Origin of the sequence: Brevibacillus brevis (assembly GCF_022026395.1) — a bacterium.
Taxonomy (GTDB): domain Bacteria; phylum Bacillota; class Bacilli; order Brevibacillales; family Brevibacillaceae; genus Brevibacillus.
Genome location: NZ_CP041767.1, coordinates 2,202,501 through 2,663,873 on the forward strand (window position 1 = coordinate 2,202,501; position 461,373 = coordinate 2,663,873).

Here is a 461,373-nt window from a genome sequence, read left to right on the forward strand (position 1 = left end):
GACCCGTGCGAGTTCGAGTCTCGCCGACCGCACCAATCCCGGAAACAATCAGGAAGAAATGGAAACGAGCGTTTGTATTTTTCTAAATAGATGGAGCCTTTTTCGACAAGGGCTTTTTTTTCTGCCAACTGCGAAAGCACTGTCGAATAGAAAGAGAAAAAGGTGGGAAAGGTGATAGCAGTGCCTTATTTTTTCCCACTTTTGGGTCATTGCTTATGAATCGCATTTGATGTAAACTGCCAATTGAGAGAAAAACAATAGAGAAATGTTGGAAAAACAACACTACCTAAATTCAGATCAGACCCAATCTGGTTTAGGTCGAGGAGAAGAACCCATGAGTGTAATTAGAGAGATCATTGAGGGATTATTCATCGGATTTACTTCTGCGGTGGGCGTAATCGGCACATACCAAACACTAGTTTCTTGTGCAGGCCTGTTCCGCAAAAAAGAGCAAGTAACATCTGAGCCGCAAAAGACGTTTGCTGTGCTCGTGGCTGCTCACAATGAGAGCGCCGTAATTGCTCCGCTTATTGAAAACCTGAAGAAACTCGACTATCCACGTGAAATGTACGACATCTTCGTCATTTGCGACAACTGTACAGATAACACGGCAGAAATTAGTCGGGCGCATGGTGCAATTGCATGTGAGCGTTTTGACACATCCAAGCGTGGGAAAGGCTACGGCATCGAATGGATGTTGGAGAACCTCTGGGCAAGACCTAAGCAGTATGACGCTGTCGTCATGTTTGATGCTGACAACTTGGTTGAGAAAAACTTCTTGAAAGTAATGAATGACCGTCTCTGCAAAGGGGCGCGTGTGATTCAAGGCTACCTCGACTCCAAGAACCCGTTTGATTCCTGGATTACGCTGTCTTATGCGGTTACCTATTGGTTTACAAACCGTATGTGGCAACTGGCTCGTCACAATTTGGGACTGCCGAACACTTTGGGCGGAACTGGCTTGTGCATTGAGAGCAACCTGCTCAAAGAAATGGGATGGGGAGCAACCAGTCTCACGGAAGACTTAGAATTTGCAACACGTTGTATTGAACGAGGTATTTACCCGACATGGGCACATGACACCAAGGTATGGGATGAAAAACCGATTGACTTAAAATCGTCTATGCGCCAGCGTTTGCGTTGGATGCAAGGGCACTACGATGTGGCAGGACGCTATATTCGATCTGTCTTGTTTAATGGTATGAAGTCGAGAAAGCTGGGGATGCTTGATGCAGCCTTCTACCTCTTCCAACCGATGTATGTGCTGATGGTGACAATGATGTCGGTATTGTTCCTGGCAAGATTTTTTGATATCGGTACGTTTTCAACGGTATCCACGATCTTGCCAACATGGCTGGTATACGGTTCTACTGCCGTGTTCTACCTGTTGCCGATCTTGGCCCTCTATTTGGATAAAGTTCCGTGGAAGGGGTATTTCGGGCTCCTCTTGCTACCGTTCTTTTTCCTGACCTGGCTTCCGATTATGTTTTACGCGTTCTTTACGAAGAAAAACCAAGTGTGGAGTCATACCTCTCACACACGCGCGATTCGTATCGAGGAGATCCAGCAATAGTGACGTAAACAAGCAAAAACCACAGGGGGAATATTCACCTGTGGTTTTCCTATTATCTTAAAGTAGCGAGACCGTTGCCGAATTTGGTATAATGACGTGATCAAGCAAGTAGCGTTCGCCAACGGGATTAAGGCACCAGCGCCAGACGTAGCGGTGCCCATAGGAGGAAAACAGCAATGAAGCTCGCGACAGATATTCACAACAACGACGTCCCATTGTTGTGGGGCGATAAACGATACCATACATGGAATTATCATTTAAGAGGGACTTTTCACGAAAAGATTTTCAAGGTTCCATTGGATGGCGGTTTTAGTTGTCCGAATCGGGATGGGAAAGTAGCGACAGGCGGCTGCACATTTTGCAGCGCCAGAGGATCTGGAGATTTTGCTGGTGACCGCAGAATGGATCTGGAAAGACAGTTTCACGATGTGAAAAATCGTATGCACGAGAAATGGCCACAAGCCAAGTATTTGGGCTTCTTCCAAGCGTATACGAATACGTATGCGCCTGTGGAGGAACTGCGGGAGATGTACGAAGTCATCCTCCAGCAAGAAGGTGTAGTCGGACTCTCCATCGCCACACGTCCTGACTGCCTGCCTGACGACGTTGTGGAGTATTTGGCTGAATTGAATGAGCGCACATATTTGTGGGTGGAGCTCGGACTCCAGACAGTTCATGAGCACACAGCCCAGTTAATTAATCGAGCACACGATTATCAATGCTACGTGGATGCTGTAGAGAGGTTGCGCAAGCACAACATACGTGTATGTTCTCATATCATCTACGGATTGCCCGGAGAGAGCCACGAAGAGATGATGCAGACGGCAGATGCTGTGGCACATCTGGATGTGCAGGGGATCAAAATACACCTGTTACATCTGCTGCGCAAAACACCGATGGTGAAGCAGTACGAAGCAGGACTCTTGGAATTCCTGTCTCAGGAAGAGTACACGAAGCTCGTTGTGGATACATTGGAAATTTTACCTCCAGAGATGATCGTCCATCGAATCACAGGGGACGGACCACCTGATCTTTTGATTGGACCGATGTGGAGCCGCAAAAAGTGGGAAGTTCTGAATGGTATTGATGCAGAACTGAAAGCACGGAATAGCTGGCAAGGAAAGTTATTCGTGCCACGCACGTAAATTCATCGCAACAAAAAGGGAGCCATTTCTGGGCTCCCTTTCTTTTTATAGATTGCGAATCAGATTTCTCGCACGCTTCGGGTAATTGGTGATCAGACCATCTACCCCACAGTCGATGGCTCGCTGGATTTGCGGACCAGTATTTACCGTCCAGCTCAAAACTTCAAAATGACGCTGCTTTGCTTGTTTGACCAAATCCTCCGTCAATTGATCATAGGGGACGTGCAATTGATCAGCTCGATAGCGACTGGCTACTTCCCAAGGCTTGGCGAGTGGCCCAACATATAAAAGTCCCGTCGTTTGCGTGGCATCTAATTGCTTGATTCGTAAAAGGCTATCGAAGTTAAACGTTGAAATGATCGTTCGCTCTGTTAGCTGATATCGTCTGATTTGTTCGATGACGAGCTCCTCTAAGTGAGGTTGATCGAGGAAGAAATTTTTCATCTCGATGATAAAGCGCAGTGGTGTGTCTACAAATGACTGAAATACCTCCTGTAGGGTTGGAATGTGGGCTTTTGGTACTCGCATAGACGAGTCTTTATCCGCTCGTAGCTGACGCAGCTCACGCAATGTGTAATGACGCACTAAGCCAGAACCATTGGTCGTGCGCTCCAGGTTATGGTCATGAATGACGACCAGCTTATTGTCACTGCTGAGCTGAACATCTAATTCGATCCCATTGGCTTTTCGTCGGGCGGCTCCTTGAAACGATTCCATCGTATTTTCCGGAAACAGGCCGGAAGCGCCACGATGGGCATAAATAAGTGGGGGCACGAGGGCTTCCTCCCTTCTCGAGCGTGTCATTGCCTACTATCATGATATGTAAAGGGCCCCTCGATACGACCTGACATGAGAGGCATCTCCAGAAGTCTATCCGATTACGACGAGTACGATGACCAACAGGACAAAGAGGACAAGGATCAGGGCAAAATTGTTATGGCAACTCACAAAACACACCCTCCTTCTCGCACATGAAGCATCTACTCTCATGGTATGAAGAAGAGGTAAATATGACCCAACAGAATGCCCACCTTCCGTTTTTTTGTGCATAAGGAACGCTTTTTTATACAGATTGGCAGATGACGGTATACCTTGTTTTGCTACAATGAGAGTAAGAGTATTGTAGGGGAGGGTGAAGACCGTGATAAATGTTGTAGGCGCACAGGATGCTGGCGACCTGATCATTGATCGACAAAATCGCCGCGTAAAGCTGCATGTGTATGAACCATCACAAATCGAGCAGTGGGATCGGGTCTTGAAGGAACTGGCCGAGGAGTCAGAGGCAACAAAAGTGATTGTGTACGGGAAGAAACAAGATGTTCCGCAATGGCAATCCCTGGGTTACGAGCTGGAGGGTACCATTGACGGTTTTTTTCAAGGGGAAAACGCACAGATGCTCACCTGCTATCTGACAAAAGAGCGAGCTACCTCTGGCGCAGAAAAACTTGCTGAAGAAATTCTTGGGTTGAGCCTGTCAAAAGCGGGGAGTATGATAGAAAAATCATTACCAGAGGGATATCACCTGCGTGAAGCAACGGAGGCAGACACGAAGGAATTGGCGTGTCTGTATGGACTGGTATTCGCGACGTATCCTACACCGATGAACGATCCGTCCTATATTCGCAAAACCATGCAAGAAGGTACCCTCTACTATGTCGTTGAATTTGAAGGCAAGATTGCTTGTGCTGCGTCAGCAGAAGTATCCGAACGCTTTGGGTCAGCGGAAATGACGGATTGCGCGACCCATCCAGACCATGCGGGGAAAGGTCTCCTCCAACCGCTGTTTATCGCGTTGGAAAAAAGGATGGAGGAGGCAGGGATTTACTTTTTGTACACCTTGACCCGGGCACAATCGGCAGGCATGAATGTGACGGCTGCCAAAATGGGCTATGCATACCGCGGACGGCTAATTAACAATTGTACGATCTTTTCAGGTTATGAAGACATGAATATATGGGTTAAGCCACTCCGCCCGACGAGGGAATAACAGGCTACCTGTTTGTAGGATACAACTGCTGCTGCAGACGGCGGGCCATCAGGGCCAACTGAAGCTGCCAGCGTTGATGAGCATCCTCCAGGCGGTAGCCTGTTTTTTCTTCGATCTGGGTCAACCGGTACTTGAGCGTATGTCGATGGATATACAAGGCTTGCGAGGTCTGAAGACCGTTTCCGTTCTGGGCTAAATACACCTCAAGTGTTTCGAGCAGCTGTTGATTATATTTCGTATCATAGCGAATCAATGGATCCAGCAATGGGTTCCACAGGCGGAGCAAGCTATCTTTTTCACGATGGTACGGAAACAAAAACTGATAGCCCTGCATATCCCGGTATCGCAAAATCTGCGGGGACTGGGCCAACAGCGGGTAAGCTTGCAGAGCAAACATCGCTTCTTCGGAGGCAGTGACGACGTTTGGCAATTGCTCACAGGGATTGCTCAAGGCGATGTGTAGAGCAAAGTCAGGGTGCAGCCCTCTCCAGCGGGAAGTGAGCTGTTCCAACAGGCGCAGGCTCGTCTGATCATCCGGCAAAATAAACAAGAGGCAATGTGGCCGCTCGCGAAGCAAATAAGAGCGTTGATGACGGTCGCTAAGCCTCCGCATCAACGTAATGACACTTTGATGCATGTCTCCGAGCATCGTTTGATCGGCTACCTCTACACGGACAGCGACGCAGAGATGATGTCCAGCAAGCGGGTACCCGAGCATGCGACAACGGCTCTCCAGCTCCGTGAGGGTCATCTGCTGCCCATTCAGCAACTCCTCCACAAAATCCCCTTTTAACCGCCATTCCGTTGCGGCTACTGCCCTTTCCTTTACATATTCGAGTGCACATAAAGTAGAGGCATGCTGTAGAGCGACGTCATCGAGCTCTTTCCAGGCGTGCTCGGGCTTCGTTAAGGTCAACGTGCCAAAATGCTCGCGATTGGCGCGAATCGGTACATGATGCGCGATTTCCTGGGACTGATCATGCGGCAGCGCTTCCGAACTGCCATGCTGTGTGACTTCAAAGCCTAGTGCATCTACGAGCGAAACGACGCCTCCCGTAAGTGCAGCGAGCTCGCCTGCGATGGCGGGAAGGCCTCCTTTAGACAGGGCAGCATCAATCATTCGGTTATGAATCGCCGAGGAATAGGCCAGCGTTTCAAATTGCCGATTCATGATCGGCTGCAAAATGGCTTTGGTAATAGTAGAAAAGTTTATCTCCGTAGGAATTTCAATCAATGGAAGTTGATACTGATCCGCCAAAGTCAAAAACGTCTCGGGAATTTCCCGTAAATAAAAGCCCGTATGAATCGCAACGCCACTCAGCTTTTGCTTCGCCAACGAAGGAATAAAAGAAGCGAGCTTTTCTGTATGCTCAGCCAGCCCAAAGCCGGTTGTAATCAAAAATTCGCCTTCCTGCAAGCGACTCGTATCCTCCAGCACCTCGACAATTGTCACCCAACGAATCGGATTGTCCAGTCCGCCTGCTCCTGCGATCAGCCTGGTGTGAACCATGTCCGGCAGTTGCAGCGCTTCTCTTATCGTGATGGTCATCAGGTATCTCCTCCAAAAGCCTCGGTAAAGGTTCTCTTATACAAAATGTACAAAAGATTTTGTCTCTTTGCCATGTTTTTTTGCCAGCACGTAGGATGGCTCTTGCGTGCTGGTCAGCTAGGATAGAGGTAGAGAATAAGCGAGGTGGCGACGAAAATGACGAAAAGCTATGTAATCAAGCCTGAATTGGGCAAAGAGTATCCGGTTATTTCTCACGGAAAAGGTATCTATCTTTACGATAAAGAGGGGAATCGTTACATCGACGGTTCCAGTGGAGCGGTGACGGCAAGCATTGGTCACGGTGTAGAAGAAGTAGCTGAGGCGATGTATGCGCAAGCCAAGGAGGTTTCCTTCGTATACCGCTCGCATTTTAGCAGCGATGCCGTGGAGAAGCTGGCTGCAAAGCTGGCGGAGTGGGCACCAGGCTCACTGAACTGGACGTTTTTTGTCAGCAGTGGTTCGGAAGCAACCGAGACAGCACAAAAAATCGCGATCCAGTATTGGCAGGAAAAAGGAAGACCAACGAAAAATCGGATTATCTCCCGCTGGATGAGCTATCACGGGATTACAATGGGTGCGCTCTCGATGTCGGGACACGTCTTGCGCAGAAAGCGGTTCACCCCATTATTGGCTGACTATCCGGCGATCACAGGACCATATCCATATCGTAAACCGGAAGACATGTCCCTGGAATCGTATGCGCTTGCGTGTGCAGAAGAGCTGGAGACCGCAATTTTGCGCGTAGGACCCGAGCAGGTAGCGGCATTTATTGCAGAGCCTGTCATCGGAGCTTCTGGGGGAGCGGTCGTGCCACCAGACGGTTACTTCCAGCGTATTCGCGAGATTTGTGATAAATATGAGGTTTTGTTTATCGCAGACGAAGTAATGACAGGAGTAGGTCGCACAGGAAAAGCGTTTGGGATCGACCATTGGGGCGTCGTGCCTGACCTGATGACATTGGGTAAAGGGATGAGTGCCGGTTACACGCCTATGGCTGCTACGATTGTCTCGGACGAAATCATTGAGACCATTACAAAAGGCAGCGGCTCGATTATGGCAGGACATACGTATAGCGCCAATCCACAATCTGCTGCTGTTTCTCTGGCTGTCCTCGACTATGTGGAGAAGCATCAGTTGGTCGACAAAGCAGCCGAACAAGGTGCCTATATGCTTGCCCGCCTAAAAGAACTGGCAGACGAGCTCCCGTTGATCGGAGATGCACGTGGTCTTGGCATGTTGTGCGCGCTGGAATTTGTGAAAAACAAGCAGACAAAAGAACCGTTTGCGCTTTCTCAAGGCGTAGGCGGGAAGGTCATTCAAAAAGCATTTGAAAAAGGCTTGCTTATTTATCCGGCAATGGGCGGAATCGAAGGGGTGGCAGGGGATGCTGTCATCATCTCACCTCCACTGACCATTACTACGGAGCAAATCGATGAACTGATATCTCTGCTGAAAGAAGCGGTGGTAGCTGTTCAGCAAGAGCTCCAAGACAAGGCACTGATCGGATAGAGAAGGAGGAACGAGGATGACAAATCGATTTGAAAAGGTCGTCTCCCTGTCCGAAGCGCTCACCCATTTTCGTGATGGGATGACGCTGTTGGCAGGGGGATTCGGTGGCGTAGGAAACCCGCCTACTTTAATACAGGGAATTTTGGATAGAGGTGTGCGTGATCTGACGCTGATCAGTAACGATACGGCTTTCCCGCATATCGGAATTGGCAAGCTGGTAACCGAAAAGCGCGTCAAAAAAGTGATAGCTTCGCATATTGGCTCAAATCCGAACGCAGGGGCCCAAATGACAGCTGGGGAGCTGGAAGTAGAGTTCTGCCCGCAGGGGATACTTGCAGAGCGTGTACGGGCAGGTGGAGTCGGTCTGGGAGGCATTCTATCGGATGTCGGCATCGGGACGATCGCGGAAAAAGGAAAACAGAAGGTCGTTCTGGATGGAAAGGAATACTTGTTGGAGACACCGCTCACTGCCGAAGTGGCTATCGTACATGCGAAAAAAGCGGATCGCTTTGGCAATTTGGTGTTTGATACAAGTGCACGGAATTTCAATCCGTTAGTGGCGATGGCAGGTGACATTACCATCGTGGAAGCGGATGAGATAGTAGAGGTAGGCATGATCGACCCGGAAGAAATCGTCACCCCGGGTGTTTTCGTAAACTTTATTGTCCAAAGTGAAGGGGTGAACTGGCAATGGGCATGGGAGAAGTAAAAGAAACCGAGAGCTATCGTGAACGTATTGCCCGCCGCGCAGCATTGGAAGTGGAAGACGGTATGATCATTAACTTGGGAATCGGCATTCCAACATTAGTAGCGGATTTTATCCCAGCGGAAAAACGAGTCATGTTTCACGCGGAGAACGGCATTCTCGGTACAGGGCCAAGCCCTGCGAAAGGCGAGGAGAATGCCATGCTTTGCAATGCGGGCGGTTTTCCTGTCACGCTTGCCACTGGGGCTTCCTTTTTTGACAGTGCGACTGCTTTTGCCATCATCCGCCGTGGACTATTGGATATGACGATTTTAGGAGTCCTGGAAGTAAGTCAAAATGGTGACATTGCCAACTGGATCGTTCCAGGCAAACGTGTCCCTGGCATGGGTGGAGCTATGGAACTGGCACAAAAGGCCAAGAAGGTCATGGTTGTGACCACGCATCTGGATAAAAACGGACGTTCGAAAATCGTGCGGGAATGCTCACTGCCGTTAACCGCGACAAAAGCTGCGGATTTAATCATCACGGACATGGCAGTGATGGAGGTCATGCCAGATGGGTTGTATCTGCGAGAAGTTATGTATCCATACAGTGTCGCTGACGTGATTGGAGCAACGGAAGCCGAACTCAAGATGGACGGAGAGGTTCGCGTTTTCCGCTAAGCAAAGAAAAAACGATAGAACGGGGGAAAAACATGGCAAACTGGCAGGTGCTTATCCGGGAGCAATTGGAAAAAGATCGGGAGGCCGCTGTTCAACTACTGCAGCAATGGGTAAAAAGCCCGAGCGTGCAAGGAGAAGAACAATCCATTCAACAAAGCATTGCAGAGCTTTTGGGGCAGATGGGGCTGGACGTTGACTTATGGGTCATGGAAGGCGAAGAGCTGGTGTCACATCCGTATTTTGTCTCCCCGCGCACAATGTTTGAAAGCAGCCCGAATGTCGTCGGTGTGTGGAAGGGGCAAGGAGATGGCCGTTCCATCATTCTGAACGGACATGTGGATGTAGTGCCAGCGGGCGATCTGGCACAGTGGAGCGATGATCCGTTTAGCGGGAAGGTTGAGGATGGCAAGCTTTACGGGCGTGGAGCAACCGACATGAAGGGTGGAAACTTATCTTCACTGTTGGCGATCCAGGTTCTACAGAAGTTGGGTGTGCAACTAAAAGGCGACGTCATTTTTCAGAGCGTCGTAGAAGAAGAAAGCGGCGGTGCAGGCACATTGGCGACGATCATTCGCGGGTACAAAGCGGATGCTGCCTTGATTCCAGAGCCGACCAATATGAAAATTTTCCCGAAGCAGCAAGGTTCCATGTGGTTCAGATTAACGGTTAAAGGTCGTTCTGCTCACGGAGGGACTCGCTACGAGGGAGTCAGCGCCATCGAAAAGAGCATGCTCGTCGTTCAAGCCATTGGACAATTGGAAAAAGAGCGTAACGATCGACTCGACGATCCGCTCTATGCCAAGCTACCTATTCCGATCCCGATTAATCTGGGGGTGATTGAGGGTGGCAAGTGGCCTTCGTCTGTAGCGGACCTCGTCAAGCTGGAAGGAAGGATGGGGGTTGCCCCAGGAGAACAGATGGACGATGCCAAAGCGGAAATGGCGGCAGCACTCAAAAAGCTGGCAGAGGTCGACCCGTGGTTTGCAGAGCAGCCTGTTGAGCTGGAGTGGTTCGGAGCTCGTTGGGTACCGGGAGCAGTGGAGCTCGATCATCCGTTGATGGATATTTTGCAAGCGCAGTTTGAAGCTGTGACAGGAGATCGTGCCATTGTGGAAGCATCACCTTGGGGTACAGACGGCGGTTTGCTGACGGCTTTGGCCAATACGCCAGCGATTGTGGTCGGACCTGGAGTCACACAGGTTGCACACTACCCGAATGAATTCATCGTTTTGGATGAGGTATTCCGTTGCGCTGAGATCTTTGCGCTTACGTTACTGGAATGGTGCGGTGTGGCTGAAAGTGTGAAAGAGTAAAAAAACCAAATATTTCAAAATCGAGACAGGAAGGCACACGGATGAGAGAGAATGATTGGAAGGTGAACGCCAATCAATGAGAGTGGGGATATGCCGATGAAAAAAACGTGCTTTATCGGGGGAGAGTGGGTGCCAGCCACTACTCATGCACCACTGTTCTCTCCATGTACGGGTCAAGAGATTGCACAAATTTCGCAAGCAGACTCATCATTAGTTGAAAAGGCAATTGCTGCGGCCCACGAAGCGACTGCCGACATGCGGCGTCTTCCTGCTTATCAACGCGCCTTCCTGCTTGAAAAAATCTCGATTTTAATGAATGAACGTTTGGAGGAAGCGGCGCGAATCATCGCAATAGAAGCGGGGAAACCAATCAAAACAGCTCGCGGAGAAGTGATTCGAACCATTCAGACGTATAAGTTTGCGGCAGAGGAAGCCAAACGCCTCCACGGAGAAACCGTACCACTCGATGCAGCGATCGGGGGAGAAGGACGCTTGGCTTATACCGTGCGTGAACCACTGGGAGTCATCGGAGCCATTACACCCTTTCCTTTTCCGATGAATCTCGTCGCCCATAAGGTCGGGCCTGCTCTCGCTGCTGGCAATACCGTTGTTCTCAAGCCAGCATCGCAGACACCGCTTAGCGCATTGTTTCTGGCAGAGCTCGCAGAGCAAGCTGGTATGCCTGCTGGCGCCCTCAATGTGATCACGGGAAGTGGGGCGAGCGTTGGCGATCAAATCGTGTCTGATCCGAGAGTCAGGGCCGTTACCTTTACAGGGAGTCCAAGTGTTGGGCTGGATATACGCAATCGAGCAGGTATGAAAAGAGTCATGCTCGAGTTGGGATCGAATTCGGCAGTGATCGTTGATCGTGATGTACAGCTGAATGAAGTGATTCCTCGATGCGTTTTTGGTGGCTTTGCCTACTCAGGGCAGGTATGTATCTCCGTGCAAAGAATTTATGTGGTGAAAGAGATCTATCAAGATTTCGTCCAGCGTTTTGTTGAACAAACACGAGCACTTCGCGGTGGTGATTCGCTCTCTGAGGACGCAGACTATTCGGCTATGATCAATCCGCGCGAAACTGAACGAGCGATGGAGTGGATTCATGAGGCACTCCTTCAGGGGGGACGTTTGGAGTGTGGGGGACAGATCGTGGATCGGATGCTTCAACCTACGGTGTTGACGGGTGTTCCGGCAGATGCAAAAGTATCTTGTCAGGAAATATTCGGCCCTGTCGTGCTGATAAATCCAGTGGATTCGGTCCGGCATGGCATTACGTTGGTCAACGATTCACGCTACGGATTACAGGCTGGTGTCTATACCAACAATCTGTCGTTGGCTCTGGAAGCGGCAGAAGAGCTGCGTGTGGGCGGTGTGATGGTGAATGATATTCCGACTTTTCGGGTGGACCATATGCCCTTCGGTGGCGTAAAGGAGAGTGGACTTGGTCGGGAAGGGGTCAAATACGCGATAGAAGAAATGACGGAATTGAAACTCGTTGCCATCAAGCGATAAAGGAAATGGAGAAAGAGCTCTTGCAAAAAATAGTAGAGCTGTGATATAGTTTATATTGTTGAAATACGGAGGGATACCGAAGTGGTCATAACGGGGCGGTCTTGAAAACCGTTAGAGTGCAAGCTCACGCGGGTTCGAATCCTGCTCCCTCCGCCATAAATACAAAATGAACCGACTCCAGTTGAAAAGCTGGGGTCTTTTTTATGGTCGAGAACTTTGAGAGTAAGTTGTCGTTTCTTTTTTGTGAAAATATCAGAAAATAAAGAAAACTATTATATAATGGAGAGGAGACTATAAGTGATGGGGGAATATGCATGCTCGAAGCGCAAAGGGTTCGTAGAAATGCACTTGGCGATATTTTGCGAAGAAGTCGTGGACGAAATCCTGATAAGCCTGCCCTGTACTTTGAGGAAGAAGTATTGACCTACACGCAGCTTGATCAGTTTGCGAACAAGACGGCTCATTTGCTTCTTTCCAAAGGCTTGCAAAAAGGGGAGCGGGTAGCAGTATTGTCACGCAACTCGATGGATTTTGCGATTCTGAACTTTGGGCTAGCGAAAGCAGGGGCTATCATGGTTCCGATCAACTTTATGTTGAATAAGGAAGATGTCGCCTATATTTTCGGTCATGCGGAAGTGAGTGCGTGCTTCGCAGCTCCCGAATTCATGCAGCTCGCTCAAGACGGACTCCAACTAGCTGGAATTTCCCCCAAGCTGCTTTCCCTCATGTCCAAACCAGCAGTTCAAGCAGGGGAATGGTTGCCTTTTCGCACGCTGATTGAAGCGGCAGACGATCATGAGCCCGAAGTCGACATCGTGGACGAAGATGTTGTGCAGATTTTGTATACCAGCGGAACGGAGTCAAAGCCCAAGGGTGTTATGCTCACTCATAAAAGCATTATCTCCGAATATGTCAGCACGATTATCGAAGGCGGGATGACGCAGGATGATGTGGCTGTTCACGCACTACCCTTGTTTCATAGCGCGCAGCTTCACTGCTTTTTGGGACCATATGTGTACCTGGGTGGAAGTGGCATTATTTTGGAACAGGCAACCCCTGCGCTGATGCTAAAGACGGTAGAGACGTATAAGGCCACCCAGTTGTTTTGCCCGCCAACTGTATGGATTGCTTTACTTCGTTCTCCCGATTTTGCCGCGCGTAATTTGAGTTCTTTGCAAAAGTGCTACTATGGTGCAGCAATCATGCCAATAGAAGTGTTAAAAGAGCTCAGTCAACGCCTCCCGAATGCACAGTTTTACAATTTTTACGGACAGACGGAAGTGGCGCCATTAGCAACTGTTTTACCACCAAAGGATCAGATGAGAAAAGCAGGCTCTGCAGGCAAGCCAGCGTTAAATGTGGAGACAAAAATCGTCGATGATGACGGGAAGGAAGTCCCTCGTGGTAGTGTTGGTGAAATTGTACACAGGACCAGTCACGCGATGCTGGGGTATTTCCGTGATGAGGAAAAGACACAGGCTGCCTTCCAGGGAGGGTGGTTTCACAGCGGGGATTTAGGCATCATGGATGACGAAGGCTATATTACGGTCGTTGATCGGAAAAAAGATATGATTAAATCGGGTGGAGAGAACGTAGCAAGCAGGGAGGTTGAGGAGCTTATTTATCAACATCCGAAAGTGTCTGAGGTCGCCGTGATCGGCGTTCCTCATCCGTTCTGGATCGAAGCAGTGACGGCCGTTGTTGTGCCGAAAGCGGGTGAGTTGCTGACTGCTGACGAGATGCTTGCTTTTTGCAAAGAACGTCTTTCCTCCTTCAAAGCACCTAAATATGTAGTGATTGCTGATAATCTACCCAGAAACCCCAGCGGCAAAATCTTGAAAAGAGAGTTGCGCCTCCGATACGAAACACTGACGACTTAGCCAGTCACAAGGTCTAAAGCTTCAGAAAAGCCCGCTCTTTCAGGGAGCGGGCTTTTTGCTGTTTAATTATTTTACATTGGAAACAGTCGGGCGATCGGCTTGAATGACTTCAAAACGATAGCCTTTTTCTTTCAAGTACGAGATGATTCCGGGGAGAGCTTGAGCTGTTGGCGATTTGGTGCTTGAATCATGCATCAAGACAACGATTTCTTTTTGTGACTTTACTTGCTGCTTTATATTTGCCAGTGCTTGCGCGGCTGTGTATTTGTTGCTCCTCGCATCGCCGTTTGTTATATTCCAGTCGATAAACGTATAGCCACGTTGTTTCGCCTCTGCTTTGATCGCATGCATAACTGTTTGTTCCTTGTTATAACGTTTGGGATCTTGATATTTCAAACTGACGGTATTCGTACTGCCACCTGGATAGCGGAATACGGTTGGTTTTATGCCGGTTGCTTTTTCAATCATTTGGCTGCCTTTTTCCACGTCAGCAAAAAAGCTCTCCATATTTTTGTAAACAAGCTGATAATTATGGGAATACGAATGTCCTCCCACCGCATGTCCTTCAGCTACAATCCTTTTGAGAATGGCCTCATGACCAGCTACCTCACGACCCACAATGAAGAAGGTGGCTTTGACCTGATGCGCTTTCAGCGTATCCAAAACGTGCGGAGTTACAGGAGAGGGTCCATCGTCAAAGGTTAAGTAAGCGATCTTCTCAGAAGACTTCGGTGTCTGAGGGATCGGTTTTGTAGCAGGTTCAGGCTTCTTCGTTTGATTGGTGGTTCCTTTGTTATTGCCAGGCTGCGGTGGAGTCGGTGTCTCTGGTTTTGCAGGCTTGGATGGTTTCGGTTGTTCTGGTTGCTTTGGTTGTTCAGGCTGCTTTGGCTGCTTCTGTTGAAGCGGCTGCATCGGAATAAACGGTTCATTGCCATAGATCAAATATTTTTGACGCAGCTCAACAAATTTCTTCAGATCCGCTTCATAGGAAGAAACAATCTCCTGCGGGGATTTGCCTTGTTCGAGAAGCAGAGCGATTTTGTTGGTACCCATTACCTTGTCGAACATGGAGATTTGCATACTCGTACTTTTTGGCATAGGGAATGGTTGTAATTGCTTGGCATATGCCAGCGCGTAAATACCTGTTTTTACCGGGTTAAACTGATATGGATCGTTGATCTGAAGACGTACTCCCCCTGCAGTTCCTTTATTCTCAGGAATAAAGATGACGCCAGGTAGAAGACTTCCATTTAACAGATCAGCGTACTTGTGCGAGTCTAGACCCTCTGCCCCGATCCAAGTGAAATGGTCGCCTTGACGAATGGGGGTACCCTCACCCAAACCAGTTGCCATATATCCGAAAACCGAGGTCAAGCTAGGAATGTGCGGAGAACTCGGAATCCAGGCCAAACCTGTCTGTTGATATATCATGTTGCGTGTATACCCTTGCATCGGAATGACGGTAAGATCTACACCGATGGTACGGTTGAAAAACAAGGCCAGCTCTCCGATGGTCATGCCATGTGCAAGCGGGAGGGTATCCACTCCAATAAAAGAGCGGTATGGCAGTTCAACTATAGGACCCTCGACAATCGTTCCACCGAGAGGATTCGGTCGATCCAGTACCATTACTTCTTTTCCTTGTTCTTTTGCAGCTGTCATGGCATATTGCAAGGTAGATATGTACGTGTAGGTTCTCGATCCGATATCCTGCAAATCAACGAGAAGAATATCAATGTCTTTCAGCATTTCTGGTGTCGGCTTGCGAGTTGATCCAGACAAGCCATAGACGGGAATAGCGTAGACGGGATGAACAAAGCTCGTTACTTGTTTTCCTGCGACCGTTTTTCCGTCGAGGCCGTGTTCAGGTGCAAAGAGAGCGGTTAAATGGACGGAGCGATCTCGTCGTAACATGTCGATCGTGCTAACCATTTGACTGTTCTGACCTGTTTGATTCGTAATTAACCCGACTTTTTTGCCTTCAATGAGATGGTGGAACTGATTGAACAGTACATCACTTCCCAATTGGATGGCAGTCGTATTGGCGGAGCTTCCTACTGGAGGAATTAAAGTTAAGATAAGTGCCAGGATGAGGAAAGGGAGAAATTTGTTCATCATTCATTGCCTCTTTCAAGATAAAATACTGTCGCTTCTTGTCTATTGTAACGGTTTTGCAATGCAAGATGGTTGCATTTTTGTAACAATTTGAAATTAGGTCAAAAGGAGCAGAAAAAGGTAACGGAAAAGGGGAGGGGTATTAGGAAGAAATGTTCTTTTGAAAGGGAGTCTACAGGAAAATCTTGAAACAGCCTTCATCCTATAGTAGATTAAGAATCGTGTGAACCTTTTTGGAAATGGAGTGAATGTTTTGCTGAAAAAAGTAACCTCATTACTGCTAGCGATTGCCTTGGTACCGATGGCAGCGTTTTCTGCAGCGGCAGCGACTGCACCTGGAGCACCTAAAGCCGTACAGAATGCTGTTAAGGTGGAGTACAATAAAAAACAAATTGCGTTTCCTGACCAAGCACCTATTATCACCCAAGGGCGGACATTGGTTCCGATTCGTCCGATTGCAGAGAGTCTTGGATTTGAAGTGAAATGGAATGAACAAACACGTACCGTAACCATCAACAAAGGAAAGGATAATATCAGATTGGTGGTTACTCAAAAAATTGCCAACAAAAATGGACAAACCATCAACCTCGACGTGCCTGCACAGATTGTGAACAAGCGTACTGTAGTACCTGTTCGTTTCATCGCGGAAGCTCTGAGCTACAAGGTTGAATGGGATCCGAAGACACAAACGGTATTGATTGCGGATAATGTGAACCCTAATCAAGTTGGTCAACAGGAAAAGCCAAAAGATCCGACGAAACCAGCAACAGATGAGAAAAAGGCTGAGCAGGTTGATTTGATTGATAAAGGAAGCATTGAAGGAAAAACTGTCAATGTATTAACAATTGGTCTGTACGGTGTAACAGGAAAGGTTGACCCTCAAGCATCGCTCGTGATCGTTATGGAAGATCAGACGTATGAAGTTGACGTAAATTCAGATGGAACTTTCAATTTTGAAATGCATACGAATGACGGTATCCGTACTTTTACGCTAAAAGCAGAAAAAGCGGGTAAAAAAGATGTTTATGAAGGCGAATTTATTTCCAATGATCTAGGGGCTTAAAGTTTGAGTAAGAACACCTCCTGCACATCACACTAAGTGCAAGGAGGTGTTTTTGTTGTGAGACGAATAAGTAGGAGTATCATTGCAGTACTCCTGTTTGCCGGCTTGCTGACAGGGTGTTCGCCTAACAAAGAACAGGGCACCGAAGATCAGAACGGAAATCAGGCCAAATTTGAATCTCTTGGGATTAACTTCCAGAACGATAACGTCGGTAGGGACAAAGGACCGGCAGCCATGATTAGCCAAAAGAGGGTTCATCAGCGAGAACCGCAGCTTGTGACGTCCTTGGAGGGGCATGCGGAAAAGCTGCCCGGTGTAGCTGATATCAAGGTGTTAGCGTACAAGGATAACTTGATTGTAGGTGTGCTGCCAGTCGATACACCAAAGCCTGACGAAGTCAATCCGCGGACGTCGATCCCGTATACGCCTGGAAAAATTGTGCGAGTCGATAATGGACATCCAGATTCGCTGCACAGACGTGTTGTGAATCGGATGAGGTCAAGTTTACAAGCAGAAACACGCTTCAACATTTTGTATGTGTCTACCAATCGCGCTGTTTATGACCGAATCGCAGATTTGCATTCACGAATTTCGAACGGAGAGCACATCAGTGACGAGGAATTTCAAGTCCTGTTAAATGATATTGGATATACTGTTATTGGATATAATTTAGTGGATTGAAAGAGCACCACCTGGACTCCCGGGTGGGCTTTTTGTCGATTAAGGGTCAAACGGCAGGAGAATAGTTAGAAATGGGGAAATAGTCAAAGAAGAGCAGGAGAACGGCAAGGAGTGCACATTGTATGATTCCAATCCACATCCCAATATCCAAAATAACTCCTCCAGGACAGAAGCCGTATGTCTTACGGAGACCTGCATTGGCAAAAAAATTACGATTGTTGAAATATACGCAGCTTTGTCTCATACATGCAGGGACAGGCTACGGCAAAACGACTTCTTTGGCTACATTTTTACATGATGATGCACTGGCTTCGTCCTGGTATACCATTCAGGATGGAGACGATGCCCTTCTTGCATTTGTCATCTGTCTCGTCGAAAGCGTTCGTCAGGTTCATTCTGATTTTGGACAGGTATTGCGAGAGCAACTCAAACGTATCACAGAGCAAAGTCCGGTGCCCTCCCTGGACAGTAAGGTACTGGTTGACTGGTTTGTCGGGGAGTGTGTACAGCTCCAGGCTGACCACATAGTTGTTTTGGACGATTACCAACGAATTGAGAATGGTAGTGAAGTTGATCGATTTGTTCAACGGTTAGCCGAGGCTCTTCCACAAAAGGTCAAGCTGGTTATTTTAACGCGTTCCCGACCGAAATGGTCCAATCTCGACTTGTTGTCCGCCAGAGGGGAGTGTCTGGAACTTACAACAAATGACCTTTCTTTTACGCTGGAGGAGAGTGAGGCCTTTTATTCAGATCAATACGACATCACACTGTCCGAAGACGATTGGGGCCGAGTCGAAGAAGTGGCGCAAGGCTGGGTGATGGCGCTGCGCACTTTTGGTGAAATGGTAACGAGGGGGCAGACGGTATCAGATAGTCTGCGTGAATTATCCCGATTGCTGCACTTGCTGGAAGTAGAAGTCTGGACACAGTTGGATGCACGTATGCAGGGCTTCTTGTTGGAGGCAGCGGTTCTCGAACAATTCGATTTGGAGGATTGCAAGCAAGTACTTGGGGAAGGATGCATGGAGCACCTGTTGGAAGCCCAGCGTTGTAATCTTTTTCTTCATGTCCAAACAGGATCTCATTATTTCTTTCATCCACTTTTCCAGCGTCTCCTGTCTAGCAAGCTGGCTGCGAATCAAGCGACATATCTGCAGGTCAATCAAAAGGCCGCAGGTTGGTACAGACGTAAAGGGGACGAGGCAAAAGCTTTTGGGCGGTTGCGTCTCGTCGAACAGTGGGAGGTGCTGGGCGAATGGCTGTGCCAAGCATCGGAAAGGTTGCTGCAAGAAGGGAAGCTGGACTTTTTATATGAGTGGATTACGCTGTTACCAGATCACATCAAGTGTGAACAGCATTGGCTGTTGTTTTATCAAGGCGAAGTAGAACGCTATCGCTGTCTATATGCGAAGGCCTTTTCTTCTTATGAGCAATTTTTGAAACAATGTGAACAAAAGCAAGATCAAATCGGATTGTGTCGAGGGCTGGAAGGGCAAGCACGCGTTCATCTCGACAGCGTACAAGGCGTCCGGGCAGAAGAACTGCTTAAAAGAGCGATTCAACTCTTGCCCCCATTTGAACAGGAGAATGAGATGGCGCCGAGGCTGTATCGCTTGTTGGCAGAGATTTATACGAATCGCGGAGATGCCAAACAGGCGTCTGCTTGGTATGAACGGAGTCAGGAATTAGAGCAGCAGACGGAGGTTGAGCTGGAATCGCGCCTATTGTTTCGTACTGGCCGACTACAGTCCTCCATTCAGCTGTTGGAGAGTAAGTGGCAGGTAGAACAGAGGAAGCATCCTCCCTTGACCAGATCGTATCGGGAGACCTCTTTGCTCCTATCTTTTGTGTATGCATTGAATGGCGAATGGGAGCGAGGGTGGGAAGCAGCAGAAACTGCCATACAACTCGGACGTGCAGCGCATTCCCCTTTTGTAGAGGCGAATGGTTATGTTCGAAAAGCCCATGCGGCCCTCATCAGTCAAACATTGCCTACGGACGAGATTCGCCAGCTTTATGAAAAAGGTTTGCAAATCATGGAGGAGCTCCAGTCGACACGGGGAAAGTCAGAAACGCTTCTGGGACTAACCTTGCTTCATGCAAGAGAAAAGGTACTAGACCAAGCGCTTTTATATGGCAACAGGGGGATACAAGAGACAGAGGCAATGCGCGACGACTGGTTAGGCAGTCTTGTACGCATGGCGATTGGAATTGCTTATGCCAAATACGGGAAAGAAGAGGAAGCATGGGCTACCTTTATCGATTGTGCCGACCGACTCAGTCACTGCGGGGACAGCTACAGCGTCGTCATTTGTCAACTGTGGTTGAGCTTCTTGGCTTATCGCAAGAAACAATGGGATTTGTTCGTACCTGCAGTGACGCAAGCGCTGTCCTTGATGAAGTCCGGTGAATATTCATTCCTTTTGCAGAGACCTACTCTACTTACACCGCATGATGTACAGCAGCTTATGCCAATTCTGATTGAGGCAGAGCGCCGCAAGGTATCACCGGATTACGTCTCTCAACTGTTAAATGATTTGGGCTTGCAAAACGTGACTTTCCACCCCGGGTATACCCTTCGTATTCAGACGCTCGGTGCTTTCCGTGTATGGCTGGGAGAGCGGGAACTGAGCGAAAAGGCATGGCAGCGTGGGACGGCCAAGCTGTTGTTTCAGCTTTTATTGACGAAGAGACATCATTTATTAGCCCGGGAAGAAATCATGAACCGGCTATGGCCAGACAGTATTGAAGAAGCGGCAATTCGTGATTTTAAAGTATCGTTGAATGCGTTGAACAAAGCCCTCGAGCCAGATCGTGCGGCCAGAACGGACACATTTTTCATTCAACGCCATGGCAGCTCTTACGGTTTCAATCTGGCATCGGGCTACCATATGGACGTCGAGGAGTTCGAGAAGCTCGTTACACTGGGCTTGGCAGAGTCTGATCCGCGTCAGGGGGCCATCCTTTTGGAAAAAGGGCTTGCGTATTACTTGGGTGATTACATGCCGGAATGCCGTTATGAGGATTGGTGTGTAGAAGAGCGTGAGAGAGTGCAGGCGCTGTTTTTACGCGGAGCAGAGAGGGTAGCCAAAATCATGCTAGAGGACGGGCAATTGGAAAAAACGATCCGCTGGTGTGAGGCGATTTTGCGAGTGGACGATTGCTGGGAGGAGGCGTACCGCTTACTTATGACTGCGTATTATCAGCAAAATAATCGGACACAGGCAATCCGCTGGTATGAAAAATGTGTAGTAAAACTAAAGGAGAACCTCGGTGTCGCACCAATGCCTGCAACTATGGAGACTTACCTTCAAATTATAGAGTCGTAAAAGATCGCCCACAAAGCGATCTTTTTTTGTACATAGAGCAATGGCTGCTTGACAAAACTAGGAAGTATTCGTAATATAATCTTTGTACTGACCAGTCAGTTCAAAAAATCGAAAGGGGACAGGAGTGATGGCACCATCAAAAAAAGATCAAATTGCAAACGGAGCTTTAACCGCATTTGCCCAATTGGGTTATAGCGAAACGACCATGGATGCAATCGCGGAAATGGCACAGGTGGCAAAAGGAACACTCTATTATCACTTTTCCACAAAGGAAGAGCTGTTTTTGTACGTGATAGAAAAAGGCGTGAAGATGCTGATTTACCATGTAGATCATGTGATGCAGAATGAAGAGCTTTCCTTGGAGGATCGCATTCTGAATGTGTTGGATGAGCATCTTCGCTTCTTTTCCGAGAATCAAGATTTGTGTTTCCTGTTGCTGAGTGCCTTTTCAGGAGATGGACAGCGCGACAGGATGGTTGGCAATCTGTTAGGTGGCTATTTCAGCACGATGGAGTCTCACATGCTGGAACTGCAGAAGCAAGGGTATATCCGGGCGGATATCGATATTCGCACACTTGCTTCCTCGTTGTTTGGCATGGTTGGTTTTACTGTACTACGCAAGCAGTTTCGCAAAGAGCCAGTGAACAGTGCCGCAGATAAACAGACGCTTCGTTATATGCTTTCAGGAATGTTTCAAAATAACGTCTAGAGAAACGTAAAACAAGAGGAGAAGACAGATGAACAAACGTGCATGGATCGGTGTAGGTAGCTTTGTAGTCAGCATTGCAGTACTTGGAACTGTATTGTTTGGTTCAAATGTGAGTAGCATGGCTGGTCAGAATACAACGAAATTAGCAGGTGTAATCGAGGGAACAGAGGTAGACCTCTCTTTTAAAATGGGCGGTTCCATCGAACAGCTTTCCTTAAAAGAAGGAGACGAAGTAAAGGCAGGTCAAGTAGTTGCCACGCTAAGCAGCGCGGAAATCCTTGCGAAGAAAGAACAGGCTGAGGCTGCTTACAAGCTCTCACTCGTCAGACTTGATCAGGCAAAAAAAGGAGTATCAGTGACGGATAACTCCAGCAATGCTCAAGTCGACCAAGCAAAAGCAGCAGTAAACTCGGCGCAAGCGCAGCTTGACGCGAACAAAAATGGAGCGCGTTCGGAAGAAATTACGCAGCTCAAAGCGAAATTACAAGCAGCACAAACTGCGAATCAAATTGCCGCGACTAATTTGGAACGAATGAAAAAATTAATGGCGGAAGGCGCCGTTCCACAAGTGAAAGTGGAAGAGGCGCAGATGCAAGCAGATAAAGCTCAAGCGGAGTTTAAAGCAGCAGAAGAGCAGTTGAAAATGGCTCAAACTGGATCGCGCAAAGAGCAAGTCGATGCCGCACAAGCACAACTGGATCAAGCAAAAGCTGCATACAACCAAGCGGTAGCAGGGAGAGGTCAGGTAGGCTTGAAGGAGCTGGATGTTAAATCCGCAGAAGCGAACGTCATGCAGGCAAAAGGTGCACTGGCAGAAATGGAAGCCTATGTGAACAACACCAAGCTGACAGCTCCAGTAGACGGTATTGTAAAATCAGTAGCCGTTCAAAAGGGAGAGCTGGTTTCGCAAGGCTTCACCGTCTTGACGATCCAAACGAAAGCAGACAACTATGTCAAATTTTATGTGAATGAATACATGCTTGCGAATGTGAAAACAGGCGATCAAGTGAAATTGTTTGTCCCAGCCCTGAACAGAGAAGTAGACGCCAAAGTGGTTACTGTAGCTCCTGCTGCTGACTTTGCCGTGAAAAAAGCGACACAAGAACTCGGTGATCGTGACATTCGTTCCTTCCAGGTGAAGCTGCTGGTGTCCGATCCGGAATTGCGTCCAGGTCTGACGGTTGAGTGGCAACTTGAAGGAGCTGGTAATGGTGAATAGTTTCTCTCACCTATTTTGGAGCGAATGGAAAAATCTTTTTGCAAACAAAACCATTCGCAATATTCTCTTTCTCGTTCCGCTAATTTATTTGACGATGTTCGGCTTTCTGTACAGTGAGAAAAAAGTAATGGAGATCCCCACTGTGATGGTGGATGCCGATCAAACCGAATTGAGTCGTGAGCTCTATCGCGCCTTTGAGGTCGATCATACATTTCGGATCACGTCAATCGTAGGAACAGAAGAAGAAGCAATGAAGTTGGTTGACAAGGGCGAAGCAAATATCGCCCTGATCATTCCTGCTGGATTAGAAAAGGATGTGAAGGCTGGGAGAGAGGCAGAGGTACTGACTGTTATCGACGGCAGTAACATCATGATTTCGAATACGGCAGTTCGAGCAGCAAATACAGCGATTAAGTCTGTTTCAGCAGGAACCACGCTGAAGAAGATGGAAGCACTCGGCGGCTGGGGAGAAGAAGGGAAAAACATGTTTACGGGTATCGACTATCGATACAGAGTGTTGTACAACCCGACCTTCAGTTACCTGTCCTTCATGGTATTCGGTCTTGCAGGTACAGTGCTTCAACAAGTGTTGTTTCTCGGAATCGTATTGTCGGTTGCCCAACAAAAAGAAGAGGGTACCTGGAAGGATACACTCTCTCGCCATGGCTTCTTCGCGATCACAGCGAGCAAATTGTTGCCGTACTTTCTGGCAGGGACACTCAATATGTTCCTTGCGTTTACTCTGATGTTAAAAGGTTTTGATATCCCTTATTACGGAAGCACGTTTGACCTAATGCTACTGGCTACCATGTTTAACTTGGCGGTATTGGCTATCGGTTATGCCATCTCCTTTGTATCCAGCAGCCAGCTCCAAGCTACACAGATCGGGATGATGATTGCCGTACCTTCTTTCATGCTATCGGGTTATACATGGCCACTGATGTCGATGCCAACAGGGATTGCTGCAATTGCAAAATCTTTGCCACTGACCTATTTCCTGGATGGTGTCAGAGAAATTTTGACGAAGGGCCACGGGCTGTCAACAGTCATGGACGACTTTATGGTTCTCGGCTTCATGACACTCATCGGGTTGTTCGCAGCCTATGTGATTTATTTGTTGCAGATAAGGAAAATGAAGGGGAAAGTTAGAGAACAAACGGCTGTAGAAATATGAGAATTTGGCTGCGCCAGAGCTATGGCGTAGCCTTTTTTTACTTACATGCATCTTGTTTGGCAGTCAGGCTGCATAAAAATAACCCTTGTGTAATAAATAATCCTTCCTTTATACTTATTATAAAAAAGGCAGATTCTTCAACACTAGGGGGACTTTATGTCAGCGACTCATCTAAAGCAATTGTGCGAGGAGACGTACACCAAGTTGAAAAAGGTCAGCATGGAAGTGGAACGTTTTTTGAATCAGGTTACCTTATCTGCTCTAGTATCTGCGTCAGGTGATCCTGAAGAATTTGAAACGTATTACCGTAACTATCTTTCCGACTTGCGCCACCTTTTGGTCTACTGCGAAAATGCATACGAAAGGCTGGGAGTATCACTCCGACGCGCACGATTCCATGAGGAGTTTGCCGAGGAAGTATTGTATCAGGTCTACCATACCTGTATAAATAACTTCTACTATCCAAAAGGTGAGGTCTACGAAGAAGATGGGCGGTTGGCCTATACAGGTCAGGACTGTATCATTTTCCGCAAGCAGGTAGTCCCTGAGTTGCAGGAGTTGACCTTGTCCCTGGCCAGAGTGTTCGAACAGATGCGTAATGATCTTCAATATTATGAGACAGACTACATTGCGAAAAAAAGTATGCAAATAGAAAAAGCACAGGCCTAATAAGCCTGTGTTTTTCTTTGGTTTCCCAATCAGGGATGAACCCTGATGGAAGTCCTATTATTTATAAAAGTGTAGCGTAATGGATAATGGCTGTGTACATTATGCTTCGAAGTACTCACTTTTCTCCTCATCAAAAGAGAGAGGAGAGTTCATGAGAAAAAAACGAATTTCCTCAATGCTTAATCCCATTTTTCGTGCTGTAAGGATTAGATCGATCCATTCCTTATCCAGGAGATCTTTAGGAGACGGAGTGGTTTTCATGTTAGTTCCCCTTTTACCCTCCTTTTGTAAAAACAAATAAAATACCCAAAAAATGGTTGGAAAAAGATAGGTAAAAAGCTTATATCAGAAATGATACTTAATTCAGTTTCATATGTAAATCTAGTATTTGTGACTTTTGTTTTAAATTCATGCAAAAAATAATAAGCCACCACTATTTCAGTGCTGGCAACAATGTTATTTATGTCGATTTAACCGCCATTTATTGTACTCCAAAAATTCCCGAAACTGTTCTTTACTTACCCCGGATTTCATAGCCTCTTCGATCAGCTTGTACCATTCTTCATCAACATTCTCGCTTGAAGGAATATCTTTTTCCTGAAGCAATGTGTCTACTGTCACATTTAATACTAGTGCGATTTTCTCAAGAAATTGAATAGAAGGATTTCGCTGAATGCCGCGCTCGATTGAACTCAGATAAGACTTGGCGACACCAGCGCGTTCAGCTAAATCAGAAAGAGAAAGGCCTTTGTCTATTCTAAGCTGCTGTATACGCGAGCCGATCATGTAATAGCCACCCCTTTAAATCTCTTCGTTTATTATAACGTCAACATAGCTGAAACACAACTTTTTGTGGGACTAGTCCTGTGTCGTTTGGCTCATTTATTCGAATTGAACCTACTGACACTGCTAAAAAATTACCTTTCTACTAGATGAAATGTAGCCCCATTATGGCTAAGTATCTATAATTGTGGTTGTTCTTTATAAGAAACGCGTTGTTCGTTATTAAGGTTGAGCAAAAACGAGATATTCAGACGTTATTCAACAAAATAGTCGATTTTCGCTGTTTTTGGTCTATTTTTAGAGAAAATTGATATTTTACATTCTTTTGCTTGTACAGGATACTAATTTCAAATCGTTCTTTATAAAGAACAAAGCGAACAAAGTGTTCTCTATAAAGAAAGTTTCGAATTTGAACGGCGCTTACTGCTGTCGATTTGAAATGGATAGGGATGCACAGAAAAACGTACAAAAAAAATCGGAGAGGAGAGATCCATTCTGCATGCCAATTTGTCAGAAGCAGTAACGGTAATCTGCCTGCTAATTGTAATAATTATACTATTTTTTATGGGGATCTTGGTGATTAAATCAAGGAACTTGTTGATAGAAAGGAGAACGCGCGTTTACCTGAGACAGTTTCAAGACTACTTCACGTATATCCAGTCTCAGATGGACTCGCCTGAGAGATTGAAACCGCCTTACTGGCAATTAAATCGTTTGGAAATGAGAGTTCTGCAACAAAAACTCATTGAATGGATCGAATCTCTAACAGGAAGCCACCGAGAGAAAATGATTACACTATGTGAGGATACAGGACTCGTCAAGCAAAACCTCCGAAGGCTGTATAGTCGCTTCCATTGGATAAGGATCGATGCAGCGTACTTTCTAGGAGCAATGCGGTCGGAGGAAGCTGTACCAAGACTTCTACAATTGCTACAGACAAAAAAACTCGATCCTACTCATTTTATCATCGCGAGATCTATCGCTAAGTGTGCGAGAAATCTGGAGGATATAAGGAACATGCTGATGCTCCTTGTAAAACATCGAAAAAGCAATCATTACCTTGCCGTTGACATCATGAAAGAGACAGATCTCGATTGCACACCATTATTGCTTGAATGTTTGCGAAGTACGGACAAGGATTTGAATAAAATCGCTTTGATTGGATGGTCTGCTCCTTTAACCGCGGAGATTGCCGATTTAGTATATCGGCAGATCGATTCGGAAGACAAGGAAGTCCGCATCCAGTCAATGAGGTTGCTGTTCAAATATGATGCTGTTTTGGCAACGGCATTGTTCGAGTCCTTGATGAAGACGAACGATATGGAAGTTTGTCAGAATACTGAAATGATTGAGATGTATGCCAGTTACAAAAAGCAAATCAATGAGGATGAGCAGGTGGACAAGAAAAGCCGTTATGTTTATGCCGTGTAACTATACCTGAAAGGAGTTTGACATGAGGGACTTTTTGCAAGCATACGGGATCTTTGCTGTTTATTACGTAATCGTGATTGAGACGCTCTATTTAACGATTCTAAGCCTGTCCATCAAAAATATTTTTTCCATCATCAAAAGCTCCATGTATTCTCGCTTTCAGTCACTCTCTGGATCAGAGTACGTACCACAAATTTCGATTCTCGTTCCCGCTTACAATGAGGAATTGACCATCATTGAAAACGTTCGTTCGCTTCTCGCGCTAGATTATCCCAAGTATGAAGTCGTTGTTATTAATGACGGTTCCAAAGACGAAACGTTGCAAGTTTTGTTACAGGAGTTCCAGTTAACTCGCACAGAGTATGCAGGGGGCTCCAGAGTATTGGAAACCTCCAACGTACGAGGCGTTTATTACAATCCGCAATATCCGAATTTATATCTCATTGATAAGGAAAACGGAGGAAAAGCCGACTCGCTAAACGCGGGGATTAATCTTTCCCATTATCCATTGATTGCTTCCATCGATGCTGATTCCTTATTGGAAAAGGACGCGTTGATCCGCATCGCCAAGGTGTACATGGAAAACCCTGAAGAAACGGTCGCAATCGGCGGCATAGTCCGAATCGCTAACGGCTGTGAAATCGAGGATGGAATGATAAAGAAAGTTAATCTTCCTACCAAAATCTTGCCTATGTTTCAGTGTGTCGAATACCTAAAGGCATTCCTAGGGGGAAGGATCGGTTGGAGCTCAATCAATGGACTGATTATTGTGTCAGGTGCCTTTGGGGTATTTCGAAAAGATTTCGTGGTCAAAGCCGGCGGTTATCGAGGGGGATATCCCGGCGAGGACATGAACATTATCATCAAGCTTCATAAATATATGCTTGAAAATAAACTTCCATATCGAGTGGCTTTTTGCCCTGATGCCGTTTGCTGGACCCAGGCTCCTGATACCTTGAAAATACTTGGCAGCCAGCGAAGAAGATGGGGACGTGGCAACCTTAAAAACATGCTGGAGTACGGTATTTATATAGTAGGTCGTCCCAAGTACAAAGTTGTAGGGCTGATTACATTTCCCTATAACATCATTTTCGAAACGCTCAATCCTTATTTCAGGTTTACCGGTTTTTTGGCTCTGCTGGGATATACATTGATGGACATGACTCAATGGAGAATACTGGCTATCTATGCGATGCTGAATCTCTTGTTTGGCGTGCTGCTCGGGATCGGTTCTCTTTTTATGGAAGAGCTGGCCTTCAAGCGTTACACAAGATTTCGCGACAACCTCAAGATGTTGGCATTCCTCTTCTTCATGTTTCTTGGATATCAGCAGTTGGGAGTCATTTGGAGATTTCTGGGGCATATCGAGTTTATGCGCAACAATAACACATGGGGAACCATGACGAGAACAAGCTGGAAAACATAGAGAAATAAAGCACAGGAGGGAGATACCATGAGTCAGATTGCAAAAGCGTATTCGTTTCCTTTATTTCAAGCCTTTGAACATGTGCTTACCTTCTATGAGTCGAGTCAGTTGCCATGCGGGATTATTCTGGCTGTCACGAATGGAAGCAGTGAGGAAAAGCTCCAAGATTTGAAAATGTCTTTGGCAAAAGCAGAGGGGTTTACGGATATCCATTGTTTTTACGACAAACAAAGCAGCATTCTGGGAATTCTCCTTGGCGATCAAATGCTAGGCAATACTCATTTCTATTCTCTCTTCATCAAGGAACAGCTACAGACCCAACAACTGTTGGCAGGGCCAGTATTCATCGCCAGCTTCCCTGAACAGGGGGAATCAGCAGCACAAGTTCTCAGTGGTATGGTACAGGAGATTACTGCTGGAAAGGGAAGCGTTGGTGAGATTCACATATACAGCGGTAAAAGATCATCGGAAGAAAAGAGAAGTCTTTTGCTTGTTTCGCAAGATGAAACTGTGAATGAGTTTTTACGCATCTATTTACAAAGAAAAGGTTACTGCGTTTATTTGGCGGACAACGGGAGAGAAGCGTGGGAAAAATACAAACGATTTTTACCGGACGCTGTTATCACCGATGTCAATTTGGCCATTGAAGACGGTTACCAGCTCATCAGCAAGATCAATGCAGTTGCGCATGGCACCAAAATCGTGGTGTTAACCCACAAACGGTTGGAAGACGACAAGAAAAGATCATTCGAGCTGGGAGTCTCAGATTATATAGCGAAGCCATTTTCACCAGTGGACCTGGAAGCACGAGTGAGAAGTCTATTGTCTTAAACATAGATAAAAGGGAGGAAGAAAAAAATGAGCTACTTCACAAAATTGAAGCAAAAAATGGAATCAAAAACCGTAAAAGTCGGGGTAATTGGTCTTGGGTACGTTGGTCTTCCCCTCGCTATGGAAATGGCAAAAAGCGGTTTCTCTGTTTACGGCATCGATTTGGACCAACGGAAGGTAGAAACCTTGCTTGCAGGGAGGTCGTATATTCAGGACGTTCCTTGCGATGTGATCCAATCAAGCCTATCTGCTCAGCGATTCTTCCCGACTACTGATTATCGGGTGCTCAAGGAGCTGGATGCCGTCAGCATATGTGTGCCAACGCCGCTCAGTGAAAATCAAGACCCGGATACGTCCTTCATTAAGGGAGTTGTCCGTGAAATTATTAAATATAAAAAGAAAAACCTTCTGATTACGCTTGAGAGCACAACTTACCCGGGGACGACAGAAGAATTGATTCAATGGGAGTTCGAAAAGCTGGGTCTGACCGTCGGAAAGGATTTCTTTCTTTGCTTCTCTCCTGAGCGAGTAGACCCAGGTAACTATTCCTTCAACACACACAATACGCCAAAAGTAATCGGGGGAACCACGCCGAAGTGCTTGGAGTTGGGGGCCTTGTTGTATAGCAATTTGGTTACGAATGTAGTAACGGTTTCTTCTCCGAAGGTCGCTGAAATGTCTAAATTGCTGGAAAATACATTCCGGAGTGTAAACATTGCCTTTATCAATGAAATGGCTATGATGTGCGACAAAATGGGCATCGATGTGTGGGAGGTTATCAAAGCTGCGTCAACGAAACCGTTTGGCTACATGCCATTTTATCCAGGTCCTGGAATCGGTGGGCATTGCATTCCGCTTGATCCGATGTACCTTTCTTGGAAGGCAAAGGGCTTCCGCTTTCATAGTAAATTCATCGAACTGGCACAATCGATTAACGACAATATGCCAGACTATGTGATCAATAAAACTGCACAGGTACTGAATCTTTATGCCAAATCAATCAAAAACTCGCGGATTCTCATTTTGGGGATGGCCTACAAGCCTGACATTGATGACCTACGTGAATCCCCAGGCTTGCATATATATGAGCTGTTCCTGGAAAACGGGGCACGTGTGGATTACTACGATCCTTATGCACAAAGCTTTGTAGACAAACGCGGGAACACAGTTCGTTCCATTCCGCATGACTTGGAACAAATGAAAAATTACGATTGCATGGTACTCGTTACGAATCATAAGAGCTTTGACTACCAGAAGTTTGCTGACCTGGGTGTAGCTATCATTGATACACGGAATGCTTTTGACAGTATAACGGGTCAACACATTTACAAGCTGGGGAATCCGGCAAGGATGCACGGTGAAGAAGAACGAGTCGTACTCCTGGCTTAACTCGGAAACTGGATGCTCATTACGGAATAGGGAGGCAATCGTATGTGCGGTATCGTGGGATATATTGGTGAGGGGCAAGCGCAAAAAATCCTGACAAATGGTTTGCAGAAGTTGGAGTATCGCGGCTATGACTCGGCTGGTGTCGCAATATTTAACGGTGAAAAAATGGAGATTTGCAAGTCGAAAGGAAGGCTGGCCGTTTTGGAAGAACGGCTCGTCCAATCTCCTATGCGAGGTTGTTTGGGAATCGGACATACGCGTTGGGCCACTCACGGACGTCCATCCGATGAGAACTCACATCCGCATACGGATGAATCGGGAAAGTTTTCTGTTGTCCATAACGGTATTATCGAAAACTATCTGGAAATCAAGCAGGAGCTTTTGGACCATGGTGTCACGTTTACATCCGAGACCGATACAGAAGTCATTGCTCATCTCATTGCTGTACTATACGAAGGCGATCTCGTTACCGCGGTTCGAAATGCAGTACTGCGTATGCGCGGAGCATATGCTCTCGGGGTTATTTGCGAGTACGAACCAGATAAAATGGTGGCAGTCCGATTGGCAAGTCCATTAATTATCGGGGTAGGCAAAGGAGAAAACTTCATTGGCTCCGACATCTCTGCTGTACTTGAGCACACACGCGACATTGTCATCTTAGAAGATGGGGAAATGGCGGTTCTCAAGAAAGACAGTGTTTCTCTCATGAAAGTGGAAACGAGCGAACCGCTTCAACGAGAGTTATTCCGCGTAGATTGGAATGTGGAACAGACGGAGAAGGACGGTTTTGAGCACTTCATGCTAAAAGAAATTTACGAGCAGCCAAATGCATTTCGGAACACGCTGCTCAACCGGATTGACGAGGACGGAAAGCAAATTGTTTTAAAGGATTTTCAACTACATCCAGAACAAATCAATCGGTTTGAGAAAATATTCATCGTAGCGTGCGGAACCGCTTATCATGCAGGGTTGATCGGCAAGAATGTGATCGAAGAACTGGCGAGGATACCGGTAGAGATCGATGTCGCTTCAGAATTCAGATATCGCCGCCCTATTATATCTGAAAAAACGTTGGTCATTGTCGTGAGCCAGTCTGGTGAAACAGCTGATACGCTGGCAGCGTTGCGGGAGAGTCGACGCCTGGGAGCCAAGGTCTTGGCCATCACGAATGTACAGGGCAGCTCCATTGCCCGTGAAGCCGATTACGTACTTGCTACCTTTGCCGGGCCGGAAATTGCTGTCGCTTCAACGAAGGCGTACTCCTCTCAGGTAATCGTTTTTTACCTGCTCGGATTGTATCTAGCTCAGGTGAAGGAGACGCTTACCGAAACAGAGCGGGAATTCATGATTGCCAATCTGCGACAGCTGCCTGAGCAGGCTGAAAAGGCACTCCAACATGCGGATGATATTCGCGTCTATGCCGAGTCTATCCAAAATCATGCCAGCCTGTTCTTTATCGGTCGAGGCATTGATTATGCTGTGGCGTTGGAAGGGTCCTTGAAGCTGAAGGAAATTTCTTACCTTCACTCAGAGGCATACGCTGCAGGGGAATTAAAGCATGGAACGCTGGCTTTGATCGAAGAGGGTACGCCTGTCATTGCCTTGGTGACACAAAAAGAGCTGCAAGAAAAAATGGTTAGCAATATTACAGAAGTGAAGGCCCGAGGTGGGAATGTGTTAGCGATCACATTGGAAGGGAATGTCGAATTGCACCGAAATGTTGACGAAGTGTGCTTTGTGCCTGCGACTTTGCCTGTATTTACCCCCATCCTGTCCGTTATTCCGCTGCAGTTGATCTCGTATTATACTTCTCTGGCATTGGGTAATGATGTAGACAAGCCACGGAATCTTGCCAAAAGTGTAACCGTTGAATAAAAAATATGATTTGGAAGAATCCCGGAACAGCCAGCTTATTGGAGTGAACGGGATTCTTTCCCCATTTTGACTTGTCGGATTAACATTTATTTCCGTAAGGGGCTGAAGTGTCCATGATGGATTCCACTGACCAAACTCTTGATCAAAAAACGTTGATAGAAATCATGCTTCAGGTTTACGAGAAAGGTCAACAGACAACGACAATGGGAACGAGAGATATTGTTGAGGATATTGTCAACAGAGTAAGGCCGTACTTCAAAGAAGCCAAATAAGTCGATCTGATAGGAGGATCACATGACTAGTCGTTATGCAATTGTATTGGCAGCGGGAAAAGGGACACGAATGAGGTCTGCGCGATGCAAAGTGCTCCATGAGGTTTGTGGCAAACCAATGATCCAGCATATTGTCGACAGATTACATGGTCTTGGCATCCATGAGATTATTTTGATTGTAGGGCATGGGTCCGAGCAAGTGAAAAAGCAATTCGGTGCTTCTGTCCGCTATGCTTACCAGTCCGAGCAATTGGGGACTGCCCATGCAGTGATGATGGCGGCTGACCTCCTGCATGACAAACAGGGAACAACGATCGTGTTGAGCGGGGATACACCATTGGTGAGGGAGAAAACACTGGCGCAACTGCTCGAGCAACATGAAACTCAACATGCAGCAGCAACTGTATTAACAGCACGCGTAGACGATCCTACAGGGTACGGGCGATTGATCCGCAACGCAAACGGCTTTGTAGAACGGGTCGTGGAGCACAAGGATGCAACAGCCGAAGAACGGCTCGTATGCGAGATCAATACAGGAATGTATTGTTTCGACAACCAAAAGCTGTTTCAAGCCATATCTCGAGTGAAAAATGATAATGCCCAGAAAGAGTATTACTTGCCTGATGTTTTGAGTATTTTAAACGAGCAAAACGAGCGCATTGGGGCTTTTATGACCGATGATGCGGAAGAGGGGGGCGGCGTGAATGACAGAATCCAGCTGGCTTGCGCCGAGAGATTGCTCCGTATGCGAATCAATGAGCAGCATATGCAAAACGGGGTCACGATCATTGATCCAACCTCCACCTATATTGATGCCGATGTGTGTATCGGACCTGATACGGTTATTCATCCGGGAACGTACCTTCGCGGGAAAACAACGATAGGACCGGCTTGCGTCATCGGACCAAATGCAGACGTAAGTGATTGTATCGTAGGGGATAACGTAGAAATTCGCTACTCAAATGTATGTAATAGCACGATTCGAGATGGAGCTGTGGTTGGTCCTTATGCCTATATTCGTCCAGGTTCAGATGTAGGTGAGGGGGCGAAAGTCGGAGATTTTGTCGAACTGAAAAATTCACGTCTCGGGAAAGGTGCAAAGGTTGCTCATCTCTCGTATATTGGTGATTCTGATATTGGTGAATATGTAAACGTAGGGTGCGGTACAATCACTGTCAACTACGATGGCGTCCACAAGCATAAAACGATCGTTGGTGATCACGCCTTTATTGGTTGCAATGCCAACTTGATCGCTCCAGTTACCATCGGAGAGGGCGCTTATGTAGCCGCAGGCTCTACGATCACAGATGATGTTCCGAACGACGCTTTGGCCATCGCCAGAGAACGTCAGAGCATTAAAGAGCAGTATGCCAAACGGTTGATGACAACCCGCCCATAATCGCAGTCAGTAGGAGGATGTCTTATTTTTACAGCTAGCATAGAACCAGAACAAAATCGATCAAGCAAAAAAAAGCTACTGCTTGGTTTTTTGATCATCATCATACCAGTCATCGCAATCATCGCTTATTTGTATAAGACTCCGCCGATGATCGCGACCTGGATTTGGAATACGCAGCTCATTGTTACAGAAAGAGAAGAAATCATCGCATTTGCCAAGCAACATGACGTCAATCTCATTTATTTGCATATTGACCAAGAAAATGTTGCCCATCAAGATTATCGTTCCTTTATTAAGGAAGCAAATGCATCCGGCATTCGCGTGGATGCTCTTGCGGGAGATCCGGTCTGGTCTCTCGTTTCTAATCGAAAAAGTATTACCACCTTCTTAAACTGGGTTCAGACCTATAATAAATCAGCAGGAGAAGGTGAAAGATTCAGCGGCCTCCATCTCGATATAGAACCTCACGTACTACCCGAATGGAATGAGAATAAAGAAGTAATCAAAAACGAATGGGTAGCCAATATCGAATACTTGTCCGCGGAAATCAAAAAGGACCCAGCGTTGGAGCTAAGTGTCGATATTCCGTTTTGGATGTACGAGCTGTCGCTGGCAGACCAATCGGAAACGGTCAGCAAGTGGCTGGTCAGCACGCTAGATCATGTAACGTTAATGGCCTACCGCGACAGGATAGAGGGACCGAACGGGGTATTGGAAATTGTGAACCCGATCATGAACGAAGCGAACGGTCACAAAAACAAAGTGGTCGTAGGCCTTAACCTGCTGCAAAGCGCAGAAGGAGAAAACACAACCTTTTATGAGGAAGGGCATGGCGGATTGGAGGAGCAGCTGGCCGTTCTCGAAGATAATCTCGAAGAATTTGGAGGCTACGCCGGATACGCCATCCATGATTACGAGAAGTGGAAGGAACTGGTCAAAAAAAGCGAAGCCCAAATGGAAGCAAGCAAAGCGGCAAAACCGATGCCTGTATTCGAAGGTGAAGGCAAGAAGCTGGTTGCCAAAGTAGACGGCGGGGATATTGCCCTCTATAACGGGCAAGGCTGGGAACCCGTGTTTTGGGCGGGAATCAACCTGGGTGCAACGACACCAGGGCACTATCCTGGAGAGCTCTCCCCGACCCGCGAAGATTACTTGCGCTGGTTTTCACAGATGAAAGAAATGAATAACAAAGTCGTCCGCATTTATACAATTCTACCTCCGATTTTTTATGAGTCATTACATGAATTCAACCAAAAGCAGGAAGAGCCGTTGCTCCTACTGCAAGGAATCTGGTCGCCGGATGAAGCGCTCGCGGGTGAAGATCGGAAAGGACGGGATGCATTTACTCCCGAGATAACCAGAGATTTTCGCCAGGAGATTAAAGACGCTGTACAAGCAGTCCATGGAGACGTGACTCTCCCGGAGCGGTACGGTCGTGCCAGCGGTGAATATCGAACAGATGTGTCGGAATACTTGGTAGGGTGGATACTCGGTACCGAGTGGCATCCGTATACGGTACAGGTGACGAATGCAACAAATCTGGACATGCCTCCTTATCAGGGAAAATATATCATAACAACGGAAAAAGCGTCTCCTTTTGAAAGCTGGCTTGCCTCCATGCTTGATTATTTGGCTGAGGAAGAGATGAAATATGGATGGCAGCATCCGGTATCGTTTACAAATTGGCTGACGACCGATCCGCTGTCGCATCCCAACGAGCCGCTGCCGCAAGAGGATATGGTCTCGATTGACCCGATGAATCTGAAAGCCTCGGCGGAATGGACAGCTGGTTACTTTGCCGCATATCATGTCTATCCGTATTACCCGGACTTTTTGCGATATGAGGGAAAGTATCAAACGTACCGGGATTCAAGCGGCAAGATAAATCCGTATGCCGGCTACCTGCGTGATTTGCGTGCCCACCACAAAGGAATCCCATTGTTAGTTGCCGAATATGGCGTACCTAGCTCGCGAGGAATGACTCATTATGGGCCTGCTGGACGGAATCAGGGAATGCATACGGAACAAGAGCAAGGCGAGATGAACGCCGATATGCTGCGCAGTATTTTTGAAGAGGGTTACGATGGTGCACTTTTATTCGCATGGCAGGATGAATGGTTCAAATTTACTTGGAATACGATTGACCTGGAGCTGCCTTGGGAACGGAGGGCAATGTGGAACAATCCGTTAACAAACGAGGAGAAATTTGGCGTCATCGCGGTCGAACCTGGTAATTACGTATCTGACCAGATCATCCTTGATGGGAAAACAGCAGATTGGGAAAAAAGACTTCAGCGTGTCAAACGTGCTTATCCCGGATTTGATCTCTCTGTTTCACACGATGAAGCGTACCTGTATCTCATGCTAAAGAAGAGCGAAGGGGTTTGGGATTTCTCAAAGGACAGGCTGGATATTGGCTTTGATACGCTGAGTGGTGGGAGTCGAACAGCTGATCAAGCACCAGGAATTACATTTTCCCAAGAGATCGAATTTTTATTGCGAATGCAAGGGGAAAGCAATTCTCGCATTTTTGTCAATAGCGCCTATGATCAGCATAGTTGGCTATATGGGTATATCAAGGGAATGCTGCCTTGGGATGAACGTTATGATCAAGCAGATAGGGGCATATTCTTGCCATGGAAGCTGACACTAAACAAAGCATTGTATTTACCGGAAACCAAGAAAAAAATGCCTTTCGAAGAGTTGGAAGTGGGCATCATGAAACCAGGGATTTCCGATCCAGAAGATCCGACGTACAACTCATTGGCGGATTGGTATGCAAAAGGCAATGTTTTGGAAATACGTATTCCTTGGATGTTTCTGGGGTATACTGACCCGAGTAGCAAACAGGTTTGGAAATACCCGTATGAGGCGAATGGAATCGTTCCAACCGAAAGTAAAGGGGTTGGTGTGGAAGTATTTGCACATTCCAATCAAAAGCCATTCTCTCGGGAAGCTTCCAAACCACTCTTGTACCAATGGGACAAATGGGATTTGCCAACGTACCATGAACGAAAAAAGCTGAGCTTTGAGATTTTGCGCAAGGCGTACAAAGCATATGGTATGCCAAGGCATGAGTAACGAAAAAGGTGGTTAGATGCCACCTTTTTCTATTCGAATCGCTCCGAAATGTATATAAAAAGGCGTACAAACCTTAAACGGGGACGTACGCCTTTTTGTTCACCGAAATTTATTACTGCATTTATTGTGCCCCAAAACGCAGACGTTGGAAAAACTTGGTAAGTAAGCCGCCAATTGTTTTTGGAGGCTGTTCCGTTTTGACTTGCTCGACCGGTTGGGCTTGGCGAAGGGCTTGGTTCACGTTAATGATACCGTACCCGTACAACTGGTCGTGACCTGGAGCTCCGAGGTCAGTTGCGGAATGTCTAATGAGATTCATCACGTCTCGGGTGTTCATGTCGGGATGAATGGAACGGATGAGCGAAGCGAGTGCAGCGACGTGAGGACATGCCATCGAAGTACCGGATAGCGAGGCATAGTCGCTATAAATGTACGTGCTCGGAATATCGACCCCGGGAGCAGATACATCTACATAATCGCCAAAGTTGGAAAAATCGGCGCGTTCCTTGCGGTGATCGACAGCGGCAACGGCCAGGACTTCATCATAGGCTGCAGGAAAGCTAGGTTGATCACTTGCGTCGTTTCCGGAAGCCGCGACCAACACGACATTCCTTTCAAAGGCGTAGCGACAAGCTTCCCGTAGAGCGGCTGAGGAGGTATAGTTGCCTACGCTCAAGTTGATGACATCCGCTCCGTTATCAGTCGCCCAATAAATACCTTGTGCGATGTCTACAGCTGATCCCGAGCCGTCTGCGCCAATGGCTTTGACCGGCATAATCTTGCTATTCCAGGACATCCCGGCAATGCCATCTCTGTTATTCGTTTTCGCCGCTATGACACCTGATACATGGGTTCCATGACCATTATCATCCTCGGGTTTGTTACTGCCATCCAAAACGTTATAGCCTTTGACCAGCTTACCGGCAAATTCCGGATGCTTCATATCCACACCTGTATCGACGACTGCAACGATGACATCACTGCTACCTTCACTGACGTCCCAGCTTTGCTCCATGCCGATCAGAGGAAGATTCCACTGGTATTCCTTGTAGTACGTATCGTTTGGTTTCACGTTCGGGAGTAAAAGGTAATTTGGCTCGGCAAATACGGAGTCAGGATGTTCAGCCAGTTTTTTCATGAGCTGCTTGGTAGTCATGCTCTTTGATTTGATAATGAGAAATTTGTCAAAGTCGCGCTTGATCTTGGCATCCAACGAAGAAACGAGCTCATCAATTTTTTCTTGCTTGGGTCGAGGGGAAAAGCGCACGACAACTTCATTTTCTACATAATGACTGCGATCACGCTGGTTATGATGAAGCGTTTGGATATGGCTTTTTGTCTCCAGGTCACGACGAATGTCTTTCACTTGTTCAATGTAGTTAATGCGGGGAATTCTCGCTTGAACGGATGTCACGCGGGGATGAGGTTCGCGCATTTCCTGCTCTGCATTCTGATTCATCCGATACGGGACAACTACGAGACCGACCAAGGCAATAGCGGCAACAAAAGGCCAGACGCGCAAAAAAACTCACTCCCTCCAGTGCTGTTATCTATATCGTGCACATGAAGGGAGTGATTATGAAGGAAATAGCTTACAATTGGCGTGACTAGATTAATCCAAGCTTTGCTAAACCATGTTGAATGCCATTGTCGTTTACGTGGAGCGTAATCATATTGGCGAACGGCTTCAATTCTTCATGAGCATTCCCCATCGCTACCCCCATACCAACATAGGAGAGCATCTCTTTGTCGTTCAATCCATCTCCAAAGGCAACAGCATCCGCAGGAGTGAGTCCAAAATGTTTCAAGACGGCTTCAATTCCTTTTGCCTTGGAGCCGTTTGGGGGCAAAATATCCATGCAGTGTTCATGCCAACGAATGTAAGTAACGTCACGGAATTCTCCTGTGTACCTTGCTTCATCAGGACCACAGTATAGAAATGCTTGATAAATCGGCGTTTCCTCCCAGTAGCGATGGCGATACGCTGGGTATTCCAGTCCCAACCAATCAAAAGACTCGATGATATGTGGGTGGTCCATCGCATTGGCATAGAAGTGATCTGCGCTCAAAAATACCATCGGATGGGAATAACCCTCAGCCATTTGTTCTAGCTGTGCCAATGTTTCTGTAGCAATTGGCGTGTGATGAATGATCTTTCCTTCACTCTTCACATACGACCCGTTAAAGCCCACGAATGTCTCAATGCCTAGTTGCTCAGCGATTGGCATCAAATGATAAGGAGCTCGTCCTGTTGCGATCGCGACATGGACACCGTTTTGTTTTAATGTCTGTATGGCGTCCACCGTTGTTTGTGGAATGATGTGATCGGTGTTCAGTAAGGTTCCGTCAATGTCAAAAAAGACGATTTGATAAGCCACTTCTTATCCGCTCCTCTCCACGCTCTCTCTCTAGGTGTTCTCTCTATAAAAAGTTTTGCACAAAAAAATAGGAAAAGGAATGCCGTTTGAGACACTCCTTTTCATTTCGCTATTAGAATACAGCTACTTCTGTCTCGCTGTCAAATACATGACATTTGGCAAGATCCATCGCTAGTTTTACCTTCATCTTTGGTTTGAGCGCTTCACGAGAATCCACACGCGCTACCATCTGGGTATCTCCGATATTGTGGAAATAGACATACAATTCGGAACCCATGTTTTCTACGACTTCCACTTCTGCTTCCAGTGAGCTCTCAAATGGATTTGCTTCCATAAAAGAAGCGTCGCTGTAAATGTCCTCGGGGCGAATCCCAAAAATAACCTGCTTATTTACATAACCTTTTTCCCGTAAAGTCTTGGCTTTATCTTCCGGGAAGCGTACATGAATATTTTGGGCATCAAAATAGAGTGCTCCGTCTTTCTCAGAAAGATTCCCTTTCACAAAGTTCATCGCAGGGGAGCCGATGAAGCTTGCTACAAACAGATTGACTGGATGATTGTAGATTTCAGTCGGGGTTGCCACCTGTTGGATGAGGCCGTCCTTCATGACGACGATCCGGTCTCCCATAGTCATGGCTTCCGTTTGATCGTGCGTCACATAAATGATTGTGGTATTCAAGCGTTGATGCAGTTTCAAAATTTCCGTGCGCATTTGTACACGTAGCTTCGCATCGAGGTTGGACAACGGTTCATCCATCAAAAATACTTGCGGTTCACGCACGATAGCACGGCCCAGTGCGACACGCTGTCTTTGTCCCCCGGACAGCGCTTTTGGCTTGCGGTCTAGCAAATGCGAAATATCGAGAATTCGAGCTGCATCTTGAATGCGCTTATCAATATCGGATTTGGAGAATTTGCGCAATTTCAGACCGAAAGCCATATTTTCATATACATTCATATGCGGATAGAGTGCATAGCTTTGAAAAACCATGGCGATGTCGCGATCTTTGGGAGCCACATCGTTGACACGGCGATCGCCTATGTATAAATCACCTTCCGAAATCTCTTCCAGACCCGCAATCATGCGCAGCGTGGTAGATTTTCCACAACCAGATGGTCCGACTAGAACGAGGAATTCGCGATCTTGAATTTCCAAGTGAAAATCGTCTACTGCCGTAACGTTGTTTCCATATCGTTTATAAATGTGGGAAAGACTTACCTTTGCCATGAAAAAGGCACCTCCTCGGGTTTGTGAAGAGAGAGAATTCTTGGATGACTGTAATGGTAGGGTACCAATTCATTTGCAAGTTGGATACGGACATTATATACAAAATGTTTTGTTAATTTTGACGAAAGAGAAGGTAGAGCTGGAGCATGACGGCATCAGGAAACAATCGCGGGTCTAATCCGGTTTGTTCCGTCAGCTTGTCCAATCGATACAACAGTGTATTCCGGTGAAGGAAGAGCTGTCGTGCTGTATCGCTTACATTCAACTGTCTGGCGAACAAGGTATCTAATGTTTCCAATTGTTCATCTGTCATGTGCGGAACGGTTATGACAGCGGTTAGCTCGTTGGCGATTGCGGCTGCTATTTCTTTGGGGAGAGAAGCCGCCCATCGTTCCAATGGATAAGACCAATCTCCAGCAACCATCATTTGTGGTCGATAGGTTTGAAGGGCACGGGCCAGTGATAATTGCTGTAAAAGAGTGTCGCCCAATGCTAGTGGACTCGCGATTGGCGATCCAACAACAAGGCGAACGGGTTCCATCCATTCCATCGAAATCAGATCATGCAGCCCAGATGCCCACTCCAAAAGCTCTGAAGCCGTTTTTTGGTGATCGAGCATGGAGACAGGGATGATGAGAAGGGCATGTGTTTGCGTTAGCGGAATGAAATCAGGTGCTCCTTCAAAAAAATCATTCAGCAAGGGCTGCAAGGAATCCCATTCTCCCTTTTGATCCGGTCTGCATCGCTCTAATAAAAAGGAGACGCGAGCTTCTTTCCACGGCCATTTTGCTTCCAGCTGAGCAGGAATTGCAACAGGGGAACCGGAGACAATGCCCGAAAGCCAATTGGATATCTGTTTTGGGAGGGGAAGCGTTGTTGGGTCATCCATATGAGGAAAAATCAGATCCAGCAACGCCCGGGCTGAAGCATGCCAAGATGCCGTTTCGATAAGAATCAATGTCATTACACCGTTACTCGAATGGAGGGCAACTGGTTCCCAACCTTTTTGTACCCAATCCTGCTGGGCTTGTGCAGCTTCCGTTTGTGAGACTTGTACATATTCGATAGGTAAATTCGTCGTTTGTCGGATGTGCTCGACATCTCTCTTCCATTTTTCCACAAGGTGACCCCCATCTCGACACGAAAGTAAGGCTATTATACCTTAGTCGAGGGCAAGCGTGGCAGCAGTTTCTTGTAGGGCCGGAGCTGGAGCGGCTATCACGCTGAATGGAGCATCACTGCCCAATACATGCAAGGTTATCTCGGGACGGGAACGCAGGCGGATGTTTACCCCTGTTTGCCCCAGGCCCTCACTGATGTAAAAGGGTCGACCATCCATCTCATGAAGACCTTTCACGATATTTAGCTTCGGCAATTTCCCCATCTTTACGAGATGAAAGGGACGAGGCCAATGGATCTGACCTCCGTGAAAATGCCCTGACAACAAATAATCGTAAGCATACTCCTTCATGTGCAAAACTATATTAGGATCATGAGTCAAGACGAGCCTTGCTCCTGTCTCGGGAACACCGAAGAAAGACTTGGCCAGGTTGCTATGGCGCGTACTGAAATCATCCACACCGATAAGGTGCAGGGGTTGCCCTTTGTGATAGATCGTTTCATTTTCGTTGACAAGAACATGACAGCCAATTCGTTCCAACTCAGATTTTAACTGTGCAAGCTTGAAAGGGGTAAGCACGTAGTCGTGATTGCCAAAAACTACATAAGTTCCGAGTGTCGGCTGTAATTGCTGGAGACATTGCACAAAAGCAACTGCCTTCGGAATGTTTTTGTCGCGGTCGAGCAAGTCGCCGGTAATCGCAATCAGGTCTACCTGACGCTGCGAGAAGTCATCGACAATGCGCTGGGGTAATACAGATAAGTTTTCCATGTGCAAATCAGACAGATGCAAGATCGAAATCGGTTCAAAATCATGCGGTTGTTGAAGATGCCGTGATTTTTGCAAGGGTATTGCTACTTCTTTTATTTGAACATCAAATGTATTGCGATAGGCTCGAAAAAGCAACAAGGCGATAGCGCCAAGTAAAATAAACCAGATCATCAAGGTCAGCCATCTCCTTTACGATAAGCGTACCGTCAATTATACAAGAAAAAGTTCGCAATCGAATAAGTAGGTTCTGGCAGGAGGAATTACGCAAAAAATGTAGAAATATTATGAATGTTGCGTAGTGAGAAAAACGATGTAGAGTAGGAGAGTGAAGACATGAACGTAGAGAAAATTCCAGCAACGGAAGGCCCTTATAATCTGGAAAATTATGACGAAGCATATGCGAATTTTGATTGGGCGGATGTGGAGAAGCAATTCTCTTGGTATGAGACCGGGAAAGTGAACATGGTGTACGAAGCCATTGATCGACATCTCGCTACTGATCGGAAAGACAAAATTGCTTTGATGTACAGCAATGCAACGAGAGACGAGACTTATACGTTTGCGCAATTAAGCGAATTATCCAATAAATTCGGGAATGTTTTGCGGAATTTGGGCATTGTAAAAGGGGACCGCGTTTTCGTCTTTATGCCGCGTTCGCCGGAGCTTTATGTAAGCGTTTTAGGCACGATCAAGATTGGCGCGATTGTAGGGCCGCTGTTCGAAGCGTTCATGGAAGCAGCAGTGCGTGATCGTTTGGAAAATAGCGAAGCCGTTGCGATCGTTACGACGCCTGCACTCTTGCCGCGCATTCCCGTAAGCGACCTGCCTGCCCTAAAACACGTGATTGTTGTAGGTGCAGAAGAGGAGCTAAAAGAAGGTCACATCCGCTTTGAAAAAGCGATGGAAGAAGCCTCCACCGAGCTGGAAATCGAATGGGTCGATCGTGAGGATGGCATGATCCTGCACTATACCTCAGGCTCAACCGGTAAGCCAAAGGGTGTCCTGCATGTCCACAATGCCATGATCCAGCATTATCAAACTGGGAAATGGATTCTCGACCTGCAAGAGGATGATATTTATTGGTGCACAGCAGACCCAGGCTGGGTAACGGGTACTTCCTATGGCATTTTTTCGCCTTGGTTGAATGGAGCGACGATTGTTGTACGTGGCGGACGTTTCACTCCCGAAGATTGGTATAAAGTCATTGAGAAAAACAAAGTATCGATCTGGTTCAGTGCTCCGACTACGTTCCGCATGTTTATGGGGGCAGGGGATGAACTCGTCAAGCAATTTGACCTGTCCAGCCTGCGTCACGTCCTGAGCGTTGGCGAACCACTCAATCCTGAAGTTGTTCATTGGGGCATGCGCGTGTTCAATCAACGCATTCATGACAACTGGTGGATGACGGAGACAGGTGCCCAACTAATTTCTAACTATCGCTGTATGGCGATCAAGCCTGGATCGATGGGTAAGCCGTTCCCAGGTATTTATGCAGCGATTATTGACGATCGAGGAAATGAGCTGCCGCCGAATCGTATGGGGAACCTGGCAATTCGTGCGGGCTGGCCGGCCATGATGAGACAAATCTGGAACAACCCGGCGAAGTACGAAGAATACTTCAGCATCCCGGGCTGGTATGTATCCGGGGATTCTGCCTACAAGGATGAAGAAGGCTACTTCTGGTTCCAAGGCCGTATTGATGATGTGATCAATACTTCCGGTGAGCGAGTCGGTCCGTTTGAAGTAGAGAGCAAGCTGGTGGAGCATCCAGCAGTAGCCGAAGCAGGCGTCATCGGCAAACCGGATCCGGTTCGTGGTGAAATTATCAAAGCATTCATCGCGCTGCGAGCTGGGTATGAGCCAAGTGAAGCGTTGATGGAAGAAATTCGCAAGTTTGTGAAAGAAGGACTGGCTGCACATGCTGCTCCTCGTGAAATCGAATTCCGCGACAAGCTGCCAAAAACACGTTCCGGAAAAATCATGCGCCGCGTCTTGAAAGCGTGGGAATTAGGTCTACCGACTGGTGACCTGTCTACAATGGAAGATTAATCACAGGAAAACCATCTCTCGAAAATGTCGGGAGATGGTTTTCTTTTTTTAGGAATGGCTATGTTGTTTATGATCATGTGGATGGTCGTGGTCATGGTTGTGCTCATGGTTATGATCGTGATCGTGGGAATCGGCTGTTGCCTGGCAATGTAAGTCACCATGTAGAGTAGAGGAATTCTCAATCTGGATGGTAGCGTGTGTAATGCCGAATTCTTTTTCCAAAAGGACCAGCGCGTCATTTAATACAGGGTAGCTGGGCAAATCGTCTTGAACAACCAAATGGCATGTCAGGGAATCAAATCCGGAAGTAACCGTCCAAATGTGCAGGTCATGCACTCTGATAACTCCAGGCAGTTGACTGAGTCGCTCTTCCACTTTTGTTGTATCCAGTCGTGAAGGGGCGCCTTCCAGCAAAATATTGACAGATTCTTTCGTTACGCGCCATGCGCTCAGCATGATTAGGACAGCCACGACGATACTGATAATTGGGTCGGCGATGTACCAGCCAAAAGCCCACATCAGGATACCACCAGCGATTGCGCCGACAGAACCGAGAAGATCGCCGAGAACGTGGAGATAGGCACTGCGTACATTGACGTTATTTTTGGTATCGCCACGCATGAGTACAATGGCTGCAGCAATATTTGCCAAGAGTCCGACTGTGGCGATGATGATCATGGAGCCACTGGCAACCTCAGGCGGATTCCACATGCGTTGGAACCCTTCCCAGAAAATGAACAAGGATATCAGTACAAGTGTCACACCATTGGTCAGGGCAGCCAAGATTTCAAAACGTTTCAACCCGAATGTTCTCTTTGCAGAAGGTGGTCGTGCAGCGAAATGCACAGCGATTAAGCTCAAAAGAAGCGCTAATGCATCGCTTAACATATGCCCAGCATCAGAGAGCAACGCCAAACTATTGGTGAGGAAGCCCCCGATGGTTTCTACAACCAAAAATACAGCAATGATGAGGAAAGAAATGAGAAGAGCTCGTTTACTGGCTCCTTTTCCATGGTGATGGTGATCGTGACCATGACCATCTCCATGATCGTGATGATGAAAGCCCATGATAGAATCCTCCTTATAGAAAAGAATTTATAGATATTCCACTAGATAAAGGGCGTCTTTTCCTACACCACCCATAAGCGCTGACGCTCTCGTATGCTGCCAGGGAAGTCCGAGAAAGGATAGGCCAGGTACTTTTGTGATACCCCGAAGATGAATGGGTCTGCCTTTCGAATCCAGCACATCTGGAATACTCAACCAATCGTAGTTTGGTCGAAAGCCAGTGGCCCACAATACGTTATTGACTGTTGCCTCTGTTCCATCTGCAAAATAAACGGTACGCCCATTAACCTGTACGGCTCGAGAAACCAACCGCAATGCTCCTGAGCGAGAGAGCTCGCGCACCTGCTTTTTATAGCCGAATATTGGATCGGGTGAGCTGCGCATTTTCTTGCCGATCCAGGTAGAGTAGGGAGCATCGAGTAATCCAAGTGTCTTCATGTAATCAAATATAGGTTTTCCAAATAGGAAGTTTGGCAAGTAAGAGCGTGATTCTCCCTGTGAAAAAATAACAGGTCGATGAGCGGCGAGTTCTACCGCAATCTGTGCTCCAGAGTTGCCGCTGCCAACGACAAGGACCGGGCCGTCGATGAGCTGGCTCTCATTCTTGTACTGCGAAGTGTGCAGTTGATGAACGGTGTGGTCCAAGCTGTTCGCAATACCTGGGATAAACGGCGTATGAAATGGCCCTGTTGCAATGACGACTTGCTTCGCGAAGAGCAGACGGTCTTGTGTCCGTACTTGGAAGCGGAAACCAATTTTGCTGAGTTCCATGACAGTCGTACCCAGCATGACAGGCAATTCGAAATGTTTGGCGTACAATTCTAGGTAGTCTGCTGCTTCATCCTTGTTCGGGAGCGTATTCCGCTCTCCGGGAAACGCAAGGCCAGGTAGTTGATTATGTTTACGTGGTGTAAAAAGCACCAGTGAATCGTAGCGTTGCCGCCAACTGTCCCCGATCCGTTGGTTTTGCTCCACGATGACAAAACGACGATTTTTACGCTTGAGCGCATATCCGAGCGCAAGTCCTGCCTGCCCTCCGCCAATTACGATGACGTCATAATCATTCATGAGTAGTGCCTTCTTTCTGGTAAGGATTACCTACATCATATCACATTCATTATCATATTCAAGTAATTGTTTGAATGTTTTTTGAAAATCAGCAAAAAAGGCCGCCACATTGGTGACGGACCTGTTTAAAATCCAGTGGATTTACGGTTTTTGTTGTTTCAATTCGGCAGCATGTTCAATTCCACACATGATTAAATGGCGGACATGATCATCATCGAGTGAGTAATAGACGAGCTTGCCACTTTTTCGATAACGGGCGAGACCCATGTTTTTTAACAGTCGCAGATGGTGAGAGGTATTGGGGATCGAACTATTGATAGTTGCTGCGACATCACAAACGCATAGTTCTCCTTCAAGCGCCAGCGCGTAAATGATTTTTGCTCGGGTATCGTCTGCGAGAGCCTTGAAGAGAGGGGCGACACCTTCCGTCTCCATCATCCTGGGCCGAAGCCTGTTTACTTTTTCTTCATCAATCGTCTGGACTTCACAAACCTCGAGATCAGTGGGAATGCGCTGAATGTCTTCGTTCACTTCATTCACCCCAAACCGTACCATTTTCCACCATTATAAGACGGATACAGGGGGAAGGGAAGGCTGGACAACCTGTTCTTCTTGTAAAAAAAGTAAAGGAGAAGAAGGAATAAAAGGTGTCTTTATCTAAATAGGAATGATACCTATTTGTAAATGGAGAGGAGAGAATTCCCACTTGATTCTGAAGATTCGCCAATTCCTGGTTGAAATAATCGGGGCGCTCCTGCTTGGACTAAGTGTCGTTTGGTTAACAATGGGCACGGACAGCAGCTTGTTTTCCGGTTGGAGCATTGAGTGGTCCCCTTTGTGGCTTGATGTGAAAACCTTTTTCCTTAGTATTTGGCTGGAAGCAATCCCGTTTGTCCTCCTGGGTGTATTCTTTTCTGCGTTTATCCAGACATTTGTGACAGAAGAGCAGGTGAGGCGCTGGACACCGAAGCATCCACTCGTTGCCCTGCCGTTTGCCGGGTTGCTCGGATTTTTGTTCCCCGTATGTGAATGTGCCATTATCCCTGTGGTTCGTCGTTTGATCCAAAAAGGGATGCCCCTGTCAGTCGGGATTGTTTTCTTATTGGCGGGACCGATTGTGAATCCCGTTGTTTTGTCATCGACCTATGTCGCTTTCACTCGTCAGCCGGAAATGGCTCTCTACCGGGGCATTGCGGGATTCGTTGTTGCGCTAATTGTAGGCATGCTTGTCTTCCTGTTTGTCAAAAAAAATCCGATACGGCTTGGCATGGAAGCACAAATCAGTCATGAAGCCGACCATGTAAAAGCGACGGGTGGAAAGCTGTCCTCGACGTTTGCCCACGCGGTAGATGAATTTTTTGACATGGGAAAATATTTGTTGTTTGGTGCGTTTATCAGTGCGCTTTTACAGGTGTACATCAGCAGGGATACGCTTATGGACATCGGTCAAACGCCGCTCACCTCCCATTTGGTCATGATGGGGATGGCGTATTTGTTTTCGCTTTGTTCAGAAGCAGATGCGTTTATCGCTGCTTCCTTTGCCAATACGTTTTCAAGCAGCTCGTTGCTTGCATTTTTGGTTTTCGGCCCCATGCTCGATTTAAAAACGACGTTGATGCTATTTGGAACATTCCGTTTTGGTTTTGTTATCAAGCTGGTCGTGGCTATTACGCTTTTAGTGATTTGCGTCACCATGCTCATACCGATATAAGGAGGAGAATATGGATCAGAACAAATTGAAGCGTCATCATATCATGCGCAGTTTGATTTTGGCGGGCATTACAGCGTTGTTGGCCTATTTGATCCTGTCGGAAACACTCAGTCACTATCTCGCACCGCGATTGCACATGTTCAGCTATGTCACGCTCGTCATCCTAGCCCTGTTGACCATTGTCAGCATACGGCAAATTTTTGTAGGCAGTAGCGTTTACGATTGCGATTGTGAGGAGCAACACAAAGTTCCGCGTACACCTATCGGCTCCCTTTTGGTTTATGGATTGTTTGTACTCCCCATCGTAATGGGATTTGTCATGCCGGATAAAATTCTTGGCAGTGATGTCGCACAGAAGCGGGGGATCACGCTGCTCAGCAATGATGTACGAAAGCTGGCGGATGTTACGGCGAACGCGAATGTGAATGCGAATGCAGAAGAAAATGTGAAGCAGAAAGCAGAAGGAAAAGAAGATGCCGAACAAAGCGTAGAACCACAGCCAGAGGCAACCAATCAAGTAGCAATACCCCCGGTTCAAGCAACAGACGACGAACAATTGCGACAGCGATTCTCGAACGAGGGATTTGGTGACTTTTACACGGATATCGCCGTCTTTTTACATAAACAGCCAGTAATCGAACTCAATGACAAGGTGTTCCTGGACGGACTCACCACGATGGAGCTATATGCAAAAGAATTTGCTGGAAAAGAGCTTGAGACAATGGGATTTGTATATCGGCAGCCTGACTTTACCAAGCAGCAGTTTGTCGTAGCGCGTTTTTCCGTCACCTGCTGTACAGCAGATTCCAGTGTTTATGGTGTTCTGGTGGAAAAAGAGGACGCGAACAAATGGAAAAAGGATAGCTGGGTAAAAGTACGCGGAAAGCTTGAGTTGCGTCAGGTAGACGGGTACGACATGCTTGTTCTCAAAGCCTCTCAAGTAGAAGCCGTTTCCGCACCCAAAGATCCTTATGTGTATTACAGCTTTGAATCAGCACCAGACAGTTAAAATGCGGGGGAACCGAAATGATCGTGCGACTAGATTTACAGCATGAACAAACGGTACAAAAACTTTGGAACATGCAGCAAAGAGCGTATCGTGTAGAGGCGGAGATAATCGGTACAGAAGATATTCCTCCCCTGCGAGAATCGGTAGAACAACTAAGAGCATGTGGAGAAACGTTTTATGGCTACATAGAGGGAGGCGAGCTGGCTGGGGCTGTATCTTTTTTGATCGAAGGAGATACATTGGATATTCACCGAATGATTGTAGATCCTATTCATTTTCGCAAGGGAATCGCGAGTCAATTGCTCGCCTCTGTCCACGAGCATGGCAGCAGCAAGATCATCGTCGCGACTGGCTCTTTGAACGAACCGGCCGTTCGGTTGTATGGGAGACATGGTTTTACCTTGACGGATAAAAAAGAAGTGAAGCCCGGTTTGTGGCTATCTTTTTTCGAGAAAAGGATAAAGTAAGTCCCCGCACATCCACTGCTATAGAGTATGTTCGTCCGGATGCTCCGCCCATATTGATTATGCATGGTGATGCAGATGATGTAGTGCCCTATGAACAAAGCGTTGAATTTTTTAATGCATTACGTAGAGCTGGAAACAATGCAAGTATGTATAAAATTAAGGGAGCAGGGCACAACGGTTTCACACAACAGCAAACAATGGAAGTTGTTAAAGCTTTTTTCGACGAACATTTAAAATAAGAGATAGTGACCTAATAGAGAAGGATCTCATAAAAAAGGATAGTCCCGTGAGCTAGCGAGGGGTTGGCGATATGCTTTTCTTCTTCAACTCAAAACTAAATGACTGGAATTTTGGCTCCTTTTTAGTCACTAAAAAAACTCCCTAGTACTGCAATGGGGAAGAAGAGAGTTTTAGAGTCGGTCCGATAATTATTGGTGCCTTCGGGGGAGTCATGGGTTGCGTCCTAAATAGTTAGGTTAGACAACATGGTGGAATTTTATTTATGCAATGTTCCGCGGACGATAGGAGCGGAATCAGGAGAAGATCTAGGCCATTTTCCTAGGTCTTTTGTATTCGTCGAAATCCCGTTTGTATGCGTAATCCCCTCCAGTAGTCACTAAGTAGGAAGAAGTAGGAAAAAGGTTTAACGAGGACTTGCTTTCCGATTTATTGCCTAGGAATAAGGTTACTGTACAAGATTGTCATGCTCATGCTCTTATATAAGTAGGAATAGGTTGGAAAAACATTTCCAATATCGCTAAAAATGGAGTGTGGAAAACATGAGAACAAGGGAAAAGAATCATTTCCGTTGCCGGCGGTTCTTGATCCGGATGGTTGGCTTCTCGTTGGCGGCATCGCTTTGTCTGATCGGACAAGCTTCCGCTGCCGATGATGAGATCCAACTGAAGTGGGAACAGCGTTATACGAAAGAGGAGACGCGGGAGTTAGTCCAAAAGGTCGTCCCGACGAAAGATGGAGGCGGGCTGGTCTGGGCAAACGGGACGAACAGTGATTATCGCATACTCCCCCCTTTGCTGGTGAAAGCAGATGGAACGGGTCAGGAAGAATGGTCAAAGCGCATGCCGGAAGAGTTCTTTATCGCCGACGTGGAGCAGGCGAAAGAAGGCGGATATCTAGTGATGGGAGCGCTGCGCTCGGAGCCGGACAAGCTGCAGTTGATCAAATTGAGTGAAACCGGAGATGAGGAGTGGACGAAAGCAATTGAGGTAGAGGGAGGGGCGATGATACCGGACAGATACGTCCTGCTGTACAGTGATTTCGCCGAAACATTCGACGGTGGTGTGGTCGCAGTAGGCCACAAATACCTCGAAGAGAGTGGACAGTACCTATACAATATCGTGAAGATCACAGCATCAGGTGAAATCGAATGGGATAAGCCGTTGAGCAACTCGGCTCATCGGGTTTTTGTTACCAAAAGCGGGGAAATGTTTGTCCAAGGCAGTGTGTTCTCCGGCGATGCTCACCTGTACGTGGCAAAGCTGTCCGAAGAAGCGGACAAGCTTTGGGAACATACCTACGAACAGAAGGGTTCAATCACAATCAAATCAGTCCTCCCATCGACCGATGGCGGGCTTCTCGTCACCGGATACACCAACCGCTTCAACTCTGACCCGGGTTTCGATGACATCGTTGCGTGGCATATCGATTCGGAGGGGAAAGTTGTTTGGCAGAAGCTTTACGATACCGAAGTGGGAAGTGGAGAAGTGTCGGACGGAGAAAGAGGCTTATTGTTGTCCGAGACAGCGGATGATGGCTACATGCTGATCGGGCTGATGGATTCGATAAACGCTGACCCTTCCAAATGGAATTTCAAGAAGTTGGATCACTCTGGCGACCTTTTGTGGGAGAGAACGATCTCGTTCCCGCAAATACGCGTTGCTAATGCGGTTCCCCAGGGAAATGACCAGTACTTGTTATTGGGCGAATATTGGGAAAAAAGCACAACAATGGCGGACAAGCGAGACATCTATCTGATCAAATACGGCAAAACAAAAACCATCGTCTCCCTTGAGCCGCAAATGCAAATGCACAAACTGAAACTGGATAAAGGCGATACAGAAGAACTTAAGGTTACGGCTGTTTATGATGACGATACCAAAGAAGATCTGACGAACGGGGTTCAATGGACCTCTTCCAACGAAGAAATGGCCGTGGTTGACGAGAATGGACGAGTTACGGCCAAAGAGAAGGGAAAAGTGCAAATCATCGCAACCTTTCAAGGAAAAAAAGCAGTATTCTCGGTCCAGGTGAAAGGGTAGATACTCAAATTGCGTCAATAGATAACGTACTTAACCTCCTGTCAAAGAGATAGGAGGTTCTTCCCATTAACATCGTCGAAAGATGTCCCAACCAGCCTCAAACATGTTTCTACAAGTAGGGGGTGAACAGTTTAGCGTACGAGGTCAATGCCCCACGGGTAGGGACGTTCTACCCCGGCTACGTAATCGTAGAACCATATTAAAAATGATAAACCAGTAAAAATTGGCTGACCTCATAATACGAACGGGCAGGATAGCATAATTATTAATTCGGTAAGCGGAGTTGATGAGGTGATATTGTTTTAAGAAAAATGAAACAATCAGGTAGGGGTCAACGTAAAAGGTATCATTCTTGTTTTACAGCCAAAGATCTTGTACACGGAGGATTAAATTGTGAGAAAACAATGGGGTGGCAAAATCGCTATTGTATTAGGGATGGTACTGTTTGTTCTGCAATATTATTTTCAGACCTTTGAATATAACTATATTTTAATAGGGCTAGGGGTGATTCTCTGCCTGATGGGAGGGTTCCTGGTTTCGGGCGATTCTCCCAAAAAGGAAACAAAGATGTGATCCTGTCAACCTTTCCCGGCAAAGCGTCGGTGAACGATACCACAACAATGTTTATTCTTTTCTACATGGACATTAGCAATTTAATGCTAGTGTCTTTTTGTATTGATTACGATTCATCATAATCCTTGTGTAATGTAGACTTCTCATTCCGTAGACAGTTTTTAAAGGTTAAGATGTGATTGGACTGGATATAGATTACTATGATTTTCAAGAGAATCCAGATGCAATGAATATAGAAGCAAAGAAGAGTATATTCAAATGGAACGTAGGGGAATTAACAAGACTATGCAATAGATACCTTTCCACGAGAAGGCGAAAGCCCGCCCAAATAGCTTGGGAAGGGATAGAGTTGCACAAAACAACCCGGATAACGGGCACTTTCCCAAGTGTCTGTTTCCGGGTTTTCTTTCTTTTTACAGCATAAGCTTATTTGGTATCGTCTGTTTCTTTCTGTTGGTCTTCGTAAAACCAGAGAGGATCATCGCAATCCTCATCACCATTGTAGTTGATTAAGATTTCTTCACCCGCTTGAATGTCCGTATACGCATAAAAATCAAACGTGTGGTTGTCGAAATTAATCTCATACGTGGCATTTGGCGTGTAGGAATGATTAAATAGCATACCATACCCTAACAAGAAGGCCGTGTGATTAGCACCGTACTCAAATGCATAATCCGCGAGCAAGGTTTTCTCAATATGCTCATGCTCTTCGTTCAAATAAGGCAGCACGGGCGCTTCATGAATCAGGTCGCCTTTTCGGATATCTTGCGTTGCAAATACACCTCTATTTAATTCTCCATTGCTTAGTTTGGAGGTCTTGACTTCGATCATGCGGATCACCTGCATTTCTTATGTCTGTGGAAAACGTATCTTTCTAAGGATGACAGTTGATCGAGCAGAAAGCAATGTTTTTTATTTGATAACCAAATGATGGCGAACCGCGTAAGCAGCGAGCTGGACGCGATTAGCCAATTGCAGCTTCTCGAGAATGTTTTTCAGGTGGTTTTTCACTGTGTTTTCTGCGATGATCAGCGCTTCGCTTATTTCCCGATTCGTTTTTCCTGCTCCCACATACATGACAATCTCTCTCTCTCGCGGGGTCAGAACAGCAGGGACCATTTCATCTGTGGTTTCTTCTTGACGGAAGCGGTACATGAGTCGTGTTGCCATTTCGCGAGTCAATTCACTGTCCTCGCCGAGCAAGGCATGCAAGTAGTTAATCCAGTCGTCAGGCTCTAAATTTTTCAGCAAGTAACCTTGGGCACCGAACTGAATGGCAGTGATCAGGTCAGCAACGTCATCGGAGACGCTGAGAATGACTACCTTGATGTGCGGGTATGCTTTCTTGACCTCGCGGGTCGCTTCGAGTCCGCTCCATTTCGGCATGTTGATGTCCATGAGCACAAGATCCGGTTGTATTTGTCCGCATAAGAGAAAGGCTTCCTCACCATTTTGTGCTTCTCCGATGACTTCAAAAGAGGGATCTGGATCAAGGAGGCTGCGAATGGCCATACGAGCCATCGGGTGGTCGTCGGCGATCAATACACGGTAAGCGTTCATAGTGTTTTTCCTCCTGAATAAGAAGATAAGCGGATGATCGTGCCGCCTGCCGGTCGCACCTGAATGTCGAGGTAGGCGTTCAACTGGCGTGCTCGCTCGCGCATCATGGACAAACCGTATTTTTTCGTATCGGGAGAAGGGTTGGAAATCCCAATGCCATCGTCCTCAACGGCGAGAATCCAGCCAGTTGTTTCATCTGTCGTGAGGTGAATCCACGAATGCTTGGCCTGAGAATGCTTGCGAATGTTGGCAAAAGCTTCCTGGATGATCCCAAACAGTTGTACTTCTGCGGTGGGAGTAAAAAAGCCGTCTTTGACGTGCAATTCGCTAGCAACGTCGATTCCTGATAAAGCGCTCCATTGGGCCAACCATTTCTCAAGGCGTTGATCCAGACTGCCTTCTTCTGGCAATGAGCGCAAGTTAAAGATGGCTTGGCGTACATGATTGTCGATGGCAGATACAGCGACCCGTGCATCGTCCAATTGTCCCTGCTTCAGCTTTACGTTGAGGAAGAACAAAGACTGTGCAATCCCGTCGTGTAATTCGCGGGCAAGGCGTTCCCGTTCTTCATAAACAGCGCGACGGGCTTGTTCCTCGACGATTCGTGCATTCATTTGTTTAAGTGTGTGAAACATCCAGGTAGCAAATAAAAAAGAGAGAAAGAGCGTCAAGAGGGTAATGTACACATTTCCAGCTTCCATAGACATATAAGGCAGCAGAAAGTCGTGACGGATGAATTCAAAACCCCCGATGATGATGGTTGGAATCAAAAAGGTCAACCAATAAAAGATTCGATAGGACATGCAGATGCCTCCTTGCATGACTGTTGGCAAACATTCCTTAAGTATACCGAATGGGACGAGCGGATGGTATACTCAGGTGAGAAAAGGTGGAAAGCAGGAGGGAATATCATGAGCACGATTGCGAAAGCATTGACGATAGCGGGTTCAGATAGCGGTGGGGGAGCTGGGATTCAGGCAGATCTGAAAACCTTTCATCAACTCGGTGTGTACGGGATGAGTGCGATCACCGCAATCACTGCACAAAATACATTGGGTGTAGCAGGTGTTTATCCGTTGCCGACAGAGGCAGTTGCCCAGCAAATGCATGAGGTGTTGCGTGATCTTGGCGCTGACGCGGCGAAAACGGGCATGCTGTTTCACGCTGATATCATTCGTGTTGTTGCGGAAGAGATCAAAGCATTTGGCCTGAAAAAGCTGGTGGTAGACCCGGTGATGATTGCCAAGGGAGGGTCAAAACTACTGTTGGATGAGGCGATCGTTGCATTGAAAACAGAGTTGTTGCCGTTGGCGGAAGTCGTCACACCTAACTTGCCGGAAGCAGAATGCTTGACTGGCATGAGAATCGAGACGACAGATGAGATGCGCGAAGGGGCAAAAGCGATACATGCGTTGGGCGCCCGCAATGTCCTGATGAAGGGTGGACATATGCAAGGGGACGTTGTCGTTGATATTTTGTTCGATGGTACCGCATTCCATGAAATATCCCATGAGCGTATTCATACACGCCATACGCACGGTACAGGTTGTACATTCTCCGCGGCTCTTACAGCAGAGTTAGCCAAACATACACCGCTCATCACTGCGGTAGAAAAAGCAAATCGCTTTATTTTCGAAGCAATTAAGACAGCACCCCAATTGGGTGGCGGGCATGGGCCGACCAACCACTGGGCGGTTGTAGACTAAGTTTATCAAAAGAATGCCCCACAGCGATTCCGTACAAGCAATCGCTGATGGGGTATTTTTTATTTGACTTCTACAGAAAAAGTACCTTGAAGACGTTCAGGATAGCTGGACAGAGGAAAGGAATAGGAAGTAGGGGTGCCTTTGTTTGTTTTTCGCTTGAATAAAATAGAATAGTTTTGAATCGATTCATCATTTGTGGAGTAGTTGCTTCCTTGCACATAATCATATTCATTTCCAAGGTCGTCAGTCAGGTCATACCCTAAGGATATATGAGAGTGTTTATCTTGAAGCGGAACCTTCAAAGAAAAGTCCATACCCACCACATCATCGACTTGACGCAGTGCTGTTAATTTTAAGCGATCATTCGGCACGTTTGTTAATGTGCCTGTCTTCGCGTCGATTACGATTCGCAATTTATCTTTGTCTAGGGCACGAATGCTATCGGCTTTGAGAATTAGCTTTTCGGGCTCTACAAAATAAATACTTTCCAGATTGTATATCCTCCCATTTTCACCGTTGTCACGAACAGGAACGCCATTTCCCCAAAAAGCGAATGTTTCTCCTTTTTCATCTTCGAGCCTCAGCTTATCAAAATCAAATACGTGCTTTTGGTTAGCTGGATCAAAGCGAATGCTCACTTCTGTCTGAGTAGGAAAGACCGCGATTTGTTCAATCGTGAAACGCTGACCGTCGATCATGACTTCCTTCATCACCGGGTACACTTTTTTGTCAAAGGTCTTAAATTTGTTTTTATCTACAGCAAAGTCGATCAAGAGAGGAGTCTTTTGTTCGAGATTATCGATTGCAAGTGTGACTTTTGCAGTCATTGCATCGGGTATTTCAGTGGCTTCATTGATGACAATATCAATACGATCCTGAATCACAGGCTCTTCTCTCCCCATGCTTGACCAAGATACACCATGCTCCCATTCCTTTCCCGTTTTGTCTAACAACTCGATCTTGTGCAGGGCTACTTCTTTATCCGTAAATGGATGCTTTACAGTATAGAAGAGGACCATCCGTTTTTCGTCGGCCAAAACTTGATCGATGGTAAACGTCACATCTTCCGTTGAACCACTGGCGCCAATATTTTGAACGAGGTTGTGTTCTGCTGCCTTTTGCAAGCCTTTATCGTCCCGAAGAAAATCAACGATCTTTTCCATCCAGGGAATCGAGCTGACATATGCGGCAACAGCGGGTGAAAGGCGAACGGAAAAAATAAACACGAAAATGAACAAACAAGCAACCAGACTAGAACCAACGCGTACCCAGCGTTTGCGGCTCCGATTTTGACGCAGCTCTTTTGCTTGTTCCATCCCTCTTCGAATGTATTGATCAATCTCAGCGGGAACCATGAATGGACTCGCATTCTTTTTTTCATTTTCACTCATAAAGCTCACCAGCCTTTCCCGAGATCTTTGCGCAGTGCACCCAGAGCCTTGTGCAGCCATGTTTTGATGGTGCCTTCCGGATGACCGAGTACCTCAGCAATGTCGCGTATTGTCCGATCTTCAAAATATTTCAAAATAATGATGTGCCGATAATTTGGACTGAGACGAGCGAGAGCCGCTTCAATTTGGATACGCTCGACATTTTGGTCGTCCATCGGAGTACTTGCACGATTTTCGACGTCATCCTCCATGGGGTCCAAGATGATCCGTTTTCGGCGCTTTTGCTCATCCAGACAAATATGAATAAGGATGCGGGTCAGCCAAGTACGAAAATACGCAGGCTGTTTCAATCGTGCCAGCTTGAGATAGGAACGGCACGTCGCTTCCTGAATGGCCTCTAATGCATCTGTCTCGTTACGAAGAAAGGCGTAGGCGATTTTATACAGTTGTTCTTTATGAAGGCTGACGAGTTGAAAAAAGGCATCATCATCCCCATTTTTTGCGCGTGAAACGAGCAGTTCCAGATTCACTTTTTCCCCCTCCTCTACCATTAGACGGCCAAGAGGCAAAAACGGTTTTCCTAAAATGTCAGCAACTCTCTTTTGTTTTGAACCAATCACCCGTCCACTGCTTACTGTAAAAGAAAGAAGTGTGTAAGGATGGGGTGCAGGTGTATGTGGATCAAATGGGTTACGATTCATGAATCGTATGGTCTCCCACGGATTGCTCAGGAATGTCGGCGTTATTTAGAAATGAAAGGAATTCGAGTCAGGCTTTTATCCAGGCAGACCAAAAAAGCAGGACATGTCTATACGCTCCAAGTCCCGCAAACTCAAGAGGAGCAAGCAAAGACGCTATTACGCGATTTTAAGAACACCCTGAAATAAAAGGCAAAGGCACAGCCATACTTCCCCTCACGTCCAGTCGAGTGGCACGGGCATACTAGGTGAAGGGGGGAATGATGGCTATGGGAACAACCCTTTTGGAAAGACCTGAAAAGACGGAGCAGAAAGGCAGCAAGCTGTTTGTTCCGGATTATATTTTCGTGGAGCCACATGCATTGAATTATCCACTTGGTCAAGAGCTGTATCGCCGTTTTCAGGCGGAAGGGATTCCGATGCAGATGACGACAAGCCATAATCAGGTTCGTGGCATTCCTGGTGATACAGAAGTGGAGAAATATCGCAATGCGAAGCGGACGTTGGTCATTGGTGTACGCAAAACATTGAAGTTCGAGACTTCCAAGCCTTCCGCAGAATATGCCATTCCACTGGCAACAGGATGTGCTGCCCACTGTCACTATTGCTATTTGAACACCAATATCGGGACTAAGCCGTATGTTCGGGTGTACGTTAATACAGATGAGATTCTGGCACAGGCCGAAAAGTATATCCAAGAACGCCCGGGAGAAATCACTCGTTTTGAGGCAGCTTGTACATCTGATCCGGTAAGTATTGAGCATCTTACAGGCAATCTGAAACGAGCAATTGAGTTTATGGGCCAGCAGGAGTTTGGGCGGTTGCGCTTCGTGACGAAGTTTCACCATGTGGATTCCTTGCTGGATGCCAAGCACAACAAGCATACCCGATTTCGTTTCAGCATGAATGCCGACTATGTCATCAAAAATTTTGAGCCAGGTACCTCCAGCTTTCATCAGCGACTGGAGGCAGCAGGGAAGGTAGCCAAGGCAGGTTATCCGCTGGGCTTTATTTTAGCGCCTTTGTATTGGTTTGACGGATGGGAAGCAGGGTATACCGATTTGTTGGAAAGGCTGCGTTCGCAGTTGGTTCCCGAAGCGATGGAGGATTTGACGTTTGAGCTAATCCAGCACCGTTTTACCAAGATCGCGAAAAGCTTGATCCTCCAGCGTTATCCGAAAACGAAGCTGGAGATGAAGGAAGAAGAGCGCAAGTACAAATGGGGGAAATACGGGAAAGGGAAGTATGTCTATCCCGACATCCAAGCAAAGGCTTTGCAGGCCCATTTGGAAAGTGAAATTGCTCGATTGTTTCCACAGGCTCGGGTTGAATATTTTACGTAAGAACCAGACTGCTCTTGATGAAGAGCAGTTTTTCTTTTAGAAAGATGAGCACCAAATGATACCAAACGACACGATGCGAATATTTTCGACAAACGCTTACATACGTGCTAGAATATGGAGTGCTCTCATTTTCTTGAAAGGAATCGAAGCATACATGAAGTCCATATTGATTACCGTTGAGGGACCTATTGGTATTGGAAAAACCTCTTTATCGCGGGAACTAAGCCGTGCATGCAACTTGCAGCTACTGGAAGAGATCGTCTACGAAAACCCGTTCCTGGGTAAATTTTATGAAAATATTGCCGAATGGAGCTTTCAACTCGAGATGTTTTTCCTCTGCAATCGTTACAAGCAGTTGCAGGATATTCATTCACAGTTCCTGAATCAAGGTATTTCCGTTGTTTCTGATTACAATATTTTCAAAAATACGATTTTTGCCAAACGGACGCTACAAGGAGATAACCTGCCAAAGTACCTCAAAATTTATGATATCCTAACAGAGGATTTGCCTCAGGCGCATTTAGTGATCTACATGACAGCTTCGATTGAGACCGTGATGAAGCGAATTGCGATGCGCGATCGCGAAATGGAGCGCAGCATGGATGTCACCTATATGGAGAACCTGATTGCTGATTACAACGAGTTTATGGAAGCGTTTGAAAAACATCATCCGGATACGCCTGTCATCAAATTCGATTGTGACGATTTGGATTTCGTACATCGACCAGAAGATTTGAAGGTTGTACTGGATCGAATTGTGCCACGAATTCAAGAGTTGATGGGACAAGAAGGATAGGGAACGAAGGAAAAGTAAGCATGGGGATAAGGAGTTGCGTACATGTCGAGGTTTCAAAACAGCACGCTTCGTGAAAAATACGGGATACCAAACAACGCAGTAATTACGATCGGCGGGACAGTAGGGGTAGGAAAATCCACCTTTACACATGCCTTGGCAGATCAGCTCGGATTTCGCGTATCTGTAGAAAAGGTTGACAATAACCCGTATTTGGGCCGTTACTATAATGATTTATCGCGATGGGGTTTCCATTTGCAAATTTTCTTTTTGGCAGAACGCTTCAAGGAACAAAAACGGATGTTTGATTATGGCGGCGGTTTTGTCCAAGATCGCTCCATCTATGAGGATACCGGGATTTTTGCCCGCATGCTGTACGAGCAAGGCAACATGACAGAAGAAGATTACCGCACTTATACAGAACTTTTTGAAGCGATGGTCATGACGCCTTACTTCCCGCATCCGGACATTTTGATCTACTTAGAGGGCAGCTTCGATGATATTGTTGGTCGCGTAAAAGAGCGCGGGCGTCCGATGGAACAACAAACGCCGGTGGATTATTGGCAGGATTTGTTTGGTCGCTATGATAGCTGGATTGCCTCCTTTACTTCCTGTCCGATTTTGCGGGTCAATATCAACGAATACGACGTTGTGGATGACCCATCTTCGGTAGAGAGCATTATTGAGCGGGCTGCTGAAAAAATTCGGATCGGACGAGCTACCCGCTTTTCATCATAAAACCCTTTACAATAACAGATCACCCCTGCATTTTGCCCGGAAAGAGGCGGAAGCAGGGGTGCTTTGCTTTTATTGGGTGCGATATCCTTCCAAGAGCAAGGTCAATGCTGCAGAAATTTCCTCAAGGGACTTCTCATGATCAGGCGTCTCCGAAATCCAGAGGACGGCTTCGTTCATCGCACCAGACAGCAAATGGGTCAGAGCGTCGATGGAAACGGGACGTAGGTACCCTTGCTCCTGCATCGTTTGAAGCTGCTCCCTGAGATGCCGCATGGAGTTTTCCTCGTCCATTCGGCGCCACGTTTCCCACCCGATGACAGAAGGGCCATCGATAAGCAAAATCCGCTTGGTGCGATGTTCGATGGCCGAGGAGACAAAGGCCAGGCACCCCAAGATCAATTGTTGCCAAGGCTCCTCACTTTTCGCAGCTTCAGCTTCTACGCGCTCTCCGATTTCTTGTTGGACAGAAGCCAGTACTGCCTCAAATAACCCTTCTTTGTTCCCAAAATGATGGTATAGTGCGCCCCGGGTCACCCCGGCTTGTTTTACGATGTCTTCCATGGCGGCATCCGCATAGCCTTGTTTGGAGAACACCTCTCTTGCTATTTCGATCAGTTTTTGCATCGTCTGCTGTTTTTGTTCTGCTTTGGACATCTTCATGCATTACAATCTCCTTACTTGTTTCATGCCAGATTAGACAGGGTCAACATAGCTGTCAGCAAATGCTTCAGAAGGCGGGATTACTTTTATGATATCAAGTAAAATGCCGTTTGGATCGGATGTGATAAAATGCCGCTGACCGAAATCTTCGTTTTTAATGTCAAGATGGAGAGGAAGACCTGCTTTCACAATAAGTCTCTCGTATTCAGCGTCAACATCATCGACTTCGAAATTAAGGATAAGACCACCATCAACTGGCTTTCGGAAACCCTGTGGAATCGTGTTGTGTGAAGGATCCAAGATGGCTAGCTCAAATGCCGGAGTACTGCTCTTATTTTGCAGGCTCACATACCAGTCTGCTTCGAATACAATTTCAAAACCAAAGTACTCTCGATAAAACTTCGAGCTAGCCTCAACTTGTTTTGTCAAGATGACAGGATAAAAGCTGTTCACTTTCATTACGGATCTCTCCTTCACGATTGGATGAGGTTAATTTTACATACATACAGTATGTATGTAAAGTGTTTTCACAATTTTTTCAACAAAGCTTCCTACACTTTGCCACACGCAAATCGGCAACGGATAAACCCCGCTGTGGTATAATAAGAACATCTTGGAATTAAAGGGGCTCAGACATGGCAGAAGAATGGTTTGAACGCAGCTTTCGCGAAGATTATGTGCTTGTGTATCGTCATAGGGACGATTCGGCAGCAGATGGAGAGATCGCTAATCTGTTGGAAAGATTGCCGGTAAAGGACACAGGACGCGTACTTGATCTTTGCTGCGGGAGCGGGCGTCATTCGCGTGCGCTGGCTCGCCGGGGGTATGAAGTAGTTGGTGTGGATTTGTCGCCTGTTCTTTTACAGTTGGCCGAGGAACAAAACACCTATCCACAGCTAAGTTTTGCCCGCTGTGACATGCGCGACATTCCGTTTCGCGAAGAATTTGATATCGTGGTGAATTTGTTTACCAGCTTCGGTTATTTCTCCACAGATGAAGAAAATGCTAACGTTATTCGTAACATGGCACAAGCACTCAAAAAAAATGGTGAAGTGGTCATCGATTTCTTAAATGCAGCGTACGTCATCGATAATCTCGTGCCTCACTCTACCAAGGAAGTCAGTGGGATGTTGATTAAAGAAGAGCGCTGGATCCAGGATGGATTTGTGAAAAAGCGGATACTGATTTCCGACGAGTCATCGAATGAACCGCGTGAGTATATGGAGCAGGTTCGCTTGTTTTCTGCCCAGCAAATGATTGCGATGCTGACAGAAGCGGGATTCGAAAAAATTCAAGTATTTGGAAACTATCTGTTTGAAGAATATGTGGCGCATGAATCACCGCGTATGATTTTTTATGCTGTGAAGCAATAGGGTGCGGATAACCTGTACGTCTCGTGAATATGATGGTGTAACAACCATTTATCGGGTAAAAGGGGGCATTGCTACAATGAGCAAGCTGTCTTTGGAACAGGTCAAATTGTATCTGAGCAAAGTACCTGGCTGGAAGCTGGTAGAAGACCGAATGGCACTATCACGCACGTACCACTGTCGTGACTTTTCCACTGCGGTCAGTTTCGTCAACCGTGTGGCGGAGATGCTTGAGCATGACAATCAGCATGTGGAAATTCATCTGGCAGGTGGGACAGTCACGTTTACGTTAGCCACCCGTGAGGCAAAAGGTTTAACCGGCAAAGATTTTGCATTAGCCCAGACCATTAGCAAAGTAAGCTGAAAGGCAGAAGAGAAATAACCGCTTCCCATAGCGAAGCGGTGTTTCTTTTTGGCTTTTTAAGAGTTACTTTGTTATGATGGGCAGTATGAACCATTTCGGAGGGATTACAAGATGGACATTCAACAACATGAGCAATTGATTCAACTGTTGGCGGAGTATAAAAATCAAAAGGCTTCCGTGACTTTTACCCAATGGGATACCGATAGGGAAGAAGAGGAAGAGGTAACACAATTTCAAGCTCAGCTTTTGGAAACCAAGCTGACTGACAATGAATTTGAAGAAAAAGATCTCCTCCTTGTGTTTACGACAGCAGAGGGCGAAGAACTGGAAATCCTGATGGAGATTCCGGGTGATGAAGTAGATTTGGCTAGCTATGAGGAAGGGCATTTGCGTATTTTTGGAACAGAAGCGGAGATTGTTTTGCAAAAATGAAAACGAAGCGAGCTTTTCGTTATGTAGGCACGCCCGATCCTATGTCTGATAAAGAGGCGTACCACTGCGAAAAATATATAAAGAAAAACAAGCATTCGTTGGTGAGAGCGGGACAATATTTGGTTGATGTAACAGCCCTCCATGCTTTGTTTCACTTGGACTGTTGGAATTGCAGGACGGTTCATCGTGAGACCTGTTGTGAGGGTGGACAACCTTACGCCGTAGAAGAATGGCAGATTCCAATCATGGAGGGGGAAATCCCCTCTATCTCTGCTGGACTCGAGGATGAGGCTGAACGCAATCATTGGCTTCTTTATGGAGTTTGGGATCGCAATGAACCTCAAGGAACTATTCGCATGCGGCATGGCAATTGCCTTTTTTATCAAGAAAACAATGGGCGTTACGGGTGTGCGATCCATGCTTATGCGGAGCAGGCTGGTCGTGAAGTAGAGCCTATTAAGCCATTTAGCTGTCAACTGTATCCAATCGATTTGATTGATACAGGGGAGGGGATTCTGTTAACAGCAGTTACCAATGAAACGTCCTCCTTTTCCAGATGGGGTACGGATTATTTGGAGCAGTTTTATTGTGCCAGTCCGGCTCGCCGAAAGCTTGCCACGCACATAGATGACAAGCTGTTTGCATTAGAAGGCTATCGACCAGCCTATGAGTGGAATCTCCCTTTGTTACGTTATATCTTGCAAGATGATGCCGAGCGAATAGAAGGCATACTTGCGAGTAGCTATCAATTGGAACGTTGAATGCCTTGTGATATGATGATGTATGCATCAAGTAGATTGATAAAGGAGCAACAGCGATGAACGTCAAGACAACTCAAGAATCTCGTACAATTCAGGCATCACTGGTTCAGCCATCCGATACGAATTACCATGGGACTATTTTTGGTGGTACGATGATGGCTTATATAGATGAGGTAGCTGCAATCGCTGCGATGCGACATTCGCGTCGCCCTGTTGTGACAGCATCGATTGACTCGATTGACTTTCTTGCTCCCGTCAAAATGGGACATTCCATTTGCCTCGAAGCGTTTGTTTCGTCAACGGGCAAAACGTCCATGGAAATTTTCGTAAAGGTTATCTCAGAAAATCTCCAGACTGGCAATCGCATTTTGACCGCGACATCTTTTCTCACCTTTGTTGCCTTAGATGAAGATGGAAATCCGACTGAGGTGCCAGCCATTGTCCCTGAAACAGAGGAAGAAGAGCGATTGATGGCCACTGCGGATGAGCGCAAAAAAATGCGCAAAGAACGAAAAGGGAATCTGCAAGATTTCGTGAGCCAATTGAACATCGAGAAAAACATATAAATTCTTTTAGTCTTCACCCTGAACGAACATTCGTTCAGGGAATTCTCGTTTATTTATGAGGAGGAGGAATCGGGCAATGAAGTACCGCAGACTAGGAAAAACGGATCTGAACGTATCCGTGATCGGTGTAGGTACCTGGCAATTTGGCGGGGAGTGGGGCATGGATTTCTCCCAAGAAGCTGTTGACCAGATTCTCGACAAAGCAAAAGATCTCGGCATCAACTTGATTGATACAGCGGAATGCTACGGAGATCATCTGTCCGAACAGCTTATCGGAGGATATTTGAAAAAAAGCCGCCGGGAAGACTGGATTGTGGCGACGAAATTCGGGCATCATTTTCATGACAAATTTTCTCGAACCAATCATTACGGTGCAGTTGAAGTACAGCAGCAGTTGGAAAAATCGCTGCAAGCCTTGCAGACCGACTATATTGACTTGTACCAATTCCACTCGGGACCTGACGAGGCTTTTGACAATGATGACTTGTGGACCTACCTCGACAAACAGGTGCAGGCAGGAACGATCCGTCATCTCGGTCTCTCCATAGCGAAAAACGACAACATGCATCAAACATCAGCTGCTTCTTCGGTACATGCAAAAGCAATCCAAGTAGTTTACAATCGTCTGGATCAAAAGCCGGAAGAAAGTGTTTTTGCTTCTTGCCAGCAGCAAGACCTGGGTGTATTGGCTCGCGTTCCGTTGGCGAGTGGTTATTTGAGTGGAAAGTATAAGCCGGGTTCTGTATTCAGTGGAAATGATGTTCGACATCGACACGATCAGGAGCATGTCAACAAGCTGTTGCTCCAGGTAGAAGAAATCAAGAAAAATGAAGTTCCAGAAGGAATGGATATGGCGCAGTGGGCATTGGCGTGGTGCCTCAAGCATCCGGCTGTCACGACCGTGATCCCGGGCAGCAAGAGCCCAGCACAAGTAGAGGCAAATGCCAAAGCGGCTGACTATGTAAGCGATGAGCATCCACAAGCGATGTCGAAATAAAAAGGATACGTGCCATGACAACTTCCAAAAAAACGGAAAGAACGTGCGCGAATGGTCATTCATACATGAAAAGCACAGATTGTCCGACTTGTCCAATCTGTGAGCAAGAACGCAAACCGGACATGGGATTTCTTTCTCTGCTCTCGGCACCAGCAAGAAGGGAATTGGAACACAATGGAATCACTACCTTGGAACAGCTCGCAAGCTACAGCGAAAAAGAGGTTCTGAAATTTCATGGGATGGGGCCAGCATCTATGCCGAAACTTCGGACAGTATTGAAGGAAAAGGGATTGTCATTTAAGAACGAATGATTGAACACAGCGAATAAAAAAGGAGGAGCCGCGAGAGGACAGCGGCTTCTCCTTTTTCATTTAATCCAAAAAGCGGGATCTGATCTGCGGGGTAGGTAGCATGCATTGCTCTGCTTTACCCATCCATCGATAGCGATTTCTCGCGACCCAATCATAAATCGGATTGCGGACAGGTCTAGGGATGAGTCGAGCTATGTTTGACAGCAGAGGCCATCCGCCTTGAAGCTTGCGGCCAACGTGCAAGATCGCATCCGATTTCGTATATAGCTGTCCGTTGGCGATAAAGACAACGGATGACATGTCTTTTTCCTGATAGTTGTAATGAGACAAAATTTCCTGCGCTCTCTGTGACTGCAAGGAAGCAAAATGAATGTGTCCATGCGGATCACGCTTCAAAATAAACTGCACAGCACCGTGGCACAGATGACAAACCCCATCAAACAGCAACAGATACGCAGGATGGTCCAGTTCTCTGCCTGCTTTCATGAGACAGCCCTCCATACTTCAAGTGGTTTGTTCTACATGCTTATCCTTAGCTCCATCATAACAGAGAAAGACAATGGTTCCTATACACGAACAATTATTCCGTCACAAACGCGAGTGTCCCTTGCTGGATCAACTCTTCTGCCTTTACGAGATCAGGATGCATTTCGCGGTCTTCATGCAGGCGGGGAATCACCCGGCGCAACTCTTCATAGGCTCGTGCTGTACCTGTTCCAAGATCTCCCGAACCAAAATCGATAGCTTGTGCTGCTGCCAAATATTCAATGGCAAGCACCTTGGTGACATTAGATACGATCGTGCGAAGCTTGCGAGCAGAAGTTGTACCCATGCTGACATGGTCCTCCTGATTGGCAGATGACGGGATCGAATCGACAGATGCCGGATGGCAGAGCACTTTGTTTTCAGAAACAATGGAAGCGGCTACATATTGCGTAATCATAAATCCAGAATGGAGTCCTCCATTTTCGGTTAGGAATCCGGGAAGACCGCTTAGCTGTGGATTGACGAGACGTTCTGTCCTTCTTTCGGAAATATTTGCCAGTTCAGCTATGGCAATGGCAAGAAAATCTGCTGCGAATGCCATTGGCTGACCATGGAAATTTCCGCCGGAGATGACGTCGCCAGTTTCCGTAAAAAGGATAGGGTTATCGGTGACGCTATTGCATTCACGAGTAACTGTGGTCCATACATACTCCAGTGTATCACGAGTTGCACCGTGTACTTGCGGGAGGCAACGAAGGCTGTAAGGATCTTGTACACGCAGTTCACCCTGCGCAGTTGTACGTTTGCTGCCGGATAAGTGCTGGAGTAATCGCTTGGCCGATTCCTTCTGTCCTGGATGCGGGCGGACGAGATGGAGTTGAGGATCAAAGGCTTTTGGAATTCCACGTAGCGCTTCAATCGTCATCGCCGCAATCAATTCCGCGCTTTCAAGCAGAACTCGCGAATCATACAAGGCCAGGCAAAGCTGTGCGGTCATCGCCTGTGTACCGTTAATCAGAGCCAGACCTTCTTTTGCCTCAAGTGGAATAGGGGAGAGACCCACTTCGTTCAGTGCTTCTTTGCCAGAAAGCCGCTTGCCATTGACGAGTGCTTCACCTTTGCCGAGCATGACCAGAACCATATGAGCGAGAGGGGCCAGGTCGCCACTGGCACCAAGGGAACCTTGTTGAGGTATAATCGGATGAACCCCTCGATTGCATAGTTCTACTAGCTGAAGTAATGTTTCTTCTCGAATTCCTGAATACCCCTTTGCCAACGCATTGATGCGCAAAGCCATCATCGCACGAACAACTTCAACGGCATAAGGGTCGCCCATCCCGCAAGCATGACTCATAATCAAATTTTCTTGCAGTTTGCTTACGTCCTCACCGTGGATCATGACATCAGAGAATTTTCCGAAGCCGGTGGTGATTCCGTATACGACTTCCTGTTGCGATACCATTCTCTCCACCATAGCCCGTGAAGCACGAACACGATGCAATGCTTCTTCGGTCAATTGGATGTAGGTGGCGCTCCTTGCAATGGAAACGACATCTTCGATACGCAATTGATCCCCGTCTACTTTTACAATGTTTGCTTGCTGATTCATCTGTAATTTCCTCCTTTAGCAGAGCAGAGAACGAAAAGAGCGAGGGGTTAGGATATCATATCCTAACCCCTCGCTCGAGAGCATGTATGTGATTGGATGAAAACGTGTAAGCCTGCATTCGTCGCGGCATACGTTCTTCCTCACTTTCGTTCATGTGCAACTGTCTGATTATTTAAGCTATTGCTATCATTGTATCAAATGCCTACGTGCAGTCAAGATGATCTTGTCACGGCGACTTCCCTAAGGAGCAAAAAAAGGGCTTAGTCCATTTTTTGAAACTGGGCGAGAGTCGTCTCTCGAGTTGGATAAATGTCATACCATGTACTGTGTTATTTCATCCGAAAGGACGTGTAGAATTCCGTGGAAAAGCGACGTAAGATGCCGCCAATGCCTACCGCACTCCCAAGGCGTCCTAAAGAAATGCCGAAACCGCCTTCTTCAGCTATGCCATTGCCCTCCCCATCGATGCCGTCACCTATGATGCCTTCTCCTGAAAAACCCAAGTCGGAAAGTCCGATCAATCCGAATCATTCTATCCCAGCGCGCCCAATGCCGCAAAAGCCGATTATGCCTGCTCCCAATTTGGCTAACCCGAACGTGCCAAACGTAATGCCGCCAAATCGGATGCCAGCAAACCCAATGCCACCAAATAGTAAGCCGTCGAATCCAATGCCGCCAAATCTAATGCCACCGAACCGAATGCCGGCAAACCCCATGCCTAACGCTTCACCGAATGTAAGGCCAAATGAGAGCCCAAACATAAGGCCAAATGTAAGACCCAATGTGCGGCCGAATGAAAGTCCAAACATGAGACCAAACGTGCGACCAAATGAGAGTCCAAACATGCGGCCAAATGTAAGACCGAACGTAAGGCCAAACGAAAGTCCAAATATGCGGCCAAATGTTGGACCGAATGTAAGGCCGAATGTAAGGCCGAATGTAAGGCCGAATGTAAGACCCAATGTGAGGCCGAATGAAAGTCCAAATATGATGCCAAATGTAAGACCGAACATCAGACCGAACATCAGACCGAATATCAGACCGAATATCAGACCGAACATCAGACCGAATATCAGACCGAATATCAGACCGAACATCAGACCCAATATAATCAGGCCGAATACGCGACCGAATGAGAACATAGGAAGGGAACTGGAGCTGTACCTGTTCAAATTCCAGTTCCATATGGATCGGATGGAATATTTCCGCCACAAATGCGAGGAGCATCGTGAAAATCGCCGCAAATACATGGATTACCGCAGACATTACAAGCATCATGAACGGAGAATGCATCATTATCATGACCGGTGCCAATTATGGAATGACGGTAGCAGTTCCTTTGGCCGAGGTTCATCATCTTCGGGTGGCAGTAGCTCCTCCTCCGGATACAATTATCAACATAGACGGGGTCATAGACGAGGGCGTGGGTGTGATTGCGGATGTTCATTTTGAAGCGCATGAGGAAGGACGCCAGCTAATTAAGCGGCGTCCTTTTCCATATTCATTTCGTAAATGCCTCAACAGCGACTCCTTTTTTCTTTAATTCGCGTCTTAAAGTAAGGAGGGCATCATCTTTGTTTTTACATTCCAATATGATGTCCACATTGTAATTCGCGAGTGCACTGACAAAAGTTAGGAACGCCTCAGGGTCAATATTGTCTGCATGAGCGCGAAAGTCTTTTTCTGACTTTGGCGAGGACATGTGCATCTTCGGAGTGCGCTCTCCCCAGGTTTGAATAATCCTTGGAAGGTATTCCGTCCAATCTTCGCCTTCAGAATGGCAGTTGTGGTGGTGAATATCGAGCACCATCGGCACACCGATCCGTTCGCACAGCTCCAGTACCTCGCGCATGGTAAAAGACATGTCATCGTTTTCCACGACTAAACGACGTTTGACGTTTTCAGGAAGCAGCTCGAAGTTGGATGCAAAACGGTCGAGAGAAGAGGCTTTATCTTCGTATACGCCTCCCACATGTGTCACCAAGACGGAATTATCGTCTAGCCCCAGTAAATCAAACACTTTTGCATGGTAGGAGAAATCGGCAATCGTCGATTCCAGCACAGAAGGCTTGTCGCTGTTCAATATGCTGTAATGGCCAGGATGAGCTGTCAAACGAATGCCATGATTGCGGATATAATTCCCTGCCTTTTGGAAGTCCCATGCGAATTCTTTTGCCCAATCCCATTCAGCTGCTACTGGATGGGTCGCCAGTGGAACAAATTCAGAAGGAAGTCGATACAAAAAGATCTGATTTTCTACATTATAAGCAAGCAAATCCATTAAATTGAAAAAGTTTGCCTGCATAACTTGCCGCAGCTTTTTTAACCGGGCTTGGGGATCTAATTTATTTACTTGGGCAACCGTCGTTTTTTTGTTTGGATTGTTTTTGGTCTTGACACTGATGCAGGCATAGCCCATACGGATCAAAGATAATCTCCCTCCTTTGCAACAGCATTCCTTTGTAGTATCTCCAAAACGGGAACGTCGTCGGCTTCTTGCCAGGGAATTATAAAACGGATAAGATGGGAGAATGTCACAGGTATGCCGATAAACTTTCCTTGAAAACGCCGGCGTTCCTTGTGAGTAGACTTCGGTAAAGGTTTTTGAAGGAGAATGCAATGAATAGTCTTGACCAATCCTATAGTATGACTCTGGTTTTTCTCTCCTATTTTATTTCAGCAATGGTGTCATACACAGCATTAGATCTAGGCGCACGTCTCCATTATGCGAAAGGCAGGGGACGTGTGTTTTGGTTATGTGCTGGAGCCGTCTCCATGGGGCTTGGTATTTGGGCTATGCATTTTGTTGCCATGCTTGCCTTGCATCTGCCGATTGCTGTTCAGTATGATAACTTGATTGTATTTTTCTCGATTGTTTTGGCCGTGTTATCATCGGCGCTTACATTATGGATCGTGAGCGAGCAGTCCATGTCCAATACGAGGGTAGCAATAGGATCAGTTGCCATTGGAGCTGGTATCGCAGGAATGCATTATACAGGGATGGCAGCGATGATGATGAACGCCATTATTCGATACGATTGGCTATGGTTTATCGTATCCATTTTCGTGGCCATCCTGGTTTCGATGGTTGCATTGATTCTTACGTTTCAATTGCGTTCGGTGGACCCAGTAAAAGGTCTCCGGCGTAAAATTTTTGCAGGGCTGTTGATGGGGGCAGCCATTACGGGTATGCATTACACTGGTATGTACGCCACCACATTTATCGCGCATGAGTACATGACGATCGCAGCGATCTCGTATGATGATTCTGGGCTGATCGCTACGATGATTGGCATAGTCATCGTGTTGATCCTGGTCGTGACCTTGGCTTCTGTATACGTGGACAAGCAATTCGCAGGGAAGACCTTGCGCGTGCTAGAAAGTGATCAACGCTATAAATCGCTATTTGAGCACAATTACGACGGGGTGATTTTTTACTCGATCGATGGTAGCCAAAGCGTTATGAATCCTGCGGCAATGCGATTGACAAAGGAGCAGAGCCTGCCTCTTAAAAAACTAATGACGATGTGTGCTTCTGCGGATGCAGAGCTCATATCGACACATTTTTCAAATGCAGTACATGGTGAGGCGCGCAGCTACGAGATTACCTTGACCACGAGAGAGGGGCTTCAGCTTCATCTGAACATGACCCATACCCCCGTATTTGTCGATCAGCAGATTACGGGTGTCTTTATGATTATGAGAGACATTACCAATAAGAAGGAATACGAGGCAAAAATCAATTATCTCGCTTTTCATGATTCGTTGACGGGTTTGCCGAATCGCCGTTTTGTCGAGCAGAAACTGGATCAGGTGATCATGGAGGCACAAAAAACGCACCAGCAAGTATATGTGTTGTTTTTGGATCTCGACCATTTCAAGCTGGTAAACGATTCCTTGGGGCATGATTTTGGTGACCTGTTACTACAGGAAGCTTCCTTGCGTTTGCAGGAATGTGTGGGTGAAAAAGGAACGGTGAGCAGGCTTGGCGGAGACGAATTCATGGTGATTCTTACAGATGTCACGGAAAGAGAAGTATCTTCTGTGGCGAATAAGATCAACCAGAGGATTGAACAGGCATTTTTTATCCATGGGCATGAGCTTTACATAACAACGAGTATCGGGATTTCTCGCTATCCAGAGGATGGGCAAGACAGAAGTGTCTTGATGCGTAACGCAGATGCGGCGATGTATGCAGCCAAAGAAAAAGGGAAGAACAGCTTCCACCTGTACGTACAGAATCTGGAGCAAGCAGTGAATGACAAAATGAATATTCAAAATGAATTGAATCGCGCTTTGGCCAGACAAGAATTTTTATTGCATTACCAGCCACAGGTATGTGCGAAATCAGGCGCAATCGTTGGCGTAGAAGCGTTAATTCGTTGGGATCATCCTGAACGAGGCTTACTTTTGCCAGACCAGTTCATCTCGGTAGCAGAAGAAACAGGGTTAATTGTACCGATTGGAGAATGGGTGCTGCGGACGGCATGCAAGCAGAACAAGCAATGGCAAGAACAGGGACTCATACCACTTCGGGTAGCCGTCAATCTATCTGCACGTCAATTTCTCAAACAAGACTTTACCCAGATGGTCACTGAGATTCTGGACCAGACAGGACTGGCGCCAGATTACTTGGAGCTGGAAATCACAGAAAGCAGCATGATCGACGTCCAGCGCGCCACACAAGTACTTAAGGAACTGAAGCAATTAGGGGTGTGCGTTACGATTGACGATTTTGGAACGGGCTACAGCTCTCTCTACTATCTAAAAGAATTTCCGTTGAATCGTTTGAAAATAGATCGCTCATTTGTGCGTGACATGATCGAACAGCCTTCGAATCAGGCCATCGTGTCCACGATTATTTCCATGGCGCATCATTTACAACTGCGTGTGATTGCAGAAGGGGTCGAGACAAAAGAGGAGCTTGCGTTTTTGCAGGACCATCTGTGTGAGGAAGTGCAAGGCTATTTATTCAGCAGGCCGCTACCAAGTGAAGACGTAGCATTTTATTTGCAAGCACAAAAAGGCGCTAGTTAAACAAGAGGAGCAGCTCTCATGAGTTGCTCTTTTGTTTTGCATCTGCTAGCCAAATGAGATGGTATAGCTGTCAAAATGGCACGTAAAATGTACTATTCCTGCTAACTTGTCAAGGAATTGCATGAGGGACGAAAGGAGGGAGAGAATGCTGGCTCTAGGTGTCATCTTATTGCTGTTTACCATTGGAGTTGCGATTGCCATTGGGTATCGGGCAAACGAAAGCGTCCGGCAATTTGATGAAAGCGCGCATGAGAGCTTTATCGGTTCCCAAGCAGAGAGGGAGGGATAACGAAATGCAGCAGGAAAAAGAACAGCAATTGCTCGAGGACAAGAGAGACCTGAACAAGTTTGGTTATGCGCAGGAATTACTGAGGGATATGGGTGGCTTTTCGAACTTTGCGATCTCATTTTCGATTATCTCTATTTTGACTGGTGCAGTTTCCTTGTACGGGCATGGTTTACTGTATGGCGGTTCTGGCATGATGGGCTTCGGATGGACCTTGGTTGCGTTATTCGTCATCTTGATTGCAGCATCGATGTCTGAACTCGCATCTGCGATCCCTACAGCCGGAGCGTTGTATCACTGGGCAGCTATTTTAGGTAGCAAACGGTGGGGCTGGTACACAGCGTGGATCAATCTCATCGGCCAAATCGGGATTGTCGCGGGCATTGACTATTCGTTCTCTTTGTTCGCGGACCCGCTGCTCGCGAGTGCATTTGGTTATACCTCAACAGAAACGACCACATTAATTCTATTCGGGATTACACTCCTTTTACACGGTACGTTTAACCACATTGGAATTCGACTCGTTGCCCGGTTAAATGACTTCTCCGCTTGGTACCATATTGGCGTCGTCGTCATACTCGTCGGAAGCCTCGTCTTTTTCTCCCGTCATGATTTGCAACCGCTTGATTACCTCTTTCAAGTCGGTCAAACCTTTTCAGAAAAACCGTACGTGATTGCTTTTTTAATTGGGTTGTTACAGGCGCAGTGGACGTTTACTGGCTATGATGCATCGGCGCATACGATTGAAGAAACAATTAACCCCCGCGTTCGTGCTGCTTGGGGGATTTATACGTCTGTGGCCTTTTCCTTTATTTTTGGATTTATCATGCTTGCATTTGTCACCTTATCTATCAAAAACGCAGCGGCTGCGAGTGAAGCGGAAAATGCATTTATTTATGTGATTAGCGAGGCATTAGGCGGCGCATTTGGTTCGGTGGTGCTGTGGCTGGTTACCTTTGCGATGTGGTTTTGTGGCTTGGCGTCGATTACTTCCTTTTCGCGAATGTTGTATGCGTTTTCACGTGATAAAGGAATGCCGTGGAGCCATCAGTGGGCAGAAATTTCGACCAAATACAGAACGCCGGCAAAAGCAATTTGGCTGGTTATCATTCTTTCCTTTGCGCTTGCCTTGTTCGATTACATCGTGAAAAGCATCAATCCGAACACGTCGTATACCACCTTGGCATTTCTTACAGCGGTAAGTGTCGTTGGGTTATATGTCGCTTACGGGATTCCGTTGTACCTCAAGCTCCGGGCGGAATCGAGAGGACTTTTTCAGCGGAAGCATTACGGTCCCTGGCATCTGGGGAACTGGAGTAAACCCATTAATGTGTTGAGCTTGATTTGGATCGTCTTCATCTCGATTATGATGGTGATTCCACCCAATCAGACAGCGGGGTATGCCTTGATAGTTATGTTTTTAGTGCTTCTCATCATGGATTTGGCTTATTACCGGAAGCATTTCAGGGGCCCGCAAGCTGCGCTGGGCAATTCGGAGGAAGACATTAAACGTCAGGAAGCAAAATTTCGGGACTCCTAATAGAAAAGAATTTCCGGTGCACGGAATGCGAAGAGCCTCCCTTATGTCAGTAATGGCATAGGGGCTTTTTTTCGCGAAGAACGGTTTTGCATAACGAATAAGGGCAATTTTCGAATTGCTTTCAAAAAAGCTCCCAATTTAGCAGTATAAATGTTTTTATGGTTCCAAATAGTATATTTTACATGGACATTGTCGATGGAAAATTCTAAAATAACAAATAAATAGACAGCAACAGATGTAGATTCGACAACTTTGTCCTTGTGGAATGGACATTTGTTATTTTCATCGTTCCGTGATAGAATTCACAAAACGATATTTTTTTTAGTTAAACTTAACTGACTCGGAAAATGTTGAGGAAGAAAGCAAAAAAAGGAGTGATTGTGTGAGTTTGGAAACGAAGAAATGGGCGGATGAGGTAGCTGAGCAGGTAATTTCATGGCGACGATATCTCCATCAGCATCCAGAATTGTCGTTTGAAGAGGAGAAGACGTCCCAATTTATTTACGAAACGTTGCAATCTTTCGGGAATTTAGAGCTTTCGCGGCCAACCAAAACGAGTGTGGTCGCTCGACTGATCGGATCACAGCCAGGAAAAGTTCTTGGCATTCGCGCTGACATTGATGCTCTCCCTATCCATGAAGAAAATGATGTGCCATATGCATCAGGCAAAGCTGGTGTGATGCACGCGTGCGGACATGACGGCCATACAGCAATGCTGTTGGGAGCCGCAAAAATTTTGTCCCAGTACAAGGATCAAATAAAAGGTGAGGTTCGTTTCTTCTTCCAGCATGCCGAGGAGTTGCCGCCGGGTGGGGCTGCTGAAATCGTAAGAGCTGGTGCAGCGGACGGTCTGGATTCGATTATCGGCATTCATTTGGCATCATACATGCCTGTCGGGAAATTTGGTGTTCTTTACGGGGCACTTACTTCATCGACAGATCGCTTTGATATCAAGATTCAAGGAAAAGGCGGGCACTCCTCGCAACCGGAAGCATCTGTTGACCCGATCGTCATTGGGGCACAGGTTATTACTGGCCTACAACAAATTGTATCCCGCAATGTGAGTGCGTTGGACAAGGTCGTTATTTCGGTGACGATGCTGAATGCTGGGACTGCTTATAACATCATTCCAGATTCGATGACACTGACGGGCTCCACACGCTGCTTCGATGCGGAGATTCGCAAAAATATACCGATGTGGATTGAACGAATTGTCAAAGGAATTACGGAAGCGCATGGCGCAAGTTATGAATTCACGTTCTCACATGGCTACACGTCCGTTGTCAACGACAAGCAGGTGACGAAGCTGATGGAGGATACCATCCGCGAGCGTTGGGGAGAAGAAGAGATTATTTACATTGATCCTTTGATGCCGGGTGAAGATTTCTCTGAGTATTTGAAAAAAGCTCCGGGCTGTTTTATTCAATTGGGTGCTGGCAATCCGGACAAGGGCTTTACGTATCCGCATCACCATCCACGCTTTGATTTTGATGAGGATGCAATGGTACGCGGTGTGGAGTTGTTTGTTCGGGCAGCTCAAAAAGTCGTCATGGAGTAGAGCGAGATAGAATGAGGGGGATGTCGTATGGCAGAGGCACGCGTCAATGAGTACAAGCTGCATTTTCTCGTACTGATTCTCGTCGCATTGACAGAATTTATCGGGACAAAAAAAATCAGTATTGGCATCGGGGTTATCGCTCTGTTTCCGATGCTTTACGCGCTCGTTTTAGGCGGGGCAATTAGTTGGCCCAAGTTCAAATTATTGAGTGAAAAAGAAATGAACGTCGCAGCCAATATTTTGGGCGTTTCGTTTTTAATCTTTATTGCGAAGCTGGGAGCCAATATCGGTCCTGAGCTGCCTAAGCTACTCGGCTCTGGTGTATCCTTGATTGTTCAAGAAATGGGACACATTGTAGGGACAATCGCGCTTGGTCTGCCAATCGCATTGTGGCTGGGTCTGAAGCGCGAAGCAATTGGGGCGACTTATTCTCTCGACCGCGAACCAAACTTGGCGATTATTGTAGATAAGTTTGGAGCAAACTCTGCCGAAGCTCGCGGCGCGCTGGGCGTATATATTTGCGGAACTTTGTTTGGTGCCATTTATATGTCGATTCTTGCAAGTATTTTAGGAAGCAGCGGGTTGTTTCACCCGATTTCTCTGGCGATGGGAGCAGCAGTTGGTTCCGGTAGTATGATGGCTGCAGCAACAGGTTCATTGGCTGTTATTTTCCCGGAAGCGCAAAAAGACATTGCCTTTTATTCCGGAGCGGCAAACTTGATGATGAGTATCGTCGGAACGTACGTATGTATCTTCTTCTCCTTGCCGGTTACACAAAAGCTGTACGCATGGCTTGAGCCAATCATTGGACGCAAAGGCGCTTCTTCTGAAGCAGAAGGGGGGAGAAAAAGCGCATGAATCAAATCTTGACGATTTTTATCATTGGCTTCATTGCTCTTATCGGTAACTGGATCGGTTATAAAGTACCATTCATGGAATCTTTGCCAGGTATTTTGCTCTTGGCGGTCATTACGTTGATCGGAATGGGCTTTACTCGCATTCTGCCGTTCAAATCCCCCGTCATTGTTTGGATTTCTTTGTTTGCGATGCTTGCGACATCCCCGTTTTTTCCTGGGAATGAATATACGGCTGCTGCGATTGCCAAGATCAATCTGCTCGCACTGGCCACTCCGATTCTCGCCTATGCGGGTCTGTCTCTTGGAAAAGACGTTCATCTATTCAAACAGCTTAGCTGGCGTATCGTAGTGGTGTCTCTCGTCGTCTTTACCGGCACGTTCCTATTCGCTACGTTGTTTGCGGAGATTGTATTCAAGATTCAAGGCAAATTTTAACGAAACTGTTTTTGTGTTAGGGCCTCCGTGTGCTTCCATATGCCATGGAGGTTCTTTGCACATACAACTGTTAAATTTAGGAGTGGAGAGAGTATGATCATTGATGTAAGAAAGGTTACCTGGCAAAGAGATGAAACAACCATTTTGCGAGACATTGTCTGGCAAGTGCAAGACAAGGAGCATTGGTGTTTAGTCGGTTTAAACGGCTCTGGTAAAACCAGTCTGCTGAATATCATTTGTGGCTATGTATGGCCGACAAAGGGGGAGGTCAGTGTATTAGGCAATCTTTACGGAACAGTCGATTTGCGCGAGGTACGTAAATCAATCGGCTGGGTAAGCACAGCGCTGATGGCACAGCTTCACGAGCATGAAACCGCACTCCGTGTCGTCTTGAGTGGTCGAGAGGCAACCATCGGCTTGTATTCCGTTCCAGAGGAGGCAGACGTAGAGAAAGCGTCGGATTTACTTGATACATTTGGATGCCATGCATTGAAAAACAGACGTTTTGCCGCTTTATCGCAAGGGGAGAGACAAAAAGTACTGATTGCGCGTGCGTTGATGGCTTCCCCTCAATTACTCATTCTGGACGAGCCTTGCACTGGACTGGACTTGCTTTCAAGAGAGCAGCTGTTGGCCATGATTGAACAAATCGCCAAACAGCCAAATGGGCCCACGCTCATTTATGTCACCCATCACATCGAAGAGATTTTGCCTTGCTTCACGCATACCTTGTTGTTAAAAGCGGGAGAAGTAGACCAAGCTGGAAAAACAGATGAGGTCCTGACGGCTGAACGTCTGACAAGCTTTTTCGGCGTACCGGTTCACATTCAACGCTCGCAAGGAAGATCTTGGGTCAGCTTAGGGGAAGAGGCGAAAGTTTGATCGTGTAGGATAAGTTTGGGCACGAGTCAGCACGGTTGTGCATGATTGTGTATAATAGCAATAAGAAATTGTATCTGGGAGGAGAGGAGAGATGGAGGCATGAACAATGTGATTGCACCAATCACAGACTCCACCTGGGCGATCATCACCTATGAGGAAGCGTGGAATAGCTACGTGAACAGCTATGTGATCAAACAAGGGAATGCCTTTGTATTGATTGATTCTCACCAGCGCAAGCAACGCTCATTTTTTCAACAGGCGTTGGAAGAGATCGGGGTCAAGCCAGATCGAACGGAATATGTCTACTTCACTCATCGACATGCTGATCATATTGGAAATGCCGATATGTTCCCTTCTCGAAACAATTGGATTCACCTCGACGATTATTACGAACTGGACGATTTTTCACAGACGCTATTCGGCCATACGTTTACAGGTAGTGGGGGAGATCTGCCTTCTCTGCGTTTCCGACAGCTTTCCTTTCATACAGAAGGCTCCGTTGCCTTCTTTGATCCCCAGTCGAAAATATGCTTTGTTGGCGATCATTTATGCTTTGAAAACACAGAACTCGGCCAAATCGTTGGAGGAGAAGTGGACTGTCGGACAGCTTATCAAGAACACTTGAAGCAATGGGTAGCACGTGAACCAGAGCGAGCAGCGGAGTTTACGGAGGGCTTGGAGATTTTGCAGGATTGGCCCATTGAGTATTTAGCCACTGGTCATGGCCCTATTCTTCAAGGCGAAATCAAGGAGTTTTTGCAAGAGTTGATTGCGATTGCTCGTCCGTAACGAAAAAAGACTTGTGTGCCGCGCATTGCCGGCTTGCACAAGTCTTTTTGCATTACTTGCTGGAAGTTGTTGTTTCTTCTTCTTCCACTGATTTTTCTTTTTCTAAATCTTTATCCATGATTTGGACGTTATGCTTTTTATACAATTCATCGATCCATTTATCCATATTATTTCGTTTGTTTCTGGATTTTACTTTTTCGATCACTTTCGGGCGAGCTTGTTCAAATGTTCCCTCGAACTTATCTTTGTTTTTCTCATAGTATTCTTTGATTTGTTCTTCGGTGATCGGGTTATCCTTCTCGAACAGCTTGTCCCGCAGCATAACAGCGCGGACGCCTTCACGGAGCTCTTGCTCAGTCATTTGCTTTTCCTTCAAATACTCTTGGAATCTTTCTGGTGATCCCATTTTTTCTTTGACTGGGTTCACACGCGCATCGAGTTCTTGATCGGTTACAGTAACTCCTCGTGCAGCGCCTTCCTGTTTGTACAGCTCCAAGGTGATGATATCAGCCATGATACGCTTGCCAGCATCTTTTTTCATTTTGTCGTACAGTTGCTCTTGCGTGATCGTCACATTACCAATTTTGGCAACAGGGTTATCCGCAGAGAATGCAGAATCTTTTCCAGGTGTACAGCCCGCTACAGCGAGACCGAGTACAAGTGCTGAGGCAGCAAGTATAGATACATTGAATTTTTTCATGAAAAATACCTCGCTTTCTTGATAGTAATACGACTGTGCATAGAGCAGCGTTACGGGAAGCGGAAAATAAAAACCGCACACATAAAGCAATGTGCGGTCGTCAATCGATTAGCTGGCTTGTGTAGAGGCTTTTTTCCACTCTTCCAAGCGTTTTTCCAGTACGGTTTGATTCAGATCCAAAAGACTGGCCGATTTGTCCATCAATTGCTTCAGATGGGAAAGGGCTCGCTCATAATTTCCTTTGGCAGCTTCAATCTCTGCCAAGCAGAAGAGCTTCCAGTCTTTTGCCGATCGTTTGCTTGCGATCAGCTGGTAAGCTTCTATCGCACTCTCTACTTCACCCAGGCGGGCGTGCGAGCAGGCAATAAGAGCTAAGGAATCAATCATTCCCTGATCACGCTGGTAAATACGAAACGCCACTTCCAATGATTCGTTGTATCGTTCGGAGGAATAGTAGACGATCGCCAAGTTGTAAAACAAGTAGTGAATCATCGCTTGATTGAATAACGTTGGTCGTTCTTTGCAGACGTTGATTCCTTGAACGATATATTTTTCGGCCATTTCATAGTTGCCAAGCATGATTTCATGGGTTGATTTATCCAGCATAGCGACAGCACGGGAACGGTTCTTCCGATAGGAAGCCTCCAGCCAGCGCAATCGAATATTCAAACGACGTTTGAAAAGATTGGCCATGTACTGAAAGCGGAAGGGCCAGTGCAGGCGAATAAACATAACCAACAGCACAGCCGCAATCCCTGCCAGCGTCGATGTCAAATTAAAACTCAAATACTCCACGTAGTGACACCCTCTCTATTTACGCTGCATCTATTACCCCATCTTAGCACAGAACCTGTCCGCATGACAGAGCATTACCGCTATTTCGCCAATGGCAAGATATTCTCTTTTTTGGGGGTAGAGAGCTGCTGCGTTTTGACGTAATCGTCAGAAACGGTATAGAGCGTGTCGCCAATCGTAAGTATCCGTTTAATGTTACTGGAGCTGTCGTACCAGCCTTCGCCTGCTTTCGCAACATCTTCCTTCGACAGATGGGTGATCTGATCTTTCAGTTGAAATCCTTTTTGCAGATCAAGCCGATATACGTAGGCACCTTGGAAAGTAAAGTGGCCGTACTCGCGCATATCGTTTTTGGCTTTTTGTTCAGCTGTACGTTCGTGGACGGATACAGGGAAGGCTAGCAGATTTTTTTCTTTGGAGAACAGCAGAGCCTTGTGATTGTGCAATAGCTCGGAGTCCGTCCCCCTGTCCCCGATAACCGTCTTGAACTTTTCCTTCGGTTTGGTTACATCACTGACGTCAAAGAGGGCAATTTTCATCCCTTGGTAGTACGCCCAGTCTTTATCAGATTCTGCCTCTTTGCCAAAACCGATGATATGGTTTTCATCATACGGGTGTAAATAGTCGCTGTAACCTGGAATTTTCAGAGCACCCAGTACGCTTGGCGCAGAAGGCTTCTTCAGATCGAGAACGAACAGCGGATCGACTTTTTTGAAGGTGACCATGTAGGCGCGATCTCCCATGAAACGGACAGAGTAAATGCGTTCTCCAGGAGCGATGCCTTCCAGCTTGCCGAATATCTCGAGTTTGTTGTTCAGTACATACAAATTGTTTTTGGACGTAAGCTCATCGTCTCGCCACATGTTCCCGCTCGTGGTGGCGATTCGGAAATAACCGTCGTTTTCATCCATAGAAAACTGATTCAGAATGCGTCCAGGCACCGACCCTTTTCCCGTATACTGAATGTCTCCCTTGTTCATGGCAAAACGATAAATGGTTGTATCAGACTCAATGGGAGGTGCAACGAAAGGAGTTGGTACTCCTTTTTGCTTAACGGCTACTGGCTGGGCGGCATTGTTCTGAGTGACGGCTACATACAGATTTTTGGTGGATGCATAGATGTTCTCGCCAGCGCCGAGATACGTATGCAGTGACATCTTTTCTTTCGAATCATCCAGATTCACGCCAGTGACGATCAAATACTCGGGACGAAAATGATCCGGGAAGTAACGAATCTCGCTGTAGGGAATGGTTTGGTATTGATTATCATGGGCGCTGTCTTTATACGTTGGGCCTGGCACTTCCGCTTTCTCTTGCAGAATACGATACGTATCCATGTAATGATTGGCTGTCACGTACAGGCTCGCGCCGATTTTGCGGGACGACATGTACTGGCCTTCCAGCTCCAGTTGACGAATGAGCCGAGGTTGTTTTTTGTCCGAAATATCGTAGATCATGGTTTTCACGGACTGCATGCTTTGGAAACGGGGGATGCCTCTTTTGGAAGCAGAACCAGGAGGATAAGAGATGTTCTCATCCGCTTGCCCGATGACGATGAGTCTCCGATCGTCTACGTACATTTCTTGCGGTACGAATTTTCCATTGTCATAGCTGATACGGCTTGCGACCTTCATCTCGGTGGCTGGATATGCTTTGATGATGCGTACCTCATCCTGCGTGGATTGATAAAGATAAGTTCCGTCTGATTTGACGATATCTGCTTCATCTACGCCCTGCACTTGTGTATTCGTTGTGGAAAAATCACCGCGAGCAGCGCCGCCGGAAGTGTCCGCTACTTTGTTGGCTGTGTTAGGTGCGGCTGCTGGCATAGCGGCAGTCGTTTCCAAGGTGCCGTAATGATAGCTGTCCAAGTCTGATGATTGGATGAGCTTTTTTAGCTCCGCATAGGAACCGACTACTGGCAACTCTTCTGTAGTTGCTGCGGCTTGAACGGCTGGCTCCGCAATTGTACCTGTTGTGAACAGGAAGGGTATAGCGGTCACCACCATCACGGAGGCGAGAAGCCCGGCAAATGTTCTTTTCATTTTAATCCCCCTCGTATCTGCTTCTTGCCAAAATTTGCTGTCGGTAATAAGACGACGCACGTTTACGGAATGTTTCACACACTCTTTGGGCAGCAATCTACGGACAGGTGGGGGAGCGTGTGCTATAATAATAGGCGGTTTATGCTACCATTTACACCACTACGTCAAAAGGGGCGTCATAGATGGAAAACTTGAAGCAAAGCATTCTGGAACTCATCACGGATACTTCTACGAATCTACCACCAGACGTGCGTCGTGCCGTCAATGCAGCTAAAGTGAAAGAGGATCTTGGCACTCGTGCAGCGCTGTCTTTGTCTACGATTGCGCAAAACGTCGTCATGGCAGAAGAAAATGTTTCTCCGATCTGTCAAGATACGGGGATGCCTACATTCGAAGTGAAAACTCCGGTTGGAGTCAACCAGCTGATCATTAAACAAGCGATCAAAGAAATGATTGCAGAAGCAACCAAAACAGGTAAGCTGCGTTCCAACTCCGTAGATTCCTTGACGGGTGCAAACACAGGGGACAACCTCGGACCAGGTACGCCTGTCATTCACTTCGAGCAATGGGAAGAGAATGAAATCGAGATCAAGCTGATTCTCAAAGGCGGCGGCTGTGAGAACAAGAACATCCAGTACTCCCTGCCCTGTGAGCTCGAAGGCCTGGGCAAAGTGGGCCGCAACCTGGATGGTATCCGCAAGTGCATTTTGCATGCCGTCTACCAAGCGCAAGGACAAGGCTGTAGTGCCGGCTTCATCGGCGTAGGAATCGGTGGGGATCGCACCTCCGGTTATGCACTGGCGAAGCATCAATTGTTCCGCAAAGTGGACGATGTGAATCCAATTGCTGAACTTGCTGCTTTGGAAGACTACATCATGGAAACAGCGAACCAACTCGGAATCGGAACCATGGGCTTTGGTGGTAACTCGACTTTGCTCGGCTGTAAAATCGGCGTGGAAAACCGCCTGCCAGCAAGCTTTTTCGTATCCGTTGCGTACAACTGCTGGGCATTCCGCCGTCAAGGTGTTCGCCTGAATCCGGAGACTGGCGAAATTCTCCGTTATCTGTATAAAGATGAAGAAGTGGCGATGGACTTGTCCCCGGTAGCAGCTACGGACGATGCGGGCGAAAAACGCCGCGAGGTTGTTCTGGAAGCGCCAATCTCTGAAGAACAAATCCGCAGCCTGCGAGTGGGCGATGTGGTCATTATCAATGGTGAAATGCACACAGGACGCGACGCCCTGCATAGCTACCTGATGGATCATGACTGCCCAGTGGACCTGAACGGTGGCATCATCTACCATTGCGGTCCGGTCATGCTGAAGGACGAAGCAGGCGAGTGGCATGTAAAAGCGGCTGGCCCGACTACCTCCATTCGCGAGGAGCCTTACCAAGGCGAAATCATCAAGAAATTCGGAATCCGTGCCGTTATCGGAAAAGGCGGAATGGGTGCGAAAACCCTGAAAGCATTGAACGAGCATGGCGCTGTGTACTTAAATGCGATTGGTGGAGCGGCCCAGTATTATGCAGAATGCTTGGAAAAAGTAGAAGGTGTCGACTTCATGGAATTCGGTATTCCAGAAGCGATGTGGCACCTGCGCGTAAAAGGCTTCGCAGCAATCGTCACCATGGATGCTCATGGCAACAGCTTGCACGCGGATGTGGAAAAGTCTTCCGCAGAGAAATTGGCTCAGTTTGCAGCACCTGTATTTAAATAAGAAATGTAAAACACGAAAGCCTCTGGCGCACTTCACGTGCTCCCAGAGGCTTTTTTTTCAAACTAGGCGGAAGAGGAGAAGGAAATAGTCGGATAAATGATGAACTTTCGAGGAACTAACAACGATTGCGGACAGATGAATTTTCATTTTTGACAGGGGGGACAGGAATGAAATGGTTGATTGCTGATCGCGTCATTATCGGAGATGGAGAGCATGTAATCGAACAAGGCGCTGTCGGGATTGATGAGCGAGGAAAGATTGTAGCAGTAGGGGCAGAAGCGGAGCTTACAGATTCCATTTCAGGAGGAGAAGTAAAGCGGTACAGCGGATGTTCCATTTTACCGGGTTTGATCGATTTACATGTTCACATCGGGTATTGGTGGAGCAAACCAGATTCCGCTGAGTATCGCAACAACGATGGACTCGTGGCGTTACTTGCGACAGCGAACTTGAAAGAAGCACTTTCTTTGGGGGTCACGACGATCCGCGATGTAGCAGCACCGGATGGATTGTGCAGTACACTGAAACTGGCAGCCAAGAATAAGTTCATTGTGTCCCCTCGTCTTTTTCAGGTTAACCAAGGGATTATTATGACCGGGGGGCACGGCTGGCAATTAGAGGGTGCCCTCAGAGAAGCAAACGGTCCGTGGGAAGTTCGGACAGCCGTGCGTGAACAAGTGCGAGCAGGTGCAGACTGGATCAAGCTCATGACGAGTCATCGTACACCAACGCCGGAGTTCACACAAGAGGAGTTGGATGCGGCGGTTGATGAATCTCATCGCTTGGGACGAAAGTGTTGTGTGCATGCCTCGCTCCAACCGGCGATCCAAATGGCGATTGATGCGGGATTTGATACGATCGAGCATGCAACGTTTATGACTGTCGAACAGGCGGAACAGATGAAAGAAAAAGGACTCGTATGGGTACCGACCATGGTCACCTTCTTCCAGATTGCTGATTATTACAAGCATATTTGGAATGAGCAGCAACAGGCAAATCAAGGCATATTGAGCGAAGGGCTTATTGAGCAGGGAGCTTTTTTCATCGAATCGGAAAAGGCGTACCGGGAGAACTTCGCACGATTGATAAATACAGGTGTAAAGATCGCTACGGGTACGGATATTGTATTGGAAGGCTATCCGATTACACCTGTGGCAGAAGAGATTAAACTGATGGTGGAGCTGGGGATGGAGCCAATTCGGGCGATCCAGGCTGCTACTCAAAACGCTGCCGAGGTGCTGGATCAAGGAAGTAAGATTGGTACGTTAGCGCCAGGTTATTTTGCAGATTTGCTTGTGGTAAAAGGTGATCCATTACAAGAGATAGAGGTATTGAAGCAAGTAGAAGAAGTGTTACTTGAGGGTGCGACAGTCTATTCAAAGTGTTAATGGGGCTAAGCCTTGCACTTCCAGGTTTGTAACGGCGTTTGTACTGGGTGTTTGACTATTTTAAGCCAAAATGGGTATTGGTTTATTGCGCGTGTACCAGGGCGGGCATAGGTTAATAACGAATGATCACAGAAAAAAGGAGTGAGATTCGTGAACTATGTAGTCCGTTCGGGAGATACGCTGAACAGCATTGCGGCTCGTTTTGGTGTATCCGTTCAGGAATTGATCCGCGTGAATAATATCGCCTATCCTTACTACATTTACGTGGGGCAAAATTTGTACATCCCAATTACTCCGACACCAACTCCTGGTGGGGATGTCGAGCGTCGTTTGAATCGACTGGAGAACCGAGTAGATGCGCTGCGCGAAGACTATCGTAGGCTGGATAATCGAGTAGATCGATTGGAGAACCGTGTCACTCGTCTGGAGCGGGCCATTACGCCAACACAACCTCCGCGCCCACGTCCGACCGGCACGCCTCGTCCACGCTAAGCAGCTGGATAGAGGGACGAATAATTTTCCGCATTTCGCAATTTCCCCTTCGCCTGATCCTGCATAAAGTAATACGAGAGGATTAAGAGGAGGTGCGGCCATGCTAGGGTTAAATGGAAAAAACGTCCGACACCATTTCATGGGCGTCTATGGAAAAGTAGTGCAGATTCGAGAGCTGGTGGATGTGATCGACCAAGTTTTTGACTCTGTAAACAAAGTGGGCAATATAGGTAAGGCGATGCTTGGACCTCGTAAGGCAAGTGCCAAAAAGCTCGACAAGCTGAGATGAATGGCAAAACAAAAAAACCGCGTCCATCATGGAGGCGGTTTTTATTTTTAATTTCATCCGTTGTTCCTAGGGGCATACTCTATCATCAGAATAACTCAACTGAAAGAAAAAGTCTACTCTTTTTTTGGGAAATCCCTTATATTTTTGGAGCTGTTATCAACTGACTTCAAAAAGGGGAGTGCGATGGAGATGGAAAAGGAAAAGCGTCGCGTAGACTTAGTCACGGGTGGAGTGCTGATGGGGTTAGTCTTGTCATCGTTGGATCAGACGATTGTCTCAACAGCCATGCCGACAATTACGAAAGAGCTGGGAGGTCTGTCTCTTTATAGCTGGGTGTTCGCCATTTATATGCTCACATCGACCACGAGCATGCCCATCTATGGGAAAATGGCAGACTTGTTTGGGCCGAGAAAAATGTATTTGATCGGGTTGTTTCTGTTTCTCTCAGGATCTCTTCTGTGCGGCATGGCGAATTCCATGACGGGTCTTATTGCAGCGAGAGGAATCCAAGGCTTGGGCGCCGGGGCATTAATGCCGGTTGCGTTCATTATTGTGGGTGAGCTGTATCCACCCGAAAAGAGGGGCAAATTTCAAGGGCTTTTCGGAGCTGTCTTTGCGATAACGAGTATACTCGGTCCCACCATTGGAGGAATTATCGTGGAGCATCTGTCATGGGGATGGATCTTCTTTATCAACCTTCCCATCGGTATCGCTTCCATTTTGATCATTGCCCTAGCCTTTCGAGATCAGCGGCAATATGATAAGAAGCCTGTCATCGACTGGTATGGGGCGACTAGCTTAAGTGCAGCCATCATTCTCATCTTGTTGTCCCTTGTCATGGAGAGCAGGGAATACAAGATCGGGTTAGGGGGTGCGGGCATCTTATTTCTCGGTCTGTTCATCTGGATTGAAACCAAAGCAAAGGAGCCCCTGCTTCCGTTGTCCCTATTCCGCATTCCGGCCATTGGATATGGCAACCTCGCAGGATTCTTTGTGAGTGCCGCTTTGTTTGGGGCAATCGCATACATCCCTTTGTTCGTCCAAGAGGTACGCGGTGCGAGTCCGTCAGAGGCTGGTTTCCTTTTAGTGCCACTCATGCTGTCCGCAGCGATTTCTTCGACGCTTGGGGGAAGATGGATGGCAAAAGCTTCATTTCGGGCGATTCTGATTCCCAGCTTGCTCATCATGGCGACAGGCTTTTTCCTTCTGAGCACGATGGATGTAGGGATAACCAACACACAGCTCGTCAGCTACCTGATTGTCACAGGTCTAGGCATGGGGACGATCTATCCGGCACTCGGTACAGCAGCACATAGCGCTGTAAAACCGCAAGATCGAGGTGTTGCCATGTCGACATCGCAATTATTTCGTTCCATCGGGGGGACGATTGGAGTTAGCGTGTTGGGGAGCATCGTAGAATGGCGGATGCGGGAAGGTCTGGTGTTTAGCGAAGCTTTGCACGACGTCTTTATCACTGGCTTGTTTCTGATTGGAATCAGTTTGATAGCCAGTATCCGACTTGGTAATACTCGCTTGCTCGACAAAGAACCCCGCCATTCGCATTCATCAAATAGCGGGGTTCCCAAACAATAGGATTACGGTTTTTTATTCATACCTTCCATTGCCATCCGAACCATCTCTCTGACCATACTGCCGCCCAAGCGTCCTCCGATTCGACCGGCATCGTGAGAGGTTAACTGTCCATTGTAGCCGGGATGCAATGGAACATGAATTTCTTCTGCAACCTCGAATTTGGCCTGCGCGGGATCAGCAACGTCTGCAACCTGCGCTTTTAGGGCGTCCAGCCCTTTTCTCGCCTCGGGTACGAGAGGGCGTTTGCGTCTGCTCATGGTAGATCACCTCACGCCCTAGTGTGCCCCATTAAACGAGTGCTTTGCGCAGAGTAAAATCAGTCTCCTGATAGTAAGTATTAGCAACGAGCAGGTTCGGTCCTGCACATCCAGCGGCAGGGCAGAAGCAATTGATCTTCTGATTCAGCGTGTGTTCTTGCCATTTTTCAAACATCGACTGGAGCTGATGGGTTTGAATATTGCCCAATGGCTCTACATCCCCGAAATCGGTCACGATGACATCGCCGGTGAAAATGTTGATGTTTAGACGATTGCGACCATCTGGATCATTTCGAGTCGTCACATTTTTCGCAGAGCGCAGTCTGCTGATCAACTCCCTGTCTGCTGCTTCGGGGCTACAAGCGAAAAACGGAAGTGTCCCGAAAAGCATCCACAAATCTTCATTGCGCACATCGAGCATCCGGTGAATGGCTTGACGGAGCTCATCGAGTGAAAGGACATCCAGATCACGGGCAAAATCACTCGCGTACATCGGGTGTACCTCATGTCGTTTGCTGCCCATCTCCTGAATTTGACGATGGAGGGTATCGAGCTTTGTCCATGTGCGATGATTCAGCATCGTTTCAGCTGAGACAAAAACACCTGCTTCCGAGAGTTTGCGGGCATTTTCCATCATCTCATGAAATTGTGCTTCCGCTCTTTTGATTGAAACCGGCTGCTGTGCTTTTGCGTAAACAATATCATGGAATTCTTCGGGAGTAGACCAATTCCACGAAATATGCATGACATCGATGTAAGGCAGGATCAATTCATAGCGAGAATAAGGCATAGACATGTTGGAGTTGATTTGCGTCCGCAGCCCGCGATCTGCTGCATATTGTAGAATAGGCGCGATCACAGTTTTCACGGTGCGCTCGCTGTACATCGGTTCTCCGCCTGTTATACTGATAGTAAGCAGATCTTTTGCTTCATCGAGACGACGGAGTATGAGATCAACTGGGAGAGCGGGATCGTCTTTGTATCGCAATGTATCACCAACCGCGCAATGCTCACAGCGGAGATTGCACAGATTCGTTACAGTAAACTCGACGCTGGTAAGTTTATAGGCGGGGGGTGTCGCATTGAACAACGGCTCCCATGGATCGTGTAAAGGTGTTAATGGTGTATTTGGAACCATGCGGATCAATTGTGAAACCTCCTTCATTCTGCGTACAACTCAACCTATTATAACGACATTAGGGCGGAAGGAGAATAGCTAACGACATGATTATGGGGATGTCTTTTGGACGCGGTGTGCTTTTTCATGATCGAAATGTGCTGGCTTGCGCGGAAGTAAAAGACGGCGTGATTCACATGTGGGCGGAAAAAATCACATTGAAAACGATAGGGAAGCTCTGGTATCGAATCTTCTTCTCCTTTCCTTGGTACTATCAATTGTTTCACTTCCTTCTTGCTGGTTATGTACTGGCGGCGATCATAAAGCCTGACTGGGTCATCATCGATCCAATGTGGGTAGCTGTATACATCGCAGGCTTTCACTTCGTTTTTCCGAAAATGATGAAAAAATTTCACGGTGCAGAACATAAAGTGTTTAGCTATGGAGGGAAGAAATCGTTAGCAGCACTGAAAGAGATTCAACGGGCAAATATCGTGAATGACGGTTGCTCGACGAATCTGGTCGTGTGGTTTTTTACGGGGTTCATTTTGTCTGTATTCTTCTTACCCTTGGAATGGAGCGTCGCATGCGGGGGAGCAGGACTGCTTGTTGGTATGCTTGGGGATCGCTACGTGCGTAAATATTTCGGTTTTCTTTACAAGCTGTCGGCTTTCTTTCAAAAATACAGCACGACCAAAGAACCGGATCGGATTCATTTAGAGACAGCGATTCGCTCGTATATGCTATTTGAGCACATTCGCGAGGTGGATCGATTGCAGAATGCTTCGTAAGGAAAAAGCGGTGTTTCCACTATGGATACGCCGCTTTTTTTGTTATATGTATCTTGTGGTTGTTGGTTTTCAACTACAAGAAGATGAGAGTTGCACTTCGTTAAGATGCAATTAATTATGGGGATAGAGAGTTCGATTATATTCAAACCACTAATCCAGTATGGTTCAAAAGTATTGTGTTCCTACGTTATCTGTGAAGTCAAAAAAGAACGTGTCGGAGTGTACAAATCACTACGGAAATTTTGTATAATAATACTATTATCGGAATTCGGAGGTAAATTATAAATGCAAAACAAAAAAAGCAGTATTAATGATGACGAAGAAAGATTTGAAAATAATTTTGATATAGAAAATTTCGAAGATTATTATGAGGAATATGACGAATATGACGAAGATGACGAAGATGACGAGAATTACGAAGTAGATGACTTTGATATAGTTCAAAATATACATTCAATTTTGCCATATGAGCGTCATTATAGCACTTTAACCACTAGTCAAGTGATAGATTTAATAAATGAAGCAAAAGAAAAAAGGTGGAAAGTACTAGATCTTTCTGAATGTGGTCTAAGAGAGCTACCAACAGCGATTGGAATGCTTACAGATCTAGAAATTTTAGATTTGGGAAATCATGGAATGTTGGATGGGAAAATAAAATCTTCAATAAATATATTTACAACTTTACCACCTGAGTTTGGAAAATTAGTGAATCTCAAGATTCTAAGTCTATATGGTACCAAAATTAAGTTTCTACCAAAAGAATTTTCAAATCTTAATAATTTGGCTACGATAAACTTAAATGGTGCTGACTTCGAAGAATTTCCAGAAGAATTATGTCAATTGAAGAACTTATGTAACATAGCTATAAATGATTCTTTTACTTACTTACCAGAGAGTATTAGTGATTTGAAGAACTTAGAAAGACTGTACATGCCAGGCGCTCAAATTACAACCCTTCCTGAGTCAATTGGAGAACTTACCCAACTAAAAGAACTATATTTGGCAAGAAGTAAATTATCATACATTCCATCATCGCTTGCAAAATTAAAAAACCTTATTAAATTTGAACTTGGAGACTCAATTATTACGAAAAATATCCCCCCTGAAATTTTTACTCAGACTCCTAGTCAAATTATTGACTACATACTGCATTATCAAAAAGATGAAGCCAAAATAATTTTAAATGAGTCCAAAATGATCATAGTTGGACAAGGGGGAGTTGGTAAAACCTGTTTATTGAATAGAATAATAAACGATAAATTTGTGGAAGGGGCTTCAACAGAAGGAATTGATATTGCTCAATGGTGTTTTGAGTCTGAAGGAAAAGAAATTCGACTCAATACTTGGGATTTCGGTGGTCAAGAGATCTACCATTCCACACATCAATTTTTTCTAACAAAGAGATCACTTTATATTTTTGTCTGGGATGCTCGACAAGAAGAAGAATATGGTCGTATTGATTATTGGCTGAATACGATACAGTCTTTTGCAAACGACAGTCCAATTATCATAGTAATAAATAAATGCGATGAAACAAGAAAAAATATTAAAATGATTGACATTACTAATTTGTGTACAAGGTTTCCCCAAATAGTTGATTGTTTTTATGTGAGCTGTCTTGATAACACTAATATTGACATTTTGAGGGAGCAAATTATTAACGAGGCTAAGAAACTGCCACTGATGGAAACTATGTGGTTTTCATCTTGGGTGAATGTTAGACTTGAATTGGAAGGATTATCAAAATCTAAAAATATTATCGACTATCAGGCGTATATTGAAATTTGTTCGGAACATTCTATAGAAAGAGATGAAGCAGATAGCTTAATAAAATATCTTCACGATTTAGGCGTGGTTCTACATTTTCATGAGGATAATATTCTTAAAAATATAATTATTCTTAGTCCAGATTGGGGTACCGATGCAGTATATAAAATATTAGACGCCCAGACGAATATTTTGAAAGATCGTAATGGACTATTGTATTACAAAGATCTCCCGAAGATATGGAACGACAGGAGTAAATATCCTGAGAATACTTATCCGTACATACTTAAACTTATGGAGAATTTTCAGTTATCGTTCGTTGTTGAAAATACAAACACATATTTGGTGGCAGAACTATTAGATAATACAGAAAAGAATACTGAGTTAATTTTTCAAAAAGAAACCACTTTGAATTTTAGGTACGATTATAATTTTCTGCCAGCAGGAATAATGACTCGTTTTATTGTAAAGGCACATACATATTTAATTGATGTAAATGGTGTTAAAATGTGCTGGAGGAAAGGAGCATACCTTCAGTATAAAGATGCATATTGCTTAGTCGTGTTAAGAGATGGAATTACAGAAAGGTATGTAGATATCAAGGTAAGCGGTAAAAATCAAAGGAATCGTCGAGAACTTTTAGCTATTGTGAGAAGCACTTTTGAGCAAATACATTTAAGCATACCAAAGATAACATTTACCGAAAAAGTTATGTGTAATTGTAGTACAAACTGCAACTACCTTCACGATTTTCAATATTTAATAAAACTAGAGTCAAACGGAATATTAGAAGAGAGATGTAAAGATTCCTTAAATTTAGTACAAATTATCATGTTACTTGACGGGATACATATTAAGCATGAAAGGAAGTTTGGAATGACAGAAATTAATATTAGTCCAATATTTAATAACTCACCTATAATAAATACAAGTTCCAGCGCTTCAAATATTAACAATATAACAATAGAAGTTAAAAATACGATAAATGAGTTACAAGGTTTCGTTAATGAATTAAAAGATGAATTAAAAGAAATTGACCCAAACTGCGCTCAAGAGTTAAATAAAATTGACTCAAGCATACAAAAGCTTGATCAGGCACAAACAAAAGAAGACATCGTTAAATCTGGAGCATTAAATAAAATAAAAAGATTTTTTGAGGAAATTAGCGATTCAGAATCTTCAACAGGAAAAATAATAAGTGGTGTCAAAAATGGTTACTCAATACTACAAGATATAGCAGAAAAATACAATTCCATAGCAGAGTGGTGTGGCAGTCCGGTCATTCCAAAGGTCTTTTTAAAAACTAAAAAATGATTGTTACATTATCCATTGGGGTGTTTCCCACTAAAGTATATTAGACGATTTTTGAGAGTAATAGAGTTTGTCAACTATAGTTAAGTGTTTTATTAACTGGGATGGAGAACGAGATGAGGAGAGCTGAGTCGAGATGAGAAACGAACAGGATGAAATTTTGGCAATGGGACCGATCTTGGATGTCGGGGCAAGAGCGTCCTCCTTTACAGCTGAGGCATGTCAACAGGGACGAGAAGCAATCGTAGTCGATCTGCTTTATCAAATGATTTTTACGAAGGGGAAGGTAGAGATCGAGGAGGGCGCTAAGCATTATTCGGAGATTCGCAAATCTTAGAAACAGGGAGGATAGAAGGTGCATATGCGCCCTCGACCTCCCTTTTTTCATTTTCCTACTCCCGTTCGAGCGGGCTTTCTTCCAGTTGGCGATACATCTTGCCTTTATCCACATATGATTGGCGAATGCGCACGAATTCTTTTAAGTCTTCCTCGTTGAGTTCACGTTTTACTTTTGCTGGGTTGCCAACAACAAGCGAGCGAGGTGGCACCTTCATGCCTGGAGGAACGAGTGCACCCGCAGCAACCATCGCTTCTTCTCCGATTTCCGCACGATCCAGCACGATCGCGCCCATTCCAATCAATGCGCCGCGACGTACCACGCAGCTATGTAAAACAGCGTTATGTCCTACAGTCACCTCGTCTTCAAGGATCAACGGGTTGTTTGGGCTTTGATGCAGGGTGCTGTTGTCTTGGACACTGACGCGTTTTCCAATGACGGTCGGAGCGATGTCCCCGCGGATGACGGTGTTGTACCAAATAGAAGAATCCTCGCCAATTTCGACATCGCCAGAAACGACGGAGCCTTTTGCAAGAAAAACCGTAGGGTGAATCTTCGGTTGGATGTTTTCAAATGATAAGAGCAGCATAGTTACCTCCTAATCAATGAGTAAGCGAGCAATCTGTTTGCATTGGGCGCGGATGGAAAATGGAGAAGCGGCCAGTTGCAGGATCGCAGTCGATGACCGTCCCGGAGAGCTTGTCAATCTCATGTGTTTGATAAAAGAAACGAATCCCACTTATTTCTTGGTCGAGATCATGTTTGTCCGCTTCCGTAATGGCGATGCTATATGTATAGCTGCCACAACCCGTCGTAGTCGGGACGAGTCTGATTCCGAGCTGTTCAGCATCCGATTCCTCCGCGATCATTTGTGCAAGACGTACTGCCGCAGTTGGAGTAATGGTTATCATCGTCCTACCTCCTTGTACCATTTCTATTGTACTACAAATGACCCTTCCAAATCCTGCTTGTTGACCATGTAGGAGGCATGTGATAGAGTAAATGTTACTGATTCTGATGTGCAGGAAATGTGGGTAGTCGCTGCCGCAATCGTTTCGATGATTGGCGGTAGAGGAAAGTCCAGGCTCGCCCAGGCTGAGATGCCTGGAGTGTTCGTACCTGGTGCAAGCCAGGGCAGTGAGGTGCTGAGCCTTGCTGACGGCGTGGAAAGGGCTCTCTCTGAGGCCCGAGTACGCTGAAAGTGCCACAGAAACGTAGCTTTTCTGGCGACAGAAAAGATGGAACGCGGTAAACCCTGCGAGCGAGAAACCCAAATTAGGTAGGGGAACCGTCCTGAAGGAATCAAACGGAAAGGACGGATGGTATCTTCGGATGCCATAGATAGATGGCTACCGCTCTTGGTGCGAGGGATTGCCCCGCTTGAAGCACGGGAGAGACAGAACCTGGCTTATAGCATTTCCTGCTGGAATGAAACGTAAAACCACCTGATCTCAGGTGGTTTTTTTACGTTCTGCGAAATATCGTGAACCCGCTACCTATCAATGTTTGAGGAACAGTGGAATGATTTACCGTAAACAAGCTCTGAAACTTTTTCGGAAATCGTGTCGTCTAAAAAGAGCGTTCAGCCGAAGAAAACAGTTCTACTGTGGACTATTCCATCATTTCTTCAAATGGGAGTGTCTGCTGGAGAGAATGAACTGATATCACTGTTATATTGATGGAGGGGTTTATTTTGCAAAAAGAAAAGAATCGAGCAAGCAAGGATCTCAAAAAATTATTGGCGACAGCGGTTCTGGCAGGCTCGCTTGCATTGCCGGGTACCGGATGGGCTGCTACGGCACTGCCATTCTCCGACATCGGGGGAAATGTGAACAAAGACGCGATTCTGAAATTGAATTATGCGGGTGTTCTGAAAGGTTATACCGATGGCACATTCAAACCGTATAAAGAAGTGACGAGAGCAGAGTTCGCCAAAGTTGCGGTCCTGGCACTCGGATACACAGATGCGCAAGCAAAGCTTCTGCAAGGAAAGACTGTATTTAAAGATCTGCCAGCAGATCATTGGGCAACAGGATACATTAATCTTGCGGTATCCCAAGGCATCATCAAGGGATATCCAGATGGAACCTTCAAACCGAACAACAATGTAAAAATTGCGGAAGCGTTGACTGTTTACGTTCAAGGCTTGAAGATTGACGTTCGTCCATCAGCCTCTAGCGAGTGGTACATCCCGTACTTGCTGGAAGCGGACAGAGCAGGTATTTACGATGCAAAGGAAACGCCGACAGCAGCAGCTCCGCGTGATATCGTCGCGAAGTACACGGATCGTTTTATGGAGACGCCTGTATACGCAAACGGCGCATACTACGACAAAGATGGCAATGCAAAAGGAACCAATCAGAAGCTGCAAGTAGTGAAGGGCGCAGTCGCTTCTTATGACAAGTCTGGCAAAAAGCTGAAACTAGTCGGACAAAACAAAGAAATCGAATTGGCTGATTCCGCGCAAGTATACGGCAATCTGGTCGTAGGCGCGCAAGTGGAATACATCACGAAAAACGGGCGAGTGGCTTTCCTCACTGTTGTTACTTCTGACTCCGAAATCGTGGAAGGAATCGTGAAGACTGGCCTTAATTTTACAACGGCTGTAGGCGATGAGAAGAAATTCAAGGCAATCGTCAATGGTAGAGAAGTCGTATTGGAAGTAGAAGATGGCGTGAATGTAAGCCGTTCTCACATCGGTCAAAAGTTTGTGGCAGTCGTTGGAGACAATGGCAAGATCAAGTCCATCACGATCAGCGATAACACGACAAAAGGAATTGTGGAAAAAGTATCTTCCGTGAGCGGTTCCAACTCGAAGAAAGAGCTGAGAGTAGACGGCACGACCTACACGCTGGATTCCAAAGCAACGATCAAAGGTAAGGCACATCCAGAGGCAAAAGCAACAAGTGCTTCGTTCTCTGACATCGAAAAAGATGACTTGGTTGAGCTGACACTCAATGTGGACGGCAAGGTATCTGAGCTTGTTTACACGAAGCTGAGCTACACAGATACGATCACCGTTGATACAGACAAAAATCTGATTCGCGTTGGCGGCGTCAATTACGAGGTGCATGAAGATACAGAGTTGTTCGTAGACGAAGACGAAGTAGATGAGCTGGATGAGTTGACGAGTGGTCAAATTGCAGTGCTTTCGTTTGACAAAAATGGAAATTTGGTAAAAGTAGAGCAGGGCGTAGGGGCAGCTACGAACAAGCTGGTCTCAGACACAACTGCGTATGCACCTGGTAAACTGGCAACAGTGAAAATCGACGGGAAAATCTATGACATCTTGACCAATGCGAAGCTGACTGTCGATGGCAGCTCCGTATCTCCAACAACGATTAAAACCGATCAGTTCAATGACCACCGTATTCTTACGTGGAAATACAACGTCGGCACGAATGACATTGTGGAGCTGGCTTTGGAAAAGCAAACCGTAAAAGGATACGTGACGAAAAAATCCGGTTCCAAAATTACCGTGAACGGGAAAGTGTATGAGCTCTTGTCCGGTGTAACGATTGACAGCGATGCAGCATCCAACGACAAAGAGTACACGCTGACACTCAACAACGCTGGCAAAGTAAAAGCAGTTACAGGTGCGCCTAGAAAAGTAAGCGGCGTGGTTGACTCTGTTGAAGTCCGTAACGATGACGGCAAGGTGACCTCCGCAAAGGTAGAGGTTAATGGTAAGACGTACGATGTAACGGATGAGGATGCGATTGAAGACGTCGATCAATTTGAGTACGTAACATTGACCCTTGATCGTGATGGCGATGTCATTGCTGCTTCCGTCAGTGGAAAGCTGGCGAAGGAAAACGTGCGTTTCGTCGGAATTGAATCCCGTGTGAACAAAGACAAATACGTATTCTTCGATGACGTATCGACGAGCTTGAAGATGACAGAAGATGCAAAGATCAAATACTACAACGGTAATGACTTGAAAGAAAGCGATCTTTCCTCCAAGGACAAAGTGGATTTGTGGACAAATGATCAAGGTCATGTCTATGCCATTGTCGTAGCAAAACGATAAGAAAATAGAAAAAGGCGATCTCTTGCTCGATTCGAGAAGGGGTCGCCTTTTCATTTGCTGGCATCGTCTTTCAAACGTATTTCATTGAAAATGGTTTTCAATTAAAAGAAGGTGTGATATATTCATATTGTTTCGTGCAAAACAAAAAAAGAGGAGTGGTTTCCATGCATGTCGATTACGAAGTGATTATTGTTGGTGGCGGACCAGTTGGCATGATGGTGGCTGGAGAGCTGGCGTTGGCTAAAGTGAAGGTTTGCGTACTTGAGCGTTTAAAGGAAACGACCCCGTACTCACGGGCGCTCACTGTCCATCCGCGCACACTGGAAATCCTGGATATACGCGGGTTGAAAGCGAAATTACTTGATAGAGGAAAGCCGATTTCGACGGGGCATTTTGCTGCGCTTGATACACGCTTGGATTTTTCGGTCTTGGACTCTTCTTCCAACTACACCCTGATTATTCCTCAACATGACACGGAGAAGGTGCTTGAGGAGTGGGCGAAAAGTCTAGGGGTGGAAATACGCAGAGAAGTGGAGGTAATGGCCGTACACCAAGATCAGCACATGGTTGAGGTTGAGACTTCCGGGCCGAATGGAAAAGCTGTGCTGACGGCACTTTTTGTGGTCGGCGCAGATGGCGCTGCCAGCATTGTCCGCAAGCAGGCAGGCATTCCGTTTGTCGGTAAGAATGCGACTTTTACGGCTATGCAAGGGGATGTTGTTTTAAAAAATCCGCCGGAATCAGGAGCTCCTTCCTACTTTAATGAACGAGGATTAGTCATGATTGTACCCTTGCCAAAAGGGATGCATCGGGTGGTGCTGATCGATTCGGAGCGAATGGCTGTGCCAAAGGAAGAACCAGTTACACTGCACGAACTGCGAGCAAGTTTGTTGCGTATTCTTGGAGACGATTTCGGGATTTCCGATCCGTTTTGGATGACTCGTTTTGGCAATGCGACCTTGCAAGCTCAGCGTTATCGAGAAGGACGGATTTTCCTGGCGGGAGATGCAGCGCATATTCATTTTCCAGCCGGAGGACAGGGGATGAACGTTGGCTTGCAAGAGGCAATCAACCTGGGGTGGAAGCTGGCAGGCCATTTAAAAGGCTGGGCACCGGATTGGCTGTTGGACAGCTATCATACGGAGCGTTTCCCCATCAATACCGCATTGCTAACGAATACACTGGTGCAATCACTGCTGTTCGGTAGTTCGGAATTCTCCCCATCTGTTATCGCTTTGAGGAATATGGTGTCCGACCTGCTGCAAATACCCGAGGCAAATTATCGGCTGGCTACCCAAATTTCTGCGTTCAATGTCCAGTATGAATCGGTTGGGGAGATGCCGCCGCATGTATTGAATGGTCGACGTTTTACAGAGTTGAATCTGCGTCTGGAGAACGGTGAGTGCCAGAATGCATACGAGCTTTTTCATTCTGGTTCCTTCCTCTTGCTGCATTTCGGCTCGGATGAACGATTGGACGATGCACTCGATTGGTCGAAATACAAGCATGTCCATGCAGTTCACGCTTCGCTTGCTAATGGAGCTGCTGACTGGCATGACGTGCATACAGCGTTGATTCGACCGGATGGATATGTCGCATGGGCGGTTCCCCAAGAGGAGTCTAATCCGATAGAAGCTATTCGGAAAGGAATCACCCACTGGTGCGGACATGATTGATTATAAGTACGATTGTTTCGCACAAAACAAAATGAAATTGTTTTTCTCGAAACAATCAGTATATAATGGAGAGGAGATTAGATAGTAATGTAGGAGACATGATATGCAAAGCACAGAACTTTCCAAGCAGCGGATCATACAGCTTTACATACAGCTAGTCACGCAGCAAGAGCTGCGAGAAAGCAAATTGACTGCCCGAATGGCAGAAGAGATGCAGAAGCTGGAAGCCGAGATGGGGATGAAGCTAAACCTTACCCTATCGGAAATTCATTTCATTGCCTGTATCGGGGATCATGGTCCCATAAATGTCACGACGATTTCGGAAAAAGTCAATTTAACGAAAGGGTCCATAACACGGATCAGCAAAAAGTTATGGAAGCTTGATTTAATTAAAAGGCAACAGCTGGTTGATAATAAGAAGGAAGTGTACTATCGGCTAACCGCAAAGGGACAAAAGCTGTATAAGATTCATCACCAGTTGCATCAGGACATTGAACAGCGATTTAAGAGCTTTCTGGATAAATACACACCGGAGCAATTAGCATTTTCCCGGGAACTGCTGGAGGATTTGCTGGATTGGGATTTCTAAGTACGGAAACAAAGGGGCGCCATCACACTGATGGTGTCCTATGTCTGTGAACAGTACTCTCGATAAGTAAAAAGCCGGATTACCCCACGGTAATCCGGCTTTTTTGCTTATTTAATCTTAGGGTTGAATTTTGCATTTCTCATAGGAAACCGCTCTTAGTTAGGTATACGTCTGTCTTTCCACTCGTCAACTTCTCTTGGATCGATGTCGAGAACTTCGCAAATATGTATCGCAATCAAGGGCGTTCCACCCCTTGGCCAGGTTAAAGGAACGCCCGCAGGAGGAGCAGATACAGCTCCTATAAGTAAATGTACCACGCTAGCGTTAGATCAGGAAGGAGGAACTTATCACGATGTAGATCATTTGAAAAACATTGTGGAACAATTACGCGAGCAACTGGTGCAATTGTTTTTGGAGAAGAATGATTTGTTGGATGATGCAGTCGTGGAATTAAGTCAGCAATTGGATCAGTACATCCTGGTAATTCAATCAAAAATGATGCAAAAATAAGAAAAAAGTAGATAAGGTTTTATTTGAATTAAGGTTATAGCAACTCAATTTGGAAATATATGTTATAATTCCCTTGAATTTAAAATTTCTAAAAATATACAGGAGGGTAAAATGAATATTAAGAAAATTTCTTTCGCAACTCTCTTACTTAGCAGTTTAGTTGTATCTGGAGCTGGCTCTGCTTTCGCAGTATCTCAAGGTGAGACTATTAAAATAGGTAACCTAAAAATCGTTGAACGTGTATATGAGAACCCAGTAGAGTATGATTTTACAGATGACCTTACAAAGAGTGATTCATCTAAGATTGGTCCCTTTGGCAATGATATGACTGGCAAAGTATATGAAATGTCTAAGAAGGACCTATACAAAGCAAAATCTTATGAAGCTGATATTGAGAACGATAGTAGCGAAAACGATACCTTTTCAAGGAAGGTTACAAGAAAAACATTTCTAACCGGAAAAATAGGCGTGGAAGCCGAGACGAAAGTCAACTGGAGGATCATAGAGGGAAAAGTGGGGATTAATGCAGAAGTCTCCTTTGGAGATGAAGACATTGTAGAAACAACCCACAGTTGGGTCATACCAAAGCGTACGATTACAACCGTTGAATACGGATCAAAAGCCGTAAAAACAACTGGAAGCTTAAACGAATATTTTCAAGGCAGAGTAGTAGATTCTAACTACGTTAACGTCAAATACTCGTACAAAGAGTATTCTAGTAAAAAATCAAAAGATCTATGATCCGACCTCTCCATATACTTCTCCTTCTGTTCATAGTTCTTCTTAGTGGCTGTAGCGAGGCAGTAACAGTCCCTAAAGAGAAGTCATATGTAACTGTCTACGATTATTTCGAAGAAATTACAGGGGAGAATCTAAAAACATCCGTGCTTCAAATAACAAAAAACGGTAATTCGGCAGAACTCACGTTACGAATCTTAATTTCGGACGATTTAAGAGAAAAAATGATGCATACTGAAAAACCCATTTACTTTACGTTTGCAGATATGCCAGGCAACGAGACCATTAAAAATTTGCTTGCTGAGACTCCTTCACACGTTCAAATTGAGTTCAACAGTAAAGAGAATCGGTATACGATTTCGCAACAGCTAAAGCTAAAAGAAAATTTATCGGAAGATGATGAAAAGGCGCTATTGTCTCCTGCTAATTACCGATTTCAGGTCAGCAACGAAGAAAAGCTCTCCGTAGCTAGTTTTATGGGTTTAGAATATTCGCTACTTCCTGAAGATAATCAGAAGTAGCAAATCGCTTGTTACGAATTGTACCTCTTGTGGCAAACGTGGCCACAGCCTACATGGTATTTTTGGGGGGGTACCGCCAACAAAATGTGACTTGGATGTAATAAAAAACTCGTATTCCTGTACGCTAAGGAACACGAGTTTTTCATATTGCCGGTACCCTTTATTTTTCGAGTCTAATACATTATTTTCAGTGAACACCTAGGCTTACTAGCAACTTCTTGTTGTATCTCTCAGCGTGTTATAACGTAAAGAGTGCGCCTACAAAGAGGTTTAAATGATTCTCATTTTAAAGATTCGGACCACTTTAAGCCTAACTGAAATGCTGATGTGGAATAGTTTACCTAATCATGTGATCATAAAGACATGTCAATTAAGTTGAAACGGAGTTTACAGTTTAGCGTGGTTATTTATTTGCTTGGGCGCTTGGACTATAGTGCTACAAAGTATGACAGAATCTAAAGTGGCATCAAAGTCATTGGAAAAAATAGTCATCATCAACAGAAAACGATTGTCGTTAATAACCATATTACTACTAATGGAGGGGTGACAAATGATTTGTTTCGGAAATAACAAATTCAAAACTCCTTTTACTGTCATTAGGATCTATTAACTTAGCGCCACTCTACGCCTTAACCGGCGTAGGGTGGTTCTTTTTGAGCAAAATGAACACTACCCAGTGCCGAAAAAATTGGGCGGAACGTACTGAATGAACTTAACCCTAATTATCCCCGTATGTGTTCCTTTAATATGCCTGTACGCACAAAAATGTTTGAATTTTAACCCATTAGCGTTACATATTACAGGTTCGAACAAAGGGAGCTTTGACAATGGCAAAGATTCGGCTGAATATCATTTCAAAAAAACGGCCCATCATCGCTACAAAAAGAATGGGAAATGTATTGATATTGCCAATGACGGTACAATTGTTTTATTCGATCTGGTGAAAAGAATGGACGCGAATTCAAAGACGATGCACGTTTGGCGAAATCTAAAATTTTGAAAGAAACCGTGCTTTTCGAATTATATTTGGCAGGCAAAGATCTCGATTGATCGAGTGGATATTGTGACGGTAGAATATGATTTGATTGTGCAGCATTCCAAGCTGTATGGCAAAGAACAAAAATCAGTGATTTGGCAGCCATATTTGACGCTGATGGCATAGCAGCCAACTGCCATTAAATAAGTTTTGGAGGTACGATTGAATGGTTGAATTATGAAAAAAGTGTTGAATATCTAGGCGATTATGCAGAGAAATTACTCCAAGTCTTTACTGATGCAGAGAAAAATGGAAGAGGATTTAAAGTGATAGTAAAATGAAAACTGGTTTGAGTGATTTTAAGTATATAGAAAGCACCAGAGTAGCCCTTCCAATGTAATTTTAAAAAAAGCTATTCATTCTTTCCAAAAAGATGTAATCGATCTTAACTAATATAACCCAACTCACTTTCAATATATTGATCCAAACACAGGGAGAACTAGATCAGACCAACATTTCTACTTTAACGATTAGGAGAATAGCATGGAACTTAACTTTATAAAATTAATTGGAATGTTAAAACATAATGTGTCAACTGAGGAAGTTGCTCAAATTCTTAGTTTTCTAATAGAAAACGATTCCTTGCTGTTATTCTCCTTCTATGAGAGAAATCTTCATTTATTCGAGTCGGAGATTCAAGATTTCATCAATGAAAGACGTCTATTTACTAATTCCGAATGGGTATTGCCGTGGGAAGAGACAAGTCCTCACTGGGACAAACCAAATAATACTCCACCAAATATTATTTGGTTCTCAGTAAAGACAACGGACGAGATTATAAAAGCGATAGATATCGACAGTTTGTTTCGATGTGTTGTTGTGAAGGATGGCGACGACTTTTCGAAATACTCGAATATGATATTCCAACAAGAATATTATGCAACTTTTGACGAAGAAAATTTTAAGCATTATATTGGGTTTACGAACAAGGTTGAATTTCTTAACGCCACATGGTCAAAATTAAAGAACCGATTTCATGTAAACTTAGTTGAATAGAGTTGGAGGACCTTATTTGATAAATTCTAACAAGGCCTCGGGTCTGTAAGGGTTTTGTGTAAACTCAATCAACCGATATTAAAAAGGTTTCATCCCCTAATTGGGACATCTTTCATGGAACCAACAAGGTGAAGGGCGTAAGGCGAAGCGAACCCTTGACACGTTGGTGTAGAGAAAGACAATCCCTTAGGGGTTGAAGCCTTTCTTTATTTTTTAACGGATGTGTGGATGTAGGAGATCCTAGAATCATTGATGCCATTGAACCAAGCATAGCAATAAAGCCGGTTACACCCTTAGCGTGGTGAAAACAAAATGTTTTTGCTTTCTGAATCGCTTAGGTTAATAACGGATGAACATCCTTTCTGGATTGTTGGAAAATATTGTTGGAAAAGAGTGGCTCAAAGCTAAAGACCTTCTAGCGGAGACGTATTGATTACTTTGGATGATAAGAAACTAGTGTAACTACCTTTTCTACAGGATCATTTCGAGAGACATGGATCAGACTTTGGTCTCAACCCCCAGTGGAATATGCAAAATGGCAAATGACTTCTTTAAAAATAGAAGTAATTCTCAGGTTAAGGTTGATTGCGAGGGAAAGATTAGAGAGTATGACCAAAATACCAACATTTTTGGTTCCTATAATTCTCGTGGTTATACTAGAACCTTCTTTAAACCTACATCACCTACTTATTGGAGTAGGCAACCAGGGAGATGATGATCAATATGAACAGGTGCTTTGTTTGCAATTATAATGAACTTTTGGAGGCCCCATACAATGAAAGGGGAATACCTTCAGACGAAATATGCCCGTGTTGTGGGATTCACTATGGTTATGATGACGATGATGTACCTGATAAAGAGGCGGTTTACAAAAAATGGAGAGATAATTGGGTTAGCAATGGATGCGTTTGGTTTTCAAAAGGGAGACGCCCTCCTGTAGGTTGGAATTCAATCGAACAATTAAACAGAAGTAAATAAATCATATCTAGGGCAGCACCATTTGTTGAAATATCTACTTAGAGGCACAGCCTTCTTGATTAGCCAACTCACATCAATTAAACTAATCCGCTAGATATGCTCAAGTTCAACGAGTTAAATTTTCTTCCAACTATTTGTCTATTAACAGGAAGAAAAACTCATTTAAAGTACGGCTCTTGAACCTCATTGCACACCAAGTGTGCGCCTCTTTATCTGAGGAGAGAGGACGGTGTCAGCTTAATCGTAACACTATTTGAAAGCTTGGTTGTATCGCGGAATGGTAGAATCTTTGTGTCGTCAGATAATAGGATTAACTGGGTACCTTCTTTACTTCAACAACGCCTCTCTAAACTAATCCGAAAAGGTAACTTTTCGGATTAGTTGGTTATTACTTCTAAAGATCCATGGTATTGGGGCCAGGCCGTCGTACAGCATACAAGGATAGCGGGATGATTCATTGTGTTACACAACAACCTTGATTCAAGATAATGGTTTCATCTGAACGGGTAGGATAGAGAAATACCGGCAGGACCTATCCCAGCAGTTCTTTGGCTCCGTTCATCACTAAGGGCATTGTCTGTTTAACGAATGATTCCGCACTAATTAGACGCCCCTCATTGTTCCAAACGTAAGCCGCCCCATACATCCCCCAACTTAACATGATAGAAGCTGTATTTATTAAGAATTGCGCGTTTGGACTCGATAGCATCTTGTCTTCGTCTATAAAGGAAAGAAGAATCGTTTGAATTTTTTCCTTTATTTGAATTTCGAATACAGGTCCAAGCGATTCATACCTTCTTTTACACATAGTGCTTAGACCCTTGTGAAAATCGCATACACCCAGAAAAATACTCTGAATTGTTTCTTCATTTAATACTTCATGACCGCTTATTCTACGATTTATGATAGTCATAAATGATTCCATTAGTTTGGCCTCAAGAATTTCGAACTTATCTACAAAGTGCGCATAAAAAGTCGTTCTGTTAACAGTAGCCCGCTCTGCAATATCCCTAACGGTTATCGATTCAAAATCTTTCTCTTGAATTAGTGAATCGAAAGCGTCTTGAAGGAGTCGCCGTGTACGTACCACACGAGGATCAGCTTCATTCTTTTTCATTGTCATGGTTAGGATCTCCCCCATAAAAACGACATTATAGAGATGGTGTTGTCTATACAACGGTTTAGGGTTATTGATGATTGCGCATCAATCAGTTGTTATTATAACCTACAAATACAACAAGTGTTGTTCAAACAACCAGTGTTGTATTTGAACGAAAAACTGCATGCAGCTTTTCCAAACCAAAAGGAGGAGAGAACCATGTCAATTTCACAACCATCGCAAACGATGGAGTACCAACCTTTTTTCGATGTTATTCAAGAACGCCGGTCGGTTCGTAGTTATAATCCCGAGGTCAAAATTTCGCGGGAGGAACTGGCCGAAATACTGCGGCAAGCCACGCTGGCTCCTTCAGCCGCTAACCTGCAGCCGTGGCGGTTTCTCGTTATCGACGCGCCGGAGCTGAAGCAGAAGCTGCTTCCGATCGCATTCAATCAACAGCAAGTGGTCGAAGCTTCGGCTGTCGTCGCCGTTCTTGGAGACCTCAAGAACATCCGGATGGCCGAGAAGATTTACGGTCAAGCTGTCGATGCGGGCTTCATGCCTGCGGATACGGCAAAATCGATGGTTAAACACTATACCGGCATGTATTCGAGCATGCCACTCGAGGACATCCGCCAAATCGCTTATACCGACGGCGGGCTAGTATCGATGCAACTCATGCTTGTCGCCCGCGCTAAAGGATACGACACGGTACCGATTGGCGGCTACGACAAACAAAAGTTCATGGAAGCTTTCCGCATATCAGAACGCTACATTCCGATTATGCTGATCGCCATCGGCAAGGCGGCGAAGCCCGGTCATCCGACTGTGAGGCTGGCAGTCGATGAGGTAGCTTTCTTTAACGAAATGCCTAAGGAATAACAAACTGTAAAAGGGGGACCGCCAGCATTTTAACGAAAATATGCGCTAAGCCGCCAACCATTACCGGATTGGCGTTTTTTATTACTTTAAGGATAATCCGGCACTTTGCAAAGAACCCAACCAAATAAAACAAGAGCAAGAAGAGATATGAGTCCGAATACGGCACGCCAACCGATAAGGTCACCAAGCAAGTGCCGACCGGCACCCCGAACGTAAGTGCAATCGGCGTTCCTACCATCACGACAGCCAAGGTGCTCAAATTGGTTTGTAAAGAATGCTAGTTTTACAAAATAGCAGCTATTCAATTTGGAACCACATGGACTACGCAGTGTTTGTAACAAAAGCACCTTTAAAACGTAATCCGTTCATGTCTGATGACACAAACATGTATACCAACGGGGCGGTTTCATAATCACTATTTACTTGTAATTGCTGATTATAATTCAAGGGTGAATACGTTCCAGATGAACGGTATACATGTTTGTGTCATTTTGGTACCTATATTTGTGTCACTCGACAGTTCACAGTAGGGGTTTACTCAGTCATTATCATGGGATCCAGATAATTATACATAATATCAATTATGTATAAATAACGAAAGTACTCACAAGCCACTTGACAATCCATAGATGGAGGTTTATCAAACAATATCGGAACATGCAAAATACGTCTAAAAAAATCCTCAACGTGCGATACTGCGATGTAAAGTAATAGTATGTTTGAGTTGCAAAATCGATTGGCAGTATGCTTGTGTCGGCAGACATGTACTATTATGGAGAGGGGCTACTTAGTTGTTTTAGACAATATGAAGATCGTGGTATAAAAAGTCTACACATTCCTTACATACAAAAGTGTTTTGTAAATTAACCTTCTTTGTATGGAATGAAGCAATGCTTGTTCTTTTCTTGTCACCAGTAGCACTTGATTTAGGGGAACATGCTAGGAACGGGATAGCGGCTTTGATTGCCGTGGCTATTTGGAGCCTTTCTCTGCTATTGACCGCGATTTAAAACTCATGAACTTCTCATTCAGCAGGGGTAGTGCCTTCTTTTTTCAATCGATTATAATAGCGTATAAAAGCCATTTATGGTTAGGAGAAAGAGGGAACCTCCATGACTTATACGACACAGGAAAACGGTGTTTTTCCAGCAGTCTGTTCACTTGATTGCCCGGACCAATGTGGATTGCTCCTTCATAAAAAAGAGGGGAAAATCGTCAAAATCGAAGGGGACCCGAACCATCCGGTGACGAAGGGGAATATTTGCAACAAAGTCCGCAACATGACAGAGCGCATTTACGATCCCAAGCGACTCACGCATCCATTGAAGCGTGTTGGCAAAAAAGGGAGCGGGGAGTTTGTTCGAATCAGTTGGGAGGAAGCGGTCACTACCATAGCCGAACGCTGGCGTGCCTTGATCGACTCAGACGGTCCCGAGAGCGTTTTGCCTTACAGCTTTTACGGGAACATGGGGCGAATTAGTGTCGAAGGAATGGATCGCCGTTTTTTCCATCGTATGGGGGCCAGTCAACTTGACCGTACGATATGCAACAGTGCAGGGGCTGTAGGGTACAGCTACACGATGGGCGGAGCTTTTGGAACAGATCCGGAAGACACCGTTCATTCCAAGCTGTTCATCATGTGGGGAATCAATACGGTCAGCACCAACATGCATCAAGTGGTATTTGCAGAACAGGCTCGAAAAAATGGGGCGAAGATCGTCGTGATCGATGTCCATAAAAATCAGACGGGTCGATGGGCTGATTGGTTTATCCCGATTTTACCCGGAACAGATACAGCTTTGGCTTTGGGTATCATGCATGTGCTTTTTGCAGAAAACTTGGTGGATTCAGCCTTTATGGAAAAGTATACGGTAGGACATGAAGAGCTCAGGGAGCATGTTCGTACCTACGATCCTGCTACCGTATCAGCCATAACGGGAGTCCCTGTCGACGATATTTACAAATTGGCGAGAATGTATGGCACCACTTCGCCGTCCTTTATTCGCATTGGAAACGGCATTCAGCATCACGACAATGGTGGAATGTGTGTAAGGACGATTGCTTGTCTTCCGGCCCTGACAGGGCAGTGGCTCGTCAAAGGTGGTGGGGCCAATAAAGGAAATAAAGGTTTCTTGGAGCACAACAAGCTTGCCGTGCAGCGACCAGATTTGCTGGCCAATAAACAGACGAGAGTCATTAACATGAATGAGCTTGGAAAAGCGTTGCTCAATACAGAGCCGCCGGTGAAATCGCTCTTCGTCTATACGAGCAACCCAGCCATTGTTGCACCGGATGGAAACAAAGTACGGCAAGGCTTGGCGAGAGAGGATTTATTCACCGTTGTGCATGATTTATTTTTGACGGAGACGGCTCTTTATGCCGATATCGTTTTGCCAGCGACGTCTTCTTATGAAAATACGGATTTTTACACGTCGTATTGGCATCATTACATTCAACTTCAGCAACCGGTGATCGCCCCGTTTGGAGAGAGCAAGTCCAACACGGATGTTTTCCGCTTGCTGGCTGCCGCCATGGGGTATGACGAACCTGTTTTTCAAGACAGTGATGCAGAGATGGTCAGACAGGCGTTGGAGGGGCACGGCAATCCTCATTTGGAAGGAATCACGTATGAAACTTTGGTCGAAAAACAATATGCCAAAGCAAATTTGGAACCTTTCTTTTTGGAACATCTCCCCACACCAAGTGGCAAAATTGAGCTTTACTCGCAGGCAATGGAAAAACGAGGGCTGCCCCCATTACCGACGTACACGCCATTGGTAAATGATGGGAATTTCCCGTATTTATTTGTGCCGGGACCGAATCACAACTATTTGAACTCCACGTTCTCGAATAATGAGAAGCATAAGAAAATGGAGAAAATACCACGTTTGCATATGAATGAGGCAGATGCGTCTGTATCAGGCATAAGTGACGGAGATACGGTCCGCATATGGAATGAGCGGGGAGAATGCGAGCTGGTTGTATCGATAGGAGAAAATGTTTTACCGGGAGTGGTGGTTAGTCAAGGCTTGTGGGCTGATGCTCCTCACTCAAAGCATTATGTAAATGCGCTGACCCCGGATCGCATCGCGGACATGGGGGGAGGAGCTACCTTTTTTTCCGGGCGTGTCGATGTGGAGAAGGTCATACGATAAAAATCAGCGAGTGTCTCGATTGTAGCCGGACACTCGCTGGTTACTTTTATTACCCGAAAGGATAGCAAGGGTTATAGTGAGGGAGTTGCCCAATGATCATAGTTGCTGTAAAACCAATTCATCTTAATTATTTTTGAGCTTTACACAAAAACAGCATGTCTTTAATGATATCTACGACAACATTTGGCTGATCAATATGAATGGCATGTCCAGCATTTTCAACGATGATATGCTTGCTGCGGGTTGATAATTTCGTAAGCTCTTTATGTAAGTGGACCCAAGCAGCCATAGATTCGGGATTATGATGAGGTTGTAATGTACCCGATACGACAATGAGTGACTTGTTGCCAAGTGATTTAGAATTCCGAGCTTGTTCAAAGCTTTCTTCTATCTCTTGAATAGAACCTTCAAGAACAAACTGACTATAGTACGCTGCTTGAACTTCATCAGAGAACAAAGGAACCATGACTTTATTTTGATCTTCATGACATGGATCTAATAAAATCACTCCGGCAACCTCTTCTGGGAATGTACTTGCATATAGTCGAACATTCAATCCCCCAAAAGAGTGCCCGACCAAAACGTAAGGGGGAGACACGTTTGCTTTCTGAAGCAAGCTTCTAAGATTCTCAATGATTTGCTGACTATGACGAGGTCTTTTATCACTTTCACTTTCCCCTATACCTGCTCGGTCATAAATGAACATCCTAGTATGCTTAGAAATGTCACCACCAATCGAACTCCAGTAGTTCAATGTACACCCATAACCAGAATCAAAAACCACCGTCGGAAAATCACTTATTTCACCAAAATATTTGAAACATAGTCTAACTCCACCGATGTCGAGCTTTTGACTCGGTTCATTTATTCCAATGTCACTCATTTTATCTCCTCCAAATATTTTTTTATTTGGTTCATTTCCACAAATCATGCAATCATCCTTTTTTTGTAAGAGAACTTTAGCTATACCCTTTGCATACAAAAAAGTGTCCCTACTGCACATGGCAGAGGGACACTTTTTTATGTCACTTACAAAACAAAGCTGACGACGATACCAGACAAAAGACTAACCAGCGTGGCACCGAACAACAGCTTCAACCCAAAGCGAGCAACCACATTGGATTGTTTCTCATTCAGCCCTTTCACCGCACCAGCGATAATGCCGATAGAGGAGAAGTTCGCGAACGAAACGAGGAAGACGGAGAGAATTCCTACTGTACGTGGGCTCAGTTCAGATACGACTTTTCCCAGCTCGATCATCGCTACAAACTCGTTCGTTACGAGCTTCGTCGCCATGATACTACCAGCCGTCATCGCTTCCCCAAAAGGAATGCCCATCAGGACGGCAAAAGGAGCGAAGACGAATCCGAGCATTTCTTGGAACGTCCAGCCGAAAATCATGCCGAACAAGCTATTCACAGCTGCGATCAAAGCAACAAAACCGAGCAGCATGGCTCCCACGACTACCGCTACCTTGAATCCGTCCATGATGTACTCGACGAGCATTTCGAAAAAGGACTGCTTTTCATTACTTTGAATCTCCAGTAAATCTTCTTCTTCGTTCACTGTATAAGGGTTGATAATCGAAGCGATAATAAAGCCGCCAAACAGATTCAAGAACAGGGCCGTGACAACGTATTTTGGCTCAATCATCGTCATGTACGCACCGACAATCGACATCGAAACTGTTGACATGGCTGACGCGCACAGCGTATACAGACGGTGCTCCGGCAAGGAACCGAGCTGTTTTTTCACCGTGATGAATACTTCATTTTGGCCGACAATAGCAGAAGCAACAGCGTTGTAAGACTCCAGCTTACCCATGCCGTTAATTTTGCTCAGAACAAAGCCAATTGCTTTCATGATCATCGGCAAAATCTTGAAGTGACGCAAAATACCGATGAGGACGGAAATGAAGACGATTGGGAGCAAAACACCAAGGAAAAAGGACATTTGTCCGTCGTTTGCCAGATTGCCAAATACGAAATTGATTCCTTCCGCAGCAAAAGCAAGAAGCTTTTCAAACGATTTGGAAATGGCTGAAACGAATATAAACCCAAACTTGGTATGCAGAAGAAGAAAGGCGAGCAAAAATTGCAGAGCAATCATGACGATGATCGGTCTGTATTTGACCTGTTTTCGACTATTGCTCCCTAACAATGCTAACCCGATCACGATGAGTATGCCAGCGATGGGAATGATAAAATTCATTACAACCTCCAAGAAATTAAATAGTACTAAACTTAAAAGGCAAAAAAACGCACTTCCCGACAAGAGAAGTGAAAGCGGTTTATATTCTATCATCCCGATAATATGATTGCAATTTATATGTATGTTCAGAATTGTTGTCTGTTTGCGTTTGGAGCGCTGAAATCGGGCGTACTAGCATAAGCCCACCACCATACGGTTTATGGAGGAGGTGAAATCCCTTGGATGAGTTGCAGAGGCTCAAACAGTTTATCACTTCAGCAGAGCATGTCTGGACTCAGATCGCGAATTCGCCGAGAGGAAAGCCTGTTTATACCGTAAACGGTGTGGATTACACGCCATTGCCCGAAAAATACAACACCAAACGAAAAATCTCCCGTATTTTCCGCCGGTATTGGGGGAAGCAATTGACGGAAGTGATGATTCGGAATCTCCATTTGCGGATGCTGAAAGGTAAGCTCTGTGTTCCTTACCGTGACATCCCGCCTTTTCCAGCAACCGTGCTGTCGTTGCAGATAAAAGTGAATCTGCCGGATCATCGGACCGTGGCTGCGATCCTGAGCGGGGGAGGGAAAAAAACAAGAGTGGACTACCGTTTGATCCGAGTCGGCGCAACCAAAACGTTCACGATCATGAAACGCTCAGGCGAGCAGTTTGATCTGAGATATCAATCTCTGGCTACCATACCCCTCAACCCGAAGGCACAACCCGTACGTAGAACCAAGCAACGGGGAAGAACCAAAAAGTAACGAAAAGCTCCTCAATTCCCCCGAAACATAAGGGGCGAGGAGCTTTTGTTATACCGTTACGTACGAATGGAAACACGGTACTCCCGCAGCCAATAATCCAGCTGACCGAGATAGGCGAACAACTGAGGTGTACTCATGAGCTGACCGAAAAACGGAATGCTCGAAGCCTGTGCATCTGACTCAGCAATTTTTCGAATCGTTGGAACATCTACCAGTTGAAGCAGTGGAGAGGAAGAGTCGTTTATGATATCCAGCAGCCAAGAGCGAACGGCTTCCGTATAGGCTGGATTGTGTGTTTTTGGGTACGGGCTTTTCTTGCGGTACAAAACCTCATCAGGCAAGATTCCTTCCATGGCTTTTCGCAAAATTCCTTTTTCCCGATGCCCGTACGTCTTCATATCCCATGGGATGTTCCAAACGTATTCCACGATACGGTGGTCACAGAACGGGACACGCGCTTCCAGACTGGCCGCCATACTCATTCGGTCTTTGCGATCCAATAATGTGTTCATGAACCACGTTATATTCAAATAAAACATTTCCCGTCGGCGAGCTTCAATCGGATCTTCCCCTGGAAGATGTGGGACTTCATTGAGAGATTCCTCATATCGCATGGCAACGTATTCCTCTGGTTTGACCCAATCACGAAGATCAGGGGATAGCCAGGTGGCACGTTCTTTTGTCGCTCTCGACCAAGGAAAGGTTCCGGCATTTAACAGCTCCTCACGATGAAACCACGGATACCCGCCAAATACTTCATCTGCACATTCTCCAGAGAGGACGACGGTTGTCTCTTTTTTTATTTCGCGGCAAAACAGGTAAAGGGACGCATCTACATCAGCCATCCCCGGCAAGTCGCGGGCGAGTGTCGCTGTTTTCAAGGATTCGATCAAATCTTCAGTGTCGAACTCAATCGTGTGGTGCTCGGTTCCGAGAAACTTTGTAACGAGTTGCACAAAAGGTTCATCCTCATTCGGTTGAAAAGCACTCGCCTTGAAATGTTTTCGGTTGTCGACGTAATCGATGGAGTAGCTGTGCAGGGTGCCGCGGCCTGTTTTTTGAAAATGATTTGCCGCAACGGCTGTAATAATGCTCGAGTCCAACCCACCTGACAAGAGGGTCGAAACGGGCACATCCGCAACCAATTGGCGTTCAATCGAATCCGTGACTAACTCCCTGACACGTTCCGCTGTTGTCTCCAGGTCATCTGTATGTGGGTGGCTTTCGAGCTGCCAGTAGCGTTTTTGCTTGACGCCATCCCGCGTCACTAACAGATAAGCGCCGGGCCGAACCTCGTGTACGTTGTGAAAAACACCATGGCCAGGCGTACGGGCGGGACTGATTCCGAAAACCTCCGCCAAGCCTTCACGAGAGAGCTCTGGTTTGACTTCGGGGTGAGCGAGCAAGGCTTTCAGCTCAGAGGCAAGCAGAAATGAACTGCCTCTTTGCGCATAAAACAGCGGCTTAACCCCCATACGGTCACGACCGACAAACAATCTTTGTTCGCGTTCGTCCCAGATCGCAAAAGCAAAGATTCCGTTTAGCTTTGACAGACATTCTGGGCCCCACTCCAAATACGTGTGCAAAAGCACCTCCGTGTCCGAGTGAGATTGAAAAGTATGTCCGCAAGCAAGCAGCTCTGCTCGCAAATCCTCAGTATTATACAATTCACCATTGTAAATCATGGTGCAGGCATGTTCGTTTTTGAGAGCCGACATGGGCTGCTGTCCGCCAGCAGGGTCTACGACCACAAGGCGACGATGACCGAGGGCTGCGCGAGGAGTCAGCCAAAAGCCTTCTGCATCAGGGCCTCGATCCTTGAGGCATTGGGTCATTTTTTGCAACACATTACGTTCACCAGATAAGTCCTTTTCCCAATCAATCCATCCTACAATTCCACACATGGCATGATCACCCTTCTCCTGAAGCATTGCACACACAGCGTATGCAATTAGCCCAACGAGGTTGTCTGTCCAGCAGGGAATTGTGGGTAATATGCGGAATTTATAGAAGATTTAAACTAAGGGAGGCTACGGTGGACAATCTCACGTTATTGCTCATTGAAAGAATGGGCATTCTTTTGACGCTGGCATTTATTTTGACAAGGACACCGTTGTTTCGCCAGCTTTTAGACCGCGAATTGCACGTAGGGACGTCAATTGCATTTTCCGTGATGTTCGGGTTGTTTGGGATTGCAGGTACATATGCAGGAGTGGTCGTGCAAGGGGAGAGCTATCTTCCTGCGTTTTGGATATTTCGTTTGTCCCATGATGAAATAATTGCCAATTCTACTTTGGTAGGGGTCGTTATTGGAGGTTTGCTAGGGGGACCTCTCGTTGGCTTGGGGGCAGGTGTCATGGCTGGACTTCATGTCTTTCAATTGGGAGGATTCGCCGCAGTACCGATGGGCTTGTCGATCCCGATCACGGGGTTGCTGGCAGGATATGTAGCGCGTTTTTTCTCACAGGAGCGGGTTATTTCTCCGTCCAAAGCCATGTTCATCGGCATGTTCGCGCCCATTATTCAGATGTCGCTTTTATTGATCATGGCAGCTCCACCCGAGCTGGCGCGAACCATGGTCAACGTAATTGGAATCCCGATGGTGCTGACGAACAGCGTTTCGATTGCGATTTTTACGACGATGATACGGGTTGCCTTGCAAGAGGCAGAACGTTCGGCTGCCATTGAGGCGGAGCGTTCCTTTACGATAGCGGAAAGAATTTTGCCACACCTGAAAAGGGGGCTTACACCGCAAACGGCTCAGTCCGCAGCCCTCGTTTTACAAAAAGAAACGAAAGCAGCAGCCGTTGCGGTAACCGATCGAGAACGGCTTCTTGCGCACGTTGGAGTGGGGGCAGATCATCATCATCCGGGAGAAGCGCTCCATAGCGAGCTCGATAAGCGGGCTCTGTATAGCGGTGGAATCGACAAGGGATTGTCGCGAGAGAGTGTCGGGTGCAAGCGGAAAAATTGTAGCCTGCATGCCGCGATTCTCGTGCCGATTAAAGAGGGGGACAGCGTCGTTGGTCTGATCAAACTCTATTATCGGAGGCCGCAACAAATAGGAAGGGTCCAGGAAGCATTGGCAAAAGGGCTTGGCAACCTGATCTCCAATCAATTGACCCTATCTCTCACGGAGCAAATGAAAGGTTTGATGAAGGATGCAGAGTTGCGGATGCTACAGGCACAGATTCATCCTCACTTTTTGTTTAACACATTAAATTCAATTGTGACCTTGATACGAATTGATCCGCAGCTGGCCCGGCATATGACCATTCAGCTTGGCGTGTTCATGCGTTTTAACCTGAAGCTAACAGCGAGTCCGCTTGTCACCGTGAGACAGGAGTTGGATCACCTGCATGCTTATTTGGAAATTATCAAAATCAGATTTTCCGAGCAATTCGCCGTTCGCACTATCATTGATGCGGGGGTAGAGGAAGCTCTTATTCCCCCTGGCACGTTGCAGCCGTTATTTGAGAACTGCATTCAGCATGGTGTTCGCGACATCACGAACGGCGGTGAGATCATTCTCCATGTGAAACGGGAGGATGTGCATGTTGTTTTTCAAATCGAAGATAATGGACAAGGCTTTCCAGACAACTTGCTGCCAGTTCTAGGAAAGGTGCCCATGGAGAGTAAGGAGGGCAACGGAATTGGCATCCATAATGTCAACCAACGTCTGATCAGCTTGTGCGGACAAGATGCCCAACTTCATTTTGCCAATAAACCAGAAGGCGGCAGTACGATTACCTTTACGATTCCGATTACAAAAGAGGTGAGTGCCTGATGCCAATACGCGTCATGATTGCAGAAGACGAGCGACTAGCACGCGAAGAACTGAGTTATTTACTGCTACAGGAAGGAGACGTAGAACTGCTGCCCTATGCTACTAACGGGCGAGAGCTTTTGGAATTGGTCGATGTGCACGAGCCGGATGTCGTCTTCCTCGATATGAAAATGCCTGAGCTGGAAGGAGCGCAGGCAGCGAGAATGCTCGCTTCACGCAAGCAGCATCCCCTCATCGTTTTTTGTACCGCGTATGAGGAATTTGCCATCGATGCATTTAAGCTGTACGCCGTCGACTATTTGTTGAAGCCTACGGAGCCCAAGCGGTTGGTAGAAACGATGCAAAGAATACGAGAGCGTCTGGTCAAGCCAAAAGTAGAGCCTGTCCAGACCAAACGAACCAAGCTGTTGGTAGAAGACAACAGCAGATTAGTGGTTATTGATCCAGCGACGATTGTCTATGCAGTGCGGGAGGAGCGATATGTGCAAATCGTCACCCAAACGGCTACCTACTCGACGAGAATGACCCTGACACAACTGGCGGATAAGCTTTTCGCATACGACTTTTTCCGTACCCACAAAAGCTATTTGGTCAATCTTCAATACATAAGCGAGCTCGAACCCTGGTTCAACGGTGCCTACAACCTGATTTTGAAGGGAGAAGGTAGACCACGTATCCCCGTGTCTCGGACCTCCGCTAAGGATTTGCTCAAACGGCTCGAGGAGTAAGCCTGGTGATCCATTGGTTTGCAGATCGTGGTTAAAAATCTGCCACTGACACACGCTCCCCGACATCTTGCGCAGAAAAATACACGGTTAGAAAAGGATTCTCTACAATGTAGGAAGCGCTTACATTTTTGTAGATGAGGGGGAGGTTCCCATGGGCAAATCCGCTTCGGCAAAAAAAGCCGAGGATCAGAAGAAGGATGCTGTTGATTATGCAAAAGTGATTCAGTCAGCCACTTTCAAAGAGCTTTTAAGAAGAAAAAAAGCATTTATTTTGCCATCTTCTATTTTTTTCTTCGTGTTTTACTTTACCCTTCCGATTTTAACCTCCTACTTCACCGTACTGAATCAACCAGCGTTTGGAGCCATTTCGTGGGCGTGGGTATTTGCCTTTGCTCAGTTCGTCATGACATGGGGTCTCTGTATCCTGTACACGAGGCGGGCAGAGCAGTTTGATCAGCTCGTTGAGAAAATCAAACAAGAGGCAGGTGGAAGGGGCTAATGAACGTTACTGCATTTTTACTCTTTCTCGTCATTGTTCTATTGACGCTTGTCATCACTTTTTACGCTTCGAAAAAGACGAATACGACTAGTGAGTTTTATACCGCTGGAGGAGGCTTGACGGGTTGGCAAAACGGCCTCGCGATTGCGGGAGATTACATGTCCGCTGCTTCCTTCCTGGGAATTGCCGGAATGATTGCGTTGAGCGGGTTTGATGGATTCTTCTACAGTATCGGTTTTCTTGTCGCGTATCTCGTTGTGCTCTATTTGGTAGCAGAGCCTTTGCGTAATTTAGGAAAATACACGATGGCTGATATGATAGCCGCGCGTTTTGACAATAAAAAGGTTCGTGGTGTCGCCGCTCTCAATTCGATTGCCATCTCGATTTTTTACATGATCGCGCAATTGGTTGGAGCAGGGGCCTTGATCAAGCTGCTCTTGGGGCTGGATTACACGACCTCCGTATTGATCGTAGGGGCATTGATGACGATCTACGTCGTCTTCGGAGGGATGACGGCGACCTCGTGGGTGCAGATCGTAAAGGCAGTTTTGTTGATGGTCGGGACATTCATCATCTCTATGATGGTTTTCGCCAAATTCGATTTTAATCTATTGAAAATGTTCGAGCAAATGAAGACGGCGACACCATTGGGAGAACAATTCCTCAATCCTGGCAACAAGTTTAAAGTAGGGCTCGATACGATTTCACTGAATCTCGCGCTTGTGCTCGGAACAGCTGGATTGCCGCATATTTTGATTCGTTTCTTCACCGTAAAAGATGCCACAACAGCTCGCAAGTCGGTCGTGTACGCGACGTGGATCATTGGTGTCTTCTATGTCATGACGATCTTCCTCGGCTTTGGGGCGGCAGCGTTTGTCGGAGCGGGAAATATGGACCCGGCAGGTAATATGGGAGCTCCTCTGCTTGCGCAAGCACTCGGCGGAAATTTCTTGTTCGCCTTCGTGTCCGCGGTTGCCTTCGCTACCATTCTCGCGGTAGTGGCTGGGCTGGTGCTGACTGCGGCTTCTGCGTTTGCGCACGACTTTTATGGACACGTATTACGTCAAGGAAAAGCAACGGAAAAGGAGCAGATGAAGATGGCCAAATGGGCGTCTGTCGGAGTCTCGATTGTCTCTATCTTGCTCGCCTTGTTTGCGCAAAATCTGAACGTGGCTTTCCTTGTTGCCTTGGCTTTCGCAGTAGCGGCGAGTGCAAATCTACCAGTGATTTTGTTCACGATCTTCTGGAAAAGGTTCAATACGGCGGGAGCAATCAGCGGGATGCTCGTCGGATTGTTCAGCGCTCTCATTCTGGTTGCGTTGAGTCCGAACGTTTGGAATCCTGTGGCTGGAAAAGCTATTTTGGTCGGCGAAGCGCTGTTCCCGTTACCGAACCCGGGTATTGTCTCGATCCCGTTAGGGTTTTTGGCAGCATGGATCGGAACCTTGTTGTCCAGCTCCCGTGATGATAAGAAGTACGATGAAATTTTGGTGAAAGCGAATACAGGAATGAAAGATTCAGCGTAGAAACAGTAAACATAGGAAGCTCATGCCACGAAGAGAAGGCTGGGGTTAGCCCCTGGTCTTTTTTTCATTTTTGCAAGAAGGGAGAGGTATTGTCCGTGACGACGATCATCTTTTTCCTTGCCGTCATTATCGGGACGATGGCCATCACTTATTCGGCTGCCCAACAGACAGGAACGACGAGAGATTTCTATGCAGCTGGAAATCGCTTGAATGGGTTACAAAATGGCATTGCCATTGCAGGAGATTACATGAGTGCTGCTTCGTTTTTGGGGATTGCGGGAACGATTGCGATGTACGGCTTTGACGGGTTCGTGTATGCGATTGGCTTTTTTGTCTCTTATCTGATTATTTTGTTTTTAGTAGCGGAGCCGTTGCATAATTTGGGGCGATATACGTTGGCAGACGCGATTGCCGTCAGGTTTGACAGTCTTTGGCTGCGTGGCGTTGTTGCCTGTACGACACTATTAATTACGATTTTTTACATGCTGGCGCAATTAGTTGGGGCAGGTGCCCTCATTCATTATTTATTGGGAGTCCGTTACGATACGGCGGTCCTGATTGTCGGGAGCCTGATGACATTTTACGTCGTGTTCGGCGGGATGGTTGCGACCTCATGGGTTCAGATTATTAAAGCGATTTTGCTCCTGACGGGGACGTTGATCTTAAGTCTGATCGTGTTTGCACGTTTTGATTGGAGCTTCTCCGAAATGTTTTCCCATGTGAGTACGATTACACCTCTTCAGGAACAGTTCTTGCAGCCGGGTAATCAGCTTCATGATCCGCTTGAAACGATCTCCCTGCATTTGGCCTTGATTCTCGGTACCGCGGGACTGCCCCATATTATCTCCCGGTTGTTCACAGTCAAGGACGCAAAGACGACGCGTAATTCGATTTACACCGCTACCTGGGTCATCGGCGCTTTTTACTTGATGACGATCTTCCTCGGTTTCGGGGCGAGCACGTTTGTAGGCTACGAGGCATTGAAAAATGTGGGCTTCGGGGGGAATTTGACTGTCACACTCTTGGCGGATGCTCTCGGCGGAGAGTTTTTGATGGCGTATATTGCTGCCGTTGCCTTCGCGACGATATTGGCGGTCGTGACAGGACTCGTGCTCTCCGCCTCTTCTGCATTCGCGCATGATGTCTACAGTCATCTGATCAGGCGAGGGGTGGCATCAGAAAAAGAACAAGTCACCATGGCAAAGCTTTCGTCAGTTGCGGTGGGCGTGATCTCCATTTGGCTGGCGATCGGTGCAGAAAAAATGAACGTGGCGATTCTGGTTGCGCTGACGTTTGCGGTCGCAGCATCATCCAATTTGCCACTGCTGTTGTTTACCTTGTATTGGAAGCGGTTTACTGTAAGAGGAGCGATTTGTGGTGTCCTGACAGGGTTAACGGCATCAGTAGTCCTTGTCTTCTTGGGACCGACTGTTATGCATCCCGTAACCGGACTTATTCGTGCGGAGCCACTATTTCCACTGACGAATCCTGGATTGGTCTCTATACCCCTCGGCTTTCTAGGGGCAGTGCTCGGAACACTACTGGATCGACCTGATCCGGATGCCGAGAGGAAGTACCAACGCGTACTGTTTCAGGCGTTGACGGGAATCCGAGTTCCACCTGCGAAGAAATCGGAACAAGAATCTGCATAAAGCCCAGCCGCGTGCCCCACTCTAGGAATAAAGGAGGAGGGGTAAGTGGGGACGACGAAAGAGTCAGACGCTTTATCACATGACCAGCCAGATGTTTATGAGCGCGCAAGGCTGGCACTGGATGATCTGATTGGCGAGCTATGTGAAGCACTGGAAGAGGAAGATACCACATCCTATAAGCGAAAAGGCTATGAAATGATCGGAAGCTACTTTCGTGAGCCGGTCAACACCGGGGAGTTAACGTTGATCTATGCAGCGGTGCTTGCCGATATCCTCTATAAGCTGGAGTTGTCACAGCATGAGGAAAACGTAACGATGATCCGTGATGAGTACAGCATGATGAAAAAAGACGATTGAGTGGCGACCCCGTTTGAGGGTCGTTTTTTGATTGGCACGATCTCACCCTGCATGTTTCGTTGGGCACTCATTCATACTACGGGTAAACGACATCAAAATGGGTGATTGGTATGGAAAAGGTCGGGCTCGTTTTGCAGGGAGGGGGTAGCCGTGGAATTTATACTGCTGGCGTTTTGGATTACTTCATGGAGCAGGAGCTATACATTCCGTATGTGATTGCTGTATCAGCAGGTGCATGCAATGGGGCGGCATACCTGGCGAGACAGCACGGATTGGGCAAGATTTATCATACGAAATACATTCGTGATCCCCGATACTTTCACTACAAAAATTTGATCAAGAAGCGCTCGCTGTTTGGCATGGATTTTATTTTCAATGAGATGCCTAACAAACTGGAGCCGTTCGCCTTTGATCGGTTTCGTGAAGCCAAGGAACAGTTTGTTGTTGTCACGACGGATTGCGCGACAGGGGATGCCGTTTACTTTACGAAAGACGACTGTGAGGATATTTTTCATGTGATTCGGGCTTCGTGCAGTCTTCCGTTTCTATCACCCAAAGTTGCGTTCAACGGACGTAAACTATGGGATGGAGGCATCGTGCATCCGGTACCTTTCGTGAAGTCCATGCTTGATGGCAATCAAAAACATATTATTGTGCTTACTTCTTCTTGTCCGCCAAGTGAGTGGATGCGCAAGCTTTCGCGTGTCGAGCGTCTCTTTCCCAAAAGTAAGCGCTTGTGTCAAGCATTCATTCGTCATTTTCGTATCTATTGTGAGGCTATTGAGCAGGTCAAAGAGATGCAAAAGGAAGGCAAAGCGTTTGTCATCGCACCTCCCGTCGGTACCTTTCTACGAGGTTTTGAACGTCAAGAGGAGAAGCTGGAGCATTATTACTCACAAGGCTACCAGGATGCACGTACCCAATTTTCTGGGCTTTGTACATGGCTTGGTCTTGGAAGGCACAGATGAAAAACGAGGAGGAATCTGTTCCGGGGATGTTTTTTCGGCAAAATCCTGCGAAACAGGTTTTTTCAAAGCAAAGATAGGGAAGAAGCATCAGGGGAGGACGGAATCAGGAGGAAAGACCCCATGAAATATGTGAATGTAGACCTAGTAGAGCCAGGAGACATTTTGGCTCGAAGCATTTATACAAGCGAGGGTTTGACGCTCTTGCATGCAGGTGTCCAACTGACTGTCGGAATGATTAATAAATTGCGCCGGTTTGGCGTCACGATGCTAAGCATCAAAGACCCGCTGCTCGACGAAGTGAAAGAGCAGGAGGTCGTCACGGAGACCACTCGGAAGGACGCAATCCGCAATCTGTCACAAGCGATTTCGTGTGTGCAGTCCGGAAAAAACTTCGATGTCCGCGGCATTCAAAAATCAGTGGGAAGTATCATCGATGAAACCTTGAGAAATCGTCGTGTGCTCTTGAATCTGGGAGAAATTCGCACGACCGACAACGCTATGTACATTCATTCCTTGAATGTGTGCATGATGGCGACAGTAATGGGCGTTGGATTAGGTTATAATACGGCTCAACTAAAAGAGCTCGCCATCGGCGCCCTCTTGCATGACATTGGAAAGCTGTCAGTCGACAAGGAAGCACCAGCATACAAAAAGAACAGCAAAACGAATCATCATACCTGGCTGGGCTTTGATCTGTTGCGTAAAAAACATGAGATGAGTATTGTGTCCGCACATGTCCCTTTGCAGCATCATGAATGGGTGGATGGTAGTGGGCAGCCACGAGGACTGACTGGCGATGAGATTCATGATTTCGCCAAGATTGTGGCGATTTGTAACTACTATGACAATCTCATCTCGCCTTTTTCGGGGGAAGAAGAGACGTTGCCAGCGTATGAGGCTTGCGAAAAAGTCATGGGGCTTGCGGAGAAACGCTTCGATCATAAAATGGTCATTCACTTTTTGCGCTCGATTGCCATGTACCCGACAGGAACCTCGCTTAAGCTGTCAACAGGCGAAATTGGTGTGATCATTGATCAAAATAAAGGCTTGCCTTCGCGCCCAGTCGTTCGGGTTATTCGAAGAGACCAACAGGCGACTCGGCGGATGGTGGATGATCATGAGATTACGGACATTGATTTAAGTGAAAAGCCTACTATTTTTATCACGGCTGTCATGGACTAGCGCATTGAAAGATTAGGACTCCCTATCAGGGAATATCCCTACCAAGATCAGGGAATACCCCTACATACACGTAGGGCCCACAGGGCTACAATGAAATCAAGGCAGATGGATACATAGAGCTACACCGCATTTGCCAGATGAAAAAGAGGAAGGACGTGTCATTATGTCCCGCATTCTAGTTCCTGTTGATTTCTCAGCGCAGTCCATTCAGGCTGTCCGCTTCGCGCTGGCCTACGCCAAAAATAAGCATGATATCACATTGCTTCATGCCATCTCTCCGTTCCCTTCACGCAATGTTGTCAGAAGGTTGGGACGAGATGTCGTAGAAGATTATCAATTGGATGAAGCAAGAGAAGATCTGAAGAAATTTCTGGCGATCGTAGAAGAAGCAGGTATCACGTATGAATTGGAGATTGAATTCGGAGAGCCGCATGAAGTCATTGCCAAGCACGCTGCGAATGACTATGCCGCCATCGTAATGGGAACACACGGCTACGGCCGCATTACAGGCTTCCTGTTGCAAAGCGTCAGCTATCCGACACTCCATGATGTCAAAGTTCCGGTTTTCCTCATTGCAGAGGAGACAGATGAGAGCCGCTTCCCTTGGAACAAAGTACTCATTGCAGTAGATGGTTCCGATCATTCGATGGAAGCTGCGAAAAAAGCCATTGAGATGAGTCAGCACCTCCCAGATGTATCGTATACGCTTTTGTCCGTTGTCATCCCACCAGTCACATATGCAGGTGTATATGGCGTAGGCTGGGATAACATGAATACACTCGAAGGTTGGGGACGTGAATCGTTAAAACCTTGCGAGGAGATGCTTGAAGCTGCATCGCTTCCTTTTGAAAGCAAGGTCGTGGTCGGAGATCCAGCGACTGTGATCCGCCAGACCGCTGAAGAAATCGATGCTGGACTGGTTGTGCTTGGTCATCATGGCCAAGGTGCAGTCGCAGGTACGCTGCTCGGCAGTGTGACATTTAAAACGATTCATCGTACGAAAACACCACTCCTCATTGTGAAAACATAGCATTTTACTAGAAAAAGCTGTCCGTTTGGTGGACAGCTTTTTTGCTTGGTCGTATGTCTCTTACGATAGCGTTTGCGCCTGCTTGTGTTCGAGAAGTTGGTTAGCTCCATCTTGTGTTACTTCCGCCGAATCCCACTTGATTTGCTTACATCCCCATGCAGCGAGCAGAAGGATGACAGATGCAATCAGAAATACCGTAATCAACGAAGTCATCTGCATGAGCGGACCTGCTGCAAAGGAACCGACCATCATGAGTCCGACCATGAGCGGTGAGATCGTTCCATTCACCCTTCCGATATATGCTTCATCCACGAGCTTGATCATGAACATACCGATTACAATCTGTAAAAATGCCATCCCTATTCCGGTAAAAAAGCGCATCGCTGCAGTTAGGTACATCCATACAGAGAGAACTTCTACGGCGACGGAGAGAGCGAAGAATATTAATCCACCTGTAATGACCCAGCGACTATTCAAGCGTTCCAGATAAATGGAAGCCAAGATGCCGCCCAACAGCATACCCAAACCGTCTAGCGCGGTAAACCATTGAATGGCTTCCTTGGAAAGTAAAAGACGATCCGTGATGACAAATACCTCCAGTGAATTGATAAAACCCGAGGATAACCCCAGACATGAAAAGGTAATGGCGATCCGGCGCAAGGCTGGTCGCTTTTTTACATAGGCAAAACCTGCTTTAATCTCAGAAAGGAGAGTTCCGCCTTCCTCTGTTGCACTGGCAGTTGAGGTGGGAAGTATCAGCAAGATCAGTGCCGAGACGAAGAACAGCCCGGCCATCGTTAACAGGGAAGGGTAGATGCCCCACTGCTCAAAGAAAAAGGTACCAATAATCGGGCCAACCAGCAGAAAAATCGAACCCGTACTTTGGGAAATAGACACAGCTGCTGCAACTTGCTCATCAGGAATATGACGTTTCATCATCTTGGCAGAAGAAGGCTGGGAGAACTGCGACACGATAGCCGAGATAAAGGTCGCAAAGAATACAGCGATCCACATCCCTTGCCAGAGCAAATACACGATGACCAATACAGAGAGGGCGCTTAACAGGTTTCCGGCTATCATCGTTCGCTTCGGGTTCCAGCGATCAGCCAATGCCCCGCCAATAATCGAAAAAACCAAGATCGGCGCAAGTTCGATAGCAGTCAAAAGCGATACGGCGGTCGGATTGTTGCCGCTCGTCTCCATGACATAGTAGAGCAAGGCCATGTTGCGAATCCATATACCAATATTTTCTAATGTATCCGTGATAAAAACGGTAAGAAAAACTTTGTTTCCCCAAAGACCTTTCATGGGTCATATCACTCCCGAAAAATTATACCGAACGTCCGGTCTAATTAAAGTTGAAAAAAATGCTACCTGGCAATAATGCCGTGCAGCAAAACGTCAATGCTCCTTTTCAGCAGAGCATGAAGACGCTCATCTTCCATTTGATAACCTACATTGATGATTCCATTCATGAGCCCTTCCAGTATCATCGCCATTTCTTCGGGATCGCATGGAGCGAACTCCCTTCGGTCGATTCCTTCTTGGAAGAGTGAGGTATAGAGGGTATACGTGGAGCCGAGCATTTCCAGCACTTGTTCCAAAATGACTGGATCAGCGAGCTGGCTGCCGGAGAACTCTTCGCCTGCTTTTTTCAGAGGGTGGGACAAAAAATCCTCCAAGAAAAAGGCAGCTAAGCCGTACAGCTTTTCGATGGATGTCTCGAATTCTTTTTCTTTTTCCTGCCATAAATCTACCCATTCGCTGTACTGCTTTTCAAGCAAATGCAGGAACAACTGCTCCTTGTTTTTAAAGTGGTAATAGAGGCTGCCCTTACTCGCTCCAGTTGCTTGGCAAATGTCCTCAATGGAAGTGGCTGAATAGCCTTTCTGAGAAAATAACTCGGTGGCTTTCTCTACGATATGTTGCTTGGTTTTCTCCCCATCGAGACGGCGCTTTGACATTATAGAAATGCTCCTTATTATAGACTGAACGTTCGGTTTAGTTTTAGTTTATTCGATCTGACAGGGAAGTGCAAGTGCTCGATTGAGAAAAAGGGACAGAGGGAAAAATGAGAAGAAGCGAGTGAGGGGAGGGGCTATCTTGCAAATCGGTTGTCATGTCAGTATTCGTCACGGGTACGAGGAGGCGGCGAGAACTGCATTTAGAGAAGGAGCGTTAGCATTTCAATTTTTCCCGAAAAACCCGCGTAGCTTAGGTGTCAAGCAATTCGATGCCCGGGACGCAGAGCGATGTCGCGCTTTTTGTCAGCAAAATGGCATGCTATCGATTGCTCATACACCATATCCAGTGAATCTTTGCGTCGAGGAGCAGGAGCTTTTCGCCGTTACAGTGGGCTCCGTACGAAATGACCTTGAAATTGCCGAAGCCTGTGGAGCGTTGGGTGTGGTTGTTCACTTTGGCCAGTATAAAGGCGCGGATGTCCTTACCGGATACAAAATCATGATCCAGATGGTCAATCAAATACTGGATGGCTGGAATGGAAAAGCCCAGCTGTTAATTGAAAACAATGCTGGACAAGGCAACCGCATGGGTACGACTCTCGAAGAGCTTACGCAGGTTCGACAACTGTTTGCTGAGCCAAGAAAGGTAGGCTTTTGCTTGGATACGTGTCATTCATTTGCCAGCGGATTGTGGAAAGGGAATGATTGGGGAGAAGTAGCTGATCGGATGCGAGAGCTCGATTATTTTACGAGCCTGCGAGCCGTTCATCTGAACGATTCCGTTTATCCGAGTGGTTCCTTTCGAGACCGGCATGCCTCTATCGGTAAAGGGATGATCGGGGATGCAGCCATTGCCGCTTTTTTACAAACACCCGAATTGCGGGAACTTCCCATCGTTCTGGAAACCGCGAGAGGCTCAGAAGGGGGACATCGCGAAGAAATCAAACATGTCCGTCTGCTTATAGACAATTGGCAGGGCTGACCATGTTGTGGTAGAGTGTGAAATGATGTGTTCAACACGGGAGGGGTACCTATGAAAAAGCGTATTAAGGTGACGATTGCGGATTTTACTCATCTGACAGAAAACTTGAATAACCCGGAGGAGCTCGCTCTGTACGAAGCGGCGAACGGAAATACATACGATGCTGAAATCGAGCATGATGGATATGCGATTGTAGATGTGACTGACGAAGATTACATCGAGCTGGCTCCAGGTGAGTATCAGCTGATGATCGAGGAGTGGACAAGCGCCGGACAAATCGGCGAGTGGACGCTGCAAACCATGTCAGACCCCGCGGATGACAAAGCTTTGCTGTACCGCACAGTGGACAAGGCTGGAACGGAAATACAAGCACCACAATCATTACCGAAGCAGGTAGTCGAGCTGGTTGCAAATACGTGGTTTGGCAAAAAAGCAAAGAAGATTGACGAGTAATCCAAGAACGAAAAGGAGCGCTGCAAGGTAGCGCTCCTTTTTTATGTCAATAAGAGTGTATACGGACGCTCATCTGTAGCATTGAGCCTTATGAAGATTATCCCTCAGTTTATACTGACGAGGATCTTGCTTTTAAAAGGTACCGATGAACAAAAAAAGCTGGTGAGAAGAAAAAGCGCAGGACTCGCAGACCTTGACAACGCCTACCCAGTCGGAACTTCAAAAAGGGGACCCGGTTGTCGAACACTTCTTCCCTGAGAAACGTCCGCCCGTAGGGTGGCTTTGGCTCGACGGTCCCCTTTTTGAAGTGGAGACGGACAGTCAATCCCCCTTGTGAGCGTGTCAGAGTCGAAGAGAACTGCGCTTTTTCTTCTCCTCCACTATGTTGACTCACTCATCCTCAGAATCCAGCTGAATCCCATACTTTCTAATCCGCCGCATAAGTAGCGACTGGGTTATGCCGAGGGCCGATGCTGTTTTGCGAGTTGTTTTGTGTGTACGCAATGCTTGCAGAATAAATTCCATCTCAATTTTCTCCATCCGCTCTGTAAGAGAAAGAGAACCGAGTGAAAGAATTCCCTCCTCCAGCTCACGAATACTCCGCAGTTCTTCTGGCAAATCACTCACTTGAATTTCATCCAGCTTTGACGTGATAACGATCCGCTCTACCAAATTTTCCAACTCCCGCACATTCCCAGGCCATTCGTATTGATGCAAAACATCCAGTGCTTCCGGGGAAAAACGCCGTTTCTGGTTATGTTTGCTATTGAATCGCTGTAAATTGTGATGGAGTAACGGGAAAATATCGTCCTTTCTCTCCCGTAATGGCGGAACATTGATGGGTAAAATATTTAGGCGATAGTACAGGTCATGTCTGAATTTGCCCAACCGCACGAGTTCCTGAAGGTTGGCATTGGTTGCGGTTATGATGCGGATGTCAGCAGTGTATGTTTTCGTTCCGCCGATCGGCATAAACGTTTTGTTTTGCAAAAGCAGCAATAATTTCGATTGCAAGTGATAGGGAAGCTCACTGATTTCATCCAGGAAAAGCGTCCCTTTGTCCGCCATTTTTACTAATCCGATTTTCCCCGAGTGACTCGCCCCCGTAAAGGCCCCTTTATGGTAGCCGAACAGCTCTGACTCGATCAAGGTTTCGGGAATGGCGCTACAGTTGACGTGGACGAACGGCCCGCTGCTTCGTTCGCTCAATTGATGGATTTGCTCCGCAAGATAGCTTTTTCCTACACCTGTTTCTCCTGTAATAAACACGGTCGTGTCCACAGGGGCTGCTTTTTTCATTAATTCCAGCAGGGCGAGATAGGAACGGCTGTTGCCAATCAAGGTTTGGGAAGAGCTCTGGCTAGCTTCCCACTTCATGAGCTGAATTTCTTCGCTGTACCGCTTTAGTAAAGCGACCGTTTCTTCCAGCTGTGAACTGGCACGGGCTGCCTCAGTGATATCGCGTGAGTGGGAAACGATCAGCTCCGGTCTTCCATCCTCATCCGGGATAATATGTCCGGTCACCAGAAATTTCCCCTTATTATTGACGAGCTGAATGGTTGTGGTCGGTTTTCCCGTTTCCAAAACCAAGCGGGTGACAGAGGGGCTGAAAATCCCCATTTCTTCGAGGTCGGATACGTTTTGCCCGATGAGTTCGGCTTTTGGCAGACCACACAGGTTTTCACTGGCATTGTTTAACCATAAAGTAGTTCCCTGCGCATCAGCAATGAATATGCCATCTGCCAGTGTGTTCAGGATGTCAATAAAACGATCAACAGAAGACAGTGCTAGTATCTCCGCAGCTTTTTCCATGTTGAGTAGCTCCCCGGTTTTTCAACTGATTGTACAAGATCAAATTGATTGTTGTATAGTGAATCGAAATTAAAACTAGCTGAGTCGAAATCGATTCAATAGAAAAGTTAGACTTTTCCTACCTTTTCGCTTCAAAAGTGAGTCTATTTCGACTCAGTAATAGAAGTAGCTTGTAGCTTGCTTGTGTTTTTATGCCGCTTTGAGGCTTGGCACAAGAGTTGCTACTACATAGTTCGACGTAAGCGATTTACCCAAGAATACGAGACAAGGAAATGCATGCGATGTTATCAAAACTGGTGACGCACGAACAAGCAGTGGAGCATGTTCTGGATGGCACCCGGCTGATGTATGGCGGATTCGGCACGATCGGTTCCCCGGCACTCTTGATTGATTCGATCTTGCACAAAGGCGTGCAAAGCTTGACACTCATCGGAATTGATGCGGGGTATCCGGAAATCGGAATCGGAAAGCTGATCAGTCATGGACGGGTGAGGCGGCTGATAACCACACATATTGGCTCCAATCCCGAAGCAGGTCAACAAATGTTGGATGGAATGCTGGAAGTGACATTTTGTCCACAAGGAATTTTCGCAGAAAAGATTCGGGCAGGGGGTGTTGGCATTCCGGGAATCGTTGTAGATGCGCATGTGAGTGGAGAGCGAATGGAAGGAGCAGAGCCGTTTGCTTTTGCCGGAAGAACCTGTCAGATCGAAGCTGCCCTGACAGCGGAAGTAGGGATCGTCTATGCAAAACAGGCGGATACTTACGGAAATCTCATTTATGACAAGGCAGCAAGAAATCTGAATCCGCTAGTAGCGATGGCCGCAGATATCACAATCGCTGAGGTGGAAGAGATCGTTCCGGCAGGAGAGCTGGACCCGGATAAAATCGTGACGCCTGGCATTTTTGTGGATTATATCGTGGTTCGTGGCGGAGGGAACAGCTAATGGGGTTGGAAATGGATCAGCGCAATATGGTTGCGTGGCGTGCGGCCAAAGAGGTCGCTCCCGGAATGGCAGTGAACTTGGGGATCGGAATACCTGAGCTGGTCGCTGATTTTATCCCGAATGAATGGCAAGTCATGTTTCACTCGGTGAATGGAATCTTGGGTGTCGGACCTACGCCGTTAAAGGGAGAAGAGGACCAGCATATTTCCAACGCAGGTGGAGCACCTGTTACCGTTGTACCGGGGGCATCGTATTTCGACAGCACCATTGCGTATGGCATGATCCGAAGAAGAAAGCTGGACGCAGCGTTTATCGGGGCTTTGCAGGTGAATCGCCGAGGAGATCTGGCAAACTGGATTGTTCCTGGCTCGCGCGTTCATGGAATTGGTGGAGGAGCAGAACTGGCCTATTACGCCAAGAAAGTGATCGTGCTCATGAGCCATGTCAATCAGGCAGGTGAGCCCAAAATCCGCAGGGAGTGCACATTGCCACTGACGGCGAAGGGCTGCGTCGATCTCATTATCACCGAGAGGGCTGTAATCGAGGTCACGCCAAGAGGCTTGCTTTTGACAGAGGTAATGTACCCGTTCACCTTGGAAAATGTCATTACGAATACCGGGGCACCTTTAATGATTTCAGAAAATTTACAAATGGTAGAGTAATGAAAAATGTAAGCGTGAACAAATAGAACAGGGGGATGAAACACATGAAAAAAACAATCAAAATGATCGCAGGAGTCGTATTTTCGTTGTCACTACTTGTAAGCGGATGTAGCCAAGGCGCTTCCACTAACAGTGTGGGAGGGCAAGCGGGTGGGGCTTCTGCTGGAAATGCGTCGTCCATGACAAAAGAGGCAGGCGTATTTGTATACGCGGCTTCAGGTGAATATCAGCCATTCAGCTACTTCAAGGATGGTCAATTGACCGGATTTGATGTCGAGATCGGCAATGAGATCGCCAAGCGTTTGGGTCTTGAGCCAAAGCCAGTCACGTCGCCTTTTTCCGGTATTATCGCAGGGGTAAAAGAAGGACGCTACGATGCAGCGATTGCCAGCCATGCGATTACAGAAGAACGGAAGCAGCAGGTTGATTTCGCAGACCCGTACTACTTGTCCGGTGGTCAACTGTTCGTTCGCCCGGATGGGACGATTAGCACGCTGGAAGGTTTGAAAGGTAAAGAAGTGGCAGTCGCACTCGGCACTACACACGAAAAGATGGCGCGGGAGTATACGGATAACATCAAAACGTATGACAGCGATGTAACGGCTCTGCGTGCCTTGGAGCAGGGAAAACACGATGTCGTGATTACAGATAGCGTCGTAGGGGAGATTGCCATTGCACAAGGCTTGAAGCTCAAGAAAAGCGGGTCGCCCCTCTCGGAAGTCAAGCATGGAATCGCAGTGCGCAAAGGAAATACGGAATTGCTGAACAAGATCAACGAAGTGCTCAAGCAAATGATGGAGGATGGTACCTACGTTAAATTGAGCGAGAAGTACTTTAATCGCGATATCAGCAAAGCAGAATAGTGAGTTGGTATAAAAGACAAATTCCATTACGAGTGAGGGGTGGCATCAAGTGCCCAGTTTTGCCCATCTGACAGAAGAGTTTTTCCGGACATTGCCGTTTTTTTGGAAGCCGTTGCTGCTGACCTTTCAGTTGACGATCGCTTCTGTTATCGTAGGCTCGATTATCGGATTGTTTGTCGCTTTGTTAAAGGTATCCAAGCTTCCAGTTGCACGCTTCATAGCCAATGCGTACATCATGATCATTCGCGGTACACCGTTGGTCGTGCAAATTTTCGTTTTGTATTTCGGCTTTTACAAAATTATTGATCTCGGTCAATTTTGGTCGGCAGCGCTCGCTCTGGCGATTCACAGTGGAGCCTATATCGCAGAGATTTTCCGGGGCTCGATTCAGTCGATTGATAAAGGACAAATGGAGGCAGGTCTATCTTTGGGCATGTCCGCTCGTCAAACCATGCGCCGGATCATTTTGCCGCAAGCGATGAAACGATCAATCCCGCCGCTTGGTAACCAGTTTATTTTGTCTTTGAAGGAATCATCTCTGGCCGCTTTCATTGCCATGGATGAGTTGTTCTCGCTGGCTCGTCGCTTGTCTGCGGAAACCTTTGATGAAATGACGTACTTTTTGATTGTGGCGCTCTATTACTTGGTTATTGTCATGGCGTTTACGTATGTGGTCCACATCATGGAGAAGCGTCTGGCAAAAGGAGAGGCGTAAAGCGGAGGGGAAAGACGATGGAAAAGCAAAGAGAAATGATACGCGTGCAAAATTTGAAGAAAAGCTTCGGAAAAGTGGAAGTTCTCAAGGATGTCACCCTGCAAGTCGGAAAGGGTGAGGTCGTCGTCTTGATCGGTGCCAGTGGATCGGGGAAAAGCACATTGATTCGATGCATTAATTTTCTGGAGATCAAGGACGGCGGAGAGATTTATATCGAAGGTAAAAGCATCGATCCGAAGAAGGATGACTTGACCAAAGTACGGCAAAAGGTAGGCATGGTGTTCCAGCACTTCAATCTGTTCCCGCATAAAACCGTTCTGGAAAACATCATGGAGGCACCGCTGATTGCGAAGAAAGCGGACAAGGAAGAAACGAAGCAGGAAGCGCTCCGGCTGCTGAAAAAGGTAGGTCTTTCTGAAAAAGCGGACGCCTACCCATCCAGCCTCTCCGGTGGACAAAAGCAACGCGTGGCCATTGCTCGTTCACTGGCGATGAAACCGGATATCATGCTCTTCGACGAGCCAACCTCGGCGCTTGACCCAGAGCTGGTAGGGGAAGTGCTGGAGACAATGAAGCAGCTCGCGCAAGAAGGAATGACGATGATTATCGTGACGCATGAGATGGGGTTTGCCAAGGAAGTGGCTGACTGGGTGGCGTTTATGAATCAAGGCAAGATCATCGAGATGGCTAGACCCCAAGAAATTTTCAACAACCCGAAAGAAGAGCGCACGAGAGAATTTTTGAACCGTGTACTGTAATGGCGTAAAAACGAAAGGGAGCTGGGGCATGAGAGACGTGGTCATTGTTGCGGGTGTGCGCAGTGCTGTGGGTGCATTTGGGAAAAGCCTGCGGGACGTACCGGCAACAGAGCTGGGGCGGCAGGTATTGGAAGGCTTGATGAATAAGGTTGATTTGCCGAAGGAACAAGTCAATGAAGTGATTTTTGGCAATGGGTACGTACATGGGGGAGGACTCAATGCTGCACGTATCAGCTCGCAGCTGGCGGGATTTCCACGCAATGTCTATGGTCACATCGTTATTAAAGCCTGTGGTTCAGGATTGAAAGCAATTGGCAACGGTGCACTAGCCATTGCAGCAGGTCAAGAGGATGTGGTGATTGCGGGCGGAGTGGAATCCATGAGCAGTGTTCCCTACCTCGTGAAGAACCGCTGGGGCAGCAAATTCGGCAATTTGTCCATGGAGGACGCTCTTTTGTCCGATGGCTTGATCTGCTCGTTGACCGGCGAGCATATGGGGCTGACCGCAGAACGGCTGGCGGTACAGTACGGTATTTCCCGTGAGGAGCAGGATCGGTTTGCCTATGAGAGCCACGTAAGAGCAGCGGCAGCAATCGAAGCAGGCACGTTCGCGAATGAGATCGTACCAATTGAAATCAAGGATCGCAAAGGCACCCGTGTTTTTGCGCAGGATGAATCGGTGCGACAGGATATCAAGCTAGAAGAGCTCGCCAAGCTGAAAAGTGTTTTTCAAAAAGAGGGATCTATCACTGCCGGAAATGCGTGTCCGATGAATGACGGCGCAGCCGCAGTATTAATGATGTCTCGTGAAAAGGCGGAGGAGGCGGGTTTGACTCCGCTCGTGAAAATCAAGGCTTTTGCCAGCGCAGGAGTCGAACCTGACGTAATGGGGATCGGACCAGTTCCCGCTACGCAAAAAGTACTGGAGAAAGCGGGATTGGCGCTAGAAGACATTGGGCTCATCGAATTAAACGAGGCATTTGCCGCCCAGGCTTTGTCCGTGATCAAATGCTTGGAACTGGACTCGAGTAAGGTTAATGTCAATGGAGGCGCGATTGCCTTGGGTCACCCTGTGGGAGCAACTGGCGCGAAGCTGACAGTGACGTTGATGAACGAAATGATGCGCAGACGCGAGAAGTATGGCATGGTGACGCTGTGCATGGCAGGTGGCATGGGAATGTCAGTGATCTATGAAAATTTGACGCTATAAACTTTACATGTACAAATGAAACAGCCCCGAACGTTGTTATGTCGGGGCTGTTTGTCATGAAAGCTAGATCGGTTATGAAGGGGCATTTTGTTCACGTAAGTATTTTCGCAATGTAGCCGCTACTTCTGTTGGGTTTTCCAGCTGTACAATGACGTGCTGGTATTTGGCATGACCCTCTACTTCCAGGATCAACAACGAATCTGTCTGGGTAAAAGAAAGGAAGTACCATTCATTTCTATACTGAAAGCTTCCTTCATAAATGTTCAATGGGCCAAAAGACGTCCCTGGCATGCGCAACATCCATTTTGGCGGAATGAAAGAACCAACCTCGACATGCTTGATCGACTGATAAGGTAACGTGATCGTGCTCTTTAAGGCTAAGAGCGTATGCAAGCCAGTGAGTCGCAAGGTAAAATCCGTCTTGCCGAAATGTACACTTCTTCCCATTGTTGCTCACCTCTTTCATCTGCCATCGTTTCATTATCTCACAGAAGAATGACGATGACACGGGACAATCAAAAAAGCCGGCGCTTCCCCACAAAAGGAAGGCAACCGGCTTTTCGTATTCTTTCTTACATTTCTTCTGGAGCAGACAGACCGAGCAGACGCAGACCTTCCTTCAGCACAGCAACGACTGCTGCTACGAGCTGGAGACGAGATGCCTTCACATCTTCTTCCTCAGCCAGGATGCGTACATTCGCATAGAATTTGTTGAACGTTTGTGCCAGGTCGATCACATACTTGCCGATTTGCGACGGATCGAAGTTATCGGCAGCACGTTCGATTACCTCTGGGAACGCGTTCAAGAGGGTAATCACTGCCCAAGCCTCTTTGCTGTCGAGTGCACCGGAAGCCAGGTTTACCGCCGACGCTGGCTGGTAGCCACCTCTGCGCAGTAGCGAGCATGCACGCGCGTGTGCGTATTGCACGTATGGTCCTGTTTCCCCTTCGAAGGTCAGCATCTCTTCCCAGGAGAAGTTGACATCATTGAGGCGGAAGTTTTTCAAATCATGGAAAATAACTGCGCCTACCCCGACTTGACGAGCCACTTCTTCTTTATTGGACAGCGTAGGGTTTTTCTCCTCGATGACTTTTTGGACATCAGAAATGGCTTGTGCCAACACTTCTTCCAAGAGAACAACTTTCCCTTTACGCGTGGACATTTTCTTGCCGTCCTTGAGCATCATGCCGAATGGGATGTGGTGCATATTTGCAGACCACGCATAGCCCATTTTTTCCAACACTTTATAGAGCTGCTGGAAGTGAAGACGTTGCTCGTTTCCTACGACATAGAGTGCTTTTGCAAAATCGTACGATTCGTGACGGAAGAGGGCAGCAGCCAAATCGCGCGTTGCGTACAGGGTAGCGCCGTCAGATTTTTTGATCAGGCATGGCGGCATGTTGTATTCATCGAGGTTCACGACCATCGCACCGTCGGATTCAGTCAATAGCCCTTTTTCCTCGAGCAATGTAACAACGCGATCCATTTTGTCGTTGTAGAACGCTTCCCCGTGTGTGGAGTCGAAGGCTACGTTCATCAGGTCGTAGATCTTCATGAATTCCTTGAGGGACTCATCACGGAACCATTTCCACAGATGCTGTGCTTCTTCGTCGCCATCCTCGAGCTTTTTGAACCATTCGCGGCCTTGATCTTCCAAGGTAGGATCGTTCTCGACTTCTTCGTGGAAACGAACGTAGAGGCTGAGCAGCTCCTTGATTGGTTCTGCTTTTACCTTTGCTTCGTCACCCCAGAGGCGATACGCAACGATCAGTTTCCCGAACTGTGTACCCCAGTCACCCAAGTGATTGATGCGCACTGGCTCGTAGCCTTGCTTTTCCATGATGTTGGCAATTGCGTTCCCGATAACGGTAGAGCGCAGGTGACCCATGGAAAACGGCTTCGCGATATTCGGGGAGGAGAGGTCGATTGGTACTTTGCGCCCTTGACCGACATTGCTGCTTCCGAATGTGCTGCCTTGGGTAAGGATGGTCCCGATTACTTGCTCTGCCACATTTTCTTGATCCAGGAACAGGTTCACGTACGGACCAACTGCTTGCGATTCGCGCACTGGTGCACCGGTGAGCTGTCCAGCCAGCTCTGCCGCGATCATCGGTGGGGCTTTGCGCAATGCTTTTGCCAATTGGAAGCATGGGAAGGCCACATCGCCCATTGCAGGGTTTGGAGGTGTTTCCAGCATGCCGTATACGGCTTCTTTTGTCAGTGTGTCAACGCCCATCGAGGAGAGCGTAGCGGCAATCTTTTCAGCGACTTGGTGTTTGTAACTCATCTAAATTTCTACTCCTTTCAAATAAAAAAACCTCTACGTCTCCTGTGAAAAAGAGACGAGAGGTTATACTCCCGCGGTGCCACTCTTGTTGTTTTTCCCTTCCATCGAACAGGAAGGCAAAAACCGCTTGATCTGCTGTAACGGGCAGTCCCGGCATGGCCCTACACGATCCGTTGCCCATAATGGCTGGCGCAGGATGTTCAGGCCGCATCTCCGAGGGGCGCTTCCTCACATGGTTTGGCATCGGGCTCACACCGTCCCCGACTCGCTTTCGTCCTCACACAAGGAGTACTTTCCTCATCAACGATTCGTCTGTTTCACTAGAATTATAGCTGTTTATACCGTCATGATGCAAGGTGCCTCGATCAAGGTTTTTTTAATATCTTATCTAATTCCGCGAAATATTGCTTGGTCAGCTCTTCCTTTTCTTCCGCGCTGAGGTTTTCCGCATTCATCATTTGCTCTTTGTACTGCTCCAACTTTTCAAGCATAGCCAACTCGGCAGCAGCGGCCTCGTCCAGATCGTAATTTTCCGATGGATCGAACGGGATCAATCGATTGTCATTCCCACTTCGCAAATAAGCGGAGCGCCAGTTCTCCGGAAACTGGTACGGCTGTTCGCCAAACATAATCGCTAAAATATCGTCGGATTCAATCGGCAGGAAGTGATCGTAATCGTCTCTTCTGCCTCCCTCGGACAAGTTAATGTGGGACAAAAAATAATGGAGATAATGTTCCCCGGTTTCGGTATTCTTAACGATGGAATAGGTTTCAAATTCGGATTTGGACAGTTCTTTTATGGTTTCCAAACAGGACAGAAATTTGTCTTTTTCTCGTGCTTGCAAGTCATCCATGTCATCTCGTTCCTTTCGCTCTACAATAAGCCTCATGATAGCAAAAGCAATGGGTGCTGACAATGAAAGCAACGTAACAGAGTGCAGCAGTGGAAGAAGAGAAAAGGATTATGGAAAAAATAATTGGATATTCTTGTCACAAAAATAAGCCAGCTGGATCAAATACATATCAACACGAAACAAGGAGGTGAACAGCGCGTGAATGCAAGTGCCAAAAGTAGCGAAGCGGACTGGACGCTGCAATTGACCAACGAGGAGAAGCTGACGAGGCTCATGAGCGAGTACGGAGACAACATCGTGCAGCTCGCCTACTTGATCGTCAAGGATCGGGGAATTGCGGAAGACATTACCCAGGAAGTGTTTCTGAAGGCGTATCGGGGTCTGGATCAGTTCCGCCATCAGAGTAGCGTGAAAACATGGCTTTACCGAATCGCGATCAACGAGTCCCGCAAATATTTGCGTTCGTGGTCCTTTCGCCAGATTTTTTCTACATACCTCTCCAAAGAGGAAGCACCCCCGGAAAAGGTCGACACGGCAAATGTTGAATCGGCAGTCATCGGACAAATGAGCAAGATACAGGTAGCGGAGCAGGTGATGAAGCTCTCGCCGCTGTACCGAAAAGTCATGGTACTTCATTACTATGAAGATTTGTCGATAAAAGAGATTGCGCATGTGTTGGATATTTCAGAAGATGCCGTACGAACCCAATTGTCACGGGCCCGAAAACATTTTAAGGCATTGTGTGAAAAGGAGGGATTGGAATGGACGTAGATAAGCAAATGCGTGAAGCGGTACGGAGTGCAAGTGAGGAATCGGTGGAGGAAGTGAGGTTTACAAAGGAAATGGAATTGCGGATCAGAGATGCGATTGCAAAGAATAAACACAAGAATCGAAACCGAATTTTCGTGGCTGGTTCGCTGGCAGCTTGCTTGGCGGTTACTGCTGTGGGAATGCACCAGCAAGGCTGGTTTCCACAGTTGCCAAATGGCAAAAATGTAACGAATGCGATTGCAACGACTGCTACGGAAACAAATAATAAAGAGGCAAATCAGAACAGTGTAATGGTGTCGGCGGAAGATGCCGTCTTACCATTGAAAAAAGTGATTCCAGCCTTGAGCAAGATGACAATAAGAGTGGATCGTACAAGCTATGGATTCAGTGCACTAACTTTACTGGAAGGGGATACTGCGCGTGCCAATGTTGTCTATGATACACAGACAGGACAAATTGAGAGCTTTACAATAAACGGTGAGCGGAAAGAACAGAAGGAGATAAACTTGCCATCATCCAAGACTGCGGCGAAAGCAGCAAGCGCATTTCTTCAAGCTTTTTTGGGGGAGGAAAGTAAGACCTATCAGCTCGTCGAGACTCAGATCTACACCGACGAGCATATGGTAAAAGGCCCATGGATGAGCGTGAATTATCAACGGATCGAAAACGGCCAGCCCGTTCCGTTCGACGTATTGTCGGTTGGAATTGACGAACGTGAGCAAGTCGCGTTTTTCGGGCGATTGAACAAGAGCGAACAAGCCTTTTTCACCAAGCTGACAGATGCCATGCCCGATTTGAGCCCATCCCTTCTTCTTTTGGATAAAGAAAAGAACCACGATGGCATGTCATTCATTTTGGGGAAAACGAACAAAGAGGGTCATGAAGTTTCTCTTGTGATCACTGGCAATGGTCAAGCATTGGAACATTATAGGCTTCTGTTTAAGGATGAAAAGGAAGCAAAGAGCCAGAAAAGAGCAGAAGAAGCAAAAGCATTGGAGCAAGAGCGACAGTTCCTGAACAAGCTGCTCGGGGCTGATAGCGAGAACTATCGGTTGTTGGACGCCAACCATCCGGGATTGTACCTGAGATACTATAACGGGATGCCGGTGTTGTCTGATGAAATAAGCATCGAAACAACCGACTCTGGCCACCTCGAATATTTCAATAAGGGGCTCGAATCATTTGAGCCGTCGCAGTACCCGGATGTATCGACTGCTGTGTCAGAAGAGGTAGCCATCAAAGAGCTGAGCGAGCATATGAAGCTTCGGTACGTGCAGAATCCGAGAATACAGCCACAATCAAATCAAGGGGATATGTGGCAGCCCATTCTGGAGTACACACCAGCTGTTTCCTTCATGCAAAGAGGACGTGAAGATGGGCAGGAGTGGTATATCGACGCGACCAATGGCAAGATGGTGTATGGAACGGGAGATAACGGGCTTGCTTATGATCAGTTGAATACGAAGGAAGCACATCCGATCGAATCTCCAAAGGAATACGTCAAGGTTCGCTCCAAGGATGAGGCAAAAGCGTTGCTGCAAGCGGAATTCGGCATACAAGTGGATGACTCGACCTATAGAGAGAGTAACCGTGACGGACGCAAGGAATACGTCTGGAATGATAAAAATGACAAGTATATCGGCGTAGAAGTTCTCGCAGAAACAGGCAGTGTCGTCGGGCTGGGGTCACCGCGATCCGATACAGCAGTGACAGTCAAACGCGAGCAAGCGGAAGAGGCTGCACTTGCCTTTCTGCCTAAATACGTTGATCCAGGCATAAAAGAAGTGCAATTGGCGAAAGTCATACAGCCAGACGAAACGAATCCTGTGTCTTCGGGCGAATGGGAATTCAGATATCTCATGAGCAAGGATGGCATTCCAGTACAGGATCGCTGGCCGAAAGCGGCTTATTCAGTAACAGTCGATCCGTCTTCTGGCAAAGTGACAAAGTTCGAAAACTACAGAGAGACGCACGAGTTGGTGGAGCTTCCAGCATCCGACGAGATCGTCTCGAAAGACAAGGCTGTTGAGGCGTATTTACGAGTCATGCCATTAAAGCTGGTCTATTTGAGGAGAGATGTGGATGGGCAAAAATTAGCTCAACCAAAGCTGGCGTATGTGCCGTGGAGTGACGAAAAGCTGGCGTTCAAATATATTACTCTGGATGCTGTGACAGGCAAGATCATCACCAAATAACAAGAAAAAAAGGCTATCCCGAAGCCATTCCTGATGGCTTTTGGGATAGCCTTTTTTACACTTATCTAACAGTCGTCACACGAGCACCCGATAATAACCAACAGGATAAACAGCACGAGCACGATTGCGAAGCAGTCACCGAAGAATCCGTTACCGCAGAAAGATGTACTCATCTTTGTTTCCCCTCCTTTCCGTTATACTCCAGTCTATACACGAATGCCGATATTGGACTGGGCGGATGCCCAGCTTAGGCAAAAATGGGCGGGTAAGAAGAGAAGCTCAGTAAAAAATAGACAATTCACAATTGACGGGGAGACAAAGGGGGTGTTAAGATACTTGCAAACATTCAAGACATTTCGCAAACCAACTAAATGACAAGTGTACGACTCTTATCCAGAGAGGCAGAGGGACTGGCCTGATGAAGCCTCGGCAACCGGTAAAAATCCGGTGCCAATTCCAGCAAAGCTACGTGCTTTGAAAGATAAGAGGATGTCTCAGGCGTTTTCGTATCTGCTGACAAATCCTCTTCTTTCAAAGAAGAGGATTTTTTATTTACCCAGATGCAAGGGAGAAAAGGGGCACGTCAATGAAACCAACTTTTCGCGAACAGCTTTCCCGGAAAATTCTGATTCTGGACGGTGCAATGGGCACCATGCTTCAACAGGCGAATCTGACTGCTGATGATTTCGGCGGTGAAGCCTATGATGGCTGTAATGAACTCCTGAACTTGACCAGACCAGATGTGATTCGTTCCATTCACGAGAAATATTTAGAGGCAGGCGCAGACATCGTCGAGACAAATACATTTGGTGCTGCTTCCATTGTTTTGGCCGAGTACGATGTGCCAGAGAAAGACCTTGAGATCAATATAGCGGCAGCTCGCTTGGCCAGAGAAGCGGTGGATGCCTATTCCACGGAGGAGTGGCCGCGTTTTGTAGCAGGTGCCATGGGACCGACGACCAAAACCCTTTCGTTGACAGGCGGTGTCACCTTCGAAGAACTGATCGAGGCATATTATCGTCAGGCAAAAGGTCTGATTCTCGGCGGCTCCGATGTTCTTCTTTTAGAAACCTCGCAAGATACGTTGAACGTCAAGGCTGGCGGGATCGGGATTCGCAAAGCTTTTGAAGAGCTTGGACAGGAGATCCCCGTGATGCTGTCAGGTACGATTGAGCCGATGGGCACGACGCTGGCGGGCCAAAATATCGAGGCGTTTTACGTCTCCTTGGAGCATATAAAGCCTGTCTCTATAGGTCTGAACTGTGCGACAGGACCTGAGTTCATGCGTGATCATCTGCGGACACTATCAGGAATTGCCCAATGTGCGGTCAGCTGTTATCCGAACGCAGGTTTGCCAGATGAGAACGGTCATTATCATGAAACGCCACAGGGACTTGCTTCGAAAATGCGGGCGTTCGCGGAACAGGGCTGGATAAACGTCGCTGGCGGTTGCTGCGGAACAACGCCTGACCATATTCAAGCGATGGCAGAAGCATTGAAAGACTGCAAGCCGCGCAGTGCTGCTGTAGAACCGCTGAGCGCGGTCTCCGGGATCGAGGTCGTTTACGTCGAAGATGACAATCGTCCCTTGCTCGTAGGGGAGAGGACCAATGTCATCGGTTCCAAAAAATTTCGTGATCTGATTGCAGCTGGTCACTATGAAGAAGCGTCTGATATTGCCCGAGCCCAAGTAAAGCGTGGCGCACATGTCATCGATATATGCTTGGCTGACCCCGACCGTGATGAATACGAAGATATGGAAAAATTCCTACAGTTCATCGTGAAAAAAGTAAAAGCACCGCTCATGATCGACTCGACAGATGCCAAGGTCATGGAACTGGGACTTCGTTATTCGCAAGGGAAGGCCATTCTCAACTCGATTAACCTGGAAGACGGGTTGGATCGATTTGAGGAAGTGGTTCCGCTTATTCACAAGTTCGGTGCCTCCGTTGTCGTCGGAACGATTGAAGAAGCGGGTATGGCTATCACTCGCGAAAAGAAGCTGGAGGTCGCACAACGTTCGTATGACATTCTCGTCAACCAGTATGGAATAAAGCCACAGGATATTATTTTTGATCCACTTGTCTTTCCAGTAGGGACAGGGGATGAACAATACATCGGCTCTGCCAAGGAAACCGTAGAAGGCATTCGTTTGATCAAACAGGCAATGCCTGCTTGCAAGACGATCCTGGGTGTCAGTAATGTTTCCTTCGGCTTGCCTCCTGCGGGTCGGGAAGTGCTGAATGCGGTCTTCTTGTACCACACCACTCTCGCAGGGCTTGATTACGCCATCGTTAACACAGAAAAGCTGGAGCGCTACGCTTCGATTCCAGAAGACGAGAGAAAGCTGGCAGAAGCCCTTCTATTCGAGACAAATGATGAGACATTGGCGGCCTTCACTGAATTTTATCGTCAAAAGAAAAAGGAAGTTCGTGTGGAAGTCTCCTCGTTAACACTTGAAGAACGTTTGGCCCGTTATGTAGTCGAAGGCTCCAAGGATGGTCTGGTGGAAGATCTGAAGCTGGCGCTGGATAAATACACACCACTCGAGATCATCAATGGCCCGTTGATGGCTGGGATGGAAGAGGTAGGTCGCCTGTTCAACGGCAACCAGTTGATCGTGGCAGAAGTACTGCAGAGCGCGGAAGTGATGAAGGCATCCGTATCGTTTTTAGAGCCATTCATGGAAAAAAGCGATGCCGCTGCAAAGGGGAAAATCTTGCTGGCGACCGTCAAAGGCGACGTACACGACATCGGAAAAAACCTCGTGGAAATTATTTTGTCAAACAACGGCTACAATGTCGTAAACCTGGGGATCAAGGTACCGCCAGAGCAACTGATTGCCGCATGCAGAGAAGAAAAGCCGGATGCCATCGGTCTGTCTGGACTCCTGGTAAAATCCGCGCAGCAAATGGTCATTACCGCACAAGACCTTCGTGAAGCAGGCATTGATATCCCGATGATGGTTGGCGGTGCGGCATTGACACGCAAATTCACATCGAACCGGATTGCACCGGAATACCGTGGAATTGTTTTATACGCAAAAGACGCCATGGATGGTCTGGAGCTTGTGAATCGTCTGCAAAATCCAGAAGAACGTGATCGCTTGGTAGAGGAACAGCAGCATCTGCTGGAAGCAGTCGCAACGGCTCAGCCTGTTGTCGAGGAGAAAAAAGCACCTTTGCCAGCTCGTTCAGCCATCAGCAGAACCGTTCCAATCCATCTACCGCCCGATTGTGAACGACATGTTTTGCGACAATACCCGCTGAGCCATCTGCAACCGTATTTGAACCTGCGGATGCTCCTCGGAAAACACCTCGGCGTACGCGGAAATGTAGATAGATTGATAGAGGAAGGCGACGAGAAGGTACTGGAACTGTACGGCATTGTGGAAGAGTTATTGAATGAAGCGAAGCAAAAAGGAACCATTTCGACCCACGGTGTGTATCAGTTCTTCCCGGCTCAGTCAGATGGCAACGATATTTTGGTCTATGATCCTAAAGACCACAGCAAGTTGCTGGAGCGCTTTTCGTTCCCGCGTCAGCTGGAAGAACCTCATCTTTGCCTGGCCGACTTCTTGCGACCGGTGGAGAGCAAGGAAATGGATTATGTCGGATTCCTGACCGTAACGGCTGGGGGCGGGATTCGCGAAAAATCTACAGAGCTAAAAGAGCGTGGTGACTACTTGCGCTCTCATGTCCTCCAAGCCTTGGCATTGGAGCTGGCAGAGGCATTTGCTGAGCGAATTCATCACGTCATGCGCGACGTGTGGGGTATACCAGACCCTGTTGAAATGACGATGCTGGAGCGCTTTGGAGCTAGATATCAGGGCATTCGTGTCTCCTTCGGTTACCCTGCTTGCCCGAACCTGGAAGATCAGGCGCAGTTGTTCCGTCTATTGCGTCCAGAGGATATCGGCGTTCAGCTGACAGAGGGATTCATGATGGAGCCAGAGGCTTCTGTATCAGCGATGGTATTTGCTCACCCTGAAGCGCGTTACTTCAATGCAGGTCCATCTATTTTTGAAGTCTAAAACGACGGAGTTTGACCACGTATAAATGAAAATGGGAGAGAAGGGATGGAGTTGACGACGAGAAAGAAAGATTTACGAGCCTACTTGAAAGACCACCTCCTAGTCGGAGATGGTGCAATGGCGACCCAGCTGCACGGGCTGGGCGTCCCAGTTGGCGTCAGCTTTGAAGAGCTGTGTTTGTCCAACCCTCGTTTGGTGCATGAAGTCCATACGTCTTACTACCAGGCGGGTGCACGTTTCCTAGAGACAAATACGTATTCTGCCAACCGAGATGCATTGAGCCGTTACGGTTTGGAGCATAAAGTAGCGAGGATTAACCGGCTTGCAGTCGCCATTGCAAGGGAAGCTGCACAGGATGATGCGTATGTAGCTGGCAGCATCGGATCTATTTTGGCTGGACGGGTGAAGAAAAAGGTATTGGATGAATTCCGTGACCAGTATGAGGAACAGGCAATCGCATTGTTGCATGCGGGCGTGGATGGACTGATTCTGGAGACGTTCCTCGATTTGGAGGAGCTGCTTCTGGCGATCGAGGTAATCCGCCCGCTCACAGATGTACCCGTAATCGCGCAGTTAGCCACTTTGGAAGTAGGGCGTACACGTGATGGCTACGCTTTGACAGATGCCTTTTCTGAGCTGAAAGCCGCGGGCGCTGACGTGATCGGACTAAACTGTCGCCTTGGTCCCGCTGAACTCTTACGCTCGTTTGAAAATACAGTGATTCCAGAAGATGCACTCTTATCTGTATTCCCGAATGCAGGGCGTCTGGGGATGACTGACGGAGAATACGCTTTTAAATCATCACCTGAATATTTTGGACAGAGTGCGCTTCGTTTGCGTGAGCAGGGGGTTCGGTTGATTGGCGGATGCTGCGGAACCACACCTGCACATGTGAAGGCGATTGCGGATGCACTTGAGTCACTGGAGCCGCAAGCGCGTGTAAACCCGACCATCGTAGCTGGAGATCGTCCTACGATTTCTGTGCAGAACACGAGGGAGAGGGAGAAACCGAGCATTGTCGAGCGCGTAAAAACCGCAACGACGATCATTGTCGAGTTTGATCCGCCACGTGATCTGGATGCAGACCAATTTCTCCACGGATGCTGCGAGCTGCACAAAGCAGGAGCGGACGCTATTACGCTGGCGGATAATTCGTTGGCGACAGTTCGGATGAGCAACATGGCACTCGGGGCACTCATGAAGAGCAGACATGGAATCGATCCACTCTTGCACCTTGCTTGCCGGGACCGCAATCTGATTGGGCAGCAATCGCACTTAATGGGGCTGCACGCTCTGGGGATCGATCAAATATTGGTGATTACTGGCGATCCATCACGCTTTGGGGACTTGCCGGGTGCCAGCTCGGTATTTGACGTGACCTCGTTTGATCTAATCCGCATGGTGAAGCAGTTGAACGAAGGTGTTTCGTTCTCAGGACGTCCGTTAAAGCAAAAAGCCCAGTTCATCGTAGGCGCCGCCTTTAATCCGAATGTCCGAAATATGGATGCTGCTGTTGCCCGATTGGAAAAGAAGGTCGAGGCAGGCGCGGATTACATTATGACGCAACCTGTGTACGATGCAGAGTCCATTCGGAATGTGTACGAGGCGACGAAGCATATCGGCATTCCTGTCTTTATCGGGATCATGCCGTTGACCAGCTCGCGTAATGCGGAGTTCCTGCATAATGAAGTGCCCGGAATCAAACTGTCGACAGAGGCTCTGGAACGGATGAAAAAGGTTCAGGGAGAAGCCGCCAGACAGGAAGGAATTGCAATCGCGAAGGAATTGGTCGACACGGCCGTTCGTTACTTCAATGGTATCTATCTGATTACACCGTTCAATTATTACGAGATGGCGGCAGAGCTCATTTCATATACACGCCAGCAAAGCTCTTTGGTGAAGATGGCCCAGGCTTAACGGTTTTACGCCAGATATATAGGGAAGGCCCATTGTATAGACAGGCTATAGCCTTGCTTCTAATACACATGGGCCTTCATTTCGTTTAGCATAAAGGCGGTCTTGAGAGCTTCCCGATTGCAAAACTGTTGAATCTCCGCAAGGTCCATCTGGGCATACAGCTTTTTGCGTAAAAAACGTTCAATGATATGCGGGAAAGTGAGATCGACAAAGAGCAAATGCAGTTGCTCCATCGAAAGGGGATTTTCTTGGAGATAGCCACGCAATATATGAGAGAACAATTCCTCGTTCCACTGGTCATTTTTTCGCATAGCAAGGGATAGAACACGGGCAATGTCTTTGGACGGAAAATCGTAACGAACGTCCTCCCAGTCAATGATCGCAATTCTTTGATTACTGACGAGCAAATTCCCATTATTAAAATCTCCATGACAGAGAAAATGGTTGGTTAAGGGTTCCCTTTTCCATTTCGAAAAGTATGGAGAGGATATCAAATGTTCCTTTGCTGTGATCCCGGCTTGTTTAAAAAAAGGAAGGTATTCCGCGATCACAGCGTATTTTTGATCATTCTTCCCGGCATATTGAAGCTCCCACTTCTCAAGGGCAGCTAAATCTGTCTTGTACTCCACGGTCCATTTTTCTGCGCCATTATAAAGGTTGCCATGCTTGGAAGAAAAACCGAGCGACCTCATATGAAATTTGCCCAATACCGAGCCGATCCGTTCCATTCGAATAGGGGAGTTATACGCGATATTTGGCCAGGATAGCCTTTGATGGAGAACGAAAAGATTTTCCTTATGAGTTATGTAACGCTTATTATTTTTGGTTCGTTGAATGTCGGGGATGAGTACGTCTTTTTTCCGCAAATGCGCTTCAGCATCCAGGATGAAATGTAAACGTTCCTTTTGCAGAGGGGAAGCTTTTCCAATGAATTTGCCATTGGATGTTTCCAAGTAAATGACGAGTGATTTGGGTGTATCCCGAATGGTCTTGTGATGCAAAACAGTCATATCGTATTTGATCTGGATTTTTTTGATGAGGTCGTCCACTGCTGATGCCCCTCCTTGCGTACAGAGCTACAAGTATTGTACGGAAGAATAGGGGTGAATGACACTAAAGGATCTACTTAGCAGGAGAGGGAAGAGGGTGCCAATTCATTTCGCGTAAAAAATGACTCAGCTCAGTAAACTTGGCGATTCGTTCCTCACGTGTAAAAGATGCGTTAGCCCCACTTGTAGACGGGACGACAAACACATAGCTGCCTGACCAATCTTCTGTCCCAAAGTACCTGATTGGCTGAAGCCCCAGTGAAATTGCTTGTTTTTTTTGTCCAGTCGCGTGACGAAAAGCAGTAATGCCATTAAAACAGATGACACGAGGCCGGTAAGTCTGGATCATTTGGACGAACAGCTCTGCCCCTGCAGCAAAATCCTCATTGCGCAGGTCTGTTGCGGAGCGGGTAGGGCGTGAGACCAGATCGGTAATACCATAGTTGTAGTCTAAGAGGGTAGCAGTTTCCTCTGGCAAGAGCTTGTGAGGTGTCAGGCCTCCTTCGTACAATCCGCGCCAAAACAGGTTGGCTGGATTGGCGTAGTGAAAACCCGTCCTAGCTGATATACGCCCTGGATTGATCCCGCAAAATAAGACTGCCAAATCGCGGCGTATGTATGTAGGCAACCATTTTTCTGTGAACTCGACCAAAGCGAACCCCTCCTGTTTACCACATTGTAGCACATCAGTGAGCGCTTTCAGAAAGAAGCAAAAAAAGCTGCCAGACTCGGCAGCTTCAGGTTATATTGGATCAAGTAACGGATCTTAGAGCTGGGGATGCGGATACGGCAGCACTTGCTGTGGCTCGTTGAACGTGAATTGCTCCATTTCATTCCGGACGTATCTTTTCGTCTCGAATGGAACGACTTCTTGTTCTTCATTACCCCACAACCAATTCGACAGCATTTGTATCATAAGGATACCCTCCACTTTGTGGAAATGTTTTACATGTTCATCATACTCCAGTTGAGGGCATTTTTGGTTGGGCAGGTGTGAATAAGGCGTGAAGAAATCGTGGATAGAACGTGAACAAAATTGAAGCGATTTCACAGGGCTTCGAAAAAAAGCGAAAAGAAATCCGCCTGTACGAACGGACTCTTTCCGCTTTTTTGCCATGTCATTTCTATGGATTGGTGGACCACAGTCCAGCGGATTTCACAAAGATGCGTTTGTTCAGTTTCAGCTGGCTAACCACGAACTCAGCAATATCCTCAGGCTGCATCGTCTTCTCAGGATTTCCGTCTGTCAGACCCAAGTCCAAAGCCAAATCGGTAGCTACCGTACTCGGAGTCAGCGCCGTGACGCGGATATTGTGTTTGCGTACTTCAAGAGCCAAAGACTCCGTCAGACCAAGAACACCGAACTTGGATGCGCTGTACGCACTGGTAAGAGGAGCACCTTTTTGTCCTGCTGTGGAAGAGATGTTGATAATGTCACCGGCGTTTTGTTCAATCATACCTGGGAGCACCGCGCGAGTCACGTAATAGACACCCATCAAGTTAACTTGGATGATTTGCTCCCATTCACTTGTTTCCAGCTCCATGAACTTGCCGAATTTGGCAACGCCCGCATTATTGATCAGGATATCAATCTGACCCAGTTCATTTTTGATAGAAGCAATAGCTGTTGTGACAGCATTGTAATTGGAGACGTCTGCGGTCGCAGTCGCTACCTTGACGCCGTATGCTTCTACTTCCTTGGCGACTTGCTTCAGACTTTCCTCAGAGCGAGCCAAGAGACCGAGATGCACGCCTTCCTTTGCGAGAGCGATCGCAATTGCGCGGCCAATACCTTTACCTGCACCCGTAATGAATGCGGTTTTTCCTTTTAGATCGATAGCCAAACGAAAAACACTCCTTTTTCAAGACAATAGGAATCTCATGTATATTGTGCAGTGTACTAGCATTTATCCCTGGGGGGAAGGATGCACTTTTATGTACGTAGGTTACGAAAAGTAACTGTTGAAAATGGAAATGTCCTCCCTGAGTAGGGAGAACATTGGGGAGCAAGGGGAGAACTACTTACAGCTTGTATACGTCTGTGTATTTTTTCTCGAGGTAATTCATTAAGTAAGTAGCATTTGTACCTTCGCCAGTAATCGCTTGAACGAGTTCACGAGGGCTCTTCATTTTACCGTACTGATGGATTTTTTCCTTGAGCCACTCACGGATCGGCGCGAAATCGCCATTCGCGATCAGCTCCTCGTAACCGTTAATCTCATTCTCCATAACGTGGACGAATTGTGCCGCATACACATTACCCAGCGAGTAAGTCGGGAAGTAACCGATCATTCCGCCTGACCAGTGTACATCCTGAAGCACACCCAATGTATCTGTCGGTGGCTCGACACCCAGGTATTCTTTCATTTTTTCGTTCCAGATTTTTGGCAGATCAGCCACCTGAATGGTTTGATTGATCAAGCCTTTCTCGATTTCGTAGCGGATCATGACATGCAGGTTGTACGTCAACTCATCTGCCTCTGTCCGGATAAAGGAAGGAGTAACAGCGTTAACCGCACGATGCAGATCTTCTACAGACACTCCTTCGAACTGGGTAGGGAACGCTTTTTGCAAGTCCGCAAAAAAGTGATTCCAGAATGGCAGACTGCGTCCGACCATGTTTTCCCAGTAGCGGGATTGAGACTCGTGAATCCCCATGGAGGTACCATCGCACAGTGGTGTGAACAGCAGTTCTGGATTGATGTTCTGCTCGTACATCGCGTGTCCAGCCTCGTGAATACAACTGAAGAGTGCAGAATTGAAATCATTTTCAGCGTAGCGCGTCGTAATGCGAACATCCCCAGGGTTGAAGGTGGTGCAGAACGGATGCGCACTACGATCCATGCGACCAGACGTGAAGTCGTATCCGATTTTCTCGAGGATATAACGGCTGAATGCTTCCTGGTCTGCCACTGGGAAGTTTTTTGTCAAGAAGGATGTGTCTGGCTTGTTCGGAGAGTCGGCGATCGCTTTTACCAGCTTGACGGTTTTCTCACGCAAGGTAGCAAAGATCGGATCGAGCTGGTCGACAGTCATGCCAGGCTCATACATGTCCAAGAGGGTGTTGTATTTGTTTTTGCCGTCATGACCCCAATATTCGATGAACTCGAGCTGGAAGTTCACGATTTTCTCGAGGTACGGCTGGAACATGGAAAAGTCGTTGTTGGCACGAGCTTCTTCCCACACTGTTTCTGCCTTGGCGGTCAGTACAACGTACTCTTGATGCCTGTCAGCAGGAATTTTCTTGTTGCGGTCAAATTCCTTTTTGCATTCCAGCACACTGTGACGGGTAATTTCATCCAATGTTTCGAGGACAGATGGCTCACTTAGCTCTGTCAAAAGCGCTTCCATTTCTTTAGACGTCGCCAGCTTGAATTGCTCGCCTGCCAATGTCCCGATGATTTCGGAACGGGCATCCATTCCATTGCGAGGAGCTTGTGTAGCCTTGTCCCAATAAAGAACGTTCAGTGCTTGCGTGTAGCTGGTTATTTTCTTCACATAGTCACGGAATTCGGCCGCACGTGTTTCCACAGTCGTTGACATAGGGTTCCTCCTGTAAATTTGTCATGTTCTGGTAATCAATATGTACGTCATGCAGTCAAAAAATTTTTACTACTGAATATTATATCGGTTTAACAAAAAATTACTAGGTGGATGCGGCAAGCATTTGTCGGTATAATCGTAGAGGATACGAATGTGTTACTTATTTGCGATGACAGGAGAATGAAGATGAGTCAATCCAATCCCCAATGGGAAAATGAGATAGCAAAACGCCGTACCTTCGCCATCATCTCCCACCCGGATGCGGGTAAAACGACAATGACGGAAAAGCTGCTCTACTACGGCGGAGCCATCCGTGAAGCAGGGATGGTCAAAGGGCGCAAAAATTCCAAGCATGCCACCTCCGACTGGATGGAGATCGAGAAAAAGCGTGGAATCTCCGTTACGTCCAGTGCGATGGATTTCGAATACAACGGACACCACATCAACATTTTGGATACACCTGGTCACCAGGACTTCAGTGAAGATACGTACCGTACGCTGACGGCTGCTGACGCTGCTGTGATGATTATCGACGTAGCAAAAGGGGTAGAGGCACAGACTATCAAGCTGTTCAAGGTCTGTCGGATGCGGGGTATTCCGATCTTTACGTTCGTGAACAAGCTGGACCGTCACGGTAAAGATCCATTCGAGCTCTTGGAAGAAATTGAGCGTGTACTGGGTATTCGTTCTTATCCGATGAACTGGCCGATTGGGATGGGCAGCTATTTCAGCGGCGTATTTGACCGTATGAAGTCTCGTGTCGAGCTGTATCAAAACAATACACAGCACGAGGAAATTTCCTTTTTCCCTGTTGAGGGAGCAGAAGATCCATTGATCGGTGATCGTGTTGGTCAAGAACTGTGGCAGCAATTGCAGGACGAAATCTCTCTGCTGGATGTTGCGGGAGATGAATACGATCCTGAACTGATCAACAAAGGGCAACTGACGCCTGTTTTCTTCGGTAGTGCCATCAATAACTTCGGTGTACAAACATTCCTGGACAACTTCCTGCAAATGGCGCCAGCACCTTCCGCGAAGAAGAGTACAGAAGGCTTGATCGATCCGTATACGAACGCGTTCTCCGGCTTCATTTTCAAAATCCAAGCCAATATGAACCCAGCTCACCGAGATCGCATCGCTTTCTTGCGTATTTGCTCCGGCAAGTTTGAGCGGGGAATGTCAGTCAAGCACGTCCGTCTTGGCAAAGACATCAAATTGGCGCAGCCGGTACAGTTTATGGCACAGGACCGCGAAATAGTCGAAGAATCGTTCGCGGGAGATGTCATCGGTCTTTTTGACCCGGGCATTTTTCAGATCGGCGATACACTCTGTGTCGGAAAATCATTTGAGTACGAAGAAATGCCGCACTTCTCGCCAGAGTTTTTCTCCAAGGTGATGGTGAAGGACGCGATGAAGCACAAGCAATTCCAAAAAGGAATCATGCAGTTGACCGAGGAAGGAACGGTGCAATTATTCCGTACCCATCCGATGGAAGAGCTGATTCTTGGCGTGGTAGGTGTGCTGCAGTTCGAGGTACTTGAATACCGTTTGAAAGCCGAGTACGGGGTAGACATCATGCTGACTCGTATGCCGTATCAAATCGCTCGCTGGCTCGAAGGGGAGAAAGCAGACCTCGATGCTGTGAAGAACCGAACCGTTTCCGACCGTTATGGCCGTCCGGTTATGCTGTTTGAGAGCGAGTACCAGCTGCGTGTCGCGATGGATAAGTACTCGAATATCAAGTTCCACGAGAGTTCTCTCGGTTTGAAAACTGTTCATTCTTAATTGAAAAAGAAAATGCAGGGCCTCCCGATCACGGTGAGGCCCTCTTTGTCCATTTCACGAATTCCACGACTCATTTGGACAGCATGGACTAGAACTCGATGGCAAAAAATCTGACCTCATCCGTAGCATTTGGAAGGGTAACCATTCCTTTCTCTTGCAGACCGATTTTCTTTAGAAGGTTGGCTGAAGATGCATTATCGGGGTTAGTGATTGCTACGATGCGCTTTAAGCCGACAACTTCTTTTCCGTGGGCAAGAACAGCAGAGGCTGCCTCATACGCGTAGCCTTTGCCCCAGTATGCGGGCAGTAAGGCAAAGCCGATATCGACATCCTCCAACGAATCTCTCTTGATCAGTCCACATAAGCCGATCGGAACATTTCCTTCCTTCAGCTCTGCCAAATACAGACCAAAGCCAAGACTCTCGTACATCGCGACAGCACCATTCAAAATATAGTTGCGGGCGTCTTCCGTCGTACGAAGACCACGATCGCCAATAAATCGAATCCAAGAAGGCTCATTCATGAGTTTCAAGACAAAATCTGCGTCTTCGGCAGTTTGCCAGCGGAGGATGAGACGATCTGTTTCCAGCACTTTCAAAGGAACGACACCAGCCTTTGCTTTTTGGATTTATCCAATAATTTGCATTTCTTTGGGAAACGACGTCAATACTTCTACGCCATCCTTCGTGACGAGCACATTGTCTTCGATGCGGATGCCACCGATCTTCGTGTTATAAATGCCTGGTTCAATCGTGAAAACCATGCCCGGGATGAGCTCTCCTGCTGCTTGGCTATGAACGTAAGGAGCTTCATGTAGCTCTAGTCCGATTCCGTGCCCGACACGATTGATGAAAAATTCTCCATAGCCCCGGTCCCCAATGACAGCTCGTGCAGTTCGGTCAACCTCTGCGATCGGAGCTCCTGGTCGAACGGCCTGTATCCCGGCCAGATTCGCTTGCAAGACCGTATCGTACATGTCTAGCAATTCTGACCCTATTTGACCAACTGCAAAAGTACGAGTCAGATCCGATACATACCCATCGACATAGACCCCTGCGTCAATCAACAAAACTTCTCCTGCCTGAATCGCATGTTCTCCTGGGTCACCATGGGGCAGTGCTGATTTTTCTCCCGCCAGTACAATCGTTGAAAAGGAAGGGCCTTGGGCTTTTAGCTTTTTCATTTGGTATTCCAGTTCTGCTACGACGTCCAGTTCCGTCATCCCTACGGATATCAGAGGGAGCGTACGGCGTAGGGATTCCTCCATCACCCAAATTGCCCGCTTGATGGTAGCGATTTCAGATGCATCCTTGGACACACGTATATTGGACAGCAGTTCTCCGACATCGACTGCTTCTGTAGCGTGCACGATCGAGACAAGCGACTCATATGTTTTCGCTGTCAAATGGTTCTTCTCCACACCAATGTGAGAGAGGGGAGTTGGAAGCAGCTGCTGAAGCACAGTCAGTGCATCCTGTGAATCATCATGCGTGTAAATCATAATGGCTGGACAAGCCTCCCGTGCTTTTTCACCGTCCAGCAGTGGAACGAAGAGGAAGGGGGACTCACCTTTCACCAAAACGAGGGCCATAAACCGTTCATGTGGCTCCGTCAAAAATCCGGTAAAATAGTACACGTTTTTGGGATGCGTCATAATCAATGCGTCCAATTTCCTGCTTTCCATGTACGCGTGCAGCTTTTCCAATCTTTCTTGCATCCAGATCACCCTTTTTTAATGGTAGACAAGGTTAGGTTCTAAAAATGACAGGTGTCAAAACGGACAGGATCTCGGCTTCTTCAACAGTGGAAGGATTGTACCACGTATGAAGGAGAGAGGAAGGGAAGTGAATTGTGTCTCCTTGATCGAGATGGTATTCTGTTTCGTCGACGACGATGGTGACACATCCTTTAACGACATAGTAAAACTCTTCCCCAGGATGCTGAAAGGCGACATGCTTCGTCTGTCCGGGTGGCAACACGTTGAGGAGGGGCTCAAGTGCTCTGTCAGGGAAATTTCCACCGATTCGAACGTACTTCACAGGTGACCCTTCAATCTGCAACGTTTTACGCCTTGCAATGGGGGTGTGGTACGTGACATCTTTTTCGACTTCAAAGAAGTACGTAATGGGGACACCCAGACATTCCGCAATTTTCTGCAGAGAAGTAATCGCGAGCGAACTATTGCCGCGCTCTACCTGTGATAAAAAACTGACGGAGAATCCCGATTTCTCGCTTAAATCCTTTAAAGTAAGCTCCTGCTGAATACGAAGTGCTCGTATTTTTTTGTAGATGTGCTCCAAAAAGTCACCTCCTGACAAAGTCAACTACGGTATTACAGTAAATATTACGGTAATACAAAAATAAATGCTACATCTATTCTGAATCTTCCTTCTTCTTTTCGTATCCTACTTGTACCATTCGCTTCATATACTGGAATAAAGACAGGCCGTTAGAGAGGAAGGGAATGTTTTGAGAGCTCTCCTGTTAGTGGTTTTGTTTCTTGTTGCCTTTGACATGCACGCGCAGACGCCACTTCTTGCGCCGTATTTAAACGTATTGGGTGTATCCGCTGCGATGATTGGTTTCGTGCTCGGGGGATATGCGATCAGCAACTTGACAGGCAACCTGCTCGCAGGACCTTTTCTCGATCGCTATCCGAAAAAATGGTTTATCGCAGGTGGATTGATTTTGGCTGGTGTGATGCTGATTGGTCAAGGCATTGTGCAAAATACCGCGGGTTTCTTTACCTTTCGGCTGATGCTCGGGTTTTTGATGGCGTTTGTTTCTCCTGCTTGTTCTGCACTGCTCGGAGAAACAGGGAAGACGGCACTTGAGCAGGGCGAGATCATGGGAAAAAAGGGATTGGTCCTTACCTCGGCAGGTATCGTATCCCCGGCAGTCGGTAGCTTTTTGGCGGTGCAGTTTGGTTATGGTCAATCATTTGTGATTCTGGGTTACATGATGATGATTGCTGGCGTTTTCGCTTGGATGATGCTGCCCGATAGAGTAGAGGGAAGCGTGCCGTCAACGCCAAGGATGAAAGGTGGGGGCAAGCAGAGCCTAACCGCCATCCTGGAAAATCGAATGCTGTATCCAGCGTTTCTTGGGGGATTTGCGATCATTTACGCACAAGGAACGATCATCTATGAAGTGCCTTTGCTCATCCAAAGACAGGGGATGTCCCCGGCCGTTACGGGGATATTATTCAGCTTGAAAGGGTTGGGAGCACTTGCGATTTTATGCCAGTTTTGGCTGCATCGCGTCCCTGTTGAGACGAGAGCGTTTGCCGGATTGGGTGTGCTCAGCCTTCTTCTGTACGCCCTGGCAATCGGGCTGGCGATTCCGATTCACGTCATGATGTTTTTCTTCGGTGCATGCTTTGGGATGCTGTTCCCTGCTTTTGCAACCGTTTTGACAGTACATTCACCCCGAGAGTTATACGGGAGTGTGTTTAGTATTTACTCGGCGGTTTTGTCAATCGGAGCGGTATTGAGCCCAATATTGGCAGGCTTGCTGGGGAATTGGCACCATTCCTACTTCATTGCGTTTTTTGTAACCGCGGGTGTCTGTCTGATCGGGGGACTGCATCGATTCTTGTTAAGCGGGGTTCCACGCTAGGAGGATATGGACTTTCTGCTTAGTAAGCAGGGGGTCTTTTTTCGTTTTCAAAATAAAAAGTTGAGCATCTTGCCATGATCCGCTATAATACCCATTGTGATTATGATAATTATTCTCAATGAAAATGCGGTCGAGTAGGCATTTGTCGCTGCTAGATGGCATGACGCAAATGGAGGAACACACCCATGAAAAAAACAGCCAAACTTTCGATAGCCAGTGTCGTATTGGCAAGCCTCGTTACAATCGTGAGCGCTTGCTCTGGCCAGTCGAACACTGCGAGTCCAGAGACACAGACGGGCAACAGCCAGACCGCGACACCAGCTGCGGAAGCTTCACGAGTACTGAAGGATGCGTTGGGGAATGAAGTAACAGTCCCAGCTAAACCGCAGCGCGTGATCGCTTCTTATCTGGAGGATCATTTAGTAGCGTTGGGAGTGAAGCCAGTTGCTCAATGGTCAGTAGGGAACAACCAGGTACAAGGCTACCTGCAAAAAGAGTTGGCGGGTATTCCAGCGATTCCTTACGATCTGCCGCCAGAGGTCGTGATGAGCCACAGCCCCGACCTGATTATTTTGGATAGCGCATCCCTGGTCCAAGGGGACAAGTATAGCCAGTACTCAAAAATCGCTCCTACGTACACCATTGGAAAAGAAAAGAACAGCGATTGGCGCAAAGAGCTCCTGACAGTAGGAGAAGTCCTCAACAAGGGAGAAGAGGCGAAGAAAGTGCTGGCGGATTATGAGACGTTTGTAGCCGAGTCGAAGCAAAAGTTGCAGCAAGCAATTGGGGAAAAATCAGCGGCAGCGCTGTGGATGACGGGGAAAAATGTGTACGTAGCACGTCAGGACTTGTCTAGCGGTGATGTGCTCTACAAGGATCTCGGGTTTAAGGTGCCTGCTATCGTTCAGGAAATCTCCAAGTCAGGAGAAGCAAACTGGAACGCGATCTCTATGGAAAAATTGGCTGAACTCGATGCCGAGTACTTGTTTATCGTAAACAGTAATCCGACTGCTGTAGAACAACTGCAAAAGGATGCAATATGGGCGAATATCCCTGCTGTGAAGAATGGAAATGCGTATACGTTTGCGAAAGATTCCAGCTGGCTGTACACAGGCGTCATTGCCAACCGCCAAATGATTGAGAATGTACTCAGCAACGTTATTAAGTAAGAAGAGAAAGCCTATCCACCCTTTGACGTTTTGTACGAAGAGTGGATAGGCTTTTTACATGTGTTCCTTGCTATCATGGGATTGGGATCGTCTGGATTTTACGTGCTTCAATTCCGCCACGATAATAAAGCTCACGATGACAAGTAAAAACCACGAGCTGATTTTACTGAGATGCACGAGCTCCCAGCCTGCTCTTTGATTCGGATAATTCCAAGCGCCGAGGAACGTCGCTATATTTTCCGCAATCCAAATGAAAAAACCGATCAAAAAGTAGCCAATAGGGATGGGCATGAAAAACCGCTCGTTCGCGACAGTAAAATATACACGTGTTTTCCAGAAGACAATGAAAATAGCTGCCATCAGCACCCAACGCAAATCCCAAATATAATGGTGGGTGAAAAAGTTCAGATAGATCATTGCACCTAAAATGGTGGCGATAATCTGATTCGGCCAACCGGTGAGAGATACCTCTAGTCGACGCCAAGCTTGACATAAGTAGCTCGCGACACTGGCGTACATGAAGCCACTGTAAAGAGGAACACCAAACACTTTGCTGTACGCATCCTCTGGATAGCTCCAAGATCCCATATGTACCTTGAATATTTCCAAGCAGAGCCCGATCACGTGAAAGACCGTGATGACCTTCAATTCGTCCCGAGACTCCAAGCCGCTTTTCACCATGAAAATCTGAAAGAGGAGGCAGAGCAACAGCAGGAGGTCATATCTTGGCAAACCAGGAATGGTGACGAGTTTGGATAAGGCGAGCGAACCGAAAATAAAGACCGGAAACAAGCAAGACATGGCTTCTTGATAACCGAAATGAAGCAATAGACGCATATATCGTATCATTTGTCTGTCCTTTACGTTTACGAGAGTAGTTTCAGAGGGCTAATCCGTAAGCACAAACCGCACAAGCCTATTAATAGCGGAAGGGAGCACGCTTACGTGGCCCTCATCTTCGAATTTGATGAAGCTTACTTGAACACCTTTGGTAGCGAGTGATTCCATGCGCTCGACGACCCGTTGTGCACCCTCGACCATGAAGGAGAGCTCATCGCCGCCAACAATGACAAGCAGCTTTAGTTCATGATCGCCTTTCCAATGGGCGATGAAGCGCTCTTGCTCTCTTAATACCTCGTCGTTGCCCCACCAGACGGAAGGGCTGCCTGATACGACGTGTGAGAAAAGCTTCGGACGCGAGAACATCGTATACAGTGTGAAATGACCGCCCAACGAGTGGCCGAAAATCGCCTGTTTGCTCGGATTTACCTGCCATTCGGAAGAAACAGCTGGCATCAGCTGCTGTTCAAGGAAATCGAGAAACAAATCAACTCCACCATGCTCTGGCCAAGGTTGCCCATTCGGTCGGTCAGGAAGTGTAGCTGCGTCCACAGGCATGGTCAAATCGTAACAACGGCGGTCCATGTCAAATGGCAGACGGGAGGGATAGCCGATTCCTACAACAATGGCTGGGTTGAAGCCCTTGGGCTTGCGGGTTTGCAACTTCACTGTCTCGGCAATCGTTCCGAACATCGCATCGCCATCTACGGCATAAATAACCGCATATCCTTCGGGAGGGGCCTCAGCTTCCGGAATCGCAATCATAATCCGATAGTCATGACCTTGGCTTGATTGCAGTGTCCACTCTACACAATTACGAGGGGAGTAGTCGTTTTTCTCTATGATTTTCATTTTGCAATCAATCCTTTCACATCGTCAATGACTTTCCTATGTGCGATCAGGCCGCCACTTAACCAGTGATCTCCCTCTACTTTAAACGTACGACCATTCCTCACAGCCTCCATGCTTTTCCAAACAGGACTCTCTGTTAATTCTTTCTCGAAGGCATCTCCCGTACCAGCATCATTGATGAGGAAAATATAGTCCGCATCCAAATCAGGTAAGCTCTCCAGTGATAAATTGATGTCACCGCCGGATACAACCTGGCTTGGCAAAAAGCCTAGCTCATTGGTAAGGACATATCCACTGAAGAAATCGTACTTGATGAAAAACATCCCTCTGCCATTGAAGCGAATGATCGCTGCTTTTTTGCCTTGGATATGAGGGGCCAGCTCCTTTTTGGCTGCCTCGACATGCTCCTTATATGTCTGTAAAGCTTTTTCAGCTTCCGCCGACTTGCCCAACAAATTGCCAACCACGCGTACGGAAGATTCAAGATCAGCATTTGCTTGCTTGAACACATATGTCGGCGCAATCATCTTATATTTATCGTACACGCCGCTTTCGATATGGTTGGCATTGTGCAAGAGGATGAGATCTGGCTCATGGGCCATAACCGCTTCCGGCTCTGGAGGCAATCCACCTGTGAAGGCAATGGACGGCACATCTTTTAGCTGATCTTGCAAATACATTTTTGGTCTTGAGCCAGAAGACCACTGCACGACCGGAGCAACGCCCAGTGCGACCAAAGTATCTTCCAGATTGGGAGCGAATATTTTGGCAGGTGCGGCAGGCAATGTCACCTCGTTACCCATTTCATCTTTTAGAACCCGCGGGTAGGTAGGCTGGTCAGAAGAGCTTTTTGCCGATCCTGCGACATTCCCAGTCGCAGACGAATCGACCTTCTGCGTCACTGCCTCACTGCTTACGTTGTTCCCACAGCCTGCTGCCAGTCCAGCAACGAGCATCGTCGTGGTCAGCATCAGCGCAAGACTTGTTTTCTTTGTCATACAAGTGGAGTCCCCTCTCGTTGATAATGTTTCTCACTCGGGAACATTATAATTCACCCAAGAAAGGGGCTCCATGGACAACACCTTGAATCGCATTTGGACTTTTCCCCGTTACCATCAGCAGCATCTCATCCAGCATACGGTTCATGGCGACCGGTGAATACTCGTACCACGGATTAGAAGGCAAGGGGTAGAGATACCCATTTTGAACAGCGCGAAGTCCTCTCCAAATCGAATGGTGCTGGAGAGTCAGCCAGCTTAGACGTGTCGACTCATCCAGACAAACGAACAACAGGATTCGCTCCGGGTCAATGCTCGCAAGCTGCTCGAGTGTGATTGGCCGATTGCAAGGTTCCATTTCCTCTTCCACAAGAGAAAGCTGCAAATCGTCGCATAGAAGCTCCTTCATTCCCTTGTTGTTGTAAAGATGGATGCCATCCCGATAAAGTCGAATGATCGCAAATTTATCTTGTTTGAGCACGGATTGCAGGTCTGCTCGAACGGCAGCAACCTTCGCCTCATAAGAAGCGATCCAGGCGTCACAAGCTGCTTCTTTGCCCGTGTAACTGGCAACCTCACGTAATTGCTCCTTCCAGCCAGAAGATTGGAGGGTCATTACGTCAATGCCGTGTGCGGACAAACGTTGTCTGGTAGTACCGGCAAGCTCTATGTGGCTAATGACAACATCCGGCTTGGCACCTAGAAGCATGACTTCCTGATCGTCATCGTTCCACGTTGTTTCGACCGCTTTTAGATGAACCGCGATCTGTTGCTGATACTGCTGATAGTAATAGGGGGTCCACTTCGCATCCAAAGGAGCAGCGACTGGTATAATCCCCAGTACTACTAGATGTCCCAGCAGGGAAGGGGAGTAGACGGCAACTTTGCGCGTGGTAGCTCTTTCATACGCGGAGGGGGATACACCCACTTCCTTTTTGAACTTCCGGCTAAAGTAAAACTCATCGCTGTACCCGATTGCTTTCGCAATATCGCGCAGCTTCATATCCGTCTCGCGTAACAATCGCTTGGCGTGATTGATACGCAGACTCGTTACATAATCCATGACACTTTGTCCGTAAGCTTTCTTGAACGAATCGCCAAAATAGCTCGGACTTAAGTTCGCCATCGCTGCCAACGTAGTTACGTTTAATGGACGATCGAAGTTACAGATCATATAGACGCGAACCTCGTTGAGTGACATTTTGCGACTAGGCTCGTATTCTTCGTTATGCTTCATGAATCCATCCACCTTTTCAGGCACGTGCAGATGCTTGTGATAATGATAATTATTATCTATGAATGGTGACGAAAATGATAGAGGAAGAAAAAATAAGACGACCGCTCCTACTGTAGGTAGGGAAGCGATCGCCGCCAGTTCAATTATGGATTACTCTTCGCCGGTCGCTACCGGATTATCTGGATACGAGCTCCAATCACTCCAACTGCCCAAATACAATTTCACATCGGTTCGACCTGCAGCATGGAAAGCGAGCAAATTGGAGCAAGCCGTCACGCCTGAGCCGCAATAGACGATCAATTCTTTATCAGCGTAAGGAGCGAGACGCTTTTGCAGCTCGTCTGCTGGAAGCATTGTCTGATCCGCAGCCAGGTTGTCCTTATAAAAGAAATTGTGCGCCCCGGGTATGTGACCTGCTTTTGCGTCGATCGGTTCGTTCTCGCCGCGGTAGCGTTCTGGTGCACGAGAATCGAGCAATACAGTATGTTCACTGCGTTTTTTGACACCTTCCATGTCAACCAGCATATCGTGACGTACATGGGGGACGAACTGACGAGCTTGTACAGTAGGTACTTCTGCTGTTACCTCATAGCCAGCCTTTTTCCAAGCAGCGTATCCGCCGTCGAGGACAGCTACCTGATCGTGACCAAGGTATCGCAGCAGCCACCATAGCCGTCCTGCCATCGCCATTTCCTGATCATCGTAGGCGATGACAGTCGTGTTGGCATCGATTCCCGCATTTGAAAAATGGGCAGCCAGCAGATCCGTATCTGGTAGGGGATGACGTCCACCATGCTCGCTTTTGGTGCCAGAAAGGTCACGGTTCAGATGAAAGTAGAGGGCTTGCGGGATATGGTCCTTCGTGTATTCCTCTGCACCTGCTTCAGAAGCACTTAAAGCAAAACGACAATCGACGACCACCAAATTTTCATCGTTCAGATGATCCTTGAGCCATTGAGGTGTGACAAGTGCTTGCATGAATCTCCCTACTTTCTCTTTTTTCTTCATCATAGCAGATGGCAATCCAATCAGGTACAATAATTACGGAAAAGTGGTTAGTAGAGAGGAGAAGAGAGATGAAGCGTTTCATTCGCTATTTTTTAGAGGGGTTATTGTTTGTCATTCCTTTGGCAGTGACAATTTATATTTTGTACTGGATTTTCACGACCGTGGATAACTGGTTCTATCTGCTGGTCCATAGGTGGTTTAATCTCCAAATTCCAGGACTGGGTGTCCTCTTGACTATACTTGGCATCACGATTGTAGGATTCCTTGCATCGAATGTACTGACACGTGGAGTGCTTTCGCTGGTATCCACTGTCTTCGAGAAAGTGCCATTTATCAAACTCATTTATACGTCCATCAAGGATTTGATCGGAGCGTTTGTAGGGGAGAAGAAGAGCTTTGACAAGCCGGTGCTCGTGACGCTATCCAAGGATGGAAATGCGAAGGCCATTGGGTTTATTACAAAGGAAAGCCTCGATTCTTTCGGTCTCAGCGACCACGTAGCAGTCTATCTGCCGCAGTCGTACAATTTTGCGGGAAATCTCCTGTTGTTTCCGAGTGATCAGGTACAGCTGCTTGATACGGAAAGCTCAGAAGTCATGGCATTCCTGGTATCGGGTGGGGTGTCCGGAGGGCAGCAAAACGGTAACAAAAAAAGCAGCGATGCGTAAATCTATCTAATTTCGACTGTTCCACACAAAAAAGACACTCAAGCAAGTTTGAGTGTCTTTTCATTTCAGTAACGTTAGCTGCTAAAAAATCCACTATGGCTGGAATATTTGCGACGATAGTGGCGATGACCGTATGTTCGATGCCCCATCTTCCACGAGGGCCGATATCGGTAATCACTGCTGCTGTACTTGTGATAGCCACGTCCGGTCATTTTCCATAAGAACCGGGCGCCTTTCTTAAAGAGGACCGCCACAATGACAACCGCAACGATCAAAATAACGAAACCGATCCCCAAAATCGTGAGTAGGACTGACATCCACATCGTCTCCTCGCCTAAAAGGTCTTACCTTTTTTACGGATGACTCCACAGGAAGTTTCAATTATCCCTCGGCATTCAAATATTTCTCATAGGGCGTGTAGTCGATTTCTTTGGATTGCAGGTGGGCAATGAGCCATTTATGGTCACGCTTGGGGGTTGCTACGATGTATCCCTTTACAATCAAATCTGTTGTAATGGTGGTTGCTTTCTCTTCTAATGCAATCTGGCCGATTTTCGCTGCGATGGAACGTCTCGCAACATCACGAAACAACTGTGGCACAGGATCAACCAGTTCATTGAGCAAGGTCAAACCCTCATCTGTCCAGAGCGAACGTGTCTGATCAATGTAATGGTCTTGCCAATCCAAGTCAGATTTTCCGTCTTGCTTGGGCATGGACTTGAGAAATTTGCGGAACATGAAATACCCGCCAATCGCCATCAGACTTACGAGAACAATGGTCCAGCCAACGATAAACAGGGAAAACCCTGTAGACATTTCACCCATACCTTGTACACCTCATTACCAATATCCATTCATTAGTAAAATTGTACCTTATTTTGGTTCGGGCAACAAACTTTTTGTGCGTTTACCTATCCTAAGGGGTTTGCTCTTCCCAAGAACACATACAATTTAGTATGATTAGAATTAATCTTTATTGGGAGTTGACGCTCATGTTCAAGCTTGGACAACGCGTCGTCATTGTTGCCGACTCCTTCGAGCAGGGTTTGCCTTTGGGTGAATACGGTTACCTGATTGCTCGTGACCGCAATCCGGACAGCGCATTTTCCTGGGTTTTACGCATTCCGAAAATTGATAAGCATATCGCCGTTGTAGAAGAGGATATCGCCTTGGAGGAGCAATTGCTGGAGGAAGAAGCAAACCGCATCTCGCATGAGGCTTTACTTGACTTTGCATTGGCGACAAGGAACGAAGCACTGTTTCGACAACTGATGGGCATGGAAGATGCAGAAGAGGCAAATGACGAACCGGCGAAGGAATCAATGGAGGAATTTATCCGTAAAGTAAATATCAAAGCATGGATCTAATTGGCGATACAAGCATTTGAAACTTTTGTGAGGAAATGAAAGCGAGGCTGTTTCATGTCTGAATTTGTGACGTTTACCAATGAGCTTGGTCAAACCATCGATATGTCCCGAGAGGATTACCAGAAAAAAATAATTCCGCAAAATCTGGATAAGTACTGGGATGAAAAAGATAAGCTTCGCGATTTTGCGATGGAGTTGGTGAAGGGTCAATTTCACGAGCAAGCCCAGATCGCTGCCGACAGGCTTCTCGAATTATACGGGCCAATTGAGTCTGCTCTCATTTTCCGTGCAGTCGTTCATATGCAGGCGAGAGAGTTTGAAAGCGCTAAAAAAATCCTGACAGATTGTTTGGAACGATTCCCGTCATCGGGTACGGCTTGCACCAATTTGGCAAAAATCTTCGCGTTTGAAGGAGATGAGCCAAAAGCGTTCGAGACTCTACATACAGGTTTGCACAAAGACCCGAATCAAGAAAATGGCTTGAACATGTTTGTCGAGAGCTTCTTGCAAAGAGGGAAAAAGGATGAGCTAAAAGGACAGCTGGAGGCGCTGGCAAGTAAAGAAGGAGCTTGGAGACCACAGCTTCAACTGGCTCGTCTTGCTTTGACGGAGGAGGACCTCCTGAATGCGATGAAATGGTACACGGTAGCGATTGAAGGAGCGAAGGATCGCTTTGAGGTCGTCATGACTGTGACTGGTGAATTGGGACAAGCGGGTTATGTCTATCAATTGATTCAGATTTGTGAAAAGTTCTGGACGCCACATTTCCCGTATCCGTATGCGGGCTTCAACTATGCCAATGCTCTGTTGGCGACTGATCAAATGGAAAAAGCAATCGGCATCCTGCGTAACATGCAAGAGCATTTGCCAGATAACTACAAGCCAATGGTCGATCACTTCCTGAATCGAGTACCTGGAGCGCTCGAAGTGGAAGCAGCCGCCCAACAGAAAGTCGTTGAGAGCCAAATGGATGATCCGACGACGAAGAAGAGCAAGTGGAAGTTTTGGAAGTAAATCGATAGCTAGAGCGCCCGGCATTTCACTGTCGGGCGTTTTTCTGTAAGAAGGGGGATTGTGCGATGCTGCATCATGTGGAAGTGAATGTCTCCAATCTGGCGCGCTCAAAAGATTTTTGGGGTTGGTTGCTGGAGGGTGAGCTGGGTTATACGCGGTATCAGGAGTGGGCCAGTGGGGTAAGCTGGAAACAGAATGGCACCTATCTGGTATTCGTCCAGACAGAAGAGCGATTCCTCGACATTTCGTATCACCGTTGTCGTGTCGGTTTGAATCATCTGGCATTTTACGCACGGGATCGGGAACATGTGGAAAAGCTGCGGGAGGAAGCTGCTCGTCGCGGCATCTCCTTACTTTATCAGGATCGGCATCCCCATGCTGGAGGAGAGGGGCATTATGCTTTGTTTTTCGAGGACCCAGATAGAATAAAGGTCGAAATCGTGGCACCCTGATCTCCCCGGAACATATTAGTCCATGAAAAAACGGTGCAATCATCCCCGGTAGATGGTTGGCACCGTTTTTTAGAAGCCATCTATTTGAACTGGCTGGTGAGCCGCCGCTCTATATAGGCTACGCCTTGATACATCAGGGTAGCGATGACCGCGATAATGGCTAAGCTCATCATGACCAGGGTGAAATTAAACACTTGGAAGCCGTATATGATCAAATACCCCAAGCCTTGCTGGGATACGAGAAACTCTCCGACGATGACGCCTACCCACGAAAGTCCGACATTTACCTTCAGCGTTGCGAGAAGGGTTGGAATGGTAGCCGGCAAAATGACGAGCGTGAAGATTTGCCGTTTGCTCCCTCCGAGTGTTTGCACGACTTTGACGTAGTTTTGATTGACTTCCTTGAAGCTGGTGTAGACGTTGATCGTGGTGATGATGACCGAGATCGCGCACCCCATAGCTATGACGGAGAGCAAACCTGGACCAAAGCCGACGATAAAAACCGGACCGAGGGCTACCTTTGGCATACTGTTGGCAATAACCAGGTAAGGCTCTAGTACGCGGGAGAGAAAAGGGGACCACCATATGATCGTTGCCATGACGGTTCCCAGAATCGTTCCTAAGAGAAAGCCGATAATCGTTTCCCATACAGTCAAGCCAACATGCGGGAGAAGACTGCCATCTTGCAGCTGCAACCAAAATTGAGCCCAAATCTTGGAGGGATAGCTGAAGATGAGCGCATTTATGGTATTGGTTCGAGCCAACAGCTCCCATAAGCCGAGAAAAACGAGAAAGAGGAACAGTTGTGTGGAAAAAACGGAAAAGCTCATACGCTTTTCTAGCTGCAAGTAGCGGCGATGGACGGATTCAATTTCCTTTGGCTGCATCAGACACTACCTCCATCTCTTTCCACACGCGATGGAACAAGTCTTGGAATCCTTCATGATTTCTGGCGTCGAAGGGCAGAGCATCCCGAATCGGGCTGGGTACGACAATCTCGCTGTTGATACGTCCCGGGTTGCGTGAAAAGATATAAACGCGATCGCCCATCGCGATCGATTCGGAGAGATCATGTGTTACAAGGACTGCCGTTTTTTTATGCCGACGCAGTGTTGAAAAAATCAAGTCTTCTAGCTTGAGTTTGGTCTGATAGTCCAATGCCGAAAATGGTTCGTCAAGTAACAGCACATCCGGTTGACAGGCGAGTGTTCGGACGAGGGCAACCCGTTGCCGCATGCCGCCTGACAGCTGCAGGGGAGAGGATTTGCGCACATCAGACAGCTCCATTTCATCCAGCAGATGCAGCGCGTACTCCTCTGTTTCTTTGGTTCGGATGCCTTGGATATCGAGTCCGAGAAACACGTTGTCTTCGATGGAGCGCCAGTTGAACAAATAATCTTGCTGCAGCATGTAGCCAACTTGCCTAGACGTTCCTTGGACTTCTCTTCCGTCGATCCACACCTTGCCTGCTGTCGGCTTCTCCAGCCCTGCGATCAGGGAGAGCAGCGTCGTCTTTCCACAACCGCTGGGACCAACCAGACAAATGAATTCGCCTTCCTCCACGCGCAGGTTAATGTCTTGGACCGCCATGAACGCCCTGGTCGTGGATAAATAAAGATGGGTCACGTGGCCGAGTTCTATTTTTGCCGGCGTAGAAGAAATCTGCTTCATGACGGCCTATTTCCCTTCTTTGGATTGGATAGCAAAAGTGGTGTTTACCAGCTTGTTGTAATCAGCGCGTTGCTTTAATTCACCAGCGGAATCCATAATATCTTGTAGCTGGTTCCATTCTTTTTCGTCCAGAATGGGATCTGTCGCATAGGAGCCTTGCTCCAGGTAACGCTGTACAGCGGTTTCCAGAATCTTTGGATCGATTTGCTCGAAGTACTTGCCTATTACATCAGCCGTTTCTTTTGCACTGTGGCTGGCAACCCACTGTTGCCCTTTGTAGACCGCATTGGTAAACTTTTGGATAGCTGCTGCGTTGCTGTCGATATAGCTTTGTTTTGTCATGAAGACAGTGTAAGGAACGGTTCCGCTCTCTTTGCCAAAAGAGGCGACGACATGGCCGATTCCTTCCTGTTCAAAGCGGGAGGCTTCCGGTTCGAACAACTGTACATACGCTCCTGTACCAGATGCGAAGGAAGAGGCAATGTTTTTGAATTCGATATTCTGAATGAGTTCCAGGTCGCCTTGCGGATTGATGTTGTGCTTTTTGAGTACATACTCCCCGACCATTTGCGGCATGCCGCCTTTACGTTGCCCCAAGAAGACACTGCCTTTTAGCTTGTCGAAAGTAAAGTCATCCATTTTGGTGCGGGAGACGAGGAAGGTACCATCCGTTTGTGTGAGCTGCGCGAAGTTGACAACGGGATCGGCAGCTCCTTGCTGAGAGACGTAGATGCTGGTCTCGGAGCCGACGAGCGCGACCTCGATGCCGCCAGATAACAGAGCCGCCATCACTTTATCTCCGCCGGGAATGGTTGAGAGCTCCACTTCCAGACCTTCTTCCTTGAAAAATCCTTTTTCAAGTGCGACATATTGCGGGGCGTAAAACAAAGAACGAGTCACTTCACCAATTCTTATTTTTTCGGGAGTGCTGGAGCAGCCAGTCAAGACGGCCGTCATAACGAGAAAAGCGGCCAGCCCCAGCGCCAAAAATCGTTTCATGATAAGGAGTCCCTCCTTGCTAGGCTTTGTATGTTGTAGGCTATGCGCCCAGACAAAAAAGGGTGAATGCCTAGAGATAGAGACAGGCACATGATGAGGGAAGGCCACAAAGGAGATGGACATAGCGTGATCGTTACATTTTTAGGCACCGGATCAGGTGCACCCACTACGCGAAGAAATGTGAGTGGGATCGGCTTGCGATTTTTACAGGCAGGAAAGTGGTGGTTGTTTGACTGCGGAGAGGGGACGCAGCACCAGCTACTGCGAGCACCGATGAAAATCAGTCAATTGGACAAAATTTTTATCACCCATCTGCATGGGGATCATCTGTACGGACTGATCGGACTGCTTGCGAGCCGGTCATTGCGCAATACCGAGCCAACTCCGTTAGAGCTGTACGGACCACCGGGGCTCGATAAATATTTTCGAGCGATCATGGAGGCAAGTCCGGTTCATTTGCAATATCCATTAGAAATAAAAATCGTCAGTGAGGGCGTAATCTACGAGGACGAAGAGATCGTGGTGAGCTGTCGGATGGCGAAGCATCGCGTGCCTTCGTTTGCTTATGCCGTGGTGGAAAAGGAGAAGACAGGAGCATTTCAAGTAGAACTGGCAAAGCAGGCCGGGGTGCCGTCAGGGCCGCTGTTTGGAGCCTTGAAGAGAGGAGAACAGGTCACACTCGAGGATGGTCGTGTTCTGGACGGGAAGGACTTCGTTGGAGAGCCGCAGCCAGGACGCAAAATCGTCTTCAGTGGAGATACGGAACCGAGCCACGCGGTACTCGAGCTGGCAAAAGGGGCGGATTTGCTCGTCCACGAAGCGACCTACGCCCATCACGACAAGGAGCTGGCGACCAGAAGCGGGCATTCCACAGCACGAGAGGCGGCTCAAATTGCCAAAGAGGCTGGCGTGAAACAACTGTGTCTGACTCACTTCAGTCCACGTTATGAAGATGAAGACGGGGATTTTTCGATGGAGGATTTGTTGGCAGAGGCGCAGCAAATTTTCCCAGCGACCCAATTGGCTGACGATCTCGGCAGCATTTCTGTCAAGCGAGAGAGAAACGATGGGAGAAAGAAATAATCCTTGCTATAATGAATGATCACGATGGAGGAGGTGGGGGAGCATGAAGCGGATTACCTTTGCTACACCAGAAGAACTTATTCAACATTGTCAGTCGGAAGAAGTCAGCCTCGTTGTCGAATATCGAGACGAAGTGAACAAGCAACGCCAGGTCATTTTGACGGGCGAGCAGCTTGCAGAGGCACAGACCTACCTAAACTTCTCCAAATCCGAAGCGTATTACCGGAAGGACGGACTTTTTTACGAAGTCATCGCAGGCTGGAAGTAAAACACATCGTCAGGAGATGAGTAGACGTGTCTGGCAGAGGTTCCAACCGGTCGATTGCGGTTCGCTACATGATGTTTGTGCTTGGCTTGTTCGTTGGTGCATTCGGTACGGTGCTGGCCATTAAGGCAAACTTAGGCGTAGCACCCTGGGAAACCTTTCACATCGGCCTGCAAAAAACATTTGGATTAACGATTGGCCTATGGTCTCAGATCGTAGGAGTCGTTGTCATTTTCGCCACGTATTTGGTGGCAAAAATCAAGCCCAATTTTGGAATGTTCTTAAATATGATTTGCTTTGGCTTTTTTCTCGATCTTATCCTATGGTTGGATTTTATTCCTGAACTGCAATCAATTTGGGCGAGGTTCTTGATGTTTCTCGCAGGTGTTGTTGTTCTGGCTGTCGGAATCGGGATGTATTTGTCTCCTTCTCTTGGTGCGGGTCCGCGTGACAGCTTTATGCTGGCGATGAATGAGCGTCTTGGCTGGAGTATCCAGCGAGTCCGCCTCATCATAGAAGTAACCGTCCTGCTCGCAGGAGCAGCTTTGGGTGGACCTGTGTCAATCGGAACGATTCTGATCGCGCTGTTAACGGGACCAATGATTCAAAGGACGATTCCGTTTTGGCGTCAAGTTATGAAAAAACAGTATGAACTGCCCGAGCCAGTTGAAAGACAAGCGAGCTAATCTCCATTCAATTTGCCAGTAGCTGTGTAAAAATCCGGGAAAAACGGTCTTGTATAGGCGATGGTCCAATCATCTTTGAGCATTCGCACATACAGTATGACTAGTTGCTGGCAAAGGAGGGAAAGCGAATGAGTCTGTTCAACGGAGGATTTGACGACTTTGCTTTAATACTGGTGTTGTTCGTATTGCTCGTTATCGTTGCTTGCTCTTGCGACTAACGAAAAACACTGGGTAGCTTCGCCAGAGGGAGAGCGATTTTTCGCTCTCTCTTTTGTTTTGCATGAAAAAGGCTTCGCCAAAGAGTGGCGAAGCCAAGGGTAGACATATCTTATCCGAGACGATCATGCACTTGCTTTTTTACACTGGACATTTGCTGGTCGGATAATTTGACACCGACTGCCTTGCTGACTTTTTTAATCAGCTCGCTTAATTTCTTGTCGTCCTTCAAGTCTTTCATGGAAAAATCTTTTGCCAGTGATCGTACATCGCCCATCGTCCATTTTTTCTTGCTTTTCTTGTTGATGGACTTCAGTAAATCACGTGGATTGCCCTTCGCTTTGAGCTTGACTTTTGCCCTTGCTTTTCCTTTTGCTTTTGCCATGATGCTTCGCTCCTTTCAAAAGAATACGTCTGCCCTATGCAGTTATATGGAAATGCAAGGGGGTTCGCTTGGACAGATTCACGCCGCTTTTCGCCTATTTTGCTTAACGTTGTGCAATGGCCCAAACCCATAGGGGGAGCCATGACATAGGATGAGTCAGAACGATGCATGACGGGAGGCTAGTAGGTTGAAAATTGTCAGCTTTCATCGGGATACGCCATTTACCGAGATACTGTCAGATTTGAAAACCAAGGTTCTGACCAAAACCGAGAGACTTCCATGGCGATGCTATGATGACCTTTCTTGCTTGTGTGTCAAACAAAAGATTTTTGAGCAGCATGAGGAGCTTTTTCGAAGGTATAAAGCGATGGTGGAAGAGAACATTACCGTAAGCGTCCATGCGGAAGGGGAGGATGAAATCCCGTGGGGCGTGCGATATGTAGGGGCACAAAGATTGTGGCGAAAGGGGCGCGGAGCAGGCGTCAAAGTCGCTGTCATCGATACAGGAATCTCCCGGGATCATTTTGATTTGAGAGATCAAATAAAGGGCGGCATCCAACTTGTACGCGGCAAACAAAATGGACACGGTACGCATGTCGCAGGAATCATCGTAGCTGAGATGAACCAAAGAGGAATTGTGGGAGTGTCTCCTGAGGCCCATTTGTATGACGTCCGTGCTTTTGATCATGAAGGTCAATCATCTTTGTCGACCATTTTGCAGGCTCTGCAATGGTCGATTGCCAATAAGATGGATGTGATCAACATGAGCTTTGGCATGCCCCAATATAGCGAAGCAATGGCGCGAGCAGTTGGCAGGGCCCATCAGCAAGGAATCGTACTGGTGGCTTCTGCAGGAAACGGAGGGGGAGAGGCGGAGTATCCCGCTCGGTACGATGGTGTCATAGGGGTTAGTGCGATTGATCAAACGGGAAAATTGGCATCGTTCAGTGCGAGAGGCAAGGGCGTAAATATGAAGGCACCCGGAGTTGATATTTTGTCTACGTGGCCGGGCAATCAGTTTAAAAAGCTGAATGGTACTTCTATGGCTGCCCCGCATGTGGCAGGGCTGAAAGCGCTAGAAATTGGTCGCAAACGAAAAAAAGCGTAGCGTTTCTACGAAAAAACAGCTCCCAGGCTAAAATGAAGCCAAGGAGCTGTTGCTTTTAATAAACGAATTATTGATGGATTTTGGTGTCATGGTCTTGCTGGACACGGAACCATATATTAAGATCGTTAATAACACTGGCCAATTCGTGGATCTCGCTGTTCAATTCGCAAGATCTTACGAAATTTTCCTCTTCGGACATTTGTTTGGTTTTCTCAATGATAACCTGCTCTACCCGGTGTATTTGATCCGGAATGGTTGCGCGGATTTCTTCCCATTCCAGCAACATGTCCGCTCTTTCTACAGTCGAATAATCTTCCCATTCCAGATGCAGCACGGGAAGTCGTATACCTAGCCGTTCATCATGGATAAATTGATAGCGCAAAGGTGAACTCACTCCTCTCCACCTCCATCATACCAAAAATGAATCGGTACGGGGAGAGAAATACACACGAAAGGAGCAACCATGTCAAAAGGACGTGTTCTTATCGATGCGGATGCTTGTCCGCGCCAGGCACTCTTAACCGCCCAAGCATTGTGCAAAGAGCTCGACTGGATCTGTTTGACCTTTGCCAGTTATAATCATCAAATCGGCAACGCAAATCATGTGACGGTAGATGCCGGGCCACAAGCGGTAGATATGAAGCTGGCGAACGAAACGAGTCCGGGGGATGTCGTGGTGACACAAGATATTGGTCTGGCAGCTCTCATTCTCGGGAAGAAAGCCCATGCCCTGACACCACACGGGATGGTTTTTGACCCAGAACGGATTGCGTTTCACTTGGAAGAACGAAATGAAAAAGCGAGATATCGCCGCGGGGGAGGTCGTACGAAGGGGCCTGCTGCTCGTACACGAGAAGACGATCAACGATTTGCTGAGTCCCTGCGCTTTTTGATAGAAAGAGGAGATCAACAATGATTCAGACAACTAGAAAAAATGGATATGTAGGCGGAGCACTAGCGTTTGCTGTTCTTGCTACGATCATGTTTGCCCTCTACCTAGCAGGGAGAGTGGCAGGTATGGATCAAGCTGCCATCGCATTTGCGGAGTCGATTCGCTCGGATGTTGGGACTGCCTTTTTTCGATTGGTAACCAATCTGGGCGGAGGCATGTTCCTTGTACCAGTAGCAGTGATTATGATCGTTGTCCTATACATAAAGAAATATCGTGTGGAGGCAATGTTTGTTCTCATTTCCCTCGGTGTCAGTGAAGTCGCAAATGAGCTTTTAAAGCTGTTTTTTGCCAGACCTAGACCGAGTGGCGTCAATCTGATTGAGCTGCCGGAGTCCTTTTCGTTTCCGAGTGGTCATGCAATGATCGGACCAGCCTTTTATTGCATGGTCGGGTTTTGGATTGCCCAGTGGTTTGCGGAGAAAAGATGGTCGTCGCTTGTGCAGCCTGCGATTTTTATTTTCGTGGTATTGCTCGCGTTCAGCCGTGTGTACTTGGGCGTTCATTTTTTGAGTGATGTGCTTACCGGCTTTTTCCTGTCGATGTGCTGGTACTTTCTCCTTCGTCTTGGCTATGAAGAATGGATGGGGAGACGAAGCACAGTCGTCGACCCCATACCGCATTCCAGATAATCTAGGTGGAATACCCTAATTCACTCATTAAACTCAGCCATTTTTCTACGCTGGGTTTATTTTTTTTGTCCTTCGGCAAGACGATGTACGCCGAGCGTTTGGGAGGCTTATTGCCTGTGATGATCAGTTCCTTCAAGGTACCAGCCGCAAGCTCGGCTTTGACGGTAGAGCGCGTCAACAAGCTCACGCCGAGACCCTCTTTTATCAGATCGATGGCGAGCTCCGCTTTGTCTACTGTTAGCTTGGGTACGTAATTTCGCGGCAGTGTCTGTCTTATCCACTCGTTAAAAGGAGGGCCCCAATTCATGTACAGCAGCGGCAGATTGCGCAGTTCGCGCCAATCGACGTGTGTAGATGCGGCGATGGAGCTCTCTGGACAGCAAACCAGGACAATTTCATCATCCCACGTTGGAATGACGTCAAAGTTGGGTAAGGATGGAGGAACGTATACGATTCCGATTTGAATCACGTTATCCAGCAAATACTGGATGACATCGGACGAGTGGCCTGTCTTTGTGCTGATGGCAATTTGTGGATACCGGTAGTGGTACTCTTTCAAGATTGGTTCGAGGGTGGATGTCCAGATCGCGTTTAAGCTGCCAATCGATAAATAGTCTTCATAAGGCTGGAGTGAGGCGACTTCATTTAGGGCTTCATGGGACAGTTTGAGAATTCTCTCTGCATACGGTAAAAGGGTTAAGCCCGCTTGGGTTATCTCAACACTTCTTTTATCACGAATGAAAAGAGGTTTGCCAACTTTTTCTTCCAGTTGCTTGATTCGCATTGTCACCGTAGACTGGACTAAGTGGAGCATTTCCGCAGCCTTGGTGAAATTTTTCGTTTGGGCCAATGTGTAGAAAGCGCGTAATTGTTCGAAGTCCATACAGTTGGAATCCCTCTTATCTAAATATTTGATTACCATATACAAAATTGTTCGTTTCCCAAATTATACCCTGTTCGCTAAGCTGGGGATATCCTTATTTCATGGGCTATCGGGAGAGCGAGGGGTATTGGAATGAAGTGGGAATGGTGGCGAGAAACGCCCTTTTCAGTGAAGCTCTTGTTAAGCACATCTTTTATGATGAATATGGGTTTTTATGCATTAATCCCATATCTCACTTTGTATTTGACAGGCAGCATCGGCTGGACACTGGCGATGGCAGGAATTGTCCTGAGTGTGAGACAGTTCTCGCAGCAAGGTCTTGCCTTTCTTGGCGGTGTGATCGCGGATGCCTTCGGATACAAAGGGGCGATGTTCCTCGGGTTGGGCGTGCGTGCTGTTGGTTTTGCGATGTTCCTCGGGTTGGGCGTGCGTGCTGTTGGTTTTGCGATGTTCGCTTTTTGTACCGAGACGTGGCACTTTTTTGTTGCCGCGATTCTTTCCGGTTTGGGTGGGGCGTTGTTTGAGCCTGCATGTTCTGCTGCCTATGCCATTATTACGCCTGATCCCATTCGAAAAGAAGTATTCTCCCTTCGCAATGTGCTTGGCAATATTGCAGTTGTCGGCTCTCAAATCGTGGGGACAGCACTCTCGGCTATTGATTTTACGTACATTTCGCTGTTTGCAGGGGCGGTTTTTGGTGTGAATGCTATCGTGATCTTCTTTTTATTCCCACCGATTCGCGCCACGAATACACGGCATAGTATATGGGAAAGTATGTCTACGGTAGTGAAGGACAAGCTGTTTGTACGTTATACCTTTATTTTGATGGGGTATTATTACTTGAATATGCAGGTGTTTTTAACGATTCCGCTATTTGTTGAAAATGTTACACATAGCAAGGTGAATGTAGGGATCGTGCTTTCTGCGCTTTCGCTGTTTGTGATCTTATTTCAAATGAAAGTGACACAATTGCTGGAGGGTTATCCGCAAAGGCTTACCTTGATTGGCATCGGGACGTTGTTTATGAGCGTGGGACTATTTTTGTTCACGTTTGCTGATTCATTGTGGCTCATTCTCTTGGATGTGTTCCTTTTTGCACTAGGTACCATGATTGCTGTTCCGAATCTGGTGGATGTCGTTCCCCGTTTTGCTCCTAAAGATTTGGTGGGCGCCTATTATGGCTTTAACGGATATTCGATTGCCATCGGAGGTTCATTTGGACAGGTAGCGGGAGGATGGGTGTACGATGTCGGGCTGCGTTTGCAAACGCCGTGGCTGCCGTGGACCATTTGTTTGGTCATTGGTTTTTGGGTGGCCTGGATGCTGCATCGTATGGAACAACAAACCGGACAAATCGGGAATGATTTGAAGAAAATAGCTCGCTCATAAATATTTTTGGGCGAAATGAAACATTTTCCATTGTTCATACGTATATATCGATAGAGATGATTGGCGCAAGAAAGTGAGGGAATTTTATGGAAGATATGAAAAAGCTGAAGCGCATGTTGCTGGTAACGAGTTCCCTTGGATTTGCAGTCTTTGCCATGGTAGTCGTTACGGAAATTGTCCGAATCTCATTGTAGCAATGCCAAGCCTAACGCATCGCATATAAAACATGAAAAGCTTGCAGTCCCTTCTTGAAAGTAGGGGGCTGCAAGCTTTTCTTTTTGATTTACGCTTCGAGTTTCTTTTTTAAATGGAATTGATACACGCATATCGCAATGATCATGAACGGAACTCCGCAGTACAAGGCGATGCGCTGTTCTGGATCGAATGCCAGACTCACGAGAACGAGCAAGTTCAAGATCAAGGAGATCAAAGGCAGTATAGGGTACAAAGGTGTACGGAACTTCAGGTCCTCCAGCTTTCCTCCATTTTTCAGGTAATGGCGACGGAAAGCGAGCTGCGAAGCGGAGATGGAGATCCATCCCACCTGTGCGCCGAGACCAGCGATGGACAAGAGCACCATGAACACCGTATCTTCTGCAAAAATACCGGACAGAAGAGACAAGAGAGCAATGGCAAACGTAATCAACAAAGCGTTCATCGGAATGCCTTTTCCATTTACCGCCCCAAGCTTTTTCGAAGCCATTCCTTCTTTGGACAGGGAGTAAAGCATACGAGTTGCTGCGTACAAACCAGAGTTGGCCACAGACAGAAGTGCTGTCAGGACAACGAAGTTCATAATGTCAGCTGCATAAGGAATCCCAATGCTGTCAAATACGACGACAAATGGACTTTCAATCACACCCGCCTGTTGGTGTGGAATCATCCCTGCCACAATGGCAATCGCCAGAATGAAGAATACGAGTGTGCGCCAAACCGTCGTACGAATGGCCTTCGGAATCGTCTTCTCTGGATTCTCACTTTCTCCAGCCGCAATCCCGATTAACTCGGTACCTTGAAAGGAGAAGTTCACGGTGATCATCGTCATCAGCAAGCCTGTAATTCCAAAGGGGAGAAGCGGGCTTTCTGTAAAGTTGGTGAGCATTGGCGCAGGCTGACCGTTTTTTAGGTCGATAATGCCAAACATCGCCGCTCCACCCAAGATGATGAACAAGATGATAGCGCTTACTTTAATGCTGGAAAACCAGAACTCAGACTCACCGAACGCTCGAGCAGATAAAGCATTTAATAAGAAGAGCACTACACCGAAGATCGCACACCACATCCAAACAGGTGAGTCAGGGAACCAACGTTGCATCAGCAATCCTGATGACAACAACTCTAAAGCAACGGTCACGGCCCAACCAAGCCAATACAACCAGCCTACACCAAACCCAAGTGCTGGGCTAACAAAGCGAGTCATATATGTTTGGAACGAACCGGCCACTGGCATGGCAACTGTGAGCTCGCCCAGACATAGCATAGTCAGGTACATGATAAAGCCGCCGACTAAATAGGAGAGAATGGCACCAACTGGTCCTGCCTGACTAATTGTATAACCTGATCCGAGGAATAACCCGGTTCCGATTACGCCGCCAAGAGAAATCATAAAGAGGTGTCTGCTGTTCATCGTGCGTTTCAATTGATTGTGCTGTTCCATGTTGCTTTGGGACATATAACCCTCTCCTTCACGCGAGTATGTTAAATGGATGTATGCGTTTTCAGGCGCGATAGCGATATATGCTCTGCAAGAATGATACCAAATGAAATACTTTATGAAAATATTATTTTTGAGGTATATCCTGGCAAAAAGTGCAAAATGATTCGGCAGTTGATGCAAAATAATTAAAAAAACGCCAAATCTCTTGGCGTTTATTAAAATTGATAAGGGAATAATTGGATTGGCTGAATAGCATCTCATGAGATTATCATGCAAGTTTTTTAGGGAACGATGAACCAACAAAACTGTGCTTTTTCTTCTCCTCCACTATGTTGACTCAAACCAAAACGTTTTTATTGGTATGCTTTACCCCTTTATCCCCAGCTTACGCAAACGATATTGCAAGCTCTGACGACTGATTTGTAATTCCTTGGCTGCTCTTGAAATATTTCCGTTATAGCGTTCCACAACATGGTGAATATATGCTGTTTCAAATTCTTGCATCGTTTCCTTCAACGGCTTTCCTTCGTCCACAAATGGCAACGTGTGGGGGGAAGGTTGCTCGATTGTTACAGAAGCGGCTGGCATACGACGCAAAAAGTGTAAGGGCAAGTGTTCATAACGGATGGTTGATTCGTCAATCATCAGATTCATGGCCCCCTCAATCAAGTGCTGAAGTTCACGCACATTGCCAGGCCAGTCATGCTGAATAAAAAATTGCAGAACCTCGTCACTGATGCTTCTTACCTCCATTTGGAACAGCTCATTGTATTTTTCGATAAAATGGCTGACCAGCATCGGAATATCTTCCTTGCGTTCCCGAAGCGGGGGGAGAAATAACGTGACGACTCCGAGCCGATAGTACAGGTCTTTTCGCAAATGCGAATTGGCGATTGCTTCAACAGGATCTTCATTGATAGCCGCAATAATTCGTACATCGATCGTTCGATCCTTTGTGTCACCAATACGTCTGATCGACTTCTCTTGCAGAGCACGCAACAATTTTGCTTGTAGTGGCATACTAAGCGAGTTGATTTCGTCGAGAAAAAGTGTTCCGCCTTCTGCTTGCTCAAACAAGCCAGGTCGCTCTACTGCGCCGGTAAATGCTCCGCGAGCAGTTCCAAACAATAACCCTTCGATCAGGCTATCCGGAAGTGCAGCGCAGTTTTGTGAGATAAGGGGACCAGATGCACGCAGGCTGGCATTATGGATGCTTTGCACGAACAGCTCTTTCCCGGCACCAGTCTCACCGACTACCAATACGGATGAGGAGGTGCGTGCTGCGCGTTTGGCATTCTCGATGACATCGAGAATTGGACCGCTTCTCCCGATAATGTGCTCGAATGTGTAGCGTGACCCGTTTTTTTGCAGCAGGTTTTCTCTGATCAATCGTTCCATCTTGGTAACATCATTGGCGATTTCCATCGCCCCGATGATCTTGCCATTTACAATGATGGGGTACGTATTGTTGATGGTTGAAATTTCTTTTTGCTTGTCATTGAAATACGTTTGGCGTGTATTGCGGATGCTATTTCCGGTACGCAAGCATGTGAGCAAGGTACTTTCCTGACCAGACGGGAACTGAAAAACTTCTGCCAAAGGTTTGTGCAAAACATCTTGTCTGGTCATCGATTCCAGCTCGGTCATTTTGGCATTGTAAACAATCGTTGTCCCGTCCGAATCGATGACGTGTACACCTTCATTCATTCTGTCCAAAGTATGTTCATAAATGCGCAAGAGAGTGTCAGCAGAAGAATTATGCGTAGAAGACGACACTGTGGTCACCAGCCTTTCCTTATGAGGGTATCATAGCATAAAGGGAATGAGTGCAAAAACATTATGCACTGCAAAAGATTACGAATGCGAGATGCAAAATTTTTTTGCTCAACTCATCGAATTGGATCGACTTTTTGGGGTTTTGCTGTTTGGCATCGTTCTTGCTAGATAATTTTAGCAAGTGATCTTGAAGGAGGCTAACGACATGAGTAAAACAAACGTGGTTATTGAACAAACAGAAAAATTTGGTGCGCACAACTATCATCCGCTACCGATCGTTATTTCCAAAGCAGAAGGCGTATGGGTACACGATCCGGAAGGCAATAAATATCTGGATATGCTGAGTGCATATTCTGCGCTGAACCAAGGACATCGTCATCCACGTATCATCCAAGCTCTGAAAGATCAAGCAGATAAAGTAACGCTCACTTCCCGAGCTTTTTACAATGACCAACTGGGTGAATTCTACGAAAAGCTCTCTGCGGTGACAGGTAAAGAAATGATCTTGCCAATGAACACCGGTGCTGAAGCAGTAGAGACGGCACTCAAAGCAGTTCGTCGCTGGGCTTATGATGTGAAAAAAGTACCAGAAAACCAAGCAGAAATCATCGTATGTGAAGGCAACTTCCATGGTCGCACTGTCACAGTGACTTCCTTCTCTTCTGCAGAAGAGTACAGACGTGGCTTCGGGCCATTTACACCTGGTTTCAAAATCATTCCTTATGGCGATATTGAAGCGCTTAAGCAAGCGATTACACCGAATACAGCAGCATTCATGCTGGAGCCAATTCAAGGAGAAGCAGGGATCATCATTCCGCAAGAGGGCTTCTTGAAGCAGGCACAAGAGGTATGTAAAGCAAACAACGTACTCTTGGTCAGCGACGAGATCCAAACGGGCTTCGGACGCACAGGTAAAATGTTTGCCAGCGATTGGGAAAATGTAGTACCAGATATGTACATCATGGGGAAAGCTCTTGGGGGTGGCGTGTTCCCGATCTCCGCAGTAGCAGCAGATAAAGAGATCTTGAGCGTATTTGAGCCAGGCTCCCACGGTTCTACTTTTGGCGGAAACCCACTCGGATGTGCGGTTGCCATCGCAGCTATGGATGTATTGGCTGACGAAGGTCTCGTACAGCGCTCCCTGGAAATGGGCGCATACTTCATGGAGAAATTGAAAGAAATCAACAACCCGATTATCAAGGAAATTCGCGGACGCGGTCTGTTCATTGGCTTGGAGCTGACAACAGCGGCTCGTCCATATTGCGAAAAACTAAAAGAACTGGGACTCCTGTGCAAAGAAACACATGAGACAACCATTCGCTTTGCACCGCCACTTGTTATCAGCAAAGAAGACCTGGATTGGGCAATTGATCGCATCAAACAAGTTCTGCACGTGACAGAAGCAGCAAACGCATAAAAGTAACAAGGAAAGCCATCCTGTACAGGGTGGCTTTTTTGTGGGTTATTATGACAGAATAATCGCATCATTCGTTCGACAAATTTCGACTGACTGTGGATAAAAGAAAAAAAACATCCACAAAGGAAATGCTTGGATGCTTATAAGTTACACACAATTTGCCCACATGTTACCAACAAGATGTCCACATTGCTTGTGGATATCCGAACGATTGTTCGATACAAATGCTTCTGGTACAATGGGCTCATATTAAGGATGGAGGTGAGCAAAGGTGAAATACTTAAGTGACCAAATGTTGATAGAAGTATATCATCGAGCTGTCGACCTTCAACTAGATGCAGCTTTTATCGAATTGCTTCGCGAAGAACTACAGCATCGGAATATCCGTATCACGCAGTTCAGCGCCTAAGAGCAAAATCATCACACATACGTCACATATGGCAAAAGCCATCCTCTTTTTCGGGAGGATGGCTTTTGTTATCTTACGCTTGCTCCGTAATAAACTCAAAAGCGGTAATTCCTTTAATTGGTTCTTCATTGGCAAGCAACATTTCAGGCAAATAAAAATACACAGGACCATCCTCTTTAATAGGCCTGCCGCCTTTGGAGAATTGGAGGATGGCTCTTCTTGCCTCGGCAAGTGGAAGAACGATCGCTTCCTCATCCTCGCGGTGAAGACGGACATGAGTCACCTCTGGTAGGGGCTCAGCATTTGTAATGAAGGGATCAAGGCGCATTCCGTACTCGCCTTCGAGCACTTTGCGTTCTTCGGCTAAACTTTTTCTTTCGGAAGGAAGCGTAGCTCCTTCGCGCAATTCCTTATCCCACTGCGTACCTGTGCCAGCCAAATATTTTGCTTGCGTGGCCAGCGAGCTATCATCTTCGCCCGAGTATGTTTTCAGATCGAATTTGCGTTCATCAAAAACCCAGACGGTTGGATCCAATGTAATAGGGAAAGCAATAGCCCCTTTGAACACGATAACATCAGACATGCGTCATTCCTCCGTGGTCGTTCATAATCAATCTCTATATTACTATAGACCAGCAAATGACAGCAATTATCGGAAAAGCGAAAATTTCATAAAATAGTCTAAAAATTATTGACATACATTTTACAGATTATATAATCATATTAGAAAGTTATTATGTGAGAGTGAACTTTGCCTGTGATATTTGAATTCCTACTGAAAAGTGGGGGGGCCAGATAAAAGGCATTGTGTACAAGCCTTTCGATTTTTGAAAAGGCTTTCACGAAAAAAGGGAAGCTCACTTCGTCTTTCTCCCGCTGAACCATCAACGGCGATGAGCGCTAGAGAAGGAAACCTACATCATTCATCCCGAGGATGGTTGCAAAGCCGCAGAAACATTCAGGGAATTCAAACGACTTAGGGGGCGAAACTATGGCGAAAGGCACGAATGTGCAAGCAGATCTGATGAAGCAAAAAGGTATTTTAAAATGGATTGAAACCGTAGGGAATAAACTCCCGCACCCATTTGTACTGTTCATTATTTTGTGTGGCGTGTTAATGGTCGTCTCTGCAATCCTCGCAGCCATGGATTTTTCGGTTATACATCCTGCAAAAGGCGAAGAGGTTGCTGTAAAGAGTTTGCTTAGCGTCGAAGGTATTCATTGGATGTTAACGAGCATGCTGAAAAACTTTATTGAATTTCCAGCACTTGGCCTCGTTCTGGCGATGACGCTTGGAATTGGACTGGCAGAAAAAATCGGTCTTTTGACGACAGTTCTACGCAAAATGATGGCAGGCATTCCGGCAGCCGTTGTCAGTTATGCCATTGTCCTTGTCGGTATTTTAGGAAATCTTGCTTCTGATGCAGCCATGGTTATTATTCCTCCGCTTGGCGGTCTCGTGTTCTTGGCAATGGGGCGTCACCCGATTGCAGGCTTTGCAGCTGGTATGGCTGGTGTATCCTCCGGTTTTACAGCGAACTTTTTCATTGCCGGCACAGATGCTCTCTTGGCAGGGATCAGTACCGAAGTAGCGAAAACAATTGATCCAAATGCAATGGTTACACCTGTAGATAACTGGTTCTTCATGTCAGCTTCCGTTGTCATCCTCGCTTTCTTTGGAGGGTGGATTACCGATAAAATCATCGAACCACGTCTTGGCACGTATCACGGGGATCGAAACGTACAATTCGAGGAAGTAACTCCGCAAGAAAACAAAGCACTGCGCAAAGCTGGTATCGCAGCATTGATTTTCGTAGTCATTGTAGGGTTGCTGGTCGTTCCGGAGGGTTCACTGCTGCGTGATCCAAAGACAGGTGACTTCTTGACCTCACCGTTTTTGAAAGGGATCATTCCCATCATCTTGTTGTTCTTCGTGACTGTGTCGTTTGTGTACGGCAGAGCAATGGGACTGATTAAAACATCGAAGGACATTCCGCATTACATGTCCGAAGCCATCAAGGATATGTCAGGCTTTATTGTGTTAGCGTTTACAGCAGCGCAGTTCATCGCGTTCTTTAACTGGAGCAACATTGGTATTTTGATGGCTGTCAATGGTGCAGAATTCATGACAAGCATGGGCCTGACAGGCTTGCCGATCATTATTGCCTTCACCCTATTCACAGGTGTTTGTAGCTTGTTTATCACGAGTGGTTCAGCTTTGTGGGCGATCCTCGCACCTGTATTTATGCCAATGCTGATGCTGTTGGATTACAATCCGGCATTTATCCAAGTCGCTTATCGGATTGCGGACTCCGCAACCAATACGATTTCACCTGTGAATCCGTACATCCCGCTCTTCCTGGCTTTCTATCAGAAGTATAATAAGAATGCCGGGATGGGAACGATTTTCTCTACCATGACTCCATTTGCAATCGTTTTCTTGGTTGTATGGATCTTGCAGTTGACAGTATGGTACTTCCTGGATCTGCCATTTGGCCCTGGCGTATACGCTCGCTAGTCTATTATTTAGTAAGAAGAGAGTCGCTCATCAGGGCGGCTCTTTTTTTCGTACACCAGAAGCTTGGACAATTGGAAAAAGACGGTTTATGCTGTGTGTATGTAAGTGAAGGGACTACGGGGAGGGAACGAGCGTGTACGATTTTGATCAGCGCATCGAACGTAAAGGGACAGATAGTGTCAAATGGGAGATTCAAAATCCGAGAGTCAACGGAGAAGGGATGCTTCCGCTGTGGGTGGCAGACATGGATTTTGCTTGCGCTCCTGAAATCACAGAGGCATTGATCAAACGAGCAAATCACCCGATATACGGATATACGTTGAAGTCAAATGCCCTTTATCAGAGCTTGAAAGAGTGGATACACAAGCGATTTGGTGTAGAGGTAGACGTGAGCTGGATGACAGGGATACCTGGGGTCGTTCCCGGCATTCACGTCGCTATAGAGGCTTTTACAGCCCCAGGAGACGGTGTCTTGATCCAGACGCCCGTGTATCATCCTTTTTATCATGCAGTCGAAAATCGTGGACGTCATGTCGTTGCCAGCCCACTCATAGAGCGTGACGGGCGTTATGAAATGAATTGGGATGATCTCGAACAAAAGCTGAGCGACACGCGGGTGAAGCTCATGCTGCTCTGCACACCGCATAATCCGATCGGCAGGGTATGGACCAGAGAAGAGCTGGAGCGCTTGGGGAGATTGTGTGTAGAAAATGGCGTGATTGTGGTTGCCGACGAGATTCATTCGGATTTGGTCTATGAGCCAAATGTTCATACGCCTTACTATTCGCTGGCACCGGAGCTGGCTAACCAGAGCGTTACCTTTCTATCAGCCGCCAAAACGTTTAATTTGGCTGGCCTGTATACTTCTTATTTGATGGCAGAAAATCAGCAGTTATTGCGGGACTTCCAGGTCACAGCATCCAAAATGGGCTACGAGAACCTGAATCTGTTTGGGATGGAAGCAACGATCGCTGCCTACCAACATGGAGAAACATGGCTGGAAGAACTGCTAATCTATTTACGTAAGAATGCGGCCTATGTACATGAGTTTTTATCGACTCGTGTTCCGGGGGTATCTATGGCAATTCCAGAAGCGACATACTTGGGGTGGATGGATTTTAGACAGTTAGGTTGTAGTCAGGCGGAGTTGAACAAGCTCATTCGCGAGGAGGCAAAGCTCGGTTTGCACGATGGGACGACGTTTGGGCCAGATGGTGCAGGGTTTATGCGAATTAATTTTGCCTGCCCGAGATCGATTCTAGTCGAAGCGATGGAACGATTGGAGCACGCTGTTCAGAAGTAGGGATAATTTGACATGTCCCCTATAGAAATCTACAATCGAATCTGTATACATCGACGTAATAGACAGAGGGGATTTTCGATGGATTTGAAGCAAGCGTCTGAACAATTGTTACAAGTACGCAACCAATCACTTGAGTATACACACAATGGGAGTGTAGCGTCCTACATCCCTGAATTGGCAAAAGTCGAACCACATCAATTGGGGGTGGCTGTATGCTTGCCCGATGGGACGATCCTTTCTGCTGGTGATGCAGATGCGCCATTCTCGATGCAAAGCATCTCCAAGATTTTCTCGCTGATCGTCGCCTTATGCCAGAACGGGAAGGAATACGTGTTTCGGCATGTGGGGAAAGAGCCAACTGGCGACCCGTTTAATTCGATTATTAAACTGGAGACGACCGAATCCCATAAACCACTGAACCCGATGATCAATGCAGGAGCCATTGCGGTTGCTGGCATGATTCGTGGCGCTAATGTGGACGAGCGGCTAGATGCTGTGCTGGCTTTGATGCGGAAAATGACGGGAAACCCTCATCTTACGATCAATCAAGCTGTTTATTGTTCTGAAAAGAAAACGGCTGATCGCAATCGTGCCCTCGCTTGGTTTCTAAAGGACAGCGGCATTCTCGAAACAGATGTAGAAGAGACGCTTGATCTGTATTTTCGCCATTGCTCGATAGAAGTGACAGCGAAGGAAGTAGCTACACTAGGGATGGTCCTTGCAGCGGACGGAATTCTCGTGAATACGGGTGAGCGAGTGATTCCAGAAGAGGTAGCAAGAATCTGCAAGACTTTCATGGTGACTTGTGGGATGTACAATGCCTCTGGTGAGTTTGCGATTGACGTAGGAATCCCTGCGAAAAGCGGGGTTGCCGGCGGTATTATGGCAACCGTGCCACAGCGTATGGGGATTGGTGTGTTCGGTCCGTCCTTGGATGAAAAAGGAAATTCGGTAGCCGGTGTCAAGCTGTTGGAGCTACTCTCAAAAGAGTGGAAGCTTGGTATCTTTTAGCTTCTTGCAGTTGATCTGTCTTCTCCCCTTTTCAAATGGCCCAGAATCGCGTACTATGTATGATAAGGATGGAGGCAAACGGAGGGATAGGTTTTGACAGAAATTAAGGTTCCCGATCTGGAACAAAAAGCGCTAGCGTTGCTTCAAGCAGACGCCGACAAAATTTACAAGCTGATCGACGTACAGATGGAAAACCTGACCATGCCGCAGTGCCCACTGTATGAAGAAGTGCTGGATACCCAAATGTTCGGGCTTTCTCGTGAAGTAGAGTACGCGGTCCGCTTAGGACTGATTAGTGAAGACATTGGTCGAGAAATTATGGGTTCATTGGAACGTAAATTGGCCCATCTTCATGAACTGTTTAATCAAAAGTAAGGCGAGGAGAGCGGCGATTATCCTCGCTTTTCATTTTGTTAAAAGAAAAAACACTTGCCTATTTCGTATATTTATATTAAATTAAATTCTATAATTTTTTATTAATTTTGAAATGCGATGATGGAGACTAGTATGCGGAATCACCGCTTGTCAGGGAGAAGCTGCCTTAGACTGTAAGCAGCTTTGAAGCGCGCCCCGTAGAATTCCCTCCTGAGCAGCCCTCTTAATGGCTTTTCGCCTAGTAGGAGGAATCGGGTCATTCCCGTTATCAATGATGGAGAGAAGTGTGTAGGGGTTCTGTATCCCGTGCACTTAATCAGGGTGGTACCGCGAATAACTCGTCCCTTTTTTGGACGGGTTTTTTTAATTTTCGTGAATGCCCAACAATCGAATCATAGAAACAAGCAAGGAAAGAGACTAGTAAACGGACCTGCTACATGACAGGAAAGGCTGCCATAGACTGAGAGCAGCCTGATGGAAGCCCCGTTGAATTCACTCTTGAGCTGACCTCTGAACGCAGGCGCCGCCAGTAGGAGAGTCCGGGTCACACCCGTTATCAATGACGAAGCGAGGCATCGCCTTTAGGGGGATGTCTAAGTAGGGTGGTACCGCGAGAAATGAAAACTCGTCCCTTTTTGGGGCGGGTTTTTTTGTATCCATTTTTGAGCATAAAAAGAATATCTTTGGAGGGTGAAGACTATGAAACAAGCCGAACAATGGACGAGCAGGCTCGGCTTCATCTTGGCAGCAGCAGGCTCGGCGATTGGATTGGGGGCCATTTGGAAATTTCCTTATATGGTCGGAACGAGCGGTGGTGGAGCGTTTTTTCTCCTTTTCATCATCTTTACACTAGCAATTGGTCTTCCGCTGTTGCTAGGAGAATTCACAATCGGACGCAGTACGCAAAAAGAGGCGATCAGTGCGTACAAAACAATTGCGCCAGGGTCACTCTGGCATTGGATCGGTCGCCTTGGGGTGATCACTTGCTTCTTGCTCTTGTCCTTTTACAGTGTAGTGGGGGGCTGGATTCTTAGTTATCTTCTTCGCGGGTTTACTGGTCAATTGCAAGGGCCAGCTTATGACAAAGTGTTTGGTGACGTTATCGGTGATCCTGTTAGTGCAGTCGTTGCGCAGTTGGTTTTCATGCTCATCACTGCATGGGTAGTCGCGAGAGGCGTACAGAGTGGAATTGAGTCCGCTAACAAGTACATGATGCCTGGTTTGTTCCTTTTATTCATGGTATTGATGGTTCGTTCCTTGACGTTGGATGGAGCGATGGAGGGCGTTTCCTTCTTTCTGAGTCCTGATTTTTCCAAGCTGAGTGCACAATCGATCCTGTACGCATTGGGCCAATCCTTTTTCGCGCTGAGCGTCGGGGTGTCTGTCATGGTCACGTACAGCTCGTACCTTGCCAAAAACGAAAGTCTGGTTCGTTCTGCTGGATCGATTGTCAGTTTGAATCTGCTCGTATCGCTGTTTGCCGGTTTGGCGATTTTCCCTGCTGTCTTCTCCCTTGGAGTAGAGCCAACAGCAGGGCCGGGATTACTGTTTATCGTACTGCCTTCTGTGTTTGAACAAATTGCCTTCGGTAGTATTTTTCTGTTAATCTTTTTGGCTCTTTTCCTTTTCGCTACGTTGACTTCGGCTTTTTCGATGTTGGAAATTATCGTCGCATCTCTTGCAAAAGGGGACGAAGCAAAGCGCAAGCGCCTTGCTTGGGTGGTTGGTCTGTTGATCTTTATCGTCGGTGTACCGTCGGCGTTGTCATTCGGCGTATGGAGCGAGGTTACGCTGTTCGGTAAATCTATCTTTGATGCGATGGACTTTTTGGTCAGCAATATCTTGATGCCGCTGGGAGCGCTGCTTATTGCGATCTTCGTTCCTTTGAAAATGAAGCGGGAGACCTTGATCAACGAGCTGGGGGCGCATACTTCTCTGGGCAAACGCCTGTTTATTGTTTGGCTTCTCCTGATTAAATATGCAGCACCTATCGCGATTCTCGCCGTTTTCCTGCAAATGCTGGGAATCTGGTAAAACAACGAAAGGCTTCGCCACTTTAGGATGGCGGAGCCTTTTTTGTTCCTGCGCCCTACGCGAAGAAAAAAACCGTACCCAAAATAATATACACCGTCAAAAGGAGTACGCCTTCAAACCAGTTCGTAGCGCCATCCCGTGTGATGGAAATCGTAATAAAGGTAGCAACTCCGATCGCAGCTAATTCAAAGCTAGTGAACACGATGTCCATCGGATTGCCTAGCAAGAGACTGAGAATGACGAGAGTAGGGGCCACAAACAAGGCAATCTGCAAGCTGGAGCCGATCGCGATTTCGACTGCTGCACCGATGCGTCCTTTTAGTGCCAAAAGCATGGCAGCGCTGTGCTCTGCCGCATTCCCGATGATCGCAATGACAAAAGCACCGACGAATAACTCTGACCACCCTAACGATTCGGAGACATGCTGAACTCCCTCTACCAGCCATTCCGAGACAACGGCCACGAAAAAGGTGGAGACAGCAAGCATCAAGAGAGAGACGCCTTTTGACCATACCGCATCACTTTCTTGCGGCTCGATATCCGATAAAAAATCACTGTGGGTAATCATTGAAAAGATGAGCCATAAAATGTAGGCAATGATGAGCAGGCTGGCGATGACGATGCTGATGATCTCTACCTTGATCATAGGCAGATCAAACATGAAGACTGCCGGTATGAACAAAGCGACGATTGCGAGTGTCATCAGGGAAGCATTGTGACTGGCCAGCCTGCTATTGAAGGTTTGTTCCTTGTACTTAAGACCGCCCAGTAGCGTGCTCAAGCCGAGAACCAACAGCATATTTCCGATGATCGCACCGGTAATAGAGGCTTTGACCATATCGAACAAGCCTTCTTTCACCAGAAAAAAAGCAATAATAAGTTCAGCGGCATTTCCGAAGGTAGCGTTAAGAAAGCCCCCGATTCGGTCCCCAGCATAATGGGCGACGCTCTCTGTCGATTTTCCGAGCCAAGCCGCCAAAAAAATGATGGCAAGGGAAGACGTGGCGAATTGGAGCATTTCATTTCCAGAAAAATAGTGGGCGTAAAGGGCTAATAGCATGCTCCCGCCTACTAATGAGAAAAAGAGTTTCAAGTTCATTTGATCACCTCAGCAGTTTTTACGCATCTCTAAACCTCATAGGTATAGAGTTCCTGTTCTGGACAAAACTAACCATGAACTAGAAAAGGGAGGTGTTTTTTATGACCCAGCCTTTATTGTGCCCGACATGTAAATCGAATCGGATGAGATTCACTGTCATTGAGCAGACCCCTCGCTATATAAGACTGGATCCACAGTCAGGCGAAGTCGTAGCAGAACTCCATCAAGACCAGCTCGATATGTTTCACCAGCCGTACAAAGGTGAGAACTACATGATACAATGTGGTGTTTGCGGGACCACTGAACCGGAAGAACGATTCATCAAAATGGCCCAGCATTTCCAATCACAGCGTTCCAAATGAAACGCGAAAAGGAAAACAGGCACGCAGTTACGACTGTCGTGCCTGTTTTTAATAGAATGCTAACGACAAAAAATGTGTCTGCCGATCTTTTTGATTTGAGGGCGGCTCCAAATCCAACCGGATGTAGCAGTATCCGGGTTGAAATAATAAATGGCCCCATCAGTTGGGTCCCAACCTTTGAGCGCGTCATTCACTGCTTTTTTTGCCTGCTCGTTCGGTGTTAGCCAAATCTGACCATCCGCCACGGCCGTAAAGGCCCGAGGTTCGAAAATAACGCCCGCTGGTGTATTGGGAAAGGACGCGTTTTTCGTACGGTTTAGAATAACAGCCGCCACTGCCACTTGGCCAATGTAGGGCTCTCCACGCGATTCTCCGTAAACGGCATTCGCCATCAGACGCAGGTCGTTCTCCGATATTCCAGCTGCGTGATACGTAGGTTTAGAAGGCGTAGAAGGCTTCGTTGGTGCAGGGGTTGCGGTTTGTGGCACCCCGAGATCAGAAGCAGTAGGCTTATAATTTTTCGTTGCATTGTACAGCTTTACTTTCGTCTGCGCCCCAAGGACACCGTCTACGGTTAAGCCAAACTCATACTGAAAGTTACGCAGCGCCCAATAAGAACGCCATCCGAATACCCCGTCTACTTTTCCGGTATAGAAGCCAAGGTGCTTCAAGCGATACTGCATTTCGCGCACGTCTGAGCCTTCTGCCCCTACTTTGACGATCTGCTTACTGAATGCATCCGAGCGCAAGGGAGATACCATAACCGCAGACGTAATCAGAAGTGCGAATACTACTACAGCTAGCAGCCATTTGACAGGCTGTTTCATTTCTTACCCTCCTTCGGGTATGGATTTGTATATCAGTTGATTATTGTTAGGTTCTCCAACTTCCGTCATTTTGGTCTTAGTAAAATATTGGAGAATGCGTAGACTACGAGTACATGTATTTGCACTTTGTCCTGAAAGGGGAAGATTTTGATGCAGGTCGCGCAATATTTGACGGAGCAATTGATTAGATGGGGAGTAAAACGAATCTACGGGGTGGCAGGTGACGGAATCTTTGCCTGGCTGGATCAGATCGCGAAGCAATCCGACATTCAATACATTGCTTGCAAGCATGAATCTGCTGCGGCCATGATGGCAAGTGCGGAAGCAAAACTGACGGGGTTTCCGGCTGTTTGTACCGCGACGATGGGGCCGGGTTTCGTCAATCTGCTGAATGGACTTGCAGATGCCCATACGGATCGTGTACCTGTCATTGCAATTACAGGTCAAGTGGAGACATACAAGCTGGGTGGTGCGTACAAGCAGTTTATCTCACAAGAAGATATGATACGCCCCATCAGTTTTTATTCGACAACGATTACGCATCCAGACGCAATCCAAAGTGTTCTGCACAAAGCATTTGTCACGGCTATGCAACAAAAAGGAGTGACACATCTCGCCATTTGCAAGGATGTCTTCACCCAAACGACTTCAGAAGCTGTCCTTGCAGCACTTCCACGTATTCCACATGCCATTTATCCTGATCGGATGGAGATTGAGCTTGCTTCCGAGCAGGTTGCGAAGGCGAAAAAGCCTCTCGTTCTCCTTGGAATCGGTGCCCGCAAGTCGGCCGATTCGTGTGTGAGGCTAGCGGAACAGCTAGGGGCAGGGGTGTTGCTGTCGCTCGGAGCAAAAGGGACGGTTGATGAATCTCATCCACTTGTGATTGGCGGTTGGGGAGAGGGGGGCAGCGAAACCGCTTTACATGCGTTAGCGGAAGCAGATTTGTTGCTGATTCTGGGAGCGAGCTGGTTCCCTCGTACTTTTTTGCCAAAGAAACTGTCCGTCATTCAAGTAGATCATCAGCCTGGATCCATACATGCTCATCCCTACCTCCAGTCTGTCACAGCTGAATTGGATGATGTCCTGCCGATCTGGATGAGGCGTTTGCAATCGCACAGAAAAGACGATGCGTGGCAGGAACAGATCAAGCGTTGGCATGGAGAGTTTGGCGAGGAGACAGAGCAAGCAGTCATTCAACAAGTGAGTGAACGAGTAAAGCCACAAACCTTGATGCATACACTTGGGGGCATGGTCAATGAAGATGCGATTATCGTCCTGGATACGGGGGAGCACACAATCTGGTTTAACCGTGCGTTCCGTGGGAAAAAACAGACCCCACTCTTTTCGGGAAAGTGGCGAACAATGGGATTCGGGTTGCCTGCGGCTGTGGCTGCAAAGCTCACCTATCCTGAGAAGCAGGTCGTCTGCGTCGCTGGGGATGGGGGATTACAAATGAATCTGGAGGAACTTATGACAGCGGCCCAGCTCCAACTTCCGATTGTGATTCTTGTGGTGAACAATGGGACATTAGGATTGGAAGAGGTGAAAATGAGTCAGGCGGGTTTGATCCCTTTTGGAGTGAAATTGCGTAATCCAGATTTTCAGCAATTGGCGAGTGCTTGCGGAATCAGTGGCAAGGTTGTCAAAGAGGTACAAGCTCTTGAGCCAGTATTGCGGGAGGCTTTTGCTGCAGATCAGTTGACACTCGTTGACATACATTGCACGTCTCCGACACTAACGGAGAGAAAAAAACAAATTTCCTTCCAAGCCCAAGCATGATTTGTTTATAATGAAAGAAAAGGCAAATGAAACCAGTGGGGGAAGAACGAAACGGGCGAAGAGGGAGGGCGTCCTGATGGCTGACAGGCTTGGCGAAATCAGAGTAGCAGATCAGGTGATCGCAATCATTGCTGGCGTTGCTGTAGAAGAAGTGTTGGAAGTCACAGTCCGTTCAGGCGGAATCTATCAAGATTTGGCGAAAAAGCTGAATGGCGGCGCGAAAGGCATTACTGTATCCGTAATCGACGACAGAGTCACCATTGACATGCGTGTATCCGTCCGTTATGGGGCGCAGATCCATCACGTCTGTCACGTCCTACAGGAAAAAGTAAAAGAAGCGGTGGAAACACTGACAGGTCTTTATGTGGAAGCTGTGAATGTACGGGTGGAAACAATCGAACTTCTTCGAAATGACTAAGAAAAAAGGGATACTGGACGCATCCGGTATCCCTTTTGTTTGTTTTTTACATGGCATATGGCTGTTTTTGTAATTGCTCTTCTACCTTCTGGCGACTGACTTCCCGCGATATACTGAGTAAAAAGCCAGTGGCGAGCAGACATACGAGTAAGGAGGAACCACCATAACTGATAAAGGGCAATGGTACACCTGTCAAAGGAATCAAACCCGTCACTCCGCCGATGTTTAAGATCGCCTGAATGGCAAACATGCTGACAACACCGATACCTGCCAGACTGGCAAAGGTGTCTTTTACGCGCAGACAAATATGGATGCCTCGCAGCAGGAAAAGCAAGAAAATCAAGAGGAACACCGAGGCACCGATAAAACCAAGCTCTTCTGTCATGATCGAGAAAATAAAATCGGTATGTCTCTCGGGCAAATACAAATACTTTTGAATGCTTTTCCCAAAGCCTGTCCCAGTCAGACCGCCATGTGCAATCGCAATCCAGGATTGAATAATGTTGTAGCCGGTGCCATCCATATCACTCCACGGATTGAGGTACGAGTAAATCCGATTCAAGGCATGGGGCTTTGCTGTGATGTATACCAATAGAGCAACAGTCACAGCTGGTGCACCGAGACCGACCAGTTGACGGATTTTGGCTCCACCGCAGATCATGACAATCAAAGCGCACCCGAGCAAGATGGCGGCAGAACCGAGGTCAGGCTGGACTACAATCATCATAAAAAACATCCCCGTTACCATCAGTGGGGGCATCAAACCAGATTTCAGCTTTTGAATCCCGTCCCCTTTTTTGGAGATGATCGCTGCCAAGTACAGAATAAGGCCAAGCTTGGCAAACTCCGCAGGCTGTATAGTTGCAGAACCGATTTCAAACCACGATCGAGCTCCGTTTACTTCCTTACCAATACCTGGAACAAGGACCAGGAGCAAAGAAAAGAAGCTGACGAGCGCAATCAATAAGAAGTTTCTCTTATAAAAGGAGAAGGGAATGTTCATGGCCACCAGCATCCCAACGACACCGAGCAGCAAGAAAACAGATTGACGCTTCACGAAATAAAGCTCATCTCCGCCACAATAATCACAGCCGCCGCTTGTAAAGCTCGTCAACGCGAAAATGGAGCTGGAGCTAAGTACCATGGTTATCCCAAACCCAACAAGTAGGGCGGTCAAAAACAGGAGCAAGAAGTCAGGTACGCCCCTCGTCTTCATAAAAATAACCCCCCTCTACGTGAAACAGAGAGGGGATTCCTCTCTGTACACCGTGCCATTTCATTTTTTAGTGTGAGGACAGCTTTTCACCCAGCATTTGCAGCTTCAACTTCGCTGTTTTTACAACGGAGTCTGGCATTGGGTAATCGTAGTCCAGACCGTGTGGGAAAAGATGTTTGCCCATGTAAGGATCTTCGAGCTTCAGGACTGCGTGCGTATCCTCAAGTTTGCCTTCTGTCACGGTCGCTTCGATGCGCAGGTAAAAGACGTTGCCTTTATCTTGGATTTTATAATCGTATGTAGCATGCTTGTAATCCCAAGCGCCGCGATCAAAGCCGAGTTCGCTCATATAATGCTCCAGATCGGCGAAAAAGACTTCTTTCGTGCCAATACCCGTGTCCTTAATGACCATTCTTTTTCCTCCTAAAAATGGGTGAGATATTCACTTATTAATCATAGTCTGTTTTTGGAAGAAGCGCAATATATCATACTCTTTCTTGCGAATGAAACGATAGATGAGCGGACAAACTACAATCGTTGATTAGCAAAAGGAGGAGAATGAAATGGCAAAGCTGGAAAATCGCACTCTGCGCGAAATTATGACAAAAGATGTCGCTACTGTGACGCTTAAGGATAATGTGTATGAAGTGGCTTGCAAAATGCGCGATTGGAATGTAGGGGTCATTCCGGTTGTAGATGAAAAAAATGATGTGATCGGCGTGATTACGGATCGTGATATTGTGATTCGCGGTTTGGCTGAAAAGCATGAAGGATCGACTGCAACCGAGGTTGTCATGACCCGAGACATTATTCTCGGTCAGCCAGGAATGACGGTTGATGAAGCGGCAAAGGTGATGGCTCAGCATCAAATTCGTCGCCTGCCCGTTGTCGAGCATGGCAAGCTGGTCGGAATTGTGGCGTTGGCAGATATGGCTGTTCGTCAAGTCCACCACGATGAGGCGAGTGACGCTCTCCAACAAATTTCTGAGCCGGCGCCACATTAATAAGTATAGAAATGAGCTGTCGGGAGGAATCCGGCAGCTTTTTTTCTTTCTAACTGTACATTCACGCTGCGTCAAGGTTTATGATAAGAAAAGAATGATACAGGGAGAGAGTTCCATGCAAATCAAAGACATGGCCCATCGCTTGCAAATAACCCCGCGTGCGATTCGATATTATGAAGAAAAAGGGCTAATCAAGCCATCGAAAGCAGATGCATCCGGTTATCGCCAGTTCACAGAGGAAGATGTCTGGAGACTGCAAACCATCATTACACTGCGCGAGGTCGGGATGGCGGTAGAAGACATTCGGGAGCTTCTGATTCAAATGAAGGATCAGGAAGGCACTCTTCTCCATTATTTAGAGCTGCAGCGTTCGTTTATGTATACAAGATGGGTAGAAATGAGCAAGGTCATCCAAACGACAGAAGCGATGATTGAGCGGATAAAGGGTAGAGAGTCGATTGATCCAGCAGAGCTGTTTACATTGGCAGAGGCGAACAAGCGATTAAAGCAGACTCGGGATAACTGGGTGGATCGATGGAATTTTAATGAATGGGCGGACCGATACGACGAATGGGTACATGGCGGGAATGGTCACGAATCTTACGAAAACGTGCTGGATGAAGTCGTTGCGACAGTTGCAGTCAAACCGGGAGAATGTGGCCTAGATGCCGGAACGGGAACTGGAAACCTCGCAGGGCGTCTTGTGAAAAAAGGAGCCAGGATGAGCGGGTTCGACCAATCACCGCAAATGCTGAAGCAATGCAGAGCGAAACACCCAGAGGTCGAGACGAAGCTGGGAACCTTTTTCGCCTTTCCGTTTTTAGAAAATCGGTTTGACTTTGTGGCTACGAGTTACGCCTTGCACCATTTGACGGATGATCAAAAGCAGCTTGCCTTGGCGGAATGTCGTCGTGTATTAAAACCAGGGGGACGCTTGGTCATTGCCGATTTGATGTTTGTGGATCAGGCACATAGACAAGCGCATCTTGTTGCACTAGAGGAGGCTGGCCATACGAGCGTGATAGCAGATATTCAGGACCGCTGCTATGCTGATCGCTCTCGGTTGCTACAGGAGCTTGTTCATCTTGGTTTTACGAATGAAGTCAGACAGCTAGGTACCTATACGCATTTGATCCTGTCTACTAGTAAGTAGTACATTCTTGTTGAGGTTTTTTAAAAGTCGTCTGTCGAACACGCATTTCACTTTTGGGCTCTTCCACCTACTGGCACGCGTCTAGCCTTTTGCATAGGCTGTAGCGAGAAGGAAAGGAGGACTCCACCATGGGTCTGTTCGACGGTTTTTTTGATCGCGAGAACGAGGAATTTATATGGATTATTATTGTCGTGGTCGTCCTGTTGTTCTTGTTTAGTGCCGATCGTGACTAAAATCTGGACGTATAAACAAAACGACCTTGCGCGAAGGTCGTTTTTTTCGTTACCCAAAATGGACTTCTTTATCCAACACATACTCGAGCGGTGGCAGTTCTCGTGGCGCTGCGTAGGGGGGCAAGGAGAAGCCAACACTATCGAGTTGATCGGGAAGGGGAGAATCGCTCCCTTTTCATTTTCATTATTTTACCAAAAGTCTTGAGTGTTTGTACTTTTTTCTCTCCTATTGACCTGCGCGGGCAAATCCACTACGCTGGAAAACAATGCAACATAGAAGAGGAGAAGGAAGTCTATGAAACGATTTGCAATGTATCTGCTCGCACTGGCTCTTTTGCTATCGGCCTGTGGAGCGTCCGGCAAACCAGAAGCTAACGGAGAGATGGATGCTGTGATCAAACGAGTGGTTGATGGCGATACATTCGAACTGGACAGCGGGGAAAAAGTCCGTATGATTGGCGTAGATACCCCGGAGACAGTGAAACCCAACCATCCAGTCGAACCGTATGGGAAAGAAGCGAGCAATTACTCCAAGGAGCTTTTAACGGGTAAAAAGGTTAAGCTGAAGTTCGATGTCGAGCCCTATGACAAATACAAGCGTTTGCTTGCTTACGTATATTTGGAAGATGGAACCTTTGTCAATGAAAAGCTCGTTCGTGACGGCTACGCCCGGATCATGACGATCCCACCGAATGTAGCCCAAGCAGAGCTGTTCCTGGCAGCCGAGCGTGAGGCGCGGGAGCAGAATCGAGGGCTTTGGGCTTTAGAAGGGCAAAAGGCAGGGGCTTCTAAGGAAAAAGCCAAGCCCCAAAAACAATCCAATAACAATACCGCCGCAGACGCTGCACCACCAGAAGGCAAGACCATCAAGGGCAATGTCAACAGCAAGGGCGAGAAAATCTATCACGTTCCTGGCTCCGCTAGCTATGAGCAAACAAAAGCGGAAATGTGGTTTGCGACGGAGGAAGAAGCCCAGCAAGCAGGTTTTCGGGCGCCAAAACGATAAGACATGCAGGAAACATGAGCCGCATAAATGAAAATGTAAGCCTCGTCTGCCTTGGCAGTAGGGGCTTTTTCCTTGTCGAAAAGAATTTCAGAAATGTTACAGAACGATGTTAATTGATGAAAAAAGGTCAAAAGACCTATGGTAAATGCCGTTACATAAGATAAAGGGATTAGTGAACTTGCCCGCCATTTTTCCCGAATGAAGCACAATTTGCAAGATTTATTAGAACGAGTCTCCTTCCATTCACAACAAGTAGCCGCTTCCTCCGAGGAATTGACAGCAACGAGCATGGAGCATGCGATCAGCTCATCCATTGAAGCGAACAAAACAGCAACAGAAGGGAATGAAGTGGTTGCCAAATCTATCGAGCAAATGAATGAGATGAATCAAAGAGTGAGCTCTTCAACTGAAGTGGTCAATATGCTCGGCGAAAAATCAAAAGAAGTCGGTTCAATCGTTTCGATTATTACGAAAATCGCGAGTCAAACGAATCTCGAAAAGAACACAAGAAATGTCAGGACAAATCAATAAAGCCAATTACGGAACGGTTTCCGTCGTGGAATTTTCAGAGGGAATTGCTCATGTTTCAAGAATGGTGGCGGAGAACAAACAGCTTCTATGGAACAGATTACAACCGCTTCTAGTACACTCGCCGAAATGGCAGAAGAGCTGCAGCATTCCATTCGTAAGTTTCAATTGTAATGCGAGAACAGGCGGGGGTGCCATGTGTTTAATCAAATCAGAGATGTAAAGTATGCATTATCTGCATTGGAAGAGTCATCTGTTATTTCGATAACAGATGAAAAAGGAATCATCACCTACGTCAATCACAACTTCTGTCAAATATCCAAGTTTAGTAGAGAGGAATTAATCGGAAAAAACCATAACATCGTCGATTCCGGTTTCCATTCGAGAAACTATTTTAAATCGCTATGGGATACCATCAGCCTAGGAAAAGTGTGGAAAGGCGAGATGAAAAATCGGGCAAAGGACGGTACGGAATACTGGCTTAGCATGACGTTAGTGCCGTTCATGAACGACAGTGGTTTCCTTTATCAGTACGTGGCAATTGGGACGGACATCACGAAACGAAAGCAGATGGAAGAGTCTCTTTCAAAGACGATGAAGGACTTGCACGATATCAAAAATGCACTTGATGAATCTTCGATTGTAGCGATTACAGACGATAAAGGCGTCATTACTTATGTAAATGACAAGTTTTGTGAAATCTCCAGATACGAAGTGGATGAATTGGTTGGAAATACACATCGGGTCATTAACTCATGCTATCATTCCAAGTCGTTTTTTAAATTGATGTGGGAAACGATCAAGCAAGGACGAGTCTGGAAGGGCGAAGTGAAGAACCGCGCCAAAAACGGCAGTGAATACTGGATGAATACGACCATCGTGCCATTTTTAGACGACCGGGGAGTTCCGTATCAATATGTTTCGATCCGTACGGATATTACCGACCGGATTGAAGCAGAGGCAGCATTGGCAGAAGCATTGCAGAACGATTTTCGCAGGACGGTCCAAAACTTGCAAAACTGCGTGTTCAAGATCGTAACAGATCCAAAAGGAAACATCACCTATACCTTGTGTGAAGGGAAAATTGCCGAAGAGCTCGGGCTAACGTCTGAGAGGATGTTGAGAAAAACATCGTATGAAATCTTTCCATATGAGGTAGCGGAGCAAATGGAAAGCTATTTTCGCAGAGCATTTGCTGGTGAGTCTGTTACCTTCGAACTGAAACTATCCGGAAATGATTATTACATTACATTGTCGCCTATTGAGGAAAACGGAGAGATCGTGGAAATGGTAGGCTCCATGATTGACATCACCGAGAGAAAAAAGGCAGAAGAAACGATTCGCTACATGGCCCATTACGATTCCTTAACCAATCTGCCTAATCGAACGCTTTTTCATGAAAAACTGGCTGAGGCCATGCTCAAGGCAAAACAAAAAAATGAGAAAATCGGCGTCATGTTCATCGATTTGGATCGTTTCAAAAACATCAATGACACGCTTGGCCACTCCATTGGGGATGTCCTTTTACAAGCAGTAGCAAATCGTCTCATCGGTTGTTTGCGAAAAGAAGATTCTGTTTCTCGACTAGGTGGAGATGAGTTCGCCATCTTTCTCACAGGTGTCTCACACAAGGAGGCTGGTGAAATTGCGCAGCGAATCATCACGAGCATGTCAGAATCGATTACGTTAGACCATATCGAAATCTTTATCACACCAAGTATCGGCATCAGCATGTATCCGGATGATGGAGACGATATCGAAGCGCTACTGAAGCATGCAGACGCAGCCATGTATTTGGCAAAAGAGCAAGGAAAAAATAATTATCAATTTTTCTCGGAGGAGCTGCATCAGGTTTTAGCTAAAAAGCTACAGCTTGAAAGAGAATTGCGAAAAGCTCTGGATGAGAAACAATTTACACTGCACTACCAACCGAAGATTCATTTGCACACCGGCAAGATTATCGGCATGGAGGCGCTGATTCGTTGGGAACATCCAGACCTTGGTCTCATCCCACCAATTCAATTTATCCCGATCGCAGAAGAAACAGGCTTAATCGTTCCACTTGGGGAATGGGTAATGCGAACGGCATGCCAGCAAACAAAAGTGTGGCAAGAAGCAGGCTATACAGAACTGGCTGTTGCAGTGAATATATCCTTACGCCAATTTATGCAAAACAACCTCATTGAGATGATTACCTCAATCCTTGAAGAAACAGGCTTATCACCGCAATACTTAGAGCTGGAAATCACGGAAAGCATGGCGCTAAATGTAGACTATACGATACGGATTTTGAATCGGTTGAAAGGTCTTGGGATTAGCATCAGTATCGATGATTTCGGGACGGGCTACAGTTCTTTGAGCTATCTAAGTCAATTTCCGATCGACCGGCTCAAAATCGATCAATCCTTTGTCCGGAATTTGAATCCACGGAATCAAGCGATTATAAAAACGATCATCGACATGGCACACAACATGAAAATTGCCGTTATTGCAGAGGGCGTAGAAACACACGAACATGTTGAATTTCTAAAGGAACAAATGTGTAATGAAGTCCAAGGGTACTTTTACAGTAAGCCGCTGCCCACGAAAGAAATCGATTCCTTTTTGCAGGTAAATCGTTATGGGGAATCAGGCAGCATGGTTAAGTGAGACCATCGAGATTAACAAAAGGAAAGCGGTGAACGAGCTTGGATCACCAGATACATGGAACGTACGACAGTTTCCTTGTGATACTATCTTATTTAATCGCGGTTGCAGCTTCTTTTTCTGCTCTCAACCTGGCAGCCAGAGTGAGTAAAAGTAAGGGGAAGCATCAGCTACTCTGGTTGATTTTTGGTGCCACAACGATGGGGCTTGGAATCTGGTCCATGCATTTTGTCGGAATGCTGGCACTTACCCTCCCCATTAAGGTTTTGTATGACATGGAGTATGTCGTCCTATCCGTCATCCTTGCTATTTTTGTCTCAAGCATAGCCTTGTTTACCGTCACGAAAAGCAACTTACATGCGAGACAGCTAGGTATCGCGGGAATTCTTATGGCTGCTGGAATATCTGGGATGCATTACGTTGGAATGGCCGCGATGATTATTGAAATTACATACGATATGTGGATCGTCATTTTATCCATTATCATCGCAGCGACTGCTTCGGCAGCGGCACTTTGGCTCTTGTTTTACTTTCGCCGTGATCAGGCAAAATACGCGTATTTATACAAATTGGGCAGCTCACTCATAATGGGAGCAGCAATCGCGGGCATGCATTACACCGGGATGGTTGCAGCGCATTTCTACGTTACAGAACTGCCGACAACAGAAGTGGAAACGCAGATTGAGCCGGAGACCTTGGCCTATATCATTGTCTTGGCCACCTTTTTACTGATCGGCATTACATTGTTCGGCTTGTTTATTAACAAACGACTCTCGCAAAAAGATACGGTCATTCAGGAAAGTGAAAGCTGGTATCGTTCCCTTTATAAAAATAATGAGTACGGGATTATTTCCTTAGATACAGGCGGATGTATTATCAAAATGAACCCAGCTGTTACGAAGATTGGTGGATTGCGGGAGGAAGAATTCATTAATCAACACGTATCGAAAATTGGCATGCATATTGTAGAGGAGAAAAGGGACATCACCAAAGATTCTTTTGCCCAGTCTTTTCAGCCCAATCGGAATAATTTTGAGACGACCATTTTTCATCCGAACGGAAATCGCGTAGAGTTGAGTGTACTCAATGTCCCGGTTGAGATTGAAGGAGAAGTGGTGGGGAATCACATCATTGTGAAGGATATTACCGAAGAGAATCGCGTGAAAGAAAAAATCAGATATTTAGCTTATCACGATGAGCTGACCGACTTGCCGAACCGAAGAAAGTTTAATCAAGTTCTTCATCAATCCATTGAAAAAAGCAGCCAAGATTTATCGAGCTTTGCCATCATGGTTATCGACATCGATCGTTTCAAAATGATCAATGATTCCTTGGGTCACTCCTACGGCGATATCTTTTTGCAGGGGGTCAGCGACAGAATTGCAAAGAGTGCGGAAGGGTACCACGCCACAATTGCCCGGATGGGTGGAGATGAATTTACCATCCTTTGCGAAACAGGAGCGGACCGCAGGGAAGCGGCGAGTTTAGCGGATAAGATCATTGAAGCGTTGAAACAGCCATTCTCGCTAAAAGACAGTGAGTTTTACATATCAGCGAGTATCGGAACGGCAATCTTCCCAGACCATGGAACGGATGCTGTCGCGCTACTCAAAAAAGCGGATACGGCCATGTACGAGGTGAAAAAACAGGGGAAAAATGGTCATCTGTTCTACACGCCCGAATTTGACGTCCAATTGCTGGAAAATATTGAAATAGAACGTGATCTAAGAAAAGCAATTGAACGAAAAGAGCTGGTGGTGTACTACCAACCTCAATTTCATTCGGAAAGTAATCGCATGATCGGAGTGGAGGCTCTCGTCAGGTGGAATCATCCTACCAAAGGGATGCTTTCACCAGGAGTGTTTATCCCTATTGCTGAAGAGACAGGGTTGATCTATGAGATTGGTACATGGGTGCTTCGCGAAGCGTGCAGGCAAATGAAGCAGTGGCATGATGGAGGGGGACCGTTGATACCCGTTTCCGTCAACTTGTCCTCCCATCAATTTCACCAACGGAACCTCGTCCAGTACATCAAAAATATCCTCGAGGAAACCAAGCTTGCCCCGCACTTTTTGGAGCTGGAAATCACGGAGAGCATGATGATGGATCCGGCAGTATCGATCAGTATCCTGCAAGAGTTAAACAAAATCGGAACGAGAATTAGCTTGGATGATTTTGGAACCGGTTACAGCTCATTGAGCTATTTGAAAAAGTTTCCGATTCACAAGCTAAAGATTGACCGCTCCTTCATAACAGACCTGTCTCGAAATGAAAACGATAAAGCCATTGTGGCCACCATCATTTCGATGGCAAAGCATCTGAAATTGGATGTGATTGCAGAAGGCATTGAAACGAAGGATCAGCTGGATATTTTAACCGAAAATCATTGCAAGGAAATTCAAGGGTACTATTACAGTCGCCCATTATCAGCGAATGAGGTGGAGCAAGTGTTTTTTGTTCCCATAAGAACGCATCTCAGCCAAGAAGCGTAAGCAAATAACTCCCTGTCTTAAATAGATGGGGAGCTTTTTTAAATGTACACAGCAGGAAATGTAAATTTGGGTATTGTATACCCTACGGGGGTATTGTAAAATGTAATCGAGATAAGTTTCCCAAAAACAAAGGAGGATGTAAAATGAATGTCACTTTGAACGTACAAGGAATGTCCTGCAATCACTGCGTTATCTCTATAGAAGGTGCTCTACAAAAACTGGAAGGGGTTAGCAAAGCAACGGTAAGCCTTGCTGACAATCAGGTAAGCGTGACTTTTGATGAATCTGTTGTTTCGCTGGAAAATGTGAAAGAGACGATTGAAGATCAAGGATACGATGTCGTATAAGCAAAAGTTGCGGGAAAGGCTGTGATTGTAGAATTGCAGCCTTTCGTATATCGATCAGTTGACCGAATATTACAAATCCAGATAGTGTAGGAGGAATGCTTTTTGAAGCGTGTACAGTTTGCCGTAAGTCCAGAAATTCGTGTCGGGGGTTCTGTGTTTACTCCTGCAGATATGATGGCAATCGGTCAAATCGTTGGCGAGGATGCCCAACTCGAACTTTCGATCTTTCAGCAGCTTATAGTCGAGATGAATGAAGAGAAGGCGGAGGCTGCCAAAAATGCGCTGCGTGACAAAGGCTTATGCGTGTACGAAACGGGCTCTGTTGTAAAGAATTTGTCAGTCTGTTCTTTTTGCAAAGGAGCGGAGATTGAAGGGCTTATGGCAGCGAGAAATTTAAATGACACGATTGCAGGGATGACCGTTCCTTTTACGATGAGAGTCGGTTATACAGGCTGCCCAAATGCCTGTGGAGAGCCGTTGGTAAAAGATATCGGGATCGTCAAGCGAAAAGAAACCTTTGAAATCTACGTCGGAGGCCAATCGAAAACAATGGAGGCCAGAACAGCCCAGCTCCTGATCGAGCAGGTGAAGGAAGAACAATTATCCACCATCGTCCAAAGCATCATTGCGTTGTATCAGACGCAAGGGAAAAAGAGAGAGAAGTTTTTCAAGTTTGTCGAGCGATTTGGATTGGAGAATGTCCGAAAAGAATTGGGGCTGTCTTCCTGACAGAGATGTGAATATTGTAGGATGATTAGAGGGGGAATCTTATTGTCAAATGCGGAATTGAACATTGTGCAGTCTTGTCATACATCTGATCGAAACAGTCATCATTCAGAAAAAACCAAGCAAAACTTGCAGGCGCGTCTCAATCGGATTGAGGGGCAGATTCGCGGGATTAAGGGCATGGTGGAGAAGGATGCTTATTGTGATGATGTCTTGAATCAAATTGCTGCAGTACAATCTGCCTTAAATTCAGTGGGACGTATCCTTTTGGAAGGACATATGAAATCGTGTGTGATTGAGCGCATCCAAGAAGGGGACAGTGCAGTCATTGACGAGCTGTTAACCACGATGAATAAGCTGATGAAATAAAAAGCTTCAGAAATGAAGCTTCAGACTGAAGAGAAACCCCCATTTTGGGGATTTCTTTTTGGTATTGTTCCAGCACGAAGTGCTGAAAAAGAGGATAGCCTGCACCTAACTTGCTTTCGCTAGGTGTAGTGCTATCTTTTTAATGTTTTGAACTGTTGCTGTCATCAATACCTGCTCTTGGACATTTTCACGTCCGCGTAACCTACAATAGCGAAGCCCATGCAGTTCTTTAGCATCTGCAAAGCTTCGCTCTATGGTTTGGTATCTTAATCTATACAAATATTTCCCTGATTTACTTAAACGGTTCTGTCGAACCCATTCCTTACTCTCTTCCCAAACGTGCCTGCTTATCACCTTTTGGTGATTTTTAGATCGGGTACACTCAGTAAGCCTTGGACAAGTTTTACAAATTTCTTTATTGGACTTATACATCCTGTATCCGTTTCGATCAGTAGTCGAATAAGTAAGCTTATGTTTTTGAGGGCATATGTACACATCGGACTCCAGAGCATATTTAAAACGCCATTTAGCAAAAAGGCCTTTAACAGGTGTAAAGGCACGATGACCGATGACAGCAAATACATTTATATCGTGAAGTGCCTTGCAGATTGGAGTAGTTAAGTAACCAGCATCTAATGCAATTGCTTCAATTGTATCCTTAAACCCAAACTTCTCGATTTGGAGATTCAGCCTATCTATGTAAGGAACGGAATCATGGACATTGCCAGCAGTGACATGGACATCGGTAATAATATTGTACTTATGATCGACGGTCCGGTGATCGAGATAGAAAAAGCCTTCGGGCTTGCTGTCTCGAACCATGTAGCCACTTTCTGGATCAGTAGTACTCACCTTGATTTCCTTTTCTTCCTTCACACCCTCTCTAGGCTTTAATCCTTTTTTCCATGTACTTCGCGGTCTTCATTAATTGCTGCCTCTAAATCTTTGAGATAGGCACGACTCGTTTTCTCGATGACATGCTTCTTAAATTTTCGTTTATTCGCATTTGCTTTAAGATGCGTGGAATCACTTATCAATACACGTCCAGCGACCATTCGATGCTGAATCGCCAAACGCACAATTTCATCAAAAATCTCCTGAAAAACATTTGTATTTTTAAAACGGGTTCGACGATTCCAACTGATTGTTGTGTGATCTGGAACTCGATCTGTTAAAGAAAGGCCAAGAAACCAACGGTAGGCGATATTAGTCTGGATTTCTTTTTCGAGCTGCCTCTCTGAGCGGATACCGTAAAGGTATCCAATGAAAATCATTTTAAATAAAACAATAGGATCAATGGAAGGTCTACCGTTATCCTCGCAATAATATTGACGTACTTTTTCTCGGATGAAAGAGAAATCTATATGTTTTTGGATGACCCTTAATAAATGGTCCTCTGGGACCAATTCATCGAGGCACACAAATTCGTAATGCATTTGCGGATTTTTATCATTGGAGGAAAGCACAATTATCACCTACTGTTAAATGTAATTATAAGAATTATAACAAATTAACGCGGTGTCGCTTTAAAATTAAGTGAAACAAAAATGGCTGTCGACTTTCTCGACAGCCTGAAGCTTCAGAAATGAAGCTTTTTATAATGGAGAAAGCGTGTGACGGTGCAAAATCTGGACAAGTTTTGAAATGAAGCAGGGGATGTTTTTCGCAGTAAAAAGACGAAGACGACGGTCTATGCATGAATTCAACGAGGGTGTCCTTTTCTAGTTCGTTTTGTCCTATTTAGTTGGCGTAGGACATACTTTACAATGAGGGGAATATACTCGGGGGTGGTATCTTGAGCGCGGTGTATCAGGTCCTGATCTACGTCAGTCTCGCTTATGCTTGCTTCACATGGTTTATTTGGCGACGAAAGCAAGGGATCGATCATATGCAAGGCATGATGAGCACGATGTCTGTCAGTATGATAATTGGCCTGATCGGAGGGTTGATCTTCGGCGATGTTTACAAGGGAGACCTTTATGTATCCACTATGTGGGGAATGCTGGCAGGTGGATTGTCTGGTTTTTTGCTAGGCGTTCCATTGTCGATCCTGAGTATTGTAGAAGGAATCTTATCTGGCGTCATGGGCGGGATGATGGGCGCGATGCTGGGAGAAATGGTTCCCGGTGAAAAAGTAGAGCCTCTCCTGTTTGTTTTCGTCATGCTCTATACCGTATGTATGCTACTCGTATCCAAGCTGATTGATTTCAATAAAAAAGAAACGAAGTGGTCTTCCTTTTTTCATCATCCAGCTACCCCAGCTGTGTTGCTGCTTGCCGTCTTCTTCTGGTTTCAATCGTTACCGTTTCCATCTCCGGCGCTTTATGCGACAGAAATCACCCTCACAGCCGTCGACTTTTCCTATAAACCGAACCAATTTACTGTTAAAAAAGATACGGAGATCAAAGTCGTCTTTCAAAATGATGGCAATGTAGAGCACGATATTAAGGTTGCCTCTCATGGAAAAATCGTTACGATTTCAGAATCAAGCAGTGAACATCAGCATGGAGGAATGGTTGAGGGTGTGGTTCACTTGCACGCCAAACCAGGAGAGTCTGTTGAAACAGTGTGGAAGGCATTGGAGGAAGGAAACTATGAATTTTATTGTACGATCCCGGGACACAAAGAAAGCGGCATGATTGGTAGCTTGCAAGTGACGGGATGAAGCAACGGGGGAGGAGAATGCCTTTCTTTTTGGGGTAGCAATCACGCCTACTGGGTGGGCTGCATAGTGTAGTCATGAAGGAAGTGACATTGCAAGTTGGAGGAGGATATTGGCATTGCATTCGCAAACACGCGACTACTTTCCGTACGTTGGTCCCTTCGATCCTTGTCCGCCGATTCGGGTAAAGACATACCAGGTGCCCCCTCAGCTTTTTATGCAGTTTCAGCCGGAGAACTTGCCGCAATACAGCCCGATGGAAGCGTTGAAATTAGGTACGCTATGGCCGGCGCTTTTTAGCCCATATGACCCCAGACTGAGTCATTTAGGGAGGGGAGGCACATGACAGCTGAAAATAGATTTGGCGATGAACAATATTACGCATTGCTTGAACAGTTGCAAGCGATCGACTTCGTGCTGGTAGAGCTAAATCTTTACTTAGATACCCATCCAACCGATCAGAATGCGCTCCAGCAGTTTAACGATTTAACGGAACAACGCTGGGTTTTGGCAAACGAGTATGAGAGGCTGTATGGACCTTTGCAAAATCTTGGCCGCAGCTATTCAGGCTATCCGTGGCAGTGGAATGATGATCCATGGCCTTGGCAAGTTTAGAAGAGAGGGATAACGAAACCGATGTGGATCTATGAAAAAAAACTACAGTATCCGGTTCGTGTCAGTAAGTGCGATGTGAGAATGGCGAAGTATTTGATTGAGCAATACGGAGGAGCAGATGGAGAGCTTGCAGCCGCTTTGCGCTATATGAATCAGCGGTATACAATCCCAAATAAAGTGGTCGGATTATTAACGGATATCGCTACCGAGGAGTTTGCGCATCTCGAGATGATTGCCACGATGGTGTATAAGCTGACCAAAGACGCGACGGTAGAAGAATTGAAGGAAGCCGGTCTGGGTGACCATTACGCCAATCATGATCGGGCGCTCTTTTACAACAATGCCAGTGGTGTACCGTGGACGGCTGCCTACATCGCTGCCAAGGGCGATCCAATCGCTGATTTGTATGAGGATATCGCAGCAGAAGAAAAAGCCCGCGCGACGTATCAATGGCTGATCGACATGACCGACGATGTTGATTTGCAGGACAGCTTGAAGTTTTTGCGGGAGCGGGAAGTCGTCCACTCTATGCGTTTCCGCGAGGCTGTAGAGATTTTGAAGGAAGAGCGGGATGCGAAGAAGATATTTTGAATGTTAAAAAAGAGAGCTGGTGGGCTCTCTTTTTCTAATTTATTCTATCCCATAGCTGGCGAAGGTGATTGAAGTTGTTAATCTTCGCTAAAATCGTATGGGATCACTATAATGGATTTCTGCCCCCATTTATGAACAAAAATAACCTCGCACTCTAACATTTCTGCAACTTCTCGTAACGGGACCACAAGAATGGTATTATTGTGCAGCTTTGCCTTTGCCGATGCAGTAACTGGGTAATTATTGATGATGAATCGATTACTCCCTGCTGGAATGGTAATCCAAATTGCGCTTCCCGGGTAGGTCTCTTTTGTGATTGTTGCGGACTGAGTTGAATCGTCCCATTGAAGAGTAGCACCAAAAGCATCCGCTAAGTCGCGAAGTGGCACATATGTGACATCATTTTCAACCAAGATTAAATCATTAAGCTTTTTATTATTAACTGTCACACTCAGGGCTGTATCTTTATAAGGTGCTGAGTTCTCATGCGTAAAAGAAAACTTTATCGTGAATATATCTTGAAAGCTATTAAACTTAGAATTGATAAAATTCATTGGTATTTGAAAGGATACACGGGCGAATTGCCCCGGTTCTAGCCGCAATGATGAATTGATAACATCGTGATTTGTTTCAGAATAGAAGTGTACCATTCCATTTTGATCGGTTAATGATATTCCCGAGTATTTAAAATTTGAGGCTGTTGCCTCTCCGTGATTAATTAAAATGGTCTTGATGGAGAGAGTGTCCCCGGACGGCCCAAATGTTATTCCTCCTGGTACGATGTCAGGTCTGAGTTCAGCTTTTTTTCCTAATGTAAATGTATACGTTGGTTTTAGATAAGCACCCTCGATTTGTTTGGGATTTGTAACGGAAGGAACAAGATCAAAGTCTACCAATTCAAAAAAGTCATAACCACTAGTACCCGAATCGAGATGATAACTTTCAATGGATTTAGGTTTCGTGCTGATTTTTTGTCCCTGCTTATTGAGCAAATCAATGCTTCCCTTAAGTTCAATAATTTCATAAGGACTGAGATTTCCCCAGTTCAAGTATCCTTGTGCATAGTGACTTCCATCTGGCTTGGTTACAAATTTTACTTCCGTAAATTCGAACAGTAAAGGATTCTTCTCCAATGATGCCAAGGAAACTGGAACCGAAGCAAAGAAAATAAAAAAGCTCGAAAGAAGGCACATAAACAGTTTTGCCATTTTCACCAACTCAAATCACCCCAAGATTGAAAATATCATGTTAGAAAAGCCTTCAGTAAAGAAGGCTTTTCCCTTCTCATCTATAAAGAAGATCATTCGGAATGACGACGATCGTTTTCTGACCCCCTTTATGTTCAAAAACAACATAGTAATCCAGCATTTCTACAATATCTCGTAAAGGTACAACCAGGGTGGTGTTATTGTACAGCTTCGCTTTTCCCGACACAGTAGTTTCGCGACCTTGATCAATAAAGCGATCACTGCCAACCGGTATGACTATTTGTCTATCGTATTCCATGAAGTTGTCTCTCAGGATGAGCGTTGCCGTTTGGGTAGGATCATTCCACTGGATCGTAGCACCAAGAACGTCGGCTAACTCGCGAAGGGAAACATAAGTGACATCATTTTCAACAAAGATTTGTTGCACAAGCTTTTTATTATTTACGGTCACAGTCACTGGTGAGTCGTCTTTATAAGGAGCAGAGTTATCGCGGATAATCAAAATACTAATTTTTTTGATGTCATTTATGTTTTTAAACCTAGAATCAATAAAATCTAAGGGCAGTTCAAATTTTGCTTCTACAAAATGTCCCGGCTCTAGCTTCAACGATGAATTGATAACAGTGTGGCTAGTTTCGGGGTAGAAGTGGTCCATTCCGTTTTTGCCCTCAAATGAGAGACCTGCGTAGCTAAAATTTGTAGCGGTTGCTTCACCTAGATTAAGTAATAGGGCATAAATAAAAAACGTGTTGTTGTCCTCTGATCTTCCATAAATCATTGAATCTACAATGACATTTGCCTTGAGTTCTGCCCCTTCAGACTCTGGAACTGAAGCAAAGAAAATAAAAAAGATTGCAAGAAAGCACGCTAAAAGTCTAACCATTTTCACCATTTCAAATCACCCCAAGATTGAAAATAACATGCTGGAAAAGCCCTCCTAAAAGAAGGCTTTTCCCTCACACATCCATAATAATCGGCAGGATCATGGGTCTGCGCTTTGTTTTGGCATACACGAATTTCCCAATCGATTCCCGCATTCCTTGTTTCAAGCGGTTCCACTGGCTCACATTTGCTTCCTGCAAATTGGTGATCACCTCGGATGCAATGCGAGTCGCTTCTTCCAACAGGCCCTCCGATTCCGGGGCATGGATAAATCCGCGAGAAATAAGGTCAGGACCCGACAAAATCTTGCCGTCGGTTTTGCTGCGCGTCACAACGATCACGAGAATGCCATCTTCCGAAAGATGTTTGCGATCCCGTAATATTCCATTCCCTACATCACCGATTCCTAAACCATCCACCAACGTATTTCCAGCAGGGATTTTTCTTTCCTGCATAGCCACACCGTCCTGAATATCCACGACATCTCCGTTATTCACAATGAAAATGGACTCGAAATCAACGCCGACGGATTCAGCCAACAGACGATGTTGATGGAGCATCCGATACTCGCCGTGAATGGGGATAAAGTATTTTGGCTTCATGAGAGTGAGCATGAGCTTCAATTCTTCCTGGAAGCCATGACCGGATACATGCATACCCGTCCCGGAGCCATAAATAACGTTGGCACCCATGATAAACAAGTTGTCGACGATGCGCGCTACATTTCGTTCATTCCCTGGAATAGGGGATGAAGAGAGGATCACAGTATCGCCGCGTTCTACTTTCACGTGCCGATAGCCGGAGGTCGACAACCGGGATAGAGCAGCCATTGGTTCGCCTTGGCTTCCCGTGCACAGAACAGCAACACGGGCTGGATCGAGCTCGTTTACTTCTTCTACTTCCACCAGCATGTCTTCTGGAATATGCAAATAGCCTTGTTCCGATGCGATTTTGACCACATTGACCATACTTCGACCCAGCAAAGCTAGCTTTCGATTCGTTGCTTCTACGGCATCAATGACTTGTTGGAGACGGTATACATTGGAAGCGAACGTCGAGACAAAGATTTTCTGCTGTGCCTTACTAAATGCCTCTAACAGACGATCGCCTACGTGTTTTTCTGACGGGGTAAAGCCTGGACGCTCCGCATTGGTGCTTTCCGACAACAAAGCCAATACGCCTTTCTGACCGATTTCAGCCATTCTGTGCAAATCGGGGGATTGCTTATGCACCGGCGTTAAATCAAATTTAAAATCACCCGTATGCACAATGGAGCCTGCTTTTGTCTCAAATACAACGCCCAAGCAATCGGGGATGCTATGGTTCGTCTGAAAAAAGCTGATCGAGAGCGAGCCCAATGAAATAGTAGAGTCACGATCGATGGAGATGAGGGTGGACTGATGAAGCAAATTATGCTCCTTCAGCTTTAATTCGATAAGACCTAACGTTAAGCGGGTACCGTACACAGGGACGTTTAGTTGTCGCAAAAAATAAGGAATGCCCCCGATGTGATCCTCATGCCCATGCGTGACAATCAAAGCTCGGACTTTTTCTTGATTTTCCAGCAGATAACTAATGTCCGGTATGATCAGATCAATTCCTAAATAACTCTCATCCGGGAACTTCGAGCCACAATCGATGAGGACAATTTCATCCCCATATTGAATCCCGTACATGTTTTTGCCGATTTCATATACTCCTCCTAAAGCAAAAATGGAAAGAGTTTCATTCGATGTATTCATAAGCAGTCAATGACCTCCCCAAAGCATCTTGTGGTTACTTTTGCCTATTGGAAAGCTGAGTATGTATGGATAGCAGGGGAGGTCATGCAGTAAAAATGGATGAATGAACCAAACAGGAGTCGGGCACACTGGGGTAAGACTCATTTTGGAAGGGAGCAGCTCCGGTGAAAACCAAACGATTTCTTTTCCGCTTGTTTCTATTGATTGCCATTGCGGCTGGTGTGGAATGGTTTGTGTATGCGAACCAACAAGCGCAAACCGAAGTGGTAGCAGACGAGTCGCACGCTCATCATGCAGCGCCGACACTCGCTGTGACGCATACCCTTGAGAAAGATGATTTGCAGCTCAAATTGGCTGTTACGAACTTCTCTTTTTCCCTCGAAAACATGGGAAAAGAAAACAAGCACGGGGAAGGTCATGTACATCTGTACCTCGACGGCAAAAAGATCGCCAAAGTATTTGAGCCTAGCTATGTCTTGAAGGATATCCCTGCTGGGAAGCATGAGGTCAAGGTAGAATTGGCCCATAATAACCACGAGTCGTATGGTGTTGCAGAGAGCTTTTCCATTGAGGTAAAGCCCTGATAAGCAAAGGGTACTGTAGGGAAAAGGAAAAAAGCCGACTTCGATACGCCTTGTGGCTTTCGAACTGTCGGCTTTTTTCATGGATAGACTAACGCATATGCACACTGACTTTTGCTTGCTGGTCTGGCAGGGCAATCACCAAAGTCGGATAGCTGATGACTTGGGTTTTCATCGAACCTGGAGCGGGTGCTTGTACCCGAACGTGTACGGCAAAGGCATGAGGGCCAGTCCGCTTGACTTGATCCGCCACTAAACGATATCCTCCTGTAGGGCGCTGTCCTGCACCTACGACAACATAGGATTTTCCATTGGCACGAACAATGGTGTGTCCGCCATTTTTTCGAACTTTTTTCAAAGCTTCCTGCACGGCAGGAGGATAGGGAGCAGCAACGGCCTCGTAAACAGCATCTGCTTGTACAGCCTCTTTCGCCACAGGCTCAGATACGGTAGGATGTTGAGGTGACAAGACTTGTATACCCGTTACTGCCAAGGTTGCCGTTAAGAGTAAACTAGGAAATACATGCAACATCAAGATCCCTCCAATTGGTAAAAGTAATGAATCGAACATCATATAGACCGAGGTGACAGGCGTGCGTGTGAAGGATTCGCTGGAATACCTGTCCGAATCAACGCGACAAGCGATTCTACATGAACAAACCAAACGATATCAGATTGCCGAAGAGCAAGATTTAACAGCGAGATTATTGGACCCGATTTTTATTGGGCAAGTATGGAGACAGGCAGATGAGTTGGAACGAACCGTTATCCGGCTTTTCGTAACCAAAGCGACGAGAGGTTTTTTTAGCAAACGAACCTGGGAACGCGAAACGGCAAAAGAGCACAGACATCTGTCAGTCGGCTTGACGAAATTGCGACGGCTTGGACTGATCTTGACTGTACGAAAAATGTGGAGTGAGATTGGCTATTTGATGCCACAGGAGGTTCGCGAGCAGTTGACGAATCTAATGCTGCCGGAAGCCTCTCAGGCTTTTGTTTCTCTTTCAAAAACGCTCCCTTATTATATATCAGCAGGCAGAGGGATACAGCTGGATCTTTTTGGGCTTTTGTTGTTTGTTCGGGACAACCAAATTCCCATTACGCAAAAAGGAAGTATTCATCGCAGGATGTCGCAAAAAATGCTGCCGCTGCTCTCGTTAACAGATGAGCATGTAAAAGGAATCATCATTCCGCCGATCGATCAGGAACAGAGAGAGGGCTTATCCTTGACCGTTGTCCTCGATATTGCGCTCAGACTGAGCTTGGTGCATAGGGAAGAGCGGGAACTTGTCCTAGATCTCAATCGAACGAAGCAATGGTTGCAGCAACCTCCTCTCGTACGTTGGGAAGAGATGTACCAACTCGTCATGGAACAATTTTTGCCGCATGGCGACTGGTGGGAATTTTTCATTCAATTGATGAGACAGGTTCCAGTCGAGCAGTGGTGCTCCATCCATGAGCAATTGCGCATGTTAAAAGATGCCGGATTCCCATTGCCCGACAATGCAGGGGAGCTGATTGTGGAGCAATGGCTGCATTTGCTGTTAGGCTTGGGATGGATTCAGCTCGGAATGGACGAGAATCGAATGATTTTTTGGCGTTGGAGCAGCTTGCCGCGATTGTCGGCGGAGGAAGGCTGGTTTGTGGACCCCACAGGTGCCATTACAATCCCTCCGCTTGTCCCGTTGCTGGAAGTATGGGAGATCAGCCGATTTTGCCAGCTCCAATTTGATGGGCAATTGATTCGGGGTGAATTGCAAGCAAGGCTGTTGCAATCGTATTTGGCCCAAGGAGGGACGGAGGAGCAAGTCATCGAAAAGCTCCGTGCCTCCTGTGTTCATCCGTTGCCTGAAAGCTTGATTGAGGTTGTGAGCCAATGGGCGAGAACAGCGAGGCAGATTCAAATGGAGCCGTACTTCCTCGTGCGGACAGCACATGCTGGATTTCTGGAGGAATGGCGCGAAATTCCTGATTTTCGACCATTTCTTACCCAAGTGATCTCGCCGACTTCATTTTTGATTCCGTTCACGCAGGAAAAAGAATTGATTCGTTTACTACGGCACTTCGGCTATGAACCACAAGTACTGGCGCATGTTGCTAGTGCAGGCAAAGAGCTCCAGCCACTTCAAAACAGTCAAACGGGAAATAAGGGCCTGCTTCTCATTGAAAGGCCCTGGGACGGTTATGCTATAGAAAACACGTTCCCTGAGCAAAATGAGCAAATCGCAGCACTTCCCAAAATGTGGACGAAGCATTTCCAATCGTATCATCCACAATCGATGCGGGATTTGTTTAAGCGTGCAATAGAACTGAAGCTGGAAGTCGAGATCCAGCAAAGTGGAAAAGAAAAGCTGCGCGGGCTACCAACAGAAGTACGCCTGGAAATGGGGTACTGGATGGTTACGATTGCCGGACAGGGCGGCAAACAGTCTTACCGTCTCGAGAACATCGAGCGAGTGCGCATTGTAGTGCCCGAATATCTGTACTAAGGGTGTGCATCGTGATACAATCAGGAATGACGTAAAGTTTTCAAGCTTTACGGCGAAAGGAGGTCTCGCTTTATGGAAACATTGGAAGCTGTGGATATGTCACAGTTGATCATGGAGTCTCATGAGCTGTCCACGATGATTAACCAATCGCGCGAGGTCTCAGAGTATCTGGAGGCCAAACGCCAAATGGAAGCAGATGAGGAAGTGCAACGTCTGCTCGTCGTGTTCGAGGCTAAGAAGGAACAGTACGAAGATGTGCAACGGTTCGGGAAGTATCACCCGGATTACAATCATATATCCAAAGAAGTACGGGAATTGAAACGCAGCATTGAACTGAGGGATTCCGTACAGGCATTCAAGCGAGCAGAAGATGCTCTGGATGAACTCTTGTATCAGGTGAGTAGAACCATTGCTCATTCCGTCTCGGAAACGATCAAGGTACCGAGCAACAATCCGTTTTTAGAGGCGCAGGGCAGCGGTTGCGGGACAGGCGGAAGCTGTGGCTGCAGCGTGAAAAAGCCATCGTAATTTACGCTGTTCCAGATTCATTTTGACGCAGCAGAAAACAGTTTTCACAAAGATTGCCACAGCAAAATTGCTTTTCGTCAGGTACACGAAAGCGGAAGCGATACACGTGTTGCACGTCATCTGAACGCACGTAAATGCATTCTGGCTGTAATTTGGTATCAGTGGTCAGGCGCTCTCCTGTTTCCATGAGTTGCTTCGTTAAGAGAGGAGCAGGGAGCGTACTGCATACATAGAAAAAGAGCTGGCCTGCATATGTTTGCCAACTGCTATGGGTCACGATTTTTTCGCGGTGAAGCGCTTCCTCAAATTGATGATAAAACGTAGCCAGCATAGACCACGATTCCTTTCTGTAATAAGCTTTCACCAGTAAGTATACCACGATTGGGAAGGAGACCGACGGCCAAACATGAGAGAGCGACGTCTGGGGGTCGCCGTGTGGGTGAAAAACACGCGTGCCGCCAAAAATTTACGCAAATTTGGCACCATTCATTACATCTCCAAGCGCTTAAATTACGTTTCGATGTATGTGGATGCCAATTTGTTGGACGAAACGATTCGCATTATGGAAAAGCTGCACTTTGTAACGAAAATTGAACGTTCCCATCGCCACGAGATCCCGGTAGAGTACAACAATGCCAGACCGGATAAGGCAAAGGAATACGATTATAAACAAGAAAAGAACCAGGTAATGGCACTAGCAGAGACCTTACAGACAGAAGAAAGCAGTCAAGCAACCGTTGGTTCGACATAAGTTGTTCATAAGCTGCCATTTTTCGGCAGCTTTTTTGCTTTTGTTAAACTGGCGTACATGGTATGCTAAAGTGGAAGAAAACGAGAAGTCACGCGCATGAATGCGTTTTCAAGAGATAGATTAGTGAAAGAAAGGTGAGCATACATGATTCATCTGGATATTAACTGCGATATGGCAGAGGGCTTCAGTAGAGGTCGACAATCAGAGGATTTGGGGATTATGAAATGGATCACCTCCGTTAATATTGCTTGCGGATTGCATGCAGGGGATCCCCATATTATTTGCAGAACAATCGAAGCTGCACTCAAGCATGATGTGAAAATCGGGGCACATCCCGGCTATGCAGATATTCAAGGCTTCGGACGTCGTTCGATGAACTTGTCTGTCAATGAAGTGTATGAGCTGGTGCTGTATCAAATTGCAGCCTTGGCTGGAACTACAAAAGCACTCGGCGGGGAGCTTCACCATGTAAAGTTGCATGGCGCGCTGTATAACGAAGCGGCTGAACGCCCAGAGCTCGCCGAAGCGGTAGTTCAAGCCATTGCGGATATTGATGAAGAGCTGATCCTCTATGCACTGTCCGGCAGCAAACTTGTAGAGGCAGGCTTGGAATACGGGCTACAGGTGGCAGAGGAAGTATTTGCAGAGCGGGCTTATTTGCCGAATGGTCGATTGGCCCCGCGTGAGTTGGAAGGAAGCGTGCTGATCAGCAAGGAAGAACGCATGGAGCAGACACGTCAGCTCGTTTTAAAACAAAGAGTAATGACGGTTAATGGCGAGCACATTGACTTGGCAGCCGATACCCTTTGTGTCCATCACGAGAGCCATGACGTACTGCAATTCCTTGGCGAAGTACATAAGTGGGCAAAGCAAAACGATGTAAAAATTGAACCAATCACAGCTCGATAGGTAAAAAGCCATCCAGCAATGCCATCCCATTATCGGGAGAGGGACGTTGCTGAATGGCTTTTTTCATTTTTCCGTTCTTTGATTGTGCCGTTGTCAATCAGGAAAATGACATTGGCGAGCTTCTCGGCTTCCTCACGATCATGGGTGACCAGCAGAAACGGGATGTTCCACATGGCGTGAAGGCGAAGCAACTCATCCTGGCATTGTTTACGGGTATCCGCATCCAGCGCGGATAAAGGCTCATCAAGGAGCAGGATGTCTGGTTCAGTCGCCAGCGCTCGTACAAGTGCCACCCGTTGTTTTTGTCCCCCGGATAACTGGTGAGGATATTTTTGCAACAGATGATCGATTCCTACCGTGGACAACAATGGTTCTACATTCAGCTCATGCCCCTTTTTCAAGCCGTAGCGAACATTTTGCTCGACGGTCATGTGAGGGAACAGCGCATAATCTTGAAATAAATACCCGATGTTGCGTTTTTGTACAGGTAGCGGCTTCTGTCCTTCTCGATAAAAGATGTTCTCGTTTAATTGGATCACACCCGTATCAGGATGAACCAGACCTGCAATACTGTTCAATATCGTTGTTTTGCCAGAGCCGGATGGTCCGAACAGCACGACAATTTCCTTTTGCACCGAAAAGGACACATCCAGAGTAAAATCAGGCAAACGCTTCTGTATGTGGACAAAGAGCAATGACCATTCACCTGCCTTACTTTTGATTGGCGTACCTGCGCACATTGCGACGACTCCACCAATTCAGCCAGAGAGTCGTACCCATCCCCAAGGAAACAATAATGACGACCCAAAACAATGCCTTATCCATTTGACCAGCCTCAACAGCAAAATAAATGGCGACGGGAATCGTATCGGTTTTCCCAGGGATATAGCCTGCGAGCATCAGCGTAGCGCCAAACTCCCCTAAACCACGTGCAAAAGAAAGAACAAACCCTGCCAACAGGCCAGGCCAAGCCAACGGAAAGGTAACGGTCCAGAATAATCGCCATTCGGAAGCACCCATCGTGCGTGCCGCATTCTCCAAACGACGATCCACTCCCGTGAAGGCAGCGACTGCACTCTGATACATCAACGGAAAGGAAACGACAATCGAGGCAATAACGGCTCCTGTCAGCGTAAAGACGACGGTAATATTGAACCATTCATGCAGAAGCTGACCGAGAAAACCATTTTTTCCGAAAAGCAGCAACAAGCCGAAGCCAACAACAGTAGGAGGAAGAACAAGCGGAAGCAAAAAGAAGGACTCCAGCACATTCTTCCCCCAAAAATCTTTTTGTGTCATCCACCTTGCAAAAACCATCCCCAGGACAAAAACAAAGGAGGTGGAGAGCGCAGCAACTTTAAGGGAGAGCATCAAAGGAGTAAGATTGGTTTCGATCACGCTTGCCACCTCCAATTCGATTCGTTTGGTTTATTGAAACCCGTACTTCTGTAAGATCGCTTTTCCTTTATCGCTTGTCAAGTAGGCTAGAAAAGCTTTTGCTGCATCTGGGTTCTTCGATGCGCTGACGACTGCACCTGGATAAACGATCGGCTTGTGCCATTCAGGCTTTGCTGTCGCCAATACCTTAACATTTTTCGAAGCTGCGGCATCACTGGAGTAGACAATGCCGACTTCGGCGTTACCGGATTCTACGAAGGTCAAGACTTGGCGAACATCGCTGCCAAATACCATTTGTGCCGAAAGAGAATCCCACATTTTCAGCGTATCCAATGTTTCTTTTGCATATCGTCCTGCCGGGACTGTATCAGGCTCACCGACGGCAATATGCTTGATTGCTGAGTTGTTTAGCTCTTCAAAAGAAGAGATAGCGACAGCACTTGTGTTACCCGCAATGAGAACAAGCGAGTTTTGCGTGAAGTCTTGGCGTGTGTCTTTGGCAATCAGTTGCTGTTCCGCTAGACCGTCCATGTCTTTTTTACTAGCAGACAAAAATACGTCAGACGGAGCGCCTTGTGTAATCTGTGTGGCGAGTTTGCCAGAGCCTCCGAAGTTAAAGGTGAGGGTCGTTCCCGGGTGTTCTGTTTCGTATTGGGTTTTCAACTCATTCAAGGCATCTGTCAAGCTGGCAGCAGCAGAAATCATCAGTTCTACCTTTGCTGCATCGGTTTTGGCTGGCTCACTTGTTTGTGGCGCTGTTTGCGTTGTCGAGCAAGCAGTCAGCATCAAGCAAAATGCTGTCAATAAGGCTAACCAGTGCTTCTTCATAAAAAAGGACCCCCATAATTATATTTAGTTATAATTAATTATAACTGGACATAACTAGATTATATGGATTCGTAATGAATAATCAATTGCGATTTTACGACACTTGTTTGAAAATAGAGCAAAGGAGATAACGGAGGCGGGACATGAGTCAACAAAATTCTTACACCACCGAAGAAATAGCAAAAATTCTACGTATTTCTAAGCTGACGGTCTACGACTTGATTAAAAAAGGCGAGCTGCCTGCATATCGGGTCGGTCGGCAAATGCGCGTAGACGAAAGCGATCTGGAAGCGTACAAGGCGAAGGCAAAGGGGGAATACAGACAAGCCTCAGCTGTCAGCATCCCGCAGACAGGACAAGCTCAGCAGCCGTCACGACATGAGCAGGCTGGCACAGGTCGGAATATCATTATCAGCGGGCAGGATGTGAGCTTGGACCTACTGGCTGGGCATTTGGAGAAAAAGGATGAGGCATACCGACCGCTTCGCTCGTACGTGGGCTCTCTGAACAGCCTTGTGGCGATGTATACGGGTAAGGCTGATATCGTCAGCACTCACTTGTACGATGGGGATACCAATGAATACAATGTCCCGTATATTCGTCGCATTTTGTGTGGGCATCGTTATGTTGTCATCAATATGTTGTCACGTTGGGCCGGATTTTACGTTCAGGCAGGCAATCCGAAACAGATGAAAGCATGGAGCGATTTCACGAAGCCGGGCATTCGCATGGTCAATCGGGAAAAAGGGTCAGGTGCACGCACGTTGATTGAAGAGCAGTTTCGATTGGCAAAAATAGCGGGGAGTGACGTGATTGGCTATGAACGGGAAGAGTCCAATCACCTGGCAGTCGCAGGGGTAGTAGCACGGCGCGAGGCAGACGTAGGGGTGGGCATTGAAAAGGCAGCTTCACTCGTCGGAGTGGAGTTTGTCCCTACTATTCGTGAGCGATATGACCTCGTCTTGTTGAAAAACAAGGACAACGAGCAGCTCATTCAGGCAGTGCTTGATGTTCTCGGGTCGCGTCCATTTCAAAAGGAACTGGAAGCAGTCGGAGGATATGATCTGAGCCAGACCGGAAAAATTATGTACGAAACCTGGTAAACACTAAAGTAAGCTGCCAATCATTACGATACAATGAGTGGCGGCTTTTTATTTTCACAGAAAGATCATCGCCAAATAAGGCGGTTTCTCTACAGAATCTCCTGAATTTCTACTCAGTTTGACATATATTTGCTACAATGAAACAAAAACATATAGCGCCTGCCGCCGGGCGATTTATTATATGGGGGCTGTCATGAAATCACTACATAAAACCAGCTTGCTCGTATGCGTGACGATCCTCGTTTTTTTCGGCTCAGTTGGGGTCGTCGCGTATTGGCCAGCCATTTCTCAAATCATTGCCATGAATCAATCACCTGAGGGGGAGCAAACGTTCGTCGATCCATTTTCATATGATCCGCCTCTGCCGTCTTATGTAAAGGATTTAAACCCGGTATATAAGATTCAAGCTGAATTACATACGTCTGAAGCAAAAATAACCGGAAACATGACATTGGAGTTCGATAATCCGAAAACGCCAGATGTACGATTGTATATTTACGATTACCTTTGGAACAAAATGACGGTGAAGTCGATTCGCTACAAGGACAAGCCGCTTTCTTTTGAACGTGGTCAATCGCTGGTGAAGCTGGCAAATCCTCTTGGTAAGGAGCTTCGTGGCGCCTTAACCATTGAATTCGAGAACCCGGTTCCACGCAGAGGCACACGTTTTGGGGTCAAAGACGATATATGGACGTTGACGACTTGGTACCCGATGCTTGGGGCCCAAAATCAAAAAGGCGTTTGGTATGACCCGCCGCAACGCGTTGATTTTGGTGATCCATTCGTCTACCACTATGGAGATTACGATGTGTCATTTACCTCTCCACAAGGCTACAAATGGGTCAGTTCGTGGGGCAGAGGGCAAACGAAGTCAATCGGTGGAAATAAGCAGCAAGTCCATTATCAAGCAAAAAATCTGTTGAACTTTGGATTGGTGGGAAGTCCGCTTTATCACATTGAAACGATTCAATTTGCTCCGAATTTAACGGTGGACATTGCTTCCGTGGATAAAGGTAACATTGAACGAATCAAGACCATTGCCCAATCGGTCTTTCCTACTTTCATCGACATGTATGGACCGTTGCCGTATCCGCATGTGGCGATTGCGGAAACAAGTTCAGGAACGACGTACGCCATGGAATACGCAAACCTCGCTGTGTTCAAAAGAGACATGCATCACAATAATTTGATCGATCATTGGCTGCCGCATGAGGTAGGACATCTTTGGTGGTACAACAGTGTAGCTACCTTGGAGTCCTCGCATGGGTGGCTTGATGAGGGGCTGGTAGAGCTCGGTGTTTCCCATTACTTGCAGAAGCGTTATGGTGCTCAATCAGCTACGACTCTGCTGGATACGTACAACCGGGATGTTAAACGTTTGCAAGAGCGTTATCCAAATGGAAAGCTCGACAAGCCATTGCAGAGGTTTGCCACCGAAGAAGAGTTTAAGCTGACCTGGTATTCCCGGGGAGCACTCCTGTTCGACAACCTGCGCCGCAAAATTGGTGACGATGCCTATAAGCGATTCTTGCAGCGCGTCCAGCAAAATTATCATGGCAGTGTCATTGGTGCAGAGCATCTCGATCAGGCGCTTGGACAAACCTTGCAAGGGGAAGCGAAATATTTCACCCTGTATACCAACAGTGCAAATAAGAATGGCTTTGGTGCTGTTCAATTGGAACCCTATATCACCACAATCATTAATAACATGAGTTTTTATCCATCGATTCCAGCTCGGGTCACCCAAAATACGGTGTATATCCCGTTGCGAGAGCTCGGTGAGAAAATGGGATTAGCGATTAGCTGGGACGACAAGAAACAAATGATCCGCGTAAAAGGAAATGGACGCGAGGTATTTATAAAGGAACGGGAGCGCTTTGCTGACGTAGATGGGAAGCGAATCGATCTAGGCAGCCCGTTAATTGAGATCAAAGAACGTACGATGGTTCCACTGTCCTTTTTTGAAAAAGCATTGGGATATGAGACAGCGTACAATCAACAACAAAAAACGGTGAAGATCAATACATACCAAACGATTGGAAGGGCGGCAGAAACAAAATGAAAAACCTGGTGTTGGTCGGATTTATGGGAACGGGAAAAACCACGGTTGGCGCCGCACTCGCTGCCTCTTTGGGAATGAAGCATACGGACTTGGATGATGCGATTGTGGAAAGTGAAGGTCGGAGTATTCCAGAAATCTTCACGGATCAAGGAGAAGCGTATTTCCGAGACGTTGAGACGAAACGTCTGGCGCAATTACTGGCAGTAGGATCTCAGGTAGTAACAACTGGGGGAGGAGCTGTATTGCGGAAGCAAAATGTAGAGATGATGATGGAGCATGGCATCGTCATCGCGCTGCATGCCACGGAAGAGGAGCTCATCAAGCGTTTGGAAAATGATACAGGCCGGCCGTTGTTGACAGGAGGAGTCGCAACCAGGGTAAAAACCTTAATGACGGAGCGCGCAGGTGTATACGATTTCGCTCCGATTCAGGTGGATACGACAGGAAAGAGCCTTTCCGATATCGTGATGGAAATTACGAGCCAAGTGGTTGAAAGAACACAGGACGGGGAACAATAGAGGGGACAGCGCTTGCGCCGTGGTGGAATCCACGAGTAAGAAGGAGGTCAAGTGCGATGTCCTTTCAGGAATATTTAAAGTACCTGACGAAACTGTTTGTCCAGTACATGGACACCCCAAAAGATGAACGCCGTTTGCGTAAGACTCCACGGGAGTCCTGGTCGTCACGCTGGTTTGGTGCCATTCCCATGTCCATTCGATTGTTGTGGCGCAAATAAAATTCGTAAACCTATCATGAACGAGACGGAGGGTGCATATGGCGAGAGTAGCGGTAGAAAATTCCCTGTCTGAAGTGTGCAAGATGCTGCGTCAAAATGGTTACGAAGTTGTTGATCTGGGCAACTGGCAGCAGGTGGTAGATGCGATTGTCATTACAGGACAGGATATCAACGTACTGGGTGATCAAAACAAAACGATTACTGGAGCTCCCGTCATTAATGCAGAGGGTATGACGGTCAATGAAATTTTTCATGCCGTTCATGAACGTCTCTCTCCTACAGAACATCGGTGAATAGAAAACGTAAAAAACAAGCTCTCCAACCGGTTATTCGGCAGGAGAGCTTGTTTCGTTTACGAAAAATCGTCCGACGCGATGGGCATACGAATACGGAACAAAGCGCAGGCCCTCATCCCATACACCGACATAAGCATTTTGATCATTCCATAAATGCAGGGACCCCACGACAAAGGGTGCCAAAACCTGTGACTGATGAATCGGGACGGCTAATGTTACCGGTGAGGTATAATCTTGCTGCCATAATTGGTTCCAGGACACGTCCGTATCCGTTGTACTCATTTGGCTGACCCACCCGATATGATCAAAAGGATCAGACTCGGCTGCGCTTAAAATTCTCATTTGAGTCAGGCGTTGGCCATTTTGTATGAGCTGCTCGTCTGCAAAAGCATCGACAGCGGGTTCACTAATTTGAAAAGAAGTGGGATACATTTCTCCCGTTTTTGCATTGACCATTTGTGTATCTGACTTCTGGGTGATCAGCCAGTAGGAAGCGAACCCGTCATAAACTGGCTCTGCCGCGATTTCCTTCGGAGCAAAAGCGTCATCGAACAAGATGTACTCCCCGACACCGTATTCCAGCAGAACAAATTTTTGATGGGTAGTGGAATCAGGTGCTTCTCCTACCACCAAATATCCTACTTGCTTGTCCGCTTTTTTTATACTTACCAGCCATTGATGCTGTCCCGCACCAAGTGTTTGCACGTCCGTCTTTGCGTCTTGCCATTGCTTGAATTGAGGGTCTCGGCTTGCGATCGCATCCATCCATTCTCGAATTTGTGCTTGGAATTGCTTGTCCCAGCTAGCTTCGTCTTGCGCAAAAGCTGGTGAGGAAAGCAGCATTAGAGCCAAAAGAGCAGCGATAAAAGGAAAAAATCGTCTGGTCACAACTATGCACCACCTTTTGTAAAGGCTTAACCTATTCCTATTGTAACCAGCTATGACAAAAAGATTTGTTGCAACGTGTCTTTTCTGTTTCACATTTTCTCGTTGATCTTTTACATGATTCGCCCTGATGCGGGGAGATGTCGCATGCTTTTTGCTTTCGATGACCGCAAGAGCGGAGGAACGGAAGATAAATAGAACAAGCCACCATTAATGAACGAAACTTCGATCCGCGGCTCGTATTGCCATGCCAGCTCGTCTTTTCTGCGTTGTCGCTCCTCATCTGGCGTGCTCTTTTTCCACTCAGCTTGATTAACCTCTTCGCGTGGAGTGATTGGGATTCCGTTTGTACGTAAAAAGTCGAGGATTCGTCCGCCAGACGCCCGGTATTCGTCAAAAGATACGGGCTGTTCGACAGAAGTTGGTCCAGCTGGATCAGGCTCGGGGTGCAGAGCTTCTTGCTCGAGTGACGGCTGAGCTTCCGGCTGCTCTGCTTCTTCTTCTTCGGCTTCGTCTGTGTTTGTCTGCTGATTTTCCGGTTCGCGTCGTGCCAATTCTTCATAGTACGCTTCCAAGATGGCCAACTCTTCACGCAAACGTGTGCGCGCTTCCTCTGCCCATTGCTGATCTTCTTGTTCCAGTGTATGTTCGACTTCCTGCTGTGCCATTTGGAGGGCTTCCTGTATGGTAACCTTCCGATCCAATGTGTAGTAGTAGTCAGGGATCGCAGGGGTCAGGGAAAGTGAAAATAAAAACGATGTGAAATCCGTCACCAGCCGTGGCTGATGCAAATTAATCCCCAGGTACAATAAAATGTCCCGTCGCTTGTCACAGAGCAGAGAAATCTTTAAATTCATCCCGAGCCAAGGCACGAGAGGGGTTGACCTACGCTTGCCTGCATTACCTAAAAGGCCCCCTTGTTGCTCGTACATACAGACAAAGCTGCCGTGCTTTTTGGCTGAAGCGAAAATTTGTTGCATGCGGGTAGCGCCTATATGCAGATGCTCAGATCGCAAACCTTCAGGCGTGCAATCCGGATGAAAAGTAAAGGTGAGCACCAATGGCTGATAAGCCAAATTCATCTTATCTACCCAGCTCCAGTAAAAAGGGCGATTGCCGATATCTTTGTCCACCTCGACAGGGAGCTTGACTGTGAAATAATCCGGGTGAGACTCGACGATATGGGCAGAAAAAGTCGCCAAATAGCGCTCGACAAATTGTCTGACCTGTTGTTGCTGCATCAGGAGACCTCATTTCTTTTTTGTTTCCAACAAAAATTATTGGTCAGCCGCCTCAGAAAGCGGGACGGCTTCTTTTGTTATTTTGCTTGCCCGAATGGCGTGTCCAATGTTATCGAGCTTTAGCGCCATTTCTTTGGACGAACGGGAATCCATAATGATTTGAATCAGATTATCTTCCAAGGAGTGATTTAGATTCAGGCGTTCCACAATATCATCGAGTTCACCGATGACCATTTCAAACAGATCGATTTTTTCATACAGCAGCTTGAGAATATGCTCCTCGATCGTTCCTGTTGTCGATAAATTGTAAATGTGCACATCCCTTTTTTGACCCAGTCGATGGACGCGACCGATTCGTTGCTCCACTCGCATGGGATTCCAAGGCATGTCGTAATTAATCACCTGATTGCAGAACTGCAAATTGATACCTTCGCCGCCTGCTTCCGTCGCGATCAGGACTTGTGCTCGGTTTTGGAAAAGATCAGTCATCCAGTCCTTTTTGCTGCGTTTAAAGCCGCCGCGAAAGGGGACAGAAGTAATGCCGTGGTCATGCAAATATTTTTGCAGGTAGTTTTGTGTTGCCCGGTACTCTGTAAAAATGATCACTTTGTCGTTGATTTGTTGAATGAGCTCAACCGTTTTGGCAGCTTTGGAATGCGTCTCAATTTGTTTGATCATCTCGACTAGCTCAAGAATTTGCGTACGCAGGGGAGAGTCCTCGCCAGTGCGCTGGTGCATATTATACAGCGTCATAAATGCAGCTTCCTTACTTGAACAGACCTCACGCTGCAAGGTAATCAAAGCAAGGGAGTTGAAGCCCCCAACCCCCAATCCAGTTTGGTACTGCTCGCGGACAAAGCGGGTCACGCCTTCGTACAACGTCATTTCCTCAGGCGAAAGGTCAATCGGAATGGACTGAACGCGGCGGCTGGTAAATTGGATACCGCCATCACTTCGTTTGTTGCGAATCATGACCTTTTCAATTTCTTCCCGCAATTTCTCGCTGTTTTTGGATTGGCGTTTGCCCTCTACGTAATTGGTAGAGAAGGTGGAAGTATGGCCGAGATGACCTGGCTTTAACAAATTGATGAGGTTGTACAGCTCGTCCATCTCGTTTTGAATGGGGGTGGCTGTAAGGAGCAGGCAATATTTTTTGCGGATCTCTTTGACGAACTGATAGTTGCGTGTCCGTTTATTTTTGAGTTTATGGGCCTCGTCGATGATCAGCATATCGTAATCGATGTCGAGTACGTGTCGCCTGTGCGGATCTCGTTTTGCTGTATCTATCGATGCAACCACGACTTCGTGCTGGCGCCACATGTATTCTTTTTTTTGTGCGACGGCTGCAATGCCGAATTTTTGATGAAGCTCTTTTGTCCATTGAATCACGAGAGAGGCCGGAACCAGGACGAGAATTTTTTTAGCCAAGCCGCGAACCATATACTCTTTCATGATCAATCCTGCTTCGATCGTCTTTCCCAGACCGACCTCATCTGCGAGAATGGCACGACCGCGCATTTCTAGCAGGACCCGTTTTGCTGTGTCCAACTGGTGAGGAAATGGCGATAAGAGTGGGAGGTATTTCAGACACTGTAGCTGGTCAAATTCGTGAACAGCCATCGCTTCCTCGGCTTCCAATGAGAGCTTGAACAGCTCCCACTTATCCCAGGGGCCATCTTCTTGCATGCGTTCTGTAAGCGGATTGATCCAACTCGTATCAAATGAAATAGGAACATTCGGCATATAAGATACTCCTTTTCATAGCTCTGCCATAACTTTCAAGGTTATCGTCAAAAAACTGAACATTTATCTATTGTCAATGTGTTTTGTTAAGTTTTTCTGAATCTGACTGTTAATTTGTATATTTTCAACTTTGGACTCTCATGGTAGGATAAAGAGGTAGTACATCCCTTAGTATGGAAATGACAGCAGAAACTTATGTATGACCATGAAACAACCGCGAATGATGGTAGTAGGGAGAGACTGCTTGAACGTTTGGCAGCGCCGAAGGAGCAAGCCGGTAAACGGTGAATCTCTCAGGCAAAAGTACCTCTACCGGACGCAACTCTGGAGAGAGCTCACATGAGCCACCAAAGGGGAAACTTGCAAGTGGGGAACGATGTAACCCCCCATCTGATTCGCAAGGTAACTCTCAGGTACCAAGGACAGAGGAGGAGAAATGGGCACCATTCATTTTGGTGTACCCGTTTTTCCCCCTCTGTTTTGTTTTGGTCGATAAGACTCCTATCGACATAAGTGCAACGAAGGCCTCGCCAAAGGCTCAGTGAAGCCAAGTTTTCTAAGATCTTATTGTTCACAGGAGGTGCCACATGTCCAATTTGAAACGTACGCCACTATTTGATTCTTATGCAAAGTATGGCGCGAAAACCATCGACTTCGGTGGTTGGGATCTGCCAGTGCAGTTTACAAGCATTGGTCAAGAGCATGAAGCCGTTCGGACTAAAGCTGGTCTATTTGATGTTTCCCATATGGGAGAAGTGGACGTAAAAGGGGAAAACGCTCTTTCTTATCTCCAGCGTGTGACTACGAATGACGTGTCCAAGCTGCAAGTCGGGCAGGCGCAGTACAGTGTGCTTTGCTACCCGGATGGGGGGACGGTAGACGATCTGCTTGTTTACAAGTATGCAGATGATCATTACCTGCTCGTCATCAACGCGGGGAACATCGACAAAGACTATGCGTGGCTAGAAGAACATCTGATTCCAGGCGTAACGATTGAGAATATTTCGCCACAAACAGCACAAATCGCGATTCAAGGTCCTTTGGCAGAGTCCATTCTGCAAAAGCTGACGACTACAGACTTGTCACAAATCGGTTTTTTCCGTTTTGAGCGTGATGTGCAAGTGAGCGGCATTCCGGCATTGGTCTCTCGCACTGGCTATACTGGCGAAGATGGCTTCGAGATTTATTTGGATGCCGATCGTGCAGCAGAGCTGTGGGACATTTTGCTCGATGCCGGAAAAGATGAAGGTCTGTTGCCGTGCGGTCTCGGTGCGCGCGATACGCTTCGCTTTGAAGCCAAGCTGCCACTGTACGGTCAAGAGCTCAGCAAAGACATTACGCCGATCGAAGCGGGCATTGGCTTTGCTGTCAAGGTAGACAAAGAAGTGCCGTTCATCGGTCAAGAAGTACTGAAGGCACAAAAAGAAAACGGAGCTCCACGCAAGCTGGTAGGGATCGAAATGATCGATCGTGGGATTCCGCGCACGCATTATCCTGTCTATGTGGGAGAAGAGCTCATTGGCGAAGTGACGACGGGAACACAATCCCCAACCTTGAAGAAAAACGTCGGTCTCGCTCTCGTAAAAACCGAGCATGCTGCGCCAGGTACACAAGTAGAAGTAGAAATCCGCGGAAAACGTCTGAAAGCAGAAGTCGTTGCCGCTCCATTTTATAAACGCCCAAAAAACTAAACGATCCACCACATACATCCTTTTAGAGGAGGACAACGTCCGTGAAATACCGCTACCTGCCCCAAACTGATCAGGACAAGCGCGAAATGCTGGAAACCCTCGGCATTTCGAGTGTAGAAGAACTGTTTGCTGATATTCCGGAAGAAGTGCGCTTCAAAGGTGCTTTGAATATTCCAGAAGCACTTTCCGAGCCAGATTTGGTGAAGTATTTTACACACCTCGCAAATAAAAACGTAAACTTCAGCACGCATGTTAACTTTCTAGGTGCGGGTGTTTATCAACATTACACGCCGAGCACAGTCAATCACATGCTGCTCCGCGGTGAATTCTTTACCGCTTATACACCTTACCAGCCAGAAATCAGCCAAGGTGAGCTGCAAGCTATTTTTGAGTTCCAAACGATGGTATGTGAGCTGACTGGCATGGAGGTAGCCAACTCCTCGATGTATGACGGCGCGACTTCTTTGGCAGAGGCAGCAATGATGGCTGCTGGCCATACTGGCAAAAAGCGCGTAATCGTTTCCCGTGCTGTACATCCAGAAGCGCGTGGCGTTTTGAAAACATATGCGTATGGTCAAAACGTTGAGCTAGTTGAAGTAGGTATCAACAGCAATGGTGTTACGGATACAGCGGCTCTGGAAGCGCTTGTCGATGAAAACACAGCAGCGGTCATCGTGCAGTATCCGAACTTCTTCGGAAACGTAGAGGACTTGGGAGCGATTGAACCAATCGCGCACGGAAAAGGTGCACTGTTGATTACATCCTCCAATCCGCTTGCTCTGGGTGTACTGGAGGCGCCGGGCAAACTGGGCGCAGATATCGTAGTGGGCGACATGCAGCCATTTGGTATCCCAGCATCCTTTGGTGGACCACATTGCGGATACTTTGCTACCACATCCAAACTGATGCGCAAAATGCCAGGTCGTATCGTCGGTCAAACGAAGGACGAAAATGGCAAACGCGGCTTCGTTTTGACACTGCAAGCGCGTGAACAACATATTCGTCGTGAAAAAGCGACTTCCAACATCTGCTCGAACCAAGCGCTGCTCGCATTGGCTGCTTCTATTGCCATGACAGCACTCGGCAAACAGGGTGTACAAGAAATGGCGATGATGAACCTGCAAAAAGCTCATTACGCCAAGAATGCTCTGCAAGCAAAAGGCTTGGAGATCGTATTCACTTCTCCATTCTTCAACGAGTTTGTGGTGAAGCTGAACAAACCAGTTGCAGAAGTAAACAAAGGCCTGTTGGCTGCAGGAATCATCGGGGGCTATGATCTCGGTCTCGGCTATCCAGAGTTTGCAAATCATACCTTGCTTGCAGTAACTGAGCTGCGAACCAAAGAAGAAATCGACACATTGGCGGCTGAATTGGAGGCGATCACACGTGCGTAACGACCAAGAGAAAGCACTGATTTTTGAAATGAGCAAGCCAGGCCGTGTGGGCTACAATTTGCCGGCATTGGATGTTCCAGAAGTAGAAGTAGCAAGCCTTTTGCCAAAGCACCTCATTCGCGAAACGCCGGCTGAGCTGCCTGAGGTATCTGAGCTGCAATTGGTTCGTCACTATACAGAATTGTCTCGTCGCAACCACGGGGTAGACAATGGCTTCTACCCGCTTGGTTCTTGCACGATGAAATACAACCCGAAAATTAACGAAGACGTTGCCCGTTACGCAGGCTTTGCGCAGACACATCCGTACCAACCGGAAGAAACCGTACAGGGTGCTTTGGAGCTGTTGTACAACCTGCAAGAAGAGCTGGGTGAAATTACAGGCATGGACGCAGTTACTCTGCAACCAGCCGCTGGTGCTGCGGGTGAGTGGACAGGTTTGATGATGATCCGCGCCTACCACGAGAGCCGTGGGGAAGGCCATCGTACCAAAGTAATCGTGCCGAACTCCGCACACGGTACGAACCCGGCATCTGCTGCTGTAGCTGGTTTGGATACCGTAACCATTGCATCTGACGAGCGTGGATTGGTTGACATTCAAGCGCTGCGTGATGCAGTAGGACCTGACACGGCTGCTTTGATGCTGACGAACCCGAACACACTCGGATTGTTTGAAGAAGATATCGTGGAAATGGCGAAAATCGTCCATGAAGCTGGCGGCCTCTTGTACTATGATGGTGCGAATGCGAACGCGATTTTGGGAATTGCCCGTCCGGGAGACATGGGCTTCGACGTGGTGCATCTGAACTTGCACAAAACGTTTACAGGACCTCACGGCGGTGGCGGTCCAGGTGCAGGTCCGGTCGGCGTGAAAAAAATTCTCGAGCCATTCCTGCCTACCCCAATCGTAGCGAAAAAGGAAGACGGTAGCTTCTACTGGGACAGCAATCGTCCGGCTTCCATCGGTCGCGTAAAAGGCTACAACGGAAACTTCGGTATTCTTGTTCGTGCGTACAGCTATATCCGTACGATGGGGCCAGAAGGCTTGCTGCAAGTTTCCCAAAACGCGGTTCTCTCCGCCAACTACATGATGCGTCGTCTGGCAACGGCTTATCATCTGCCATTTGATCGCGTCTGCAAGCATGAGTTCGTCCTGTCTGGAGTGAACCAGAAGAAGCTGGGCGTACGCACGCTCGATATCGCAAAACGCTTGCTCGACTTCGGTTATCACCCGCCAACGATCTACTTCCCATTGATCGTGGACGAGTGCCTCATGATCGAACCGACCGAAACCGAGACAAAAGAAACGCTCGATGAGTTCATCGACGTCATGCTGCAAATTGCCCGCGAGTGCGAGGAAACGCCAGAAATCGTTCAGGAAGCTCCTCATACGACTGTGGTCAAACGTTTGGATGAAGCGACAGCGGCAAGAAAGCCAATCTTGCGTTATCAGCCGCAAGCATAATCCTAGATTCCAGGAAAAGTCGCCTGTTGTTATGGGCGGCTTTTCTTTCTGATTGGTGCTATCATGAGGGGAGAAGAGGCAGGGGAGGGTTCGAACCGAATGAAGAGAAGGATTGTGTTTACCGGTGGTGGTTCGGCAGGCCATGTTACTGTGAATCTTGCGCTCATTCCCCACTTTATCAAGCTGGGCTGGGAAGTCGCCTACATTGGTTCTGCGACAGGAATCGAACGTGAGCTGGTCGCCAATCATCCAAAAGTCTGCTATTTTGGCATTTCTTCAGGAAAACTGCGACGTTACTTTGATTGGAAAAACGTAAGTGACCCGCTGCGAGTCCTCAAAGGCATTTGGCAAGCTTCTCGCTTTCTCGGCAAGTGGAAACCGGATGTGATTTTTTCCAAAGGGGGCTTCGTTTCTGTACCGGTCGTATTCGGAGGGTGGCTAAACCGTCTTCCCGTTGTCATCCATGAATCTGATCTGACACCTGGTCTCGCAAACAAGCTGGCTGTCCCTTTTTCCAACAAGGTGTGCGTAACATTTCCAGATTCCCTTTCGAAAATACCGGGAAACAAAGGTATTCACGTAGGTGCAGTCGTGAGAGAAGAGTTGAAGCAGGGGCGAAAAGAAGCGGGCTTGGTGTACTGCTCCTTTACCGAAAAAAAGCCTGTCTTGCTTGTCATGGGGGGAAGCTTGGGAGCACGACGAATCAACGAGGCGGTACGGCGCACATTGGCTAACTTGCTGGAGCATTTCTCCATTGTACATATTTGTGGCAAAAATCAAGTGGATGAAACGATTCAGGTAACAGGCTACAAGCAATTCGAGTATGTTCAGGAGGAGTTGCCTGATTTGCTAGCGATGGCAGATCTTGTTGTGTCTCGTGCTGGCTCCAATGCAATTTATGAGTTTTTAACCCTGCAAAAGCCGATGCTCTTGATACCGTTGTCCCGTGAAGCAAGTCGGGGTGATCAGATTTTAAATGCTCAGTCCTTTGAAAGGCAGGGCTTGTGTCATGTTTTGCTGGAAGAAGAGCTAACGGATGATCGCTTTTATCAAGCAGTGAATGACTTGCAAACGAACAAGCAGTCCATCTTGCAGCGAATGCGCGAAGAAAATGAGAAGAAAACAGATGCACTGGCGAAGGTCATGGCAATTTTACAGGAGGCAGCTCGTGCAAATTAGCCCATCAAAGGCTTGCCGTCCCTCGTGCCAGAAGCGTACAATGAAGGCGTTGTGAATGAGGAGGTACATAGATGGAACAGTGGCGCTATATCGTGACCGAAGCCATGTCACCCGCGATGAATATGGCAGTAGATGAAGCAATTTTGCAGTTGCACAGTGAGGGCAAGGTTCTCCCGACCGTTCGTTTTTACACGTGGGACCCGGCGACACTGTCTATTGGTTATTTCCAGAAGGCCATCAAGGAAATCAATCTGGAGGAAGTTCAAAATAGAGGACTGGGCTTTGTTCGCAGAGCGACAGGAGGGCGTGCTGTTCTCCACGATCAGGAGCTGACATACAGTGTCATCGTGTCCGAAGAGCATCCGAAAATGCCTTCGAGCGTTACGGAAGCCTACAAAATCATCAGCTTGGGTCTTCTCCACGGATTCCAAAACCTCGGACTCTCGGCGGAAATGGTTTCCTTGGCAAGTGAAGAGGAGAAGGAAAAGTACAATTCTCCAGGGTCATCCGCTTGCTTCGATTCTCCCTCTTGGTATGAACTCGTGGTAGAGGGGAAAAAAGTAGCGGGAAGCGCGCAGACCCGACAAAAGGGTGTTATTCTTCAGCATGGCTCTATCCTGCTTGATATGGACGTAGATTTGCTATTCTCACTCTTGCATTTCCCATCCGAACGGGTAAAACAACGGATGATCGATAGCTTCCGACAAAAAGCCGTGACGATCAACGAAGTAAGCCCTCGGCCAATCAGTCTGCAAGAATCTATCGAGGCGTTCTCAAAAGGCTTTGCATCCGGACTGGAAGTGGAGCTGATCCCTTCAACGCTTACGGACGAAGAACTCGCTTTGGCAGAAGAACTTGTGCGTACGCGCTATGCCACAGACGAATGGAATTTGCGGCGTTAAAAAAGAGTAGCTCTCTCGGATTTATGTGCATACCGGGAGAGCTTTTTTTCATTACACGAGTATGTCCAGTGAAAATAATGTACTAGAATCCCATTTACGGGCAGGATGATCAAATACAGTAGATGGAAGAAAATACACTATTTTTGATTTAGTCCCCACCTTTTTTTGTAACGTGTCGTTACTCTATTTGTACTTGGAGTTCGGTTATATAGTCTTTATGGTTTGAAGAAGCATAATTATTCGAAAGCGAAACTTCGTATACATTATTCTCTTTTGAAAAGCCTAATGACTTCATTCATGGATTGACGAATAACAAAATGCGGAAATGTAACTTTCAATGTATCGGGTTCTTCGTCCTTATAGTCCTTCAATGTATAACGGAGGTTGTCAACATACGAGGATAGGTTGTAAGCCATTGTTTATAGACTTGTGCGAGAATGATGAAATTGGAGAAAGTGGGACATTAAACTAATTCTAAGAGTGACAGGAACCATATTATAAACCTTTTGTTTTTGATCGATTTTTAATACTATAAATACTATTGAATATAATTACTAAATAACGGTTGAGTTGTTATACATTACATGAGAAATGAGGGTATTCATATTCTATGACAACGATAGGTATTGATTTGGGAACTTCGAATAGTCTGGTAGCTTTTTGGTGTGATAACGGTCCCGAGCTAATACCGAATGCGTTGGGAGAACACCTTACTTCATCTGTTGTAAGCATCGATGACAATGGTGAAATTCTGGTTGGCCAAATTGCAAAAGAGCGTCTCATTACCCATCCCCATGTAACTGCAGCAGCCTTCAAACGGTATATGGGTACAGAAAAGCTGTTTAAGTTGGGGCAGTATTCATTTTCTCCTGAAGAGCTTTCCTCTTTTGTCCTAAAAGCATTGAAGGCAGATGCTGAAGCATTTTTTGGATATGAGGTTACGGAAGCGGTGATTAGCGTTCCGGCTTATTTTAATGACTCTCAGCGAAAGGCAACCAAGCGTGCTGCCGAATTAGCCGGGTTAAAAGTAGAGAGGCTCATCAGTGAACCTACTGCCGCTGCGATCGCGTATGGACTTCATCAGGAAAAGTCCGATACCAAATTCCTGGTCTTTGATTTGGGGGGAGGAACCTTTGACGTTTCTATACTCGAGTTTTTTGAAGGAGTCATGGAGGTCAAATCGATAGCAGGAGATAACTATCTTGGTGGCGAGGACTTCACCAAGCTACTCGCTGCCTATTTTGTTGAAAAAACAGGGATGGATTCTGAGGCTCTAGATGCCAAGGCACACTCTGCCATTGTCAAACAGGCGGAACTTTGTAAACGGATGATTGGCCGAGATCTGATTGGAAAAATGAACTTTACCATAAACGGCAAAACACATGAAATCAGCTTGGATCGAAATGAATTTGAGAAGCTTGCAAGTCAGCTCTTGCTTCGTTTGCGCCACCCGATCGAGCGAGCATTGAGAGACGCATCTCTTACTCCTGAGGAGCTGGATGCTATCATTCTCATCGGTGGTGCCACCAGAATGCCGATAATCAAGTCGACTGTTAGCAAAATGTTTGGACGCTTGCCCTACTCGCAAATCAACCCAGATGAATCGGTAGCGATTGGAGCTGCGATTCAAGTTGCTCTCAAGGAGAGAAACGAAGCCTTAAAAGAGATTATTCTGACGGATGTATGCCCTTATACGCTTGGAACCGATATTGTGAAAAGAACAGCAAGTGGCTTTGAGGATGGACATTATCTGCCGATCATTGAACGTAACACGCCCATACCGGTGAGCAAAGTAAAGCGTCTGTATACAGTCAATGATGATCAGACTGCGATTCTCACCGAAATATACCAGGGGGAGAGCCGCCGTGTCGAGAACAACATCAAACTGGGGGAACTCAAAGTAGAGGTGCCAAAAGGTCCCGCAGGCCAGCAGTCTATAGATATACGCTATACCTATGATATTAATGGGATTTTGGAGGTTGAAGTTACTATAGTCAGTACTGGCTTGAAAAAGAACATGATTATTGAGAAAAACCCAGGAAGCCTGTCACCTGAGGAGATCGAAGCTCGTCTTAACGAATTGAGAGATATCAAAATCCATCCGCGTGACAGGGCCGAAAATAGACTGTTGCTTGCTCGGGGTGAACGGATGTATGAAGAATCCCTTGGGGACAAACGCACAGAAATTGCATATTTACTGGAAAAGTTCGAAGCTGTGTTAGCCACACAAGATCAGCAACTGATAAAAAAGGCAACTTTAGCGTTTAAAAAACAACTGGATCATTTAGAAGGGTGGTTCGACTACTAATGGGTGTGTGGGAGGTACTTGGGATTGAACCCACAGAAGATATTCAATCGATTAAAAAAGCCTACTCCCAAAAACTGAAGGTTCACCACCCAGAGGATGATCCGGAAGGCTATCAAAGGCTAAGAGAAGCATATGACTATGCAGTGAAGGCTGCGAAAAAGGGTGCCATCAAAGAAACTGGCCCGTCGTTCAGCGATGAAAGCAACATCCATATCTGGCCCAATCCTCCCAACACGGTCGAGCTAACAGTTGAAACGATAGACCGACCAGAAGAGATTGACCCAGTAGATGAATTCATGGAACAAGTTGAAGAGGTGTATTCTGATTTCTCTTCCCGTATCAGCCATGAACAATGGTCAAAGCTTTTAAATAACGATATTGTCTGGAATGTAAGGCTCAATGAAATAGTAGAAGTAACCTTATTGGATTTCTTGCATGAACATCGGTTTCTTCCTAAAAGAGTTTGGGAATCCATCGAATACTGTTTTCGATGGCGTGAACTAGCAACAGAAGATCCGGATGATCGAATGGAGCTTTTCACCGAAGAGTTTTACCATTTTTATTGTAGACAATTGGATGAACCTGCTCTTCGTTATACCTTTATACAGCATGCAGCCGATTTAGACTACGATGTGTTTCTGAACAAGCGGGAGACGGCATATCAGGCACTTAAGGAAAACAATCTGGAACTGGCAGGTCAATCGCTTGATGAAGCCTATGCGATGTATAAAGATGATCCTGACTTGCTTCGGCTACAGGGTGAATACTTCCTTCGAATGGGTGAAAAGGAGTCTGCTCTTGCTGCAATGGAACACGGAATCCGTATTTATCCAGATGACATCGATTGGTATCTGATTCGATCTCGGATATGGTATGAAACCCATCAATTCGTAGAAGCAAAAGACGAGTGTCTGTACATCCTCTCACGTATGCCTGCCAATATGGGTGCCCTGCGTCTGTTGGGGAAATGCTTCATTCAGCTTGGTGAGTTAGAGAAGGCAGAGGAGAACTACTTGAAGATATTGGAGAGTTTTCCGAATGATATCGATGCCATAACCAGCCTTGCACAAATCCGTTCTGAGATGGTGGAGCGGGCCAAGCGGATGCCCATTTTCACCAGAAGATCAGTCATAAAGAGATTGTATAAAAAGCTTGGGAAGCCAAATTTTTTTGGCAGTGTGAAACTGTTTTGGATGCAGTTGCCCAAAGCAGGTGTCGCATTCATTCTATCCTTCATTCTTTTTCTACATGTTTTGTTATCTGATTCTTTCATCAATGATACCGGATTAACACCTATCTCCTATCTGAAAAATAGGATTCATCCTGTAGAACTATCTTCCACTGAGGTGCTGAATCAACTGGATTATTCTGATGTCGCCCAAATAAAGCTTCCCAGTGTTCAGTTTCTAGGAATAACAGAGTATCAATTAAAAGCCCAAACGGGTGCTATCAGTACTCGATATAATTCTTCCTACAGTAAGAAACGTAATTGGGCTCGAAGCATTCTCCCCACAGGATGGTTTTATGTTGCTAAGCTTGATAACTCATCAATCGTTTTATTGGTCTCAGATGCTAATCAAGCCGTGCAGATACAAAAAAGTAATTTCATTGATTCGCCAGGAACAATCGTGAAAATGCCGGAAGAGTTACCTGACTATGTATGGGAAGTTTTGCAGATTACAGACTTTGGATCCAAATACAAAGATTCCAAATTTGTTGTCGATAAACTAATTGTTGTACATAATGTCACGAATGAAGTTCCTGTTAAAGCAGTGATTTATTCCGTATTGTTACTAGTTCTCTATGCATTTTTGCTTCGACTGTTTGTCAGAACCTACAAAACGGTCCGATTCTAATAAGGAGGAACCGATGGCACCCACCGTTCTTACCTATAATCAGAAGGGTCACAGATTATTTCTGCGAGCTCTTTCGTCTGTTTGCTTTAGCAAAAGTGGAGCCTACTATTATGCGTTATATCATGAAAATTTAAGTAGACGAACGTGCCTATTTCTTCTTAAGGAAAAACAGATTACAGATAAGACCGCACTCATTGATACAATAAAATGGCTCATATCGGAAGGGAAGAGGGAAGAATTCAATCGTCTCCGTCATTTCTTATTTACTTTTTCCGAATCAGAACGAACGGCATACATTCAAGCGTTACCCGAGGACCATCAATCGAAATCTCAGTTGATTCTTGTCGATTACTATTCGAGAGGTCTGCCTTCAGCGGGGATTGCTGCTCATGACTATGCTTGGTGCGTCCTTTTATCCAGAGCTGGCTTGAAACTCGGTTACTTGCAAAAGGATCAGGCAATGGAATATATGTTAAGTGCTGCAAGACTGGCACAACAAGCGTATTCCGGATGGAGTGAATATATTGCCGGTTTTGTGGCAGGAATTGATTTTCTAATTCCGGATACGTCTTTCCAAACTGCTAAAGAAAATCGAGGTTTCTACACCAAGCTGCTCGCCTCTAGGCACAGTCCCATGCGTCAAGTTGATTGGAATGTAGCTCTCAACAGTAATAAATGATCTGACCTTCGTAAAATATCAGTCCTCATTCGTACCAAGAAAATGTAGGGCTGGCTTGATTTTGAGTAAACCAAACAAATGTTCAAAACATAGAGTGGTTACCAACACGTCCTCGTCGATTAACACGAGGGCGTGTTTTTAAATAGAAATATGGGATTATATAGGGATATTGGAATGATATGTGACACAAATAATTGCCCATCCGTCTTACCATTGGTTGGATCGATGCTCTAACCGGCAAAGTCATCGGGGAAGAAGCTGAACTGGCAGGGGAGCTCGTCAAGGTGTCCCGCCAATAAATGACGTAACAGCGGATTTGCTCTCGCAGCAATATCGGCTGTTTTTTGGTGCGCCTAGCATGGGCGTCGTTGTTCACTGAAAAGTCCAGTCCTAGTATTTCAAGGCACCGAATGATTTGGATGATATAGTTTATTCCTATTAACATTATTAATACTATATATTAGTCCAATAGAGGAAGTGGCCTTATTATGTAATTAAACTGCGGACGTCTAAATTTCGGTTTTGCAGAGGCAACATAATAGGGGAGGAACGATATCATGTCGATTTATGATTTTCAAGTCACCTCAATTAATGGAAAGCTGGTTGAATTGTCAGCTTACCGAGGGAAAGTTCTCCTCATAGTCAACACTGCCAGTAGGTGCAGCTATTCTCGTCAATTCGCTGGTCTTCAAAAGCTTTATGAAAGTTACCATGAGCAGGGGTTTGAAATACTTGGGTTTCCTTGTAACCAATTCAACGAGAAAGAGCCAGGGAACAACTCGGAAGTGCGGGAATATTGTGAGAGCAACTTTGGAGTGACCTTTCCGTTATTTGAGAAAATGGAGGTTAGAGGTCAGACTGCTCATCCATTATTTCAATTTTTAACAGAGCAAGCGCCATTTCAAGGTTTCGATACTCAGACCTCGGACGGTCAATGGATGCAGAGCTTTCTGCAAGAAAAGTATCCTGACATATACGCTGGTGTTGAGATCAAGTGGAATTTCACAAAGTTTTTGATCGAACGGAACGGTCATGTATACGGAAGATACGAAACAACGACGGAACCATTGGAAATAGTGCCAGTAATTAAATCACTGCTTTTAAAGTAAATGAATATTTTCGGCCATTCAATTAAACATCCCTGTAAAGGCTAAGAAATGGCCTTTGCCAAAAAAAGAAGAACTAACGAAGACGTTAGTTCATTCATAGGCCGAAACAGCAGCGGTAGTCTAAGACTTTATTTTTCACATCTTAGTCCGCCGCTGTTTCTTTTATTGAACCGGTCTTAAACTTATTTTGCGAAGGCTGCCGAATATATATTTGAAAAACCGCGTTAGATCAATAACCCCAGACTAAAACGTTATTTTCATTACACGAGTACACTTGTGTTGATATGCTGTTCAAACAAGTCTTGTAGCGTAAGTGCGACGGGTCCTGGCTGTCCGTTTCCGACAGCGACGCCATCTACCGAGATGAGCGGCATGATTTCCGCGGTCGTGCTGGTGAGGAATATTTCATTGGCTTGCTTCAAGAAAGCAATGTCGAATGCTTCTTCATGGACAGTGATGCCATTGTCTCGAGCCAAATCAATGACCACTTGCCGAGTAATTCCGTGCAGGATCAGATTGTCAGCCGGATGCGTATACAGCTCGCCATTTTTCACGACGAACAAATTGGAAGAGCTGCACTCTGTGATGATGCCGTTGCGGTGCAAAATTGATTCTTGGGCACCTGCATCCTTTGCGTATTGTTTGACGAGAACAGCTCCCAGCAAATTGAGCGTTTTGATATCGCAACGCAGCCAGCGAATATCTTCGACGAGCTGAGCTGTCCAGCCTTTCTTCATATCAGCAACAGGGCGGTCCTTGCGACGGACAAAGCCCATAATCACAGGCTGGATTCCAGACGGAATATCGTGTACACGCGGAGCGGTGCCACGAGATACTTGCAAGTAAAGACTGGCGTCGTCATTCTCCGTGATGTTGTTCTTGGCGATTAGCTGATTTGCTAAGTCTGTCAGCTCTTCTGCGTTCCATGGGAGCTCCATTTTTATTTCTTTGGCACTCCGAAATAATCGGGTAAGATGACCATCCCATTGGTACATGCGCCCCTTATAAATGCGTACTACTTCATAGATGCCATCCCCAAAGTTATAACCGCGGTCTTCTGGATGAACTGCGACTTGGCCTTCTTCTACCCATTTTCCATCTACATATAGCATGGTGCTTCCCCCTCAATGGATTCCAATCCGTTTCTTTCAAACGGTTTTTTGTTGATTCCACCTTAGCAAAAGGCAAGGACATCGGTCAATTTGAAAGTCGCCTTTTCTTTATCAATAATTTTACGGAGTAAAGCCTCTTTCTATTAAGAATTCATATGGAAGGAAGTCATGCGAAAAATCGACGTTTTGGGCAGAAGAAAGCGAAAGCTGTCCAGGGATGGCGCAGGATGAAGTTATTTGACTAACTATTCTGACTAGACTCGGTTTGTCGTAAACACCCATAATAAATAGCAAAGAGCGAAGGAAAGGGAGAATGCCATGCGATCTGTCCGTCATTATGCGCTATGTGCCCTGCTTGTCTGTGGAACGATATTGCCGATACCTTTCCTTTCCCATCGTGTTCATGCAGAAGAAGCTCAAGATTGGATCGATCGTGAACGCTTGTACAGCCATGTCGAGCAATTGGCGAGAACAGCCCGTCCACCTGCTACTGAAACGGAATTTGCGGCAGCGGTCTATGTGGAAAATACACTTCAATCTTACGGCTATAAGACCAAGCTCGATCCATTTTCTTATTATACGTACCGAAATCCTACTACTCTATCACTGACAATGGAAGAATGGCCGGGTCAAAAATGGACAGTAAGTGGATTTACTTTTGGGATCAATGGAACCGCAACAGCACAAGTGGTGGATGCAGGATTGGGAAGGGCGGTTGATTTTGCGAATGATGCCTCCCGGGGAAAAATTGCCTTGGTCAAGCGGGGCGATATTTCGTTCGGAGAAAAAGTACGCCAAGCAGCGGCTGCAGGAGCCGTTGGTCTGATTATCTGGAATGATCGGGAGGAAGGTTGGAATGCTTCACTGGGCGAACCCTTGGATATCGCTGTTCCTGTAATCGCTTTGTCCAAAGCGGATGGTACGAAGCTCCAAAAACGCATCTTGGACAAGCAGCCCGTGAAGGGAACCGTCAAGGTAGAAGGAGCCGTAACGACCAAGCAAACCTCGTATAATATCGTGGCAAGCCGAAAGCCTAATCAAAATGACACCGGGCAGGTCGTTATGGTATCCGCTCACCATGATTCCGCCGGGTTATCAGCCGGGGCAAATCACAATGGCTCTGGTGTAGCTGCCTTACTTGAGATAGCGCGTAATATCGCTGACAAGCCGATTGATACGGAAGTGAGGTTCGTTAGCTTTGGCGCGGCTACTTCGGGAAGCAGAGGTCCGATTGCTTATGCAAATGCCTTATCAGCCAAAGACCGACAAGCTATGATTGCAGCCTTTTATATCGAAGGGGTGGGCAGTCAAAAGGCGGAACTCGTTGCAACCAATTCGCAGGGAAACGAAAATCTGCCAACCCAACTCCTGAGAGCAGCAGGGGTGTCTCCAACAGATAAGGATGGGAAACGTGAACGAAACGGTGCAGCGGACTCTTTAGCCGCCGCGGGTATTCCTACGGCACTTGTGACGAGTGCAGGGATGGGACAAACAACAGATGACTCCATCGCGCAGATTGATTGGGCACAAATCGCAACGGCGACAAAGGCGGTTCTTTCAGCGATTGACAAAATTACAGAGCAAACAACGCCAGCTTATCCGATCGGTTCTCCAAATGGGGGACAGCGGAGAGCGGAAAGTGAGTCTTTGCAGTAAACAGTAAACGTTTCCTTCGGGGGACGTTTTTCGTTTGTGGTAAAATGAGGGAGAGTAACCATGTATAGAGGAGGCCTACATGACGATGAGTCCTTTAAATATTTTGGTGTTTATTCTTTTTTTCTTGGTAGTGGTCGGAATATTGAATTGGCTCCTATAATGGCGAAAAAAAGTGGCCAAGATTCTGTCTTGACCACAGGAGCTACGAGTAAACAATCCATGTCAATTTTGGTGCTTCCAAACGTACCAGCCCATTAAGAACATGCCGCAATAGGTCGCTGCACTGGCGATTGCAGACATACTCCACGGAACAACGAGTGTAAGGACAGAGAATACAAAGACGGTAAGCAGCATGACGACAATGAGTGGCAGCATTTGTAGATGTTGACGTGTCGCAATTGGATGTGTCAACGAATAGAGGAGGGCTGCGACAATGACTCCACCATGCACGAGTGAGAGGATAGCGAGAAGCCAATCGCCACCCGGTATCATTTGCACCAATATTTGTTTGATAGGCAATACAGAGGCGTGGGCATCATGCCAGTGGGCAAGAAGGATAGCTTGACCTGACATCGTGAACAAAAGAAAGATTCCAGCTCCGATCATTGCGCCCATCCGAACAGATTGCTCATGGGACGCATGTACTGCCAATGGTAGGGTCGTGGCCAAGCCGATGAGAAAATGCAAGGCAAGGAAAAATACGGCGTGAATCAGCCAGTTCACGTTCATTTGATAACCCAAGCTCGGTAGAGGCACATGGGATTGTGCACTGAAAATCAATCCGAATAATACTAAACCGATGGATAGAGATACGGCTGTTGCAGTGACAATCCATCTCCGACGATTTATGATAAAGAAGATGGCTGCAATGGTCAGAAGGATGAACCAAAGAGGAGAGACCCCCTCCAAGAGGAAATCTGCCTGTTGGCCAAGCATGACTCCTGTATACCCCAATAGCAGAATGTGGGTGATGACAGATAGGCTAGAAGCGAACGCTTCGCCACACAATACGTAGTACAGCTCGTACAGGGAGCGAATTTGCTTGCGATGGCAAAAGGTCAACAGCTGGACGCCGAACCAGCCGAGGCCAAGAGCCGCAAGTGCAATGCCTATTGTCCCCCAGGAACCGAAATAAGTAAAAAAGCGTAACCATTCATATCCACCCAAGTAGAATCCGCCTAACGCAGACCCTCCAAAAAGCACGGCGATACGCCAAGCGACTTTGTCCATAGGCATCATCCTCACTTGCAACTTGGTACAAGTGTATGAGACAAACAGGTACGTTCAGAACAGATGATATTAAATAAACATAAATGTTTACAAATTATACTTAATGGAATATAATGAGGAACATACCAGTATTTAGATTATCGATGGGGTGAAACCATGAAAATTGTAGGAATAGCCGGAAGCATGAATGCCAATTCTACGACAAAACAAGCGATTCATATTGTACTTGAAGCCGCGAAGGCTGCAGGTGCCGATGTTGAAATGATTCATCTGGCGGACTGGAAGCTGCCACTGTATGATGACCGTGATGATACCAGTACGTACCCTGAAATTGTCCATCAATTTGTCAAAGCGGTTTCTGAAGCAGATGGATTGGTAATCGGTTCGCCTGAATACCATGGCACGATGACAGGTGCTTTGAAAAATGCCATTGACTTCCTGGAAGGGCGCATTTTGCGTGATAAGCAAGTTGCCATCATTGGTGTCGCTGGCGGAAGTATGGGTGCTACGAACACGGTCAACACCTTGCAATTAATCATGCGCAACCTGCATGCATGGCCGTTGCCATCTAGCCCTTCCATCCCAAGTGCTTACAATGCCTTTACACCAGAAGGCAAGCTGAAGGATGAGCGATTGCAGGCGCGCATGGAGCAATTGGGTCAACAACTCGTACAATATGTCCAAATGATGAACCCAACACCAGAAAAACAGCTACGATAGGTACTTTTCTCTTGCAAATGCTTCTCATTACACGGTATCATATTTCTACGTGCCTTTTTTGGCTAGATGAAATAACGGTTTGGAAATGAGGGGTTCACAATGCCGCCGACGCCGAGTATGGAAGACTATTTGGAACGCATTTACAACTTAATTGAAGAAAAGGGCTATGCTCGTGTCTCCGATATTGCTGAAGCGTTGGAAGTACATCCCTCTTCGGTCACGAAAATGGTTCAGAAACTAGACAAAGACAAGTATCTCGTTTATGAAAAATACCGTGGGCTTGTCTTGACGGCAAAAGGGAAGAAAATCGGAAAACGCCTAGTAGACCGTCACAGTCTTCTGGAAGAATTTATGCGGATCATTGGCTTGGATGAAGAGCACATTTATCAGGATGTGGAAGGAATCGAGCACCACCTGAGCTGGGAATCGATTACATGTCTGGAGTATCTGGTTCAGTACTTCGAGGCAGATCCAAAGCGTATAGAAGAGCTTCGTAACATTCGTTTGTTAGATGAGCAAAAAGAGGAATAGTCCATATCGTTATCGTATTATAGCGCAAGCCGACCAGGCTTGCGTTTTTCTTTGTGGTAACGGAAAAGCTGTCGTCTTATACATGGAAAAGGGGAGGAATTTTAGGGAGGGGAACAACGTGAAAGCGGATGCAGTCTTTGAAGGTGGCGGTGTAAAAGGAATCGCTTTTATCGGTGCCTTGCGAGTCATGGAGGAGAATGGATACACATGGGAAAGGCTCGCTGGTACCTCGGCAGGGTCCATTGTTGCGGCTTTGCTCGCCGCAGGCTATTCCAGCCATGAGTTGAAACCGATCTTTGAAGAGCTGGATTACCTTCACTTTCTCAAACGCTCAGGGCTGGGCAAGCTCCCTCTCATCGGACCAATCTATGAACTCGTCGTGCGAGAAGGGATTTATCGAGCAGATCGAATTGAGTTGTTCATAGAGGAGTTGTTATTACGAAAAGGAGTACGAACATTCGGAGATCTTCCACCTGGTAAGCTGAAGATTGTCGCATCTGATGTCACTGACGGAAAAATGCTTATCTTTCCCGACGATTTGGTACGGTATGGTATAGAGCCCGATCAATTCCCTGTGGCACGAGCCGTTCGTATGTCTTCCTCCATTCCGTTTTTTTTTCAGCCAGCAAAGCTGACAAATGCTGGACATGTACATTACATCGTCGATGGCGCATTATTGAGCAACTACCCCGTTTGGTTGTTTGATGTACCGGGGACTCCGCGGTGGCCTACGATTGGTTTTCGTCTGAGTGATGATCAAGACAAGAGAGAAGCGACCAGCATCAAAGGTCTTTTTTCCTTCTCCCGGGGATTGCTGGCGACTATGCTCGATGCTCATGACCGTCTCCATGTGGAAAAGGCAAAAGCCGTCCGGACGATTTTTATCCATACATTAGGGGTGAGAACCACTCAATTTCAGCTGTCAAATGAAATCAGGCAACAATTGTTTGAATCAGGGGAGGGAGCGGCTCACAAATTTTTGGCACAATGGGATTTTGAAGATTACGTCAAAGTGTTTCGCAATCGTTCTCCGAAAATGCTGGTCTAATAAAAAACAGGTTGCCGATTCAGGCAACCTGTTCTTCTTTTTAGTGGGAGATATTATTTTGGGATTTTTCGTCTTGCTTCTCTTTTTGCTTCCCTTTGCTGCCTTCGATCACACGAAACGGATGATCTTTTCTAGGGGTAGTCGACTGCTTTTTCACTGCTTGCCGAGCGATGGAGGGCTTTTGCTTCACCTTGACCTTTGGCTGTCTAGGTTTGCCCGCTCCTGCGCCTTGTGAAAAGAAGGAGCCGGTTTGTAAATAGTTGCGCACGACCAAGAAAAGTACAACGGATAATCCCAAGATGACAATCGTACTGACAGGATCATTGATGAGAGTGATCAAAAATCCGTAAATCGCCAATACGATCACTATCAGAATCACTGGTGGAATGCGGCGTAACATAGGGCTTCACCTCTATGGGAATAAAAATGCCTCACGTTATCCGGTCGTAATCATTCTTTCCTGCACGTGCTTCTGATCAAGCTCCCGCATCTTCTGGAAGGAAGCGATGGCTACCTCGACTTGGCTGTCATCTGGTTCACGAGTTGTGATCTTTTGCAGCCACAATCCTGGATAACCAAGATAACGTAGGACGGGTACATCACGGAGCTTGTTTGTCCACTGCAAAACCTCATAAGAGACGCCGATTACCAGTGGCAAAAGAACAATGCGTTGTACGACCCTCTCCGTCAGGGAGTCATAACTGAACAGTGAGTAAATCACTACACCGACGAACACTGAGAAAATGAGAAAACTGCTCCCGCAACGATAATGCAGAGCGGAAAATTTTTGTACATTGGCTACTGTTAATTCTACCCCGGATTCGAATGCGTTAATCACTTTATGCTCGGCTCCGTGGTATTGAAAAAGCCTTTTAATCAACGGAGTTTGTGCAATCGCTGTAATGTAGCCGAGGAGGAGCAAAATTTTAAATCCGCCTTCAGCCAACGTTTGAGGAACGCCATCCGGTACCCATTTTCCGAGTAAAAAGTCTGCCAGGAAAACGGGAACGAGTGTGAATACGAATTTCCCGAACAAGAAGGAAAGTACCCCGACGACAGCAACACCTAGAATCATGGTGAGCTTCGATGGACTTTCAGAAACTTCTTCTCCAGACTCCATACTGTATTGTTCAGAGGCGAAGTTGAGATGTTTGGCCCCATTGGCGCTGGCTTCGACCAAACCAACAATCCCACGCAAAAACGGAATCTTTTTCAGCGTAGTAATCCATTTATATTCGGACCTAGGGGATTCAAAATACTCAATTTCATGATTTTTTTTGCGAACAGCCGTAACAGTCGTGGTTTTGCCACCGAACATAACTCCTTCGATGACGGCCTGACCGCCGTAGCTAGGTACGTTTTGTTGCGCCAATACAATCACCATCCTTACCACTATATTAACGGAAATGGCGACTTGAAGCTACAAGGAGTTCGCACTTTTCCAACAAATGTAAAGTGAAAGTGAAAAGCTTGGAGGAAGAGCATACTAGAGAACAGAGGTGATGGAAATGGAAATAAGCAAAACAGGACGGAGGCACAAGCAAGCACGCGTATCCCATACAGAGGAAGGAAGGAAAGGGAGTAAAAGAATCTCCGCTTCGAAGATTTTGGAGGTTGCATTCTGGGGAACGATCATTTGGGGGCTCGTTCGATGGATTGCTCACTTTTTGAACATGACCCCGTACGGAGTGGGGGCGTTTGCACGTCCTTTTATCAGCATCGAGGACGAAAATACGTTTGCGAGCGTGTGCCTTGGTGGTATTGTGCTGTTTGTTGAAACAGTCGTTGCTTCCTTTGTGTTTAGCCTGCTATTTAGCCGGATCCGTGCGTGGTGGTTGGGACTCGTATACGGGGCGGTCATGTTAGTGATAGCGGGTTTCTTCTTTCATATCGGAAATTGGGAAATAGCCACCTTAAGTACGGAAGGCGCTTGGTATTTGACGTTTGGTTTATTCATTGGGATGACAATTATGCTTGAACAATCAGACGAGAATCATGCATGGAATGAGTCCACAAGGTAGGAGGATTTCTCCGTTCCTTGTCAAAATGGATGTAACAATGTTCGAAATGTTGCTTTAGCGATTGTCTGCTTTGGATTCAGAACGGCTTGTGGTAAAATGTTTCATTAATAAAAAAACTTTTATGGGAAGAGGGATGGTCGATGACTTCCGTCTTGTTACTGAACGGGCCCAACCTGAATTTATTGGGGACAAGGGAACCGGATGTTTACGGAAGGGAAACGCTGGAGGATGTGGTGACAACCTTGAAGGGTGTCATGGATGAGTTGGGTGGAAAGCTTGAGCATCTCCAATCGAATCACGAAGGTGTCCTCATCGACGCGATTCATCAGGCGAGAGGCGTCCATGACGGCATCTTGATCAATCCAGGGGCATTCACCCATTACAGCTATGCGATCCGAGACGCATTGGCTAGCGTGGCTCTGCCGACGATTGAAGTACATATTTCCAATATTCATGCACGGGAACCATTTCGACATCACTCGGTCATCGCACCAATCGCGATTGGACAAGTTGTCGGGTTGGGGATCGATGGATATGAATGGGCGTTACGAGCGCTCGTCCGTAAAATTAAAAAAAAATAAAAGCTTTCAAAAAGGGGAAAAGGCTGCTATGAAACAACGTCTGGATAAATTGCGCGAAGCACTTGCACAAGTGGGAGCAGAGGCGTTTATTACCGAAAAAGCAGAGAATCGCTTCTACTTGAGTGGTTTCACCGGATCAACGGGATGGGTAATTGTCACTGAAACAGAGGCGTTTCTCGTCACTGACTTCCGCTATGTGGAACAAGCGCAAGAACAAGCACCTGATTTTACGGTGGTAAATAACGAGAGAAAAGCTGTTGAAGCGATGGCAAAGCTCCTGCAAGAAAAAGGGATCAAGCGTTTGGCATTCGAGAGCAGCGTGTCCTTTGGCACCTATCAGGAATGGAACAAAGGATTTGACGGAGTAGAGCTGGTGTCAACAAGCGGACTGCTTGAAAAAATCCGCATGTTTAAAGACGAATCCGAGATGGTTATCATTCGTGAAGCAGTTCGCATCGCGGAAGCAGCATTTACGCATATTCAAGGGTACATCAAGCCAGGTGTGTGTGAATCCGATGTTGCCTTGGAATTGGAATACTTCATGCGCAAGCAAGGAGCGTCAGGCTCTGCATTTGATATGATCGTAGCCTCAGGTGTGCGCGGTGCTCTGCCACATGGACGTGCGTCCGGGAAAGTGATTCAGGCAGGGGAAATGGTTACGCTCGACTTTGGTGCTGCATATCAGGGCTATCATTCTGATATCACACGCACGTTGTCTGTGGGAGAGCCAGACCCGAAAATGCGTGAAATCTACGAAATTGTTTTGCGAGCCCAGCTCGCAGGTTTAGAAGCACTGAAGCCAGGTGTCTCCGCAAAAGACGCTGACGCAGCAACAAGAGATATCATCACAGCAGCAGGCTATGGTGACGCATATGGACATAGCGCGGGTCATGGTCTCGGACTGGAAGTTCACGAGCTGCCAGGGCTGTCGACTGTAAGTACGTTCGTATTGGAGCCAGGTATGCTCGTAACGATGGAGCCAGGCATTTACGTCACAGGACTTGGTGGCGTTCGGATCGAAGACGATGTGTGGATTACAGCTGACGGTCATGAGAACCTGAACAAGTCCACGAAAGAGTTGCTCATTTTGCCTGTGTAATTTATACTTATTCTGTTATTGATTGATTTGGGAGGACTACCATGATCTCTGTAAACGATTTTCGTACCGGTTTGACAATCGAAGTGGATGGCAATATTTATACCGTGCTAGAATTCCAACACGTAAAACCAGGTAAAGGTGCGGCTTTCGTTCGCTCCAAACTGCGCAACCTGCGTAACGGCAACACGACGGAAATGACTTTCCGTGGCGGTGAAAAAGTTAACCCTGCCCGCATCGAATCCAGCACCATGCAATACCTGTATGCGAGCGGAGACGAGTACACTTTCATGAATACCGAGACTTATGAGCAAATGACGTTCACCCGCAACCAAATCGAGCGTGAACTGCGTTTCCTCAAGGAAAACATGAACGTGCAAATCATGCAGTACAACGGCGAAACAATCGGTATTCAATTGCCAAATACGGTTGAACTCGTTGTAACAGAATGTGAGCCAGGTGTAAAAGGTGACACTGCTTCCAACGTAACAAAGAAAGCAACCTTGGAAACTGGTTTCGTAGTAAACGTTCCTCTCTTCGTAGAAGAAGGAGAGCGTTTGATCATCGATACTCGTACGGAAGCATACGTTTCCCGCGCGTAAAAGTACAGATTACAAGAAAAAGCTGTGCCCATATGGGTGCAGCTTTTTTTATTTCCTTCTCCGATTGAAGTGGTATTGTAAAAATTATGCAATTGCACTACATTAATTGTACGAAGAAATAGAAAGTGGAGGGGGATGGCTTTGAGAACGGAACAAGAAATGATGAGCATGCTGATTGATTTCGCTAAAAAGGATGATCGAATCCGCTTGGTAACATTGGAAGGGTCACGCACGAACAGAAATATACCCGCTGATCCATTCCAAGATTATGATATTTCATATTTTGTAACTGAAATGGATTCATTCAAGGAAAATGATGAATGGCTCGATGCTTTTGGGAATCGGATTATGATGCAAAAACCAGAGGATATGGAGCTTTTTCCGTCCGAGCTAGGAAATTGGTTTTCCTATCTGATGCTATTTGAGGATGGGAATAAAGTAGATCTCACACTGATTCCGATAGACGAGACGGAGCAGTATTTCGCAGATAGCGACGGCCTTATTGAGGTTTTGCTGGATAAGGACGAGCTTATCCAACACGATGTGCTCCCTTCCGATCACCAATATTGGATCAAGAAACCAACTGCTAGAGAGTTTGACGACTGCTGCAACGAATTTTGGATGGTCTCTACTTACGTTGTCAAAGGTTTGGCGAGAAAAGAAATCCTGTTTGCGATTGACCATCTCAACGAAATCGCCCGACCGAATTTGCTCCGCATGATGGCTTGGCAAATCGGATGTGAGAAAGGGTTTACCTTTAGTGTCGGTAAAAACTACAAATTTATCGATCGCTATCTTCCAAAAGAAGATTGGGAAGCGCTACTATCCAGCTATAACGAAAACGGCTACCCGCAGATGTGGGAATCGTTATTCATGTGCTACGCGCTATTTCGAAAGTACTCCAAAGCGGTGGCAGATAGTCTCGGATATCCGTATCCAGATTACGATGAAGCCATTACCAAGTACGCGGAAAATATCTACCATTCGTGGAAGTGATGGATGGAACTCAACCGCCTTTTATCAAGGGCGGTTTTCTTATGTTGTGTAGATCGCTCGACGGTCCCCTTTTTGAAGTGTAGCCGGCCAGTGAATCCCTCAGGTATGGCGTGTCAGAGTCGAAGAGAACTGTGCTTTTTCTTCTCCTCCACCATGTTGACTCAAACTTTTTTAAAAAATGTAATCATTTTTGGAAAGAAAATACAAAATGATCCGTTAATCCATATGAAGCCTGCCAAAACGAACGCTGCGCAGCGAACTTTTTTGAAATGGGAGGATTTCCTTTGCAGGATGATTGGTTGCTCATACAACAGGTACAAAAAGGGAATCGGGATGCCTACGCGCACCTGGTCGACAAGTACAAAGAACGATTATACAGCTATCTTTATCGAATGACGGGACAGCAGCAGGATGCTCAAGACCTGACACAAGAGGCTTTCATCAAAGCGTACTGTCAGCTGGATAAGTATAAGCCGACAGATGCTTTTTTGGCCTGGCTGTATCGGATTGCGTCCAACTTGTGTATAGACGCGTGGCGCAAGAACAAGCACTACGCCAAAACACCTTTGGAAGAGACAAGACTGATTGAATCTGATACACCCGAAAAAGCGTATTTGGAAAAAGAAAAGCAAGATACTTTGCAGCAGCAAATCATGGCGTTGGGGGAAGAATACCGCGTTGTGTTTATGCTGAAATACTTGGAACAGATGAGCTACAAAGAGATTAGCGAAATTTTGCATGTTCCGGTTACAACTGTACAAATGCGTATCCATCACGCCAAGAAAAAGCTCCGGGCTAGTATCGCGCAAGAAATGTCAGGAGGTGCTGCTATCTATGAATTGCTCCAAAACTGAAGAGTTGCGCAAGTATTTGACTGGTGAGCTATCTGCAGGTGAAGCTAGACTGCTGGAAGGACATGTCGAAGAGTGCCTGCTCTGTCAGCGGCAGATGATGGAGGAAGAAGATAGCAGCGAGGAGTTTCCCAGCCTGCACGTTCCAAGCGCGTTACCCGCAGATTTTACTGCCCAGGTGATGTCGGCGTTGGAGCACGTCAAGTTGCCGAAACCAAAACCAAATTGGAAAAAAAGGAGTGTAAACATTTTGAAGAAAACCGCGTTAGCAGTAGCGAGTGTCACGGCAATTATTACGTTTGGGTCCATGGTGTCTCCGACTTTTGCGAGCTACGTAAACAGTGTCATCCAATCCATACAAGGCATCGACCAAGGAATGAAGCAGGCAGCAGAGAAGGGTTATGTCCAGGAGATCAATAAAAAGGTGACGGATCAAGGAATTACACTGGTTGTAAAAGAAGTGGTTGCGGATCCGGCTCGGATGGCGATCATTGCAAATATCGTGGATCAAAATGGCAAGCGTATCCCGTTTGATATGGAAAAAAACGCATTGTCCCTTACTTACAAAACCAAGTCAGGTGAAGACCTGAATCCTGGTGGAGGGGGTTATTCCTACGGTGAAGAAGGAGAGTATCTTGTCGTCAACCATGATATTTTCCGATTCCTGAAAGATAGCAAGTCATTACCGGATGAGATGGTCGTCGGTGTCGAAGCAACCATGTTAGGTGGGAAAGAAGGTAGCTGGAAGGTAGAGTTTCCAGTTGATATGAAAAAGGCAAGGGCAGTGGCAAGCTACACCGAGATAGGTCAAAAATATATGACTCCACATGGAATCGAGATCATGTTGCAAAACATTATGACGGTACCGAGCACAAGTATGATCGAGTTGGAAATAGACTGGACAAAAGAAAGAGAAGAACAAATCCAAAAATGGAAAGAGCAAAACGGTTGGGTTGTAAAAGAGCCAAAAACAGGTGCATTCACAGAAGCCGAGAGGATGGAGAGGTATTTCATCGACCTGGGAGTAGCATTCCAAATAATTGATGAAAAAGGGAATGTGGTAGCAGGATGGGACGATGCGTTGCATGAAGAGCTTAACCAAATTCGAAAGAACAACGTAGAGCACTCGTACCGTGGAAAAGTGCATGATGACGGCAAAGGAGTTACGAAATGGAATGGGATAACTCCACTGGAAAAGGATCAAACGTACAAATTAAAAATGCACTCTCTGTACCTGTATGAGCCAGCGAAGTTTCAGGCAACCATCCCGGTGGATACCCTGTTAAAGGATAAGGTGACAGTGACGAACAGTGACAGTACCTATACCTTTACGGGCTTTACCTTAAAAACGACGGAGGGAGAAGAAAAAATCGGGAATGAGACCTATTTTGGAAAAGGTGCACTGATCTCGTTCTCGGCCATCCTTCCAGAAGGGATTGTTGACACGAGCGAATGGTCAGCGAAGGATGAATCTAAACAAAATTACAAGGTCTCCCGCAGCGGAACCTATAAGCGAGATAAGGATGGGCGCGTGCACGTAGAAGGAACATTCTTCATCCGCGACCTTGAAAAACAACCGAAAGAATTAAAGCTGTCCCACGCTATTCAGCAGCGGCAATACCAAGACCTCAACTGGGAAGTTCCGTTTGAGACGTCCAATAACGCCAAACGATAAAACAACATAGTCAAATCCCCCTCTGTCATGTATAAGAGGGGGATTTCGTTTTTTATTTGCTTCCAAACCACTCCCACAGCTTCAACACAAAGGCAGTAATGCCCGCAGCCATCAAAGGCCCGACGGGAATGCCCCGGAAAAACACAATGCCAATAATCGAGCCAATCACCAGACCGACAATCATATGTGGCTCAGAGCGTAGCAAATCGAGTCCTTTTCCATTCATCCAGGTGGCAATGGCCCCACCAGCCAGTGCGGTTAAGCCGACGACCGTAGTGAAAAGAGGCGTGACGTCTTTCCACGATATTTTTTCGCTGGCGAATGGAACCAGTACGGAAATGGTCAAAAAGAGCAGGCCGAGCTCCAAACCGCGACGTTCTACCGTTGGGAAAAAACGCTCCAGCGCCGTTAACTTCAACACCAACAATATACTCGCGGCAGTGGCAATAATCGGTGAGCGCCCAATAAGACCGATAACGATCAGGATAACGAGCATCACTTCTCCAGACATCATTGGCATCATAACCCCTGTCCCTGTACTCCTTTCACATTATGAGACAAGGTGTGGGAGTATGCGTTTCTCCTTGATATAGGGAACGATTTGATACTGATCTATTTGAGCGCAGTACCGTATATCGCTTGCGAGATGGTGCTGAATGAGCCTTTTTCCTGTTGTCGTGTGGGGTAACATCTCGCTCAGTTTTCCAGCGTAATAAAGATAGCTCGCTTTGAGCACTTCACCCAGATCACAAATTTGGATGCTCGGCAACGATTGTTGCGCCTGTGCAATCATCAAGCCGGCAGCTAGACCGTCTTCCAGAGCGAATTCCGACCGGGTACCGGCACAGTACAGCGTAATATCGAGATGATATGAAAGAGCGTGCCGCATGCATGCAGTGGCATTCAAGAAGCAGCCAATCAAGAGAGCAGAGGCGCGTTCTGCTTTTTGGATCGCGCGAGTCCCGTTCGTCGTGGTGAGAATAAGCTGGCTTCCCGTTTTCCCTAGTGCTGCGATTTCAGTTGGCGAGTTGTTGCAATCGAATTCGGGGATTTTTTTACAGTGACGTTCACCGGCCAAAATACAGTCGTTAGTGCGGAGGGAGTTCGCTTGCCCAATGGTTTCGACCGGGATGACGCTGCGAAATCCATTACCTAATGCGGTGACAATCGTACTGGAGGCACGAAGCACATCAATGACGATGACTACATGATTGCTGATCTGTTCAAAACGTATTTCTTCCACGGTCGGCACCACTTCTATTCGCACGGATAACACCTCCCTCTGTCCATGATTAGGGCTGTATCGCCGCGCAATCCTCGCCGTAGCGTCTCCAAAGAGAATACATCTGTATAGGCAATGTTTCCGAGATTCACGTCGCTGCCAATGGCCTTGATGAAGCTGACCTGTTGATCTTTTTGTGGTGCTTCCCAGATCAGGCGAGTTGCCTTTTCTTTGGCCGCCGTGACAATGTCCAAAACGAAGGAATCGTCAATCTTGCCATCTCCGTCACACACACCGACAGTCCCGCTTTCTCTCGCTTCCACAATAACGTGACTGGCACCATTGTGCAGGTCAAAGCTCAGGGTCTCCAGCAATTCTTCTCGACATGCGCGATACTCGGCCGTTTTTTTCCCGACCTCTGTATAGACCACCAGATCATTGTCTAAGGCGTAATTGATGGCTTCCTGACGCTGTGCAAAGGATAGAGGGAATGTTCCATCGGATATTTCTACCGCAGAAAAACCGAGTGAGCGAATCAGCTTCATATAATCTGCAATTGTATTGTGGCGAATGGCGATTTCAAAAAAAGTTCCTCCTGGCATGATGTGTACGCCATATTGTTTTGCAAGCATCAATTTTTGGCTGAGTATTTCGAGGGGGTACAGAGCGATGGTGCCAAAACCGAGTTTGTATAGATCGATATAGGGAGCAGCCAGCGCTAACAAGTCGGAATAAGCGGTAAGTCCAAGGCCTTTGTCAATGACCATGGTTAAGCCCTTCACACGAGGCTTCTCTCGTATTTGCCCGGACGGGTTTGCCCAGCTATCAGGTAAAAAAGATTGATCACACTCTACCATCGGCAAGTTCCTCATTTCTTCTAGGCGTATGGTTCAGTGTATGCCCAGTGAAGGGGAGGAGTGAGGGCAAAAGCCTATAGAGATGATTCAAAAAGTGCTGAAATGATGTGGTACAGGCATAGAGTGAAACGGAGGGGAGGACGAGACGGTATGTTGGAAAAAGCAATTATGGGTATGGCGGCACTTCGGGTCTTTTCAGGCAGTATCGAGATCATTGCAGCTTTGCTCATTTTGAAAGTGAACCAGGTCGAAAAAGCTCTGCTTATTAATTCAGGTCTGGCGATTGTCGGACCAATTATCTTGATCACCACCACGACTATCGGATTATTAGGGATGTCGGACCGGGTTAGCTTTGCCAAAATAGCTTGGATTCTGGTGGGAATCTCCTGCATTTTGATTGGCGTCCGCAAATAGCTACCATTTCCTTCCACTGGTAAATGCCATCACCATGGGGAATTATATGTGGGAGAGATTGGATGGGAGGGAATGTGGATGCCAGAATCATTGGCGAATCGAATCGCATACTTGCAAGGGTTGGCAGATGGGCTGGATGTAGGTGAGAAAAGCTCCGAAGGAAAAATTATGGTAGAGATGATTGAGATTCTAAATGAGGTGGAAGGCCAACTGCGAGAGCTTCACGCGCGAGTGGAAGAGGCAGAGGATTATGTGGAGGCCTTGGATGAAGACTTGGAGGACATTGAGCTCTACCTATTTGAAGATGATGATGACCTCTACGAAACCGTTGTCGATTGTGAGGATGATGACGACGAGTATGCGACCTTCTACGATTTGGATGATGATGAAGACGCACAACTGTACGAAGGACAAGTAGATCCCCATCTCGATACGACTTATGAGTTCGCATGCCCTAGCTGCCAAAAAGAAATCTACCTGCACGAGGGCAAAGATGAGGAAGGCTTCAGACACTATGTAATAGAGCCGGTGGATAACAAGAAAACGGATAATCGATGATTCCGATAGGAAAAGCTTGCACTCGCGTTCTAGCACGAGAGCAAGCTATTTTTTTTGCATAAATCTCGTCCACCTCTGCATAGGATGGAGGTAAGTCAAAGTGGACAAAGGCAGAATGCTGCAAAAGGAGGGTACCTGATGAATGAGATCTTGGCGATTTTGCCAGCAACTTTACGCACGATTTTGACGGCCCTTCCTATCGCTGTAAGAGAGAATCTGGAAGAGATTCGGCTTCGGCAAAACCAGCCGCTGGAAGTCCGGTTTGGCCAGCAATCCAGCTATGTGACATCGTCGGGACAAATCACCTCGATACCCGCACAAGGATGGCTGTTTTCGGCAGAAGAGGCAGGAAAGCTCTTAAACCAGGTCAGCCAGCATTCTCTCTATGCCTTGGAAGAAGAGTTGAAAAGGGGTTACATCACGGTGGTTGGCGGTCATCGCATTGGCATTGCGGGGAAAGTGGTGCTGGACAAAGGTGAAGTGAAGGGAATCAGAGATGTGACCAGCTTCAACATCCGGATTGCCCGCGAGAAAAAAGGCGCGGCCAAGAAGGTCATGCCGTATTTGTTTGAGGATGGCAAATTGCAAAACACGCTGCTCATCTCCCCACCCCAATGCGGGAAGACAACCTTGTTGCGTGATATCGCACGAACCATCAGCTACGGGAGTGAGTGGTCTTCAAGTCGCAAGGTAGGAATTGTGGACGAGCGTTCCGAGTTGGCGGGATGCTTGCAAGGAGTTCCTCAACGAGACGTCGGTCCGCGAACGGATGTGCTGGACGCTTGCCCAAAGGCAGTAGGGATGATGATGCTGATTCGCTCCATGTCTCCTGATGTTCTGATTGTGGACGAGGTGGGAAGAGCGGAGGATGGCGACGCAGTCTGGGAAGCGATTCATGCAGGTGTAGCCGTCATTTGCTCGGCGCATGGAGCGAGCGTAAAGGAAGTGGCCGAACGTCCCATGCTGGGCAAGCTGATTCGATATGGAGCCTTTTCCCGCTACATCGTACTCAGCCGGGCAAAAGGTGTCGGAACGATCCAGGCCATCTACGATCAAAGCATGAACCTGGTTGAAAGGGAGAAGGTTGCATGGTCAAGCTGATGGGAGCCGTACTCATCCTGTTCTCGGCGTCGATGGTTGGTTGGCAGATCGGTAAGTATTACGCGAATCGTCCCGTTCAGCTTCGGGCTCTACTCGTTGCTCTGCAAATGCTCGAAACGGAAATCGTGTTCGGGATGACTCCATTACAGCGAGCGTTTGTGAAGGTCGGTCATCGCGTTTCCGAAGAGGTGGGGAAAGTATTTCTTCTGGCAGCTGAATTCCTGCAGACAGAAAAGGCGCATTCGGCTGAGGAAGCGTTGCAACAAGCCATGAACAGACTCTGGACCCAAACCGCCTTGCGCAGACAAGAACGAGAGGTGCTTGAGAGTCTAGGTCAGGTACTCGGATCATCCGATCGGGAAGACCAGCAAAAGCATTTGCGCCTGGCTGTCACCCACCTGCGAGGGTTGGAAGAGGAGGCTCGTGCAGAACAGGAAAAGTACGAAAAAATGTACAAGAGTTTGGGCTTTTTAGGTGGACTCTTGGTCGTCATCCTGATGTTCTAAAGGCGAGGTGTTCACAGTGGATTTTGATTTGACACCTGTTTTCCAGATAGGAGCAGTAGGGTTCATTACAGCCATCCTGCATACGGTCCTGAAGCAGGCGGGCAAGGAAGATATTGCGCATTGGGCAACTCTGGTTGGATTCATCATTGTCCTTTACATGGTGTCCCATTACATCGGCGATTTGTTCTCCGAAGTAAAACGCGTCTTCCTGTTCAACTGAGGAGGGGCTCCAGATGGAGATTGTACAAATTGTCGGACTAGGACTGGTGGCTACGATTCTCGCGCTAGTCATTAAGGAGCAGAAGCCGATGTTCGCCTTTTTGCTGGCGATCGCGAGCGGAGTCATCATCTTTTACTTTCTCGTCGGAAAAATAGCAGAGGTCATTCGGATTTTGGAAAGATTGGCGGTTCAAGCAGATTTGAACCTTGTGTTTCTGGAAACGATTCTAAAAATCATCGGAATTGCCTACATTGCTGAATTCGGTGCGCAGATGACCCGAGATGCTGGACAAGGTGCGATTGCTTCGAAAATCGAGCTCGCTGGAAAAGTTCTCATACTGGTTATGGCTGTACCGATCATCCAAATCATTATCGAAACAGTGATCGACTTGTTACCGGCATAAGGGAGGTGGGATGTCCATGGCACATACTTGCAAGCTGATCCTGTTCTGGTTCCTGCTATTTGCCTTGTTTCCAGTAGCGGTGTCAGCTACAACGACACCCGCTGTGGCACCCGGAGCCGGTCCGATCAATCAAATCGTGCAACAACAGGTCGATCACTTGCAGCTAGACCGAGTCGAACAGTATTGGAAACAGTTGCAGCGCGACTATAAAGGGTACTTGCCTGATTTGAAATCGGAAGGCTTTATCCAAATCCTCATGCAGCAAGGTGACTTTAGTATTTCAGGAGTCCTGCAAGGAATGGGCAAGTTCATCTTTCATGAGATTTTGATGAATGGCAAGCTGCTCAGCTCCATCATTATCATTACAGTCTTCGCGATGATTCTCGAAACGATGCAGAACGCCTTTGAACGCAATGCGGTATCGACAGTGGCGTACTCGATTACGTATCTCGTCTTGATGGTACTTGCGATCAACAGCTTTCATGTCGCCATTACCTATGCAAAAGACGCAATCGCGAACATGTCTGATTTCATGCTGGCCATGATCCCGCTCGTCATCGCTCTGCTCGCTTCGGTAGGCAATCTGGCATCCGCCACAATGTTTCACCCGTTGATTATCTTCATGATCAACACCAGCGGCATGATGATCTCTTATGTCGTATTCCCGCTTCTGTTTCTCTCGGCGATGCTCTCTATCGTCAGCCTGTTTTCAGAGAGGTACAAAGTCACGCAGTTAGCGACCTTGCTGCGCAATATTGCAATGGGTGTCCTTGGCTCGTTTCTGACGATCTTTCTCGCCATCATTTCCATACAAGGAGCCACTTCAGCTGTTGCGGACGGGGTCACGCTCCGAACAGCGAAATACATCACGGGCAATTTCATCCCGATAGTAGGTCGTGTGTTCTCCGATGCGGCAGATACTGTACTCAATGCCTCGCTACTGGTCAAAAATGCCGTGGGCTTGGCGGGAGTTTTGATCCTGATCATGCTATGCGCGTTTCCGGCTTTGAAGATACTGGTACTGGCTCTGATCTACAATCTGTCATCTGCCGTACTCCAACCGCTTGGAAACAGCCCAATCATCAGTGCGTTAGGTACGATTGGGAAAAGTCTTTTGTTCGTCTTCGCTGCTTTGGCAACGGTCGGCCTGATGTTCTTTCTGGCGATTACGATCATTATTGCGGCGGGCAACATCTCCATGATGGTTCGGTAGGTGATGAGATGACGTGGTTAACCCTGTGGTTGAAAAAAATTATCCTGCTCGTCCTTTTGGCTGCCTTCCTCGATCTGATCTTGCCCAATACGACACTGCAACGCTACGTAAAAATGGTGATGGGCTTGATTCTCTTGCTGACAATCATTTCTCCTGTGTTCAGTCTGTTCAGCCTCTCGCAGGAAGATTTGGCCTTTCGTCTGGATCGATACCAGCAAGAGCTGAACAAGCCTGCTTCGGCAGAGTGGAAACGCATCACTGACAAGCTGCTCGGTCAACAAAACCAACAGATGACCGCTTACGTCCAGTCACAGGTAGCGTCCTCAGTAAAAGCGAGTGTCAAAGAGCAGTACGGCGTAACTGTCGAAGATGTCACGATTACCGTCAATCAGCAAAATCCAGAACAGCCAACCCTTGAGCGAATCGAGCTGGTAGTCGGTGACGCAAACAAGGAAGAGCAAAAAGGGCAGAGCACGATTGAGCCGATTAAACCTGTCCAACCTGTTGAGATTACGATTGGCAACCCCATTGAAATACAACCGGATCCCAAACCAGATATTGCAGCAACAGCTCATCATGACAACCCACTTTATGCGCAAATCACAAACGACGTCGCCAAAGAGTGGGGGCTCTCGAGAAGTCAGGTCGTCATCAAAGACGAATCGAGAGAAAGAGAGAAACAGTAGCGGATACAGTCAGGAAGCGAGGTGAAAACAATGAACCAATTGTGGGAAAAGCTGAAAAGTCTGTTTATGAAGCAGCAAGGTGAGACGATGCAGGAAGAAAAGAAAATCGTAGTAGGAAGCAAGGGGAAAAACCAAAAACTAAAGCCGCTGCATTATTTCATCGTCATATTGGGAATTGGCGTAGCCATCATGATTCTGACGGATTTCCTCAGAGTGGAAAAAGACCAGCCACTCGGATTTGGAGATATAGGGAGTGAGGCGCCAGGTCCTTCTGGAGGCGATACAACTTCCCAGGTGTTGGGGGGATCACCGACAACCGATGTCATTGCCGAATATGAAAACATTTACGAGACACAGCTTCGCGATATCCTAGCTTCTGTTGTCGGCGTCGGTGAAGTAGAGGTCATGGTCAATCTGGAATCAACACCAGAGCTGGTTGTGGAAAAAAACCGCAACATTCGTTCTTCAACCAATCAGGAAATGGACAAAGAAAAGGCAACCCGCAATCAAAATGACCAGTCACGAGATGAGCAGGTTGTCATTGTGCAAGGCGGCAAGCAAGATGCCCCCGTTATTGTGAAGACGCTGAAGCCGAAAGTCCGCGGGGTCCTAGTAGTTGCAAAAGGGGCCGATAACATCCAGGTTAAAGCGTGGATCACTGAAGCCGTTCAAAAGGTTTTGGATGTTCCCGCTTATAAAATATCCATTTTGCCCAAAAAAGGGTAGGAGGTAATGGCGAATGATTCTGCGAAAGCAAACGGTTTGGTTGTTGACAATGCTTGCTGTCATGGTTGTGCTCTCTGGATATTACTTGGTAAAGGGACCGCAAGAACAGGTCCCAACATCAGGACAAGAGCAAGCCGTTCAGAAGCAAGAGCAAATTTCCGGAGTGGTTGTTGAATCCAAGCAAGTAGATCACGCCCCACAAGCAACGCCTGTCGATCAAGCTCCAAAGACAACTCCGGTAGACGAAAAAACTGGCACGAAGGAAGCGAAAACGCCTGCTTCGCCAGATGCAAAACCAGCAGCATCGAACACAGTCGTCCCGGTAGCAGAAACGGCAAGTGAAATTTTCCAAGGCTACAAGATGAAACGCGAAGCCATGCTGGCGCAACAAAAAGACGAACAGCTAGCGATCGTAAACAGCACGGATTCCTCTCCGCAGGCAGTAGCTGAAGCGATGGCCAAGTTTGAAGAACTATCCAATATGGAAAGTGCTACCATGACTGCAGAAGAAATGCTCAAGGCGAGTGGTTATCAGGATGCGGTCGTTACTGTCCAAAATGAAAAGGCGACAGTCATTGTACAAAAAGATAAATTGAGCGCAACCGAGGTTGTGGAAATCATTGCAAACGTGAAGCAGCACTTGAATATTCCGGCGACAAACATTAACGTACAATACAAGTCTTCCTAATCAAGCTACGGTACTTTCTCGTTATAAGGGACAGGAGAAACGGGCATGATGGTAAGGATTTTCTCGCTTCTGTTGGAAAAGAAGCGGGGAAATCCTTTCTTGACGTGGTTTAGGCAACAGGCTACCATGGATTTATGGTTTGCCAAAAGGATACATAATGGACTCCACGAACCTCTATTGAAAGAAAAGAAGGAGTGCTTGTTCGTAATGAAAATGCATGAGATCCGTGAAATTATTAAGTTAATTGATCAATCATCCATTCAAGAATTTAACTTGGAAACAGAAGGTGCCAAGGTGTCTCTGAAAAAATCCAATGGTACGGAAACGATTGTCGTCACGCAACCAGCGGTTCAAGCTCCTGTTGCAGCACCAGTAGCACATATCCCGGCTCAGCCAGTTGTCGCAGCAGCACCAGCCGCAGCAGAAGCTCCGAAAGCAGCAGCTGTACAAGCATCGGATGACGCAAATCTCCACAAGATTGTATCTCCAATGGTAGGGACTTTCTATAGCGCACCAGAACCAGGCAAGCCGCCTTACGTACAAGCTGGTGACAAAGTGACTGCGAGCAAAGTCGTTTGCATCGTGGAAGCAATGAAACTCTTTAACGAAATCGAAGCAGAAGTAAGCGGAGAAATCGTGAAAGTGCTCGTAGAAGACGGCCAATTGGTTGAGTATGGCCAAGCATTGTTTTTGGTGAAGCCAGAATAAGGTGGGGGAGAGCGGAATGTTTCAAAAAGTATTGATTGCCAATCGTGGGGAGATTGCCGTGCGTATTATCCGGGCATGCCGCGAGCTGGGCATTCGTACGGTCGCCGTCTACTCCGAAGCGGATCGTGAAGCGCTTCATGTGAAGCTGGCCGACGAAGCCTACTGTATTGGTCCCAAGGCATCCAAGGAAAGCTATTTGAATATAGCAAACATCATGAGTGTAGCGACCAAGGTAGGGGCAGACGCCATCCATCCTGGTTATGGCTTCCTGGCAGAAAACGCCGATTTTGCCGAGATTTGTGCCGCATGCAACATTACCTTTATCGGTCCAGACCCAGAAGCAATTGTGAAGATGGGGGACAAGTCCACAGCGAAGGATACGATGAAAACGGCAGGTGTGCCTACTGTACCAGGTACGGAAGGGCTGATCGAAGATGTGGCTGGCGCTGTCGTCACCGCAAATGAGATTGGCTATCCTGTCATGGTCAAAGCGACAGCGGGTGGCGGCGGACGTGGAATGCGCGTAGCTGTAGACGACGAGGATTTGGAAAAAGCCATCCGTCAGGCGCAAAATGAAGCAAAAACGGCTTTTGGCAATCCAGGTGTCTACTTGGAGAAGTTCGTGGAAGGCCCACGCCATGTGGAAATTCAAATCATGGCAGACAAGCATGGCAATGCCGTATACCTGGGTGAGCGCGACTGCTCTATCCAACGTCGTCACCAAAAGCTGATCGAGGAAGCGCCATCGCCAGCACTGAGCGAAGAGCTGCGCCGTCAAATGGGTGAAGCTGCTGTTGCGGCGGCAAAAGCTGTTTCCTATCACGGTGCGGGCACTGTCGAGTTTTTGCTGGACAAACACGGAAAGTTCTACTTCATGGAAATGAATACACGTATTCAGGTAGAACATCCGGTAACCGAGCTGGTGACTGGCTTTGACCTGATCAAAGAGCAGCTGACTGTAGCGGCAGGCCAACCATTGTCCTTTACGCAAGAGGATATCAAAATGGATGGTTGGGCTATTGAATGCCGTATTAATGCTGAGAATCCTGCGAAAAACTTCATGCCTTCGCCAGGTCGTATCACGGAATATTTGGCGCCAGGCGGCTTTGGTGTGCGCGTAGACAGTGCAGCGTATGCGGGATATTCCATTCCGCCATACTACGACTCTATGATCGCCAAGCTGATTGTGTGGGGCAAGGATCGTAACGAAGCGATTGACCGTATGAAGCGTGCTTTGGACGAATTCGTCGTAGAGGGTATTACGACAACGATTCCGTTCCATTTGAAGGTATTGGATCATGAGGTATTTGTCAGCGGGCATTTCGATACGAAATTCTTGGAAACCTACGACTTGAAACTGGATGAAGAGTAAGTAGGGCTGATTTGTAAAAATACGGTGTGCTTGGTATAATGAATTACAAATTAGAGGGAGGTGCGAAGCATGGAAGAGTTTACTCCAGACTTAGATAGAACAGAACTTGGTAAGGTCCAGATCGCTCCCGAAGTGTTGGAAGTGATCGCCGGCATGGCTGCGTCCGAAGTAGAAGGTGTGGCACAAATGAGCGGCGGTTTCGTAGGAGAAATAGCTGAACGTTTAGGCCGTAAAAATATAGCACGTGGTGTGCGTGTAGAGGTTGGCTCCCGCGAAGCGGCGGTGGATGTTTCGATTATTGTCAAATACGGACATCGCATCCCGGAAGTCGCTCGAAATATTCAAGATAGTGTACGCAATGCGATTGAGAGCATGACAGGTCTTTCTGTAGTGGAAGTAAACGTACATATCGTTGATGTTGAGTTGAAAGCAGAAGAAAAAGTACCGGCACCAGTACCGGTTGAAGAACACCAGCGCGTGCGCTAACAAGCAGCGGATGGATGCCCCCTACGAACAGGGGGCATTTTCCTCATTTGAAAACATTGATTTTGTTTAGGTTTTGAGCGTAAATTCATGGAGTTTTCCGGAGCGTGCCGTGTTTGTCTCCTTTTTCAAACATGGCTGAAAGGAGAGGTGCTTGTGAACTTGTTTGACCGCTTTATCTTGACGATTTACAGCTTTGCGCTCATTGTTTTGTCCTGCATCGCGATAGCAGCTACCAGCGGGTTGATCCCGCAAGATTTTTTCCGTCCATATGTGGATCAGATGCTGGCGGGTACGAACATCACCTATCTCATTGTCGCGATCATTTTCCTCGTAGTCAGCCTTCGCTTCTTTTTCAGTTCTTTCCGCTCTAACAAGCCTAAAGTAGAACGGGGAATCCGTCAGCGCAGTGATTTGGGTGAGGTCAACATTACGATTCAGACGATCCAGACCATTGCGGAGCGTGCAGCTCGCCGAGTGAAAGGCGTGCGCGATATGAAAACGACAGTAAAAGCACTCGAGAGCGGCAATATTATCACCCTGCGTGTTTCGGTAGATGGAGAAACGCCATTGCCCGAACTGACACAGAAGCTACAGGCGGACGTGAAGGAGCAAGTCGAGGGGATTGCTGGTGTTGTCATTTCTGAGGTGGCCATTGTCGTGACGGAAGTAGCTCAGCAGGAAAACTACGCGGCTCGTAAACGTGTGGAATAGAAGGTGAAGTAAATGATGCGGGAGTTAATGTGGGAACACAAGGGGAAGCTAATGGGGGTTTTTGCCGGACTTTTTTTAGGCATCATCTACCTTCTCGTGGGATTTTGGGATACACTGGTTTTTGTTGTGTTTGTCGGGACGGGTTATTATATTGGACGCAAGCTCGATCATAAAGAAGACTTGCGCGAAATACTCGACAAGATTTTGCCAGGCAAGTTTCGGTGACATAAAGAAAGTCCGAGCTCATTTTAATTAGTAGGTGAATGAATGGTATGAAACGAAGAACAGCACGAGAAAAAGTAGTCCAATGTCTTTTCCAAATCGATATGGCGGAGGTTCCGTTAACTGATGCGGTTGCCCTCGTCATGGAAGAATCCGAGGAAAATGCACAGTATTTGCGTTATCTCCTCGATGGTGTATTGAAAAACTTGACCGAGATTGATTCAGAAATCAAGAAGTATCTGCGTGGATGGCAATTGGAACGCATCGCCAATGTAGATCGCGCTATTCTTCGTCTGGCTTTTTACGAGATCATGTTTGAGCAAGACACACCAGACAAAGTCGTGATGAACGAAGCGATTGAGATCGCGAAGCTCTTTAGCGACGAGCAGTCCCACCGGTACATAAACGGTGTGTTGTCGAGCTTCTTGCAATCACGTGAAACCAAGCAGGCGTAATAGGTAGGAGATACAAGCATGAGTAAGGTAATGTTGGGAATCGACACGAGCAATTACCGGACATCACTGTGCTTGGCTGAGGAAGACGGCCGAATTGTCGCAGAAGCAAAACGCCTTCTGAAAGTAAAGGAGGGCAAGCGCGGACTGCAACAATCCGAAGCCGTCTTTCAGCATGTGATGAACCTGCCGGAATTAAGTGAAGAGATGAAGTGGAAGGACTACGAGATCGCAGCGATTTGTGTGAGCGAGAAGCCGCGTCCACAAGACGGATCATATATGCCTGTTTTTAAGGTAGGAGAGGGCTTGGCAAAATCGTTGGCGACTTACTTGCGCGTTCCTCTGCACTTGACGACTCATCAAGAGGGACATATCGCGGCAGGGGAATACTCCGCTGAGGTACGCCCGACAGAAGACCGATTTTTGGCTGTACATTTGTCTGGAGGTACAAGTGAGTTGCTGCTGTGTGAGCGTCATGCAGCCGGTTATGCCATTGAGAAAATCGGTGGGACGATTGATCTGCACGCAGGTCAACTGGTCGATCGGATTGGTGTGGCACTCGGTCTGTCCTTTCCTGCAGGTCCCGCGTTGGAGCAGTTAGCAAAGGGAGCAACAGGAGCGTTTCGGATTTCTTCGGCAGTTGACGGTCTTTCCTTTAGTTTCTCTGGTCCAGAAGCATCGCTTTTGCGGGAAGTGGAGAAGGGGAGTACAAGTCCTGCTGAGATTGCGCGAGCGACAGAACAATGTATTGCCAATACGCTAGAGAAGTCATTGCGCCATGCAGTAGAGCAAGGCTACCCGAAGGACATCTTGATTGTCGGCGGAGTAGCTGCTAATTATTACATACGTGAGCGACTGATCAAACGACTTGAACACCCTGCCGTTAAGGCGAAGCTGTACTTCTGTGACCCCGTTTACTCCGGTGATAATGCCTATGGAGTCGCTATGTTGGGGTGGATGAAGCAAAAGGCGAACGTTAAATAAATGAGAACTTTTTATAATTCGGCTTTACAGTTGAGGGGGAAATCGGTACACTTAACGTATCGACGTTAATAAAGGAGGCATTTTCTCCATGGCTGCAACCATTCTCCAGGGAAAAGAAGTAGCACAGAGTATTCGGACCGAATTGGCGAACGAAGTAGCTGAATTGAAAAAGCAAGGGATCGTACCGGGTTTGACCGTTGTTATTGTTGGAGACGACCCAGCTTCACACTCATATGTACGGGGGAAGGCAAAAGGCTGCGAGGAAGTCGGTATTTCATCCGAGATCATTATGAAGGACGCTGACATCACAGAGGAAGAATTGTTGGTGATCATTCAACAGTTAAACGAAAACCCGAACGTTCATGGGATTTTAGTTCAGCTTCCTCTTCCCGCTCATATTTCAGAGCATGCGGTCATTGAAGCCATTGCTCCAGAAAAAGATGTGGACGGTTTCCATCCGATTAGCATAGGAAACATGGTATTGGGAAATGAGACGATGCTTCCTTGCACACCGCACGGGATTATTGAATTGATCAAGCGCACAGGCACTCCGATGGCAGGCAAGCATGCAGTGGTGATTGGACGCAGCAACATCGTTGGTAAGCCGGTCTCATTGCTGTTGCAACAGGAAAATGCTACGGTAACCATGTGTCATTCTCGCACGCAAAATCTCGAGGAATACGCTCAAAAGGCAGACATCCTCGTCGTAGCAACCGGAAGGGCTCATATGATCGGTAAAGAGCATGTTAAACCGGGCGCTGTCGTCATTGATGTTGGTGTGAATCGCATCGAATCAGGTAAGCTGGTTGGAGATGTCAAGTTCGACGAGGTCAAAGAAGTGGCTAGCTTTATCACCCCGGTTCCTGGCGGCGTTGGTCCGATGACGATTACGATGCTGTTGAAAAATACCGTTGCGGCTGCGAAAAAGCAAGCAAAACAATAGAAGAAAATCGGCAACTTATTATAGAATGGATAAGGCATAAGCTTTATCCATTCTTTTGCATAGTCCTTGTTGCATGCACGGCAAAGCCAAGTTTTTTTGTAAAGGAGGGGCCGCATGGCATTACAAGATATCTTATCCGTCAGTGATCTCAATCGCTATATTAAGTTGGTGCTGGAAAAGGAACCCCACCTTCAAGATATATGGGTGAGAGGGGAAATCTCCAATTTTACCCATCATTCCAGCGGCCATATGTATTTCACGCTAAAGGACAAGCAGTCACGCATCAAAGTCGTCATGTTTGCGAGTTATAACCGCTTCCTGCGTTTCTTGCCCAAAGAAGGAGCCAAAGCGATTGTACGAGGGTCTATTTCTGCATACGAACGGGATGGTGCATATCAGTTTTACGCTAAAGAGATGCAGCCAGACGGAATTGGCTCGCTTTACTTAGCATTTGAGCAGTTAAAAGAAAAATTGGCTCAAGAAGGGTTGTTTGCAGCGGAGAGGAAGCGGATGCTCCCGCGTTTTCCCAAACGTGTCGGTGTCGTCACTTCTCCGACAGGAGCTGCTATCCGAGATATTTGCACGACAATTCGCAGACGTTATCCGCAAGCAGAGATCGTACTATCACCAGCCGTTGTCCAAGGTGCGGATGCACCTGCATCGATTGTTTCCGCTATTCGGATCATGAACGATCAGCCTGACATTGATGTTCTCATTGTAGGGCGCGGTGGTGGTTCCATCGAGGAGTTGTGGGCGTTTAATGATGAAAACGTAGCGAGAGCAATTGCCGCATCACTCATCCCCGTCATCTCTGCTGTAGGACACGAGACGGATGTGACGATCGCCGATTTCGTAGCAGATGTACGGGCAGCAACACCGACAGCCGCAGCCGAATTGGCTGTACCGCATTATTTGGAGTGGGTGGAAAGAGTACGGCAGCTCGAAATACGGATGCATCGAGCAGTGCGTGGTACCATGACAGAGCAGAGAAGCCGCTTGACACGCTTGAGCAATTCGTATGCGATGCGCCAACCGGAGCGGAGGCTGGAGGAAGCCGCAGAACGATTGGATCGGGCACATTTGCGGATGCGTCAATCGATGAAGCACTTGCTGGACAGAAGACGCGAACGCTATACGCGATTAGACGAACAGATCAAGCGATATCGCCTCGCTGATCAAATCGGGGATAAAAGAAAAAATCTGTCTAAACTCCGCTCCACTTTGGACGAACGGATGCTGGGCCGTCTTAATCAAAAAAGAATGGCATTTGCAGCTCGCATAGCGACACTGGAAGCACTGAGCCCGCTGAAGGTCATGCAGCGTGGATTCTCACTCGTATACACCAATGACAGACTCGTGAAATCGGTGGAACAGTTTGCCCCTGGCGACGAGATCATGGTACGATTAAGTGATGGCAGTGCGACTGCGCGAGTGGAAAAAGTGAATCGGGAGGAGGAGAAGCAGAGTGGCTCGCAAGAAAACAGAACAAGAGACTGATATGCAGTTCGAGGACGCGATGAAACGCCTGGAAGAAGTCGTCAATCGACTTGAGGAAGGAGATATACCTCTCGAAGAAGCGATTACTCTATATCAAGAAGGAGTAACTCTTTCCAGAATTTGTGGCCAAAAGCTGGATGCAATCGAAGCGAAGATTACCCAGTTGGTGGAAGAAGACGGACAGGTAAAGCAGAAGGCTTTTCGTGTGGAAGGAGAATCATGATCGGCGTGCATACATTCGAGAGTTATTTAGTGGAGAAGACCGCCTATATAGAACAAAGACTCCTGCCAGCTCTTGAGAAGCAAGGAGTTCCGGAAAACTTGTACGAATCCATGAAGTATTCGCTCATGGCAGGCGGAAAAAGGTTGCGTCCCATGTTGGTTTTGGCGGTCCTCGAAGCACTGGACAAGCCGATTGAACGGGGTGTGGCATTTGCGGCTGCCTTGGAAATGATACATACGTACTCTTTGATTCACGATGATCTCCCTGCGATGGACGACGATGATCTTCGTCGCGGAAAACCGACCAATCACAAAGTATTCGGTGAAGCAACAGCCATTCTCGCTGGAGATGCCTTACTGACGAGGGCGTTCGCTTACATTGCAGAAGCTTACATGGATCGGGCTGATGTTTCAGCGGCTACTACCGTAAAACTGATTGCGGAGCTGGGAAAACGTGCAGGAGCAACTGGCATGGTCGGCGGACAGATGGCTGATATCGAAGGAGAGAGCAAGCGTCTTAACCTGGATCAGCTCGAATTTATCCATCGTCACAAAACGGGTGATCTCTTAATCGCAGCCTTGCGCGGGGGAGGCTATCTCGCAGAAGCATCCGAAGGCCAAATGGAAGCATTGACGCGCTATGGAGTTTGCATTGGGCTTGCTTTTCAAATTCAGGATGACATCTTGAATGTGGAAGGGGATGCCCAAGAGCTGGGGAAAGCAGTTGGCAGCGATGCAGATCGGGAAAAGGCGACATATCCATCGCTTCTTGGTCTTGCCGAATCGAAGGTGCGTCTTGATGAATTGATTGCGGAGGCAAAAGCAGCGCTTTCAGATGCGGGAATCGAAAATTCTGCACTCAGTCCTTTGGCGGACTACGTGCGTGATCGCAATAAATAAGGGAAAGCTGGCAACCCATGCGGGAAATGCCAGCTTTTTTCGTACCTGCCTATTACAAGCTTTTATCGTCAATGCTATTTAAAAATTGTTCAATCTCGCCAATCACCGATGGAAGGCAGTCGTCCTCAAATGGAGAATAAAGCTTCGCCACCTGTACCAGCTCGAGGAACGATTTGCTTCCGCCTTCGCGGCAAAGCGTCAAATAATCCTCCCAAGCTTGTTTTGGCTCTGATTGTGACCGTTTCCAAAATTGGAACGCACAAATCTGGGCCAGTGTGTAGTCGATGTAATAGAACGGACTTTGAAAAATATGCGATTGCTGCTGCCAGAACCCACCCTCCTCGAGATACTCGTTCTGCGCGTAATTGCGATGCGGGAGGTACTTGCGCTCAATTTCACGCCAAGCCTTTTTACGCTCTGACGGAGTCATATCTGGATTCTCGTAAACAACATGCTGGAACTCATCAACAGACACGCCATACGGAATGAACTGGAGTCCGCTACTGAGATGAGAGAATTTGTATTTGTCGGTATCTTCCTTGAAAAAATGCTCCATCCATGGCCACGTCAAAAACTCCATGCTCATTGAATGTATTTCACATGCCTCATAGGTTGGGAAATGATATTCAGGGACGTCAAAATCTCGGCTTACATACACCTGAAACGCATGTCCTGCCTCGTGCGTGAGTACGTCGATATCGCCGGATGTACCATTAAAGTTGGCGAAAATAAAGGGGAGCCTGTATTGGCTGATGTATTCACAGTAGCCGCCAGTAGCCTTTCCTTTTTTGCTCAATAGATCTAAACAGTCATTATCCAGCATGAAGTTGTAAAACTCATCCGTTTCAGGTGACAACTCGGCATACATCTTTTTCCCGTTTTCCACAATCCATTCCGGCGGACCTTTCGGGCTGGGATTCCCTGTAGCAAAATCAAAGGAAAGATCGTAATACTCAAGTGTATCGACACCAATGCGTTGTCGCTGACGTTCGACGAGCTTTGACGCTACGGGAACGATGTGATCGAGCACTTGCCGGCGGAAACTGGCTACCATTTCTGCATTGTAATCGGTACGGTTCATGCGTGCATAGCCTAGCTCCACAAAGCTATTGAAACCGAGTTTTTTGGCAATGCGTGTGCGTACCTTGACGAGTTGATCGTAGATGCGATCAAATTCATCCGTATGTTGCTGCATAAAATCATACTTCGCTTCATTAGCGCGCTTGCGCATGTCTCTATCCTTCGCAATTGTAAAAGGAATCATCTCGGAAAGGTTTCGCTCTACTCCATCAAACATGATTTTGGCAGAGGCTTTCAGTGCGACATATTGACTCGCCAAACGGTTTTCTTCCTGCAAATCAGAGATGACTTCCGGCGAAAATGTACGGAGTGTGCTCTCCGCAATGCGAAACAGCTGTGCACCCCATTTTTCTTCCAATTCAGCGCGGAAGGAAGAATCGACAATCGCCTGATAGTAGCGGGAAACGATTCCCGTATACAGAGGAGTTGCTTCATCCCAATAGTCCTGTTCCGCTTTGTAGAAAGGATCTTCTGTATTGATCGTGTGGCGGATTTGTGCGACATGCCGCGCAGATTCCACTTCTTGTCGCAGTTTGTTCAATTGAGCCATGATCGCATCTTGCTCAGAGAAGCTTGCAGCATGTTGAAACGCTTCCAATAATTGCGTGAATTGTCCTTCAACTTTGTCCATATCCATGCGCTCATACTGAATTTGTGAGAACTTCACGGACGTCCACCTCTTTTGTTCGGAGTATGTATTCAAAATCATCTTACCAGAAAATGCAAGATATCGCTTTCATATTCGTATATATTGATGAAAAGTGGTGTTTTTATTAAGAAACCGTTATAATGAATCAAGCTGAAAATAAGCGGAATCGGCTATAGCAATAAGGAAAGCCGGGTTTTCTAGTGGCTTGATTGATATGCAGCATGCACAATCGCCGGAGAACGAACAGTGGAAAGTGAGGAATACCAATGCTGCTTACTACTATAAATGATCCTCAAGACTTGAAAAAGTGCACGCAACCGCAGCTACATACATTGGCATCCGAGATCCGTCAGTTTCTAATCGAAACGCTCTCGAAAACAGGCGGTCATCTTGCGCCGAATTTGGGAGTCGTCGAGCTGACGCTAGCGCTGCACTATGTTTTTGACAGTCCCAAGGACAAGCTGATCTGGGATGTCGGACATCAAGCATACGTACATAAAATGCTGACTGGACGCCGGGAGATGTTTCCGACCTTGCGTCAGTACAAAGGTCTGTGCGGGTTCCCAAAAATGGTGGAAAGCCCGCATGACGTCTGGGAAACCGGGCATAGCAGTACGTCGTTGTCTGCCGCTATGGGGATGGCGACTGCGCGGGATTTGAAAAAGGAAAAGAATCATGTCGTTGCTGTGATCGGTGACGGTGCGCTGACAGGCGGCATGGCTTTAGAGGCATTGAACCACATCGGTCATGAGCGCAAGAATGTCATCGTTGTGCTAAATGATAACGAGATGTCCATTGCGCCAAACGTTGGTGCCCTGCACAACTACTTGGGCAAAATTCGCTCAACGGAGAACTATCAGTGGGCGAAGGATGAAGTCGAAGGCTTGTTGAAATCGATACCGGCTGTAGGGGGCAAATTAGCTCATATGGCTGAACGCTTTAAGGACAGCATGAAATATCTGCTCGTATCTGGCGTTCTTTTCGAGGAGCTAGGCTTTACGTATATTGGCCCAATCGACGGACATAACATGGAACTGTTGCTCGATACATTGAAGACAGCCAAGCATACAAAAGGACCTGTATTGATCCATGCCATCACGAAAAAAGGACTGGGCTATGCGCCAGCAGAAGCCGATTCGGTCAAGTGGCACGGCATCGGAACGTATAAAATCGAGTCAGGCGATACACCGAAATCTGCACCAACGTATACATCCGTTTTTGCGGATACGATGATGAAGCTCGCAGATGAAGACAATTCAATTGTGGCTGTGACCCCTGCAATGCCAGCGGGCTCCGGCTTGATCCCATTCGGTCAGAAGTACCCGGACAGACTATTTGACGTAGGGATCGCAGAGCAGCACGCATGTACATTTGCGGCAGGATTGGCTACCCAAGGCTTGAAGCCGGTCTTTGCGATTTATTCGACGTTTTTGCAAAGAGCCTATGATCAGTTGATCCACGATGTCGCCCGCCAAAAGCTCCATGTGATTTTTGCCGTTGACCGTGCTGGGCTCGTCGGAGCAGACGGGGAGACACACCAAGGCATGTATGATGTGGCATTCATGCGCATCATTCCGAATATGGTCATTATGGCACCAAAAGATGAAAATGAACTGCGTCACATGATGAAGACAGCAGTGGAATATAAAGAAGGCCCGATTTCTTATCGTTATCCGCGATTGCCGATTCGTGGCGTCAAAATGGATGAAGAGCTGCAAGTGCTGCCAATCGGAAAAGCGGAGATTGTACGCGAAGGCAAACACGTGGCGATTCTCTCGTTCGGTCACGTATTCGAAATAGCTGAGGCGGCTGTTAATCAGCTTCAAGAAGAAGGAATCAAACCGATGCTGGTCAATGCACGTTTTTGCAAGCCGTTGGACGAAGAGCTTCTATTCCGACTGGCGAAGGAAGGCTACGATATCATTACAGTTGAAGAAGGCTGCGAAATGGGCGGCTTCGGCAGCGCTGTCATTGAATGCTACAGTCGTGCAGGCTATCACGGCATGAATGTACAAGTTGTCGCGGTACCTGATTATTTTGTTGAGCATGGAAGTGTGAAAGAACAGCGGCAAGAGGTAGGGCTCACAGCTGATCATATCGCTGCTCGTGTCCGGTCCTTGATGCCAATTTCGAAGGGCGTAGTGGAAGCATGAGTGTAAGAAAAGAACGGATTGATGTTCTCTTGGTCGAAAGAGGCCATTATGAGACCAGAGAAAAAGCAAAAGCAGCCGTAATGGCAGGCCTTGTGCAAGTAGCTGGCGAGCGCTGTGACAAGCCGGGAACCAAATTTGCCGAGGATGTTGCAATTACGGTGAAGGGCGAGGTACACCCGTATGTGAGTCGGGGTGGCCTCAAGCTGGAAAAGGCATTGCGTGTCTTTGAGATCGACATGAAGGATCGTGTCATGATGGACATCGGGGCCTCCACTGGCGGATTTACGGACTGTGCACTGCAAAACGGTGCGCGCCTTGTATACGCGATTGACGTCGGGTACGGACAACTCGCGTGGAGCTTGCGCCAGGATGAACGAGTGGTCGTCATGGAACGGACGAATTTTCGGCATATGGACCCGGAAGCTTTCGAACATGAACGTCCAAACGCGGCATCGATTGACGTATCGTTTATTTCGTTACGATTGATCTTGCCAGTGTTGTACCGTTTTCTGACGGATGGCGGTGACGTCGTTGCGCTGATCAAACCTCAATTTGAAGCAGGCAAGGATAGAGTCGGAAAGAACGGAATCGTCCGAGATCCTGAGGTACACGAGAGCGTGCTGACTGACATTGGCCAATTTGCCAGTGGATTGGGTTTCGCGCTGAAAGGCTTGGACTACTCTCCAATTACTGGGGGAGAAGGAAACATTGAATTTGTTATGCACGTCCAGAAAAATGAGGGCGGCATGGATTCGGAAGCTTGGCTGCAATGCGTAACAGAGGTAGTTGCGTCTGCTCATGCGAATTTGAAATAGGATAAAAACCAAAGCCTCGGGAGTTTTGTCACAATCGAGGCTTTTTATTTATGCATGTGAAGTTGTATACTTGTATATGAGGTTGTTCAAGAAGGATTTCCAACCAACCAGTTTTGGGGTGGACCACGTGAAGAAAATTGGAATCATAGCGAACAAAGGAAAACCCGAAGCACGTATCGTTGCACGGGAACTGCTGTATTTACTTGAGGACAGAGGGGCGCAAGTATTCCTGGATGAACATATTGCTTCAGATGTTGGGCATCTGGAACTGGGCGCATCTGTAGAAGAGATGGGGAAGCAGGCGGATTTGGTTTGTGTATTGGGAGGCGATGGCACGCTACTCAGAATTGCTCGCCAGCTTGCCGGTCACTCTATCCCAATATTTGGAATTAATTTAGGCACGTTGGGCTTTTTGTCGGAAGCGGAACCGGAGCATCTGCCTCAGGCTGTAGACAATCTCCTTTCTGGAAAGTACGACATTGAAAAGAGAGCCATGCTGGAAGCTTGTTTGGTTCGAAAAGGAATCACGCTGGGGACGTACACGGCCATGAATGATATAGGGATTGCAAAAGGGTCATTTTGCCGAATCATTCAATGTGCAGTCTTTCTGGATGATGAGTACGTTGCGACGTTCAGCGGAGACGGTGTCATTGTCTCTACGCCGACCGGGTCAACGGCATACTCACTTTCTGCAGGCGGTCCAATAGTGGCCCCTAATGTGGACATGCTATTACTGACACCAGTGGCTCCTCATTCCTTGACGGCTCGGCCAATGGTATTGTCTGGCAATCAAACGATCCGGGTCGAAGTGGATGCCATTCATCAAGAGATGGGATTGTCCATTGACGGGCAGTTTGGTTATCGACTCGAGGGCGGCGATTATATTTACATTAAAAAGTCACCGTGTGTTACCCCGCTGATTAAGTGGAAAAAAGGTGGCTTTTTCGAAGCAATACGAACGAAATTACAAGGGGAATGGGAGTAATCCATATGAACAAAGGGCAACGACATATTCGTATTCGGGATATCATCAGCAATCAAGAGGTGGAAACACAGGATGAGCTGGTGGACCGCTTGCGGACTGCTGGCTTTAACGTAACGCAAGCAACTGTATCCCGAGACATCAAGGAGCTACACTTGGTAAAAGTGCCCCTTCCTGATGGACGATATAAGTATTCAATGCCTGCTGAACAAAAATTCAATCCACTGCAAAAGCTGAAACGTATGCTTGTGGATTCCTTTATTAGCATTGACCAAGCCGATCATTTTATTGTATTGAAGACGCTTTCGGGACATGCGAATGCGGTAGCGGAACTGATTGACAACCTTCCTTGGGAAGAAATCATGGGGACGATCAGTGGAGACAACACCATCCTGATTATTTGCCGTTCGAAAGAAAATACCAATGAAGTGACGAAACGCTTAATGGAAATGTTGTAGAAGGTGGTCGCTTGCGATGCTAGTGGAACTCTCGATCCGAAATTTTGCCATCATCAAATCAGTGACGGTCTCTTTCCAAAAAGGGTTAAACATCCTGACAGGGGAGACTGGTGCTGGTAAATCCATCATTATCGATGCGCTAGGACTGTTGTTAGGAGGCCGGGCTTCGGCTGATTTTGTCCGTTACGGTGAGCCTCGTGCAGAGGTGGAAGGGCTGTTTGAATTGCCGCCTGGTCACCCGGGACTTGACGTCTGTAAGAATGTCGGCGTCCAGATTGAGCAAGACGGTATGCTTGTGGTACGCCGAGATATATCGAATCAAGGGAAAAGTATCATTCGAATCAATGGCCAGCTCGTAACTCTCGCTATGCTGCGTGAGTTAGGGCCATGGTTGGTTACGGTGCATGGGCAACACGATACGCATATGCTGATGCAGTCAGACAAGCATATCAATTGGCTGGATGCATATGGGGAAAGTGCGTTGGGAGCTGCGAAGCAAGAATATGGAACCCTGTATACTGCGTACCGCAAGACAAAGCAAGATCTGGAGCGCATGGCACGCAATGATCGGGAGCTGGTGCAGCGCATCGATCTTTTGCAATATCAGCTCGATGAAATTGAGTCGGCAACCCTCACGCCTGGTGAAGACGAGAAGCTCATGCAGCAGCGGAAAAAGTGGATGAACATTGAAAAAGTTTATTCAACGATTCAAGATGCATACCGGGCTTTGCATGGTGACCAAAAGGGCATGGATTGGTTGGGTCATGCGATGGGTGAGCTTGAGCGTGGTGTGAACTACGAAGAACAGCTCGTTCCGATTTTGGAAATGGTCCAATCGGCATACTATCAGATAGAAGATGTGGTGCATAACCTTCGTCAATTGTCGTACCAAATGGATTTTGAACCGGAGCAGCTGGCAGAAGTAGAACGCCGTCTTGATCAAATCCAGTCGTTAAAACGCAAGTATGGCAAAAGTGTAGACGATATTTTGGAGTACGCGGCAACGATTCAGGATGAATTGGATGACATGCATCACTACGAAGATCGTCTCCAGCAGGTGGAAAAGCAATTGCAGGAGCTTGCAGCCGATTTGGCAGTGGAAGCATTGGAGTTGTCGGTTATTCGCTCCGAATGTGCTGGAAAGCTCGCACAAGAAATCGAGCAGCAATTAAAAGAACTGCACATGGAGCGAGCTCGTTTTGCCATCGACGTCAGACAGACACCGGATGAAGACGGGGTAGAAATCGACGGAATCAAGCGCTTCGTAGATGCGAACGGAATGGATCAGATCGAGTTTTTAATCTCACCTAACCCGGGTGAGCCATTGCGTCCCTTGGCGAAGATTGCTTCCGGCGGAGAGCTGTCGCGTGTCATGCTGGCCATTAAAACGATTTTGGCGGGCACTGATCAAGTGGAGACCCTCATTTTTGATGAAGTCGACACAGGAGTAAGTGGAAGGGCAGCTCAAGCGATAGCAGAAAAGCTCGCCCGGGTCGCTGGACAGCGCCAAGTCCTGTGCATTACGCACTTGCCACAGGTCGCATCCATGGCAGACGCTCATTTTCTGATCAAAAAGGAAATGAGCGAGAATGAAACGGAGACGCGGGTGAATCGTCTGTCTGATGATGAACGGGTATCAGAGCTGGCTCGTATGCTAAGCGGGGCAGAGGTAACAGCAAAAACAGAAGAACATGCACGCGAGATGATCCTTCTCGGCCGTGAACGAAAGACTGTCAGCTAATTTGGTTGGCAGTCTTTTTTCGTTGATAAAAAGTGCAAAAATGGACTCGCTAAGGACTTGATGAAGCGTGGCTTTCTAATGTTCAGAGTGGGTTATTTTCCTGACATAATCCGCTTGGCTGGTGGCAACATTAAAGGTACACAAGGTGGAGGTGTCCCTCATGACCGCTTGCGGTCAATCAAAACGGACCTGACCGTTTTGTTTTTGTAGGTGTAGGTAGGGAACGGTAGGAGTGATTACTGGTGATCCGACAAAACAAAAGAAAATGGATGGGAAGTCTCCTTCTCCTCATCACGGCGCTTGTCGTGAGTTCCACCCCGTTCCGCGATCTGTCCTCCTTTCCCCGTGAATTGCGTTTGATGGAAGGGTCCCTCGAGCAACTACGGGTCTCAGTGCCGGTAATGGGCACGCTAATCAATAGCAATCCTGATATTTTGCACGTTAACGGGACAGAGGCGCGTGAGGTTTCCGTTGATTTGAGCAGGCCTATGTCTGTAGAACCGCGTAGGGCTGGGGAAGCCCAATTGCAGGTGAAGTGGCATAACATTCCGCTGACTGCTGTAAAAGTAAATGTATTGCCAGATCTGCGGTTGTACCCTGGTGGACAGTCAATCGGGGTGAAGCTGCAAACAGCGGGTGTTTTGGTTGTCGGTCATCATTTAGTAGACGATGGTAAAAACAAGTTTTCTCCAGGTGAACAGGCAGGTATACACGTTGGTGACATGATTATCAAAATGAATGACATGTACATCAACGACATGAATGATGTAAAGAAATTGATCAACGAAAATGGGAAAAAGAATCATTCCGTCCAATTGCTTGTCGTTCGTGGCAAGGAAAAGCTTTCGCTCACTTTGCACCCAGCAAAAGATAAAAAAGACAGTGAATACCGTATGGGTCTCTATATTCGGGATTCAGCGGCAGGAGTAGGGACACTGACCTTTTATGATCCAAATTCCAAAGCGTACGGGGCATTAGGGCACGTCATTTCCGACGTTGATACTGGTCAAGCTATTGTCGTAGGAGATGGCCAGATCGTGCAAGCAAGTGTCACATCGATTGAAAAAGGACAAAGTGGCAACCCAGGGGAGAAATTTGCACGTTTCTACAATGAAAGTGAAGTTCTTGGAAATATAACGAAAAACACCCCTTTTGGCATCTTCGGCAAAATGAAGGACGAGCCCAAACGCAGCTATTATCAGGAGCCGTTACCAATCGCTCTTGCCGAGCAGGTAGAGGAAGGGCCAGCCAAAATTCTTACTGTCGTGGAAGGTCAGAAAGTAGAAGAGTTCGATATTGAGATCGCGAACGTGGTCAAGCAGCATTTTCCCGCAACCAAAGGGATGATTATTAAAGTCACGGACAAACGCCTTTTGGAAAAGACAGGTGGCATCGTACAAGGGATGAGCGGCAGTCCCATCATTCAAAAGGGCAAGATCGTCGGTGCTGTCACGCATGTGTTTGTCAATGATCCTACTTCGGGATACGGTTGCTACATTGAATGGATGCTTCAGGATGCTGGCGTGAATGTCCGAGATACAGCCGAATCCCGAACCCATACAACCAAGGCTGCCTGAATAAAGTGCCGTCACGCGAACGAAGCGAGACGGCTTTTCCGATTTTTGCAGTCCTTTGACGAATCGGTTAGAAATGAAAGAATTCTTTGTCGAAATATCAGTTAAATCATTCAATCTTTCGTCATTGGCAGGAATGGAATTTGCTTTGTCGAATAATTTTTGTAGAGAAAAAGATGGTATGGACTAAACCTTTTAGATTTGTTAACTTCTAAAACGCCACCTTCTTTCCAAAAGACCGTCCATTGTTAGGAGGAACGACCTTGAGCAAGATTGAAGTGTTGTTGGCAGATGATAACCGAGAATTTGTGAATCTGTTGGAAGAGTACATCAGTAGCCAGTATGACATGAATGTTGTGGGTGTTGCTTACAACGGCAATGAGGTAGTTCGACTGCTGCAGGAACGTGTACCCGATGTATTAATTTTGGATATCATTATGCCACATCTGGATGGCTTGGCTGTTTTGGAGCAAATTCAGGCCATGCGCTTAAGTCCTCAACCTAAAATTATCATGTTGACTGCTTTCGGGCAGGAAGAAATTACGAAGAAAGCAGTAGAGCTGGGAGCAGCATACTACATTTTGAAACCGTTTGATATGGAGGTGCTGGCTCAGCGCATCCGTCAAATCATTACAACCAAGCCTGCCTCTTCTTTTGTTTCTTCTGTGAAACCGCAAGCTACCTTGCAAATCCGCGGTCGCAATTTGGACGCGAGCATCACCAGCATTATTCATGAGATTGGAGTTCCAGCGCACATCAAAGGCTATTTGTATTTGCGGGAAGCGATTACAATGGTATACAACGATGTCGAGCTGCTCGGCTCGATTACCAAAGTCCTGTACCCGGACATTGCAAAGAAATTCAATACAACGGCTAGTCGTGTAGAACGTGCCATCCGTCATGCGATTGAAGTAGCATGGTCCCGTGGTAATCTGGACTCGATCTCCAGCTTGTTTGGTTATACGATTTCCAACACCAAGGCGAAGCCGACCAACAGTGAGTTTATTGCCATGGTGGCAGATAAGCTGCGGATTGAGGCGAAGATTAGCTAGGATGTAGAGAATCGTTTACACGATCCTTAAAAAGACATTAGCATTTGCTTGCTAGTGTCTTTTTGTATGGGTAGGACGTAGTAAAAGCGAGGTGCAAAATGGAAAATCCTAAAGTGCAGTGTCCAAAATGTGGGTGTAATGAGATTGGAAAAGGGAGGCAAGCTGGGGATGCGGGAGTGTTTCCCTTCGGCAAGTTTGTTCCGCTTAGTTCCGCGATCATTCATAGAATCTGTACAAATTGTGGCTATGTGATCGAAAGTTATGTTGAAAACCCATCAAAGTTTAAAGGTTAATACTTCGGAGATTAAATGAAATGAGCAAACTACTATCCTATAAAGAAATTAGAATTAGCTCTTCTACATCACCAATTGCGTATAAGCAGGCTGGTTATCGTCAAAGGTTTCTAACCATTGAGGGAAAAGAGATCGCCAATACAGGAATAGATTGTGAAACCTGTCTTTTTTATGCCGACGTTTCAGGAATGGATATGAAAAGCCCAACAAAAATATCGAACAAATTAAATCAAGGGATAAATACACTAGACGAAGATTTCATGTCAGATTTATCCTGTCTCATTCCCAATGGTCATTACATTGCAACTTTGTTGAAGGTGTATCCTAGAATGAAAAGAGAGGCATATGGGACTGAGTACTACAAGGCTGGGCTAAGGAATATTAGCAGTATGAGGATTTTAAAAAACACCGACAGCGTTAAGTCTTTCTTTCCTAGATATAAAATATCCGTTGAATCACTTTGATGAGATATGGATTTATAGTCATTTTTTATTGGATGGTCATCACAAAATGTTTGCCGCAGATAAAGCCCAAAAAGCAATTACCTTATTATCCTTTTTATCGATAGATGAGTCATTCGCAAATAAGGAACAATTAAAAAGGCTTTTCCAAGTTTTAACCTGATGAATTGGCTGTTGTGTCGGTACAAGAAATAAGCCAAGGTATTTTAACCCTGGCTTTGATCATCAATATACCATTTTACTAAAGAGAATTACAGAGGTCACTTAGCTGTTTCTTTAGCTGGTGTAGTAGGTGGTTGTTCGGGGCTTGCTGGGGGAGCGTTTTTATATTCAAAGACCATTTCGGAAATACTACTCAATCCGGTTTGTTCCATGCCTTTACTCGTCAAGGCAATTCTGCCAAATGCAGTAACAGTGGAAGGAATCCTTCCATCTGGTTTGATAATGGTCACAGAAACGGAGTTAACTTCTTCTTTCTTGTCTTTCGCTAAGGTCCGAGTATTTTCCACTAAAGCGCGCAATTCCTTTTCATCATTTGATTCTGTCGCTAAAGCAACCATCCACATTCCGGTGCTTTCGTCAAATCGGTCAATGGCCAATACATATGCAGGTAGCGGCACTTCTGGTGTGCTTGCAGTTTCACTACAGGCTGGAAGGATTAGTGCTAGTGCAAGTATTAAGGCTAGTCTAAATTTCAATCTGCAACTCTCCTAATTATTTTTTGGTTATTTTACCAAAGTTGGGGTACTTTTACTATAACTAAAAATGTACTCTTCCCGGAGGAACTGAATCCATGTGCCTAGAATTATTCGTCATGATAAGAGAAACACCAGGAATTGACCCTAATCCGATAGTCTCTCCTTATGTTTTGACAGGCAAGCTATCACATGAAAAAAGTCCTCATTTCTTCAAGCGTTTTCCGAAAAAACAGGCATGGTGGATGACAACCGAAGAGGGTTGCGCTTGCAGATTTAGCATTTCCAAGCATCCTGATAAAGTAAAATTCGGGATGTATCCAGAAGAGGAGGGACCTCGTCATTATCAAAGATACCTAGAGGACTATCAAAAAAGCATGAACAGAATGATGCATCTTCGTGCTTGGTGCGAGGAACTGCTTGATCACGACAAGACGCAGGCATTACATCCTGACAAAATGAACCATTTGATAAGAAACTGCCAGAGTCCCTTGCGAGATTTTGATCCTCCTATGTAAAATAGAAAAGCATACAATACAAATACATACTACTAAGAGCGAGGTAGGTGCTGTGAAAGTGCGCAATTTGGATGAAATTCTCGCATTTAACCGCGAATTTGTGGCCAACCAAGAATATGAAAAGTACCAAACCACCAAGTTTCCTGATAAACGATTGGTCGTGCTGTCTTGTATGGATACCCGTTTGGTTGAACTTCTACCGAAAGCCATGAACATGCGCAATGGGGATATCAAGCACGTAAAAAGCGCCGGGGCAATCGTGTCCCACCCTTTTGGGAGTATCATGCGTAGTATTCTAATTGCGATCTACGAATTGAATGCTGAAGAAGTGATGGTCGTCGGGCATTATGACTGCGGGATGAGTGCGATCGATAGCAAACGCACAATGGAGAAGATGCTGGAGCGAGGAGTCACGGCTCAAACGTTTTCCACGCTCCAACATGCGGGGATTAACTTACATAAATGGCTGCACGGGTTCGATCGTGTAGAGGAAAGTGTGAAAAATAGCGTAGAAACGATTAAAAATCACCCGCTCCTCCCACCGAATGTGGAGGTACATGGCTTACTCATTGACCCGGTGACGGGGAGATTGGACGTTGTTGTGAATGGGTATGAGCGAACGAAGGACAGTGAATGATCCTAACCTTGCTCCCATTTCGAGGAAAACATTTCTCCACAGAGTCACGAAATGGGTAGGGGGATTGATTGGTCTCGGAATAGCGACTGGCGTGTACGGTCATGTATGGGAACGTAAAGCACTTGATATCGTGCGATTGTCCATTACGATACCGGGATTGCCAGAAAACTTTAAGGGAACAAAGCTCATTCATTTCAGCGATGTCCACCTCGGTCATTATTTTGAAGCGAAAGAGTTGGAGTCGGTTATTGCTGTGATCCAGGGCGAAAAACCGGATTTGATTTGCTTCACAGGGGATATCGTTGATGAAGTGACACGACCTCTATTCGCCGCCGTTCCCCTTTTCAATCAGCTCCTAGCCCCATTAGGTAAATTCGCCGTTTTGGGCAACCACGATTATCGAGCTGGTGAACAGCAAAAAGTCCGGGATGGATTGGTCGCATCAGGATTCGAAGTGTTGGATAATCGGCATGTTGTCGTACACCAAGATGGCCAGCAGTTATACATGGCGGGAGTGGATGACCTTTTCTATGGCGTACCAGATCTTTCAAAAGCGTTAGAAAATATCCCGCCAGAGGGCAGCGTTATATTGTTGGCGCATGAGCCTGATTTTGCTGATATGGCGTCACAATATCCCGTGCATCTTCAACTGTCTGGCCACAGTCATGGAGGACAGGTACGCTTGCCCTTCATTGGTCATCTATTGGCGCCGCAATACGGGCGTAAATATGTACAAGGAATGTATCAGGTAGGTGGCATGGCTGTGTACACCAACAGAGGATTGGGTACGACGATCTTGCCTGTTCGTTTGTTTTGCCGCCCGGAGCTTACGGTACTAACCCTACAGTGAATTTTGTTAATAATGTTCCTTGATCCATTGGACGAATTGCTGGAAAGCATCGTCCTCTTTTTTTGGATGAAGGTAGGCGATAAGGGTTGGGCGAACTAATTCGCCGTTTGCGATATCGTAGGCAACCAATCTTCCGGTCGCAAGCTCTTGTTGTATGGTTCTTTCCGGAAGGATGGTGATCCCTAGCTGCCGTTCGACCATTTTTTTAACAGCATTGAAGCTGTCCAATTCCATAATAATATTCGGAAAAACTCCCTTCTGTGCCAGATAGCGGTCAATCCGTTGGCGATAAGGAGCGGTGTGATTCCCGAACACAATCATTTCCTCGGTACGCCATGCTTGAAAACCTGGAAACCCACTTGCCCAAGGGTGGCTCGGGGCCATGACGAGCAGGAGTCGATCACTGGGAAGAAATTCTTGATGGATGTGCGGGTGATACATTTCACTCCCGAGAAAGGCAATATCGGCTGTGCCGGTTAGCAGAGCGCTGAGGGACTCCTCGTACAACGTAGAGCGGACGTAGCAGGTAAAGCCCGGATGAGCAATCCGGTACTCACCAATCAGTCTCGGCAGCTCATAGGCGACAAAAGCTTTTCCTGCGACGATGTTCATCGATTGGCGCTGTTCTTTCTCTTGGATAAAGGAGCGCATTTGCTCCACGATATTTGTAGCCACCGGTAGTAACCGACGTCCTTCGCCTGTTAGACTCACTCCTGAAGCAGTGCGAACAAAAAGCGCACTCCCAACCTGGCGCTCTAGCTGCTTCAATCGGTGTGTAAGTGTTGATTGCGCCAAAAATAACGCCTGTGCAGCACGATTAATCGATCCATGACGAGCAATCGTCAAAAAAACCTCAAGACTTTCTCGATCCACTTTTAGTTGCCTCCTATTCAAATTCTCGATAACTAGTTATCTGTATTCTATAACAAGGATGACAAACATTGGAATATGATGTAGGCAGGAGGTGTTCCTGATGAAGAATGAGGAGATCAAACAGGCTGTACAAGCGCAATTTGGAAAAAATGCTGAGCAATACGTGCAAAGCAAGACGCATGCAAAAGGCAGCGACCTGGAACTGATGGTGGAGTGGATGCAGCCAAGAGAGAACTGGCGGGCACTGGATATCGCCACGGGAGGTGGGCACGTAGCGAGAACATTGGCTCCACATGTGAGCTTGGTCGTCGCCACGGATTTGACTCGTCCGATGCTCATGGCGGCATCTGCGGCCAATGAAACAGCACTTGTCCATAATGTGATGTATGTTCAGGCTGACGCAGAATCTCTCCCGTTTCTCGATGGATCATTTGAGATCGTCACATGCCGAATTGCAGCTCATCATTTTCCCGATCCGGCGGCTTTTGTTCGTGAGGTGAGTCGCGTGCTTTCCCCTGGTGGGTTGTTTCTCTTCATCGACAATGTCTCTCCTGAGGAATCGTCACTCTCGGCATTCATAAATGAAATAGAGAAAACACGCGATCCCAGTCATGTTCGCTGTCTTTCCGTAAGTGAATGGCGAGGTTTGTTTGAAGCGAACGGCATGACTTTGCAAAAGCAGCAGGGACGCAAAAAAAGATTTGAATTTTTAGCATGGGTCCAACGTACCTCCGAATCATCCGAGCAGGAAGCGATCGTGGAAAAACTGCTGCTGAACGCTACAGATGAACAAAAAGAATATCTAGGGCTTACCACAAAGGATGGTAGAGTCATGACCCATCAGATTGACGAATGGATGGTTCTTTGCCAAAAATGAGGAGGAAATGAAGACGATGACAACAACAACGCATAAATGGATTGGGCTTGATCATGTGCAATTAGCAGCACCAGCAGGAACAGAGGACGTAGCGCGCAAGTTTTTCGGTGAGCTCTTGGGAATGCCGGAGGTTCCAAAGCCAGCGAAGCTTCTTGTTCGAGGGGGTGTATGGTTTCAATGTGGTGCCCAAATGATTCATATTGGCGTAGAAGAAGGATTCATTCCCGCGAAAAAAGCGCATCCGGCGTTTCTCGTGCAAAACATTGGTTCACTGATGGAGCACCTGCAAGCAAATGGGGTATCGTTTCGGATTGATGAAGAAATCCCGCACCTTATCCGCTTTTTCACAGAGGACCCATTTGGGAACCGATTGGAGTTCATGGAGGCGAAACAGGAATGACAATTGATTTTCACGCGGAGAAAAACCAGTTGAGCTATACAGGGAGAACCGCCGACAATTCGTGGAGTCAGGCGATCCAGTCGCTCGTCAATCCCGTGGGAAAAAACGTCGTGGACATCGGTTGTGGTGGTGGAATTTATACCAAGGCTTGGTCTGGGTTAGGAGCTGCTTCTGTCACGGGGGTTGATTTTTCCCAGGTGATGGTTGAAGCGGCGAGAGAGCAATGCGCTGACGATCCGAAGATTTCGTTTGCACAGGGGGATGCACGGGCAACCGGCTTGCCGAGTCAATGTGCGGATATTGTATTCGCTCGCGCCTTGATCCATCATTTCCCGGAGCAAGACTTGCAGAAATTTTTTAAAGAAGTCATTAGGCTATTGGCACCGGGGGGAATTTGCTTAATCCAAGACCGGACGATGGATGATGTCAAAATGCCGGCCTCGCCGACTCATTTTCGCGGTTATTTCTTTACGCGATACCCGCGCTTGCTAGCGATAGAGCAGACACGAAGACCGGATGATACAACGGTGCAGGACACCATGAAGCTCGCGGGGCTTGAGCAGGTGAACAAGACAACGCTATGGGAGACAAGACGAGAATACAATAGCTGGTCTGATTTGGAGGCTGACTTGCTTTCAAGAAAAGGCCGATCCATTCTGTATGAATTAACTGATGGCGAACTGAAAGACCTCGTTCATACCATCCATGGTCACGTAGCCGGGCAAGAAAAATGGATCGAGCAGGATTGCTGGAGTATCTGGATAGGCAGCGCAACTTGTGGCACAATAAAAGGAAAATAATTGTGAAACTTTTTGTTCACAAATTTGGATATGCTTGTCTCATAATACCCGAAGCTATATAATGGAATTGCCATTGTATTCCTGTTGCGTCATCATGGTGAAGGAGTTGTCGTTAATGAAAATCGTTTTATTTGACATCCTGATGTTTATCTTCACATTCTTTATCGCTTGGGGCTGTTTGAATTCCATCAGAGCGAAAAACACATTTGCAATCTTATTTGGCTTTGTATCTTTGGTGGTTTTCCTGTTCGCAGACGGTTTGATCATTTACTACCTGGCCAAAGGTGCGTAGGTGAAACTGAAAACGCTTCGCTTAAAAGAGGCTGTGCATTTCGTGCACAGTCTCTTTTTTTTTGCATGTGAGAAGGAAATATTTAGCATACTAAAGGCGGAGGTGGAAAAGTGGGCAAACGAAAAGGTTCTGCAGCACATTCATACACGGCTGTTGTAGCGGCTGATCTGAAGACGAAGCAGTTGTGCAAACGTCTCCACTCCCATCATATCGCCATCATTGATCATCCGGACGTTGATGAGATAGCAGCACAGTCCTTGCTGGAAAGAGGGGTAAAAGTCGTCCTCAACCTATCGGCATTCATGACGGGGCAATACCCGGCTGAAGGGGCTCGCCAACTTTTAACAAACGGGATCACACTCTATGAGGTACTGGATGTAGATGTGTCGGATTCATTCATGGAGTGGATCGAGGGCAAGTATGCAACAATCCGTGAAGAAAATCTGTACATCCTTTTGGAAGAAAAGTGGGTCCATGTATGCAGGCTGCAGCAGGTGACGGTTCCCTCCATTTTAAAACGATGGCATGAAGCGCACGATAAGTTGGATGACACACTCTCTTCGTTTATCGACAATACACTTTTGTACGCCAGCAAGGAAAAAGACCTATTTTTAAAACCGCTTTGCCATGTGCAATTACATACAAAAATGGAGCAGCGACATGTCGTTGTCGTCGTTCGCGGGAAACATTACAGAGAGGACTTGCTGACGCTATCTTCCTACATTCGGGAATATCGACCTGTTTTGATCGGGGTCGATGGTGGTGCAGATGCCCTCATGGAAGCAGGATATCGTCCAGATCTGATTGTGGGAGATATGGACAGCATCTCGGACAGAGCGCTCCAATGCGGAGCGGAGATTGTCGTACATGCTTTTGTGAATGGGACAGCACCTGGAACGACTCGCGTAAAAGCTCTCGGTTTGCCTTATCATGTCTTGCCAGCGCCTGGTACGAGCGAAGATGTGGCGATGCTGTTAGCGTACGAAAAGGAGGCTGAACTGATCGTCACGATCGGTGCTCATACCAATATGATTGATTTTCTGGAAAAAGGCCGTAAAGGTATGGCGAGCACGTTATTGGTCCGCACGAAGATCGGGACAAAGCTAATTGATGCCAAAGGAGTCAGTCATCTCTATAGGCCGAGCGAGTCATGGAAGCTGTGGGGTTGGTGCCTAGTCGCTATGCTTCTCCCTGTTTCAGCCGCGCTCGTTATTAATCCAATCGCCCGCAGTGCTGTACAGATGATTTGGACCCAATGGCGGACTTGGACTTTATGAACAACGCACTTTTCATGGAGGTATACATGATACCTTTCCGCTATCATTTGATTTCACTGGCTGCCATATTTGTCGCACTTGGGGTAGGGATCTTGTTAGGAGGGACGGCAGGCCATACATGGATAACACAAGGAACTAAAGGCATCCTTTCCAATATGGAAGCAAAGTACGACCGTGCTCTCAAAAGCAACCATGAGTTAAGGCAGCAAATGAATCGTTTGCTCAAGGAAGTTGCGCGCAGCAACCAAGAAGTTGTCCAGCTCATGAGCATACGCTATGTGGACGAACTTGCAGGAAGCAAGGTGTATGTTTGGCAGGAGGATGGCAACGTTTCTGAACAGCTTACGCAACTGATGCATTCAGTAGGCATGGATGTGGTTTCTTATCGCGAGGGAAACAGTTGGGAAGATGGGGTGCTTTTGGTGGTAGCAAGGCAAGCCCCGCTTTGGCTACGGGAAAAACAGATGAATTCCTGGATACAGGTCGTAGAAGTGCCCGACTCTCCTGCAAAACAATGGGCACTTTTAGAACAAGTGCAAAAGAGATTGACTGAGAGGAAGGGCTCGCGTGAAAAAAGTTAGTGTCGTCATCCCGGCGTTCAACGAACAGGCTTCCATTGGTGATACTCTCCGTGCCATCCGTGAACGCTTTTTTTGTGATGAACTGATCGTCGTTGATGATGGCAGTAAAGATGAGACGGCACACATCGCAAGCAAGTGGGCGGATAGGGTCATTCGAGTGCCGCGCAATCAAGGGAAAGGTGCAGCTGTTCAATTGGGCTGGCAGTACGCCAGTGGGGATGTGGTCATGCTTCTGGACGGTGATTTGCGAGACAGCGCAGCAGAAGCTGCACAGTTGCTTACACCGGTGCTACAAGATGTCTGTGATATGGCGGTAGCTGTTCTGCCACCTCCGAAAGTGAAAGCAGGTCTCGGATTAGCAAAAGGCTTGGCCCATCATGGCATTCGGATGTTGACAGGCTTTGAAACAAAAGCCCCTTTATCGGGACAACGCGCAATACGTCGCGAGCTTCTTGAGCAATTAGGGAGCCAGGATAGAGGATTTGGCATAGAGGTGGGGCTCACTGTCGATGCTTTGCGAGCAGGGTATCGTGTAGCAGAGGTCCCTGTCTTTTTTTCGCATCGTGAAACGAAAAACGATTGGGCAGGCTTCTGTCATCGGGGGAAAGAGTTTGTCGCGATTAGCCGAACGCTATGCTGGAAATGGTGGGAGGGGCAAGAGTGGAAACGAAAATCATGATAATGATACTCGTCGCGGTCGTTTTTCCACTGGTGCTTGACCGTCCCCTGTATAAAGTCGGCACACAAAAGCTCAAAGCGCTTGGAATGAATCGATTCAATTACGATGGAGAGCCGGTATTGACAGCAGGGGGGCTCATCCTCGTAGGTTCGAGCGTTATAACTGGGATAGTTCTAATCGGATTACTTTGGCTCAGAAGGGTCGATCGCGAGCTTTTCCTGCACGGTATTTTATTTCTAACAGGTTTGATTACGATGGCCTTTTGGGGCTGGCGTGATGATTGTGCATCAGATCGGCATGTAAAAGGCTTTCGTGGACATTTCGGTGTGTTATGGCGAGAAAGGCGAATAACCAGCGGCATGTGGAAGTTAATTGGGGGGACAAGCACGGCCTTTTGTCTCACCCTGGCTCTTTCAAACACAATTTGGGCAGAGTTTGTGGCCTTTGGTTTGCTTGCGCTCACACCCAATATCATTAACTTGTTTGATCTGCGGCCAGGACGAGCGATTAAAGTATTTTGGTGCCTGATAGCACTCGCTGTAGCTTTTGGCCTACTGACAATAGGAGCCAGTGCGGAAATGGTCAACTGGATTTTGTTGATTCCTATCTTCCTTGCGAGCATCCTCCTATTTCCCCACGACGTAGGCGGCAAAATCATGCTCGGAGATACAGGCTCGAATGCCTTAGGTTTTGCAGCAGGCTTTTTCTTTGTCATCGGGACACCGATTTATGTGCAGGCGAGTATGCTCGTGCTTTTCTTGTGTGTTCAGATTGCGGCAGAATTTTGCTCGTTTTCCCGCGTTATTGAACAGATTGGTTGGCTTCGTCGACTCGACCAATGGGGGAGAGTTACAGAAGCTGAAAATAAAGAAAACCAGACTGGCTCGTCCGGTTTGGTCTAGTCCTCGTCATCAGGTTCAGGAACCATGAAACGGGGCTGTACGCGATTTTTTTTGCGTTCGTGATGAAGAATAAATCCGGCAATAAACCATACAGGGATGGCGAAAGCCAGTATACCTAGAATGAGTTTTCCCCATAAAAATCCAACGTCTGGAGAGGCAGAATAGAAGAATGCGTCACGGATTAATTTGATTCCGTACATGGCGATTGCCGCCGGAATTACCATAATTAAGAGTGCAATGATTTTCTGAAAAACCAAGGGTTTTCACCCCTTTCTCGAATGCGTAAAGGACTACAATAATTACGGGACGGTCTTTTCATCATATCGGATGCGTTCAGCCTTGTCCACCGTACCTGTTGCACACGAACGAGCGCACGTTAGGGAAGAACGCCTGTCCATCAACGATTTGTTGGAGTACAATGGTTACGAGTAAGATCGTAAAGAGGTTGTTCAAAAAGTGAGGGGTCTCTCGCATGCACAAGCTGCTCATCGTTGGTGCGGGACGTGGTGGAACAGCACTCCTGCGGATGCTAAATCAGATGGACCGATTACAAGTTGTTGCTGTCGTCGATCAAAGGCCGGACGCCCCAGGCATACTGCTTGCCCAATCATTGGGGATTCCCGTCGATCAGGATTATCGGCCTTATTTGGATGAGGATCTGGATGTCATTCTAGAAGCTACAGGGGACCTGGGGGAGTATGAGCACCTCAGGCAATTAAAAAAAGACAAGACAGTGCTCATCCCAGGAACGTTTACAAGAATCGTCATGAAATTGATTCGCGAACGCGATAAGCTGATTGCCGTTTTGATGCAAAATCAGCGAGAGCGGGAAACGATGTTGAATTCTACACATGACGCGATCATCGGGGTCAATCGCCAAGGAATTATTACATTGTTCAACAAAGCTGCAGAGCGATTGATGGGCATCGAGGCGAGTGAAGTGCTGGATACAAAAGTTTCAGAGCGTATACCGAACACTCGGTTACATATTGTATTAACGACAGGCTCTCCCGAATTGAATCAGGAGCAAGTCTTGCCGAATCAGACGCGCATTATTACAAACCGCGTGCCCGTTCGCAATGATCGAGGAGAAGTTGTCGGAGCTGTTGCCATTTTCCGTGATATTACAGAAATCATGGCGTTGGCAGAAGAAGTGACGAACTTGAAAGATTTGCAGAGCATGCTGCAAGCGATTATTCAATCATCGGACGAAGCAATATCAGTCGTTGACCAATACGGGAATGGGCTTTTGATCAACCCGGCCTACACAAGGCTTACGGGTTTTTCGCAAGAAGACATTATCGGGAAACCAGCGACGGTAGATATTTCCGAAGGCGACAGTATGCACATGCAAGTCCTGAAAACGAAGAAGGCAGTGAGAGGCGTCCCTATGAAACTGGGACCAAAGCGCAAGGACGTCGTGGTCAATGTTGCGCCGGTTGTGGTCGATGGGGAGCTGAAAGGCAGCGTAGGCGTCATTCACGATGTCTCCGAATTCAAGCGTCTGTCAGAAGAGCTGGAGAAAGCTCGTCGCATCATCCGCAATCTGGAGGCAAAATATAGCTTTGCAGACATCATCGGCTATAGCGAGTCCATGCAGCAGGCGATCGAGCAAGCCAAAAAAGCGGCGTCAACACCAGCAACTGTCCTTCTCCGCGGGGAATCGGGAACGGGGAAAGAACTGTTTGCCCACGCCATACATAATGCAAGTGAACGAAAATACAACCAATTCATCCGGGTTAATTGTGCAGCGATCTCAGAGAGCCTCTTGGAGAGTGAGCTTTTCGGGTATGAGGAAGGCGCGTTTACAGGTGCGCGTCGAGGAGGGAAGCGGGGGCTTTTTGAGGAAGCGAGCGGTGGAACCATCTTTTTGGACGAGATCGGCGAGCTGTCCATGAGCATGCAGGTCATGCTTTTGCGCGTCCTGCAGGAGCGAGAGGTTGTGCGTGTCGGTGGAACGAAGCCGATCAACATCGATGTTCGCGTCATTGCGGCTACCCATGTGAATCTGGAGGCAGCGATCGGAGCGGGACGTTTCCGTGAAGACCTGTACTATCGTCTCCACGTCGTACCGATTCATATCCCTCCACTCAGACAGCGCTTGGAAGATATTAAGCCGATTGCTATGCACCTGCTACGAAAAGCCAATCTGGAATACGGAAGAAATGTAGAAGAGCTGCATGAAGAAACATGGCAGATGCTTCTGTCCTACCACTGGCCAGGCAATGTACGCGAGCTAGAGAATGTACTGGGCAGAGCGATGATTCATATGCGGATCAACGAGCGAATCATTATGCCGGAGCATTTACCCCCATTGGAAAGAAGAATCGTTTCGACCAAAAAGGAAGAGGCCCAGCATGAGGGTTCCACTGGCACTACGTTAAAAGAAGCGGTGGAAAAGGCCGAACGTCAGCACATATTGCGGGAACTGGCGGCAGCCAAAGGCAATCGCACTCTTGCAGCCAAGCGCCTCGGAATCGCGATTCGCAGTTTGTACTACAAGATGGAAAAATTGGGCATCATGGATGTGCAGGAAGAGTAAGGAAATGGGTGTGCAAAATATTGCACGCAAATCTTTGCGCGTATATGCAAAAAAATGCAGACTTGACGCAGGGACAATCATCCCGCGTTCTCTAAAATAAAGCGCTTTCACAAGTTTGGTTTTATTGGCATGACTTTTGCATATACCTCTTGGCGGGAAATTCTCCAAATGGAGCCCACTGTTACGCCAGCTTACTTAAGCGGAAAACGAAAGATACTAGGGAGGTTTCTTCAGTGAACATCTTTGACTACATGCAAAAGTACGATTACGAGCAATTGGTATTTTGCCAAGACGAAAATTCCGGTTTGAAAGCAATCATTTGCATTCATGATACGACATTAGGACCAGCACTCGGCGGTACGCGCATGTGGCCGTATAAAACAGAAGAAGAGGCGATTGTGGACGTACTGCGTCTCGGTCGTGGGATGACTTACAAAAACGCAGCAGCAGGACTGAACATCGGTGGTGGTAAAGCAGTCATCATCGGTGATCCGCGCGAGCATAAGAGCGAAGAGCTGTTCCGTGCTTTCGGTCGCTATATTCAAGGGCTGAATGGCCGTTACATCACAGCTGAGGATGTAGGAACAACGGTAGCAGACATGGATATGATCCACTTGGAAACAGACTTTGTCACAGGTGTTTCTCCTGCATTCGGTTCCAGTGGCAATCCATCCCCTGTCACAGCTTACGGTGTCTACCGTGGAATGAAAGCTGCTGCAAAATTGGCGTTTGGTTCCGACTCTCTCTCCGGACGAGTGATTGCTGTACAAGGTGTAGGAAACGTAGCGTACAATCTGTGCCGCCATCTGCATGAAGAAGGCGCGCATTTGATCGTAACGGATATCAATCAAGAAAACGTAGATCGCGCAGTGAATGATTTCGGTGCGAAAGCTGTTGGTGTTAACGAGATCTTTGGCGTAGAGTGCGATATCTTTTCTCCTTGCGCATTGGGTGCGATCATCAACGATGACACCATTCCACTCTTCAAAGCAAAAGTGATTGCAGGGGCAGCTAACAACCAGCTGAAAGAAGAGAGACACGGCGACCAAATTCACGAAATGGGTCTGATCTACGCGCCTGACTACGTGATCAATGCTGGTGGTGTAATCAACGTGGCAGATGAGCTGCAAGGCTACAACCGCGAGCGTGCACTGAAAAAAGTAGAAACAATCTATGACAGCATCCTGAAAATTTACGAAATCGCTGAACGTGATGGCATGGCTTCCTACAAAGCTGCTGACCGCATGGCGGAAGAGCGCATTGCAAGTGTTGCCAGATCACGTAATACTTTCCTGCAAAACGGCAAGACTGTTTACAAGCGCTAATCTCGTATCTTCTATTAAGTCCATACTCCTGTCCGCTCTTCTAAGGAGGGCGGTCAGGAATACATAAACGATTTTCTTTGAATATTCATATTCTCGTTAATACGCAGGTTAGCTTTCCGAATGAAAGGAGAGATCGTGGTGTCTCAAGAGTTTGATCTAGTCGTCCTCGGGGGAGGTACCGGCGGTTATGTAGCGGCAATCCGCGCTTCCCAATTGGGAATGAAGGTAGCAATCGTGGAAAAAGAAAAGCTCGGTGGTACTTGCTTACACCGTGGTTGCATCCCATCCAAAGCGCTATTGCGCAGTGCAGAAGTATTCTCCACCCTGAAGGAAGCTGACAAATACGGAGTCTCGGCAGGTGCTGTAGGCTATGACTTCACCAAAATACAAGAGCGAAAGCAAGGCATTATCGACCAACTTCACAAAGGGATTCAATACTTGATGAAAAAAGGCAGCATTACTGTCTTTGAAGGCTTTGGAAGAGTCATGGGGCCTTCCATTTTTTCTCCGCAGGCAGGTGCTGTACGCATTGAAAAGGAAAACGGGGACCAAGAAATGATCGTTCCACGATTCCTTTTGCTGGCAACAGGTTCCCGTCCACGCACACTCCCGGGTTTGGTCATCGACGGATCCTATGTGGTAACAAGCGATGAAGCATTGCAGTGGGAGCAATTGCCTGCTTCTGTTGTCATCGTGGGTGGAGGTGTCATCGGGATTGAGTGGGCTTCCATGCTCAATGATTTCGGTGTGGAAGTAACTGTTGTGGAGTACGCCGACCGTATTTTGCCGTTTGAGGATGAAGAAGTGAGCAAGGAATTGGCTCGCCTGTTGAAAAAGCGGAAAGTCAACATCGTGACGGGAGCAAAGGTACTGCCTGAATCGTTGGAAAAAGGGGAAGGCAAAGTCTCTATTCAAGCGGAAGTCAAGGATGGAGTCCAAACCTTTGAAGCCGAAAAGGTACTCGTATCAGTAGGACGCCAAGCGAACGTAGAAAACATCGGTTTGGAAGCAACAGAAATCAAAGTCGAGCGCGGCGTAGTCGTAGTTAATGAATACTTCCAGACAGCAGAGTCTCATATTTATGCGATTGGAGACGTTATTGGCGGTCTGCAATTGGCGCATGTTGCTTCGCATGAAGGAATACTCGCGGTAGAGCACATGGCTGGACAAAACCCGCACCCGATGGATTACACCAAGGTTCCGAAATGTACGTATAGCCGACCTGAAGTCGCAAATGTCGGACTCACTGAAAAAGAAGCAAAAGAACAAGGCTACGATGTGAAAATCGGCAAGTTCAGCTTTAAGCCACTAGGCAAAGCACTAATCCACGGTGAGAATGACGGCTTTGTGAAGTTGGTCGTTGATGCCAAGACCAATGATTTGTTAGGGGTTCACATGATCGGTACACATGTGACAGATATGATTTCCGAAGCGGGCCTGGCCCGTGTGCTGGATGCGACTCCGTGGGAGATCGGTCAGACGATTCACCCGCATCCATCCTTATCCGAAGCAATCATGGAGGCAGCTCAGGCTGTCGACGGAAAAGCGATACACAATTAGCAAGGAGGGAATGTAACGATGACAACCAAGCGACATGAGCAAGTGGGATTAACCGATGCACAAGTCCTTGACATGTATTATTACATGCTATTGGCCAGAAAAATTGACGAGCGCCAATGGCTGTTGAATCGTGCGGGCAAAGTACCGTTCGTGATTTCCTGCCAGGGTCAGGAAGCAGCTCAGGTGGGAGCCGCTTTTGCGATGGAAAAAGACAGAGATTTCTTGTGCCCGTACTATCGCGATCTTGGTTTGGTGCTGGTCTTTGGCCAAACAGCCCGTGATTGCATGCTGTCCGCTTTTGCGAAAGCAGAAGATCCGAATAGCGGAGGAAGACAGATGCCAGGTCACTTCGGTGGCAAGAAGTACAATATTTTGACTGGCTCAAGCCCTGTGACTACCCAAGTGCCACACGCAGTCGGTATGGCTTTGGCAGGTAGAATGAAGCAAAAAGATTTTGTTGTGTATGCATCGTTCGGTGAAGGATCCAGCAACCAGGGTGACTTCCACGAAGGTGCGAACTTTGCGGGTGTACACAAGCTCCCGGTTATCTTTTTCTGCGAAAACAATAAATACGCGATCTCTGTACCACTGAAAAAGCAGTTGGCTTGTGAAAGTGTAGCAGACCGTGCGATCGGTTACGGCTTTCCGGGAGTCAGTGTGGACGGAAACGATCCGATTGAAGTATATCGTGTCATGAAAGAAGCAGTTGAACGTGCTCGCAGTGGTCAAGGGCCGACGCTGATCGAAGCCGTTATGTACCGCCTTGTTCCGCACTCCAGTGACGATGACGATCGTGTGTATCGTACGAGAGAAGAAGTGGAAGAAGCGAAGAAGAAGGACCCATTGATTGTTTTCGCTACGTATTTAAGAGAGATCGGGCTCTTGGACGAACACAAGGAAGCAGATATGCTTGCTCGCGTACAGCTGGAAGTGGATGAAGCCACTGAATATGCAGAAAACGCGCCATATCCAACACCAGAATCGACAATGACGTACGTATACGGGGAATAAGGGGGGATCTTTTATGGCAGTCATTTCTTTTATTGATGCAATTACAATGGCGATGCGTGAAGAAATGCGTCGCGATTCCAATGTGTTCATTCTCGGAGAAGACGTTGGCGTTCGTGGTGGAGTTTTCCGTGCGACAAACGGATTGATTGAAGAGTTTGGCGAGGAACGCGTGATTGATACGCCACTGGCTGAATCCGCAATTGTCGGTGTAGGGATTGGTGCGGCAGCTTACGGTATGCGTCCAATCGCAGAGATTCAGTTTGCGGACTTCATCATGCCAGCTGTGAACCAAATTGTCAGTGAGGCGGCGAAAATGCGCTATCGTTCGAACAACGACTGGCATTGCCCGATCACGATTCGTGCTCCTTTCGGCGGAGGGGTTCACGGTGCATTGTACCACTCGCAATCTGTGGAAGCGATGTTCACCAACACTCCTGGCTTGAAAGTAGTAGCACCTTCGACACCTTATGATGCTAAAGGTCTTCTGAAAGCAGCTATCCGCGATGAAGATCCGGTGCTCTTTTTCGAGCACAAGCGTTGCTATCGCTTGATCAAGGGCGAAGTGCCTGAGGATGACTATGTACTGCCGATTGGCAAAGCGGACGTCAAGCGAGAGGGGACAGACATCACAGTCATCTCCTACGGTTTGACTCTCCACTTCGCACTGCAAGCTGCGGAAAAGCTCGCTCAAGAAGGCATCAGCGCGCATGTTCTCGATTTGCGCACACTGTATCCGTTGGACAAAGAAGCGATTGTTGAAGCGGCTTCGAAGACAGGCAAAGTATTGATCGTACACGAGGACAACAAAGAAGGCGGCGTTGGCGGTGAGGTAGCTGCCATTATAGCGGAGCATTGCTTGTTCGATTTGGATGCACCGATTAAACGTCTTTGTGGTCCGGATGTACCAGCGATGCCATACAGCCCGCCAATGGAAAAATATTTTATGCTGAACCCGGAAAAAGTATTGGAAGCAATGCGCGAGCTGGCCAACTTTTAAGGCGAGGAGGACCAAGGATCATGGCAACGAAAGTACTTATGCCCCAGCTCGGAGAGAGCGTGACCGAGGGCACCATCAGCAAATGGTTGGTCAATGTAGGCGACACGGTCAAGAAATACGATTCGCTGGCTGAAGTGACGACGGATAAAGTAAACGCAGAGGTTCCTTCTACCGTTTCAGGACGCGTTACTGAGATCGTCGTGCCAGAAGGTGAGACAGTCGCTGTCGGCACATTGATCCTATATATAGAAGAAAGTGGTGCGGAAGGTGGAACTGCAGCGCCTGCTAGCACGACGGAAACTACGGCTCCCCAAGCGCCTGTAACCGAGCAGCCAAAGGCAGCAACGCCGGCTGTATCCATTGAACAAGCACCAGTCGTCGATGGATCAAAACAACGTTATTCACCTGCTGTTGTCATGCTCTCCCAACAACATGGCATTGATTTGTCCCGCGTTGCAGGGACTGGAGCAGGCGGGCGCATTACCCGTAAAGATGTCCAAGCGATTATCGACGCGGGCGGTCAAAAGCCAGCTGAGACAGGAAAGGAAACGGTCGCGCAGGCACCCGTAGCAGCGGTCGAACAAACTACTGTCGTTTCAACACCCGCACCGGTAGCACCAGCTTCTACTCCTGCTGTTTCCGTAGATATTCCGGTTGCAAGCGGTGATCAAGTTGTACCTGTAACCTCCATTCGTCGTACGATTGCTAACCGGATGGTGCAGAGCAAGCATGAAGCTCCACATGCTTGGACGATGGTCGAAGTAGATGTGACAAATCTCGTTAACTTCCGCAATCAGGCAAAAGGCGAATTTGCGAAAAAAGAAGGGCTCAACCTCACGTTCCTGCCGTTCTTTATCAAAGCGGTTGTAGAAGCGTTGAAAGAGTACCCAATGATCAATTCCACATGGGCACATGACAAAATCATTGTGAAAAAGGACATCAACATCTCCATCGCAGTAGCTACGGAAGATGCTCTCTATGTTCCTGTCATCAAGCATGCTGACCAAAAATCAATTCTTGGCATTGCTAAGGCAGTCGATGATCTGGCAGCGCGGACCCGTGCAGGGAAATTGACGATGGATGATATGACAGGTGGGACCTTTACGGTTAACAATACAGGCTCCTTCGGCTCTGTTTTGTCCCAGCCGATTATCAATGCTCCGCAAGCTGCGATTCTTAGTGTCGAGTCCATTGTGAAACGCCCTGTCGTCATTAACGATATGATCGCAGTGCGTTCTATGGTCAATCTGTGCATGTCCTTGGATCATCGCGTGCTGGACGGTCTGATATGCGGGCGATTCCTGCAAAGTGTGAAACAAAAGCTTGAAAATGTAGGACCGGATACCAAGTTGTACTAGGGTGTCGAAAAACCAGGTCAAGTAAAGACCTGGTTTTTTTGATAAAAGAATCGCCAAAAAAATTTTTCCAAATGGATCATTACGTATGTAACTTTTTCCGAGACATCTTCGTCATAACAGTTGGAGCCAGTAAGTCTCATAAATGACATAGAAATCATTCCCACCTGATAGCATTTGTGGTAGACTGGTAGCGTCCTGCTAGAGGGTTTTCCAGATTAAGGGTAAATATGGGAGGAAAAACATGGAGAAAAGTAAAAAAGCACTACCAATAGTGCTGGCATCAGCGCTGGCCGCTACACCTTTTGTTGCAGTACCGCAAGCATATGCAATTGAAAAGTTGGATGTATCAGCTGACAACGATGGTGCCGGGAAAGAAAGTGAGTATGATATTAAATTCACGCTAGAAGAAGACCTGGCGAGTGGAGATACCATCACGGTTGATTTCGACGATGATTTCGATGTGGATGATAGTATCAGTAAGAAAGATATTTCCGGTATAGATGTGAAAAGGGTAGAAGTGGATGACAATGAAGTGACCATCACGGTGGATGAGGATTTTGATGAAGGTGATAAAATCTCGTTTACCATTAAAAAGGGAATCACAAACCCCGATGACAAGGGTACATATGACGTAAGTGTAGAAACCGAAAATGAGAGCTCTGACACAGACGAAGTTGAGATCAAAAAAAGCAGCTCCAGCAGCAGTAGCAAGTCCAAAAACGATTACAGCGTAACGTTGAGCAGCAAAGCAGCAGGCGAAAAAGTAAGCCTCAAGCTCGGCAAAATTTCTCTGAAAGGTAGCGATGAGCTGGAGACGAACTCCACGATTACTGTCACTTTCCCGGAGAAAGGCATGTTGCCTTCGAGCATTGATGAAGACGATGTAACGGTAAACGGTACGAAAGCGAAATCCGTCAGCATCAGTGGTAGCTCGGTAGATATCAAGATTCCGAGTGGAGCAGACTCAGATGATTACATTACGTTGGAATTTGACAAATCTGCTGGCATTGAGAATCCTAGTTCCGGTGACAAATATGTTTTCAAAGTGAAATACGACGGTACGACATATGAGTCAGATGAATTTGAAATTACGAAAAACGGCTCCGGCTCAAGCAGCGCTTCCGACAGCTTTACGGTTAATCTGTCTGATCCAGGTGCTGGAGCTCGCACTAGCTACACGTTTGATGCTGACTTCGGCAGCAAAGAGCTAAAAGAAGATGGAGAATTGATTCTTGAGTTCCCGTCCTCTGATATGGTACCGGGCATTTTGACAGCATCAGACTTTTTGCTCAATGGGAAATCAGCGAAGAAAGCAACTGCAGTAGGGAACAGAGTTGCCCTGGTTGCACCAACCGGCTTCAAAGCGACTAGCAAAGTGAAGGTTGAAGTTACTTACGGAGCGTGGATTTCGAATCCAAAAACGGCTGGCAACTACACGTTGAAGGCTACTGTTTCCGGAAGAACTTTGGAATCCAAATCCTTCAGCATCGGTGGTTCTTCGGTGAACCCGACGCCAACCAACCCAACTAACCCAACAAATCCAGTACCTGTACCAAATACAGGTATTAACAATAGCACTGCAACTATCGCATTGACACAAAATGCACTTGGCAAGCAGACAGGTGTAAATGTAGCAATCAAAGGATTGGGTGTTGGTCTGCAAAAGCAGCGTGATTTCATCGAGATCGTATTCCCGGTAGGCTACAAGGTACCGGCTTATATCGCACCAGCTAACATCTCTGTGAATGGTGTAGGTGCGAATTTCGTTGCAGTTCGTGGACAAAACGTTCTGATTTATCCTTCTCAGGATATTCCTGCGGCAACAAACGCTAATATCGTGATCAATCCAGCTGCGAACATCGTAAATCCTGCTGTGAAAAACACATATAGCATTAGCGTATTTACATCCGAAGAAAGAGGTTTGTTGTTTTCTCGTATTGTTGGTGTAGGAATGCCTTCCCCGGCTCAACCAAAGCCTGCAACGCCAACACCACAACAGCCGCAACAACCATCGACTGCTATTCCAGCGAACTCGGCTTCCTTTAAAGTAAATACGGCAAACTTCACCCTGCATGGCAAAACGTATCCTCTGTCTGCAGCTCCATACATTGATGGAAATACGACTATGGTTCCAGCCCAATTCTTTAAAGAAGCGCTGGCACTGACTACGCAATGGAACAATACAAGTGTTGCTGTTATCAGTGGAACTAAAGTCGTGAAGTTTACAGTTGGATCGAAAACAGCAAAAGTAGGGAAAACAGATATTCAACTGCCTACACCTGTTGTCCTCAAAAACGGCATGCCAATGATTCCGATCCGTACAGTAACGGATAATCTTGGTTACAAAGTCGGCTGGGATGCGAAAACTTCCAGCGTATACGTATACAAATAAAAATTAGCTGGGACAAACGAAAAACCCCTTTCCGCTTTTTGGTCGGAAAGGGGTTTTCATTGTGAGTCATCACTCGTTTATTGAAAGTAAAAAAACGTGGGAACGATGAGTGAAAGTATTAGAATGCCGATCAGGATTTTGGCAAAAAGAGATTGGTGTCTCATTCTAATCAAACCTCCTTTCAAGGTAGAGGAAATTATCAGGTGATTCTGTAAGTGGCTGTGCTAGAATGAAGAAAAGGATATCATTGGCTTTCTTTTTTCGCCCATGCTGAAATTGTACCGAAATGTAGCCAATGAGACAACCACTTACAAAAGGATGATGATTCGTGAGCGCACCGAAAAAAATTGCCCATATCGGCATTGCGGTAAAAAGCTTGGAAAAGACGCTTCCCTTTTATACCGAGCAATTGGGATTGGAGTTGGTTGGAACCGAAATCGTAGAGAGCGAACAAGTACAAGTGGCATTTTTAAAGATCGGGGAAAGTCATATTGAATTACTAGAGCCGTTGAGTGATGAGAGTCCGATAGCAAAGTTTATGGAAAAACGCGGAGAAGGCATTCACCACATTGCGTTTGATGTAGATGATGTTGCGGGTCGGCTAGTTACATTAAAAGAACAAGGTGTACCTCTAATCCACGAGGTCCCCAAAGCGGGTGCGCACGATGCGTTGATTGGATTTTTGCATCCGAAGGCTGCGAATGGCGTGTTGTATGAGCTCTGCCAATATCCGAAAGAATCATAGGCGTTTACGTAGTAGAAAAAATTTTTTTGCGGTATACTGGAACTTGTGAATATGTACCAAAATCGGGCAGTACGATCAGGAGGTAACGAGTGTGAGTACGATCAACCAAGAGCGTTTGTTAAATGAATTTTTAGAGCTCGTCCAGATTGACAGTGAAACGAAGAACGAAGCAGAGATCAACAAGGTGCTCAAAGAAAAACTGATTGAGATGGGCTTTACCGTAGAAGAGGATGACGCAGCAGCGAAAACCGGACATGGTGCCAACAATCTGATCGCAACTTTGGAGGGCACTGGAAAAGGTCCAACCATCCTATTTAGCAGCCATATGGATACGGTTGTGCCAGGAAACGGAATCAAGCCTCAGATTCGCGATGGCTACATTTATTCTGATGGAACGACGATCCTCGGTGCGGATGACAAAGCAGGAATAGCAGCGATTTTTGAAGGCATTCGCAGCATGAAAGAGCAAAACCTGCCACATCCAACGATCCAAGTCGTATTGACGGTAGGAGAAGAGTCCGGACTTGTAGGCTCCCGTGCAATGGATTCCAGCCTGCTGAAAGCAAAAATGGGCTTCATCCTTGATTCGGAAGGTCCAGTTGGAAAAATTACAGTAGCTGGTGCTGGCCAATACCGCATCGTAACCAAAATCCACGGCAAAGCAGCGCATGCAGGTGTGAATCCAGAGGATGGCATCAGTGCTATATCGGTGGCTAGTAAAGCAATTTCCCGTATGCCACTGGGCCGTATCGATGCGGACACAACTGCGAACATCGGTCGTTTTGAAGGCGGAAAAGCGTACAATATCGTAACAGATTATGTGGAAATTTGGTCTGAGGCTCGCAGCTTGGTAATGGACAAGCTGGAAGCTCAAGTGAAGAAAATGACGACAGCATTTGAAGAAGTGGCAGCCGAGATGGGTGCGACTTGCGAAAATGAGGTTATCTTTATGTACCATGGCTACAAGTTCAACGAAGAAACGCCAGTTGTACAAAAAGCGATTGCAGCGGTTAAACGTGTAGACCGCAATCCTGAACTGGTTGCAAGCGGCGGTGGAAGCGACGGTAACGTATTTAACGGCTACAACGTACCAAGCGTAAACTTTGCCATTGGCTATGAAGAAATCCATACAAAAAATGAGCGCATGCCAATCGCTGAACTGAACAAAGCGGCTGAGCTGGTGCTTGCTGTTATTGCAGAAGTACAAGAGTAACCAACAGAAGTCGGAATCTCCTTGCGAGGGGTTCCGGCTTTTTTATTCGCTTGCTATCTGGTTTTGCATGATTGAGACAACCACTGTTCATCATAGACTGAATAGAAAGCTCGGGGACGAGGCAGGCATGAAAGGGGGAGGCTGAGTGCTTCGTTTGGCGGTGGGGACGGTCCAAAAAGTTCTGGAGAAGCAAGCGGGTATGCAGATACTCGAAGTCCGGACAGAGTCAGTTGCTGGATGCAAGCTGCAGAGAGTACTGTCTTTTTTGCAGGAGGATTATAAAAGTGGCGATTTACTTTTGATCAATACAACCGCTGTTCACCTTGAATTGGGAACAGGCGGGTATCACTTTGTTGTAGGGAAGGTAAACCAACCCGTGGAAACCGATGTCCTTCCGAATGAGTGGGGCCATGTCATGAAAATGCGCTATTCACCTTGGCAGCTCGCGGTTGATTCGGTAGAAGAACAGGCCAGCCCGTACCACGATTTGTTTGTACAAGAAGACTTGTCCTTGGAAGGTACCCCTGTTTTGATCGGCGAGCTGCACAGTCTTCTACCTGTTGCTGTCCTTACTTTGCGTAAAAAAAATCCAAATGTCCGTATCGTATATGTCATGCCAGATGGCGCATCCTTGCCGATTGCCTTGAGCCAGCACGTCCAACAATTAAAAGCAACCGGGAGCTTGGCTGCTACAGTGACGACAGGTCATGCATGGGGTGGTGATCGTGAGTCGTTGACGATTCATAGTGGCTTATTGGCTGCACGCCATGTAGAACATGCCGATATCATTATATGCATGTTGGGACCTGGGGTAGCAGGTACAGGTACATCTTATGGTTTCTCGGGAGTTCAGTTGGCTGAAGTCATTCATGCTGTATCCACTCTTGGCGGAACACCCTTTTTTATTCCCAGAATCAGCTTTGGGGATCAACGTGCCAGACATTACGGCATCAGTCACCATACTATATCGATCGTAAACAGGTTTACTCTCTGTCCTGTTCTGGTTACAATCCCGATTTTCGGAGATGAAAGAGATGAAATCCTTTCACGGCAGATGAAAACAATAGAAGGTGCGGGGAAGCATATTTTCATAAAGGGAAAAGTCCCAGATCTGTCAGAGCTGGCATCACTGGAAAAGGGGTATGGCTTGTCCTTTTCTACAATGGGGCGGAATTGGCAAGAGGATCCTGCGCCTTTTCAAACGGCATGGATGGCAGCCGATTTTGTAGGAAACAGTCTGGGGTACATCGTCCAAACCGTTAACGACGCTCCGCATTCGCCCGCCTCATCAAGTACTCTTGAAGGGTTAGGTCTTTATTTGACCAGGAACGAAGTGCGGCCTTGATCTGCCAAGCTTTCCCGACCATACGCAATTGCTTTTCGCTAACATATGTTTTCATTCATGATCTCCTCCGATACAATAAGGTGGACAAGCTCTATGCTCCCAACTTATGGAGGGAATCGACGATTTAGAACGACTTCATGGAAAAAGGATGATGATGACCGTGAATAAATATGAACACTTATATGAAAAAACCATTTCGAGTCAGCCGATTTATGACGGGAGAATTATCAAGGTTAAGGTAGATGAAGTTCTTCTGCCCAATGGCAACACAGCCAAGCGAGAAATCGTAAATCATCAAGGGGCGGTTGCCGTATTGCCGATCACTGATGATAACAAAATGGTGGTGGTTCGACAGTTCCGCAAGCCGTTGGAGCGTACGATCGTGGAGATTCCAGCAGGAAAACTGGAGCCAGGGGAAGAGCCGCTTGCATGTGCAATGCGTGAGCTGGAGGAAGAGACGGGTTACGTTGCGAGTCAGTACACACCGCTTAGCTCTTTTTACACATCGCCGGGCTTTGCAGATGAAATTTTACATGTTTTTGTAGCCACTGGTTTGAAAAAAGGAGAGAGCAAGCCGGACGAGGATGAGTTCGTTGATGTGCTGGAAGTGACACTGGAAGAAGCGCATGCCCTGCATCAAAGTGGAGAAATTCGAGATGCCAAGACGGTCGTGGCATTGTTTGCGTGGGAAAACAAAATGCTGCGTGAGCGTGGATAGACCCATGCTTCCTACCTATTTTTGCGACATGCATATTCACATCGGTGGTACGTGGACAGGTAAACCTGTGAAAATAACGGCTTCACGCCAAATGACTCTCACAAAAATTTTGGAGGAGGCCTCCGATAAAAAAGGGATGGATGTCATCGGGATAATCGATGCACATTCGCCTGAGGTTCAGGATGAGCTGGTAGATCTGTTGGAAAAGGGAGTAGCGACTGAACAGGAGTATGGAGGAATTTCCTACAAAGATACGTTGTTAATCTTGGGGTGCGAAGTAGAAATCAAAGAGCCAGAACGCGGTGCAGCTCACTTTCTCGTTTATCTGCCGAAGCTGCAAGAAATGAAGCGATTTACCGCATGGCTGTCAGAACGCTGCAAAAATGTTCAATTGAGCTCTCAGCGTATCTACACATCACTTAAGGAATTGCAAGCTTGTGTCCAGCAATTACAGGGTCTTTTGATCCCGGCACATATTTTTACACCGCATAAAGGGTTGTACGGGAGCTGTACGGATTCAATGGCTGAAGTGTTTGATCCTTCGCTCATCTATGCGGTTGAGCTGGGCTTGAGTGCGAATACCAATATGGCGGACCGCATATCCGAGCTACATGACAAAACCTTTCTCACGAACTCAGATGCCCATTCTCTGGCGAAGATAGGCCGGGAATATCAAGCGATATATATGCAAGAGCGTTCCTTCGCAGAGTGGGTGAAAGCGATCAAGCGCATCGGTGGAAGAGGGGTTCATATGAATTACGGTCTGCATCCCGAGCTAGGCAAGTATCACCAGACGGCGTGCCAAGGTTGTCAGTCTCTACTCGCGGCGGATGCCTCAGGCAAATGTCCGGAATGCGGCTTCCAACGAATTGTGCGAGGGGTTGCAGCGCGCATTGATCAGCTAGCGGATGTTGAGGTCGGCCAGCATCCGGCGTTTCGTCCTCCTTATATCGAGCAAATCCCGTTGGAATTCATTCCGGGAATTGGTCCCAAATTATTGGACAAGCTGTATCGGTCGTTTGGTACACAGATGAACGTGCTGCATCGCGTGAACGAAGAAGAGCTCTCCCATGTTGTCGGAGAGAAAATCGCTTCACTTATTGTACAAGCACGAGAGGGAAAACTCTCTGTCCAAAAGGGCGGCGCCGGTACCTACGGAAAGATCGTCCCGATGTAGATTGTCATAGGGGAGAAATCGTCCGCATAAGCTGTACAGTAATCAGCCAAGCGGGAGGCGACGAAGTGTGCGTTCACGAGTCGGACAAACTATCCAATCCTATGCGAGAGAACATCAGTCACTCTACTGGTTCACGATCGTCCTGTTTACGATGGGCATTATTTTCGGAGCCGTCCTCGTCAATTCACTGCCATTGTCACAGAAGCAGGAGCTATACGGTTTTCTGCAATATTTTTTCAACAGTCTTGGCAGTGATGGAATCCCTGAGACCAGTGCCCATTTTCAGCAGGCATTTGGTCATTATGCCAAGACCACTGCAATCATGTGGGTACTAGGGTTATCCATCATTGGGTTGCCGATGATTTTGTTGATGCTCTTCTTAAAAGGAGTCGTGGTCGGTTTCACCGTCGGTTTTTTGGTGAGCCAGCTCCAATGGCAAGGCGTAACATTTGCCATGGTGGGTGTTCTCCCACAAAATTTATTAGTCGTCCCTGCCCTTTTTATTGTAGGCGTCAGCGGAATATCGTTTTCACTTCGACTCATACGTACGAGAGTGCTGAGCAAAAGAGATGTTATCATGCCGCACTTTATGGGCTATACCGTCCTCGTGCTTAGCATGCTGGCGGTATTGACGATTGCAGCCTTGTTTGAAACCTTCATTTCCCCTAGGTTAATGCAGCTCGTACTTAATTAAGAATAATTCTCAGGTAAGAACTTATGCATTTGACTTATTCGATGCCCCTCTACTATAATAGGAACAGGTTTCATGCGAGCGGGGAGGGGCATTAATGTTGGAAGAAAAATTAGAGAAAATTAAGCAGCAGTTGCATTCACAGAACTACAAGCTGACACCACAGCGTGAAGCCACTGTTCGCGTGTTGTTGGAGAATGAAGAAGATCACTTGAGTGCGGAAGATGTTTACTTGCTGGTGAAGGATAAAGCACCGGAAATCGGGCTTGCTACCGTATACAGGACATTAGAGCTGTTGAGCGAACTAAAGATCCTTCATAAAATGAATTTTGGCGATGGCGTAGCTCGTTACGATCTCCGTGATGATAATGCTGCCTATCACCATCATCACCTTATTTGCCTCAATTGTGGTACGGTGGATGAAATTTTTGAAGATCTGCTTGTCACAGCAGAAGAAAAAGTCAAGAATGTTTACAACTTTTATATTACCGACCACCGATTGACCTTCTACGGGATCTGCAATCGTTGTGTAGATAAAGTGAACGTGGAGGACTTCAAATAAAGTCGACTTCTCTGGGAACGGAGAAGTTTTTCTTTTTTCCTGGGAGCTTTTGTAATGGCAGACCTATTCCTGTGGAATCCTAAGAGAGGATGAATCGAATGGAGCAAGGGACAAGTGCATATAGATGAAAGAAAGTCTGTAAGGAGGCTTACGGATGAAAGTCTCTTATCGTCGCGTGATGGAGGGTCTGCGTTTCTTGCTTCTATTCATTACTTGTACCTTGCTCTCCTACGGCATCATTACCTTGCTGGCGGACAAATTTCTCCCGGCAAACCCTTATCATGAACCACATGGAAATGCGGTGAAGGTAGTAAAAGTCATCAATACCTCTCAGGCACAGGATTTTGACGGATATGTCGCACGACTTCAGCTCTTTTTTTTAACGGGAGAGTAAATGCAAGTTTGTGTTTTTTATCTGGAGAAGCAGGAGTTTCTTTTTCTTTGTGGAAAGCAATACAAGATACTTATCAGCTGAAGGGGACAGCTTCATGGACAGTCTGATTGATCAGTTTATTCATTTCCTGACTGTGGAGAAAGGGTTAGCGAGAAATACCCTGGAATCCTATCAACGGGATATGGTGGCCTTTACCTCGTATTTACAAGAGCAAGGTGTCGCTCGAATAGAGGATTCTACTCGGACGCACATCATTGGGTACTTGCTTGTTTTACGGGAAAAAGGACGTGCTACAGCAACGCTTTCTCGCAATATGGCATCGATACGAGCGTTTTATCAGTTTCTCATTCGGGATAAATACATAGATAAAGATCCATCCATTCATCTAGAAACACCGAAGATCGAGAAACGCTTACCCAAAGTGCTCTCTGTTGAGGAAGTGGAACGTCTTTTGGAAAGTCCTCCTGTCAATCATCCTGCCGGGCTGCGGGACAAAGCGATGCTTGAGCTTTTATACGCGACAGGCATTCGTGTCTCGGAGTTAGTTAATCTGGATAGTGCTGATGTGAATCTGGATATGGGCTTTGTCAAATGCTTGGGAAAAGGATCAAAAGAGCGAATCATTCCGTTAGGCTCGGTTGCCATTCAAATGGTTCGCCACTATTTGCAGGCAGGGCGCCCCAAGCTGGTAAAAGGAACTGGCGATACTGCATTATTTCTGAATCACTTGGGCAAACAAATTACACGGCAAGGTTTTTGGAAAATTATTAAACGATATGCCCAAAAATCAAACATCCGTGCTGAGATTACACCCCATACGCTTCGCCACTCTTTTGCCACTCACTTACTGGAAAATGGAGCCGATTTGCGCTCTGTTCAAGAGATGCTTGGGCATGCTGATATTTCAACCACCCAGATTTACACACATGTGACCAGAACGCGGATTAAGGACATCTATGCCAAGACGCATCCGCGAGCATGAGTATGAAAAAACGATCGTCTCCGCCTGATTGTCGGGCGGAGAAAAATTTTCTGAATCAGGTCAGACGTCTGACGACTTGATGAGAGAAATGAATGACTGGTAAACAGGAGGCGTTAAGATGCAGTATTCACGAGTTTTTTTGATCGTAATGGACAGCGTAGGGATTGGCGAACAACCTGATGCGCCTAAGTTCAATGATGCAGGAGCGAACACCTTAGGCCATATTGCGGAACGAGTTGCGGGATTTTCATTGCCTAACTTGCAAAAATTGGGTTTGGGAAATATAGCACCACTCCAAAACGTTGCGCCAGTTGCAACTCCTATGGCCCATTATGGAAAAATGCAGGAAATCTCTATGGGGAAAGATACGACGACGGGCCATTGGGAGATCATGGGTCTGCATGTGTCCACTCCGTTTAACACGTATCCAGACGGATTTCCTCAAGAGTTAATCTCGGAATTTGAGCAACGTATTGGTCGTAAGGTACTCGGGAACAAAGTCGCTTCTGGGACAGACATTCTCGACGAGCTTGGCGAAGAGCATATGAATACGGGTGCAGTGATTGTCTATACATCTGCGGACAGTGTATTTCAGGTGGCAGCACACGAAGAGATTGTTCCGCTTGAAGAGCTGTACCATATTTGCGAGGTAGCTCGTGAGTTGACGCTTCGTGATGAGTTCGCCGTAACTCGTGTCATTGCGCGTCCATTTGTTGGACAGCCAGGCAATTTTAGCCGTACAGCAAATCGTCACGATTATTCCGTGAAGCCATTTGCTCCGACAGTCATGAATCGTTTGCAAGATGCTGGCCTTGCTTCTATTGCCATTGGCAAAATCAGCGACATTTACGCGGAAGAAGGCGTTACTCAATCTATCCGTACCAAAGATAACATGGATGGTGTGGATCAAATTCTGGGTACGATGAAACAATCGTTTACGGGCCTTTCCTTTGTCAATCTTGTGGACTTCGATGCGAAGTTCGGTCATCGCCGTGATCCAGAAGGGTATGGGCGGGCACTGATGGAGTTCGACGCTCGTATTCCAGAGCTTTTGGAAGCGCTACAAGATAATGATTTGTTGGTAATCACGGCAGATCACGGAAACGATCCAGTACATCATGGCAGCGACCATACCAGAGAATATGTTCCGTTGCTTGTCTATCACAAGGGTATTCAAGCTGGCCAACATTTGGGCATCCGCGAAACATTTGCGGACTTGGGTGCGACCATCGCAGACAATTTTGGGGTGACTGCTCCGGCAATTGGGGAGAGCTTCCTTAATCATTTATAAAGGTAAAGTAAAAATAAACATTTATATAATAGAAGAAACACAAAAAAGGAGAGAGTTAAATTGGCAAATTTCCATGATGCAGTAGCATATATCGAACCGAAATTGACAGAAAAACCAACCATTGGTCTCGTGCTTGGATCAGGGCTGGGTGTATTGGCAGATGAAATCGAAAATCCAGTGATCATACCTTATCATGAAATTCCTGGATTCACAGTGTCCACTGTTGTTGGGCACAAAGGACAACTCGTGATTGGTAAGCTGCAAGGCAAACAAGTCGTTGCGATGCAAGGTCGTTTCCACTTTTATGAGGGACATGGTCTGGATGCCGTTGTTTTCCCAATCCGTGTCATGAAGTTGCTCGGCGTAGAAACGATTATTGTGACCAATGCGGCTGGCGGAATTAACGAAGGCTACAATCCAGGCGACCTCATGCTGATTTCCGATCACATCAACATGACGTTCCGCAATCCGTTGATTGGTGCAAACGATGAACAATTGGGAGCGCGTTTCCCGGATATGTCTGAGGCTTATTCCAAACAGCTCCGCAAGCTCGCCCATGAAGTTGCGTCCGAGCAAGGAATCCAGCTTCGTGAAGGTGTATACGCAGGTCTACTAGGACCAACCTATGAAACTCCTGCTGAAATCCGTATGCTTCGTCTGTTGGGCGGGGATGCTGTAGGGATGTCAACCGTACCAGAAGTAATCGTGGCACGACACATGGGTGTGAAGGTGCTCGGTATTTCGTGCATTAGCAACATGGCTGCAGGTATTTTGGAGCAACCTCTGTCCCATGATGAAGTTATGGAAACAACAGAGAAGGTAAAATCGCAATTCCTGGCTCTGGTGAACGGTATCGTAGCCAAAATGTAAGTAACGGATTCGGAGGGATTAACAATGCGTATGGTCGATATGATCGCCAAAAAACGTGATGGCGGAGAACTGACAACAGAAGAGATTCAATTTCTGGTGACAGGCTATACAGATGGAAGTATTCCTGACTACCAAATGTCCGCGTGGGCAATGGCAGTCTTTTTCCGTGGCATGACTGCGAGAGAGACGGGAGATCTAACCTTGGCAATGGCAGGGTCAGGCGAACAGCTTGACCTGTCTTCTCTGCAAGGAATTAAAGTAGACAAGCACAGTACAGGCGGAGTAGGGGACAAGACTACTCTTGTTGTTGCGCCATTGGTAGCGGCAGCAGGTATTCCTGTGGCAAAAATGTCTGGAAGAGGCCTTGGATACTCAGGAGGCACCATTGACAAGCTGGAATCCTTCGCAGGTTTTGAAGTAGAACGCACACGCGAGCAATTTTTGCAGCAGGTGCGTGATATTGGCGTGTCTGTAATCGGGCAGTCCGGCAACCTGACACCTGCAGATAAGAAGCTGTATGCTCTGCGTGACGTGACAGCTACTGTAGAGGCTGTGCCATTGATTGCAAGCTCCATTATGTCCAAGAAGATTGCTGCTGGGGCAGATGCCATCCTGCTTGATGTAAAAGTAGGGAAGGGCGCTTTCATGAAAAGCATTGAAGAGGCAGAAACATTAGCAAATGCGATGGTTGCAATCGGCAGCCAAGTAGGACGTAAAACGGTGGCGGTTATCAGCGATATGAACCAGCCGCTTGGCTTTGCTGTGGGCAATGCACTGGAAGTGAAAGAAGCGGTGGAGACACTTGCAGGTAAAGGGCCACGCGATTTGACCGAGCTGGTATTGGCTATTGGTTCGCGCATGCTTGTTATGGGTGGCCTTGTTACTGATGTGGAAGAAGGGCGCAAGAAGCTTGAAGACCTGATGGCTTCCGGAAAAGCAGTGGATAAACTGGCGGAAATGGTAGAGGCTCAAGGCGGCAATAAGCAGGACGTCTATGATTTGTCTCGTCTGCCGCAAGCAAAGATCATTCATACGGTAACAGCCGAGCAGGACGGCTTTGTAAGCGCGATTGATGCGGAAGCGATCGGTCATGCTTCTGTTGTCTTGGGTGCTGGCAGATTGACAAAAGAAATGCCAATTGACTTGGCAGTAGGTCTTGTCCTGCACAAAAAACGCGGGGATCAGGTGAAGGCTGGAGAAGTTTTGGCCACCATCCATGCTAACGAAGACCATCTTTTGCAAAATGCGTTAAAAGAGATGGAAGGCGCCTTCCAAATTTCGACAGCAATCGATGGAGAACAACCGTTGATTTATAAAATTATCGAAGTATAGAATGTCCAGGTATTAGTTGATCAATCAAATAAAACAAGGCGTGCACAGCACTTGAGCACGCCTTGTTTTATGAGTAAAAATACAGTTTCTCGAAAAAATATTGTTGATTAAATCTAGTTTTTCATATTCAATAGAAAGATATAACTCGTTTTTTGTTATATAAAATATATTTTACTGTTCGGATTGACTTTATAAAGTTTTATTATTCTACTTGTCAAATTTCGTTGACACCGCTATCATTTCCGATTACTTTTATTGTATTAGACTGTTTGTAAAAGATTATTGCGAAATTCGTAAAAAAATGATGGAGGTTCCCAGAAAATCGTATTTATGAAAAAGCTGGACCATGTCGATAGACAGATTCTGCAAATCCTCCATGAAGATGGGCGTATCCCATATACAGAAATCGCCCATCAACTAGGCGTGAGCGAAGGAACGATTCGATCGCGCATCACTCGACTTTTGCAAGACGGAGTATTCCAATTCGTAATACAACCCGATCCAGAGAAATTAGGATTACATGTGCAGGCTATCATCGGGTTAACCACAAAGCTAGGTTTGCAGAAAGAAGTGGCAGAGAAATTGAGCAAATTTTCTGCAGTACGCTTTGTAGGCGCTTATAGCGGTAAGCACGACTTGATCATCCAAGCGTGTTTCCATAGTAATGATGAGCTGATCACCTTTGTCAATGAACGACTCTCTCAAATTGAAGGCATAGCAGCTGCGGACGTTTCACTGGAACTGAAGCAGTACAAAGACACCTTCTCTTTCGTTCAAGACGACGAGGTGACCCTGCAATGAAAGGGGTTGATGCCTTCCAGCCGAAGTCAAGCAGCTTCGTGTAGTTTTCATTTTTTTTCGTCCTTTATTTTCAGAAAAAAGACAAAAAAGAAAAACGTACTGGGGGTTATTGCGTTGAAAAAGAATGTGTTTGCACTTGTGAGCTCGATTGCTGTTTTAGGAACCGCCCTAGCAGGGTGCGGAGGAGGACAACAAACTGCCACTCCACCGGCAGGAGGTACACCAGCACCTTCACAGCCTGCAACACCAGCTGCTGAGAAGAAGCCACAAGTTTTAAAGATGAACCTGCACTCGGAGCCACCTACAACTGATCCTGGGCTCGCAGAGGACACGACTTCAGGCGCGATTATCTTGGCAACCTTTGATGGTTTGACCCGCATTGGGACTGACGATAAGCCGCATGAAGCTGCCGCTGAGAGCTACACCGTCTCTGATGATAAGCTCACTTACACATTTAAAATCAGAGACGCGAAATGGAGCAATGGTGACCCAGTAACAGCACATGACTTTGAGTATGCTTGGAAGCGTGCTCTCGATCCAAAAACAGCTTCCAACTACGCATATCAGCTGTACTACGTGAAGAATGGCGAAAAAGCAAACAAGGGCGAAGCAAAGCTTGATGAAGTAGGCGTGAAGGCACTAGACGATAAGACGCTGGAAGTGAAGCTGGAGAATCCGACTCCTTACTTCCTGGAACTGCTCGCATTCCGTACCTACTTCCCAGTTAACAAAAAAGTAATTGAAGCAAATCCGAAGTGGGCAGGCGAAGCAAGTTCGCACGTCGGGAATGGACCTTTCAAAATCGAATCTTGGGAGCACAAGAGCAAGATGGTGCTCGTGAAGAACGAAAATTACTGGGATAAAGACAATGTAAAGCTTGAGAAAATCGAATTCTCCATGGTAGAAGACGAAAATACAGAGCTCTCCATGTTCGAAAATGGCGAAATCGATTGGGCTGGCGCACCTATGAGCGCTTTGCCAACAGATGCGATTCCTGCATTGAAAGAGCAAGGAAAAATTCAAACCAATCCAATCGCGGGTACTTACTGGTACAAGTTCAATACCGAAAAGCCGCCATTTAATAACATAAAAGTAAGGAAAGCATTTGCCTACTCGATCGATCGACAAGCCTTGATCGACAACATTCTCCAAACGGGTCAAATCCCGGCAATTGGCGCTGTTCCTCCATCCATGGTGCTGAATCCAAATGGCTATTTCAAAGACAATGATGTAGAAAATGCGAAAAAGCTCTTGGAAGAGGGACTGAAAGAAGCAGGTATGAGCAAGCTTCCACCGATTGTCTTGTCCTACAATACATCTGAGGCTCACAAGAAGATTGCGGAGGCCATCCAAGACCAATGGAAGAAAAATCTCGGCGTAGAAGTGAAACTCGAGAATAAAGAATGGAAAGTTTACCTCGAAGATATGCATGAGGGTAAATTCCAGATTGGACGGATGGGTTGGCTGGGTGACTTCAATGACCCAATCAATTTCCTGGAACTCTTCAAAGATAAAATGGGTGGGAACAACGATACGCGTTGGGAAAATGCAAAATATAAAGAGTTGTTGAACCAATCTGCAAAGGAATCCGACCTCGAGAAACGTAAGAAAATTTTGGCAGATGCCGAGCAAATCCTGATGGATGAAATGCCAATCATGCCAATTTACTGGTACACACAATCTTGGGTTCAGAAACCAGAGGTGAAAGGTGTTCACCAAACGGGTCTGGGTGACGTGGATTGGAAAGGCGCATACATCGAGTAATTTCATAACGAAGGAAACGGGATTTGCAGCAGAGGGTATATGGTTGCACATATACCCTCTGCTATGCAAGCCCTTCCCATAAATTTCAGCTGACATGATTGCCAGCAAAGAGAAAATAGAGAGAGAAGCTTTACTGCAAGAGATCTAAGGGTTATTTACACAGCCGATTTTTACACTGTGTCGGCAGCGTTCCGCAGTGTAAACATGGGACGTGAAAGCAATCAAAAATCTACCAAGGGGGTAAGTTAGTTGATCCGTTATCTCGGTAAGCGCATCATTTTTATGCTCATCTCGCTCTTCTTAATTGTAACGGCCACCTTCTTCATCATGAAAGCAGTACCAGGTGGTCCATTTACATCCGAGAAGCAGGTCCCGCCGGAAATTAAGGCAGCACTAGAGGCAAAGTACAAGCTGAACCTGCCGTTGCATGAACAATACTTTGAATATTTGAAAGGTGTAGTCACATGGGATCTCGGTCCGTCGTTTACGGAGAAATCTTCGAATGTTAACGACATGATTAATCGTGGTTTCCCTGTTTCTGCTCACTTAGGAGCACAAGCTTTATTGCTCGCTATCTTTGGTGGAATTACGTTAGGGGTTATCGCAGCGTTAAACCACAATAGATGGCAAGACTATTCTGCAATGGTTATCGCCGTTTTGGGATTATCGGTACCAAGTTTTATTTTGGCGTCCTTTTACCAATACATTTTCGCTATTAATTTGGGCTGGTTTCCAATCGCGAAATGGGAAGGATTCGAATACACCATCCTTCCATCATTGGCACTCGCCGCATCACCGATGGCATTTATCGCGCGTTTGACGCGTTCCAATATGATTGAAGTTATGGGTCAAGATTACATTAAAACAGCAAAAGCAAAAGGGTTGCACACTTTTACTATTACAGTAAAACACGCTATCCGTAATGCGCTCTTGCCAGTTGTTACTTACCTGGGTCCACTGATTGCTGGTATTTTGACAGGTGCATTCGTTATTGAACGTATTTTCGGTGTTCCTGGTCTTGGTCGCGAATTCGTTTTGTCTATTACAAACCGTGACTATACAGTAATCATGGGTACGACCGTGTTCTACTCCATTATCCTGGTTGTGATGATTCTGATTGTTGACATCGCATACACCTTGGTAGATCCACGGATCAAACTTTCGGACGCAGGAAAGGAGTAATGACACGTGCAAAACTTGACTAAAGAACATTTCGAGCCAATTTCCGTTGACCTTCGTCAAGCTGAAGCAATTAAGCGCCCAAGTCTCTCTTTTTGGTCTGACGTTTGGCGTCGTTTGAAAATGAATAAAGTCGCAATGATTTCTATGATCTTCATTGCTGCGTTAATCGTATGTGCCATTGTGGTCCCATGGCTAACTCCACAAGATTATTTTACGACGGATCTGGCTGGCAAGAACAAAAAGCCGTCTGCTGAACACTGGTTTGGCACAGATGACCTAGGTCGTGACGTATTTGAGCGTATTTGGTACGGTGCACGTATCTCTCTGCAAGTAGGTCTTGCGGCAGCGTTCATTGACCTGATCATTGGTGTGATCTGGGGTGGTATCGCAGGTTTCTATGGCGGTAGAGTAGATGAAATGATGATGCGTATTGCGGACATCCTGTTTGCGATTCCTTACCTGCTGGTTGTTATTTTGTTGATGGTAGTGTTAGAGCCTGGTGTCGGAACGATTATTATTGCCTTAACGATAACGGGATGGATCGGTATGGCCCGGATTGTGCGTGGTCAGATCCTTCAATTGAAAAACCAAGAGTTTGTACTTGCTGCACGCTCCCTTGGTGCTGACGCCAACCGTCTGATCTTCAAACACTTGATTCCTAATGCTTTGGGTCCAATCATCGTAACGCTGAGCTTGACTGTACCGTCCGCGATTTTCGCAGAATCCTTCTTGTCCTTTATCGGACTAGGGGTTTCGGCACCGATTGCATCGTGGGGAACGATGTCCAATGAGGGCTTGCCGGCCATGAAGTACTATCCATGGCGTTTGACATTCCCGGCAATCTTCATTTCCGTGACCATCTTGGCATTTAACTTGTTCGGTGACGGTCTGCGCGATGCAGTAGACCCACGCCTGCGTAAATAGGAGGGATAGTCGTTATGGAACGCATTCTTGATGTAAAAGACCTGCACGTATCCTTCCATACGTATGCAGGTGAAGTAAAAGCAGTCCGCGGTGTGAATTTTCACGTCAACCGCGGAGAGGCTGTAGCGATTGTAGGGGAGTCCGGTTGCGGTAAATCCGTAACCGCTCAAACCCTCATGAAGCTGATTCCTATGCCTCCAGGTGAAATTAAAAAGGGACAAATTCTCTTCAATGGAGAGGATATCGTCAAGAAGTCCAAAAAAGAAATGGAATCGATCCGCGGTAAAGATATCGGGATGATCTTCCAAGATCCAATGACTTCCTTGAACCCAACAATGACCATCGGCAGCCAAATTACCGAGGGCTTGATCAAGCACCAAAACATGTCGAAAGCAGCAGCACGTGATCGTGCCATTGAGCTATTGACCATGGTTGGTATTCCGCAACCTGAGAAACGTGTGGAGCAATATCCACACGAGTTCTCCGGCGGTATGCGTCAACGTGCAATGATCGCAATCGCACTCGCCTGTTCACCGAAGCTGTTGATCGCGGATGAACCGACGACAGCTTTGGACGTAACGATTCAGGCGCAAATTTTGGACCTGATGAAAGAATTGCAAAAGAAAACAGGCACTTCCATTATCTTGATCACACATGACCTTGGTGTAGTTGCTGAGATGTGTGACCGCGTAATCGTTATGTACGCAGGAAAAGTGATCGAGACAGGAACAGTTGACGATATTTTCTACAATCCGCAACACCCTTACACCAAAGGCCTGCTTCGCTCGGTACCACGTCTTGACTTGAACCGTGACGAGCCACTGACACCGATTTTTGGTACGCCGCCAGACCTTCTGCGTCCGCCAGTTGGCTGTGGATTCACTGCGCGTTGCGAATCAGCGATGCGTGTGTGCCAAGAGATCGATCCTGAGCTGAACGACATCAGCACAACTCAGCGAGCAGCTTGTTGGCTTCAGCATCCGCTTGCTCAGAACCGTGCGTAGAAGGAGGGATATCAGTGGATAAACGTGAAAATTTGATTGAAGTACGCAATCTAAAGAAATTCTTTTCCATTGGCGATAATACTCTGAAAGCTGTAAATGATATCTCGTTTGAGATCAAACGTGGAGAAACATTGGGCGTAGTAGGAGAGTCAGGCTGTGGGAAGTCCACTGCCGGTCGTACCATCTTGAGACTGTACGATGCGACTGAAGGGGACGTCCTGTTTGAAGGCAAGAGCATCATGAACCTGAACCAGCAGGAAATGAAGGCAATGCGCCGTAACATGCAAATGATTTTCCAAGATCCTTACGCATCCTTGAATCCGCGTATGACAGTCGGGGATATCATCGGCGAGGCGTTGGATATTCATGGTCTGGCGACTGGTCAGAAGCGCAAAGAGCGCATTCAGGAGCTCCTTTCCTTGGTGAGCTTGAATCCTGAGCATATGAACCGCTTCCCACACGAGTTTTCAGGTGGTCAGCGCCAACGTATCGGAATTGCCCGTGCATTGGCAGTAGAGCCAAAATTCATCGTGTGTGACGAGCCGATCTCTGCTTTGGACGTATCCGTACAAGCACAGGTTGTAAACCTGCTCGAACAGCTGCAAGAAAAAATGGGTTTGACCTACATGTTCATTGCCCATGACTTGTCCATGGTAAAATACATTTCCGACCGAGTAGCGGTTATGTACTTGGGTAAAATGGTTGAGCTGGCAGAAAGTGATGCTTTGTATGAAAAGCCGCTCCATCCGTATACGCAAGCGCTGTTGTCTGCGATTCCGATCCCAGACCCAGAGATTGAGCGTAACCGTGAGCGCATTGTATTGCAAGGCGATGTACCTAGCCCGATGAACCCACCAAGCGGTTGCCATTTCCGTACCCGTTGCCCGAAAGCAATGCCGGAATGCGCTGCATCCGTACCTGTGTGGAAAGAAGTAGAGCCAGGACATTTCGCGGCTTGTCATCTGTATAACTAAATCAATTGCAAATAGCGAGTTCCGAGGCTACTCGTGCAGCCCGGAACTCGTTTCCCTTCATAAGGGAGGTTTTACCTCTGAAAAAAATGGGTATTGTACCCAGAGGCAGTTTTTTCAGGGGTATTTTTTCGGAATTCTTGCACTGGAAAATGGTAGCAGTGATAAAGGGGGCAAGTAGCATGAGCAAATTTTTGTCGCCACGATGGAAAAAGAAGGAGGGAATATCGAATCTCTTAAAAAAAGTGAATCTGACTAGCCAAGTAGCAACGGAAAAGCTAAAAGGCTCTCTTGCTACAAAGATGATTGTGTTTGGTCTAATTCTCGTACTTATTATTATCGGTTCTTTGCAATACATAGCCCTTTCCTTCTCGAAATCAACGCTGTTTAGCATTACCTCTAATCAAGCAAAAATGCTGGCTGACCAGCATGCGAATAGCATGGAAGATGACCTGAAAGCGATTGTGAACTCGACGAAATCGGCGGCAAGCAAGCGTGTGATGATGACAGAGCTGCAGCCGCTTATCATGGAGCAGTTTACTCTATTGCGCCAGGCACATAAAGAAGTATCCCGAATCTATTTGATTGACACGGCTAGCGGAAAATCTCTGTATTCCTTGACAGGTACAAATGAGATTGACTTCAAGCAAAAGCAATACTTCCAGAGAGCACTAACTACGAAATCCTTGGTTATTTCTGATGAAGAAATCGTTGAGGGCAGCAACAAGAGTTTTCTTTATATTGCGACACCCATAGGGGAAAAGGCCGATGATACGAGCCGATTGTTCGTTGTTGGTTTTACGATTGACCAAATGATTCAAAAAATTCCTGAGATCTCTTTCATGGAGAATGGCTACGCTTTCGTCGTTCGACAAGACGGTTTGGTTGTCGCCCATCAAAATCCGAATAACAACAACAAGCTCGTGTTGGCTGGTGACAAAGATTACGAAGAGATGCTTTCCCTGATGAAGCAAGAGACAAGCAACAGCTTGCTGTACTCTGACCATGGCATTGATTCATTTGCAGCTTTTGCACCGATTCCCATGTTGAAATGGAATGTCGTTTTATCAACGGGAACTGACGAGGTATATGGTGAAGTAGACGGAATGTGGCTGTACTTCGTGCTCTTCAGCTTGCCAATCATCGGACTCTCGGTTTGGGCAATCTGGTGGTTTGCGAAGCGGATTCGACTATCCCTGTTCGCGATCGCCCGAGATATGGATCAGATCGGCGCCGGACATTTTAATATCAACGTAAAAGTAAATGGCAATGACGAGCTGGCTATGGTTGGCCGCAAAATGAATGAGATGGCAGCTGAACTTCGCAAGCTGATTGCCCTTGTACAGGGACAAGCAACACAACTGAACGTAGCGACAGATGAGTTGACTCTGTTTGCGCAAGAAAACAAAGGAGCCATTAACGTTATTACGGATAATATTTCGACGATTGCCCATCGCGTTTCTACGCAGACGAATGAAGTGCAAGCAACGGCGAATACCGTCTCGGAAATATCGGAAGGCGTTGAACAAGTGGCGGTGGCTGCTGAATCTACATCGGTTGCCACGACTCGTACGTTTGAGAGAGCGCAAGGCGGAATGGAGTTAGTAGAAAACGTAATCAATACGGTAAGACGTGCCACTAGCGAAGTAGAACGTACTGCTGGGCAAATGCACAGTCTTCGTGAGCGGGCTCGTGAAATTACGAGCATCGTCGAAATGATTACGAGTATTGCGTCGCAGACGAATTTGTTGGCGCTGAATGCCGCCATTGAGGCTGCACGTGCTGGAGATGCTGGACGAGGCTTCTCGGTTGTCGCCAGCGAGGTTCGCAAGCTTGCAGAGGAAAGCAGCTCCTTCTCTGAGCGTATAGCTGCCATTGCCCATTCGATCAATGATGAGGCAATGGATATGAGCAAGCATATGGACGAGATCGTTACCATGGTGAGTGGAGGCTTGCAGTCTGTAGAGTCTGTGGGTACTGCTTTCCAAAATATCGTGGCAGAGATTCAATCGGCTGCAGAGCAGAGCGAATCGATGACGGCGACCTCAGAAGAAATGGCGGCGGGTAATCAGGTTGTGACGAACTCCATGCAACGCCTTGCCACCATGTCGGATGAAATTAGTGAATCCATCTCAGGTGTGGTAGAGACAGTGGATGAACAATTGAATTCGATTGCACGCATTAATGAAAACGTAGAGCAATTGAAAAAAATGGCGGACGAGTTAACGCAAAATGTGAGCCGCTTCGTCATTTAAGAAAGTATCCCTTCTGCTAGTAGCGGAAGGGATTTTTTTGTGAAACCGGATGGTCTTTCGAGAAGATAATCTTGCTGTTTTTGTGTGAATATTTTCCTTTCATGATGGTGAGAATAAAACCATGAATGGAGGGAAGAGACTGCTATGAAACGGAATGGATACCTCGCTCTATGCTTCGTTATGTGCTTTACCATCTTTTCTCCGATGGCGATTGCCAAAGAAAAGGCTGGACAGCAAAAGAGTGACAATCATTTTGCCCCACAAGCTTCATCCGCAGTGATGATTGAAGCGGATACGGGAACAGTCTTGTATGAAAAGAACGCCAATGAAAAAATGCCACCCGCCAGTATCACCAAAGTTATGACCATGCTTTTGATCATGGAAGCGGTGGAGCGGGGAGAGCTTAAGCTTACCGATAAGGTTCGAACAAGTGAAAGAGCAGCATCAATGGGCGGGTCGCAAATTTTTCTTCAGCCCGGTGAAGAAATGACGGTAGAGGACATGATGAAAGGGATTGCGATTGCCTCAGGGAATGATGCCTCTGTAGCGATGGCTGAGCACTTGGCTGGGACAGAAGAGAGTTTTGTCGCGCGAATGAATGAACGCGCTCAGCAGCTCGGCATGAAAAATACGCATTTTGTTAACTCTAATGGACTTCCTGCCGCGAATCACTACTCTTCGGCAGCGGACATTGCGATCATGTCACGCGAGCTCTTAAAGCACGAAGGCATCACGAAGTTCACCGGTACGTACCAGGACTACTTGCGAAAAGATACAGAGACCCCCTTCTGGCTTGTGAATACGAACAAGCTGGTGCGTTTTTATGAAGGGGTGGACGGTTTGAAAACTGGGTACACAGGCGAAGCGAAATACTGTTTAACAGCGACTGCCAAACGCAACAACATGCGTGTCATTGCAGTCGTCATGGGCGAGCCTGATGTAAAGACACGCAATAATGAAGTATCGACTATGTTCAATTACGCATTCACACACTTTCAGGTGACGCCGATGTACAAAAAGGGAGAACCTGTGCGTGCACTCGTAGTGGATAAAGGACAGAAACCGCAAATCAATGCGGTAACACCACATGCAGTGAGTTTGTTGATGAAAAAAGGAGAATCGGCCGATACATTCCAGAAGGAAATTGTCATCAATGAGACTGTTCACGCACCGATAGCAAAGGACCAAGTAATCGGCCACATTTTCATCCGGACGAAAGATGGCAAGGAAGTAAATCGAGTCGATCTGTTCCCGGAAGATCAGGTAGATAAAGCCAACATGTGGGAGATTCTCAAGCGAACCACCAAGAGCATTTTGATTAGCTACTAACAGACAGCATGAGCGCGAAAAGAATCGAGTTGCCCCGAATGGAATGGCGCGGCTGCTCGATTTTTTTGTTCTTTTGTCGGCTGGCAGGAATTGGTTTCGCTGAAGAAGAAAGAGAGTTTCTATCAAGGGAGAAGGAGTGTGGCAGCTATGAGTTTACGAGTTGCGATGGAGACACGGCAGGACGTGCTAGTGATCCGTTTGCAAGGTGAGCTGGATCATCATACGGCAGAGGAGTTGCGCAAGAAGGCAGATGATCTTTTGCGTACCTCTACTATACGTCATATTGTGCTGAGTCTGGCTGATTTGACGTTTATGGACAGCTCTGGTATCGGGGTTATTTTGGGAAGATACAAGCAGATCTCTGCCCGATCTGGAGAAATGTACGTCTGCTCGATCAATCCTACGATCTATCGAATATTTGAGATGTCCGGGTTATTCAAGGTGATCAAGTTTCGCGAAAACGAAGCGGATGCTTTGCATGTTCTGGGGGTGGCGTAATGATGGTACAGCGTAACTTTATGTCAGTGTCGTTTGCAGCATTGAGCCAAAATGAAGCATTCGCACGTGTAGCAGTTGCAGCCTTCATTTCGCAACTCGATATTACGATGGACGAACTGGAAGAAATCAAAACCGTAATATCCGAGGCTGTTACGAATGCCATTATTCATGGTTATGACGAAAATCCAGAGGGTGTGGTACAGATCTCTGTGCGAATTCAAGAGGACAGCATTGATCTGATTGTGGAAGACAATGGAAGAGGAATTGAGGATGTAGAGCAGGCCATGCAGCCACTCTATACGACGAAACCGGAGCTGGAGCGCTCTGGAATGGGCTTTACGATTATGGAGAATTTCATGGATTCTTTGGAAGTGGCAACGGTTGTAGGTAAGGGAACAACTGTGCGCCTCACCAAACGCCTGGCGTTTGCCAAAGCCTTGCAAAATTAGGGGTAGTGCCTATGGGTGCCGATATCAAAAACGCGAGTCAACCATTTCTGACCAATGACCAAGTAAAAGAGCTAATCGCCAAAAGCCAATCTGGCGATACTGAGGCACGAGAGCTTCTCGTCAACAGCAATATTCGGCTGGTCTGGTCCGTCGTTCAGCGCTTTATCAACCGTGGATACGAAGCGGATGATTTGTTTCAGATCGGTTGTATTGGCCTTTTGAAGGCCGTAGACAAGTTTGATCTCTCCTATGATGTTCGATTTTCAACCTATGCTGTGCCGATGATTATTGGGGAAATTCAACGCTTCTTACGCGATGACGGTACAGTCAAGGTGAGTCGATCACTCAAAGAAACAGCCAACAAGGTACGACGAACAAAGGATGAGCTGTACAAGCAATTCGGTCGCGCACCCACGATTGCTGAGGTTGCGGACGCGGTGGGGATTACACCAGAGGAAGTCGTGTTTGCGCAAGAAGCAAATCGGGCACCTTCTTCCATCCATGAAACGGTTTTTGAAAATGACGGGGACCCCATTACGCTGATCGATCAGATTGCGGATGAAGGAGTCAACAAATGGTTTGAAAAGATTGCGCTTAAGGATGCGATCAGTCGATTGACCGAGCGGGAACAACTCATTGTCTACCTGCGCTACTACAAGGATCAGACGCAATCGGAAGTAGCGGAGAGGCTGGGAATCTCGCAAGTCCAGGTATCGCGCCTCGAGAAGCGCATTTTGCAAACGATCAAAGACCAAATTGAGCATTAACAGATGCAAACACTCCGGTCACTACGTGGCTGGGGTGTTTTGTTTTGTGAAAAAAACGGCCATTTCCGTTTAATTGCATGGGTTTTGTGGCTCGGCACATACTAGCGAATAATCAGGTATGTGAGGGAAGGGGAAGGTACCATGAGAGACGCGTTGTTTCTGCTCCTGAGAAAGCGATTGGCTGTACAGCCACAAGCCATGATTACACTTGGAGACATTTGCCAGCTTTACTGGGATGGAGAGCGCGAGGAAGCGTTAAGGCGGATGCCCATTTATCAGACAAAGCCAACGGATGGCAATTTGATCATCATCGATATTATGCAGGTAATTAAAAGGCTGCGTTCTGTCTATCCTGACGTGGAACTGGACGTCCAGGGTGCTCCCCAAATCATTGTGGAGGTGCTTAATCCACGAAAGAAATCGAACCCGATTTTGGTGGCGATGGTGTGGATTCTGCTGTTCATTGGCTCTGGATTGGCGATCATGAATTTCCATACCGATGTCAGCATGATGCAGGTTCACGAACGAATCTATTATTTGATTACAGGTGAAAAGAGCCATCAGCCCTTGTGGATGCAAATTCCTTACTCCATCGGAATCGGTTTGGGGATGATTCTGTTTTTCAACCATATCTTCCAGAAAAAAATCAACGAAGAACCTAGTCCGCTAGAAGTGGAATTGTTTATGTATCAGCAAAGCCTGGATCAATACTACATACAAAATGAAAACAAGGAAAACCAACGGACGAAGAAATGAGCGTCATCAAGTGCTTGTTGCTTATTTTGATCGGACTGGGTGGAGGTCTTGCTGTAGGGAGCGGGCTGGTCGCGTTTATTACCGTTCTGGACATCATTCCGAGGTTGACACAATTAACGAATGCTCATCGATATATCCGCTCCCTGGAATGGGCCTTGGTGGCAGGAGCGCTTTTTTTTACGTTTATTGATTTTTTTCACTGGGGTGCTCATTTACCCGTTCTCGTATCTTCGATTTACGGGATATTTGCAGGGATATTTGTGGGCACACTCGCCGCGGGCCTGACGGAGGTATTGAATGTCTTCCCCATATTAGCGAAGCGAATCCACATGGATGGCAGTCTTCTCTTTCTGTTGATGGCAGTAGTTTTGGGAAAAGTGACGGGTTCCTTACTGCAATGGCTGCTCCATCTGTGAAATGGTAAATACCACTATTCATAGGCATCTTTAGAAAAAGGAAGGATATAGGAAGAAAGCTTACAAAGGGAGTGAAAGGGCATGGCAACCAAAACAAAATCCAAAAACCCCGGATCGATGCAGATGACCAAACAACTGTATCAACAGCAGGCTTCGAAGTTCCAGCCCAAACGAAACGTTCTGCTTAACTCGTTTCGTGCTTTCTGGGTAGGAGGGACCATATGTTTGTTGGGTCAGGCCATTCAAAATATGTATATTACCTTCTTCGGATTTACGGAGAAAACGGCAAGCAATCCGACTGTTGCGACGCTCATCTTTCTGTCCGTTTTGCTGACAGGGTTAGGTGTGTATGACAATATCGGGCAGTATGCTGGAGCAGGATCAGCCGTGCCTGTTACAGGCTTTGCCAACTCGATAGCGTCTGCTGCCATCGAACATCGGAGCGAAGGGTTAGTGCTCGGCGTTGGCGGAAATATGTTTAAGCTCGCTGGTTCGGTCATTGTATTTGGGGTTGTTGCTGCTTTCATTGCGGGAATAATAAAGAGCCTGATCAACATGCTTTTCTAAGGGAGGGCTGTCGGTGTCAAGCAATCAACCAATGAAACGAGTCAATCGGCAAACCTGGCACTTCGATCAAAATGTTCGTCTGCAAAGCTCGGCAGTTGCTGTGGGACCAAAAGAAGGCGAAGGACCGCTGGCGCACTTGTTTGATAAAATCCACGACGATATGTATGCAGGCCAACAGACGTGGGAAGACGCAGAACGCCAGCTGATGGAGGATGCGGTCAATACATTGCTGCAAAAGGCGGGCATCACCGGCAAGGATGTGGATCTCATTCTCGCTGGCGACCTGTTGAACCAGAACATCACGACCAACTTTACAGCAGAAAAGCTGGCCATGCCTCTGCTCGGCATGTACGGAGCATGCTCAACCTCGATGCTCACACTGGCAAATGCGGCGGCTCTGGTAAACGCAGGCTATGCGAGCAAGGCGATCGCTGCTTGCAGTAGCCACAATGCCACAGCGGAGAGGCAGTATCGTTATCCCACGGAATACGGAGGACAGAAGCCCCCAAGTGCCCAGTGGACGGTGACAGGAGCTGGCGCAGGATTGGTTGGAATCGGGGGGAATGGTCCGCGCATTACATATGCGACGATGGGAAAAGTAGTGGACATGGGGATTAAAGACCCGTTCGACATGGGGACGGCCATGGCGCCAGCAGCTGCATCGACGATCCAAACGCATTTTCAAGATACAGGGCGTTCCCCACAATCCTATGATTTGATCGTGACTGGCGACTTGGCTGGTGTCGGCTATCCGATTCTAAAGGAGCTCATGTTGACGGAAGGATACGACATGGATCAAGTCTACAATGATTGTGGGCTGATGATATACTCCCCTGATCAGGATGTGTTTTCAGGAGGAAGCGGTTGCGCAAGCAGTGCCGTGGTCACGTATAGCTACATTATTGATCAGCTCAACCGTGGGTTACTGAAAAACGTGTTGGTTTGCGCCACGGGAGCACTCTTAAGCCCGGTAAGCACTCAGCAGGGAAATTCGATACCGTGCATCGCTCACGCGGTTGCGCTTGAAGGAGGCAGCTAATGGAATACCTGATTGCTTTTGTCGTAGGGGGATTGGTTTGTGTAGTGGGTCAGCTCCTTTTGGATGTTGGCAAGCTAACGCCTGCTCATGTCATGAGTACGCTGGTCGTGGCAGGAGTTTTTCTCGATTTTATCGGCGTGTATGACAAATTTATCGATTTTGCAGGCGCAGGTGCGACTGTACCGATCACGAGCTTTGGTCACTCTTTGTATCATGGAGCCATCGGCGAGGCCGAACAACATGGGTTGATTGGTGTCGCCACGGGGATTTTTGAGGTCACGAGTGCGGGTATATCGGCTGCGATCGCATTCGGATTTTTGGCCTCACTCATTTTTAAACCCAAAGGGTAAGTCCAAGCAGGAAAAGGCGGTGACCCAGCATGGACACAGTACGCCGGAAAGTCATAGTGGTGACAGACGGAGATCATATTGCCCAAAAAGTAATCGAGAATGTCGCCAAGCAATTTGGTGGTCGATGCATATCACTGTCTGCCGGGAATCCGACTCCACTGCGAGGGAATCAGATGGTCGAACTGATTAAAATGACGCCATACGATCCTGTTATCGTCATGTTCGATGACAATGGAGATTACGGCAAGGGTAGAGGGGAACGAGCCCTCGAATACGTGGTGAAGCATCCTGATATCGAAGTAATCGGTGCGATTGCAGTAGCCTCGAATACACATTGGGTCAAGGGTGCGACCGTCGCTTATTCCGTAAACAACCAAGGACAAATTGTAGAAGAAGCCGTGGACAAGGACGGGTACGCAGACGAGCAACTTCAGCATCACATTTATGGAGATACCGTAGATATTTTGAATTCCCTGCATGTACCTAATGTCATCGGTATTGGAGATATAGGCAAAATGGAAGGTAGAGATAGTTTGCAAAACGGTTGTCCCATCACAACGAGAGCGGTGCAATGGATAATGGAAAGGAGCGGCGCTCATGGCACAGGTCACGGAAAAACGTCATCCCATTTCAACTTATCTTGAAGAGAATCAGAGGTATTTGAACGACAGACTTGGTGTCGGTAAGAGTTTTGACATTGGGGTTCATGATTTTTATGTGGGTCATACACGAATGTTGTTGTATTACATAAACGGCTTCGCAGAAAGCATACTGATTTCGCAGATCATGCGTGAGCTGAACGATGTACGTGAGCGGGATATGGGTGACAATGCTTTCGACCATTTGTTTCATAAATTCATCCCTTTCTACCAACTGAGCAAGGTAGAAACCACTGACGAGTTTATGGATAAATTGCTCGTTGGCCAAGTAGGACTGATCATTGACCGATCTCCCCATGCCATTATCCTCGATGCCAAAATCCTGCCGAATCGCACACCGCAGGAGCCCGATACGGAAAGAATCGTCCGCGGCGCCCATGACGGCTTTACTGAAGTGCTTGTAACCAATACAGTTCTTACGCGCCGACGGATTCGTGACGAACGGCTCCGATTCGAAATCATGCAGATAGGGGAGCGTACTAAGACAGATGTTGCGGTTGCCTACTTGCACGATGTAGCAAATGAAGAGCTGGTCCATACATTGAAGGAGCGTCTACAAAACATCCAGATTGACGGGATACCGATGGCAGAAAAAACCGTCGAGGAATTTATCATTGGAAAAACGTTGAACCCCTTCCCGTTAGTCCGATATACAGAGCGGCCCGATGTGGCTGCTGTACATCTATTGGAAGGTCACGTACTGATTTATGTGGATACTTCACCGAGTGTCATGATCACACCCGCCACCTATTTTCATCATGTACAACATGCGGAGGAGTATCGACAAACACCGGTAATCGGTGCTTATCTGCGCTGGGTTCGTTTTCTGGGAATCTTTGCTTCCGTTTTTGTTTTGCCGATCTGGTTGCTGTTGGTCATGCACCCTTCCATGATACCGGAGCCGCTTCATTTCTTAGGGATTAAAAAGATGGGCAGCATTCCTATTTTGGCACAATTTGTGATCGCTGAGGTCGGTCTGGACTTGATGCGAATGGCCGCCATTCATACGCCTGCGCCGCTCTCGATTGCCGTAGGTTTATTGGCCGCGATTTTGGTCGGGGACGTGGCGATCAAGGTAGGACTCCTTGCACCTGAGGTTATTTTGTATTTGGCAGTGGCGGCAATTGGGATGTATTCGACTCCCAGCTATGAGTTAAGCTTGGCCAATCGACTTATTCGCTTGTTTCTGATACTTATGGTGGGCTTTTTCTCTACACCGGGACTGATGATCGGGATTACGATCATCCTGATTTTCTTGGCTTCCACCCGTTCGCTGAATACGCCTTACTTATGGCCGTTCATTCCATTCAACTACAAAGGGATGAAGGATATTGTGGTACGGCTGGCTGTGCCAAGCAAAAACAACAGGCCGAGTATCGTTCGCTCGCAAAATTCCTCTCGGCAATAATATTCTGAAAACGGATGGGATCACCCATTGTCAAACGCACAACCTTGTAGTAAATTGTAGGGAAGCCTTACGAACAAAAGTTTCTGTATGGCAACTGACGCTCCTTGTTGGTTGCCTTTCTCTATACAAGGTTGTCTATATACATCATCGGTGCGAATGAATTGGGGAGGAAACAGAACATGTACTTACACGGGACAAGTCGAGTGAATGAACAAGGAAACCTGGAAATCGGAGGCTGTGATACGACACAGCTAGCTGCTACTTACGGAACACCTTTATATGTGTATGACGAACAGCAAATTCGCACCAAATGCCGAGAATTTGTCAATGCGTTTCACAATACGGGTTTTTCGTTCCAGGTTGCTTATGCGAGCAAAGCATTTTGCACGTTGGCGATGTGCAAGCTTGTTGAAGAGGAGGGCTTGTCACTCGATGTAGTATCTGGCGGCGAATTGTATACGGCTCTGCAAGCTGGATTCCCCGTAGAGCGCATCCATTTTCATGGCAACAACAAATCTCATGATGAGTTAATCATGGCCCTTGATGCCAAAATTGGCTGTTTTGTTGTGGACAACTTTTATGAGTTGCACATGTTGGCTCAATTGGCCGAAGAGCGAAACGAAAAAGTCGCCGTACTCTTGCGTGTCACGCCGGGTGTAGAAGCTCATACACATGAATACATTTCTACTGGGCAGATCGACTCCAAGTTTGGCTTTGATGTGCAAAACGGCCAGGCTCTTGAGGCGATTCAATTCTCTCATGAAAGCAATCATCTCCATTTATTGGGAGTTCATAGCCATATTGGCTCACAAATATTTGAAACAGAAGGCTTCCTCGTGGCTGTCAAACGATTGACAGAGCTGTTGGGCGAAGCAAAAGAAAAGCTAGGATTCCTCCCGGAAGTTTTGAATGTAGGAGGAGGCTTTGGTATTCGGTATGTAGAAAGCGATACACCGCAACCAGCGGAAACGTATATCAAAGCCATAACAGATATCGTTCGCCAAGAGCTAACAGCGCTGGCGATTCCTCTACCTGAGATTTGGATCGAGCCAGGTCGGAGTATTGTAGGGGATGCAGGGACAACCTTGTACCGAATTGGATCGCATAAGAACATTCCAAATGTCCGAAAATATATTGCGGTCGATGGTGGGATGACAGACAATCTGCGACCAGCTTTATACGATGCAGAATACGAAGCAGCGATTGCGAACAAAATGAATGCACCTGCCTCAGAAGTTGTATCCATTGCAGGAAAGTGCTGTGAGTCAGGTGATATGCTCATCTGGGATGTGAAGCTGCCAGAAGCGCAAGCGGGCGATATTCTCGCAGTCCCAAGTACAGGTGCATACGGTTATTCCATGGCGAACAACTACAATCGGATTGCTCGTCCGGCAGTTGTATTTGTAAAGGACGGAGAAGCAGAAGTAGTCGTACGACGCGAAACGTACGCAGAAGTAGTCGGTCACGATGTTTTGCCAAAACGGGCGCAGCTTATGCGTTAAACTTCATAAAAAATGCACAAACCTTCCCGATCGTTTGGGAAGGTTTTGTATTTCCTTCATCTCCCATTCATGATTGCTTAATGTTTTCTCGGCATAATGAAAGGGTGAGGGGGAGCGATTCATCATGTTGTCGACTCTTATGAAGCGGTTTCGACGAATACCCTATATTTCATTGGACAAACGCCAATGGATGAAGGCGATGATTCGGCAAGAAGTGGAGAGAGAGAAGAAAGTCGTCATGTTTTATATAGATATCGTCAAGCTGACAGAGGTGGAGCATCGCTATGGTGATACGAGCGCCAAGAGAGTTCTTCATATATTCGAAAGCATTTTGCCAGCTGTCGCTCGTCAAGCATTTGAAATCAAAGGGAGAATCATCGCGATTCAAAAGCTGTGGGGCGATGATTTTGCCATCTACACTTCCTTTTCGAAAATGATGAGTGAAGAAGACTGTCAAATGCTATCCATTCATTTTCAGGAGCTAGCTGAACGACAGTTAAATCGACAAGTGAGCTTCGTTAATCGCGAGGAGCTTCGTGTCCATATCGGCTTTTCGGAAATCATCGGGGAAGATATCGTGAAAGAGATGTATACCTCTGTTAAACATGCTGTACATATGGCCAAGTATGGGATTACCTCCGAAAAGTATGCACACATTAGACAATTTCACAAGCTGCTTGCAGAGGAAAACGTTCAGATGCACTTCATGCCGATCATTCATTTGCCAAATGGCGAAGCACTGGGGTGGGAGGCACTGGCGCGCGGACCGGTCAACAGTCTTTTTGCAACTCCCGCAGCCTTGTTCAATTATGCACAAGAGACGGATACGGTGTTTCGTTTGGAGCATATATGTCGCAAGCGGGCATTGGAGCATATACGCTACCTGAAGCCTCATGAAAAACTATTCATCAATTTGGACCCACGGGCGATTGACGATCCGTTTCTGTTGCGTGGCAAAGTGCAGATGCTTTTGGCAGAGTACGAGTTGACGCCGCAAAACATTGTTTTTGAAATTACAGAGCGTCATGCGATTACGAATTACGCTGTCTTTCGAAAAATCATCGAGGAGTATCGCAAGCAAGGATATATGATCGCCGTAGATGATGCAGGAGCAGGGTATTCCAGCTTGGAATCGATTACAGAAATCTACCCGGACTTTATTAAGCTCGACATGTCCTTGATTCGTAACATCGATGTCGATCCGATTAAGCAGGCGTTGTTGGAGACGTTTGTATCCTTTGCTGACAAAGTGAACTGCAAAATCATAGCAGAAGGGATCGAGACAGAGCGTGAGCTGGAAACGCTCATGGACGTCGGTGTCATCTACGGACAGGGTTACTATTTAGGCAAGCCGGATAAAGGAATGGCGCAGCTATGTGGAAAGGCGATGAACTTTCTGCGTTTTACGATGGAAAAGCGGATTGAACAAGAAGCAGCGCCAATACTGCCCACTCCCGCTATGACGGAAATCTTGGCGAAGACGATCAGTGTTGAAAAGCACGTGAAAGTAAGACGCATCCATGAGATTTTCGAGCAAAATCAGCGAATTGAAAGCGTGGTTGTGCTGGAGAACGGCATACCGGTAGGACTTGTCATGAGGTTTTCTCTGTATCAGATCCTCGGTGGTCAATACGGAATTGCACTGTACTATGAAAGACCCGTTTCTCAAATCATGAATACCAACCCGCTCAAAGCTACCAAAGATGACAAGCTGGATGAGGTAGCGAAGCGGGCGATGACCAGAGATGCTTATCATTTGTATGATGTGGTCATTATTATTGATGAGAAAGGGGAGTACATCGGTATCGTTACTGTGCAGAAGCTGTTGGACAAAATGGCTTCCATTAAACTCGAGATGGCGAGCTCAGCCAATCCACTGACAGGATTGCCGGGAAACGTGCAGATTGAAAGAGAATTGAACCAACGGCTAAAACGGTATGATCATCAGGTGGTCATCTACTGTGATCTCGACCGTTTCAAATGGTTTAATGACCGCTATGGGTTTGAAGTGGGTGATCAGATCATTGTTCGAACCGCGAATTTGTTGCGGGAAGCCTCGAAATGGTACGGAAGCGGGACTGACTTCATCGGTCATATTGGCGGAGATGATTTTATTCTGATTACGACGGCGCAGTGTGCGAATGATGTAGTTTTGTTTATCATGGATGCTTTTACGCCATACTTTTCGGACATTTATGAAAAGCGCAGAATGGGGGACGGTCAGGAGCTCTCGATGTCGATGGCAGGTGTCGTCCTTTACGCAGGGAAGTACACTAGTGCGGAACAAGTTGCAGAGAAGGCTGCGTACGTGAAAATGGTGGCAAAAGCGAAGGCGGGGACTGTTTTTATTACCGACTGTGAGTTGCCTGGCGAAGAGCAGATCCGCATCGAGGGATAAATTGGACGTCAATCGATCTCCATGGTAGAATGGGTACGTTAACTTTACAAGGTATGGAGGTCAACATATGAAAAAGGCGCTCATCACCATGGAAAATGGTAACCAAATCGAGCTGGAGCTGTTCGATCAAGAAGCTCCTGGCACAGTTGCAAACTTTGAGAAATTGGCTAACGAAGGCTTCTACAACGGTCTGTCCTTCCACCGCGTTATCCCTGGCTTCGTAGCACAAGGCGGATGCCCTTACGGAACAGGAACAGGCGGTCCTGGTTACACCATCAAATGTGAAACAAAAGGAAACCCACATAAGCATCTCCGCGGTTACCTGTCCATGGCACACGCAGGAAAAGACACAGGCGGAAGCCAATTCTTCATCTGCTACGATTCTTTCCCTCACCTCGATGGCGTACATACCGTATTTGGTCGCGTCACTTCCGGTTTGGAACACGTTGATGCAATCAAACAAGGCGATAAAATGGGTACAGTAAAAGTAGGATAATAGAAGTTGAATGAACACCGATGAGGGAATCCTTGTCGGTGTTTTTTCGTCAGGCTACATGCTGGGTCAAGCTGGATTGGGGTTGTAAGCCTATCTATCTGCTGGTATGCTAGAAGATAGACGATTTTTATCAGGGGTTGTTCAAAAAGATGACTTTTTGAACGCGCATGATTGGAGGAAGCAATGGATCTTTTTCACTTTGATTGGAAAACGGTACCGTTTCGCTTAATTGCGTTCGTTATCGCTTTCACTTTGCATGAATGGGCGCATGCCTTTGTCGCTTGGAAGCTGGGTGACAATACGGCGAAATCGGAGGGCCGCTTAACTTTAAATCCAATCCCGCATATTGATCCGTTCGGCTTGATTCTCATTTTGTTTGGTCCATTTGGTTGGGCGAGACCAGTGCCGATTAATCCTCTGCATTTCCGTGGGAACAAGCGATTAGGGATTGTTTACGTTTCATTTGCAGGTCCACTCATTAACCTGATACTCGCGGTATTGTTTTACATGGTGTATTTCGTAGTAATTAATTCCGGAGTACTAGTAGGAATGCATGAAAAAGTGGCTTACGCAATTGATATGACACTACGATTTTCTGTTTTGATCAATACAGCTCTTTTCATTTTCAACCTGTTGCCGATTCCGCCATTGGACGGTTACAAAATACTGCGATTTTTGTCTCCGCGAAGTTGGGATGGAAAGTTTTACAATTATGAAGTCTACGGGCCGTGGATTCTCCTATTACTCATCTTTATTCCGGGGGTCAGCACAATCATTTTTGGTATTCCCCATGGGATTGCCCTGGAATTGGTTCAACGAATTGGAAGTAGTATCTTAAGCGTGTTCATCTAACGGAAACGAGGGACGACTTTTGGCTTACAGCATCAAACTTGATTCCTTTGAGGGACCACTCGATCTGTTGCTCCATCTGATCGACAAGGCTGAGGTGGACATCTACGACATACCGATAGCGGAAATTACGGAGCAATACCTCGCGACGATTGACAAGATGCAAGAGCTCCAACTGGATGTGGCCAGTGAGTTCGTAGTGATGGCGGCTACGCTCCTCTCTATTAAAAGCAAGATGCTGTTACCCAAAAAGGAGGAGCATGTCTTTCAGCAGTTCCTCGATATGGATGTAGACGAGATAGACCCGCGTGAAGAACTGGTTGCGCGTCTGTTGGAGTACAAGCGCTATAAGATGCTTGCCGAGAACCTGCGAGAAATGGAAATCGGTCGTAATCAAGTCTTTACACGTCCCGCAGAGAATTTGTCTCCTTATGTGCGTGAAGAGGATCATACAGTATCAAATGTGACCCTCTACGATTTGATCAACGCGCTGGAAAAGCTGGTAAAGAAAACGAAAGAAAAAGAACCGATGACCAAGGTATCGCGCGACGAAATCTCCATCAAGGATCGAATGACAGAGATACGCCAAGCGGTACGCAGCGGTGGGATGGTTCGTTTTTCTGAGTTGTTTACGCAAGGGGCGACGCGTACAGAGATTGTGACGACCTTTCTCGCCTTGCTTGAGCTTATGAAGGCTAAGCACATTACGTGTGTACAAAATCAATTGTTTCAAGACATCATCATATGTGAAAACGGAACGGAAGGAGCCCACACTGATGGACTATGACAAGCTGAAAGGCGTAATCGAGGGCTTGCTGTTCATCTCGGGTGATGAAGGAATCGATGCCAAAGAAATCAGTGAAATCACTGAGGTGTCAGAAGAAGAGGTCATCGACTTGATCGAAGACATGAAAGCTGACTTCCGCCGGGCAGGACGCGGTATTCAAATCGTGGAAGTGGCAAAAGCGTATCAGCTGACCACTCTGCCCGAGCATGTGCCCTATTTTGAACGGTTAGCAACATCACCAGGTCAGTCAACATTATCCCAAGCAGCATTGGAGACTCTCGCCATTGTTGCGTACAAGCAGCCCCTGACCCGTTCGGAGATTGAAGAGATCCGTGGCGTTAAATGCGAAAAAGCACTGAACACACTCTTATCCAAGCAACTCATTCGTGAAGCGGGGAGAGCAGAGGGGATCGGACGCCCCATTTTGTACGCGACCACCAAAGAGTTTTTGGAGCATTTTGGTTTACGGGAACTGGGGGATTTGCCAGAACCGCCTGTCAATCTTGATATTGAAGAAGCGCGTCTTGAAGCATCAGCGCTATTCGGAAAAGCAGAAGAAGCGACAAACGACTAGTTACAGCCCGGACAGTTTTTCGTACTATCATACGACTCGTCCCCATATACTATGGTACAAACCTGTGTATCGTGGTATAACGACGGCTTTTCTCTTGACTTATTGTCAAGGTTGAGCCCAAGTTTTCAAATGGGGAGGACGTTTATGAATATCCGAAAATATCTGTCCGGCGTACTCGTCGTTTTTCTTTTTATACAGATGGCTTTTACGCCGGCAGCGGTGGTAAAGGCTGCTGCAGCTCCACCTGGCTTGTCAGCTGAAGGTGCAGCACTAATCGATGTCGAGAGTGGACGGATTCTTTATTCCAAAAATGGTACGAAAAAAATGAGGATTGCGAGTCTGACCAAAACGATGACAGCAATCGTAGCAATCGAGATGGGCAAATTGGATGCACAGGTAACGGTACCTCCACAAGCGGTAGGTGTAGAAGGCTCATCCATCTACTTGAAAAATGGAGAGAAGCTCACGCTGGAAGAACTGCTGTACGGTTTGATGCTGCGATCTGGCAATGACGCAGCCGTCACCATCGCTACCCACATCGGAGGATCAGTGCCCGGATTCACTTACTTAATGAATGAAAAGGCTGCAATGATTGGAATGGAGCATACGAATTTCACCAATCCACATGGTTTAGATGACAGTAACCAGCATTACTCCACTCCGGAAGATATGGCAAAGCTGTCCGCCTATGCCTTACATAATCCGGTGTTTCGTCAAATCGTCTCAACGAAAGTCAAGGATATTTCGTGGGAAGGCGAACAATGGGACCGGCGCTTACTGAACAAAAACAAGATGCTTCACCTTTACAACGGTGCTGATGGTGTGAAAACGGGATACACCAAACTCGCGAAGCGCTGCCTGGCTTCCTCTGCCACAAGGAACGGAAGACAGCTGGCGACAATTACTCTGAATGCTTCTGATGACTGGAACGACTCCGCCAAGCTGATGGACTGGGGCTTCGCAAATTATCCGCTACAAGAGCTGGTCAAGAAAGGGCAGGAAGTAAAGCCTGACACGCCAGTCACACTTGAAGCAGGAACTCATCTTGTCACCACAAACACATTTCAATATCCACTGCAAACGGCAGAAACAGAGGCGATTCACAAGCGTGTCGTTATGGGAGAATCAACGGTGACATCGAAAATGAATGGTCAACTGGCAGGATTTCTTCAGCTCTATTTAAAGGAAAAGATGATTGGGCAGGTTCCGTTGCTGGTTCGTGTGGATACGCCGACTTCTGTAGCCCCGCAAGCTTCACGCTCAATGTGGCAGCAGTTTTGGGGAATAGTGTCAGGGGGGCTGTGGAGTGCTTAATGTCATCTGGCTCGGGCTCATTGTCATTAGCATTGTCGTTGCGGCCGTGACGGGGCGGATGGAAGCGATCAACGCAGCAGCGTTTGAGGGAGCCAAGACGGGAGTAACGGTTTGTCTCGGACTTCTCAGTGTTCTCGCCTTTTGGATGGGAATGATGCGGATTGCTGAAAAGTCAGGACTCCTTGAGCTATTGGCTCGGGCATTGTCACCGATCATTCAAGTCCTTTTTCCCGATGTTCCAAAAGGGCATCCTGCTATGGGGTATATCCTCTCAAATATGAGTGCAAACCTGCTCGGGCTTGGTAATGCAGCAACGCCGATGGGGCTGAAAGCGATGGAAGAACTCCAAAAGCTGAATCCAGACAAGCAAAACGCTTCGGCTGCCATGTGTACACTGCTGGCGATCAATACGGCGAGCATAACGATTATTCCTACAACCATGATCGCAATCCGCATGCAGTATGGCTCCGTGAATCCCGTTGAAATCGTAGGGACTACGCTGTTATCTTCCTTTGCCGCCACGATTGTCGCGCTGTTGATTGATCGCATGTACCGTTATCGACATATACGAAGACACAGATAGGGGGAGTCCTTATGTACCAATGGGTATCCCTGCTCTCTCTTTGGGCCATTCCCGTTACGATTGCCTTTGTCTTGTTGTATGGGTGGCGGAAACAAGTCCCCGTCTACGAGACGTTTGTAGATGGAGCTAAAGGCGGCTTAACCACTACCATTCGCATACTCCCGCACCTAATTGCCATGATGGTCGCAGTGAGTATGTTTCGGGAATCAGGAGCGTTGGATCTACTGCTTCGCGCGCTCAAGCCGCTGCTTGACCTGCTGCATTTTCCGGAAGAACTGGTCCCGTTGGCGTTGCTTCGTCCGTTGACGGGAACAGGCTCGCTTGCGATTGCAACAGATCTGATCGCACAGTACGGTCCCGATTCTTTTTTGGGCAGACTGGCCGCTACTATGCAAGGGAGTACAGATACGACTCTGTATGTCCTAACCGTTTATTTTGGCGCAGTTGGTATTCGCAATTCTGCTTATGCACTAAAAGTAGGCTTGTGGTCAGACCTGGCAGGTGTCATATTTTCGCTGCTCATTGTCTCCTACATTTTCGCTTAAAAGAGCTCAAATAGAGTAGGCTTTGAAAACTTCCTCATGGATATGGGGAAGTTTTTCCCTTTTTCTTGTCCACACTAGTAAGAATGGGTATGATGTTGTAGAGGTGAACCAACGATGGAACGTTTACAGAAAGTATTGGCGCATGCTGGAGTCGCCTCTCGTCGCCATTGTGAAGAATTGATTGCGCAAGGCAAGGTGCAGGTAAATGGCCAAGTCGTACGAGAGCAGGGAATAAAAGTCGATCCGCTCAAGGACAAAATTGTGGTGAATGGACAGCCGGTTAAGCTGGAGCAACATGTCTATCTCTTGTTGTACAAGCCTACTGGTGTCATTACGAGCGTCACAGACACGCGTGGCAGACGGGTAGTGATCGATCTGTTGAAGGGAATTAAAGAACGGGTATATCCAGTAGGTCGCTTGGATTATGATACTTCCGGCTTGCTGCTCTTGACGAACGACGGGGAGCTCGCCAACAGGCTGGCACATCCAAGCTATGAAATCGATAAAGTGTATCGGGCATGGGTAAAGGGAATCCCCAGTCAGGAAAAAGTGCGCAAGCTAGCAACCGGCATTCGTTTGGAAGACGGCATGACTTCTCCCGGTCAGTCTAAATTGCTAAAGACAGAGTCTAGCAGTCAAAGAGCATTGGTAGAACTGACCATACATGAAGGACGAAATCGCCAAGTGCGCAGAATGTGTGAGGCGATCGGTCATCCGGTGTTGACATTGGAACGAATCCGTTTAGGATTTCTTACATTAGATGGACTGAAGCCTGGCGAATTTCGCAAGCTCACGCATGAGGAAGTGGAGAGCTTGAAGCGGGGCTTGGTTCAAAAGAAAAGGAGCCCGCGCGCGAAACATTGATTCGTTCAAAATCTGTTCATAAGTTGTGCGCTGTCGGAAAAACTAGGAACGCTATAATAGAATGGGAAAAGGATGCAATTTATTAGCAGTAGATGGGAGTAAGGCCTCATGAACAAAAGCAATCGTACATATGTCAGGATCGCGGTATTGGGTGTTTTGCTTGTGGCGCTGGTCTTTGCACTCTATTCCAGCTTTGTGAAGGACCCCGGTGCTGTGAAAGTAGGTAGCGATGCTCCGAATTTTAGTTTGGAACAATTGAATGGACCAGAGCTGGCTCTGGAAAGTTTGAAAGGAAAAGGCGTTATCCTCAATTTCTGGGGCACATGGTGTGAACCCTGTAAGGAAGAAATGCCGGCATTGCAAAAGCAATATACGAAGTTTAAAGATAAGGGATTGGTTGTAATTGGCGTCAATATCGGAGAATCGCCAGTTGCCGTAGAACCATTCGTAAAGCAGTTCGAGATTGACTTCCCTATTTTGCTCGATCGCCAATCGGAAATTACAAAGCTGTATCGAATTGGTCCGATTCCGACGACCTTTTTCATCGACCCAGATGGAGAAGTGCGGGAAGTATTTATCGGGCAATTGGATGAAGCCATGATTGAGTCAAAAGTAACAAAAATCTTGCCGTAAGTGAGGAGCAATGATGGATCAGCGAAAATGCGAATGCGGTCATACCAACCCGGTTGGGACGCTGCTCTGTGAGTCTTGCGGGAAGCCTTTGAACGTGGAAGTCCACGAGCAGACATCGTTTCCTGACATGCGTTATGAAGGAATGGCAAGACGTTCTCAAACGAATAACACGAAGGTAATCGACCGAGTCTGGAACTTTTTTTCTTCGGTCAAAATTGCAATCGGTATCATTATTGTCATTTTGGTGGCGTCCGCAGTCGGAACCATCTTTCCGCAGCAAATGTACATACCAGTACCCGTACCGACAGAAGCAGATGTTGCCCGCTTTTATACGGAAACATATGGTACGCTTGGAACGATTTTTTACGGCCTTGGATTTCACAATATGTACTCGTCCTGGTGGTTTGTGACGCTTCTGGTTATGCTCGGTACATCTTTGGTTATCTGTAGTCTGGACCGCGTAGTACCGCTGTATAAAGCGTTAAAGAAGCCGAGATTGAACCAGCACAAGTCCTTCTTGAAAGGGCAAAAGCTGTTTGCAGAGGGTGAGCTTGCTCCAGACGCCAATCAGGAAGCAATACTGGACGCCTCCGCTCTGGCATTAAAAGAAAAAGGATACCGCATTTTCCGCACGGAGCGAGCGATTATGGCTGAAAAAGGCCGTTTTAGCCGTTGGGGTCCTTACATTAATCACATTGGATTGATTTTGTTTTTGGTCGGTACCTTAATGCGAAGCCTGCCTGGCTTTTACTTGGACGAGTATGTCTGGGTGCGTGAGGGACAAACAATGGCGATTCCGAATACCCCTTACTACATAAAAAACGAGAACTACACGACAGAGTATTGGTCGGAAGAAGAAATGCCGGAGCAACTGGAGCTTAAGGGTGGAGCCATCGTGAAGAGCTACCAGACAGATGCCATTTTGTATGAAAATAAAAGCGCTGACGTTCCAGGGAAAAAGCCGGATTTGGTAGAAGTACAGAAGGGGCCGATCGTCGTGAATCATCCGATGGAGCAGGACAGCCTCTACATTTATCAGAGCGGCGTGCAAGAGATGCAGCTTGGAGCGCTCAATTTTACAGTGGTCGATTTGAAAAACAATAAAAAAGAAATCGGCCTTATCAAAATTGATCTGTACAATCCACAGCCCGAGCAAACCATTGCGGATGGGTTCACGGTACGGATTTTGGATTACTTCCCCGATTTTATAATGGGAAAAGACGGGAAGCCTGCGACGAAAACCAATTTACCTAAAAATCCGATGGTCGCATTAGAACTCATTGGAGACAATGGCAAGTACAACGAAAAATTGGTATATCTTGAAGGAACCATTCTTACACAGAAAAATGATCCTCGTTACGGCCTCGACATCAAAATGCCTGATTTAATCGATATTGCAGGGCTGAATGTACGGGTGGACAAAGCATTGCCACTGATTTATTTCGGTTCATTCATTTTCCTTGCGGGCGTTGCAATCGGTGTGTTCTGGCAGCATCGCCGGGTTTGGGTACAGACGCAAGAGGGAAGTATCTTGGTAGCGGCCCATACGAATAAAAACTGGTTCGGTCTTCGCAGGGAAGTAGACGGGCTGGTTAAACAAGCGGAGCTCCCTGTCACGATAGAAGATAAAACGAAGGCCAAGGCCTAAAGCTTCAAAGGGGGTACTAACAACGTGCAGCTCATTCAACTGAGTGACTGGTTATTGGATATCGCGTTTCTGCTCTACGTGATCTCGTCTATCGTCTTCGCTGTAGCCGTGACGGGTAAAAACTGGGCAGGGCGTGATCCCAAGCAACATGAAAATCGCTATGGACGGATTGCGTATTGGTTAGCCGTTGTCGGTTTTGTGGCGCAAACAGGGTATGTGGTTGCTCGCTGGATTGCCGGCGGCCATAGCCCGACGAGTAACATGTTTGAGTTTATGGCATTCTTGGATTACTGTATTATTCTGGCCTACTTAATTATTTACCGGATTTACAAGCTGACCTCGATTGGGGCGTTCGTTCTTCCGCTTGGGGTAATCATGCTCGCGTACTCGTACGTGTTCCCGAAGGAAATCACCCCACTGATTCCGTCTTTGCAGAGCTACTGGCTGCACATTCACGTGACAACTGCAGCCCTGGGTGAAGGGATTTTGGCGGTTGGTTTTGCAGCGGGTCTCATGTATTTGATCCGTACCGTTCCGCAGCATATTTCCACGAAAAGTACGAAATGGTTGGAGATTGTGCTGGCTGTGGTCCTGATGCTCGTTGGATTCATTTTAATGGATTCTACCTTTGCTCGTATGGATCAAAAGACGGTATTCGAGATGAAGAAAGAAGAAATGAATGCAGCGGGACAAAAGGTAAAACCGAAAGTGGAGTACATCCTGCCTGCAATTGTTGCACCGGCTGATTCAACCATCATCAAGGAAGGGCCAATGTCACCACTCTTTGAGGCACCTACCTGGATGGAAGGAAAAGACGCTGCACGGAAATTGAATACGATGCTGTGGTCAATCCTTACAGGGGTAATTCTGTATGGCGGATTGCGTTTGATTTTCCGAAAACGATTAGGGGCTGCTATCAAGCCTTCGGTTGAAAGCGTCGATCCTGAGCTTCTGGATGAGATCAGTTATCGAGCAATCAGTATCGGATATCCAGTGTTTACTCTCGGAGCCCTTATCTTTGCGATGATTTGGGCAGAAGAGGCGTGGGGACGATTCTGGGGGTGGGACCCGAAGGAAGTATGGGCATTAGTTGTCTGGCTTTTCTACAGTGCCTACTTGCACTTGCGTCTATCGAGAGGCTGGATCGGTGCAAAATCAGCATGGATGTCCGTCATCGGGTTTGTCATTATTTTGATTACACTGGTCGTGGTCAATTTGGTCATTGCTGGTTTGCACTCTTACGCTGGGGTGTAGAATTTCCTCAAAAAGCTGGTTATACCACCAGCTTTTTGGACTATCTTCTAACGGTTTTACGATATTATGAGAGCAAGAGGTGTTCCAGATGGAAAAAATGGCACGTATACTCGTGGTGGATGATGAAGAACGCATTCGCAGACTACTGAAAATGTACTTGGAAAGAGAAAACTTCCTGATTGATGAAGCAGATAACGGAGAGCAAGCAGTCGAAATGGCTGTGGGAAGTGACTATGATATCATTTTGCTCGACTTGATGCTGCCAGGAATGGACGGGATCGAGGTATGCCAGCGTGTTCGTGAATTCAAGGCAACCCCTATTATTATGCTGACGGCAAAAGGGGAAGAAACGAACCGCGTTCACGGGTTTGAGGCAGGGGTAGACGATTATGTTGTGAAACCGTTCAGCCCGCGTGAAGTCATGTACCGGGTAAAAGCGATTCTTCGCCGTTCTTCCGCGACAGCTTATTTGAAGACAGAGACATTCAACAGTCATTCCGTCCTTGTTTTCCCGGAACTGACCATTGACCACGATGCACACAAGGTCATTGCAAGTGGCCAAGAGGTGAGCCTGACTCCAAAAGAGTATGAGCTTTTGCACTACTTGGCATTGTCGCCGGATAAAGTCTTCACGCGTGAAGAGCTCCTGAAAGATGTGTGGCACTACGAGTTCTTTGGCGATTTGCGTACGGTGGATACGCATATCAAGCGTCTCCGCGAAAAATTGAACCGTGTTTCTCCACAAGCAGCCAATATGATCGCCACGGTTTGGGGCGTCGGATACAAGCTAGAGGTGCCAAAGTAAAGTGGACGTTATTTTTCGCAGTGTAGTCGGAAAGCTATGGATGACCATTATTGCCTTATTTGCTCTTGTCTTGACGATCTTCAGTTTGTTGCTCGTTCAATCCTTTGACAGCTTTTATAGCAATCGGCAGTCCAAGAATTTGCACGATTTGGCAGACGGGATCGCAGTCGGTTTGGCGCAGAGTCCAGATATGACTGCCGCTATGGAGATGGCCTCCAGGTTTGGTTTGGTCCATCATACGGGCATGGTCATTCTCGATGAAAAAGGCAAGCAAGTCGGTATGAGCGAGGGGGCTGGGCTCCCTCGTATTCCGGTTGAGCGATTGCTCCAAAATCCTGCATTGCGTTTGTCTGATGCGCTGGCGGGCAAGCATCCTGCACCCAAAACGATCTATATTGATGTGAATAATTCGGCCGATCATACAAATAACAAGCATGAACTTCTCGCCGTCGCTGTTCCTTTAGAAATGGCAGCAGGGAAAACGGGTGCAGTGGTCATGTATCAGGCGATTGAAGATTTTGATGATACGGTTAGGGAAGTCAGATTTTTAATTTTTGTGGTTGGCGTCATCGGATTTGTTTCTACCACTGTATTCGCCTTTTTCCTTTCATCGCGTATTGCGACTCCATTACGTCAGATGAAAGAAACGGCGCATCGCATTGCGGAAGGGGACTTTCATGCTGAAATCCCGATCAGGACCCAAGACGAGACTGGTGAACTGGCGGCTTCGTTTAACACGATGGCAAGCAAGCTCAATCAGTTAGTCGATGCACTGTCCAAAGAGAAGGAGCAGCTGGCGAGCGTTCTTAGAAGCATGGTAGATGGTGTTGTGATGATAGATGCGAACGGTAAGCTGGCTGTAACGAATCCGCCAGCGGAACGTTTTTTGCGAGATTGGGATTTCGAGCATTCGGATGAGCCTGTTCCGCTGTTCCCGTTCTATCAGCAGGTTTTGCAAACCGGACAGGAAGTGACAGAAGATATCCCTGTTCAAGGACGCATATGGTCGGTTGTCATGGTACCTTTGAATGATCGGGATCAAATCCGAGGTGCTGTCGCAGTTCTTCGAGACATCACGCAGGAGCGTAAGCTGGATAAGATGCGCAATGATTTCGTGGCGAACGTATCCCATGAGCTGCGAACACCTCTATCCATGTTGCAAGGGTACAGTGAAGCGATTGTGGATGATATTGTGGCAACACCGGAAGAGCATAAAGAATTGGCCCAGATCATCTATGACGAGTCAGCGCGTATGACCAAGCTGGTGAATGAATTGCTCAGTTTGGCACGGATGGAAGCGGGGCATGTTGAGTTGTTCCAGGAGACGATGGAACTGCGTCCGTATTTGGAGCGCATTCAACGTAAATTCACCAATTTGGCGAGAGAACGCGAAATCCATCTCTTCCTTGAAATATCGACGACGCATACCCATGTATTCATTGATCCCGATCGCATGGAGCAAGTGCTAACGAACTTGATCGATAATGCGCTGCGACATACACCAAGTGGAGGAAGCGTCACCATTCGGGCTCGCGGGGATAAAACATTGCTGGTTGAGATAAGCGATACAGGCAGTGGCATCCCACAAGAAGATTTGCCGTTTGTTTTTGAACGATTTTATAAAGCTGACAAGGCTCGCACACGTGGACGACTAGGCGGAACTGGTCTTGGACTAGCCATCGCGAAAAACCTTGTCGAGGCACACGGGGGCACTATCAGTGTGCAAAGTAAGCTGGGTGAGGGAACGACATTTACAATCGCCTTGATGCTGCATAAAAACAAGTAGGAGTGTAGAGAGAAAATGATCAAAACGATCTTATTTGATGTTGATGGGGTTATGTTGAGTGAAGAGCGTTACTTTGATGCTTCTGCATTGACTGTATGGGAATTTTTGTACAGCCCTCAGTATGTAGGGCTTGCAGGCGAGGAATTCACACCTTCTCCGGAAGAAGCACAAATCAGACGAGTGCGCGAGCAAGTTTTCGCTCATGATGAAGTGCTGAACTTCATCAAGTCACGTGGAATCAACTCCAACTGGGACATGGTTTTCCTCGCGTTTTCCTATCAGTTGATTCGTTTGATTGAAGCGGTTAAAACGCAAGTTCCAGAAGCAACGAGCCTTCTTGTCGAACAAATTGATCGACCGCAATTGGCAAAAGTGAAAGAGTGGGCTGCCACTTATGCTCCTGATTTCCAAGTAGACTACGCAGCGTTCACCGCTGATTTTGCCAAAGGTTCTGCACAAAAAGCAGAAATGCTGCTCTACCTGAATCAAATTGCAAAAGAGCGTTGCGGTATTGCAACAGAAATGTTCTCACGCAATAGTGATCTATGGCAGTTGATTCAAAAGACGTTTCAAGAATGGTATCTCGGTGATGAGCGTGTGGCAGCATCGATTGGGCGTGAAACCATGCAGCCAGGTAAGAAAGGATTCTTGTCAGACGAAATTCCCATTGTACCACCTGCTGAAATGGTCGAGTTGTTCCGTACGTTGAAAGAAAAAGGCTACACACTGGGGATTGGAACAGGGCGCCCTACCATCGAAACGCATGTTCCTCTCAGTGAAATGAACATACTGGAATGGTTCGACCCGAACCGCGTCGTAACTGCCTCTCACGTACTCGATGCGGAAGAAGCGTTTCCTAGCTTTGCGCCGATGTCCAAGCCACACCCTTATTCCTATGTCAAAGGGTTGCTTGGACTCGATACACCGATTAGCGATGCTGTCCATTTTGCATTGCCAATCGAAAATGGGGATGAGGTGCTGATCGTCGGCGATTCACTCGCAGATTTTCTAGCGGCTCGCTCAATCGGTTGCAAGTTTGCAGCGACGCTGACTGGACTGTCCGGTCAAGACGCTCGCAGCAAGTTTGAAGAGGAAAAAGCAGATTTTATTCTCGATGATGTCCGCGATATCCTTTCCATTCTGTAGATAAAAAAACTCCGCCGTATGTAGAAACGGCGGAGTTTCTTTTATTCCCAACTAATCGATTGCAGACATTTGAAGCGAAAGGCGTGGATCAAAAAGGATTCGATCATGTTGAGACGTACGATTACTTCGAAAGATCCATCCTCTCGTGAAAAAAACAGGACATCCGTGTAGTCTTTGTTCCCCTCAAAATAACGCCGTACCTCTTTGACACGACCTCGCATGGACTCGGATTTAACGACAATGTGGTAGGTAGCATCCTGTTGTGAAATTTGTTCCTTGATCTCAATTTCTTTTTCATTAAAGGTATAATGGAACATTAGGGGTTCCTCCTCACCAAATAAAATAGCGCAAGTAAACATAGACATGAGCAATCAAGATAGACAGGATCATTAACGGGAAGGCGACCTTCATAAAGCTGAAAAAGCCGATATGATGTCCTTCCTTTGCAGCCAAGCCAGCAACAATCACATTGGCACTAGCTCCAATCAAAGTACCGTTCCCACCTAAACACGCTCCGAGTGCAAGACTCCACCAAAGCGGCTCTAAATTGGTGATCCCGAGGGCTCCCATTTCCTTGATCATTGGAATCATGGTGGCAACGAACGGGATATTGTCAACAAAGGCAGAGGCGATGGCGCTCAACCAGAGAATTAACAGGGAGGTCTTGAGTGAATCTCCACCGGTGAGATTCATTGCTTCCGTTGCGAGCTTTTTGATCACGCCTGTTTCCACTAAACCAGAGACGAGAACAAACAGACCGATGAAGAAGAAAATCGTATTCCACTCGACTTTGCTGATCGCGTCTTCTAAATAATGCTCTCCGGTAAGGAGGAGCAAAAGAAATGCTCCAGTTAAAGCGATCGTTGCCGACTCCAAATGAAGGGCACCATGAAGCATGAAACCAATAATGGTCAAACCCATCACCGTCAAAGACTTTTTCAATAAACGGCTGTCGGTAATCTCATCACGCTCATTTAACTGCATGATTTTTGCACTCAACTCAGGTGATGTTACTAACTGCTTGCGGTAAATCAGGACCAAACAAACAACAGTTACAGCCATAATCACGATGATAACGGGGCTCAAATTCACGAGAAACTTCATAAAATCAAGCTCCGGTACTGAACTGCCAATCATGATATTCGGTGGGTCACCGATCAACGTAGCTGTTCCTCCGGCATTGGAGGCGATGATTTCACTGATTAAAAAAGGAATCGGATTAAGCTCGAGCTGGCGCGCGATGCTAAACGTCACAGGTACGATGAGAAGTACAGTAGTAACGTTGTCCAAAAAGGCGGAGGCAATGGCCGTGATCAAGCTCAGGTAGACGAGGATGCGAATCGGTTTGCCTTTTGCGACCTTTGCCGCACGGATAGCCACATACTTGAATACGCCGGTCTGCGCCGTAATGGCAACCAAGATCATCATTCCGATAAGTAAGCCAAGCGTGTTAAAGTCGATATGGTGAATCGCTTGTTCCTGTGTAATGATCCCGAACAAGACCATGAGAATTCCGCCAGACATGGCGACGATGGTTCGATGTAACTTTTCGCTAATAATAAATGCATAGGTAACTAAAAAGATACCAATAGCGAATAATGCCTGATTCGTCATAAGAAGCTCCTTCCTTGGTGTGCAGAATTATCTTGTCCCATTATAGCTCTAACCAAAATCAGGGTAAAGAAAAAGACCCGGCATATGGCCAGGTCTATTCTCAGGTGAAAGGGATAACCTTACAGCTCGATTTGTGTAACGCTTTTCACTTCCGCCAGCTCGCCCATCGTATCGAGAAGCTCTGGCGTCAATGGTTTGTCGACAGAGAGCATCATGATCGCGTCTCCACCGATATCACGGCGTCCTACCTGCATCGTTGCGATGTTCACGCTGTTTTCACCCAAGATGGAGCCGACACGTCCGATCACACCTGGACGGTCATTGTGATGAATGTAGAGCAGGTAGCCCTCAGGCGCTACGTCAATCGCAAAGTCGTCAATTTTCACAATACGCGCACCGTAACCATTAAGTCGCGTTCCAGCCACTGTGCGTGTCTCTTGCGTCGTTTTCAAGCTAACGGTCAGTAAGTTCGTAAAGCCTTTGTTTTGCGCTGCCTTTTGCTCCGTTACGGTGATGTCGCGCACTTTTGCGAGAATCGGGGCGTTCACATAGTTGACTTCCTCGCCTAGACGGAAGGACAGTACTCCTTTGAGGACTGTGCGAGTCAGCGGGGATGTGTCTACCTCTGTCAATTCACCGCTATATTTAATCGAAATCTCCGAAATGGAACCTACTGTCACTTGGGCAAGGAAATGGCCCAGCTTTTCACCTAACGTGAAGTACGGTTGGACTTTTTCCATCACATGTGCAGGGATCGAAGGCAAATTCACGGCGTTTTTGAATGGCTCGTCACGAAGAACCTTCAGGATTTCTTCCGATACGTCTACAGCCACGTTTTCCTGTGCTTCAATGGTCGAAGCCCCCAGATGTGGAGTCGTTACCACTTGTGGCAGACCTACAAGAGGGTTGTCTACAGGTGGTTCTTCTTCGAAAACGTCCAGAGCTGCCCCAGCAACTTTTCCTGCAGTAATCGCCTCGTAGAGAGCCTTCTCGTCAATGATTCCTCCGCGAGCGCAGTTGATCAAGCGAACGCCATCTTTCATTTTCGCGAATTCACGCGTGCTGATGATGTGGCGGGTTTCTTTCGTCAGCGGAGTATGGACGGTAATGAAATCTGCTTTGCGGCAAATTTCATCCACAGTTGCGTTGGTTACACCCATCTTTTCCGCACGTTCCTCGGTCATGAAAGGATCGAAGCCCATAACGGTCATGCCAAATGCTTTCGCACGCTTCGCAACCTCAGAACCGATACGCCCCATACCGATGACTCCCAATACTTTGTTATTCAACTCAACCCCTTGGAAGCTTTTGCGATCCCATGTACCGTCTACCAGCTTCTTGTGAGCTTGAGGGATGTTACGAGCGACAGCCATCAGCATGGCAAACGAATGCTCTGCAGTAGAGATGGTGTTGCCGTCTGGAGCGTTGATAACTGGAATACCTGCTTGGGTGGCAGCGTTGATATCAATATTATCGACACCGACACCCGCGCGACCGACTGCCTTCAGCTTTTTGCCGGCAGTGAGGACTTCTGCTGTTACTTGGGTTTGGCTGCGTACGAGGAGTGCATCGTAGTCGCCAATCACACTGATCAGTTCGGCAGGGGAGAGGTTTGTTTGACGAACAACTTCTACATCAGAAGCGTCCAAGAGCTGTTGAATTCCAAATTCGCTAAGTGGATCGGTAATGAGTACTTTATACATGTGCAATGAGCACCTCCTGAGCAGCTTTTACACCAGCACCCAGCTCAACTGGAGCACCGATTTGGTGAAGCGACAATTCGATGGCAGAGATAACTTGCAGAACATCCAATGGCTCGCAATAACCCATGTGCCCGATACGGAAGATCTTGCCTTTCAGGTGCTGCTGACCGCCAGCAATCGTAATGTTGAATTGCTGCGTTAACATTTTGCGGAGAGCTTCTGCATGAAAGACACCAGCAGGATCACAAGAAGTAACGGTCGTCGATGCGTACTGATCTTCGGCCATCAGTTTTATGTTTAATGCCCTCATCGCTGCACGAGTCATGTCTCTCATCAGTTCATGGCGCTTTACGATAGCTGGCAAGCCTTCTTCCTCCAACATATCCAATACCTCGGCGAGACCGAAAATGAGGGATACAGCAGGCGTATACGGAGTTGTTTGCTCTGCCAAGCTCTTACGGTATGCTTTTAAGTCCAAATAGAAGGCGAGCGATTTGTTTTGCTCAATCACTTGCCATGCACGTTCACTCGCAGCGAGGAAAGCAAGACCTGTTGGCAGCATGAAAGCTTTTTGCGAGCCAGTTACCACGATATCGACACCCCACGCGTCCATTTCGCATGGAACTGCACCGAGGTTGCTTACTGCATCCACAATGAAGAGGGCGTCCGAATGTGTGCGAATGGTTTTCGCCAAGTCAGCAATCGGATTTTCAACCCCAGTGGATGTTTCACAGTAGGTTGCGAAAACGGCTTTTACCTGTGGCTTTTTTTGCAAGAATGTTTCAACCAAATCAGGTGTAACAGCTTTGCCCCAAGGAACTTCCACGCGATGGGCGATGATACCGTAACGCTCGCAAATTTTTGCAAAGCGCTCACCAAATGCACCGCTGACGAGGACGGCAGCTTCATCGCCTGGTTGAAGCGTATTTACGACGCCCATCTCCAGTGCGCTCGTTCCGCTACCTGCCAAGATGTATACATCCTGCTTGGTGCCAAAGTAAGGCTTCAGTCTTTCAGCAGTACGGGCGAAAAGGGCAGAAAATTTGCCGCTGCGGTGTCCAATCATCGGTTGGCTCATCGCCGTTTGGACACGTGGTGGAATAGGGGTAGGGCCAGGGATTCTCAAGATCATTTTGTCTGCGAACATGGTTCTCTCCTCCTAAATATGTGCATATCAAAAAAACCTCCCGTTCTCACACTGCTCCTATTACAGAACAGTGAGGGACGAGAGGCTTTGCTTCGCGGTGCCACCCTCATTCGCTCCTTTTTTCTCAAAAAAGAGCCTTGGTAGGTACATGACCTAAAAGAGATAACGGATCTACCGTTTGCGTCTACTGGGAAGGTGAACCCTCTTTTCAACGCAGCAGCTCAGAAGTGCTTAACCGTGGGAGAAACCGCCGATTCGCAGCAACCATCGGCTCTCTGGGGATTTCTCGATCACAGCGTTTCTTCGTCAACGCCGTTGTTTTATAAGGTGTTTCGTAAGATTTGTACTTACAATATCACGTCAAAATAACACCGTCAAGAATAAAAACGAGAAAAAATGAACATTATTTATTTTAAATTGATTATCGTTCGTGAATAATACTCAGTTTAACGCTTGATACATATCAAAAACGACCAAAACACGAACATTAAGATATTGACATCACAAAAAATGGAAAAAACGCATTTTAATGTTCGGTTTTTGCTGTTGCTTTTATCTTACCGAAAAATCTCAAAAGAAAGAACGGAAAATTGCCGATCAATCGTTCAGCAAAGGAAAGGAGGGCATAATGAAAAACCTCTTACATACCGAAGTACGTAAGAGGTCTCTTCCATTAGTAGATGGAATACTATTCCACTTTAATAGAGTCGGTCGGGCATCCTTCAGCAGCATCACGAACATCGTCATGCAGGATATCCGGGATTTCAACACTGTTAGAGTTGTCATCCAACTTGTTGAACGCAAGGCCCTCATCGTCGTAATCAAAGACGTCAGGAGCCGTGGCGCCACAAGCACCGCAAGCAATACAAGTATCTTTATCTACCCATGTAGTCATCGTGGTTTCACCTCCCATACCGAAGTGGTACGTCCACTATCATAGACCATTGTATGCTCTTGGTGACAAGATTTCAAGATTGAATCAGTCTAAAAATGTACGACTACTTATAAAGAGGGATTTCAGGTGCCTTCAGCACGGAGTAGAGCTGTGTATTCAAGCGTTTAAAATCTCCCGCAGATACTGCATCTGTCGCGTTCAAAATCTTCACGGCAGCGGCTAAATCCTTGATTCCTAGTGCCTGAACTTCATTAGATGCGATGAGCAAATCAAGTCTTGCAGTCAGGTCCTCCGGATTATAGCTGCTCCATTGAGTGCTTGCTGACATAGCAACAGCTGCAAGATAGGTGCGGTAATGGAACGGATATTGCTTCCACTGTGCGGTGTTAACGGTTCCAGGTAATTGCTTCGGCATAGCTTGCTTCACCACATAAGCCGATTCCCATGACGCGATGGAGTGATAAACCATTTCCTGTGCAGTTAGCCAGTTATTTTGGAAAAGTGTCAGGCTAGCTCCAATGGAAGCAGGCGTAGCCTTATTTTGATCGGAACGAATCTGCTCCATACTATCCAAATACGCCCGTACACTGTTTGTAAAGGTGGCATGAGCTTGTCTCAGCATGGGTGACGTCGGCAAGGGAACGTTTTTCTCCAGCTCTTTCCTCGTCTGGTCAGCTATTTTACTGAGCTGCTTCAAGCCTTCGGTCCGTTCACTTTCGTTCATTTGATTCCATTTATCCATCGTATCAAAATGTGCTTGCTTCAATTCAAGCAGCGGTGCATAAACGGCATAATAAAATCGGATAAAGTCCTGTTCGTTGTACAGCTTTTGCTCACGCAGCAGTTTTTCTTTTTCGGCTTCCTTTTTCTCAGCTTCGAGTACGGCGGCTTGTTCCGACTCCAGTTGTGTCTTCATATAATGGGCCCCGAAAAAAAATCCACCAACCGTGCATGCAAGTGTTATGATGATCATGTACGCCATCATAAATTCAGTTCTTTTCAATCGTTTTGTCATACTATCCTCCAAATACAATGATGCAGTTTACTTCGCTTACTTTGAGCTTTGAAAAATATAGAATGATGTAAGGAGTACCAATGAACAGTCGGAACAGTGCGGCAGAGGAGCAGGACCTTCTTTGTGCGGTCGCCTTGAATGCCATGTTACCTCTGGCCAATGAACGAACGCTGCAATCAGCCTACTACATACTGCGTGGCAGAAAAGCCAATCAGACACTGCAAGATGTGCATTTGTATACCCTTTATCCGTATTATCGGATGTTTTCTCGTTTTCCAAGAGAGGATTGGGAGAAAATAGTTTCAACTTTATTTCAGGCGGGCTGGATTTTACCTGTTAATGCAGTTGGAACGAACGGGAAGCCGACCTTTACCTTTTCTGATAGTGGATTGCAGCATGCCAAACACACGTACCAAAAATATCGGTTTGATGTGTGGTTCGCACCTTTCACCCAATCCGACTTGGCGGAGCGAATCGAACCGTTTTGGAGCAGACTTCATCTTATGGTGCAGACGATCTCGCAAATGCATCATGGTGATCTCGGCTTCATTCCGGTCGTTTCGGACAAGACGGCACAGCGTTGGGTAAAAAACCAATTGGCTGATGGGGCAATGCGAAATACTTGGAAACAGCAATTGTCTGACGAGTTATATCGATTGTGGGAGCCTCTGGATGAAGGTGTGCAGGAGCTTTTATTTTGCCAACTGTCAGGAGCAGGACAAGTTGGCAAGACCATGGGACAAGTAGCAGAGATTCGCCAAACGAGTCGCAGCTATCTCATGCTGCAATTTCGATACGGACTGGCCGCGTCAATTCAGACGCTGCTTGCAGAGAGCAATCATTATCCTCTTTTATCAAAACTTGTTACAGAGTCGCACAAGCTTGATGCTCGCCTGACCGAAAGTGCTGCTCGAACGTACGCACTGCTTCAGACTGGCAGTGACAAAACAGAAATAGCGAAAAGACGACAAATGAAAGAAAGCACAATAGAAGATCATTTGGTAGAGATTGCCCTGCGCTGTCCGGAATGGGATATGACAACGTATTTGCCGAATGAGCTGGCAAAAAAGATCGTGGAGACCAGTGAGCGACTCGATACAAGCAGACTCCGGCTCATCAAGGATCAATTGGAGGCAACAGTATCGTATTTGCAGATCCGATTGGCACTGGCACGAGCGACAAGGGGGGCAAAATGAATAAACAGTTCATGTACGACAGATTAAAGCTGCATTTTGGATACGACTCATTCCGCCCCGGTCAGGAGTCTATTATTGAACGTCTACTGCATGGACGAAGTGTTCTCGGGCTGTTAGCAACAGGTGGCGGGAAATCAGTGACGTATCAGCTGCCAGCAATGCTTTTGCCGGGTCTGACCGTCGTTGTTTCCCCGTTGATCTCCTTGATGGTTGATCAGGTGCAGCAGCTCCGAGCGCGAAAAAAAATTCCGGCTACTTATTTGAACAGCATGCAGGATCAGACAGAGTCCCGCGAAATCTTAAAAGGGCTCTCGGAAGGTGCTTACAAGCTGTTGTATATTTCTCCAGAAAAGCTTCAACAGACCTATGTTCAACAAGTGTTAAAGCGGGCGAGGGTGTCTCTGATCGCGATTGATGAAGCGCATTGTATCTCGCAATGGGGACATGATTTTCGTACAGATTACCTGCGATTGCCTGAAGTCGTGAAACAATTGGGAGCACCTCCTGTTCTGGCTGTGACAGCGACTGCGACGGAATCTGTTCGTGAGGAGATTTGCAACTTATTTTCCATTGAAAAGGAAGATGTTGTGTTGCAGTCCCTTAATCGGGCGAATATCGCTTATGATCTGGTTGAAGTTGTGGAGGAAACAGACAGGCGCTCCTATGTATTTGATCAGATGAATCGTCTGCAGGATCCAGGAATCGTTTACTGCAGCACGCGACAAGCGGTAGATGTGTTGGCTGCCTCTTATCAACTCGATGGAAAAAAACGCGTACACGGTTACCACGGGGGCATGAATAGCATGGAGAGAATGCTGATCCAGTCCCAATTCCTCGCAGGAGAGCTCGATGTTATTATTGCAACCAATGCATTTGGTATGGGAATCGACAAGCCAGATATTCGCTACGTCATCCATTATCAAATGCCAGCCAGTTTGGAGGCATACGCACAAGAAATCGGGCGGATCGGCCGTGATGGCAAGCCTGGTTATGCGCTGCTTTTATTTTCGTGGGACGATTGGCAGATTCACCAACACATGCTGGAGAAGGAGTACCCGACACAAGTGCAAGTTCAAAAATACGAGCAGTTGTGCAATACCGGAGTACCCTTGACGAATGAGGCCTTGGCGATGATGGACATATCCGAAGAAATGGGCGCACTCCTTGGCTTTTATTCGGAAAGAGTGCTGGCCTCATGCGAAGCTGCCGCTGCGGGAGAGTCGTATCCAAAGGCTCAAATGATTTGGCAGGAAACGGAAAAAAGGAAAAGCTTTAAGCAAAAAAAGCTGGCAGAAATGGTGTCTTTCGTTAGAGGAGAAAACTGTTTGCGTGCGAGCATCAATACGTATTTCAAAGAAAATGATCATCAGTTTGATCTGTACTGCTGTAAGAAATGCGGCTTAAATACGGAAGCGTATTTCCAAACGAATGACCATGCAATCACAAAGAATGAACAAATCAAATGGAATTTGCGGCAGGCGTTAGATACTCTTTTGCCGAACAAATAAAGGAGAGAAACATCGAGTGAGGGAAGATCGGCTAGAGGTGGATGAAGCCACTCTTCGGCTGAATCTATGGTTGACACAAGGAATCGTAATGGGAGTGGCTGCTGCCGGTAGCTTATTAGTGCTGGGCTGGGATGCTACTCTGTCCTTGTTTATTTTGCCAGGCTGGAATGCCGTCCTGTGGGCCGTGGTTGTAGCCGCAGGTATTATCATCGCGAGCATTGCGATGGATCGTTCCTTGCCTAAGCGATGGCAAGATGATGGCAGTATCAATGAAAAAGTTTTTGGCGCCATGTTACCATCTACCACAATTCTCGTCTGTATGGTAGTAGGGGTGGGAGAGGAATGGCTATTTCGTGGAGTCATTCAAACGCTTACCGGGAATTTTTGGAGCAGTCTTATTTTTACTCTGATCCACGTACGTTATTTGAAAAAACCACTCATGATCATAAGTGTATTTGGTACAAGCTGGATCTTGGGAGTCTTGTTTTCCTACTATCAGTCCCTATGGCCCTCGATTGTGGCTCATATCCTTATTGACATCATGCTAGCCTTTCATTTACAAAAAACGATCAAGAAAAAGGGGGAGGAAGAGTGAATCTTGAGCATAATCCATTACCACCCCGACGCTCCCGTCATACTCGCCCTAAAGCGTCGTTCTCGTTTAAAAAGTGGATTCAACCTGGATTGTACTTGTTTGGATTCGTCTTTTTCGGGTTGATTGGTCTTGAGTTGTACAGGGCCAATATCCCACACGAGTCAGCAGCTACTGGTAGTGTTGAAGTGAAGGATGTTAGCAAAGCGATTACCGCTTCGCAAGGGAGCAAGGCAGGGGAAAAGGAGCCAGCATCCGTCGTTCTTCCTTCTGCTCCTGATCCCAATGCAAGCGCGAACACCCCACCTGCCAAAGCAAAAACGACCGAATCAAAACCAGTTGAGCCTGTAGTGAAGGCGACCCCAAGCGTACAGACACCTGCAGTGAGCCCAGTCCCAGCCCAAACTACGACTGGTACACCAGTAAACAAGCCAAACCAGATCGCGAGTCCTTCTGCTACTAAAGTAGCTACACCGGGAAAGCAAGCTTCAACACCGTCTACAACAAAGTCAAAGGTCGTCAAGCATGTGGTGAAGAAGGGTGAAACGTTGTTTATGCTGTCACGAAAGTACTACGGAAATAATTCGAACGTAAGACGAATTGCAACATACAACGGGCTTCATTCAGAAGCAGGGCTCGTCGAAGGGAAAATTGTTTTGGTTCCCCTCGTTCAGTAATGAGATCGTGCTTCACTGGCAATGCTATCGGGAAAAGGATAAGCAGGTGGATGCAAGTGGAGTATGATACGGTCATCGTCGGCGGCGGGATTGCAGGGCTTCAAACTGCGATTCAACTTGCAAGATGCCTTCGGCGCGTTGCAGTCATTGACATGCCAGCTGGTCGATCAACAATCGCCAAAGCCTACCGAAACATTCTCGGATTTTCGGAGGGGGTTAGTGGCGATTTTTTGCGTCAAGCGGGCAGGGAGCAAGCACAAAAATACGGCGCAACCTTGATAACAGATGAGGTAACCCAGCTTTCTACGGACCCAAGCGGTTTATTTTCGATAGGTACGAAAAGTGGCATACATACGCTTACTTCGCGAACGCTGGTTTTGGCAACCGGCATTCGTGATCCGTTCCCAGCGATCCCTGGCTTTTCCGAGTGTGTAGGGGTATCGATTTTCTTGTGTCCCGACTGTGACGGCTATGAAACAGTCGAGAAAGATACGGCAATCATAGGAGCGGGTCCTCAGGCTGTTTCGATGGCGGACGAACTTATTTACTATACAAGCAGGTTAACAGTCATAAACCATGCAGAAGTGCAGGTGGATACGCAGGCTCTCTCTGGACTTAGCAAGCGAGGGATAATGTATCGAAAAGAAAAAGTATGTACCCTTCATCATACGGCGGGTCAATTGCAGGAAATCGAGCTCTCTTCGGGTGAACGGTTGTCTGTGGAAAGAGCATTTCTTGCTTTTCCTGGTGCTCATGCATTGACAGAGCTTTTGCGTGGTTTGTCCGTGCAAATCCTCGAAAAGGGCCACATCCATACGAATCCGCGAACAAAAGAAACGGATCATCCCAACATCTGGGCGGTTGGCGATATCAATGAGCATTCTCAACAAGTGTCGATTGCCATGGGAGATGGAACACAGGCTGCTATTTGGATTCAAAAGCGGCTGCGTGAATATGAGACGTAGAAAAACGCCTGATTCTGGGCGTTTTTTCATGTACAAACCTTTATGAACGAGAAGGAACCCGAACTAGCAGAGCCAAATATAAATACAGAAAAAGAACAATGAGGGGGAACTTTTCCTGGGAAAGCGCAGGAAATGACAGGCAACAACAAAGTTTCTTTTTTCATGAGTTGATTCGACATCGATAAGCGAATGCTGTGTAGGTGTCATGGTAGCTTTGTTCCCGTAAATAAATGTGATATGATAGGACTACCCCGTATTTTCCAGTCCATCAAAAAATGGATGAATGCCAACAGGTATTCGCCGGAGAATGTGGAGAACTCTTACAGGCTTACCATCATATTTTGTAGTACGACTGGATGGCGAGGAGGGACAGTCATGCGTGTTGAACGCCTTGGTCAAGATAAAATACGAATCTTTTTAACTTTTGACGACCTCTCAGAGCGCGGGATAGAAAAAGAAGACATGTGGCGTGACATTCCTAAAGTTCATGAACTGTTCAACGACATGATGGAACAGGCTTATCACGAATTAGGGTTTGAGGTATCAGGGCCTGTTGCAGTTGAAGTGTTCGCCTTGCCAGCTCAGGGAATGGTCGTAATCGTAACGCGTGGCAAGACGGGCTCAAAGGACGGGAAAGAGGAAGAATTCGAAGACGAGGATGTATACGAGCTAGAGGTCACGTTGGAAGAAAGCGATTTAATCATGTATGCCTTCCGGGACTTTGAGCATATGGTTGAAGCCGCCCACCGCATTAACGCTCTTTTGACCAATGGCGGAGCTGCCTACTTCTACCAGGGGAAATATCATCTGGTGCTGGAGGAAGTCGACTTGGATCAGGAGCGTTATCACAAACTAATTGCGATCCTCTCTGAGTACGGAGAAGCGACGCCGATAACGATTTATGTGTTGGAGGAATACGGGAAAGTGATCGTTGCCGACGATGCTGTAAAAGAAATATGCAGGCATTTCACGTAATCAAAAAAGAAATGTCTGGGAATATAAAACAGCACCTAGTCAACCAACTAGGTGCTGTTGCTGTCTGTACAGATTATGCTAGGCCTTCAAAAAAGTCAGCTTCTTTACCTTGAAGGGTATAGTTCGGAAGGCTGTGCCAAGCCAGGATGTAATGGTTGTTTGGCGGAACAGAATGGTGCTCGCCTTTTGTTACACCTGGGAAAACGCGTTCTACTGAGAGGTGTTGTGTCCTATGTGCCCGCAAGGCATCTGCTACTTTTTGCATATATTCAGGTGCGTGAATGATCGTCGTAATGCTCTCGATTGGATCCGTAAAGGGAGGCTTCATCGTACCAAATCCTTCGTCGGATGAACGAGTCGCATAATAAAGCTTTCGTACGCTCGTATCTGGGCCTAAAGAAAGGACAGCCTGGGTGGTTGCATGACTAATCGCCAAATGGTCAGGATGTCCGGAGATGCCATGCGGTGCAAACGTGACGACAATTTCCGGTTGGATCTGGTGAATAGCCTGATGGATACGAGTAACGAGCTCATCTACGGGCACTGTGTTTAGGAACTTATCCTGATATTCCCAGACGTCTACTTGATCGAACCCAAGAATGGCACAAGCGTCGCGAAGCTCTTGCTCACGAAATCGGGGGAGTTCTTCTGGTGTGCATAACGGGGGGTCACCAGCTTTTCCTGCTTGCCCTTTTGTTGCACACAAGAGATGAGTGCTGGCCATTTTGGTCTCACTATATTTGGAAATGGAAATCCCACAAGCAAACGTTTCATCATCGGGATGGGCAAAAATAAACAAGATAGACTTTTTTTTCATAAAAACACCTCCATGAATAAACTTCCACATTACGTTATCCATTATGGCATAAATTCACTAATCCTGTAATGAAAGAAACAAGTTTGGGGACAATACAAGCATGGCTGGACGTGCATTTGAAGCAATTTGTACAAAATGTAGTCTGTAAAAGCGATTTCAAAATGGATGGGAAATAATTGAATGATTATGCAAAACAAGGCACGAAAACGTTTTCGAAATGGAAAAAAAACATTTTTAAGCTTCTCATAAATGATACAAGCGTGTATACTAAAGGCGGCATTGACCGAAAACATTTTTGAGGTGGTAAGTAATGGGTAATCAAGACGTGGTAACCGAAAGCACCGAAGGGAAAGAAAAGCAAGAATCATTGAACTTGCTCCATTCAACTCAAACGGTGATCAAGGAAGCACTGGAGAAACTAGGTTACCAAGAATCGATGTTTGAACTCTTGAAGGAACCGCTACGCGTTTTGACTGTACGTATTCCGGTTCGCATGGATAATGGCGAAGTAAAGGTATTTACGGGCTATCGTGCACAGCACAACGATGCAGTAGGTCCGACCAAGGGGGGCATTCGTTTCCACCCGGAAGTTACTGAGGATGAAGTTAAAGCACTTTCTATCTGGATGAGCCTCAAAGCAGGTATCGTCGATCTGCCATATGGCGGTGGTAAAGGCGGTATCATTTGCGACCCGCGTGAAATGTCCTTCCGCGAATTGGAAAGACTGAGCCGCGGTTACGTTCGCGCAATCAGCCAGCTTGTGGGCCCTACTAAAGATATTCCAGCTCCGGACGTCTTTACGAACTCACAAATCATGGCATGGATGATGGACGAATATAGCCGTATCCGTGAATTTGACTCGCCTGGTTTCATTACGGGTAAACCAATTGCGCTGGGTGGTTCCCATGGCCGCGAAACAGCAACTGCAAAAGGTGTAACCATTTGCATCCGTGAAGCAGCGAAGCGTCGCAACATCGATGTAAAAGGTGCTCGCGTAGTTGTACAAGGCTTTGGTAACGCTGGTAGTTACTTGGCAAAATTCATGCATGATGCAGGCGCTAAAGTTGTAGGTATCTCTGATGCATACGGCGCGCTGCATGATCCAAACGGTTTGGATATCGACTACTTGTTGGATCGTCGTGATTCCTTTGGTACAGTTACAAAACTGTTCAACAACACGATTACCAACAAAGAGCTTCTTGAACTGGAATGCGACATTTTGGTTCCGGCAGCGATCGAAAACCAAATCACAGCTGCAAACGCTCACAACATCAAGGCGTCAATCGTAGTAGAAGCGGCAAATGGCCCAACTACACTGGAAGCGACTAAAATTTTGACTGAGCGTGGAATTCTTCTGGTTCCAGACGTACTTGCTAGTGCTGGTGGTGTGACTGTTTCCTACTTCGAGTGGGTACAAAACAACCAAGGCTACTACTGGTCTGAGGAAGAAGTAGAAGAGAAGTTGGAAAAAGTAATGGTTCGTTCGTTTGAAAATGTATACTCCATGTCCCAAACTCGTCGCATTGATATGCGTCTGTCTGCTTACATGGTTGGTGCCCGCAAAATGGCTGAGGCTTCTCGCTTCCGCGGTTGGGTATAATTTTTCAAACAACCCTCCATATATTGAGAAAACATGGCTCCGCCTTTTGGCGGGGCCTTTTTTATTGGCGGCGTGTGATGTGGCTGTGGTGGAGAGAAGAATATTTCCATGCTAGGCTCCAGGCTCCGTCCTGCTGGGGGCTGAGACTGTCCACTCCGAAGGGATTCGCGGGGAAACGCAAAAGTGGTAGCGGCTTCGTCGCGAGGGCACGTTGCGTTTCTTTTGCCCGCGAATCCCTTCTCCGCTTGGTAGGACTCCACAAGTCGCTACGCCTGGAAATATTCTTCTCTGTAGTAACTGATCACATTCTTCAATCTTTTAAGGCATTTAAAACTCGGTTAAACATGGATAGCTCGTAGAGGAAACAGGAGAAAAAAGCGAAGATCTTAGGTACACCGACCGAGACGAAATGCAAAAAGCGAAACACGCTCTTAAGCGTCCACCTCTGAAACACATCCTGAAGGGACAACTTTGGACGCGGTTTCGCTTTTTGCATGGAGTCGTGCAGTCAATCCCCAGCGGGTGGCCCTAGAATCTGAGCGTTTTCTCCTGTTTCCTCCCACCACTACAGCACCGTTCAAGTTCTGTTTTTAAGGAAAAAAAAACCTCCTGAAGAATCAGGAGGCTGTAGTCCTATATTTAGTGGTCGAACAACTGCTGCAGTTCTTTGAAAGTCCGTGTTTTTTGCAGCGTTACAATTAGTTTGAGACGAGCCTTTTGCCCGTTCAAGCCGTTGGAGAAGATGATGCCCATCTCTTTTAGTTTGCGGCCTCCACCTTCATAGTCATAGATATCCTGCACCTGTCCATTGTAGCAGCGGGAGACGAGCACGATCGGTACGCCTTTGTCGAGAAGTTGCTGCAGGGTAGGGATGATAGCGGGTGGAAGATTTCCTAATCCAAACGCCTCTACGACGAGTCCATCAATGTGCTGCTCCAATAAAAACTGTAGCCAAGCAGGCTCCATGCCAGCAACTGCTTTGATCAGCGGCACATTCGCATCAGCTTGCGTGATGGCATAATGCTCTCGATCCAACGGAGCATGGTGGTATTGCACACTTTTTTTCGCAATGGTTCCAATCGGTCCGTATTGTGGCGACTGGAAGGTAGCGACATTGCTCGTGTGTGTTTTCGTTACGTGACGTGCCGCGTGAATTTCGTCATTAAAAACAACGATAACACCTTTGTTCAAACTGTCGGGGTCTGCGGCTGCACGAACGGAAGAAATGAGATTGACGGGACCGTCAGCACCAAGCTCATTGCTGCTGCGCATGGCTCCAGTCACGACAATCGGGACGTTGACCGACAAAGTCAGATCGAGGAAGTATGCGGTCTCCTCCAACGTATCAGTCCCGTGGGTAATAACAATGCCATCATAATGATCTTGTTGAAAGGCTTCCTCAATATAGAGTCGCAGTTGATTCATGATCGCAGGAGTCATATGAGGGCTAGGTAGGTTGAGTACATTTTTCATGGTGACATCCGCGTGTTTTTCTAAAAAAGGAAGGATTTTGTTGACAGCTTGATCATCCAATGGCTTTACGCCTTCTGAGTCATCGACAGACATGGCAATCGTACCGCCTGTGTTCACTACCAAAATTTTTTTTGACATGATCTCTCTCCTGTAGCGGGTTTTCATCAACCAGTATTCATGGTACGATGAACAATAGCCTTGTGTAAAGGAGTAATAAAAGATGATTGCTTTGATCGGCGCGGCAGTTGCCCCCGGTATCGCCATCTTAAGTTACTTTTACCTGCGTGACAGTCTCGAACCGGAGCCGATTTCGATGGTAATCCGGTCGTTTATCTTTGGTATGTTGCTGGTCGTACCCATTATGGTACTTCAGTACATCATGCAGAATGAATGGAACTGGCGGGATGGCATTGTCGCGGAAGTTTTCCAATCCGCTGTCGTGGAAGAATTTTTTAAATGGATGGTCATCTATTTTACGGTTTATAAACATTTGGAATTTGATGAGCCATACGATGGAATTGTTTATGCAGTTGCGGTGTCACTTGGTTTTGCTACGTTGGAGAATTTGTTCTACCTTATTATCAATGGAACGAATATCGCCATCTGGCGTGCCTTTTTGCCGGTATCCAGCCACGCGTTGTTTGCGGTGTGGATGGGATATTATCTCGGACGGGCCAAGTTTTCCAAGGACGCCAAACATGAGCGGCTTTTTTTATGGATGTCGATTACCTTGCCGATCGGCTTGCATGCCCTGTACAATGTGATTTTTTTGGCGGTGCAAAACTGGTTGGTAGTGATTGTGCCATTCATGCTTGTTTTGTGGTGGCAGGGCTTAAAAAAGGTACAAAGAGCACACGATTTCGGTTCTAAAAATCTCTCTTCACGTCCACAATAGACGGTAAGGAGGAGTCGTACGTGCTAAAAACTGATCGAGCAAAAGTGACAATTCAATGCAATGTATGTGGAGAAAAGTTTACACTACGTGGCCAGCGAGAACCTGGAGGACAAATAGAAACAGGGTTCAAGCAGTGCCTGTGTGACAACGACAAGCATTTTCGAATTGACGAGTCCTGATCTTTTCCATTCCCAACTGAAAAAGCGTGACCAATCTATGTGGGCCGATGCAAATAGCATCGGTCTTTTTCTATATCCAGATTTTCATGCATAATCCATTCTTCCTCCACCAACACTATGCAAAGATTTCAATACATGCCAAGGAGGATTCAGCCGTGCGTACAATCTGGATCGCAGGTGTGTTGGTGATGTTGGTAGCAGCGGGCTTGAATGGATACAAGGTTGTCTGGAAGGAAAAGAATGCAGCTGCTGTACACGAAGAACAGATGGCTGCACCTGCTGCAAAGAATCAGACGGCCAAAACCAAAGCCAGCTTTCATCCTTCAAGGGTCTCTGACAATGATTTGAAAATCATGGCAAATGCTGTTTACGGAGAGGCAAGAGGAGAGCCGTTTGAAGGGCAAGTAGCTGTCGCAGCCGTTATTTTAAACCGCGTCAAGAGCCCTTCGTTTCCTGATACGCCCTCGGCTGTGATATTCGAACCACGCGCTTTTACAGCAGTTGCTGATGGTCAAATATGGCTTACACCTAATGAAAGTGCGATGAAAGCAGTGAAGAACGCACTAAACGGCTGGGACCCGTCGGGAGGCTGCACGTACTATTTCAATCCAGATACAGCAACGTCCGGTTGGATTTGGACCAGACCGCAGGTTAAAAAGATCGGGAAACACATCTTTTGTAGATAATGGATGCGTAATCAAAGGAGGAGTGGCAAGGGATGGTATATGGAGCAACAGCACGCGTGTTATTTCCCGTTGCCCTGGTCGCCTTAATAGGCGCTGGCGTGTGGGGATATCAGGAGCACAATGAGAAGAACTCGGTCTTGATCAAAGCGGAAAACTCATACCAAAGGGCTTTCCACGATCTCACTTATCATGTGGACAAGCTGCATGATGAGCTTGGCAAATCACTGGTGGTCAACTCTCGCAGACAAATGACTCCCATCTTGACGAATGTCTGGCGCCTTTCCTATGCGGCACAAGCGGATGTCGGACAACTGCCATTGACCCTGATGGCATTTAACAAAACAGAAGAAATGCTGTCGAGGGTTGCGGATTTTTCCTATCGTGTCGCTGTGCGTGACTTGGACAAGCAGCCGTTGAGTCAGAGTGAATACAAGACATTGAAGAGCCTACACACACAAGCACAGGATATCCAGAATGAGCTGCGCAAGGTACAAACCGTCGCGATGGACAAACAATTGAGATGGATGGATGTCGAGACGGCATTGGCCTCTAATAAAAACAAAGAGGACAATACCATCATCGACGGATTCCAAACCATTGAGAAAAAAGTGCAGGAATACCCTGATTTAGACTGGGGCGTCGGAATACAGAGTCTCGACAAGAAAAAGCAGCAGCGAATCAAAGGGATCGATGGCAAACCAGCCACCAAAGAGGAAGCAGAGAAGAATGCACTGGCGTTTCTCGGGTTGAAGCCAGGAGATGCGAAAGTAGAAGTAAACGATAACGGCAAGGGGCAGGAATACTCAGCGTATAGCGTACGTGTCACGCCAAACGGGCACAAGACGGCCATTAACCTCGATGTCACCAAACGCGGTGGAAAAGTTGTTTGGATGATGAACGAGCGTGGAGTTGGCGAGGAGAAGTTGGACATGAAGCAGGCCGAAGAAAAAGGTCGCGTGTTCTTGCGCAACCATGGATTTGACAATATGCAGGTCTCTGAGATTGACAGCTACGACCGCAACGCGCTCTTTACGTTTGTGCCAGTTCAGGATGGCGTCAGAATTTATCCGGACGGGGTGGTCGTCGAAATCGCGTTGGACAACGGAGAGGTTACTGCCTATAATTCGACGGAGTATCTGTTTAATCACAAAAAGAGAATTCTCTCCGAGCCGCGCCTCTCCAAAGAAGAAGCAAGGAAAAAAGTCAATCCGAGCGTAAAAGTGACGGATCAGCGACTTGCTCTTATCGAAGGGAAAAACGATGGAAAAGAAGTACTGACGTGGGAAATGACAGGGAGCTTTGAAGGAAATTCGTACATGGTCTACATCAATGCCATGAACGGAGAAGAAGAAGAAGTTGTGAAAATGGAAACGGGATCGGGACAGAACGAGGGACAATAGTGTTAAAAAAATAGGGGGAAAGCTAGTTTTTTAGCGGCTTTCCCTATTTGCTGATTCGAAACAAAAGGGTATATAATGGAAAGGGTGATAGGAAGGGGAGGAACAGTTACTTTATGATGCTTCCACGAATAGGACAAACAATAAGACTAAACTTCACGAGTTCCTCAGAAGAAACGGAGCTGCAAACTTTCAAAAGCCGTGTGGCCGATTTGAAGGATGATGTAGCTTCCATCGAGCTGCCAACCAGCGAAAACACTGGACGGACTGGGGTATTTCAACCAGGGACACCATGCTTGGTTTGGTATGTTGGCGAGGATGGCTCACGCTATGAATTTCGCTCTGCAATTATCGGCAGGGAAAACAATCACATTCCTGTACTGCTTCTGCAACTGCCGGCTAAAGAGGAGATTGTGCGCACACAGCGACGAAACTACTTGAGAATTGACACTACGTTAGACATCGCAGTCAAACTGGATGATCCGATTCGACGCTATCATTTTCTAGCACGAACGTTAGATATCAGTGGTGGTGGGCTGTCTTTTAGCTGTGAGGAAAGCTATCATTTGAAGGAAAAAGACAACTTGCACGTCTGGATTTCCCTTCCAAGTAAAAATGGACAGGTTCAACATGCTTTTGTTGAGATGGAAATCGTCAGACAAAAACCGGCGGAAGAAAAAGGTTTGCACCAATGGATTTCGGGTAAGTTCACCCAAATCAGCGAGCAAGATCGGGCAAAAGTGGTTAGAGCGTGTTACGAGAGACAGCTAGAGCTTCGCAAAAAAGGCGTTGTAGATTGACGCTTCATCAGAGGAAGTGACCCTATTGACCAGTCAGTACAACGATCGTTTTCGGAGCTTTTCCAAACGGGTAGAAAAAGGCATCATGATTGGAATTGTCGTATGTGCGATTGTACTGACCATAGGCGAGGTCCTCATTCAGTACGTACCCGCTAGACTAGTATTAATCGAAACAGAGCGCTTGGAAGGCGTGTCCAGAGAGCCCTAAAGGTTTGCGCATGCTTCCATACTATGGTACTATTATAGATAACATAGAAAACGGTCTTGGATCGTTTTTTTTGTAGACCGCTAGTGGTCACAGCCAAATTCGAAAAACGCAATATCGTTTTTCATCACACAAAGAATGGGAAAGGGCTTCGACAGAAGCTTTTCTTGTTTTATTCCCATCCGAACTAACGTACATAGCAGGTGAGAAGTAATGAACATTGCCATTGATGGACCAGCGGGAGCAGGCAAAAGTACTGTCGCCCAAAAAGTAGCGGGACAACTGGAATACGTGTACATTGACACGGGTGCCATGTATCGTGCCCTTGCTTGGGCAGTCCACCACCATCAGCTCCCTATCAGCGACGAGTCTGCAGTTTCCGAACTTTTGCAAAAAAACAAGATTCAACTGATTCGGGAAAACGGACAGCAACATGTATACTGGAATGAAATCGATGTCACGAGCTGGATCCGTTCCACAGAAGTGAGCCAGTACGCCTCCATTGTAGCGAGCTACGGTTCCGTCCGTGAACAAATGCTTGTGCTCCAGCGACGCTTGGCAACCCAAGGCAATGTCGTCATGGACGGCAGAGATATCGGTACCCATGTTTTGCCTGATGCTGATGTGAAGATATTTCTGACGGCCTCCATCCAAGAGCGTGCAGAACGCCGCTGGAAGGAACTACTCGCAAAAGGTACCCAGACAGACTTGGCTGAGCTGGAAAAAGAAATCGAAGAGCGAGATCGACGGGACATGCAGAGAGAAGTCGCACCGTTGCGTCAGGCGGAAGATGCCGTTTTGGTAGACACAACAGGAATGACCATTGATCAGGTGGTCGATCGCATCTTGCAAATCTGCGAGCGAACGGGAGAGTCAACCCATTGAGTTACTATCGTCTATTCAGAGGTTTTTTTCGCATCATTTTTTCGCTTGTCTTTCGTTGGCAAGTGATCGGGCGTGAACATATACCTAAGGAAGGCCCAGTGATCCTTTGTGCTAACCACATTTCTTTGTGGGATCCACCTCTTCTCGGGGGTGGCATCGAGCGTCAGGTTCATTTCATGGCCAAAGAAGAGCTGTTCAAAATTCCGGTCTTATCCTTTCTCATTACCAAATTCGGTGCATTTCCGGTCAAACGGGGTGCAGGAGATCGTGCGGCCATTCGTACGACTCTCAAATTGCTTGAAGATGGGAAAATCTTTGGAATCTTTCCTGAGGGAACCCGCAGCAAAACAGGGGAACCAGGGGAAGCGATGCCGGGTGTGGCAATGTTCGCGCTCAAATCAGAAGCTGCGGTCATTCCGGTTGCCATTATCGGGCCATATCGACCGTTTCGTTCCATTAAGATCGTATACGGAAAACCGATCGATCTTGCTCATTTGCGTGAGGCTAAGTCCAGCGCAGATACATTGAAGGAAACGAGCGACCTGATTATGGAGCACATCAAGCAATTACGGAACCAGCATCTCTCTTAGCAAACGGTATAGAATTGCTAAAGGGAAGAATACTAAATCTGCTGGAACTTACTGGCTTCATCAGTACTAACTGTCAGCCATCAGGCGACAGTTAAAAATATACATGCTCCCGCTTCGTGTAGTGAGGTTGTATACAACCTGTACATAGACGTTTGGGACTGGATGGTATTAAGGAGGTCTTTTGAATGATGGAAGAAACGAACGTAAGCTTGACGGATGCAACAACCATTTCTGTAGGAGATGTCGTAAAAGCAACCGTAACAAAAGTTGAGGACAAACAAGCGCTTGTAGATCTAGGCTACAAGTACGATGGTCTGATTCCTATCAGCGAACTGTCTCCACTGCATGTTGAAAAGGTATCTGATGTAGTAGCAGTTGGTGATACTTTCGAAGTGAAAGTCATCAAGCTAAACGATGAGAAAGAAGAGCTCGTTGTTTCCAAGAAAGCAGTAGCGATGGAATCCTCGTGGTCTGATCTTGAGCAAAAAATGCAAGCGGGTGAAATCATTGAAGCGACCGTTAAAGAAGTAGTGAAGGGCGGCCTTGTTGTTGATGTAGGCGTTCGCGGCTTCATTCCGGCTTCCATGGTAGAGCGTCATTTCGTTGAAGATTTCTCTGATTACAAAGGCAAAACATTAGCTTTGAAAGTAGTAGAAATGGATAAGGAAAAGAATAAAGTCATCCTGTCCCACAAAGCGGTTTTGGAAGACGAAGCAAAAGTGCAAAAGCAATCCATTATGGATAAAATCCAAGTGGGTCAAGTATTGGAGGGAACGGTTCAGCGCATGACCGATTTCGGCGTATTCGTGGATATCGGTGGTGTTGATGGATTGGTTCACGTATCTGAACTTGCTTGGAACCGTGTAGATAAGCCGTCCGATGTTGTGAAGGAAGGCGACAAAGTACAAGTGAAGGTCCTCAAAATTGACCGCGAAAACGAGCGCATTGGCCTTAGCATTAAGGAAACGCAAGCAGGTCCATGGGCGAACGTTGCAGAAGATTTCAAAGCGGGCTCTATTTTGAATGGAACGGTAAAACGTTTGGTGTCCTTCGGTGCATTTATTGAGCTGGCTCCTGGAATCGAAGGCCTCGTGCACATCTCCCAGATTGCAAATCGCCGGGTGAATACACCGAGTGAGGTGTTGAAAGAGGGCCAAGAAGTACAGGTGAAGGTTTTGGATGTTGTTCCACAAGAACAGCGTATTAGCCTGAGTATCCGTGCAGTCGAAGAAGACCGTGTGGAGCAGGCAGAACGCGCGAGCAAGCGTGAACAGCAACAATTCACGCAGGAAAATAACCAACCAATGGGCGTGACATTGGGCGAGTTGTTCGGTGATCTGAAAGACAAGTTTAAGTAAGATAAAAGTAGGATTCATGGGGATACGCTCTGGCGTATCCCTTTTTTCTGGGAGTGAAAGCTAGGAGGGGTACAATGGATCGTCGTTCGATTAGAAAACTGGACCATATTCGAAACGCTCTTGTCACCGGGGAAGATAGTGCGAATAGCTTTGATGATGTTAGCTTTGTTCCGAACAGCTTGCCGAATGCAGCGTTTGCTGAAACCTCACTGGACACCGAGATCGCATCTTTGCGACTCTCCTCACCGATTATAATTAATGCGATGACGGGTGGAGCTGGTGGGACTACGCAGATCAATCAAAAACTGGCGATCATTGCGAGAGAACGAAATCTGACTATGGCTGTTGGCTCACAAATGGCCGCTCTGCGTGATCCAGATGTTATGGATAGCTATCGGATTGTCAGAAGGGAGCATCCACAGGGGATCTTGTTTGCAAATGTAGGGGCAGAGGCAACAGTGGAGCAGGCAATAGCAGCTGTGGAGATGATTGAAGCGAACGGACTGCAAATCCATCTGAATGTCATGCAAGAGCTGCTGATGCCTGAGGGGGACCGGGATTTTCGCGGCTATCTTGAGCGGATACAAGCAATCAGGGAGAGTCTGGATGTGCCGGTTATTGTCAAAGAAGTCGGTTTTGGAATGGCGAAGGAATCAATCGAGAAGCTCATAGCAATCGGGATCAGAACAATCGATGTGGGTGGAAGAGGCGGAACAAATTTTGCTCAGGTCGAAAATATGCGAAGTGATCAACCTCAGGTCATGTTCGAGGATTGGGGATTTACGACGGTGGAGAGCTTACTGGAAGCGAATGCTATCGGTCATTCAGGAATGTCGTACATAGCAACTGGTGGTGTTCGTCATGGACTCGATGTTGTCAAAGCAGCTTCTTTAGGTGCGTCCGCTGTTGGAATGGCAGGGGCAATGCTGCGTATGGTTCAACGCGAATCTCTGGAAGAGTGCTTGTCTACCGTCGACAGATGGCATCATCAAATTCGTGTGGCGATGACCGCACTAGGAATGAAAGGTCTGGCTGAGGCCGTTTGTACTCCTGTAATGATCACGGGTAAAACAGCAGAGAGAGCTAAGCTTCGTCACATGCAATTAGAGGAACTGGCGCAACGTTAAGTAGTGGACGAGCATTCGATTCATGAAATTTCCTTGGTTGAGGCATACTTTGGGGAGACAACCATCATTTTGAGGAGATGAACATGAACGAGGGAACCGTTGCGATCCTTATTCAGTGGTCTTTGCTGTGTCTTGTATGGATGGGAAGCTTTGACTTTCAGCTACGAAACATGAAGATGGAACGCAGACGAGTGCTCGCAGTGATCAGCGCATTTTTAATTTGTACGTTTGTTAGCTGGGAAATCTACTTTGCCCCCATTCAAGTTAGTCTGAGTGGAACGATATTGCCACTGATCGCAAGCATTTTCCTTTACACCAAGCTCACGTCCAAAATACGCAGATTGTACGTGCTGAGTGCGCTGGCAACGGCCCTTTTGCTATTTTGGCTGCGCTGGCTGTTTTTTACCGATCCGATCTTGCTGTTTTGGGATGAGAGGATCATCGTACCCGCTGTTGGAGTCAGTACGATTTTTTTGATGAGCAGAACAAATCTGGGACAGCTGTTTCAGATTATGCTCGCTATGCCTCTCGCAGATGCGATACATTCGCTATATTTTTGGAAATTGTCGGGTTCCTGTCATTGGGGATCGGAGTATGCGCAAGATTTGCTGTGGAGTAGCCTATCTCTATGGACTCTCGTCAGCATAGTCTGGTCTGCGATTCGTCGTATCCTTGGTAGAACTGAAACAGAGTCTTCTCATTCCGATACGGGTAGGTGACGCTAGGGTGTTGAAGGGATTGCTAGCTTATGATTATGTTTTTCCGTTAGTTCTCGGTTTCCTATTCGGCATTATGTGCCGGATTCATCTTTTGCGCACGGATTATCGACAATATCCAACTTATCCGCACGGAAAAATTATTCACGTTTCACTAGGGGTGATCGCATCCGCGCTCGGAGCGTTAGCGATGCCTGCGCTGCTCAAGGAGAATTACACGGCAGTCACATTTTTGACGTTGGCTGCTCAACAATTCCGTGATGTCAGGAACATGGAACGCACTACGCTCAACGAGATCGATAAACAGGAGCTGGTTCCCCGTGGAGGCCCCTATATCGAAGGGATTGCCATGGTGTTTGAAGGACGCAATTACATGGTCATGTTTACCTCATTGGTGACAACGACGGCGACCATTCTCTTTCATTGGTGGGGGGGTGTCATTGCAGGTGTCATCGCCTTATTGATTTCTCGCAAGCTGCGCTCTGGAAAAACATTATCGCTGATTGCAGAGATCGAGCCGGGAGAAGTGAGAATGGAAGGAAGAGACTTGTATGTGAACGACATTTACATCATGAACGTCGGGTTGGCAAATGCCCAAGAGATCATACGCGAGCATGGCCTGGGTTTTGTTCTGACACCGAGGGATGCCAATGCCAAGGTCACGATTGCCCATCCAGGTCAGCGGCAAGCAATTTTGCACGATGTTGCGACGCAACTCGGCGTATATACAGATACGGGCGAGCCATCGCTAACACCTTTGGTAAAACGTGATATAAAGTCAGGGAGACTCGGTGTATTTTTATTGCCGCAAGAAAAAGATGTGGAACGTGCAACGTCCGTCATTCGTGCAGTCCCGATTCTCGAAAGCGTCTTCCGAATGCCAACGAAGACTAGAATCGTGAAAAAGGAGCTGTAGGCCATGACAGGAGTAATCTTGGCGGTGATTACCACGAACAAAGACAGGATAGCGGGTGGTGTGCCGATTTTTATCGAGTCTACTACCGAGAAGATGCAACAAACAGCCTTCACGCTGGAAAAGATACTAGACGGGATGGTGCATGAAGTAAGCGCCGATACCCTTATCATTGTTCGGCATAAGTAGTGTATGGTATGATTAGCTAGTCAAAACGTAAAATGAGAGAGAGTGTTGTTGATTATGGGATTACCAGTGGTAGCCATTGTGGGGAGACCCAACGTGGGGAAATCCACGATTTTTAACAGATTGATTGGCGAACGAGTCGCGATCGTGGAGGATATGCCGGGAGTAACCCGTGACCGCCTGTACGGGAAAGGTGAATGGTTAACTCATACTTTCCATGTGATTGATACCGGTGGAATTGAGTTTGGCGAGACCGACGAGATTCTTACACAGATGCGTTACCAGGCAGAGCTTGCGATTGACGAAGCAGATGTCATCATTATGATTGCAGATAGCCGTACAGGTGTGACAGATGCGGACGTTGAACTGGCACGAATGCTGAATCGGACAGGAAAACCTGTCGTACTCGCGGTGAACAAAGCGGATAATCCGGAAATGCGTGCGGATATTTACGATTTTTATTCCCTGGGCTTGGGCGAGCCATTCCCTGTCTCGGGTAGCCATGGTCTTGGCTTGGGCGATATGCTGGAAGAAGTGGTTCAGCATTTCCCAGCAGAGGATGACGAAGAGAAAAGAGATGATGTCATTCGTGTATCCATCATCGGTCGTCCAAACGTCGGGAAGTCTTCCTTGACGAATGCGATTCTAGGTGAAGAGCGAGTCATTGTCAGTGATGTTGCCGGAACGACCCGTGATGCGATCGACACGCCATTTGAGCGTGATGACCAAAGCTACATTCTCGTAGACACGGCAGGTATGCGCAAGCGTGGAAAAGTGTATGAAACAACGGAAAAATACAGTGTGATGCGTGCCATGCGTTCCATTGAAGATTCCGATGTCGTTCTTGTTGTCATTAACGGGGAAGAAGGCATTATCGAGCAAGACAAGAAAATCGCGGGTTATGCACATGAGGCTGGCCGTGGTGTCATTATTATCGTGAACAAATGGGATGCGATTGAAAAAGACGACAAAACGATGCAACGCTTCACAGAATTGATCCGCGAAGAGTTTAAATACCTGGATTATGCTCCGATTTTGTATGTGTCTGCAAAATCGAAGCAACGTGTCCATACGATTCTACCGAAGGTCAATGAAGTAGCTCAAGCACATGCGATGCGCATTCCTACCGCGGTTCTCAATGACTTGGTAACCGATGCGACGATTCGTACACCTCCACCATCTGATCGCGGCAAACGCTTGAAGATCAACTATGCGACACAAGCAACAGTGAAACCACCGACGTTCATTCTGTTTGTGAACGATCCGGAACTCATGCACTTTTCCTATGAACGTTACATAGAGAACAAGATCCGTGAAGCCTTTGTATTTGAAGGCACACCAGTTAGAATCTGGACACGGAAAAAAACGTAGGGAGAGAAAAACGCCATGGTGTTATTATCCTGGGTGCTTAGCTATTTAATCGGTTCTATTAGCTTTAGCTATCTTATCGCCAAAAAAGTCGCAGGAATTGACATTCGTTCTCATGGCAGCGGAAATGCCGGTGCAACCAATACCCTCAGGGTGTTAGGTAAAGGCCCCGGCATTGCCGTTCTCCTTCTTGATGCACTAAAAGGAATAGCTGCGATGGGACTGACTCACCTGATGACGGGGGACCCGGCAGCATACGCGGTGGCAGGCCTGTTTGTTATCGCGGGTCACAATTGGCCGATCTTTTTTGGATTCCGTGGAGGGAAAGGCATTGCGACCACGCTAGGTGTCGTGTTAGGGTTTTCTCCCTTGGCATTTTTGATCGCTGCCGTGTTGGCTGTCGTAGTCATTGCGATCACTCGCTTTGTTTCATTAGGATCATTGGTGATCGTAACGGTTATTCCATTCACCCTTTACTTGTTGGACAAACCTATCTCCTTTGTTTGGGCGAGCTTGGCGATCGCAATCTTTGCTTACATTCGTCATTATAATAATATCCGCAATCTTCTTGCAGGAAACGAACGGAAACTAGGAGACAAGTCCAACCGGAAGCTGGGATAATGTACGAACGGACATGAGAAAAGTGGAGGGGGACGTATTGATTCAAAATGTTACGGTGATTGGTGCCGGAAGCTGGGGAACGGCACTTGCTACAGTCTTGGCGGACAATGGGCATCAGGTTACGCTTTGGGTACGGGATAAAAAGCTGGCAGAAGAAATAAACAGCAAGCATGTGAATGAGAAGTACCTGCCGGGAGAAAAGCTTTCGGCCAACATTGTTGCAACCACCAATATTCAAGAGGCTGTCGTTGGCAAGCGCATTGTTCTTCTCGTTGTTCCTTCCCATGCCATGCGCCAAATCTGTCAGCAAGTAGCTCCGTACCTGGAACCGGATGTACTTTTGATTCATGCGACAAAAGGCTTTGAACTGGAAAGCCTGAAGCGAATGTCAGAAGTCATTGCGGAAGAGGTACCGAAAGAGATTGCGTCCAGATTGGCTGTGCTGTCAGGACCGAGCCATGCTGAGGAAGTAGTCAAACGGCAACCAACGACAGTTGTGATGGCGTCTGAATCCGAAGAAAGCATGCTGCGCTCTCAGGATCTGCTGATGAATACGAATTTTCGTGTGTATACCAATCCGGACTTGATTGGCGCTGAGATCGCCGGAGCGTTGAAGAACATCATTGCACTTGGTGCAGGGATGTCTGATGGTTTAGGGTATGGGGACAACGCTAAGGCAGCCCTGTTGACCCGAGGCTTGGCAGAAATAAGCCGTCTTGGTATCAAGCTCGGCGCTAAGCCGCTAACGTTTTCGGGCCTTGCTGGTGTTGGCGATTTGATTGCCACATGCACGAGTAAACACAGCCGAAACTGGCGCGCAGGCTATATGCTCGGACAAGGAAAAAAACTCGATGACGTACTGGCACAGATGGGTATGGTCGTCGAAGGCGTTCGCACGACAAATGCAGCCTTTTCCTTATCGCAACGCGAGCAAGTTGAAATGCCAATCACCTCGGTTCTATATGGCATGCTGTTTGAAGGAAAAGAAGCTCGTCAAGGCGTGGAAGAATTGATGGGGCGCGGAAAAACCTTTGAAATGGCGTTCCTCAATCCCGATGCGGAATAAAATCATGTATCACCGATTTAGGCTTCTGCACATACGATAGGGTGAAAGCCCATGTGCAGGAGGAGATTTCATATGAATAATATGTCGAAACGACTTTTTGAGCGTTTGCAAGGAAAAGCAACGGAAAATGTTGATGAAGAAAAGCTTCGCTCACTTGCTGGTCAGGTCAAGCGTAGTGACTTTGAAGACGAGACCAAGCTGCGGCAAATCATTCGCACGCTCGCTACCCTTAGTGGCAAGCAATTAACTCCTGAAAAGGAGGATAAGGTCATTGAAATGTTTCGCAATCAGGAAATCAACCTCAATGACATGTCCACCTTGACCAAGCTGCTCAAATAAGAGAAATGGGCGATTATGCCCGTTACCTGCAACAAAAACCGTCATACAGTAAGACTAGGAACAATCATGGCTCTACAGGGACATGGCTGACCTACAGATTGCAAGAAAAAAAGAGGGATCTTATCCCTCTTTTTTTCGTTCTTTGGAGTTGCTGCTTACCTGTGTAATCAGGTTCTGGACCAAGGGGGATTGCAGGAGCCCCAGTAATTGCCCGATATCTATATTGGCCAATAGGTTGCCTAAGCCTGATTCCGGCGGTGTTGTTGTTTCTGCAGCCTTTTGTGGCTCTGGAGCAGCTTTGCGTTTGCCAGCAGCAGCAGGCTTTTCGGCAACGACCTCTGGCTCAGGCGTGCGTTTTCCGAGGTTCTCAATCATCTCCATCGCCCCGTACAACGAATCCATCGTGTCTTCTACCTGCCGAATCGTGCTCCCGATCCCTTTGATGTTATGGCGCATTTTCGTAACAGAGGTGCGCAAATCAACGGCGGGCAGGATTCTTTTCGGTGAAATGGAAAGGGAGACATTCTCGACTTGGTCGCTTAATTTTTTGCTGGGTATAGGCGCATATGGATTCCGCCATTTTCGATTACTTACTTTATTACTCAACGTTTCATCCCTCCAATGGGCGAATTCATCACGATAGTCTATGCGAATGTCTAGTATTAGGTTCGCAAGCGTCAGACGATGAGGGGGAATTATGGTATAATAAAGCAAAAATGCAAAGGATGCTGCAGTCCCGATGTATATTGATCCTATGACAAAGATGAACATTTCCTTAATCGCCATTGGGCTCATGTTCGTCTGCAATTTACTTATGATCTTTGCCAGAAAAATAAGTAATGGGTTTTTGCGGTTCCTTGTGAAGACCATCGCATTCTTACTATTACTCGTCGTGCTTGTCATGATTTTGATTGTGATTTTTGTCTAGGGAGGATGAAAAATGTCAACAATCACACTACTTACTCGTGCAGGCAGTCATGAAGTCTTGATCGAGTTGAATCAATCGATTGTTGCTCTTGCAAAAAAGAACAACATCGTGTGGGGCCATGCATGCCAAAGAGGGGTATGTGCACAATGCCGTACACATGTTTTAGAAGGTGCGGAGCACTTAAACGAAGTGACACCAGAAGAAAAACTGCGATTGAGAAAAGCTGAACGCGCAGAAGGCTACAGATTAGGCTGCCAGACGAAGGTTGTTTCATCAGGAACAGTCAAGGTAGCTCATCGGCCGTACTAGTAAAGGAAGTGACGAAATGGGGAAAGTAACCTTTCTCCCGAGCAAGAAAAGTGTGAAGGCGCGGACAGGGCAAACCTTGGTCGGTGTAGCTTCGTCAGCTCGCGTCGTAATCCCGCAGAGATGCGGTGGACACGCATCTTGTCTAATGTGCCGCGTGGTCGTTGAGAATGGCCTGCTGTGCCCGCCAACGGCGCTGGAAAAGCGCAAGCTGCCTGAAAAGGATCTGGCGAAAGGGATTCGTTTGGCTTGTCAGGCAAAAACGACAGAAAAGGATTGTACGGTCAGGATTCCAGAAAGTAAGCTGAAATCAGTGGTAGCGGCTGCACTCGAGCGACAACGCAAAGAAAATGAAGATGGGATATAAGAGGTGTGTACATAAGATGTGGCAATCGTGGCGAAAATCGTTCAAGCTTGTGTTCAGTTTGACGATTCTGTCTTCCCTTTTATCTGGATGCTTGTATCCGGATGAGCGCAGAGCAGAGAATCAAATTCCGAGTACCTTTTTTGTAGAAGCAACACAAAAAGCGATTGAGCAATTCCAAAAAGACACAGCAGTGTTGCCAATCGTAACCAAATCGCTCGATACTCCTATTTTTGAAAAATACGAGATTGATTTCCGCAAGATGATCCCAAAATACATGCCGGATGTACCTGGGAACGCATTTGAAAAAGGTGGCGTGTACAAGTACGTACTGATTGATGTGGAAACTAAGCCAACAGTGAAGCTCATTCATTTGACAGCTGTCAGTACTGTAGCGGATGTACAGAGCGAAGTAGACCGTTACAAGGGACATTTCGAAAAGCTGCCTGTACTCGCAGACTTGGGGAATGGATACTATTCCATCGATCACGAGCGGCTCGGCTTAAAAGCGTGGCAGGTGCCGTCCACGATGGGGACTTACTTGTTGCCGCTGGTCATGAACGCTGAAGGACAAGTCGGGATTGATTATGCTTCGGATATCGCGCAATTACTTCGGGATACAAAAGTAACCGTGCCGGAAAAAACAGACCCGAGATACGTGCTGGCGCGCAATTCCATGTTCGTGCCCGCAAAATCGTTCCCATATGAAATGGTCAATGGTGAACCACAGCTTCTCAAACTAAATTAACTTCGTGAAAAACGACTCTCATCAGGGTCGTTTTTTTTGTTCTAGTTAACGCAAAAATACATATATTTGTACTGTCCACAAAACTAGTACGAGATTCCCTACGAAAATACTGGCGGTCAGGGATAATTCGGAAAATCGGTCATAGTGTAAAAATAGACAAATAGAAGGAGGTCATCGATGGTGGAACGAGTCGACATCTTTAAAGACATTGCCGAGCGGACGGGCGGAGACATCTACCTCGGAGTGGTAGGCCCTGTTCGTACGGGAAAGTCGACCTTTATCAAACGGTTTATGGAGCAAGTTGTCATCCCGAATATCAACTCTGAAGCGGAGCGGATTCGAGCGACAGACGAGTTGCCGCAGAGCGCTTCAGGACGAACAATCATGACAACCGAACCCAAATTTGTTCCGAATCAGGCAGTTAACGTACATGTGACAGAAGGACTCAGCATCAATGTCCGCCTCGTTGACTGCGTTGGCTATACGGTGCAAGGGGCAAAGGGCTTCGAAGACGACAATGGTCCAAGAATGGTAAATACACCGTGGTATGAAGAGCCTGTACCATTTGAGGAAGCGGCCGAAGTCGGAACACGCAAGGTTATCCAAGAACACTCAACCATCGGGATCGTTGTGACAACGGATGGCAGCATCGCGGAAATCCCGCGTGTAGGATACATCGATGCAGAGGAGCGGGTTGTAAACGAGCTGAAGGAAGTCGGAAAACCGTTCGTGATCGTTGTCAACTCGACGCGTCCGCGCTCCGACGAAGCACAAAACCTTCGTGTCCAGCTTCAGGAAAAATACGATGTACCAGTCGTGGCCTTGTCGGTTGATCATATGACAGAGCAGGAAATCTTGCTCCTTATGAGAGAAGTCCTGTTTGAATTCCCAGTTCATGAAGTAAATGTCAATCTGCCAAGCTGGGTTATGGTGCTGGAAAACGGGCACTGGCTCCGTCAGAACTACGAGGAAGCTGTACGTGAGACCGTGCAGGACATCCGCCGGTTACGCGATGTGGACCGTGTCGTCGGCTTCTTCAATGACTATGACTTCGTAGAGAGAGCCTCTCTTGCTGGTATGCACATGGGGCAAGGGATCGCTGAGATTGACCTCTACGCGCCAGATGAACTGTATGACCGCATCTTGATGGAAATCGTCGGTGTAGAAATAAATGGCAAAGATCACTTGCTGAAAATCATGCAGGAATTCGCACATGCCAAGCGCGAGTTTGATCAGGTAGCGGAAGCGTTGCACATGGTCCGAAGTACGGGCTACGGAATAGCAGCCCCGTCGTTGCATGAAATGACCTTGGACGAACCTGAACTAATCCGCCAGGGCCCGCGCTTTGGAGTCAGACTCAAAGCAACAGCGCCCTCTATTCACATGATCCGGGTGGATGTTGAGTCTGAATTCGCTCCGATTATCGGAACAGAGAAGCAGAGTGAGGAACTTGTCCGCTATCTGATGCAAGATTTTGACAAAGACCCGCTATCCATCTGGAACTCCGATATCTTTGGACGCTCGCTCCATTCCATCGTAAGAGAGGGGATTCAGGCAAAAATTACCATGATGCCAGACAACGCCAGATACAAATTACAGGAGACTTTGGGTCGAATCATCAACGAGGGATCGGGTGGCCTGATAGCGATCATACTCTAATAAATAGTTCAAAAGTCCTATAAACAACAAATATAGGGAAGGCATCTGACATGACGAGATGCCTTTTTTTCTTGTATTTCGTTCAATTTCGACAGGAGGGGCTTGAATTTAAGAAATCGGTGTATTACTATAAGCTTGTCAGATCGGTAAAAACAACCAATCGTGTATAAAACGCTTCGTTTCGGTTAAGAAAAATAATAGCTAGGACTTGGTGTTCTTTGAGGGGAGGTGAATAAAATGAACAAAACAGAACTGATTGCAAAAGTGGCTGAAACCACAGAACTCACCAAGAAAGATGCAACAAAAGCAGTTGATGCAGTTCTTGACGCAATTGCAGATGCATTGAAAACTGGTGATAAAGTCCAACTGATCGGCTTTGGTAACTTCGAAGTTCGTGAACGTGCGGCTCGTAAAGGTCGTAACCCACAAACTGGTGAAGAGATCGAAATCGCTTCCAGCAAAGTACCTGCGTTTAAACCAGGTAAACAACTCAAAGACTCCATCAAGTAGTTGTTTCTTTTGAGAACGAAGCACTTACATAAAAAAATCCACATTGATAAAATGTGGGTTTTTTTCTATCTACATACAGTTTGCCTATGAGAATTCTGGGATATCTTTTTGTCTTTTTTAAAACGATATGGTAAGATTGGCTTTGATCGCGAGCAGGCACTAAGTCTGGCACTGATTTGGAGCAGGCAGACCTTAGTGATGAGAAACATGGCGTATGCCGTTACGTAGGAGGTACAATGATGAACGTCGACTTAGATAAAATACAGCAAGCTGTTCGCATGATCCTAGAGGCAGTGGGGGATGATCCTGATCGTGAAGGAGTGCTGGATACCCCTAAGCGAGTTGCGAAAATGTACGCCGAAGTATTTGAGGGCATGCATATAGACGAAGAGCAGTATTTCGAGACTGTCTTTAGTGAAGATCATGAGGAAATGGTATTAGTAAAGGACATTCCGTTTTACTCTATGTGTGAGCATCACTTGGTTCCCTTCTTCGGAAAAGCGCATGTCGCTTACGTACCTCGTGGAGGCCGCGTAGTAGGACTGAGCAAGCTCGCGCGTGCGGTTGATACCGTGGCAAAACGTCCGCAGTTGCAGGAAAGAATTACAGCAACAGTAGCTGACGCGATTATGCGCAAGCTCGATCCGCACGGCGTCGTTGTGGTAGTAGAAGCAGAGCATATGTGCATGACGATGCGTGGCGTGAAAAAGCCAGGCTCGAAAACGATCACCTCTGCTGTTCGCGGTATGTTTGAAAAAGATGCGGCTGCGCGTGCAGAAGTCATTAGTTTGATGCGTTAATCAGAATGCAAAAATAAGGAAATTATATTGACTTTATAGGTAAAATATTGTATAGTACGGATGTACAGTCGGGATGTGGCGCAGCCCGGTAGCGCGCACCCTTGGGGTGGGTGAGGTCCAGGGTTCGAATCCCTGCATTCCGACCATCTGCATATAATGATCAGAAGCCTTGAGCAGAGGCTTCTTTTTTATGTGAAATGGATACTCTCCCAAGTAGTACCATTTTGCTATTGGCTTCCTGATCTTTCTTTTTTATAATGATAGGTAGACAAGCTAGGGAAGGGTTGTTCAATGCTATGAAGGTGCCAGTATCACTTCAACCATATTTGCAAACATTGCCGCAAACCTATGATGCCTCTTCGCTTTCGTATGGAGACGAGGGGCTCTTCTCGGACATCTTGCAGTCCCAGTTAGCAACAACCGGCCAGCGGGTAATCAGTTCGCAGGAGATTTTGGCCAAACTAGATGGATCCAGAAGCTGGAGGATTCCTACCCATATTCAAAATGAGCAGTCCCTGTCTTTTGCAAAAGGGCCATCTGTTCCTACCCCGGAAATCTTGGACAAGATTGATCAGACAGCGAAAACGATCGGAGTGGACGTTGATCTGGTGAGAGAGGTCGTCAGGGCCGAATCCAATTTCAATCCGAATGTAGAATCGCGTGCAGGGGCGAAGGGCTTGATGCAGCTGATGGATAATACGGCAAAAGCCATGCAAGTCCGCAATGTATACGACCCTGATGAAAACCTTGAAGGTGGAACAAAATATTTGAAGTCGCTTTTGGATCGTTATGATGGAGATGTGAAAGTAGCACTTGCTGCTTACAATGCTGGTCCGGGTCGGATGAGCCGTCTGGGGATCAGCAGTGATGACGAGTTAGAAGCGAAGTTTGACCAATTGCCGCAAGAGACACAGCGCTATGTAGACAAGATCATGAGCCGTCTGGAGTCGGAAGGGGCATCATACTAGACATACGCGCATACCGTATTGGTCAGGAGGAAACACATTGGCACAACCATCGGGATTCAATCAGGATTATTTCGTAGTCAAAGCGAAGGAAAATGGCGTTCATGTAATCGGATTAACAAGAGGTTCTGATACGCGTTTCCATCATACAGAGAAGCTCGATAAAGGCGAAGTCATGATTTTTCAATTTACGGAGCACACCTCTGCAATTAAGGTGCGAGGAAAAGCGGTGATTTACTCGCAGCATGGCGTCGTGGATACGACCGAATAAAGAGCAAGTCGTTTTGCTAAGAAGCAGGCATAGCCTGCTTTTTTTATTTGTACAATGGAGGAGAGGAGGGATGTCTATGCCGCGCCAATTGTTGATGGCGATTGCTGTTTCCACTTTCTTGGCTCTGATGCTGTCGCTGGTCCCCACAAACCAGTGGATGCAAGCGGATATACCGACATTTCAGTCAGCTCGTGCCATTCACTTAAGTGAGCAAAATGCCCTTGATTTGTTTACAAGGATGTCGACACATTATAATATTAAGCGTATAAAATGGGAAAACCCATCGATCTATGTCGATTTTGTGGTGAAACCTGCCGAAAAAGTAGAGTTAAATACCGTCTATCAGGATTTTTACCGTTTGACATACGACTTGCGTACCTATGCAGACAATGTCGGGCCCGTGTACTATCGCTTGTTAGAGGAGACGGATCCACCAAAAGAATCGAGATTATTGATTGCCATACAATCGACAACTGGAAATCTCGCAGGACATGACAAACCTTTGACCGACCCTTCCGATATCCAGACCTTTGTAAGCAGTACATTTCCTATTCGAATCGAGCCGTATTTTTATGAGCGAATTAGTCCCTGATGGAAGAAGTATGGTATGATAGTAGAGACGGCCTTTTGACCGGACGGCAGAGGAAGACCGAAGAGTAAGGAACAGTACGGAACAGGCAGACATCTTTAGGTTGTGCAGCTTGTGGAGGAGGACGCATGAGCAAAGAACTTTCCCCGAATGTAGAAGAGGTTCGGTCCATTATCGAACAAATCTACAAGAGAATCACCCATTCCTATGTAGAACATTATGTTGACGTTCCTTCCATGGCGGAAAATCGTCTAGAGCTGTTGTACCTTTTTTTGCTGGAACAAGGCATGCCGAAGGAAAAGGCTTCGGTTTTATGTACAGCAACAGGGCTTGTCCAATTGGGACTGGACACGCATGAGCTCGTAAAAAATGAGTACGACTCCTCACAGAGCGCGGAGCGAAACCGACAGCTGACCGTACTTGCGGGTGATTATTACAGCAGTCGCTATTATCACCTTCTGGCTTCAGCCGGTGAAATCCAAGCCATTCAAGTGTTGTCGGCAGCCATTCAGCGAGTGAACGAAGCGAAAATGAGACTTTACATCGCTGGGCGAGATAGCAAGACTTTATCAGATGAAGAGTACTGGGAATTGCGAAATACGATTGATACAGGCTTATACGTGGCTGTTGTAGAGGAGTATGCCGATTCAACTGAACGCCGTCGCTTCTGGAGCGATCTGATGAAGCAAACAGCCAAGGTAGAGAGTGTGATCGGTGAGTGGGAGCAGCTCAAATGGCAAGAACAAGTCCCTTTTGGTTTTGCCCGTTTTTTGCTGCAAAAACCCGGGGCTACACTCGCGCAAGTTTTGTCTGGCGTTGAGGGGAAAGCCCTCGAATTAATCGGTTTATGCGAGCAAATGGTGCGCACGCTGCATCCGGCAGAGACGCGGAATATGCTTGCATCCATTACGGCACGGTACTCCCATCGGATCAGTCGCTTGAAGAAGGTAATTGAGGAGATGTAGCCAAGTGAACCAGACACAGATGAATGAGAAAGCAGAGTACGTTCACTCCGTTTTCGAGAGCATTGCAAACGATTACGACAAAATGAATAATGTAATCAGCTTTGGCAGTCATATTGCTTGGCGTAATTACACGATGAAGCAGATGAATATCCAGCCAGGGCATACAGCGTTGGATGTTGCTTGTGGTACAGCAGACTGGACGATTGCATTGGCTAAGGCTGTCGGAAAAGAAGGCAATGTTGTTGGCCTTGATTTCAGCCAGAATATGCTGGATGTAGGGGCATATAAAGTAGCGAACGCAGGTGTTGGCAACAACGTAAAGCTAGTGAACGCAGATGCAATGAATCTGCCTTACGAGGATCATACCTTTGACTTCGTAACAATCGGGTTTGCTCTGCGCAATGTACCGGATGTTCAGCAGGTCTTGAATGAAATGGCACGTGTTGTAAAGCCGGGCGGTAAAGTCGTTTCTTTGGAAGTGTCCAAGCCCCCATTCATTCCGTACCGGAAGCTATTTTACTTATATTTCTACAAAATCTTGCCGTTTATTGCGAAGCTGACAGTCAACAAATACGAAGAGTATGCATGGCTGCCCCAATCCCTGACCAATTTCCCGGACAGTCGCGAGCTGGCAAGCATGTTTCAGAAAGCAGGCTTGGACCCGGTTCAGGTCAAATTGTTTATGGGCGGCGTATCAGCCTTGCATATTGGCACAAAGCCATAATTATGAGGAGTAAACCGGTATTTCTTCACTAGATAGGAAGTGTCATAAATGGGTCTACGTAAATTGAAAATCATCTTGGAAATGATTAAATTCGAGCACTCCCTTTTTGCCTTGCCCTTTGCCTTTATGGGAGCTGTTTTGGGAAGCATTGTGGTAGAGAATGCTTGGCCTACTTGGTCGGAAATTTTTTGGGTGACGGTAGCGATGGTGGGCGCTCGCAGTGCAGCGATGTCCTTAAACCGCGTCATCGACCGGGTAATTGATGCGAAAAATCCTCGGACAGTCACACGAGCGATTCCTGCTGGCCTGATTTCGATTGTGGAAGTCATTTTGTTTATCGTGGTGTCCTTTGCGGTGCTGTTCATTGCCGCATTCCAGTTAAATGATTTGGCTGTGAAATTGTTGCCGCTCGCTGTGTTTGTTCTTGTGCTTTATTCTTATACGAAACGCTTTACCTGGCTTTGCCACTTTGTACTCGGGGTTGCCATCGGCTTCGGCCCGCTAGGGGGCTGGGTAGCGACAACGGGTCAAGTAGATGGTGTCGGCCTTCTATTGTTTGCATCGGTTATGTTCTGGACAGCAGGATTTGATATCATTTATGCATGCCAGGACGCCGATTTTGACCGGAAAGAAGGACTTTATTCCATGCCGAGCCGCTTCGGAATTGCCAATGCACTTCTGATCGCCCGCGTATGCCACGTTCTTACTTTCGTTGGTCTGATGTCGTTGTATGTAGTTGCAGACTTGTCGATCTGGTTCCTGGTAGGTGTGCTCATTTCGGGTGCGATTTTGATCTATGAACACACGCTGGTGAAGCCAACAGACTTGTCCAAGCTGGATATGGCATTCTTCAACATGAACGGCATCTTGAGTGTCGTGATGTTTACCTTTACGATGATTGATTTGGTGATTGCATGAACAAGCAAAAGTGGGCTGTCGGGATAACGGGTGCAAGTGGTGCTATCTATGGTGTTCGAGTCGTCCAGGAGTTATTGCGTGCTGGACATATCGTTCACTTGATGATTACAGAAGCAGGCTGGCAAGTATTTCGTGATGAACTGGATTGGCACACAGATGACAGAGAAGCTCTGTTGCAGGAGAAGCTGCAACTAGACTTTTCTGGTGAACTACATTATTGGGGACTGCGAGATTTCAATTGTCCCGCAGCCAGTGGTTCCTATCGCTGTGACGGTATGATCGTCGTACCGTGCTCGATGGGGACTGTTTCTGGCATCGCACATGGCGCATCAGGTAATTTGCTGGAGCGCGTTGCTGATGTCATGATCAAGGAAGGGCGGCGTTTGGTCATCGTTCCGAGAGAGACGCCGCTCAATGCGATTCAGCTCGAGAACATGCTCAAATTAAGCCGTCTGGGCGTCAAGATTCTGCCTGCTATGCCAGGCTACTATCAGAAACCGCAAACTATGGATGATCTGATCAATTTTGTGGTAGGGAAAACTTTGGATGCAATTGATGTACCACATTCGCTGTTCCGGCGTTGGGGGGAATAAACGCATGCAAAAGTCTTTGCGTGTTGGACAAATTTTGTATACCAATGTATTGCCGGTTTACTTCTATTTTGATCAAGAAAAATTCGAAGACCGAATCGAATTCATCCGCCAAGTTCCTGCCCAGTTAAACACCGCAATGGCGAATGGCGAGATTGACTTGGGACCGATTTCTTCGTTTAGCTATGCAGAGCATGCCTCCGAATACGTGGCATTGGCAGATCTGTCTGTCAGTGCCAAGGGGAGAGTAGGCTCCCTTTTCTTATTCAGCAAAAAGCCGATTGAACAACTAAACGGCGCCAAAATTGCCTTGACCAACACATCGGCTACCACCGTGAATCTCTTAAAGATCATTCTCCATAAGTTTTACGAATATGAGATTTCCTACGTTACACAGGAACCTATTTTGCATGAAATGCTGGAGGGTGCTGATGCAGCGCTCTTGATCGGGGATGACGCCATTTCCGCTGAGCGAACGGCCAAAGACCTTCATGTCTACGATTTGGGAGAGCTGTGGCATCAATTTACAGGCTATTCCATGACCTTTGCCATTTGGGCTCTCCGTCGAGCAGTTATTGCCGATCATCATGACTTGATCGCGGACGTCCATGCCTCTTTTTTAGAGAGTAAAAGGAAGACCAGGGAGAATACAGCCCCATTGATTGACTACGTTCACACGCATTTCGGTGGAGAGAAAGAGCAATGGATCCACTATTTCCAAGGATTACAGCACGATTTCGGTGACGTTCAGCGGATTGGACTGGAGTACTATTACCGATGCGCAGCGGAGCTGGGACTTCTATCGGCACCTGCAACCGTCGATCTGTGGCAAGCTGGCGGCCGACAGACCAATACTACGTTGACGAGATAGGTGGAACGGATGAATCTAGTCGATATTTACTTCAAGATGAAAAAAGATGTCCAATACATAGAAGATGAACTGGAGAAAGCAATTGACACGCCGGTTCGAGAGTTGTATCTATCCTCGACTCACTTGCTCAAGGCAGGAGGAAAGCGGATTCGTCCCGTTTTTGTTTTGCTGGGCGGTAAGTGGGGCAATTACGACATCAAAAAACTAAAGCATGTGGCTGTTCCTCTTGAACTGATCCACATGGCATCCCTGGTGCATGATGATGTAATTGATGATGCGGATAAGCGTCGCGGAAAAGATACTGTTCGGATGAAGTGGGATAACAAAGTAGCCATGTATGCCGGCGACTATATTTTTGCACGGGCATTGGCCATTGCCTCCCAGCTCCCGATCCCGCAATTGCACCAAATTCTCTCGAATGCAATCGTCGAGGTTTGCAAGGGAGAGATCCAGCAAGTAAAGGATTTGAATAACTGGGACCAAAACTTCCGTACCTATTTGCGCAGAATCAAACGAAAAACGGCGCTTTTAATTGCGATTAGCTGTCAATTAGGAGCAGTGGCAAGCGGAGCGTCAGATGATATGATTCGTAAAATGTACTGGTACGGCTACAACGTGGGGATGGCTTTTCAAATAACCGACGACATTTTGGACTTTACAGGGACTGAGAAGCAGTTAGGAAAGCCGGCTGGAAGCGACCTGGTGCATGGTAACATTACGTTGCCTGCTCTTTATTCTGCTCATCATGGAAAGGCACGAGCGCAATTCCAGGAATGGATCGCGCAAAATACGTTCTGGGATCATACAGATGAAGCAGTTCGTATGGTGCGAGAAGATGAGGGCATTGCCTTTTCGCAGCGCCTTGCTGAACGCTATATCGCCCGTGCGCATGCCATTCTCGCTGATTTGCCTAATAACCAAGCTAAGACATCTTTGACAGGTATCGCCAATTATATTATTGATCGTAAATTTTAATGATATTTTGACGGTCTGCCTGTTGCTTGACCACTCTAGTTTTGATAAAATTTTCGTTGGTGTCCTATTCACCAATACATAGCTCTAATGGAGGCATACTTACAATGGAAAAAACATTCCTTATGGTAAAACCAGATGGCGTACAACGTAACCTGATTGGTGAAATCGTATCCCGTTTTGAGAAAAAAGGCTACCAACTCGTGGGTGCTAAGCTGATGACAGTAAGCCGCGAACTGGCTGAAGAACACTATGCAGAGCACAAAGAGCGTCCATTCTTCGGTGAACTGGTAGACTTCATCACTTCCGGACCAGTATTCGCTATGGTATGGCAAGGTAACAACGTAATCACAACTGCTCGCGCTATGATGGGCAAAACAAACCCGGTAGACGCTGCTTCCGGTACGATCCGTGGCGATTTCGCTACTTCCGTTGGCATGAACATCATCCACGGTTCTGACTCTCCTGAGAGCGCTGAGCGTGAAATCGGTCTGTGGTTCTCCGCAGAAGAAGTTCTCTCCTTCGAGAAAACCATCCAACGCTGGATCTAAGATGGATCGAGAAGACCCCATTTGTTGGGGTTTTCTTTTTTTTGTCAAATTCTTTGTCAAAACAGATAGGATAATGGCGAAATATAGCGAATGAAGTTAGGGAGTTTTCAAAGGGGGTACGATTCAGCATGGAAGATAAGGACTTTCTCCAATTTATTGCTAGTGTGAAAAAAATGACTGGAATTGATCTTGCCCTCTACAAGGAAGCACAGATGAAGCGCCGTCTAACCTCGTTGAGACAAAAGCGGGGGTACAACACATTTGCCCAGTATTTCGATGCCATCGCTAAAGACAAGGAGCTTTTCTATGAGTTCCTCGATAGGATGACCATCAACGTATCGGAATTTTTCCGGAATCCAGGCCGGTGGGAAGTTCTCGAGAATAAAATTTTGCCACGCTTGGCAAAGCAATCGCCGCGGGTGAAATGCTGGAGTGCGGCATGCTCGACAGGGGAGGAGCCGTACACACTCTCACTGATTTTGCTACGCATGAAGATGGATGCGACCGTGCTCGCTTCCGATATTGATGAGGGAGCACTGGCAAAAGCGAAGCAAGGGGTGTACACGGACCGATCCCTGCAAGATTGTCCGAAAGACCTCGTAGCAAAGTATTTTGAAAAAGATACACTCAGCTATCGCATCACGGACGAAGTGAAGAGAAAAGTGACGTTCAAAAAACATAATTTATTGGCGGACTCATTTGATTCTCAATTTGATTTAATTATTTGCCGGAACGTGATGATTTACTTTACCGAAGAAGCAAAGCATGAGCTGTATCACAAGTTTAGCCGGGCCCTGAAACCTGGTGGAGTACTCTTTGTAGGTAGCACGGAACAAATTTTTCAGCCGCAACAATACCAACTGGAGACAGAGGATACGTTCTTCTATCGGAAAATGGGTTGATTCCTGTTGGCCTTGGTATATCTCTGCTGTTTTTTCCCAAGACTAGGAATACCTACTTTGCAAGAGGAGGCAGCAGATGGATAAACACAAGGTCATCGAAGCATACCGTCGAGGGCTGATCACGCTGCAGGAATGTGGTCAGATTTTAGGGGCGGAGAGGACACAACTAGATGATTTGTTACGCGTGGATCACACTCGCAAACCGCTGAGCCCCAATCCTTTTTTCAACGTGTAGGAATATATAAACACTTCGTTTATATATTCCGGAACGCATGGAAACTTTCCCCTAAAACGCAGTCGCTCCTCTGTGAGCGATCAACGATAGAGGTTTCCTTAACTTGTAGGAATATCAATCCTGATTCATTCGCGATAGCGTAAAGAGAGCGCTTCTCCCCATGCGGAGGGGCGTTTTCCTGTAGGAAGAAAAGGTTTTTCGCAGACGTTTCCCACTTTTGTATTTCCACGGCGTACTAGGTATGATATTATAGCGCTTAAAAGTGATAAAGGACAGCACCCCAAAAAGAGAACCTGAAGGGGATACAGGCTGCCTGGAGGATGGAGGAAGGATAGAGATGCGTTACTTGACAGCAGGGGAATCCCACGGGCCGCAATTAACAGCTATCATTGAGGGCGTACCGAGCAACCTACCGATTTCCATTGAGGAAATTAATGAGCAGTTGGCACGTCGTCAGAAAGGCCATGGCCGCGGCAGAAGAATGCAGATTGAAAAGGATCAGGTGAAAATTCTTTCTGGTGTCCGTCATGGATATACAACCGGAGCTCCTATCACACTGGTCGTTGAAAATAATGATTGGACGCATTGGCAAGGAATCATGAGCGCTGAGCCTGTAGAGGAAGGCACTGAAGAAAAGCGTCGTGTCTCCCGTCCACGCCCTGGACATGCTGATTTAAACGGGGCGATTAAGTATCATCAACGCGATATGCGCAATATTCTGGAACGTTCCAGCGCTCGTGAGACTACTGTCCGCGTAGCTGTTGGTGCAGTCGCTCGCCAATTGCTGGCTCAATTTGGTATCCGTATAGGCGGGCAGGTACTCCAGATCAATGAGATCGTGGCGAAGAGACAAGAAGTAAGTCTGGACGAGCTGATTGCCCGCACCGAAGAATCGCCAGTACGCTGTTTGGATAAAGAAGCAGAACCACTGATGATGGCAGCGATTGACAAAGCAAAAGAAGACGGGGATTCCCTCGGTGGTACCGTAGAAGTGATCGTTGAAGGCGTGCCAATTGGTTTGGGTAGCCACGTGCAATGGGACCGCAAGCTGGATGGACGTCTTGCACAGGCAATCATGAGTATTCAGGCTTTCAAAGGTGTCGAAATCGGTATCGGATTCGAGGCAGCCGGTCTGAAAGGCTCACAAGTTCATGACGAGATTATTTGGAACGAAGAAACTGGCTACAGCCGAAAAACAAATCGTGCAGGTGGACTCGAAGGCGGTATGACGACAGGAATGCCTGTAGTTGTTCGCGGTGTCATGAAGCCGATTCCTACCTTGTACAAACCGTTGATGAGTGTGGATATCGACTCGAGAGAGCCATTCTCAGCGAGCATTGAGCGTTCTGACAGTTGTGCTGTTCCTGCCGCAAGTGTCGTTGCGGAGGCAGTGGTAGCATGGGAGATCGCGAGTGCTATGTGCGAAAAATTCCCTTCTGATTCTCTTGACGACATGGAAGAAAACGTACGTCAATACCGTGCGTACACGGAGAAATTCTAATGAGCGTGGAGAAGCTGACTGTTGAGCTGGGGGAGCGCTCCTACGAGATTGTGATAGGTGATGGTCTTTTGCACCAGGCTGCAGCGTTGCTAGTAGAGGCAGGCATTGCTTCTACTAGCAAGTTGATGATTGTCACAGATGAGAATGTAGCCGTTCATTATTTAGAGCCTTTGCTCGATGTATTGCGGCAGCATGGGTATCAGGCCCACTCAGCTGTCATCGCTGCTGGAGAACAATCGAAGAGCCTGACTGTCTACGAACGATTGATAACAGAGGCAATTGATGCAGGACTGGACAGGAAGTCTGCTGTATTGGCTCTCGGTGGTGGAGTCGTTGGAGACTTGGCAGGATTTGTGGCTGCTACGTACATGCGCGGCATTGATTTTGTTCAAATGCCGACTACCTTGCTCGCACATGATAGCTCGGTTGGTGGAAAAGTAGCGATCAATCATCCGCTCGGAAAAAATCTCATTGGTGCTTTCCATCAGCCCAAAGTTGTCATTTACGAGACGAAAGCCTTGCATAGTTTACCGAAGCGTGAAGTCGCAGCAGGCTTTGCAGAGGTTGTTAAGCATGGACTTATCGCCGATGCTGCCTTTGTCGATTGGCTGGAAGACAACGCTGAAAGGCTATGGCAGCTCGATTCAGAATTATTAGGGAAAGCCATTGAAAAAGGCTGTGCAGTCAAAGCGGCTATTGTTTCCCAAGACGAGACAGAACAAGGGCAACGTGCATTGCTTAATTTGGGTCATACGTTTGGTCATGCCTTTGAAGCGCTATCTGCTTACTCCACTCTAAATCATGGGGAAGCCATCTCAATTGGCATGTGTTTGGCAGCCAAGGTAGCGGAACGGATTGGTTTTGCCGAGACTGGTGTATACAACCGCACGAAACGGATGCTGGAATTGTTCCACCTGCCAACGGCGTGGCCGGGCAATCTCTCGCCAGAAGCTGTGCTGGAAGCCATGAAACGAGACAAAAAGACGGTAGGCGGAAAGCTGGCATTGGTGTTGCCTAGGGCTATCGGGCAGGTGGAAGTCGTCAAAAATATAGAAGAAGAACTCATACTGGGAGTCATGAGAGAAGAAGTGGAGGGATAAGGATGGGAATGAGAGGAATCAGAGGCGCGGTCACGGTGGAAGCCGATACGCGCGAAGAGATTGTCTCCTCAACAAAATGGTTGTTGGAGGAAATGGTAGCCCGCAATGAAGTAAACCCCGAAGACATTGGCAGCATTATTATCACGACGACAGAGGACCTCTGTGCGACCTTCCCCGCTCAAGCGGCCCGTCTGCTTGAAGGAGAAGCTTGGCAATACGTACCGCTCATGTGCGCAAGAGAAATCCCGGTGCCAGGTGGCTTGCCGCTTTGTATTCGTGTCATGATGCATGTGAATACGGACAAGACAGCAAAAGACATTCATCATGTGTTTTTGCGCGAAGCAGTCAAGCTGCGCCCGGATTTGACAAATCGCGGTTGACAATTAGGGCGCTCTCTTTTACCATAAGTGAAACGAGAGCGCCTCGTTTTTCCGGTAATAAGCAAAAGCCGGCTGAGAGCAGAGAATGAGTTGAGCAGAGTTGAGATGAGTTAGGTTGAGGAGAGAAGAGAAGGCTGGGTACATATTGACACCCAATCCAGGTCTCTTTGTCTGGATTTTTTTGTATACAAATATTTCTCCCCCCTACCTCTCGCTCTAGAAGCGGGTGTAGAAAAGGTGGATGTCTCATTCCCTTTTCTCTCCCACTAATTGAGGAGATGAGAGTCCATGTATTTCCCTTCCCTTGCCGAGGTTAAGACCCTATCGGCGTCGTATTCCCTTATCCCTGTAAGCATGAAACTGTTGGCGGATCAAGAGACACCGATTCGTTTGTATCAGAAGATTCGCAAAAGTGATTCCTTTTTGCTGGAGAGCGTAGAAGGTGGTGCTCGCTGGGCGCGTTTTTCGTTCATTGGCATGAATCCTTTTCAAATCGTGGAAGCAAAAGGTGAAGAAATTAGCGTTTCCTATCGCACTGGTGAAAAGCTTGTTCACACAGGAAATCCCGTCTCCTTTTTGCGTGAAGAAACCGATCGTTACAAAAGCCCGAAGCTGCCTGGGTTGCCTCGTCTCAGTGGTGGTGCGGTAGGCTTTTTCGGCTACAATACGTTGCGCTATTTCGAAAATTTACCAGCACATCGCAAGGAGGCTGTACGAGTCCCGGATATGCGCTTCCTGTTCGTCGATGAGATGATCGCCTTTGATCATTTGAAGCAGGAAATTCAATTGATTGTGAATCTCCATGTGGAACCAGGAGACACTGAGGAAACTATTGGCGAAAAATACAAGCACGTCTGTGAACGAATCGAGGAGTTGGCTGCCAAAGTCATGGCTCCGCTTGAAATGGATCAACGCATTCAAGTAGCAACTGATACACCAGCGCCATTGACAGTAGAGCCAAATATGACGCGGGAGCAATACGAGCAGCTAGTCGTGCAGGCGAAAGAATACATCGCAGCCGGCGACATTTTTCAAGTCGTGTTGTCCCAACGTTTTTCCGTAAAGACTGAAGTCGATCCTTTTGCAGTGTATCGATTGCTGCGTACGTTGAATCCTTCCCCATACATGTACTATCTCGAATACGAGGGAGAGACAGTCGTCGGGACTTCCCCAGAACTGCTCGTGCGTGTAGAGGATGAAAAAGTAGAGATGCGTCCGATTGCAGGAACGCGAAAAAGAGGGGCGACCCCACAAGAAGATGCTGCATTGGCGGCTGATCTTTTGGCAGATAAGAAGGAGAGAGCCGAGCACTACATGCTGCTGGATCTAGGGCGCAACGATGTTGGAAAGGTCTCTGCTTATGGAAGCGTGAAAGTGGAAGAAGCATTGGTGATTGAAAACTACTCCCACGTGATGCATATGGTTTCGCATGTGACTGGCAAGCTTCGGGAGGGACTGCACGCGTTCGATGCATTGCTGAGTGCTTTTCCGGCTGGTACAGTATCTGGTTCTCCGAAGCTGAGGGCGATGGAAATTATTGCAGAGCTCGAGCCTGACGCACGCCATTTGTATGCGGGAGCAATCGGCTACATTTCGTTTGATGGTTCACTCGATAGCTGCATCACGATTCGAACGTTGTTCTTTCAGGATGGATACGCACATGTGCAGGCAGGTGCAGGCATCGTAGCGGACTCGGTCCCTGCGAGTGAATACCAAGAGACGGTGAACAAAGCAGCAGCGATGCTCTCTGCGCTAGAAAAAGCGGAACAGTTGTTTGTCAGAAAGGTGGAGTTGTCATGCTAACATACGCGCTAGAACAAATTCTGCTTGGGAAGCATTTAACACGGACGGTTGCAGAAGAGGCCATGGGCGAGATTATGGACGGAAAGGCAACTCCAGCTCAGATCGGTGCATTTTTGGCAAGCCTTCGCTTGAAGGGTGAGCAGGTGGAAGAGATTATCGGTTTTGCCAAAGCCATGAGAGCGCGGGCGATGAGTTTTCCCATCGAACTGCCAGGTCTGGTAGACACCTGCGGAACAGGCGGAGATGGAAGTCATACCTTTAACATTTCGACGGCAAGTGCAGTTGTCGCAGCAGCTGACGGTGTGCGCATCGCCAAGCACGGGAATCGTGCGGTTTCCAGCAAAAGCGGCAGTGCTGATGTGTTGGAAGCGTTGGGAGTGCCCGTCAATTTATCTCCCAAGGACACCGCAGATTGCCTGCGCGCGACTAATCTCTGCTTCCTGTTCGCTCCTCTTTACCACCAAGCGATGAAGCATGCGGCTGGCCCGCGAAAAGAATTGGCGATTCGCACGGTGTTTAACTTACTTGGACCATTGACAAATCCAGCAGGTGCCAGCCATCAGCTGATGGGCGTCTATGATGCCAAGTTGCTTCCGAATGTGGCGGCAGTCTTACACGAGCTCGATGTGAAAAGAGCGCTCGTTGTAGCAGGCTCGGATGGACTGGATGAATTGACTGTTACGGGAACGAGCCATATTGCTGAGCTGCGGGATGGGCGGATTTTGACATATGAAATCGAGCCAGAACAGTTCGGTCTGCGCAGACATGAGAAAGATGCTTTGCGCGGCGGTGATGCCAATGAGAATGCCAAGATCATTCACGACGTGTTTTCTGGAGCACGCGGGGCAGCACGCGACATCGTTTTGCTGAATGCGGGCGCGATCCTCTACCTGGCAGATCGGGTTAGCTCGATTGAAACAGGGGTTATACGTGCAGCGGAACTGATCGACGGCGGACTGGTCATGCGCAAGCTCGAGCACGTTCGTCAAATCGCAGGAGGTATGATTCATGCTTCGTAAAATCGTGGAAAAGAAACGTGAAGAGATCGCACGACTTTATACAGATACAACCGTGTCAGCATTGCTTTTTGCAACGAAGGAAGTCCAGCGTCCACGCGGATTTCGTCAAGCATTGGAGACGAGTGTACGGCCTGTAAGCGTGATTGCCGAAGTGAAAAAAGCATCCCCGTCCAAAGGGTTGATCCGACCTGCTTTCCAAGCAGTAACCATCGCGAAGGCTTATCAGGCCGCTCGCGCAGAATGTTTGTCCGTTTTGACAGACGAGTCTTTTTTTCAGGGGAGTTTGAGCTATCTACGGCAAATTCACGAGGCAGTTGATCGTCCGTTACTTAGAAAAGACTTTCTTCTGGATGAAATTCAAGTCGTGGAAGCAAGAGCAGCAGGTGCTGATTGCGTGCTACTCATTGCTGCCATTCTCGATCGGGAAACGCTTCGCCACCTGAACCAAACTGCCGAGGAGCTGGGTATGGATGTACTGGTCGAGGTTCATGACAAACGCGAATGCGAGCTTGTTTTTCAAGCAATGGAACCGAAATTGCTCGGAATCAACAATCGAAACTTGAATACGTTTCAAACGGACCTAGCCGTTACACATGAGTTGATTGCAGAACTGCCTGCGTCATTGACGATCGTGAGCGAAAGTGGGATTTCGACACCAGCGGATATTGAAAATGTACGAAGTGCAGGTGCCAGGGCTGTACTGGTTGGAGAGCATTTTATGCGCCAAACAGACGTAGAGCGCGCAGTAATTGACCTTGTAGGAGAAGCAGCACCGGGGGTGAGTCTATGACTCGTTTGAAAATATGTGGGATCAAGCGGGCGGAAACACTTGCGCTGTTAAAGGCACTGGAAGTCGATTACGTTGGCCTTGTTTTTGCCCCAAGTAAGCGACAAGTTGATGCCCAAACTGCGGGACAATTGCTTGCAGCCGTTCCAGGCCATCCTCCTGCTGTAGGGGTGTTCGTTAATCCGACGATGGAAGAGCTGGAGGAAGTGCTAAGCAAGGCACCGCTATCCGTGATCCAACTGCATGGACAGGAGACGCCGCAATTTTGCCAGCAAGTTCGGGAGCGGTTCGCTATTCCGGTGTGGAAGGCGTTGGCCGTGGGCGGAGAAGCGGATGCTGCGCAAGCAATTCAATCCTATCGTGGCATTGTCAGTGCCTTTTTATTTGATACGTATGACCCTACTCAAGCAGGCGGCACAGGGAAAAAGTTTTCGTGGGAGCAAATCCCTGCATTGCAAGCAGCATGCGAGGAAGCAGACTGCATCATCGCTGGCGGGATTCATGCGGGGAATGTCGGAGAATTAACGGGACAGTATCAGGCAGGAATTGTCGATGTGTCCAGTGGTGTAGAGACGGATGGCGAAAAAGACGCTGAAAAAATGAAAACATTGGTGGAGAGGGTGAAGGCGCATGAACAACATTCAAACAACTACGCGAGTCGTGCCTGACGAAAACGGGCGATTTGGTGACTTCGGAGGCAAGTTTATTCCAGAGACCTTGATGAATGCAGTGACAGAGCTCGAGATCGCTTTTGAAGAAGCGCGTCGTGACCCGGCATTTGTTCAGGAATTAAATGGACTGCTCAGCGAGTATGCTGGACGCCCAACCCCGCTCACCTATGCAGAGCGTTTGACAAAAGCGGTCGGCGGCGCCCAAATCTATTTGAAACGAGAAGATCTCAATCATACGGGGGCGCATAAATTAAACAATGCTTTGGGCCAAGCATTGTTAGCCAAACGGATGGGCAAAAAATCAATTATTGCCGAAACGGGCGCTGGTCAGCACGGAGTGGCAAGTGCAACTGTCGCGGCAAAGCTCGGACTCTCTTGCAAGGTGTTCATGGGGGAGGAAGATATTCGTCGCCAGTCTTTGAATGTTTTTCGGATGAAGCTGCTTGGAGCCGAAGTCATCCCTGCGGTATCCGGCTCTCGTACACTTAAGGATGCGACAAACGAAGCGATTCGCCATTGGGTGTCTCACGTAGATGACATGTTCTACGTCATCGGATCTGTCGTTGGCCCACATCCATACCCATACATGGTTCGCGAATTCCAAAAAATTATCGGTGAAGAGACACGGAGTCAAGTCCTGCAAATGCTCAGAAGGCTGCCAGACGAGGTCGTTGCTTGCGTCGGTGGAGGCAGCAATGCGATTGGCATGTTTTATCCGTTCATACAGGATGAGTCGGTCGCGCTCAGAGGAGTAGAAGCGGCAGGAAAAGGAATCGATACCGAAAAGCATGCGGCAACACTAACACTTGGACGCCCGGGAGTCATCCATGGTTCCTTAACTTACTTGTTGCAGGATGAAGGCGGACAGGTGCAAGAAGCGCATTCGATTTCGGCTGGCTTGGATTATCCAGGAGTAGGACCTGAGCACGCTTATCTCAAAGACAGTGGAAGAGTAACCTATACATCGGTAACAGATGCGGAAGCACTCGAGGCGGTACAAGTACTTTGCCAAACGGAAGGCATCATTCCAGCGTTGGAGAGCGCACATGCGATAGCGGAAGCAATAAAACGTGCAAAAGAGATGTCTTCAGACAAAATATTAGTAATCTGTTTGTCCGGTCGAGGCGATAAGGACGTACTGACTATTCAAGAAGCGCTGACAGCAGAAGGGGGAGAGTAATCATGACGACCGCTCTTAACAGAATCGATCAATTATTCGCGGATCGTGATCGCAAACGATTCATCCCGTTTCTAACGGTAGGCGATCCTTCGATAGAAGCAACCTTTCATCTCGTAAAAGCGATGGTCGAAGCCGGAGCAGATCTCATCGAGCTCGGGGTCCCTTACTCTGATCCTTTGGCAGATGGCCCAACGATACAACGGGCTTCAGAGCGTGCATTGAAAAATGGTGTGACGATCAGGGAAGCTTTGCAATTGGTCAAAAGGCTCCGGGAATCAGGTATGGAGGCATCCATCGTCCTGTTCACCTACTTCAATCCGGTTTTGCAATATGGTATCGAGCGCTTTTTTGCCGATCTCGCTGCCTATGGTGCGGACGGAGTTGTCATTCCGGATTTGCCGATTGAGGAAAACGGTCCAGCAGTAACGGCAGCAAAACAGCATGGCATTCATGTCATTTCACTCGTAGCACCAACTTCCAGTTCCAGAATGAACATGATCGGCGCGCAAGCAACGGGATTCCTTTATTGTGTATCGTCTCTCGGTGTGACGGGTGCCCGCGCGGATCTGCGCGAGGATTTGGCAGATTTTCTGGAACGAGTAAAAGCCAGCACATCGGTTCCTACTGCGGTAGGCTTCGGCATATCCACACCGGATCAGGTACGAGCAGTAGCACCCCATACGGATGGTGTCATTGTGGGAAGTGCCATCGTACAGCAAATCGAGGAGTATGCTGAGCAGCTGAAAGACCCCAAACAGATGCCAGAAGCTGTAGAAAAAATAAAAACCTTTGTACATCAGTTAGCCAGTGCGCTACAATAGTGGGAAAAATGTGACTGGAGTGAACGTGGATGCAACCGAAACAACGCATACTCAATGCCCCGGTATATCAACCTGGCAAGCCGATTGATGACGTGAAACGTGAATATGGTTTGACCGAAGTCATCAAGCTGGCGTCCAACGAAAATCCTTTTGGTTCCTCACCGAAGGCGAAAGCTGCCATTGCGGAACAGTTGGACAATTTGGCCCTTTATCCAGACGGTGCAAGCCTTAATCTGCGCTGGGATCTTGCTGACTTCCTCGGAGTCAAACCAGGCCAATTGTTTTTCGGCAACGGGTCTGATGAAATTCTGTTGATGATCTCTCGTGCTTTTTTGAGCGAAGGAACAAATGCAGTCATGGCGACGCAAACGTTCTCGCAGTATCGCTCAAATGGGATTATTGAAGGTGCAGACTTGATTGAGGTGCCGTTGAAAGATGGCGTTCACGATCTTGAAGCGATGGCGGCTGCCATCAACGAACAAACAAAGGTCGTATGGATATGTAACCCGAACAATCCGTCAGGCACGATTGTAACAACATCCGAGTTGGAAGCTTTTATGAAAAAGGCTCCAAAAGATGTGCTCGTCGTGTTGGATGAGGCTTACTACGAGTATGTGGTGGACCCAGAATATCCACAAACAGTACCGATGCTTGCTGAGTATCCGAACCTGATTATTTTGCGTACGTTCTCCAAAATCTACGGTCTGGCTGCCCTTCGTATCGGCTACGGGATCGCGTCAGAAGAGCTCATTTCCTCACTGGAACATGTGCGTGAGCCTTTCAATACAGGCACACTTGGACAGGTAGCAGCACGTGCGGCATTACAAGACCAGGAATTTGTGAAAACATGCCGTGATCGTAACCGAGAAGGCATGAAGCAGTTTACCGATTCATTTGACGAGTGGGGACTCTCCTACTATCCATCTCAGACCAACTTTATCTTGGTTGATTTGAAAAAGGATTCCGATGAGGTATTCAAAAAGCTGCTCTCTCAAGGCATTATCGTTCGCTCTGGTAATGCGCTAGGCTTCCCGGGTTTTCAACGTATTACGATCGGGACCAAAGAGCAAAATGACAAGATTCTTTCTGTCTTAAAAGAAATCGTGACTGGAGCATTGAAATAAAGGACGAAGATGCCGGGCATGCCTCGGCATTTTTGTCTAAGAGAGATATAGGAAGGATAGAGAGTGGAGATGAAAAAAACCACTATTACTGTAATCGGCGTCGGATTGATCGGCGGCTCCATCGCGCTGTCAATGCGACGCGATCCCAATATTCGGGTAGTCGGTTACGATTTACGTCAGGATTGTTTAGATAAAGCACTGACCTTGGGTGTCATTCATGCAGGCACAACTGATTTGCAGACCGCAGTTCGAGAAGCAAATGTCATTTTCCTCGCATCACCTGTAGAGCAAATCGTTGCAACCATTCGCTCGTTAGTGGAAATGGAACTGCAGCCGGGTGTGATCATTACAGATGTTGGCAGTACAAAAGCAGGTATTGTGAGACAAGCGGGGGATGTCATTCCCGACCATGTAACGTTTATAGGTGGACATCCAATGGCCGGCTCGCACAAATCCGGCGTGGAAGCTGCTTCTGATCGTCTGATGGAAAACGCCTATTATGTTTTGACACCAGCGCCGGGAACATCTGAAGAAAAAGTAAAGCAATTGTCTGAACTACTTTCACTGACTCGCGCAAAAATCGTGCAAATGGACGCGGATTCGCATGATCAGGTCGTGGGTGCAGTTAGTCATTTCCCGCATATTCTCGCTTCTGCTCTGGTCAATCTGGTGGCAGGGTACGACGAAGAAAATGCTTGGCATGCAACCCTTGCTGCTGGTGGCTTCCGTGACATTACGCGCATTGCTTCGAGCAACCCTCAGATGTGGCGTGACATTTTGCTGCAAAATCGTGATCCGATCCTAAAAATCGCAAAAGATTGGGCAAACGCATTAGAAGATGTCGTTTCTCTGGTAGAACAGGGAGATCCAAAAGGAATCGAGCATTTCTTCAAAACGGCCCGAGAATTTCGCGACAGTTTGCCAGAGCGTAAAACGGGTGCATTGCCTCCTTTGAACGATTTGTATATCGATATCCCGGACCACCCGGGTGAAATCGGACGAATTACGACATTGTTGGGAGCAAGACAAATCAACATCACGAATCTCCAAATCAGAGAGACACGAGAAGACATTTATGGGGTGCTACGGATTACGTTCCATTCGCAACAAGAGTTGGAAAAGGGAGAGGAAGTTCTTCGCTTTTTCGATTACAATGTATACAAGCGCACATAAGTGTTTTTATGCAAACACACTTTACAACGAAGACGCTTCACAGTGCGACTGGTGATCTGGGAGAGCGTGAGAGAGAAAAGGAGTGGAAGTAATGCTTCGCGTACAACAAGCCAAACAAATCAAAGGTACCGTTCGCGTGCCAGGAGATAAATCCATTTCCCACCGTGCAGTTATGTTTGGTGCTCTAGCAGAAGGAACGACGACTATTGAAGGCTTTTTGCCAGGTGCCGATTGCTTGAGCACGATTAGCTGCTTCCGTCGGATGGGTATCGAGATTGAACAACAAGGAGATGCCGTAACCGTACAGGGAAAAGGCTGGTATGGTTTGCAGGAACCATCTCAACATTTGGATGTTGGGAACTCCGGTACGACCATTCGCTTAATGGCAGGGATCATGGCGACACAGCCTTTCCATGTGGTGATGGAAGGCGATGAGTCTATAGCCAAAAGACCAATGCGCCGCGTGATCGGACCACTCCGTCAAATGGGCGCCAAAATCGACGGAAGAAAAGACGGCGAATTCACACCGCTATCCATTCGGGGTGGGGAGCTTCAAGGGATCGCGTATCAATCCCCGGTTGCAAGTGCACAAGTGAAGTCAGCGATTATGCTGGCAGGGTTGCAGGCAAAAGGCGTGACGAGTGTAACAGAGCCACATTTATCCCGCGATCATACAGAGCGTATGCTGCAAGCATTTGGTGTACAGGTTGTGCGTGATGGTTTGACCGTTTCAGTAGAGGGTGGACAAAAACTGAAGGGCCGTGCCATTTCTGTTCCTGGTGACATTTCTTCCGCTGCCTTTTTGATTGCAGCTGTAATGGTCGTACCAGGCAGCTCTCTTCTCATTGAAAACGTCGGAATCAACCCAAGCCGCACGGGCATCATTGATGTTGTCAAGGCGATGGGGGGAAGCCTGGAGCTTTTGAATGAGCGAGTCGTAAATGAAGAGCCGGTTGCAGACCTCCTCGTGACGCATTCGGAGCTACATGGTATTGAAATCGCCGGAGATATTATTCCGCGTCTGATTGACGAAATTCCAGTGATTGCAGTCATGGCAACGCAGGCAAAAGGACAAACCGTTATCCGTGATGCCGAAGAGCTGAAAGTAAAAGAAACGGATCGTATTGCCACGGTGGTGAGCCAACTGTCCAAATTCGGTGCGAGGGTGACACCTACAGATGACGGAATGATCATCGAAGGAAAGACTGGACTTACAGGGGCTGTCATCGATAGCATGGGGGATCATCGAATTGGCATGGCGATGGCGATCGCAGGTCTCGTTGCCGATGGGGAGACGACAATCGAAAATGATGATGCGATTGATGTATCGTTCCCTGGCTTCCATGACTTGCTTGTGAAGATCAGCCAGTAATGAAAGAATGAAAGAGAAGTCTGTTCCTTTATAGGGGAGCAGGCTTCTTTTTTTGTGCGAAGGAAAAGCGTTCCGAATTTTAGCAAAAATGATTTGACAAGCGCTTACATTCCGTTTATTATAAAACTACAGTATGGTTTCTCTCCACTCCTATCCAATATAAGAAAGCACGTGTGTGCTACCGTCGTTTGAATGCGCTTACATCAACGGCGGTCTTTTTTTGTTTAAAAAGCGGTTTGACTCGAATGAGTACTTTTTCCCCGGTCTGTGCATATGCTCGTACAAAGGTAGTGTCCGCAAGAGAAGTGGGAGGGGGACGAGCTATGCTGGAGCGAGGGATGGTCATACGCGGGGGAACGATTGTCACAGCACGGGGAATGAAAGAAGCAGATATTTGGATCCGTCAAGGAAAAATTGTACGAATTGCTAAAGACACCTTGACGAAAAACCCCTTCAACGATTTATTTGAAGAAATAGATGCTACCGGTATGTATCTTCTGCCCGGTTTTGTCGCACTCCTGACACATTCGTTGTATAAAATCAAAGATGTAGATGTTTATATAGCGGCCATGCGAAATCTCATCAGCACGGGATGTACAAGCCTGGTAGACGTCTTCCGGCCAGAGCGTTGGATGAGCAGACCGCAAATTCACTATCAACAAACGCAGCATTTCAACAGTTTGTTGGATTACGTTTGGCACGTAGAAATCGATGTCGCCGATCTTCATGGTGACCGCTTAGGGGAATGGATGAATCATGGCTATTCTTCGTTTCATGTCACGATTCGAAATCCAGAAGAAATTTCCACAATAAAATGGGAAACGCTTTTGCAACTTCATACGTCTAAACATACGATCCTGCACATGCAGGTACAAAATGATCCGTTTCTGAAAAAGGAACAACGGGAACTCATTCGAAAGAGTTGGCTGGAGGCTACTCGTTATTGGAGGTTGCGTACTGTCATTACTGATTCTCAAGCGGCCTTTCATTTTGAAGAAAATGACCCGTACCTGCATATCTTTCGTTTGCCGGCTGAAGTGACGGATCAAGGTCTGCGTCAATTACATCGCCAATGGTTTGGGAGCTGGCAAGTAGCATCTCCGATTCACGATGTGCGGATTGATACACGGAAGAGCTGGTGTACGCCCGAAGAATTGCTATGCTTGCTAGTCAGGCTCGCTTCGACAAATGTTGCAAAAGCAGTTGGACTGTATCCACGAAAAGGAAGCTTGACAACTGGCGCAGACGCTGATATCGTTTTCCTGAAAAAGGAAAACTGGTTGACAAAGAATGATCTTTCCACTATTCTCAATTTTAGTGAAATGCATCTTCCAACATCTGTTATGTCGAACGGTAAATGGATATATCGAAATATGCGATTTATCCCCTTGATTGGTATGGGTAAGTGTTTATTCGACACGAAGCCCTACGCTTATGTCATATAACCCCGGTTTGGGGGTTTTTTCGTGAATGGTTTCCAGTAGACAGACGTGAAAAAGAATCGTAAGGTCGCGCAACTTTTTACATCCCCAGCAGTCTAATTATGCAAAAGGCCGCTGAGGGATCGGAATCGCAAGGAGGTAATCTCTGATCATGACCGATTCCCAGCTTATCCGAGAGATTAAAGAAGGTAATCTGGAATGCTATGCTGAACTGATTCGTCGATATGAAAAAAAGATCCTCTCATTTGTCACTCATCTTTTGCGTCAGGCACATTTAGAGCATATAGCGGAGGATATATGTCAGGAGACGTTTTACAAGGCGTATAAGAGCATTCATTCTTTCCGAGATGTAGAAGCTACATTCTCCACCTGGCTCTATACGATTGCACGCAACTCCGTACTTAGTGAATTGCGCAAGAGTCGCAATTCAGACGTGTATCTGGATGATACGTTGCAAGTACCTATGGCATCTCCCAAGACACTGCCTGAGCAAGTTTTGCTCCGGAATGAACGGGAGAGCATGGTAAGACTGGCGATCAACAGCTTGCCAGAGAAGCAACGCTCTGCACTGATATTACGTGAGTACGAACAAATGGATTACACAGAAATCGCTACGATTCTGGATTTAACAGTGAGCTCTGTGAAGTCTCTACTGTTTCGAGCGCGGCAAAGTATTCGTGGACAGTTGGAAAACTACATCCTGGACCCTCATTTGGATGAAGCTGAAGGGATGAATCGATGATGAGATGTGAAGAAGTTCAGGAAATTCTGCCTGAATACGCCGAAAATCTGTTGCCTGAGGTGACCCAACGCCGGGTTGATCACCATATGGCGGCATGCTATGCCTGTCGTTCCGACTATGAGATTTGGTCGGACAGTGGTGAATGGATGGAAATGGATAAAGAAGAATACCATTCTGTAACTCCATCACGTTCCATTGTTGACGCGGTGATGGCCCGTATTTTATCGGAAGAGCAGTGGGCGATCCCGATTGGCAGAAAAATTTTCAGCGTGACAGCGAGAATGCGACGCATGGCTGCGAGTGTAGCTGTTTTGTTGCTCATGGTCTTTTCGTTCACTTTATATGTGAATACAAGCACCACGGAGCATGCGAATTCGCTCGTGATTAACGGAGAAGTTATGGAGATTAACTCGCCTAAAGCGCAAGTTATTTCTTCTTCCATGCAAACAGACGACGGTACATACGTGGTAGAAGCCCAGCCATATACAACGCAAGAAGATTCGTTGGAACATGCTACTGCTTCGATCGTACCGCTCGATGGGAAGCCGACTTCTACTGATTCAGCCAAACCGAATTACAGCATTGTACTTAGTATTTTTGGAATCCTTATTACTGTTCTTACAATGAGCTGGCTAACGCGAGCATAATGGTATATGATCAAGAGTAAAAGAAAAGACCGTCTTCGGACGGTCTTTTGTGGCTATTTTATTAGAGTGGTTGTTCAACAAGCGCGAAGAGCAACAAGGCCACGCAAAATACATATGAGGTGAAAGAAATGCCGAAAAAGTGGCTGTATGTTATAGACGAAGCGATCAAGCGGATCGAAAACGATGAAGTTGAATTGGGCTTGACCGCTCTGCAAAAGGTTCAGGAGCATGGAAAGGATTTGCCGGATGTCATGATGTATTTGGCAGAGGTCTGGTATCGACTCGGTCATTTGGAAGAGGCGAGTCAATTGCTGACAGATGTCATGGCCAAAAATCCGCAAATGGATTCTTCTTTGCGCAGAGAATGCCAGCTGCTGCTAGCGGAGATTGCTTTGGATTCCAGTGATTTTGAGACGGCGCAACATCTTCTTTATGAATGCAAAGAATCTGGCTTTGAAAGCATCCAGCTTGATTTGTTGCTAGCGGATCTGTATTCACTTCAAGATTTAGATGAAGTGGCGGTCAAGTATTTGGAGCAAGCAAGACTCAAGGAGCCAGACAACCAAGATATTATGGCAGCGCTGGGTAACTTGTATTTCCGCATTGGCGAAGACGAGAAAGCAATGAAGCTCCTGGAACAAGCCGGGGATGAAAGTCTGTCTATGCTTTTGACGAAGGGGCGCTCGTACGCACAAAGCGGTCAATTCGAACAGGCTTATCAGGTATTCCGTCAGGCGCTGGTCATGGATCGTTCGCCAGAAGTACTCTACGGTTGTGCATTGATGGCATTCCATGTAGGACGACTGGATGAAGCAGCAGAATTGGTCAGCAGTTTGCAAGCGGTTGACGAGGAGTATGTGGCTGCTTATCCGTTAGCTGCAGATGTGAATCTATCGATGGGGAAAACAGAAGCCGCTATTGAGGCGTTGAAACAATATGTGTCTTTGTCCGGTTTCGATTTGGATCAGATTCGCAGGCTGATTGCCCTTTTGACTCAAGCCGGGCGCTATGAGGAAGCGAAGGAGTACCAACAACTTCACGATTTGTGGGACCATGAATCCGACGAGGAGCAATAAAAAATCGACAAACAGGAAGTCACTTCGGTGGCTTCCTGTTTATTTTTCCGCATTTTGGCAAGAATGAGTGACAAGTAAGCCATCGTAAAGAAGGGATGCACAGATGAACTTGGCTGAGATCTTGGTTTACACCGATATCCGGCAGCTCCATCAGATTGCCAACCATTACGGATGCGAATGCAACCCTCATTCCAAAAACGAATTGATTACGTCACTGTTGTCTAGCTTGAGGCACAGGTTGACAATCTCTCAAGAAGTTGAGCAGCTGAGTAGTGTAGAAACCCATTTTTTGCTGCAATTGTTCCTGGACAAGCGTACGGTCATGTCGCTTGAGGATTTGTTGGCGAAGGCTGGAGTGGCACTGGCGTGTGAAAAGGAAAAAAAGCAGGAGGAAGGACGGAAGTTTGTCGCGGCTGCAATGAAGCGAGGATGGATTTTTCCAGCGAAAAGTAAGACAGTAGGGCAGTACCAAATTCCGCTGGACATCCGTGAGCCGTACTTGCAAGCATGGCTGACAAAGTGGCGTGAGTCAAACGCATCTTTTCATCCTGGTCCGCAAGCGTATAGGGATGAAGGAACAGCACTATGCGATGATATCATGCAATTTTTACAATTTCTCCAGCAGGAGCCAGTACCACTAACCGCAGAAGGTGGCATGTACAAGAGACATCAGCAGCAGCTTTTTCAATTTTTGTACGTAAAAGAAGAGCCGCTATTGCCGCAAAAATGGCGTTTTGGGTACGGGCTGCATTTTGATTTATACCCTGACCGCTTTTCCTTGCTCTACGATTTCTGCTATTATCACCGATGGATCGTCGAAGTCGACGGCAAAGTAGCCGTAACGGAAGCAGGAAGAGAGCGACTGGAGCAACCGTATAACGATCAATTGTACCATGATGTCATTCGCTTCTGGATGAGGCTGTACAAGCGGGCTGTCCCCAACTTGCCGATGTTGGTTCAGCTCATTCCGTTGATCGCGTCGGCTGGATGGGTAAGTCAGCAATCTCTGATGGACACGCTACTCCATTGGATGAAAGAGTTTTACTACGATTCACCCACAGATATCTTGGTGAATCGGGTATGCAAAATGATGGTGCATCTTGGATTGTTGCGCGTCGGCCAAGACGAACAGGAGCAGTGGCTATACACCGCGACGTATGCGAGCCAGACTTGGCTTCGAAAATACAATGGTTTTACCGAAACGACTATTTTATTGAAGTGAGGGATGGGTATGGAGTGGCCGAATTTCTATTCCAACGCGTACGGAACGAACAATCAAATGGTTTCCGGTTTGCTATCTGAAATGGTGATCGACGAGCAGATGCGTCAATACCGCAAGCGCACGCTGATCCAGGAGATTGATGAGGCACTTGCATCGAAAAACAAAGAGCTGTTTATGCGCTTAACAGACGAATTGAAAGAAATCATGGCTTACGAGCAAGCCTAAATACATATCGTATGCGTTATTGCGAGTCTCCAACCATTCATGGTACGCTTGTTTCCAGAAATGAACAAGGAAATGAGGAGACGGCCCTATGCAGTGGAACTTGAACGATTTTGAAAACTGGGAGGAGTTGCGATCCTTTGTGGATACCGCGCTGCTCCCTCTTTATTTGTACAGTACGGACAGAAAAGTAGAAGAGCATGTTGTTCGGATGAACTACTTGTTAAATGTAGCTGCCGGGATTGAACACCGCTTGAAGGGGCGCGTGCTGCTGTTTCCGTTAAGCTATCAAATAGGAGAAGAACAGCTGGAACAACGAACACCGGCGGAATTCCCTTATAAAGTAGTGCTTCATTTTCGCGGAGAACAGATTCAAGTAATAGAGAGGGCAGAAGAAGGCGTGTTGACGTTATTGGTAGGGGATGAAGATTTGGAATCTTCTTTGCGCTTCGAAGTGACCGTGGATGTGCTGTACAAAGAGGTCATCAAGTTGTGGCAAACTGGGCAGCGATAATCCATTTGACTAAAATAAGAGACGCAATAGAGAAAGCGTTTTCCGGTAATACTACAGAAAAATGGGTGGGGCAAGGTCTTAAATTTGACAATCTGGCAACAATATCCTGTCACACATCGTTTGTGCAAAGACATGTCCACTGGACATTCTTGACATCTTTATAGGCGTTAGCTATGATTGGGATTGACCTAGTGTATATGTATAAAAATGCCATCGTAGCGCTATTTTACAGGATAAGGAGGGAAAAAGATATGGGAGACAAACGCGAAATTTCCAGGCGTACATTTTTGAACTACGCCCTTATGGGAACTGGCGGATTCCTTGCTGCGGGAATGATCACCCCAATGATTCGTTTTGCGGTAGACCCCCTTCTGCAAGGACATGCAGGTGGAGATAAAGTAGCTGTCGGCAGTCCGGATGAGTTTAGTGCCGTGCCAAAACGCGTTGAATTCAAGGTCCATACCAAGGACGGTTGGTATGAATCAGAATCAACACTTACTGCATGGGTTACCAAGAACGACAAGGGTGAGATTCTTGCTCTGTCCCCGATCTGTAAGCACTTAGGGTGTACGGTTGACTGGGGAACTGGTGCAGGCCAACCGAATGAGTACTTCTGTCCTTGCCACATGGGTCGTTATACGATCAATGGCGAGCACATTTTGGGAACGCCACCCACGGCCTCTCTCGATGAGTATGAGACAGAAGTCAAAGATGGAAAATTGTATTTAGGTAAAGTAAAAGCAAATCCTCGTCCGGGGGTGAACGGCTAAAATGATGCAAAAAATGTATGATTGGGTCGACGAGCGCTTAAACATCACTCCGATGTGGCGTGACTTGGCTGACCACGAAGTACCTGAGCACGTGAACCCGGCACATCATTTTTCCGCTTTTGTTTACTGCTTTGGTGGACTTACGTTCTTTATTACCGTTATTCAAATCTTGTCTGGTATGTTCTTGACGATGTACTATGTACCAGACGTTATCAATGCTTACGAATCCGTTAAGTACCTGCAGAACGAAGTAGCGTTCGGGGTAATCGTGCGCGGTATGCATCACTGGGGTGCCAGCTTGGTCATCGTGATGATGTTCCTACATACTCTGCGTGTATTCTTTACAGGTGCATACAAAAAGCCTCGTGAATTGAACTGGGTAGTCGGCGTATTGATTTTCTTCGTTATGCTGGGTCTCGGTTTCACAGGTTACCTCTTACCTTGGGATAACACCGCATACTTTGCGACCAAAGTAGGTGTGCAGATCGCTGACTCTGTACCTTTAATCGGTCCATACGTGAAAACATTGCTTACAGGCGGAGACATTCTAGGAGCGCAAACGCTTACCCGTTTCTTCGCAATTCACGTGTTCTTCCTTCCAGGCGCGCTGCTTGGTCTGTTGGGAGCTCACTTTGTAATGATCCGTTCGCAAGGTATCTCGGGTCCACTATAATCGGTCTTCGAAAAAAGGAGGAAATAGCATGGCAAAACAAGATAAAGATGCTACCTTCGTCGGAGATTCCCGAGTATCGGCGAAGCGTATTCCAAACATTTCTCCATCCTACTCCGACTTTCCAGGAAAAAATGAGCCGTTTTGGCCAAACTTCCTGCTGAAAGAGTGGATGGTGGCAGCCGTTTGCTTGGTTGGTTTCCTTGTGTTAACGGTTTCACACCCGTCGCCGTTAACTGACAAAGCAAACCCGAATGATACATCATTCATTCCGTTGCCAGACTGGTACTTCTTGTTCCTGTATCAATTGCTGAAATATCCATGGGCTGCAGGGGATTGGGTCGTTCTTGGGATCGTTGTTATTCCAGGTATCGCATTTGGTGCACTGATGCTGGCTCCTTGGCTGGATACCAGCAAAGAGCGTCGTCCTAGCAAACGTCCAGTTGCTACAGGCTTGATGCTGACTGCACTCGTTGGTATTTTCTACCTGACTTGGGCAGCAAACCATGAATATCATCTGGCTCACCCAGATAAAGGTAAAGGAACTGGTGGCAAAGAGGGATCGAGTGCAACTGCACCTGCTCCAGCTGACACCAGCTTTAAAGCAGATGCGCTTTGGAAAGCGCAAACAAGCTGTATGGGGTGCCATGGTAAAAACATGGAGGGTGGCATGGGTCCAAACCTCCAAAAAATCGGCGCAACTTTGGATGCAGCCAAGATTACTGATATCATCAAGAACGGTAAAGGCGCAATGCCAGGCGGTATGATCAAAGATGATGCAGAAATCGCAAAGCTGGCTGACTACTTGGCTGGCTTGAAATAAGCTAATAGGGGAAAAGCTGGCTGGTAATGCGGTCAGCTTTTTCGTTAGCGGCGTACACAGCGGGAGACGATTATAGATGATCTGGATATGGGAGTGGTTTCGGCAATCTTTGGGCAAAAGGTGGTTTCTTTGGACGCTGTTCGTCGTCAACTTTTTAGGAACCATATATGGATTCATCTGGTATGGTAACCAATTGGCTGAGACACCAGCATATTTGATTCCTTTTGTTCCGGACAGCCCGACAGGTAGCGGACTTTTTTCGCTTGTACTCCTTACCTATTTGTTGGGTCGCCACATTCCTGTACTGGAAGCTTTGGCTGGCATCACCAATTTTAAGTATGGTGTCTGGGCCGTCTGCATTATCGTGGCTGGTTGGATGATGGGCAATGAAGTGCGTTGGACAGACGTGATGCTGATTATTTCCCACACGGGCATGGCTGTGGAATCTGTTTTGTACGCACGTTTTTACAAGCTAAGTCTTCTGCCGGTGGGAATCGCTGCGCTGTGGACACTGAATAATGATTTTCTCGATTACGTCATGGATATCCATCCGTGGCTGCCGAGTGTGCTGGATCCGTATGAGGGTTTCGTAGGTTTGTTTACGGTTCTTCTCAGTCTGATCTCGATCTCGGTGATCTGGTGGGTAAACATGAAGTATACGACAAATAAGGTCTAATCTTGTCCTCCTTTCCATAGTCTGTACTAGGGAAGGAGGTTATTTGCGTTGAAGAAAAATATCCGGTTTTTATTATTCTTTCTCATGATCGGGTTGTTCTTGTCGTGGCCCATTCATAACTTGTACTCGAAGCTAAATCAACCGATAGAACAAAAGCAGTTGGCAGCATTGGATCAAATTGCGCATGAGTTCCTGACGTATGCAAAAAAGGGAGATCTTGAAGGCGCAGAGCAGCGCATCGTCCAGCTAGCAGACCGATTTCCGAACCAGCATTTGCCCAATCCGATACGTATTGAGAGTCTGAATGCAGTGACCCAGTCTATATTGGCAGCCAAGCAAAGCTTTGCTTCCGCAAATGCAAGTGAACAGCAATTGCTGTGGCATGCCACGCGGGTCCGTATCGCCATAGACGCCCTTACCCATGATCACCAGCCGATGTGGCGTAGCTACTATCCTTCTCTCGTAACACAGGTCCAAAACCTGCAGCTATCCGCTGTTGAGCGGAATTTCAGTCAGTTTCGCGAACAGTTCGATGAGAACTACCGGTTATTTTTGGCCATCAAGCCGGGGATGAGTATTCAGCTTCCAGAGGGGCAAATGTCCTCGATTACGGTTGCGTACGATATCATATCCAAAGAGATGCGGAACACCCAAGTAGATTGGCAGCTGGTTCGAGAGGCATTGCGAGAATTGAACAGCTCCTTTCAAGTGGCTTTTGTGGGAGAAGAGAAGAGTACGCTTGCTCGTTTGATGATGCGTCCAGACTCTCCGATTGTTACTCTCGCTTCTATCATGATAGCTTTGATCATGGCCTTGTCTTATGTGGCATGGAAGAAATACAACGGAGAAATCCGTTCGACCTAATAGGTGCAAAAAGGTGCAAAAACCCTTGCCTGTACGAAAAGGCAAGGGTTTTTCTGTGCTGCTTCATGTTAATCGTGAAGCGGTTTCTTGTTTTCATCAAGGGTGAAGCCTTCTCCGAGAACTTCATGCACATCATTAACGATGACAAAAGCATGCGGATCAATTTCTTGCACAATGGTTTTAAAACGCATGACTTCGTTTCGGCTGACAACAACATAGATGACTTTCTTTTCCTCGCCAGAGTAGGCGCCTTTACCGGCTAAGAGTGTCACACCACGACCTACATCGAGAATGTGCTTGGCGATGCTATCTGCTTCGTTGGAGATGATTGTCAATGCTTTTCCTGCATAAGCGCCATCTTGGAAAAAGTCGATGACACGTGCTGCGATAAAGACGACGACAAGGGTGTACATGGCGCTTTCTAGGTTCAAATAGACGAGGGACGCCCCAATGACCAAGATGTCTCCGAAGAACAACGTCCTTCCCATACTGATACCCATGTATTTCTGAAGGAGTCTGGCAATGATGTCCACACCGCCGGTCGTTCCGCCGTACCGGAAAATAATCCCTAAGCCGACACCAACAGCTACCCCGGCATACAGGGAAGCAAGCAAGCGATCTTTCATTGGCAACGGAAGCACGCCATCAAATAAGGATAAAAAGACGGAAAGAGAAACCGTTCCCAAAATCGTGTAGAAAAAAGAGGTTCGTCCAAGAATTTTCCAGCCCAAGAAAAATAACGGTACGTTCAGGACAAAGAAGACGATTCCCTGATCCACAACAGGAACTAACAGCTTGATCAAAATACTGATACCGGTGATACCGCCCTCAGCTAGATGATTGGGAATGTTGAACGCGTTAATACCAAATCCCATAATGGCAGAACCGATGATAATGGCAATGATACTGTCAAGACGAATTTTCATATTTCCTCCTGTTCGCCGGACCAGGAAAAGGCTTCCCCCCGGACTTGATGTGCAGGTAATACTTGTGTTACCTGAGGGCTATCCGAAAGCCATTATAAATGAACGCTCGTTTGATTGTCCATATGCTGGAAAGACGAAGTATTGTGATTTGGCAAACGAAGCCTTTTTTAGTACGATAGGTGAAAGAGAGAAGAATGTGAAAAAGGAGTGGTCGGATGGAACGGCAAAAGACTATGCAAGAGATGCAGCAAGAAGTTGATCAATACATATCGCAATTTAAAGAAGGATATTTTTCTCCGCTGTCCATGCTGGCTAGAATGACAGAAGAAGTAGGCGAATTAGCCAGAGAGATTAACCATTTTTATGGAGAAAAACCGAAGAAAAAGGACGAAGGCGAAAAAACAGTAGAGGAAGAGCTGGGTGACGTACTCTTCATTGTAATTTGTTTCGCAAACTCACTCGGAATCGATTTGCAGGAAGCGTTTGATCGTATTATGCACAAGTTTAATACACGCGATAAAGATCGCTGGACAAGAATAGAGGAGAACGAGCAGCATGACTAAACAAATTCGTGTAGCAGTTGCTGGCGCAAATGGTCGAATGGGGCAAGAAGTAGTGAAAATGCTAGCGCAGGATACCGCGCTCGTTTTTACAGGCAATTTGGATACGCGTGTGAGCGAAGAGGGAATCAATCAACAATTGGACGAAATGAAGCCAGATGTTTTGGTAGACTTTACGACACCGCATACGGTGTATCGTCATATGGAGCTCTGTCTGGCTCGTGGTGTGCGACCGGTGGTTGGTACAACAGGACTGACAACAGAGCAGCTACAAGAGATGACGGAGCGCTATAGAGAAGCGGGACTGGGCGCCATCATTGCTCCGAATTTTGCAATCGGAGCGATTCTATGTATGAAGTTTTCCGCAATGGCAGCAAAATATATGCCACATGTGGAAATTATCGAGCTGCATCATGACCGAAAGCTGGATGCGCCAAGCGGAACTGCATTGAAGACCGCCGAGATGATTGCAGCGGTTCGTGAAGAGCTCAAGCAAGGGCATCCTGAAGAGGTAGAAACAATTCCAGGCGCTCGCGGAGCAGATTACGAAGGCTTCCGAATTCACAGTGTCCGCCTGCCAGGCATGGTCGCCCATCAAGAGGTTTTGTTTGGGGCAACAGGCCAAACGCTGTCCATACGCCATGATTCGATTAACCGGGAATCTTTCATGCCAGGGGTAAATATGGCTATTAAAGCCGTAATGAATATGAACGGATTGATTTACGGATTGGAACATCTGATTGATTAAACGTTTGATTAACATACACACGATACCCAGCCATAAAGGGAGAGGTTTTCTTGAAAATTGCATTGATTGCCCATGATCGAATGAAAGAACAGATTGTGCAACTAGCGATGGCCTATGAATCCATTTTGGCAAAGCATGACCTGTATGCCACAGGAACAACTGGGTCGCGAATCATGGAAGCTACGTCGCTTTCCCTAACCCGATTTCTTTCAGGGCCATTAGGAGGCGATCAACAAATCGGTGCGATGATCGCCCGCAATGAGATGGATTTGATTATCTTTTTGCGTGATCCGCTTACCTCTCAACCGCATGAACCTGATATTATCGCACTGCTTCGACTGTGTGATGTGCACAAGATACCGTTTGCCACCAATCTCGGTTCGGCAGAAATCATGCTGAAGGCCTTGGAAATGGGACAACTGGATTGGCGCGAAGTGGTGCGTGAGGAGAATGAAGCATGAGTTCACTCGATATTTTGGCAATCGGCGCTCATCCTGACGATGTCGAGATCGGAGCGGCAGGCAGTCTGATATTGGCAGCTAAAGAGGGAAAGCGCGTGGGGATTCTCGACTTGACCTACGCAGAATTGTCTTCGAATGGAACGGTGGAGAGAAGGCAACAAGAAGCGGCTGCGGCTGACCAAGTGATGGGAGTGGCTGCACGCTTTAATTTTGGACTGCCTGATCGCGGCTTGGAAGCAGTCAGGGAAAGTGCGATTGAACGTGTCGTAAAGCTCATTCGTGAAACACGCCCAGCCATTGTGCTTGCGCCTTATCACGCGGATCGTCATCCAGATCACGAAAGCGTAAGTCGGATCGTTCGCGAAGCGGTGTTTAATGCGGGTATCCGCAAGTATTTGCCGGAGCCTTCTTTGCCTGCCTATCGCCCATCGCAATTTCTTTACTATTTTATTAATTCCACTGTCACGCCACAGGTTGTCGTGGATATCACTGCTGTTTATGAGCAAAAAATGGAAGCGCTGCGTTGCTATCGCAGTCAGTTTGAGCTTGAAGAAGGTAGTGTCCAAACACCACTTACCAACGGTTATCTGGAGTCTGTTGAGTATCGAGAGCGACTGTTTGGTCAGCAGGCTGGTGTAGCCTACGCAGAAGGATTTGTCAGTGCAGCTCCGTATGTATTAAAGAGCTTGTGAGAAGGGGTGACACTGTATGAAGATCGGGATTACTTGCTATCCGTCATTGGGCGGATCGGGCGTAGTAGCCACAGAGCTGGGCAAGCTATTGGCTGAGCGAGGACATCAAGTCCATTTCATTACAGGTGGAATGCCATTTCGTTTAGGCGCGTTTCACCCAAACATTTTCTATCATGAAGTAGAAGTGAACAACTATGATGTTTTTAAATATCCACCCTATGACTTGACCTTGGCGAACCGAATGGCGCAAGTGGCGAAAAATGAAAGCCTGGACTTATTACATGTGCATTATGCTGTGCCACATGCATTGTGTGCGTTCCTCGCCAAGCAAATGGTAGGGGATCATTTGAAAATTGTGACCACACTGCACGGGACGGATATTACTGTTCTGGGTTATGATTCGAATTTGAGTGATATGATCCGCTTCGGCATTGAGCGAAGCGATTTGGTAACAGCGGTGTCCAATGATTTGATCAGGCAGACAAAAGAGCTGCTGCATACTGAAAAAGAAATTGTTCCTGTGTATAACTTTGTAGACAAGCGGCGTTATTACCCGAAAGAGGTTACGAAGCTGAAAAAGGTATTTGCACCGAATGGTGAAAAAATTCTTATGCACATTTCCAATTTCCGTCCGGTCAAACGAGTGCCGGATGTGATTGAAATATTTTCGCGTGTACGTGAAGAAGTGCCTTCCAGACTGATCCTTATTGGGGAAGGTCCCGAAATGGGGCTGGTCCGCAAGATGATTGCCGAGCTGGGTCTGAATGACGATGTATGCTTCCTCGGCAAGCAGGAAGACGTCGCCGAGGTATTGTCAATGGCAGACATTATGCTGCTTCCATCAGAAAAGGAAAGCTTCGGTCTCGTCGCACTTGAAGCAATGGCTTGCGGTGTGCCAGTCGTCGCAACAGTGGCAGGTGGTTTGCCTGAAGTTGTACTGGATGGTGTGAACGGCTACTTGCGTCCAATAGGCGACGTGGAAGGCATGGCGAAAGAAACGATACGTCTCTTGCAAAACGAAGAGCTCTACCGCGAATTCTCCGCAAATAGCATTGAGCGATCCTGCAAAACGTTTTGTCACGAAACGATTGCTTCGCAGTATGAAGCACTGTACGCCAACTTGCTGGCAAGCAAAACTGAAGAAAACCTAAGTTTTTGAACGTAAGATGGAGCTTTTAGCTAGCTGATGCACCTTGGATATAAAAATAAACAATCCATACAAAACTCTCATGATAAACGCCTCCTTGAGTAGATCAGGCGGAGCAAACCAGAAAGGGGGGATTGGATTGGCGATAGAATTGGCTAAGCGTGTTCTCGACAGATTGGAGGAACACGGTTTTGAAGCTTACTACGTGGGTGGTTGCGTCCGCGATTGGCTATTACAACGACCTGTTCATGATATAGATATATGTACGAATGCCCATCCCGGCGACGTCATCCGATTGTTTCCCGATCATGTCCCGACTGGTCTGAAACACGGTACTGTATCTGTAAAAGTCGAGGGGCAGCTGTTCGAAGTCACCACGTTTCGGACGGAAGGAAAATATGAAGATTACCGTCGACCCGCTGAGGTTCAATTCGTTTCGGAACTTCGGCTCGATCTGGAGCGACGGGATTTTACGATGAACGCAATGGCGATGGATCGTCATCAAGTATTGCACGACCCGTTCGGTGGACAAGAGGATATGGAGCATCGGCTGGTTCGTGCTGTAGGCATTCCGCTAGAGAGATTTCAGGAGGATGCCCTTCGGCTTTTACGGGGTGTGCGATTTGCTTCCCAGTTAGGTTTTGCTATAGAAGACCAGACCATGCTCGCCATGAAACAGACTGCGCCATTGTTAGCTCATATTGCTGTGGAACGCATACGGGAAGAGCTGAATAAAACGCTCGACAGCAAAGCCCCAGAGGTTGGTTGTCAGTTGTTGAATGAAACGAGGCTCATGGCTTATGCCCCTGAGGTAGAAAAACTGTTCATCTTCTCGAATGAGCATGCTTGGCGGCTCCGTCATTTGCAAACCGTGACGCAAAAATGGTCGTTGCTACTGTTTGCAGCGAAATATTCGCCTGTGCAATCGCGTGAAGTATGCCAATTCCTCAAAATGTCCAAACGCGAAACAGAAGCAATTTGTTGCTTGGTTGAGCTTTTGACGCGATTGCAGCCGCAATGGGATGTCCCCCAAGCGATGGAGTGGGGGCCATTGCTGCTTGAAGTCGGGTGGGACACTTGCAACGAGTTTTTCCTTTTATTGCAAGCGTGTTGGTGGAAGGAGAGGCATTCGTTTTCGAAGCAAGCACTCCTCGATCAATACGAAAACATGCCTGTCAAAACCATCAAGGATTTGGCAATTACGGGGCTTGACCTGCAAGTAGCCGTTCAGAAAAAGCCCGGCGAGTGGATTGTCCGCGTCTTGGAATCGTTGCTTAGACAAACGGCACTGCATGGTTTACCAAATACACCAGAAGCACTCGTCGAAGTTGCAAAGAAAGAGGTTGCACAAGATGAACATTAAGCAAGTCATCCTTCAAGCATTCCGTGATCAGCCAGGCAGTTTCATCTCTGGTGAAGAATTGAGCCAAACATGCGGTTGCTCCAGGACGGCGGTTTGGAAACATATCGAAGAGCTGCGCCGGGATGGTTACGAGGTAGAGGCGGTGCGAAAATCGGGGTATCGCCTGTTGGTTGCCCCTGATCGCTTGTCAGCAGCAGAAATCATGGCTGGATTGGAAACGAACCGGATTGGTCAAAATGTCATCGCTTACGATGAGGTGGTATCTACACAGCCACTTGCACACGAGGCTGCGGCAAAAGGGGCAGTAGAAGGTACGATTGTACTGGCAGAGCTGCAAACAGGTGGGAAAGGCAGACTCGGTCGCCCCTGGCATTCTCCGAAAGGAACGGGGATCTGGATGAGTTTGATCATTCGACCTGCGATTCCGCTACCAAAGACACCTCAGATGACGTTGCTAACGGCGGTTGCTGTAGCGAGAACGATCCGGGAAGAGACTGGGCTCCCTGTCAAAATCAAATGGCCGAATGATATTTTTATTGGTGACAAAAAAGTATGCGGGATTTTGACAGAACTCAATGCCGAATCTGATCGGGTCAATTATTTAGTGATCGGAATCGGGCTCAATGCCAACAGTATCGAGGCGGATTTTCCATCTGACTTGGCACAGATTGCCACTTCACTTCGAATTGAATCTGGCGAGCCACTGAAGCGCGTTTCGTTTATTCAACGGCTCTGCCGAATTTTTGAAGAAGAGTACGACCACTATTTGCAGGCTGGCTTCGAGCGTGTCAAACAAGAGTGGGAGAATCATTCGTACACCATTGGCAAATGGGTGACCCTCCAGACGATTTCACAACAGCTGGAAGGTCGTGCCGTTGGCTTGGATGAAGAAGGGGTACTCAAAGTCGAGGATCAGACTGGACAGATTCACAAAGTTTATTCGGCTGATGTCAATTATCGTGCAAATGATTAAATCATTTGCTATACTCCAATTTGGAGGCTGTATCACCTGGTGAACGGTACTCCCGGAGTATTTTTGTATCTATCGTGTAATCTTAAATCAATACGTGTAAGGACAAAAATCTGCTCAGAGCCTGTGTGGACCGAGACAGAAGGAATCCGCTAACGCAAAATGTCTTTTTGACATGGACAACCTTCTCCCGATTGACGCGAGAAGGTTTTTTTATTCCTCACACGATCCACGGGCTTGATGCGAAGAGGAGCAATGAAAAATGGCACAAAACGACAGACCTATAACGACTTCGAGTATCCGCAAGAAAAAAGAAATGCGAACCCCGATTACCATGGTGACCGCTTATGACTATCCGTCAGCGAAATTAGTGGATGAAGCTGGCGTTGATATGATTCTGGTTGGTGATTCGTTGGGAATGGTCGTACTCGGTTATGACTCCACCATCCCTGTTACGATGGAGGACATGCTACACCATACGAAAGCAGTAACGAGAGGGGCCAAGCGTGCATTTGTCGTGGCAGATTTGCCTTTCCTCAGCTATCACGGAACAGTTGAGGAAGCGGTGAAAAACGCGGGCAGACTAATGCAAGAAGGGCTGGCCAAGGCCGTCAAAATGGAAGGGGGCAGCGAACTCGCCCCAATCATTACACGCTGTGTACAAGCAGGCATCCCTGTCGTTGGACATATTGGACTTACTCCGCAATCGGTACATCAATTAGGCGGTTACAAAGTACAAGGAAGAGATCTGGAGGCAGCCAAAAAATTGCTGGACGAAGCCCTTGCGATTCAAGAAGCAGGTGCATTCGCCATTGTGCTGGAATGTGTTCCGGAAGAGGTCGCTGGCATGATTGCAGACAAGCTGGACATCGCTGTGATTGGAATCGGAGCGGGTGCGACTTGTGATGGGCAAGTGCTGGTGTTCCATGATATGGTCGGCTACGCATCGGATATCACACCGAAATTCGTGAAGCGCTATGCAAACATTGGCGAAACAATCCGTGAAGCTGTGGAGACTTATAACAAAGAAGTGGAAGCAAGAAGCTTCCCAGCGCAAGAGCATGTCTTCCATGCCTCCGAAGAAACCATCAAGGCACTGTACGGGGAAGGAGTGAAGGAGTCATGATGCAAACCATGATGCAGCAAGTCTCCACGATTGCAGAGATGCGTGTTCATATAAAAGAAGCGCGTCGGCAAGGAAAAACGATCGGAATGGTACCAACCATGGGCTTTTTGCATGAAGGACATCTCAGCTTGGTGAAAGCTGCCCGTGAAGTATGTGATTTGGTTGTGATGAGCATTTTCGTAAACCCGCTGCAATTCGGACCGAATGAAGACTTTGAACGTTATCCACGCGATATCGAAAGGGATAGCAAAATGGCGGAAGAAGCGGGAGTGGACTTTCTTTTTACCCCGGAAGTCAGCGAGATGTATCCGACGCCGATGTTGACCAATATTTCAGTAGCAAATGTGACGACACCATTGTGTGGAGCTTCTCGTCCAGGTCATTTTGATGGCGTATCGACCGTCGTCAATAAATTGTTTCAAATTGTCCAGCCCGATCTCGCCTTTTTTGGACAAAAGGATGCCCAGCAGGTAGCCGTTGTAACGCAAATGGTCCACGATTTATCGATGCCAGTACAAATCGTTCCATGCCCGATAGTACGGGAAGCGGATGGGCTTGCCATGAGCTCTCGGAACGTGTACTTGTCAGCAGATGAGCGAGCACAAGCACTCGTCCTATCACAGAGCCTGAGGCAAGCAGAAGAATGGCTAAGTGAGGGTGTGGCTCTTTCTACAATCAAGGATCGTATCACGCAAATGATTTCCGAGAAGCCGTTGGCTGATATTGATTATGTGGAAATTTTAAGCTATCCAGCGCTTACACCATTGGAGCAGGAAACGGCAGGTCAGACCATCATCATCGCGCTGGCTGTTCGTTTGGGTAAAACACGTCTGATCGACAATACGATTACATCAATCAAGTAGAGATAAGGGAGGAATTGTTAGTGTTCCGCACCATGATGAAAGCAAAAATCCATCGCGCAACGGTAACTGAAGCAAACTTGAACTATGTCGGCAGTATTACCATCGACAAAAATTTGTTGGATGCGCTGGATATTTTGCCAAATGAAAAAGTACAAATCGTCAATAACAACAACGGAGCGCGTCTGGAAACATACGTCATCGAAGGTGCTCCAGGCAGTGGCGTCATTTGCTTGAACGGAGCAGCTGCACGTCTTGTACAAGAGGGCGACATCGTTATTATTATTGCCTATGCGATGATGACGGATGAAGAGGCGAGAACCTACAAGCCACGTGTCGCCATCATGGATGAAAAAAATCAGATCAAAGAATTGATTGCAGAAGAAGTACACGCGACGATTCTGTAAGCGATCTGTCGACTCCTGCATAGAGCCACCTGCCTTGTGAGACAATGAAAGTACTCATGCCTCATAGGGGGTGGCTTTTCTTGTGAAAATCGAAGACTGGTTTCATACGCTTCGGAACAAAGCGCAGACGATCGAAGAGAAGTGGCAGGGGGCTTCTGAACAAGAACGTCTTCAGCTCGCGGAACAATTGTTTCAATTGCGCCAAGTAAGTGATACAGTCGTAGACCTGTGGCTGCAATTCGAAGAAAAATTATCGAATGCGATCCGTAACATCAAGGAAATGGAAGGACAGCTTCCGGCAGAAGAGAAAAAGCCGGATCAGTTGAAGGGTAATGCAGAATCACCAAAGGCAGTAGAAACAGAAAAAACAGCAGAGGGAAAAAAGAAAGAGTATTCCCCGGAAGCGGGTCCATACGAGCCGATTTTTCGACGTGGGGAAGGCTTTTATCATCTGCGCATGTTTCAAGACGCAAAAAAGTGCTTTGCAGAACTAGTTCAAAAATCGCCAGACTGGGAAAGTGGGCGCTTGTACTACGCTTACAGTCTCCTTTTGTGTGAGGAAACAGAATTAGCCTTTCGGGAATTCCGTCTTCTCGGCAGGACGGCAGGCTCACCTACCGTTGTGGCCATCAGTTTTAATGCCATCGGATGCATACTTGCGGAGGAGGAGCAATGGCTGGAGGCGGCGCAAGCTTTCAAGACGTCTCTCGAGATCAAGCCAGAACAGGAAGAAGCCAAATACAACCTCGCGCTATGCTATTTAAGAGATGGCGATGCACAGGAAGCTTTGGACGAATTGGAACCGTATTTAGAAAAAAACGAGCACGATTGGGAAGCGCAGATGCTATGGCTGCGTGCTGCCAAGTTATTGCATACGATGGACCAGACGGTGGAATGGAGCCCACCGAAAGGCTTGCAACTGCCGACACGTGATTTGGACAGCGATACTCTTCAGGAAATGGCCTCTTTATACGAAACAGTGGGCAATTACCACCGGGCACAGATTTGCTATCACTTTTTGACGGAGCGTTCCCCAAAAGAAGGCTGGACGTGGCATGGCTTGGCCTGGAATACATGGCTCATTGCGGGTACGAAAAGGGCATTGACGCTCGTTAAAAAAGCGATTAGTCTCGCACCCGAAAATGATGACTTTCTTTTTAGTTATGGCTGGATGTTGTTGTTTGACGGAAGGGTAGACGAAGCGATCAAAGCGTTTCGGATCATACTGGAGAAAAACCGAGACAATCGCCTCGGACAATCCGGGATGATTTCCGCATACGAAAAGCTGGGGGATACACAAGAAGCAAAACGGTTGGCAAAGTATTTCCTGGAAGACGCTGAGCCATATGTACGTTCGTTAGGGTATTTTCATCTGGGAAGAATCGCGGTTGTGGAAGAAAATTGGCGCCTAGCTGAACAATATTTTCAACGGGCATTGCCATTCGCAGAACAGTTATGGGAAATCCCCATCTATCTGCAATTGTGTGCAAGCAAGCTCGGTCAAACAGAAATGCAAACCGAGCTCGTACAGCCTTAAATGTACAGGAGAGCAGGAATATTTCCCATCGTTGCCGAATGTGAATGGGTGCGGATTGAATGTTTCCGCCCAGGTTACGAGGTGACAACGTTTGAATCGATTACTAGTTGTAGATTTTGAGACGACGGGAAGCCATCCACGCCAAGGCGATAGCATCATTCAGATTGGTGCTGTCGCAATCGATGACGGGCAGATTACCGAGAGTTTTTCCACCCTGATTCATCCAGGCCAGGATATTCCACCGTTTATTACTCAATTAACAGGGATTACCAATGAAATGGTTGCAGATGCTCCTTCCTTGGAAGAAGTGTTTCCAGATTTCTTACGTTTATTGGACGGACGAGCATTTGTAGCACATAATGCAAGCTTTGATCTCCAATTTTTACAAGAAGCCCTGCTGAGCCAGGGCTATTATGCGTTTGACGGCTACGTGCTCGATACAGTGGAGCTATCCCGTGTTCTTTTGCCAATGCAAAATAGCTACAGACTCGGAGAACTGGCGTCTGAGCTGGAAATCGAGCACGATAATCCCCATCAAGCAGATAGTGATGCACTCGCAACGGCGCAGCTGTTTCTCCACTTGCTGGATATTTTAAAGAGACTGCCACTCGTGACGATCCAGCGCCTGCAGATGCTCGTTTCTTCGTTTCGCTCGGATATCGAGGTTCTTTTACGTCAGATCGAGATGGAAAAGCTCATAGAACTGCCAGAGCTGGATGGAACCACAACCGAAACGGATTCCTCAGACATGTGGGATATTTATCGCCAGTTGGCTCTACGGAAGCGCGAAGAAAAATTAACAGCGTCTCTAAAGCGTCCTCATGTCGATGCGACAGTGACTAAAGCGTTTGCCGACCAGCTCGAGGAGGTTTTGGGCGAAAACGGGTACATGCAGGCAAAAATGTCGGGATATCAACGTCGGGATGCTCAGGAAGCAATGATGCATGCCGTTTATGAGGCAATGGAGAATGGCGCCCATTTATTGGTAGAGGCAGGGACAGGTACGGGAAAATCATTAGCCTATCTCTTGCCGGGGATCATTTGGGCTCATTACAATCAGCAACAGCTGGTGGTCAGTACCAATACCATTCAATTGCAGGAACAGCTATTCCATAAGGAAATCGCTACCTTGCAGGAGTCGTTGCCGTTTTCGTTTACGGCTTCGACGCTAAAAGGCAGAGGAAACTACTTATGCTTGCGTAAATTTGAACAAGCCGTAGACGAACCTGTAGAAGGAAGCAGCCAAGAAATGCGCTTGGTCAAAGGACAGATGCTGACGTGGCTCACGCAAACCGTTACCGGTGACGTGGAAGAGCTAAGCATGCCTCCAAGTGGTCAACTGCTGTGGCAACAGGTAAAAAGTGATACGAGCTCTTGTTTGAATCGGGCTTGCCCGTGGTTTAGTCGCTGCTACTATTTCCAGGCGAAGGAACGGGCTCGCGATGTCGATGTCCTCATCGTCAATCACGCCCTATTCATCAGCGACTTGCAAGCGGAAAACAGAATCCTCCCTTCGTATGAAGTTGCTATCGTCGATGAGGCCCATCATTTGGAGGATGCAGCGACACAGCATTTAGGCAAGCAGTTTTCAACCACGCAGCTTCTTTTCTTGTTAGATCGTGCATCGGTTGAGGAGGGTGGGGCTATAGCCCGCTTCGCAGAAGAGCTGCAAAGCTGGATGCCAGCGGTACAAGAAGATGTCGCTGCCAAGCTTTTGGAGCTAAGAAAACAGTCCGCTGCCTTGCGAGAGAAAGCGCAGCAATGGACACAGCTCTTGTATGCATGGGCATCAGATCGTGCGGAGGAGACGACGGACGCTGGTCGTGAGACAGTACGATATCGGATCGAATCGTTTGTAGGTAAACACGAGAAGATACGCAAAGTAACCAAAAAGCTGATTGAAGGGATGACCGCATATGCAGCGGGCATCGAACAGCTTTTGCGAACGACTCCGCAAGAGGAAAAGCCTCCTTTTGCCGTACGCAGTCTACTGACAGATTTATTCGGTCTCATCAAAGACTGGCAGAACGCCGTGGAGCTGCTTCACTTCTTTTTACTTGAGCAGGATGCCGAGTATGTGTATTGGATGGAAGTAGAGTCCCGTACAGCTCGCAAGCAGGTTCATTTGTCAGCGGCACTCTTGAAGGTTGCCGACTCACTGGCAGAACCGCTTTTCGCACAAAAGCGGAGTCTGATTTTGACATCAGCCACTCTGACGGTCAAGAACAGCTTCTCCTACATCAAAAGCCAGTTTGGTCTCGACCAGCTTCCCGAGGAACGAGTGCGTACCTTGTCACTGCCATCGCCGTTTCATTATGAAGAGCAGGGGCTGCTGTTGATTCCATCTGATTTCCCTGCACCAGGCAAAGAGAGTGACCACACGTACTTGGAGGCGGTCATTCAAGGGTGTGTGGACGTCGTACTGGCTTCGAAAGGAAGGACGCTGATCCTGTTTACCTCCCATTCGATGCTTCGACTTGTTTACCAAGCGATGAAAGAACGACTGGGAGAGGCTCCAGAACCGTATACGTTATTCGGTCACGGGATTGATAGCAACAATCGGAGCAAGCTGGTGCGACTGTTCCGAAGCATGGAGAGAAGTGTGCTGCTTGGAACTAGCAGCTTCTGGGAAGGTGTCGATATCCAGGGAGAATGGCTGAGCAGTTTAGTTATTGTTCGCCTTCCGTTTGCTCCGCCGAATCATCCTGTCTATCAAGGAAGGGCAGAGCTTTTGAAGGCAGAAGGAAAAAACGCCTTTATGTCGTTGTCTCTTCCACAAGCCGTTCTACAATTTAAGCAAGGGGTGGGGCGATTAATTCGCCATCACTTGGATAGAGGGGTCGTGATCGTTTTCGACACGCGTGTGGTTGAGTCGAGATATGGACGCTCATTCCTTCAATCTTTGCCGCCATTTCAAATCGAAAGCGGTCCATGGCCAACTCTGCGAGAGCGCATAGAGCCATTCCTTAGTATGCAATCCCTGTCAGATTCATAAAATGAAGCAATAGTCTCATAGGGATTAAGGTGATAAAATAAATGTTATGGAAAAAAGAGTGGCGTTGGTGGATAGTAGTTCTGAGTGTGTTTTTCCTTTGCGCATGCTCGATTGATAGCCATTTGTATTTGCAAGAAGCAGCAGTGAAGATAGATGACCCGTTTGAAACCGAGACAGAACAGGAATTTTCGGGTCTCATAATCACCTACTTCGCACTTCCACAAGGTGAGAGTACGCTTTTGAGAATGCCAGGCGGTAAAACGATGCTGATTGATACGGGTACGTCAGAAGATTGGCCCGTTCTTTCAGCGCGCTTGGCAGAGCTCAAGATTACACGGCTCGATTATGTGGTGTTAACGAACGACCAGCCGGAACATATGGGAGGCTACGCTTCATTGAGCCAACAAGTGCTCATCGATGCTGTCATTTTGCCAAAGCTGATCGCACCATCCATTCGGCATGTCGTGCTGCTTCGCTCCAACCAAAAGCAGATGGAAGCAGAGCAAGGACAAGTACTCACTCTTGACCAAGAAATCTCCATGGAAGTATTGCTTCCGGATGAACCGTTATTTTTATCGCCTCAGAACAATTCTCTTGTTTTTCGATTGACGCACGGTCAACTGCGATTTTTGTTTATGAGTGCCGTGAATGAAAAAGCAGAGGAGCGACTGTTGGAACGGCAAAATGACAAACTGAAGGCGGAAGTGCTAAAGGTAGCCGGTCAGGGAAGCAATCAGGGATCTTCACAACCGTTTCTGACGCAGGTCGATCCTCAGGTCGCCATTATTCAGACAGGCCGATCACGGGATCAAATGAAAGACGGTCAGACGGAGGTCATGGAGCGTTTGGGTGAGTCATGGGCCGAGACATACGTTACCAGCCACGACGGTTCCATTACCATTTTATCGAATGGAAAAGAATATCGGATTTTGAAGCAAAAGAATTAGGGGGGAAGACCGAACGTGGCAAAACACGAAAAGATTTCAGAAGCGGTCGTCCGTCGTTTGCCGATTTATCTGCGTTACCTCAGTTATTTGCAGCAAGTTGAGGTGACCACCGTTTCCTCCCAACAGATGGGCAAGAATCTTGATGTGAATCCTGCCCAAATCAGAAAAGATCTTGCAGCTTTTGGTGATTTTGGAAAAAAGGGAATCGGCTATGATGTCGATTATCTGGTGGAAAAAATACGTGAAATCCTGAAGCTAACGGATGAAATCCGTGTCGCTTTGGTCGGAGCTGGGCATTTGGGCCATGCCATCAGTAACTACAACGCTTATTTGAAAGATAACATGCGGATTGCGGCCATCTTTGACAATAATCCAGAGAAGCAGGGCAAAAAAGTCGCAGGTATACCGATTCAGCCTTTATCAGAGCTGGAAGAGACAATCGTTAAAAAGCAAATCAAGCTGGCGATTATTACGGTACCGGCCCCTGCAGCGCAATCCGTATGTGATCAGTTGACTCAAGCGGGTATCAGGGGGATCTTGAATTTTGCCCCTACGACGATTCGCGCAGGAAAGGATGTTCGCATTCACTATGCGGACGTGACGTCCAACCTGCAAAGCTTGGCCTACTACTTGACATAAGAATGGAGTGTATACTATGAAAAAGACGATCCTCATTCACGCAACAGTCATTACCGTTAACGATACGAATGAAGTCATTTACGATGGTGCCGTAGCATTCGAAGGCAACAAGATTACGTATGTGGGCCCAACTCCTGAGGACCTGTCGGAAGCGGGATACGATGAAGTTATCGATCAAAAAGGAGACTACATACTGCCTGGGTTAATCAACACGCATGGACATGCTGGTATGTCCCTCCTACGTGGTTATGCAGATGATTTGCCGCTACAACAATGGCTGGAAGACAAAATGTGGCCATTGGAGGCGCAATTCACGGGTGACACAGTAAAATGGGGTACCCAACTGTCGCTTATTGAGATGATTCGTACCGGAACTACCACGTTTGTGGATATGTATGACCATATGGATGTTGTGGCGAAGGAAGTCGATGCAGCTGGAATGCGTGCCCGCCTTTGCCGAGGAATGATCGGTCTGTGCTCCGAAGAAGAACGTCAAACAAAGCTGAAGGACGCGACACTTTTTGCAAAAGAATGGCATAATCAGGCAGACGGACGTATTACCGTCATGATGGCACCGCATGCGCCGTATACCTGCTCGCCAGAATTTATTACCCAAATTATCGAAAAAGCTGATGAGTTGTCCTTGCCGCTTCATATCCATATGTCAGAAACCGCTTGGGAAGTCGGTCAAAACGAGAAGGACTACGGACTGCGTCCAGTCGCTCACTTGGAAAAGCTGGGTATGTTCAATCGCCCAACACTCGTCGCGCACGCTGTTCACCTAACGGATGAAGAAATCGACATTTTGGCAAAATACAACGTGAGAGTTTCTCATAATGTAGTCAGCAACTTGAAGCTGGCAAGCGGTGTTGCGCCTGTTCCGAAAATGTTGGCAAAAGGCGTAAGCGTATCGCTCGGTACAGACAGCTCTGCAAGTAACAACAATTTGAATCTGTTCGAAGAATTGAAGCTCGCTGCGATTCTGCACAAAGGTGTGAACAACGATCCAGTAGCAGTTCCAGCAGAGGAAGCGCTTCGCATGGCTACCCGTTATGGCGCAGAAGGGGTATTCCAAGAAGAAACGCTTGGAAGCATTGAAGTAGGCAAGCAAGCTGACTTGATCGTGATGGATAGCCATCAAGCCCATTTCCACCCGGCGCACCAACCGATTTCACACGTGGTGTACGCAGCAAATGGACGAGATGTGAAAGATACGATTGTAGCGGGTAAATTCTTGATGCGTAATCATAAGCTGTTGACCATCGATGAGGAGCGCGCGATTTACGAAGCGAACCGCGTATTCCAAACGTTAAAACGGTAAAAGGCTCCTGTCAGGTGGGGGACAGGAGTAAGGCAGTGCAGGTGTAGGTAGGGGAATTGGATACTACGACGTTCCGTTGTTCATTTTTGCCACAGCTTTTGTCAGGAGATGATGGCGAAAATGAAGAGTGGGTGTGTGCGACCATTGACGCAAGGGAGACGACAATCCTGCCCAGGAGACGCGATATTCCTGTAACAGAAACCCAAGTATGTCAGGAGATGTAGTTTGTTGCGAAGATGTCACGCGCTCACCTCCTCGGGGTGTATGTGTAGTATGACCGCCCGACCTTAAGCTATGATTAGCAACTTTTCCGTGTCGTTCTAAAACCTTCCCGTATAGCATAGGCTAAAGACAAAAATGGGACAGGGGGGACGACATGTACATCCGGCCCAAATTGCTGTGGTGGCTCATTCCTATCCTACTCGGTCTATTTCTCCTGGGGATTGTATTGGGGACAGTAAGTCGATCAGCCAATACAGGCAGCACGGATCCTGCGTCTGCGGTCAGACAAACAACAGGAACGGGGCAGACGACGACGGTAGCGGAGCTTTTGGAGCAGATTACGCAGGACGAGGAACGCTCATTTCTGGTTTACATGAAGGATCAGACCTTACATGGGCGATTTCAAAATGAGCAATTTCAGCTCGCAGGAGAAATCGGTGGCCACCAGCTTGAAATAGCCAGAAAAGATGGGCAGCCAGTTTCGGTTCGAATTGATGGCCAGATACAGGACCATGCTGCACTGCCGTATGCGCTGTTCACCCCGTATGAGCACGCAGTATTGCTCAAGGGAGTTATGCAATCCGTTCGTCCTGAACGCCTTGAAGATACTGCGGGGCAAGGATGGAGTGGATATCGGATTGCGGTTCCACCTGAGAAAGTCTCTTCGTTATTATCGATGTGGCTAGGTCCATCCTTCCCTTTTCATGATTTGACTTCGAATGTAACGAACGGAATGAAAGTCAATTACCAACTATGGTACGAGTCAACTACGGGGCAGCTTCGTCAACTGGAGCTGGATTTGCAAATACAAACGGCAGTTGGAGTGAAGAGAGACCAGCTTCGATTCCGATTGTAATGTCAGCCACGTAAAGGAGTTACTTTGCTGTGTTAGTACGAATTATCCTATCAATCGTTGCCGTCATTTTACTTACGGGAGCTGGGTTCGCCTATCACCTGACGGCTTCTGTAGCAGGGGAACGCAATCAATTTGAGGAAACCGTTCGTCAGTGGGTCCAGGATCGCACAACGATCACGGAGATTGAATCCATTGATGAATATCGAGGCAAGGAGAGCTACGCTGTCGTCATTGGGAAAAATAAGGCGGGGACACAAGTTGTAGCTTGGATGACCGATCAGAAAGTTAGCTTTGATCGAATGGATCTTGCTGTTCCCAAAAAGAATGTAGAAGAGGCGGTTTATAAGTCCTTCCCACAATCAGAGATCACTCATTTGGTTCCTGGTCTCGAAAACGATAAGAAATTTTGGGAAGTCACTGTAAAAGACAAAGACGGTCGTTATCACTACATTCACTATGATCTATTCACGGGCGCTCTGTTAACCTCATACGTGCTCGCGCCAACCTGAGACGCTTGCATACGACAGGCCTTTTCCTTATGGGAGAAGGCCTGTTTGGCATTCCATCCAACATCTGTATAAGAAATTGATATACTCATATGATATACTTTGGATGTTGCTTAGAGAGAAAACGAGAACGATATTAATGGGGGGAGTAGCCGTGCAGTTGAAAAAGAGCGCAATAGGATTATCTTTGGTGGCAACATTGGCACTCCTGTTCGGAGGATGGTTCTTGTACCAAAAGATGGAGATTGAGGAGCCAATCCGTGCAGAAATTGGCCAAATGCAGTCCGCAACATTGGGCAATTTGGAGATCAGCAAAGATAAAATTCAAATAGATGTAACTGTTACAAAACCAGACACATTTCCAGCAGAATATCGAAATCTGCTAACGGAAACACAAAAGATCGCAGGTGAAAAAGAAGTGGTCATTGACATCGACAATCAGTCGACAGCGATGGACGATATTTGGCAAAGCGGTCAATTTGTGTTTACCGAAGCAGTGGAGTTGCATGAATATAGCCGCATTCCAGCCCTCGTGGCACAATGGAAAAAAGGGAATCAACTCGACGAAGCATCTGCATCGATGGATGACGAAAACATTTATGTTTATTTGAAAAAAGGAACGGAGGATTTTTACACCATCATACCTCGTTCCATTGAAAAAGAGGTGAAGGCACGTGCGTAAGGAAGTACTGATCGGCGTCGTACCTGCACTGTTGATTTTTCTTGTTTTTCTAGGTGTAAACATTACCCCATTTTTGGTGTTCGGAGTCGTACTGGGTGCGCTTTACTTTCTGGTCATCCGTCAGCAAAATGGACAAGGCGGAAATGTCGCCCTCGGTGGGAAAAGAAAAATAAACAAGCATGAGCTGCCGAAATCGGACGTGCAGTTTGCCGATATCGGTGGACAGGAACGCGCCAAAAAAGAGCTGAAGGAATCGCTTGATTTTCTCGTGTATAAGGACAAAATTGAGCAGTACGGGATTCGTCCGATCAAAGGTGTTCTTTTGACAGGTCCTCCTGGTACGGGTAAGACACTGATGGCGAAAGCAGCAGCGAACTATACAAATTCTGCTTTTGTAGCGGCATCAGGTTCGCAGTTTGTAGAGATGTATGTCGGTGTCGGTGCACAACGCGTCCGTGAATTGTTTCAGGAAGCGAAGGCATTAGCAGAGAAAAATGGGCAAGACAGCGCGATTATTTTTATCGATGAGATCGATGTCGTCGGTGGAAAAAGGGACGGTCAACAGCAGCGGGAATACGATCAAACCTTGAATCAACTCTTGACGGAGATGGATGGTGTGGCTACGACCGACAAGCCGCGGGTTTTGGTCATGGCTGCTACGAACCGGAAGGACATGCTCGACGCAGCGCTGTTGCGACCTGGTCGTTTTGACCGTCATATTAGCGTTGATCTTCCAGACAAGCCAGCACGCGAGCAGATTTTGACCATTCACACGGCCAATAAACCGCTAGGCGAGGATGTCACACTGGAAAAAGTGGCACAGGAGACATTCGGATTTTCTGGCGCGCAGCTGGAAAGCGTAGCCAATGAAGCAGCTATTTATGCCATGCGTGACCGTCAGGAAAAAATCACTGCGAAGCATTTTGCCTATGCCGTAGACAAGGTTATGCTCGGGGAGAAGGTAGACCGTCAAGCATCAGAGGAAGAGAAGAAGCGTGTTGCTCTCCATGAATTGGGACATGCCATTGTCAGTGAGAGCGTGCGACCAGGCTCTGTCTCGCAGGTCACGCTGAGTCCACGAGGCAAAGCATTAGGATACGTCCGACAAAATCCAATGGAAGACCGCTATCTGTATACCAAGGAAGCGATGGAGAAGCAAATCATGGTTAGCCTTGGAGGAGCCGTAGCGGAGGAAATCTACTACGGTGGGCGCAGCACTGGATCGAAGAATGACTTCGAGCAAGCGCTGGGAATGGCACAGGAAATTGTACAAAGCGGTATGTCCGATCTGGGGATTGTACATTTGCAATATGTGGATAAGAACCGGATTCATGACGAGGTTGAGCGTCTGCTGGAAGGATTGCTCGCAGAAACCCGCAATCTTTTGAGACAGTATGACTCCGTATTCCAAACAGGCTTGTATACATTGTTGGAAGCGGAAGTTCTGCAAGGCGATGAGTTCAGGGCGCTATTGTCACAAACGAAGGAAGAAGTTGCTGTATAAGTAAGATGAAGAACCTGTTAGCCAATGGAAGAGTTGGCGAAGCAGGTTTTTTTGTGTTAGCTGGCAACTTGAGCAAATCAGGATGAAACAATTTTGTAGACACGGTGCCAAATAGGGAAATGGTTGAATATCTTACAAAAGTGATACGGGAATGAAATCAGGAGGCAAGGAGACCCTATGGCCAATGTGAACCGGCGAAAAGCAAACAAAAGTCTGAGCAAAACCTTTAGGCAGACCATGCACGAGTTACCGCTCTCATATACATCATCACCCGATCGGGAGTGGATGGAAGACCTCGAATTAAATCTGCTTGAAAGTAATTTGGAGAGCAGTCACAGAATACCTCCCATTTCTGCTGCCACACCGAAAGAGCAACAACAACCGATTCCCAAAGTACCCAAGCAGGACCTATCCTCCAAACAGGACTCGCTTTCCAGACAGGATTTAACTCCCAGGCAGGATTCGACTTCCAAACAGGACTCGTCTTCCAGACAGGATTCACCTTCCAAACAAAACGTATCGTCTAAACAAAGCGTATCCTCCAAACAAAGCTCAACTACCAATCCGAACTTTTATTCGAAGGTCATCAAAGACCGAAATGATGATCGTGTCCAATCTTTTGTTTATACAGACGACTTGACAGATCAATCGGTGACAACAGAAAAAATTGCGAACCGTGCCATTGACGCGTCCAAGATTAAGCAAGGCGCCGTGGATAATTCGATTCTAAAGGATTATGCCGTGGATAGCAGCAAACTCGCAGACAAGAGCGTAACTTCCACCAAACTCGCACCGCATTCAGTACAGAGGGATCATTTGGGGCAGGGAATCGTAAGCGGCGAGCATTTGCAGGATTATTCGATTTCCGCACAAAAATTGATCAACCATAGCATTACGTCCGAGAAGTTAGCCGATAAAACCATCGACTCGATGAAATTTGCCGACCACTCGATCCAAAGCAAGCATATTCAGGAGCAAGCGATCACGAATGAGTTGATCCAGGATCAATCGATTACCTCGGAAAAAATAAAGATGGGGACCATTCAAACAAGTAATCTCGCCAATTATGTGATCAACACCGTGAAGATTGAGGATGGAGCTGTCACGGGCGATAAATTACGCGATGGTGCAGTAACATCCACGAAGATAGACGAAGATGCAATTGAGTCTCAACATATTCGTGAAGGCTCCATTTACCATCATCATCTCACGGAAGAGCTGATAGATGGCAGTAATATTAGTGCTGGAAGCATCACGGATCATCACATTGCATTTCAGGCCATTTATAGCCAGCATTTACATCCAGAAGCGGTGACCAGTGATAAGGTAGGGCCATACGCGATATTAACCGAGCATTTGGACAACAACAGTGTCACGGCAGAAAAGCTCGCCAAAGAATCAATCGGCAGCACACATTTACAAGCTGGCAGTGTCCTGTCGAGTCACTTGCAAGATGGGATGCTGACGGCTAAAAAAATTGGGGATCAGCAGATTACCACAGCTAAGATAGCTGATAAGGCTATTACTACCGACAAATTGGCGAACAGGAGTGTAGGAGAGCAACACTTGCTTGATGAGAGCGTGAGTTCACGACATCTGATTGACGGGACCATTCGCTCAGAAAAGCTGGCAAGAAGATCTATAGAAGAACAGCATTTAACTGACAGAATCATTGGGGGCAATCATCTACGCGAGTACATCATCCAGACCCAGCATCTGCATGACCACTTGGTAACCACCTCAAAATTGGCACCAGAATCTGTTTCCACAGACAAAATTTCAGATCTAAGCATTACGACAAGCAAACTTGGAGATGCCGTCATCACAGCGCCCAAAATAGCCAAAGATGCGATCAAGACACGCCACCTCGGCAGATCAGCCGTCACGGGGGAAAAGATTGCGGAAAAAGCAATTTCATCTGCACATCTCAACACTCACATCATTCAAGCGGACCATCTCCAGGGTAACTCCATTTCTAAGGAAAAAATACAGGACGGAAGTGTCACTCGAGAGAAAATAGCCGATCAGAGCATTGATGCGAGCAAGCTGGATAGCCATTCCGTTCATGGTGCTCATGTCATAAAAGGCAGCTTGGATGGAACTCATATTAAGGAAGGGACACTCAAAGGAAGTCATCTTGTTAGCAGGAGCATAACAGAACAGCATCTGCAAAATCGGATCATTACGCAGGAAAAACTGGCAGAGGACTCCGTGACCGGTTCTAAAATTGCGTCCAAAGCTGTCACTACCCATCACATTGCGGATCAGTCTATTGATGCTGAGAAATTATCCTTTCCGGTAATTGAGACGCATAATCATATAGGAGTAACCTTGCAACAATACGGTTTTGTCCCCTTCAGACTTTCTGCCGCAAGCAAGTCTACAGATGTGACCGTTCGATTGCCACAGCCTTATGCGGATACCCATTATTGTATGGTGGCGATGACAAACCAACCGGGCATTTATACGTCGCTCAAATATACGAAAAGGACTTCCGCGATCATCACCGTATTTCGCAATCAAGAGGGGCAGGAAGCGACAGGTGTGATTCACTGGATCGGGATTGGAGTAAAGGGAGTAGATGTTCCACACGAAATGTTGGAATGGTCAGCAGAGAGGGGACAACTGAGGGAAGAAGAAGTCGAAGAAGATCACGACTTTGAAGAGGAAGACATGGATGATGAAGACATGGATGATGAAGATACGGATGATGAGGACATGGAAGACCAAGATACGGATGATGAAGACGTGGAAGATGAGGACATGGAAAACGAAGATACAGACGATGAAGACGAGGAAGATGAGGATATGGAAGACGAAGATACGGATGAGGAAGACATGGAAGATGAGTACAGGGACGAGGATGACATGGAGGATCACGACACGGATGAAGATGAGGAAGGCACAGATGAAAGTGATCTCGAACAAGATTATGAAAGTACTGAAGAATACGATAGCGATATCGAGAACGATAAATAATTCGGCAGGAAACAACAATGGGGCGAGTGGATGATTCAGGAGCAGGGAGGCCGATGCTGAGATCAGGTCTCCCAAATGCACATTTGTTTACATAATTAAATTATGGTTAACATTATACAGGGATACTTTCATTGAATTTGCAGGCCCCCAATAGTATAATTGTTTGGTATACTTAGTCTGTATTTGCGTGGCATGGTAAATGGAGGGAATCATTCAATGTTGACGACGATTGCCCGAATCGGGCAGCATGTTGGACAAGAAGTACGCCTAGGATGCTGGTTATACAATAAACGCAGCAGCGGCAAGATTCAATTTTTGCAGCTCCGCGACGGATCTGGCTTCATCCAAGGGGTAGTAGTCAAAGCGGAAGTAGCGGAAGAAGTGTGGGAGAATGCATCGCAGCTCACACAAGAAAGCTCACTTTACATAACCGGTGTAGTTCGTGCGGATGACCGTGCACCAAGCGGTTACGAACTGACAGTAACAGGTGTGGAAATTATTCAGATCGCCCAGGAATATCCGATTTCCTTGAAGGAACACGGTGTTGACTTCCTCATGGACCATCGCCACCTGTGGCTGCGTTCTCCACGTCAGCGTGCAGTCATGGCTGTGCGTTCCGAGGTGATTCGCGCCATGTACGAGTTCTTCCACGAGAACGGTTTCGTAAAAGTAGATCCACCAATTTTGACACCGACCTCTGCGGAAGGCACCACCAATCTGTTCCATACCAAATATTTTGATGAGGATGCGTATCTCTCGCAGTCCGGCCAGCTTTATATGGAAGCAGCCGCTATGGCGTTAGGTCGCGTTTACTCTTTCGGTCCAACTTTCCGCGCCGAAAAATCCAAGACACGTCGTCACTTGATCGAGTTCTGGATGATCGAGCCGGAGATGGCTTTCGTGGATCACGAAGAAAATCTGCGTATTCAAGAAGCGTTTGTTTCTCATGTGGTACAATCCGTATTGAAAAACTGTGAGCGCGAACTGAAAACGTTGGAGCGCGATACAACAAAACTGCAAAATGTAACGGGATCGTTCCCACGTATCTCTTATGATGATGCGATCAAACTCTTGCAGGAAAAAGGTAGCGAGATCAAATGGGGGGACGACTTCGGAGCACCGGATGAGACGATGATTGCGGACCACTTCGACAAGCCTGTTTTCATCACCCATTATCCTACCGAAATCAAGGCTTTCTACATGAAGCCTCACCCTGAACGTCCAGAGGTGGTTCTGTGCGCGGATATGATCGCACCGGAAGGCTACGGTGAAATCATCGGGGGTAGCCAGCGGATTGATGATCCAGAACTCTTGGAGAAACGTTTTGCTGAGCATGAGCTTTCGGAAGAGGCTTATCGCTGGTATATGGATCTGCGCAAATATGGTACAGTTCCTCACTCCGGCTTCGGTTTGGGTCTGGAGCGCACCGTTGCATGGATTTGCGGTCTGGATCATGTGCGTGAAACCATTCCATTCCCACGCATGCTGAATCGTCTCTACCCATAGAGTTCCTTTATCGATGAACGATCTACACCCTGTTGCGCGAGGGCAGCAGGGTGTTCCTATTGTTTGAAAGCGCGTTTTACGCACTCCCTTGTTATTCCAACCCAGAGGTGAATATGCGTTATGGACTCCCATATATTGCAACTGTTGCAAGAAGGAGCAACATCCGTCTCCAACCTTCTTTTAAAAATGTATAAGCGTATGTCATTGACTGATGACGAGATGATGCTACTGATTCATCTGCTGTCCTTTCAGCAGGAAGGGAATCGATTCCCGACCTTAACAGAGCTGGAGGAACGCATGTCCATGACGAGCAGGAGATTGATTCAATCTCTTCAAAAGCTATTAAAAGAAGATTGGATTACGATAGATGAGTTTATCGATCCACAAACGGGCATGCGTCATGAGCAATACAATTTGACCCCGTTGTACAAAAAGCTGTACCACACCTGGCGGGAGCAGCAAGTAGACCCGAGAAGCATGGACCCTTTTATGGAAGTGGCTGTTTCTCTGGATGCCGAACCTGTTGCCATTTACGCTCGTTTCGAGCAGGCATTTGGTCGCCCGCTAGCGCCGTTTGAATTGGAGAATATCCATATGTGGACCGAACAGGACGGCTATCAGGAAGAATTGATTTTGACCGCTTTGCGTGAGGCTGCAACCGTCGGTAAGCTCCACATCCGCTATATCGACAGGATCTTGCTCGAATGGCAAAAGCAACAGATAACAACCGTAGAACAAGCGCGTCTTTACAGCTTGAACTTCCGTAGACAAGCAAATATGAGAGACCACGGGCAACCGCTTTGATTTCATCCAAATCAAGCGGTTTTTTCTATGTCACCGTACACGTACCCATTTTCCTTGGCTGTCATAACATATTACGTAGATGCAAGCTTCAGGAGGCGATAACTTGTGGAAAAACGGAAAAAATGGGATCTGTCTCATTGGGTGACACCAGGTGTGTTTTCAGGGAGTTATGTCGTAGATGAGGCAGTTCAACGTATTTCAATTGTAAAAGCCAATGAAAAGCAAGAAGAGGAAGTAACGGAAAACGTCCAGGAGTTGGTCGTAAATACAACAGCAGAGCAGCCAAAGGAGCTGGTCTTGGAGCCTACCTTTGAAATTATTATGAGAGAGACAGACGAGGCTGTTGTGGAACAGGTTCACAAACTTGAGCAAGAAGTGATGGAACTGAAAGAGGCACTTGCGTCGTGGGAAGAAAGATGGGAGAAGCTTGAAGAAAACCATACCAAACAATTGCAGTACTTGTATCAAGTAGTTCTTTCACTGAAAAAGGAGTGGGAGATCGAACGAAATGAACATCGCAATTATTAGTCCGGGCCCCTTTTCAGTGCCACCGGTCAAAGGAAGCTCGGTCGAGCACGATATTGACGAGGTCACAAAGATGATAGAGCCTATGCATAACGTAACCATCTACACTCGTCAATGTGCAACCTATCCGACCTCATCCGTGGAAGAAAACCGGCAGTTCATTCGCGTCCCGTATCAAGGGCCAAAGCCTTATTTGCGCCGGATTATTAACCATATCAAGAAGAACAAGCCAGATGTCATCCTCGTGGAAAACAGACCAATCTATGTTCTCACATTAAAACGCCATTTTCCCAAGATCCCAATCTTTGTAAATATGCACTCTCACGTGTATGGATCACAGCCGACCATCAGCAAGGAAAATATGCGGCGCTCCGTTCGACTGGCAACAGGCTTTATTACGAACAGTGAATTTTTACGTCAACATTTTATTCGGACGTGCAAGATTCCTGCAAATAAAATTCATGCGGTTCACCTCGGGGTTGATGTCACGCCTTATCAGGTTGCAAAGATAGCAGTCAAAAAAATGCGTCAAGAACTCGGGTTGAAGCCAGATGATCGCGTCTTGTTTTATGCCGGAAGACTCATGCGCGGCAAAGGGGTACATGTGCTGATCAAAGCATTTCGCCGGGTGAGCAAACAAGACCCGAAAGCCAAACTCGTCATTGTCGGCGGTACGGGATACGGCAGTAATCGCTTGAATCCGTATGTTCGTGAGCTCAAGCGCCTTGCGAAGCCGTTGGGGGAAAAGGTGCGTTTCGTCAATTTCGTCCCATCCGCAAAGATGCCGCTTTACTACCAAATTGGGGATGTCGTGGCGACACCGTCTGTTTGGAAAGAAGCGTTTTGCCGTGTCAATTTAGAAGCAATGGCTTCCGGAAAGCCCGTCATTTCCACTCCACGCGGCGGCATTCGTGAAGTTGTTGCCCACGAGAAAAGTGGCTTTATCATCCCGCCAAAAGATTGGGAAAAAGGATTGCCCGCTGTCTGGGAACTGTTGTGGAGTTCACCTGCTGTCCGGAATGAAATGGGCAAACAGGCCCTCCAGCGAGCCAAGTTTTTCTCTTGGTATGCAACTGCGCAGGGCTATCTGAACATATTTGAATCAGTCGTTCCAACACGAAGTGAAGAGAAACAACAGCTTTTAAAAACAGGATAGTTCGAGTGGAAATGATATAGGTGGTTGCCTTTTCTTGTGTCATTGTGGACGTCTGCCCTGTCCAGCAATCCAGAAACGCATACCTTATAAGTATCGCAGAGCACAACTGGGGAGTGATACTTGTGAAAGGGTTAATCTTGTGTGCTGGACGTGGGTCGCGACTGCACCCCTTTTCCTATTCGCAACCGAAAACCCTCCTCCCTGTGGCCAATCACCCGGTCTTACACTATTGCATTCGCAAACTGCGTGAAGTGGGCATTCAGGACATTGGCATCGTGATACATCCTTCTCAATCACAGATTCCTCCCATGGTGGGTGATGGTAGTCAATTCGGGGCTACCATTACGTTTATCAGGCAGGAGGTACGACTGGGAATTGCCCATGCAGTCCAGCTAGCGCAACCGTTTTTGCAAGACGAACCGTTTATCTTGCTACTAGGTGATAATTTATTGATGGATTCGCTTCACGGGCTTACCAAAGCGTTTGCGAAGGGGAAATCTGACGGTGTCGTGATGCTAAGTCAAGTGGAGAGACCACAGGATTATGGGATCGCAGAAGTACAAAAAGGACGACTAATCTCTGTAGAGGAGAAGCCACGTCAGCCAAAGAGCAACCTCGCTGTGATTGGCGCATACCTGTTTACGCCACCTATTTTTGAGTCAATTGCTACCCTACAGCCATCTCCCCGAGGCGAACTAGAAATAACGGATGCGATTCAATCGATGATTAATCGCGGATTCAAATTGGCTCACTCCGTCACCAACGGAAAATATTCGGATGTGGGAACTATTGATCGTTGGCTTGAGGCCAACCAGTGGATGCTTACGAGGGAGCTAGGCAATCAACATCAAATTGGCAAAGGAACGATTGTAAAAAATTCGAAGATTACGGGTCCCGTACTAATCGGTGAAGATTGTGTGATCGAAAATTGTCAAATCGGACCCTACGTCTCGATCCAAAATGGCGTAAGCTTGAAAAATTGCTCGTATCTCGAAAATAGTATCTTGCTGGAAAACTGCTCGTTGCATGACATTGCCTGGAAAATAACTAACAGCGTTTTCGGCCGCTCATCGATGATGACGGGTCAATCTTCTAACAGTACGGGAGTCTTCATTGTAAGCGACAAATCGTCCATTTGCATTCCGGCTGTAAAGAGGGAGGACGTATGAATCCGACCTTTACTGTAGTCATTCCGACATACAATCGCGCCAAGTTTATTCGCAAAGCCATCAAAAGTGTCTTGAATCAGACCTCAAAAGATTGGAAGCTGCTGATCATTGACGATGCGTCCACCGATCGCACCAGAAGTAAAATTGAAAAATATATGTACCACCCAAACATTATGTATCATCGAATGGAACAAAATTCTGGAATCGGCAAAGTCATGAATCAGGCATTGTCAATGGTGGATACCCCATATCTCGTACAACTCGACTCCGATGACTGGTTACCGAAACGAACGCTGGCCGTACTCAAAAAGTACATTCACAAAAGCAAGAAAAGCACAGCTCTCTTCTACGGAAACATGAACATCTGGAAAGTTAGGCGCGGAAAATATACCAAGTCGATTAAGGTGAAGCACAAGACATTTCATAACAAATACCAGTTTCTGAAATACAATCGCTGGATGGTTTCTCCACGTTGCTATCGTGTTGAAGCCCTACATCAAGTGGGTGGTTGGGATACCTCGGATCGATACGAGGGAAGGATTATGGAGGATCGGCGAATCATTTTGCGATTAATTGAAAAGTATCGGGTGAGGTACATCAACCAAACCCTTTACAACCGGACGAAGCATAAAGGTCAGCTCACGGATAGCAAGATGAAGTTTCGCCGTAATTATTTGCGAAAAAAAACATTCAAATTTTATCTGAAAAGGTGGGGCAAGAAGTACAAGGCCATTTATGGTTACAAGAACGGTTATTTAGTCATTAGAAGGCTCAAGAAAGTGAGGCGTCGGAGGCGATGAAGAAAGCTCTTGTCACCGGCTGTGCAGGTTTTATTGGGTCTCATTTGACGCAGCGATTGTTGAACGATGGCGTGACAGTCATCGGGATCGACGGATTCATCGATAACTACGATGTAGCTGCGAAACTGCGTAATCTGGCCGAAATAGGAAAGCACCCCGCCTTCACCTTCCACTCCACAACGCTTCAGACCGGGCGTTGGGACATTTGGCTCGAGAACGTCGATGCTGTTTTCCATCTCGCTGCCTTGCCAGGTGTGAGAAACAGCTGGGGAAAATCCTTTGCTGATTATGTTAGCCATAATATTTTGGCCACACAAGAATTGCTGGAGGCGTGTTTGCAAAGACCGAAGCCACCTGTCATCGTGGTCTCGTCTTCCTCTTCGGTATACGGAACGATGCAAGGGACAGTAACCAATGAAAATGCGCCTCTTCGCCCAGTTTCCCCCTATGGGGTGACCAAGGAAGCGATGGAGCAAATTTGCTCGGTTTATGTAAAAGCTTATGGACTCCCGGTTAGCATGCTTCGCTACTTTACGGTATATGGTCCCAGACAGCGTCCAGATATGGCTTTTCATCGTTTCTTTCGTCAAATGCTGAAAGGCGAGCAGGTCATCGTCTATGGTGATGGACAGCAATCACGAGACTTTACGTATGTAACAGACGCGGTAGAGGCGAACCTGCTTGCTGCACAGCATGCAGTTCCTGGTGACATTTTTAATGTGGGTGGAGATCGGGAAATCAAGCTCATCGATGTGCTGTCCATCATGGGCACGTTAATGAATCTGACTCCTCGCATTACGTATCAAAATGGGCCGGCAGGTGACTCCTTACGAACCTGTGCAGATATCCAATTTGCCCAACAACGCTTGGGATACAAACCAAAAGTGACGCTAGAAGAGGGCCTTCGCCATCAATTAGCAGAGATTCGTTCGCAATCAAAGGGGTAACACCCGTCATAAAGGAGGCCAGTTGCATGCATCGGGTCCTCGTTTATCGCAGAAAGTTTCTTCCCAAAAGCGAAACATTTATTTACGAGCAATTGCTTGGACATCAAGTGGTCAAACCCGTGGTGTTGACCCGACAGCGAGCCTTTAACCGAAAACAATTTCCTTATTCGCCGGTCTATGTGCGCAAGCATATGGCCGGCCTCTCCACTTGGCTGCGACAAAAGAAAATTAAATGCCTGCACGCCCGTTTTGGTCCTGCTGGATTAGAATTGCTTCCTTATGCACAAAAAAGCAAGCTCCCCCTGATCACTTCCTTTCACGGCTTTGATGCGACTAAGCGCGTAAAAGAAAATCCAGTGTACAGGAGGTCCCTTATGCGTCTCTTTCGAAAGGGCCAGGCGTTTACAGTCGTCAGCAATCACATGAGAAAGCGCTTGATTCATCTGGGCTGTCCCCCGTCCAAAATTACCCTTATCCGCTCAGGAATTGATTTGCGCAAATTTCCCATGCTGCCGCCTCAGCCCGTGGAAAATGGGGAGTACCGTTTACTTAGCGTAGGAAGACTAACTGAAAAAAAGGGGATGGATACGCTTATCAAGGCGTTTACTCACGTGCATAAAAAACATCCCAAGGCAAAGCTGATCATCGTCGGTGATGGAGAAGAAAAAAAGAAGCTCAAACGACTGATCAAGAAAAACAGGTTAGGCACACAAGTCGTGCTCAAAGGAGCTCTGCCACATCGTGAAGTCCAGCGTGAACTGGCCAAGTGCCATTTGTTCATCATCGCATGCAAGACCGCGAGAAATGGCAACCAAGAGGGAATTCCCAATGTCATCATGGAAGCGATGGCTAGCGGACGCCCTGTCATTTCCACCTATCACGCGGGGATTCCGGAGCTGGTCGAAAACAAAGTGACGGGATATCTGGTGCCGGAGAAATCACCGACTGCGCTTGGGAAAATGATAAACCGAGTACTATCAGAAAGTCACGAGTGGGCACAGATCACGGCAGAGGCTCGACTGAAAGTAGAAAAAAACCATGATATCCATAAGCAACGGATGAAGCTAGAAGAGCTCTATTTGCGTGTGTCAAAAAAATGATGAGGTGAAGGAATGAAAGTTGCCGTTATTGGGACCGGCTACGTAGGTTTGACAACTGCTGTTTCCCTTGCCATGAACGGTCATCAGGTGACTGGTATTGACCTCGTTGCATCCAAAGTAGACAAATTGCGCCAAGGGATATCGCCGATTTACGAGCCGGGCTTGGATGAGGCATTGAAAAAAGTACTGGATAATGGCGCGCTCACTTTTTATACAGATCTGGCAGAGGCAAAGGATGCAGAGATTTTGTTCATTTGTGTAGGGACACCTGAAGCAGCAGACGGCACAGCCGATTTAACCTATTTACTCGGGGCAGTTTCTGACATTGAAAAGGTACATTCGCTCGCACCGCAAGAACGCATCGTGGTAATCAAGAGTACCGTACCAGTCGGAACAGGGGAAAAAGTAGCGGGGATGCTGGCTGGCTGCCAAGGGATATCTGTTGCATCCAACCCGGAGTTTTTACGGGAAGGGAGTGCATTGTTGGACGCATTGGAGCCTTCGAGAATTGTCATTGGCATAGATAATTCACAGGCAGCGGATCGCATGGAGGAACTGTACAACGGTGTGAAGGCACCGCGAGTAGTCACGACCAGAGCAAACGCGGAGCTGATCAAATACGCTTCAAATGCATTTTTGGCCACGCGAATCTCCTTCATGAATGAGCTAGCACGATTAAGTACTGCGCTGGGAACGGATATCGTGACGATCGCGAGAGGAATGGGACTGGACAGCCGAATCGGTCCGCAATTTTTACGGGCCGGAGTAGGCTATGGCGGCTCCTGTTTTCCGAAGGATACGATTGCGCTATTGCAGCTAGCAGCTGAGCACAATATTCAATTAAGCATTTTGGATAAAGTGCGAGAGGTGAATAATACGCAGCCTGCCTGGTTTTTGGAACAGTTGTGCTTGCAACTCCCTGATCTGAAAGGGAAACAAATTGCCGTTCTGGGGTTGACGTTTAAACCGGATACGGATGACATCCGCGAAGCGCCATCGCTCAAATTGATAGAAGCACTTCTGCAAAAAGGTGCTTCCGTGAAGGCGTTCGATCCGATTGGAGCATCTGGTGTCAGTAAGCAGTTTCCACAGATCACGTATTCGCAATCCGCGACAGAAGCATGCGAAGGAGCACACGCCGCATTATTGGTCACAGAATGGGAACAGTGTGTCCAGCTGGATTGGAAACAGGTTCACCAAAGCATGGCGCTGCCGATCTTGGTAGACGGTCGAAATGCCTGGCCGAACCAGGAGGTAAAGGAAGCAGGCTTTCATTATATCGGAGTAGGAAGAAGCTGACTTTTCCATTTCGGGAAAGCTCAGCTTTTTTTCTGTGGAAAACATGAAAGCGTCTGATTGATTTGAACCTGTAGGCATAATACGATAGGATACACATATGGATGATTTGACCATTTCATCTTACATGAATAACGAGGGAGTGATCACGGTGAATAAAAGCAAAACACTGCCGAAACGCAGTGACGTCCCCGCTGAATACAAATGGCGTCTTGAGGACATGTATCCCACGGATAATGATTGGGAAGCGGACGTTCAAAAAGTAAAACAGCTCACAGAAAAAATCGCAGCAATGAAAGGCTCTCTGGCTACTTCCGGTAAACAGTTGCTGGCCGTGTTGACTCTGCAAGATGAATTGTTGAAGACGCTTGACCAAGTGTACGTCTATGCACGTATGCGCCGTGACGAAGACAATGCGAATAGCAAGTATCAAGGGCTAACCGACAGAGCGACCAGCCTGAGCACGCAAGTATACGGTTCCATTTCGTACATACAGCCGGAGATTTTGGCGATTCCGACGGAAGACTTGCAAACGTGGATCAAAGAAGTAGAGGGTCTTGAGCACTACCGCATTTTGTTGGAAGAGATTACTCGCTTCAAGCCACATACGTTGTCCGCCGAGGAAGAAGCATTGCTGGCAAACATGAGTGAGCTTGCGTCCTCGCCTTCTAAAATTTTTGGGATGCTCAACAACGCTGACATGAAATTTCCGATGATCACCGATGAAAACGGCGAGGAAGTCGAGCTGACCAAGGGACGCTATACGCAGTTCATGGAAAGCAAAGACCGACGCGTGCGCAAAGAAGCATTCGAAGCGTTGTACAGTACGTATGGCAAGTTCCGCAATACGATCGCAGCCTCGCTGACATCTGCCATCAAAGGGGATGTTTTCTACGCGCGGACGAGAAAATATCCGTCTGCCCTGTACGCAGCCTTGTTTGCCGACAATGTGGAGCTCCCTGTGTACGATAACCTGATTGCAACGATCCACGAGCATCTTCCGCTTATGCACCGTTACATTGCCTTGCGCAAAAAATTATTGGGTGTAGATGAATTGCACATGTACGATTTGTACGTGCCGATTGTACCTGAGACGGACATGAAAATCCCGTATGACCAAGCTGTCTCAACGATCAAAGAAGCACTTCATCCACTGGGTGAGGAGTACGGTCGCATTTTGGAAGAGGGCTTTTCCAACGGTTGGATCGATGTGCATGAAAACGAAGGGAAGACAAGCGGAGCTTACTCATGGGGCGCTTATACGTCGCATCCGTTTGTCCTCATGAACTATCAGGACAACGTCAACAACATGTTTACGCTCGCCCATGAGATGGGGCATGCTTTGCATAGCTACTATTCCAATCACGCACAGCCTTACACGTATGCTGATTACAAGATTTTCGTAGCAGAAGTAGCCTCCACATTGAATGAAGCACTTCTGATGAATCATTTGCTCGAGACGACGACAGACAAGAAACAACGTATGTACCTGATCAATCACTATCTGGAGCAGTTCCGTGGCACCGTATTCCGTCAAACCATGTTTGCTGAGTTTGAGAAAATTGTGCACGCAAAAGAAGAGCAGGGAGAGCCGCTGACAGCCGAATCTCTCAGTACGATTTACCGTGAGCTCAATGTTGCCTATCACGGTCCAGATATGGTCGTAGACAGCGAAGTTGATTTGGAATGGGCACGGATACCTCATTTCTATCGCGGATTCTATGTGTATAAGTACGCGACTGGCTTCTCGGCCGCGACGTCTCTTTCGAAGCAGATTTTGGAGGAAGGTCAGCCAGCCGTGGATCGTTATTTGCAGTTCCTCAAGGGCGGCAGCTCGGATTATCCGCTCAATCTGCTCAAGGGCGCCGGAGTAGATATGACGTCGCCAACACCAATTGCAGAAGCATTGAGTGTCTTCAAGGAATTGCTCGAAGAACTGGAACAGCTGGTCGAACAATAAAATGGATCAAATCCTAAAGGCAGTTCAGGTCTATGACTTGACTGCTTTTTTTTTGTAAATTTTTCTTCGAGATCGTCCAATAAAAGGTAACTTTCCCAGTTATCTTACGTATCTATTTATGCGCTGTTCGGAACTGTTATCCGTCTCGGGGCGGAGATGAATTTCCACCCGCTGACTGTTTTGCAGCAGAGGTAAAAACTGGCACAATTACGCCATGAGGAATGATTGTGAAAATTTGGAGGAATTCTTGTGAAAAAACGGGCATCCATTATTCTGGCTTCGGTCATGTTGGTCGCTGCTGGTTGTTCAGCACCAGCACCAGAGGCACCGCAGCAGACAGAGGCAAAGGCGAAGGTAGTAGAGGTTGTAAAGGTACAAAAGGCAACAAAGCCAGTGATGCTCGCAGTCACAGGGATGGTGGAAGCCAAGCGTGACGCGGTACTGTCATTTGGTACAGGCGGAACAATCTCAGCGATCTCCGCGACCAAAGGAGCAAAAATCGCGCAGGGTCAGTTATTGGCCACATTGGATACGCGTTACCACCAAAAAGAAATTGCAGCGGCACAGGGGCAGGTAGAGGAAGCAGCAGCGCGTAAAATCAAGACGTTAAAAGGTGCGACAACAGAAGCACTTGAACAGAAACGTTTGCAAGTAAAAAGTGCGCAAGACAGCCTGGATAAAGCAAAGCAGGATCTCGCAACAAGTGAGAAGCTGTTTGCCGGTGGAGCCATTTCGCAAAACGAAATAAATGCAAGTAAACGGGCTTTTACGCAAGCAGAGATTACACTGCGTGACGCTCAGCTATCTCTAAATGAGCTACAAAAAGGAGCAGAGCCAGAAGATGTCATGGTCGCCAACGCATCGATTAAAGCTGCTGCAGGCGGTGTAGACCGTGCGAAGAAGAGCTTGGATGATGCTAAAATTCAGGCGCCATTTGCGGGAACAGTCGTGGATGTAAGGCTGCAAAGGGGAGAGCAGGCTTCTCCAGGTCAAGAAATTATTCGTATTGTCGATTTGTCTGACGTAAAAGTAACCTTGGATGTCTCCAATGAATTGATCGGTCAATTCCGTGAGAAAACGAAGGTGCAGGCTTTGTCGGACGATGGTAAGAAAAGTGAAGGAACCATTGCATTTATATCTCCAGTTGTGAACAAGGATACAGGGAAGTACCGCGTCGAGATCACGATTCCGAATGCAGATGGTTACTGGCGTGGAGGAATGGCCGCGACAATTGAGGTACCGCGCCAAGTGAATGGCTTCCTCGTGCCGCTGGAAAGTGTCGGCGTGAGTCAAACCGACCATTACGTGATGGCAGTCGAGAATGGGCTGACTGTAAGAAAACCAGTGAAAACCGGTCAAATGGTCGGAGACTCTATCGAAATCGTATCTGGAGTGAAAGAAGGCGACCAGCTCCTTAGCAGTGGAATTACATTCTACGTCGAAGGGCAAAAAGTAGAGGCGAAGGGAGAATAGTTACATGAACAAGATGATTCTCTTTTTGCTTAAGAGACAACTGATTGTCTATTTGTTTACTTTTTTGCTCGTCATTGCCGGACTGGGGTCCTTGTTTAGCTTTAATATTGAATTGGTACCGAAAACGAACTTCCCGGACATTTTTGTTCGGATATCGGGTGGGTCACTTCCTCCTGAAGAGATGGAAGAGAAAATAACGAAAAAAGTAGAACAAGAGCTAAAATCGATTAATGATATTAAAAAATATTCTTCTTCAACGAGTGCTGGGCACGTAAGTATCAATATTTCTGCGAACGAAGGAAAAGGCGAGCAAGTCAAGCAAGATGTGCAAAATGCCGTTAACCGCCTTCGCAATGGGTTCCCGAAAGCCATTGATTCCGTAGAAGTCAACCAGAGCAGCTTTGGTGGCGAACAGATGATTGACTATGCTCTCGTAGGTGCTGATCCGAAGACGATGCTGAGTCTGGCCAAAACATCGATCAAGGACCGCATTGAGGAAATCGAGGGAGTCAAGGAAGTATCGGTTTCTGACCGAAGCTTCGAAAATAAAATTGCCATTTCTCTGTTGCCTGAGCGATTGAATGCATATCAAACCAATCCTGCAGCAGTCATCTCGCAACTGCAGGATACGAACTGGAAACAAGGGATTGGGACGCTGGAGAACAAAGGTTTTGACACAGTAGTCATGATCGACAATTCGTACCAAAACGCGGAGGAAATGAGAGCTCTGTCGATCGATACGCCGAAGGGGGCGGTTTCCCTAGATCAGCTCGCAGACATTGAAGACCTGCGTGGAAAAGTGAAGGATCAAGTAGCGCTTACAAACAGCTCCGTTTTTGTTCATTTGAGCGTTACACGATCGGATGGTTATGATTTGATTACCACGCAAGCGAAGGTAGAAGAGGTTGTTCGCGAATTAAATGCAGAAGCGAATGGCAAATATACCATCAAAGTCATGTTTGAAGGAGCTTCCTTCATTAAGCATGCGGTTTCCAACCTCAGTCGTGATGTGATGATCGGTGGAGCGCTTGCGATTATCATCCTGTTCGTTTTCCTTCGTAACTGGAGGGTTACTCTCGTTATTGCAACGACGCTGCCACTCTCTGCTTTGATGACATTTATCGCGATGAAAATCGGCGGGTACAACATTGACATGATCAGCTTGTTGTCCTTGAGCTTATCCGTCGGATTGATTGTTGACGCCGCGATTGTGGTGCTGGAGAGTATTTATCACTATCGAGAGAAAGGCGAGGAGCTCAAACAGGCGATTGTAAAAGGAACGAGAGAAGTACTGACGCCTGTGTTTACTTCGCAGCTTACGATTATTATCGTTTTCTTGCCGCTCGTCCTTGCAGATTTTGAAGACTGGCTCAAACCGATTTTGGGAACAATCGCGTTTACCGTGTCTGCCGCCATTATCGCTTCAACAATCGCCGCATTCTTTTTTGTTCCCGTATTCTCCAATCGCTTCTTGCAAAAGGATAAGCACGTTTCGCTAGAAGGTGAAGGGAAAGAACACTTTATCATCCGTACGTTCAGCGGACTTTTGCAAATTGCGATTAGACATCGCGTCAAAACGATTTTACTGGCGATTTTGATGCTAGTCGGATCAGCATTCCTTACGCCAATGATGAAAACTGGCCAAGGGATCAATCCAAATGAAAATATCATTTTTGCCAATATTGACATGCCGATTGGGTCTACACTGGAAAAAACACAAAAAGCAGCTGTAGCCGGGGAAGATGCGCTGCGGAAAATCCCCGAAATTAACGATGTATTCTTCTTTGCTTCCAAGGAAAGTGCAGAGTTATTCATTTCCTTGATTCCGAAAACAGAAAGAACAAGGGATAAGGAAGCTTTGAATGAAGATATCAACAATATTTTGAATGGCTTGCCAGGAATTGAAACGGTCTCTATGTCTTACGGACAACAGGGTGGCAGTGCGCCGATCCAATTGGAAATCTTCGGGGACGACATGGAGCAGATGAGCAAGATCGCTACCGATCTGGAAGGAATGCTTTCTACCATCTCCGGTGTCGGCAACATTCGCAACGACTTTAAAGAAGGCAAGGAAAAGGTCACGTTATTGCCAAAAGAAGAAGCTCTCGCAAGGCTGAATGTAGATCATCGTTCGCTGTTACAACAATTGAGCGTGCTGATTGGCAGCCAACAAATTACTTCTATCACGCAGGACGGAATCGAAGTGAACGTAGTGGCTAAAATGCCTGATAACTGGCTGAAGCACCCGGATCAACTTAAAAACGTCATGGTGAGTGCGAAAAATGGTGCAGCAGTGCCTTTGGTTGATTTGGTAGAGATGACCTATAGCAAATCTCCCGTTACGATTCAGCACAAAAAAGGCGAGCGGATCATCACCGTTTCCGCTGAGCTTCAAGGTGGCGATTTGGCCGGAGTTGGTCGTGAGATCGGAGAGAAGCTCCCAGGTGTAGTCATTCCAGCAGGCTACAAAGTAGAGATCGCCGGAAAATTGAAAGAACAAAGCACGAATATGACACAAGCGATCTTTGTATTCGTTGGTGTACTTGCCTTGATCTATGTCGTCATGGTTGCTCAGTTCGGACGTCTTTCCCAGCCGTTTATCATCATGCTGACCATTCCAATGGCACTGGTCGGTGTCGTGTTAGGATTCGTCCTTACACAGCGGACTTTCGGTGAAATGGCGATGATTGGGATTATCATGCTGGTTGGTATCGTCGTTTCCAATGCGATTCTTCTGATCGACCGGATCAACTTGCTCCGCAAGCGTGGAATGGATACAGCCGAAGCCATTATCCAAGGAACCAAAGAACGAATTCGTCCTGTTATCATGACGAAGCTGACGGCGATTCTCGGGATGCTGCCGATGGGACTTGCGATGGCGGAAGGCTCTGATTTGGAGGCACCGCTCGCAACTGCTGTAATCGCTGGCTTGATCTTCCATACCATTGTTACGCTGGTGCTCGTTCCTGTCCTGTACTCCCTGTTTGAGGGGGCGAAGGAAAAAAGACTGGCGCGCAAAGCGGTTCGTCAAGCGAAGCGAGAAGCAAAACGAGAGGCAAAACAAAACAAAGACAAGAACGTACCTCCGACAGAGGTATAGTGATTTGCAAGAGAAGGGGAGTATATGCTGTACCCCTTCTCTTTTGCTTTTCCTTCGTCTGAAAGTTCTGTAGAATAAAGAGATCAAGATACATACCTGAGTGAACCATGAAAGGAGCAAGCATATGGATCTATTTTTGCAAGGAAAAACGGCTCTGGTACTCGCCTCGTCAAAAGGCTTGGGCAAGGCAACAGCTCAGTGCCTCGCCGAAGAAGGAGCGAATGTCACGATATGCGGTAGAGATGAAGCTGCTCTGGAAATCGTTCGAGCTGAGATCGAACAGGCTACTGGAAAATCACCTCTTGCTGTAACAGTGGATGTGACAAAGGAGGAAGATATCAAGCGAGTTGTGGAAGAAACGGTCAAGCATTTTGGCAGCGTCGATATATTAATTAACAATTCAGGTGGGCCTGCAACAGGCAGATTTGATCAGCTCACCGACGAACAGTGGATGCAAGCCTTCCAGCTAAATTTGCTCAGCTATGTACGTGCTATTCGTGCTGTTTTGCCCCATATGCGAGCGAACCAATTTGGCAGAATCATCAACTTCGCTTCCTCGTCCTTTAAACAGCCGATTGAGAATTTACTTCTTTCCAATACGTTTCGTACAGGGGTATTGGGCCTTTCCAAGACGCTTTCTTCAGAACTCGGACCAGATGGGATTCTGATTAACACCATTGGACCTGGCAGAATTGCGACGGATCGGGTGGCACAACTGGATGGGTTTACCGCAGAGGCGAAGGGCATCAGTGCTGATGAAGCAAGGGAAAATTGGGAGAAGCAAATCCCATTGGGCAGATACGGTCAGCCTGACGAGTTTGCTCGCATGGTGACGTTTTTGGCTTCGCCAGCAAACAGCTACGTGACAGGTCAATCCTTCCTCGTCGATGGAGGCTTGATCCGCGCGATCTAATAAAAGAGAGGAGAATTCATTTGAGTAAAGAGAGCTCATTTGATATCGTGTCCAAAGTAGAGTTGTCCGAAGTGAACAATGCGATTCAGACCGCATTAAAGGAAATAGAAAATCGCTTTGACTTCAAAGGAAGCAAGAGCAGTATCTCCTTGGAAAAGGAAGAGCTCGTCCTCGTCTCCGATGATGACTTCAAGCTCAGTCAGGTAAAAGACATTTTGCTTGGCAAGCTCGTCAAACGGGATGTCCCGATCAAAAACCTTGACTACGGCAAAATTGAACCGGCAGCGGGCGGCACTGTCCGTCAGCGTGTCAAGCTGGTGCAAGGGATCGACAAAGACAATGCGAAAAAGATCAACAGCATCATCAAAGATACAGGACTCAAAGTGAAAACACAGATTCAAGACGATCAAATTCGTGTGACAGGAAAAAGCAAAGACGAATTGCAGCAAATCATCAACGCGATTCGCAAGGCTGATCTGCCGTTGGAAGTACAATTTATTAACTATCGCTAACTACTTGCTGAAAAGCTAACTTTTTGAGCAGTGAACTACTAGAAAAGTTTTTGCTTCTAACTCTCTTCACTCTCGCATATGCATGTACAAATAAGTGACAAGCACTTGCGAAAGGGAGAGTAGAGACATGAAGGTCTTTATTATCAGTATGCGCAATCTCATTTTAGGCGGAATTGTTTTTCTTGTAGCACTGGTGGCGGGAATCGTACTTTTGGTCAAAGATCCCCTGAGCGTCTCGGACTCTTATCGACCGTCAGATCCATCTGCTTCTGTTACAGCGACGGCTCCCGTGAACCAGCCAGCAGGGTCAGAAAAGCCGGCACTGAATATGGCGGTCAAGGTGGATGGGACGACGGCAGAAGTATCCTTGCTAACGGAGAACTTCACGTTTGTCCAGGATAATGGCGAATTGGCCGAAGCCCCAGTTTTTGGAGAGGGACACGCACATTTATACCTGAATGGCGAACCAAAAGGGATGATTTATCAACCAGAGTTTTTACTGAAAAAGTTGCCCAAGGGAGAGCATGAAATTCGCGTAGAGCTCAACTACAGCAACCATCTGCCATATAAGATAGAGACTACGAAAAAAATCGTTGTGAAGTAAAACAGATCGCGTTCCACAAAAGGGACGCTTTTCTTTTTGGGAGGAGAAATCGCATTTTATCAAGGAACACGAGAAAAAGAAGGGATTGTGGCGGAAAGGAAGAATCCTACAGAATAGTCTGAATGTTTTGGGGGTGCTTGTATGATTCATATGACCACAATCGGCAACATGTTAGACGACACAGCTAGTAAGTATCAGGAAAAGGAGGCTCTGGTTTATCACGAACGAGGGCTTCGCTATACGTTTGGAGAATTTCAAGCGATATGCAATCAGGCAGCGCGGGGATTTATGTCTCTTGGCATTCAAAAAGGGGACAATATCGCGATTTGGGCGACCAATGTGCCTGAATGGGTGATTTCGCAATTTGCCACAGCGAAAATGGGTGGCGTGCTGGTAACGGTTAATACGAGTTACCGGGTGCATGAACTGGAATATTTGCTGCGTCAATCAGAGTCGACGACGCTTCTCTTAATGGATTCCTATCGCGATGCGAATTATCTTGCCATGATTCAGGAGATTTGCCCGGAGTTACAGACATGTGAACCTGGAGCGTTACAATCCAAAAGGCTTCCGCATTTAAAAAATGTCATCTATCTAGGGAATGAGCGACAACCCGGAATGTTTTCGTGGAGTGATTTGCTCGAGCGTGCTTCACGGGTCACCGAAGAAGAGCAGATGGCACGCCAGGCGACGCTTTCACCTGATGATGTTATCAATATGCAGTATACATCCGGCACGACTGGTTTTCCAAAGGGAGTCATGCTGTCGCACGTCAATATCGTCAACAATGCCATCAAAGTAGCGGAATGTCAGCGGCTCGGGTTAGAGGATAAGGTGTGCATTCCGGTTCCGTTTTTCCACTGCTTTGGCTGTGTGATGGGGACCTTGGCATGTGTGGCGACAGGTGCAACGATGGTTCCAGTCATCGCCTTTGATCCCGGCGTTGTACTTGCGGTTGTGGAGGCCGAACGCTGCACAGCACTGTACGGTGTGCCTACGATGTTTATTGCCGAGCTGAACCATCCGACGTTTGCCGAGCGAGATCTCAGCTCGCTGCGTACAGGCATCATGGCTGGTTCTTTATGCCCGATTGAGGTCATGAAGAAGGTCGTCGATCAAATGGGAATCCGTGACATTACGATAGCGTACGGTCAAACGGAAGCTTCTCCTGTCATCACACAGACTGTACCAGAAGATTCCCTCGAGCGAAAAGTATCCACTGTCGGTCGTTTGCATGCAGAAGTAGAAGCAAAAATCATCGATCCAGCGACAGGTGATATTTTGCCGCCAGGTGTACAAGGCGAACTGTGTACGCGAGGATATTTGGTTATGAAGGGCTATTACAATATGCCAGAGGAGACAGTCAAGGCCATCGATCACGAAGGCTGGCTACATACCGGAGACTTGGCAACCGTCGATGAAGAAGGCTACTATCAGATTACAGGCAGGCTTAAAGACATGATCATACGCGGAGGGGAAAATATTTATCCTCGTGAAGTAGAAGAGTTCCTCTATACACATCCAAAAGTGCTGGACGTCCAGATAGTAGGTATACCGGATGCCAAATACGGAGAGCAGGTATTGGCGTGCATTCGGGTAAAGCCCAACGAGACGTTGTACGAGGATGAGGTGCGGGACTATTGCGAAGGGAAGATTGCTCATTACAAAATTCCTCGCTACATACAGTTTGTAGACGAATATCCGATGACCGCTTCCGGTAAAATACAAAAGTTCAAGCTGCGGGAGCAAGCGTTGCAGCTGTTTGGACAAAGCGATCCAAATCAAACGGGAACTGCATAGGATGAGGTTCAAGCGCTAGGGAGATGCTCCTGGCGCTTTTTTAGATAGTTCTTTACTTTCGAGCAACTCTTGACTAAGATAAGTGGAAATCAAAATAGGAGAGGTGCAGCCAAGCATGGAAATCAGATTTTTGGGACCAGAAGATGCAGAAGAGTTGGTAAAGATTAGACTGGAAGGGCTGCAAACAGATCCAGACGCATTCGGCTCTACCTATGAAGAGGCTATGCAGGTATCGATGGAAGAGTGGCGGCAAAGACTTTCTCAAGGGGATTCAGGCGATAGCGGCTATTTTGGTGCATTTGTGGAAGGACATCTGGCTGGCATCATCGGTTTTTTCCGCCACCGAGGGCTAAAAGCGAGACACAAAGCTTCTATCATCTCGATGTACGTTCGTGAAGTCTATCGCGGGACAGGTGTCGCACAAGCGCTCATGCAGGCAGAACTTGCCTACTTAAAGGAGCGGGGAGATATTGATACGGTACAACTCGCTGTCGTTACGACCAATCCGGCTGCCATTCGTCTTTATGAGAAAATGGGCTTTATTCCATATGGGTTAGAAAAGCGTGCACTGAAAAATGGCGATCAATACTTTGATGAGAGCCACATGTATATTCTTTTATAGAACATGAAAAAAGCGAAGGCTCACATTAGCGGATGCCTTCGCTTTTTCTATGCGCTACGCTATGGATGGAAGCTTATCGGCTTGCCTCGTATGCAGCGATCTTATCTTCATACTGCAACGTAATTCCAATATCGTCGAGACCATTCAGCAGGCAGTAACGACGATAGGCGTCTACCTCGAACGGGTAGGAGAGACCTTCACTGTCACGAACAACTTGTTCTTGCAGATCGATGGTCAGCTGGTAGTTTGGCTTGTTTTCGGCACGGTTGAACAGCTCATCGACTTGCTCTTCACTCAACTTGATCGGCAGGATGCCGTTTTTGAAGCAGTTGTTGTAAAAAATGTCCGCAAAGGATGGAGCTATCACACAGCGGAAGCCATAATCAAGGAGTGCCCATGGCGCATGCTCACGAGAGGAGCCACAGCCAAAATTGTTGCGGGCAAGAAGGACAGTAGACTCCTTGTATGCAGGCGTATTCAGAATGAACGA

462 protein-coding genes, 3 tRNA genes, 1 other RNA gene, 3 pseudogenes, 2 riboswitches and 3 other annotated features (2 of these 474 running past the window's edge) are annotated in these 461,373 nt (G+C 47.0%); of the genes and pseudogenes, 362 read left to right on the forward strand and 107 right to left on the reverse strand.

All coding sequences use genetic code 11. The features are described from left to right. The 3 genes from FO446_RS10875 to FO446_RS10885 form a co-directional block, all read left to right on the forward strand. Nucleotides 1-35 (forward strand) — tRNA-Leu (locus FO446_RS10875) (it extends 50 nt beyond the left edge of the window). A 299-nt stretch (nucleotides 36-334) separates the two neighbouring features. Further along, nucleotides 335-1,573, forward strand: coding sequence for a glycosyltransferase family 2 protein (locus tag FO446_RS10880; RefSeq protein WP_173609818.1), 1,239 nt, complete (start codon nucleotides 335-337; stop codon nucleotides 1,571-1,573). Nucleotides 1,574-1,749: 176 nt separating this feature from the next. Further along, entirely contained in the window at nucleotides 1,750-2,718 is a 969-nt protein-coding gene (locus FO446_RS10885) for a tRNA modification radical SAM protein MnmL/YtqA (RefSeq protein WP_173609817.1), read from the forward strand. Nucleotides 2,719-2,763: 45 nt separating this feature from the next. On the opposite strand, the gene FO446_RS10890 is transcribed toward FO446_RS10885, so the two are convergent. Beyond that, entirely contained in the window at nucleotides 2,764-3,492 is a 729-nt protein-coding gene (locus FO446_RS10890; RefSeq protein ID WP_173609816.1) for a glycerophosphodiester phosphodiesterase, read from the reverse strand. Between the two features lie 96 nt (nucleotides 3,493-3,588). Beyond that, nucleotides 3,589-3,903, reverse strand: a complete 315-nt coding sequence (locus tag FO446_RS29080) for a YjcZ family sporulation protein (protein ID WP_353057218.1) — start codon at nucleotides 3,901-3,903, stop codon at nucleotides 3,589-3,591. Between FO446_RS29080 and ablB the strand changes: the two genes are divergently transcribed. After that, a complete protein-coding gene (gene ablB / locus FO446_RS10895; protein WP_237900627.1) occupies nucleotides 3,851-4,705 on the forward strand; it encodes a putative beta-lysine N-acetyltransferase in 855 nt (284 codons plus the stop codon). The genes FO446_RS29080 and ablB overlap by 53 nt on opposite strands. Nucleotides 4,706-4,709: 4 nt before the next feature. Here ablB and FO446_RS10900 read toward each other — a convergent pair whose 3' ends face one another. Next, nucleotides 4,710-6,254 carry a PucR family transcriptional regulator gene (locus FO446_RS10900; protein WP_237900629.1) on the reverse strand — a complete coding sequence of 515 codons (1,545 nt, stop codon included), beginning with the start codon at nucleotides 6,252-6,254 and terminating at the stop codon, nucleotides 4,710-4,712. Between the two features lie 156 nt (nucleotides 6,255-6,410). Between FO446_RS10900 and FO446_RS10905 the strand changes: the two genes are divergently transcribed. The 7 genes from FO446_RS10905 to FO446_RS10935 all read left to right on the forward strand — a co-directional run bounded on the left by FO446_RS10905 (nucleotide 6,411) and on the right by FO446_RS10935 (nucleotide 13,839). Continuing rightward, nucleotides 6,411-7,763, forward strand: a complete 1,353-nt coding sequence (locus FO446_RS10905) for an aspartate aminotransferase family protein (RefSeq protein ID WP_173609812.1) — start codon at nucleotides 6,411-6,413, stop codon at nucleotides 7,761-7,763. A 16-nt stretch (nucleotides 7,764-7,779) separates the two neighbouring features. Then, nucleotides 7,780-8,472, forward strand: coding sequence for a 3-oxoacid CoA-transferase subunit A (locus tag FO446_RS10910; RefSeq protein ID WP_048032315.1), 693 nt, complete (start codon nucleotides 7,780-7,782; stop codon nucleotides 8,470-8,472). Continuing rightward, nucleotides 8,454-9,131 carry a 3-oxoacid CoA-transferase subunit B gene (locus FO446_RS10915; RefSeq protein ID WP_173609811.1) on the forward strand — a complete coding sequence of 226 codons (678 nt, stop codon included), beginning with the start codon at nucleotides 8,454-8,456 and terminating at the stop codon, nucleotides 9,129-9,131. The genes FO446_RS10910 and FO446_RS10915 overlap by 19 nt, the downstream gene beginning before the upstream one ends. 32 nt (nucleotides 9,132-9,163) lie before the next feature. Then, nucleotides 9,164-10,444, forward strand: coding sequence for a peptidase (locus FO446_RS10920; RefSeq protein WP_237900631.1), 1,281 nt, complete (start codon nucleotides 9,164-9,166; stop codon nucleotides 10,442-10,444). Between the two features lie 96 nt (nucleotides 10,445-10,540). Then, complete coding sequence (locus tag FO446_RS10925) at nucleotides 10,541-11,959, forward strand: aldehyde dehydrogenase family protein (protein ID WP_173609809.1); 1,419 nt, start codon at nucleotides 10,541-10,543, stop codon at nucleotides 11,957-11,959. A 67-nt stretch (nucleotides 11,960-12,026) separates the two neighbouring features. Further along, a tRNA-Ser gene (locus tag FO446_RS10930) sits at nucleotides 12,027-12,115 on the forward strand. 158 nt (nucleotides 12,116-12,273) lie between these two features. Next, entirely contained in the window at nucleotides 12,274-13,839 is a 1,566-nt protein-coding gene (locus FO446_RS10935; protein ID WP_173609808.1) for an acyl-CoA synthetase, read from the forward strand. A 66-nt stretch (nucleotides 13,840-13,905) separates the two neighbouring features. On the opposite strand, the gene FO446_RS10940 is transcribed toward FO446_RS10935, so the two are convergent. Further along, a complete protein-coding gene (locus FO446_RS10940) occupies nucleotides 13,906-15,954 on the reverse strand; it encodes an exo-beta-N-acetylmuramidase NamZ domain-containing protein (protein ID WP_237901057.1) in 2,049 nt (682 codons plus the stop codon). 223 nt (nucleotides 15,955-16,177) lie between these two features. Between FO446_RS10940 and FO446_RS10945 the strand changes: the two genes are divergently transcribed. The 7 genes from FO446_RS10945 to FO446_RS10975 all read left to right on the forward strand — a co-directional run bounded on the left by FO446_RS10945 (nucleotide 16,178) and on the right by FO446_RS10975 (nucleotide 24,798). After that, entirely contained in the window at nucleotides 16,178-17,017 is an 840-nt protein-coding gene (locus FO446_RS10945; protein ID WP_330873249.1) for a copper amine oxidase N-terminal domain-containing protein, read from the forward strand. Nucleotides 17,018-17,074: 57 nt separating this feature from the next. Next, complete coding sequence (locus FO446_RS10950; protein ID WP_173609806.1) at nucleotides 17,075-17,698, forward strand: YhcN/YlaJ family sporulation lipoprotein; 624 nt, start codon at nucleotides 17,075-17,077, stop codon at nucleotides 17,696-17,698. Nucleotides 17,699-17,820: 122 nt separating this feature from the next. Beyond that, entirely contained in the window at nucleotides 17,821-21,027 is a 3,207-nt protein-coding gene (locus FO446_RS10955; RefSeq protein WP_221867241.1) for an AfsR/SARP family transcriptional regulator, read from the forward strand. A gap of 127 nt (nucleotides 21,028-21,154) precedes the next feature. Next, a complete protein-coding gene (locus FO446_RS10960) occupies nucleotides 21,155-21,736 on the forward strand; it encodes a TetR/AcrR family transcriptional regulator (RefSeq protein ID WP_173609804.1) in 582 nt (193 codons plus the stop codon). 28 nt (nucleotides 21,737-21,764) lie between these two features. Then, nucleotides 21,765-22,955 carry an HlyD family secretion protein gene (locus FO446_RS10965; protein WP_221867240.1) on the forward strand — a complete coding sequence of 397 codons (1,191 nt, stop codon included), beginning with the start codon at nucleotides 21,765-21,767 and terminating at the stop codon, nucleotides 22,953-22,955. Then, complete coding sequence (locus FO446_RS10970) at nucleotides 22,945-24,129, forward strand: ABC transporter permease (protein WP_173609802.1); 1,185 nt, start codon at nucleotides 22,945-22,947, stop codon at nucleotides 24,127-24,129. The genes FO446_RS10965 and FO446_RS10970 overlap by 11 nt, the downstream gene beginning before the upstream one ends. A 156-nt stretch (nucleotides 24,130-24,285) precedes the next feature. After that, entirely contained in the window at nucleotides 24,286-24,798 is a 513-nt protein-coding gene (locus tag FO446_RS10975) for a DUF3907 family protein (RefSeq protein WP_221867239.1), read from the forward strand. Nucleotides 24,799-24,897: 99 nt separating this feature from the next. Here FO446_RS10975 and FO446_RS10980 read toward each other — a convergent pair whose 3' ends face one another. Together FO446_RS10980 and FO446_RS10985 are read right to left on the reverse strand one after the other, a co-directional pair. Next, a complete protein-coding gene (locus FO446_RS10980) occupies nucleotides 24,898-25,059 on the reverse strand; it encodes an anti-repressor SinI family protein (RefSeq protein WP_173609800.1) in 162 nt (53 codons plus the stop codon). A gap of 195 nt (nucleotides 25,060-25,254) precedes the next feature. After that, a complete protein-coding gene (locus tag FO446_RS10985; RefSeq protein ID WP_048032327.1) occupies nucleotides 25,255-25,584 on the reverse strand; it encodes a helix-turn-helix domain-containing protein in 330 nt (109 codons plus the stop codon). A 783-nt stretch (nucleotides 25,585-26,367) separates the two neighbouring features. On the opposite strand from FO446_RS10985, the pseudogene FO446_RS29085 reads away from it, so the two are divergent. From FO446_RS29085 to FO446_RS11025, 9 genes and pseudogenes are all read left to right on the forward strand, one after another. Beyond that, a pseudogene (locus FO446_RS29085) lies at nucleotides 26,368-26,505 on the forward strand (HEAT repeat domain-containing protein); the annotation flags it as partial. Nucleotides 26,506-26,598: 93 nt separating this feature from the next. Next, nucleotides 26,599-27,012: a hypothetical protein gene (locus FO446_RS10990; RefSeq protein ID WP_237900633.1), complete on the forward strand. Its 414-nt coding sequence runs from the start codon at nucleotides 26,599-26,601 to the stop codon at nucleotides 27,010-27,012. A 22-nt stretch (nucleotides 27,013-27,034) separates the two neighbouring features. Further along, on the forward strand, nucleotides 27,035-28,438 hold the full coding sequence (locus FO446_RS10995) for a glycosyltransferase family 2 protein (RefSeq protein WP_237900635.1): 1,404 nt from the start codon (nucleotides 27,035-27,037) through the stop codon (nucleotides 28,436-28,438). 27 nt (nucleotides 28,439-28,465) lie between these two features. Beyond that, nucleotides 28,466-29,269 (forward strand): response regulator transcription factor, encoded by an 804-nt coding sequence (locus FO446_RS11000; RefSeq protein WP_237900637.1) that lies wholly within the window; start codon nucleotides 28,466-28,468, stop codon nucleotides 29,267-29,269. Between the two features lie 27 nt (nucleotides 29,270-29,296). Continuing rightward, entirely contained in the window at nucleotides 29,297-30,658 is a 1,362-nt protein-coding gene (locus FO446_RS11005; RefSeq protein WP_232773086.1) for a nucleotide sugar dehydrogenase, read from the forward strand. Between the two features lie 42 nt (nucleotides 30,659-30,700). Next, nucleotides 30,701-32,533, forward strand: a complete 1,833-nt coding sequence (gene glmS / locus FO446_RS11010) for a glutamine--fructose-6-phosphate transaminase (isomerizing) (RefSeq protein WP_237900639.1) — start codon at nucleotides 30,701-30,703, stop codon at nucleotides 32,531-32,533. 113 nt (nucleotides 32,534-32,646) lie between these two features. Then, entirely contained in the window at nucleotides 32,647-32,805 is a 159-nt protein-coding gene (locus tag FO446_RS11015; RefSeq protein ID WP_157966782.1) for a YwzD family small protein, read from the forward strand. A gap of 22 nt (nucleotides 32,806-32,827) precedes the next feature. Then, nucleotides 32,828-34,204, forward strand: coding sequence for a bifunctional UDP-N-acetylglucosamine diphosphorylase/glucosamine-1-phosphate N-acetyltransferase GlmU (gene glmU, locus FO446_RS11020; protein ID WP_237900641.1), 1,377 nt, complete (start codon nucleotides 32,828-32,830; stop codon nucleotides 34,202-34,204). A gap of 90 nt (nucleotides 34,205-34,294) precedes the next feature. Continuing rightward, the gene (locus tag FO446_RS11025) at nucleotides 34,295-37,285 is read left to right on the forward strand and encodes a hypothetical protein (protein ID WP_232773089.1); all 2,991 of its coding nucleotides are present in this window, start codon (nucleotides 34,295-34,297) and stop codon (nucleotides 37,283-37,285) included. A 121-nt stretch (nucleotides 37,286-37,406) separates the two neighbouring features. Here FO446_RS11025 and FO446_RS11030 read toward each other — a convergent pair whose 3' ends face one another. From FO446_RS11030 to FO446_RS11050, 5 genes are all read right to left on the reverse strand, one after another. Further along, on the reverse strand, nucleotides 37,407-38,807 hold the full coding sequence (locus FO446_RS11030) for a S8 family peptidase (protein WP_173609792.1): 1,401 nt from the start codon (nucleotides 38,805-38,807) through the stop codon (nucleotides 37,407-37,409). Nucleotides 38,808-38,892: 85 nt separating this feature from the next. Continuing rightward, a complete protein-coding gene (locus FO446_RS11035; RefSeq protein WP_237900643.1) occupies nucleotides 38,893-39,663 on the reverse strand; it encodes a Cof-type HAD-IIB family hydrolase in 771 nt (256 codons plus the stop codon). A 112-nt stretch (nucleotides 39,664-39,775) separates the two neighbouring features. Continuing rightward, on the reverse strand, nucleotides 39,776-40,891 hold the full coding sequence (locus FO446_RS11040) for an ABC transporter ATP-binding protein (protein WP_017247792.1): 1,116 nt from the start codon (nucleotides 40,889-40,891) through the stop codon (nucleotides 39,776-39,778). A gap of 112 nt (nucleotides 40,892-41,003) precedes the next feature. Continuing rightward, nucleotides 41,004-42,011, reverse strand: a complete 1,008-nt coding sequence (locus FO446_RS11045) for a PucR family transcriptional regulator (RefSeq protein ID WP_232773091.1) — start codon at nucleotides 42,009-42,011, stop codon at nucleotides 41,004-41,006. A 42-nt stretch (nucleotides 42,012-42,053) separates the two neighbouring features. Next, nucleotides 42,054-42,953, reverse strand: coding sequence for a metallophosphoesterase (locus FO446_RS11050; protein WP_173609847.1), 900 nt, complete (start codon nucleotides 42,951-42,953; stop codon nucleotides 42,054-42,056). 162 nt (nucleotides 42,954-43,115) lie between these two features. Here FO446_RS11050 and acsA point away from each other — a divergent pair, with 162 nt between their 5' ends. After that, the gene (gene acsA / locus FO446_RS11055; protein WP_173609789.1) at nucleotides 43,116-44,831 is read left to right on the forward strand and encodes an acetate--CoA ligase; all 1,716 of its coding nucleotides are present in this window, start codon (nucleotides 43,116-43,118) and stop codon (nucleotides 44,829-44,831) included. A 48-nt stretch (nucleotides 44,832-44,879) separates the two neighbouring features. Here acsA and FO446_RS11060 read toward each other — a convergent pair whose 3' ends face one another. The 3 genes from FO446_RS11060 to FO446_RS11070 all read right to left on the reverse strand — a co-directional run bounded on the left by FO446_RS11060 (nucleotide 44,880) and on the right by FO446_RS11070 (nucleotide 47,498). Beyond that, the gene (locus FO446_RS11060) at nucleotides 44,880-45,899 is read right to left on the reverse strand and encodes a cation diffusion facilitator family transporter (protein ID WP_237900645.1); all 1,020 of its coding nucleotides are present in this window, start codon (nucleotides 45,897-45,899) and stop codon (nucleotides 44,880-44,882) included. A gap of 27 nt (nucleotides 45,900-45,926) precedes the next feature. After that, nucleotides 45,927-46,967, reverse strand: a complete 1,041-nt coding sequence (locus tag FO446_RS11065) for a flavin-containing monooxygenase (protein WP_221867228.1) — start codon at nucleotides 46,965-46,967, stop codon at nucleotides 45,927-45,929. Between the two features lie 141 nt (nucleotides 46,968-47,108). After that, complete coding sequence (locus tag FO446_RS11070; protein WP_237900647.1) at nucleotides 47,109-47,498, reverse strand: ArsR/SmtB family transcription factor; 390 nt, start codon at nucleotides 47,496-47,498, stop codon at nucleotides 47,109-47,111. Nucleotides 47,499-47,751: 253 nt separating this feature from the next. Between FO446_RS11070 and FO446_RS11075 the strand changes: the two genes are divergently transcribed. The 6 genes from FO446_RS11075 (at nucleotide 47,752) to FO446_RS11100 (ending at nucleotide 53,006) form a co-directional block, all read left to right on the forward strand. Next, a complete protein-coding gene (locus tag FO446_RS11075; RefSeq protein ID WP_217367092.1) occupies nucleotides 47,752-48,678 on the forward strand; it encodes a permease in 927 nt (308 codons plus the stop codon). A 10-nt stretch (nucleotides 48,679-48,688) separates the two neighbouring features. Beyond that, the gene (locus tag FO446_RS11080) at nucleotides 48,689-49,687 is read left to right on the forward strand and encodes a TIGR03943 family putative permease subunit (protein WP_173609784.1); all 999 of its coding nucleotides are present in this window, start codon (nucleotides 48,689-48,691) and stop codon (nucleotides 49,685-49,687) included. 17 nt (nucleotides 49,688-49,704) lie between these two features. Further along, nucleotides 49,705-50,154, forward strand: coding sequence for a GNAT family N-acetyltransferase (locus tag FO446_RS11085; RefSeq protein WP_237900649.1), 450 nt, complete (start codon nucleotides 49,705-49,707; stop codon nucleotides 50,152-50,154). Continuing rightward, a complete protein-coding gene (locus FO446_RS11090) occupies nucleotides 50,121-50,393 on the forward strand; it encodes an alpha/beta hydrolase family protein (RefSeq protein ID WP_232773093.1) in 273 nt (90 codons plus the stop codon). The genes FO446_RS11085 and FO446_RS11090 overlap by 34 nt, the downstream gene beginning before the upstream one ends. A 540-nt stretch (nucleotides 50,394-50,933) precedes the next feature. Continuing rightward, the gene (locus FO446_RS11095) at nucleotides 50,934-52,433 is read left to right on the forward strand and encodes an Ig-like domain-containing protein (protein ID WP_221867227.1); all 1,500 of its coding nucleotides are present in this window, start codon (nucleotides 50,934-50,936) and stop codon (nucleotides 52,431-52,433) included. Nucleotides 52,434-52,826: 393 nt separating this feature from the next. Next, the gene (locus tag FO446_RS11100) at nucleotides 52,827-53,006 is read left to right on the forward strand and encodes a hypothetical protein (protein WP_173609780.1); all 180 of its coding nucleotides are present in this window, start codon (nucleotides 52,827-52,829) and stop codon (nucleotides 53,004-53,006) included. 426 nt (nucleotides 53,007-53,432) lie between these two features. On the opposite strand, the gene FO446_RS11105 is transcribed toward FO446_RS11100, so the two are convergent. The 3 genes from FO446_RS11105 to FO446_RS11115 all read right to left on the reverse strand — a co-directional run bounded on the left by FO446_RS11105 (nucleotide 53,433) and on the right by FO446_RS11115 (nucleotide 55,369). Then, nucleotides 53,433-53,837 (reverse strand): SET domain-containing protein, encoded by a 405-nt coding sequence (locus FO446_RS11105; RefSeq protein WP_012685826.1) that lies wholly within the window; start codon nucleotides 53,835-53,837, stop codon nucleotides 53,433-53,435. An 81-nt stretch (nucleotides 53,838-53,918) separates the two neighbouring features. Then, nucleotides 53,919-54,566, reverse strand: coding sequence for a response regulator (locus tag FO446_RS11110; protein WP_173609779.1), 648 nt, complete (start codon nucleotides 54,564-54,566; stop codon nucleotides 53,919-53,921). Further along, nucleotides 54,563-55,369 (reverse strand): sensor histidine kinase, encoded by an 807-nt coding sequence (locus FO446_RS11115; protein WP_173609778.1) that lies wholly within the window; start codon nucleotides 55,367-55,369, stop codon nucleotides 54,563-54,565. Before FO446_RS11115 ends, FO446_RS11110 begins: the two co-directional genes overlap by 4 nt. 108 nt (nucleotides 55,370-55,477) lie before the next feature. Between FO446_RS11115 and thiD the strand changes: the two genes are divergently transcribed. Continuing rightward, nucleotides 55,478-56,272: a bifunctional hydroxymethylpyrimidine kinase/phosphomethylpyrimidine kinase gene (thiD, locus tag FO446_RS11120; RefSeq protein WP_232773095.1), complete on the forward strand. Its 795-nt coding sequence runs from the start codon at nucleotides 55,478-55,480 to the stop codon at nucleotides 56,270-56,272. A 59-nt stretch (nucleotides 56,273-56,331) separates the two neighbouring features. Here the strand turns inward: thiD and FO446_RS11125 are convergent, their stop codons facing one another. After that, complete coding sequence (locus FO446_RS11125) at nucleotides 56,332-57,663, reverse strand: DUF4179 domain-containing protein (RefSeq protein ID WP_237900651.1); 1,332 nt, start codon at nucleotides 57,661-57,663, stop codon at nucleotides 56,332-56,334. Between the two features lie 5 nt (nucleotides 57,664-57,668). Next, nucleotides 57,669-58,214, reverse strand: coding sequence for a sigma-70 family RNA polymerase sigma factor (locus FO446_RS11130; protein WP_237901058.1), 546 nt, complete (start codon nucleotides 58,212-58,214; stop codon nucleotides 57,669-57,671). Nucleotides 58,215-58,322: 108 nt separating this feature from the next. Between FO446_RS11130 and FO446_RS29025 the strand changes: the two genes are divergently transcribed. The 4 genes from FO446_RS29025 (at nucleotide 58,323) to FO446_RS11145 (ending at nucleotide 61,235) form a co-directional block, all read left to right on the forward strand. Continuing rightward, entirely contained in the window at nucleotides 58,323-58,550 is a 228-nt protein-coding gene (locus FO446_RS29025; RefSeq protein ID WP_312027517.1) for a hypothetical protein, read from the forward strand. 80 nt (nucleotides 58,551-58,630) lie between these two features. Continuing rightward, a complete protein-coding gene (splB, locus tag FO446_RS11135; protein ID WP_173609775.1) occupies nucleotides 58,631-59,704 on the forward strand; it encodes a spore photoproduct lyase in 1,074 nt (357 codons plus the stop codon). A 154-nt stretch (nucleotides 59,705-59,858) separates the two neighbouring features. Next, nucleotides 59,859-60,500 carry a deoxynucleoside kinase gene (locus tag FO446_RS11140; protein WP_142064742.1) on the forward strand — a complete coding sequence of 214 codons (642 nt, stop codon included), beginning with the start codon at nucleotides 59,859-59,861 and terminating at the stop codon, nucleotides 60,498-60,500. Nucleotides 60,501-60,542: 42 nt separating this feature from the next. Next, the gene (locus tag FO446_RS11145; protein ID WP_173609774.1) at nucleotides 60,543-61,235 is read left to right on the forward strand and encodes a deoxynucleoside kinase; all 693 of its coding nucleotides are present in this window, start codon (nucleotides 60,543-60,545) and stop codon (nucleotides 61,233-61,235) included. Nucleotides 61,236-61,304: 69 nt separating this feature from the next. Here the strand turns inward: FO446_RS11145 and FO446_RS11150 are convergent, their stop codons facing one another. Together FO446_RS11150 and FO446_RS11155 are read right to left on the reverse strand one after the other, a co-directional pair. Further along, on the reverse strand, nucleotides 61,305-61,895 hold the full coding sequence (locus FO446_RS11150) for a TetR/AcrR family transcriptional regulator (protein ID WP_173609773.1): 591 nt from the start codon (nucleotides 61,893-61,895) through the stop codon (nucleotides 61,305-61,307). Nucleotides 61,896-61,928: 33 nt separating this feature from the next. Next, complete coding sequence (locus FO446_RS11155; protein WP_221867224.1) at nucleotides 61,929-62,354, reverse strand: VOC family protein; 426 nt, start codon at nucleotides 62,352-62,354, stop codon at nucleotides 61,929-61,931. Nucleotides 62,355-62,530: 176 nt separating this feature from the next. On the opposite strand from FO446_RS11155, the gene FO446_RS11160 reads away from it, so the two are divergent. The 7 genes from FO446_RS11160 to FO446_RS11190 all read left to right on the forward strand — a co-directional run bounded on the left by FO446_RS11160 (nucleotide 62,531) and on the right by FO446_RS11190 (nucleotide 66,696). Further along, nucleotides 62,531-63,268: a class I SAM-dependent methyltransferase gene (locus FO446_RS11160; RefSeq protein ID WP_221867223.1), complete on the forward strand. Its 738-nt coding sequence runs from the start codon at nucleotides 62,531-62,533 to the stop codon at nucleotides 63,266-63,268. A gap of 76 nt (nucleotides 63,269-63,344) precedes the next feature. Beyond that, nucleotides 63,345-63,629 carry a 4a-hydroxytetrahydrobiopterin dehydratase gene (locus FO446_RS11165; protein WP_048032351.1) on the forward strand — a complete coding sequence of 95 codons (285 nt, stop codon included), beginning with the start codon at nucleotides 63,345-63,347 and terminating at the stop codon, nucleotides 63,627-63,629. A gap of 111 nt (nucleotides 63,630-63,740) precedes the next feature. After that, entirely contained in the window at nucleotides 63,741-64,061 is a 321-nt protein-coding gene (locus tag FO446_RS11170) for a hypothetical protein (RefSeq protein ID WP_232773101.1), read from the forward strand. Further along, nucleotides 64,058-64,822 (forward strand): DUF3109 family protein, encoded by a 765-nt coding sequence (locus FO446_RS11175; RefSeq protein ID WP_173609769.1) that lies wholly within the window; start codon nucleotides 64,058-64,060, stop codon nucleotides 64,820-64,822. The genes FO446_RS11170 and FO446_RS11175 overlap by 4 nt, the downstream gene beginning before the upstream one ends. A 56-nt stretch (nucleotides 64,823-64,878) precedes the next feature. Then, nucleotides 64,879-65,388 (forward strand): acyl-CoA thioesterase, encoded by a 510-nt coding sequence (locus FO446_RS11180; RefSeq protein WP_173609768.1) that lies wholly within the window; start codon nucleotides 64,879-64,881, stop codon nucleotides 65,386-65,388. Nucleotides 65,389-65,464: 76 nt separating this feature from the next. Next, nucleotides 65,465-66,385 carry an aldo/keto reductase gene (locus FO446_RS11185; RefSeq protein WP_173609767.1) on the forward strand — a complete coding sequence of 307 codons (921 nt, stop codon included), beginning with the start codon at nucleotides 65,465-65,467 and terminating at the stop codon, nucleotides 66,383-66,385. Nucleotides 66,386-66,399: 14 nt separating this feature from the next. Continuing rightward, complete coding sequence (locus FO446_RS11190) at nucleotides 66,400-66,696, forward strand: RNA polymerase alpha subunit C-terminal domain-containing protein (protein WP_232773102.1); 297 nt, start codon at nucleotides 66,400-66,402, stop codon at nucleotides 66,694-66,696. Between the two features lie 60 nt (nucleotides 66,697-66,756). Here the strand turns inward: FO446_RS11190 and FO446_RS11195 are convergent, their stop codons facing one another. From FO446_RS11195 to FO446_RS11205, 3 genes are all read right to left on the reverse strand, one after another. Then, a complete protein-coding gene (locus tag FO446_RS11195; RefSeq protein WP_173609765.1) occupies nucleotides 66,757-67,197 on the reverse strand; it encodes a thiol-disulfide oxidoreductase DCC family protein in 441 nt (146 codons plus the stop codon). Nucleotides 67,198-67,276: 79 nt separating this feature from the next. Continuing rightward, nucleotides 67,277-68,791: a histidine ammonia-lyase gene (gene hutH / locus FO446_RS11200; protein WP_237900653.1), complete on the reverse strand. Its 1,515-nt coding sequence runs from the start codon at nucleotides 68,789-68,791 to the stop codon at nucleotides 67,277-67,279. 527 nt (nucleotides 68,792-69,318) lie between these two features. Then, nucleotides 69,319-69,933: a hypothetical protein gene (locus FO446_RS11205; RefSeq protein WP_237900656.1), complete on the reverse strand. Its 615-nt coding sequence runs from the start codon at nucleotides 69,931-69,933 to the stop codon at nucleotides 69,319-69,321. Nucleotides 69,934-70,019: 86 nt separating this feature from the next. Here FO446_RS11205 and FO446_RS11210 point away from each other — a divergent pair, with 86 nt between their 5' ends. After that, nucleotides 70,020-70,334, forward strand: coding sequence for a hypothetical protein (locus FO446_RS11210; protein WP_237900658.1), 315 nt, complete (start codon nucleotides 70,020-70,022; stop codon nucleotides 70,332-70,334). Here the strand turns inward: FO446_RS11210 and uvsE are convergent. Further along, entirely contained in the window at nucleotides 70,293-71,219 is a 927-nt protein-coding gene (gene uvsE / locus FO446_RS11215; protein ID WP_173609761.1) for a UV DNA damage repair endonuclease UvsE, read from the reverse strand. The two genes, FO446_RS11210 and uvsE, sit on opposite strands and share 42 nt — an antisense overlap. 191 nt (nucleotides 71,220-71,410) lie before the next feature. Here uvsE and FO446_RS11220 point away from each other — a divergent pair, with 191 nt between their 5' ends. The 8 genes from FO446_RS11220 (at nucleotide 71,411) to FO446_RS11255 (ending at nucleotide 80,175) form a co-directional block, all read left to right on the forward strand. Beyond that, nucleotides 71,411-73,828: a bifunctional diguanylate cyclase/phosphodiesterase gene (locus tag FO446_RS11220; protein ID WP_237900660.1), complete on the forward strand. Its 2,418-nt coding sequence runs from the start codon at nucleotides 71,411-71,413 to the stop codon at nucleotides 73,826-73,828. A gap of 145 nt (nucleotides 73,829-73,973) precedes the next feature. Next, a complete protein-coding gene (locus FO446_RS11225; RefSeq protein ID WP_007724273.1) occupies nucleotides 73,974-74,117 on the forward strand; it encodes a hypothetical protein in 144 nt (47 codons plus the stop codon). A gap of 4 nt (nucleotides 74,118-74,121) precedes the next feature. After that, nucleotides 74,122-75,654 carry an amino acid permease gene (locus FO446_RS11230; RefSeq protein WP_173609759.1) on the forward strand — a complete coding sequence of 511 codons (1,533 nt, stop codon included), beginning with the start codon at nucleotides 74,122-74,124 and terminating at the stop codon, nucleotides 75,652-75,654. 382 nt (nucleotides 75,655-76,036) lie between these two features. Beyond that, on the forward strand, nucleotides 76,037-77,212 hold the full coding sequence (locus tag FO446_RS11235) for an amidohydrolase (protein ID WP_173609758.1): 1,176 nt from the start codon (nucleotides 76,037-76,039) through the stop codon (nucleotides 77,210-77,212). A 27-nt stretch (nucleotides 77,213-77,239) separates the two neighbouring features. Next, the gene (locus FO446_RS11240; RefSeq protein ID WP_173609757.1) at nucleotides 77,240-78,070 is read left to right on the forward strand and encodes a DUF3100 domain-containing protein; all 831 of its coding nucleotides are present in this window, start codon (nucleotides 77,240-77,242) and stop codon (nucleotides 78,068-78,070) included. After that, nucleotides 78,067-78,504, forward strand: coding sequence for a hypothetical protein (locus tag FO446_RS11245; RefSeq protein ID WP_048032367.1), 438 nt, complete (start codon nucleotides 78,067-78,069; stop codon nucleotides 78,502-78,504). The genes FO446_RS11240 and FO446_RS11245 overlap by 4 nt, the downstream gene beginning before the upstream one ends. Before the next feature lie 93 nt (nucleotides 78,505-78,597). Then, entirely contained in the window at nucleotides 78,598-79,386 is a 789-nt protein-coding gene (locus FO446_RS11250) for an ABC transporter ATP-binding protein (RefSeq protein WP_237900662.1), read from the forward strand. 99 nt (nucleotides 79,387-79,485) lie between these two features. After that, the gene (locus FO446_RS11255) at nucleotides 79,486-80,175 is read left to right on the forward strand and encodes an MBL fold metallo-hydrolase (RefSeq protein ID WP_173609755.1); all 690 of its coding nucleotides are present in this window, start codon (nucleotides 79,486-79,488) and stop codon (nucleotides 80,173-80,175) included. Nucleotides 80,176-80,227: 52 nt separating this feature from the next. Here FO446_RS11255 and FO446_RS11260 read toward each other — a convergent pair whose 3' ends face one another. From FO446_RS11260 to FO446_RS11270, 3 genes are all read right to left on the reverse strand, one after another. Further along, the gene (locus tag FO446_RS11260) at nucleotides 80,228-80,875 is read right to left on the reverse strand and encodes a SurA N-terminal domain-containing protein (RefSeq protein ID WP_232773105.1); all 648 of its coding nucleotides are present in this window, start codon (nucleotides 80,873-80,875) and stop codon (nucleotides 80,228-80,230) included. A gap of 108 nt (nucleotides 80,876-80,983) precedes the next feature. Then, on the reverse strand, nucleotides 80,984-81,670 hold the full coding sequence (locus FO446_RS11265; protein ID WP_173609753.1) for a tetratricopeptide repeat protein: 687 nt from the start codon (nucleotides 81,668-81,670) through the stop codon (nucleotides 80,984-80,986). An 80-nt stretch (nucleotides 81,671-81,750) separates the two neighbouring features. Beyond that, nucleotides 81,751-83,715: a beta-propeller domain-containing protein gene (locus tag FO446_RS11270; protein WP_173609752.1), complete on the reverse strand. Its 1,965-nt coding sequence runs from the start codon at nucleotides 83,713-83,715 to the stop codon at nucleotides 81,751-81,753. 182 nt (nucleotides 83,716-83,897) lie between these two features. On the opposite strand from FO446_RS11270, the gene FO446_RS11275 reads away from it, so the two are divergent. The 5 genes from FO446_RS11275 to FO446_RS11295 all read left to right on the forward strand — a co-directional run bounded on the left by FO446_RS11275 (nucleotide 83,898) and on the right by FO446_RS11295 (nucleotide 89,195). Then, nucleotides 83,898-85,433: a fumarate hydratase gene (locus tag FO446_RS11275; RefSeq protein ID WP_173609751.1), complete on the forward strand. Its 1,536-nt coding sequence runs from the start codon at nucleotides 83,898-83,900 to the stop codon at nucleotides 85,431-85,433. 167 nt (nucleotides 85,434-85,600) lie between these two features. Then, nucleotides 85,601-86,821, forward strand: coding sequence for a metal-dependent hydrolase family protein (locus FO446_RS11280; RefSeq protein WP_237900664.1), 1,221 nt, complete (start codon nucleotides 85,601-85,603; stop codon nucleotides 86,819-86,821). Nucleotides 86,822-86,971: 150 nt separating this feature from the next. Beyond that, nucleotides 86,972-87,313, forward strand: a complete 342-nt coding sequence (locus FO446_RS11285) for a LysM peptidoglycan-binding domain-containing protein (protein WP_221867216.1) — start codon at nucleotides 86,972-86,974, stop codon at nucleotides 87,311-87,313. A gap of 100 nt (nucleotides 87,314-87,413) precedes the next feature. Then, entirely contained in the window at nucleotides 87,414-87,602 is a 189-nt protein-coding gene (locus FO446_RS11290; RefSeq protein WP_017247839.1) for a hypothetical protein, read from the forward strand. A gap of 183 nt (nucleotides 87,603-87,785) precedes the next feature. After that, nucleotides 87,786-89,195, forward strand: coding sequence for an MDR family MFS transporter (locus tag FO446_RS11295; RefSeq protein ID WP_237900666.1), 1,410 nt, complete (start codon nucleotides 87,786-87,788; stop codon nucleotides 89,193-89,195). A 2-nt stretch (nucleotides 89,196-89,197) separates the two neighbouring features. Here FO446_RS11295 and FO446_RS11300 read toward each other — a convergent pair whose 3' ends face one another. Then, nucleotides 89,198-89,452 carry an alpha/beta-type small acid-soluble spore protein gene (locus FO446_RS11300; protein WP_173609747.1) on the reverse strand — a complete coding sequence of 85 codons (255 nt, stop codon included), beginning with the start codon at nucleotides 89,450-89,452 and terminating at the stop codon, nucleotides 89,198-89,200. 31 nt (nucleotides 89,453-89,483) lie between these two features. Beyond that, entirely contained in the window at nucleotides 89,484-90,599 is a 1,116-nt protein-coding gene (yfkAB, locus tag FO446_RS11305; protein WP_237900668.1) for a radical SAM/CxCxxxxC motif protein YfkAB, read from the reverse strand. Nucleotides 90,600-90,676: 77 nt separating this feature from the next. Between yfkAB and FO446_RS11310 the strand changes: the two genes are divergently transcribed. The 3 genes from FO446_RS11310 to FO446_RS11320 all read left to right on the forward strand — a co-directional run bounded on the left by FO446_RS11310 (nucleotide 90,677) and on the right by FO446_RS11320 (nucleotide 94,775). Further along, nucleotides 90,677-91,360, forward strand: coding sequence for a DUF1385 domain-containing protein (locus FO446_RS11310; RefSeq protein ID WP_237900670.1), 684 nt, complete (start codon nucleotides 90,677-90,679; stop codon nucleotides 91,358-91,360). A 285-nt stretch (nucleotides 91,361-91,645) separates the two neighbouring features. Continuing rightward, complete coding sequence (locus FO446_RS11315) at nucleotides 91,646-94,441, forward strand: COR domain-containing protein (protein ID WP_237900671.1); 2,796 nt, start codon at nucleotides 91,646-91,648, stop codon at nucleotides 94,439-94,441. Between the two features lie 133 nt (nucleotides 94,442-94,574). Further along, the gene (locus FO446_RS11320; protein ID WP_237900673.1) at nucleotides 94,575-94,775 is read left to right on the forward strand and encodes a hypothetical protein; all 201 of its coding nucleotides are present in this window, start codon (nucleotides 94,575-94,577) and stop codon (nucleotides 94,773-94,775) included. 55 nt (nucleotides 94,776-94,830) lie between these two features. On the opposite strand, the gene FO446_RS11325 is transcribed toward FO446_RS11320, so the two are convergent. Both FO446_RS11325 and FO446_RS11330 read right to left on the reverse strand, forming a co-directional pair. Continuing rightward, entirely contained in the window at nucleotides 94,831-95,364 is a 534-nt protein-coding gene (locus FO446_RS11325; RefSeq protein ID WP_237900675.1) for a gamma carbonic anhydrase, read from the reverse strand. Nucleotides 95,365-95,377: 13 nt separating this feature from the next. Continuing rightward, nucleotides 95,378-95,686: an iron-sulfur cluster biosynthesis family protein gene (locus FO446_RS11330; protein ID WP_106782299.1), complete on the reverse strand. Its 309-nt coding sequence runs from the start codon at nucleotides 95,684-95,686 to the stop codon at nucleotides 95,378-95,380. A gap of 115 nt (nucleotides 95,687-95,801) precedes the next feature. Between FO446_RS11330 and rnpB the strand changes: the two genes are divergently transcribed. The 8 genes from rnpB (at nucleotide 95,802) to FO446_RS11370 (ending at nucleotide 104,871) form a co-directional block, all read left to right on the forward strand. Then, an RNA gene (gene rnpB, locus FO446_RS11335) (RNase P RNA component class B) lies at nucleotides 95,802-96,191 on the forward strand. Between the two features lie 277 nt (nucleotides 96,192-96,468). Next, a complete protein-coding gene (locus FO446_RS11340; RefSeq protein WP_173609743.1) occupies nucleotides 96,469-98,805 on the forward strand; it encodes an S-layer homology domain-containing protein in 2,337 nt (778 codons plus the stop codon). 164 nt (nucleotides 98,806-98,969) lie between these two features. Next, entirely contained in the window at nucleotides 98,970-100,481 is a 1,512-nt protein-coding gene (locus FO446_RS11345) for a monooxygenase (RefSeq protein WP_173609742.1), read from the forward strand. Nucleotides 100,482-100,584: 103 nt separating this feature from the next. Continuing rightward, entirely contained in the window at nucleotides 100,585-101,070 is a 486-nt protein-coding gene (locus tag FO446_RS11350) for a MarR family transcriptional regulator (protein WP_221867209.1), read from the forward strand. Nucleotides 101,071-101,433: 363 nt separating this feature from the next. Further along, nucleotides 101,434-101,580 carry an aspartyl-phosphate phosphatase Spo0E family protein gene (locus tag FO446_RS11355; RefSeq protein ID WP_229088030.1) on the forward strand — a complete coding sequence of 49 codons (147 nt, stop codon included), beginning with the start codon at nucleotides 101,434-101,436 and terminating at the stop codon, nucleotides 101,578-101,580. Nucleotides 101,581-101,691: 111 nt separating this feature from the next. Continuing rightward, on the forward strand, nucleotides 101,692-102,321 hold the full coding sequence (locus tag FO446_RS11360) for a hypothetical protein (protein ID WP_173609739.1): 630 nt from the start codon (nucleotides 101,692-101,694) through the stop codon (nucleotides 102,319-102,321). Between the two features lie 143 nt (nucleotides 102,322-102,464). Next, on the forward strand, nucleotides 102,465-102,839 hold the full coding sequence (locus FO446_RS11365; RefSeq protein ID WP_229088032.1) for a hypothetical protein: 375 nt from the start codon (nucleotides 102,465-102,467) through the stop codon (nucleotides 102,837-102,839). Between the two features lie 1,519 nt (nucleotides 102,840-104,358). Beyond that, the gene (locus FO446_RS11370; protein WP_221867207.1) at nucleotides 104,359-104,871 is read left to right on the forward strand and encodes a hypothetical protein; all 513 of its coding nucleotides are present in this window, start codon (nucleotides 104,359-104,361) and stop codon (nucleotides 104,869-104,871) included. A 1,510-nt stretch (nucleotides 104,872-106,381) separates the two neighbouring features. On the opposite strand, the gene FO446_RS11375 is transcribed toward FO446_RS11370, so the two are convergent. After that, nucleotides 106,382-106,972 (reverse strand): TetR/AcrR family transcriptional regulator, encoded by a 591-nt coding sequence (locus FO446_RS11375; RefSeq protein WP_173609736.1) that lies wholly within the window; start codon nucleotides 106,970-106,972, stop codon nucleotides 106,382-106,384. 195 nt (nucleotides 106,973-107,167) lie between these two features. On the opposite strand from FO446_RS11375, the gene FO446_RS11380 reads away from it, so the two are divergent. From FO446_RS11380 to FO446_RS11395, 3 genes and pseudogenes are all read left to right on the forward strand, one after another. Continuing rightward, nucleotides 107,168-107,830: a nitroreductase family protein gene (locus FO446_RS11380; protein WP_173609735.1), complete on the forward strand. Its 663-nt coding sequence runs from the start codon at nucleotides 107,168-107,170 to the stop codon at nucleotides 107,828-107,830. Between the two features lie 863 nt (nucleotides 107,831-108,693). Further along, nucleotides 108,694-108,837 (forward strand): annotated as a pseudogene (locus FO446_RS11390) (glyoxalase); the annotation flags it as partial. Between the two features lie 105 nt (nucleotides 108,838-108,942). Next, nucleotides 108,943-110,985: a molybdopterin-containing oxidoreductase family protein gene (locus FO446_RS11395; RefSeq protein ID WP_237900678.1), complete on the forward strand. Its 2,043-nt coding sequence runs from the start codon at nucleotides 108,943-108,945 to the stop codon at nucleotides 110,983-110,985. Nucleotides 110,986-111,112: 127 nt separating this feature from the next. Here FO446_RS11395 and FO446_RS11400 read toward each other — a convergent pair whose 3' ends face one another. Together FO446_RS11400 and FO446_RS11405 are read right to left on the reverse strand one after the other, a co-directional pair. Further along, complete coding sequence (locus FO446_RS11400) at nucleotides 111,113-111,868, reverse strand: alpha/beta fold hydrolase (protein WP_221867205.1); 756 nt, start codon at nucleotides 111,866-111,868, stop codon at nucleotides 111,113-111,115. Nucleotides 111,869-112,014: 146 nt separating this feature from the next. Further along, the gene (locus tag FO446_RS11405; RefSeq protein WP_173609732.1) at nucleotides 112,015-113,196 is read right to left on the reverse strand and encodes a NupC/NupG family nucleoside CNT transporter; all 1,182 of its coding nucleotides are present in this window, start codon (nucleotides 113,194-113,196) and stop codon (nucleotides 112,015-112,017) included. Between the two features lie 218 nt (nucleotides 113,197-113,414). Between FO446_RS11405 and FO446_RS11410 the strand changes: the two genes are divergently transcribed. Continuing rightward, on the forward strand, nucleotides 113,415-113,942 hold the full coding sequence (locus tag FO446_RS11410; RefSeq protein ID WP_173609731.1) for a hypothetical protein: 528 nt from the start codon (nucleotides 113,415-113,417) through the stop codon (nucleotides 113,940-113,942). Between the two features lie 56 nt (nucleotides 113,943-113,998). Here FO446_RS11410 and asnB read toward each other — a convergent pair whose 3' ends face one another. Continuing rightward, nucleotides 113,999-115,846, reverse strand: coding sequence for an asparagine synthase (glutamine-hydrolyzing) (gene asnB / locus FO446_RS11415; RefSeq protein ID WP_173609730.1), 1,848 nt, complete (start codon nucleotides 115,844-115,846; stop codon nucleotides 113,999-114,001). A 131-nt stretch (nucleotides 115,847-115,977) separates the two neighbouring features. On the opposite strand from asnB, the gene FO446_RS11420 reads away from it, so the two are divergent. From FO446_RS11420 to FO446_RS11460, 9 genes are all read left to right on the forward strand, one after another. Further along, entirely contained in the window at nucleotides 115,978-117,729 is a 1,752-nt protein-coding gene (locus FO446_RS11420; RefSeq protein ID WP_173609729.1) for a LytS/YhcK type 5TM receptor domain-containing protein, read from the forward strand. Then, nucleotides 117,729-118,457: a LytR/AlgR family response regulator transcription factor gene (locus FO446_RS11425; RefSeq protein ID WP_173609728.1), complete on the forward strand. Its 729-nt coding sequence runs from the start codon at nucleotides 117,729-117,731 to the stop codon at nucleotides 118,455-118,457. The genes FO446_RS11420 and FO446_RS11425 overlap by 1 nt, the downstream gene beginning before the upstream one ends. A 151-nt stretch (nucleotides 118,458-118,608) precedes the next feature. Further along, complete coding sequence (locus tag FO446_RS11430) at nucleotides 118,609-118,956, forward strand: DUF485 domain-containing protein (protein WP_017247858.1); 348 nt, start codon at nucleotides 118,609-118,611, stop codon at nucleotides 118,954-118,956. Next, nucleotides 118,956-120,482, forward strand: coding sequence for a solute symporter family protein (locus FO446_RS11435; RefSeq protein WP_173609727.1), 1,527 nt, complete (start codon nucleotides 118,956-118,958; stop codon nucleotides 120,480-120,482). The genes FO446_RS11430 and FO446_RS11435 overlap by 1 nt, the downstream gene beginning before the upstream one ends. A gap of 89 nt (nucleotides 120,483-120,571) precedes the next feature. Then, on the forward strand, nucleotides 120,572-122,134 hold the full coding sequence (locus tag FO446_RS11440; protein WP_370648009.1) for a solute symporter family protein: 1,563 nt from the start codon (nucleotides 120,572-120,574) through the stop codon (nucleotides 122,132-122,134). 45 nt (nucleotides 122,135-122,179) lie between these two features. Further along, nucleotides 122,180-122,491 carry a hypothetical protein gene (locus FO446_RS11445; RefSeq protein WP_237900680.1) on the forward strand — a complete coding sequence of 104 codons (312 nt, stop codon included), beginning with the start codon at nucleotides 122,180-122,182 and terminating at the stop codon, nucleotides 122,489-122,491. 110 nt (nucleotides 122,492-122,601) lie between these two features. Continuing rightward, nucleotides 122,602-123,459 (forward strand): patatin-like phospholipase family protein, encoded by an 858-nt coding sequence (locus tag FO446_RS11450; protein WP_237900682.1) that lies wholly within the window; start codon nucleotides 122,602-122,604, stop codon nucleotides 123,457-123,459. Between the two features lie 120 nt (nucleotides 123,460-123,579). Then, nucleotides 123,580-124,641: an HD-GYP domain-containing protein gene (locus tag FO446_RS11455; RefSeq protein ID WP_237900684.1), complete on the forward strand. Its 1,062-nt coding sequence runs from the start codon at nucleotides 123,580-123,582 to the stop codon at nucleotides 124,639-124,641. Nucleotides 124,642-124,804: 163 nt separating this feature from the next. Continuing rightward, nucleotides 124,805-125,671, forward strand: coding sequence for a universal stress protein (locus tag FO446_RS11460; RefSeq protein WP_221867202.1), 867 nt, complete (start codon nucleotides 124,805-124,807; stop codon nucleotides 125,669-125,671). A gap of 60 nt (nucleotides 125,672-125,731) precedes the next feature. Here FO446_RS11460 and FO446_RS11465 read toward each other — a convergent pair whose 3' ends face one another. After that, nucleotides 125,732-126,979, reverse strand: coding sequence for an MFS transporter (locus FO446_RS11465; protein WP_173609721.1), 1,248 nt, complete (start codon nucleotides 126,977-126,979; stop codon nucleotides 125,732-125,734). Nucleotides 126,980-127,041: 62 nt separating this feature from the next. Then, nucleotides 127,042-127,635 (reverse strand): TetR/AcrR family transcriptional regulator, encoded by a 594-nt coding sequence (locus tag FO446_RS11470; protein ID WP_173609720.1) that lies wholly within the window; start codon nucleotides 127,633-127,635, stop codon nucleotides 127,042-127,044. Between the two features lie 139 nt (nucleotides 127,636-127,774). On the opposite strand from FO446_RS11470, the gene FO446_RS11475 reads away from it, so the two are divergent. Both FO446_RS11475 and FO446_RS11480 read left to right on the forward strand, forming a co-directional pair. Then, nucleotides 127,775-128,617, forward strand: coding sequence for a deoxyribonuclease IV (locus FO446_RS11475; protein WP_237900686.1), 843 nt, complete (start codon nucleotides 127,775-127,777; stop codon nucleotides 128,615-128,617). Nucleotides 128,618-128,668: 51 nt separating this feature from the next. Beyond that, nucleotides 128,669-129,070 (forward strand): hypothetical protein, encoded by a 402-nt coding sequence (locus tag FO446_RS11480; protein WP_173609718.1) that lies wholly within the window; start codon nucleotides 128,669-128,671, stop codon nucleotides 129,068-129,070. A gap of 390 nt (nucleotides 129,071-129,460) precedes the next feature. Here FO446_RS11480 and FO446_RS11485 read toward each other — a convergent pair whose 3' ends face one another. Further along, a complete protein-coding gene (locus tag FO446_RS11485; protein WP_237900688.1) occupies nucleotides 129,461-130,882 on the reverse strand; it encodes a sigma-54 interaction domain-containing protein in 1,422 nt (473 codons plus the stop codon). A gap of 281 nt (nucleotides 130,883-131,163) precedes the next feature. Here FO446_RS11485 and FO446_RS11490 point away from each other — a divergent pair, with 281 nt between their 5' ends. Genes FO446_RS11490 through FO446_RS11515 form a run of 6 tightly spaced genes read left to right on the forward strand, consistent with a single transcriptional unit; the run spans nucleotide 131,164 to nucleotide 136,037 of the window. After that, nucleotides 131,164-131,829, forward strand: coding sequence for a CoA transferase subunit A (locus FO446_RS11490; protein WP_173609716.1), 666 nt, complete (start codon nucleotides 131,164-131,166; stop codon nucleotides 131,827-131,829). After that, nucleotides 131,829-132,491, forward strand: a complete 663-nt coding sequence (locus tag FO446_RS11495) for a 3-oxoacid CoA-transferase subunit B (RefSeq protein ID WP_232773118.1) — start codon at nucleotides 131,829-131,831, stop codon at nucleotides 132,489-132,491. Before FO446_RS11490 ends, FO446_RS11495 begins: the two co-directional genes overlap by 1 nt. Nucleotides 132,492-132,535: 44 nt before the next feature. Next, nucleotides 132,536-133,354, forward strand: coding sequence for an ABC transporter substrate-binding protein (locus FO446_RS11500; RefSeq protein WP_237900691.1), 819 nt, complete (start codon nucleotides 132,536-132,538; stop codon nucleotides 133,352-133,354). A 49-nt stretch (nucleotides 133,355-133,403) separates the two neighbouring features. Beyond that, nucleotides 133,404-134,069 (forward strand): amino acid ABC transporter permease, encoded by a 666-nt coding sequence (locus FO446_RS11505; RefSeq protein ID WP_048032419.1) that lies wholly within the window; start codon nucleotides 133,404-133,406, stop codon nucleotides 134,067-134,069. Nucleotides 134,070-134,086: 17 nt separating this feature from the next. Then, nucleotides 134,087-134,827 carry an amino acid ABC transporter ATP-binding protein gene (locus FO446_RS11510; protein WP_285860344.1) on the forward strand — a complete coding sequence of 247 codons (741 nt, stop codon included), beginning with the start codon at nucleotides 134,087-134,089 and terminating at the stop codon, nucleotides 134,825-134,827. Between the two features lie 28 nt (nucleotides 134,828-134,855). Then, nucleotides 134,856-136,037 (forward strand): thiolase family protein, encoded by a 1,182-nt coding sequence (locus tag FO446_RS11515; RefSeq protein ID WP_237900692.1) that lies wholly within the window; start codon nucleotides 134,856-134,858, stop codon nucleotides 136,035-136,037. Between the two features lie 72 nt (nucleotides 136,038-136,109). Here FO446_RS11515 and FO446_RS11520 read toward each other — a convergent pair whose 3' ends face one another. From FO446_RS11520 to FO446_RS11530, 3 genes are all read right to left on the reverse strand, one after another. Continuing rightward, nucleotides 136,110-136,484: a hypothetical protein gene (locus FO446_RS11520; RefSeq protein ID WP_173609711.1), complete on the reverse strand. Its 375-nt coding sequence runs from the start codon at nucleotides 136,482-136,484 to the stop codon at nucleotides 136,110-136,112. A gap of 125 nt (nucleotides 136,485-136,609) precedes the next feature. Beyond that, a complete protein-coding gene (argS, locus tag FO446_RS11525) occupies nucleotides 136,610-138,325 on the reverse strand; it encodes an arginine--tRNA ligase (protein ID WP_232773121.1) in 1,716 nt (571 codons plus the stop codon). A gap of 365 nt (nucleotides 138,326-138,690) precedes the next feature. Further along, nucleotides 138,691-139,179, reverse strand: coding sequence for a hypothetical protein (locus FO446_RS11530; RefSeq protein ID WP_232773122.1), 489 nt, complete (start codon nucleotides 139,177-139,179; stop codon nucleotides 138,691-138,693). Between the two features lie 198 nt (nucleotides 139,180-139,377). Here FO446_RS11530 and FO446_RS11535 point away from each other — a divergent pair, with 198 nt between their 5' ends. Then, on the forward strand, nucleotides 139,378-139,950 hold the full coding sequence (locus tag FO446_RS11535) for a sigma-70 family RNA polymerase sigma factor (protein WP_173609708.1): 573 nt from the start codon (nucleotides 139,378-139,380) through the stop codon (nucleotides 139,948-139,950). Then, nucleotides 139,941-142,145, forward strand: coding sequence for a YcdB/YcdC domain-containing protein (locus FO446_RS11540; protein WP_237900694.1), 2,205 nt, complete (start codon nucleotides 139,941-139,943; stop codon nucleotides 142,143-142,145). The genes FO446_RS11535 and FO446_RS11540 overlap by 10 nt, the downstream gene beginning before the upstream one ends. A 65-nt stretch (nucleotides 142,146-142,210) precedes the next feature. Here the strand turns inward: FO446_RS11540 and FO446_RS11545 are convergent, their stop codons facing one another. Further along, nucleotides 142,211-142,318 (reverse strand): YjcZ family sporulation protein, encoded by a 108-nt coding sequence (locus tag FO446_RS11545; RefSeq protein WP_007724452.1) that lies wholly within the window; start codon nucleotides 142,316-142,318, stop codon nucleotides 142,211-142,213. A 213-nt stretch (nucleotides 142,319-142,531) separates the two neighbouring features. Further along, nucleotides 142,532-142,633, forward strand: a riboswitch (SAM riboswitch). Nucleotides 142,634-142,731: 98 nt separating this feature from the next. On the opposite strand from FO446_RS11545, the gene metH reads away from it, so the two are divergent. Further along, nucleotides 142,732-146,178, forward strand: a complete 3,447-nt coding sequence (gene metH, locus FO446_RS11550) for a methionine synthase (protein ID WP_237900696.1) — start codon at nucleotides 142,732-142,734, stop codon at nucleotides 146,176-146,178. Nucleotides 146,179-146,223: 45 nt separating this feature from the next. Then, on the forward strand, nucleotides 146,224-148,095 hold the full coding sequence (locus tag FO446_RS11555; protein WP_229088033.1) for a bifunctional homocysteine S-methyltransferase/methylenetetrahydrofolate reductase: 1,872 nt from the start codon (nucleotides 146,224-146,226) through the stop codon (nucleotides 148,093-148,095). A gap of 59 nt (nucleotides 148,096-148,154) precedes the next feature. Here FO446_RS11555 and FO446_RS11560 read toward each other — a convergent pair whose 3' ends face one another. The 5 genes from FO446_RS11560 to FO446_RS11580 form a co-directional block, all read right to left on the reverse strand. Further along, complete coding sequence (locus tag FO446_RS11560; RefSeq protein WP_237900698.1) at nucleotides 148,155-149,144, reverse strand: phosphotransferase; 990 nt, start codon at nucleotides 149,142-149,144, stop codon at nucleotides 148,155-148,157. A 73-nt stretch (nucleotides 149,145-149,217) separates the two neighbouring features. Beyond that, entirely contained in the window at nucleotides 149,218-149,796 is a 579-nt protein-coding gene (locus tag FO446_RS11565; RefSeq protein WP_237900699.1) for a mismatch-specific DNA-glycosylase, read from the reverse strand. 114 nt (nucleotides 149,797-149,910) lie between these two features. Beyond that, nucleotides 149,911-150,060, reverse strand: a complete 150-nt coding sequence (locus FO446_RS11570; protein WP_162837744.1) for a hypothetical protein — start codon at nucleotides 150,058-150,060, stop codon at nucleotides 149,911-149,913. Nucleotides 150,061-150,268: 208 nt separating this feature from the next. After that, nucleotides 150,269-150,988, reverse strand: a complete 720-nt coding sequence (locus tag FO446_RS11575; RefSeq protein ID WP_173609703.1) for a 3-ketoacyl-ACP reductase — start codon at nucleotides 150,986-150,988, stop codon at nucleotides 150,269-150,271. A gap of 178 nt (nucleotides 150,989-151,166) precedes the next feature. Then, on the reverse strand, nucleotides 151,167-152,687 hold the full coding sequence (locus FO446_RS11580) for a carboxypeptidase M32 (RefSeq protein WP_237900702.1): 1,521 nt from the start codon (nucleotides 152,685-152,687) through the stop codon (nucleotides 151,167-151,169). A gap of 186 nt (nucleotides 152,688-152,873) precedes the next feature. On the opposite strand from FO446_RS11580, the gene FO446_RS11585 reads away from it, so the two are divergent. Further along, complete coding sequence (locus FO446_RS11585; RefSeq protein WP_173609701.1) at nucleotides 152,874-154,472, forward strand: peptide chain release factor 3; 1,599 nt, start codon at nucleotides 152,874-152,876, stop codon at nucleotides 154,470-154,472. A gap of 88 nt (nucleotides 154,473-154,560) precedes the next feature. Here FO446_RS11585 and FO446_RS11590 read toward each other — a convergent pair whose 3' ends face one another. Genes FO446_RS11590 through FO446_RS11600 form a run of 3 tightly spaced genes read right to left on the reverse strand, consistent with a single transcriptional unit; the run spans nucleotide 154,561 to nucleotide 156,772 of the window. After that, nucleotides 154,561-155,070 carry a GNAT family N-acetyltransferase gene (locus FO446_RS11590; protein ID WP_217367030.1) on the reverse strand — a complete coding sequence of 170 codons (510 nt, stop codon included), beginning with the start codon at nucleotides 155,068-155,070 and terminating at the stop codon, nucleotides 154,561-154,563. A gap of 30 nt (nucleotides 155,071-155,100) precedes the next feature. Continuing rightward, on the reverse strand, nucleotides 155,101-156,189 hold the full coding sequence (locus FO446_RS11595) for a M24 family metallopeptidase (RefSeq protein WP_173609700.1): 1,089 nt from the start codon (nucleotides 156,187-156,189) through the stop codon (nucleotides 155,101-155,103). 31 nt (nucleotides 156,190-156,220) lie between these two features. Beyond that, the gene (locus FO446_RS11600; RefSeq protein ID WP_173609699.1) at nucleotides 156,221-156,772 is read right to left on the reverse strand and encodes a helix-turn-helix domain-containing protein; all 552 of its coding nucleotides are present in this window, start codon (nucleotides 156,770-156,772) and stop codon (nucleotides 156,221-156,223) included. 169 nt (nucleotides 156,773-156,941) lie between these two features. Here FO446_RS11600 and FO446_RS11605 point away from each other — a divergent pair, with 169 nt between their 5' ends. Then, nucleotides 156,942-158,090 carry an MFS transporter gene (locus tag FO446_RS11605; protein ID WP_232773129.1) on the forward strand — a complete coding sequence of 383 codons (1,149 nt, stop codon included), beginning with the start codon at nucleotides 156,942-156,944 and terminating at the stop codon, nucleotides 158,088-158,090. A 185-nt stretch (nucleotides 158,091-158,275) separates the two neighbouring features. Then, the gene (locus FO446_RS11610) at nucleotides 158,276-159,259 is read left to right on the forward strand and encodes an ABC transporter substrate-binding protein (RefSeq protein WP_232773130.1); all 984 of its coding nucleotides are present in this window, start codon (nucleotides 158,276-158,278) and stop codon (nucleotides 159,257-159,259) included. A gap of 54 nt (nucleotides 159,260-159,313) precedes the next feature. Here the strand turns inward: FO446_RS11610 and FO446_RS11615 are convergent, their stop codons facing one another. The 5 genes from FO446_RS11615 to FO446_RS11635 all read right to left on the reverse strand — a co-directional run bounded on the left by FO446_RS11615 (nucleotide 159,314) and on the right by FO446_RS11635 (nucleotide 164,164). Continuing rightward, entirely contained in the window at nucleotides 159,314-160,108 is a 795-nt protein-coding gene (locus FO446_RS11615; RefSeq protein ID WP_232773131.1) for a DUF817 domain-containing protein, read from the reverse strand. 39 nt (nucleotides 160,109-160,147) lie between these two features. Next, nucleotides 160,148-160,951, reverse strand: coding sequence for an alpha/beta hydrolase (locus tag FO446_RS11620; RefSeq protein ID WP_232773132.1), 804 nt, complete (start codon nucleotides 160,949-160,951; stop codon nucleotides 160,148-160,150). Continuing rightward, nucleotides 160,948-161,949: an ABC transporter substrate-binding protein gene (locus tag FO446_RS11625; protein ID WP_237900704.1), complete on the reverse strand. Its 1,002-nt coding sequence runs from the start codon at nucleotides 161,947-161,949 to the stop codon at nucleotides 160,948-160,950. The genes FO446_RS11620 and FO446_RS11625 overlap by 4 nt, the downstream gene beginning before the upstream one ends. A gap of 46 nt (nucleotides 161,950-161,995) precedes the next feature. After that, nucleotides 161,996-163,186 carry a helix-turn-helix domain-containing protein gene (locus tag FO446_RS11630; protein ID WP_232773133.1) on the reverse strand — a complete coding sequence of 397 codons (1,191 nt, stop codon included), beginning with the start codon at nucleotides 163,184-163,186 and terminating at the stop codon, nucleotides 161,996-161,998. Nucleotides 163,187-163,336: 150 nt separating this feature from the next. Beyond that, nucleotides 163,337-164,164: a sulfurtransferase gene (locus FO446_RS11635; protein WP_173609842.1), complete on the reverse strand. Its 828-nt coding sequence runs from the start codon at nucleotides 164,162-164,164 to the stop codon at nucleotides 163,337-163,339. Nucleotides 164,165-164,262: 98 nt separating this feature from the next. On the opposite strand from FO446_RS11635, the gene FO446_RS11640 reads away from it, so the two are divergent. Next, nucleotides 164,263-164,862 (forward strand): DUF502 domain-containing protein, encoded by a 600-nt coding sequence (locus tag FO446_RS11640; protein ID WP_237900706.1) that lies wholly within the window; start codon nucleotides 164,263-164,265, stop codon nucleotides 164,860-164,862. Between the two features lie 74 nt (nucleotides 164,863-164,936). Here FO446_RS11640 and FO446_RS11645 read toward each other — a convergent pair whose 3' ends face one another. Next, entirely contained in the window at nucleotides 164,937-165,179 is a 243-nt protein-coding gene (locus FO446_RS11645; RefSeq protein WP_221867184.1) for a hypothetical protein, read from the reverse strand. Between the two features lie 64 nt (nucleotides 165,180-165,243). Beyond that, the gene (locus FO446_RS11650) at nucleotides 165,244-165,687 is read right to left on the reverse strand and encodes a DUF2621 domain-containing protein (RefSeq protein WP_007724494.1); all 444 of its coding nucleotides are present in this window, start codon (nucleotides 165,685-165,687) and stop codon (nucleotides 165,244-165,246) included. 167 nt (nucleotides 165,688-165,854) lie between these two features. Here FO446_RS11650 and FO446_RS11655 point away from each other — a divergent pair, with 167 nt between their 5' ends. The 3 genes from FO446_RS11655 to FO446_RS11665 all read left to right on the forward strand — a co-directional run bounded on the left by FO446_RS11655 (nucleotide 165,855) and on the right by FO446_RS11665 (nucleotide 167,695). After that, the gene (locus FO446_RS11655) at nucleotides 165,855-166,229 is read left to right on the forward strand and encodes a hypothetical protein (RefSeq protein WP_012685928.1); all 375 of its coding nucleotides are present in this window, start codon (nucleotides 165,855-165,857) and stop codon (nucleotides 166,227-166,229) included. Nucleotides 166,230-166,283: 54 nt separating this feature from the next. After that, nucleotides 166,284-167,243: a tetratricopeptide repeat protein gene (locus FO446_RS11660; protein WP_237900708.1), complete on the forward strand. Its 960-nt coding sequence runs from the start codon at nucleotides 166,284-166,286 to the stop codon at nucleotides 167,241-167,243. A 65-nt stretch (nucleotides 167,244-167,308) separates the two neighbouring features. Beyond that, nucleotides 167,309-167,695, forward strand: coding sequence for a VOC family protein (locus FO446_RS11665; RefSeq protein ID WP_221867182.1), 387 nt, complete (start codon nucleotides 167,309-167,311; stop codon nucleotides 167,693-167,695). Between the two features lie 80 nt (nucleotides 167,696-167,775). Here the strand turns inward: FO446_RS11665 and FO446_RS11670 are convergent, their stop codons facing one another. Genes FO446_RS11670 through FO446_RS11680 form a run of 3 tightly spaced genes read right to left on the reverse strand, consistent with a single transcriptional unit; the run spans nucleotide 167,776 to nucleotide 170,365 of the window. Continuing rightward, nucleotides 167,776-168,582, reverse strand: a complete 807-nt coding sequence (locus tag FO446_RS11670; RefSeq protein ID WP_106652840.1) for an ABC transporter permease — start codon at nucleotides 168,580-168,582, stop codon at nucleotides 167,776-167,778. Continuing rightward, nucleotides 168,563-169,366 carry an ABC transporter ATP-binding protein gene (locus tag FO446_RS11675; RefSeq protein ID WP_173609686.1) on the reverse strand — a complete coding sequence of 268 codons (804 nt, stop codon included), beginning with the start codon at nucleotides 169,364-169,366 and terminating at the stop codon, nucleotides 168,563-168,565. The genes FO446_RS11670 and FO446_RS11675 overlap by 20 nt, the downstream gene beginning before the upstream one ends. 6 nt (nucleotides 169,367-169,372) lie before the next feature. Next, nucleotides 169,373-170,365, reverse strand: coding sequence for an ABC transporter substrate-binding protein (locus tag FO446_RS11680; protein WP_173609685.1), 993 nt, complete (start codon nucleotides 170,363-170,365; stop codon nucleotides 169,373-169,375). A gap of 126 nt (nucleotides 170,366-170,491) precedes the next feature. Here FO446_RS11680 and rnz point away from each other — a divergent pair, with 126 nt between their 5' ends. The 4 genes from rnz (at nucleotide 170,492) to FO446_RS11700 (ending at nucleotide 172,617) form a co-directional block, all read left to right on the forward strand. Next, the gene (gene rnz, locus FO446_RS11685) at nucleotides 170,492-171,448 is read left to right on the forward strand and encodes a ribonuclease Z (RefSeq protein ID WP_173609684.1); all 957 of its coding nucleotides are present in this window, start codon (nucleotides 170,492-170,494) and stop codon (nucleotides 171,446-171,448) included. A gap of 43 nt (nucleotides 171,449-171,491) precedes the next feature. Continuing rightward, nucleotides 171,492-171,716 (forward strand): hypothetical protein, encoded by a 225-nt coding sequence (locus tag FO446_RS11690; protein WP_088907054.1) that lies wholly within the window; start codon nucleotides 171,492-171,494, stop codon nucleotides 171,714-171,716. A 26-nt stretch (nucleotides 171,717-171,742) separates the two neighbouring features. After that, the gene (locus FO446_RS11695) at nucleotides 171,743-172,399 is read left to right on the forward strand and encodes a YczE/YyaS/YitT family protein (RefSeq protein WP_173609683.1); all 657 of its coding nucleotides are present in this window, start codon (nucleotides 171,743-171,745) and stop codon (nucleotides 172,397-172,399) included. Between the two features lie 128 nt (nucleotides 172,400-172,527). Further along, nucleotides 172,528-172,617, forward strand: a complete 90-nt coding sequence (locus tag FO446_RS11700) for a YjcZ family sporulation protein (protein ID WP_100169674.1) — start codon at nucleotides 172,528-172,530, stop codon at nucleotides 172,615-172,617. A gap of 110 nt (nucleotides 172,618-172,727) precedes the next feature. On the opposite strand, the gene FO446_RS11705 is transcribed toward FO446_RS11700, so the two are convergent. Continuing rightward, the gene (locus tag FO446_RS11705; RefSeq protein ID WP_173609682.1) at nucleotides 172,728-173,000 is read right to left on the reverse strand and encodes a stage VI sporulation protein F; all 273 of its coding nucleotides are present in this window, start codon (nucleotides 172,998-173,000) and stop codon (nucleotides 172,728-172,730) included. A gap of 187 nt (nucleotides 173,001-173,187) precedes the next feature. Between FO446_RS11705 and FO446_RS11710 the strand changes: the two genes are divergently transcribed. Then, nucleotides 173,188-174,108, forward strand: coding sequence for a S8 family peptidase (locus FO446_RS11710; protein ID WP_173609681.1), 921 nt, complete (start codon nucleotides 173,188-173,190; stop codon nucleotides 174,106-174,108). Nucleotides 174,109-174,175: 67 nt separating this feature from the next. Here FO446_RS11710 and FO446_RS11715 read toward each other — a convergent pair whose 3' ends face one another. Beyond that, nucleotides 174,176-174,502 (reverse strand): hypothetical protein, encoded by a 327-nt coding sequence (locus tag FO446_RS11715; RefSeq protein ID WP_173609680.1) that lies wholly within the window; start codon nucleotides 174,500-174,502, stop codon nucleotides 174,176-174,178. Between the two features lie 69 nt (nucleotides 174,503-174,571). On the opposite strand from FO446_RS11715, the gene FO446_RS11720 reads away from it, so the two are divergent. Then, entirely contained in the window at nucleotides 174,572-175,024 is a 453-nt protein-coding gene (locus FO446_RS11720) for a YaiI/YqxD family protein (protein WP_173609679.1), read from the forward strand. Beyond that, complete coding sequence (locus FO446_RS11725) at nucleotides 175,021-175,689, forward strand: phosphatase PAP2 family protein (RefSeq protein ID WP_221867181.1); 669 nt, start codon at nucleotides 175,021-175,023, stop codon at nucleotides 175,687-175,689. The genes FO446_RS11720 and FO446_RS11725 overlap by 4 nt, the downstream gene beginning before the upstream one ends. 1 nt (nucleotide 175,690) lies before the next feature. Here the strand turns inward: FO446_RS11725 and FO446_RS11730 are convergent, their stop codons facing one another. Next, nucleotides 175,691-176,572, reverse strand: coding sequence for a LysR family transcriptional regulator (locus tag FO446_RS11730; protein ID WP_221867180.1), 882 nt, complete (start codon nucleotides 176,570-176,572; stop codon nucleotides 175,691-175,693). Between the two features lie 132 nt (nucleotides 176,573-176,704). Between FO446_RS11730 and FO446_RS11735 the strand changes: the two genes are divergently transcribed. Further along, entirely contained in the window at nucleotides 176,705-177,961 is a 1,257-nt protein-coding gene (locus tag FO446_RS11735) for an MDR family MFS transporter (protein ID WP_237900710.1), read from the forward strand. Between the two features lie 283 nt (nucleotides 177,962-178,244). Here FO446_RS11735 and FO446_RS11740 read toward each other — a convergent pair whose 3' ends face one another. Further along, on the reverse strand, nucleotides 178,245-179,633 hold the full coding sequence (locus FO446_RS11740; RefSeq protein WP_173609675.1) for an amino acid permease: 1,389 nt from the start codon (nucleotides 179,631-179,633) through the stop codon (nucleotides 178,245-178,247). A gap of 351 nt (nucleotides 179,634-179,984) precedes the next feature. Next, complete coding sequence (locus FO446_RS11745) at nucleotides 179,985-181,403, reverse strand: sigma-54 interaction domain-containing protein (protein WP_173609674.1); 1,419 nt, start codon at nucleotides 181,401-181,403, stop codon at nucleotides 179,985-179,987. Nucleotides 181,404-181,599: 196 nt separating this feature from the next. On the opposite strand from FO446_RS11745, the gene FO446_RS11750 reads away from it, so the two are divergent. Then, nucleotides 181,600-182,811, forward strand: a complete 1,212-nt coding sequence (locus FO446_RS11750) for an ornithine--oxo-acid transaminase (protein ID WP_173609673.1) — start codon at nucleotides 181,600-181,602, stop codon at nucleotides 182,809-182,811. A gap of 271 nt (nucleotides 182,812-183,082) precedes the next feature. Further along, complete coding sequence (locus tag FO446_RS11755) at nucleotides 183,083-183,220, forward strand: sporulation histidine kinase inhibitor Sda (RefSeq protein WP_007725857.1); 138 nt, start codon at nucleotides 183,083-183,085, stop codon at nucleotides 183,218-183,220. 73 nt (nucleotides 183,221-183,293) lie between these two features. Here the strand turns inward: FO446_RS11755 and FO446_RS11760 are convergent, their stop codons facing one another. Continuing rightward, on the reverse strand, nucleotides 183,294-183,803 hold the full coding sequence (locus tag FO446_RS11760) for a molybdopterin-binding protein (RefSeq protein ID WP_173609672.1): 510 nt from the start codon (nucleotides 183,801-183,803) through the stop codon (nucleotides 183,294-183,296). Between the two features lie 408 nt (nucleotides 183,804-184,211). Here FO446_RS11760 and FO446_RS11765 point away from each other — a divergent pair, with 408 nt between their 5' ends. The 5 genes from FO446_RS11765 (at nucleotide 184,212) to FO446_RS11785 (ending at nucleotide 190,461) form a co-directional block, all read left to right on the forward strand. Next, on the forward strand, nucleotides 184,212-185,738 hold the full coding sequence (locus tag FO446_RS11765) for an AbgT family transporter (protein WP_173609671.1): 1,527 nt from the start codon (nucleotides 184,212-184,214) through the stop codon (nucleotides 185,736-185,738). A gap of 133 nt (nucleotides 185,739-185,871) precedes the next feature. Beyond that, nucleotides 185,872-187,041, forward strand: a complete 1,170-nt coding sequence (locus FO446_RS11770) for a MalY/PatB family protein (protein ID WP_221867178.1) — start codon at nucleotides 185,872-185,874, stop codon at nucleotides 187,039-187,041. Nucleotides 187,042-187,119: 78 nt separating this feature from the next. Beyond that, nucleotides 187,120-188,052, forward strand: a complete 933-nt coding sequence (glsA, locus tag FO446_RS11775; protein WP_221867177.1) for a glutaminase A — start codon at nucleotides 187,120-187,122, stop codon at nucleotides 188,050-188,052. A 93-nt stretch (nucleotides 188,053-188,145) separates the two neighbouring features. Then, nucleotides 188,146-188,427: an Fpa/YlaN family protein gene (locus tag FO446_RS11780; protein ID WP_007725848.1), complete on the forward strand. Its 282-nt coding sequence runs from the start codon at nucleotides 188,146-188,148 to the stop codon at nucleotides 188,425-188,427. Nucleotides 188,428-188,535: 108 nt separating this feature from the next. Further along, nucleotides 188,536-188,776 (forward strand) — a binding site (T-box leader). Between the two features lie 49 nt (nucleotides 188,777-188,825). Further along, nucleotides 188,826-189,063, forward strand: a binding site (T-box leader). 63 nt (nucleotides 189,064-189,126) lie between these two features. Further along, a complete protein-coding gene (locus FO446_RS11785) occupies nucleotides 189,127-190,461 on the forward strand; it encodes a sodium-dependent transporter (RefSeq protein WP_237900712.1) in 1,335 nt (444 codons plus the stop codon). A 55-nt stretch (nucleotides 190,462-190,516) separates the two neighbouring features. Here FO446_RS11785 and cax read toward each other — a convergent pair whose 3' ends face one another. Beyond that, complete coding sequence (gene cax, locus FO446_RS11790; RefSeq protein WP_173609667.1) at nucleotides 190,517-191,560, reverse strand: calcium/proton exchanger; 1,044 nt, start codon at nucleotides 191,558-191,560, stop codon at nucleotides 190,517-190,519. 101 nt (nucleotides 191,561-191,661) lie between these two features. On the opposite strand from cax, the gene FO446_RS11795 reads away from it, so the two are divergent. Further along, a complete protein-coding gene (locus FO446_RS11795) occupies nucleotides 191,662-191,922 on the forward strand; it encodes a hypothetical protein (RefSeq protein ID WP_173609666.1) in 261 nt (86 codons plus the stop codon). Between the two features lie 59 nt (nucleotides 191,923-191,981). Here FO446_RS11795 and sleB read toward each other — a convergent pair whose 3' ends face one another. Next, the gene (gene sleB, locus FO446_RS11800) at nucleotides 191,982-192,749 is read right to left on the reverse strand and encodes a spore cortex-lytic enzyme (RefSeq protein WP_173609665.1); all 768 of its coding nucleotides are present in this window, start codon (nucleotides 192,747-192,749) and stop codon (nucleotides 191,982-191,984) included. Nucleotides 192,750-192,899: 150 nt separating this feature from the next. On the opposite strand from sleB, the gene FO446_RS11805 reads away from it, so the two are divergent. Beyond that, complete coding sequence (locus FO446_RS11805; RefSeq protein WP_237900714.1) at nucleotides 192,900-194,528, forward strand: thiamine pyrophosphate-binding protein; 1,629 nt, start codon at nucleotides 192,900-192,902, stop codon at nucleotides 194,526-194,528. A 76-nt stretch (nucleotides 194,529-194,604) separates the two neighbouring features. Beyond that, complete coding sequence (locus tag FO446_RS11810) at nucleotides 194,605-194,946, forward strand: Asp23/Gls24 family envelope stress response protein (protein ID WP_173609663.1); 342 nt, start codon at nucleotides 194,605-194,607, stop codon at nucleotides 194,944-194,946. 46 nt (nucleotides 194,947-194,992) lie between these two features. Here FO446_RS11810 and ftsW read toward each other — a convergent pair whose 3' ends face one another. After that, nucleotides 194,993-196,162, reverse strand: coding sequence for a putative lipid II flippase FtsW (gene ftsW / locus FO446_RS11815; RefSeq protein WP_221867175.1), 1,170 nt, complete (start codon nucleotides 196,160-196,162; stop codon nucleotides 194,993-194,995). Between the two features lie 67 nt (nucleotides 196,163-196,229). Further along, nucleotides 196,230-196,574 (reverse strand): YugN family protein, encoded by a 345-nt coding sequence (locus tag FO446_RS11820; RefSeq protein WP_221867174.1) that lies wholly within the window; start codon nucleotides 196,572-196,574, stop codon nucleotides 196,230-196,232. 151 nt (nucleotides 196,575-196,725) lie between these two features. Between FO446_RS11820 and FO446_RS11825 the strand changes: the two genes are divergently transcribed. The 9 genes from FO446_RS11825 (at nucleotide 196,726) to FO446_RS11865 (ending at nucleotide 206,666) form a co-directional block, all read left to right on the forward strand. Further along, nucleotides 196,726-197,166 carry a CBS domain-containing protein gene (locus FO446_RS11825; RefSeq protein WP_173609661.1) on the forward strand — a complete coding sequence of 147 codons (441 nt, stop codon included), beginning with the start codon at nucleotides 196,726-196,728 and terminating at the stop codon, nucleotides 197,164-197,166. A 115-nt stretch (nucleotides 197,167-197,281) separates the two neighbouring features. Continuing rightward, complete coding sequence (locus FO446_RS11830) at nucleotides 197,282-198,319, forward strand: MerR family transcriptional regulator (RefSeq protein WP_232773142.1); 1,038 nt, start codon at nucleotides 197,282-197,284, stop codon at nucleotides 198,317-198,319. 528 nt (nucleotides 198,320-198,847) lie between these two features. Beyond that, on the forward strand, nucleotides 198,848-199,558 hold the full coding sequence (locus tag FO446_RS11835; RefSeq protein WP_221867171.1) for a thermonuclease family protein: 711 nt from the start codon (nucleotides 198,848-198,850) through the stop codon (nucleotides 199,556-199,558). Nucleotides 199,559-199,768: 210 nt separating this feature from the next. Next, the gene (locus FO446_RS11840; protein ID WP_229088035.1) at nucleotides 199,769-200,089 is read left to right on the forward strand and encodes a hypothetical protein; all 321 of its coding nucleotides are present in this window, start codon (nucleotides 199,769-199,771) and stop codon (nucleotides 200,087-200,089) included. Nucleotides 200,090-200,284: 195 nt separating this feature from the next. Beyond that, nucleotides 200,285-202,735: a bifunctional diguanylate cyclase/phosphodiesterase gene (locus FO446_RS11845; protein ID WP_237900716.1), complete on the forward strand. Its 2,451-nt coding sequence runs from the start codon at nucleotides 200,285-200,287 to the stop codon at nucleotides 202,733-202,735. A gap of 38 nt (nucleotides 202,736-202,773) precedes the next feature. Beyond that, a complete protein-coding gene (locus FO446_RS11850; RefSeq protein WP_173609656.1) occupies nucleotides 202,774-205,224 on the forward strand; it encodes a bifunctional diguanylate cyclase/phosphodiesterase in 2,451 nt (816 codons plus the stop codon). A gap of 143 nt (nucleotides 205,225-205,367) precedes the next feature. Next, the gene (gene copZ, locus FO446_RS11855) at nucleotides 205,368-205,571 is read left to right on the forward strand and encodes a copper chaperone CopZ (protein ID WP_173609655.1); all 204 of its coding nucleotides are present in this window, start codon (nucleotides 205,368-205,370) and stop codon (nucleotides 205,569-205,571) included. Between the two features lie 102 nt (nucleotides 205,572-205,673). Continuing rightward, nucleotides 205,674-206,300 (forward strand): NAD(P)/FAD-dependent oxidoreductase, encoded by a 627-nt coding sequence (locus tag FO446_RS11860; protein ID WP_173609654.1) that lies wholly within the window; start codon nucleotides 205,674-205,676, stop codon nucleotides 206,298-206,300. A gap of 42 nt (nucleotides 206,301-206,342) precedes the next feature. After that, nucleotides 206,343-206,666, forward strand: coding sequence for a metal-sensitive transcriptional regulator (locus FO446_RS11865; RefSeq protein ID WP_173609653.1), 324 nt, complete (start codon nucleotides 206,343-206,345; stop codon nucleotides 206,664-206,666). A 105-nt stretch (nucleotides 206,667-206,771) separates the two neighbouring features. Here the strand turns inward: FO446_RS11865 and FO446_RS11870 are convergent. Then, a protein-coding gene (locus tag FO446_RS11870; RefSeq protein ID WP_237901043.1) for an IS1182 family transposase occupies nucleotides 206,772-208,102 on the reverse strand; the annotation gives its coding sequence in 2 pieces (ribosomal slippage) (nucleotides 206,772-207,562 and nucleotides 207,562-208,102; 1,332 coding nt in all). Nucleotides 208,103-208,470: 368 nt separating this feature from the next. Here FO446_RS11870 and FO446_RS11875 point away from each other — a divergent pair. The 4 genes from FO446_RS11875 to FO446_RS11890 all read left to right on the forward strand — a co-directional run bounded on the left by FO446_RS11875 (nucleotide 208,471) and on the right by FO446_RS11890 (nucleotide 210,534). After that, on the forward strand, nucleotides 208,471-209,331 hold the full coding sequence (locus FO446_RS11875; protein WP_237901059.1) for a cupredoxin domain-containing protein: 861 nt from the start codon (nucleotides 208,471-208,473) through the stop codon (nucleotides 209,329-209,331). A gap of 115 nt (nucleotides 209,332-209,446) precedes the next feature. Further along, a complete protein-coding gene (locus tag FO446_RS11880) occupies nucleotides 209,447-209,674 on the forward strand; it encodes a spore coat associated protein CotJA (RefSeq protein WP_173609652.1) in 228 nt (75 codons plus the stop codon). Next, nucleotides 209,671-209,943 (forward strand): spore coat protein CotJB, encoded by a 273-nt coding sequence (locus FO446_RS11885; RefSeq protein ID WP_173609651.1) that lies wholly within the window; start codon nucleotides 209,671-209,673, stop codon nucleotides 209,941-209,943. The genes FO446_RS11880 and FO446_RS11885 overlap by 4 nt, the downstream gene beginning before the upstream one ends. Nucleotides 209,944-209,964: 21 nt before the next feature. Further along, entirely contained in the window at nucleotides 209,965-210,534 is a 570-nt protein-coding gene (locus FO446_RS11890) for a manganese catalase family protein (protein ID WP_007725798.1), read from the forward strand. A gap of 77 nt (nucleotides 210,535-210,611) precedes the next feature. Here FO446_RS11890 and FO446_RS11895 read toward each other — a convergent pair whose 3' ends face one another. From FO446_RS11895 to FO446_RS11905, 3 genes are all read right to left on the reverse strand, one after another. Next, nucleotides 210,612-211,742 carry a copper amine oxidase N-terminal domain-containing protein gene (locus FO446_RS11895; RefSeq protein ID WP_229088215.1) on the reverse strand — a complete coding sequence of 377 codons (1,131 nt, stop codon included), beginning with the start codon at nucleotides 211,740-211,742 and terminating at the stop codon, nucleotides 210,612-210,614. 76 nt (nucleotides 211,743-211,818) lie between these two features. After that, entirely contained in the window at nucleotides 211,819-212,634 is an 816-nt protein-coding gene (locus FO446_RS11900) for a copper amine oxidase N-terminal domain-containing protein (RefSeq protein WP_221867169.1), read from the reverse strand. A 64-nt stretch (nucleotides 212,635-212,698) separates the two neighbouring features. After that, nucleotides 212,699-214,366, reverse strand: a complete 1,668-nt coding sequence (locus tag FO446_RS11905) for a ribonuclease J (protein WP_173609648.1) — start codon at nucleotides 214,364-214,366, stop codon at nucleotides 212,699-212,701. Between the two features lie 164 nt (nucleotides 214,367-214,530). Between FO446_RS11905 and FO446_RS11910 the strand changes: the two genes are divergently transcribed. Beyond that, nucleotides 214,531-214,950: a thioredoxin domain-containing protein gene (locus FO446_RS11910; protein WP_173609647.1), complete on the forward strand. Its 420-nt coding sequence runs from the start codon at nucleotides 214,531-214,533 to the stop codon at nucleotides 214,948-214,950. Between the two features lie 88 nt (nucleotides 214,951-215,038). Here the strand turns inward: FO446_RS11910 and FO446_RS11915 are convergent, their stop codons facing one another. Continuing rightward, nucleotides 215,039-215,479, reverse strand: coding sequence for a protease complex subunit PrcB family protein (locus tag FO446_RS11915; protein ID WP_237900718.1), 441 nt, complete (start codon nucleotides 215,477-215,479; stop codon nucleotides 215,039-215,041). 61 nt (nucleotides 215,480-215,540) lie between these two features. Here FO446_RS11915 and FO446_RS11920 point away from each other — a divergent pair, with 61 nt between their 5' ends. After that, nucleotides 215,541-217,436: a hypothetical protein gene (locus FO446_RS11920; RefSeq protein ID WP_237900720.1), complete on the forward strand. Its 1,896-nt coding sequence runs from the start codon at nucleotides 215,541-215,543 to the stop codon at nucleotides 217,434-217,436. 72 nt (nucleotides 217,437-217,508) lie between these two features. Beyond that, the gene (locus FO446_RS11925) at nucleotides 217,509-217,964 is read left to right on the forward strand and encodes a YlbF/YmcA family competence regulator (RefSeq protein ID WP_173609644.1); all 456 of its coding nucleotides are present in this window, start codon (nucleotides 217,509-217,511) and stop codon (nucleotides 217,962-217,964) included. Between the two features lies 1 nt (nucleotide 217,965). On the opposite strand, the gene FO446_RS11930 is transcribed toward FO446_RS11925, so the two are convergent. Further along, complete coding sequence (locus FO446_RS11930; RefSeq protein ID WP_173609643.1) at nucleotides 217,966-218,295, reverse strand: hypothetical protein; 330 nt, start codon at nucleotides 218,293-218,295, stop codon at nucleotides 217,966-217,968. A gap of 75 nt (nucleotides 218,296-218,370) precedes the next feature. Between FO446_RS11930 and FO446_RS11935 the strand changes: the two genes are divergently transcribed. Then, nucleotides 218,371-218,715: a YlbG family protein gene (locus tag FO446_RS11935; RefSeq protein WP_007725782.1), complete on the forward strand. Its 345-nt coding sequence runs from the start codon at nucleotides 218,371-218,373 to the stop codon at nucleotides 218,713-218,715. A gap of 144 nt (nucleotides 218,716-218,859) precedes the next feature. After that, nucleotides 218,860-219,624 (forward strand): LamB/YcsF family protein, encoded by a 765-nt coding sequence (locus FO446_RS11940; RefSeq protein WP_173609642.1) that lies wholly within the window; start codon nucleotides 218,860-218,862, stop codon nucleotides 219,622-219,624. 29 nt (nucleotides 219,625-219,653) lie between these two features. Here the strand turns inward: FO446_RS11940 and FO446_RS11945 are convergent, their stop codons facing one another. Genes FO446_RS11945 through modA form a run of 3 tightly spaced genes read right to left on the reverse strand, consistent with a single transcriptional unit; the run spans nucleotide 219,654 to nucleotide 221,850 of the window. Beyond that, nucleotides 219,654-220,319, reverse strand: coding sequence for an ABC transporter ATP-binding protein (locus FO446_RS11945; RefSeq protein WP_173609840.1), 666 nt, complete (start codon nucleotides 220,317-220,319; stop codon nucleotides 219,654-219,656). Between the two features lie 16 nt (nucleotides 220,320-220,335). Beyond that, on the reverse strand, nucleotides 220,336-221,022 hold the full coding sequence (modB, locus tag FO446_RS11950) for a molybdate ABC transporter permease subunit (RefSeq protein WP_106785708.1): 687 nt from the start codon (nucleotides 221,020-221,022) through the stop codon (nucleotides 220,336-220,338). Nucleotides 221,023-221,052: 30 nt separating this feature from the next. Further along, complete coding sequence (gene modA, locus FO446_RS11955) at nucleotides 221,053-221,850, reverse strand: molybdate ABC transporter substrate-binding protein (protein WP_237900722.1); 798 nt, start codon at nucleotides 221,848-221,850, stop codon at nucleotides 221,053-221,055. Nucleotides 221,851-221,993: 143 nt separating this feature from the next. On the opposite strand from modA, the gene FO446_RS11960 reads away from it, so the two are divergent. The 5 genes from FO446_RS11960 to FO446_RS11980 all read left to right on the forward strand — a co-directional run bounded on the left by FO446_RS11960 (nucleotide 221,994) and on the right by FO446_RS11980 (nucleotide 226,044). After that, entirely contained in the window at nucleotides 221,994-222,953 is a 960-nt protein-coding gene (locus FO446_RS11960; RefSeq protein WP_237900724.1) for a substrate-binding domain-containing protein, read from the forward strand. Nucleotides 222,954-223,146: 193 nt separating this feature from the next. Next, the gene (locus FO446_RS11965; RefSeq protein ID WP_173609639.1) at nucleotides 223,147-225,015 is read left to right on the forward strand and encodes a stalk domain-containing protein; all 1,869 of its coding nucleotides are present in this window, start codon (nucleotides 223,147-223,149) and stop codon (nucleotides 225,013-225,015) included. Continuing rightward, nucleotides 225,012-225,533 (forward strand): shikimate kinase, encoded by a 522-nt coding sequence (locus FO446_RS11970; RefSeq protein WP_237900726.1) that lies wholly within the window; start codon nucleotides 225,012-225,014, stop codon nucleotides 225,531-225,533. The genes FO446_RS11965 and FO446_RS11970 overlap by 4 nt, the downstream gene beginning before the upstream one ends. Nucleotides 225,534-225,589: 56 nt before the next feature. Then, nucleotides 225,590-225,751 (forward strand): YqzE family protein, encoded by a 162-nt coding sequence (locus FO446_RS11975; protein ID WP_007725773.1) that lies wholly within the window; start codon nucleotides 225,590-225,592, stop codon nucleotides 225,749-225,751. A gap of 38 nt (nucleotides 225,752-225,789) precedes the next feature. Continuing rightward, a complete protein-coding gene (locus FO446_RS11980; protein WP_106785704.1) occupies nucleotides 225,790-226,044 on the forward strand; it encodes a YkuS family protein in 255 nt (84 codons plus the stop codon). A gap of 33 nt (nucleotides 226,045-226,077) precedes the next feature. Here the strand turns inward: FO446_RS11980 and FO446_RS11985 are convergent, their stop codons facing one another. The 3 genes from FO446_RS11985 to FO446_RS11995 form a co-directional block, all read right to left on the reverse strand. Continuing rightward, complete coding sequence (locus tag FO446_RS11985) at nucleotides 226,078-226,935, reverse strand: hypothetical protein (protein ID WP_237900728.1); 858 nt, start codon at nucleotides 226,933-226,935, stop codon at nucleotides 226,078-226,080. A gap of 110 nt (nucleotides 226,936-227,045) precedes the next feature. Then, the gene (locus tag FO446_RS11990) at nucleotides 227,046-228,173 is read right to left on the reverse strand and encodes a YqhG family protein (protein ID WP_237900730.1); all 1,128 of its coding nucleotides are present in this window, start codon (nucleotides 228,171-228,173) and stop codon (nucleotides 227,046-227,048) included. 36 nt (nucleotides 228,174-228,209) lie between these two features. Beyond that, the gene (locus FO446_RS11995; protein WP_173609635.1) at nucleotides 228,210-229,916 is read right to left on the reverse strand and encodes a DEAD/DEAH box helicase; all 1,707 of its coding nucleotides are present in this window, start codon (nucleotides 229,914-229,916) and stop codon (nucleotides 228,210-228,212) included. A gap of 221 nt (nucleotides 229,917-230,137) precedes the next feature. After that, nucleotides 230,138-230,235: riboswitch (glycine riboswitch) on the forward strand. A 268-nt stretch (nucleotides 230,236-230,503) separates the two neighbouring features. Here FO446_RS11995 and gcvT point away from each other — a divergent pair. The 9 genes from gcvT to FO446_RS12040 all read left to right on the forward strand — a co-directional run bounded on the left by gcvT (nucleotide 230,504) and on the right by FO446_RS12040 (nucleotide 242,496). Further along, nucleotides 230,504-231,607: a glycine cleavage system aminomethyltransferase GcvT gene (gene gcvT, locus FO446_RS12000; protein WP_237900732.1), complete on the forward strand. Its 1,104-nt coding sequence runs from the start codon at nucleotides 230,504-230,506 to the stop codon at nucleotides 231,605-231,607. A 41-nt stretch (nucleotides 231,608-231,648) separates the two neighbouring features. Continuing rightward, nucleotides 231,649-233,001, forward strand: a complete 1,353-nt coding sequence (gene gcvPA / locus FO446_RS12005; RefSeq protein ID WP_237900734.1) for an aminomethyl-transferring glycine dehydrogenase subunit GcvPA — start codon at nucleotides 231,649-231,651, stop codon at nucleotides 232,999-233,001. Further along, nucleotides 232,994-234,463: an aminomethyl-transferring glycine dehydrogenase subunit GcvPB gene (gene gcvPB, locus FO446_RS12010; RefSeq protein WP_173609632.1), complete on the forward strand. Its 1,470-nt coding sequence runs from the start codon at nucleotides 232,994-232,996 to the stop codon at nucleotides 234,461-234,463. Before gcvPA ends, gcvPB begins: the two co-directional genes overlap by 8 nt. A gap of 99 nt (nucleotides 234,464-234,562) precedes the next feature. Continuing rightward, nucleotides 234,563-235,642 (forward strand): undecaprenyldiphospho-muramoylpentapeptide beta-N-acetylglucosaminyltransferase, encoded by a 1,080-nt coding sequence (locus tag FO446_RS12015; protein WP_237900736.1) that lies wholly within the window; start codon nucleotides 234,563-234,565, stop codon nucleotides 235,640-235,642. 71 nt (nucleotides 235,643-235,713) lie between these two features. Further along, nucleotides 235,714-236,544, forward strand: a complete 831-nt coding sequence (locus tag FO446_RS12020; protein WP_173609631.1) for a lipoate--protein ligase family protein — start codon at nucleotides 235,714-235,716, stop codon at nucleotides 236,542-236,544. Between the two features lie 610 nt (nucleotides 236,545-237,154). Next, nucleotides 237,155-238,852, forward strand: coding sequence for a molecular chaperone HscC (locus tag FO446_RS12025; protein WP_221867163.1), 1,698 nt, complete (start codon nucleotides 237,155-237,157; stop codon nucleotides 238,850-238,852). Then, complete coding sequence (locus tag FO446_RS12030) at nucleotides 238,852-240,708, forward strand: J domain-containing protein (RefSeq protein WP_173609629.1); 1,857 nt, start codon at nucleotides 238,852-238,854, stop codon at nucleotides 240,706-240,708. The genes FO446_RS12025 and FO446_RS12030 overlap by 1 nt, the downstream gene beginning before the upstream one ends. A gap of 13 nt (nucleotides 240,709-240,721) precedes the next feature. Next, nucleotides 240,722-241,387 carry a DUF1266 domain-containing protein gene (locus FO446_RS12035; RefSeq protein WP_173609628.1) on the forward strand — a complete coding sequence of 222 codons (666 nt, stop codon included), beginning with the start codon at nucleotides 240,722-240,724 and terminating at the stop codon, nucleotides 241,385-241,387. Nucleotides 241,388-241,944: 557 nt separating this feature from the next. Next, nucleotides 241,945-242,496 carry a glutathione peroxidase gene (locus FO446_RS12040; RefSeq protein ID WP_221867161.1) on the forward strand — a complete coding sequence of 184 codons (552 nt, stop codon included), beginning with the start codon at nucleotides 241,945-241,947 and terminating at the stop codon, nucleotides 242,494-242,496. A 260-nt stretch (nucleotides 242,497-242,756) separates the two neighbouring features. Here the strand turns inward: FO446_RS12040 and dat are convergent, their stop codons facing one another. Then, the gene (dat, locus tag FO446_RS12045; RefSeq protein WP_173609626.1) at nucleotides 242,757-243,608 is read right to left on the reverse strand and encodes a D-amino-acid transaminase; all 852 of its coding nucleotides are present in this window, start codon (nucleotides 243,606-243,608) and stop codon (nucleotides 242,757-242,759) included. A gap of 318 nt (nucleotides 243,609-243,926) precedes the next feature. Between dat and FO446_RS12050 the strand changes: the two genes are divergently transcribed. Further along, nucleotides 243,927-245,264: a M28 family peptidase gene (locus tag FO446_RS12050; protein WP_173609625.1), complete on the forward strand. Its 1,338-nt coding sequence runs from the start codon at nucleotides 243,927-243,929 to the stop codon at nucleotides 245,262-245,264. Between the two features lie 222 nt (nucleotides 245,265-245,486). On the opposite strand, the gene FO446_RS12055 is transcribed toward FO446_RS12050, so the two are convergent. Further along, on the reverse strand, nucleotides 245,487-246,494 hold the full coding sequence (locus tag FO446_RS12055; RefSeq protein WP_173609624.1) for a hypothetical protein: 1,008 nt from the start codon (nucleotides 246,492-246,494) through the stop codon (nucleotides 245,487-245,489). 156 nt (nucleotides 246,495-246,650) lie between these two features. On the opposite strand from FO446_RS12055, the gene FO446_RS12060 reads away from it, so the two are divergent. The 3 genes from FO446_RS12060 (at nucleotide 246,651) to FO446_RS12070 (ending at nucleotide 248,793) form a co-directional block, all read left to right on the forward strand. After that, entirely contained in the window at nucleotides 246,651-247,214 is a 564-nt protein-coding gene (locus FO446_RS12060; protein ID WP_017247978.1) for an NADPH-dependent FMN reductase, read from the forward strand. 99 nt (nucleotides 247,215-247,313) lie between these two features. Continuing rightward, complete coding sequence (gene mntR / locus FO446_RS12065) at nucleotides 247,314-247,745, forward strand: transcriptional regulator MntR (RefSeq protein WP_173609623.1); 432 nt, start codon at nucleotides 247,314-247,316, stop codon at nucleotides 247,743-247,745. 118 nt (nucleotides 247,746-247,863) lie between these two features. After that, a complete protein-coding gene (locus FO446_RS12070) occupies nucleotides 247,864-248,793 on the forward strand; it encodes a patatin-like phospholipase family protein (RefSeq protein ID WP_173609622.1) in 930 nt (309 codons plus the stop codon). A gap of 40 nt (nucleotides 248,794-248,833) precedes the next feature. Here the strand turns inward: FO446_RS12070 and FO446_RS12075 are convergent, their stop codons facing one another. Then, nucleotides 248,834-249,193 carry an ABC transporter C family protein gene (locus FO446_RS12075; RefSeq protein ID WP_173609621.1) on the reverse strand — a complete coding sequence of 120 codons (360 nt, stop codon included), beginning with the start codon at nucleotides 249,191-249,193 and terminating at the stop codon, nucleotides 248,834-248,836. A gap of 36 nt (nucleotides 249,194-249,229) precedes the next feature. Further along, the gene (locus tag FO446_RS12080; protein WP_173609620.1) at nucleotides 249,230-250,177 is read right to left on the reverse strand and encodes a DUF1385 domain-containing protein; all 948 of its coding nucleotides are present in this window, start codon (nucleotides 250,175-250,177) and stop codon (nucleotides 249,230-249,232) included. Nucleotides 250,178-250,301: 124 nt separating this feature from the next. Here FO446_RS12080 and FO446_RS12085 point away from each other — a divergent pair, with 124 nt between their 5' ends. From FO446_RS12085 to FO446_RS12115, 7 genes are all read left to right on the forward strand, one after another. Beyond that, nucleotides 250,302-250,814 (forward strand): YqhR family membrane protein, encoded by a 513-nt coding sequence (locus FO446_RS12085; RefSeq protein WP_173609619.1) that lies wholly within the window; start codon nucleotides 250,302-250,304, stop codon nucleotides 250,812-250,814. A gap of 140 nt (nucleotides 250,815-250,954) precedes the next feature. Beyond that, nucleotides 250,955-251,395 (forward strand): type II 3-dehydroquinate dehydratase, encoded by a 441-nt coding sequence (gene aroQ, locus FO446_RS12090; protein ID WP_237900738.1) that lies wholly within the window; start codon nucleotides 250,955-250,957, stop codon nucleotides 251,393-251,395. Nucleotides 251,396-251,423: 28 nt separating this feature from the next. Beyond that, on the forward strand, nucleotides 251,424-252,494 hold the full coding sequence (locus FO446_RS12095) for a M24 family metallopeptidase (protein WP_237900740.1): 1,071 nt from the start codon (nucleotides 251,424-251,426) through the stop codon (nucleotides 252,492-252,494). Between the two features lie 41 nt (nucleotides 252,495-252,535). Further along, nucleotides 252,536-253,093, forward strand: a complete 558-nt coding sequence (gene efp / locus FO446_RS12100; protein ID WP_047068830.1) for an elongation factor P — start codon at nucleotides 252,536-252,538, stop codon at nucleotides 253,091-253,093. 141 nt (nucleotides 253,094-253,234) lie between these two features. Further along, complete coding sequence (gene ant(6) / locus FO446_RS12105) at nucleotides 253,235-254,089, forward strand: aminoglycoside 6-adenylyltransferase (RefSeq protein ID WP_221867156.1); 855 nt, start codon at nucleotides 253,235-253,237, stop codon at nucleotides 254,087-254,089. A gap of 284 nt (nucleotides 254,090-254,373) precedes the next feature. Next, on the forward strand, nucleotides 254,374-254,943 hold the full coding sequence (locus FO446_RS12110) for an RNA polymerase sigma factor (RefSeq protein ID WP_064199881.1): 570 nt from the start codon (nucleotides 254,374-254,376) through the stop codon (nucleotides 254,941-254,943). Beyond that, on the forward strand, nucleotides 254,924-256,615 hold the full coding sequence (locus FO446_RS12115) for a DUF4179 domain-containing protein (RefSeq protein WP_221867155.1): 1,692 nt from the start codon (nucleotides 254,924-254,926) through the stop codon (nucleotides 256,613-256,615). Before FO446_RS12110 ends, FO446_RS12115 begins: the two co-directional genes overlap by 20 nt. 52 nt (nucleotides 256,616-256,667) lie before the next feature. Here the strand turns inward: FO446_RS12115 and FO446_RS12120 are convergent, their stop codons facing one another. The 3 genes from FO446_RS12120 to FO446_RS12130 are packed head-to-tail and all read right to left on the reverse strand — an operon-like array spanning nucleotide 256,668 to nucleotide 258,694. Beyond that, nucleotides 256,668-257,129, reverse strand: coding sequence for a DUF441 domain-containing protein (locus tag FO446_RS12120; RefSeq protein ID WP_047068835.1), 462 nt, complete (start codon nucleotides 257,127-257,129; stop codon nucleotides 256,668-256,670). A 36-nt stretch (nucleotides 257,130-257,165) separates the two neighbouring features. Further along, nucleotides 257,166-257,882 carry a 2-phosphosulfolactate phosphatase gene (locus FO446_RS12125; protein ID WP_237900742.1) on the reverse strand — a complete coding sequence of 239 codons (717 nt, stop codon included), beginning with the start codon at nucleotides 257,880-257,882 and terminating at the stop codon, nucleotides 257,166-257,168. Next, nucleotides 257,873-258,694 carry a phosphosulfolactate synthase gene (locus FO446_RS12130; protein ID WP_221867154.1) on the reverse strand — a complete coding sequence of 274 codons (822 nt, stop codon included), beginning with the start codon at nucleotides 258,692-258,694 and terminating at the stop codon, nucleotides 257,873-257,875. The genes FO446_RS12125 and FO446_RS12130 overlap by 10 nt, the downstream gene beginning before the upstream one ends. A gap of 150 nt (nucleotides 258,695-258,844) precedes the next feature. Between FO446_RS12130 and FO446_RS12135 the strand changes: the two genes are divergently transcribed. The 21 genes from FO446_RS12135 to FO446_RS12235 all read left to right on the forward strand — a co-directional run bounded on the left by FO446_RS12135 (nucleotide 258,845) and on the right by FO446_RS12235 (nucleotide 273,706). Further along, the gene (locus FO446_RS12135; protein ID WP_007725730.1) at nucleotides 258,845-259,108 is read left to right on the forward strand and encodes a YqhV family protein; all 264 of its coding nucleotides are present in this window, start codon (nucleotides 258,845-258,847) and stop codon (nucleotides 259,106-259,108) included. Nucleotides 259,109-259,186: 78 nt separating this feature from the next. After that, on the forward strand, nucleotides 259,187-259,666 hold the full coding sequence (locus tag FO446_RS12140; protein WP_221867151.1) for a CD1247 N-terminal domain-containing protein: 480 nt from the start codon (nucleotides 259,187-259,189) through the stop codon (nucleotides 259,664-259,666). Nucleotides 259,667-259,804: 138 nt separating this feature from the next. Continuing rightward, nucleotides 259,805-260,767: a stage III sporulation protein AA gene (gene spoIIIAA, locus FO446_RS12145; RefSeq protein ID WP_173609611.1), complete on the forward strand. Its 963-nt coding sequence runs from the start codon at nucleotides 259,805-259,807 to the stop codon at nucleotides 260,765-260,767. Continuing rightward, nucleotides 260,755-261,273, forward strand: a complete 519-nt coding sequence (gene spoIIIAB, locus FO446_RS12150) for a stage III sporulation protein SpoIIIAB (protein ID WP_012686020.1) — start codon at nucleotides 260,755-260,757, stop codon at nucleotides 261,271-261,273. The genes spoIIIAA and spoIIIAB overlap by 13 nt, the downstream gene beginning before the upstream one ends. Nucleotides 261,274-261,289: 16 nt before the next feature. Then, nucleotides 261,290-261,493, forward strand: coding sequence for a stage III sporulation protein AC (gene spoIIIAC, locus FO446_RS12155; protein ID WP_007725726.1), 204 nt, complete (start codon nucleotides 261,290-261,292; stop codon nucleotides 261,491-261,493). 13 nt (nucleotides 261,494-261,506) lie between these two features. After that, nucleotides 261,507-261,896 carry a stage III sporulation protein AD gene (gene spoIIIAD / locus FO446_RS12160; protein WP_005827266.1) on the forward strand — a complete coding sequence of 130 codons (390 nt, stop codon included), beginning with the start codon at nucleotides 261,507-261,509 and terminating at the stop codon, nucleotides 261,894-261,896. A gap of 16 nt (nucleotides 261,897-261,912) precedes the next feature. Then, entirely contained in the window at nucleotides 261,913-263,109 is a 1,197-nt protein-coding gene (gene spoIIIAE / locus FO446_RS12165; RefSeq protein ID WP_221867147.1) for a stage III sporulation protein AE, read from the forward strand. An 8-nt stretch (nucleotides 263,110-263,117) separates the two neighbouring features. Then, complete coding sequence (gene spoIIIAF, locus FO446_RS12170) at nucleotides 263,118-263,795, forward strand: stage III sporulation protein AF (protein ID WP_173609609.1); 678 nt, start codon at nucleotides 263,118-263,120, stop codon at nucleotides 263,793-263,795. A 30-nt stretch (nucleotides 263,796-263,825) separates the two neighbouring features. Continuing rightward, nucleotides 263,826-264,521: a stage III sporulation protein AG gene (gene spoIIIAG / locus FO446_RS12175; protein WP_173609608.1), complete on the forward strand. Its 696-nt coding sequence runs from the start codon at nucleotides 263,826-263,828 to the stop codon at nucleotides 264,519-264,521. 13 nt (nucleotides 264,522-264,534) lie between these two features. After that, complete coding sequence (locus FO446_RS12180) at nucleotides 264,535-265,209, forward strand: SpoIIIAH-like family protein (RefSeq protein ID WP_173609607.1); 675 nt, start codon at nucleotides 264,535-264,537, stop codon at nucleotides 265,207-265,209. 207 nt (nucleotides 265,210-265,416) lie between these two features. Next, entirely contained in the window at nucleotides 265,417-265,917 is a 501-nt protein-coding gene (gene accB, locus FO446_RS12185) for an acetyl-CoA carboxylase biotin carboxyl carrier protein (RefSeq protein ID WP_221867254.1), read from the forward strand. Nucleotides 265,918-265,933: 16 nt separating this feature from the next. Then, nucleotides 265,934-267,289 carry an acetyl-CoA carboxylase biotin carboxylase subunit gene (accC, locus tag FO446_RS12190; RefSeq protein ID WP_221867145.1) on the forward strand — a complete coding sequence of 452 codons (1,356 nt, stop codon included), beginning with the start codon at nucleotides 265,934-265,936 and terminating at the stop codon, nucleotides 267,287-267,289. 69 nt (nucleotides 267,290-267,358) lie between these two features. Beyond that, nucleotides 267,359-267,775 carry an Asp23/Gls24 family envelope stress response protein gene (locus tag FO446_RS12195; protein WP_012686027.1) on the forward strand — a complete coding sequence of 139 codons (417 nt, stop codon included), beginning with the start codon at nucleotides 267,359-267,361 and terminating at the stop codon, nucleotides 267,773-267,775. A gap of 153 nt (nucleotides 267,776-267,928) precedes the next feature. Beyond that, nucleotides 267,929-268,486, forward strand: coding sequence for an alkaline shock response membrane anchor protein AmaP (gene amaP, locus FO446_RS12200; RefSeq protein ID WP_173609605.1), 558 nt, complete (start codon nucleotides 267,929-267,931; stop codon nucleotides 268,484-268,486). Between the two features lie 12 nt (nucleotides 268,487-268,498). Beyond that, nucleotides 268,499-268,711 (forward strand): DUF2273 domain-containing protein, encoded by a 213-nt coding sequence (locus FO446_RS12205; RefSeq protein WP_012686029.1) that lies wholly within the window; start codon nucleotides 268,499-268,501, stop codon nucleotides 268,709-268,711. Between the two features lie 47 nt (nucleotides 268,712-268,758). Then, the gene (nusB, locus tag FO446_RS12210; protein ID WP_088907127.1) at nucleotides 268,759-269,163 is read left to right on the forward strand and encodes a transcription antitermination factor NusB; all 405 of its coding nucleotides are present in this window, start codon (nucleotides 268,759-268,761) and stop codon (nucleotides 269,161-269,163) included. An 18-nt stretch (nucleotides 269,164-269,181) separates the two neighbouring features. Further along, a complete protein-coding gene (locus tag FO446_RS12215) occupies nucleotides 269,182-270,144 on the forward strand; it encodes a tRNA (adenosine(37)-N6)-threonylcarbamoyltransferase complex transferase subunit TsaD (RefSeq protein ID WP_173609604.1) in 963 nt (320 codons plus the stop codon). A gap of 88 nt (nucleotides 270,145-270,232) precedes the next feature. After that, nucleotides 270,233-271,087 carry a bifunctional methylenetetrahydrofolate dehydrogenase/methenyltetrahydrofolate cyclohydrolase FolD gene (gene folD / locus FO446_RS12220; protein ID WP_173609603.1) on the forward strand — a complete coding sequence of 285 codons (855 nt, stop codon included), beginning with the start codon at nucleotides 270,233-270,235 and terminating at the stop codon, nucleotides 271,085-271,087. A 114-nt stretch (nucleotides 271,088-271,201) separates the two neighbouring features. Next, nucleotides 271,202-272,584: an exodeoxyribonuclease VII large subunit gene (xseA, locus tag FO446_RS12225; RefSeq protein ID WP_237900744.1), complete on the forward strand. Its 1,383-nt coding sequence runs from the start codon at nucleotides 271,202-271,204 to the stop codon at nucleotides 272,582-272,584. Then, nucleotides 272,553-272,807: an exodeoxyribonuclease VII small subunit gene (xseB, locus tag FO446_RS12230; RefSeq protein WP_048032540.1), complete on the forward strand. Its 255-nt coding sequence runs from the start codon at nucleotides 272,553-272,555 to the stop codon at nucleotides 272,805-272,807. Before xseA ends, xseB begins: the two co-directional genes overlap by 32 nt. Beyond that, a complete protein-coding gene (locus FO446_RS12235; RefSeq protein WP_173609601.1) occupies nucleotides 272,804-273,706 on the forward strand; it encodes a polyprenyl synthetase family protein in 903 nt (300 codons plus the stop codon). Before xseB ends, FO446_RS12235 begins: the two co-directional genes overlap by 4 nt. A gap of 52 nt (nucleotides 273,707-273,758) precedes the next feature. Here the strand turns inward: FO446_RS12235 and FO446_RS12240 are convergent, their stop codons facing one another. Continuing rightward, a complete protein-coding gene (locus FO446_RS12240; RefSeq protein ID WP_237900746.1) occupies nucleotides 273,759-275,453 on the reverse strand; it encodes a M3 family oligoendopeptidase in 1,695 nt (564 codons plus the stop codon). 248 nt (nucleotides 275,454-275,701) lie between these two features. Between FO446_RS12240 and dxs the strand changes: the two genes are divergently transcribed. The 8 genes from dxs (at nucleotide 275,702) to FO446_RS12280 (ending at nucleotide 284,967) form a co-directional block, all read left to right on the forward strand. Next, entirely contained in the window at nucleotides 275,702-277,588 is a 1,887-nt protein-coding gene (dxs, locus tag FO446_RS12245) for a 1-deoxy-D-xylulose-5-phosphate synthase (protein ID WP_173609599.1), read from the forward strand. After that, nucleotides 277,585-278,403 (forward strand): TlyA family RNA methyltransferase, encoded by an 819-nt coding sequence (locus FO446_RS12250; protein WP_173609598.1) that lies wholly within the window; start codon nucleotides 277,585-277,587, stop codon nucleotides 278,401-278,403. The genes dxs and FO446_RS12250 overlap by 4 nt, the downstream gene beginning before the upstream one ends. Before the next feature lie 127 nt (nucleotides 278,404-278,530). After that, nucleotides 278,531-279,388, forward strand: coding sequence for an NAD(+)/NADH kinase (locus FO446_RS12255; RefSeq protein WP_237900748.1), 858 nt, complete (start codon nucleotides 278,531-278,533; stop codon nucleotides 279,386-279,388). Nucleotides 279,389-279,393: 5 nt separating this feature from the next. Further along, complete coding sequence (ahrC, locus tag FO446_RS12260; protein ID WP_007720787.1) at nucleotides 279,394-279,843, forward strand: transcriptional regulator AhrC/ArgR; 450 nt, start codon at nucleotides 279,394-279,396, stop codon at nucleotides 279,841-279,843. Nucleotides 279,844-279,859: 16 nt separating this feature from the next. Then, nucleotides 279,860-281,584, forward strand: coding sequence for a DNA repair protein RecN (gene recN, locus FO446_RS12265; protein WP_173609596.1), 1,725 nt, complete (start codon nucleotides 279,860-279,862; stop codon nucleotides 281,582-281,584). Between the two features lie 242 nt (nucleotides 281,585-281,826). Further along, nucleotides 281,827-283,161: a SpoIVB peptidase gene (gene spoIVB / locus FO446_RS12270; protein WP_173609595.1), complete on the forward strand. Its 1,335-nt coding sequence runs from the start codon at nucleotides 281,827-281,829 to the stop codon at nucleotides 283,159-283,161. Nucleotides 283,162-283,421: 260 nt separating this feature from the next. Then, entirely contained in the window at nucleotides 283,422-284,210 is a 789-nt protein-coding gene (spo0A, locus tag FO446_RS12275) for a sporulation transcription factor Spo0A (RefSeq protein ID WP_007720793.1), read from the forward strand. 313 nt (nucleotides 284,211-284,523) lie between these two features. Continuing rightward, nucleotides 284,524-284,967, forward strand: coding sequence for a hypothetical protein (locus tag FO446_RS12280; RefSeq protein ID WP_237900750.1), 444 nt, complete (start codon nucleotides 284,524-284,526; stop codon nucleotides 284,965-284,967). A 257-nt stretch (nucleotides 284,968-285,224) separates the two neighbouring features. On the opposite strand, the gene FO446_RS12285 is transcribed toward FO446_RS12280, so the two are convergent. Beyond that, the gene (locus tag FO446_RS12285) at nucleotides 285,225-285,662 is read right to left on the reverse strand and encodes a hypothetical protein (protein WP_237900752.1); all 438 of its coding nucleotides are present in this window, start codon (nucleotides 285,660-285,662) and stop codon (nucleotides 285,225-285,227) included. 95 nt (nucleotides 285,663-285,757) lie between these two features. Here FO446_RS12285 and FO446_RS12290 point away from each other — a divergent pair, with 95 nt between their 5' ends. Genes FO446_RS12290 through FO446_RS12300 form a run of 3 tightly spaced genes read left to right on the forward strand, consistent with a single transcriptional unit; the run spans nucleotide 285,758 to nucleotide 287,664 of the window. Next, nucleotides 285,758-286,177 carry a hypothetical protein gene (locus FO446_RS12290; RefSeq protein WP_237900754.1) on the forward strand — a complete coding sequence of 140 codons (420 nt, stop codon included), beginning with the start codon at nucleotides 285,758-285,760 and terminating at the stop codon, nucleotides 286,175-286,177. A gap of 58 nt (nucleotides 286,178-286,235) precedes the next feature. Next, nucleotides 286,236-286,814, forward strand: coding sequence for a beta-class carbonic anhydrase (locus tag FO446_RS12295; RefSeq protein ID WP_173609838.1), 579 nt, complete (start codon nucleotides 286,236-286,238; stop codon nucleotides 286,812-286,814). Beyond that, a complete protein-coding gene (locus FO446_RS12300; protein WP_237900755.1) occupies nucleotides 286,789-287,664 on the forward strand; it encodes a metallophosphoesterase in 876 nt (291 codons plus the stop codon). The genes FO446_RS12295 and FO446_RS12300 overlap by 26 nt, the downstream gene beginning before the upstream one ends. A 6-nt stretch (nucleotides 287,665-287,670) precedes the next feature. Here the strand turns inward: FO446_RS12300 and FO446_RS12305 are convergent, their stop codons facing one another. After that, the gene (locus FO446_RS12305; RefSeq protein WP_173609591.1) at nucleotides 287,671-288,537 is read right to left on the reverse strand and encodes a LysR family transcriptional regulator; all 867 of its coding nucleotides are present in this window, start codon (nucleotides 288,535-288,537) and stop codon (nucleotides 287,671-287,673) included. Between the two features lie 100 nt (nucleotides 288,538-288,637). Between FO446_RS12305 and FO446_RS12310 the strand changes: the two genes are divergently transcribed. The 8 genes from FO446_RS12310 to FO446_RS12345 all read left to right on the forward strand — a co-directional run bounded on the left by FO446_RS12310 (nucleotide 288,638) and on the right by FO446_RS12345 (nucleotide 294,345). Continuing rightward, nucleotides 288,638-289,414, forward strand: coding sequence for a class I SAM-dependent methyltransferase (locus tag FO446_RS12310; RefSeq protein ID WP_221867139.1), 777 nt, complete (start codon nucleotides 288,638-288,640; stop codon nucleotides 289,412-289,414). A gap of 16 nt (nucleotides 289,415-289,430) precedes the next feature. After that, nucleotides 289,431-289,814: a VOC family protein gene (locus tag FO446_RS12315; RefSeq protein WP_173609589.1), complete on the forward strand. Its 384-nt coding sequence runs from the start codon at nucleotides 289,431-289,433 to the stop codon at nucleotides 289,812-289,814. Next, nucleotides 289,811-290,614, forward strand: a complete 804-nt coding sequence (locus tag FO446_RS12320; RefSeq protein WP_173609588.1) for a class I SAM-dependent methyltransferase — start codon at nucleotides 289,811-289,813, stop codon at nucleotides 290,612-290,614. Before FO446_RS12315 ends, FO446_RS12320 begins: the two co-directional genes overlap by 4 nt. A gap of 115 nt (nucleotides 290,615-290,729) precedes the next feature. After that, nucleotides 290,730-290,906: a DUF2759 family protein gene (locus FO446_RS12325; protein ID WP_173609587.1), complete on the forward strand. Its 177-nt coding sequence runs from the start codon at nucleotides 290,730-290,732 to the stop codon at nucleotides 290,904-290,906. Between the two features lie 110 nt (nucleotides 290,907-291,016). Further along, nucleotides 291,017-292,183 carry a putative cytokinetic ring protein SteA gene (gene steA / locus FO446_RS12330; protein ID WP_173609586.1) on the forward strand — a complete coding sequence of 389 codons (1,167 nt, stop codon included), beginning with the start codon at nucleotides 291,017-291,019 and terminating at the stop codon, nucleotides 292,181-292,183. A gap of 26 nt (nucleotides 292,184-292,209) precedes the next feature. Continuing rightward, nucleotides 292,210-292,764, forward strand: a complete 555-nt coding sequence (locus tag FO446_RS12335) for a copper transporter (protein WP_173609585.1) — start codon at nucleotides 292,210-292,212, stop codon at nucleotides 292,762-292,764. After that, nucleotides 292,751-293,443, forward strand: coding sequence for a glycosyltransferase family 2 protein (locus FO446_RS12340; protein ID WP_232773166.1), 693 nt, complete (start codon nucleotides 292,751-292,753; stop codon nucleotides 293,441-293,443). Before FO446_RS12335 ends, FO446_RS12340 begins: the two co-directional genes overlap by 14 nt. Further along, on the forward strand, nucleotides 293,425-294,345 hold the full coding sequence (locus FO446_RS12345) for a UDP-N-acetylmuramyl pentapeptide phosphotransferase (protein WP_237900758.1): 921 nt from the start codon (nucleotides 293,425-293,427) through the stop codon (nucleotides 294,343-294,345). The genes FO446_RS12340 and FO446_RS12345 overlap by 19 nt, the downstream gene beginning before the upstream one ends. Here FO446_RS12345 and FO446_RS12350 read toward each other — a convergent pair. Then, entirely contained in the window at nucleotides 294,342-294,602 is a 261-nt protein-coding gene (locus tag FO446_RS12350; RefSeq protein WP_007720834.1) for a DUF2627 domain-containing protein, read from the reverse strand. The genes FO446_RS12345 and FO446_RS12350 overlap by 4 nt on opposite strands. A 215-nt stretch (nucleotides 294,603-294,817) precedes the next feature. Here FO446_RS12350 and FO446_RS12355 point away from each other — a divergent pair, with 215 nt between their 5' ends. The 10 genes from FO446_RS12355 (at nucleotide 294,818) to FO446_RS12400 (ending at nucleotide 308,833) form a co-directional block, all read left to right on the forward strand. Further along, nucleotides 294,818-296,887, forward strand: coding sequence for a sigma 54-interacting transcriptional regulator (locus FO446_RS12355; RefSeq protein ID WP_173609582.1), 2,070 nt, complete (start codon nucleotides 294,818-294,820; stop codon nucleotides 296,885-296,887). Between the two features lie 233 nt (nucleotides 296,888-297,120). Further along, the gene (locus FO446_RS12360; protein WP_047068882.1) at nucleotides 297,121-298,212 is read left to right on the forward strand and encodes a Glu/Leu/Phe/Val dehydrogenase dimerization domain-containing protein; all 1,092 of its coding nucleotides are present in this window, start codon (nucleotides 297,121-297,123) and stop codon (nucleotides 298,210-298,212) included. A gap of 138 nt (nucleotides 298,213-298,350) precedes the next feature. Further along, entirely contained in the window at nucleotides 298,351-299,772 is a 1,422-nt protein-coding gene (gene lpdA / locus FO446_RS12365; protein ID WP_237900760.1) for a dihydrolipoyl dehydrogenase, read from the forward strand. An 18-nt stretch (nucleotides 299,773-299,790) separates the two neighbouring features. Continuing rightward, on the forward strand, nucleotides 299,791-300,783 hold the full coding sequence (locus tag FO446_RS12370) for a thiamine pyrophosphate-dependent dehydrogenase E1 component subunit alpha (protein WP_173609580.1): 993 nt from the start codon (nucleotides 299,791-299,793) through the stop codon (nucleotides 300,781-300,783). 13 nt (nucleotides 300,784-300,796) lie between these two features. Then, the gene (locus FO446_RS12375) at nucleotides 300,797-301,780 is read left to right on the forward strand and encodes an alpha-ketoacid dehydrogenase subunit beta (RefSeq protein ID WP_173609579.1); all 984 of its coding nucleotides are present in this window, start codon (nucleotides 300,797-300,799) and stop codon (nucleotides 301,778-301,780) included. Between the two features lie 20 nt (nucleotides 301,781-301,800). Beyond that, a complete protein-coding gene (locus FO446_RS12380; RefSeq protein WP_255688409.1) occupies nucleotides 301,801-303,138 on the forward strand; it encodes a dihydrolipoamide acetyltransferase family protein in 1,338 nt (445 codons plus the stop codon). Nucleotides 303,139-303,379: 241 nt separating this feature from the next. Next, on the forward strand, nucleotides 303,380-305,530 hold the full coding sequence (locus FO446_RS12385) for a copper amine oxidase N-terminal domain-containing protein (protein WP_173609578.1): 2,151 nt from the start codon (nucleotides 303,380-303,382) through the stop codon (nucleotides 305,528-305,530). Between the two features lie 328 nt (nucleotides 305,531-305,858). Beyond that, on the forward strand, nucleotides 305,859-306,275 hold the full coding sequence (gene mce, locus FO446_RS12390) for a methylmalonyl-CoA epimerase (protein ID WP_142065105.1): 417 nt from the start codon (nucleotides 305,859-305,861) through the stop codon (nucleotides 306,273-306,275). A 91-nt stretch (nucleotides 306,276-306,366) separates the two neighbouring features. Further along, entirely contained in the window at nucleotides 306,367-307,488 is a 1,122-nt protein-coding gene (locus FO446_RS12395) for a M20/M25/M40 family metallo-hydrolase (RefSeq protein WP_237900762.1), read from the forward strand. A gap of 145 nt (nucleotides 307,489-307,633) precedes the next feature. Next, a complete protein-coding gene (locus FO446_RS12400; protein ID WP_237900764.1) occupies nucleotides 307,634-308,833 on the forward strand; it encodes a DUF3866 family protein in 1,200 nt (399 codons plus the stop codon). Here FO446_RS12400 and mciZ read toward each other — a convergent pair. Then, nucleotides 308,832-308,888 (reverse strand): annotated as a pseudogene (mciZ, locus tag FO446_RS29030) (Z-ring formation inhibitor MciZ); the annotation flags it as partial. The gene FO446_RS12400 and the pseudogene mciZ sit on opposite strands and share 2 nt — an antisense overlap. A 105-nt stretch (nucleotides 308,889-308,993) precedes the next feature. Here mciZ and FO446_RS12410 point away from each other — a divergent pair. From FO446_RS12410 to FO446_RS12620, 43 genes are all read left to right on the forward strand, one after another. Beyond that, nucleotides 308,994-309,551: an NUDIX domain-containing protein gene (locus tag FO446_RS12410; RefSeq protein WP_330873250.1), complete on the forward strand. Its 558-nt coding sequence runs from the start codon at nucleotides 308,994-308,996 to the stop codon at nucleotides 309,549-309,551. 4 nt (nucleotides 309,552-309,555) lie between these two features. Next, on the forward strand, nucleotides 309,556-310,728 hold the full coding sequence (locus tag FO446_RS12415; RefSeq protein ID WP_237900766.1) for an endonuclease Q family protein: 1,173 nt from the start codon (nucleotides 309,556-309,558) through the stop codon (nucleotides 310,726-310,728). 67 nt (nucleotides 310,729-310,795) lie between these two features. Continuing rightward, nucleotides 310,796-311,422, forward strand: coding sequence for a stage II sporulation protein M (gene spoIIM / locus FO446_RS12420; protein ID WP_173609574.1), 627 nt, complete (start codon nucleotides 310,796-310,798; stop codon nucleotides 311,420-311,422). 94 nt (nucleotides 311,423-311,516) lie between these two features. After that, nucleotides 311,517-311,981: a ferric iron uptake transcriptional regulator gene (locus FO446_RS12425; RefSeq protein ID WP_007720739.1), complete on the forward strand. Its 465-nt coding sequence runs from the start codon at nucleotides 311,517-311,519 to the stop codon at nucleotides 311,979-311,981. A 154-nt stretch (nucleotides 311,982-312,135) separates the two neighbouring features. Continuing rightward, nucleotides 312,136-312,375, forward strand: a complete 240-nt coding sequence (locus FO446_RS12430; RefSeq protein ID WP_173609573.1) for a YqzK family protein — start codon at nucleotides 312,136-312,138, stop codon at nucleotides 312,373-312,375. A 94-nt stretch (nucleotides 312,376-312,469) separates the two neighbouring features. Then, on the forward strand, nucleotides 312,470-313,357 hold the full coding sequence (gene xerD / locus FO446_RS12435) for a site-specific tyrosine recombinase XerD (RefSeq protein WP_173609572.1): 888 nt from the start codon (nucleotides 312,470-312,472) through the stop codon (nucleotides 313,355-313,357). A 118-nt stretch (nucleotides 313,358-313,475) separates the two neighbouring features. After that, entirely contained in the window at nucleotides 313,476-314,648 is a 1,173-nt protein-coding gene (gene deoB / locus FO446_RS12440) for a phosphopentomutase (RefSeq protein WP_237900767.1), read from the forward strand. Nucleotides 314,649-314,708: 60 nt separating this feature from the next. Beyond that, the gene (locus tag FO446_RS12445; protein WP_056492641.1) at nucleotides 314,709-315,518 is read left to right on the forward strand and encodes a purine-nucleoside phosphorylase; all 810 of its coding nucleotides are present in this window, start codon (nucleotides 314,709-314,711) and stop codon (nucleotides 315,516-315,518) included. A gap of 24 nt (nucleotides 315,519-315,542) precedes the next feature. After that, on the forward strand, nucleotides 315,543-316,850 hold the full coding sequence (locus FO446_RS12450; protein ID WP_173609570.1) for a pyrimidine-nucleoside phosphorylase: 1,308 nt from the start codon (nucleotides 315,543-315,545) through the stop codon (nucleotides 316,848-316,850). A gap of 330 nt (nucleotides 316,851-317,180) precedes the next feature. Beyond that, entirely contained in the window at nucleotides 317,181-317,651 is a 471-nt protein-coding gene (locus tag FO446_RS12455) for an Lrp/AsnC family transcriptional regulator (protein ID WP_012686077.1), read from the forward strand. A gap of 114 nt (nucleotides 317,652-317,765) precedes the next feature. Further along, the gene (locus FO446_RS12460) at nucleotides 317,766-319,415 is read left to right on the forward strand and encodes a peptide ABC transporter substrate-binding protein (protein ID WP_173609569.1); all 1,650 of its coding nucleotides are present in this window, start codon (nucleotides 317,766-317,768) and stop codon (nucleotides 319,413-319,415) included. A gap of 249 nt (nucleotides 319,416-319,664) precedes the next feature. After that, entirely contained in the window at nucleotides 319,665-320,597 is a 933-nt protein-coding gene (locus FO446_RS12465; protein ID WP_173609568.1) for an ABC transporter permease, read from the forward strand. A 6-nt stretch (nucleotides 320,598-320,603) separates the two neighbouring features. Beyond that, a complete protein-coding gene (locus tag FO446_RS12470; protein WP_173609567.1) occupies nucleotides 320,604-321,521 on the forward strand; it encodes an ABC transporter permease in 918 nt (305 codons plus the stop codon). Between the two features lie 14 nt (nucleotides 321,522-321,535). Beyond that, nucleotides 321,536-322,525 carry an ABC transporter ATP-binding protein gene (locus tag FO446_RS12475; RefSeq protein ID WP_012686081.1) on the forward strand — a complete coding sequence of 330 codons (990 nt, stop codon included), beginning with the start codon at nucleotides 321,536-321,538 and terminating at the stop codon, nucleotides 322,523-322,525. A gap of 14 nt (nucleotides 322,526-322,539) precedes the next feature. After that, a complete protein-coding gene (locus tag FO446_RS12480; RefSeq protein ID WP_007720691.1) occupies nucleotides 322,540-323,499 on the forward strand; it encodes an ABC transporter ATP-binding protein in 960 nt (319 codons plus the stop codon). Nucleotides 323,500-323,678: 179 nt separating this feature from the next. Next, complete coding sequence (locus FO446_RS12485) at nucleotides 323,679-325,751, forward strand: methyl-accepting chemotaxis protein (RefSeq protein ID WP_173609566.1); 2,073 nt, start codon at nucleotides 323,679-323,681, stop codon at nucleotides 325,749-325,751. 144 nt (nucleotides 325,752-325,895) lie between these two features. Next, nucleotides 325,896-327,080: a D-alanyl-D-alanine carboxypeptidase family protein gene (locus FO446_RS12490; protein WP_173609565.1), complete on the forward strand. Its 1,185-nt coding sequence runs from the start codon at nucleotides 325,896-325,898 to the stop codon at nucleotides 327,078-327,080. A 147-nt stretch (nucleotides 327,081-327,227) separates the two neighbouring features. Beyond that, complete coding sequence (gene spoIIAA, locus FO446_RS12495; protein ID WP_007724108.1) at nucleotides 327,228-327,578, forward strand: anti-sigma F factor antagonist; 351 nt, start codon at nucleotides 327,228-327,230, stop codon at nucleotides 327,576-327,578. Beyond that, a complete protein-coding gene (spoIIAB, locus tag FO446_RS12500) occupies nucleotides 327,578-328,027 on the forward strand; it encodes an anti-sigma F factor (protein WP_007724107.1) in 450 nt (149 codons plus the stop codon). The genes spoIIAA and spoIIAB overlap by 1 nt, the downstream gene beginning before the upstream one ends. An 11-nt stretch (nucleotides 328,028-328,038) precedes the next feature. After that, complete coding sequence (gene sigF / locus FO446_RS12505; protein WP_221867132.1) at nucleotides 328,039-328,794, forward strand: RNA polymerase sporulation sigma factor SigF; 756 nt, start codon at nucleotides 328,039-328,041, stop codon at nucleotides 328,792-328,794. A 141-nt stretch (nucleotides 328,795-328,935) separates the two neighbouring features. Continuing rightward, entirely contained in the window at nucleotides 328,936-329,550 is a 615-nt protein-coding gene (locus FO446_RS12510) for a stage V sporulation protein AA (RefSeq protein WP_237900769.1), read from the forward strand. After that, complete coding sequence (locus FO446_RS12515; protein WP_173609562.1) at nucleotides 329,547-329,966, forward strand: stage V sporulation protein AB; 420 nt, start codon at nucleotides 329,547-329,549, stop codon at nucleotides 329,964-329,966. Before FO446_RS12510 ends, FO446_RS12515 begins: the two co-directional genes overlap by 4 nt. Before the next feature lie 81 nt (nucleotides 329,967-330,047). After that, complete coding sequence (spoVAC, locus tag FO446_RS12520; RefSeq protein WP_172137891.1) at nucleotides 330,048-330,533, forward strand: stage V sporulation protein AC; 486 nt, start codon at nucleotides 330,048-330,050, stop codon at nucleotides 330,531-330,533. A gap of 13 nt (nucleotides 330,534-330,546) precedes the next feature. Beyond that, a complete protein-coding gene (gene spoVAD, locus FO446_RS12525) occupies nucleotides 330,547-331,572 on the forward strand; it encodes a stage V sporulation protein AD (RefSeq protein WP_237900770.1) in 1,026 nt (341 codons plus the stop codon). Then, nucleotides 331,572-331,922, forward strand: a complete 351-nt coding sequence (gene spoVAE / locus FO446_RS12530) for a stage V sporulation protein AE (RefSeq protein WP_173609560.1) — start codon at nucleotides 331,572-331,574, stop codon at nucleotides 331,920-331,922. The genes spoVAD and spoVAE overlap by 1 nt, the downstream gene beginning before the upstream one ends. Before the next feature lie 29 nt (nucleotides 331,923-331,951). Further along, the gene (locus FO446_RS12535; protein WP_173609559.1) at nucleotides 331,952-332,566 is read left to right on the forward strand and encodes a stage V sporulation protein SpoVABEA; all 615 of its coding nucleotides are present in this window, start codon (nucleotides 331,952-331,954) and stop codon (nucleotides 332,564-332,566) included. Continuing rightward, on the forward strand, nucleotides 332,520-333,989 hold the full coding sequence (locus FO446_RS12540) for a spore germination protein (protein WP_173609558.1): 1,470 nt from the start codon (nucleotides 332,520-332,522) through the stop codon (nucleotides 333,987-333,989). The genes FO446_RS12535 and FO446_RS12540 overlap by 47 nt, the downstream gene beginning before the upstream one ends. A gap of 179 nt (nucleotides 333,990-334,168) precedes the next feature. Then, nucleotides 334,169-335,491, forward strand: coding sequence for a diaminopimelate decarboxylase (gene lysA / locus FO446_RS12545; protein WP_173609557.1), 1,323 nt, complete (start codon nucleotides 334,169-334,171; stop codon nucleotides 335,489-335,491). A 124-nt stretch (nucleotides 335,492-335,615) separates the two neighbouring features. Continuing rightward, on the forward strand, nucleotides 335,616-337,889 hold the full coding sequence (locus tag FO446_RS12550; RefSeq protein WP_221867127.1) for a GGDEF domain-containing protein: 2,274 nt from the start codon (nucleotides 335,616-335,618) through the stop codon (nucleotides 337,887-337,889). A gap of 67 nt (nucleotides 337,890-337,956) precedes the next feature. Further along, nucleotides 337,957-338,385 carry a peptidylprolyl isomerase gene (locus FO446_RS12555; RefSeq protein ID WP_173609555.1) on the forward strand — a complete coding sequence of 143 codons (429 nt, stop codon included), beginning with the start codon at nucleotides 337,957-337,959 and terminating at the stop codon, nucleotides 338,383-338,385. Between the two features lie 183 nt (nucleotides 338,386-338,568). Beyond that, nucleotides 338,569-339,237 carry a site-2 protease family protein gene (locus tag FO446_RS12560; RefSeq protein WP_232773174.1) on the forward strand — a complete coding sequence of 223 codons (669 nt, stop codon included), beginning with the start codon at nucleotides 338,569-338,571 and terminating at the stop codon, nucleotides 339,235-339,237. A 19-nt stretch (nucleotides 339,238-339,256) separates the two neighbouring features. Then, the gene (locus tag FO446_RS12565) at nucleotides 339,257-340,021 is read left to right on the forward strand and encodes a segregation/condensation protein A (RefSeq protein WP_173609553.1); all 765 of its coding nucleotides are present in this window, start codon (nucleotides 339,257-339,259) and stop codon (nucleotides 340,019-340,021) included. Further along, complete coding sequence (gene scpB / locus FO446_RS12570) at nucleotides 340,011-340,595, forward strand: SMC-Scp complex subunit ScpB (protein ID WP_016739982.1); 585 nt, start codon at nucleotides 340,011-340,013, stop codon at nucleotides 340,593-340,595. Before FO446_RS12565 ends, scpB begins: the two co-directional genes overlap by 11 nt. A gap of 144 nt (nucleotides 340,596-340,739) precedes the next feature. Beyond that, nucleotides 340,740-341,909, forward strand: a complete 1,170-nt coding sequence (locus tag FO446_RS12575; RefSeq protein WP_237900773.1) for a D-alanyl-D-alanine carboxypeptidase family protein — start codon at nucleotides 340,740-340,742, stop codon at nucleotides 341,907-341,909. After that, complete coding sequence (locus FO446_RS12580) at nucleotides 341,902-342,492, forward strand: nucleoside recognition domain-containing protein (RefSeq protein WP_173609551.1); 591 nt, start codon at nucleotides 341,902-341,904, stop codon at nucleotides 342,490-342,492. The genes FO446_RS12575 and FO446_RS12580 overlap by 8 nt, the downstream gene beginning before the upstream one ends. Before the next feature lie 11 nt (nucleotides 342,493-342,503). Then, nucleotides 342,504-343,037 (forward strand): spore maturation protein, encoded by a 534-nt coding sequence (locus tag FO446_RS12585; RefSeq protein WP_007724050.1) that lies wholly within the window; start codon nucleotides 342,504-342,506, stop codon nucleotides 343,035-343,037. A 114-nt stretch (nucleotides 343,038-343,151) separates the two neighbouring features. Further along, the gene (locus FO446_RS12590) at nucleotides 343,152-343,901 is read left to right on the forward strand and encodes a pseudouridine synthase (protein ID WP_237900776.1); all 750 of its coding nucleotides are present in this window, start codon (nucleotides 343,152-343,154) and stop codon (nucleotides 343,899-343,901) included. Between the two features lie 108 nt (nucleotides 343,902-344,009). Continuing rightward, a complete protein-coding gene (gene resA, locus FO446_RS12595; RefSeq protein ID WP_237900778.1) occupies nucleotides 344,010-344,534 on the forward strand; it encodes a thiol-disulfide oxidoreductase ResA in 525 nt (174 codons plus the stop codon). Between the two features lie 13 nt (nucleotides 344,535-344,547). After that, entirely contained in the window at nucleotides 344,548-346,182 is a 1,635-nt protein-coding gene (gene resB, locus FO446_RS12600; protein ID WP_173609834.1) for a cytochrome c biogenesis protein ResB, read from the forward strand. 24 nt (nucleotides 346,183-346,206) lie between these two features. Continuing rightward, nucleotides 346,207-347,436: a c-type cytochrome biogenesis protein CcsB gene (ccsB, locus tag FO446_RS12605; protein WP_173609548.1), complete on the forward strand. Its 1,230-nt coding sequence runs from the start codon at nucleotides 346,207-346,209 to the stop codon at nucleotides 347,434-347,436. Nucleotides 347,437-347,524: 88 nt separating this feature from the next. Beyond that, nucleotides 347,525-348,241 carry a response regulator transcription factor gene (locus tag FO446_RS12610; RefSeq protein ID WP_012686105.1) on the forward strand — a complete coding sequence of 239 codons (717 nt, stop codon included), beginning with the start codon at nucleotides 347,525-347,527 and terminating at the stop codon, nucleotides 348,239-348,241. Between the two features lies 1 nt (nucleotide 348,242). Further along, the gene (locus FO446_RS12615; protein ID WP_173609547.1) at nucleotides 348,243-350,027 is read left to right on the forward strand and encodes an ATP-binding protein; all 1,785 of its coding nucleotides are present in this window, start codon (nucleotides 348,243-348,245) and stop codon (nucleotides 350,025-350,027) included. A gap of 15 nt (nucleotides 350,028-350,042) precedes the next feature. Further along, the gene (locus FO446_RS12620) at nucleotides 350,043-351,173 is read left to right on the forward strand and encodes an HAD family hydrolase (protein ID WP_237900780.1); all 1,131 of its coding nucleotides are present in this window, start codon (nucleotides 350,043-350,045) and stop codon (nucleotides 351,171-351,173) included. Nucleotides 351,174-351,214: 41 nt separating this feature from the next. On the opposite strand, the gene FO446_RS12625 is transcribed toward FO446_RS12620, so the two are convergent. The 6 genes from FO446_RS12625 to FO446_RS12650 form a co-directional block, all read right to left on the reverse strand. After that, nucleotides 351,215-351,490, reverse strand: coding sequence for a hypothetical protein (locus FO446_RS12625; RefSeq protein WP_229088043.1), 276 nt, complete (start codon nucleotides 351,488-351,490; stop codon nucleotides 351,215-351,217). Nucleotides 351,491-351,503: 13 nt separating this feature from the next. Beyond that, nucleotides 351,504-352,787: an ArsB/NhaD family transporter gene (locus FO446_RS12630; RefSeq protein ID WP_221867122.1), complete on the reverse strand. Its 1,284-nt coding sequence runs from the start codon at nucleotides 352,785-352,787 to the stop codon at nucleotides 351,504-351,506. 119 nt (nucleotides 352,788-352,906) lie between these two features. Then, complete coding sequence (gene serA, locus FO446_RS12635; protein WP_173609543.1) at nucleotides 352,907-354,490, reverse strand: phosphoglycerate dehydrogenase; 1,584 nt, start codon at nucleotides 354,488-354,490, stop codon at nucleotides 352,907-352,909. Continuing rightward, nucleotides 354,483-355,637, reverse strand: coding sequence for a pyridoxal-phosphate-dependent aminotransferase family protein (locus FO446_RS12640; protein ID WP_173609542.1), 1,155 nt, complete (start codon nucleotides 355,635-355,637; stop codon nucleotides 354,483-354,485). The genes serA and FO446_RS12640 overlap by 8 nt, the downstream gene beginning before the upstream one ends. Before the next feature lie 70 nt (nucleotides 355,638-355,707). Further along, nucleotides 355,708-355,956: a binding site (T-box leader), on the reverse strand. 369 nt (nucleotides 355,957-356,325) lie between these two features. After that, on the reverse strand, nucleotides 356,326-356,532 hold the full coding sequence (locus tag FO446_RS12645; protein WP_047068940.1) for a ferredoxin: 207 nt from the start codon (nucleotides 356,530-356,532) through the stop codon (nucleotides 356,326-356,328). 103 nt (nucleotides 356,533-356,635) lie between these two features. Then, nucleotides 356,636-357,547 carry a hypothetical protein gene (locus FO446_RS12650; protein ID WP_173609541.1) on the reverse strand — a complete coding sequence of 304 codons (912 nt, stop codon included), beginning with the start codon at nucleotides 357,545-357,547 and terminating at the stop codon, nucleotides 356,636-356,638. An 80-nt stretch (nucleotides 357,548-357,627) separates the two neighbouring features. Between FO446_RS12650 and FO446_RS12655 the strand changes: the two genes are divergently transcribed. The 6 genes from FO446_RS12655 to FO446_RS12680 all read left to right on the forward strand — a co-directional run bounded on the left by FO446_RS12655 (nucleotide 357,628) and on the right by FO446_RS12680 (nucleotide 363,460). Then, complete coding sequence (locus FO446_RS12655) at nucleotides 357,628-358,743, forward strand: YpbB family protein (protein WP_237900782.1); 1,116 nt, start codon at nucleotides 357,628-357,630, stop codon at nucleotides 358,741-358,743. Beyond that, nucleotides 358,740-360,251 carry a RecQ family ATP-dependent DNA helicase gene (locus FO446_RS12660; protein ID WP_237900784.1) on the forward strand — a complete coding sequence of 504 codons (1,512 nt, stop codon included), beginning with the start codon at nucleotides 358,740-358,742 and terminating at the stop codon, nucleotides 360,249-360,251. The genes FO446_RS12655 and FO446_RS12660 overlap by 4 nt, the downstream gene beginning before the upstream one ends. A gap of 16 nt (nucleotides 360,252-360,267) precedes the next feature. Further along, nucleotides 360,268-360,846, forward strand: coding sequence for a CPBP family intramembrane glutamic endopeptidase (locus tag FO446_RS12665; protein WP_173609538.1), 579 nt, complete (start codon nucleotides 360,268-360,270; stop codon nucleotides 360,844-360,846). Continuing rightward, the gene (locus FO446_RS12670; RefSeq protein ID WP_173609537.1) at nucleotides 360,843-361,520 is read left to right on the forward strand and encodes a LysM peptidoglycan-binding domain-containing protein; all 678 of its coding nucleotides are present in this window, start codon (nucleotides 360,843-360,845) and stop codon (nucleotides 361,518-361,520) included. Before FO446_RS12665 ends, FO446_RS12670 begins: the two co-directional genes overlap by 4 nt. A 50-nt stretch (nucleotides 361,521-361,570) precedes the next feature. After that, entirely contained in the window at nucleotides 361,571-362,485 is a 915-nt protein-coding gene (locus FO446_RS12675; protein WP_237900786.1) for an NAD(P)/FAD-dependent oxidoreductase, read from the forward strand. 375 nt (nucleotides 362,486-362,860) lie between these two features. Further along, the gene (locus FO446_RS12680; RefSeq protein WP_007723994.1) at nucleotides 362,861-363,460 is read left to right on the forward strand and encodes a genetic competence negative regulator; all 600 of its coding nucleotides are present in this window, start codon (nucleotides 362,861-362,863) and stop codon (nucleotides 363,458-363,460) included. A gap of 73 nt (nucleotides 363,461-363,533) precedes the next feature. Here FO446_RS12680 and FO446_RS12685 read toward each other — a convergent pair whose 3' ends face one another. Next, on the reverse strand, nucleotides 363,534-364,277 hold the full coding sequence (locus FO446_RS12685; protein ID WP_173609535.1) for a PIG-L deacetylase family protein: 744 nt from the start codon (nucleotides 364,275-364,277) through the stop codon (nucleotides 363,534-363,536). A 310-nt stretch (nucleotides 364,278-364,587) separates the two neighbouring features. On the opposite strand from FO446_RS12685, the gene FO446_RS12690 reads away from it, so the two are divergent. Continuing rightward, nucleotides 364,588-365,877, forward strand: a complete 1,290-nt coding sequence (locus tag FO446_RS12690) for a Glu/Leu/Phe/Val family dehydrogenase (protein WP_007723992.1) — start codon at nucleotides 364,588-364,590, stop codon at nucleotides 365,875-365,877. Between the two features lie 639 nt (nucleotides 365,878-366,516). Here the strand turns inward: FO446_RS12690 and FO446_RS12695 are convergent. Beyond that, nucleotides 366,517-367,488 carry an asparaginase gene (locus FO446_RS12695; RefSeq protein ID WP_221867115.1) on the reverse strand — a complete coding sequence of 324 codons (972 nt, stop codon included), beginning with the start codon at nucleotides 367,486-367,488 and terminating at the stop codon, nucleotides 366,517-366,519. Nucleotides 367,489-367,570: 82 nt separating this feature from the next. Between FO446_RS12695 and prsW the strand changes: the two genes are divergently transcribed. The 17 genes from prsW to FO446_RS12780 all read left to right on the forward strand — a co-directional run bounded on the left by prsW (nucleotide 367,571) and on the right by FO446_RS12780 (nucleotide 380,681). After that, on the forward strand, nucleotides 367,571-368,245 hold the full coding sequence (gene prsW, locus FO446_RS12700) for a glutamic-type intramembrane protease PrsW (RefSeq protein ID WP_017248088.1): 675 nt from the start codon (nucleotides 367,571-367,573) through the stop codon (nucleotides 368,243-368,245). A 20-nt stretch (nucleotides 368,246-368,265) separates the two neighbouring features. Continuing rightward, entirely contained in the window at nucleotides 368,266-368,424 is a 159-nt protein-coding gene (locus tag FO446_RS12705; protein ID WP_173609533.1) for a hypothetical protein, read from the forward strand. 26 nt (nucleotides 368,425-368,450) lie between these two features. Further along, nucleotides 368,451-369,110 (forward strand): cell wall hydrolase, encoded by a 660-nt coding sequence (locus FO446_RS12710; protein ID WP_221867114.1) that lies wholly within the window; start codon nucleotides 368,451-368,453, stop codon nucleotides 369,108-369,110. Between the two features lie 32 nt (nucleotides 369,111-369,142). Then, complete coding sequence (gene ypeB / locus FO446_RS12715; RefSeq protein WP_173609531.1) at nucleotides 369,143-370,510, forward strand: germination protein YpeB; 1,368 nt, start codon at nucleotides 369,143-369,145, stop codon at nucleotides 370,508-370,510. A gap of 113 nt (nucleotides 370,511-370,623) precedes the next feature. Beyond that, entirely contained in the window at nucleotides 370,624-371,307 is a 684-nt protein-coding gene (locus FO446_RS12720; RefSeq protein ID WP_173609530.1) for a flagellar brake protein, read from the forward strand. A 16-nt stretch (nucleotides 371,308-371,323) separates the two neighbouring features. Then, on the forward strand, nucleotides 371,324-371,515 hold the full coding sequence (locus tag FO446_RS12725) for a hypothetical protein (protein WP_229088044.1): 192 nt from the start codon (nucleotides 371,324-371,326) through the stop codon (nucleotides 371,513-371,515). Nucleotides 371,516-371,725: 210 nt separating this feature from the next. Next, nucleotides 371,726-372,397, forward strand: coding sequence for a (d)CMP kinase (gene cmk, locus FO446_RS12730; RefSeq protein ID WP_173609529.1), 672 nt, complete (start codon nucleotides 371,726-371,728; stop codon nucleotides 372,395-372,397). After that, on the forward strand, nucleotides 372,394-372,987 hold the full coding sequence (locus tag FO446_RS12735; RefSeq protein ID WP_221867113.1) for a lysophospholipid acyltransferase family protein: 594 nt from the start codon (nucleotides 372,394-372,396) through the stop codon (nucleotides 372,985-372,987). Before cmk ends, FO446_RS12735 begins: the two co-directional genes overlap by 4 nt. A 185-nt stretch (nucleotides 372,988-373,172) precedes the next feature. Next, nucleotides 373,173-374,345 carry a 30S ribosomal protein S1 gene (rpsA, locus tag FO446_RS12740; RefSeq protein WP_088907210.1) on the forward strand — a complete coding sequence of 391 codons (1,173 nt, stop codon included), beginning with the start codon at nucleotides 373,173-373,175 and terminating at the stop codon, nucleotides 374,343-374,345. Nucleotides 374,346-374,419: 74 nt separating this feature from the next. Further along, on the forward strand, nucleotides 374,420-375,472 hold the full coding sequence (gene fni, locus FO446_RS12745) for a type 2 isopentenyl-diphosphate Delta-isomerase (protein ID WP_237900788.1): 1,053 nt from the start codon (nucleotides 374,420-374,422) through the stop codon (nucleotides 375,470-375,472). 83 nt (nucleotides 375,473-375,555) lie between these two features. Then, nucleotides 375,556-376,191, forward strand: coding sequence for a YphA family membrane protein (locus FO446_RS12750; RefSeq protein ID WP_237900790.1), 636 nt, complete (start codon nucleotides 375,556-375,558; stop codon nucleotides 376,189-376,191). Between the two features lie 7 nt (nucleotides 376,192-376,198). Then, nucleotides 376,199-377,104, forward strand: coding sequence for a YIEGIA family protein (locus tag FO446_RS12755; RefSeq protein ID WP_237900792.1), 906 nt, complete (start codon nucleotides 376,199-376,201; stop codon nucleotides 377,102-377,104). 3 nt (nucleotides 377,105-377,107) lie between these two features. After that, a complete protein-coding gene (locus tag FO446_RS12760) occupies nucleotides 377,108-377,290 on the forward strand; it encodes a capping complex subunit for YIEGIA (RefSeq protein ID WP_173609523.1) in 183 nt (60 codons plus the stop codon). Nucleotides 377,291-377,344: 54 nt separating this feature from the next. Next, the gene (der, locus tag FO446_RS12765) at nucleotides 377,345-378,658 is read left to right on the forward strand and encodes a ribosome biogenesis GTPase Der (protein ID WP_173609833.1); all 1,314 of its coding nucleotides are present in this window, start codon (nucleotides 377,345-377,347) and stop codon (nucleotides 378,656-378,658) included. A gap of 15 nt (nucleotides 378,659-378,673) precedes the next feature. Continuing rightward, nucleotides 378,674-379,276, forward strand: coding sequence for a glycerol-3-phosphate 1-O-acyltransferase PlsY (gene plsY, locus FO446_RS12770; protein WP_173609522.1), 603 nt, complete (start codon nucleotides 378,674-378,676; stop codon nucleotides 379,274-379,276). A gap of 13 nt (nucleotides 379,277-379,289) precedes the next feature. Then, entirely contained in the window at nucleotides 379,290-380,342 is a 1,053-nt protein-coding gene (locus FO446_RS12775; RefSeq protein ID WP_217367021.1) for an NAD(P)H-dependent glycerol-3-phosphate dehydrogenase, read from the forward strand. A gap of 72 nt (nucleotides 380,343-380,414) precedes the next feature. After that, nucleotides 380,415-380,681, forward strand: a complete 267-nt coding sequence (locus FO446_RS12780; protein WP_173609521.1) for a stage VI sporulation protein F — start codon at nucleotides 380,415-380,417, stop codon at nucleotides 380,679-380,681. A 120-nt stretch (nucleotides 380,682-380,801) separates the two neighbouring features. Here FO446_RS12780 and FO446_RS12785 read toward each other — a convergent pair whose 3' ends face one another. Beyond that, nucleotides 380,802-381,287 carry a hypothetical protein gene (locus FO446_RS12785; RefSeq protein ID WP_173609520.1) on the reverse strand — a complete coding sequence of 162 codons (486 nt, stop codon included), beginning with the start codon at nucleotides 381,285-381,287 and terminating at the stop codon, nucleotides 380,802-380,804. A 133-nt stretch (nucleotides 381,288-381,420) separates the two neighbouring features. Between FO446_RS12785 and FO446_RS12790 the strand changes: the two genes are divergently transcribed. The 44 genes from FO446_RS12790 (at nucleotide 381,421) to FO446_RS13005 (ending at nucleotide 417,148) form a co-directional block, all read left to right on the forward strand. Continuing rightward, a complete protein-coding gene (locus FO446_RS12790) occupies nucleotides 381,421-381,609 on the forward strand; it encodes a DUF2768 family protein (RefSeq protein WP_173609519.1) in 189 nt (62 codons plus the stop codon). A 12-nt stretch (nucleotides 381,610-381,621) separates the two neighbouring features. Next, nucleotides 381,622-381,918 carry a 2Fe-2S iron-sulfur cluster-binding protein gene (locus tag FO446_RS12795; protein ID WP_173609518.1) on the forward strand — a complete coding sequence of 99 codons (297 nt, stop codon included), beginning with the start codon at nucleotides 381,622-381,624 and terminating at the stop codon, nucleotides 381,916-381,918. 16 nt (nucleotides 381,919-381,934) lie between these two features. Then, on the forward strand, nucleotides 381,935-382,282 hold the full coding sequence (locus tag FO446_RS12800) for a 2Fe-2S iron-sulfur cluster-binding protein (RefSeq protein ID WP_173609517.1): 348 nt from the start codon (nucleotides 381,935-381,937) through the stop codon (nucleotides 382,280-382,282). Between the two features lie 16 nt (nucleotides 382,283-382,298). Beyond that, nucleotides 382,299-383,027 (forward strand): hypothetical protein, encoded by a 729-nt coding sequence (locus tag FO446_RS12805; protein ID WP_221867110.1) that lies wholly within the window; start codon nucleotides 382,299-382,301, stop codon nucleotides 383,025-383,027. Nucleotides 383,028-383,207: 180 nt separating this feature from the next. Next, a complete protein-coding gene (gene spoIVA / locus FO446_RS12810; protein WP_047069484.1) occupies nucleotides 383,208-384,686 on the forward strand; it encodes a stage IV sporulation protein A in 1,479 nt (492 codons plus the stop codon). Between the two features lie 237 nt (nucleotides 384,687-384,923). Beyond that, nucleotides 384,924-385,196, forward strand: a complete 273-nt coding sequence (locus FO446_RS12815; protein ID WP_005831316.1) for an HU family DNA-binding protein — start codon at nucleotides 384,924-384,926, stop codon at nucleotides 385,194-385,196. A gap of 236 nt (nucleotides 385,197-385,432) precedes the next feature. Further along, complete coding sequence (gene folE / locus FO446_RS12820) at nucleotides 385,433-385,996, forward strand: GTP cyclohydrolase I FolE (protein ID WP_173609515.1); 564 nt, start codon at nucleotides 385,433-385,435, stop codon at nucleotides 385,994-385,996. A gap of 69 nt (nucleotides 385,997-386,065) precedes the next feature. Continuing rightward, nucleotides 386,066-386,142 (forward strand) — tRNA-Pro (locus FO446_RS12825). Between the two features lie 111 nt (nucleotides 386,143-386,253). After that, nucleotides 386,254-386,964, forward strand: a complete 711-nt coding sequence (locus FO446_RS12830) for a lytic transglycosylase domain-containing protein (protein ID WP_221867109.1) — start codon at nucleotides 386,254-386,256, stop codon at nucleotides 386,962-386,964. Nucleotides 386,965-387,001: 37 nt separating this feature from the next. Further along, entirely contained in the window at nucleotides 387,002-387,232 is a 231-nt protein-coding gene (gene mtrB / locus FO446_RS12835) for a trp RNA-binding attenuation protein MtrB (protein WP_047068979.1), read from the forward strand. 76 nt (nucleotides 387,233-387,308) lie between these two features. Further along, on the forward strand, nucleotides 387,309-387,824 hold the full coding sequence (locus FO446_RS12840; protein WP_088907225.1) for a hypothetical protein: 516 nt from the start codon (nucleotides 387,309-387,311) through the stop codon (nucleotides 387,822-387,824). A 125-nt stretch (nucleotides 387,825-387,949) separates the two neighbouring features. Next, a complete protein-coding gene (locus tag FO446_RS12845) occupies nucleotides 387,950-388,786 on the forward strand; it encodes a heptaprenyl diphosphate synthase component 1 (RefSeq protein ID WP_173609513.1) in 837 nt (278 codons plus the stop codon). A gap of 4 nt (nucleotides 388,787-388,790) precedes the next feature. Next, the gene (locus FO446_RS12850; protein ID WP_304502561.1) at nucleotides 388,791-389,510 is read left to right on the forward strand and encodes a demethylmenaquinone methyltransferase; all 720 of its coding nucleotides are present in this window, start codon (nucleotides 388,791-388,793) and stop codon (nucleotides 389,508-389,510) included. Nucleotides 389,511-389,558: 48 nt separating this feature from the next. Next, entirely contained in the window at nucleotides 389,559-390,428 is an 870-nt protein-coding gene (locus FO446_RS12855; RefSeq protein WP_173609512.1) for a UbiA-like polyprenyltransferase, read from the forward strand. Then, the gene (locus FO446_RS12860; RefSeq protein ID WP_007716550.1) at nucleotides 390,425-391,021 is read left to right on the forward strand and encodes a UbiX family flavin prenyltransferase; all 597 of its coding nucleotides are present in this window, start codon (nucleotides 390,425-390,427) and stop codon (nucleotides 391,019-391,021) included. Before FO446_RS12855 ends, FO446_RS12860 begins: the two co-directional genes overlap by 4 nt. Before the next feature lie 4 nt (nucleotides 391,022-391,025). Continuing rightward, nucleotides 391,026-391,889: a menaquinone biosynthesis protein gene (locus FO446_RS12865; protein WP_232773188.1), complete on the forward strand. Its 864-nt coding sequence runs from the start codon at nucleotides 391,026-391,028 to the stop codon at nucleotides 391,887-391,889. Between the two features lie 9 nt (nucleotides 391,890-391,898). Next, complete coding sequence (locus tag FO446_RS12870; protein ID WP_173609510.1) at nucleotides 391,899-392,864, forward strand: polyprenyl synthetase family protein; 966 nt, start codon at nucleotides 391,899-391,901, stop codon at nucleotides 392,862-392,864. 104 nt (nucleotides 392,865-392,968) lie between these two features. Next, complete coding sequence (gene ndk / locus FO446_RS12875) at nucleotides 392,969-393,412, forward strand: nucleoside-diphosphate kinase (RefSeq protein ID WP_007716560.1); 444 nt, start codon at nucleotides 392,969-392,971, stop codon at nucleotides 393,410-393,412. A gap of 128 nt (nucleotides 393,413-393,540) precedes the next feature. Next, complete coding sequence (locus FO446_RS12880; RefSeq protein ID WP_173609509.1) at nucleotides 393,541-394,314, forward strand: CheR family methyltransferase; 774 nt, start codon at nucleotides 393,541-393,543, stop codon at nucleotides 394,312-394,314. Nucleotides 394,315-394,390: 76 nt separating this feature from the next. Beyond that, entirely contained in the window at nucleotides 394,391-394,549 is a 159-nt protein-coding gene (locus FO446_RS12885; protein WP_173609508.1) for a hypothetical protein, read from the forward strand. 337 nt (nucleotides 394,550-394,886) lie between these two features. Further along, on the forward strand, nucleotides 394,887-396,050 hold the full coding sequence (aroC, locus tag FO446_RS12890; protein WP_173609507.1) for a chorismate synthase: 1,164 nt from the start codon (nucleotides 394,887-394,889) through the stop codon (nucleotides 396,048-396,050). Next, nucleotides 396,050-397,150, forward strand: a complete 1,101-nt coding sequence (gene aroB / locus FO446_RS12895) for a 3-dehydroquinate synthase (RefSeq protein WP_237900794.1) — start codon at nucleotides 396,050-396,052, stop codon at nucleotides 397,148-397,150. The genes aroC and aroB overlap by 1 nt, the downstream gene beginning before the upstream one ends. 2 nt (nucleotides 397,151-397,152) lie before the next feature. Further along, complete coding sequence (aroH, locus tag FO446_RS12900) at nucleotides 397,153-397,530, forward strand: chorismate mutase (RefSeq protein ID WP_048032642.1); 378 nt, start codon at nucleotides 397,153-397,155, stop codon at nucleotides 397,528-397,530. A gap of 288 nt (nucleotides 397,531-397,818) precedes the next feature. Continuing rightward, nucleotides 397,819-399,333 (forward strand): anthranilate synthase component I, encoded by a 1,515-nt coding sequence (gene trpE / locus FO446_RS12905; RefSeq protein ID WP_173609505.1) that lies wholly within the window; start codon nucleotides 397,819-397,821, stop codon nucleotides 399,331-399,333. After that, nucleotides 399,327-400,352 carry an anthranilate phosphoribosyltransferase gene (gene trpD, locus FO446_RS12910; protein ID WP_173609504.1) on the forward strand — a complete coding sequence of 342 codons (1,026 nt, stop codon included), beginning with the start codon at nucleotides 399,327-399,329 and terminating at the stop codon, nucleotides 400,350-400,352. Before trpE ends, trpD begins: the two co-directional genes overlap by 7 nt. Next, the gene (gene trpC / locus FO446_RS12915) at nucleotides 400,342-401,142 is read left to right on the forward strand and encodes an indole-3-glycerol phosphate synthase TrpC (RefSeq protein ID WP_173609503.1); all 801 of its coding nucleotides are present in this window, start codon (nucleotides 400,342-400,344) and stop codon (nucleotides 401,140-401,142) included. The genes trpD and trpC overlap by 11 nt, the downstream gene beginning before the upstream one ends. After that, nucleotides 401,139-401,807: a phosphoribosylanthranilate isomerase gene (locus tag FO446_RS12920; RefSeq protein ID WP_173609502.1), complete on the forward strand. Its 669-nt coding sequence runs from the start codon at nucleotides 401,139-401,141 to the stop codon at nucleotides 401,805-401,807. The genes trpC and FO446_RS12920 overlap by 4 nt, the downstream gene beginning before the upstream one ends. Beyond that, nucleotides 401,770-402,990, forward strand: coding sequence for a tryptophan synthase subunit beta (trpB, locus tag FO446_RS12925; protein WP_173609501.1), 1,221 nt, complete (start codon nucleotides 401,770-401,772; stop codon nucleotides 402,988-402,990). The genes FO446_RS12920 and trpB overlap by 38 nt, the downstream gene beginning before the upstream one ends. Before the next feature lie 2 nt (nucleotides 402,991-402,992). Further along, nucleotides 402,993-403,811: a tryptophan synthase subunit alpha gene (gene trpA, locus FO446_RS12930; protein ID WP_173609500.1), complete on the forward strand. Its 819-nt coding sequence runs from the start codon at nucleotides 402,993-402,995 to the stop codon at nucleotides 403,809-403,811. Between the two features lie 29 nt (nucleotides 403,812-403,840). Then, entirely contained in the window at nucleotides 403,841-404,935 is a 1,095-nt protein-coding gene (gene hisC, locus FO446_RS12935; RefSeq protein ID WP_173609499.1) for a histidinol-phosphate transaminase, read from the forward strand. A gap of 69 nt (nucleotides 404,936-405,004) precedes the next feature. Further along, complete coding sequence (locus FO446_RS12940) at nucleotides 405,005-406,108, forward strand: prephenate dehydrogenase (RefSeq protein ID WP_173609830.1); 1,104 nt, start codon at nucleotides 405,005-405,007, stop codon at nucleotides 406,106-406,108. A 91-nt stretch (nucleotides 406,109-406,199) separates the two neighbouring features. After that, entirely contained in the window at nucleotides 406,200-407,480 is a 1,281-nt protein-coding gene (aroA, locus tag FO446_RS12945) for a 3-phosphoshikimate 1-carboxyvinyltransferase (protein ID WP_173609498.1), read from the forward strand. A 323-nt stretch (nucleotides 407,481-407,803) separates the two neighbouring features. Next, entirely contained in the window at nucleotides 407,804-408,925 is a 1,122-nt protein-coding gene (locus FO446_RS12950; protein ID WP_221867101.1) for an amidohydrolase family protein, read from the forward strand. 148 nt (nucleotides 408,926-409,073) lie between these two features. Then, a complete protein-coding gene (locus FO446_RS12955; protein ID WP_007716581.1) occupies nucleotides 409,074-409,664 on the forward strand; it encodes an RNA polymerase sigma factor in 591 nt (196 codons plus the stop codon). Next, nucleotides 409,661-410,311: a zf-HC2 domain-containing protein gene (locus tag FO446_RS12960; protein WP_173609496.1), complete on the forward strand. Its 651-nt coding sequence runs from the start codon at nucleotides 409,661-409,663 to the stop codon at nucleotides 410,309-410,311. Before FO446_RS12955 ends, FO446_RS12960 begins: the two co-directional genes overlap by 4 nt. Nucleotides 410,312-410,439: 128 nt before the next feature. Next, nucleotides 410,440-411,387 (forward strand): tetratricopeptide repeat protein, encoded by a 948-nt coding sequence (locus FO446_RS12965; protein ID WP_173609495.1) that lies wholly within the window; start codon nucleotides 410,440-410,442, stop codon nucleotides 411,385-411,387. 103 nt (nucleotides 411,388-411,490) lie between these two features. After that, the gene (locus tag FO446_RS12970) at nucleotides 411,491-412,609 is read left to right on the forward strand and encodes a hypothetical protein (protein WP_237900797.1); all 1,119 of its coding nucleotides are present in this window, start codon (nucleotides 411,491-411,493) and stop codon (nucleotides 412,607-412,609) included. A 9-nt stretch (nucleotides 412,610-412,618) separates the two neighbouring features. After that, nucleotides 412,619-412,834 (forward strand): IDEAL domain-containing protein, encoded by a 216-nt coding sequence (locus FO446_RS12975; RefSeq protein ID WP_173609493.1) that lies wholly within the window; start codon nucleotides 412,619-412,621, stop codon nucleotides 412,832-412,834. A gap of 88 nt (nucleotides 412,835-412,922) precedes the next feature. After that, nucleotides 412,923-413,345 carry a DUF2487 family protein gene (locus FO446_RS12980; RefSeq protein ID WP_232773192.1) on the forward strand — a complete coding sequence of 141 codons (423 nt, stop codon included), beginning with the start codon at nucleotides 412,923-412,925 and terminating at the stop codon, nucleotides 413,343-413,345. A gap of 251 nt (nucleotides 413,346-413,596) precedes the next feature. Next, nucleotides 413,597-414,115, forward strand: coding sequence for a Rieske (2Fe-2S) protein (locus FO446_RS12985; RefSeq protein ID WP_173609491.1), 519 nt, complete (start codon nucleotides 413,597-413,599; stop codon nucleotides 414,113-414,115). A 1-nt stretch (nucleotide 414,116) separates the two neighbouring features. Continuing rightward, nucleotides 414,117-414,788, forward strand: coding sequence for a menaquinol-cytochrome c reductase cytochrome b subunit (gene qcrB / locus FO446_RS12990; protein ID WP_007716591.1), 672 nt, complete (start codon nucleotides 414,117-414,119; stop codon nucleotides 414,786-414,788). Nucleotides 414,789-414,816: 28 nt separating this feature from the next. After that, a complete protein-coding gene (locus FO446_RS12995) occupies nucleotides 414,817-415,608 on the forward strand; it encodes a menaquinol-cytochrome c reductase cytochrome b/c subunit (RefSeq protein WP_173609490.1) in 792 nt (263 codons plus the stop codon). A gap of 76 nt (nucleotides 415,609-415,684) precedes the next feature. Next, entirely contained in the window at nucleotides 415,685-416,284 is a 600-nt protein-coding gene (locus FO446_RS13000) for a DUF1405 domain-containing protein (protein WP_017248137.1), read from the forward strand. A 48-nt stretch (nucleotides 416,285-416,332) separates the two neighbouring features. Then, the gene (locus tag FO446_RS13005) at nucleotides 416,333-417,148 is read left to right on the forward strand and encodes a sporulation protein YpjB (protein ID WP_173609489.1); all 816 of its coding nucleotides are present in this window, start codon (nucleotides 416,333-416,335) and stop codon (nucleotides 417,146-417,148) included. 68 nt (nucleotides 417,149-417,216) lie between these two features. On the opposite strand, the gene FO446_RS13010 is transcribed toward FO446_RS13005, so the two are convergent. Then, nucleotides 417,217-418,074 carry a YitT family protein gene (locus FO446_RS13010; RefSeq protein WP_173609488.1) on the reverse strand — a complete coding sequence of 286 codons (858 nt, stop codon included), beginning with the start codon at nucleotides 418,072-418,074 and terminating at the stop codon, nucleotides 417,217-417,219. 215 nt (nucleotides 418,075-418,289) lie between these two features. Between FO446_RS13010 and FO446_RS13015 the strand changes: the two genes are divergently transcribed. The 15 genes from FO446_RS13015 (at nucleotide 418,290) to FO446_RS13085 (ending at nucleotide 433,847) form a co-directional block, all read left to right on the forward strand. Then, nucleotides 418,290-418,637: a nucleotide pyrophosphohydrolase gene (locus tag FO446_RS13015; RefSeq protein WP_016740047.1), complete on the forward strand. Its 348-nt coding sequence runs from the start codon at nucleotides 418,290-418,292 to the stop codon at nucleotides 418,635-418,637. Further along, a complete protein-coding gene (gene dapB / locus FO446_RS13020; protein WP_173609487.1) occupies nucleotides 418,630-419,382 on the forward strand; it encodes a 4-hydroxy-tetrahydrodipicolinate reductase in 753 nt (250 codons plus the stop codon). Before FO446_RS13015 ends, dapB begins: the two co-directional genes overlap by 8 nt. A 50-nt stretch (nucleotides 419,383-419,432) precedes the next feature. Beyond that, a complete protein-coding gene (locus FO446_RS13025) occupies nucleotides 419,433-419,843 on the forward strand; it encodes a methylglyoxal synthase (RefSeq protein ID WP_173609486.1) in 411 nt (136 codons plus the stop codon). Further along, entirely contained in the window at nucleotides 419,840-420,535 is a 696-nt protein-coding gene (bshB1, locus tag FO446_RS13030) for a bacillithiol biosynthesis deacetylase BshB1 (RefSeq protein WP_221867099.1), read from the forward strand. The genes FO446_RS13025 and bshB1 overlap by 4 nt, the downstream gene beginning before the upstream one ends. Nucleotides 420,536-420,551: 16 nt before the next feature. After that, nucleotides 420,552-421,694, forward strand: coding sequence for an N-acetyl-alpha-D-glucosaminyl L-malate synthase BshA (gene bshA, locus FO446_RS13035; protein WP_237900799.1), 1,143 nt, complete (start codon nucleotides 420,552-420,554; stop codon nucleotides 421,692-421,694). Nucleotides 421,695-421,821: 127 nt separating this feature from the next. Continuing rightward, a complete protein-coding gene (locus tag FO446_RS13040) occupies nucleotides 421,822-423,045 on the forward strand; it encodes a CCA tRNA nucleotidyltransferase (protein WP_237900801.1) in 1,224 nt (407 codons plus the stop codon). Continuing rightward, the gene (locus FO446_RS13045) at nucleotides 423,035-424,018 is read left to right on the forward strand and encodes a biotin--[acetyl-CoA-carboxylase] ligase (protein WP_173609482.1); all 984 of its coding nucleotides are present in this window, start codon (nucleotides 423,035-423,037) and stop codon (nucleotides 424,016-424,018) included. The genes FO446_RS13040 and FO446_RS13045 overlap by 11 nt, the downstream gene beginning before the upstream one ends. A gap of 259 nt (nucleotides 424,019-424,277) precedes the next feature. Further along, on the forward strand, nucleotides 424,278-425,141 hold the full coding sequence (panB, locus tag FO446_RS13050; RefSeq protein ID WP_237900803.1) for a 3-methyl-2-oxobutanoate hydroxymethyltransferase: 864 nt from the start codon (nucleotides 424,278-424,280) through the stop codon (nucleotides 425,139-425,141). Continuing rightward, the gene (panC, locus tag FO446_RS13055; protein WP_232773195.1) at nucleotides 425,138-426,004 is read left to right on the forward strand and encodes a pantoate--beta-alanine ligase; all 867 of its coding nucleotides are present in this window, start codon (nucleotides 425,138-425,140) and stop codon (nucleotides 426,002-426,004) included. Before panB ends, panC begins: the two co-directional genes overlap by 4 nt. A 20-nt stretch (nucleotides 426,005-426,024) precedes the next feature. After that, nucleotides 426,025-426,408 (forward strand): aspartate 1-decarboxylase, encoded by a 384-nt coding sequence (panD, locus tag FO446_RS13060; protein WP_007723146.1) that lies wholly within the window; start codon nucleotides 426,025-426,027, stop codon nucleotides 426,406-426,408. An 82-nt stretch (nucleotides 426,409-426,490) separates the two neighbouring features. Next, nucleotides 426,491-427,945 carry a tetratricopeptide repeat protein gene (locus FO446_RS13065; protein ID WP_173609480.1) on the forward strand — a complete coding sequence of 485 codons (1,455 nt, stop codon included), beginning with the start codon at nucleotides 426,491-426,493 and terminating at the stop codon, nucleotides 427,943-427,945. A gap of 91 nt (nucleotides 427,946-428,036) precedes the next feature. Further along, on the forward strand, nucleotides 428,037-430,940 hold the full coding sequence (dinG, locus tag FO446_RS13070; protein ID WP_232773196.1) for an ATP-dependent DNA helicase DinG: 2,904 nt from the start codon (nucleotides 428,037-428,039) through the stop codon (nucleotides 430,938-430,940). A gap of 41 nt (nucleotides 430,941-430,981) precedes the next feature. Beyond that, nucleotides 430,982-431,887: a ComEC/Rec2 family competence protein gene (locus FO446_RS13075; RefSeq protein WP_237900805.1), complete on the forward strand. Its 906-nt coding sequence runs from the start codon at nucleotides 430,982-430,984 to the stop codon at nucleotides 431,885-431,887. Nucleotides 431,888-431,902: 15 nt separating this feature from the next. After that, nucleotides 431,903-432,526 (forward strand): redox-sensing transcriptional repressor Rex, encoded by a 624-nt coding sequence (locus FO446_RS13080; protein WP_173609477.1) that lies wholly within the window; start codon nucleotides 431,903-431,905, stop codon nucleotides 432,524-432,526. A 16-nt stretch (nucleotides 432,527-432,542) separates the two neighbouring features. Then, nucleotides 432,543-433,847 (forward strand): amidohydrolase, encoded by a 1,305-nt coding sequence (locus FO446_RS13085; RefSeq protein WP_173603902.1) that lies wholly within the window; start codon nucleotides 432,543-432,545, stop codon nucleotides 433,845-433,847. Between the two features lie 63 nt (nucleotides 433,848-433,910). On the opposite strand, the gene FO446_RS13090 is transcribed toward FO446_RS13085, so the two are convergent. Beyond that, complete coding sequence (locus FO446_RS13090; protein WP_133257456.1) at nucleotides 433,911-434,090, reverse strand: hypothetical protein; 180 nt, start codon at nucleotides 434,088-434,090, stop codon at nucleotides 433,911-433,913. Between the two features lie 133 nt (nucleotides 434,091-434,223). Here FO446_RS13090 and FO446_RS13095 point away from each other — a divergent pair, with 133 nt between their 5' ends. The 22 genes from FO446_RS13095 (at nucleotide 434,224) to FO446_RS13200 (ending at nucleotide 460,883) form a co-directional block, all read left to right on the forward strand. Continuing rightward, nucleotides 434,224-434,925: a hypothetical protein gene (locus tag FO446_RS13095; RefSeq protein ID WP_221867091.1), complete on the forward strand. Its 702-nt coding sequence runs from the start codon at nucleotides 434,224-434,226 to the stop codon at nucleotides 434,923-434,925. A 29-nt stretch (nucleotides 434,926-434,954) separates the two neighbouring features. Beyond that, on the forward strand, nucleotides 434,955-435,434 hold the full coding sequence (locus FO446_RS13100; RefSeq protein WP_173609475.1) for a cell wall elongation regulator TseB-like domain-containing protein: 480 nt from the start codon (nucleotides 434,955-434,957) through the stop codon (nucleotides 435,432-435,434). Between the two features lie 151 nt (nucleotides 435,435-435,585). Beyond that, nucleotides 435,586-436,113 carry a hypothetical protein gene (locus FO446_RS13105; RefSeq protein ID WP_173609474.1) on the forward strand — a complete coding sequence of 176 codons (528 nt, stop codon included), beginning with the start codon at nucleotides 435,586-435,588 and terminating at the stop codon, nucleotides 436,111-436,113. Next, the gene (locus FO446_RS13110; RefSeq protein ID WP_173609473.1) at nucleotides 436,106-437,617 is read left to right on the forward strand and encodes an AAA family ATPase; all 1,512 of its coding nucleotides are present in this window, start codon (nucleotides 436,106-436,108) and stop codon (nucleotides 437,615-437,617) included. The genes FO446_RS13105 and FO446_RS13110 overlap by 8 nt, the downstream gene beginning before the upstream one ends. 177 nt (nucleotides 437,618-437,794) lie before the next feature. Next, on the forward strand, nucleotides 437,795-440,596 hold the full coding sequence (locus FO446_RS13115) for a WIAG-tail domain (protein WP_237900807.1): 2,802 nt from the start codon (nucleotides 437,795-437,797) through the stop codon (nucleotides 440,594-440,596). A 216-nt stretch (nucleotides 440,597-440,812) separates the two neighbouring features. After that, nucleotides 440,813-442,102, forward strand: a complete 1,290-nt coding sequence (gene asnS / locus FO446_RS13120; RefSeq protein WP_221867089.1) for an asparagine--tRNA ligase — start codon at nucleotides 440,813-440,815, stop codon at nucleotides 442,100-442,102. Nucleotides 442,103-442,222: 120 nt separating this feature from the next. Beyond that, the gene (locus FO446_RS13125; protein WP_173609470.1) at nucleotides 442,223-442,906 is read left to right on the forward strand and encodes a DnaD domain-containing protein; all 684 of its coding nucleotides are present in this window, start codon (nucleotides 442,223-442,225) and stop codon (nucleotides 442,904-442,906) included. Nucleotides 442,907-443,011: 105 nt separating this feature from the next. Next, the gene (locus tag FO446_RS13130; protein ID WP_173609469.1) at nucleotides 443,012-443,434 is read left to right on the forward strand and encodes a hypothetical protein; all 423 of its coding nucleotides are present in this window, start codon (nucleotides 443,012-443,014) and stop codon (nucleotides 443,432-443,434) included. Further along, nucleotides 443,415-444,587, forward strand: coding sequence for a glycosyltransferase family 4 protein (locus FO446_RS13135; protein ID WP_232773199.1), 1,173 nt, complete (start codon nucleotides 443,415-443,417; stop codon nucleotides 444,585-444,587). Before FO446_RS13130 ends, FO446_RS13135 begins: the two co-directional genes overlap by 20 nt. A gap of 122 nt (nucleotides 444,588-444,709) precedes the next feature. Next, complete coding sequence (locus FO446_RS13140) at nucleotides 444,710-445,756, forward strand: glucose-1-phosphate thymidylyltransferase (RefSeq protein ID WP_173609467.1); 1,047 nt, start codon at nucleotides 444,710-444,712, stop codon at nucleotides 445,754-445,756. Further along, a complete protein-coding gene (locus FO446_RS13145; RefSeq protein ID WP_173609466.1) occupies nucleotides 445,753-446,556 on the forward strand; it encodes a glycosyltransferase family 2 protein in 804 nt (267 codons plus the stop codon). The genes FO446_RS13140 and FO446_RS13145 overlap by 4 nt, the downstream gene beginning before the upstream one ends. Further along, nucleotides 446,553-447,503: an NAD-dependent epimerase/dehydratase family protein gene (locus FO446_RS13150; protein WP_173609465.1), complete on the forward strand. Its 951-nt coding sequence runs from the start codon at nucleotides 446,553-446,555 to the stop codon at nucleotides 447,501-447,503. The genes FO446_RS13145 and FO446_RS13150 overlap by 4 nt, the downstream gene beginning before the upstream one ends. Nucleotides 447,504-447,529: 26 nt before the next feature. After that, the gene (locus tag FO446_RS13155; RefSeq protein WP_221867087.1) at nucleotides 447,530-448,603 is read left to right on the forward strand and encodes a glycosyltransferase; all 1,074 of its coding nucleotides are present in this window, start codon (nucleotides 447,530-447,532) and stop codon (nucleotides 448,601-448,603) included. A 12-nt stretch (nucleotides 448,604-448,615) separates the two neighbouring features. Then, nucleotides 448,616-449,902 (forward strand): UDP-glucose dehydrogenase family protein, encoded by a 1,287-nt coding sequence (locus FO446_RS13160; protein ID WP_237900809.1) that lies wholly within the window; start codon nucleotides 448,616-448,618, stop codon nucleotides 449,900-449,902. Nucleotides 449,903-449,999: 97 nt separating this feature from the next. Continuing rightward, nucleotides 450,000-451,859: an oligoendopeptidase F gene (gene pepF, locus FO446_RS13165; protein WP_173609462.1), complete on the forward strand. Its 1,860-nt coding sequence runs from the start codon at nucleotides 450,000-450,002 to the stop codon at nucleotides 451,857-451,859. Between the two features lie 249 nt (nucleotides 451,860-452,108). After that, nucleotides 452,109-453,332, forward strand: coding sequence for an efflux RND transporter periplasmic adaptor subunit (locus tag FO446_RS13170; protein WP_237900811.1), 1,224 nt, complete (start codon nucleotides 452,109-452,111; stop codon nucleotides 453,330-453,332). 4 nt (nucleotides 453,333-453,336) lie between these two features. Beyond that, complete coding sequence (locus tag FO446_RS13175) at nucleotides 453,337-456,432, forward strand: efflux RND transporter permease subunit (protein ID WP_237900813.1); 3,096 nt, start codon at nucleotides 453,337-453,339, stop codon at nucleotides 456,430-456,432. Nucleotides 456,433-456,556: 124 nt separating this feature from the next. Then, nucleotides 456,557-457,345, forward strand: coding sequence for an SDR family oxidoreductase (locus FO446_RS13180; RefSeq protein ID WP_173609459.1), 789 nt, complete (start codon nucleotides 456,557-456,559; stop codon nucleotides 457,343-457,345). 20 nt (nucleotides 457,346-457,365) lie between these two features. Then, a complete protein-coding gene (locus tag FO446_RS13185; RefSeq protein ID WP_047069044.1) occupies nucleotides 457,366-457,857 on the forward strand; it encodes a YajQ family cyclic di-GMP-binding protein in 492 nt (163 codons plus the stop codon). Nucleotides 457,858-457,984: 127 nt separating this feature from the next. Further along, nucleotides 457,985-458,461 carry a hypothetical protein gene (locus FO446_RS13190; RefSeq protein ID WP_237900815.1) on the forward strand — a complete coding sequence of 159 codons (477 nt, stop codon included), beginning with the start codon at nucleotides 457,985-457,987 and terminating at the stop codon, nucleotides 458,459-458,461. Between the two features lie 141 nt (nucleotides 458,462-458,602). Beyond that, on the forward strand, nucleotides 458,603-460,261 hold the full coding sequence (locus FO446_RS13195) for an AMP-binding protein (RefSeq protein WP_237900817.1): 1,659 nt from the start codon (nucleotides 458,603-458,605) through the stop codon (nucleotides 460,259-460,261). 115 nt (nucleotides 460,262-460,376) lie between these two features. Further along, complete coding sequence (locus FO446_RS13200; RefSeq protein WP_173609456.1) at nucleotides 460,377-460,883, forward strand: GNAT family N-acetyltransferase; 507 nt, start codon at nucleotides 460,377-460,379, stop codon at nucleotides 460,881-460,883. Between the two features lie 73 nt (nucleotides 460,884-460,956). On the opposite strand, the gene leuD is transcribed toward FO446_RS13200, so the two are convergent. Continuing rightward, a protein-coding gene (gene leuD / locus FO446_RS13205) for a 3-isopropylmalate dehydratase small subunit (protein ID WP_173609455.1) crosses the window boundary here: on the reverse strand, nucleotides 460,957-461,373 show its 3' portion. The gene runs 168 nt beyond the window's last position; 417 of the gene's 585 nt are visible here — the last part of the coding sequence; its start codon lies beyond the right edge, outside the window; the stop codon is at nucleotides 460,957-460,959.

Coding starts and splice junctions, on each gene's coding strand:
- FO446_RS11145 (WP_173609774.1), top strand. CDS start 60,543: ATGTCGAGGTTTCAAAACAGCACGCTTCGTGAAAAATACGGGATACCA.
- spoVAE (WP_173609560.1), top strand. CDS start 331,572: ATGGAATACCTGATTGCTTTTGTCGTAGGGGGATTGGTTTGTGTAGTG.
- FO446_RS11585 (WP_173609701.1), top strand. CDS start 152,874: ATGAGTCAATCCAATCCCCAATGGGAAAATGAGATAGCAAAACGCCGT.
- FO446_RS11975 (WP_007725773.1), top strand. CDS start 225,590: ATGTCCTTTCAGGAATATTTAAAGTACCTGACGAAACTGTTTGTCCAG.
- FO446_RS11900 (WP_221867169.1), bottom strand. CDS start 212,634: ATGGTGAAAATGGTTAGACTTTTAGCGTGCTTTCTTGCAATCTTTTTT.
- FO446_RS12510 (WP_237900769.1), top strand. CDS start 328,936: ATGAGAGACGCGTTGTTTCTGCTCCTGAGAAAGCGATTGGCTGTACAG.
- trpD (WP_173609504.1), top strand. CDS start 399,327: ATGCTAACATACGCGCTAGAACAAATTCTGCTTGGGAAGCATTTAACA.
- FO446_RS11370 (WP_221867207.1), top strand. CDS start 104,359: ATGGAACTTAACTTTATAAAATTAATTGGAATGTTAAAACATAATGTG.
- FO446_RS11160 (WP_221867223.1), top strand. CDS start 62,531: ATGGCAGAAGAATGGTTTGAACGCAGCTTTCGCGAAGATTATGTGCTT.
- FO446_RS11480 (WP_173609718.1), top strand. CDS start 128,669: ATGAAAAAGCGTATTAAGGTGACGATTGCGGATTTTACTCATCTGACA.
- spoIIIAF (WP_173609609.1), top strand. CDS start 263,118: ATGACGTGGTTAACCCTGTGGTTGAAAAAAATTATCCTGCTCGTCCTT.
- FO446_RS12870 (WP_173609510.1), top strand. CDS start 391,899: ATGAATCTAGTCGATATTTACTTCAAGATGAAAAAAGATGTCCAATAC.
- recN (WP_173609596.1), top strand. CDS start 279,860: ATGCTAGTGGAACTCTCGATCCGAAATTTTGCCATCATCAAATCAGTG.
- FO446_RS11190 (WP_232773102.1), top strand. CDS start 66,400: ATGACAACTTCCAAAAAAACGGAAAGAACGTGCGCGAATGGTCATTCA.
- FO446_RS10985 (WP_048032327.1), bottom strand. CDS start 25,584: ATGATCGGCTCGCGTATACAGCAGCTTAGAATAGACAAAGGCCTTTCT.
- FO446_RS12965 (WP_173609495.1), top strand. CDS start 410,440: ATGCCGAAAAAGTGGCTGTATGTTATAGACGAAGCGATCAAGCGGATC.
- FO446_RS12980 (WP_232773192.1), top strand. CDS start 412,923: ATGCAGTGGAACTTGAACGATTTTGAAAACTGGGAGGAGTTGCGATCC.
- FO446_RS13180 (WP_173609459.1), top strand. CDS start 456,557: ATGGATCTATTTTTGCAAGGAAAAACGGCTCTGGTACTCGCCTCGTCA.
- FO446_RS11830 (WP_232773142.1), top strand. CDS start 197,282: ATGCAAATCAAAGACATGGCCCATCGCTTGCAAATAACCCCGCGTGCG.
- FO446_RS11690 (WP_088907054.1), top strand. CDS start 171,492: ATGAAGCGGATTACCTTTGCTACACCAGAAGAACTTATTCAACATTGT.
- FO446_RS11425 (WP_173609728.1), top strand. CDS start 117,729: ATGCCAATACGCGTCATGATTGCAGAAGACGAGCGACTAGCACGCGAA.
- accB (WP_221867254.1), top strand. CDS start 265,417: ATGAAAATGCATGAGATCCGTGAAATTATTAAGTTAATTGATCAATCA.
- aroH (WP_048032642.1), top strand. CDS start 397,153: ATGGGAATGAGAGGAATCAGAGGCGCGGTCACGGTGGAAGCCGATACG.
- FO446_RS13000 (WP_017248137.1), top strand. CDS start 415,685: ATGATCTGGATATGGGAGTGGTTTCGGCAATCTTTGGGCAAAAGGTGG.
- hutH (WP_237900653.1), bottom strand. CDS start 68,791: ATGAATCAGCAAGCAAACATTGTAAAAGTAGACGGGGATCAATTGCGT.
- FO446_RS10960 (WP_173609804.1), top strand. CDS start 21,155: ATGGCACCATCAAAAAAAGATCAAATTGCAAACGGAGCTTTAACCGCA.
- FO446_RS12425 (WP_007720739.1), top strand. CDS start 311,517: ATGTTGGAAGAAAAATTAGAGAAAATTAAGCAGCAGTTGCATTCACAG.
- FO446_RS11515 (WP_237900692.1), top strand. CDS start 134,856: ATGAGAGACGTGGTCATTGTTGCGGGTGTGCGCAGTGCTGTGGGTGCA.
- FO446_RS12680 (WP_007723994.1), top strand. CDS start 362,861: ATGCGTGTTGAACGCCTTGGTCAAGATAAAATACGAATCTTTTTAACT.
- FO446_RS10915 (WP_173609811.1), top strand. CDS start 8,454: ATGGGCATGGGAGAAGTAAAAGAAACCGAGAGCTATCGTGAACGTATT.
- ftsW (WP_221867175.1), bottom strand. CDS start 196,162: ATGAAGACGAGGGGCGTACCTGACTTCTTGCTCCTGTTTTTGACCGCC.
- FO446_RS11765 (WP_173609671.1), top strand. CDS start 184,212: ATGGCGAAAGGCACGAATGTGCAAGCAGATCTGATGAAGCAAAAAGGT.
- FO446_RS11930 (WP_173609643.1), bottom strand. CDS start 218,295: ATGCTGGCTACGTTTTATCATCAATTTGAGGAAGCGCTTCACCGCGAA.
- FO446_RS12250 (WP_173609598.1), top strand. CDS start 277,585: ATGAGTGTAAGAAAAGAACGGATTGATGTTCTCTTGGTCGAAAGAGGC.
- trpC (WP_173609503.1), top strand. CDS start 400,342: ATGCTTCGTAAAATCGTGGAAAAGAAACGTGAAGAGATCGCACGACTT.
- FO446_RS11150 (WP_173609773.1), bottom strand. CDS start 61,895: ATGAAGATGTCCAAAGCAGAACAAAAACAGCAGACGATGCAAAAACTG.
- spoIIIAE (WP_221867147.1), top strand. CDS start 261,913: ATGGCACATACTTGCAAGCTGATCCTGTTCTGGTTCCTGCTATTTGCC.
- FO446_RS10995 (WP_237900635.1), top strand. CDS start 27,035: ATGAGGGACTTTTTGCAAGCATACGGGATCTTTGCTGTTTATTACGTA.
- FO446_RS11555 (WP_229088033.1), top strand. CDS start 146,224: ATGGAGTTGACGACGAGAAAGAAAGATTTACGAGCCTACTTGAAAGAC.
- FO446_RS12815 (WP_005831316.1), top strand. CDS start 384,924: ATGAACAAAACAGAACTGATTGCAAAAGTGGCTGAAACCACAGAACTC.
- FO446_RS12995 (WP_173609490.1), top strand. CDS start 414,817: ATGGCAAAACAAGATAAAGATGCTACCTTCGTCGGAGATTCCCGAGTA.
- FO446_RS11805 (WP_237900714.1), top strand. CDS start 192,900: ATGCAGGTCGCGCAATATTTGACGGAGCAATTGATTAGATGGGGAGTA.
- FO446_RS11165 (WP_048032351.1), top strand. CDS start 63,345: ATGAGCAAGCTGTCTTTGGAACAGGTCAAATTGTATCTGAGCAAAGTA.
- FO446_RS12475 (WP_012686081.1), top strand. CDS start 321,536: ATGGAACGCATTCTTGATGTAAAAGACCTGCACGTATCCTTCCATACG.
- FO446_RS12085 (WP_173609619.1), top strand. CDS start 250,302: ATGGAAATAAGCAAAACAGGACGGAGGCACAAGCAAGCACGCGTATCC.
- FO446_RS12550 (WP_221867127.1), top strand. CDS start 335,616: ATGTTGTCGACTCTTATGAAGCGGTTTCGACGAATACCCTATATTTCA.
- FO446_RS11000 (WP_237900637.1), top strand. CDS start 28,466: ATGAGTCAGATTGCAAAAGCGTATTCGTTTCCTTTATTTCAAGCCTTT.
- FO446_RS12040 (WP_221867161.1), top strand. CDS start 241,945: ATGTCGATTTATGATTTTCAAGTCACCTCAATTAATGGAAAGCTGGTT.
- FO446_RS12560 (WP_232773174.1), top strand. CDS start 338,569: ATGGATCTTTTTCACTTTGATTGGAAAACGGTACCGTTTCGCTTAATT.
- FO446_RS12640 (WP_173609542.1), bottom strand. CDS start 355,637: ATGTTCGCAGACAAAATGATCTTGAGAATCCCTGGCCCTACCCCTATT.
- FO446_RS12630 (WP_221867122.1), bottom strand. CDS start 352,787: ATGACGAATCAGGCATTATTCGCTATTGGTATCTTTTTAGTTACCTAT.
- FO446_RS11735 (WP_237900710.1), top strand. CDS start 176,705: ATGAAGTGGGAATGGTGGCGAGAAACGCCCTTTTCAGTGAAGCTCTTG.
- spoIIIAA (WP_173609611.1), top strand. CDS start 259,805: ATGAATGAGATCTTGGCGATTTTGCCAGCAACTTTACGCACGATTTTG.
- FO446_RS12015 (WP_237900736.1), top strand. CDS start 234,563: ATGAAGAGAAGGATTGTGTTTACCGGTGGTGGTTCGGCAGGCCATGTT.
- FO446_RS12845 (WP_173609513.1), top strand. CDS start 387,950: ATGAGCAAAGAACTTTCCCCGAATGTAGAAGAGGTTCGGTCCATTATC.
- FO446_RS11895 (WP_229088215.1), bottom strand. CDS start 211,742: ATGGCAAAACTGTTTATGTGCCTTCTTTCGAGCTTTTTTATTTTCTTT.
- FO446_RS11275 (WP_173609751.1), top strand. CDS start 83,898: ATGGAAAACTTGAAGCAAAGCATTCTGGAACTCATCACGGATACTTCT.
- FO446_RS11005 (WP_232773086.1), top strand. CDS start 29,297: ATGAGCTACTTCACAAAATTGAAGCAAAAAATGGAATCAAAAACCGTA.
- FO446_RS11050 (WP_173609847.1), bottom strand. CDS start 42,953: ATGATCTGGTTTATTTTACTTGGCGCTATCGCCTTGTTGCTTTTTCGA.
- glmU (WP_237900641.1), top strand. CDS start 32,828: ATGACTAGTCGTTATGCAATTGTATTGGCAGCGGGAAAAGGGACACGA.
- FO446_RS11825 (WP_173609661.1), top strand. CDS start 196,726: ATGGCAAAGCTGGAAAATCGCACTCTGCGCGAAATTATGACAAAAGAT.
- trpA (WP_173609500.1), top strand. CDS start 402,993: ATGACGACCGCTCTTAACAGAATCGATCAATTATTCGCGGATCGTGAT.
- FO446_RS13045 (WP_173609482.1), top strand. CDS start 423,035: ATGAACATTAAGCAAGTCATCCTTCAAGCATTCCGTGATCAGCCAGGC.
- bshA (WP_237900799.1), top strand. CDS start 420,552: ATGAAGATCGGGATTACTTGCTATCCGTCATTGGGCGGATCGGGCGTA.
- FO446_RS13190 (WP_237900815.1), top strand. CDS start 457,985: ATGAAGGTCTTTATTATCAGTATGCGCAATCTCATTTTAGGCGGAATT.
- FO446_RS12385 (WP_173609578.1), top strand. CDS start 303,380: ATGGAGAAAAGTAAAAAAGCACTACCAATAGTGCTGGCATCAGCGCTG.
- FO446_RS11995 (WP_173609635.1), bottom strand. CDS start 229,916: ATGCCGAATGTTCCTATTTCATTTGATACGAGTTGGATCAATCCGCTT.
- FO446_RS10910 (WP_048032315.1), top strand. CDS start 7,780: ATGACAAATCGATTTGAAAAGGTCGTCTCCCTGTCCGAAGCGCTCACC.
- FO446_RS12880 (WP_173609509.1), top strand. CDS start 393,541: ATGGAAGATAAGGACTTTCTCCAATTTATTGCTAGTGTGAAAAAAATG.
- trpE (WP_173609505.1), top strand. CDS start 397,819: ATGTATTTCCCTTCCCTTGCCGAGGTTAAGACCCTATCGGCGTCGTAT.
- FO446_RS11450 (WP_237900682.1), top strand. CDS start 122,602: ATGGAAAAGGTCGGGCTCGTTTTGCAGGGAGGGGGTAGCCGTGGAATT.
- FO446_RS12800 (WP_173609517.1), top strand. CDS start 381,935: ATGGGGAAAGTAACCTTTCTCCCGAGCAAGAAAAGTGTGAAGGCGCGG.
- trpB (WP_173609501.1), top strand. CDS start 401,770: ATGAACAACATTCAAACAACTACGCGAGTCGTGCCTGACGAAAACGGG.
- FO446_RS11220 (WP_237900660.1), top strand. CDS start 71,411: ATGAATAGTCTTGACCAATCCTATAGTATGACTCTGGTTTTTCTCTCC.
- hisC (WP_173609499.1), top strand. CDS start 403,841: ATGCAACCGAAACAACGCATACTCAATGCCCCGGTATATCAACCTGGC.
- FO446_RS12940 (WP_173609830.1), top strand. CDS start 405,005: ATGAAAAAAACCACTATTACTGTAATCGGCGTCGGATTGATCGGCGGC.
- FO446_RS11345 (WP_173609742.1), top strand. CDS start 98,970: ATGCATGTCGATTACGAAGTGATTATTGTTGGTGGCGGACCAGTTGGC.
- aroB (WP_237900794.1), top strand. CDS start 396,050: ATGAGCGTGGAGAAGCTGACTGTTGAGCTGGGGGAGCGCTCCTACGAG.
- FO446_RS12095 (WP_237900740.1), top strand. CDS start 251,424: ATGAAACAACGTCTGGATAAATTGCGCGAAGCACTTGCACAAGTGGGA.
- FO446_RS11435 (WP_173609727.1), top strand. CDS start 118,956: ATGAACGTTACTGCATTTTTACTCTTTCTCGTCATTGTTCTATTGACG.
- FO446_RS11980 (WP_106785704.1), top strand. CDS start 225,790: ATGGCGAGAGTAGCGGTAGAAAATTCCCTGTCTGAAGTGTGCAAGATG.
- FO446_RS10990 (WP_237900633.1), top strand. CDS start 26,599: ATGCTGATGCTCCTTGTAAAACATCGAAAAAGCAATCATTACCTTGCC.
- FO446_RS11520 (WP_173609711.1), bottom strand. CDS start 136,484: ATGGGAAGAAGTGTACATTTCGGCAAGACGGATTTTACCTTGCGACTC.
- FO446_RS10980 (WP_173609800.1), bottom strand. CDS start 25,059: ATGAAAACCACTCCGTCTCCTAAAGATCTCCTGGATAAGGAATGGATC.
- FO446_RS11095 (WP_221867227.1), top strand. CDS start 50,934: ATGAGAACAAGGGAAAAGAATCATTTCCGTTGCCGGCGGTTCTTGATC.
- FO446_RS12885 (WP_173609508.1), top strand. CDS start 394,391: ATGGATAAACACAAGGTCATCGAAGCATACCGTCGAGGGCTGATCACG.
- FO446_RS11395 (WP_237900678.1), top strand. CDS start 108,943: ATGACTTATACGACACAGGAAAACGGTGTTTTTCCAGCAGTCTGTTCA.
- FO446_RS11970 (WP_237900726.1), top strand. CDS start 225,012: ATGAAAAACCTGGTGTTGGTCGGATTTATGGGAACGGGAAAAACCACG.
- asnB (WP_173609730.1), bottom strand. CDS start 115,846: ATGTGTGGAATTGTAGGATGGATTGATTGGGAAAAGGACTTATCTGGT.
- FO446_RS13015 (WP_016740047.1), top strand. CDS start 418,290: ATGGAACGGCAAAAGACTATGCAAGAGATGCAGCAAGAAGTTGATCAA.
- FO446_RS13200 (WP_173609456.1), top strand. CDS start 460,377: ATGGAAATCAGATTTTTGGGACCAGAAGATGCAGAAGAGTTGGTAAAG.
- FO446_RS11645 (WP_221867184.1), bottom strand. CDS start 165,179: ATGTCAGTCCTACTCACGATTTTGGGGATCGGTTTCGTTATTTTGATC.
- FO446_RS12490 (WP_173609565.1), top strand. CDS start 325,896: ATGAAACGGAATGGATACCTCGCTCTATGCTTCGTTATGTGCTTTACC.
- FO446_RS11375 (WP_173609736.1), bottom strand. CDS start 106,972: ATGACAATGAAAAAGAATGAAGCTGATCCTCGTGTGGTACGTACACGG.
- FO446_RS12300 (WP_237900755.1), top strand. CDS start 286,789: ATGAGCGAACGAAGGACAGTGAATGATCCTAACCTTGCTCCCATTTCG.
- FO446_RS13085 (WP_173603902.1), top strand. CDS start 432,543: ATGAAAAAGACGATCCTCATTCACGCAACAGTCATTACCGTTAACGAT.
- FO446_RS11990 (WP_237900730.1), bottom strand. CDS start 228,173: ATGCAGCAACAACAGGTCAGACAATTTGTCGAGCGCTATTTGGCGACT.
- FO446_RS11785 (WP_237900712.1), top strand. CDS start 189,127: ATGAAACAAGCCGAACAATGGACGAGCAGGCTCGGCTTCATCTTGGCA.
- FO446_RS12985 (WP_173609491.1), top strand. CDS start 413,597: ATGGGAGACAAACGCGAAATTTCCAGGCGTACATTTTTGAACTACGCC.
- FO446_RS11180 (WP_173609768.1), top strand. CDS start 64,879: ATGAACGTCAAGACAACTCAAGAATCTCGTACAATTCAGGCATCACTG.
- modA (WP_237900722.1), bottom strand. CDS start 221,850: ATGAAGAAGCACTGGTTAGCCTTATTGACAGCATTTTGCTTGATGCTG.
- FO446_RS11325 (WP_237900675.1), bottom strand. CDS start 95,364: ATGCTGCTCTTATCATTTGAAAACATCCAACCGAAGATTCACCCTACG.
- FO446_RS12060 (WP_017247978.1), top strand. CDS start 246,651: ATGAAAATTGTAGGAATAGCCGGAAGCATGAATGCCAATTCTACGACA.
- FO446_RS11620 (WP_232773132.1), bottom strand. CDS start 160,951: ATGAAAATCATAGAGAAAAACGACTACTCCCCTCGTAATTGTGTAGAG.
- FO446_RS11675 (WP_173609686.1), bottom strand. CDS start 169,366: ATGAAGCAGATTTCTTCTACGCCGGCAAAAATAGAACTCGGCCACGTG.
- rpsA (WP_088907210.1), top strand. CDS start 373,173: ATGATGGAAGAAACGAACGTAAGCTTGACGGATGCAACAACCATTTCT.
- ahrC (WP_007720787.1), top strand. CDS start 279,394: ATGAACAAAGGGCAACGACATATTCGTATTCGGGATATCATCAGCAAT.
- FO446_RS13145 (WP_173609466.1), top strand. CDS start 445,753: ATGAATCCGACCTTTACTGTAGTCATTCCGACATACAATCGCGCCAAG.
- FO446_RS13135 (WP_232773199.1), top strand. CDS start 443,415: ATGAACATCGCAATTATTAGTCCGGGCCCCTTTTCAGTGCCACCGGTC.
- der (WP_173609833.1), top strand. CDS start 377,345: ATGGGATTACCAGTGGTAGCCATTGTGGGGAGACCCAACGTGGGGAAA.
- FO446_RS11810 (WP_173609663.1), top strand. CDS start 194,605: ATGGCTGACAGGCTTGGCGAAATCAGAGTAGCAGATCAGGTGATCGCA.
- FO446_RS11740 (WP_173609675.1), bottom strand. CDS start 179,633: ATGTCCCAAAGCAACATGGAACAGCACAATCAATTGAAACGCACGATG.
- panB (WP_237900803.1), top strand. CDS start 424,278: ATGGCACAAAACGACAGACCTATAACGACTTCGAGTATCCGCAAGAAA.
- FO446_RS12780 (WP_173609521.1), top strand. CDS start 380,415: ATGAATAATATGTCGAAACGACTTTTTGAGCGTTTGCAAGGAAAAGCA.
- FO446_RS12970 (WP_237900797.1), top strand. CDS start 411,491: ATGAACTTGGCTGAGATCTTGGTTTACACCGATATCCGGCAGCTCCAT.
- FO446_RS13150 (WP_173609465.1), top strand. CDS start 446,553: ATGAAGAAAGCTCTTGTCACCGGCTGTGCAGGTTTTATTGGGTCTCAT.
- FO446_RS11725 (WP_221867181.1), top strand. CDS start 175,021: ATGATTCAGACAACTAGAAAAAATGGATATGTAGGCGGAGCACTAGCG.
- resA (WP_237900778.1), top strand. CDS start 344,010: ATGAACAAAAGCAATCGTACATATGTCAGGATCGCGGTATTGGGTGTT.
- FO446_RS12645 (WP_047068940.1), bottom strand. CDS start 356,532: ATGACTACATGGGTAGATAAAGATACTTGTATTGCTTGCGGTGCTTGT.
- FO446_RS12695 (WP_221867115.1), bottom strand. CDS start 367,488: ATGTCAAAAAAAATTTTGGTAGTGAACACAGGCGGTACGATTGCCATG.
- ypeB (WP_173609531.1), top strand. CDS start 369,143: ATGGTATATGGAGCAACAGCACGCGTGTTATTTCCCGTTGCCCTGGTC.
- FO446_RS11510 (WP_285860344.1), top strand. CDS start 134,087: ATGGAAAAGCAAAGAGAAATGATACGCGTGCAAAATTTGAAGAAAAGC.
- FO446_RS12775 (WP_217367021.1), top strand. CDS start 379,290: ATGAGAAAAGTGGAGGGGGACGTATTGATTCAAAATGTTACGGTGATT.
- pepF (WP_173609462.1), top strand. CDS start 450,000: ATGGATGATTTGACCATTTCATCTTACATGAATAACGAGGGAGTGATC.
- FO446_RS10905 (WP_173609812.1), top strand. CDS start 6,411: ATGACGAAAAGCTATGTAATCAAGCCTGAATTGGGCAAAGAGTATCCG.
- FO446_RS12655 (WP_237900782.1), top strand. CDS start 357,628: ATGAACAGTCGGAACAGTGCGGCAGAGGAGCAGGACCTTCTTTGTGCG.
- FO446_RS12430 (WP_173609573.1), top strand. CDS start 312,136: ATGAAAGTCTCTTATCGTCGCGTGATGGAGGGTCTGCGTTTCTTGCTT.
- FO446_RS12370 (WP_173609580.1), top strand. CDS start 299,791: ATGACAACCAAGCGACATGAGCAAGTGGGATTAACCGATGCACAAGTC.
- FO446_RS11615 (WP_232773131.1), bottom strand. CDS start 160,108: ATGATACGATATATGCGTCTATTGCTTCATTTCGGTTATCAAGAAGCC.
- FO446_RS12310 (WP_221867139.1), top strand. CDS start 288,638: ATGAAGAATGAGGAGATCAAACAGGCTGTACAAGCGCAATTTGGAAAA.
- accC (WP_221867145.1), top strand. CDS start 265,934: ATGTTTCAAAAAGTATTGATTGCCAATCGTGGGGAGATTGCCGTGCGT.
- FO446_RS12035 (WP_173609628.1), top strand. CDS start 240,722: ATGGCACCCACCGTTCTTACCTATAATCAGAAGGGTCACAGATTATTT.
- folE (WP_173609515.1), top strand. CDS start 385,433: ATGATGAACGTCGACTTAGATAAAATACAGCAAGCTGTTCGCATGATC.
- FO446_RS11540 (WP_237900694.1), top strand. CDS start 139,941: ATGGACGTAGATAAGCAAATGCGTGAAGCGGTACGGAGTGCAAGTGAG.
- FO446_RS11155 (WP_221867224.1), bottom strand. CDS start 62,354: ATGAAAGTGAACAGCTTTTATCCTGTCATCTTGACAAAACAAGTTGAG.
- FO446_RS11270 (WP_173609752.1), bottom strand. CDS start 83,715: ATGAAAAGAACATTTGCCGGGCTTCTCGCCTCCGTGATGGTGGTGACC.
- FO446_RS11225 (WP_007724273.1), top strand. CDS start 73,974: ATGCTGGCTCTAGGTGTCATCTTATTGCTGTTTACCATTGGAGTTGCG.
- FO446_RS12960 (WP_173609496.1), top strand. CDS start 409,661: ATGATGAGATGTGAAGAAGTTCAGGAAATTCTGCCTGAATACGCCGAA.
- FO446_RS11040 (WP_017247792.1), bottom strand. CDS start 40,891: ATGGCAAAGGTAAGTCTTTCCCACATTTATAAACGATATGGAAACAAC.
- FO446_RS12590 (WP_237900776.1), top strand. CDS start 343,152: ATGGAACGTTTACAGAAAGTATTGGCGCATGCTGGAGTCGCCTCTCGT.
- FO446_RS12750 (WP_237900790.1), top strand. CDS start 375,556: ATGAACGAGGGAACCGTTGCGATCCTTATTCAGTGGTCTTTGCTGTGT.
- FO446_RS11580 (WP_237900702.1), bottom strand. CDS start 152,687: ATGTCAACGACTGTGGAAACACGTGCGGCCGAATTCCGTGACTATGTG.
- FO446_RS10965 (WP_221867240.1), top strand. CDS start 21,765: ATGAACAAACGTGCATGGATCGGTGTAGGTAGCTTTGTAGTCAGCATT.
- spoIIIAB (WP_012686020.1), top strand. CDS start 260,755: ATGGTCAAGCTGATGGGAGCCGTACTCATCCTGTTCTCGGCGTCGATG.
- FO446_RS12235 (WP_173609601.1), top strand. CDS start 272,804: ATGATCGGCGTGCATACATTCGAGAGTTATTTAGTGGAGAAGACCGCC.
- FO446_RS12335 (WP_173609585.1), top strand. CDS start 292,210: ATGATACCTTTCCGCTATCATTTGATTTCACTGGCTGCCATATTTGTC.
- FO446_RS12130 (WP_221867154.1), bottom strand. CDS start 258,694: ATGGTAGAGTGTGATCAATCTTTTTTACCTGATAGCTGGGCAAACCCG.
- FO446_RS12180 (WP_173609607.1), top strand. CDS start 264,535: ATGATTCTGCGAAAGCAAACGGTTTGGTTGTTGACAATGCTTGCTGTC.
- FO446_RS11485 (WP_237900688.1), bottom strand. CDS start 130,882: ATGGAAAAAGCTGCGGAGATACTAGCACTGTCTTCTGTTGATCGTTTT.
- FO446_RS11545 (WP_007724452.1), bottom strand. CDS start 142,318: ATGAGTACATCTTTCTGCGGTAACGGATTCTTCGGTGACTGCTTCGCA.
- FO446_RS13125 (WP_173609470.1), top strand. CDS start 442,223: ATGGACTCCCATATATTGCAACTGTTGCAAGAAGGAGCAACATCCGTC.
- FO446_RS10880 (WP_173609818.1), top strand. CDS start 335: ATGAGTGTAATTAGAGAGATCATTGAGGGATTATTCATCGGATTTACT.
- FO446_RS13155 (WP_221867087.1), top strand. CDS start 447,530: ATGCATCGGGTCCTCGTTTATCGCAGAAAGTTTCTTCCCAAAAGCGAA.
- FO446_RS12050 (WP_173609625.1), top strand. CDS start 243,927: ATGCGATCTGTCCGTCATTATGCGCTATGTGCCCTGCTTGTCTGTGGA.
- FO446_RS12415 (WP_237900766.1), top strand. CDS start 309,556: ATGCTTCCTACCTATTTTTGCGACATGCATATTCACATCGGTGGTACG.
- FO446_RS13010 (WP_173609488.1), bottom strand. CDS start 418,074: ATGAAAATTCGTCTTGACAGTATCATTGCCATTATCATCGGTTCTGCC.
- FO446_RS13115 (WP_237900807.1), top strand. CDS start 437,795: ATGGCCAATGTGAACCGGCGAAAAGCAAACAAAAGTCTGAGCAAAACC.
- FO446_RS10935 (WP_173609808.1), top strand. CDS start 12,274: ATGCTCGAAGCGCAAAGGGTTCGTAGAAATGCACTTGGCGATATTTTG.
- FO446_RS11105 (WP_012685826.1), bottom strand. CDS start 53,837: ATGATCGAAGTCAAGACCTCCAAACTAAGCAATGGAGAATTAAATAGA.
- FO446_RS12020 (WP_173609631.1), top strand. CDS start 235,714: ATGGAACAGTGGCGCTATATCGTGACCGAAGCCATGTCACCCGCGATG.
- FO446_RS12955 (WP_007716581.1), top strand. CDS start 409,074: ATGACCGATTCCCAGCTTATCCGAGAGATTAAAGAAGGTAATCTGGAA.
- FO446_RS11680 (WP_173609685.1), bottom strand. CDS start 170,365: ATGAAACGATTTTTGGCGCTGGGGCTGGCCGCTTTTCTCGTTATGACG.
- FO446_RS11175 (WP_173609769.1), top strand. CDS start 64,058: ATGAAAACGAAGCGAGCTTTTCGTTATGTAGGCACGCCCGATCCTATG.
- dxs (WP_173609599.1), top strand. CDS start 275,702: ATGCTGCTTACTACTATAAATGATCCTCAAGACTTGAAAAAGTGCACG.
- FO446_RS12620 (WP_237900780.1), top strand. CDS start 350,043: ATGATCAAAACGATCTTATTTGATGTTGATGGGGTTATGTTGAGTGAA.
- FO446_RS11885 (WP_173609651.1), top strand. CDS start 209,671: ATGACAGCTGAAAATAGATTTGGCGATGAACAATATTACGCATTGCTT.
- FO446_RS12675 (WP_237900786.1), top strand. CDS start 361,571: ATGCAAGTGGAGTATGATACGGTCATCGTCGGCGGCGGGATTGCAGGG.
- FO446_RS12865 (WP_232773188.1), top strand. CDS start 391,026: ATGCAAAAGTCTTTGCGTGTTGGACAAATTTTGTATACCAATGTATTG.
- FO446_RS12075 (WP_173609621.1), bottom strand. CDS start 249,193: ATGTTACGCCGCATTCCACCAGTGATTCTGATAGTGATCGTATTGGCG.
- spoIIAB (WP_007724107.1), top strand. CDS start 327,578: ATGATGGTACAGCGTAACTTTATGTCAGTGTCGTTTGCAGCATTGAGC.
- FO446_RS12860 (WP_007716550.1), top strand. CDS start 390,425: ATGAACAAGCAAAAGTGGGCTGTCGGGATAACGGGTGCAAGTGGTGCT.
- acsA (WP_173609789.1), top strand. CDS start 43,116: ATGAACGTAGAGAAAATTCCAGCAACGGAAGGCCCTTATAATCTGGAA.
- FO446_RS12515 (WP_173609562.1), top strand. CDS start 329,547: ATGAGCGTCATCAAGTGCTTGTTGCTTATTTTGATCGGACTGGGTGGA.
- FO446_RS12790 (WP_173609519.1), top strand. CDS start 381,421: ATGTATATTGATCCTATGACAAAGATGAACATTTCCTTAATCGCCATT.
- dat (WP_173609626.1), bottom strand. CDS start 243,608: ATGCTATATGTAGATGGAAAATGGGTAGAAGAAGGCCAAGTCGCAGTT.
- FO446_RS12115 (WP_221867155.1), top strand. CDS start 254,924: ATGAATTGCTCCAAAACTGAAGAGTTGCGCAAGTATTTGACTGGTGAG.
- fni (WP_237900788.1), top strand. CDS start 374,420: ATGGATCGTCGTTCGATTAGAAAACTGGACCATATTCGAAACGCTCTT.
- FO446_RS11455 (WP_237900684.1), top strand. CDS start 123,580: ATGAAATATGTGAATGTAGACCTAGTAGAGCCAGGAGACATTTTGGCT.
- FO446_RS11185 (WP_173609767.1), top strand. CDS start 65,465: ATGAAGTACCGCAGACTAGGAAAAACGGATCTGAACGTATCCGTGATC.
- FO446_RS11310 (WP_237900670.1), top strand. CDS start 90,677: ATGATTATGGGGATGTCTTTTGGACGCGGTGTGCTTTTTCATGATCGA.
- FO446_RS11530 (WP_232773122.1), bottom strand. CDS start 139,179: ATGGATGACTTGCAAGCACGAGAAAAAGACAAATTTCTGTCCTGTTTG.
- FO446_RS13195 (WP_237900817.1), top strand. CDS start 458,603: ATGATTCATATGACCACAATCGGCAACATGTTAGACGACACAGCTAGT.
- FO446_RS29025 (WP_312027517.1), top strand. CDS start 58,323: ATGGGGTGCAGGTGTATGTGGATCAAATGGGTTACGATTCATGAATCG.
- sleB (WP_173609665.1), bottom strand. CDS start 192,749: ATGAAACAGCCTGTCAAATGGCTGCTAGCTGTAGTAGTATTCGCACTT.
- FO446_RS11700 (WP_100169674.1), top strand. CDS start 172,528: ATGAGTCTGTTCAACGGAGGATTTGACGACTTTGCTTTAATACTGGTG.
- FO446_RS12540 (WP_173609558.1), top strand. CDS start 332,520: ATGGCACAGGTCACGGAAAAACGTCATCCCATTTCAACTTATCTTGAA.
- splB (WP_173609775.1), top strand. CDS start 58,631: ATGGGAACAACCCTTTTGGAAAGACCTGAAAAGACGGAGCAGAAAGGC.
- FO446_RS11330 (WP_106782299.1), bottom strand. CDS start 95,686: ATGATAACCATTACTCCAACTGCGGCAGTACGTCTTGCACAAATGATC.
- FO446_RS11255 (WP_173609755.1), top strand. CDS start 79,486: ATGAACAATGTGATTGCACCAATCACAGACTCCACCTGGGCGATCATC.
- FO446_RS11495 (WP_232773118.1), top strand. CDS start 131,829: ATGGGGTTGGAAATGGATCAGCGCAATATGGTTGCGTGGCGTGCGGCC.
- FO446_RS12195 (WP_012686027.1), top strand. CDS start 267,359: ATGGAAGAGTTTACTCCAGACTTAGATAGAACAGAACTTGGTAAGGTC.
- FO446_RS10885 (WP_173609817.1), top strand. CDS start 1,750: ATGAAGCTCGCGACAGATATTCACAACAACGACGTCCCATTGTTGTGG.
- FO446_RS11075 (WP_217367092.1), top strand. CDS start 47,752: ATGGGCACGGACAGCAGCTTGTTTTCCGGTTGGAGCATTGAGTGGTCC.
- xerD (WP_173609572.1), top strand. CDS start 312,470: ATGGACAGTCTGATTGATCAGTTTATTCATTTCCTGACTGTGGAGAAA.
- FO446_RS13075 (WP_237900805.1), top strand. CDS start 430,982: ATGTTATGGAAAAAAGAGTGGCGTTGGTGGATAGTAGTTCTGAGTGTG.
- FO446_RS10955 (WP_221867241.1), top strand. CDS start 17,821: ATGATTCCAATCCACATCCCAATATCCAAAATAACTCCTCCAGGACAG.
- FO446_RS11260 (WP_232773105.1), bottom strand. CDS start 80,875: ATGAAAAAATTCAATGTATCTATACTTGCTGCCTCAGCACTTGTACTC.
- FO446_RS12555 (WP_173609555.1), top strand. CDS start 337,957: ATGAAAAAGGCGCTCATCACCATGGAAAATGGTAACCAAATCGAGCTG.
- FO446_RS11640 (WP_237900706.1), top strand. CDS start 164,263: ATGAAGCGTTTCATTCGCTATTTTTTAGAGGGGTTATTGTTTGTCATT.
- FO446_RS11750 (WP_173609673.1), top strand. CDS start 181,600: ATGAGTAAAACAAACGTGGTTATTGAACAAACAGAAAAATTTGGTGCG.
- FO446_RS11470 (WP_173609720.1), bottom strand. CDS start 127,635: ATGTCAAAGCGCCGTCTCGATGGGGAGAAAACCAAGCAACATATCGTA.
- FO446_RS11465 (WP_173609721.1), bottom strand. CDS start 126,979: ATGAAAGGTCTTTGGGGAAACAAAGTTTTTCTTACCGTTTTTATCACG.
- FO446_RS11570 (WP_162837744.1), bottom strand. CDS start 150,060: ATGATACAAATGCTGTCGAATTGGTTGTGGGGTAATGAAGAACAAGAA.
- FO446_RS11405 (WP_173609732.1), bottom strand. CDS start 113,196: ATGAATTTTATCATTCCCATCGCTGGCATACTCATCGTGATCGGGTTA.
- FO446_RS11125 (WP_237900651.1), bottom strand. CDS start 57,663: ATGAGTGAAAATGAAAAAAAGAATGCGAGTCCATTCATGGTTCCCGCT.
- glsA (WP_221867177.1), top strand. CDS start 187,120: ATGGATTTGAAGCAAGCGTCTGAACAATTGTTACAAGTACGCAACCAA.
- FO446_RS13095 (WP_221867091.1), top strand. CDS start 434,224: ATGTACATCCGGCCCAAATTGCTGTGGTGGCTCATTCCTATCCTACTC.
- FO446_RS12380 (WP_255688409.1), top strand. CDS start 301,801: ATGGCAACGAAAGTACTTATGCCCCAGCTCGGAGAGAGCGTGACCGAG.
- metH (WP_237900696.1), top strand. CDS start 142,732: ATGAAACCAACTTTTCGCGAACAGCTTTCCCGGAAAATTCTGATTCTG.
- FO446_RS11630 (WP_232773133.1), bottom strand. CDS start 163,186: ATGAAGCATAACGAAGAATACGAGCCTAGTCGCAAAATGTCACTCAAC.
- FO446_RS11650 (WP_007724494.1), bottom strand. CDS start 165,687: ATGGGTGAAATGTCTACAGGGTTTTCCCTGTTTATCGTTGGCTGGACC.
- FO446_RS10900 (WP_237900629.1), bottom strand. CDS start 6,254: ATGACCATCACGATAAGAGAAGCGCTGCAACTGCCGGACATGGTTCAC.
- FO446_RS11610 (WP_232773130.1), top strand. CDS start 158,276: ATGAAAAAAACAGCCAAACTTTCGATAGCCAGTGTCGTATTGGCAAGC.
- FO446_RS11460 (WP_221867202.1), top strand. CDS start 124,805: ATGTCCCGCATTCTAGTTCCTGTTGATTTCTCAGCGCAGTCCATTCAG.
- deoB (WP_237900767.1), top strand. CDS start 313,476: ATGCAGTATTCACGAGTTTTTTTGATCGTAATGGACAGCGTAGGGATT.
- FO446_RS11320 (WP_237900673.1), top strand. CDS start 94,575: ATGAGAAACGAACAGGATGAAATTTTGGCAATGGGACCGATCTTGGAT.
- prsW (WP_017248088.1), top strand. CDS start 367,571: ATGATTGCTTTGATCGGCGCGGCAGTTGCCCCCGGTATCGCCATCTTA.
- FO446_RS11130 (WP_237901058.1), bottom strand. CDS start 58,214: ATGGTAGAGGAGGGGGAAAAAGTGAATCTGGAACTGCTCGTTTCACGC.
- FO446_RS12660 (WP_237900784.1), top strand. CDS start 358,740: ATGAATAAACAGTTCATGTACGACAGATTAAAGCTGCATTTTGGATAC.
- FO446_RS12760 (WP_173609523.1), top strand. CDS start 377,108: ATGACAGGAGTAATCTTGGCGGTGATTACCACGAACAAAGACAGGATA.
- FO446_RS11290 (WP_017247839.1), top strand. CDS start 87,414: ATGCTAGGGTTAAATGGAAAAAACGTCCGACACCATTTCATGGGCGTC.
- argS (WP_232773121.1), bottom strand. CDS start 138,325: ATGAGTTACAAACACCAAGTCGCTGAAAAGATTGCCGCTACGCTCTCC.
- FO446_RS11705 (WP_173609682.1), bottom strand. CDS start 173,000: ATGGCAAAAGCAAAAGGAAAAGCAAGGGCAAAAGTCAAGCTCAAAGCG.
- FO446_RS11015 (WP_157966782.1), top strand. CDS start 32,647: ATGATGGATTCCACTGACCAAACTCTTGATCAAAAAACGTTGATAGAA.
- FO446_RS11380 (WP_173609735.1), top strand. CDS start 107,168: ATGTCAATTTCACAACCATCGCAAACGATGGAGTACCAACCTTTTTTC.
- FO446_RS10970 (WP_173609802.1), top strand. CDS start 22,945: ATGGTGAATAGTTTCTCTCACCTATTTTGGAGCGAATGGAAAAATCTT.
- FO446_RS11935 (WP_007725782.1), top strand. CDS start 218,371: ATGAGAGAGCGACGTCTGGGGGTCGCCGTGTGGGTGAAAAACACGCGT.
- FO446_RS11655 (WP_012685928.1), top strand. CDS start 165,855: ATGTTCAAGCTTGGACAACGCGTCGTCATTGTTGCCGACTCCTTCGAG.
- FO446_RS10925 (WP_173609809.1), top strand. CDS start 10,541: ATGAAAAAAACGTGCTTTATCGGGGGAGAGTGGGTGCCAGCCACTACT.
- xseA (WP_237900744.1), top strand. CDS start 271,202: ATGGCATTACAAGATATCTTATCCGTCAGTGATCTCAATCGCTATATT.
- FO446_RS29080 (WP_353057218.1), bottom strand. CDS start 3,903: ATGATCAGGTCGCCAGCATCCTGTGCGCCTACAACATTTATCACGGTC.
- FO446_RS11660 (WP_237900708.1), top strand. CDS start 166,284: ATGTCTGAATTTGTGACGTTTACCAATGAGCTTGGTCAAACCATCGAT.
- FO446_RS12055 (WP_173609624.1), bottom strand. CDS start 246,494: ATGGACAAAGTCGCTTGGCGTATCGCCGTGCTTTTTGGAGGGTCTGCG.
- FO446_RS12535 (WP_173609559.1), top strand. CDS start 331,952: ATGGACACAGTACGCCGGAAAGTCATAGTGGTGACAGACGGAGATCAT.
- FO446_RS12920 (WP_173609502.1), top strand. CDS start 401,139: ATGACTCGTTTGAAAATATGTGGGATCAAGCGGGCGGAAACACTTGCG.
- FO446_RS12080 (WP_173609620.1), bottom strand. CDS start 250,177: ATGGTGATTGTATTGGCGCAACAAAACGTACCTAGCTACGGCGGTCAG.
- FO446_RS12320 (WP_173609588.1), top strand. CDS start 289,811: ATGACAATTGATTTTCACGCGGAGAAAAACCAGTTGAGCTATACAGGG.
- spoIIAA (WP_007724108.1), top strand. CDS start 327,228: ATGAGTTTACGAGTTGCGATGGAGACACGGCAGGACGTGCTAGTGATC.
- FO446_RS11835 (WP_221867171.1), top strand. CDS start 198,848: ATGAAACGATTTGCAATGTATCTGCTCGCACTGGCTCTTTTGCTATCG.
- FO446_RS12030 (WP_173609629.1), top strand. CDS start 238,852: ATGGGTGTGTGGGAGGTACTTGGGATTGAACCCACAGAAGATATTCAA.
- dapB (WP_173609487.1), top strand. CDS start 418,630: ATGACTAAACAAATTCGTGTAGCAGTTGCTGGCGCAAATGGTCGAATG.
- FO446_RS11820 (WP_221867174.1), bottom strand. CDS start 196,574: ATGGTCATTAAGGACACGGGTATTGGCACGAAAGAAGTCTTTTTCGCC.
- nusB (WP_088907127.1), top strand. CDS start 268,759: ATGAAACGAAGAACAGCACGAGAAAAAGTAGTCCAATGTCTTTTCCAA.
- FO446_RS11795 (WP_173609666.1), top strand. CDS start 191,662: ATGACCCAGCCTTTATTGTGCCCGACATGTAAATCGAATCGGATGAGA.
- FO446_RS11195 (WP_173609765.1), bottom strand. CDS start 67,197: ATGGAGGGCTGTCTCATGAAAGCAGGCAGAGAACTGGACCATCCTGCG.
- FO446_RS12450 (WP_173609570.1), top strand. CDS start 315,543: ATGCGTATGGTCGATATGATCGCCAAAAAACGTGATGGCGGAGAACTG.
- FO446_RS12685 (WP_173609535.1), bottom strand. CDS start 364,277: ATGAAAAAAAAGTCTATCTTGTTTATTTTTGCCCATCCCGATGATGAA.
- FO446_RS12290 (WP_237900754.1), top strand. CDS start 285,758: ATGTGCCTAGAATTATTCGTCATGATAAGAGAAACACCAGGAATTGAC.
- lysA (WP_173609557.1), top strand. CDS start 334,169: ATGTACTTACACGGGACAAGTCGAGTGAATGAACAAGGAAACCTGGAA.
- aroQ (WP_237900738.1), top strand. CDS start 250,955: ATGACTTCCGTCTTGTTACTGAACGGGCCCAACCTGAATTTATTGGGG.
- FO446_RS12325 (WP_173609587.1), top strand. CDS start 290,730: ATGAAAATCGTTTTATTTGACATCCTGATGTTTATCTTCACATTCTTT.
- FO446_RS11295 (WP_237900666.1), top strand. CDS start 87,786: ATGGAGATGGAAAAGGAAAAGCGTCGCGTAGACTTAGTCACGGGTGGA.
- FO446_RS11730 (WP_221867180.1), bottom strand. CDS start 176,572: ATGGACTTCGAACAATTACGCGCTTTCTACACATTGGCCCAAACGAAA.
- FO446_RS11170 (WP_232773101.1), top strand. CDS start 63,741: ATGGACATTCAACAACATGAGCAATTGATTCAACTGTTGGCGGAGTAT.
- FO446_RS12215 (WP_173609604.1), top strand. CDS start 269,182: ATGAGTAAGGTAATGTTGGGAATCGACACGAGCAATTACCGGACATCA.
- FO446_RS11315 (WP_237900671.1), top strand. CDS start 91,646: ATGCAAAACAAAAAAAGCAGTATTAATGATGACGAAGAAAGATTTGAA.
- FO446_RS11665 (WP_221867182.1), top strand. CDS start 167,309: ATGCTGCATCATGTGGAAGTGAATGTCTCCAATCTGGCGCGCTCAAAA.
- FO446_RS12455 (WP_012686077.1), top strand. CDS start 317,181: ATGAAAAAGCTGGACCATGTCGATAGACAGATTCTGCAAATCCTCCAT.
- sigF (WP_221867132.1), top strand. CDS start 328,039: ATGGGTGCCGATATCAAAAACGCGAGTCAACCATTTCTGACCAATGAC.
- FO446_RS12625 (WP_229088043.1), bottom strand. CDS start 351,490: ATGTTCCATTATACCTTTAATGAAAAAGAAATTGAGATCAAGGAACAA.
- efp (WP_047068830.1), top strand. CDS start 252,536: ATGATCTCTGTAAACGATTTTCGTACCGGTTTGACAATCGAAGTGGAT.
- FO446_RS11760 (WP_173609672.1), bottom strand. CDS start 183,803: ATGTCTGATGTTATCGTGTTCAAAGGGGCTATTGCTTTCCCTATTACA.
- spoVAC (WP_172137891.1), top strand. CDS start 330,048: ATGGCAACCAAAACAAAATCCAAAAACCCCGGATCGATGCAGATGACC.
- FO446_RS11670 (WP_106652840.1), bottom strand. CDS start 168,582: ATGCAGCCAAAGGAAATTGAATCCGTCCATCGCCGCTACTTGCAGCTA.
- FO446_RS11065 (WP_221867228.1), bottom strand. CDS start 46,967: ATGAATGATTATGACGTCATCGTAATTGGCGGAGGGCAGGCAGGACTT.
- copZ (WP_173609655.1), top strand. CDS start 205,368: ATGAATGTCACTTTGAACGTACAAGGAATGTCCTGCAATCACTGCGTT.
- FO446_RS11300 (WP_173609747.1), bottom strand. CDS start 89,452: ATGAGCAGACGCAAACGCCCTCTCGTACCCGAGGCGAGAAAAGGGCTG.
- FO446_RS11625 (WP_237900704.1), bottom strand. CDS start 161,949: ATGACAAAGAAAACAAGTCTTGCGCTGATGCTGACCACGACGATGCTC.
- aroA (WP_173609498.1), top strand. CDS start 406,200: ATGCTTCGCGTACAACAAGCCAAACAAATCAAAGGTACCGTTCGCGTG.
- FO446_RS12830 (WP_221867109.1), top strand. CDS start 386,254: ATGATAGGTAGACAAGCTAGGGAAGGGTTGTTCAATGCTATGAAGGTG.
- FO446_RS11500 (WP_237900691.1), top strand. CDS start 132,536: ATGAAAAAAACAATCAAAATGATCGCAGGAGTCGTATTTTCGTTGTCA.
- glmS (WP_237900639.1), top strand. CDS start 30,701: ATGTGCGGTATCGTGGGATATATTGGTGAGGGGCAAGCGCAAAAAATC.
- FO446_RS11205 (WP_237900656.1), bottom strand. CDS start 69,933: ATGTTCTCATTCGGTCGCGTATTCGGCCTGATTATATTGGGTCTGATG.
- FO446_RS11250 (WP_237900662.1), top strand. CDS start 78,598: ATGATCATTGATGTAAGAAAGGTTACCTGGCAAAGAGATGAAACAACC.
- ndk (WP_007716560.1), top strand. CDS start 392,969: ATGGAAAAAACATTCCTTATGGTAAAACCAGATGGCGTACAACGTAAC.
- FO446_RS11350 (WP_221867209.1), top strand. CDS start 100,585: ATGCAAAGCACAGAACTTTCCAAGCAGCGGATCATACAGCTTTACATA.
- FO446_RS11915 (WP_237900718.1), bottom strand. CDS start 215,479: ATGTTGCATGTATTTCCTAGTTTACTCTTAACGGCAACCTTGGCAGTA.
- spoIIIAD (WP_005827266.1), top strand. CDS start 261,507: ATGGAGATTGTACAAATTGTCGGACTAGGACTGGTGGCTACGATTCTC.
- folD (WP_173609603.1), top strand. CDS start 270,233: ATGGCTGCAACCATTCTCCAGGGAAAAGAAGTAGCACAGAGTATTCGG.
- plsY (WP_173609522.1), top strand. CDS start 378,674: ATGGTGTTATTATCCTGGGTGCTTAGCTATTTAATCGGTTCTATTAGC.
- FO446_RS10975 (WP_221867239.1), top strand. CDS start 24,286: ATGTCAGCGACTCATCTAAAGCAATTGTGCGAGGAGACGTACACCAAG.
- FO446_RS11245 (WP_048032367.1), top strand. CDS start 78,067: ATGAATCAAATCTTGACGATTTTTATCATTGGCTTCATTGCTCTTATC.
- serA (WP_173609543.1), bottom strand. CDS start 354,490: ATGTATAAAGTACTCATTACCGATCCACTTAGCGAATTTGGAATTCAA.
- FO446_RS10920 (WP_237900631.1), top strand. CDS start 9,164: ATGGCAAACTGGCAGGTGCTTATCCGGGAGCAATTGGAAAAAGATCGG.
- FO446_RS12610 (WP_012686105.1), top strand. CDS start 347,525: ATGGAAAAAATGGCACGTATACTCGTGGTGGATGATGAAGAACGCATT.
- FO446_RS11940 (WP_173609642.1), top strand. CDS start 218,860: ATGATTCATCTGGATATTAACTGCGATATGGCAGAGGGCTTCAGTAGA.
- FO446_RS12205 (WP_012686029.1), top strand. CDS start 268,499: ATGATGCGGGAGTTAATGTGGGAACACAAGGGGAAGCTAATGGGGGTT.
- FO446_RS12575 (WP_237900773.1), top strand. CDS start 340,740: ATGAATATCCGAAAATATCTGTCCGGCGTACTCGTCGTTTTTCTTTTT.
- FO446_RS11085 (WP_237900649.1), top strand. CDS start 49,705: ATGATCGTGCGACTAGATTTACAGCATGAACAAACGGTACAAAAACTT.
- FO446_RS12315 (WP_173609589.1), top strand. CDS start 289,431: ATGACAACAACAACGCATAAATGGATTGGGCTTGATCATGTGCAATTA.
- FO446_RS12375 (WP_173609579.1), top strand. CDS start 300,797: ATGGCAGTCATTTCTTTTATTGATGCAATTACAATGGCGATGCGTGAA.
- FO446_RS12690 (WP_007723992.1), top strand. CDS start 364,588: ATGGGTAATCAAGACGTGGTAACCGAAAGCACCGAAGGGAAAGAAAAG.
- FO446_RS12795 (WP_173609518.1), top strand. CDS start 381,622: ATGTCAACAATCACACTACTTACTCGTGCAGGCAGTCATGAAGTCTTG.
- thiD (WP_232773095.1), top strand. CDS start 55,478: ATGAGCACGATTGCGAAAGCATTGACGATAGCGGGTTCAGATAGCGGT.
- panC (WP_232773195.1), top strand. CDS start 425,138: ATGATGCAAACCATGATGCAGCAAGTCTCCACGATTGCAGAGATGCGT.
- FO446_RS11965 (WP_173609639.1), top strand. CDS start 223,147: ATGAAATCACTACATAAAACCAGCTTGCTCGTATGCGTGACGATCCTC.
- FO446_RS12140 (WP_221867151.1), top strand. CDS start 259,187: ATGCCAGAATCATTGGCGAATCGAATCGCATACTTGCAAGGGTTGGCA.
- FO446_RS12585 (WP_007724050.1), top strand. CDS start 342,504: ATGTACCAATGGGTATCCCTGCTCTCTCTTTGGGCCATTCCCGTTACG.
- bshB1 (WP_221867099.1), top strand. CDS start 419,840: ATGAGTTCACTCGATATTTTGGCAATCGGCGCTCATCCTGACGATGTC.
- FO446_RS11960 (WP_237900724.1), top strand. CDS start 221,994: ATGAGTCAACAAAATTCTTACACCACCGAAGAAATAGCAAAAATTCTA.
- FO446_RS12840 (WP_088907225.1), top strand. CDS start 387,309: ATGCCGCGCCAATTGTTGATGGCGATTGCTGTTTCCACTTTCTTGGCT.
- FO446_RS11080 (WP_173609784.1), top strand. CDS start 48,689: ATGGATCAGAACAAATTGAAGCGTCATCATATCATGCGCAGTTTGATT.
- FO446_RS10940 (WP_237901057.1), bottom strand. CDS start 15,954: ATGAACAAATTTCTCCCTTTCCTCATCCTGGCACTTATCTTAACTTTA.
- FO446_RS11720 (WP_173609679.1), top strand. CDS start 174,572: ATGTCAAAAGGACGTGTTCTTATCGATGCGGATGCTTGTCCGCGCCAG.
- FO446_RS12950 (WP_221867101.1), top strand. CDS start 407,804: ATGCTGGAGCGAGGGATGGTCATACGCGGGGGAACGATTGTCACAGCA.
- spoIIIAG (WP_173609608.1), top strand. CDS start 263,826: ATGAACCAATTGTGGGAAAAGCTGAAAAGTCTGTTTATGAAGCAGCAA.
- FO446_RS11230 (WP_173609759.1), top strand. CDS start 74,122: ATGCAGCAGGAAAAAGAACAGCAATTGCTCGAGGACAAGAGAGACCTG.
- asnS (WP_221867089.1), top strand. CDS start 440,813: ATGTTGACGACGATTGCCCGAATCGGGCAGCATGTTGGACAAGAAGTA.
- FO446_RS11490 (WP_173609716.1), top strand. CDS start 131,164: ATGTTATCAAAACTGGTGACGCACGAACAAGCAGTGGAGCATGTTCTG.
- FO446_RS12135 (WP_007725730.1), top strand. CDS start 258,845: ATGTTGGAAAAAGCAATTATGGGTATGGCGGCACTTCGGGTCTTTTCA.
- FO446_RS13175 (WP_237900813.1), top strand. CDS start 453,337: ATGAACAAGATGATTCTCTTTTTGCTTAAGAGACAACTGATTGTCTAT.
- FO446_RS11140 (WP_142064742.1), top strand. CDS start 59,859: ATGAAGTCCATATTGATTACCGTTGAGGGACCTATTGGTATTGGAAAA.
- FO446_RS12975 (WP_173609493.1), top strand. CDS start 412,619: ATGGAGTGGCCGAATTTCTATTCCAACGCGTACGGAACGAACAATCAA.
- cax (WP_173609667.1), bottom strand. CDS start 191,560: ATGAACTTGAAACTCTTTTTCTCATTAGTAGGCGGGAGCATGCTATTA.
- FO446_RS12720 (WP_173609530.1), top strand. CDS start 370,624: ATGATGCTTCCACGAATAGGACAAACAATAAGACTAAACTTCACGAGT.
- FO446_RS12025 (WP_221867163.1), top strand. CDS start 237,155: ATGACAACGATAGGTATTGATTTGGGAACTTCGAATAGTCTGGTAGCT.
- FO446_RS11905 (WP_173609648.1), bottom strand. CDS start 214,366: ATGAATACATCGAATGAAACTCTTTCCATTTTTGCTTTAGGAGGAGTA.
- FO446_RS12650 (WP_173609541.1), bottom strand. CDS start 357,547: ATGACAAAACGATTGAAAAGAACTGAATTTATGATGGCGTACATGATC.
- FO446_RS12805 (WP_221867110.1), top strand. CDS start 382,299: ATGTGGCAATCGTGGCGAAAATCGTTCAAGCTTGTGTTCAGTTTGACG.
- FO446_RS12855 (WP_173609512.1), top strand. CDS start 389,559: ATGGGTCTACGTAAATTGAAAATCATCTTGGAAATGATTAAATTCGAG.
- FO446_RS11400 (WP_221867205.1), bottom strand. CDS start 111,868: ATGAGTGACATTGGAATAAATGAACCGAGTCAAAAGCTCGACATCGGT.
- gcvT (WP_237900732.1), top strand. CDS start 230,504: ATGTCCAATTTGAAACGTACGCCACTATTTGATTCTTATGCAAAGTAT.
- qcrB (WP_007716591.1), top strand. CDS start 414,117: ATGATGCAAAAAATGTATGATTGGGTCGACGAGCGCTTAAACATCACT.
- FO446_RS11240 (WP_173609757.1), top strand. CDS start 77,240: ATGGCAGAGGCACGCGTCAATGAGTACAAGCTGCATTTTCTCGTACTG.
- FO446_RS12120 (WP_047068835.1), bottom strand. CDS start 257,129: ATGATGTCTGGAGAAGTGATGCTCGTTATCCTGATCGTTATCGGTCTT.
- FO446_RS11360 (WP_173609739.1), top strand. CDS start 101,692: ATGAATATTAAGAAAATTTCTTTCGCAACTCTCTTACTTAGCAGTTTA.
- cmk (WP_173609529.1), top strand. CDS start 371,726: ATGAACATTGCCATTGATGGACCAGCGGGAGCAGGCAAAAGTACTGTC.
- FO446_RS12355 (WP_173609582.1), top strand. CDS start 294,818: ATGCACAAGCTGCTCATCGTTGGTGCGGGACGTGGTGGAACAGCACTC.
- FO446_RS11110 (WP_173609779.1), bottom strand. CDS start 54,566: ATGAACGCTTACCGTGTATTGATCGCCGACGACCACCCGATGGCTCGT.
- FO446_RS11060 (WP_237900645.1), bottom strand. CDS start 45,899: ATGGGCTTTCATCATCACGATCATGGAGATGGTCATGGTCACGATCAC.
- FO446_RS11115 (WP_173609778.1), bottom strand. CDS start 55,369: ATGTCCTATCGAATCTTTTATTGGTTGACCTTTTTGATTCCAACCATC.
- aroC (WP_173609507.1), top strand. CDS start 394,887: ATGCGTTACTTGACAGCAGGGGAATCCCACGGGCCGCAATTAACAGCT.
- FO446_RS11635 (WP_173609842.1), bottom strand. CDS start 164,164: ATGCAAGCACTTGTCACACCTCAATGGCTCAAGGATCATCTGAACGAT.
- FO446_RS11595 (WP_173609700.1), bottom strand. CDS start 156,189: ATGCAAGAAAGATTGGAAAAGCTGCACGCGTACATGGAAAGCAGGAAA.
- FO446_RS11890 (WP_007725798.1), top strand. CDS start 209,965: ATGTGGATCTATGAAAAAAAACTACAGTATCCGGTTCGTGTCAGTAAG.
- FO446_RS13160 (WP_237900809.1), top strand. CDS start 448,616: ATGAAAGTTGCCGTTATTGGGACCGGCTACGTAGGTTTGACAACTGCT.
- scpB (WP_016739982.1), top strand. CDS start 340,011: ATGGACTATGACAAGCTGAAAGGCGTAATCGAGGGCTTGCTGTTCATC.
- resB (WP_173609834.1), top strand. CDS start 344,548: ATGGATCAGCGAAAATGCGAATGCGGTCATACCAACCCGGTTGGGACG.
- FO446_RS11280 (WP_237900664.1), top strand. CDS start 85,601: ATGAAATGGTTGATTGCTGATCGCGTCATTATCGGAGATGGAGAGCAT.
- FO446_RS11430 (WP_017247858.1), top strand. CDS start 118,609: ATGGGCAAATCCGCTTCGGCAAAAAAAGCCGAGGATCAGAAGAAGGAT.
- FO446_RS12485 (WP_173609566.1), top strand. CDS start 323,679: ATGAGCAAATTTTTGTCGCCACGATGGAAAAAGAAGGAGGGAATATCG.
- FO446_RS11925 (WP_173609644.1), top strand. CDS start 217,509: ATGGAAACATTGGAAGCTGTGGATATGTCACAGTTGATCATGGAGTCT.
- FO446_RS12280 (WP_237900750.1), top strand. CDS start 284,524: ATGAGCAAACTACTATCCTATAAAGAAATTAGAATTAGCTCTTCTACA.
- mntR (WP_173609623.1), top strand. CDS start 247,314: ATGCCGCCGACGCCGAGTATGGAAGACTATTTGGAACGCATTTACAAC.